The following is a 371,589-nucleotide window of genomic DNA, read 5'->3' on the forward strand; positions in this document are numbered from 1 at the left end:
GCATTAAGAATCTGAAAAAATTGGCTTTATAATAGGTTTGTCTAAAGTTTATAAAAGTAGATTTATATATACCTGATTAAATGAAATCAATGGATATATTTGATTCAGGTGTATTTTATAGTATGTGACAGTTCGAACAACATGAGTATGGGAGCAATCAGCACTCGACCAACTTGAATCACATCCAAATTACCCCCATAATCTAACCACTTCTACATAATAAATAGCCTAAGTAAATATGTCCAATAATTCTGAGAATGAACCAAAAATGCCTAGTGAAAGCAGCGTTGAAGAAACAAATAAGACAACAAATTCAGATGACAGCCATTCGAATAATAAGTCTAGCGATGATAAAACTCCTGTTCAGACCAGCATTGCCTCTGATTTACCGGTACTTGCCAAAGACAGCTACTACTTAAGCCGTCTTGAGCGAGAGCTGGCACGTGCCGCTGTGTCCAAAAACAAAAAATCTGACCATGATGCTAAACAGAAAAACAATCAAGACGATGTGCTTGCTAAAAAACGTGCTCAATACGATAAAATAAAAACACGCTCTCAAGAAGCAGTGCAAGCACGTATAGATAGCATTCCAAGTGACTTACCTGCCAAATTAAACCTTGATCTGCCGGTCAGTCAGCGCGCTGATGACTTAATTCAAGCCATTATCGATAACCAAGTCATTATCGTTGCTGGTGAGACCGGTTCTGGTAAAACGACGCAGTTACCAAAACTTGCGATGTTGGCAGGACGTGGTATCACTGGGCAGATAGGGCACACACAGCCAAGACGACTAGCCGCTCGCAGCGTGGCAAACCGTATCGCAGAAGAGCTAGGCGAGCCATTAGGTAATACGGTTAGCTTTAAGATTCGCTTTAATGAGCAAGGAACAGCACAATCTGTTGTAAAGCTCATGACGGATGGTATCTTACTCGCTGAGCTTGGTCATGATCGGTTTTTGAGTAAGTACGATACGATTATTATCGATGAGGCGCATGAGCGTAGTTTAAACATCGATTTTATTATGGGTTATCTCAAAAAGATGTTGCCCAAACGTCCTGATCTCAAAGTCATTATTACTTCAGCGACCCTCGATACCAAGCGCTTTAGTGAGTACTTCAGCCGTTATGACAATAAGCTCAAACGGCAAGTTCCTGCACCTATTTTTAATGTTGAAGGGCGTAGCTTTCCGGTAGAGGTGCGCTATCGTCCGCTAACAGATGAGCCAGTGAATAGCTCAGACGATGACAGCTATGATGATTTTGAAGAGAATCTACCACGTGCAGTGGTTGCTGCGGTCGAGGAGTGTTTTAGCGACGCGCAAAATAAAGGTCATGCAGATCAAGCTGATATCCTAATATTTGCCGCAACCGAAGCAGAGATTCGTGAAACGCAAGAAGTGCTTGAGCGTCATGGCCCTCGCCATACCGAAGTGTTGCCATTGTTTGCACGTCAGACTTATGAAGAGCAGCAGCGTATATTTCAGCCATCGGGTCGGGGTCGACGTATTGTTATCGCGACCAACGTTGCTGAGACCGCATTGACCGTACCGGGTATTCGCTATGTGATTGACTTGGGTTTTGCACGGATTTCGCGTTACTCATATCGCTCACGCGTACAGAGATTACCTATTGAAGCGATTTCGCAAGCCGCTGCCAATCAGCGTAAAGGTCGCTGTGGCCGTGTTGCTCCAGGTGTTTGTATTCGACTGTATTCTGAGGAGGACTTTAGTGGTCGTCCTGAATTTACTGAGCCTGAGATTTTACGTACCAACTTAGCGTCAGTCATACTACAAATGGCCAATCTACGTTTAGGTAGCGTGGATGACTTTGAATTCATCGAGCCACCTGATAGCCGATTGGTTACTGATGGTCACAAACTGCTCGATGAGCTAGGGGCGATTACTTCTAAAAAAGACGCCACTGCTCAAGATAAAACCAATAAACCAAAAGCAAGAAAAGGGTTAGACCACTTAAGTCTCACCCGTATTGGTCAACAGATGGCACGAATGCCAATCGATCCAAGGCTGGCACGTATGCTAGTGGCTGGTTCTGATTTTGATTGTATTCGTGAGATGCTGATCGTTGTGGCCGCGCTTGCCGTGCAAGACCCTCGTGAGCGCCCTGCCAATAAGCGCACGCAAGCAGATCAAAAGCATGCAATCTTCCGTCAAGATGATTCTGACTTTTTGTTCTATTTGAGTCTATGGAAAGCGCTGTTTGAAAAGGATGAAGACGGTAATAAATTGTCTGGCAATCAGCGTAAGCAGTTTGCTAAGAAAAACTATCTGAGCTTCCCGCGTGTGCGAGAGTGGCATCAGACGCATCGTCAATTGGTACAGATGGTTACTGAGCTGAAGTTAACTGACGCCAATGAATCAAAAGTATCTGATCAGCGTGCCCCCAACAATGACCCAACTGCGATCGAAGACGAAGAGCTAAAAGCTGTCAAATATGCCAATTTGCATAGAGCGTTATTGACAGGTTTATTGTCTATCATTGCGCATAAGACTGAAAGCCGCGGTGAGTATTTGGCTGCGCGTCAGCAAAAAGCCAAGATATTTCCCGCCAGTACAGTGTTTAAACAGATACCATCTTGGGTCATGGCATTTGAGATGGTGGAGACTTCACAAGTCTTTATGCGTACCGTTGCCAAAATCGAACCAGAATGGATTATTTCAGCGGCAGGCGATTTACTAAAGTATCATTACTTTGAGCCGCATTGGTCTAAGAAAACAGGACGAGTCAAAGCTTACGCGCAGATTAGTCTGTTTGGATTAATCATTATCAGTAAGCAGCTGACCAATTATGAGCAAGTAAACTTAGTTGAATCACGAGAGATATTTATCCGTGATGGCTTAGTGACTGGCAATTTTGGTCGCAACGCACCATTTCTGCAACATAACATGGATAAGGTTGCTCATGTTGAGCGCATCGAAGACAAGCTGCGTCGCCGCGATTTGTTGGTTGATGAGGAGACGCTCTATCAGTTCTATGATAAAAAAATTCCTGAGCATGTCGCTAGTCGTAAAGCGTTTGAGGATTGGCGTGCAGAAGTGGAGAAGCATGATACCAAGCATCTATTCTTTACTGATGATGATGTGCTTAATAGCCAAGCACCCACCACAGGCGATTTTCCAGAAGTGTGGAAGCTGGGTGATCTAAAACTGCCGCTTCGTTATATCTTTGATCCAGCCAGCGACGATGATGGCGTGACCATACGCGTACCACTTGCGGCATTACCGCAGCTTGACGCGATTGAGCTGTTATGGGGTGTGCCAGGCTGGCGCTATGAGCTGGTACTTCAGCTGCTCAAGTCATTGCCAAAAGAGATACGTCGTCAAATCGTACCTATACCGGACACCGCTGATAGTTTGTTTGATGAGTTGCAACCTGCTGGCGGACAAGGATTACTGAAACAGCTGTGCCAAGCGCTCAATCGTCGCGGTATTATGTCAGTGACGGTAGAGAACTTTAGCCCCTCTACAATTGACCGTTATTTGCAGCCACAAATCTGTGTGGTTGATGATAAAAACCGTATTATCGAAAAGGGTCGGGACCTACAAACCCTACAGATTCGTCATGCATCTGAGACTAGCCAAGCGGTTACTGAGCAGCAAGGTGTACATACCGAGTTCCCTGAGCATTTTGCTTTTAGCAAAAATCATCATAGCGCAGGTGTCGTCATGAAGCAGTTTGCGGCGCTCGTCGCTGATGAGGCAGGCACAGCAGTATCGATTCATCAATATACGGACGTCAATGCAGCGCTTCAAGCACATCGCATTGGGGTGTTGAGCTTAATTAAAAGCAAACTTGGCGCGAAGAAAAAGCAGCTTACTGGTCAAGTTGATAGTATATTTAAGCTGGCATTTGCGCCACTTGGCGACATGGATAAACTCAAAACAATCGTCATTGATGCTGCACTAGATGCCGCTCTTGAAGAGCATTATGTTTTATTTGATCATACTGAGGATTTGCCTGAGAGCGCCGACGATATCGCAGTTGGATTGAGCGAGGAGTTACCATTTACGCCTGAAGAGTATGCCCAGACGCTCGAAGTCGTACTAAATAACTTATTATTAACAGGTCAGAGCGTCATAAAAACACTTAAAAATGTTTATACTCGCTGGCAGCGTATTCGCCAAGGGTTATTGATGCTAGATCGTGAGATATTCGGTGAGTCTATCGATGATGTCGAAGATCAGTTAGAAGACCTACATTTGGCAGATTTCGTCTATCGAATGGATTATAGCCATTGGCAACAGTATCCGCGTTATCTTGAAGCGCTGCAGATTCGACTAGAGCGTCTTGAACACAACCTTGATGCCGACTTAGATGGTGTCTATGCGCTGGATGTTCACATGGAGCGACTTGGCAATCGTGCTAGTGATAAGACCATTAGTGAATATCGCTGGATGGTTGAGGAGTATCGCATTCAACTGTTTGCCCAACCGATGAAAACTCGTATGGCAGTATCACCAAAGCGTCTTAGCAAAATGTGGGATAAGATGGGTTAGGGTAGGCGGTGTTCCAAATAAAAAGGCCAGATTAGCAATCGCTAATCTGGCTTTTTTATTTGTATAATATTTAATGACTGATTTTTTCTGTCAACACACCCATACTATAGAGCACAAACGTAATCACAGTAATTGCCACGATAAATGGGGTTAATGCCCAAATCACGATATTTATTAATAATGAAGGCACGAGTCCATCAAACAGCTCAATATCTGGAGTAAAAAATTCAGTCATCACATCGACAGAGCGCTTGGCAATGGGAAATAGTAACGTACTGAGAGCCAATATATAGACATATTTGTTAAAACCTGGGTCACTCATGACAACTATAAAGTAAAACCCTAAGAAAAAAGCAACGCCTAGCGCCCAGCATTTTAGAGTGTAACTTAAACGAATCATGTTATCTCCTCCCCAATCTATGCAAATATCATCTACTGAAAACAGCTCGAATACATTCATTTTTTTAAATATATAATATATGTTATATTACGGATGTATAGTAAAAGTCAACTGTTTTTTGCTTGAACAACAAATTTCTTTTGGCTAAAAAATGAGAAAGTGTAGAGACCTCTTGAGTAGGCATTGGCCTTGAAACCTAGTTATCAATGGGAGTTTCGATACTCAGATGAATTCTTGTAGCCAAAAGATAGTAGTCAATCAATAATCTGTGGTGGTAAATAAATGGTAAATTTATTCAATGGCTCTATGAGTACGCTGTAAGGCTGGTTTTGCTCTGAAGGAGTCACAATACCTAAGGTTGATAAGAGCTTGAAGTTGGCAGAGATAAGGGAAGCGGGTCTGACATTGAGTCTTTTATGCCAAACTCGATAAGTCCCAAGCTTACCATCACGACGATGGTAAAATCCTGCCAATGGATGGGTCAAGTAAACAAGAGCAGACTCAGTATCAGGAAAACCTGTAAATGCAAAAACATCCTCTACCTTTTGTTCAAGAGACACTTCGGCAGTAGCCCATTCTGAATCAGCAGTGACCGAGTATTTTGTATATCTACCAGTCTCATTATCAAAGTGACAATCGAAAGTCATATCAGCACTATGCCATGGCAGATTCCATAAATATCTAGGTATTGCCAATGTCCAAGAATCTAGGGTCGTACCTAAAAACCATACACAGCGTTCGCCTGTCTCTATATCTATGATGTAGATACGATAATTGGTCTGCCCCATCGTGAAGGTTGGAAAAGGAAAAACGGCAGAGGTAAAATCAACGTCAATAAATGGGACAACAGAAATCAAGCCTTTTTCTATACCATCTATTATTACTGTATCAAGCTTGAACCGATCAGGAAATATACCCTCAAATCTCTCTGCTGGCACCGCGTAAGTGATAATAGAAAAATGCTTGAGACCACATAAAACGTCTAATCCGGTTGGTTTAGGCCTATCATGTAGATAATCTTCAAAATGTCGTAATTCTTGCACGATATTTCCTTATATAGTTATGATGGTGGATACTCAAGAAACTTATGATTTGTATTCGCTATAGATATAAATAATGAGATGGCTATCACATTAACTCACTACTTGGACTCACACCAAATAATCGCTTATATTCGCGGCTAAATTGACTAGGACTTTCGTAACCAACCTGCATGGCTATTTGTGATATTTGCGCGCCGTGTATCTTAATCAAACGTCTCGCCTCCATTAATCGCAAGCTTTTTTGATACTGCAACGGACTCAACTGCGTTATTTCTTTAAAGTGCTGGTGAAACCCTGAGATGCTCATGCCACATCTACTAGCTAAGCTTTCAACCATAATAGGTTCATCCAAATGCGCCTTTATCCAGTCAGTCGCTTGGGCGACGCGGTGTGTATGGCTACCATCGACAACCAACTGCCTGAGTTTACCTCCTTGCTCCGCTGAGAGTAGGCGATAATATATTTCTTGCTGAATCAACGAAGATAAAAAACCAATGTTATTTGGATAATCAAGCAAGCCTATGAGCCGCTCAAACGCGTCCATTATTGTATCGTCTAGCTGCCACTTTATTCCTAAATGTCTACTTGCCATGGATTGATTGGAAGGTATCTTTGCCAAGACGTCTCTAATCATGGCTAAGTTTAGTTTCATCGATAAAACGATGACAGGATTTTTGATTGAGGCGTGTTTGATGTGCATGCTCAGGGGAATATTGACGGGGCAGAACATCAGATTGCTATTATCAAATCTTTGACAGTCAGCTCCTAAGTAAATCTCTCGCTCACCTTGAAGTACAATACAAATACTTGGCTCTTGGATGTAACTGACGGCTTTGCTTGGTCTGTCTGCACAGTAAAAAAACAAACCTGCAACAGCAGACTCGATGGTTTTATTTCTAGGCAATACGGTAAGAAGGTGCTCAATGGTTACTGGGTTCATGATGATGACTTGTTTTATATAATTGCCTGATACTATAAAATTTTGTAGGATTAGGCAAGAGTTATAGAGGTCTGTTCTAACGCATAAATGCAAAGGGTTCTATAATGATTTCATCGCAACAGCGTAAGCAAGACCTCTAATAATATGAAACAAGGAATCATTAATCATGAAAATATTTTATAAAACCCGCGCGACAGCCACTGGTGGACGTTCTGGTCATACTGGATTAGACGATGGTTCATTAGAGTTTGATTTGGTATCTTTTCAAGAGCAAGACAAAGAAGGTGTTAATCCAGAACAGCTTTTTGCTATGGGTTACGCGGCTTGTTTTGATAGTGCTTTGAGCATGACTGCACAGCACATGAAATTGCCTGTCACCTCTTCAAAAACCTCTGCGCAAGTAGGTATTGGTATGAAAGCTGATGGCAGCTATAACTTAGAGGTAGAATTGTCTGTAGAAGTATCAGGTATTGATGAAGCACAGGCGCAGCAGTTAATCGAAGCCACGCATCAGGTGTGCCCGTATTCTAATGCTACTCGCGGCAATGTAGAGACCCGCTTGGAAGTTACCGTTATTTAAGTTATTGCTCGACTGAAAAGAATATCCTTCTCCAATTTATCTGTCTAAATACCAAACAAAAAAATCCAGTGTTAGATGTTTGAAGCAAACGTCTGACACTGGATCCATGCACCTCTGATATTTATTAGGTGAACTGCTGATTAACTCTCTAGTTGATCAATAATACTTTGATATTTATCTTTTTTGCCAACCAGTTTACTACGCTCTTTTTCTGCATTGGCGTCTGATTTTTTAGAATCTTCTGCTTTTTTATCGAAAGTTTCCAGTTCTGCATTGACACCATCAAGCAGTTTATTCAATAACATAGCAACGGCTTTTTCAGATACCCCGTATGTCATGCCAGACGCTTCAGACTTAAGGTCGTCTTTTAACTTAGCCGCCCATTGATAGACATTGGCTACGGCCGCGCTGTATTTATCTTCTTTATCCGACTTATCGCTATCCGATTTGTCATCCTCTGACTTTTTGTCATCAGATTTATCGCCTTTATCAGATATAAAATCATCTTTTAGCTTAGCTGCCCACTGATATATATTGGCTATCGTCACACTCTTATCTTCTTTATCCGACTTATCGCTATCCGATTTATCATCCTCTGACTTTTTGTCATCAGATTTATCGTCTTTGTCAGACTTATCTTCTTTATCTGACTTATCTTCTTTATCTGACTTATCTTCTTTATCTGACTTATCTTCTTTATCCGACTTACTGTCTTTGTCAGATTCATCAGACTTGAAATCTTTATCAAATATATCATCTTTATTAGACTTGTCGTCTTTGGCGTCGTGATCATCTTCAGAAATCAAGTCATCACCTTTTAAGACTTCTACAGAGGTCACAGCACTATTCTTAGGAGCTTCTACTGACTCATTTTCTACATTATTATTAGGAGAGTTGTTTGACATGGTTTTTATCCTTTTTAGTATTATTTATTGAAATAGATTAATACTCGATATTAAGCCAGTAAACGCTTCTATTCAGTAGATTAATGTAAATGTATGATGTAAATTTTTGCGCTTTCCCTCTCTATATTTACTGAATTAGCTGCCATAAGTAACAAGGGTAGCGCATAAAGTTTTTTCTATAACCATGACAGACTGATTAGAAGCTATTGAAGTAAAAAAATATCGAAAAATGCTGTAGCCAAACGTTTGACTTTCACTAATGATGAGTCGCTATATACTATCTTGATTTGTATTCTTATAGACTACTTTTTATTTAAGGTAAACACCAAGACCGCGCCCAAAATGACTGTGCTTGCAACTATAAATGGCATAGTTAACTGCTCAGATAAAAATATCACACCTAGCAACGCAGCAATCACAGGGACACATAGCTGAACGATAGCGGCTTGTGTATTCTTTAATAAAGGCATTGCTGTATACCAGATACTGTAGCCCAACCCTGAGGCGATCGCTCCTGATGCACAGGCGAGTAGTACCCCTTCAGTCGTAATACTTTGTAAATTGATATTTTTCAAGCCCATATCGTCCAAATACGTCATACCTACCAGTAATAGTATAGGCACAGCGACTAAGCTACGCACAAAATTAAACCCTGTCGCTCGTAGCGGTGAGATACATGATTTGCCGCGTATACTATATACTCCCCATGCTACGCCACTCATAGCCATTAACGCTGCTGCCAATGGTGATGGTATGGCAGCCGATGGCAACATCAGATATACAAATCCTGCTACTGCAACGACAAACGCCAACCATTGTAGCGCGCTTAATTGCTCTTTTTTATAGATACCCCAGCCAATCATCGTCAGCTGAACCGCTGAAAACAAAATCAATGCCCCAGTGCCAGTATCGAGCTCTACATACGCAATTGAAAAGCACAGCGCATAAATCACCAAGCTGAGACTACTCAACCAACTGCCTTTGTCGTTTAATATTGCGTCAACGGAAGGTCTGCCAGCAGTGAGTGATTGGCGCCGCAGTCTGTATGAGTGAATGGCCATGATAAAGATCAAACAGGCAGTCGCACTGAGCAGACGAATGATCGTAAAGCTCCAAGCATCGATATAGCCTTCTGCTAATGCCATTCGGCAAAACAGAGAGTTTGCGGCAAAGGCAATTAACGCAATAATGGTATAAATAGTGGCTTTCAAAAGTAATTCCTACAATGAATAAATGGCACAAAACAGGCAAGCATAGGATGTCAATTTTAGGTTTCTAGATACGTTGTTATAGCGATCGCCTATTTTTTAGCGAAAATAATAGATTGATAACTTATCAATCTAATTCATAGCTGTCTCACAAGACAGGATATTTTGTCGTACTTGTGGCAAAAAGTCTCTTTTAAATCAGAATAACGATAGTTGTATTGACGATAAGGTCTAAATATAGGGATGATGTGCGTCGTATCAAACGAACTATTTGAACACCATTCATTAAACACAATAAATCAGATAAATAGGAAACGATAGTATGGATTGGGCAAGTATTTTTATTCATGACACAACTTGGTTGTTTGCCGTTGAAATCTTAATACGTGTCACTGTCATGTTTGTATTGATTATCACATTTTTGCGATTCACTGGTAAGCGCGGTGTCCGTCAGCTCTCTATTTTTGAGCTGACCATTATTTTATCGCTAGGCTCTATCGCAGGTGATCCCATGTTCACCGAAGACCTGCCCATCATTCAAGCGGTATTAATCATGGGTACCGTCATTTTGCTCTATAGGTTATGTACTTGGGCGATGATGAAATTTCAGCCTTTTGAAGACCTGTTAGAAGGCAAGTCACTTTATATTGTAGAAGATGGCATGCTAGTACTTGATAAAATCAAGAAAGGGGAGATGTCACACGATGAGTTTTTTGCTGAAATGCGTCAGCAGGGCGTTGAGCATTTAGGGCAAGTTCGTGTTGGTTTGCTCGAGACAGATGGCAACTTTAGTATTTTATTGCACACCTCTGAAAAGACAGACTACGGTATGCCGCTTTTCCCTAAGCAATATCGACCTGTCGAGCAAGTAGAGTCAGGTGTCTATTATGCTTGTATGTATTGCGGTTACGTTGATGAAATCTCTGACCCCAATCAGTGTTGCCCGAGATGCGCGGATAATTGCAATAATTGGGCTAAAGCGTTAAACAATGAGATAGTCAAATAATATAAGCACTTGGCTGCCTTAGCTCAGTTGATAAGCTAAGGCGGCCAAGTGCTTTTTTTAAATTATCAGATAAACATCTCTCATTTATTGACAGTTTGTCTGACTGGTTTCATAAATAATATGGGTTAAGTGGCTTGCATAATTTATATGACTTTATTTAGGTAACTTTATACCAGTCAAGTTTGCGAGTCATCACCATCACGCAGGCAAGTATTACAAAGCAGAATATTGCACCCAGTAATAGATTGAGATCTTCTGTACTTAAAATCCCAAAAAATGCAGCATATAGTCCAGCAAGTGTCGCGGTAAAGATTAAAGCCCGTTTGAAACCGCCAAATACATAGTAGCTATACCAGCCAATAAGCCCGACACAAGCACTGGCTGCTACCATATAGGCTTGCCAAAATGCGATTTGTTCTGCAAGTGGTAGTAATAAGACATAAAAGACAAATAGTGCGCAGCCGACGAGCAGATACTGAATAGGATGGATGCGACTTGATTTGAGCACTTCAAATAAAAAGAAAGTGCCAAACGATACCAACATTAATAACAAGGCGTACTTCATGGTTCGTTCAGTTTGTAGATAGACATCGTTAGGGCTCGCAAAACTAACGCCAAAGCTGTTCAGCAGAACACTTTGATTGCTGCCAGCCACTGTCGCGCTGTCTGCCGTCTGACCTCTCGATGACTCAAAATCGGTATTGAGCATTGATTCACTCATGATAGTACAGTGATGGTTAGGTGCGCTGATGCACTGAGAGAGGTATTGGTTATTGGCGACGGTCAAATACTGATTTTGCCAACTGGCATCAAATCCTTCAGCGGTAATGCTCTTGGTATTTGGTAATGCTTTACCGATGAAATTTGGTGTCTGCCAATCACTGTGCATTGACAGAGTAAAGTTCTGCCCAGTTGGTACAGTCGTTAAATCGCTAATGCCAGCTAAAGGCAAGTCGATCACAATATTGAGTGCTTGATTGCCTTTAGGGTTAGGTAACTGGCTACTTACCCCTGATTTATCTAAATTTGTATCCTTTGAGCCTGTGGTCACAAGAGGTTCTTTATTCTGCTGGCTAGTAGGATTGATCAATTGACTCAATACGTCTTTAGGAATATCTACTTCAACATAGGTTAAGTTTTCTATCATTGGTATCTGCGGATAGTTTGCTTTAATCGATTTTTGATTGATTGTGACGGTAGGTAGGGTAGCGACACCGCGTAAATCAGATACAGGAATAATAAGTTTTGCTTTATTCCAGTGGGTAATGGTTTTGGCCAGTTGCGTGTTATCTGCATTAGGAGAGGTACTGACTGAATCTGCATCATTGTCAATTGTAGTGCCAATCTGATCTAAATTTTCTAAAGTCTCTGCAAACGTATAACTCTGATCGAATGTCAGCTGACCATCATAGCTAGTCGCGCTATAGATACCGCGTTTATAAGTGTCTGTGTTTACTTTTAGGTCTTGTACAGCTTGCGTCTGAGAGGCAAAAATCGTCTCAATCTTCGAGTATGACGGTTCACATTTGCGCTTTATGTTTGGTGTATCAGATGCATCTGACTGGCAGGCTGGTGTGACTGTTGTAGGAATGGCGATAAATGGGGTGATAACTTCTTGTGGATTGACATGCTGCTGGGTGATTTCTTTTATTACTGACGCTGCGTAGTTTTGCCTCTCATATATGATAGAGCCAATCATATTGAGTCCAATCGAAAAGATAATACATAGTCCTACAATGATGGTTAACTTAGTCAATAATGTTTTTTGCATGTTGTCGCCTCCTAAGTGTCTCTAATCCATAGCTGCCGAGATAGCAGACTATGGCTTTAAAAGACATCATAGAGAGGGCGTGAATAGAAAATGTGCAGGAAATATGAAAAAACTGTGAAAGCATGAGTATTAATATTTTTGGATAAGTATTTTTTGAGTATTAATGCTTTTTTGTATCGCCAACGACTTTATCCATGATAGCGAATAACAATCCAGACAACACAAAGGTCATGTGAATAATAACCTTCCACATGAGCTTGTCAGCATCGAGCTCACTCATTCCACTGGAGATATCCATAAAGGACTTTAGCAGGTCAATCGCTGAGATAGCGACGATCGCTCCGATGACTTTGAGCTTTAGGCCAGAAAAGTCTACCTTGCCCATCCAGCTAGGTCGATCATCATGGGTGCCAGTATCGATTTTTGAGACAAAAATCTCATAGCCACTGAATATAATGATAAGCAATAAACTGGCAACCAGAGAGATATCAACCAATACCAATATGTCTACAATCACACTGGCCTCTGAGGCCGTGAGAATGTCAGCAAACATATACCATAGTTTTTGGACAAACTTAATAAATAATAAAATAATGCCTAATACTAACCCTAGATAAAAAGGCGCCAGTATCCAGCGGCTATTAAATATGGTTTTTTCTAAGTAAAGCTCAAGCTTCTTTAGCATGGGTATCTCTTAATTTTTAAAGACACGAAAGTCTTAAAGACAAAAAAAATTTAAAGACATAAATATGAGTAAGTTTATAGATATAGCCACTTTAGCCCTGATGTGGCTATATCAGCGAGCTGCGCTACTACTTGCTTAACGCGTTCTTTTCTATCGCCACCAATACGCTGAAATGGTTTTTGATGCTTGCTTAATTGACTGGCAAAATAAGCACTTATCTCATCACGTTGGTGCGGACTGTCTCGAAGGTCATCAGCCACCCAAGGTGTATCAACATCAGTCAATAGTATCAAATCATAGTGATGGGCCAACGCTGCTTGCTCAAGGGCACTAGGACAATCGCCATAATACCAATAGGAATAGACCATCAGTTCAAACAGACTGGTATCGCAAAACAAATAATGACTGGCATCAGACGTCTGAGCGACCTGTTTGGCTAGGGTATTTTCTAGTGTAATTTGCCCCTGTGCGATAGGGAGCAGATCCTCCCATGTACAAGTCAGGCGCTCGTCATCCCACTTTGCTTGTAAGTAGGTGCGCATATATTCTGACACCCAAGAACTCTTAAAATGAGCTGCCAAATCACGGCATAATGTTGTCTTACCCGTACTTTCTGCACCTAAGACCGCGACGTTGATGACAGATTTAGGCGTATGCTGCTCGAGGTTGTATACGGTAGCGTCGTTGCCATTCATAGTATGCCCAGATTGCGATAAGAGTGAAGACTACATATTGTAGCGCGGTAAAAGTAAAACCTTTATAAAAGTATAGCGGTACCGATATCGCATCAGCGATAATCCAGAGTATCCAATGCTCGATTTTACGCCGTGCCATGAGCCACATTGCCATCAAAAATAAAGCGGTAGTGAGCATGTCAGTATAATCGACCCAAGTAAATAAATGGAGTCCAAGTACCGCACCGTCGAGGCTAAAGCCATTATTAATCATTGGACGGAAATAATAAACCAATCCTACAAAAGCTACCGTTCCTGCTGCCAAAGCAGAGAGGATAGGGATGTCGTTTGCATGTAAATGCTCAATACGGACGTTATTGGTATCTGATTGCCCATGCTCAACAGACTGGTTTTTCTTATTCTTTGACCAGTTAATCCAGCCATACAAGCTCATCACGGTATAGTAAGCATTGATAAACATATCGCCAAACAGCTGCCACTTCCATAGTAGATACACAAATATAGCAGTGCTGACCAGTCCGATAGGGAAGACTAGAATATTGGTTTTGCTGGCGAGTAAGACACTGGTCACACCGAAGACAACAGCAATCAATTCAAGGACGATGAATATCGTAGAGTAGTCAGCATATTGACCAAATAACCAGTTGAGAAGTTCTGCCATTAGCATTCCTAAGTATGAGCGTGTATCAATGTTCTGAATAATTAAGATAGTTCGACGAATAATACAGAATAAAATGATGCCAATTATAACGTAGCTACCGAAAAATGCGGTCAGTCTTTGCTTATTTATGGCAACAAACAGGTTATTTGTAACAAAGTATTAGAAAAATTATAATATTCAGGCATAATAAACACACTGATTTTAAGTTTACAGTTATTCACTGAAATTGAATGGCTATTATTTCCACATTTATGCTTATTCCAAGCACCACAGTAGTAGACAAGGAAGCTTATCATGACGACTTGTATCACGGGCACTGGCCTGTATATTCCGCCTTACAGCATCAGTAACGAAGAGTTGGTTGAATCATTTAACCAGTATGTTGAAAACTATAATACTGAACATGCCGAAGAGATAGCCGCAGAGACGGTTACCGCGCTTGAGCCTTCATCGGCTGCGTTTATCGAAAAAGTATCAGGCATCAAATCACGCTACGTGATGGAAAAAGACGGTATCTTAAACACTGAAATCATGGCACCCGTTATTGCGTACCGTAATCTAGGTGAAGAGCTGTCAGTCATGGCTGAGATGGGCGCAGCAGCGCTTAGAGACGCATTGGCTGATGCAGGACTTGAGGCCAATGATTTAGATGGTATTATTCTGGCTTGCTCAAACTTTCAGCGTACCTATCCTGCCGTTGCCATCGAGATCCAAAACGAGATTGGTATGATCGGCGGCTTTGCTTATGACATGAACGTTGCATGTAGTGCGGCAACTTTTGGTCTGTCACAAGCCCATGGTTCTATCGTCTCAGGTCTGGCCAAGCGTATCGCTGTGGTCAACGTTGAGATTACCTCAGCGCATCTTAACTGGCGTAACCGTGACAGCCACTTCATCTTTGGTGATGTAGCGACCGCGTCTATCGTTGAAGATCTCGACACGCCAAAAGGCTACGAGATTCTGAACTCTAAGCTATTTACACAGTTTTCGACCAACATCAAAAACGAATATGGCTTTATGGATCGCTCAGAGTATCTAGCGGCTCAGACTGAGATGTATCCAGATATCAAAGCACCAGTCACTGATAAGCTTTTTCTCCAAAACGGTCGTAAAGTTTTCCGTGAAGTCTGTCCGAAAGTGTCAGAGATTATCACCGAGCATTTGCAAGAAAATGACATAGCAACGTCTGATGTCAAAATGATGTGGTTGCATCAAGCAAATGCCAATATGCTCGATTTAATTTTACGTACCGTCATTGGTAAAGAAGCGGACAAAGCCATTGTCCCAAGTGTCATCGCTGAATTTGCCAATACCAGCTCAGCAAGTCCTATGATTGTATTCCATCGCCACAAAGATGACCTGTCATCAGGTGATTTGGGTGTTATTTGCTCGTTTGGTGCAGGGTACTCTATTGGGTCGGTACTGGTTCGCAAAGTCTAGTATTTTGAATAAATGCCCCTCATAGATAAAAAAATAGCTAAGAATATTCTTAGCTATTTTTTTGTCCGTCGTTTTTGCTATTGAAATTGAGTCGAGATATCTAGATATAGACAGAGATGTTTGAGAAGATAACAACAAGATTGCTGAGAATATCGACAAGAATGCTGAGAGGTTTTAATTTACCCCCAAAAATTTGCTATAATCACGGGCTTACTCCTCTTATCCAATTAAAAGTCCTTTTATGAAAGAATCCTTACGCCTGCGTTTAGACCAGATGGTAGACCGTTATGAAGAGGTCACCGCTTTATTGTCAGATCCTAGTGTCATCAGTGATAATAACAAGTTCCGTGAATTGTCTGTTGAGCACAGCGACTTGATGGAAATCACGACGTTATGGCAAAATTACGTGGGTGCAGAAACGGATCAGGCCGATGCAGAGACGATGCTAGCTGATGCCACAGATCCTGACATGAAAGAGATGATGATCGATGAGATTGATAGCGCCCGTGATACCATCGCTCAGATGGAAGAAGCACTCAATCTTATGATGCTACCAAAAGATCCAAATGATAAAGTACCAGCATTCCTAGAGATTCGTGCTGGGACAGGCGGCGATGAGGCAGCGATTTTCTCTGGTGACTTGTTCCGCATGTACCAAAAATACGCGCAGAGCCAAGGCTGGACATTGGACGTGCTGTCTGCAAGCGAAGGCGAGCATGGCGGGTATAAAGAAATCATCACTCGCGTCTCAGGCAACAGCGTCTATGGTCGCCTAAAGTTTGAATCAGGCGTGCACCGTGTGCAGCGTGTTCCTGAAACCGAAAGCCAAGGCCGTGTGCATACCTCAGCTTGTACCGTTGCAGTCATGCCTGAAGTTGAGATTGATGATACCGTCGAGCTCAACCCAGCTGATATCCGTTTTGATACGTTCCGCTCAAGCGGGGCTGGTGGTCAGCATGTTAACACCACTGACTCAGCTGTGCGTTTAACGCACATTCCAACAGGCACAGTCGCAGAGTGTCAACAAGAGCGCAGCCAACACAAAAACCGCGCACAAGCGATGAAAATGCTCATTTCACGCATTCAGCAGGTTAAGGTGCAAGCACAAGTCGATGTTGCTGATTCGATGCGCCGCGACTTAATCGGTAGTGGCGATCGCAGTGAGCGTATTCGCACCTATAACTTTCCGCAAGGCCGTATGACCGATCACCGTATCAACCTGACCTTATACAAGCTTGATTCTATTATGGAAGGCGACTTGAATGAGATTCTTGATTCATTGTTACGTGAGCATCAGGCTGACTTGATGGCCAGTATTGGCGGCGGAGAGCAATAGCCAATTCTATGTGCAGTATAGCGTTATTTCGTTTTTTATCATGATGTTTTTATAAAGGCAGGGCGTGTTGATTGTTCAATACGCTCTACAGGTTGATTTAATTTTTCTGTTTTCGTTTATCCATTTAATTACCTAATAATATTGAGAGTGTTATGTCAAAGCACAATAATCAGAACCAAGAACAAACCCCAGTGGTAGAAGATGCTAACGAGCTGATTGCACAGCTACAAGCCAAGCTAGACGACATCACGGCTTCTGGTAAACAGCCGTACCCAAACACGTTCAAACGCACTGATTATGCGCAAGACTTGCAAGCGGCTTTTGATGGTATATCGAAACAAGAAATTGAAGAAAAAGCGGAAAATGGCGAAAAGACACAGGTCAATGTGGCAGGGCGTGTCATGCTCAACCGTGGCTCATTCATTGTCATCCAAGACATGACAGGCCGTATCCAGCTGTATGTGGCGCGTAAAGAGCTCGATGAAGAGACACGCGCCGGTATCAAATCACTAGATTTGGGTGATATCGTTGGGGTATCTGGTTATATCGGTCGCTCAGGCAAAGGTGATCTGTATGTACATATCGAAGAGATTAGCCTCTTGACCAAGTCACTACGCCCAATGCCAAACAAATTTCATGGTTTGTCAGATGTCGAAGCGCGCTATCGTAACCGTCATCTTGATTTGATGACCAATGAGACGACTCGTGATACCTTTATGGTTCGTAGTCAGATCGTCAGCGGCATTCGTCAATTTATGCTAAATGAGCGTTTTATGGAAGTTGAAACGCCAATGATGCATCCGATTCCAGGTGGTGCAGTAGCCCGTCCGTTTGAGACGCATCACAATGCGTTAGACATGCCATTATATCTACGTATCGCACCTGAGCTTTATCTTAAACGCTTGGTAGTTGGCGGGTTTGAGCGAGTATTTGAGATCAACCGTAGTTTCCGTAACGAAGGTGTCTCAACCCGTCATAACCCTGAATTTACTATGATTGAATTTTATCAGGCTTATGCTGATTATCATGATTTGATGGATTTGACTGAGCGTTTGTTTAACCAGCTTGCAACCGATGTACTGGGCACCACAGAGCTGACCTATCAAGAAGAAGCCATCAGTTTGAAAGCGCCATTTGCTCGTCTGTCGATGTCTGATGCGATTGCAAAATATGCTGAAAACTTCGATATGGCACATATCAATGATCGTGAATATCTAGCAGAATATGCATCAACGACACTTAAGCAACAAGTCAAAGATGTGTTTGGCGTGGGTAAACTACAAACCATCATCTTTGAAGAAACGGCTGAGCATCAACTGCGTCAACCAACGTTTATTACTGAGTATCCAGCTGAGACATCACCATTAGCACGCCGTAGTGATGAAAATCCTGAGATTACTGATCGTTTTGAGCTGTTCGTTGGTGGTCGCGAGTTGGCCAATGGCTTTAGTGAGCTTAACGATCCAGCGGATCAGGCTGAGCGTTTCCGTGGTCAGGTTGCCGAAAAAGATGCAGGCGATGATGAGGCGATGCACTTTGATGAAGAGTATATCGAAGCATTGTCTTATGGTCTACCGCCGACAGCCGGTGAGGGTATTGGTATCGATCGTCTAGTAATGCTATTTACCGACTCTGCCAGTATTCGTGATGTGATCTTGTTCCCGCATATGCGCCGCAAAAACGATAGTTAGAGTGGGTTTGCTAGCCATAAATCCACATTGATAGTGAATTGGATATAAGAGAGCTTTTACTTATTGAAATAGAATAGGTTTAAGCTTTTTTATGAGACCTCATTTATAGGAATGTTATGGATACTCAGCAAGCACCGCTTTCATTATGGCGACAGATGATTCAACAATTTTCTTTATCCTTGTATGAATTGCCTGACGATAGATTAACATCTGACCCTGAAAAGTTTCAGGGTTATGATTTCGTGTTTGAGTGTTCTAGCGCTATTATTTACTTGATCGTCAATGATGTGATGATGCAAGCGAACAAGCAAGAGGTCGATAGTGCCAAAGTTCGTGAGTGGAAAAAAAAGGCGGTTAATACATTAATCAAACATCACACTCAGCTTTATCTGAAAAATAACCAGTCGATGGTAGAGGGTAAGACATCGACAGGGGATAAAGCGGTTTATTTTGTTGGTTTGACGTCACTGTCTTTTGAAGATCCAGACGAGGAACTGGGCTCATCCTCTTATGCGGTTGATTGTGAATATGGTAGTCAGTTCTTCGCTGAAGACTGTGTTCTAGACTTGGATGATGAGCTGAGTGTCTTGCAGATATTTAGTCATCGAAACTTCGTCACTATACTCAGTCAGTTAGTGACACCAAGTGATCTGACGACGTTTTTAGATTTTCACCGTGGTCAGTTAACGAACTTTGTATCTTTTAAAAATGAATCGACACTCCTGACACAATTTTTACGAGCTCCCAATTTTCACCAAAGAGCGATCAAAGTTCAAGAGCAGTTGGTTGATGCTGAGCTAATCGATCAAATCGAGCCACACTTACTTCGAGCAGTAGAACCCAATCAGATAGAATTTGCCAATGCATTAATGGTAGAGATTCAGAAAAATACTCGCATGTGGTATCAGCTATTCAATAGCTTGCTCAAGCGTTATCGCAAAGCGGGACAGCCCCTGTCCCCTGAGTCTGTCGATATTTTGGCAGATGAGTCAATGTATACCTATGCTTGTCTGGTAGAAAAAATATTGGCATACAGAAAGGCTGACCAAGAATCGCGCTGGGATGGTTATACTAGTCATGCGCACTCTTATCATATTTTTGGACGTCAATACCTTATGGTATTCTATGCTCAGAATGAGAGCAGCTCGTTGAGTGCAGAGAATGTTCGTCTGTCTCACCAAGACTTATTATCAGATCTCAATGCGCAAATGCAAACGCCCGTAATGGATGAACTGTTTTTGATTGGTGTAGAGTTCAGGCCTTGTGAAGACAGTGTAAATACTGAGGTGTACTTGGATATTTTCCATCAAAAAGGCGCATTTATTGATGTAAATACCAAGCGCTTACACGAACGACTGGCTCAGCTCAAAGCTCAGCTATAGTTAATCCGATGTCATACCTACCAAAGAGAGTATTAGGTTCTCTTGATATCCATTGATGTCATCGCTTTGCTAAACCCGTTACGATTTTTTAGACCTTTACTCGCCTTTTCATATTCAAAGTATATTGAACTGACTAGGGCGTGTCCTCATTTTAAAAATGGTGATAAAAATGAGATAAACTGTAGTCAAACAAGGAAAATAGCTGACTAATATCGAGATATTAGTCAGCTATTTGACGCCGTTTGGCAAGATTTAACCATTTTTAACCTATTTAGATGACTATCGATTAAATTGAGGACATGCCCTAGATAATCTATACTTAATATAGGGCACGGCCTAATACCCTGTCTCTATTTGTACTATTTACATTACCTGTATTATTTACATTGGCATTTACTATGACGCAGCAATATCAAGTTTTAGCTCGCAAATATCGACCCAAAAACTTTCATGAGTTGATTGGGCAGACGCATGTCTCGCAAGCGTTGATTAATGCGATTGATTATAACCGCTTGCATCATGCGTATCTGTTTACTGGAACTCGCGGAGTGGGTAAGACGACGATTGCGCGTATCTTATCTAAGTGCTTAAACTGTGATACAGGTATTACCAGTACGCCTTGCGGTGTATGTGATAATTGTGTGGCCATTGATCAAGGGCGGTTTATTGATCTTATTGAGATTGATGCTGCCTCACGTACCAAGGTTGAAGACACTCGCGAGTTGTTAGACAATGTCCCATACGCACCAAGTCAGGGTCGCTATAAGGTTTATCTTATTGATGAAGTGCATATGCTGTCGACTCACAGCTTTAACGCACTCCTCAAGACGTTAGAAGAGCCACCTGAGCACGTAAAGTTTTTGCTCGCGACCACTGATCCACAGAAATTGCCTATCACTATTATCTCTCGTTGTTTGCAGTTTGTGCTACGTCCGCTACCGCAGACATTGCTGAGTGAGCATTTGGCAAATATCTTGACCCAAGAGCAAGTTGGCTATACGCAGCCTGCGCTTTGGCAATTGGCGAGTGCAGCCAAAGGTTCAGTACGTGATGCTTTGTCTTTGACCGATCAGGCCATTGCTTTTGGTCAAGGAGCATTGGACGATGCCACTGTCAATGCGATGCTCGGTCTGATCGATGCGGCTGACTTGGTCAGTTTGATTACTGATATCTATAACCATGATAAGTCTGCTGTCGCAGCTCATATTGAGCAAATGCGTGCGCAAATGGTAGATGCGACCAGTATGTTCGATGGACTCGCTGAATTACTTCATCAATTGGCACTGACCCAGTTGTTGCCTGAAGTCGCTTTGAACGTGAATGAAGCGCAAGCACAAAATATCAATATACTTGCGCAGCATATCAGTCCTGATGTATTACAGCTGTATTATGAAATCGTTGTGCAAGCACGTGAAGGCGTCAAGCTTGCTAGTACACCGATGCAAGCACTTGAGATGTGTATATTACGTCTACTGGCCTTCCGTCCACTGCCTGTCGATCAAATGTTGAATTATACGGATGATAGTAGGGTCTCTGCTACAGAAACGCCAGTCATAGAGTCGACTGTTTCGATACCACCTGCAAATACGATTACACATGAAGCGTCAGCGCCGATACAGCATTATGATGTTGATTACCAGACACCTAGTCATGATGAGCTGCAGAGTAACATTTATGATAATAATGACTTTGACGCAAATAGTAGCAGTGACCAAGTTTATGACTTAGCACCGTCAGTGACTCATGCAAGCTCTGAGCCTGTTGTTGAGCCTGAACTTGTTGTTGAGCCTGAACTTGTTGTTGAGCCTGAACTTGTTGTTGAGCCTGAACTTGTTGTTGAGCCTGAACTTGTTGTTGAGCCTGAACTTGTTGTTGAGCCTGAACTTGTTGTTGAGCCTGAACTTGTTGTTGAGCCTGAACTTGTTGTTGAGCCTGAACTTGTTGTTGAGCCTGAACTTGTTGTTGAGCCTAGCGCAAATGATTCTCAGTTATCTGTACGATCTGATGAGGATCCGCGCACGTTACTACGCTGTCCTCCACAAGAGTTAACAGGCGAGTGGAACCCAGAAAAATGGGATTACTGGTTACAGACAGCTCGTGAAAACGAGGTTCTGGCACAGGATGAATTGGCGCTAGCACGTCAAGGTACGATGACCGGTCAATGCAATGGTAAGGCAGTATTTTTGACCAGTGTGGACAGCAAGCATTTGCAAATTACGTTTCAGCAGTTGGCTGCCAAGCTGCAACAGCAGTTTACACAAGCTGATATTGATTTAAAAATAGATAGCAGTATCATGCAAACTGAGGACAAAACTCCTGAGCGTCGTCAGCAGACACGTTTAGCACAAGCCAAATCTGTTGCCGAAGCCAAGCTCCTTGATACCGCTGTCATGCAGTATCTGACTGACCGTGGTGAAGGGAAAATGGGAAAAGTACAATTGTATTAAGCGTCATCACTAATATTAAGCTTAGTACAAACTAATGCTCAAATTCATTTAAAAATACACATATAGACTCAGTATGGTTTTATATAAAATATCAAGACGATATCACTCTATCGCCTTGATATTTTTTGTTTTTATTATGAGTCAAAGGGTTTTCTCGATTAAGAGAGAAATATTTAGTAACGATAAGAGCAATCGGAAGTCGTTATAATGGTTAAGTTATATTAAAAACTGAAATGACGTTTAGGTGAGAATATGTTAGATAATTTACGCGGTATGGCTGTGTTTGCCAGTGTGGTCGGACATGGCTCGTTTAGTGGCTCAGCTCGTGAGCTTGGTATTACCACCAGTGCAGTCAGTCAGCAGATTCGTTCTCTAGAAAACGAGCTGGGCGTTGTGCTACTGCATCGCTCAACTCGTAAGTTGAGCTTAACAGAAGCGGGTGAGAGCTTTTATGAAGCCGCTAAAGATGTGGTCAGTGCGGCGGAGCAAGGTCGTATTAAAGTCAACCAGTTACGCGATGAGCTAGCAGGTAGCTTACGAGTGTCTACCACGCCTGAGCTGGGTGTCAATCATATACTACCAGCGCTCTCTACTTGGATGGCGGCGCATGATGACCTAAGCGTTACTTATCTAGCAGACAATCATTATGTTGACATGATTGAAGAGCGTATTGATATCGCCATTCGTATGAGCCCAACGGCGAATAATTCTAGCTTGAGTAGTCATCCGCTAACAGATGTGCGTCAGTTGCTCGTTGCGTCCCCGCAGTACCTACGTCAACATGAAAAACTAAACACGCCTAAAGACTTGGCTAATCATCAATTGATCTCTATTGAAATCATGAAAGAAGCCAATCAAGTGGATATGATTCAGACAGGAACAGGCAAAAAAACCCGTATAAAAATGAACTCACGTATTTATACTAATAATGTTTTTATGGCGACGACATTGGCCAAAGAAGGCCATGGTCTAGTCAGAATGCTAGAGATGGATATCAAAAAAGAGCTAGAAAGAGGCGAGTTGATAGAGGTATTGCCTGGTTATCAGTTACCAAGCTTTGTACTATATGCGGTCACTTTAAATCGTGACCAACAGCCTGCTAAGATAACTCGCTGTCTAGAAGTGCTGAAAAAATACTTTCATGCAAGTTAGGGCAATGTAGTGACGGTGTATAGTTATAGAGCGACTAAACTGCTACGTTGTTAGTCTCCCTAGATGTACTACTTGCACAATCTGCAGTCGACTGCCTTGAATTAATTTTAGATTTCTTTGACTATAGATATATTTGAATTAGCTATAAGATTAGTCATGATAAGCGTCATAACTAGAAGTTAGATGCTTATGAATAGCTATAGTCATTATGATTATTTCTATAATGATCAAATATTTAATACAATCAATACTTTCTAAGTTGCACTTAGCAAAAAGCCTATCGATCACTAATGATTGATAGGCTTTTTTGATATCTATTCTACGATGATTACTAGGTTATGGTCTAAAATGAGGCCTTTAACAAAGCTGTCAAGCGCTCGACAACCTGTGTGCTCTCATCTCGGCTCATATTAAGTGGCGGTAGTAAGCGTATCACATGGCTACCAGTAACGTTGATGATCATATTTTGTTCATCACGTGCACGATCTACTAGTTGGCTACAGTCCATATCTTCAGGCAAGACGATACCGATCATCATGCCTGCACCGCGACTACTGACGCCATGCTGTCCAAGTGTATCGACCATGCTTTCTCGGATAAATGATCCTTCAATGACCGCGTTATCCATAATGTCACTATTAGTCAGTACATCATACACACTATGCACCACACGACTAGCAAGTGGCGTACCACCATAAGTGGAGCCATGACTGCCAGCACCAAACAAACCATTGGCACGGCCACGTACCATACAGGCTCCTACCGGAAAGCCATTGCCCAAGCCTTTGGCCGTCGTCAATACATCAGGGCGAGCCTTGCTGTGCTGGTAAGCGAAGTATTTACCAGTACGGCCATTACCAGTTTGTACTTCATCAAGCATAAATAGCCAGTTATGAGCATCGCACTCTGCTTGTAGCTCCTCTAAGTAAGTAAAGCCATTGGCCGCAGTATTGAGACCACCTTCACCTTGAATAGGTTCGACAAAAATAGCACAAATATCGTCATGATCCAAAGCGGCTTGCTTAACAGCACCAATATCACCAAAAGCTACTCGAATGAAATCATCATCTAAAGTATAAAACCCTTCGCGCGCCTTTGGATTGGCAGTGGCTGATAAGGACAGCAATGTACGGCCATGAAATGACTGTTCCATGACGATGACTTTGGGACGTTTAAAGCCTTGCTTATGTGCGTACAGTCTTGCCAGCTTCAATGCGGCCTCGTTTGCTTCTGCACCGCTATTGGCAAAAAACACGCTGTCCATTTGGGCTGCTGTACATAGTGCTTCGCCTGCACGCTCTTGCCAGTCAATACCAAACAGATTACTGGTATGAATAAGTGTGGCAGCTTGCTGTTGAATGGCCTCAGTCACTTGTGGGTGGCAATGACCCAGTCCGCACACTGCAATACCAGTGAGTGCGTCTAAGTAAGGAGTGTCATCTTTGGTATAGAGCCAGCTGCCTGAACCACGTGTAAAGCTGATTGGTTGACGGTTATAAGTAGGCATCAGGTAAGTAGCAGACATGTAAGGCATCCTTGGTATGAGAAATGGTATAGAAGGTATGAGTTATAGCTCGTCGGAGAAAGGCGTGGTCTCTGCAGGTAATGTGTAGTCTTCATTTGCCCAAGCACCTAAATCTATGAGCTTGCAGCGACTACTACAAAAGGGTTTGTATTTATTGTCCTGCCATGTGGTTTGAGTACTGCATCGCGGGCAAGGATAGGTTTTGGGAGATTTTTGTGGGCTAGAGTCAGTCATAATAAAGTAGGATACGTCCTTAGAGTTATTATTTGGTCAAGGTTATAAAAATAAAATAAGTCAGTTTTGCTCAGGCTACTGATTAATTCATTTGCTATTTATAGCGCTGTTATTCAATTTTTCTATGCTTCTTTTATATAGGGTTAACGATAGTATCATTCGCATATCACAGACGATAAATTCTATAGATTATCACCTAAATGACGATGGATTGACACGTAGTTGCTGTCGTTATATTACTATTCAATCAGATAGGCTATATAATAGCATGGGGCCGAATAATGACAAAAGACAAATGCTTTAAGGATAACGAATGACTGAAAACATTGAGCTTACGCATCAGCAAGAGCGTGCCTTTCAACCACAAAAGCTCAGCGCACCGCGAGATTTTATCATACCAAAAACAATCGCTGATACTGAAGATGAAACACCATTAATATTAGAGATTGGGGCAGGGAAGGGCAAGCATGCACTCAGCTTTGCTTTACAGAATCCTGATAAGCATTTGATAGCGATAGAGCGCACACGTAACAAGTTTGAGGCCTTTTCAAAATTGGCTACCTCACAACAACTACGCAACTTAGATGCGATCCATGCTGACGCGATTGCTTGGATTGTACACGCTATCAAACCTAACAGTGTGGCCAAAATATTTATTCTTTATCCCAATCCTGAACAGCATAACCCCAATCAGCAATGGTTAAACATGCCTTTTTTTGAGTTTTTATTGTCACGCTTACAAGTAGATGGAGAGGTGATACTGGTCACCAATATAGAGGCGTATATGAATGATGCAGAGCGTCAAGCAACCAAGGTATGGTGCTTACCAAGTATTCGTTACCGAGTTCCGAAAGACAGCCAACGCACTCACTTTGAAGTAAAGTACTTAGCAAGGCAAGAGGTGTGTTGGGAGCTTAGTATCCGAAAACCAAAATGGTATAAAACCAGATTTGATCATTGGCAGCCTATTACGCCGGATATCAAAAAATAGCCTAAGTAGAATCTACCAGTTGTATCTGATATATCGATGTTGCTTTTCACTAAATATAGGTTTTAATTATAAAATAGCCTAAGCAATTAAATACAGTTAAAATAAAAAGCCGTCACGAAAGGACGGCCAAAAATGTGCATTATTTAAGCTTACAAATAAGGCTTAACTAGATTATTGGAGTTGGTGTAAGAATCTAACACCGTCAAAAGAGTATAAGCGCCGATAAACTTACGGCTAATAAACATAAACTCTTTCGGTGGTAGATTAAACTCGAAAGATTGCATTGCGCGAGTGGCTTTAGTAGATAGGCGTGAGTGCAGTTTGCTGTTTGCCCAGATATAACGATTTTGATCATCGAGACACTCCCTGGGAATATCATCATTTTGTGCAGGATCACTAAAGGGCTCAGTCGCTAATAAGAATAATGAGGCGATATCAGAGCGCACTTTATCACTCATGCTGTCAAAAAAGTCATATCCTGTCATCGCAAGTGTCATCGCTTTATGATCGTGACGATATCCTGCTCTTAATAAACCGCGAGCAATCGTCAATAAGTTGCCATCAAACTGGCGCACGGCACCAAAATCCAGCAAAACCAACTTGTCGATATCGTCTTCATTTTCGCTAACTCGAACAAGGTAGTTACCAAAATTGGGATCGGTCTGCATCTCACCCCATACAAACACTTCTTGCATCATAATTTCGATAGCCGCTTGCCCAATCGCGTTACGACGCTCATGTGACAAAAACTGTAGTGCCTCAGAGACCACAGTGATACCTGGCTCATAGGACATGCACAGCAGACGTTTTTTTGAATAAGTTCGGTTGACTTTAGGAACAATATAACGCGAATCGCCACTCAAACGCTCGTAAAATCGTTCGGTTGTGGAGGCTTCTGCTTCGTAATCGACTTCATGATGGAGTAAGTCTCGTATTTCTTCAAACCATGCATCGAGCGCACGCGTTTGAGGGACGATATTACTGACTCTCAATAACTGCTTAAATAGAGCAAGATCAGAGTTGATGGCATCTGCCACACCTGGATACTGAATCTTTAGAACAACTTGTTCACCGGTTGCAAGTACAGTAGCACGATGGACTTGAGCAAGAGAGGCTGTGCCGATAGGAACGGGGTCGATGTCGAGCTCGTTCATCGTGTTACCCAACAGTTGGCGCAGCGTTTTTTCAATGGTCGGCCATGTCAGTGTTGCCGTGTCATCATTGAGTGTTTGCAACGCCCGTGTAATCTCTGGCGGTAAAATATGCTCACCATATATGGCCAGCATTTGGCCGATCTTGACCACTGAGCCTTTTAACTTACCCAGTTCTGCTGCAAGATAATTGGCCTGTGCTTCCATGAATGCTTGATTACGCGCTGTTCGAGCTTCTTTATTCAAAAACATGCCAGACACACTATTACCCGCCCAACGACGACCAATATTTAGGGAAGTTTTGGCAATCGACATTCGACGATCAAACCCTGAGGTTTTTAAGTTATCGATTGATTGCTTGTTGCTGAATTTTTTAGACGTATCATTTGCCATAAATATAATCATTCATCCAGTTGGTATTGATTTGCGGGTTTGAAACCTACAATACAAGGGAGATGTGATGCACGGGTACAAAATTGTATCATATAAAAGGTACTGGGTTTACGAGCATAGGTCAGTCGTTGATAGTGACTTTGTAAGCTATAACGCAGGCTGCCGCTTAAGAAAAAATATAAGTGAGAACTCGACTACATACCTTATAACTTTCATAATTATTGGATGCGTAAATTTGCCAACAACTACTGACAATGTATAGATCAATGCTGAAACTGCGACAGCTTATATTCATATTTCAATATAAAAAATTAGACCTAGCATTATGCTAGGTCTAATAATCAGCTCAATAAGGTATAAAAAGTTAGATATAGTCAGAGAACTGCTAAACGGCTACGGCGTTATTCTCCCTAGATGTACTACTTGTACAATCTGCAGCCGGCTGCCTTGTATCCATTTTAGACTTCTTTGACTATAGGTTTAAAAGATACGGGCTTAAAAAATAGTACCCTCATCAAATACAGAGTTTATGGTCAGATGAGTAATCTTTGACTAAACATTTTCGCGAGCAATCGCGTGATGACCGATATCACGTCGATACTGTGCACCATCAAAACTAATAGCACCAGTGACTGCGAGCGCTGCTTGCTGAGCTTCAGAGATATTGTCTCCCATTGCTGTCACACATAATACACGGCCACCGTTCGTTATTACTTCTTTTTCATTGTCCGCGGCTGCATTATCAGAGAATGCTGTACCAGCATGAAAAACTTTGACAGCATTGTCGTTGCTAGCGTCTAGCTTTGGCAAGCCTGTAATAACATCGCCTTTCGATGACGTTTCAGGATAGCCTTTTGACGCAACGACGATACCTAGCGCAGGGCGTTCATCCCATTTGGCTTCGCTAGGCAATTGACCAGCCAGTCCTTGAGCCACCAAATCTGCCATTGATGACTGCAGACGCATTAAGATAGGCTGTGTTTCTGGATCACCAAAGCGGCAGTTAAATTCGATCACGTAAGGATCGCCTGCTTCGTCAATCATCAAGCCTGCATATAAGAATCCTGTATAAGGGTGACCTGCATTATTCATGGCATCCACCACAGGCTGAATCACTTGAGCCATAACCTTATTATGGACATCTTGTGTGACCACAGGGGCAGGAGAGTAGGCACCCATGCCGCCAGTGTTTGGCCCTGTATCTCCTTCAAAAGCACGTTTGTGATCTTGGCTGGTTGCCATTGGCAAAATATTGTCACCATCAACCATACAAATAAAGCTGGCTTCCTCGCCCTGCAAAAACTGCTCAATGACCACACGGCTGCCCGCATCGCCGAATTTATTGTCGGCCAACATGTCATCGATTGCTTCATGCGCTTGCTCAATGGTTTCGGCGACGATCACGCCTTTACCAGCCGCCAGTCCGTCCGCTTTGATGACGATGGGTGCGCCTTGCTCATCGACATAGGCTTTGGCAGCGTTTGCTTCTGTGAACCCTTGATAAGCGGCTGTTGGAATGTTGTTCTGTTCCATGAATTCTTTGGCAAAGGTTTTAGAGCCTTCTAACTGGGCACAGTATGCTGTAGGGCCCCACGCTTTAATACCAGCATCACGGCAAGCATCGACGATACCAGTGACCAAAGGTGCTTCCGGCCCCACGATGACCATCTCGATGTCGTTGTTTTGGCAAAATGCGATGACAGCGCTGTGTTCACTCGCATCTGTCTCAGCAGACGTTAGGATAACGTTTTGGCATTTTGGCTCAAGGGCAGAGCCTGCGTTACCAGGAGCGATATAGACATTTTTTACATTATCGTCTTTTGCACACTGCCATGCCAATGCGTGTTCGCGACCACCTGAGCCAATTACCAAAATATTCATCATGCTTTTTGCCCTTAGCATTAAAGTTAATAATGAGCGAATCGTACGCTCTTAAATATACCGCCATATTCTAACAAAAAAACACCCTAGATTACTATGAGTATCCACCTGCCAGCCACGAATCATCCACATTACTGCTTTAACCCTCATTGTCTCATGAGCAAAGGTTATTGAATTGTTGCTGATTCATGAAATGATGTTGTACGCTTTAGCTCACGCCGCAGTTGCGTTACACTTCACTATATTGATGGTATTGAATCCTAATGGCTATTTATTCACAAAAATAAGAAAAAAGGAGAAATCTTTAGACGTAATCAAAGAAATAAGTCGCATAAATGGATATACTGCCACCGCCACATAAATCAAAGATAAATATGCGGTATCAGTAGCCAATACAAATTGATGAAAACCCATAAATAATTGATAAACCAAACCTATAAAAAGGACGCAGGACATGCCAAACTCCCTCAGTATCGCAAAAGAGCGCATTAGCCAGATAAGCGATATTGCTACCGGCTATGTACAAAAAGACAAATCCTTATTTGATCACTTCATTCATAGCTATTATCAGCCTCTGCACCAAGAAACGGCTGAGTCTATTAGTAATGCTGACTTAGCAGGTATGGCGCTACATCATTTCACGCTGCTAAAAAAATACGATTGCAGCAAACCGCAGCTGACGGTATTGAACCCTCTCGCAGAAGAGCAGCATTTTCATAGCTCGCACACGGTCATTCAAATCGTTGCCTATGACAGACCGTTTTTGGTCGATACGATTTTGATGAGCCTTGAAGCTGAAGGTATCGACGTTCATCGCACTTATAACATTATCATCAGTGTTAAGCGTGACGATGATGGTCAGATTACGTATGTCGAAGGCGCACACGAAAGCGCGACCTCGCATTTGTCATTGATTCATTGCGAAATCGCCTATCAAGATAACGCAGATTTGAATGCGCTACAAAACATGCTGCTGTCTAAAATCGACACGCTTGATACCGTTGTGGGCGACTGGAAACAGATGCGTGCACAGTTAAATGACATCAAAACTGAGCTTTCTACCAAGCCATTGCCAGAAGTGTTTTACTCACAACAAGAAATCCAAGCGTTTTTAGATTGGATCTTAGATGATCATTTCATATTTTTAGGCTATCGTGAGTACCGCTTAGAAGGTGGTCAAGCAATTGCAGTCAGTAATGAACCAAGTGATTTGGATCTATTTGCCATTGGCAATAGTGGTCTTGGTCTATTACGCGGCTCTGAAGAAGACAAGCTCTCAGAGAGTTTCAGTCAGTTGCCTAAAGAGTTAAAGCAGCTTTTAACTGAGCCAAGAGTACTGATGCTGTCTAAATCAAGCCGTGTATCACCAATACATCGCTCGGTCTATATGGACTTTTTGGGTATTCATAAATTCGATGATCAAGGTAATTTGATCGGTGAGTATCGCTTTATTGGTTTATTGACTTCACAAGCGTATCAACTGACAGTACAGCAAATACCATTATTGCGCGAAAAAGCCAATAAAATCATGGCGATGGCAGACTTGCCACGTGACGGCCATGCCCATCATAAAATGATGCATGTGATCAATACGTTACCGCGCGATGACTTGTTTCAAGCCAGCGTGGAAGAGTTATACCCCATTGTCTCAGGTATCACACAGCTACAAGACAAAAAGAGCTTACGCTTATTTAGCCGTATCGATCATTATCAGCGTTTTGTGTCGTGCTTGGTCTATATCCCGCGTGACAAGTTCAACACTGAGCTGCGTATCAAGGTACAAAACGTCCTAAAAGACGCTTATAACGGTGCCTCATCAGGATTCACTACTGAGTTCAACGAATCTGCTCATGCTCGCGTCCATGTCCATGTCCGTACTGTGCCAGGTCAAGTGAATGACGTCAATATCGCAACACTTGAAGCCAAGTTGTCAGCACTCATGCAGTCATGGGATGATAATTATCAAAAAATGCTACTCGACAATGTGGGCGAGCAAGAAGCCAATGCCTTAAATCGTCGATTCTTAGATTACATTCCTGCCGCTTACCAAGAGCGTTTCGATGCGCGTACCGCTGTCGAAGATACCAAGCGTCTGGCTGGATTGACTGCAGAGCAGCCAATGCTTTGGCACTTGTATCAGTCAACAGGCGATGCCAGCAATCAGCTACATCTAAAGCTATATGGTCGCGAGCAGCCTGTTATCTTGTCAAAAGTACTGCCAATACTTGAAAACTTTGGTGTCTCGGTTATCTCAGCACAGACTTATGAATTTGATCTGCCAGAGCAGCCTATCTGGATGCAAGAGTATGAGCTGACACTAGAGCATGTCGATACCGTCAACATGCAAGTGGTACGTGGTCAGTTTGAAGACAGCCTCAAGCAAATTTGGGCAGGACGCGTTGAGAGTGATTCATTCAATGAGCTCGTACTGACCACCAAGCTAGATACGTATGATGTGGTGGTACTACGTGCACTGTCTCGCTATATGCTACAAGCACGCGCGCCATTCTCTGGTGCCTATATCCAGCAAACTGTGGTCAAAAACAGTGATATCAGTGTGGCACTAGGCAGTCTATTTGATGCACGCATGAATCCTAAGTATAGCGAAGACGATCGTCAAGCAAAAACCACTCAAATCCAAGCGCAAATCACGGCAGCACTCGCTGATGTCGATAGCTTAGATGAAGATCGTATCTTGCGCTGGTACTTGGATTTGATCAATGCGATGGTGCGTACCAACTTTTATCAAACAGATGAAAATGGTCAGCGTAAAGATCGCTTGTCGTTTAAATTCTTGGCAGCAGACATTCCAAACTTGCCAAAACCAAAACCGATGTTTGAGATATTTGTCTACTCACCACGCGTTGAGGCCGTGCATCTACGTGGCGGAAAAGTCGCTCGTGGTGGTCTGCGTTGGTCAGATCGTATGGAAGATTTCCGTACCGAAGTACTGGGCCTTGTCAAAGCACAGATGGTCAAAAATGCGGTAATCGTGCCTGTTGGTTCTAAAGGTGGTTTCATCGTCAAAACCAAAAGCATGGCTGACGGTCGCGAAGCGTTCCAAGCGGAAGGCATTGCCTGCTATCAGACATTCTTGCGTGGTATGCTTGATGTCACAGACAACATCGTCGATGGCACTATCGTCCCGCCAGCCAACACCGTCAGACATGACGAAGATGATCCTTACTTGGTGGTCGCGGCAGATAAAGGCACGGCTACGTTCTCGGATATTGCAAATGCCTTAGCTGCAGAATACAACTTCTGGCTCGATGATGCCTTTGCCTCAGGTGGTTCAGTAGGCTATGACCATAAAGCAATGGGTATCACGGCACGCGGTGGCTGGGAATCTGTCAAACGTCACTTCCGTATGCAAGGCATGGACATCCAAAACCGTGATGACTTTACGGTTGTCGGTATCGGTGACATGAGTGGAGATGTATTCGGTAACGGTATGCTGCTCTCGACTCGTACTAAACTGGTTGCGGCCTTTAACCACTTGCATATCTTTATTGATCCTAATCCAGACACGGCAGCCTCTTATGCTGAACGCGCGCGCTTGTTTGAATTGCCACGCTCATCGTGGGCGGATTATGAAGCATCACTCATCAGCCAAGGCGGCGGTATATTCTCTCGTCAAGACAAGACCATCGCCATCAGCCCAGAGATGAAATCGCTGTTTGATATCCAAGCTGACAGCCTGGCTCCTAATGATTTGATCAGCGCCTTACTACGAGCGCCGGTTGATTTGGTCTGGAATGGTGGTATCGGTACGTATGTTAAGAGCGCCAACGAGACGCATGCTGACGTTGGTGATCGCGCGAACGATGCGCTACGTATCAATGGTAATGAGCTGCGTGCTGCTGTCGTTGGGGAAGGTGGTAACCTAGGTCTGACGCAACAAGGCCGTATCGAATACGCTCAAACGGGTGGCCGCATTTACACTGATGCGATTGATAATTCAGGCGGCGTCAACTGCTCGGATCATGAAGTCAATATCAAAATCCTACTGGGTAAAGTGGTTGAGCAAGGCGATATGACGCTTAAGCAGCGTAATGAGTTGCTTGAGAGCATGACGGATACCGTAGCTGAATTGGTACTGCGTCAAAACTATCTGCAACCACAAGCGATCGAGCTGAGCCATATTCGCGCAGCGGCTAACCTAAGTGATCATCAGCGTTTTATTCAAATGCTGGAAAGTGAAGGTCGTCTGGATCGTGCAATTGAGTATCTGCCATCAGATGAAGAGATTGCAAAGCGTCAAAAAGCAGATACAGGTCTGACCAATCCTGAATTGGCTGTGGTCTTAGCCTATGGTAAAATGTGGGTCTATGACAATCTATTGTTATCTGATTTGCCAGATGAGCCGTATTTCATCAATGAGTTACGTAAGTACTTCCCAGATGAGCTCGCGTCACGCTTCTTTGATGAGATGACCAAGCATCGCTTGCATCGCGAAATCATTAGTACGTATTTGACCAACAGTGTGGTCAACCGCTTAGGTATCGAAGCGCTGTTCCGTCTATTTGAAGAAACGGATCAGTCGTTGGCGACCATCGTACGTGGTTACGCAATTAGCCGTGATGTATTCAATGTATCACGCGCATGGAAAGCGCTTGAAGCGTTAGACAATCAGGTCGATGCTGAGCTACTACTCAACCTTGAATTACGTCTACGTGATTCGCTTGAGCGCGGTGTGGTCTGGTTTATCAACGCCTTTGGTCAAAACCTACAAGTCGCTGATATGATTGGCCGCTTTAGTGACAGTGTTGAAAAACTGACTAAGCCAAGTGGCTTTATCGAGCAACAGTTTGCACAGTATCTACAAGAAGATACCACTCGTTTGATGCAAAAAGATCTGTCTGATAATGACGCTACCTTATTTGCGATGCTGCCATACCATGTCGATGCCCTAGATGCGGCGTTATTGGCTGAGCAATACGAGCGTCCTGTTGATGAAATTGCCACATTATACTTTGAAGCGTATCAAGTGCTGCAGCTAGATTGGATGATGGATAATATTGCCAATTTACCACAGCAAGACTACTGGGATCGCCGTGCACGTCACGCCCTAGTGAACGAGCTGTCACGCAGCTTGCGTCTATTGATGGATGCGGTACTCTCAAAACCAGATGCCAAGCAAGCCTTTAGTGAGTGGCGAGCCAGACACGTTGATCAGCTTGCAGCAGTGACAACAGAAATGCAAAAGCTAGATGATCTGCACAGTAGTGATGAAGATGGTCAAATCGGTCTCTCAACGCTGTCAGTATTGATGAGTGAGCTTAGTGGTTTAGTTACTAAGTAATATCAATCCCAAACTGTCTCACAAAAAAACCACCGTCCTTAATGTTCGGTGGTTTTTTATGTTTTACGCTATGTCTTTGGATGATTCACTAAGTGTCATAAGCGTAACGTAGTAAGTATAAGGAGTCACTAGCAACTTGACTCCTTATACTTACTCATCGTCAGCGACTACCTTACGACACCCTTGACCACTAATTCGGCTAAATCCGCCCGAAAGCTTTTCGACCTTAATCTGAGTCAATATTCGCTCTTTTAGTACTTGAACATGAGAGATAATACCAATGATTTTTCCCTCTTGTTGTAGGCTGGTCAAGGTGTCGAGCGCGATATCTAATGACTCTTCATCAAGCGTACCAAAGCCTTCATCCAAAAATAGCGAATCTACCCGAATGTTTTGACTGGCCATTTGCGACAGTCCTAAGGCTAAGGCTAAACTGATAATAAATCCTTCGCCGCCTGAGAGATTTTTAGTACTACGGATATCACCTCCCTGATAATTATCAATCACATTCAGCTCTAATGCATTGTCTGTATCATGAATCAGCAAGTAGCGATCACTCATTTTTCCTAACTGCTTGTTGGCATGGTCAATCATCACTTGAAAGGTTAAGCCTTGAGCAAAGGTACGGTATTTTTTGCCATCTGCCGAGCCAATCAATTCATAAAGCTGTTGCCAAACCTGCATGGTTTCTTTCTGCGCTGCAATGACCACACTCTGCGTGCTCTGTGCGATTTTTTGCTGTTCGTTGGCTTTGAGTTGTTGCTCGATAGCCCCTAACACGCCAAAGCGTGTGTCTATCTCCGTTTGTAAATTTTGTTGCTTGCCAGCGAGTATGTCTCTTGGCTCATCAGTTAACGGGTTCGCTAGCTGTTCATTCAATGACTGCTGAGTGGCCTGCAGTTGTACTTTGGCATGATTAAGGGCTTGCTCAATACTAAATTGGCGATTTTTTAACGCATCACGTGCCTCTTTTGGCAATAGTGACTGCTCAAAATCTGCCTCGCTCGTAAACTGTGATTCCGATAATAATGCCGTAAACGTTGTCTGTTGTTCATTGAGTACAGTAGTAGCAGTATTGAGGTCATCTGCTAATTGATTTGCTCGCACTTTTGATTGTTCGAGAACTTGCCTAGTATTGTCTACCTGCCGTTGTACGATAGTTGTCCTGTTTTTTGCCTCATCTAGTGCTGTGTGTAGGCTATTGCTCTCGCTATCAGGGTTTTTATCTGCAAACAGATGATATCTGTCCATTTTTGATTGTTGATGCGCGACCGTTTTATCTAAAAGACTACTCTCTAATTGTTCAAGCGAGGTTTCATCAACTGCTAGCTGCTGCTGCTTGGCCCCAATCTGCGCCGTCAAACTACTCAGATCATTAGTGAGCTGCTGTTGCTTACTGGTTTGGGTATTAAAGGTTTGCTTTAATAGGTTAAGCGCAACGCGCTGTTGGCGTAATGGGTTGATATGATCGTCGTAGTCAGCTTGAGATAACACTGTTTTTGTCTCAATACTACGGCGCAGCTGCATCAGTGCTGCTTGAACCTCTGCGGCGTCAAGTGCTGTATTTAAATAATTTTTGTATTTGTCAGTAGGATATTTATCTACTTGCGTAGATACAGTCGCCATAATGGGAGACATGTCAGAGAAATTGGCATTGATCTTATCCGTGATGCCTTCATTTTTTTGGGACATAAGCTTGATGTCAGTGGTCAAGTTATTAATGCTGTCAATTAACGCCTGTTGATGTTTTTCGTCGACTTCAATAGCGCTGTTAAGGGTGGCTATCTGTTCGGCTCGGGCATCGTAATCAGTCAGGACTTTATAAATAGCCTGTTTTTGCTGATTGAGCTGCTGCTTAGCGCTGTCTAACAAATCAATAAAATGGTTAACACTCGCTGTGTCGTAGATACTAGCCGCTATTGCATCCATAAGCTCAGCAAGCGGATGAATCATATCTGCCAGTGCTTTGGAGTCCGCATTTTGAGGATGGATTAGTGAGGACAGAGCAGAGTGGATATCGTTCGCGACTGTATTTGATTGCGCCTGCAGATTCTCTAGTTGCTGCTGCTCACTACTTAAGGCGGCTTTCTTTGTACCATAATCGACGCGGTGCGCAGCTAAGGCTTGCTCCAAAGTTTCAATGAGCGTCAAAATCTCAGTGATTTTATGCTGAGTCTGCTGGGCTTGAGACGATTGACTACTATCAGACGTCTCACTGTTTGTATGACGATCTAACAGTGGATGGTTTATACCATAAGGATGCTCATGCGCGCCGCAAAGCGGGCAGGGTGTGCCGTCCTCTAACTCGATTATATAGTCTTCGAGCTTGGCCACTTTTTGTAGTAGCTGCAAATGTGCCTGTTTTTCTTGCTGTTGGTATTTTGCCGCTTGGATGTCTGACTGATGATGTGTCATCAAATCCTCTAGGGCAGTTAATTGCTTATTTAAGGTCGGTATCAACTGCTTGCTTTTATATATTTGGTCAGACAGTTCAGCCAAACGCTCGAGCTTAAAGCCTACTTGTTCAACTTGGTTACTTATTTGACCAATGCGATCTTGCTCGCCACGCATATTAGCAATGGATTGATGTTTAATGAGTGCTGATTGTTGCTGCTGTAAGTTAGTAAGCTGCGCCTGCTGCTGCGTGATTATTGACTTATCCAACTCTAATCGCTGAGCGAGTGCATCAGCTTTATCTTGTAGTTGGCTGGTGTTTTGTTCCTCTGTTATTTTAGCGACTGCTAAGCTGGCATTATCTTCTAATAGTGTCCTCAGCCTGCCACAGTTGCTGTCAAAAGTGGCCATGTCAGTGTCAAGGTCACCCAGCTCTGGGTAATCAGTAAAAAATTGATCTATAGCGCTCAGCTGGTTTTTCGCCTTACTTTCGGTTTGTTGATGCGCTTTTATATCGCGGCGTAAGGTTTCTACGTTAGCGGCCAATTTGTTTTTATGGGCAGTATCATCATTGATTGAACGGGCTTGCTGGTTGACTTCGCTATCGAGATCACGAACTTTTGCGATAATGGGCAGGGCATCATGAAGCGCGGTTGCTGCTTGTACTTCATCGCTAGCGGCAGCCTCTAATGCTGACATGACTTGTTCACACTGCTGCTGCTCTATTGGCAGTTGTTGATCCACCGCCTCTCGTTCTGTGCGTAGATCGTACACTTTTTTACGGCTATAAAGCAGTTCTCTAAACGGGCTGTCAATCTCCAATGCCTTATTGGCAGCCTCTAGACGAGCAGCCTCTGGCACAAAAGCTTGCTGGGCTTGCACAGCATCGATCTCTAGTGCCTCATAATGAGTCAGATTAATCTGTAAATCCGTCACTTTATCTAGCCACTGTAGCTGGTCACTCACTGTTTTAATTGTTTGCCGCTGCACAGTTTGCTCGTCTTTATACGTGGTTAATTGTGCTTGCAGCTTTGCTTCATCGTCCGCGCTTAATAACGGTAAGCTATCAATGCCTGCTTGCAGTTTGGCTAGCTGGTTCTCTTCGTGTCGTTTTTTTTCAAAAACGTTTTTGGATATCTCTGCATAGATCGCTGTTCCGGTGATTTTTTCCAGAATAGCGGCTCTGTCGGCAACATCGGACTTTAAAAATGCGGCAAAGCTCCCCTGAGCCAGCATGATGGAGCGGGTGAACTGGTTAAAATCCATGCCAATTAAATCTTGGATACGTGCCTTAGTTTTTTTTATGCCACTTTCCAACATTTTATCAGTATCAGCATTGGCAATTTCATGAGTGGCATCTTGTAAATTGCCATCCGCTTTATTGCGTGCGCGGCGTTGCCCCCAATGACAGCGGTAACGATTTTTGCCAATTTCTATTACTACTTCTGAAAAACAGTCAGCAGTTTGGCGAGTCATGACTTCATTACTACTTTTGCTTATGGAGTCAATACGCGGTGTCTGAGCATATAACGCCAAACAAATCGCGTCCAAAATAGTGGTCTTGCCAGCGCCCGTTTGCCCTGTGATGGCAAATATACCTTCGTTAATAAAGGCTGCATCTGTAAAATCGATGTGCCATTCGCCCTTTAGAGAATTTAGGTTTTTAAGTCGCAGTTCAATCAGTCGCATGGCAAGGTCTTATCATTGTGTAATGGTTATTAAGTGGGTATTCAAAGATACGGTTTTTGTTTTACTTAAGCATCAGTCTCACAGCGTTTTATTCAGCTTGAGTATCTTTATGATGAATGTTATGAATAATCTGTGCGTAAGCATCACGTAGCATGAGTTTTTGCGCATCTGTTACCTCATTGGCACTCAAACAGCGCTCAAACACCTGCATCTCATTCAAATCTTGCAAGGTTTCGGACGCCGCTTCTTGATTCAGCACCTTGTTATAAGTGCGTGTATTCTTTATTTTAAGCACTTCACAAGGTAAGCTCGTGACTATGGACTGAATCTGCTCGCGCAAATCACTAACGATATCGTCGCCTGTATAAATAATCTCTAGCCAAACTGATTCGGTCGGTGCTAACGCTTCGATGGTGCTATCGATTGTCTGTTGAATAGCCAGCAAATCACCCGATATTTGCGCCAGTTTTTGGAATTTTGGGATAGGTAAAGAGACCACCTGCATTTGACGCGCTTCATCATGATGCAGCAGCGTGACATCTAAATTGAGGGTCGTATTGGCGATATTTGAATCGGTAAGAGAAAGGAAGTCGGGTACAGTCATCTCTACTTCGGTTTTTCGCTGTGATTGTGCTTCTATGTCTTGTTCTCGCTTTGGCTCTGGTGCTGTTTCTACTTCTGCTTCAAAGCCAAACAAGTCATCCATAAATCCTGTGTTCTGGCTGGCTACTTTTTTGTTCGCAGGTTTTTCTACGGATGTATCTGTCTTTGCAGTTGCATTGATAAGTTGAGAGATATCAGAGGCTATGTGATCATTATTGTTTTTAGTATTAATACCCTCTAACGCGTTACCAAACTGTATTAGTAAGACCTGTTTTTGCTGCTTGGCTTCACCAAACCCCATCGCAATGGGTGAGCCTGAGTAGCGGATATGCTCACGGCCTCCCACGCGCTGCGGCACATGTAAATGGCCGAGTGCCACATAATCAAAGCACTCATCAAACATCTCGGCAGAGATTTTCCCTAAGTTACCAATATATAAGTCACGCACGCCATCATCGGCCGTAGTGCTACCGCCTGACGCAAACAAATGACCAGTGGCAATGATAGGAATATGGCGATTGTGGGATTTGGCAATGATTTGCTGATGATCTTTGGCAATAGCCGCCACCGCATCATAATGCGCGCAAATACCACTGATGACGCTGGCGTCTTTACTGTCCATAGACTCGCCAGCGCTACTACTACGCACATCCCGATCGCGCAGATAGGGTACCGCCGCAATAATACAACTGGGTATGCCTTGAGCATCATTCAACAACAACACTTCATCGTTTACATCATCACAAGCCGTACCGATTACATGCACGTTTAAAAACTTTAACACTTGGCTGGGTGCATCTAAAAAAGTCGGGGAGTCGTGATTGCCTGCGACAATTACCACATGCTGACAGCAGGAGCGTGATACCTTACCCAAAAACTCATAATACAGCGCTTGTGCTCTATTGCTAGGCGTCATGGTATCGAAGATATCACCAGCCACAATGAGTATATCTACCTTTTGGGCAGTTATTGTCTCCTCAAGCCAGCCTAAAAACGATTCAAATTCGTTATAGCGCATGTGCCCGTAAAGCCTGCGCCCTAAATGCCAGTCGGATGTGTGCAAAATGGTAAGTGGGGCGGACATAGGTAAGGAGGACATGCTAGTGTTGGATATGGACATAAGTAGACTATAAGTATGAGCAGTAGAAAGTCTTCATTCTAGCAAGAATCGTTGAGGTTTGCGCTGTTGCCAAAAGAAAACCCTACCAATAATATACTGGTAGGGTTTTCTTCTTTAACACTAAGCATTTTGCAGGTTAGCAGTAAGCACTAGTCAACAATTAATTGCTCCAGACCATCTTCTTGCTGCGTTGCAAGATTTGCGACCATCGATAGGGCATGCGCTTGTTGATCTATCGGTTGTTTCACTGCTTCACCTCTCGATCCTTCGCGCAACCAATTTTTGGCTATATCATCGCTGTTTTGACTGTGCTGCTGGTTTTGTAAATTATACCAAGCCAAATCATGATGCAAGCTGACCACTTCGCCCATGATGAGTAGAGCAGGCGTTGGCAATTGCGCCTGTTCTTGCTGAGCCACAATCGTTGCAAGCGTGCCCGTCAATACTTGCTGATTGGTCATACTCGCATTAGAGACGATGGCAATCGGCGTCTCGTTACTGCGTCCTGCCTCAATCAAGCCTTCGGTCAAACGTGCCAGCGAGTGCAGACCCATATAAAATACGACCGTCTCATCAGTATTTAAGAAACTCTCAAAATTACTGTTGGGTGCGCCAGCCTTCAAAAACCCTGTCACAAAACGTACTGATTGTGAATGATCACGGTGGGTTAGCGGAATGCCTGCATAGCTAGCAGCGGCATTGGCTGCAGTGATACCCGGTACGACTTGGTAAGGCACATTGTTTGCTCGCAGGCTTTCGATCTCTTCGCCACCGCGACCAAAGATAAACGGATCGCCGCCTTTTAAGCGCACGACACGGCGGCCTTGTTTGGCATGATTGACGAGCAGCTCATTGATACCCAATTGCGCGACCGTATGGTTACTGCGTTTTTTACCGACAAATACCTTGTCAGCATCACGGCGGCATAAGTCTAAAACTTGCGGTGAGACCAGCGCATCATAAAACACCACATCTGCTTGTTGCATCAAACGCAGTGCTTTAAATGTCAACAGCTCTGGATCACCAGGGCCTGCGCCAACGATATATACTTCACCAACGGCTGGTAACTCTTTTTCTGATTCATCAGATAGAGTAGGAGCAATCGTGTCTGATTCTTTTACCGCATTTGCATCGTCGCTTTTCTTACTGATAGCAGCGGCGGTACTATCCAAATCTGCTTGCAGTTGAGCAGTGGCTTCCGTTTCATTACCAGCGAACATCAGCTGACTGACCTGACCTTCAAACGCACGCTCCCAAAATTGACGACGTCCAGTGAGCGTTGGTATTTTGGCTTTTACCTCGCTGCGGAATTCACCTGCCAGCTTAGCCAATTTACCATAGCCTTGCGGGATTAATGTCTCAAGGCGTGCCCGTAATAGACGTGCCAATACAGGCGCTTTACCATTTGATGAAATACCAATCACGATAGGATTGCGATCGATAATGGCTGGAAAGATAAAGTCACATAAATGCGGCGTGTCAACCACATTGACTGGAATGTTTAGCTCAGTGGCATCTGCATGAATCTGATGATTGAGCGTCTCATCATCAGTCGCGGCAATGATTACCCGTGCGCCTACCATATAGGTTTTATTATAATTCTCATAGATAAACTGGTGTTTATCGTCAGTTAGCAAAGCTTGTAGCTCGTGGCTGATATCAGGTGCAAGTATAGTGATACAGGCACCTGCACGACTGAGCAAATCCGCTTTACGCAGTGCCACTTCGCCGCCGCCCACGATAAGCACTTTACGGTCTTCTAATTTAAAAAATAGCGGGAAGGTGTTCATAATGTCACCATATATTTAATTGTTTATTATAAAAGGTAGAAAAGATATAAGGAATGCCGCCATTATGAGGTATCACAGGTACAGTCTCACCTAGTGAATTGGCATTAGCATATTCGTTTTTGAGATATTAGTACCTGTTTTCGCTAATAATAGGAATAGCGGTCAGTATCGAATACAGGTAGAACACGGCACAAAAAAATCCCGCTTAATGACTCTTTAAGAGCCAAGCGGGATTTTTTATTTATACAGCCATTGTTCAACAAATAATAGCTACAGTCAGCAACTTACTATAGCTGAGTATGCAAGCCACACTCACGGCTTTCTTCTACTTTCGTTGGATCAAAGTAATCATGCTCGTTCGGTAGGTTATGCTCATCTAGATAAACATCTAAATCAGCATCATTCTTTTCAAACAATGGCGCTACTTTTAGTACGCCGTCTTTTGATAGGCTAAGTACATCAAGACCTTGGCGGAACTCAGTTTGGTCTTTACGAATAGCATTGAACCAAACATCTGGCTTTAGCTCATCTAATGCACGGCGGAATGGCTCAAGTTTTACTTGATCAGTAAACTCGTCATGCTGTGGGTTGTCGATACCTGGGATACCATTCATCGTCGCGTCACGGTGCGCAGCGGTCTGCTTAGGAATATAGGTAACAACGTTTAGATCCAAGTCTTTGATCAGCTTATTGGCAAACTGATAAGTAGCATCAGTGTTGTAACCTGAGTCTACCCACAATACTGTGATGTCAGGGCGCTGTTTGGCAACCAAATGCAAAATCGCTGATTCATATGGACGGAAGTTGGTCGTGATGATTGGGTTTTTTGCTTGAGTCAGTGCCCACTCAACGATTTGCTCAGGTGATTTACCTTGCAAGTCTTGGTTGGCTTGGTCAAGATCTAGGTTTGGGTGTAGTTGGCTCATAATACGTTCCTTAATTGTTGTTAATATAAAAGTGTTGATTAGAAATAACGGGTATTACTATAAAAATTATGGTCAATGCGACAGCTATGCGACTGAAGTCTCTGACGATTGTGCAAACATCGGTAAATCTGAAGCGCTTCGACCGTCATAGCTACTGGCAAGAGCAGTAAAGGCTTGCTCAATGCCAAACTTAGAGTCAGCTTCTAGGTCATGATCGCTCAATACAAAGCTATCAACGCCCGTGCGTAGCATATAAGCAATTTGATCGCGGCCAAACGCGCCAGCAACTCGAATCTCACCTGTATAACCGACTTGGCGCAGCGTACGTGCAAAGCTAAAGTGACGGCCATCAGCGAATTTCGGCACATCAATCACGATAAGCGCCTGACTCGATAAGAATTCACTGATACCTTCTAATGCATCAGCGTCAGTATCGGCAGTAACCCACAATCCAAGTCGGCTACTGTGCTGTACGATCAGCTCATAAACTTCTTTGATCAGACCACCAGCTTGTGCGCCTGATTCGTCTAATAAATCAGCGAGCGGCACGATGACATCAGGTTTTTCTTGTTTTTGCAGTAGCTCAAGCAACGTAATGTTAGTCGATATAATGCTCTCTGGTAGCGCATCAGTGGTAAGTACATGCCACGTATCTTGACTGCCAATATCGACGCCATGACTGTCCAAAATATGGTGATTAGCCATAGACCTTCTCCTTAAATGGATCAATACCAACGCGCTCAACCAATTGCCCAAAGCTTTCTACATCATTGTCAGTGCTGGCACGTAAGTCCACATAGACATCAACGATCTGCTGTATGGTGTTGGCAACCTCAAGAGCAGGCACAGATTTTCCTAAGATTTTGCCAAGTTTGGCGTCGTCGCTAGAGTTGCCGCCAAGGCTAATCTGATACCAATGTTCGCCTTTTTTATCGACACCCAAGATACCAATATCGCCTGTATGATGGTGCGCACAAGCATTGATACAGCCAGACATATTCAGGCGAATCTCACCCAAGTCATATAGATAGTCTAGGTCATCGAACTGTTTTTCGATTTGTTCAGCGATATTGTGCGTGGTCGCATTGGCAAGCGAGCAGTAATCCCAACCTGGGCAGACAATCATATCTGTTAGGGTGTTGATGTTTGCGCGCGCTAAATGCAATTCTGATAGCTGCTGCCATAACTCATAAAGCTTATTGGTCTCCACATCAGCGAATACTAGATTCTGCTGATAAGTACCACGCAGCTCACCAAAGCTATATTTGTCAGACAGGTCAGCCAGTGCATCCATCTGTGATTCACTGACGTCACCGGATGGTACATATTTACCATCGACTAAGCCTGCTTTGAGGGAAATAACCACGGCACGATAGCCAGCTATTTTGTGCGCTACGGTATTTTGGTTATACCAATTGGCAAAATGTTTATCAGCGCTCAGTTGCTGTTGTAGCTCAGACTGTACTTGTAGTGCGTCAAACGATGCATAGTCAGGCTCGCTAAAAAAGCCAGTTGCCGTTGCAAAGTTCTCATCAGTCAAAGTAAGTGGACCATCTTTGGTATGGGCTTCCCACTCGGCATTGACCAATTTGGCAAAGGCTGGACCGCCCATGCTTTCGACCAAAATTTTGATACGTGATCTGTATTTACTGCCTTTATCACGGCGACCATGCAAGTTATAGACACGCAAGATGGCGTCTAAATAACTCAGCAGATGCTGACGCGGCAAGAATTTATTGATGACTTTACCAAGGACAGGAATACGTCCGAGACCGCCACCAACCAATACTTCAAAACCAATCTCACCTTCGTCATTGGTTTTTACATGTAGACCGACATCATGTACTTGGGTTGCCGCGCGGTCATCATTGGTCCCGATGACAGCAATCTTAAATTTACGTGGCAAGAAAGCAAACTCAGGGTGGAAGGTTGACCACTGACGAATAATCTCGCAATAAGGACGTGGATCAGCGATTTCTTCTTTATGAATACCGGCATATGGATCGGTGGTGGTGTTACGAATACAGTTGCCTGAGGTTTGGATGGCATGCATCTGTACTGAGGCTAGTTCAGCCAAAATATCTGGCACATCTTCTAGCTTTGGCCAGTTCAGCTGAATATTGGTACGCGTGGTAAAGTGCCCATAGCCTTTATCATACTTACGAGTAATCTCGGCCAATTTGCGCAATTGATAGCTGGCAAGCAAACCGTAAGGAATGGCGATACGCAACATCGGCGCATAACGCTGGATATACAGGCCATTTTGCAATCGCAGTGGCAAAAACTGCTCTTCTGGCAGCTCACCTGCCAAAAATCGCTCCGTTTGGTCGCGAAATTGGGCAACTCGTTCCTCTACCAAAGTCTGGTCAGCGTAATTATATTGATACATGACGTAATCTCAGTTTTGTTTTTAATCTTAAAATCAGCGACGAAAATGATTTGCGTGTGTAATAGGTTTTATTGCCGTTCGCAATGTAAATAATTCAGCTATACATCATATAAGCTTGTACTCAAAATCATAAATTCCTTTCAGACATATCCATATCCAAACACAGCATAAATTTTCATAACGAAAGTTAGGTAGCCTATGCGTAACAAATTTAATGCCCAATCGTTAGCACGCTATTTATTATCTATCGACGGCTTTCTTCTCAGTTTTGTACATTTAATCGCTTTTGCATTTTTGCTCATCTCTTCCAACGATTCTTTTTATAAGAGGTTTTAATAACTATATGTCTCAAACTCAAAGTCCAACCCAGTCACAATTCAAATCAAAGCTGGTTCCACCACATGGTAGTGCAGAGCTTAAGCCACTATTATTAAACGGTGCAGCACGCGATCAAGCATTAGAGCTTGCCAGCACATTGCCGACCATCACTCTAAGCTCACGTGAGCGCGGTGATTTAATCATGTTCGGTATCGGTGGTTTTACTCCGTTAAATGGCTTTATGAATCAAGCGGACTGGCAGGGTGTGGTAGACAACATGCGCTTGCAAAGCGGTGAAAACGCAGGCTTGTTTTGGCCAATTCCTATCACTTTGTCTGCGCCAAAAGAGACTGCGAATAATTTGAGTCAAGGTGACAAAGTAGCCTTGGTCGCTCAAGATGGCGAAGTCATGGGTATCTTGACGGTAGAAGAAACCTATACCATCGATAAAGAGCATGAGTGTCAGCAAGTATTTACGACTACGGATTCAGAGCATCCAGGCGTACAACAAGTATTGAACCAAGAAGCCGTCAATATTGCCGGTAGTGTTGAAGTATTGAGCGAAGGCGAGTTCCCAACACTATATCCAGAAATCTACAAAACGCCAGCAGAAACGCGCGCAATTTTAGATGCTAAAGGCTGGAAAACAGTGGCTGCATTCCAGACGCGTAATCCAATGCACCGCTCACATGAGTATCTGGCTAAGATTGCGATTGAAATCTGTGATGGTGTGTTGATTCATTCATTATTGGGCGCATTGAAACCTGGCGACATCCCTGCAGAAGTTCGTCAAGAAGCCATCAAGACCTTGATCGATAACTACTTTAGACAAGATACCGTTATACAAGCAGGCTATCCGTTGGATATGCGCTATGCTGGTCCACGTGAAGCATTGTTACATGCGCTATTCCGTCAAAACTATGGCTGTAGCCATCTGATTGTCGGTCGTGATCATGCGGGTGTTGGCGATTATTATGGTGCATTTGATGCGCAAACGATTTTTGAACATGTTGGTAAAGATGACCTTGTCACCCAACCGCTCAAAATTGGCTGGACGTTCTGGTGTAATGCTTGTAATGCGATGGCCTCTGATAAAACTTGCCCGCATGACGCCTCTGAGCACGTTAAAGTGTCAGGTACTAAGCTGCGTAAAGCGCTATCAGAAGACGAAGATGTACCAGATAACTTTAGCCGTCCAGAAGTACTACAGATTTTGCGTGACTACTATGCCGGCATCGCAAAAGAAGAGCGTGCTGAGGTGAAATTAACGGGTGCATCTGCTGTATAAAGACTGATCATCAGTATAAAAAACTCGTACTAAGCCAGTTGTAAAAAAGGTGTCAGATTTATTGTCTGGCACCTTTTTGTTTTTATTACTATTTTTAAAATAAAAACACGCCCTAACACATGCTAGCGCTACCTATTAAATCTCTAAACTTGCTGCCAGCTTCTTATATTCTCCAGCAAGCGAGCCACCACCTGAGCAAAAATAGTTCAGTGCATATTTGTCTGGACTGTCGATGATAAGCTTGTCGTCTTTAAATTGAAAAAAGGCGGTGCTGTCATTTACCGTTGCCTGAAAAATCGTACCGTGAGCGGTATCTTGCCCCATGAGTGTCGCCTTACCATCGAAATGACAAGTAGGTTTTTTGATATCACTGCGTGAGCGAACTTTAATGTCAATCTGTCGTTCACTCTCTACTCGTACTATCACGCCAACCCAATCATAGCCTTGCGCACGTTTGTCGTAGTCGGTAGTAGCGTAATCCGCTGAAACCGTATCTGCTGAGACATTGTCACCCAAGATATTACTTTGAATAGCTGGCAAAGTAGATGTTGTCCTAGTGACCGATTTGATAATGCTGTGGCTATCGCTATTCACAGTGGGCGACACACTATTACAGCCTGTTAAAGCTGCTAGGGTAGAGGTCGTTATTATCAGCCTTACAATAGAACGAAATTGAGGGTACGAACGAATCATATAAGGGCCTTTGGTCAAGTAGGAAGGTAAGGTTTGCATAGTATTAGGATGATGAAAGTATCATTGATAGAGCAAATTTTATAACGTACAAATAATGGTACAGCCTACCCAAATCATAGTCTACTTAATAAACCTGCCAGCAGTTATTTACCTCCTTTTATGCTTGATGCTGCAAAACGATTGCTAGCCCCACTTATGCCAACTTCACTAGTCGATAAGCTAATTCGTCACTAAGCGTTTGCTATTTATGCTGCTAGCATAGCTTTCATCATCCCGACAACCGAACTCAAAAGATTGTAGGCCCTGTGATGATGGTCAAGATTTTGACAAAACGCTTCTACCACTTTTATCGAGAGCATCATGCAAAAAAAACTCCAACAAATCAGCATTGCTAGCATTCAATCAACTAATAATAAGCTTGTAAAAGCGCGTGTACTTGCCACCAGCGGTATGCTTGCAGCAGCGATAATGATGATAGGCTGCAGTCCAACAGAAGCGACGCAAGATGACGCGGCAAATAATGCCAGTGGCGAGACGCAGGATATCGATCTGCTCAACGTTTCCTATGATGTGTCTCGCGATTTTTATAAAGACTACAACACTTTATTCAGCACCGACTATCAAAAATCTCATCCAAATAGCAAAATAAATATCAATCAGTCGCATGGCGGCTCTAGTAAGCAGGCGCTCTCTGTCGCCAACGGTTTGCAAGCGGATGTGGTGACCTTTAACCAAGAGAGTGATATGAATCTGTTGGTGGAGAAAGGTTTGGTCGCTGCTGACTGGCAGCAAGCACTCCCAAATAATGCGGTGCCGTATACCAGCACTATGGTACTACTGGTCCGCGCTGGCAATCCAAAAAATATCAAAGACTGGTCAGATTTGGCACGTAATGATATCGATGTGGTCATCCCGAACCCTAAAACCAGTGGTACAGCGCGTTATGCCTTCTTAGGTGCCTATGGTTATGGCTTGCACCAATTCAAAGAAAACAGTAATGAAAGCCCTGTAAAAACCAATGATTTTATCAAAAAGCTGCTGGCCAACGTCGTCACTTATGACAATGGTGCACGCGCTGCAACGACCAGCTTTACTCAGCGTGGTTTGGGTGACGTGCTTATTACCACTGAAAACGAAGCACATTTGGCTGCACAGCAATTTGCAAAGGGTAAAGTCGACATCGTATACCCGAGCTATTCGATTGTGATTGTCAACCCAGTGGCAGTCGTAACGGCAGTGACTGAAAAATCTGGTAAGACGGAAGCGGCTGGTACTTATCTAAAAGGCTTATGGGATAAGCCTGCTCAAGAGCTCATGGCAAAAATGTACATGCGTCCGAGTGATGAGCAAATCCTAGCTGCTCACAAAGATACTTTGCCTGATATTGAAACGTTTGAACCTGTGGCTGTCTTTGGCTCGTGGGCAGAGATTATGGATGCCTTTTTTGTAGATGGCGGCCGTTTCGATCAGTTGGCAATTGCTAAGTAGCCGTTGGTTTCTGGTTTATAGAACTATCTATCTTAGCTGTTATCAGTGAGTGATGTATAAGATAGATAGGACTCATGCCAGCATTAACGTCACCAACGAGTAAACCGTCAGTTATAGATATAGCTTATTTTAATAACTTATTGATGTATCTGGTTTTGTTTTCTGGTTATTCCCTTTTGGCAATAACATACGCATATTCATCATTAAACATAATAAGATGGCGCTGTTAGCATACTTGCATTACACAACAGACATCTTTGAGGTATTTATGACAGACGTAGCTCGTTATCAGCAGAAAAGCAAAACCTTCAGTGCTTTGAGTATCGCTGGCGTTGCTTTGACATTGGGTCTTGCTGGTTGTAGCAACAGTGAAACGACCGATGCCGCAGCCGACGGTTCAGCGACGACAGAAGGTCAAAGCATTGAGCTGCTTAATGTCTCTTATGATGTGGCACGTGACTTTTATAAAGACTACAACCCTCTGTTTGTGGAGCATTATAAAGCGGAACACCCAAGCAGCGATATCCTAATCAAGCAGTCGCATGGCGGCTCTAGTAAACAAGCACTGTCTGTGGCCAATGGTCTACAAGCGGATGTTGCCACCATGAACCAAGGCTCTGATATCGAGCTGCTTGAGAAAAAAGGCTTGGTTGAGTCGGATTGGGAAAGCAAATTCCCAGACAATGCCGTGCCGTTTACCAGCACGATTGTATTTTTGGTACGTAAAGACAATCCAAAAAATATCAAAGACTGGGAAGACTTGACCAAAGACGGTGTTGAGATTGTCATGGCCAATCCGAAGGTGACGGGTAACGGTCGCTATGCCTTCTTAGGTGCTTATGGTTATGGTCTGCATGCTTTTAATAAAGAAGAAGGCGCTGCTAAGAACTATGTCAAAGACATGCTAAAAAATGTCAAAGTCTATGAAAACGGTGGACGTGCCGCGACGACGACTTTTGTACAGCGCGGTATTGGTGATGTCTTGGTCACTTTTGAAAACGAAGCCAACCTAGCAGCGACTGATTTTGGCGCTGGTCAAGTAGACATCGTTTATCCAAAATACTCGATAAAATCAGAAAGCCCTGTGGCTATTGTGAAGACCGTAACAGATAAAAAAGGCACCACAGATGCTGCCAAAGCGTATCTTGATTACTTATGGAGTGAGCCTGCTCAGCAACTAGCCGCCGATCTATATCTGCGTCCTAGCGTTAAAAGCGTTCTTGATAAAAACGGTGACAAATTACCGCCAATTGAGACGTTCCGCCCGAACGATGCTTTTGGTACATGGGATGAGATCATGAGCACTTACTTCAGTGATGGCGGTGTGTTTGACCAATTAGCGATTAATGCTCCTCAGTAGTTACTAACCAATTACTTAGAGCAGCTACTGCGCTAACTACTGAAACTGGTTAATGCTTAACGCAGTCAGTCATGAAGCACCCCATAAAGGACATGGTCGTACGCACTATGTCCTTTATATTATAAGCCGACCAATAATAATTTTAATAATAAAATCAATAACGAATTTAACCATAGTCTTACGGTGAGGGTCCTACGGTGAGTATCCTCGCTAAGTACTTACGTAAAGCACCTACGTACCATCAGTTAGGCAATAGGAATCACTATGAGCGCAACACCTTCTTCTGCCAATAAACCTGCCCATAAAAAAGGCTGGTTGACACGTTTGCGTCAGCGCAATGTGTTACCAGGTTTTGGTCTGAGCATGGGTATTACCGTCTTTAGCTTATCGTTATTGGTGGTATTGCCATTTGCGATGATGGCCTACACCACAACCCAAATGGGCTGGACGGGCTTTTGGGAGACGATTACCCAGCCACAAGTCACTGCCGCCATCAAGCTGAGTTTATGGATGTCGTTTTTGGCGATGCTCACCAACATGGTATTTGGTACATTGGTGGCGTGGGTGCTTGTGCGCTATGAGTTTTGGGGTAAGTCCCTGATCAATGCCTTGGTTGACTTGCCATTTGCGTTGCCAACTGCTGTCACGGGTATTTCACTTGCAACGCTCTATGCACCCAATGGATTGATAGGGCAGTGGTTTGCCAAGTTCGATATTCAGGTGGCCTTTACGCCGATAGGTATTTGGCTGGCACTGGTTGTGGTCAGTTTCCCCTTTATCGTTCGTGCTGTGCAGCCAGTACTTGCTGAGCTGTCCGTTGAGTTTGAAGAAGCCGCTGCAGTATTGGGCGCCAATCGTTTGACGACTTTTCGTAAAGTGATTTTGCCGGAGTTATTACCTGCTTTGCTAATGGGTGCAGGTATGATGTTTGCCCGTGCCACTGGCGAGTATGGCTCAGTTATCTTTATCGCAGGTAACATTCCGATGCAGTCTGAGATTTTGCCACTGATTATTATCAGTAAGCTTGAGCAATTTGATATTCAGGGTGCTTCTGCGGTTGCATTATTTATGCTACTCATCTCATTTGTGATTTTGTTGACCATTAATATCATGCAGTGGAAACTGTCGCGCCGCGTAGGAGCTCGCTAATATGCAAATATCTAATAGCTACGACTACCAAAGCAACGCAGCGACCAAAGACACGCCATGGATACGTCGCACCTTTATCGGCATCGCTGTGCTGTTTATGATCGTCATGTTGGTTGTACCCTTATTGGCGGTGTTCTACGAGGCGTTTAAAAATGGTTGGCAGCTGTATCTCGCTTCATTGGTCGACCCTGAGGCGCTGCAAGCCATTAAACTGACATTAATCACAGCAGCGGTCGTCCTACCTATTAACATGGTGATGGGTATTGCCATTGCTTGGTTGGTCACGCGCTACCAGTTTAAGGGTAAGCAGTTGGTCACCACTTTGCTTGATTTGCCATTCTCAGTATCACCTGTTGTCGCAGGTCTGATGTTTGTGTTGTTATTTGGGCTGAACTCTACCATGGGTGGCTGGCTTGAGAGCATGGGTTTCCAAGTGATTTATGCCGTTCCTGGTATTATTTTGGCGACCTTATTTGTGACGTTCCCATTTGTCGCGCGTGAGCTGATACCCTTGATGCAGACGCAGGGCGACTCTGAGGAGCAAGCAGCACTGACTTTGGGCGCAAGTGGCTGGCAGACTTTTTGGCATGTGACACTGCCTAATATCAAATGGGCGCTGCTATACGGTTTGATTTTAACCAATGCCCGCGCCATGGGTGAGTTTGGTGCGGTTAGTGTGGTGTCCGGTCATATTCGCGGTGAGACCAACACGATGCCGCTACTGGTTGAGATTGCCTATAACGATTATAACTTTACCGCTGCATTTGCTTTATCGAGTATATTGGCTGCACTAGCTCTAGTAACGCTACTGATTCAGCAAGTCATGACCAAGATGCAAGAGCGTAAGTTTGCCAAGTCAGAACGACTGGCGGCGGCGCCTGAGCTACCAGTGAGTGCGAATGCTACGGTTGCTACGACTAAAAATAGCAGTGATAAATAAGTCACGATACGACAAAAGATATAATAAGAGATACTATTATGAGCATTGAGATTCGCAACGTTAATAAGAAATTTGGTCAATTTACTGCGTTAGATAATATCAATATTACCGTACCGACTGGTAAACTGACCACACTGCTGGGCCCATCTGGCTGCGGCAAGACCACGCTGCTACGTATCATTGCAGGTTTGGAATACGCCGATTCTGGGCAGGTATTATTTGATGAGCTGGATGTGACCAACACGCCTGTGCAAAAGCGCCATATCGGCTTTATGTTTCAGCATTATGCGCTGTTCCGTCATAAGAATATCGCAGACAACGTCGCTTTTGGACTGACCTTACTGCCAAAAAAAGACCGACCGAGTAAGGCTGATATCGATAAGCGCGTGGCAGAGCTGTTAGAGCTCGTACAGCTGCCACAAGTGGCCAATGCTTATCCGCATCAGCTCTCTGGTGGTCAGCGTCAGCGGATTGCGCTGGCAAGGGCACTTGCAGTCAAACCCAAGCTACTACTGTTAGATGAGCCATTTGGTGCGCTAGACGCCAAAGTACGTAAAGAGCTGCGTACGTGGCTAAAGAACATCCATCATGAGCTGGGTATCACGAGCATCATGGTAACGCATGACCAAGAAGAGGCGCGCGCTGTCTCTGATGAGATCGTTGTGATGAATCAAGGGCGAGTGGAGCAAGTAGGCACCTCAGAGGAACTGATACATCAGCCAGCCAGCGCTTTCATCAGCGACTTCCTAGATTTGGCATAGCTAACACAGTTGGTATAACCATCATAATTGCTGCAAAAGTTATAGAGAATATAATAAACAATAAAAAAGACCTACTTGCTATAGTAGGTCTTTTTGGTTTGAGGGGTTGTCTTAGAGGCCATCAAGAAATTTGAGTAGATAGTGGGACAGACCGCTGTATCTAAGCAATATCTGATATCTCTAGACCTGTCGCTCTTGGAGAGATTTGCTCGTAGGTGATTTCTAGAATGTCTTGACACCAGTCTGGCAAGTCGTCAGCCACTTCATACCACATCCAAGTACCATCACGAACACAGCTCAAAATACCCAATTTTTTTAAGTGATTCAAATGACGAGAGATGGTTGGTTGTGGTTGATCAAGCATATCTACCAGATCGCCCACACAGCGTGCTTCTTTTTTAAAAAGAATTTGAAATATTTTCAGGCGTGTCGGATCAGATAAGACTTTAAACAAATCAATAGGTCGTATCGTAAAATTATTATCAGACATAGGATGATTCCAATAGGGCTTCGTTAGTAGGGGTTCAATATAACAGCAGTTATCCTCAAAATCGATTAAAAAATAAGCAAAATTACAGTTCATCGTTAATTTACTACCTTTCACAATATCCTGTTACATGCATACTTATATCCGCTTACATAGATGGACTACTTGCTACAAAGATAATAATTTTTCATGAGCAATAAATATATCAAATGTTATTGAAAATGATAATAATTATCGTTATTATACTGCAAGTAGTAAGCATGACATGAGCGTTAAAGAATAATTTTCTATCCGTCCCTCATGCATGATGCAAATATATAAGCCGTATAAGGCAGTTATCGAGTAGTGATAGTCACAGGAGCCAATTCATGTACGTATGTATCTGTAATAACGTAAAAGAAAAGCAAATCAAGGCAGCCATTGCCTCAGGTGTCGATACGCTTGATGGGCTAAAAGATACCTTAGATGTGGCAACCTGCTGTGGCTGTTGTGAGCCAATGGTTAATGATTATCTGGACGAGCATCACGCCAAACTTGATGTATTGGCTTATGCTGTCTAATGATATGTACACCTGATACGCTCAACGTTCATCAGAAATATATTCAATATTTTGCATTTAATCTTTATTCATTATACATAATGGGCTGTTAGCAGGCGTCCATATAACCGCACTCATACCCCAGCCTTATCTATCATTGAGCATCATTGCTGTTAACCTTAGGGATTAACTGTATCTAATTACGATTCTCAACTAGCATCTTATTCTTAGTTAATAACGTTACATCCCCTAAAGCCTGCATATGCTACTATATCTGTCTAAGAATATAGGGCTTTTTATTGACTCTGATCCTAACTGATCAGTCTAATGATTGAGCTGGCGTTATATTTTTAATTGTGGATATACAATGGTTTGTGAGAATAAATAGAGGAGCATACATAATGATAGGCAGCCAAAAAGTTATCGATTATTTGAATTTTTTGTTAGGCGGTGAGCTGGCCGCTCGCGATCAGTACTTTATTCACTCAGAGATGTATGCTGAATGGCACTATGGCAAACTCTATGATCGCATTCACCATGAAATGGCAGATGAAACCCTACATGCACAGGATATTATCCGTCGTATTTTGATGCTGAGCGGTACGCCAAAAATGACGGTCGATGCCATTAATATCGGTGCAACTGTACCTGAGATGTTGCAATATGACCTTGATCTAGAGTATCAAGTACAAAAGCATCTAAAAGATGGTATTGCACTTTGTGAAGCAGAACACGACTATGTCACACGTGAGATGCTGGTCGCACAGCTAAAAGACACGGAAGAAGATCATGCGCATTGGCTTGAGCAACAGCTGCGCTTGATTGATATGATTGGCCTGCCCAATTATCTACAAAGCCAAATGGCTGAAGTCACTCCTAATCTCATCTAACATCATGCTAGATAGGTAGATGAATAATGTTTCGCTTATATAATAAATGAATAGGGAGAGAGATAATGACAGGGGATAAAGAGGTCATTCGCGCGTTAAATAAAGTACTTGGTCAGTCATTGATTGCGATTAATCAGTACTTTTTGCATGCCCGCATTGCACGTCATTGGGGACTAGAAGCACTCAATGAAAGTTTTTATAAACAGTCCATTGCTGAAATGAAATGGTCTGATGATTTGATTGCACGTATTTTATTGCTAGGCGGTTTACCGAATTTGCAAGATTATGGCAAGATGTTCATCGCTGAAGATGTGCCTGAAATGATGGACTGTAATTTACGTCTAGAGAAGCAGAAATTCTCGATCATCACTGATGCCATCACGCTATGTGAGACCAAATCTGACTATGTATCTCGTCAGCTATTGGTTATCTTAAAAGATGGCAACGAAGAGTATCAGGATTGGTTAGAGACACAAGAAGACTTGATCGAAAGCATTGGTGTAGAACGCTACATCCAATCGCAAATGAGCGATGATGACGCGCCATAAGATGATGTGATAGATAAAGAAATCATATTTTCTAAACTTGCCAGCCTATGATTGGTCACAAACCAAAACATACGCTGGCATTTTTATGTCTGAAATTCGACAGACTCTATTCGGTACACTCTAGTATAAACCGCGCCCATCTTCAGGTTTTAAGCGCAAGAAGTATAGCCCGGAAAGAATCGTCAATATCCCCAATATCCAGTAAGTAGTTTGAAACGCCGCTAGGGTATCCATTTGCAAGCGTTCACGCAGTATATTCAATACAGCTGCGCCAAACGCAATACCAAAGCTAATGGCCAACTGCTGATTGACGGCCATTAAGCTATTACCACTACTGGTTTGTGCGCCTTGCAGATCACCGATGGTAATGGTGTTCATCGCGCTGAACTGCATTGAGTTGCAAGCGCCCATGATGGTCAAGATAGGGATAAACCAGAGCCACTGTGAGGCATCGTTGAAATGCGCTAGCACAATAATGAGCGAACCCATAAACAACGTGTTATAGACCAACACTTTACGGTAGCTGAATCGCTGAATGATTTTACTGACCCAAGGTTTGATACCGATAGCACCCACGGCAATAGGGGCAAGCAACCAGCCTGCCTGCGACGGTGAGTATTCGAACACCACTTGTAGCAGCAAAGGCAATAGAAATGGTACGGCGCTGATGCCAAGGCGAGTGAATAGGTTGCCTGTGATACCCACTTTAAAGGTGCGAATATCAAATAAACTCAGTGGAAACAAGGGGTCTGCTCGTCGCTTGGCATGCCAGACATACGCACCAATAAATAGACTGGCAGCCAACCCAAACAGTAGACCGTAAAGACCACGGCCTGCGTGTGAGCCAAATTCGACAGCGAGCGTAAACCCGCACGCCGCAGCGGCAAACAACATAAATCCTGTCCAATCAAGACGCTTAGTATCCTCAAATAAAGCGGGCACCAGCTTTTTGCCCATGATAAATCCGGCCACACCCATCGGTATGTTGATCAAAAATATCCAGTGCCAACTGGCGTACTGCACGATATAGCCACCCAGTACGGGTCCTACTAAGGGCGCTACCAATGCCGGTATGACAGCAAAGTTCATCACAGTCAGGAGCTTGTTGCGCGGGTAGGATTTGACCAGTATCAGCCGTGCCACAGGCGTCATCATTGCACCGCCAATGCCCTGTACCACACGTGAACCAACCAAAAAGTCTAGGGTGGGTGACGCCGCACACAGCAGTGAGCCAATACAAAATATGATAATCGCTGATAAGAACACTCGGCGGGTGCCATACTTATCGGCCAAAAACCCACTGATCGGAATGAAGATAGCCAAGGTCAGGGCGTAACTGATAACGGCCCACTGCATCTTTAGCGGTGATTCGCCTAGTGCCTGTGCCATTTGCGGTAACGAGGTGTTTAAAATAGTGGCGTCTAAGATTTGCATAAACAGCGCCACCGCCAGTACATAAGGTAGGTATTTATCTTGAGTCGGGGTGAGCGTTACCATGTCAGTCCCATTGAACGTCTGTTTATGAGGTAGGAAAATAGCGGATTTGCGAGCAGATCGCTATGCAAGTGGAGTAGTATAAGAAAGCCTGAATCATAATAAAAGTGACTCAAGGTAACGAAGCAGAAAGTGGCCAAGTAGGTAGTGACTAAGTAGACAGTAGCTAAGCAGAAAATGACTAACTGGAGAGTAACCAACCTAAAAATAAAAAGGTAAGTTACTCAGCGGTAATGCTTTATTTATCCATTTTACTTTAGCCCTTGAGTTCTTAAGTCTTTGAGCAGTAGAAATGCAACATTGATTACAAGAGAGGGCTTTAATGTCGTTGTGCGTTCTCGGTATAGTAAAGCCTTGTCAGCAATTGATATATAGTTGATTCAGTATCAGTACTTGAAGCAACTTCCTTTGAATAAATAGTATCTAAAATAGACCTAAAAAACAGACATCAAGGACAATTTATGAGTAATGAACCAACCAACAGTACACAAAATGATAAATACGTACCGCCAAAAGTTTGGGTACAAGACAAAGAGAGCGGTGGTAAGTTTGCCAGTATTAATAGCCCTACATCAGGTGCGCGCTACGATAAAGAGCTACCAGTGGGGGATGCGCCGCTACAATTATATTCGCTCAATACCCCAAATGGCGTCAAAGTAAACATATTACTAGAAGAATTAGCAGAAATTGGTATCAGCGATGCGGCATACGATGCCTACAAAATCGACATCTCTCAAGGTGAGCAGTTTGGTTCAGGCTTTGTGGCAATCAATCCCAACTCAAAAATTCCCGCCTTGGTCGATCATTCTGCTGGCGAGCCGATCGCGCTTTTTGAGTCGGGGGCAATCCTGATGTATCTGGCAGAGAAATTCGATAAATTTTTGCCATTGGCCACAGGTAAAGCGCGAGCAGACTGTCTGTCTTGGATCATGTGGCAAATGGGTAGCGCGCCTTTCCTAGGTGGCGGCTTTGGACATTTTTATGCCTATGCACCTGAGCCACTAGAGTACCCAATTAACCGCTATACGATGGAAACCAAACGTCAGCTTGACGTATTAGACACGCATCTAAAAGACCATACCTATCTGTGTGGTAATGACGAGAGTGACTACAACATCGCAGATATGATTGTTTGGTCATGGTACGGGCAGCTGGCACTGGGCAAACTCTATGATGCGGCAGAATTTTTACAGGTAGAAGATTATAAACATTTGCAGCGCTGGGCTAAGCGTATCGCTGAGCGTCCAGCTGTGAAACGTGCAGTGGAGCTAGAGTTAAAGCCTATCAACTAAAACGAACACGCACTAACTCTAGACATAACAGCGAAGTTTAAACATAGAGGCTGATAAGTAAATAACTTATCAGCCTCTTTATATATTCAAAAATATGAATATATTGCTCTCAAGCTTTCTTTTGCCTTTACACAATGATACATTAGTACAACAGATAGAAACACTGGTGCGTTAAGATAGGGACGACCGCCATTGTAGATAGGTTTTTATACTTCTTCTATTGATGAGTAATAATTATGAAGCACAATAGCTATATGAAACATACCTCACAATGTATAGACGCAGAATGCACAGGCACAGATAGCCTGAGCGTCGACGAGATAGGTATTGAGCACCATATCAACAATATTAGATCTGACAATGATCTTAACCGAGTAGGTAGCGACAAACATTTGAAGACTCAGCCTAAAAAAACAAAAATAGCGACTTTTTTAAAGAAAAGAAATAAAAAGTTATTACCTATCTTCGCTGCTGTCGGTGCTAGCCTACTTAGTACAGTAAGTATGGCACACGCATCAACTGAGTTGACCAATCAAGATTGGCAAGTGGCTTGTGATAACACCCGTACTTGCCGATTGGCAGGGTATCAAGCAGAAAACAACAGTGAGTTTCCGGTCTCGGTCTTACTGGTGCGCCGCGCTGGTGCAAATGCGGTTGTAGAGGGTAAGATAAAGCTTGGCGGTGCCAAAGACAGCTCCTCTAAAGCACTGTTACAATTGGGCAGTCGCCACCGAATATCGCTTATGATCAATGACAAAGATTATGGTGAGACCAAACCGTTTTCAGCAGCTGCAGGCCATGCTGACTTGACCCAGACGCAGGTAGCAGCGCTGCTAGAGGCATTGACTAAGTCTAGCAAAATCACGCTATCATTACGCAATTCGCGCTGGCAACTATCCGACAAAGGCGCGAGTGCCGTCATGCTAAAAGCTGATGAGTTTCAAGGACGCATAGGGACATCAAGCGCATTTATTAATAGTGACAATATCATTAAGTCTAATGACAGCGTATTACCACCAAAATCTGCCCCTGTACTGCGTTATGTGATTCCTAACGGCAAAGCTGACAATGGCGGTGACAAGAAATTTGCCATGAAGTCTTCTCAGTTGGCATCATTAATGAGAGGCACAATGAAAGATGCTGATACTGACTGTCCAAACTTGTCAGACAAATCACCTTGGCGTATCAATCGTTTAAATAGCTCACAGGTATTAGTACAGCATGAGTGCTGGACAGGCGCCTATAATGCAGGCACCGGCGTTTGGGTACTCAATGACAGTAAGCCTTATAAGCCAACACTGGTAACGACCAGTGCCACAGGCTATGACAAAGGGAAGATCGCTTCTGTACAAAAAGGTCGCGGTATTGGCGACTGTGTGTCCAAGGTCGATTGGCTATGGACCGGCCGTGCGTTTGAAAAGAGTCATGAAAGCAGCACTGGTCTGTGCCGTTTAATTGAAATTGGCGGCGCATGGCAGCTGCCAACCTACGTCACTGAGATCAAGACAGGGCGTTAGTAGCATAGATAGTAGGGACATAGAAGTTAGTAACATAGTCGGTCCATACGTCACTAGTAGACTGCTTGCTATTTTGATAATTGAATCAATGTATAATGAATAGCTATCAGTAATAATGGTCTTATTTACCCAGTAGTTAAAGAAATAGCTACACATAACGTTTTATTGTGATATACTGCGTCGCCACGTTAGCTTAGCTTTCGTGAATTATGAGATTGATAACATCGCCTGCGATTTTGGGTCTAGGATGACCATAAGTAATTGTTGCCGATGATTTTGTGTACTTAAATAACCTTTTATAAAAATATCCGTTATTTTTGACTCATATCTTATCTACTGGCCTATCAATAGGGTCTAGATTGGTTGTTGTTTGCCTTTATCTGCTTTGGACAAAGCATTGATAACGCGCTTATGTCAAGCAAGGATAAGACACTCGGCACTACCACCAAAATACGTCAGACAGCACGAACGCATTTATTATAGAGATTCTGAGCTTTATTGGCTTAGCTTCTGGTTATCGACACTTTTTGTGGTTCGATGATTCTTTGATAAAAGCAGCGTGGTGAACGGTTATCAGTGGTATGCATCAAGTTTGCTGAATTTACAGCAACTTATACTTACCAAGGATTCCTATGACTGACATCTTATCTGCAATTGCCGCTGAAAACGGTATCATCGAAAGCACTGACACCCCAAACACTAATACTCAAGCGGCTGCTACTGACGCTGTTGATGAAAACCAAGTTACTTTTACTGATCTTGGCATCGCTAAACCTATTCTAACTGCACTTGATCGCAGTGGTTATACCAACCCAACGCCTATCCAAGCACAAGCCATTCCTTTTGCTCTAGCAGGTCGTGACCTTTTATTGTCAGCGCAAACGGGTAGTGGTAAAACAGCTGCATTCGTTATCCCTGTTCTTGACCGTTTGAGCCGTGCTACTAGCTTTGACAAACTAACCAAAGCACTTATCCTAACGCCAACGCGTGAACTTGCTCAGCAAGTACATGATAGCGTACGTACGTACTCTAAAGACATGCGCGGTTTGTTCTGTGTGCCACTAGTTGGCGGCGCACCATACAACGGTCAGATCACTGCTCTGAAAAAAGGCGTTCAAGTTATCGTTGCGACCCCTGGTCGTCTACTTGACCATATCAATGCAGGCCGCGTTGACTTGTCAAACCTAGAAGTATTGGTACTTGACGAAGCTGACCGTATGCTAGACATGGGTTTTGCTGATGACATCAGTGACATCTTGCGTGCTGCTCCTACTGATCGTCAAACCATCATGTGTTCAGCAACTTGGGATGGCCCAGTAGGTAAAATCGCTGCCAGCTTCACTAAGAACCCTGAGCGTGTATCTATCAAAGTAGAATCTGCACACATCGAAGAAAAAGTGTACTACTGTGATGATTTCGAACATAAGAACCGTTTACTTGACAAAATCGTTTGCCAGCAAGATATGGAACAGATCATTATCTTTGCTGCCACCAAACGTAGCACTGAAAAACTGGCCAAACAGCTACAAGAAGCGGGGCATAAAGCCAGCTTCCTACATGGTGATTTGCCACAAAGCAAGCGTAACCGTATCGTTCAAGACTTGCGTAATGGCAAAGTAAAAATCCTAGTAGCGACTGACGTTGCTGCTCGTGGTCTAGATATCCCAGCTATCTCGCACGTAATCAACTATGATTTACCGCGTCAAACTGAAGATTACGTCCATCGTATCGGTCGTTGTGGTCGTGCTGGTCGTACTGGTGTGGCTATCAGCCTATGTAGCATGGATGATCGTCCACAGCTAAACGCCATCAACCGTTATTTAGATCGTAAAATGGAAGTATGTATCATCGAAGGTATGGAACCTAAGAAGACTTACGTACCTAGCGAAAACAAAGGTAATGGTCGTGGCCGTGGTCGTGGTCGCTCTAATGGCGGTGGTAATGGTCAAGGCCGTGGTCGCTCAAGCGGTGGCTATCAAGGTAACCCTGCTAATGCTCGCGGTCGCTCAAGTGACAGCAGCGCAGCAACTGGTCAACGTGCTAGCAATGACAGCGGTTATCAAGGTAAGCCACGTGACACGTCAGGCAAACCAAATGAGCGTTCAGGTGGCAAGCCTTATCAAGGTAAGCGCACTGGTGGCCCAAGCCGTGGCGATAGCACTGGCGTTCCACGTGGTGAGCGTGCTGCAACTGGTCGCGGTCGTCCAAGCGGCAGCCAAGGTCGTCCAGCTGGTCGTTCTGACAGCCGTGGCCAAGGTCGTCCAAACGGCGGCAACCGTGGTAACAACTCGTAATACCGCTATCGTTAATGATTGATAGAGGGTGAAACAACCGGCTATCAATCATATGACTTAGCATCAAAAAGCCAGATACTTGTTATCTGGCTTTTTTGCGTTTGATAATTCTGTATTTATCCTTGTATGAGTTTTTTGGCTTGTCTATACTGAGTCACTTTTGCCCATTGTATCTCTCGGAGTACCCTGATGCCTAACGCCTCAAACTTAGCAATCGATAGCCTACCATTAGCGTTCGGTATCATCATGGCCATTATTGGCCTAGTCTTTTATACCCAAGGGCTGCCTGGCAAGTTTTGGCAGAGATTCTATGCCGTATTGCCTGGTATTGTGCTGTGCTGCTTTATACCTGCCACGCTTAACAGTTTGGGCGTGTTCGCCGACGGTATTGGCTCACAGATATATGGTTTTACTGCCACGTATCTACTGCCAGCAAGTTTGCTGCTGATGACTCTATCAATGGATGTGCCAAAAATACTAGGGCTGGGCTGGAAGGCGATCGCGATGTTCTTCGCTGCCAGTATCGCTATCATCATTAGTGGTCCGATCAGTTTAGGGATTGCCAAATGGGTATCGCCTGAAATGTTCACTGATGATACGCTATGGCGTGGGTTTTCTGCTGTAGCGGGTAGTTGGATCGGCGGGGCGGCTAACCAAGCAGCGATGAAAGAGCTGTTCGGGGTCAGTGATGATTTATTTGGCATGATGATTTTGGTCGATACCACCAATGCTTCACTGTGGCTACTGGCTATTTTGGTCATGGCAAAACACAGCGAAAAGATAGATCGTTTTCTACGCGCTGATACTAGGAGCATCGATAAAGTGGTCAAAGCGGTTGAGAGCTATGAGCGTGATCATGCCCGCCCAGCCACCATCAATGATTTGATGGTGATGTTTGGCTTATGTTTTGCCATGGTCGGGGTAGCGCACTTTGTCGGTGGCCAGATTGCTGATTTTTTTGCGCCATATCAATGGGCAGTGCAATATAGCTTTGCCAGCGCATTTTTTTGGATGGTGGTGATTATTACGGTAATAGGCGTCATTTTTTCGTTTACCAAGATTCGCAGACTCGATCATGTTGGTGCATCAAAAATCGGTACCGTATTTATCTTCGTGTTGATTGCCGCTATTGGTATGCAAATTAATCTAGCCGGTATCATCTCGCAGTGGCGGTTACTGCTCATCGGTCTGTTATGGATGAGCATCCATGTCGTAATTATTTTTGCCGTCGCTAGAATCATTCGTGCGCCATTCTTCTTCTTAGCAGTCGGCTCTAATGCTAATACAGGCGGTGCATCCTCTGCGCCAATTGTCGCAACAGCGTTTCATCCATCACTGGCTCCAGTTGGCGTATTCTTAGGTATTTTAGGTTATGCAGTGGGCACGTTTGGTGGTTATATTAGCACGCAGTTGATGAGGTTGGTGGTGTCTTGAGATATTAGGGTATATTTGACATACCTGAATGCGCTAAAGAGGTTCTTTTTATTCAGCAATGCACTACATTAAGTCAAATTGATGTCATAAAATAGTGCTTTTCTTAGCAAAAATGGCGTTTGGGAGATGGCATAAAACTTGCCGAGTTATAGATGTACTTATAATCTATTTAACTATTAAGGGTATCTTTTATGTTCAAAAATACAGTGCTTTCCTTGGTTGTTCTTAGCGCACTTGGTACTTCAGCGTCTTACGCAGACAGCTTTATTATGCTTAAGCAAATGTCTAACAAACCTGTTCAGTTAAAAGAAGGCGACTACAAAGGGAACTATTACGTACCATCGACTTTAGATACCATTACATGGGGTTATTTACCCAATAAAGACGCTAAGCCCTTATTATCTGTGGCGTCTGGTAGTACTGTCACATTTGATACGGTGTCACATGAAGGGTTACTTGAAGATCAGGGGCGTGACGCTGAAAAGTTTTTCACCTCAAAAGGGGTTAACGCCGCATTCATTTTAGATGAAGCAAAAGCTATCACTAAATCTACATTGGATCACGATTTTGATAAAGATGGGCCTCATATTGTGACAGGTCCTATTGAAATAAAGGGCGCGAAACCTGGTGATGTATTAAAGGTCGAGGTGTTAAAGGTAGAGCCGCGTGTTCCTTACGGTGTTATTTCTAATCGTCATGGTAAGGGGGCCTTACCTGGAGAGTTTCCCAAAAAGACACCCCAAGCAGGTGCCTCTGCCGCCAACCCTGAACGCTATGGTAATGTTTCGGTATTCACACCCATAGAAAAAAATGCCTCAGGTGATTATGAAGGTGTCTTAGAGACTGCTTCTGGTCCATCTATTCGTTTTCCGCTTAGTCCGTTCATGGGCTTAATGGGTGTTGCAGCTAACACCTCAGAAAAGGTGCATTCAGTACCTCCTTCGCTTTATGGTGGTAATATAGATATTAATGAATTGGGTGCTGGCTCTACTGTTTATTATCCAGTGCAAGTAGATGGTGCTTTGTTTTATACAGGTGACAGTCATTTTGCACAAGGTGATGGTGAGGTGGCACTGACAGCATTAGAAGCATCTGCTCGTGCAACATTTAAATTCACATTGTTGAAAGCTGGAAAGGACCCTGTACCTGGCAAAAAAATTGAGCAGCCATTGGCAGAAAACGCTGATTTCTGGATCACCCCTGGCTTAGATGCAGATTTAGATGAGGCAATGAAGAAGTCTACTCGTGAAGCGATTCGTTTTTTGAATCAGGAGTATGGTATCGATGAGTCAACAGCTTATGCTTATTTGAGCGCCGCCACCGATTTTGAAGTGTCGCAAGTGGTTGATAAAACCAAAGGTGTTCATGCAAAAATTCGTAAGTCAGATTTCAAGGAATTTGGAAAAGACGTTAAGTAAGTACTTAAATGATGAGGTTGGTAGTGTCTTAATGTGCAAGCTGTCATTATCTTAATAGCACCTTAATAGTATTTTTTGCTAAACGAAACCCGCGTTTATGCGGGTTTTTTATTGTCAAAATATCAGTCATTTAAGTTATCGTTTTGTCTATCTATGCTATTGATACGTAAGCCTAGCCATAGCTTTGGATAAGTACATGTTAACCTTTCTGCTAATTCAATAAAGACAACTAATTAAATAAAGAAAACTAAGTATGTTAGGAATAAACAACGATTCTATAGGAACAGTAGCATTATGACGAACCAAAAAAAATTAGAAGAAAAGACAAATAAAAAAACCGTAGTAAAGAACGCTCTCTATAACCCTGACCAAGAAAACATTCAGGTCAGAGGCGCGCGCGTACACAACTTAAAGAACGTTGATGTTGACTTACCTCGCAATGCACTAGTAGTCTTCACTGGCATATCAGGCTCAGGGAAATCATCATTGGCATTTGGTACGTTGTTTGCTGAGTCACAACGCCGCTATCTTGACTCAGTATCGCCTTATGCGAGACGCCTGATCGATCAGGTCGATGAGCCAGATGTCGATACCATAGAAGGGTTGCCGCCAGCAGTCGCCTTACAGCAAAAACGAGGTACACCTTCAGTGCGCTCGTCGGTGGGTAGCGTAACGACGATATCCAATGGTCTACGCATGTTGTACTCACGCGCAGGAGGGTATCCGGCAGATCAAGGAATATTGTACGCAGATGCGTTCTCTCCCAATACACCAGATGGTGCTTGCCCAACTTGTTCAGGTATTGGCCGCGTATTTGAAGTCACTGAAGAGTTACTGGTGCCAGATAACACCAAGACCATCCGTGAGCGTGCGATTGCAGCATGGCCACCAGCGTGGCAAGGACAAAACCTTAGCCGTATATTGACCACATTGGGCTATGATATTGATAAACCATGGCACACATTGCCGAAAAAAACACGCGACTGGATTTTGTTTACGGATGATACGCCGACGGTACCTGTCTATTCTGAATACAACATTGAGCAAACGCGCGATGCGATCGAAAGTGGCGAAAAGCCAAACTATATGGGTACTTTTACCAGTGCCAAAAATTTTATTTTGCACTCTTTTGCCACCACTCAGAGCCCGCGTACCAAAAAACGCGTTTCGCAGTTTATGCAGATATCTGAGTGCCCTGAATGTCACGGAAAAAAACTAAAGAAAGAATCGCTATCGGTCAAGTTTGCAGGACTCGATATCGGTGAGCTATCACAGCTAACGCTAACTGAAATGGCACAAAAATTAGAAGTAACTGCTCGTACCAAGGTAGCCGATGACATACCAAACCGCGAAAAAGCCATCGTTGCCCAACGTATTGCCAGTGACATACTCTCTCGTGTTGAAGCGCTGACAAGATTAGGGTTAGGCTATCTATCGCTTGAGCGTACCACACCGACACTCTCTCCTGGTGAGTTACAGCGACTGCGTTTGGCCACTCAAATTCGCTCGCAGCTGTTTGGCGTGGTATATGTCCTTGATGAGCCATCGGCAGGTCTGCATCCCGCTGATACTCAAGCATTGCTAGGGTCATTGGATGAGCTAATCGCGGCTGGTAATTCAGTGTTTGTCGTTGAGCATGATGTTAGCGTTATTAGACACGCCGATTGGGTAGTCGATGTCGGGCCAAAAGCAGGCACGCATGGCGGCGAGATTGTCTATAGTGGTCCTGTAGATGGTCTTCGTGAGGTAGCGCAGTCGCATACTGGTCAATATCTCTTTGCCAATGCTACGTCTAACGCTCAATCTAAATCTAATACAAGACAGCCGACAGAGTGGCTCAAGCTTGCAAACATTGAGCGAAACAATATCACAGGACTAGACGTTGAGTTTCCGCTTGGGGTGATGACCAGCGTCACAGGTGTCTCGGGCTCAGGAAAGTCAAGCCTTGTCAGCCAAGCGTTGGTAGAGCTTATCAATGAAGCATTGGGTCAAAAGACAGTCACAGAAGCGCCTGTCGGTGAGGCAGATTTACTTGAGCAAGAGCTTGAGTCAGTAACTGGTGGTGAAATCGTCGCTGGCATGGAGCATGTCCGTCGTCTTATTAATATCAATCAAAAAGCGATTGGGCGTACACCGCGCTCTAATTTGGCAACCTATACGGGTTTGTTTGACGATGTGCGTAAGATTTTTGCGGCGACCAAGCAAGCAAAATCTCATGGCTATGATGCTGGCAGGTTTTCATTTAACACCACAAAAGGCCGCTGCCCAAATTGCGAAGGTTTAGGGTTTGTTAGTGTTGAGCTGTTGTTTTTGCCAAGCGTTTATGCGCCTTGTCAGGTTTGTCATGGTCAGCGCTATGATGAGGATACGCTGGCAATCACTTATCGAGACAAAAACATCGCTGAAGTTTTGAATTTAACAGTTGAAGCGGCACATGAATTTTTTAATGATGAAGCGCCTATTTTGCGTGCATTAGAGGCGTTGCTACAAGTTGGACTTGGTTACTTACGTCTGGGTCAGCCTGCCACTGAGTTATCAGGCGGTGAAGCACAACGGATTAAGCTTGCCACTGAGCTGCAGCGTGTGCAACGAGGCGACACGCTATACATATTGGATGAGCCAACCACAGGTCTACATCCTGCTGACGTGTCTATGCTCATGACGCAGTTAAATGGTCTCGTCGATGCGGGCAATACCGTCATCATGGTTGAGCATGATATGCAAGTGGCTAGCAATAGCGACTGGATCATTGATATCGGGCCAGGGGCAGGAGATGCGGGCGGGGTAATCGTCGCTCAAGGAACGCCAGAAGACGTGGCCCAATCAAAAGACAGTCGTACTGCAGCGTTTTTATTGGTGTAATGGCGCTATATTTATATCAGTGTCTTTACATCAGTACATGTTACTGATGTAAAGACGAGTATTAGAAATAGAATTATTTCTAATACTCGTCTTTTTATAAATATAAATAAATATCTATGCAGGTGTCTCTTCTTGTACTTGCAAACGCTCAATTCTAGCTAGGTAACTGTGTCCTAGCTCTGGCTCTGCCGAGGCTATCCAAGCAGCATATCCTGACAGCGTATTTAAAGTCTCATCAGCGCGTAATGTACCGCCTGATTCTAAGTTATGAACGGCTGCACGCAACATGCGCTTGATTTGGCGTGAGACCCTTGGCACGCCGCTACCGTTGACTACCATGCCAGTAACGTTATGCTGATTTCCTGTGCGAATCACACGTGTCTTGTCGTTATTCAGCGCAAACCCTTCTTCTCGTAAGATTTTATTCACTGATCCTAAGAGTTGACCAATCAATTGGTTGTGCTTAGTGTCTGAATCGCTCTTTGCAGTGTTGGATTTCTGATTGGATACTGGCAAACTAAACGTTAAATCATCGGCATAGCGGCTATAGCGCAAGCCAATTTTGTCAGCCAGTCCCGTTAAGCGTCGATCTAAATTTAAGCAGACGATATTGGATAGTGCAGGGCTAGTGGGTGCGCCTTGTGGCAAAGCTCTATCACCTAACGCCACATAGTAGGTAACGCCATCTTGTTTGATGATTTGCCTAGGCGCTTCGGTGCACAATAGCGCCAGTAGCGTGGATATTTGTTCTTGATAACCGGCATGACGGAACACGCCTTTGACGCGGCGCCAGCTGACACTAGGGAAGAAGTCTTTGACATCCAGCTTAATAAGTAGCTCACTGTTGCTATGAACTGCTGCATTGGTCACGATGGATTTGCCACGTACAAAACCATGTGCGGCATCATGCGTCGTTAAGTTGTTTAAGACTTGATTCAAAATCCAGCGCTGTACAAACTTCAATCGCGGAATGGGTGACCAAATTTGACGCGCTGTTCCATTGCGTTTGGCAATAGTGAAATGCGAATAGGCCAGATTGGTTGCGACGTCCCTTTGATAGCAGAGTCCTTTCAATTGGGGCACGGTTAAGTTAACTGCGTCTGCCAGCTCAGTATGCTTGTTGAGTAGTGGTAGCTTATTTTCAATAAGGCGATTGGGCGCATCTTTGATATCCCATTTATCGGCACTGGTGTCATCTGACCAGTAGACTTGGTGACCAAGATGGACAATATGGTGGGCTTTGTAGGCTTGCCACGCTGATTTTTTAAGGATTATTTCTTCTGCCGCCTCTTTTTTTAAGGCTTTTTTATAGCGATCCCGTTCTTTTGGGCTCATGTTATCGACAGGTTGGCGATCTACCATAAAGCCGTTCTTCACCAGCTGCTGCTGAACGTATTGATAGCGTCCGCCTGCTAGCTCAATGTCTTGCCATAACTGCTGCCACTGTCGCTCAAAGGGCGTGGCATTAGGCACAGGAGTTATATAATCATTCTGCTGCTCTGTCTGCGTCGTCATACCTTACACCCCTTGGTTTTCGATAAAGCCTTTGGCTTCAAATCTGGCAATATGTTGTAAATAAGCCGCTTTGGCTTGAGCAGGTTGGTTAAACACAAAGTGCTGATGTGTGCTGTCATCACCCGTGGTCTGCTCAATCGTTATTTTTTTATGTGCGATGGTCAGATAGATATAAGTGATACAAGTCTCGTCTGTTGTAGCAATCGCTTTGTCTTTGATATTGTCTGTCTTATTATCTAATGATGGTTTTGATAGCTGTGACAACGCAGATAAGTCCATCACCAGATCTGAAGGTGCTGCGATAGCCTCAATTTTATGCTGAGTGTCGGCTTTAGTGGAATGGCGAATAGAGTGGCGAACAGGCACACGCTGACTCAATATGCGGGTGTCATGCCAGCTGTCATTTTTGGCAGTGGTACTGTCGTAATTGTTATAACTGAGCCTTAATGCGATGAGATGTGCACACACACCTTGTGTGAGTCGATGCTGCAAGTACTGCGGACAGCTACATTCTGCTCGGCTGACCAGTGCTTCATCGCCCAGTTGTAGCTGACTGTGGTAAGTACGTCGATCCTCTTCAACATAGATATCAGCACTGATGCTCACGTCTTTGGTAGCGACGGTCTCAACAGAGAACTTCTGCACGGTATCCAAACGGCCAATCAAATCAAAGGCCTGTTTTTCTGCCTCATTGTGATAAGCAAACTGCGCCATATCGAGCGGTGTCTGCGTCAATGGTCGATAGTAATAACTCCCTTGCGCAATATCATAACGAATCAAGCCTTGCTGCGTTCCTGCTAGCAGCCACTGTCGCACTTGTGCTTGCGTAACAGGCGCTGATTTTGATTCTGACTCTTGCGTTGTTAGCTGCTGGGTTAATGCTTCTACCGTACTTGGGCAGCGAGTAAGGGTATCAACGACCTTTACTAAACCATTATCAGTACTTTCTGCTACTTGTTCACTATTTGAGTTGAGCATGTTTTGCTGTGGGCGCTTGGGTAGTAACAAGTCAAAGTTTAATGACTGCGACCAGTTGGCTTGGCTAAAGCCTGTCATAGCAAAGGTAAAATGAAAGCCTTTACCTTTTAGTGTCCAGTAGCTTGGCATACCTTGACCCAGTAACGACACCGAAACGCTATCAGTATGCGGCAAAAGACGTTTTAATAGGCTGAGACGACGGCGACCCCATAAGCGAATCAGCTTTGCTTGTTGACCTTGATAAGGCTTTTGCTGTTGGCTAACTTGGCTGGTGACAGTAATATCAAAAGGTTCTAATATAATTACCGGCAGCTGCTGAGGTCTAAGCTCAATTAATAGTCCACGGCGTTTGCCTTTGATATCAGCATGCATACGCAGCTCAAATAGCACGTTGTACAGTGCGATTGGATCAAGATGGATGGTGTCTTGTGGCAATTGACCTGCAGACTGTACTTGCAGCAGTGCTCTGATCCAGCTTTTGGGCACATTGATGCGCTTTTCTATGATTTGTTTTTTTACGGTGGGCGTGCTTACTGTACTATCAGTATCTGCTTCAGCGGGCTCTGGCATGGTTTCGAGTAACTGTAAGCCGACCGCTTCATGACCAATGTCTAATATCGTTTGTTGATGATCGCGTATTTTTTCAATACCGTTAAACAAAGCCGCACTATAATCAATGCTTGTCGTACCAAGGGTAGGTTTGGTATTTTGCTTAAAAACCTCATTGGTCAAGGTCAATTGAGCATAGCAGCCTTCATCACGGCTAAATACCTCAAAGCTAACACCTTGCTCATGCACCTGAATAATTGGGTCTAAAATACAAAAAGCCAGTGGGTCATTGTCGAACAACCACGTGAAATAATCACGCTGCGCAGTAAATAGGTTTTTATTGCTGCTGGCACGGCGCATCTGCATAAATACGGTATACGCTGAGCGGTCTTTTGGCACATAGCGGTAGTCACTACTGACCACATCAAATAGGGCTAGCAAACTGTCACGAAAGACAAGGGGAGACTTTACCTTACCGTGGAAGTTAACCTCCGACCGATTCAGCTGAGAAAATAGTGCCACATGCTGAGTGTGTTCGGTTGTTTGCGCCTCCGACAATGAGTCTGACGATTCGTTAACTTGACTGATTTGGCTGGGTGCGGCGTAGTCCAACTGCATCATCAGGCCATCAGTGTTTGCTACTTCTGACTCTGTTTCTGATGCTTGGTCTAATTGATTGTCTATAGTCATTGACTGTCTCCTTCACCCTGATTGCTTTTTTGACTGCTGTCCTGACTATATGCCAACGGACGCTTTTGCTGTGCTCGTATCATGGCACGTTGCCAGCGGCGTAGTACTTTATAAGCAAGCTTCTGAATGTCTGAATTTTCATGTGCCATGAGCGTCGTCAGCCATTGTTCAATATTTGGATCATGTAGCTGCCCAAGCGCTTCGATGGCACGGATACGAACCGTCAGCTCCATGTTGTCATTACTCGCACAATGATAGAGTGCGTCAGCGTCTTTTGCTTTGATCCACTGTAGCAGCTGTTGATTGATTGGTATCTCGGTAGACGAGCCTTTATGTTTCAGCGCATTTTTTACTACCGTTATTATGGATTTTTGGGTAGATGTACCGCTTTGTTCAATACGAGAAATCACAGTTCCTAGTAAGGCTTGGTTGTCATAAGTGAGCTGCGATTGAACCATAGTTGATACGCTGCTCAATGTTGGCACTATATTTGATAACACCTTATCGTCAGCGACTGGTCTAGCCAGTAGTCCTAACAGCGCTTGCTGCCACCAACCGCTAACAGTCGTAGAGAGTAATGGAACGGAAGTGATGGTCAATGGTTGACGAGCATTATTGAGCCAATCAAGCATTGCCGCTATCTGCTTAGTAGCCGCTTTATCGACAGCGCCTTTGGCAGTTGTAATGGCTATATGACGCATGATTAACCACACCAGTTGCGAGATGGTGGTACGTACTTGCTCAACCATATCAATCCACTGGTTGTTGCTGATGGTCGTTGGACTGAGGTTGATAGTATCGATAAGCGTGTGCCATTGCTCGCTAGCTGTATCAAAACGCTGCTGTAACGTCGCAACCATTTCTTTGTCTAAATAGTTAGTTGGATATTGGGTCAGATAACACAGTCCAATATGCTGTGTCAGTGTGTTACTACTGGTAATCAATGCGGTAAGCTGCGATGTTGGCATGTCTTGCTTGGCCATAATGGCATTTTGCAGTGCCATCAAGATGTCAGCTGGTAAGTGCGCGCCATGCTGGGTGATAAATGCTGCCAGCTCATCGATGCTGCTATTATCAATGATATGCTTTAGGCTCAAACGCTCCGTCTCTTCTACAAAGTCATCATTATGGCTTTGAACGGCTGCCCAATCATAAGGGTAAATCTGCGCTGCAAGACTGCCCCAAGTTTTCTGTGCCGCAGTATAAGCCACCATGAGCACAGCACGATCTAGGTTGTTTTGCTTTAAGATATCTAAAATTAATACTTTATTGGCATCGCTATCATTCATCTGCAGTAGCCATACCGCATGCCTTTGCGGACGGAAAAATATGGCTTTATCAAGATGAGTGCGTATATAGCTGCGGATTTGTTCCCAAGCAGGCGTTGTGTTAAGCCAGCGCAGTCCATTTAACCAATGGACAATGGCGGGATTGGTGAAATGGACTGCGGGGTCTGACAAGTGCGATTTTAATAGCTCAAAAATATGCGGACTATGCTCAAAGTCACCACCTTGTGCAAGGCGACCTAAGGCTTCGCTAGCCACGTCTTGCAGGTAATGCTCATCATCTTCGGCCAGTTTGATTAACTTATCATAGGCTTTGTATAAGGTATGAACCTGTAAGTTTTTATCAGCGTTGTCCGCAGGCGAGCTAGCATTAGGCGAGTCAGCATTTTGATTTTGGTTTTGATGGTCACTGCTGCCTAGTAGCTCGCCAATGGCTAACACACTGCCGCTACGGAACTCAGCATCAGGGTTATAATCGATAGTGGCCATCAAGATATTGACCCCATCAGCATGACCACACTTAGCGAGTCCTTCAGCCGCGGCAAACTGCACATCAGCGTCTTTATTACGCAGGGCATTTTGTAATGAAGCAATGCTGCCGTGTCGTCTTTTGGCTCGATATGCCAGTGTCTCGACCAATTTAAAAGTATATTTAGCTGGCATCTGCTCGTAGGCGAGCGCTAAAGCGCTATCAATGCGCGAGGATAAACCACTGTCATCCGATTGCACCCATGCAAGTGACGGTAATAGCTGCGCGGCATGAGCATAATCACTATGACTCATAAGCATAGTAAACAGTGATAGCAAGACTTGCGAGTCTCTAGGGTGCTGACGTTGTAACCAGCGGGTGTCTTCACGCTCCTCCAAATAATCCTCAATTTTTTGATCGTAACCACTGATTTTTACTAAGGTATCAAATAAGTATTTATGCTCTTCTTTATGCTTTTGTGGCGTGTGCTCAAACAGGTTCTCTAAACGCTGTAGTAATGGTGCGACCAGATGCGTGTTACGCAGGTCAGCGATATCACTATAAATAAACTGCTTAGGTTTGTTGATATGTGGATCGTCAAGTAAGGCTAATAATCGTAAGTGCGCTTCATTGGCGACCTGTTCAGCAGTAGCAATATCAAAGCTGCTCTCTAAACCATTCTTTAAACGACCCTCTAAAGTGTTCTTATTGATAAATTGGTACGACGTGAGTGCATCGACAAGCAGCTGCCAGCTACGGTATTTCTCATTACTGGCCTGAGCGTCTTCAGCAAAATCAAATAAGCTATGAAATAGCGTGCTGTCCGCAAACAGTACGTCGTAAAACTCAACCAGTTGACTCAGTGCTTGATATTTTGCATTCCAATCATCACTCTTCACAGCGTGCAGCAAAAACGTCAGTTTGTCTTGACGCTGCACTGACGGCGACTGACTGTTTGCAAAAGGCGTGACGATGACTTGTTTCCACTCAGCAACGATCTGAGGCAGTAACGACTGACAATAAGTCTGTAGCCCAAGCAAGCTGGCTGGCAGATGGCCTAGTCGGCCTTTTAGCAGCTGATAGGTCTCTTCTGCTAAGGTGTGATTATTGGTTTTTAACAAATCAATGAGTTGTTGATCAGCGCTACTACTGACAGTCGCTGTATCCGATGGTTTGCTTTGCTGCTGTACGGCATTGTTATTTGCGGTATCTAGCAATAGATTCAAGCCGCGTTTGACCATATCACGGTAGGGCGTGCTCATGGCATAGTCAGCCAGCTTTTTGGCAGGCATGTCCAGTTTATACAAGCAGGCCCAAGCTAACTCACGAGTGTCAAAACTACTGTGGTTGAGTAGTGGCAACAACACACGACTGGTACTGTCTCGCCAGTCCTCATTGTTATTAGTGTTGTTATTGGTATTAGGTTCCGATAATTGAGTAGCAAGCCACATTAGCCCTCGAATGGCTTGGTCTGTGGTGCTGCTATTCGCATAATAATCATCGCCTACGCGTATGACGCCAATCCAAGCGCCAAAGGCAAGGGACTGGTATGGATAATGCACCTCAGAACTGTCTTGTTTGTCAGTAGGAGAGTCACCTACATCCTGAATGGAGGCTGATACGGGGTGAGCACTTAATAATGCCTGCAAACTGCGTTGCCATTTTTGTAATGTCTCAAAAACATCGTCCTCATCGTCATAGTAGTCATGGGCGAGTAATTCAGATAAGTTACAAATGACACTAATGGTGTGTGCGCGTACCAATGGCTGCTGATGTCGACTGAGGTTGGCGAGCTGTTGTAAGTTTTCGGTACTCACCGTCGTTAGAATACTTGCTCGGATAGAGGCTGTATTATGCGACTGTCCTTTAACACCACCTTTATCTGCCGTGTTTGGTATGGCATCCATCATCATCGTGATGACTTCAGAGTGAGAAGATAAAACACTGCCTAATTGACGTGACAAGTAATCACTTAGGTACTGCCACGTTGACGATAGTGCTTGCTGGTTATTAGGGTGTTGTACGTCATTTGGGTAACGAGCGAGTATGTTGGCGTAGACTACTGCCGTGTCATTATCCGCAAAGCTTAATGCTCCTATCAGTCGATTGGGCCTGACAGTGCCGGTAACGTTCGTTTCAGGAGCTTGCCTGCCAACTTGCAAGCCATTCTGTAAATCATTAAATATCAATAATAGTCTGGCTGCTGCTGCGTAAGACTCTGACTCAAACAAAGGCTGTAATTGCCGTGCATGTGTAATACCTAAACCGTGCTGCGCTTGAAGCCAATGCGTAGGCGTCATCGGTGCAACAAGCGTACTAAGATTGTCTGTTTCGTCTCTTATGTCATGAGTAAGGAAGTATTGCCCGCGAGCATCACCCAAAATAGCCAAACACAAACTGGCTGATTGACTGATAATGGCGCGCTCATCTTTTTGCCATTTCACCAGTAGATCAACGTCTTCAAGAGAGACTATCTGCGTAATCTTTGGTGCAAGAGGTTTAAAATCAGCATCAGGGTGGTGTAGATATTTAGCATACCAACCTAGTGCATCATGCTTTGATGGGTATGCCAATTTAGACAAGCCAGATAGCGCTTGGCTTACATGATTGTGCCACTGGGTATAGCTCTCACTTTTCTTGCCTTGAGAGGGCATAGGCAACTCTAAGTAGTGTTTAAAGACTTGATACGCTTGTTCATCACTTCGCTGTGCCTGTTCTTCGTCAGTGTATAAGCGTGATTGGCTGGCCAGTAGTTGAGCGACTGTTAGCTGAATATCAGGATAAGGGCTGTTTAAGGCTGCGGTAATCAATGCTTCGTGATGATTTGATTGATCATCGGTGCTACTATCATCTAGGCTACTGTGATCCGCTAAAATAGTAGGCTGTAAGTCTGTCAGCGCCAAAGCAACCGTCAAGGCTTGCTTGCGCAGCTCAATACTGTCATCAGCGAACATAGCCACTAGAGCTGGCATCAGTTGTGTCAGCTGAGTCGTATTGGCTTTGGCTTGCACTGTCGTAAGGGCCAGTTGCTTAGTATCCGCATAAGAGCTGGCAAGTGCATTTAACATGACGTCAGCAAACCCCAAATGCTTGCTTTGTTTGAGTGCGATGTCAAAGGCTTGTTTGCGAATAGCGGCAAACGTATCTGAAAAGAATAGGGTCAGGACAGCTTGATTGGTCTTTTGACTATCAGTTTCTTCAACTTTATTTGTTTTATGCTTCGAATTCATCGCTAGCAGCAGTCGTTGCCATTCTTCTATAGCCACTTGATGCACATCTTCAAAGAGGCTTTGCTGCAATAGCTCAATGATGTCAACGATGGCACTGTCAGAAGTGTTTTTAGAAAAATTGTCAGATGACTGCTTAAATTGGCGGTTTAATAGAACTTTAACCACTTCTAACCGAATGCTGGTAAAAGGATTATTCAATGCCTGTAGCAGTATGTCTGTCATCTCTGACGACATCTGAGCGCTTTTATCACTGCTATCACCACTATTTGAGCTATCTGGTGCAACATGCTTTAAAAACAGCGCTAAAGACTGCTCGTGAATATCTTGATGTTTAGAAGCAAAACCCGTCGCTGCCCAAGACAATACGTTGTCTGCCAATTTGCCATAGGCTTGCATAGCCACTTGGCGCACACCAGCGTCCTTATCATCTAGTAATGTCGGTAGGACTGCTTTGGCATCTTCTATATTTAAATGACCAAGCGCGGTGGCCACACCAGCACGGATGATGGCGCTGTCATCCGTGCTCATCAGACTAATCAGTGTGCCAAACGCTCGTTTGTCTTGTAGGCAAGCCAGCGCATAAGCCGCTCGGAAACTGATATCTTCGTGACTATTGCTTAAGCTTTGTAATAATGGCTCTAACGTGTCATTGCTTAGCTTTATGGATTCAGCAGTAGGCTTCTTGGATTTGGCCGTTTTAGCCTTACTCTTAGATGCTTGGGTACTATCTGCTTGCGAGATAAAATCTTGCGTAGATAAGGTTAAACGGATCGCCTCATCGGATTGTTTAACACTCTTATCATTCGCCGCTGTGCTGCTAGCATTATCTAGTAGCGTGCCGCGCAGTAAGCGAAAGTCATCAAAATCAGTTAGGGTACGTAAGGTTTGCGTGTCACCTTGCTGTTTCAACGCCTCTATCAACTCAGGCTGAGACAGTAATGAGACGTAAAACGCCGTTTGCCTAATCTCTGTATTACGATGATTCTGTAGCAGCATCAATTGACGCGAGACTTCAAGGTGATTTAGCATGCCGCGCTGATACAGACGAATTAACCCTGATTGGACAATGTCTGGCTGATTGCAGTCTAATGCCATCAAATCTGCTTGCGGACTGTTCTCTGGCAATAAGGTCTCAAGCGAGGCTAATGCTTGCTTGCGAATATTCGCAAAACTGTGTGACAACGCCTCTCTTAAAATAGGTAAGATGCGGCGCTGGCTGGTGGCATCCTTCATTGCGACCTTTAGGTAACCTTGTAACGCAGAAGCCACCACTTCTTCGTAGTAACGGTTTTTAAAGGCTTCTTCTAGATAATGCAGCGGGCGCTTCGCCGTATTTGCGCGATCGGCCAAGGCATGAAAAGCAGCAAGGCGTACTTTTGCACTGTGCGCCGAGCTTAGTTGCTGCTCTAGAACCTGTGCAGTTTTATCCAGTTTGGTTGTCGCAACCCACTGTACCAATTGCAATGCTTGGTTGGCCGTAAGTGTATCGCTATCAGCAAGTAATTTTTTAACCAGCTCTAATGTTTGATTATCTGCTTGCGCCTGTAGCAGCGCTAGACCTTCTTTAAACGACACATCATTATTGTTTGACGTATCTGTCAGTAATTGGCCGATTCTCTGATAGCCGTCTTTGATGATATAAGTGACTGGTAATAGCTTGCTATTTTGTGATGTACTTTGAGTATGGTCAATAGGTATGACACGTAAGCTCTGATCGGCACTGACGACGATGAGCGTCGGTTGCTCGGCATAAGAAGATAAGACGATCTGTCGAGCTTTGGTCAGATCCTCTTTACAGCTATTTGGTTGACCCTTATCAAATGCCCATGATTTGACACTTTTGTCATCTGCTGCGGTAAATAACCGTGTGTCTGAGACACAAAGCGCCGTGATCATTTCGCTGTGTTGGCTAGACTTGGCTCTATCAACAGGATGCAGATCGCCTTGGACATGAGTACGGTATAAGCACTTATCTGCGCCTGCTGAGAAGAAGTACTGCCCGACTGGCTCAAAACAAAGCGCGTTTACTTTACCTTGGTGGAGCTGTTTGCGACTACTTAGATTGAGTTGGGCACTATCTGACGTCCATTGATAGCTACTAACATCTCCCGTTTTATCTGCTACGACTAACCACGAGCCATCACTTGACGTTGCTAGTGCTGTTAATTTGGATTCTTTACTTGATGCTGCTATAGAAGACGAATAAGGCTCAATGATGACAGTACTGCTGGCTTGGCTGTCTTGATAAGGCCATACCACGATATGTTTCGGATATAGAATAGCCAGTGCATCTTGTAGTGGTGCCATTGCTACGGCACGGCCTATATCATTGTTATTATTTTCAGGTGCATCGAGCAAGGATTTAGCACTGGTCCTCTTAACTTTCTTTGCTTGCCAATCCGTTTGGTAAAGATGACCATCATCACCAATCATTACCACCGTACTGTCATCTATTTTGGTGATGGCTTGCATCGCACAAGGCAGCGCAGTTGTCGATAAGCTAAATTGCTCACCTTGTTGATCAAGGACATATAAGACCGTAGCAGATGCTTGCTGCTGGCGAGTAATAAAAAGACTGCGCCCATCTTGCTTGGTTGTCTTTTGAGTTGCCGCTTGAGTACTGTTGGCCTTACTGACTAAGCCAATAATTTGACCCCAATAGGGGAGTGTTATTGTTTTCATGGTGTTATCTCAGTTGAGGTGACGTCATATTTTTTTAAGTATCTTTTATCTATATCTGTTTGCTAAAGCCGTTAAGCAGATGCCACTGGCTGCAGGTTTTTAGATAGTTCAGGATAGCGATGCAATAACCGTGTGACGGCAACTAAGCACGCATGACGCTCCATCTTGCCTGCCGAGTGCGTAAAGGTGAACAGTGTGGGCATAATGAGCGCTGCAAAGGTGCTGTCAGCCAACGCCACATCACGAAAGGTCTCAATCAATGCCAGTTTGGCACGACTCGCAGATATGGGTTTTAGCGTGATGTTGCTATCTGACTCAGCTGCCTCATATGACTGTGATGATGAGCGCTTATCTGAGTAACGTTGTTGCTTATGCTTACTGCTGTCACTAGCATTGGGCTCTTGCGAACCGCCTAGACGACCAGGTGGTAACTCGAATAGACCACGGCGTAGCAGCATTAGTAGCTGATCAACTTCTGCAGGCAAGCTTGCCAAACGTTTATCTAGCTGCTCTGTTATGACTGGTTGAGCGCTGCTGTCTTTATCTCGTGCAGCATCTTTATCTTTACTATCGCTACTGGTTGGTTGCCAGTTTGGCGACACGTGACGCGCCTTGTAGTGTTTCCATAGCATGGTCACGGCGGCATAACGTACTTCGCGGTCTGTGCTTTGGGTCAATCGATATAGAGACTGCACATCTTGGAAATTGGCATGACGCTGCAGCAAGGTGATGCCGATTTGACGAGCGACTCGCGCTTTGCTTTCAATCAAAGCATTCAACATGCCAGCATTCAATTGTGCTGACTGAACGTGGTAACGTCGATTGGCAACGGATGGACTATCCAATAGCGCACGCTTCAGCAGTTGCGTGACCTCAGTATAGGGAGATTCTGCGATCATCAGCCATAGGGTTGGCGTTGGTTGCCACGTCGCCATTTCATACTCGCTCAGCAATAAGCCAAAATCTCGCAGCTGGCTGTTACGGTGTTGCAGTAAAGGAATGACGCGCTCTGCATCAAAGAATGAAGAAGGAATAATCGCATCGGGATCGACTGGTCTGTCTGTCAATGCCATACAGATCTGTTCATGATGATGACTGAGGTAGCTGATCGCAAGCTCACTGATAGGTGCAGTAGCGTCATTTGTTGCCATGTACCACAGTGCGTTGGCACCTGCAAAAGTATCGTCTTCAGACACCTCTCTTGATTGACCACTCAGCATCTGTAGAAAGGCGGTTTCTGAGATAATCTTTAGCGGCGCACCATCAGCGATTAAGCTTTCGGCTTTCACTTGTTTGCTACCTTTACGGCCATTGCCGTATAACGGTGAACCATCATCACCGATGACCAAGTAATCTAGCTTGCCATTGACAGCGCCACTGATGGCACCATTCGCGGCTTTCACAACGGTTTCGGCCTCGCCACGGGTCATGCTTTGCATCTTGCCTGTGAATAAATACCGTTGACCAGACAAATCTACTTCGGTAGTGACGTTGGTAGTGACAGTGCCTTTAGAACCTTTATCGGCAGTACTATTAGCATCAGTACTATTACCCGCAGCGTTTTCAGTAGAAGCGCTTTGATTGCTGTCAAGATATGCCACAAAGTCGGCAGGCAAGAACCCTTTGTTAATGCGTTCAATCGCAAATTCACGATAGAGTGCTTGCTCACTATGTGCAAGGGTCATCAGCCAGTCAAACCCTAGATCCATCGGTGCAAACCGGCGCACATCAGATAGCCAACCCCGCACGTTTTCTGCTAAGTACTCATCAAAGGCCAAGTACTTTTGCCAGTTCTTAATAGGCGTGTCAGCAGATTTTAATTGTTCAATATAAGCATCGACTTGCCAATCAGGCTCATAGGCAAGCGCATGCCAATAGCTCATATCAAACGTCGCAGCTGACAGGACATCTTCATCAATCCAATCGGTAATAGTGGATTGCGACAATGGATTTAATAATAGTATTTGCCATACGGCAGCATTGACTTGGCTCAAATCCGCACGTCTGAGCTGGTCCAACGCAAATTCCATGCAGTAGCTGTCATGATGAGGGGAGAAGTCGTGTGCTTCTGGTATGTCTAGCTGCTGGGCAACGCGAATAAAGTATTCAGCACCCAGCTCTTTTGCACCGTAAAGTTCAGGCAGTTTTTTTATCGCAAACGTTACGCTGTGTGTTCTACCGCTAGTCAGTCGTTCAAAGAACCACTCAGGGGTCAAGTCACGCCTTGTAAAGTGCTTGCTAAGCTGTTTGCTCGCTGTCTCGTAATGATGTTCGGTGTCTAACAGTTGACCCCAGCCGTTGACACCGATATCAGTAATAGGGTCACGACTTAAGATATTGTTGATGGCAAAGGCTCTGACAGGTTCATAATCTGACATGGCAAGTAACATCAGCTCAGTGAGCGGTAAGTTTTGAGCATAGCTTTTGGCGTAGCCAATCGCATATTGATAGGCAGTAGGATAATGTGAATGTAGTAGCTGTAGCACCACTTGATGCAGGCCCAATGCTTCAAATTTAGACTTTTCAAAATGCGGTGCATTCTCTAATAGCCAAACAATCATCTCATCACGCGCTTTGCTGTGCGCTTGTCCGGCAGATAAAAATTGTAGCGTCTCACCACTCACATCGCGTAATTGGGTCTTAAAGTCATGCTTTAGGCTATCGGTTGCGAACTGTCTGACAGCCTCATTTTTGGCGATGGCCAGTAGCTGAATAAGTGGTTCAGGGTCTCGCTGCCATGCTTCAGCAAACGCACGACCTTTTGCATCAAAGAGTTTGCGAGGAGAGCGACTGCTGAATCGATTGACGCCATAATCAAGGCTGTTATGGAAGCAGATGTGATTGAGTACCCAGCTGCTCGTTTGCTCGGTGCTGCCTGCTGTCATGGTGTCGTCATAGCTGGCGAGTACAGAGACCGCCGCATCAATATAGCCAATCGGCATTTGCTGCCCCAGTTGACGCAGATAACGCCATGCTCTGAGGCTCATATAGGTTTTGGTGGCTAGGCTGACCGCAGAGTTGGCGGTTTGATTGAAACGTTGTAAATCAATCTTGGCAGCAATTTGTCCAAATACCTCATAATCTTGGGCAAACTCGGCTTGCTTGTAAATGCGCTTCAATCCTTTCCACACACCATAGCTGACAGGCAAGGCGGTTATGGCTTGTTTTAAGATGGCTCTAGCATACGCGCTGCCATCCTCCCACAGTGCGGTCAATATTAAATGGATTTTGTAGCGATCAGGTAGAGGATAAACGCCTTCGTCTGTCTCAAGCTTGGCAATCATTGCCACCCGCTCTGCAAACTGTACTTCGGGGTTTTGCGCCCGAAACTGATGACTTAAAGCCTTGTCCAAAAACCGCTCAAACGTCAGCTCGTGCTCCGGGATGGGCGACTCAGGAATATCATCAACTTGTGTTGCCAATAAACATAACTTATCAACCAAGCTAGGGTCTTGAGCGTGCCAAGCTTGCTGAATTTGTGCGAAGGACAGACTCATAGAAATTTGCCTTAATTTTTATTTTGTCAGCTTACGATGGATTTTGCGGTCATATTTTGATTACCATCAAACCGCGTTTTACCACAAACATCAAGGACTTTTGTCATGAAAAGTAAGAGTGACGACAGTAGATGTCGCAAGCAAAGAGACTGGTTAATTATGCATTGACAATAATAACTGTTATGAGGCACACTTAACGGGTTGTGAGATTTAGCGTTTCATCGTTTACGGTGAGGGGCGACGTTGCGTCGTCCACGAGTCAAGCCATTACATTTTACCCAAGGAAGACTGTTTCAGTCCTGCTAATACCTAGATAAAGGCCCTAGTGTCATTAGCTCGCTGGCGCAATCACGCAATCGTGATTGAGCTAATGCACTAGGGCCTTTATCTAGGTGCAGTCCAGTGAGTCTTCCATGTACCAGGTCATGAGGTAGATTACACAACAATTGAGTGCGACATCATAGTGATGACACTCAAGGCCTTTAAACCAAAACCGGCGTCAAACTGTTTATGCAGTTTGACGCCGGTTTTTTATTGAGAAAAATGTATTGTTAAACCCTATCCCCAATAGCCATCAGGACATTTAGGCAATTCAACCAAAATACGACGTAGCTCCTCTGACCACTGACGACGGATGCTATTGAAATACTCATCATTCTCATCAATACGTCGGCCAGCGGGCATGGTCAGGCTATCATTGTCATAAAGCACAAAATCTATCGGCATGCCTACTGACAAGTTGGATTGAATGGTTGAGTCAAATGACAGCATCAACGCGCGGGCTGCATGTCTTACGTCTGTATCGTAGCTGACAGAACGATCTAGAATAGGCTTGCCATATTTGCTTTCACCCAACTGAAAAAATGGGGTGTCTTCAGTGGCTTTGATACAATTGCCTGCAGGATAAATCATGTATAACTCAGGCGGCTGGCCTTTTATTTGACCACCCAGCATAAAAGAGCTGGTAAAGGCGCCATCGACACTGGCATTAGCGACTTTTTTTGCATGGTTCATCTTTTCACGCATGCATTCACCAACCATTTGCGCAGCATCAAATAAAGTTGCGACCGTATTGAGATTGCTCTCAAGACGCTGGTCAATATCGTTTTGCAGTTTGTTAAACACCGCCTGTGATGTCGCTAAGCTACCAGCTGTCTGCAATACGATAAAGCGCTCGCCCTCAACGCCATATTGGTAGAGTTTTCTAAAGGTTGAGATATGGTCAATCCCAGCATTGGTACGTGTGTCGCTAGCAAAAACCATCCCTTCTTTTAGGCGAATAGCGGCACAATAAGTCATAACTGATCCTTAGTAGAACAGGCTTAAAAATAGCCTATGATAATCTCGAAACCAATACTTGACTGTAAAGGTTTTCATAACCGCCGCCCATTCTAACACCGCGGACAGGAGCTGTATCTAAATAGTCTCGACCAATAGCGACGTAGACATGAGAGCTTGGTTGAAACAGCTGGTTTGAGATATCAAAGGTGTACCAGTAACCATCCAGCCACACTTCTGCCCACGCGTGACTGGCCATATGATTTTCGGTATCGTCATACAAATATCCTGACACATAGCGGGCTGGGATATGCTGATCACGTAAGCAGCTTAAAAACACATGGGTGTGATCTTGGCACACGCCAGCACTGGTCGCAAAAGACTCAGCTGCTGTCGTGCCGACATGGGTCACATTTTTGACAAACGGCATCTTCATGATGAGGGCATTGGCCATCGCTTTTAGGCTGTCATGAGTGGGGGTTTTTAGATAGGGCGCGGCAAACTCGCGCATCTCTTGCGAGCATGTGGTCAGCGGTGTTTGTACCGTAAAGAGCAGATAAGGAACATGATCCATGTCTGCTAAACGCTTGGTCTCTGTATCAATCTCAACGATACCTGACGCTTGCATTTGCAGGTTGTTGTGCGCCTCGTTACGGCTGAGGGTGAGCCAGTCATTGCCAAAGCCGTCCTTTTGATTGGTCGCCACTTTAGGCAGCATGACCTCCCATTTGTGAATAATTTGGTGCGGCATCTGCATGGGCGTCATGCGTATATACTGGACACTACGCTGTGCAAGCTCACCGTAATAATAGTTGGTTTGATGGCTGATTTGAAGTTTCATAATAGCTTCCTATTTTTATAGTCTGTGTATTTCATATATATCATTGGGGCAGGTCCTTAACTCAACTAGTCATCCTCTAAGAGGGTTGAAAATGGCTCAATGTTGCTAAAAGTCGTCAAGCAGCTCGATATCATTCTTATCATCAGCCTTGCTTGACGTTGTAGCGCATTATCACCCTTATCTTTAGCGTTAAGGCACGCCCTAATTTGTCATCAGTATTAATTTACGGCTAGACACCTTGACGCAAGATAATGTTGAACTCTTTGCTAATCAGCTCAAAATCGCTAAATTTCTTCGAGCGAATCATCTGGTTGGCCAGACGTGTCAGCTCACGCCAGCGCGTGTTTTCAGGCAGCTCATTGATCCAGTACTTAAATTCGAGACTGACATCCATTGAGTCCTCCTCAAGTAACACCGCTCGCTCAAGCTGCTCAAAATGACGCCCCAATTGCCAAAAGCAGGTCACGGTTGGATGTTCTTGTTTCATCGCGGCATTACAGGCATGTAGCTGCAAGGTCGCAGCTCGATAGGTGCCAGCACTTGAGAGCCGCTTAATCAAGTTGTATAGCTCAGCAGTGTCTTTACCAATGACACCTTTGGCCTCCTGTACATTGTCATCTATCGATTGAACGATGTTTGGTATGATATTTTGTTCCAGATCAGACAGCATCTGCGCTTTCATGGTCTTAAACGATTCATCCGCATCCGCGTCAAAACCTAAATGGCTGATCAAATGCTTAAGCTGTGACTTTTTGAGATCGTCTTTGACCAGTTGCTTCATGACATTATCATAGTAATACAGGCGCTCACTATATCGGCCTAGCCATATTAGATGACTGGCAGTGGAAAGTAGCAAGATCATTGGTGCGTCATCTAGCATCTCATAGCCAGCTTCTTTAGGCTGTACACGATCATAATAGTTGGCGTGATCTGAGGTATTGGTCTCTGATGATAAAGGCGAGCATTTACCTGATTCGCCATTGCCGTTTGGTTTTTTGGTTGAAGACTGCAGGTGACTGTCATCGACGACCCAGGTGTCCTTGATACCGCCACCTTGAGATGAATTGACGACTAATGAGCCCTCAACCATGGCCACACGAGTCAAACCACCTGGCACAATATCTACCGAACCATCGCCATGACTGAGGATAAAGGGACGCAAATCAATGTGGCGCGGTGCGATGCCATCGCTGACAGCAGTAGGGTTGGTAGATAGCGAGATAGTCGGCTGAGCAATAAAACCGGCTGGATTTTCAAGTAGGCGCAGGCGATACTCTTCAATCTCTTTCTTGGTGGATGTCGGGCCAATGAGCATGCCATAACCACCTGAGCCTTGGGTTTCTTTTACGACCAGCTTATCTAAATTATCAAGCACGTATTTGAGCTCATCAGGCTTACGGCATTGATAGGTTTCTATATTGGGTAGGATAGGCTCTTCATTTAAATAGAATTTGATCATATCTGGTACAAAAGGATATAGACTTTTATCATCAGCCACGCCTGTACCTGGCGCATTCACTATAACGACATTACCAGCACGGTAAGCGCTCATCAGCCCCGAGACGCCCAGTATCGAGTCAGACTGAAAGGCGAGCGGGTCAATATAAGGGTCATCAATGCGTCGGTAGATTACATCGACTTGTACCTTGCCACGAATACCTTGCATGTAGACTTTGCTGTCCTCAACCACCAGATCGTAACCATGCACTAGAGGCACGTTCATCTCGTGTGCTAAAAATGCATGTTCATAGTAGGCACTATTGAAGCGGCCAGGCGTCAAGATAACGATTTGTGGATCATATTTGGACGTTGAGCTGGCAAGACAGGCTTTGAGACGAATGGGGTAATCGCTGATACCCATAATATCGGTGTCAGAAAACATATCAGACAGTAGTGTCTCTGATATTTTACGGCTCTCAAGCATATATGAGACACCTGACGGGGTACGTAGATTATCCTCTAACACACAGAACTTGCCAGACTCATCACGAATCAAATCGATACCACTGATGTGTGAGTAGATGGGTTTGTCCAGCTCAATACCCATCATCCAAGGCTCATAGCAGCCGCTGGCATAGACATAGCTGGCAGGCACGATGTCGGCCTTCATGATGGCTTGGTCATGATAGATATCGTGCAAGAATGCATTGAGGGCGGTGATGCGCTGCTTACAACCAGCTTCTATCAGACGCCACTCGCTTGCCGCGATAATACGGGGGATAATGTCAAACGGTATCATTCGTTCGATGTTTTTGGCATCGCTATAGACGGTAAAGGTGACGCCTTTACGGTAAAAGATGTTTTCGGCTTGTTCGTTTAGATAGTTAAGGGCATCCATGTTGATGTTATCAAGCCAGTTGCCAACGGTTTGTGCCACTGGGCGATACTTACCCTTACTTATTTGCAGTTCATCGAAACTTTTCGCTTTTTTCTCAGGTTTTTCTAAAGCCTCTTTTCCTTCTAAGGTATCTTTGACCGTCGTTGAAACAGGACTTTTGGTAGTGGGCGCTTTGATGGATTGACTCTGACTTTGGGTTTGATTGTCAGCGTTTTCTTTGTCTTGAGTGTTATTGCTAGACTGACTTTGAGATGCTGTTTTATTCATAAATACCCCACGTATCCTTGGTAAAGTTATACTTTATGATGAATACACTGTCTATGCTAAGCCGCGTAGCACTTGTATTGCGCCCAACAGGTAATCTATCTCCTGTATTAACTATACAACGTATACTGATTGATATACAACAAAAGTTAAATAATGGATTTTGAGTAGTCTCAAATTATTAACGCAAATAAATTTAGCTCAATTGGTGAGAATGTAGGAGTGGAACAGATATGAATCTAGGTGGTAGGTTTTTAGCGCTGGCAAGCATGGGACTTGCAGTTACTATTGGCATGACAGGCTGTGGTAGTGAGCCAACGCAAACGGTCTTGCCTGAAGGCAGTACAGTGGTTGCACTTGGTGACTCTTTGACCTATGGATATGGGGCAAATACTGAAACAGCGTATCCCATGGTACTGGCAGAGCTAAGCAAATGGAAGGTCATTAATGCGGGTGTCAATGGTGACACTTCTGCAGATGTACTGACTCGAGTGAATGAGATTACTGAGCAAAATCCTGATTTGGTACTGCTAGGTGTGGGCGGCAATGATGTATTGCAGCGCATTGCACCTGATACGACGCGGGCCAATATCATCGCGACTATAGACACCTTACAATCTAAAAATATTGATGTTGTTCTAATCGCTGAGCCGCATTTAAGTACCAGCGCGTTATTTGGCAAAGCCAGTGATAATCCATTGTATGAAGCTATTGCGGAGGCTGAGGGCATACCGCTATATTCTGATGGTTGGTCGACTGTGCTATCAGATGATGCGCTGAAATCTGATAAAATCCATGCCAATGCGGCAGGCTACAGACATTTCGCCGAAGGTCTACATGATTACTTAACAGATCAAGGCTTGGCACGTTAGAGCTATGAAAGAGTAAGTAGAACAGGTATCTGGTTTAAAGCCCTACTACACCACGAAACGAAACGAAACGAAAAAAGAGAGCTCTTTTGAACTCTCTTTGCCATTCATTACTAACATATTGATTCAGCTGAAATTAATGATGGTAAGCATGCATGTATCACATAACCACGATCAGACCTTCATCAGCGGCTATCTTGCCCTCACAGATGTCTTGATAAATATCTAGTAAGTCACTAATCTCATTAAGCTCTTTAATTTTTAGCCATGCATTGGTTTTTGCGGTGCTGTTCATGATATAGCGCATAGAGCGTTTATTAAATTCTTCAGGACCCCATTCTTTCATGCATTGCTGTACATGACTGGGTGCAAAAAACTGTTGGCTACGTTCTTGAATGATACCGTCTACATGGCGCGGTTCATCCCAATGCGTGATACCGACATTGCTGGTGTAGCGCATATTGTCGCCTAAGTGCTGATGCAGCCTGCTAAGCACATCGGTATTGGCCGACATATCGACAATGACCGTTGGTTTGCTAGCGTCAATCTGCTCAAGCGTGTCGTAGCTCAATACGCTGTCATAGGCGTTGATTGAATTGACGAAATCTATATGACGGTTTGAGGTGAGGCCGATAACGTGCGGCGCATCTTTATCATCAGTGAGGCCATAAGCTAGGCCGATACTGGTTTTACTAGAGGCACTGATAATCACCACTTGCTCTGCGCCAAACCAGTCATTGCGCTTCAATAAATCATGTAAGCAGAATGAGGTTAAGTGCAATACGAACAATAACATGCGCTGATTGTCATTGGCACGGTCATAACCAGGTTCATGATTAACGCGCTGATACATATTGTAGCCAGGCGGCAGCTCGGCACGATGGGCACTACCATCGAGCAGGCTGGTTTGCGTGACTCGTTTAGGTGTAATAATTAATTCGTTGGCAGGCGGGAAGTAACCAAATAGTCGTTCACCGACCGGCAGTGCCTCGCTATTTGATTCGATGACATCGGCAAAGCCCCATACAGGAATAATGCCCCATTTTTCGGGTTCATTCCCATTTGGCGGAAAAAACTGCCAATAGCGTAATTGGTCGCCCATGACCGCGTAAGTAATGTTGTTGGCGGTAAAGGCAAAGCGATCAACTTTGACGCGTACTTCACCATCGCCGAGAGTGTGTATAGGCGTCTCTTGCAGGCGAGCTTGGGTTAGGTTTGCTTTGTTGGTCTGAAATTCTGGCATAGTCCCTTCCTTGATAGTTGTTCTTGATAGATAGTATTGGCAGTCATTTTTTAGGCATTAGCAGTTTTGGCTTGACGTGCTGCTGTTATTTGCATAATTTCACCCATGAGTTTGGGCATGTTTGCAGCGGCTTTTGGTCCTGCTTCTTTTAGACGTTTAAGGATAGCCAGCTCTTCAGGTGTTGTGTCTTCGCTGGCACGTACCAATTTGGTGAAGCCATCTAAGCGATTGTTAATCATCCATTCACGTAGCGCAGGCTCTTTTGACCAACGCATCTGGTTTTTCATTTGTTTAACGAGCCCAACCAGAAAGTCTGTATCATGATTTGGGATCGGTACCACTTGGCACAACTCATTTTTGACAGTTTCGTCATCATAGTTGGCCTCGATGTGGGCGATGAACGCGGCACTAAATACAGGCTGATAGGTGCGTACGGTTTGTACCACCACAGTATCACCTTTGAATACATCGTACGTCTCTGTCACTGGTACTGCCCGTGCAGAGCAATCGATATGCATGGTGTTGGGCGTGGTGGCAATGCTGTTATCACCAAAATAAATCTTGTCAGTATCTAAACGGGTCACGCGTCCTTTACGCACAATGTTTTTAACCCTACGTAACTGCTTAAGCTCTTCACTACTAATGGTGGCACCATGGAACATTTGCGGGCGTACATTTGGATCAATACGCATTAATACGCCACCTTTTTCTAAACGATTAAAAAGGTCTTCGATGTTTTCAGCTTCAGCAATCGCTTCTGCCTGAGTAGCCTGCGCCCCTATAGTGTTCACAAAAAAATCACGAGAAGGCTGGGTGTTCTGACGATCTATCAGCCAAGCGTCTCTTGGCATAATCCACGTGATATGGTCTGGGTCAATTTGGTTCTCTAGTAGCCATAAAACCGCATCAATACCTGTTTTTCCGCCGCCAATGATGACGTAACCATCACGGGGTTTGGTTAGACTCGGCAAATCGTTTAACGGGCCAAATTTCACACCTTCAGCAATCTCGAAGTTTGGGGTATGGGTGGCTGGTACTGAAGTTTTGAAGTAAGTGCCATCAATGATTTTCTTATTGACCTTGACCTCATAGCTGGTGTCAGACAATAACGATGAAAACTTACCATCGCCTTTGTATTCACACATCGGGAAGTATGTCACACGGCCACTTGGTAAAAACGTGTGCTTCATGACTTTATCAAAGTACGACATGACTTCTGCGCCTGATGCCAGCTCGGACAAGCCTTTGTTTAAACCAATCTTATCAATCATACCGCCGCAAAGCTCACGTGAGCTAACACCATAAAAAGACGATGGCTGATGCAGTGTGACAAACGAATAGGCATCGTTCCAATGACCACCTGGCTTATGATGCTTATCGACGATAATAATATTGGCATCGGTCTCTGTAAGTAGTACGTCGGCAAAAGCCATGCCCACCGCGCCACTACCAATGATTAGATAATCTGTTTCTAGCTGTTGAATGCTCATAGCGTCCTTACTCTCAAGTTAAATTTTTATCAATACAATCAATTCATAATCGTTTGTGCATAACAGTGTTATATACTAGAATAACGCTGTTATAATTGTCAAGAGATAGTGAGAATCTAATGGATGCCAGAACCAAAATACTAAATGCCGCATCTGAGCTTTTTCTAGAAGGGGGCGGGGATGGCCTAAGCGTGCGTGCCATCTCCAAACGTGCAGGATTGTCCACTATTGGTATATACAGTCACTTCCAAGGTAAGCAAGGCATACTGGATGCGCTATACATAGAAGGGTTTAATCTCGTTCGTGACGCCATGAATGTCATTCCGGACGGTAAGGCAAATAAAGAACAAGTATTAGAGGCGTGCCTAGGGTATCTCAATGTCGGAGAAAAATACGAGGCGCATTATCGACTGATTTTTGGGGAGTCTGATGCAGGATATCAGCCCTCAATCGAGGCCATTGCAGCAAGAGATAGCGCGTTTTCAAAGTTGGTACGGGTGGCGGGTTCATATCTACCAGATGGTGCTACTATTGAGGAGCGCAGGCAAATAGCGCTAGATATCTGGGCCATCGTGCATGGGTACGTCAGTATCAGCCACCACATGGTGTTTACCGATGACATAAAACTGGACTGGAAATCAATGGCGCTGAGAGTGGTAGCAGTGCAGTTGGATGCCATTGACCTAACTAAAGCTAAGCATCAATAAAGCCTTCCTAAACGACCCAATAAATCAGCAGTATGAAGGTGAAAATAAATACCGAACAGCGATTCGTAAGTATTGATCACGGATACGTGCCTACATAGGTACATAGCGTTTTGATGAGCCACCATTCTGCTTAAAAAGTAAATAAACAGACATATGTCTTTTATCTTGTAAACTGCATTATTTTAGGTTATTTTTCACTGTTGATTACCGTTCTTTAACCAAGGAGAAGCAGTTTGGATACTAACTTATCACCGCTTAAGATTTCAGTGGTTGCGGCGCTGACACTGCTTACAAGCTCGCAAGTATTTGCAGAGGCCAAGTATGGAGATTATGGTACAGAAACGGCGCTGACGCTTGCCCGTGACTATGCTGGTCGTTATACAGGTTCCGATAAAGAAGTCCAAGCTGCTGATTATATGCAGCAGCGTATGACCATCGATGGCAGCAGTAATCAAGTCAATCGTCAAACTTTTGATTTCGTAGCGCCTCGTGGTTTATTCAGAGGTCAGACGTTAACGAGTAATAACGTTGTCGTGACCCAAAAAGGCAGTGCTGACACCAACAGAACGCTATTTGTCGGCGCACATTATGATTCTGCAGTAGCCTATCCAAACTATGCAAATCTAGAAGCATTGGACGATAATGCTTCTGGATCCGGCGTCTTAACTGAGTTGACAAAAAACCTGACTGGCATTGAGACAGAGCATGACATTCAGTTCGTGGCATTTGGTGCAGAGGAGGGCGGTCTCAATGGTTCAAAGGCGTTTGTTGATCAACTAACGGACGCAGAAAAATCAACAGCGTTGGGCATGATTAACCTAGACAGTCTGATTACAGGCGACAAAATGTACGCCAACGCAGGGCGAAACGCTTATGACAATGACGGTAATGAAGTGGCTGCCAATGTAAGTTTGCGTGAAAACGCACTGCGCATCGCAAAAGAGCTTGGTATTACACTAGAAGTCAATACAGCCATTATTGCACCAGGTGAGACAGAGCCATACGAGCCTTATGGCGTTGGCTGCTGCAGCGATCAGGAATCTTTTGATAGTGTCATGCAGGTCGTCGGATTTGAGGCAACTAACTGGGGCCTTGGGCCTGATTATGATGGTTACACACAAACTGAAAACCCGGATATTCCAGGTGGCTATACGTGGCATAACCCTGCATTAGATAACGAAGAAGTGCTTACTGCGGCCTTTGGTGAAGAGCGCATAGCGCAAAGAATGCGTGACTACTCTCGTATCATCAGCAGATTGATTGTTGAACAAACCAATGCTGATATCATCGCCTCAACCAAGAGCGCTATTAATCTGCAAAATACGATGGGCTTAGCTTTACAAGACAATGCTACCGACTCGCACTCAGCGGTGCTTGAGCGCGCCAATGCTTTGGCATTGCATACTCTCGATGATGCGGAGCCTTTGGATTCTGAGTCGCGTACTCAGGTTTGGGTAGATGGCTCCCAAAGCTACGTGGATGCTAATGAGGTACAAGAGGGCACTCGCGCCAATATTGGTCTGTATGGCGAATATACTGTACTGCCGAGCTGGCGTGTTGGCGCAGGTGTGCAAGCGGCCAATCAAAACAATAAAAGCGTAGAAAACGGTATTAAAAAAGACACAAGCTATGGCGTGCAAGCCTATTCCTTATTGGGCGGAAAAGACACGGCTTGGTGGAATGCCACATCTCTGAGCTTATCTAAACATGACTTGGACGTTAATAGAACGGTAAAACTGGATGGTAATGACGGCATCAATATTATCAACAATAGCGAACGCGGTGATGCGGATGCCGATGTGTTTAGCGCATACAATGAGCTTGGCTATAATTTTCTTATCAAGAAAAACGTCGCGCATGGTGCCTTTTTGGGTCTGAATTACAGTGATACAGACATAGATGGTTATACCAGTGGTAATGCCAATTCTCGCACGGCACTAAAGGTTGATAGCACCTCTAGCGAGGCATGGGATTCAGAGCTTGGTTACCAGCTACAGTATGGTTTTGACTTGATGGGCACGCCTGCCAAACTTCAAAGTAAAATCGCTTATGTGCATGTTATCGACGATGGTTTAACAGACAGTTTATCGACAACGTCTTTAGCTGATGATCAAACAAGAGAGGTTAGCATCACCCAAACAGATAAAGATGACGACTATGGACGTTTTGAGCTGAGTGTGAGTAACAAAGTTCATAAGAACGTTTATGCGTATCTGAATGGCGATACCACCTTTGCACGTGATGATAAAGACAGCTCAGTACAACTAGGCTTGCAATATCAATTTTAAATCTCAATGTGTGAATGTCAGACTGCGCTGCTCAATAATTCATTTATGAGCAGCGTTTTTTGCTTATACATGTCAATATATTACTTATAAGGGCATATTGTTGATTACCGATATAATCTTCAGATTCAGTAATGCCAATGTATGTGAAATATTAAAAGAATAGGGGTGGCGTATATGTTTGGCATCATAAAAGATTGGCGTGAGCAGCGCATACTAGATAATAGCGAGTTTACCCATGCCGATTGGATACAAGCGGCTGAGCGTATCGTAATACTCGACAGATTAAGTGTTAACGAGATGATGCATTTATTCGAGCTCGCGACATTGTTTTTGGCTGATAAGTCCATCACAGGCGCACAAGGTTTTGAGATTACCAATGCTGTTAGACAATCAATTGCACTGCAAGCGTGCCTGCCGATCTTGAACTTGAGCCTTGACTGGTATGCTGGCTGGTCATCCATCATCATTTATCCTGGCTCGTACAAAAGTGACAGCACCACGGTAGATGAGTTTGGTATCGTCCACGAAGGCACTCAGCACCGTAGCGGGGAAGCGTGGCTACGTGGGCCTATCATTCTCTCATGGAAGGACGCCAAACATTCAGGCGAACGTGACGGACACAACGTTGTCATTCATGAGTTTGTACATAAACTCGATATGATGAATGGGCGTGCCAATGGCTTTCCACCGATGCAGCCTGATATGGATCCTGCAAACTGGACACAGATTATGAGCCGCGATTTTGAGGACTTTCAGACACATCGTAAGTCAGGTCTAGATCGTTATGGAGCGACGAATCCTGCTGAGTTTTTTGCAGTTTTGAGTGAAGTGTTTTTTGAAACACCGCAAAAGCTAGTAGATGCTTATCCTGATATTTATGAGATTATGGTGAAATTCTTTCGTCAGACGCCGTTATGAGTGATATTTATAGAGATTGTGACAGTAAACTGTATTCAAAACAGCATATTGGAATTGGGGAAGCTGAGATGATTGACGATATAAATGACGATGTAGCAAAAGTAGAGATCTATGAAAGTGTTGATGGAAAGGCGCAAGTAGATGTACGTTTTGAGCAAGAGACAGTCTGGTTGTCACAAGCACAAATGACCGAATTATTCGGTCGTGACCAATCAGTGGTTTCTCGTCATATCGCCAATGCCATAAGAGATGAAGAAATCGATGAAAAAAGCAATATGCAAAAAATGCATATTGCAAATTCAGACCGTCCGGTGACTTTTTATGACCTAGATGTGGTTATCTCAGTCGGTTATCGCATAAAATCTCCTCAGGGTGTGCAATTTAGGCGTTGGGCAACGCAGCGCTTGCGTGAATACTTGGTACAAGGTTATACGCTCAATCAACAGCGCTTCGATAAAAACTCTACTGAATTGCAACAAGCGCTAAAATTAATCAAAAAAACCGCACAAAGCCCCGAGCTTAAAACCGACGAAGGACGCGGACTGGTTGAGATTATAAGCCGCTATACGCAGACGTTTTTATGGTTGCAGCGCTATGATGAAGGTCTACTGGATAGTCCTACAGGGCAAGATGGTGGTATCTTACCCAGTACGACTGAGGCGATGGCAGCGTTAACTGATTTGAAATATCAGCTGATAGATAGGGGTGAGGCGACTGAATTATTTGCCAAGCCTCGTGGTGATGGTTTGGATAGTGTATTGGGTAATTTACAACAAACGGTCTTTGGTGAGCCTGCGTACCCAACTATCGAGAGTAAAGCGGCACATCTACTGTACTTTATGGTAAAAAACCATCCTTTTACTGATGGTAATAAACGCAGCGGCGCTTTTTTATTCGTGGATTTTTTGCACCGTAATCACCGACTGCTGAATGATAAAGGCGACATGGTCATCAATAATACAGGGCTTGCGGCATTAACCTTATTGGTCGCTGAGTCTGACCCCAATCAAAAAGAGACTTTGATCAAACTGATTATGAATATGTTGTCGTTAGAAGGGCAATAAACAAGCTTGTCATCAAAAACCAAGTAACGATAACTGGCAAAATACATCTTAATATTTGAATATATTATATTTATAATCAAATAGAGCAGGCTGCCATTTTAAACGCGCCCTATAAAAGTGGTCAGTCAATCGTTTCTATACACTCTAAACCGTCCATTGGTCATTAATAATGGCCACTAGATAACGCTTGCCTTGATACTCATCAAATACCAAGCGCAATACACGCCAGTCCATACCATCATATTCATCAGTACCTTTATCATAAAACTCTACAACATCTGATGCTTGGTATATCTCTTTTAAATTATTGATCGAATTACCATTATTTTTGAATTCATTGATGCTGATATTGGCATTATTGAACTTCTTACCATCTACCCACGTACCCAAGTACGTTGGCAGTGGCGTGACTAATACATCACCCGTGCCGTCTTTTTCACCCCATGTAAAGCGAATATTGGACTGTTGTAAATACTGTGCATATTGTCCGCGACTAAAGACTTTGTCAGTCTCGGGCCGCACATAAGCATACATGGAAAAGCGAACGCCACGTGTGGGATGAATATCATTGGTGATTCTAGAAAAGTCCTTATTGGCCAGTGCACGCTGTATACGTAGCGCTTGCTGTCTAAGGGTTTGTTGACTGATATCAGCACTAATAGGCGTTGACGAGATACTGGTAGATTGAGAGACAATAGCCTCGCTGGACTCAGAAGCAGACTGACAGCCAGTTACGCTAAGAGTGAGCAATAAAAGGCTACTGGAGGCCAATGTCGCAGATTTTCCCTTAAAAAAAGCAGGCAATATAGTCATAAAATTGTCCTTCCCACAGTTGTTAGCGAAAGTTATTAGCTAATAAGTCATTAATAAAACACTATAAATTGTCATGAGAACAAATAAGGAAATACCATAAAAGCGCTATGTAATCGAGATACTAGTAAGTAAACCTGAATGATACGATAATACAGCAGAGTCCTAATATGGCTATGATGTAATAGACTGTAACATTCATAGGATAAAAGCTCGTAGAGAACGACATGCCAACATATAAATCGCTGACATTGATACTAACCATAGGACTAACGACTGCTGGTACTGCTACAGCGGATGTGGCAAAAGCAGATCAGAAGCAATCTGCGATGGAAGCTATGAAAATTGCGACCATTTCAAAAATGTATCAACAAGACATAGATGAGCAAGGCATGAGTAATCCTGCGGTGCTACAGCAATACGCCAATACTGAATTACAAGCAGCGATGACGCTTGAGCAAGCGTATTTTGATAAAAACCAAATGTCATGCAATGTTGATTATGATGTGCTGTGGGATTCTCAAGACCCTGACTATACACAAGACAAAAAGCTCTCAATAACTGAGCAAGGTTTGGTTCAGGTCAGCTTGGCGCAAGGTAGCGATATTTATTATGAGTTATCATGTGATGACAATGATAAAGATTGCCAAATCGCAGACGTAATCTTAGATGACGATGGTAAAACGTTGCGTAAGCATTTGCTTGAGGCTTGTCGTTAGCATAAATCTGGAACTGACATCAAACATAGCTAAGCTAAAAGGCTTTTTTTAAATTTTAGCTTAGCAAAATGTGCAAATAACACGCGATAAATTATTGGACTATTCTCTTTTGAAACCGTTGGTTTGTTTTCGCATAATGTATATTATGTTAAATGAAGTCTATATGCTATTAAGTTCATAGTACAGGCTGGGATCCTTATATATCAAGTACATAAGAATTAGATAAACTAAAGCTATCTTATCATTATGTTTATGAGATATTATCTTCATAATATATAGTGTCTATGAGAGATTAAGTTCATGTCTCTATAGCTATATTATATCTGTCTAAGTATTCACTGTAATCGTTACTAGGTTCGACATGAACTGAATCACTCTAATCGATTATTATAGAATTCTTTTAGATACTGGTCTGCTTGTGCTCAAGCTTTATTCGTTCTACCTCAAAAATTTTTGATGGTTTTTTATGCGTATCAGCACCAGACTAGCTACCTCTGCCAGAATGCTCGCTCAATAAATTACTTGTCTAGCTCTTCATCTTTAATCACCACAATGATTGCATAACGATCCAATCCGCTACCATGGGCTTATTGATAACGGATGCGACCTAATCAATACTATATAAAAAAATCAGTATCTAACGTTAATGACTCCTGACCGGTCTGCGCGGCAACGATAAACCCTTCGCCTAATACAAACAGCGTGTCAGACTTCTGCTTAGCATCATTGGCATTTACCCTTTTAAACTCAGCGAACAGCCATTGCCTAATGTCAGTTTTATGCTGATGGGCTATTTTATGTGGCGAAGATTGAGTGTCTGAATACTCGGCACAAGCATTGATAAACAGACAACCATAAAACCCCTCTGATGATGTCCAGTCTTTTAAAAAGGCTAAATAACACCTTGCAACGTCTGCTACATCCTTACTATCAACATTATCAAAGCATGCTTTTAATTGAGTCATAAACATCTGATGACGATACTTAAGCACCTCCTCAATCAAACCTTCCTTATTGCCAAAATGAGCATACAAGGTGCGCTTGGTCGTGCCTGCCTGCTTTGCTAATAGCTCTACTCCGCTATTATGAAAACCTTGCTTATAAAGCAGTTCATAGCTTTTGTGTAAAATAGTATCTCGCAATTCCATTGGTTCTGATTCCTATTGTTTTACGGCCTGATCTAGGGCATGTCATCAACTAGCACATCAATATAATTAGTAGCCTTAAAATGGCTAAATTTTGCTAAACATCGTCAGTAATTTTTTCAATATGTTCATATTAACGGCAATTTCTTCCTTGTCTATCTACAATTTTTCTCATTTTAAGCCTCACAGTCTAATTGATGACACGCCCTAGTATTCAATAAAAAAATACTGTGTTAATATACCGTTCGGTATACCTAGCTAATATACTGACCAGTATACCAGTAGCAATACTGTTGATTGTTTATTTATTCATAGGAAGTCGTATGCATTCATTTTTTAATTGGCAGAAGTTAAATGGTCAAGTCAGCCAATGTCCAAAAAGATTGCCTTTATCAATGATACTCTTCGCTTGGCTTGGCGGCACCATCGCCATATCAACGCTCGCTATATTAGGGAGTTCAGTAGAAATCATTATGATTCTAGGATCATTTGGCGCAAGTTGTTTACTGATGTTTGCCTATCCTGCTAGCCCTTTTGCTCAGCCAAGAAATGTCATAGGTGGGCATGTGATTGCTACTTTCACAGGATTAGCATTTATGGCGTTATTCGGTATTCACTGGTGGAGTCTGGCAACGGCTGTAGGCACTGCTATTGCGTTGATGTTGTTATTTAGAATGCCGCACCCACCTGCTTGCTCCAACCCTTTGATTGTCATGCTGAGCGCAGTAAAGTGGAGTTTTTTAATCACACCGACTTTGCTTGGCGCTATCACTTTAGTAATCGTGGCGCTCATTTATAATAATGTCGGTAAAGACAGACAATATCCAACGTATTGGTGGTGATGATCTCACATTGATAGAGCGTAAAAAACTGGGCTGATTAGACTTTTACGCTGTATATGGTTCATCTATTGCGATTTTATTGCAGAACAGGGCTTAGCTCATTCATTCTCAGTTGTTTCATGCGTAGGCCGATATTGCCCAGTATAAGCATCAGGCCACCAATGATTTGATAGCCTGTCAGCCCCATGTCGAGGAATACCCAGTTGATTACAGCTGCAAAGACAGGAAAAGACAATTCGGCCAAGGTAGCCAGTTGCGCGGGGATGGTTTTCAGACCTTGGTAATAAAACCACATGCCAATAAAGCCACTTAGCAAGGCCATGACAACGACAAGGCTCAGATCCACTGGTGTCATCATGGACAATCCATCTGACTGGACCAATGCCATGGGCAACAGCACTAATAGCCCAGCAACAAATCGACCTGACATGATGGCATTTGCTGGTATATTCTGATGGGATAAGTACTTACCGCACACAGTGGCCGCGCCCCATGCAATCACCGCAATCAGCGTGTAACCGTAGCCTTTGAACAGACTTATTGTATCGCTCGAATAGTGCCATTGAGCATTGCCCAACGTACGTAAATCTGGCCACATCATCACAAAGCTGCCCAGTAAAATGACCGCCGCCCATTGCAAAAATCGCCCTTCAACATGCTCTTTGAGTAACCAATAGGCCAGTAAAATAGCAACGATAGGCTGAAGTTTTTGCAGCAAGATCACGACAGTAGGATTCAAGTAATGGAAAGCTTCGGTAAATGCCAAAGTACCTATGGCCGAGCCAATACCGCCGATAAAAAATAAGCTTAAAAATCCGCTGATTGACATATGACGATAAACATGACGGTAACGCCATAACATAGGACTGACAAATAATACCAGCGTCAGGTGTTCGATAAGAACGATTTGCAAGGTTGAATAACCAGCGCCTAATAACGGGTAGCGGATTAAGGTATCCAACGCCCACGTAAAACACGCGATCATGATAAAGAATGTTCCTGCCATCTTGATTTTCTCCAATCAATAAGATGTACAGGGGTGATGAGAACAAATAGTACCAATCTCTGCGCTTAAAAAAGCACAGATGAAGCCCCTATTGCTAGGCGCATCAAAATCTTGGTCGATCCTTCTATCATCCGGACTGTAACCGTCGGCTCTGGCATCTCACCAGATCTGCTGACCCTTGTTCACGAGGAACAAGGCGCTCGCGGGCTGTTTAACTGGATGATGTCACCCAAGAAAAAATACCGCCGGTGGGGAATTTCGCCCCGCCCCGAAGTTCGATTAATGTAAATTTACGCGTCTAATTCTAAACCCATCCCCTTCCTTAGGCAATAATTAACAGGCCTTTTAAACTTATTAAAGGCGCAAAATCTGACGGCTTACCATACCTTTATGCTAACGATAGAATTCTAGGGACGGTGTTGAACCGCCCCGTCTATATCTGAGGCTGATTCACGTATATCAAGTGGCCACCAACCTCTCTACATGTCTTGCATAGACCTTGTTTTGTGCAGCTTACTTGAGCATCAAATGTACAAAGTAAATCCGTATGCGATATATTTTTATCAGGCTTCTACCTCTTCGTATTTCACTATTTTCAACAGATAACTTTTAGTAATAGATAGTTGAAATGCATCACGTAAAAAATAGCTTTAACTTGAAATAAAATATCAGTAGCATGAAATAACAACGTGATCAGGAAGATCAATTTTAGGTAGCTCTAGATACCTTTATGACATGACAGGGAGAAGTCCATGCTATACCCCAACTCCAGTACCAGTCCCAATACTAAACACCGTAGCATCCACTTCCGCAAAAAACACGACAACTTCATCAATAGTGACTGAGTCGCCCGTATCGATAGCAAATATTTTAAGAAATCCACTCCAGCCGATGGCAAGTCATTTTTCATGGCCAATATATTATCCTTTAAACCCATCGCACCTCTCCTACTTTGAGTTTGAGATGCCTGTGATGGTGGTTGATATGTGCTGTCCCTCCACCTGAATATAAAACGTTTCTGCATTCAAAGTACGTGCTCTAAAAATATGCGTTTTTCATATTACAGCACCGAAATGACGCAAATAGTTGTATCAAAATAGTGCTTTTCCTACCTGATTTATGGGAAAAGACCGTTTTTTGTATGGCACAAGATTTGCCTTTGATGAAAGCATGACGATGTTGGTCACGCTTTAACCGAAGAGGGTATGTTGTCTTTACTTATAAAGCACTTAATATATTTTGATAATAGCTTACCAATTCACTATTCATTGGCTGAGCTTTGGAGAACGATATGTCTACAAACGCTAATGGCCAGCTAAATGGCATGGCAGGAAGTACTCAGGCTGAAAATGATTATTTTGCTAAAAGACAACTCAAACAAGGTGCAGTCGGCTGGGTATTATTAATAGGCCTTGGTGTTGCCTACGTTATTTCTGGAGATTTTGCAGGTTGGAACTTTGGGCTTGCTCAGGGTGGTTGGGGCGGGATGTTTGTTGCCACCATCGTGGTCGCTATCATGTACCTTTGTATGTGTTTATCTATGTCAGAAATGGCGACGATGTTACCTACGGCAGGTGGTGGTTATAGTTTTGCACGAACCGCCTTTGGCCCTTTGGGCGGTTATCTGACGGGTACAGCTATTTTAATTGAATACGCGATTGCGCCAGCTGCGATTGCTGTATTCATCGGCGCTTACTGTGAGTCTTTATTTGGCGTTGGTGGGTGGATGGTGTATCTCGCTTGCTATATTGTCTTTATAGCCATTCATTTGAAAGGTGCTGGCGAAGCTTTAAAAATTATGTTTATTATCACAGCCATTGCTTGTATCGCACTGGGTGTGTTTATAGTCGCCATGATTCCTCATTTTGATAGCAAAAACCTTTTTGATATCGCCGTTGGCAATCAAGCTGGTGCCAGCACTTTCTTACCCTATGGCTATGTTGGCATTTGGGCAGCTGTGCCCTATGCCATTTGGTTCTTTTTGGCTGTTGAAGGCGTACCCTTAGCCGCTGAAGAGGCCAAAGACCCTGCTAAATCATTACCACGTGGACTGATTGGCTCGATGTTGATACTCGCAACCTTTGCGATTCTCATTCTATTCTTAGGACCAGGAGCGGCTGGTGCAGATGCGTTGAAGGACTCAGGTGCACCCTTAGTAGATGCTTTGGTTTCTGTGTATGGCAGCAGCTCTTGGTTAGCAAGTTTTGTAAATTTTGTTGGTTTGGCGGGTTTAATTGCAAGCTTTTTCTCGATTATTTATGCCTACTCTAGACAGATCTTCGCCTTGTCTCGTGCAGGATATCTACCTAAGAAGCTATCATTAACCAACAATAATAAAGCGCCTTACTTGGCTCTTATTGTTCCTGGAGTCATAGGCTTTCTGTTATCGCTTACCGGTGAAGGTGATTTGCTTATCCTTATGGCTGTGTTTGGTGCGACCGTTTCATATGTACTAATGATGGCATCTCACATCAAATTACGTCTATCTCGGCCTGACCTTGCTCGCCCTTATAAAACACCTGGTGGGATTTTTACTTCAGGTGTGGCTTTAGTATTGGCATTACTTGCTGTCATAGCAGGGTTAATGGTCGATCCTAAAGTATGGTTTATGGCAGCTGGTATTTATGTCGTACTTATTCTATATTTTGTGATATTTAGTCGGCATCATCTAGTCAGTGGTACACCAGAAGAAGAGTTCGCGCAAATAGAAGCGGCAGCGGATGAATTGAGTTAAAAGCACTCATTATAAAGTCACTGATTATGATGTTGTATAAAGTAATTAGACACTTCTCACATGGCTTTAAGTTTTAACTTGGTTGAAACTTAAGGTCATGATAGTTTGAAATACATAATACATAGTTTCGTTGGCAACTCACATATCAAAGCTGAGTAATGTGATTACGCAATAAAGGTGGTTAACATGGCATATAAAAATACCGTAGGACAGCGAAGCTACCAATTTAAAGACTTAAAAACCTTACTTGCAAAAGCATCACCGAGGCGTTCGGGTGATGAGCTGGCTGGAGTAGCAGCCTGTGATGCAACTGAGCGCGTAGCAGCACAAATGGCGTTAGCAGACTGCTTATTAACTGATTTTTTAGAAGACTTTTTAATACCCTATGAGACGGATGAAGTCACTCGCCTCATCATGGCACAGCATGATTCTCAAGCATTCTCTAAAATAGCCAGCTTTACTGTTGGAGACTTAAGAGACTGGCTTTTAGGAGAGTCAGCGACCACAGAGACCATATCCGAATTAAAATATGCCTTTACACCTGAGATGGTCGCAGCCGTCAGTAAAATAATGCGGGTACAAGATCTTATCTTGGTAGCGAAAAAATGCCGCGTGGTCACTAAATTTCGTAATACCATCGGTCTAGAAGGGTCTTTATCCACACGATTACAGCCCAATCATCCAACCGACGATCTATTGGGTATTTCTGCAAGCATCATTGATGGATTGATGTATGGCAATGGGGATGCGGTCATTGGGATTAACCCTGCTACCGATAATATCCAGAACCTGTCTGAACTATTGAAACTACTAGACCATGTCATCTCCGAATATCAAATTCCTACTCAGTCTTGCGTTTTAACCCATATCACGTCCGCTATACAGTTAATCAATAAAAACGTACCTGTCGATTTGGTTTTCCAGTCCATCACAGGTAGTGAAAAAGCGAATACCAGCTATGGCATAAACTTAGCGATGTTAAGAGAAGGCTATGACGCTGCCACGAGTCTTAATCGCGGCACGGTAGGTCAAAACGTCATGTATTTTGAGACAGGTCAAGGTAGTGCGTTATCCAGTAACGCCAACTTTGGCGCTGATCAGCAGACGCTTGAAGCCAGAGCTTATGCGGTGGCTAGAGAGTTTAACCCTTTGTTGGTCAATACCGTGGTTGGTTTCATCGGGCCTGAGTATCTCTTCGATGGTAAACAAATCATTCGAGCAGGATTAGAAGATCATTTTTGTGGCAAGCTGCTTGGCGTACCCATGGGTTGTGATATTTGTTATACCAATCACGCTGATGCAGATCAGGACGATATGGATACGTTACTGACGTTGCTTGCCAATGCTGGCATTAACTTCATCATGGGTATTCCAGGCTCAGACGATGTCATGCTCAATTATCAGACAACTTCATTTCATGACGCTCTATACATTAGACAACTTCTTGGTCTCTCCCCTGCCCCTGAATTTGCGCTTTGGCTGAGTAATAACGACATCTATACCCAATCTGGCAATAGTATCAATTGGTCAGATAAACCATCAGCCTTACTGTCGGGGATAATGGGCAATTAGCTTACTTAAGCGAGAGTATAGAAAACGTCGATACACTATAAAGAGAAATGCTATGTCCATTGATTACTCACAAAATAAGACATCACTGACTGTCAAAGATCATGTCAAATCGAATACAAACAGTGCTAGTGATTTAGTGCATTTAGATCCTTGGGAAAAGTTAAAACAATATACAGACTCTAGAATTGCTTTGGGACGTGTAGGCTGTAGTGTCCCTACTAAGCCCTTGCTCAAGTTTCAGCTTGATCACGCTGAGGCAAAAGATGCTGTATTGCAGGACTTAGATGTTGATTCTTTAGTCGTGAAGCTGTCTGAACATTGCCGCTCCTCTATAGTCGAGCTAGATTTAAATCTGGTTGCAGAGAGTTCAGATCAGACAAATAATCAAGACGATCAGATGAGTGATACCTTACAAATACTGAGAGTCACCAGCCAAGCGCAAGATAAATCTGAATATCTTAAACGTCCAGATTGGGGCAGACTGCTTAGTATTGAATCCGCTAAGCAATTGGAGATATTCGGTAAGGACAAGTCTTACGATGTTGCTATTGTTATGGGAGATGGTTTATCAGCGAGAGCGATAGCTGAGAATGCTCCCAAACTTGTTGCAGAACTCATCTCACTTTTTAATGAGAAAGATTGGACTATCGCACCCTTAGTCATTGCTACTGGTAGCCGTGTCGCTTTAGGAGATGAGGTCGCAGAGCGTCTTCATGCCAAAATGCTGGTCATGCTGATCGGAGAGCGTCCAGGTTTGAGCTCTCCCGATAGCTTAGGTATTTACTACACTTGGGACGCTCAATCTTCGAGTCATGATGCTATGAGGAACTGCATCTCTAATGTGCGTAATGCTGGCCTGCCAACCAGAGTGGCGGCAAGTCGTCTCTTAGCATTAATGGAGAAGTCTTATGAGCTCAAGCTATCTGGGGTTGAGCTAAAAGATGAGCAGGAACTACCGGTATTAGATCAGGGTCAAACAGCGATCAAGCTACTATGATGAAGCAAAAAAACCTTTTAGGCTAACCAACAGCCTAAAAGGTTTCTTCTATAGTCATATCTACATAAATCCGCTACATCGCCATCCTCGTTAACCATACTACTGTATAGCTGCACAAGATTGACTTGTATCGAAATTACTCGAACTCAATTATCTGTTGATTTAATAGTCAACGGTATAGCTTAGGCCATAAGTCGTGCCTGATGCAGGTAAACGGTTCAGATCGCCATACGTGGTTTGATGATAGACTGTTAAATAGTCTTTATTGAGCAAGTTATAAACCCCATAACCTACTCGGCCTACTGGCATCTCTACTTGTCCCAACACATCAAGTGTCATATAACCCGTAACTGGCAATGCACTAGAGTCAGGATCTTTTTGTTGATCTTTAGAGGCTCTGTCATCACCGCCAACGGCCAATGCTTGCAGACGTATATTGCTGCCTTCATCAAAGTTATACTGAGCAAATGCGGTGCCTTTTAGTGGTGTTAGGCGTACAGCATCCAGCTCCAGCCAATCCCCATTATAGTCATATTGACCACGGGTATATGCCACACTACCACCTACTTGCCACTGATCGCTAAGGTCATGAGTCAGTGACCCTTCTACGCCATAAACACGCTCATCAGTATCGACAACCTCGACAGTATAGCTGTCTGTAAAGCGCACTACTTTATCTGATTCGTTATAAAAACCGCTCAAGCGTGCCGCTGTATCGCCGTGTTTGCCGTGCCAGCCAAACTCGTAGTTATTGGTTGCAATCGGTTGAACATTGTCTGAATTAACCACGAAACCGGCACGCACATCACGCAGTGCTCGCTGTATATCTGCAGTGTCAAGACCTTGTGAAAAATTGGCAAACAATTGATCTTTCGATGTTATCTGATAGCTGGTACCAAGATTGAAAAGTACTTTGTCATGGTCTGTGTTGCCTTTTTCTACGTCGCCTGCTTGATAGTCAATGCCATAAGCTGCACTTGTCCCGCTAATAGCAGAACTATTAAAATACTCTTCAAGCAGCTGCTCATAGATGGGCGTAAAGGTATCAGTCTCAGATTTTAGCTTTTGATAACGCACGCCAGCACTAGTATGCCACTTGTCGGTCAAGTCAACATCTGCATTGACAAAAGCACCCAATTTATCGATGGTGGTATCTGGCCCACCATTATAAGTAAGCCCATTGGTTTGGGCGTTTAAGCCATTACTTGCAAGAAATATATTTAAGTCTTGACCATAATAGGTTTGCTCACTGTTTTCGCGTTCGACATCCACACCATAACTAAATAGGGTGTTTTTGCCTGCGATTTCGGTTTCAGTTTGCATGGCTGCACGTAGACCCATCACTTCAATATCAGCTTCTGACTGGGTCACAAATACTGCGGCACTGGTAAGCTTGTTCACAGTCTTTTCATTAGTCAAACCATTGGCCTGCCATACTTCAGCTGCTTGGGTTGCTGCACTCTTGGCAGAAGGATAAAAACGGCCTTTTTCATCTCTATAGTAGCCCGTTACACTTAAGCTAGAACCTGAACCCGCAAAATCATCATCACTATAATTTAAATTCACGGAGCTTTTTTCGGTATAAGGCTGGTTTTCTACGTTGGCACCATCGATGGCTTTTAAAGAAGGTTTTGCGCCAAACAACACGGCTAAACCATCACCGTAGTCTGGGCCATAGTCGGTATCTTGCTTATCTTTATAGTAAGTCGCTGCGAGATCAAGACGTTGGGTATCCGTTAGCTCTACACCTAAGCTACCATTCACACTTAGTGACTCGGTATCTTGTTGATCCGTTTGATTGACATCAGGACTAACTCGGTCGCCTTTGCTATCGAACTTGCCGCCTTTGGTCTCATAATCAACATCTAAGCGTCCATAAGCCCGCTCGCCGCCATATCCTAATGTTTGCCCTACGTTATAGCCAAATGAATCTGAGTCAAAGTCGCGGCTACTACTAACGCCCACTCTGGTTTGTCTAATAGGGCCATAACCCACCAGAGATTTAGTCACAAGGTTAATCAGACCACCTGACGCGCCAGCACCATAGATACTAGTGGCACCCGAAAGCACCTCTACCCGCTCAAGCTGTGAAGTATCAATACTGTTGAGCTCACGTGAAAGACTGCGTGAACCGCTTAATGGCACACCATTTAGCAAAAACTGTACTGGACGGCCATGCATGGTGGTGCCGTAGTTACTGGTCGAACCACTACTGGTACCCAAGCTCGGAATCAGCTGTGCCAAGATGTCACCAGTGGTACGGTTGCCCGTCGCCTGCATCTGAATCTCGCTTTCAGTAATTACTTGCGTGACGGCTGGCATCTCACTAATCTTCTGAGCCAGCGCCGTACCCGTTCTGGCTTTAGCCGTGACATTGATAGTGTCTAAAGTCACATTAGGTGTCTCATCTGACGACGAGTTTGCTGCTGAGTTTGACGTCAGTTCTGTCGAAGCCTGCACATCTGATACGGCATTCGCTTCATTGATATTGGTTTGAGCATACAGTTGCTGGCTAATACAAAGGGTGAGAACAGATAGAGCAACTTGATGATGGCTTTTCATGATTATTTCACTTATGTTATTTCACTTAGTTGGATAGATAGACAGTGGTATGAGTCATATTTAGCTAATGATACTGTGTGTACTAACTTTGTGAAGCACATTCTAAATGATAATCATTTCTATTTCTATATATATTTATATATTGCTAGTAAGTAATGCTCTGTGACAATCGTAAGTTTAACTGTCTATCGTGTATTTGATGAGCTATTAAACAGTTCATCTAATGCGTTATGAGTATAGGCCTCAAAAAACATCTGAAACTTTATCTCATCTGCTTTGTGTTTTTTTTGGCAATCTGGTAATAGCTGCCGCGCTACATCAACAGGCAATATAAACACGCCATCATTATCCATCATAGCGATATCGCCTGAACGGATCATCGTAGTCTGCTCACCAAAGCGATAGCAAATATCGGACGCTAACTTACCTTGTGATTGGTTGCTCTTGAACGTGGTTATAGCGCTGATACTTTGTGCAAATACAGGGAAGCCCAGCTGCTGAATTTGTACCGAGTCAGTTGCCTGTCCAATGACAATGACGGCGGATAGCTTCTCATAGATAGCCGCGCAAGTTCGCAGTGCTCCCCAACATGCCTTGATGCCTAATACTTGAGCATCAATACATAACACATCATTAGGCGCTGCTTGAATCAATGCCTGATTGATCGCATCCGTGTTGTCAGAGGTTAGTTGCACCGTCAACACTCGGCCGACTATGGTAGCCGTGCAAGGATTGAGTGCTTTGATATCTGGTAAATACCCTACTCCCGTTAGATGACCAATGGTTGAAGTGCCTATCTCTTTATAAGCATCCATAAGATCATTAATATCGATGTCATTCATTATATTCTCACTATCGCAATTTTTAGCTTTTTTATTTCTCGATAATTTTTATCGCATTGCTAATTGCTAAGTAGCTATTAGTTAGTTAGTTAGTTAAATAGGTTCGTTGGCTAGCTGATTTTTTAACACGCTTGAACGGATTGATCGTTTTGCTTTCTCCAGCTGGCATACTGCCATGAGGGTCAGCACCACGTGCAATCACAGGTAATAGCAATGTTTTATGCGGATAATGTGAATTGCTCAAAAGCTCATCACGAAGTATCTGACGTTGATCGTCATCAAAATCGATAGTCACCAAGGATTCCTCAATACTGGTCATTGCCTCGTGCCACAGAGTCTCTTCATTGATATGATAGTGCTCAACCAATGACTCGATAATCGCTCGAAGATTAACCAGTAACCCTAGTGACTGTAGATAAAATATCAGCGCTTTCGGCGTCTCGCGATATAGACGGTTTTTAAAATCTGGTGGGCTCAGATACTCAGGATCTGATATTTGATGACGTGCCAGCCATGGTAGATGGATGCGTACGGAATCATGATCACGTAGTAATAGACTCGTAAAACGATTATCCTTTAATGCGATAACAATATTTTGCCCATGCATCTCAGGTGCGAACCCTAGGCGTAAACAGCGCAGCATCGTACCCAAAAACACATCACAAAGATTTTTAAAGCACGCTATCACAGCGAGTTTTTTATTCTGTGGCGAGCTTTCTTGAAAGCTGTCTTGAGCACTATTCTGGCTAATACTATAAATGCCCTCCTGAACAATGCCGTCAAAAATGTGATGACTAACACCTTGTTTGTAGATCAACATACCCAAGCTTGCCATAGGAAACAGTCGAATCGAATCATCGCATAGATCTGCTGGTAGTTGGCGTAGCATCGCGCCTAGATGCGTGGGCTTTTCTTGATAAAAATAGGGATTAATAGCGCTTTTATCATGCAAATGAGAGGGCAACATATAACCCCACCACAGACGTTCATCCCATAACCGTAGCTGTGCTGATAGCTCAGGGTCTAACGTTCTTGCCTGCATCAATATGGCTTGGTTTTTTTCACCATTGATCAGCTTGAGGGCTGGCAAGTAACGCTTTGAGTTCAGTGCATACACACCTATAGGCAGCTTAATGCTATTTGGTGTATCAGCATCAATTAACATACTGCGCATGGATGAGCTGGCATAAGTGATGAGCATATCAAACTTGAGAGCGACAACTGTGCCATTGGTAAGATCCTCAGCATACATGTCATCAATCACATGAGTCATTTGCCAAGGGTGTACGGGCATCGCAATGTGCGTCTCCGCTATGCCTTTGTCATCTAGCTCTCGCATCAAACTCTGCTGCTGCGTAGTATCCAAAAGATATTTCGCTGGATTTTGCGTTGTTGTGTCTTGAACATGCTCTGCCACCATGACATGGCTTTTGGCAATGGCGACCCATACCAGCGTAATGGGCTGGTTAAACTCTGCCATATAGCGCTGGTATTCTTGTGAAGTAAAGCCCAATTTACCTTTAGCCAGTGGATGAAACGGACGATCCATGAGTGATGCCCACTGCTCCGCCGCAATCAAGGTTTGATGCCAATTCGGATACTGACAAACTGCCGTTGTGATATTTGCTGCTGCTGATTGTTGCTGAGCTATAAAAGAAGCCTCTAAGCTCTCTTTTAGCTTTAAGACACCGACGTCAGATAAGCTGGCACTATCCATCATTGATAAAAAGATGTCTAACAAGTGCTGTGCTGAGCTTACTGGCTCGAGCAAAGCGCTATCTACATGATGCTTGTTATGTACGACAGGCAGACAAGATTTGGATAATCGCCACGGTGACGCGTAAGCAGGCTCTACCAATAGTAATAACTGCCTCTCTTGGTCAAGTTGTATCACCATCAATGGGTTATCTTGGTCAAAGAAGTCTTGATACTGCTGTGGCAGTGACTCTAAAAGTAGCGACGCTAAAAATTGATGCGCATCTTGAGCTTGTGACGTTTGATGATTTGCCAAGTACTCGGTGGTGGTTGTCACTTGAATAAGGTGCTCATCCACCCACTGCTCTAATAGAAAACACTCTACTAAATGGCTAATCAACGACCATTGGATGGCCTCGATATCTGGCTCAGGATTTACATCAAGATAGCTGCTTTGCGCAGAAGTTTGCACAGGAAATAAGGTATGCATCGTCTTACCCCTGACTTTTAAACAATGGATTATTGATGTATTTAATCGGGAATGCTTTATCTCCGAATAGTCGGCGCTTAGCCAATGACTCAATGCGCGTTTGTTCAGCGAATACATCAAACAAGTCGAACCGTACTTGATGCTCTGGATGAGAGGTTTGATAGTCAGTCACGCAGTCAGCAACCTGGTGCCAAAACGCCACTTCAGCATAGTGATAATGCGTCTGCATAAAAATCGCAATGTCTGACAACGCCACAAAAAACAAGCAAGCAACCGTCATATCCCGAATGCCATCTGTATCTTCGGTCTCGATGAACGAGCCTCTATTCAAGGCAGCATGGGCAGGTGGCAAGCTATAAAAATCTGGACGCAAGTGTTGTTGGGTTAAGTGCTCAGGTGAATAGCGAACCCCGTCATGCAAGTCTTTTAATAATATTTTTACGGGATAGCCATTTTCATGTACCAAGACGATGTTTTGCGCATGGCACTCTAATGCCGCACCATAACCAAATAAGATATGTAATAAAGGGGTGACAGTGACCTTAATTAACTGCGCAATCCATGTCTCTACGCCATATTTATCAAGCCAAGGTGCTATCAGATGCGAGCCATCAGCATTGATATAACTGACACCATTGAGCGGGAATGCGGTTTGATCTTTAGATAGATACTGGTTTACGTTTTCTCGCCAAATCGCAGCTAGCCCGCCGTACATATTTGGATGCTGGTAGCCACGTGTGCGTAGCGCCTCATGGTCCAGACTAACGCCAACGGTCTCACCTAAAAACGCAATGGGTAATGCTTGAGCGCTCTTATCGTCTGCAATCAGTTGGTTTAACCACGTAGTGACAACAGCAGCGTTCATCACGGTATGCTTTGCTAGTATTCGCGTGCTTGAGGTGTTAATCAGGTGCATACTCAGCTTTAAGTAGGCTTTATTATTACTGGTGTCAGTATTAACATTGTCATCAGCATTACCAAGCATCGTCAGTGAGCGAATAGACTGCTGAGCGCGGTACTGATGGCCTGCACTACCCAAATAGATAACTTCTTGCGTTGTAAGCAATGGTTGTAATGCTTGAATCAAGGTGTTTTTCCATTGCCAAGGATGTGCAGGTATTAGGCAATAATTATTAGCCGTCTCATTTGCGATTGTAAGTACTTCTATGAGTTTGGCATTGAGTGCAGAAAATTCATCCGCACCTACATAATCTTTTACCCATTCATTTATATCGATGCCGGTAGTAGTATTACTCACCAGTAGCTCTTTTTTAACCGCCAACCACACCACGCCTATGTTTTGATCAAACTCTGGACCATAGTCATAGTTATCTTGCAAATCAAAACCAATACGAGACTTAAAACACGGATGATAAGGATGCCCTGCCGTCAAATAGCCTTCGAGTTGCTCATAAGTGAGCGTATCAATAGGCACAGGTATATTAGAAGCCAGTATTTGAGATTGTGTTTCATTCACTAAGGTATGGCGCAGTTCCTTGATGAAGCTGTCTTTGAGTTCTGCACCTTCAATATTGAGCAAGATATCACTGATCACATGCTCAAGAGTGGCGTCTTCGGCAACACCGTTAACCACTCGCTGCACATTTAGCTCATTTAAACGGATGATGTCAAAACTATAATGAATATGGCCTTGCGCGGTATAACGGACATCATTACTTGCTTGTATGACAAAATTCAGCAGCGACTTCTCACTAGTACTATCATGAGCGGTGTTCGCACTTTCAAATTCAAAATCAATGATTTTTTCATATAGTAATGCTTGTAGCAATTGCTTAATCACCCGTTGCTCAGCGCGTGCCATGATTTTAGAATCGACAGGCATTTGCCACGGTTTAGTTGCATAAGTGGCGTCAGTACTATGATTGCTATTATTGTTTTTGGTAGAGTTTGCTAGATTATTGGACATAGATATAAGCTTCCTGTCTGAAAATTGAATCAAATAAAAGTATAAATTTAGATGCATGTAAAGCGAATGATAATTACTTACGTTAATAAGTTAAAGAAAACCCCGATACGGGGTATTTGTTTATGGGGATCTTGGTAATTTGCACGCTGAAGGGATTGTGAATAATAAAATCACCGCGATGACCACCAGTATTTCTTGGATCGCGCTTGCCATGCCGTCACTACTACCTGCTGCTAATAACTGCGCACTTCGACTGCCTATATAAAGGGTGGACAGCGTGATAAATATGGTAGAGATGATGCGGCGACTGATGTTATTAAGTGCGGCTCCCTCAGTGACTGCGTCTTTGGGTAAGCTGCTAAACCCAACGGTAGTGGTCGGCAGGTATGCTAGACCCACTCCGACACCGCGCATACTCATAATCAACATTAATAGCCAAAGCGTGGGCTGATACAAGCACCATGCCAGCATCAAGGTAGACAGCGCACTAATCGCAATTCCTACGATGCCAATCCCTCTGGCACCTTGCTTATCTACCATCTTGCCAGCGTAATGCGTGGTGATACTGGCCACGAGCGTCGCGACCATTAGGACAACCCCTGTCCATAAAGCACTCTCGCCCATCACGTCTTGTATCAACACGGGTAATAATAAGAGACACAGCATCAAACCGACTGTTTGGCTAATGCTAATGATATTACTGTGCAAATAGGTTTTATTATTGAACAAGCGCACGTTCAATAACGGATAACGCTGACGCCGCTCGTATGCCCACCAAGCCATCGCGGACAGTAAAAATCCGACAGATAATAAACCCAACGTGGCTATCTTTAATAAGCCCTCACTGCTTAATAATCCACTAGTGAAGTCTATCTTCAGCGTGCTCAGCCAAACCATCATCGCAAGCAGCCAAACAAGCAAACTGACAAACCCGATGGTATCGAAAGGGCTCTTTTTTTCATATGAGCGCATGTCCGGTATTAGCCGCCATACCATCGCCATGACCGCCACACTGAGTGGTAACGTAATGGCAAACAGTGTCCACCACGCAAACTGCTCAACCAAGTAAGCACCGACCAAAGGGCCAAACGCTAATGACATCATAATAACAATGCCCCATAGCGCCATTACTCTGCCGTGCTGCTGCTGCGGATAAATCTGATACAGCATACCAATAGACAGTGGGATAATCAGACCGCCACTCAGTCCTTGTATGGCTCTGGCAATGATGACTAAGCTCATACTAGACGCCAGCATGCCAATGACTGAGCCCAGCATAAATCCAAAAATTGCCGCCAAATAAACATGCTTAAACGGAAGCTTTTTGTTTAAGTAGCCGCTTAGCATCAGCCCCACACTCATGGCCAATACATAAGCATTTAGCACCCAGCCGCCCATCACGATATCGACATCAAACACCGACATAAAGACAGGAATCGCTGGATTAAGTGCACTATTACTAAAGCTGACCACCGTACCGCCGAGCAGTAGTGTCAGTAATACCTGCTGTATCTGTTTGTCGGTCAAGCCATTACTGCTCTTAGAGGCTTCATTTGTAGGCGACTCATCGGTAGATGCGTTATTTATAGATGTGTTGCTCATTAAGCAGTGGCACCATAAAAATTGAGATAACCTCTAGATTCTAGAAACTCATCGCGATTGCAAAAATATAATGAGGCGGTTTTTTCTGGCATCTCAATCAGACGTTGTACTCTATAAGCGAAGCTATCAGCAATCCATTGATACACCTCAACCTTACTATCCGGCTCAACTACGATTTTTTTGGCCTCAGTATGCTCAAATATAAACTTGCTGATCATCATACCTGTTGGCTTTAGATAGCCTTTGCCAACCACCGCTGGATCACCAAGCAAAATATGCCAGCCCATGTCGGTCTCTTTGGCTTTGTAATAATGAGATAACCGGTCACGAGCCGTCTCATAAATCTCTGTATAACCAATCGGCTTATCATCACAAATTATAAGGTAGAGACGCTGATGGTCATCGGCCAGCATTTTTTCAAAATGTGTTTTTAACTGTGGCATCGGGAGATGTAGCTGCCACTGATCAACCACATGCTCAGCATGCATCCATTTATACAGCAATGGCATATCATCTGGGTATTTGACAGGTCTCAATGCAAATGTCTTTTGATAAGCTTCAATGCTAAACGTATCGGGTAGGTTTTGGGTGATGGTCGGCATGACTTGCTCCTGATTGTTATACAATTATATTGTTATGTGATTAATATGCTTTTTATGAAATACGATGCTTATAAAGCACTACGCGCCGAATTTTTGAAAAACTTTTAAGGCCTCGGTGTCGTAAGTCTGCTCACCTGTTAACTGATTGACGATACACCCTGCTCGATAAGCACCCAGCCCCAAGTCTGGTGCGCCAACGCCATGGGTGTGCACTTCTTGGTTTTGTACAAAAATTTTGCCATCAGTTACGATGTCTTTTTGATGCGTCAGCACATATTTCAGCACATAGTCTCGATCAATGATTGGCTGATCAAACTCATCGTGCGCGATGCTAGGCAGTATCGTATTTAAACACTCAGGCAGACCGTAACGATAGCCTGTACCAGCAATCACACAATCATACTCAGCAGTAAAATCTTGATTCTGTTCACGCTGTCTACCTACCAGTTTTATGGTGTCTGTCGCTTCTGGCACTTCTAGCATTGTTGTCAGCGTTGCCTCAACCACTTCACAGTTAGACAGCAACGTCGAATATAAGTCTTGATTGGTAATACTGCGCTCATAGAGACGATGATAAATATCGCGTATAGTCTCAAAGCCCATGCCTTTATAGAGCAGATCTTGCTTGGCAGTAACTTGTGGCTTGGTTGCTGAGTCTAAATCATAAAAGTAATCTGTATACGCCGGGCTAAAATGCTCCAAGCCTAATGGGGAGTATTCCATGGGAAAAAACCCTGCCGAGCGAGTCATCCAATCTAACTGAAACTTAGGGTCGTCATTAGTACTATCATCGCCATCGAATTGTTGATCAAACAGTGTTCGATATACCTCTGCGGAAGATTGCCCAGACCCCAGTACCAATACTTTGGTCAGCTTGTTGTCTGTCTTGGTGCTATTCAGATCAAGACTACTAGCATTGAGGCTGTCCAAGTCAAAATTATCTGCAAAATGGGCAGTGTGCATACAGCGGTTAGGCGCTTGCTTGGCAATATCTTGCAGCGATGGTGGTAGCGTGGCCTGTGTGCCCGTTCCTATAACTAAATTTTTAGCATGATAGGTGTTTTGTTTGCCTTGTTCAGAGACTGTCACTAAAAACCCATCATTGCTATCGTCAAACGCCACGTCTATCACTGCCGCATCAAAGCTCAAACTATCCAGTTGCCCTGCTACCCACTGGCAATAGTGGTTGTACTCTTTACGATAAATTTTAAACTCTTCTAAAAAGTAAAACTTGAGCAATCGGTGCTGAGTATGCAAATAATTCAAAAAAGAATACGGACTGGTTGGGTCTATCATCGTCACCAAGTCTGCCATAAAAGGCACTTGCAGCGTGGTGTTTGGCAATATCATGCCTTTATGCCAATTAAACTCAGCCTTTTGCTCAAAAAACTTGGCAGTTACGTCGGTCTTTGTCAGTAATGCCGCCAAACTTAAATTAAACGGCCCTACGCCAATACCAATAATATCTAACACTGTCGCCCCTTAGTGATTTGGTGGTCACGTTAATTCTGGTGTTCGTTTCTATCGAACACCAACTTATATCGTGTGCTAATTTTGCCGTTCCAATATGACTTGCTACATCACCATGGGGTTTGGGATATCGACATAAATAGACTGGGTTTCAACAGGTGCGGTCAGCTCATCGAGTGCATAGAGTCTGGTGAGTAGATTGCCCTTAAACGGCAATGTAGGGCTACGCAACAACAAGTCAAATAACGAACGATGCGGGTATTGTTGCTCTAACGCTATTAAGCATTCTTTAAACGCCGTGATTAATGCATCCTCACTCACAAGCTGAGTACGAGCAATAGCAGTGATAAGACCAAATATACTGTTACCAATTAGGTAGTAGGCAAATCTTGAGTCGGCAAAGTCTTCTGGAATGACGCACTCTCCTTCGCTAATCAGCTCGGGATAAGCATCAATGAGCGGCGTAGCGTACTCAGCGATATAGCCAAAGCCTTGATTGTCTCTGGCCCAAAATTTAGTAGGATAGCCGTCTGTTAGCTCGATGAGACTGTTTTGCTGATGTACCTCAAAACCAATCCCATGCTGATAATACATATGAACCAGCGGTATAAAACCAACTTGCAAATAAGTATCAAACCATTGGATAGCCACCTGTTCTAGAGGTTCATCTGTCCGTTTATGGATAGACTTAAACAATGTCTCTAAGCGATTGGTAAGACGAGTTGGATGGTCTTGGCTTAGGCTGGCAAGATTGGTGACTTGCGTCTCTTCTGTAAACGGGTTGTCACGTAAGATACAAATGGTCTCATCAATGATTTTTCCATCCACACGTAAGGCAATCCAAGCAGGATCATTCAATACCGCAATCGTAGGGTATTCGGTTTTGAGCTGAGTACCATAGTCGCTACGCCAGATTCGGCAGGCATGCATACCGCGTTTACATTCTTTGGGCAGGTTAATCCGCACCGAATTGGTAATCGCCACAGACAACGACAGTTTAAACATCCAAGGCGCATCAAAGGCCGCTAGCGTGCGTACTGATGTAGTCGGATGCAGAGACCAACCGAGTTCACCCAAGTCAAACAATTGGCCTTGTTCTAGCAGTTTTTGATACCACGGCTGCTGCTGCAAAAACCTTGCTTGCCAAGGGTGTAATGGCAACAGCTTATAGTCAGGATGCTCATCCACAAGTTGCTGCTGATAGCCACTCATATCAGCTTTTAGTTTTGATTTGAGCGCTGTGGTAATGCTATCGCCATCTACGAACTCTTCTGCAATGCAGCTGGGATGCACTAGCCAATAATGCAGCTGGGTTTTGCTACTGGTCTCGGGCGCATACTTCGCCCATTCATCACCATAAAACCCTGCGCGGCCTTTGGGTGTAGGATGCATGGCATGACCGTAAATAAGGTTTTGTTCGGTTTGAATAAAATCTTGCTGATAGTCAATGATGTCATCAATCTCATCATTGCGATGCTCTAAGATAATCTGTAGCCCCTCATAACTTTCAATCCAGCGCTTTAATACGCCATTGGCATCTAGCGTCGCTTTATCTTTATAACGATGCACAATGTCTTCAATAATCAAAGATGCTAGGCTCATAGCGGAGGATTTTATCCATCGGCTGTTTTGCAAAGGGTCGTCCAGTTGCGTGTCTAGTTTCGAGTCTGATCGTATGCTGACCTGCTTATTTAATGTAAGCGGCGTGCCCGCCAAACGATGCTGACCCAATTGGCTCACTCTGTCGACAGGTACGACCATTACCGTGTTCGAAGGCAATAGCATTAGCACTAATAGAGGCTTATTTTGTGAGGCCTGCTTCTGTATATCATCCTGCTGCTCTACGGCAATAATATCGCCGCGCCCAGTCTCAAAACAGTAAGCATTGATTAGGTTTTGTAGTGTAAGTCGATCAAGCGTTTTATGCTGCATCATGTTATTTTTTCCCATCAACGTTCAGGTTGTCAGAATTGAGTTGGTTAAAACCAGCAATACCCATCTGCTCAATGATGTCTGCAATATCATTGATTTGGGTATTGGGATTTAGAATGGTGAATTTAAGGCAAAGGCGCTGCTCAAACTGGGTGGTGGCCACATTGGCAATATTATTGATCAATAATGCTTGAGCAATGTGGCGATTGAGCTGAGCGAGTTGGTCATCAGATAGTGCGGTATCTTTGGGTGTAAAGTAAAACAAAACACTGCTGATAATGGGCTCATGTACCAGCACGAAATTTTCATTTGCATCAATCAGCTGTGCCGCCTGCTTAGCAGTATCCAAACAGTTATCAATCAAGGTTGCATAATCATCTGTCCCTAGTAAGTCCAGCGCCATCCACAGTTTCAAGGCATCGAAACGGCGTGTTGTCTGTAAAGAGTACGTGACCAAGTTTAAGATATTGTCCTGTTCGTCATCAGCAGAGTTTAAATACTCACTATGATGGCGAATACTCTCGAAATTTTGATTGTCTCGTAAGAGAAAAGCACCACAGCTAATCGGCAAGAAGAAATGTTTGTGAAAGTCCAAGGTGATAGAGTCAGCCTGATTCAGCCCCTCAATCAAGTGTCGATAGCGCTGTGATAGTAGCAATGCCCCGCCCCATGCTGCATCGACATGTAGCCATATCTGTTCATCACGGCAGATTTTACCAATAGACATTAGAGGATCAATAGCACCCAAGTCCGTTGTGCCAGCGGTTGCGATGATGGCCATCACATTGTCAGCACCCAGCTTATCTATCTGATGTTGTAAATCAGACATCAGCATGGCACCTGATGCATCGGTCGCTATTTTAATGACGGATTTTTGACCCAAACCTAATAGCGCCGCGTTTTTTTCGATAGAAAAGTGCGCTTGGTCTGAGCACAGGATGTTGCCAACTGGCTGACCCATCAGGCCGTCCTTTTGCACATTAGCCTTATAGAATTTATTGCGTGCCAGCAGTAGACCCATCAGATTGCTTTGCGTACCGCCACTGGTAAAGACGCCACCAGCATTACTTCCTGTTTGATTGTTAGCGCTATCAAGCTGGCAACGCTGACACAGCCAATGGATTAAGTCTTTTTCGATATAGGTCGCTGCTGGGCTTTGATTCCACGAGTCCATACTTTGGTTAGTAGCCGCGATAATCATCTCAGAAATCTGTCCGATGACTAACGTCGGCGGATGCAAATGAGCTAAGCAATTCGCATTGGCCGTCGACACACAACTGGGTAAAAACTTACTTTGAATATCAGCGAGTATCGTGTCGATGTCTCGGCCTTTCTCACGGATGCTAAAGGCATTGGTTGCTTGCACTTGTTGCGGTGTGCCGCCCAAATACACATTATTGTCGTCTAGCCACTGTTTGATAACAGCGCTGGTTTTTTGCATATGCGTGACATATTGCTCACTGGTTTGCTGGTTTAATAAATGCAAGATGTCCTCACTTGTTTATTCTACGATTGTATAAATCGCAAATAAGTGACTTATTATTAGAGTCGTTATTAGAGTTGTTATCAGGTTTTTTTATAAATGTGTGAATCATGCTAAAACACTGGCAAGACTATTGATTGTCTTCTAGCGCCATATCAAGCCTTTGGAGGACTTGCTGCAGCTCATCTTTGGTTATATTGAGGGGTGGTAATAATCGCAGTACTGTGCCACCGCGCCCGCCCTTTTCAATCACCAATCCATGCTTAAAACACGATTGCTGAATTTTGGCGGCCACATCGCTGTCTGCTGGATAGCTACCGTCATTTTGCTTAGGCAGGCTGGGGTTAACGATTTCTATGCCAATCATGAGACCACGTCCTCTGACTTGGCCCATTTTTGGATAGCGCTGTTGGCGTATCTTTAACTGCGACATGAACCATGCGCCTATTTCTAAAACATAATCAGCAACGTTGTTGTCTTTTAAATAATTGAGAGTGGCAAGGCCAGTCGCCATGGCTAATTGATTGCCTCTAAACGTGCCAGAATGATTGCCTGCTTGCCATACATCGTATTGTTTTTTGATACCCAATACTGCAAGTGGCAGACCACCGCCGATTGCTTTTGACATCACAATCATATCGGGATCAATATCAGCATATTGATAAGCGAACCAACGTCCTGTACGGCAGAATCCTGTTTGTACTTCATCGATAATCAGCATGATGCCTAGCTCTTTTGTCACTCGGCGCACATGCTTCAGCCACTCTATCGGTGCAGGATTAACGCCGCCTTCCCCTTGTATGACTTCTAAAATGACTGCGGCTGGTTTTACTACGCCGCTCTCTACATCTTTTAGGAAGTTTTCAAAGTAGCTCATATGGGCCTGGATGCTTTGCTCGAAAGGCAAGCCAAATGCGCAGCGATACATATTGGGATAAGGCAAGAATTGCACCGAGCTCATCAGACCTTCGATACCTTGTTTAGGTGCCAAGTTCCCTGTCACCGCCAGCGCGCCATGCGTCATACCATGATAGCCACCGCTGAAGCTGACAACACCTGAACGACCTGTGACTTGTTTGGCGAGTTTAATAGCCGCTTCTACCGCATCAGCACCCGTCGGGCCACAAAACTGCAAGCAATACTCATCGCTATTGGTGGCAAGTAGCTTGTACATGAACTCGCTGAATTTGTCTTTTAAGGGTGTGGTAATGTCCAATGTATGCATCGGTAGATTGCTATCCAATAGCGCTTTGATGCTTTCTATGACTACGGGATGATTGTGTCCAAGTGCCAGCGTGCCAGCACCTGATAGGCAGTCGATATACTCATTACCTTCAACATCAGTAATCCACGCCCCTTTGGCTGATTGAATCGCAAAAGGTAGCTTACGTGGATAACTGCGAACCTTCGATTCAAATTGTTCTTGACGGTGTAAGTAGCATTCGTTATCAAGTGGTTTGTCTAAAAGGATCGTGTCCATAGCTTCAGCCTTGTTATTGTCAGTCGTCTTGGATAAACATTCAAAAGTAAGTATTGACGCTTACTTCTTAAAACATCACTCATTTATATTGAATGATAATGTAAATGATAATCATTATCTTTTATGGAGCGTAGTATCTACTAGCAATGATTGACTGTCAACCCAGTTTGTGAATTTTTCGGTAGATGAACACGATAAAGAGAGCTGTTAGCGTGAATTTCAGCATGATGAATTAAAGATGAAAGAAACCATCACAAACCGTCAACCAGTCAGTGACGCACAGCTACCCAGCACAGATAGTTTTGGACTAGCTGTGCTCGCTTAAATCATTTGCCAGTAACTATCTAAAACGGCGGTTATCTATTGGCTGAAGTTGGAACCTTACGAATGAGCCACAAGAAGTAGCCACCACCGATAATCGCCGCAATCGTGCCAGCAGGCAGCTCATAAGGGAAAATAATATAACGGCCAATCCAATCTGCTATCACCATCACCCCTGCCCCTAAGAGGGCAGCTAATGGCAATTGCCGTTCAAGCTTTACAGCGCCTAGCGAAGTAGCTAAATGTGGCACCATTAAACCAATAAAGCTCAATGGACCAACGGCAAGCGTACTGGCCGTGCTAAGCGCTGCTACTAGTGCCAGTAGTGACAAGGTAACGGGCGTAACTGCCACACCTAGATTACGTGCCACACCTGTGCCTAAGCCAAGAACGCGCAAGGGTTTTATCAGCAGTAGACTGAGTACAAATAAGATAGCGGCAATACCAATGAGATACCATACCGTACTGGGCTGGGCGCTATAAGTTGTCCCTGACAGCCAGCTGAGCATAGCTTCTAAACGCGGGTCTCCTGAGAGCTTGACCATATGCATCACCCCGTCCATCATGGCGGCAATACCTATACCTACTAATAATAAATAACCTGAGCTGACCCTGCGTGCCAGCCAAATAATCAATAGCAGCACAGCCATCGCACCTGAGAGTCCTGAAATCAGCAACGTCCCTGCTCCAGCAGATAGCCCTAAACTTGGTAATAGTAAGAACCCTAAAATAACCCCAAGTGCCGCGCCTGAACTGACCCCCAACACCTCAGGACTGGCCATGGGGTTACGCGTTAAGGTTTGCAGTAGCACACCGGCCACTGCTAGCATCAAGCCTGTGGCAGCAGCGCTCAAACTACGAGGCAAGCGGTACTGCTGCGTGAGCGCCCACTCCGTACTGAGCCCCCACCCATTGATATCTTGCACAAACAGACAAGCCAGCAGGATAAGGGCGAGCACACCAGCGCCCCATCGCCAAAATGCAATGGATGTATGCTTACCTGTAAGCATCGGCGTCACTGTCTCTATCCGCGCGCGGCGCTGACGCAAAATTAGCCAAATAATCAATGGAGCACCCAAGATACCTGTCATGGCACCAGCTGGAATCTGCATATCAAGTATCGGCTCAAGCAGTAACGCGACATTGCTGGTCAACAATAACAGCAGCGCTCCCAACCCAAAGGCAGTGGCCAAACGCTTACCAATCGCGGAGATGCCTAGGGCATTAACCAAACTTGCCGCACCAAGACCAATAAAACCAATTAAACCAACTTCACTAATCACTAAGGCAGTCACAACGGCGATAACCAGCACAACAAGTGCACGAATGCCATTAATAGGCACACCCAGACGTTTTGCCTGCGTGTCATCTAGGCTCATCAGCGTTAATGGCTTTAGTAATGGCAGACATACAAACGCCATCAAAATAGCAGTGATGACTAGCGCGATACTGGTATGCCAGCTGTTTTGTGCCAAAAACCCAGCCGCCCATGACAGCATGCCATTGCTACGCTCAGCAAAAAACAGCACCAATACATTGGCCACTGCGGCCAGCAAAATATTGACCACCAAACCGGCCAATATCAAAATCAATGGGTTAAATCGACTGGGTGCTGATAAGGCAAATACCAGGCCCATACTGACGATAGCCCCCACAAAGGCCACATAAAGTCCGCCATAAATGGCCAAGCTTGGCAAAAATAACGTGACGATAAGCATGGCCAACTGTGCACCCACGCCCACCCCTAGCGTCGTATCTGATGCTAAGGGATTTTTTACCAATTGCTGTAGCAAAATACTGACCACGCCTAATAGCCCGCCAGCCAATAACGCTACTACGCTGGTCGCCACGATATGCAGCTGTATCGCCATACTGGCAATATCCAATTGCGAGCTTGGTATGAGCAAATCGCTAATTGGGCGTGTCCACTGCTGATCTAGCAGCGCCCAACTACTCCATAATGATAAAGCTGCTAATCCGATGAGCATGGCCCATAGTCGCCAAGACATACTGGCAAACAAAGAAGTCTGGGAATTGGGTTGATTGGGTGGCTGACTCAGTGGTGATGATGACTGTTTTGACGACGTCAATGAAGATGGCGACGATAATGATTTTGGAGTCGTTACGGTTTCAGAAGCTGATGTCATCGTATGAGCACTGTCGGTGTGGTTATTGATATGATTGTTGTGAGTATTTATATTGGCGCTCATAGTACATCCCCGCCTTTTAATGAAACGTCTGACAAGTTATTTGCTAGGCTGACCAATGACGACATACCGCCATAAATCCATACTGGAGGTAGCTCACCCACACAGCGGGTATTGCCATAACCTAAACGCTGCCAAATAAGGCTGTCATCAATTTCAGCTCTAGTGATTGGACTGAGTGGATCGATAATTAATAAACAAGTCTCATCATCTAATTGCGCCAAATCTCCCATCCGTACCGGCACAAATCCCCAATTATTGCCTTTGCCCAATACCACAAGCTCTTTACCCATCTGCTCTAACGCAGGTTGAAATAAGCTGTTTGCCACATACATACGCATGTTATTAGCATCCGCAAACTGCACCACCGCAAACTTTTTGACTCTTGGATAACGCTGCTGCAATTGCTGACTGGCCAGCTGTATGTCTTTCTGACTTTGTGCAATATAGTCTTCAGCCATCTTTGGGTTATCAATGAGTGCACCTAGCTCTCGAGTCGGTTCGGTATAGTCAGCCCACGTTGCCGTCTCTCCTTTTGCCGCAGACATCACAGATTCTGCAGGCACATCACCGTATAAATTACGCGCATGCTCATAAAAGTAATTGTCTATGACCATATCAACAGGCAATTGGGCGATTAGCTCAGCATTTGGCTGATAGCGGATGCCCAAATCTACGGTTGATGATGGCAGTTTAGGGTTTCCAACCCATCTATCCCAAACCCTTATATCACCTGTCGCAATTGGTGCATGCCCCATCGCTGTCAACGTCGCCGCATTGCCCCAGTCAGGAGAGGCGATATTAATCCTATCGCTATCACTTTTTTCTGCTGCTGAGGTAATGCTTGATGGTAATTCATCGAGCTGATCGGTACTGTTTTGTGTGGACGTCTGGTTATTACAGGCCGTCAATATCAAGCACAATGAGAGCGCAAACCATTTCAGTGTTGTCAATGACGTCACTGATACTGGCTTAGGTGTATCTATTGAACGTTTCGATGATTGTTCTGTATAAAAAATGGGAGGCATAGAAGCATATCTTTGTAGGCGAATTAAAAAAGGGAGAAAAAGTAAGACGTTAAGCGACTGCGACAGGCTGTCCAGTGATTGGATGACTGAGCAGCTGCATATCGACATTAAAGATATCGCGTAGCACGGTAGGTTGCATGGTACTGGCGATATCGCCGTTGTGACATACCTGACCATTTTTCAGTGCGATGATTCGATCGGCATACTGCGCGGCCAAATTGATATCGTGGATAATAATCACCACGCTCAAGCCTTGCTCATCGACCAAACGACGAATAAGCTGAATGACCTCGATTTGATAATGCATATCAAGGGCAGCAAGTGGCTCATCGAGCAATAGGTAACGGGTATCCTGTGCCAGACACATGGCGAGCCAAGCACGCGCGCGCTCACCGCCTGATAGTGTGGCCGTGATTCGATCAGCAAACGCTTCGGTTTGAGTCAACTTTAATGCTTGCGAGACTTTTTCTTTATCTATTTGAGTTGGCTTTTGTAGCCATTTTTGATGTGGGTAGCGTCCTAGCATGACCAGCTCACGCACCGTGAATCCAGCCGCTTCAGGTAGTTGCTGTGGTAGATATGCCATCTGCCGCGCCAACTCCTTGCTGCCGTAATCATTGATGCTGCGCTCGTCTAATGTGACATCGCCACTGCTACTTGCCATCTCGCCTGCCAATGCTTTAATCAAGGTCGACTTGCCAGACCCATTATGCCCAACCAAAGCCACTAATTGATTGGTATCAATATCACAGCTCACATTGTCTAATAGAGTATTTCCTTGACGGCTGATGGTCAGCTGGTTTGCACGTAGCATATAAGCACTCATTTTTGATAAAAATTGAAGAAAGTAGGGTCGATGGCAATCGCTTTATTAAGGCCAGAACGACAATAAAAGTTGATTTTACTCGTAAACGATAATAAAAACAATTATCATTAACTACAATAGAAGGCTCCACTTCTCAACTTACTGTTCTTTATGAGTATTAAAATGGCCAATATCCTCTTACCTACTGAAAACCTCCTTTATAAGCAAAACAATTCATATACTCTATTGGATGCCCCTGAAATAGACGACATCATTGCTCATATCAATGAAGAGCATCTTGATGAGCTGCTTGGGTTTTTGAGTGCATTTACCTCTATATCTACAGCCGAATTAAATCACGTAGATGCAAAAATTACAGCGATCTACGCTGAAGGTATCGCATTACAAACATACCCAAAACACCTAGAGCGACTGCTAGCCTCTCAAGATAATAACCTACGTGACCAAGCTTTCTTTATTACTTTTGCCGCACCCATTACCCATCCTGATGACTTACAAACCCAATATATTTTGCTCAAACAAAGAGCAGACAAAAAGCTGGGCAAAAAAACCATCAAACTGACCAAACAAGTCTTTGAGGTGCAAAACAGTTATAACGTCAGCAAAAATATGCTGCGCCTTGAGTTGAGCATACCGTCATTAAATAATGCTCAACTAAATGATGACGTTCAATTGAGAAATACTAAGGGCGCACTAAGCTCGACATCAGTACCTATCAACGAAGCAGGTTACGCATACTTATTTGATTTAGAGCACAATGCGACAACGAAGGCATTGATGACTGACAGCATTGATGACAATAAAGCTGATGGCAATGCGGTTAATGACAGTGAAAAAAATAACGTACGCCCTACTCGTCCTCACTGTTATTACACGCTAAGAAAAGCATGGCATACCGATGATGGTATACGAGCATGGGTAGATGTTTTTTTACATGGGGATACGCCGGGCGGCAACTGGGCTCAGTCGCTACAAGCAGGCGATACCATAGTGACCAAACGGGAGTTTCCTGAAAAGGTTGAGCACTTAAGAGACGGTCAAGCGGTACTGATTGTCGATGAGACCTCAATGCCAACAGCTGCACGCCTGCTGGAGCTATGGAATAATCCTAAGCCACCACTAATCATTTGTATCACGCAGGACATAGCTGATCAGAGCTATTTTGATGAGGTTAAAATACACAGTCGCGTTAGTAGTAGCGACCGTCTTGAAGGTGCTGATAGTACTAAAGGTATGAGAAACCGTGTTCATGATGCCGTGACCGTACTACACATAACTGCAAACCAAACAACCTTAGGGCAAGACTTGGCCACAGTGATTGATGACAAACTGAGTGATTATGTGAGCCGGCATGCTATACAGATTGATAAGGTGTGGGGTGCATTAGAGGCTAGTACTGTCAAGGCCGTTCGAGATAAGCTAAGAGCGCGGTTTTATTTGAGCCGAGCAGATGTGATCGTGAAAGCGTACTGGCGGCATACAGCCTAGTTTTATCAGATTGATTTTCTACAGCGTTTGAGATGGGTATCTTGATCAGCAATAAAGACACCCATCAGTTGACCGATAGCGTATTTATCGGTCAACTGTCCATGGCATTAACGCACAAATTTGAGCCTATAATTTTTAGCGTGTGAATAAAAGGTCTCATGCTAAATTGAGCGGTGGGCTGAGCATTAAACCCAACCTTCTTCCAATAGATGCTCAGTATTACTGATTTTAAAACCATTACATAAGTCATAAAACGTCATTGGATCTTCAATATTTTCGAGCAATTCTCGTTTATGTAGCGCCACAAATAATGCTAGTGCATACGCCGCACTATGGATGGACTTTTTAGGATTAAAAGTGATATCAGTGAACCCTTGATATTGAATGACCTCCTCATGTAGCTGAGGGTTTTGCTTTAGAGCATTCACGTACAGCCAGTCATAAAACGTCGTTAACGGCTCTACGCCCCACTCCATACCAAAATAATTATAGCCAATGAGTTCGCCTGAGGTCGTGAGTCGCTCATCTTTTCGGGCTTGTCTTGGCGCTACTGTCAGCAAATCAAGATAAGGACCACCATCTTCAAAGATCATGCTGGCTTGAAAGGCATTTTCGACACTGTATGGATTGCCATCATGCTCATCCGTAATCTGTAAGCTGAACGGGCTTAGCGGAAAACTTAGCTTATTGCCAGACTTACTAGAGAGCTCGAGTACTTGCTTAAATCCATACTTTTTGCGAATGACTTGTTGTAGGTCATTGATGGACTTTTTCTTTTGTCTGCTCGCAAATCCCACATGCCGCTCAAACATAACCATATCCGTTTTTACCAAATTGTCACTGTTGACTTTGGGCATGAATACGGGTCTTTGTTCTATCGTATTTGGTACTTCTTCCATAGTGATGTGCCTTAATATCAATGGTCTTGTATAAAGTATTCTTTCATCATTAGTCTAGCAAAAATGCTTATGACAGTTAATTCTGTCACTGCTATCAACGTTCTTTATTATTGGGGTTTTACTTTCTAGTAATAAAATATCGCTGCTCAATTTGAAATGCGCTGAACCGAGTCAACGCTCGCGGAGGCAGTTTATCTTATTCTTAGTCATTTATCCTACCCTATTTTAAGGTTATTGATGACCTTACTGAGTTTTTTGCATCAATGCCTTGCATGGTATAAACATAAGCAGCGCATTTGACCTATATTCGTCTTGCTTTATCCTGATCGTAGTCAAATTGATGGCTGTTCTTTATCACTGAACCGAAACGTACATACGCTATTATTTCCATGAACATGCGCCTATACACGTATAATGCGTAGAATAATGGCGATAATCTCCGCATAATATGCATTGAATAACCGTGATAATCTCCGCATTCTTTAAGAAGAATTATGCAATATGTGACCTAAGTATGTCGTCTCAAATACTAGAGCGCACACAAAAGAGCAAACACTGCTATCTGCCCAGACAACAACCAATAAGATTATCAGCAAAGCAAAATTTTGGCAGCCGCACCGTCAACAAGCCCTAAACTCAAGGCAGGTCACTATGCTCAATACCTTACTAACGAATTTTTATGGCGAACTGACCACCAAAAAATGGGCAACGATAACCAAGTGTTCAGTTGATACTGCGTTAAGAGACATTAATGATTTGGTAGAAAAAGGCATGTTAAAAAAACCTGATGCCTCAGGACGTAGTACGAGTTATGAACTCATGCTGTGAATTTAGGATTTTAATAAACAGTTTTCTAAGGACGCTTCACAATTTGAGAAACGTTCAATTAGGGATTGTTTAGAGTATTAGGGTTTGCGCCATCACTCAAGAAGGCGACAATCTTCATTCAATGGTGGCCAAGTGAATTCTTCATTATCACAATTCATTAAGATGACATCGTTAGTGATCCCATCTATTGTGCCATTTAAATTCTGTAGGCGTATTCTCAAGGAAGTCAGACTACAGTGAGCATTTTGGTAGCTCTCTGCCTCTAGGCTAGTTAATGTTTGCTCTACATACTTATTGATGCCATCAATCATCTCATTGGCATCTTCTTGCCATTCAAAACTGTAATCTGCATCAAGAGAATCTAGATCATCAATTTTTTTTAGATTAATTAAGGCATCCATGAGTTTGCGTAGATTATTAAAGTCTAGGCTCGATATTGTTGTTTGCTTTTTAATGTTTTGCATCGAGAAAACTCCTACGTCTATTAGAATTTTTTAAGTGGTTCCATTATACCAGTCTGTTTTAAGTAGTCTGTTAATAGGTTTTTGGGGTGAAATAGGTGGTTCCCTTGGGGTATACCTTAATAAAAATAAACCTAGGCTTTTCTAAAATGATAATCTCTCAAGTTAATATTTACGAATTTGACAGCAAAGGTTAATATTCATTTATTGAGGTAGTCAGTGTTTATTAAAGAATTTAGCCAAATGATAACCATCGTATTATCCCTACCTATTATTAATTCTTGTGGTGAAGAGCTTCGCCCGAATCATATTGGCGATCTGGGCGGTGTTCCTGTTGATATGCCTAAAAACCTTGTGCATTTTGTTGCATATGACGGCGACCCTACGTTTGGTAACAAACGTGAGCATCCAAAACCCATGCGCACTTATGACTCAAAAATCAACAGTTTCGGTTTTGATCTGCGTTATACCGACAATACTATGCTAGATACGACTAATAAAGCCCTTAAGAGCGCTTATCGTAGAGACAATAAAAGAAACTTAGGAGATAATCCTTGGGTGTCGGTCAGCGTCAACTCAGGCGACAGAGTGACTGTTTCTAACCCAACTCACCGTATTGGCTATGGAACAATTAATGCAAGTGACGTACACCCTGTTTTTCAGTATCAACCGCTTAACGATGATCAATTTGGATTGGAGGTTTATACACAGACAGGTATCGACCCGAAGACCAATAAACCATGGCGTGAAGATAGTTCTGCAAAGGATGTGTTTATTCAGCGAGATAAAACAGGTCAGATCATAACTCATATAGAGTGTTCTAATAGAGATGTACCAAGACCGCCTTGCACTCACTTTTTTGATTTAGGGCCACAGAGGAATCTGTCTATCAGGGCGCATTATTCTCGCTACAATCTTGCTGATTGGCAAAAAATTGAAAACCTAGTCAGGCAACAACTTTTAATCTTTCAAAAAACGTCATAAGTGTTGTTATCAAAATGAACTTAAGAGATTTTATGCTCTAGCAGTTCAATGCCTGTATAGCGCACCGATCACGAATAGAATATGCATGGTAAGTACACCATGAAGTACACTGCTGTTAATTCAACAACTCGAACCATTGCTACCACTAGCCTACAGCCAAATTTTCAAGTCCTCACTAGGTTGGCGCCCTTGTTTCCATGAGATAAGTTATCGGCAATACCCTCCTTTGTTATCTACCACTCCTCTCATTTTAACCTTCCGCACCTTTACCTCGTCAACGCAATTAGGCTCAAGTATGCTTTTTTGAAAGTATTATAGAAATACGCTTGACCTTACCATGATGTCAACCTATATGCTGTCACTATAGATTAAAAACAGAATTAAAAACGACAGAGGTTGTTATGAAAACAAAAAATACTAAAGCCCCTATTTATCAAGAAATACTTAGCATTGAAGGCATGAGTTGCGCGTCTTGTGTCGGGCGTATCGAAAAACAATTAAAGAATATTGAACACGTTGAAAACGCCGAGGTAAATCTTGCCACTGAACAGGCGACTGTTTATTCATCTCAGCCTGTAGATGTTGCCCAGTTAAACAAAGCGGTAGAGCGCGCAGGCTATAAGGTGACTGAAACCAAGCCCATCGAGCTATCCATAGAAGGCATGAGCTGTGCCTCTTGCGTTGGGCGAGTAGAAAAATCCTTGGCCAAAGTCGCTGGCGTGCAACACGCCACGGTAAACCTTGCGACTGAACGCGCTTGGATTAAAGGCGATGCTCAAATACAAACGAGCGACTTAATTGAGGCGGTTAAAAAAGCGGGCTACGAGGCCAAACTGGTAGAACAAGACCAAAGTGACCGACAAGATAAGAAAGCATCAGAGCAAAATCAGCTTAAACGAGATTTGGGGCTTTCTGCGCTGTTGTCACTGCCCGTATTCATTCTAGCAATGGGCTCGCATATGATTCCCACCTTTCATATGTGGGTAGTGAATAACCTCGGCACTCAGCAAAGTTGGTTGATACAGTTTGTTTTGACCACATTGGTACTACTCTTTCCAGGCCGCCGCTTTTATCAGAAAGGCGTGCCAGCCTTATTGCGTTTTGCGCCAGATATGAATTCGCTAGTGGCGATTGGTACTATCGCGGCGTATGGCTTTTCGCTGATAGCAACCTTTATCCCGCAAGCGCTACCTGAAGGCACGGTGCACGTCTATTACGAAGCCGCTGCCATGATTGTGAGCTTGATATTATTAGGTCGTTATTTTGAAGCAAAGGCTAAAGGTCGTACTTCTGAGGCTATTCAGCATTTGGTGGGCATGCAGGCAAAAACGGCCCGTGTTCACCAAGATGGTAAAGTCATTGAAGTCCCTGTAGAAAACGTCACCGCACAAATGATGGTTGAGATTCGTCCAGGCGAACGTGTGCCTATTGATGGCGAGGTGGTTGACGGTCACAGTTATATTGATGAATCAATGATCACCGGTGAACCTGTCCCTGTGAAAAAACAAGCCGGCGATCAAGTGGTCGGCGGTACTATCAATCAAAACGGCACCGTGAATATTCGGGCAACGGCCATTGGTGAAGATTCTGTATTAGCGCAAATCATTCGTATGGTAGAACAAGCCCAAGGCTCTAAATTACCGATTCAAGCATTGGTGGATAAAGTCACCCTGTGGTTTGTACCAGCGGTGATGTTTTTATCAGCATTGACCTTTATAGTTTGGTTGATTTTTGGCCCTGACCCTGCCTTGACCTTCGGCTTAATCAATGCGGTCGCCGTGCTCATTGTAGCCTGCCCTTGTGCAATGGGATTGGCCACCCCGACTTCTATTATGGTTGGTACGGGTCGTAGTGCAGAATTGGGTGTGCTATTTCGTAAGGGTGAAGCGCTACAAATGCTTCAGGATGTGAGCGTGGTTGCCGTTGATAAAACAGGCACATTGACTGAAGGCAAACCTACGTTAACGGATTTTCAAGTCCAACAAGGATTTGAGAAAGAACAAGTCTTACGTGTGGTGGCATCGGTTGAAGCAAAATCTGAGCATCCCATTGCCTTAGCCATTGTACAAGCCGCAGAACAACAGAATATTCAACTGCTGCCTATCACTGACTTTGAGGCGATGACAGGTTTGGGTATTCAAGCAAACGTGGCAGGCCAAGTGATTCATATTGGCGCGGATCGTTATATGCAACAATTGGGGCTTGATGTTACGCCTTTTGAACAAGATACGCTACGTTTGGGGCAAGAAGGTAAAACCCCACTCTACGTATCGATTGACCAGCAGTTGGCTGCTATCATTGCCGTTGCCGACCCTATTAAAGAGACGACTCATGCTGCCATTGCCGCACTACATCAGTTAGGCTTAAAAGTGGCCATGATTACAGGCGATAATCGCCATACCGCCCAAGCGATTGCTGCAAAATTAAATATCGATCAGGTAGTGGCAGAAGTATTACCCGAAGGCAAAGTGGATGCAATACGCCAGTTGCAAGAACAATATGGCCGAGTGGCATTTGTTGGTGACGGTATCAATGATGCCCCTGCATTGGCTCAATCCGATGTTGGATTGGCCATTGGTACAGGCACAGACGTTGCGATTGAGGCGGCTGAAGTGGTGCTAATGTCAGGTAGTCTGCAAGGTGTACCTACTGCGATTGCCTTGAGTAAAGCAACTATCAGTAATATCAGACAAAATCTGGCTTGGGCATTTATTTATAATGTTGCTTTGATTCCGATTGCCGCAGGTGTGCTATATCCCGCCTTTGGTATTTTACTCTCACCCATTTTTGCGGCAGCGGCAATGGCGCTATCCTCTGTTTTCGTATTGGGTAATGCGTTACGCCTCAAGTACTTTAAAGTATAGTCAGTGAACTACTAAACCGCTACAGAGTGAATGTAGAATCGTAAAGGATATCCATATAGGGTTTAAATACACAGGTTATTTAAACCCTTTTGTTATTTAAGTCCCTTTTTAAGTTAGGAGGATAAATATGAATATTGGTCAAGCATCAAAGCAATCAGGTATCTCTACCAAAATGATTCGCTACTATGAGCAGATTGGCTTGCTAGAAACAGTCAATCGCTCGAACTCAGGTTATCGCTTGTATTCTAAAGACGATATCGACGACTTATGCTTTTTGAGACATTCTCGTGACTTGGGGTTCTCATCCAAGCAAATGAAAGAGTTACTATATCTGCGCAAAAATGCCAACCGTCAGAGTGCAGATGTTAAGCAACTGACACAAGAGCATATCGAAACGCTAAACCAAAAAATTGCCCAATTGCAAGAGATGGTCAATTCGCTACAGAACTCTTTTGATCATTGCGCAGGCGATGATAATGCAGATTGCGCTATTCTGGATGATCTAGGACAGGGTCAATAGAAACTACCTTCGCCATATAGAGCATGCCAGCATAGTTCCTTACTGCCAATCGCCTAAAGCAGCATCAACAAAGTCTAAGCGGTCTTGCCCAAAAAACATCTCATCATTTACAAAGAAACTCGGTGCGCCAAATACCCCTCGTGTGACCGCCTCTTCAGTGATGGCTTTCAAGCGCTCTTTCACCTCAGACTGGCCAATACGATTCATAAAATCAGTGGCATCAATCCCTGCTTTGGACAGAACGTCAGCGATGACTTCTGGTGATTCCATATTCAGTTTTTCCGCCCATATACCATTAAACACGGCTGTTATATACGCTTGAAACTCAGGTTGTTCGAGATAAGCGGTAGCGCCGCGCATCAGTTGCATCGTATTCAACGGGAAAAACGGATTAAAGCGAAACGGCACGTTATACATTTTGGCAAAACGTTTCAGGTCGCGCAGCATATAGGCACCTTTGGCAAGCACTGCTGCGGGCGAGGTATTACCAACCGCTTGAAAAACAGCCCCAAGCAACATAGGTCGCCAGATAATTTTGGCGTCATGACGCTGTGCTATCGCGTCTAATTGTGTCCATGCCAAATAGCTGGCTGGACTGCCTACATCAAAGAAAAACTCGACTGTTTTTGTCATAGTAATGCCATCCTTGCAAAATATATTGGGTGATTGTGAGTTAGAGGATAAAGGGTTTAACGTTAATGGCTATTAGATGGCCGTTAGAAAGTCTCTAACCATGGGCGCAAATCAAGCTCATGCGTCCAGCTGTCTCTTGGCTGACAATGCAGTTGCCAGTACTGCTCTGCGATATGCTCCGGATTTAATATACCGTCTTGATCTTTTAGGGCATAGCGCTCAGGGAAATTATCACGAATAAAGGCAGTATCAATGCCGCCATCAATAATAGGATGCGCCACATGTATGCCTTGTGGGCCAAGCTCTCGAGCCATGCTTTGTGCCAGCGCCCGTAGTGCAAACTTAGCACTAGCAAATGCAGAGAAGCCTTTGCCACCGCGCAGTGATGCCGTTGCACCCGTAAAGATAATGGTGCCTTTTGCACGGGGAGTCATAACCTTTGCCGCTTCCTTGCCTGTCAAAAATCCCGCCAATGCTGCCATCTCCCACACTTTTCGATACACTCGCTCTGTGGTGTCTACGATAGAGAAATGAACATTTGCGCCGATGTTGAACACCACCACCTCAATCGGCCCGATGTCTTGTTCGATATGTGCAAACAGCTCAATCATCTCTTGCTCGACACGCGCATCACAGCCAAAGGGCTTTGCTATCCCGCCAGCGGCCTCAATATCACTGACCAAAGTGCTCAATTTGTCGACATGCCTTCTGGTCACGCACAAGGTAAATCCTTCTTTTGCGAATCGTTTGGCAACAGCGCTGCCAGTGGCATCACCTGCGCCAATGACAACTGCAACGGGTGCTCTATTCATCTCTATTTCCCTATGATTTTTTGTTTTAGCCTGTCCATGCATTTATCATGCTTTTATATCGTGACGTTCATACTGACTGATGCTCAATGCTCGTCAATGACTTTTATCTTATCTACCAAAAAATCCACCGCCGCTTTGACCTTCGGCACTAGGTAGCGCTGTTTTTGATATAACAAATACACCGCCATCTCCGCATGCTGAGTAATGGCCAGCTTGTGCTCAAAGGTTAGCTCTTGTAGCGCACCTGACTCAAGATATGAGGCCAGTGCCCACCGAGTCGACATTAGGATACCCTCACCATTGCAGGCTTTTCTTGCCAGCCACGGTCCGCTGTTTGAGATTGCGACGATAGGCCCTGAGACATCATGCCACTGATCATTCATAAAACACAACCAAGGCGTTGCCCCTGAGGGTGTTTTAAAATAAAGACCGTTATGCTCTTTGAGCTCCATCACATGACTTGGTGTGCCATTTTTTGCCAGATATGCGGGTGCAGCGACGGGGATGAAGCCATTGTCCATGAGCCTGATGGCAATCACCCTCTCATTGGGCGCGTAGCCACCACGAATGGCAATATCAACATCATCACGGCCGAGCGTCGACAGCTCATCGCTTAAGCTGACGTCCAATATAATCTGAGGGTATAGCGCACTGAACTCATCTAACAACGGTAGCAGTATTTTTTCACCAAATCCCACCATCGAGCTAATGCGTAGCCGTCCCATAGGTGTCGTCTGGTAGCTTCTCACCGTCTCTTTGCTTTGCTCTAACTGGTTCAATATGTGCTGCATATCGTTGTAGTATACTTGCCCGACTTCGGTCAGCTTAACCAGACGCGTCGAGCGCTTTAATAATGTTGCGCCGAGGCTTTTTTCTAAATCAGACACTCGCCTCGATAGTGAGGATGGCGGTACATCGAACGCCTTTGCCGCTTGGGTGAAACTGCCGGTTTCGACGACTTTGCTGAAATAGCGTATTGCCCGTAATTGATCCAATTAATCTCTCCATCTTATCGCTAGTTGACTATTGGTTGATCATTGATTAATCACTGATTTTAAGTATTTTGGTCTTATTGTTGCTTAAAAAGCAATAGTGATTCACGTTTTCCCTTATATATAACCACATTAAAACCAGTAATAATGTGTTTAAATTAAAAACTACAACTTTTACTCTAATAATGGAAATGGACTTATGATTACTTTGCATGGTTTTGCCGCAAGCAACTATTACAATATCGTGAAACACGCCCTTTTATACAAAGAACTGCCATTCCAAGAAGATCTGCTATACGCTGGTAGTGATGATCTACTTACCGTTAGCCCAGTGGGCAAAGTACCTGCTATCACGATGCCTGATGGCTTTAATCTGTCAGAGTCGAGCGTGATCTGTGATTTTTTAGAAGAGACTTACCCTGAAAAACCGCTTTATCCTAAAGATGCTGCAGAACGTGCCACCGTACGCCAAATCATGAAAATCGCAGAGCTGTATTTTGAGCTACCATGCCGCCGATTGATTCCGTATGTGTTTTCTGGTACTCAAGCACCTAACGCAATCAAAGATGAAGTACGTCAAGTATTGGGCCGCGGTATTATTGCCATGAATCGCCTATGTAAATTCTCGCCTTGGATTGCAGGTGAGCAATTCACCATGGCTGACATCTATGTGCATCACGTCAACACCATTGTCAACGCTTTTGGATCTACTCAGCTTGAGTGGGATGTACTGGCAGAAGTGGAAGGCATGAAAGAATGGAACAAAGCCATGAGTAAAACCGACATCGCACAAAGCGTTCAGGCAGATAGCCAAGCGAACATGCCTGAATTCATGCAGCATGTGACAGCCCAAATTAAAGCCGCAAACGCTGGCTAGTTCGATGCTAACTGGTTCGAGATTAAAAAGTATTTAACTACAGAACGACCTTTATTCAATAATTAAAAAGAGAGCCAATACAATACCGTCATTGGTTCAATAACTATAACGATTTGCAGGAGCAAACTTTATGACAGATAAAAACTTACAACTTATTTCAACGGTTAGTGATGACAACAAACTGACCCTCAGCTTGCAAGACATTGATATGCCAACGCCGGGCGCAGATGAAATCGTCGTTCGTATCGAAGCAGCCCCATTGAACCCTTCTGATTTTGGGGTTATGTTCAGCGCGGCTGACATGTCGACTGCAGTACAGTCAGGCACCGAGCAAAGCCCAGTCGTTACTGCTGACGTGCCAGCCAAGTATATGCCATCACTCAAAACTCGCGTTGGTAAAGACACACCAGTAGGTAATGAAGGCGCTGGTACTGTGATTGCCGCAGGCTCATCGCCTGAAGCGCAAGCATTGATGGGCAAGATGGTTGCCGTCATTGGTGGCGGTACTTATCGTCAGTACCACTGTGTCAATGTAAAAAGCTGCTTGGTACTAAAAGAAGGCACGACGGCTAAAGAAGGGGCTTCTTCTTTTGTGAATCCACTTACCGCATTAGCGATGGTCGAAACCATGCGTGCGGAAGGCCACAAAGCCATCATTCATGCAGCGGCAGCATCTAGCCTTGGCCAAATGCTTAACCGCATCTGTATGGCCGATGGTGTTGATTTGATCAATATCGTGCGTAAAGAAGAGCAAGAAAAACTACTACGTGATATGGGCGCAAAATATGTGGTCAACTCAAGCAGTGACACGTTCCTCAAGGACTTGACGGCAGCGATTGTCGAAACAGGCGCCACTATCTCATTCGATCCTATCGGCGGCGGTCAATTAACCAGCGATATTTTGAACTGCATGGAAGCAGCCATCACCCGTGATGTAGAAGAATACAGCGTATATGGCTCAAACACCTTCAAGCAAGCCTATGTCTATGGTGCATTAAACCGTGGTCCTATCACGCTAAATCGTAACTTTGGTTTTTCTTGGGGTGTGAATGGTTTCTTGTTATTCAATGCGCTAGGCAAACTGGGTACCAAAACAGTCATGTCAATGCGTCAAAGAGTTGCAGAAGAGATCACTACTACCTTCGCAAGCAGCTATACGCATGAAGTAACACTAGAAGAAGCCTTACAGTTAAAGTCAATCGCCAAATATGGCAAGCAAGCCACTGGTGAGAAGTACTTGATCACGCCTCAAGGCTAGTCATTGCTTGAATGAATAATTCTGAAATATAGAAAAGCAGATATCGATGATATCTGCTTTTTTGTGTTTGATAATAATGACATATATAGAATGATGATATAAGAAGATTAAGTACCCAGTTTTGAGGCTTAAGTTTTAAGGCTCAAATTTACGAATTTACCAAACTCTTGGTTGCATCTATCTGCCATTGCGCCTAATATCTTGCCCCATAATATCATTCTATTTTTTAAAACATAGTCGATTTATCAGCTGTCAGTTGAAAGACACTCTATTTGACATACGTCTTTCATATCGGATCGATTATCGAGCCTTAGTAGGCTCAGCTACTCACAATAAAGAGGGACTTATTATGCCAATTAAAACAACCACAATTATTGATGGTGGCATGGGACGAGAACTTGCCAAGCGCGGTGCACCGTTTCGCCAACCTGAATGGTCGGCGCTCGCGATGATAGAAGCACCCGAAATCGTCCGTGACGTACACCGCGTTTATATCCAAAGCGGCGCAGATGTCATTACCACCAACAGTTATGCCCTAGTTCCCTTTCATATTGGCGTAGAACGCTTTGCTGATCAAGCTCAAGCGTTGGCTGCCTCAGCAGGAGAAATGGCACGTGCAGCAGTCACGCTGGAAGGTACGGCGACTAAAGTAGCAGGCTCTATCCCGCCACTATTTGGCTCATATCGCGCAGATTTGTTTGATGCTGAACACTTAGAAGATATTGGCACCCCGCTTATAAAAGGTTTGAGTCCGCACGTGGATTTTTGGTTGGCTGAAACCCAAAGCCTAATCGCAGAGTCTGTGGCAGTTCGTGAGCTACTGAGCACACTAGATATGGACGATAAGCCACTGTGGGTTGCTTTTACTTTAGAAGATAATATGGATATCGACGTACCTCGTCTGCGTTCAGGGGAGACGGTGCAAGAAGCGGTGGCAACAATGGCCGACCTCAATATCGAGGCGATACTGTTTAACTGTTGCCAGCCTGAAGTGATCAATCAGGCGCTAGAGGTTGCCCAAAACGTGTTGCAAGAAAAAGACGCGGCGCATATCAAGCTAGGGGCATATGCAAATGCCTTTCCGCCACAACCAAAAGATGCCGCTGCAAATGATACGCTCAATGAAGTGCGTGACGACCTCACCCCGCCCGCTTATCTTACTTGGGCGCAAAAATGGCAAGCGCAAGGTGCATCATTGATTGGCGGATGCTGCGGTATTGGCCCTGAGCATATTCAGGCGTTGAGCCAGCACTTCGCAGGAGATGCGACAACACAGAAATAACAGGCTAAAAACGGACAAAAAACAAATAAAAAGTCCAAAAAACATCGTTTTTTGGACTTTTTAGTGTCTAATTTTTTAGCATGGCTGTTTTGCAATGCTCGTTTTTAACTCTTTAAAAAGGCCTCAATCTTGGGTTTGATGGTCAGAGAAATAATGATCATCAATGTCACGCCAACTGGCAGCGCCGCCAAAAATCCTACTAGCCAGCCATGCAAAAAGGCGGCTGTGTCCGAAAAACCAATGGTATTGGTCGCGGTGCTAAACGCCAACATTGATTCCATAGCGCAAGCCATCAGTACGCCAACGATGAGATTACGCTTATGTGCTTTCATATCAGGTAGCAGCCGGTTAACACCTTTGGTTATCAACCCAATGAGTAGAATACCAATGGGCATCACCGCAAAAGCGGATAGCAGGGCTTTAGACCAATCGACAAAAAAGCTACTGGTATACCCCACATTCATATAAGTCATGATGCCGGTCAACAACCCGCCCATGACCGTCATTATGGCGAGTACTAACAACACTTTATGCAGTAGCGGTGTTTTTTTGCCATTCGTATTAAGCAACAAACTGTTTTGCAAAGCCATTATTACCTTCCTATCGTAACCAATATCGTCTGAATCACTCTGCGTCTTTTTCTTCGCGGCGAGCATTTGCGGACTGATCTTCAGCCACACCTGCTTTCCAATAAGAAAAAGCATACAGCTCGTCTTTCGACCACTGCTGCTCACCTTTTAAATACTGACGAATGGCTTTGACTGATTCGAACTCACTCGCCCCATAAGCAAAGCGGCTTTGCGCGGCATCTGGTAGCGTGAGCGCTTTTACGGCATTAATCAATTGACCGCCTTGCATAGGATCCGCGTTGTGTATCCATGTCATTTTTATATTGGCAGCCGTTGGCAGATCTTGTTCGTCCTCTAGCCCATGCACTTCGATGATGCAGTGGCCGCTAGTGCTAGCAGGCAGGCTCTCTAGTATCGCGCCAAGCACTGGTATGGCAGTGGCATCACCCGCCAATAATATATGATCTGTGGTAGGACAAAGCGCCTTGTTTTTTGGCTTCATCATCACACCCAGCTCATCACCCACTTGAGCATGGGTGGCCCAGCCTGAGGCAGGCGCTGCATCACCATGAGCAACAAAGTCAATCCAGATCTGTTGTTTCTCAACATCTACGCCGCGATGGGTATAAGTACGTATCACAAAGCTAGACTTATCATTGAGGTCAAGGGCTTGGGTTTTATCGATAGGAATGGCAACTTTGTTGTTTGCCCCTATAGTCATGGTGGCAATATTGGCAATCGTATCAGGCTGCGCGGTCAGATAAATGCGAATATAGTGCGGCGTCAGCATTTGCTTATCAGCCACGGTCATGACTTCTCGTACAGGTGTTTGGCTAATCGTATTATTCATAATATTTTTCCATTTTTGCAGCTATTAACTGTTATTAGGGTTGTTTAGACTTGAGTATCGTTAATAGCAATTTTCAATTATTACTACTGACATTTATTACTACTGACATTTATTACTACTGAAATTGTGGTAAGTGAGGGTCAATTCATAATGACTACTTACTCACCAACACTATTGCTTGCGCTGTTTTTGACATTGTCGATCATCGTGCGACTGACTTGAAAAAACAGTGACAGCTCAACGATGGTGAGATTTTTTGTCAGTTGCCCACGCGCCCAATCTTCTGCTGCATTAAGCTTTTCCATCACTGCCTCGCCTTTAGCGGTTGGTTGTAACAGCTGGCTACGACCATCTAGCGGATTGGCTTTTTTGACAATTAAGTCAGCGGCTAACAAATCATTCAATGCACGTGTGATTTGTGCCTTATCTCGCTCAATACGCTCCGCAATGGATTTGGCGGTGCTCTCAGAATTGTAATAAACGCTTTTTAGGGTTCTGATATGTGTCACTGACAATTCCAGCTCTTGACGCTTAATACCTTCAAGCAATAGATTGGTATAAGTGTGCATCAGTTGATGCAATGTTTCGCTCAATGAGTTCTTAGACATCCGACCCTCTACATATAGTTGATATAAGCAACTATATAGAATATGGTTGATATTGTCAACCATATTCTATATTTCAAGTTTCCGTTATGTAGATTCAGTCATGCAGCTTCTGTTTCTGTTTCCAAGTAATAAGCACCAAGTCGCAATCGGCAATAATCCCATTCACTTTCATGAGCACTACCGATTGATGATAAAAACTGGTTTTTAAATTTGCACAGAGTAGTACTATGACCCTACTTTTATTATTCTGTGCGCGTACACGAGCAAAATATATGTAAAAAAATCCTTAAAAGTCTTAATATATAAGGCGTTAGGATGGTTTTTTAGAAATATTTATGTCTATAAAGTTTAGCGATAATCACATATAAGCCAATAAATGCACGGCTCACTCCGAGTCTGTGCCCTATTTGCTCATTATTTTGCCAATTATGATACAATCATCCCCAAGGGTAGCTTGGGGATGATTAATAGATAAGTACCTGATAATAAAAATATTATATTAAATAATTAAAAAACAGGTGTCCTTATTGGTGTCCATTAGGAAATAATAAGTGGATATAGAGATAAGCAGATGCTATACGTTGATTTACTAATGCTAATCCCATACTGCGCAAGGCATTCAGTTATTTACTGCCACATTTAATATATACCGTCATGCGTTTATTTAACGACAAATGGTCTTAAACTGATTGTATAACCATCATGGAATAATGAATGCCAATCCACAGTCTTAGCGATATCAATAGCCTTGTTACTAAGCAAAAGCAATATTCAGTCACTGTGCCGGGTATTGCTGGTCTGAGTGTGCGGGTTTCTCCCAATGGCAAAAAGACATATTATCTGCGCTATAGCCATCCACATCTGACGGGCAAACGCCCCAAAATGATGCTGGGTAATGTGGACGACATCAGTCTATATGAGGTCAAATACCAAGCAGAGTCGATACTCGAGCTGGTCGCAAAAGGTGTTGACCCCAAAGCTCGCCACCAACAGGAAAAAACCAATAAATACGCCCATTTAAAAAACGCCCCTTTTGCTGAAGTGGTTCAGGCATGGCGCGCTAATAAGATAACAGGGCGTGATAAAGGTAAAGCCAACAGAGCGGCATTTAGTGAATCAACGCTCAAGTTTTGGGATTTGTGTTTGGGCTATATGTGTCAAGAGATTGGTGACCTACGAATGAATGACATCACCAGTGAAATCATATTGACCGTGTGCGAGTCGATTCAAAACAACAAGAACCAAGCGACCTTCGTTGGTGCGAGCACTCGTTTATATACGGAAAAAGTATTTTCATTCGCGGTCGCACGCGGACTGTGTGACAGAAATGTGGCTATCGATACTCGCGGCGAGCTGGCCCCTGCCAACTCAGGTAAGCACTTGCCCGCCATCACTAAGCCTGAAAAATTTGCGACGCTTCTAAAAGATATGTCTGATTTTAGAGGTGCCAGTAGCACGACGCTCGCGGCAATGAATTTATTGCCTTATGTGTTTGTGCGTAGTATCGATTTGCGTTCGATGCGCTGGGATGACATCGATTGGGATAACCATGTATGGTCATTCTCGCCTACCAAAGGCGAAGGACGTGAAGACATGGTGTCGCACTTAGTTGTGCCGCTAGCGACGCAAGTCATTGCGCGTTTGCGAGACATGCAGGCAATCACAGGACATCAGAAGTACGTATTTTCATCGATGCGTGCTTCGAGCAATGCATACATCAGCAAAGCTGCGCTCGTACAAGTGTTTCATCGATTGGGATACAAAGATGTACAGTGTGCCCACGGATTTCGCGCTTCTGCCAAGACCTTGCTCATGGAGCAACCGGAGCTGCGCTATTCAGATATCGTGACAGAATTGCAGCTGGGTCACCGTATCAAAGACACCCACGGCGGGGCTTATAACCGCCTCGATGAGATCGAGACCAGAGTACAGATGATGCAAGACTGGGCAGACTATATAGATAATCTTCGGAGTCGTTAGAGAGTTATTTTAGAATCAAAAACCATATTTGTTTGCTTTTATTTAGGGTTCTTCGAAATGTATTTTACGGAAGTGCATAGGAGACATGCCAGTAAATTGCTTAAACTGCCGACTAAAGGCACTATGATCACCGTATCCACAGTTCAAAGAGACTTGAGTTACTGTCAGCTTATGATTCGCTAGTAGTCGAATGGCATGCTCTAGGCGCATTTTTTGTACAAACTGAATGGGTGACATATTCAGTACTGCCTTGAAGGTACGCTCTAATTGCGACTGACTGAGATTTGCCAATTTCGCTAACTGACCAATATTAATTTTTTGATCAAGATTGTCTCGTACGTATTGATCTACGCTTGCCAATCGAGCGTGCTTGCGTAATATCCGCTCGTTATCTTCATCAATATCTACTGATATACCTACCATCGCTACAATACGATTTTCTACATCATAGACGGGGATTTTTTGCGTGATACACCACCCCAACTGTCCTGATGCATAACTATGAAGTTCTAATTTATCAATAATCTCCCTGCCTTCCCTCAATACTCTCAAATCCTGATTGAGATAATCCTTGCCTTGAGACTTCAAAAAAACTTGCTCTGTAGTCAGTCCTATCAGTGCTTTTTTGTTTTTAAGCCCGCTACGTTTAATGAGCGTTTTACTGACTAATCGATAACATGCCTGGTCATCTTTAACAAAAAATACCACATTTTTCATAGTATCAAATAAAGGCATCAATAAAGATATGTTGCCAACAAACTCATCAAAATTGGCTGGTTGATAAATCTGTAGGTGTTTTGATAGTTGTTTTATAGGTGCTTCTAATACTAACGGCCGCATCGGTATATTCCCATATAGTATCTCAAGCTTATCGCCGAGCTTTTCAATTATTTTAGGGTGCTACACAATATTTATACTCTTAAATATCTTTACAACCTGTGCAGAAATGCGCATTTATTCATATAAAAACATCAAGACTGCTTTTCTGAAAAACGTCATTCTATATTTACGCCTTGTTCATTCATGAATAACGCTAACAGTATATTAACTCACGGATGAATCAGGTAGACAGTCATGTTTGATACGCTTTTCACTCTTAAGATTATTGATTCGCATACTGGCGGTGAACCTACTCGCATGGTGCATGCAGGATTTCCTGAGCTTAGTGGACAAACTATCCAAGAAAAGCTTCAAGACTTCAAACAGAACTTCGATCATTTGCGTCAAAGCATTATTTTAGAACCCCGTGGTAATGACGTACTTGTCGGAGCGCTTTTGTGCCCACCTTCTGATCCTCGTGCCACGGCTGGCGTGATCTTCTTTAATAATCATGGCTATTTAGGTATGTGTGGCCATGGCACGATCGGTGTTATTGCATCTCTAGCTTATCAACAAAAGATAACCGCTGGTGATCACTATCTAGAAACAAGCGTAGGTCTAGTTAAAGCAACCTTGCATGATGATGGTAGTTGTAGCGTCCAGAACGTCCCCTCTTATCGCTACCAAAAACAAGTAGAAGTTCAAGTACCCAATATCGGTCCTATCTACGGAGATATCGCTTGGGGTGGTAATTGGTTTTTCTTAATCAACGATCATAAGCAAGCTATTGAAGCCAATAATGTTAAGGCGCTTACTCAATTTAGCATACAGATTAAGAAAGCACTTCATAAGTCTGGAATCACGGGTGCTGACAATGGCGAAATTGATCATATAGAACTGTTTGGCAAGAGCGATCTCGCCGGCACTAACAGCAAAAACTTCGTATTATGCCCTGGATCTGCCTACGATCGCTCTCCCTGTGGTACTGGCACCAGTGCCAAATTGGCTTGTTTAGCCGCAGACAATGTACTCGCACCTGGTGAGACTTGGTATCAGCAAAGCATTATTGGCAGTGTCTTTAGTGCCAGCTATCAGCCTATTGATGTACTTAGTAATCATAGCCCTCTTCATAACCATCCTATCAATACTATTATCCCCACGATCAGAGGGTACGCCTATATATGTGCAGAAACCTCTCTCATCGTTCAAGACAGCGATCCGTTCAAATGGGGTATCTCTTTATAAATCGCAGTTTATATAGCTTTTAGGAAGTAACCAATCATTGCTCAGCAAGGTCAGAAAAGCGAGACTCTCATGGACGCACAAGTGTTTGATATACATATCATCGGTGGTGGCATTATTGGGCTATGTGCTGCGGTTACCCTACAGTCTCGCGGAGTAAAAGTTGCGATTTTGGAAGCGGATAAAATCGCTCGCGGTGCAACTTATGGCAACGCAGGTCACATTGCTACTGAACAGGTCTTTCCTATTGCTGATGCCAGCATTCTACGACATGTTCCTGCCATGCTATTTAACCCTGAAGGACCTCTGCGGATAGACTGGCGCTATCTTCCACGCTTAGCACCATGGGCGTTCAAGTTGTTACTTAACATGCGTACCGAACCGTTTGCATGCAGTCATCAAGCGCTTTTGGCATTAAATGCACAGAGCCTTCAAGCTTGGCAAGATTTTGCCAAAGAGTGGCAGTTACATTCTTGGGTACAAATACAAGGATCTGTATTAACCGCAGAGACACCCAACAGTCTAAAAGTACTGACTGAACACGGTCAACTCTTAAATAGTTTAGGGGTTTCTAACAGCCTACTCTCACAGTCAACACTGACAGATCTTGAGCCTGCGTTAAAAGACAATCAACTGGGTGCTTTGTTTTTTCCAGAGACAGGTCATATCACCAATATAGAAGCTATTACCCATAAATTAAGCACTATTTTTAGATCGCTTGGTGGTCAAATTTATGAAAATTGCCGTGTCTTGAGCGCGGAAGTAATAACTGATGGTATTCGTTTGACGACGACCCAAAAGCAGCTTCATGCCAGCAAAGTTATGCTCGCAGCAGGGGCTCATTCCAAAGCCTTAGCCAAACAGCTAACAGGTGTCTCAGTACCAATGGATACAGAGCGAGGCTATCACCTGATGCTTCCTAACGAAAGTCAGCGTCTCAACATCCCTATTTCTAGCATGGATCGCCGCTTTATTATGACACCAATGGAAAAAGGACTGCGCTTGGCTGGCACTGTTGAGTATGCAGGACTTGAGGCGCCGGCAAACATGAACCGTGCGAATATGCTGTTGAAACAAGCTCAAGCAATGCTAAAGACCCCACTAAATAGCGACAGCAATACGCAATGGATGGGGTTTAGACCTTCTACAGCAGACTCGCTACCCATCATAGATAGACGTAATTCAGTCTTTTTAAACTTTGGTCATCAGCATCTAGGTCTGACCCAAGCTGTCGTAAGCGCACAGATGATCGCAGCTTTGTACTTTGGAGATACTACCATGGTAGATCCTACTGCCTATCGTCTAAATCGCTTCAAACGTAAATCTTTTAAATAATAATCGAACATCTTATCTCTATGACAACTCATAGAACCAACAACGTCGCTAACAGCTCATGGCTTACTAACGGCTTTTACTTCCAAATAAGGATATTTATATGAACATTCATGGCGTTTTAGTCCCTATCGTTACTCCTTTCGATGTTAATGGAGATATCGACACTCAAAAGTTAACCGAACTGGTCAATGTATTCATAGAAAAAGGCGTTACCGGAATCGTAGCTTGCGGTACAACGGGTGAATACTACACGTTCTCTCCTGCAGAGCGTGAACTGGTTTTGACCACTATCGCTGATGCTGCCAAAGGCAAAGTCACTCTGATTGCAGGTATCAACAGTTTATCGACCAATCATTCTATCGAACTTGCTCATCAAGCCAAAAACTTGGGTTACAACGGCTTAATGTTATCAGCCAATCCGTATAGCCTACCAGACCAAGACGGCATTATTGCGCATTTTGAAACCGTCGCTGATGCCACTGACCTACCTATCATTATGTACAATTTTCCAGCACGAGTCGGTGTAAGCATTGAGTTTGAAACCGTCGCGTATTTATCCAAACATCCCAATATTGTAGGTGTCAAAGAAAGCAGCGGCGATTTTAGCCATGCATTACGTATGCTACAGGCTGATTTTGAAAACTTTGAAGTGGTTTGTGGTTGTGATGACCAACCAGTAGATTTCTTCTTTTGGGGTGCTAAGAGCTGGATCGCTGGTGCGGCTAACGTATTTCCAGCAGAACAAGTTGCATTGTTTGAAGCCACACAAAAAGGCGATTGGAACCGTGCTAAAGAACTGATGACAGCCATGTATCCTGCTATCCACTCTATGGAGTCTGGAAAATATAACCAAAAGGCCAAAGCAGGCTGCATTAACGGGAGCATCAATGTTGGGTCAGTACGACTACCTTTGACTGATATGTCAAAAGAAGAGACTCAGTCATTTTTAGCACTCCTGTCTTGATACATCGTACCATTCTTATCGTTCCTACCATTGTATATAAAAGGACAATCTAATGAGTATGACCACAGCGCAAGTCTTTGAACTCGCCAGCAACCAACAGCTTTGGGCAGGCCATTTAATAGATACCACAGCACCAGTATCCGAGACAACACTCCCTAACTACAGCCCTATTGATAATACCTGCATAGGTAGTATTGCTAATGGAAGTCGGCAAGATGTTAATACGGCGGTAACGGCAGCCAGAGACGCTTTTGAACATGGTGAGTGGCGACGGATGTCTCCTGCAGAGCGCAAATCTATCATGCAGCGCTGGTGTCAGTTAATGCATGAGCATATGGATGAGTTAGCTGCCTTAGATTGTGTCGATGCAGGCAAGCCTATTACTGAATGCCTCAACACTGACCTGCCCGCTACGATTGAAACCTTTGAATGGTACGCCGAAACGGCTGATAAAGTTTTTGGCAAGGTTGCTCCTACTGGTGCTGATGCGCTAGGCCTTGTAGTACAAGAGCCTATTGGTGTAGTGGGTGCAGTACTACCATGGAACTTCCCAGCACAAATGTATGCATGGAAAGTTGCACCCGCATTAATAACCGGCAACTCAGTCATTGTTAAACCTGCTGAATTGACCTCGCTCTCAGCATATCGATTAACACAATTGGCGTACAAGGCTGGCGTGCCAAAAGCGGCGTTACAGTTAGTCTGTGGGCTCGGTGAAGAAGTAGGTGCGGCACTCGGTCAGCATATGGATGTTGATATGGTTTCTTTTACAGGATCAACTGAGGTCGGTCGACTGTTTCTACAGTACTCTGCACAAAGCAATCTTAAGGAAGTCGTCTTAGAGTGTGGTGGCAAAAGCCCTCAAATCGTCTTTGCAGATGCCATTATCAATGAACAAACCATCGAGCATATTTTATCCGCTGCCTTTTGGAATATGAGCGAAAACTGTAGCTGTGGTTCACGTCTACTTGTCCACTCTAGCCAAAAAGAAGCGTTGTTAACGCTATTAAAAGAAGGTCTTCAGTCTTGGAAGGTTGGTCATCCTTACGACCCCGAGGTCGCTATTGGGCCAATGATCGAAAAAGCGCATTTTGAGAAAGTAATATCACACCTTAATACTGCCAAAACGGAAGGTGCTCGTTTGATCGCAGGTGGACGTATCCACGATGAACTCGGTAGTGGCTGGTATATCGAGCCGACCATCTTTGATAATGTAAGCCCAGACATGACGCTGTTTAAAGAAGAAGTTTTTGGTCCACTTTTAGCTGTCACAAGTTTTGAAACCGAAGAGGAAGCTATTCAGCTCGCCAATCAGAGTGATTATGGGCTTGCTGCATCCTTTTATACACAAAACATCCATCGTGCATTCCGCGTGGCATCCGCTATTAAAGCTGGTACCGTCTCGATTAATGGTTTCTCTGAAGGCGATATTACGACACCTTTTGGTGGTTATAAACAATCAGGCTTCGGCGGTCGTGACAATGGCTTAGAGGCGTTGTCCCAGTATACCCAAACCAAAACTATCTGGTTGGTGAACTAAAAACTGATATTGTCCACTATCCACGCCCAAGTCAGCATAACCGAAAACACTACAAGGAAGTAAAGTTATGGAAAATATCATCAATACTATCGTCGGGTATATTTGGAGTGACGCCCTAGTTTATCTTGCGTTAGGTGTCGGCATATATTTTACGATTGTGACTCGTGCCGTACAAATCCGTTATTTCAAAGAAATGATCAGGTTGTTGTTCGATAAACAAAGCTCATCAGCTGGGATTAGCTCCTTCCAAGCTTTCTGTATGGCGCTATCAGGACGTATTGGTGTGGGTAATATTGCTGGGGTTGCAACAGCCATTGCGGCAGGTGGCCCTGGGGCGGTATTTTGGATGATTTTTATGGGTGTGTTAGGTGGTGCTAGCGCTTTTATTGAGTCTACCTTAGCGCAGGTATACAAACATAAGGTCGGTGATCAATATCGTGGCGGCTCCCCGTTCTATATTGAAAGAGGATTGAAGCTAAAACCTTTTGCTATCATCGTCGCTATCGTGACCTGTCTATCTTACGGCGTGTTAGTGCCTGGTGTTCAGGCCAATACCATTGCGGACTCTTTTAATACAGCATTTAATATTCCGCCTGTTGTAACAGGGATTATCCTAGTCGTACTCTTAGGTATCATTATATTTGGCGGTGTAAAGCGTATTGCTAATTTTGCAGGAAAAGTCGTACCTGTCATGGCAATCGGTTATATCCTTATGATGGTGATTGTATTGGCATTTAACGCTCAAAATATTCCTGCAATGTTTGCACTTATATTTAAGAGTGCTTTTGGCATGGATGCAGTGTTTGGTGGTATGGTTGGAACTGCTATCTCTTGGGGCGTACGCCGTGCTGTTTTCTCAAACGTTGCGGGTGCTGGCGAAGCGACCTTTAGCTCAGCGGCAGCCGAAGTATCACATCCTGCCAAACAAGGCTTAGTGCAAAGCTTCTCTATCTACATCGATACGGTGCTTGTCTGTACTGCAACAGCGTTGATGATTCTATCAACTGGCATGTATAACGTGGTGACCCCTGAAGGTGTAACCCTAGTTGATAATATGCCTGGTATTGAAGCTGGTACGGCATTTACCCAAGCCGCCGTATCTACTGTCTTTAACCAGTATGGAAGTGGCTTTGTTGCGATTGCTATCTTTTTATTCGCTTTCACCTGCTTGGTTGCTTATTACTATATTGCCGAAACTACGTTGGTCTATTTGGACAATAAACTGCGCTACCCCATTCTCAAACATGTACTCAAACTGGTCTTTTTAATCGTTTGTTTCACTGGTAGTGTCCAGTCAATCGGTATGATGTGGGCGTTAGGTGATATAGGGTTTGGTAGTATGTGCTACTTAAATTTCATTGCTATTTTACTACTAAGTAAAATTGCTCTAAAAGTTCTAAAAGACTACGACGAGCAGATGAAATTAGGTATAAACCCTGTCTTTGATCCTAGAAAGGCTGGAGTGGATAATGCGGACTTTTGGATAGAGTATAGCAATGAGCATGGTCATAAAAAATCGCTCTAATAGTAGTGCATCAGAGGTCTGCTAATATCTACTAGTAAAAAAGTTGCTATCAACATCAAGCAGGCCTCACCTATTTATGTTAAATTGCAAAAAACCATAAGGATATTACGTATAAGATAACCATAGTATTGTAACCACTCATTTGATAGGAAGGTTGAAGATGACACTAGATAACAACGTACTACGTAAACGCATCAGCTTATTGGGTTCTTTTTTGGGCGAAGCAATCTCTCGCCAATCTGGTGAACACACCCTACATACGATCGAGACGCTACGTAAAGGGTTTATCCAGCAACGCCGTGAGCCTAATGACACGCATAAGCAGCAGCTTATCGACTTTATTGCCTCTTTGGATAACCAAACCTTAAAAAATGTCATACGCGGCTTTTCTATCTATTTTTTCTTGGCCAATCTAAGTGAAGAAAACTACTTGCGGGAACAGCGACATGCCCAGCGTATGCAGTCAGAACATAGCTGGGAAGGCTCGTTCCGTCGTACCTTGCTTGAGTGCCGTGAGCGAAATATTGAGCCGGCTCAGATGAAAGAGCTGATTGACCAGTTGAAATTTATCCCCGTATTCACCGCGCATCCCACAGAGGCGCGCCGCCGCACGACGATGAATATCTTACAAAGTCTATTCACGCATAGTGATGCTTTGAACAATGTGTCTGAAAACAGTTTTGCGTACGAGCAAGCAAAGGCTCAAACTTCGCAAACGATTGATCTATTATGGTCGTCTGATGAAGTGCGTACGCGTAAGCCATTGGTATATGATGAGATCAATAATGGACTACACTACTTTAATGCCAGCTTGTTTAATGCCATTCCTAAAGTGTATCGCAATATCAAAAAAGCCATCGTCGATATCTACCCAGAGCTGACCGATTATCCACTACCTGCCTTTATGAGCTTCGGTTCTTGGATCGGTGGCGATAGAGATGGCAATCCTTTTGTGACTTTTGAAACCACAGAGCGTGCCGTGTTGATGCATGCTGATACCGTGCTGCGTCACTACCAAGTATTGATCAAAAAACTGCGCCGACAGCTTATTCATAGCGACACTATCGTGACCGTATCTTCTGACGTATATAACAAAATAAAAAGCTACGATGAGCTCGATCAGCGGGTATTTGACTACAATCTCGATGATTACAGTAATGAGCCTTATCGTCGACTGCTCTCTATCATTCTGACTAAAGTCAAAGCCACCAATCGCCGCATTCAAAGCAAAGGCACGGATATCGAGGCCGAAAAAGATGCGTATACCAACCCAGAAGAATTACTAGAAGACCTACGCATTATCCGTCATAGCGTGAATACTCATGACACAGCACATGCAGATGGGTTATTACTCGATGTGATTCGTCTGGTCAAAACCTGTGGTTTCCATCTAGCTGCGCTCGATATCCGTCAGGAATCGTCTTATCATGGCGAAGTCATTGCTGATATTTTTGCCAGTGCCTCTAACCTGCCAGACTATCAAACGCTCAATGAAGTAGAGCGTCGAGAGTGGCTAACACGCTTGCTAGAAAAACCGGGCACACCACTCATCTATACTGACAACCTAGCAGACAAAACACGCGAGCAGTTGGCACTGATGAATTCAGTTGCCACCCTACGCAAACTGGTTGGCCAAGACACCTTTGGCAGTTACGTCATTTCAATGACTAATAATGCCAGTCAGCTACTAGAAGTGTTGCTGTTAATGCGGTTTGCAGGCTTATGCAGGATTGATGATGACGGTCAATTGTCTGCTGACCTACCTGTCGCACCATTGTTCGAAACCATTGAAGATCTTAAAAACATCGATAAAATCTTGCCTGCCGTATTGGACAATCCGCTGTATCGTGGACTGCTACAGAATACTGATAACACGCAAGAGATCATGCTGGGTTATTCAGACTCATCGAAAGATGGCGGCATCATCACCTCGGCGTGGCAGCTTTATAGTGCACAGCAAACTATCAACCATATCGCTGAGCGATATGGCATTAAAACACGACTGTTCCATGGTCGCGGTGGATCTGTGAGCCGTGGTGGTGGATCAACGCATAATGCCATCGCCGCACAGCCCGCTGGCACGCTACATGGTCAGATTAAAGTGACTGAACAAGGCGAAGTGCTCTATGCCAAGTACGCCAATACTGATACCGCTGTATTTGAGCTAACCATGGGTATCACGGGCACACTCAAAGCCTGCTCTTCAAGGTTTGTGGTGCAACCTACTGAGCTACCAAATTACGAAGCGCTGTTCGCACGCTTAGCAGACGCAGGTGAACAACGCTATCGCGAGCTGACCGATCATACCGAAGGGTTTTATAAATTCTACTCTGAGGTCACCCCTGTTCAAGAAATCTCTTTATTAAACATCGGCTCACGTCCAGCCCATCGCAAAAAAGGCCTACCAAGTAAAACCACCTTGCGAGCGATTCCTTGGGTGTTTGGTTGGTCATTGGCACGCTTTACCCTACCTGCTTGGTATGGCGTCGGTAGTGCGCTGCATAGTGTCAAAGCTGACGAGGCATTAATGAAAGAGATGAATAAGCACTGGCCGTTTTTTAGCGTGTTTATCAGTAATATCGAAATGGCCTTTACCAAAGCCAATATGAATATTGCCGAGGCCTATAGCCAACTGTGTGATGATGAGCCGTTACGCGAAAAAATTATGACAGCTGTCACGGATGAACACACGCTGACCAATTCAGGCCTGAACTCTCTGCTTGAGCAAGACTCTTTATTATCCAATCAGCAGAATCTTGCTTCATCCCTACAGTGGCGAGACGCTTATCTAGACCCGATTAACTATATACAGATTGAGCTATTGAAGCGTGCTAGACAACAGGATACGCCGAACGATTCGGCACATGGCGACATTAATGTAGAAGACCCATTAATCCGTAGTATCAATGCGCTAGCTGCAGGTTTACGCAATACTGGTTAGGATAGCTTTGGGATAAGTAGCTTTGAGATAGATAGAACGCTTATATCAATTGTCGCTAAATATTGAGGTTTCGTTCGCGAAGCCTCAAATCTTCTAAAACCCTTCAAAAAATAGCACACTAAATCCAAATCACGCTTTAGTACTGGTTGATTGATATTACCTATTAGGTGATTCGTAATTCATTGTTTGAATAACCGATCCTAACAAGATACCGTAAAATATATTTTTACTTCATGTATATGTAGGGTCTGCTCCAATGGAAACGCCTCAAGCAACACCATCTCTAGACATTGCCGTAGCAAATGACTTTCAAATAGAATCCGTTGCGCTCATTGACCGCGCCATTCAAATACGCTGGAATGATGGTATCGACAGCACCTATCACTATATCTGGCTGCGTGATAACTGCCCATCGGCTTTCCATCCCCAAACTGGCGAACGTAGCTTTGACTTGCTGAGTATCTCAAAAGATATCCATCCACTATCCGTCTCTTTTGATGAGACAACGCTGACGATTGAATGGTCAGAACAAGCGCATACCAGCCACTTTGAACAAAGCTGGTTACGTGAGTTTGGGTATTCTAGTGCATTGACCAAGGACCATAGCAGTCCTTATGAAAGTTGGGATGGCACGTTTATTGACCACATCCCCATGTATGACCAGCAGAGCATCATGACCAGTGACAGCGCTTTATATGAGTGGATGAGTGCGCTGGATAAATATGGGCTTACTATCATTGATAATATGCCAGATGACGCTGATGCGGGTGTGCAGACAGCCATGCGAGTCGACTATTTACGGCAGACTAATTTCGGTATGACCTTTGATGTGATATCAGAAAAATCGCCGATTAATTTGGCTTATACGTCACTCTCATTACCTTTGCATACCGACTTGCCAAATCAGGAATTACCTCCAGGCTATCAATTTTTGCATTTTTTGAGTAATGAAAGCATAGGTGGCGAATCTACTTTCGTAGATGGGTTAAAGGTGTTAGAAGGGTTACGAAAAGAGCAGCCTGAGTATTTTCGCTTGCTTGCCGAATATGCCATCCCCTTTCGTTTTCATGACAGCGCCCATGATATCCGTGAGCACCACCCCGTCATCAATCTAGACAACTTTGGCAATATTGTCGAAATCAAATACAACGCGCATCTTGCAGATGTTTTTGATTTGCCGAGCGATATTATGTACGACTACTACCTTGCTTATCGAGAGCTGATGGCTCGATTAAAAGACAGTCGCTATAAGATTGAGTTAAAGCTAGCGGCTGGTCAAATGGTGGTTTTTGATAACCGCCGAGTCCTGCATGGGCGTAACGCATTTGATGAAAACGTCGGTGAGCGTCGTCTCAAAGGCTGTTATGTTGACCGCTCAGAATTTAAAAGCCGTTTACGAACGCTCAAAAAGCAACTGGCTTAACACGACCTGCAAGCTAACTGCTTCCCTTCATGTTCCCTTATGAAAAATACAAGCGCTCTATCAAGCAACTTTACGAGCTTTCACAAATAAAATCATACTAATAATGACGCTGAACACGCTGCACATAATAAACACGTTATGTGCGCCGCCCGGCATGTACTCCATAAATGATGTGAAGAACTGACCCGAAAACACTGCCATCGTAAAGTAAGATAAATTGCGGCCACGTACGTTAGCAGCACTTAGCTCGACAGTCATGTGGTTCAATAGCGGAATACTAAAACCAAAGCCAATGCCGATCAATAATGCGCCTAATGTTAGTAGCAAAGTGCTGGTTTGCGTAAAGCAAATATATGACAATGCAAATGCTAAAAATGCCAGTGCCAAGACTTTAGGTTCATTCAACCATTTGATTATTTTTGGCATAAAGCCTGCGGTAACGACCGCCACTAAAGAAATAAAGGCCAATAGTTGACCGATTTGTGATTCGTTATAGCTCAACTCATGCATGGTGATGGGCAATAACACGGTTGAGGTAAAAAAGATGGTCATCGCTAAGGTTGAGATAAGATACACATTTTTTAGAGATAGGCCACTAATGATGGTTTTGCTATCGTCTTCAGCAATCTGTGTATTCTCTGCTGTAGCGGCATGATGCCGTGGTACAAACAGTAATAGCATGGCCAAAAATACCCACGCTATTAAATAAATCGACAGCGGTAATGCCCAAAACTGTGAGGCAAGCAAACCACCTAAAAATAAGAAGATGACCCCGCCCAGCTCAATAGACATCCCTTGCTTAGCAATCATTTTCAACCGTGCTTCGCCTTGATACCACGTGGAGATTAATACCGTACAGCTCGCCATGACGACCGCCGTTATACCGCCCAATAAAAACCGATTGCTAAACACCTGTGCTGGTCCATGTAAAAGATAAGCACTGGCACCTGCAAGTCCGTATAAAAACAAACCAATCATCAAGAGTTTATACGCGCCATATTTATCGATTAGCTTGCCAGCCAGTGGCGCAAATACCACCGCACCCAATGACGGCAAGGTAATTAATAGCACGCTGTTGTCGGTAATGCCTAAGCCTGCCGAAATGCTAACCAAGCCAGGTGCCAGTAACGTACCGACCATAATGGTCAAACTGGCAATACACAGTAAGGTAAAACTACCTGCCGTTTTTAATTGGTTCATATGTGTCCTTAGACGATAAGAAGTAACATCGATTTATCAGTAATCTCGTACTAATCAATACCTACGTACTGATATCGCTTATTTTTTGGCGAATGCATTGAATATTGCGCTGATGATAATAAAGACGATGCTGACCACCACAACCCCTGGCCATTGGTACAAGGCAAAAGCTTTGACACCCGCCATAGATCCTAATGCCCCGCCTGTGTAGTAACCCAACATATAGATACCGTTGATGCGGCTTTGAGCAGCGGGATCGATACTAAAAACACGAACCTGATTGGCCACTTGCGCACTGAATACAGCAAAGTCGATTAAAATAATACCGACAATCAGCGACACCAAATTACCTGCAAACAACCCTGTAATAGTGAAGCCTGTGGCAGCCAGTGCCAATGCGATCATCACTAAGGTTTTAGAGCCCAGCTTATTGACCCATTTGCCAGAGGATTTAGCCCCTATCACGCCTGCCAGCGCAATCACACCAAATAGTCCCGCTTGCTGTGCATTGTAATTAAAAGGTGCATCGCTGACATAAATCGCCAGTGTTGCCCACAGTACGTTGAATGAGGCAAACCAAAATGCGCCCGTAAGGGTGAATTTTTGCAGGGATTTGTGTTTTATAAATAGTGACAAGCTACTTTTGATAAGCGGAAAGTAACGCAGCGTGGTATGCGGAGTATTGGTTGGCAAAAATACCCGCAGTAATACCCCAAAGATAGCGGCAAGTGCTGCAGACATCACAAACACGCTGCGCCAACCGAACTGCTCCCCTACAAACCCACTTAAGGTTCTAGATAGCAGAATACCTATGGTCAAACCCATCATGAGCGTACCAAGGGTTGCACCTTTGTTTTCAGGAGACACCATGGACGCGGCAAACGGAATGAGCTGCTGGGTAATATTGGCGCTGACACCAATCAAAAACACCGATAGCAGCAGTACGGGTAAGCTGGGTGATATCGCTGCAAAAACACAAGCCGCTACTAATAAGCACGACAGAATACCAATTAAGCGTCTACGCGCAATCGAATCGCCCAATGGTGAGAGGAACAGTAAAGCAAAGGCATAACCAAACTGCGTCAATGCTGGAATACTACCCAGTTGTGAGTCAGTCAAATGAAACTCATGGCCAATGAGCGGTAAAATCGGCTGATTGTAATAAAGGTTGGCAGCGGTTGCGGCAATCGCGGCGGTCATTAACAGTAGAATAAATCTGCTTAACGACTGGCTTGACGATTGGTTTAGTACTGGTACTGGCTTATCCATTATTATCTCGGCTTAATAAATCATGCCGTAAGTATAGAGTCTATCAAGCCATAACAAAAATGATAGTATATGATTGAATCCATACAAATACTGTATAGATAAAAAACCAAGATTGAGAAAGATTTTGATGAAAGATATTAATAAAAGGGATTGATAATATGGATATAAAAACACTCAAAAGCTTTATGGCCGTGGCCAAGCACCAGAGCTTTTCGGAAGCGGCGCGTGAGCTGTATACCGTACAACCTGCCATCAGTCGCCATATCTCATCGTTAGAGACAGAATTGGGTGTTGTTCTGTTTAACCGTACTTCTCGTGAGGTGACTATCACACCCGCTGGCGAGCAACTACTGAAAGACGCTGCTGTTATTTTGAGCTTAGCAGAGCAAGCGAAGACACAAGTCAAACGAGCACATGACGGACAGGTAGGTACACTCAATATTGCGCATTTAAGCTCAGCCTGTCTGACCTTTATGGCCACATTGGTACGCAGTTATAAAGAAAAATTTCCGCACGTACATGTGTCATTATTTGAGATGACGGTGACCGAACAAATAGAAGCGTTTAATAATGACCGCATCGATATTGCTTTTTCACGGCCATTGCCAACCGCCATTGCCGATGACTTTATGAGCCACAGCATTTATATCGATAAATTGGTGGCGATTGTGAACCAGAGCCATGTATTAGCCGATCAGACAACCATTGATTTGGCGCAGCTAAAAGATGATAAGTTTATTATTTTTAACCGTGATGAAGCGGTTGGTTTATTTGATGAAACCATCATGCTGTGTAAACAAGCTGGGTTTTCGCCCAATATCATCAGTCAACCCAAGCACATGCAGACATTGGTGACCGAGGTAGCTGCAGGCTTAGGCGTGGCGATTGCGCCTTATTGCGTACGCAAACTGTATAGCGATGGCTGTCACTTTATGATGCTAAACAACGTCAGCACACACATACCCGTGCATATCCAATACAAGCAGACCAATAACAGTGCAACGGCTGCCGCTTTCGTAGCGGTTGCGTTGAGCGCGACAGATGACATACAGCAAAGCATGGCGTATTAAACCCACAAAAAAGCCCCATTCGTCTGGTTTATAGAAAAATGAGGCTTAATACTACTCCTATATCAGCTCGTGACGGTCCGTGCACTTCTAATACTTGGATTCACGATACAACATCTTATGTACTGCTACTCTAAATTCTTCAACACTAACCACAGATACCATACTATGCGTGCTGTACTTTGGTATGATATTTTCTTCCTCACGGAATAGCGCTTCTTGCTCAACATTGTTATAGCTAATGGCACTGCTATCTTTTATATCCAAGACTGTAGTTTTGTTCTGATCATTCAGTTTCTGCGGTGGTAGCTGAATAGAACGGCTATTTTTAGTGATATTGCTCACTGTCAGACCGTTGCTAGTGGTCGATACTTGGGACAGCGTGAAAGAAAGACGATTAGACATATAAAAGGTAGACATTAAAACGATAAAGATCACACTGATGATAGCGAAAACAAGACTACGCGGTCTGATGCCTTTCGGCTCCATCTGCTCACTAACGTTTTCTGAGTCATTCATAGTTGCACACCAACCCAATTCATATCATCAGCGGTAAACAACCGCATGTTTACATAATGATACCAATTATCTGTTGTTTTGCAACATAATCTGGAATGAGCGTCTAGAATAGGTTGATAGACGGTTATCTCATTGATTAAACTGAATCAAACCATACTCATTTTAATCACTGGTCTAATCACCAGTTTCGCGGTACAACGTGGTTTTTGATTCCTGCCTAAAGTCTTCATAAGTAATAACAGCTTCTGAATTAGGTGGCGCACTGTCGGTCAACTCTGTGCTTTCTGCTGCTGCACTACTGGCTGGCGCGTCTTGCTGATCACCATTTAAGTCAGTTGCTTGCTGTGAGGATGTAGATTGGCTGGTGGTATTAGCAGATGGGGCATCGTTAAGAGTAGGTGTTTGCTCGGGATTGATAACTTGTTTATCTTCCGCTTTCATTTTTGACGCTATACTGCTATTTGCACTATTAGTTATATCGTCTGCTGCTGTATTATCTGGTGTGGGAGTCGCTAAAACGCCAGTGAAAACCAGCACCAGGATGGTCGCTGCTATCAACAATAAACCACCCACGACCATAACCATAAGCGGTTTTTTGCGCCGTGCCGGCTTACTTGGCGACTTTAGAGATGTTTGGATACTATCAGTATTCAAATCTGTAGATACGTTTGCAGGATTTAACAAGTCATCGTCAGATTGACTCAATATCGGCATGCTCGATGACAGGGCTTCTTGCTCATCAGTATCGATAAACAATGATTTTTCTGCCTCATCATCTAGGATATGATGGTTTGATGCAGTGTCGCGCAAACTGCTATCAGCCTGATTGCTATTGATAGGCTCATCTGCCGTCGGTACTTTGTTTGGTACAGGCGTATTTTTATTTGAAAAATCAAACGTAGCGTTGGTTGTCGTGATATCTACCAGTTCTAATGATTGCGCCTGCTGACTGCTCTCTTCTTCAAACAGTTGTAGTTCCTCGGCACTCAAAGGCTCAAATGCAGCAAGTTTTTTTGCGCTCTCAAGCGCTAGCGAGTCATCGTTGTCATCACTGTCAGCGATCTGCACCCGACTGATGAAACGCTCATAAATATCATCATTATGACGCGTACGCGCCTTTTGACTGACAATTTTTGCCAGCGCCTCTTCAAAATCAGTACTGATGTCTTTATCGTCGTCGCTCATAAAGGGATACCAAACCAGTGTATGCTACTGGTATTAAATGACTGCTAAAATGAAAATGAAGAGGTAATATTTCTTGCTAAAGTGTAACAGTATTGTGAGCTCCCAATATAGTTGCTCAACCTCTTATCTTCAAGCACAATTTGTCCGATATCGCTAATTTATGTAGGCCTCTTAGCATAACTCACTAAATAGACGTTAAAATCGACTCTATAACAACCGTACTTAGTAAATAACTAACATCGTTAGCATAGCAGGTTTAATGATATGGATTTAAAACAGCTTAATGCGTTTATCGCGGTTGCAGACTTACGTAGCTTTAGCGCAGCTGCCGCAAAGACAGGACTGTCACAACCCAGCTTGAGTCGCTTGCTAAAACAGTTAGAGACGGACATGGGCGTGGTGCTTATTGATCGCTACCACAGGCCTTTAAATCTGACTGAAGCCGGTTCATTTTTCTATGACAAGATAAGCACGATACTAACAGAAATTGATACCGTGACTAGCATGACCCAGCGCTTATCTGCGCCCAGTAGCGCACTCAACATTGGGTTTGTGCCTTCAGTATTATATGGACTGCTTCCCGAAATCATCGCCACGCTTAAACAATTCAGTCCCGATATTGACGTTAATTTAAAAGACATCAGCTCATATCAGCAGATGGACGCACTCAAGTCTGGTGAGATTGACATTGGCTTTGGCCGATTTGCTCATCAAGACCCGTGGATTCAACAAATACTCTTACGTCATGAACGATATGTGGTGGCATTGCCAAAATCGCACCCGCTCGCCCATGTCCGTAAGCAGCGCCTGATAGACTTGGCAAACAATCGCTTAATTTTATACCATCAAACGCATTTGCCAGTATCGTCAACTGTGACGACAGAGATAGTGACCCAAGCGAGCGACGAGTTGTCTGCTGGTACAGTAAACCGTGCGACTCACGAAACATCATTGTCTAGCGAGGCCATCACCGAGCCTTTACTACACCTGTTTGCACAATACGGCATCTCACCCTTTATGACCACGACGGTGAGTGATTTGCAAGTGGCACTGGGTCTGGTGGCGGCAGGCGAAGGTATTACGCTTGTGCCTGCCAGCCTCCAAACGGTGCGTACCGAACAGATCAGTTATCAACGCTTGATTCACGAAAATGTGACCTCTCCTATCTACTTGCATACGCTTAAAGACTTCGTACATCCAAACATACCGGACTTGCTCATGGCCATCTATCACGTCTATGAACAACGAGGTATCACTTATCGGCAGCAAAATTTTGTGTCACAGGCCTAAATGGGCAGATATCTTGTGAATATTATGTTATAAAGAACCGCCAAAAATAATTGGTTTTAAATATTGATATTATTTTATAAATATGCTAACTAAAAAGAATGGCAATGCAAACAAATAGTAATAATAACTAGAATAATCATTCTCCTAGACAGTATTGCTGTGGTAAAGTCGATACAATATGAATCATTTTATATTTGTGTGTATTATAAGACGGTTTTCTACTGATCATTGGCAAGCTGACACAGGTAAGTGATAATTTGCCGTTCTAAACATTTCGAGGTATTCATGACCACACAACCACTCAACAATTCACGTACCGCTGAGGATAGCGCAAGCGTACCGCAAGAAGGCTTTAGTTGGCGCATTTTTGGCCCAGGTATTTTGATGGCGACTGCTGCCATTGGTGGCTCGCATCTGATTTCATCAACACAGGCCGGTGCTATCTATGGCTGGCAGTTGGCTATTATGATTATCTTAGCCAACGTGTTTAAGTATCCGTTTTTTCGATTCGCAACCGATTATGTTTATGATACAGGCGAGAGTTTGATTGCAGGCTACGCCAAACGCTCAAAGGTGTATCTTTGGGTATATTTCATTCTATCTATCTTGTCAGCCGTTATTAGTACGGGTGCGGTCTCTCTCATTGCTGCTGTGATCTTAGGCTTTATGTTGCCAGCCTCACTCGGTCTGTCGACGATGGCGTTATCTCTCATTATCGTCGCGGTCTCTTGGTTCTTTTTGATTGCAGGGCATTATAAATTGCTCGATGGCGTGACCAAGTGGATTATGATTGCGCTTACCACAGCAACGGTGGCAGCGGTCGTTATTGCCGCTGGTAAGCCAACCGTCATGGCAGTGGATTTTGTCGCCGCCTCTCCTTGGAACTTAGCCACATTGGGATTCATCGTAGCACTGATGGGCTGGATGCCAGCACCGCTTGAGTTTGCGGCGATTACCTCTATGTGGACCTCCGCCAAAGTTAAAGCCGATCACACCACCCATCGCCAAGGCTTATTAGATTTTAACGTGGGTTATGCCGTCTCAGCGATTTTGGCATTGTTCTTCTTATCACTAGGTGTGTTTGTCCAGTATGGCTCAGGACAAGAGATCGAGCTGGTCGGCGGCGCTTATATCAATCAGTTGATTAATATGTATACCGCCACCATTGGTGAATGGTCGAGACTGCTGGTCGCTTTCGTCGCCTTTATGTGTATGTTTGGTACCACAATCACTTGTGCAGATGGTTATGGCCGTGCTAATGCCGAGTGCTGGCGCTTGCTCAAAGGTCAAAGTGAAATCAACAAAAAACAAGTCGCTTTTTGGACGACCTATGCTATCGGTGGTGGATTAGTGATTATCACGTTCTTTACCGGACAGCTAGGCTCAATGCTTAAGTTTGCCATGATATCAGCGTTTGTCTCTGCACCTATCTTTGGTTGGTTAAACTACTCATTGGTCACAAAGCATAAAAAACTGTCGTTCGGTATGAATGCACTGTCTATCGCAGGCTTGATATTCTTGGCAGGTTTTGCCTTATTGTTCCTGGCCAATCTTGCAGGTTTATTTGCTTAAGCTTTTGCTTAATATAAAACTACAAGCTTAATCGTCCTATACGAATATAAAAAAGCCCTAATAGCTCAGCTGTTGGGGCTTTTTGATAGGTGTCATTAAATTAATGAAACAGCAATCATGAAGCAATAACCTGAGTAATTGTAACCAAATGTAAAAATTACAATGTTTCAAAAGCTTAGGTTTTAAGCAATATGAATACTTGTAGGGAGAAAATACCATTAAATGTATAATGCTATTTGAATTATGAATACTATTAAAAATATTAAACTAATTTATTAAATAAACTAATCAGTAATTAATAACCCAAACTTTTCAAGCATGAATAATTGAGTATAATCAGCTACAACAATTAGAATATTCTCCCTCCATGTAAGGATTATCACATGACTTCATCTTCAGCTGGCGCACGCTTTCGCAGCGCCCTCACTCAAAAAAACGATAACAACCAACCATTACAGATTGCAGGCGCTATCAATGCCTACACAGCGATGATGGCGACCCAAGTTGGTCATCAAGCGTTGTACCTCTCTGGTGCTGGCGTGGCAAACGCCTCATTTGGTTTGCCGGATCTTGGTATGACCAGTCTTGATAATGTACTAGAAGATGCTCGCCGTATCACCGATGCCGTTGATACGCCACTATTGGTTGATATCGATACTGGCTTTGGTGGCGCGTTTAACATCGCCCAAACCATTAGAAAAATGGAAAAAGCAGGCGTTGCAGCGGTACATATCGAAGACCAAGTGGCGCAAAAACGTTGTGGTCATCGCCCAAACAAAGAAATCGTTAGCATCTCAGAGATGGTTGATCGTCTAAAAGCCGCATTGGATGCCAAGACTGACCCTGACTTTGTGGTGATGGCACGTACAGATGCGTTGTCTGTAGAAGGCTTGGACGCTGCTGTCGAGCGCGCCGTTGCCTTTCAAGAAGCGGGTGCAGATATGATCTTTGCAGAAGCGCTAACCGATATCGAAATGTATCGTAAGTTCACCGATGTACTCGACATTCCAGTACTGGCAAACATGACAGAGTTTGGTCAGACAGATCTATACACCACTGACCAGTTGTATAGTGTGGGTGTCGAGATGGTGCTTTATCCACTATCAGCCTTCCGCGCTATGAACAAAGCAGCGTTGAACGTTTATCAGCATTTATTAGATGATGGCACGCAAGACAAAGTCGTCGATACCATGCAGACCCGTATGGATCTCTACGATTTCTTAAACTATCACGAGTTTGAGCAAACGCTAGACAAGCTATTTGCTAATAATAAATAGTCAATCATTAGTCATTGGCAACGCCGAAAAGATAAATCACCTTTGAATGCTTTATCTTTTCGAAATCCGTCTTCACTTACCTTTAGGTTATTTATGCCATTTTTTACGTCTAATACTGTTGTCAAAACGTCACTACTTAGCAGTGCGCTTGCTGCGCTGTTATTCATGACGGGCTGTGATAAAACACCAGAAACCGCCGACGATACGACCAGTGGTGCAAGCACTGCTGAAGCTGATGCTACCAAAGAGGCTCCTGCACCTGCCACTCAAGATGATTTGGTCATGACGACGATTACGCTAGATACTGTCAACAGCCTACTTTTTGCACCGGTTATCAATAGCGGTGCACTCAGTGCAGAGCAGGTCAGCTGCCTCGAATCGCGCGACAAAGACTTGGGTAAAGCCGAAGTCGATAGTTTCTATAAAAGTCAGTTTACCGATGCAGAGTTAAAAGAGTTGGATGGCTTTTATACGTCAGAGGTAGGGGAAAAACTGATTACGTTTGGCAATGAGCAACTGCGCGTCATGAATGGTGAAGAAATTGCAACGCCAATGGCTGACCCTACCCCAGAAGAAATGACTGAGATTCAGACATTCATGGAGTCACCACTGGGTGTCAAGTACATGAAAATAAATAATGCAGAAGGCGAAGGCAGCGCAATGGAAGTCTTGAATGGCCCTATCGAAGCTGAGTTCGAGCGCTGTAAGGTCGATTTAGATGGCCCACAGCCTGAACAGCCTGCGTAACGCTCAACTGGCGCTACAGTCAGTCATTAACTGATAAATTTATTATTAGAAACACCGTTTTCACCCAAAAAAGCTACCCACAAAAGGAATGTAAGCATGGCAGCACAAAAAGAACTTTCAGGCGCAGGTCTACGCGGTCAAGTCGCTGGTAAAACCTCTCTATCTACCGTTGGCAAATCAGGCTCTGGTCTGACCTATCGCGGTTATGATGTATCAGAACTGGCAGATAAGTGTATTTTTGAAGAAGTAGCGTATTTGCTGCTATACGGCAACTTGCCTACTCAAAGCGAGCTTGATGCTTATCAAGCTAAGCTCAAAAGCCTTCGCGGCCTACCACAAGCACTAAAAGACGTGCTTGAGCGTATCCCTGCCAGCGCCCATCCGATGGATGTATTGCGTACAGGTTGCTCTATGCTCGGTAACCTTGAGACTGAAATGAGTTTTGATGAAGAGAATGATCAAACCGACCGTATGTTGGCCACATTCCCATCGATCATCAACTACTGGTACCGCTTTACCCACGACAATGTGCGTATCGAGACCGATACAGATGATGCAACCATTGGCGGTCACTTCTTGCATCTACTTAAAGGCGAAAAACCAAACGAGCTACATGAAAAAGTGATGAACGTCTCGCTTATCTTGTACGCGGAGCATGAGTTTAATGCTTCGACCTTTACTGCTCGCGTGTGTGCGTCTACTTTGTCTGATATTCATTCTTGTATCACTGGCGCAATCGGTTCACTACGCGGTCCATTGCATGGCGGAGCGAATGAAGCGGCGATGGATATGATTGAAGGCTTTAGCTCACCTGATGAAGCCGAAGAAAAAATGATGGGCATGCTAGCACGTAAAGACAAAATCATGGGCTTTGGTCATGCCATCTATAGCGAGTCAGATCCGCGTAACGTCGTGATTAAAGGTTGGGCTGAGAAGCTAGCTGCGGACGTTGGTGATGAAGTGCTATATCCAGTATCGGTACGCTGTGAAGAGGTTATGTGGCGCGAGAAAAAGCTGTTCTGTAATGCTGACTTTTTCCATGCTTCTGCCTATCATTTCATGGGTATCCCAACCAAATTGTTCACCCCTATCTTTGTCTGTTCACGCTTGACAGGTTGGGCCGCTCACGTGTTTGAGCAACGTGCTAACAACCGTATCATTCGCCCAAGTGCGGAATATACAGGCGAAGATCTGCGTCCAGTACCAGATATGAGTGCGCGTTAAGTTGATTTTTTTTAAGTAGCTATTGTTACGTACTTACTATCAGCTAGCATTGCCGTTAGCTGATACAGCTATGATGATTGAGCCTTGTTATTTTTTTAGGCTTAATCGTCATACGCTTATTACCATTTATATAAACCATGCCTTTTCAATATCGCTTCTTTAGCAAAGCCTATAATAACAAACGATGATTTTGCTAAAGGAATGACTTTTTACCCAATATCAACGCTTAACTACTTATTAAAATTAGCCAACAGCCAAAGGTGACTTATGGACAACGCCCTAGTACAACCAATGAACGAACAATTCAAGAAGCCACTTCCCGGTACTGATCTTTATTACTTTGACACCCGCGAAGCCGTCGAGAGTATCGAAGCAGGCGCTTATGACAAGCTACCATTCTGCTCAAAAGTATTGTGTGAAAACCTAGTACGCCGTTGCCCACCAGAAGAGTTGACCGATGCGCTAAAGCAGCATATCGAAGGCAAGCAAGATCTAGATTTTCCTTGGTACCCTGCCCGTGTGGTTTGTCATGATATTTTGGGTCAAACGGCCTTTGTTGATTTGGCAGGCTTGCGTGATGCCATCGCTGAGCAAGGCGGCGACCCGTCTAAGGTAAACCCTATCGTGCCAACTCAGCTCATCGTTGACCATTCATTGGCCGTTGAGCACGCAGGCTTTGAAGAAAACGCTTTTGAGAAAAACCGCGCGATTGAAGAACGCCGTAACGATGACCGTTTTCACTTTATCAACTGGTGTCAGTACGCTTTTGACAATGTCAATGTCGTGCCACCGGGCAATGGCATCATGCATCAGATTAACCTAGAAAAAATGTCACCTGTCGTACAGGTCGTGCACAATAAAGCCGGTGAAGAAGTCGCGTTTGCTGACACTTTAGTTGGTACTGATAGCCACACGCCGATGGTCGATGCACTAGGTGTGATCTCAATCGGTGTTGGCGGTCTAGAAGCCGAAAGCGTCATGCTAGGTAACCCATCATACATGCGCCTGCCTGATTATGTGGGTGTTAAGTTAACAGGAAAATTGCAAAAAGGCATCACTGGTACGGATCTCGTACTCGCGATGACTGAGTTTTTACGTGATGCAGGTGTGGTCTCTACCTATATCGAATTCTTTGGTGAAGGCGCACGTCAGTTAAGTGTTGGTGACCGCGCCTCTATCTCCAATATGACGCCTGAATATGGCGCAACTGCCGCGATGTTCTATATCGATGAGCAAACCATTGACTATCTACGTTTGACTGGTCGTTCTGAGCCTCAGATCAAATTGGTTGAGCAGTATGCTAAACAAACAGGTCTTTGGGCTGACGGTATGGAAAAAGCCGAGTACGCCCGCGTACTTGAGTTTGATCTATCAGCAGTCGTACGTAACATGGCAGGCCCTTCGCGTCCTCATGCGCGTGTATCGACCACTGACTTGGTTGCCAAAGGTATCGCCCACGCTCCTGATCAAAAACTACCTGAACCAAAAGACGGTTTGATGCCAGATGGCGCGGTCATTATCGCTGCTATTACCAGTTGTACCAATACCTCAAACCCTCGCAACATGGTTGCCGCAGGCCTCGTTGCCCGTAACGCCAATGCCAAGGGCTTGTTACGTAAGCCTTGGGTGAAATCTTCACTAGCACCCGGCTCAAAAACGGTCAAAATGTACTTAGAAGAAGCAGGGCTGATGCCTGAGCTACAAGAGATTGGCTTTGACGTGGTTGGTTTTGCCTGTACGACGTGTAATGGTATGAGTGGTGCACTAGACCCTGATATCGAAAAAGAAATCATTGATAACGACTTATTTACCACGGCTGTGCTGTCTGGTAACCGTAACTTTGATGGTCGTATCCATCCATATGCCAAGCAAGCATTTTTGGCATCACCGCCGCTTGTTATTGCGTATGCCATCGCCGGTAATATTCGCTTTGATATCGAAAAAGATTCATTGGGTAAAGACCAAAACGGCAATGATGTTTATCTAAAAGACATCTGGTTTGACGATGAAGAGGTTGATGCTATCGTCGCTGCTGCCGTGAAGCCTGAGCAATTCAATGCTGTATATATCCCAATGTTTGATGAAGCCAAGAAAGACACGGGTAAGGCGTTAAGTCCACTATATGACTGGCGTGAAATGACGACCTATATTCGCCGCCCACCGTATTGGGAAGGTAAAATGGCAGCGATGAACAAACTAAAAGGTATGCGTCCGTTGGCCGTGTTGGGTGATAACATCACCACCGACCATATGTCGCCATCGAATGCAATTTTGGGTGCATCGGCAGCTGGCGAGTACCTTGATACTATGGGCTTGCCTGCTGAAGACTATAACTCATACGCGACCCATCGCGGCGACCATTTAACCGCGCAACGTGCCACTTTTGCCAATCCTAAGCTATTGAACGAAATGGTACGCGATGAAGATGGCGAAGTTGTCCAAGGCTCACTGGCGCGCGTCGAGCCAGAAGGTCAAGTCATGCGGATGTGGGAAGCGATTGAAACCTACATGAACCGTGAACAGCCGCTCATCATCATCGCAGGTGATGGCTATGGTCAAGGCTCGAGCCGTGACTGGGCTGCCAAAGGTGTGCGTCTCGCTGGTGTAGAAGCTGTCGTTGCTGAAGACTTTGAACGTATTCATCGTCAAAACTTAGTCGGTATGGGTGCCCTACCTCTACAGTTCGAAGAAGGCGCTACTCGCCATACATTAAATATCGATGGTACGGAGACCTTTGATGTAATGGGCGAAGTCTCTGCTGGCGGGTTAATGACGTTGGTAATCCATCGTGCTGATGGCACCACTACTGAGACGCCAATCATCTGCCGTTTAGATACTGCTGACGAAGTAAAAATGTACAACGCTGGCGGTATGCTACAACGCTTTGCTAAAGAGTTTATCGAAGGTACGCTCGATATTGTCTAAGGCTATCCTGTAGTTTTTAGTGTGATAAGTAGCAAAGTATAAAAGTCGCCGATGTTGTATAACCTGTTTATATGACATCGGCTTTTATTTGCTAATGTTAAAGCCTTAGTTCAAAAAATGGTTTGCACGCTACACACTGAGCTTTCTTACTTATATCTTAATGTTGAAAAATAGCTAAATGTTGAGTTTGCTTCACCAATAGCGTAATATGTACGATATATTGTACAAGTTATGAAGTATGTCGTGAGAGGAGTAAGCCATGAGAGTCGTTAGTTTTTCAGAAGCCAGAAAGCACCTAAAGTCCGTTCTAGATACGGTAAACGATGATGCCAACGCCACTATCGTGACCCGCCGTGACGCTGATGATGCGGTCGTTATGTCGCTTGATTATTACAATAGCCTGATGGAAACCGTCTATCTATTAAAATCTCCTGCCAATGCGGCGCACTTAGCGGACTCTATTGCCCAGTATAAAGCTGGCAAAACGGTTAAGCGTGAGCTAATTGATACAGCAGAAGATAATAATATCAACGTTGAGAACGCTTGAACTCAAAGGCTTTAATGAATCCAAAGGGTCTAACAATGAGTGAGCAACTAGCATGGACAGATGCTGCGTGGAAAGACTATCTGTACTGGCAAACCCAAGATAAGAAGACACTCAAACGTATTAACAAACTCATCACCGAATGTAAGCGTAATCCGTTTGAAGGCATTGGCAAGCCTGAACCCCTAAAAGAAAACCTATCTGGATTTTGGTCAAGACGCATCGATGATGCCAATCGGTTGGTATATGCTGTCGATGATAATTATCTGACGATTATCTCTTGTCGCTATCATTATTAACGAGCGTTTTTAATCGTACATGTTTACTTTCTGATGGCACCATACCCAATCTTATAACAATATAAAAAGGACTTAATACAGTGGCCCAAACTAATTCTCAATCAAAACACTCTTTTGCCCCGCAACTATCCGTTCCTGCTACCTATATGCGCGGTGGTACCTCAAAGGGGACATTCTTTAAATTGTCTGACTTACCTGAGCGTTGCCAAGTCGCTGGCAAGTCACGTGATAACTTCCTATTACGTGTCATCGGTAGCCCAGATCCTTACGGCAAACAGATTGATGGTTTGGGCAATGGTAGCTCTAGTACCTCAAAAACGGTTATTTTATCGGCCTCTGACAGACCAGACCATGATGTGAATTACCTGTTCGGACAAGTCAATATCGCAAAACCTATGATTGATTGGGCGGGTAACTGTGGCAACTTAACTGCAGCCGTCGGTGCCTGTGCCATTAATATGAATTTGGTCGATACTGACAAGATTTCTAACAGCATCGATGAAGGTGCTGAAAGCGGTATTTGTGAAGTACGCATTTGGCAAGAAAATATCGGTAAAACGATTATTGCCCATGTGCCTGTCTATAAAGATGCAAATGATAAAGTACAAGTTCAAGAGACGGGTGACTTTGAATTAGATGGTGTAACCTTCCCTGCTGCTGAAGTTAAAATTGAGTTTATCGATCCTGTAGATGCCACCAGCGATATGTTCCCTACTGGCAACTTGGTCGATGACTTCGATGTAACGGACTGCGGTTTAAATGTCGATAGCGTCAAAGCCACTTTTATCAGTGCAGGTATCCCGACCATCTTTCTGAAAGCAGAAGATTTAGGCTTTACTGGTACTGAATTACAAGGCGACATCAATAGCGATGGTAAGCTACTTGCCAAGCTTGAAAAAATCCGTGCCACAGGCGGCGTTGCGATGGGATTATTCAAAGACGTGAGCGAGGCGCAGACCAGCCAACATATTCCTAAAATCGCTTGGGTGGGTGCAGCACAGAGCTATACGGCCTCTAGTGGTAAATCGGTCGGTGCTGGCGAGATTGATTTGGTCGTACGTGCCATGAGCATGGGGCAATTGCATCATGCCATGATGGGTACAGCAGCAGTCGCTATTGCCGCCGCAGCAACCACACAAGGCACACTCGTCAATCAAGCAGCAGGTGCTGGCGAGCTGACAGAGGTGCGTTTTGGTCACCCATCAGGGACATTGCTCGTCGGTGGAAAAACTGAACTGGTCGATGGGCGCTGGCAAGCCAAAAAAGTGTCGATGAGTCGCTCAGCAAGGCGTATCATGGTGGGTGAAGTTTTTGTGCCAGCGGATGCGTTTTAAGCGTAGTCATGGCGTATTTTAATTTGCGATAGAGTTTTATGCCAACATCTTCCCAACCCCGCCGTGTGCAGTTAGACAAAAAACCTCCCGTCGAGAAAAAAGAACGACGGGCGCTGCTGTGGGATATTCTAAAAAAACTGGCGGTATTTGCTAAACCTTACCGCGTACTTATCATTGCTACCTTAGTGCTGACCGCCCTAGGCTCCTTTACCGCGCAGGTCAATGCGTTTGTGCTACGTTATACCGTCGATACCTTGACCGAAATTGCCACGCTTGCTGATCCATGGCAGGCAGGTCTGCGCATGCTAGGGATTATTAGTGCGGTCCTCCTGACCAAAGAGATCCTGTCGATATTCATCTCTTTTGGTCAGCGTTTTTTTGGTGAAAAGATTCGTATCAACTTGTCGCGCGATTTATCCCAAAAAATAATTGAGCGCATCCTTACTTATCGCATGGCATTTTATACCAGTAGTGAGAACGACAGTGGTAAATTGCAAACCCGTATTGATTATGGAGTCAGCAGTTTAACCAGCCTGGTGCAGAACTTCTTTATCGATATGCTACCGCTATTTGCCAACGCAATTGTGGCGCTTATTATCATGTTTTCGACCAATTTTTGGGTTGGCATGGTCGGTCTTATTATCATACCCATTTACTTTGTTATTAGCCAAAAGCAAGCACGGCGTCTGCAAGGTTTTCGTCGGCAGATGCGGGGGTTTCGAGAAGCCAAAAGCGGTCTCGTTATCTCACTAATTAACTCGATCAGCGTGGTGAAATCCTTCGTCCGTGAGTCCATCGAGGCTGAGAAGCACTTAGCCATTCAAAAAGAGATGACCGACAACCAGCTGCGAATTCGCAGTATTGGCTTTATTTATGATGCCATCAAAACCTTTATCGAGCAGATTGGTGTGGTGGTTATCATTCTTCTCACCGCTTATTTTGTGCTAAAAGGCGAGATGACCATTGGTATGATCTTGTTTCATGTCATGCTATTTCAAAACGTCGCCGCCCCTATCCGTCAATTGCACCGCATCTATGATCAAATCAATAATGCATTGACCTATGCCGAAGGTTTTTTTGATATTTTAGAAGATGACAAGCAAGTCGAAAACATCGATGGCATCAGTAGCGAAAACCTCAAAGGCCATATCGAGCTTAAAAACGTTGATTTTACCTATCCCAATGGTACACAAGCGCTAAAGAATGTCAGCTTTACTATCAAGCCCAACCGTATCACTGCATTGGTTGGTCTCTCTGGTGCTGGCAAAAGCACGATCATTAATCTATTGGTTAAATTCTATGCGCCAGACGCTGGCACGATCTGCCTAGATGGACATGATTTGGCTGACTGTGATACCCACGAGTTGCGTCAGCGCATCGGGTTGGTACTACAGAGCAATCATATTTTTTCGGGTACGATTAGTGAAAACATCCGTTATGGTGATATGAATGCCAGCGAAGATGACATCATCGTGGCTGCAAAAAAATCCTCTATCCACGAGCAAGTCATGTCTCTACCAGATGGCTATGAGAGCACTGCTAAGTCCTTATCAGGTGGTCAACAGCAGCGTATCGCGCTGGCAAGGATGTTTCTAAAAGACCCGCCCATTGTATTTTTGGACGAGCCGACAGCCAGTCTAGACGCCATCGCCAGTCAGCAGGTTAAAAAAAGCCTAGATCTGATTAAAAAAGACCGTACCGTCATTATGGTCTCGCACAATATTGCCCAAATCATTGATGCGGATGATCTCGTGGTGATAGAAAATGGCGAAGTCGTCGAGACAGGTACCCACGAGGTACTTTATGCCCAGCGCGGCAAATATTTTGAGATCTTTAGCGCCATGTCTGATAGCCTAAACTTAGACAAAATCAGCCAAACCCTAAACGGTTAGGAATGGTTAATGTGTGCCTAAATCGTTATAATGCCCCTATTTTACCGCCTATCGCCAGAAGCTAGACTATTATGAATTGTGAATTTTCTCTAAAAACCTTTGACGAGCTGACCTCAGTTGATCTTTACCATATCCTAAAAGCACGCTCGCAAGTGTTCGTCGTCGAACAAAACTGTGCGTATCAAGATATGGATGAAGTGGATTTCGATTGCTTGCACCTGATCGCTCATCAAAATGCAGCGTTGGTGGGTTACTGTCGTATCGTCCCGCCTGAATTTAATAAGCTAAAATCCAATCTATCGGTTGCTGACCCCACGATTAAAACCAACCATACTACTATGCCTGCCATCGGTAGAGTGCTGGTATTGTCAGAGCACAGAGGTGATGGCCTAGCACGGCAGATGATGACTCAGGCCATTGCACACTGCCGAAAAAACTATGGTAAGAAGCGACCGATTATTATCTCCGCACAGGCTTACTTACTTAGCTTCTATGAATCTTTGGGTTTTGTACCTGAAGGAGAACATTATCTCGAGGACAATATCGAACATGTGAAGATGGTGCTATACGTTGCTAAGAAAAACAAAATCAAAAAAGAGAGCACGGATACTGCGTCAACCACAACTAAAGTTTTAAGCTCTTTACTCTTTATCTTGGCAGCAATGTTTATTCTAGGCTTGCTATATTTAATGATCTAGACAGCTTGTAAGGTTTTAATTCTTAACATAATTCAAATTGGTTGTTCCATATTGAGTATGCTACTTTTAAATGATGATTCCTTTAAAAGGATGGCTGAGATAATCAGTCAAGGAAGTAGCACACTCAGGATGAGGAACCAACCATGTCAAATAATCACTTAGATAACTCTTCAAATACAGCCAATTCAAATAAAAATGATGCGACGGTAGAGAGCAACGTCCGTCCAGAATACGACGATGAAATTCAAAAAATTGCCGATTACGTTCTCAATTATTCAATAGACGAGCAGTCTCCAAACCCTACTGATGCGTGGAATACCGCGCGCCACTGTCTAATGGACACGCTTGGCTGTGGCTTACTTGCGCTGCGCTTCCCTGAGTGCACCAAGCACTTGGGGCCTGACTGCCCCGATCAAATAACGCCGCATGGCGCTCGTGTCCCTGGCACCTCCTATAGGCTAGACCCCATCAAAGCTGCTTTTGACATTGGCTGTATGGTGCGCTGGCTTGACTATAACGATACGTGGCTTGCTGCTGAATGGGGCCATCCTTCTGATAATTTGGGTGGTATCTTGGCGGTCGCGGACTATATCAGTCAGAAAAATATCAGCCAAGGACAAGCACCACTGACCATGAGAGCAGTGCTTGAAGCCATGATCATGGCGCATGAGATTCAAGGTGTACTGGCACTCGAAAACTCATTCAACCGTGTGGGTCTTGATCATGTGTTTTTGGTCAAGTTGGCGTCAACCGCCGTCGTTGCAAAGCTTTATCAGCTACCACGTGAGCGCATCATGGCGGCGATCTCACAAGCCATCGTTGATGGTCAGGCACTGCGCACCTATCGTCATGCACCCAATGCTGGCAGCCGAAAATCATGGGCAGCAGGTGATGCGACCAGTCGTGCGGTACGTCTGGTAGATATAACGGCGCGTGGTGAAATGGGTATCCCTGGCGCATTAACCGCACCGCAGTGGGGATTCTATGATGTGCTATTCAGCCATACTAATAAGGATCTAGCGACCAAGCCTGAAGGCGATCGTCGTTTTAAATTCCAGCGGGATTTTGGTAGTTACGTGATGGAAAATATCTTATTTAAAATAAGCTTTCCTGCTGAATTTCACGCGCAGACTGCTTGTGAAGCCGCGGTGATTCTACACCCACACATCGAAGACAGAATCGACGATATCGAGAGAATTGTCCTAACCACACATGACTCAGCGATTCGCATCATCTCAAAAGAAGGCGCGCTTGCCAATCCAGCTGATCGTGACCACTGCTTGCAGTATATGGTGGCTGTCCCACTGTTAACAGGGGATCTGATGGCAGAGAACTATGAAGACGACTATCACGAGCAGCATTTGTCAATCGATGAGCTGCGCAGCAAGATGGTGGTAGAAGAAAACGCGCAGTATTCAAAAGATTATCATGACCCAAGTAAGCGTTCTATCGCTAATGCCATTCAAGTATTTTTTAACAATGGCAGCAGTACAGAAAAAGTGGCTGTTGAATATCCTATCGGCCACAAACGCCGCCGCGCTGAGGGCATCCCTGTACTGGAAGCCAAGTTCCGCGCCAGTCTGGCCACTCGTTTTATCGAAAGTCGCTGTCAGCAGATCATTGAGTTATGCGACGATCAAGAAAGACTGGAGCAGACGCCTGTGAATGAGTTTATGTCACTGTTTGAAGCGTATTAGATTGATGGCTTACTAGTACGCTAGCGTCAGTTTAACGACTACCAAGGTATTGACTCTCCAGCCCAATCGACAAAACTGCCTGACTGGGTAGCAGTCATACCTGAAAGCACTTCCAATAAGCACTCCGCGCTATACGCTGGCGAGAATAGATGTCCCTCAGCGACATTGCCTTGAAACGGTGCAGACAACTGAGTATTCACGGTGCCTGGTTGCATAACGACCACGCATACATCTTTAAGTGATCTGCTCCATTCGATACTTAAGTTTTTCATCCCCATATTAAGAGCCGCCTTACTCATTCTATAGCTATACCAGCCGCCTAGTTGATTGTCAGTGATGCTACCGACGCGGGCTGATACGGTCGCAAAAATAGCAGGTTGATTGGCGCTGCGATTAGCTTTGGCGAGCAACGGTTTGATGTGTTTGGCTATCAGCAAACTGGCTAACGCATTGATTTGCATGTTTTGTAAAAAGAACTCCGTTTCCATCTGTCGCAAGGCCTTTTCTGGCTGCGCGGTCTCTGTATGTAGTAACCCCACGCAGTTGATTACCCAATCCACATGACCGACCGTCTGTTTGATGGTATCGGCAGCTTTTTTAATACTATCCTCATCACTGACATTCATTGGTAGCCAGTGTAGGTTTTCTGCTTCAATGTTTGGCTCATTACGGTGATAAGTAGCAAATACTTGTGTGCTATGACTTTGATCGGATTGCCTATCCGCTGTCTGTTGTACCAGCTGCTGCACCATAGCCTGACCAATACCACCTGTTCCACCGATGATAAGATACGTTTTATTATTCATTTCGTTATTCATATGGCACCTTCCTTTTTTTGATACGCTTTTGGACACGATTTGGTTTTATGTATTCATTTTGGCTGATTTTATGAGGGTTTACTATGAGAGAAATAATACAAGTCATCCTCATTCTATATACGCTACAATAATCTATAACGATTAAAACGCCTGTTTTTGGATTGCTATTTCTTATATTGACGCCTTCATACGGATATTATCGCATTATGCTATCACCCCAAGATCAATTGACCGAGCTGGTACGAGCCTTAGAGACCGATCAGCACGTCTTTGCCACTGACCCTTTATTAATCACGGAAAAGCTACAGGGCGAGGATGGCACGCCTATACGAAAACTGCATCGACGGGCGTCACGTATAGACAGCAACGGGGCGCTTGCACGTGTACTGGATAAGATTGACGGCCGTATAAAGGGCATCATGATCGTTATGAGCGTGATGTGGTGTATATCAGGGTTTTTGGGGTTATTCACGCTATTGCAGTCTAATGTTGTGAACTTCTTTTATGTGTTGGTCTGTCTACTTGGTTTTCATACCATTATGCTTGGTGGCTGGCTTGTCCTGACCCTTGTCAATCGAGATCAGCAATCGCCCAGTTGGTTTGCGAGTTTTGTCAGTCCAAGTTATCTCATACGCGGTAAGGACGATGTGACTAAGGCAGCCGTCGAGCTGTATGAGCGGCAGTTGCAGCACAGCGGTATGCGTTGGTATTTGGGGCGGTTTAGCCATCAGTTGTGGCTCGCAACATTGACCGGTATGCTGCTTGCGATTATATTTTTGTTGGTTGTACGTCAGTATAGTTTTAGCTGGGAGTCAACTTTACTCTCTGATCAAGCGCTTGTGAGCTTGACTCAAGTATTAGGCTGGTTACCTAATATGGTGGGATTTGGTGTGCCAGACAGTACAGCGATTGCACAGAGCAGGCTTGTCACCGAAGCCATGCCGCTGTCTGTTGCACGGCAATGGGCAGGGTTACTAGTTGGTAGCTTGCTGATGTACGGGATTGTACCGCGAGCGATAGCATGGGCGTTCTGTGCATTGATGTTCCGCCGCAAAAAGATGCGTTTGGATATCAAACAGCCCTATTATCAAAAAATTCTAAACTTCTGGCAGCGGCACGTGGTGGATGCTGATGACTTTACTGAGGCGCCAGCCCCTATTGCCCCAAAGGCGACGGTCAGTGCGGGCAAGAAGTTAGTTGCTCTACTTGAATACCCTTCAGATCAGGACAAATGGTGGCAGTCAGGGCTTGATGGCAGTCACCATGGTTTTGAACAATCAAGTGAGATTGAGAATTTTGGTATCGTTGATGACCGTGATGATATGGCACGGCTCAAAAATTACTTAGATGCGCATCCTGTGCAAGTCTTGCTTGGCATTCATAGTAATGCATTACCCGACCGCGGTACGCTACGCAAACTCGATCAAATCGCTGCTCACGCCAAAGATGGGCTTATCGTACAACTGCTGGGTGATAACAGCGTTTCTATGGGATTGACTGACGCACGTACCGATGATGAGCCATTAGACAAACAAGCGGTTCGTTATCAGCAGTGGCAAACGGCGCTCTCTGCACGAAAAATTGGCTTGGTTGATATAGATACTTAACACATTTTAATTTTTAATCTGTTACTCATATCTTAACTTATCATTATGACTAGCATGATATACAATAAATAAATATTATAGGTCTTAATAGCTGTGACGTCATATCAAGATGACAAGGATGTTTTATAGTGGCTAGGAGCCCAAGATGGCAGCAGACAATTCTCTTATGACTCTAGGTCAGTATGGTCAACTATTGGATGGTTATAGAGAGGCATTAAACCAAAGTATCTTAACGGCTGCTCCAGAGTCGTGGCAGCCAATGCTGGAGAGCATTCTACCTGCGTATTGGCAGGAGTGGCTACTACCGCTGGCTGGTGGCCCATTTTTCTTATTGTTTTTAGCAGAATGGTTCTATCAGTCCAAGCGTGGCAATGGTAAAAGCTTTAGTTGGCGTCGTGCGATGACCAATTTTAGTTTGGGTGGCTCTTATTTAGCGTTTGAATTGATTGTCCAAGCGCTTATCGTCATACCTATCTGCTTATGGTTATATCAATACCGACTATTCACTATTGAGGTGACATGGCTCACTGCCATCCCTATATTCGTTGCGGTTGAGTTTAGCTATTACTGGTTCCATCGTGCGTCACACCGTATGACTTGGTTTTGGTCAGCGCATGTCGTGCACCATTCAGATGACCATATGAATCTGTCCACCGCCATGCGTCAAAGCCTGCTGTACTCAGTGACGGGCTGGTGGTTATTCTTTGTCCCACTGATGATGTTGGGCGTACATCCGGTGTGGGTATTCTTCTTTTACGCGTTAGATTTGATTTATCAATTCTTTATCCATACCGAAACCGTGGGGAAATTCCCCAAATGGGTTGAGTATGTCTTTGATACCCCATCCAATCATCGCGCCCATCATGGCACCAATAATGAATATATTGACCAAAATTACGGCGGCGTTCTCATTATTTTTGATCGCTGGTTTGGCACTTATGTAGAAGAAAATATCGTCAATAACCCCGTCCAATACGGTGCGGTTGGCGAAACCAGCCATGACAATATTATTAGTCTGATATTTGGGGTCTTTTACCGGATGTGGCAGCGCTTTTTTCGTGCCAAAGGGCTTAAGAAAAAGCTAAAGGTACTGCTGCGTCCACCTAGTGCTGTCTAATATAGTCAATCCCCTATAAATTGGATACGGTGTCAGTCTCGCTTAGCCTACTACTTGTAGTGCTTTCACTCGTCTTCCTTGTATTCAAAGTATATTGAACCGACTAGAGCATGATTATAAATGCGTGGACTACGATTTATGATATGGATTATACGCATTCATAACCGATACCCAGTCAGATTTGTTTTACAATAAATGGCTACTATGTGTTTTTGCCATCAATAAATATAAGACGTTACTATGAATAATGACAATAACAATAATCATGAGAATAATAAGCCTGCAGGTCTCTTTGCAGACAAGGCTTATGAGCCAACCCCTGATGTCTCAAGCACTCCTTCAGACAACACCTCAAAATCTACAGTAGCTCAGTCAATAGCTACTCAGGATAATCAACCTGTATCAACCGATACATCAGCAACGACAGCACCAGCGTCAAGGGTAACAAAGAAAACGATTGCCAGTGGTGAACCGCTCAAATTAGCGGTCGTCGGTCATACTAATACGGGCAAAACCTCTATATTGCGCACGTTATTGCGAGACGTATATTTTGGTGAAGTCAAAAACGAAGTGGCAACCACACGTCACGTCGAGCAGGCTCAATTGACAGATAGCCAAACTGGCGAAGTCTTAGTTGCACTATACGATACACCTGGTCTGGAAGATGCTTCAGGGCTTATGGATTGGCTAGAGGACAATACCGCCAGTCGCCGTGATGGTATTGAACGATTGCAGCAGTTTTTGGCGGCGGATGTCGCTCAAGGTTCAGACAGCTATGAGTTGCCCTATGATTATAGTCAAGAAGCCAAAGTAATTCGTCAGCTGCTGGCAAGCGATATGGCCATATACGTGGTAGATGCTCGTGAGCCTGTATTGGGTAAATATAAGGATGAGCTAGCGATTTTGTCTTGGGCTGCTATCCCAGTGATGCCTGTTTTTAATTTTACAGACAGCCAGAATGCTAATATCGACGACTGGCAGACGATGCTGGCAAGACGCAATCTACATATCTCAACGCGTTTCGATTCGGTTGCTTTTGAGTTTGAGGATGAGATGCGCCTATGGAAAAACTTAGCCACTATGCTCACCCACTCTGAAATGCTTGAGCAGCTGATGCAACGTCGAACGGAAGACTGGGCGCAGCTCTATGATGAGGCCAATATCATCATCGCTGATTTTTTATTAAATGTCGCCGCTTTCGTGCGCGAGATCAATGAAGATGACGACCCACTGCCTGTATTAGAACAAATGCAAGAAGCGGTCAGGCAAAGTGAGCGTGCGATGCAGCACAACTTACTTAACCTCTATAAGTTCTATGATAATGCGGTCTCGGCAACACCGCTTGAGCTACAAGCCTATCAACAAGACCCATTCGACCCTGAACTACTCAAAAGTTACGGCATCCGTACGACGTCTGGTGCCGCTGCTGGTGCGCTGCTCGGATTGGGGATTGATGCGGCAGCACTTGGAACTACATTAGGATTGGGCGCAGCAATAGGTGGTATCGCAGGCGGATTACTATCAAACACCAGCAGTATTGCAGATAGGATTACTGGGGTAAAACGCTTGTATATTGATCCTGCGACGTTAACATTGCTAGCCACGCGAGCATTAGACCTGCTCACTGCCCTACGTCATCGTGGTCATGCTGCCACAGACGCCACTCAGTTATTATATAAAGGCGAAAATAGTAGTCTTAGTCTTGAAACGTCGCTAACTAACGACAGTGACCATGCAGATGAAGACCATAATCCAATTACTGTATGGCCAGCTCATAAATTACCAAGTGAGCTCAAAAAAGCCCGAGGTAAACCGCAATGGTCATCGCTCAGCAGTGGTAAATCCGAACAAGCACAATTACTACGCACAGACATGGCATGGTCACTGTCAGGTAAGTTACAGTCGTATAAACGTGAGTCGTAAATTACTAGCGAACTATCTATGCATCCTATGCACTTAACAACTTACTCAATGCATCAGTACCGCGTACATCCGTCTGTTGCAGATAGATTGGATACAGCGGATACTTGGTAAAACTTTGTTCGATATCCTGCAGCAGATGCTGCTGACGCTCAGCGCGGCGTCGCCAAAACTCATCCGACTGCGTGGGAGCTATCAGCTGATTGATGACGATTGCTGCTGGCGTAAGCTTACTGTCTTCTAACTGCTCGATAGCGCGCTTGGTCTCAGCCAATGGTAAGACGTCAGCAGTCATCACCAACACAATCGCTGTTTGTGTACGGTCATGTAGTAGCAACCCTGCTTGACGAAACAATTGCTTGCGCTTTTCTAATACGGATACAGCTTGCTCCCAACGATCTGATTTTTTTGCGGCAAACGGATTAGCAACATCGTTTTTTAGGCTGTCTGTTTGATCGCCTTTTTGATTATGACTGTCTAAATGCGTCGCCACCGAACGCAGTTTGGCCTGCCTTCGTTGCTGTGCAAGCAGACCATCCGTCCATGCACCCATCATCTCAGGCAGTATGAGCAGTCGCAAGGTATGCCCTGTCGGTGCAGTATCAAAAATAACATGCTCATAGCCAGCCTCTGCCGCCTCGACTAAATGGTGGCACATAGACTCGAGCATCGCGGCTTCTTGAGCGCCAGGTGCCGACTTAGATAGCCTCAGATGCTCACGAATTTTTGGCATCATATCTGGATTGGCGTAGGATTTAATTGTGCGTTCAACTTGGGCAAAATGCTCATCAACGATGACATCGGGATTCAGTTCAATGGCATCCAGATAAGGTGATATCGTGGTTTTTTCGTTCTTTAGACGCGTATTGAGTACATCGCCCAAGCTATGTGCTGGATCAGTTGAAACAATCAAGGTTTTTTGCTGCTGGCTTGCATAGTAGCTCGCTAGTGCAGCAGCAGTGGTGGTTTTCCCCACGCCGCCCTTCCCTCCGATAAATATAATCGGCTGCGTCGCCAGCTGCTCTACCAATCCATGTAAAGGGTGTAATGCCATGTTGTTATCTCATCTTTTGTCTCATTGTGCAATCAATGTTTAGCTTATTTTTATCACTGCTATTATTAGCAGCAACCAACGTGATCAAAGGGGCATCTATCCATGCCCATGCGCGTGTGCCATTCATGGAAGTTTTCTAAAAACAACGGCTGTAGCTCTAGTGTATAAAAGCTGGCTGGGTTATCAATGCCCAAGCTCTCAGCAAACATGAGCAACATAAAAAAATCTTCTTCATCACGGGCAGCACGTGCCATCGTCTGACGGTATGGCGCATGATAAAACTCATTAAGCCCAGCCACAAACCGTTGCCACCATGGTTGGGTATTTTCTAGCTCGTTTGGGGTGCTTTCGTCGTCCATAATGACCTCTTATTTTATCTAATACTTATAGTCCATCATGCCTATCCGATACAAAAAACGCCAGCAATTGCTGCTAGCGTTTTTGATTCTGTGCAATATATGAGCTTCACTAGCGTTTAGGTATCGTCCTTGATGTTGCCGTTACCTCTGTGTAGCGACCATTCTTTGCGTAGCACCGAGAGACTCTCAAATGTCACTAAAATCGTGGCCACCAAGATAATGATGTCCATAATGATAAGTAGCCAATTGCCATCTGTGAAGAAGGTTTTGAGCTGAATCAGTAGTGCAAATACGGTCATAACCAACAAGAATGACAATGGTGCCAAGGTATACCAAACAGGCTTACCTTTACGCAACAGAATAACAGTGACAATCATCAGGGTCAGCGCTGCCATCAACTGGTTGGTTGTACCAAATAGTGGCCAGATAATCATACCACCAGCACCATCGATACCACCGGCACCAAATGCCAATAGCAAACAGCTTCCGACTGCTAGTAACGTTGCGACGACACTTTTACTCAGTACAGGCAATTTATAAATCTCACCAAATTCTTGGAAGATATAACGTTGCAAACGTACGCCAGTATCCATCGTCGTACCAGCGAATAACGCGGCCATTACTGTCAACATCGTTTGTGATAGCACCATATCGATACCTACACCAGCATTCAAGATAGTCGCGCCGCCATCGATGAAAGCACCGATAGAACCGTCACCAAATTTTTGATAAACCGCTTGCCAATCACCAAGCGTAGCAAAACCTGCCGTTGCCGCCAAAATTGCACCGAGTGCGAGCATACCTTCACCCAACGCACCAAAGTAACCAACGAAACGAACGTCTTCTTCTTTATCAATTTGCTTGGATGTCGTACCTGTCGCGACCAAACCATGGAACCCTGAAATCGCGCCACAAGCAATTGTGACAAATAACAGTGGCATCAGTGAAGGCGTGCCGATGGGTAATGCCGTGTTGATTGCTGGGGCGACAATGGTTGGTGTCGCAATAAAAATAGCCGCGTACAGCAGAATCAAACCGACAAATAGCTGCAAACCGTTGATATAGTCGCGTGGTTGCAACAGCATCCAGACAGGCAGTAATGAGGCGACCGCTGCATAAGCAAACAAAATAAGAATCCAGACAGCGTTATCAGGTAAACCCATGATGGTTTCAGGTAACACAATCGGGAACATAGGGCCAAGATAGATAAGTCCGTATAAGGCACCAACACCGATAATTGATACCCAAACCAAGTTCATTTTGTAGCGATAAATACACTGACCAATGATAAAGGCAACAACCAACGCACCCCAAACTGGTAATACCGCAGATGGGGTTTTGATCATCATATTAGCAATAGCAACACCAAATACAGCATTGACCATCAGTAGTAATAAGAAAATAACGACCATCATCAAGCTACGGACACGTGTGCCCATGACGTTACCAGCGATAGAACCAATCGACTGGCCTCTGTTGCGCATACTTGCCCAAATGGCCGACATATCGTGTACACCAGCCATAAAAATAGTGCCAAATACCACCCAAATAATGGCAGGCACCCAGCCCCAAATTACAGCAATAGCAGGACCGATGATCGGTGCAGCGCCAGCGACTGAGGTAAAATGATGACCCCATAATACATATTTGTTGGTGGGCACATAATCCACCCCATCTTTCATTGTATGTGCAGGCGTTGGACGACTGTTGTCCAATGCCAAAATCTTAGTGGCAATAAATTTTGAGTAAAACAAGTAGCCGCAAAACATAGCAGCTACAGCGAATACCAATACAATAGCACTATTCATCTTATCTCTCCCTAGACAAGTAGTCGATAGCCTTATAAGTTCAAGCTTTTTGAATCAAAATATGAAAAATATGCTAAATTAGTGTGCGGTGAGTGACTCATCTCACCTGAGATTAGACAAATCCTATATAGGATAATATCTTAGGAAGATTGTAAATTAATCATCAATCAATAAACCTTTGCACTGTAAAATTAGAGTACGTCACTAATCAGCATATAGTGTGGTGAGCCTTTGTTTAAAATTCTGGTTGAATAGTAACCGATTTGACGACAAATGTAACGTAAGTAAGACCTGAAAAACAACAAATAAAGGAAGTATAATGGCACATTATTTTGGATTCGTACCCTCAGACAAACTAAAAGCACTAATCAGTGAGGCCGAACAGGTCATTGCTTCAGATGAGCAAGTAGATTATTACCCGTATCGTGATGCGCTCACCCATCAGACCGCACGTGACTTGACAGATAATCTATTGGTTGGTTTGGTAGACATTATCCCAAATCCTGAGCGTCAAGCCTCTATGCGAAAAATCGTTGTGACGATTGAACGTGCTACCGATACCCTACTCAATATTTTACTGGGTAAAGAGAACAATGAAGAAGTGATGCCAAGTTTTAATTTTTTGCGAGATCATGCAACCTTTATAGATAATGAAGGCGTAAAACGTGTGGGATTTAAGCTGTCTGAAACAGATGCAAAAATAATCGATGAAGGTTTTGCTGCTATCACTCCAGAACACGTCGATAGAGCCAAATTTAAAACAGCACTCGAAACTATGAACGAGGCGACACTAACTCACTTTGTCAGTCGCTACGCTGAAACACTGAAGCTTGGCATGATTAAGCGAAAATCCGTACCAGTCGCCAAATCAGCCATTGATAAAGGCATGAGTATGGCACTTAATAAGCTGTTGCCCGACCTACCAAACGACTCATTGAACCGCTTGGCCAACTATTACCGTCCGTTTATTATTCAAAAGCCAGAATAACCCTTTAAATCGGATTAATTTTGTCTCAAAAGTCATATGACGTTGGGAAAATTCACGAAAATTTGCTAAAATAAGCGGCACTTTTTACCAAAGGCGCATCCGATGACCCAAATCAGTAACCAAGAAATTGAAAAAACATTACGCAACTCAGAGTGCCTTATTAGCAGTATCGAAGTTGCTGCTGCTTATGAGCGTTTGGCCGCTCAGCTAAACCTACACTATGTTGGGCTTAACCCTATTGTTATGGTCGTCATGAATGGCGGACTGATTCCAGCGGGTCAGCTACTGACACACCTGACGTTCTATCATCGTATGCATTATATCCATGCGTCTCGATATCGTGATAACCAAGGCACCAATGATCTTGATTGGAAATTTAAGCCAGATGTTAATATCGAAGGTGAGCATGTATTGCTAATTGATGATATTTTTGATGAAGGTATTACTCTAAAAGCAGTCGTGGAAGAACTCAGCAAAGAAAAGCCTTTGTCTATCGAAACTTGTGTGTTGCTTAATAAAGAACATGACCGTAAGGTTCAAGGGTTTGATGTGGATTTTGTGGGCATCAACGTGGCAGATCGTTATGTTTATGGTTGTGGTATGGACTTTCATGGTTACCTGCGCCATTTGCCTGGTATCTATGCAATCAAAGAAGACAAAGTTTAACGTTTAGATTTAAGCGCTTAAATCTAAGTCATAAAAAAGCATCCAAATGGGATGCTTTTTTATTGTGTTCAGAATGAGAAAACCAACAATAGTAATGAATGGCATGATAATGATTAAAACTGTAATGCCAAACCCGTATGCCGTTCAGTAGGTGTTTGTACGGCTTTTTCTAATGCATGTTTTGTACTATAGATGGTCACTTGCTTTTTAGCACGAGTTACCGCTGTATAGATAAGCTCTTTACTAAGTAGTCTTGCATGACTGTTATCAAAAGTAATAGCCACATGATCAAACTCAGACCCCTGCGATTTATGTATGGTCATCGCATATGCCGTCGCAATCACTTCCTCGTTTAGCAGGTTGACAGCGATACCTTGCGTTTTATTTTCAAAAAACACTTCAAGTTGGTTTCTTTCACCACTCGTCTGCAAGCAAAATCCAATGTCCCCATTAAAGAGTCCTAGCTCGTAATTGTTCTGTAGCACCATAACAGGACGTCCATGAAACCACGTGTTTTGACCCAAGGGCAGCTTCAATTCTGCAAGATGCCACTGGGTCAGGTAATTATTAATATAGTGATCGCCCCATTCACCATTGTGGCCCGCAGTTAAAATTCTGAACTGATTAAAGGTTTCCATTAGTGAGGTAATTGTGGCTTTTACTGATTCTGGCATGTATTTTTCTATTGGATTTTGCAGATAATTCTTAATCTTAACCAGATATAAATGGTAATTTTTTGACATCTTTTCAATAATTTTTTGATTGCTTAGGCTATTTTTTAACTTATCACCTAATAGTTCTGCTGCTTGTAGTGTATTCACATATTGAAAACTCAGTGCATTGTCATGTTTTAATAACTGCCAGATCGCTTTAATATCTACATCTGCTTTGTTTATTTGGTACGCAAGCTTGCCAATACCAGAATCTGCACTAAAACGACGGCTTTCAGTCAGCTCTGCGTGAATGGGTTGCAATAACGGAATACGACACAGATCGGCCAATACGGCCCCTGCATCTACCGCTGCTAACTGGTTTGCATCACCCAGTAGTATCAAGCGTGCACCGGGTTTTACAGCACTTACTAAATAATTAGCCAACTCTACCCCGAGCATTGATGCCTCATCAACGATGATAATATCTTCGCCGAGTGGGTTTTTTGCATCGTAACGAGGTTTACCCGTACGGCCAATACCTAACAAGCGATGAATCGTTTTGGCCTCTTGCAATTGCAATTCTACATTCGCAGCATCAAGTGCCGCCTGTAAAGACTCTTGCATTCGCTGGGCCGCCTTACCCGTCGGTGCTGCTAATGCGAGGCTCGCACTGTCTGTACTGAATTTAATCTGTTCCTGCTTACCTGCCCTACTCTCTGTGGCCTGTTGCAGTGCAATCACTAGCTGAGCTACGGTATAAGTTTTTCCGGTGCCTGGCCCGCCAGTGATGATGCTAAATGCATTATTGTTCGAGACATTAATGGCCGCTACCTGCTGCGGATTTAGCGTATCGGGTATATTGATAGCTAATGGGGATATTTTCTGATTTAGAATAGTATTGATATGCTGTGCCAAGTTGAGCTCTGCTTGCCATGCGCGGTGTAGCCAAAAAGTGAGTGAAATTGTCGAGTCGTTTTCATCTTCATTGATCTGATAAATAATAGGCTGATTATTTTTGCTTAGGCTATTATTATCATGCATCATTCCTGAATTGACATCAGCAAACAGCCTATGCTCATAAATTGACTGAGTAAAAGAGCGTAAATCTGTGTTCTTTAGGTACTCATAAAGGGCAACTATCGTATTAAAACGCTTGGTCAATATCTCTTTTTCGTGATTGGTCAGTGTCAGCTGTGTCCATAGCTGCGCACGCCGAGCAAATAATGTATTCAACAAATCAAACAGTGAGGGTTCTGCTAAAACATCTTCAACTGTTTGCAAATCTATCCCACTGCTTGTTGCTGTTTCTGTCGCCTGTATCTCTACGGCTTTCAGATTCGATTGGGTATCAATCAACGCTAAGACTGGCATCGCTAGCATCTCTAACAACTGCTGCTGCCACGCATATAGTGTGACTGACTCACCATTCACGTGACCTTGTAACGGTTGCTCGCTCTCAACTGCCTCAATGGTCAACACCGTATGCCCCTCTTCTAAATGAGTGGCTAACATCACGAATAAAGCCGAAAACAAATGACGCTCTTCTGTATTGTCAATCCGTTTGCCATGGATATTAGATGCTGTATCTGGCGTGCTGTATGCAACCTGCGTTTGCTGACGACGCAGCAATATATAATCACTGATATTGCTGGCCCAGCTTTCTTGTACGCCAACGGCTACCTTATGCTTACTGTTGTTATTGCTCATTGTGTATTTTCTCTATGTTTATTATTTGACGATCACACGCTGAATATTCTATTAATTCTTTAGGTTTGTTTGGCTTAGCACCTCTTAAACGAGGTGAGCCTACTAATTTGGCAAGCCAAACAGTGCATCCAAAGCCTTGATAAAGTCGATTGGAATGTCCCAAGTCACCAATCCATAACGGTTATGCTGGCCATTACTGCTTGAGCCGCTATCATTGGCTTCAGTAGAGTCAGCCAATATGTCAGTAGATTGATAGTTTGAGACATACGTGCCTCGTAAAAACATATACTCCACTGCGCCAAGGTACTTGTGTTCATTGCCTGTATAGTCGTCAATTCTTATGGCAAGGAATCGATGTAACGCTACCTGATAGATTGCAGCTTGTAACCAATACCCTGCTTTTGACATCGCTTGTTTGAGGGTGTTTTCGCTATAATCGCTTAGGCTATTTCCTAAAAAGTTGCTTTTATAATCGACCACATAATACTTGCCAGCATGCTCATACACCAAATCAATCTCGCCGCGCAGATAACGATACAAATGCGCTTTATTTTGTGGCACTAAGCTGATGTGCTTGTCTACGTCATCAGGCAGATACTGCTGAAACAGCCTATTAATATCTTGTGCTCTAAACGTCTCTGACAGTCCCATATTAAATTCTAGTTCGGCAAACCGCTGTTCTATATCAATAGCAATGAGCGGCTGATTCGATGCCAATAATGGCACCTGTAGCACCTCCTCAATCCAGTTAATCAAGGCCTCATGTTTGGTTGCGTCTATTGAGTCCGGGTTAAACGAGCGGCTATCTGCTTTGTTTTTTGCCTGCAATATATGGCTTTGCTGTTCCGCGCTGCTATAGACCAATGGCAACTGATAGCTGCTGATGGCTCTATCAATCACCTGAGGCCACTGTGACTTGTTGCTGAAATCAATTTTTTCAAATATTTCATGCAAAAATGTACCTGTATTGGCACCTTTCACAAAGGCAAAACGAATGTCATCTTCTGGTTTTAGACTCAACTCAGTCACTGATTCAAGCCATTCATTACCATGGGTTGATGATATATTGACAGCTGAAACATCTGTCATATCGATGTCTATGGCATCATCAATACGCTCATCTACTACTGCCATCGCCTGCGTAGACTCATCTAATTGGCGGGCTAAAGCGGTAAAACTGGTTTTAGCCCAACCGTAAAAATAGTTGGTTTTCATGACATCTGAAAAAGCCATGTACTCAATCATTTCTGTTGCAGGCGAATTAAGATTTGATAGGTTTGTGGCAAACGCGACATGACTCATTGAACCGACTGCATTAGCATCACTAGAGTCACTGTCATTATTATTGGCGCCAGTGTTGTCGTATAACGCATGCACATTATGTGCGCGTATCATACCGATAGTGCCCTTGAGTCTATCAGGCAAATCAAATGTAGGAGACTTACCTTTTAAAGTATCAAACCAATAAAATACTGGCTTAAAGTCAAACCCCTTCGTGTCTTTGGGATCACGTAACACCACATAAAGCTGTTCACTGGCTCGAGTAAATGCCACGTAACCCAGTCGTCGCATCTCATCGAAATCTTCCCGTGTTTCGATATCGGTGTAATAATCATCGACAGTAGCAGAACCTTGCACCGGTGAGAAACGGCGTTGATTGCCAATCGCTTGACTACTTAACGACTCGCTCTCTGACGATTGATCCGCTGTCGACTGATTCACCAATACTGAATTTATCAATGCCGAGGGAGATTGTTGGGCATTATATAGATACAGGCCATACTTCTCATTAGTGCCTGACTTCCTACTGGCATCGCCCATACCTAATACATAGACAATAGGAAACTCAAGCCCTTTTGACTTGTGAATGGTCATCAGCTGCACACCAGACTCTGTCGGCAACGGATATTGCTTGGCCCAATCGCTGTTGGGCGAGGCATCTATATGTTGTCTAAACCAAGCCAAGAGCTCATGCTCGCCCATATCGATGCCGTATTGCGCCAGCACATCCATGATGTGACGTAAATCCATGATGTGACGATCGCCTTCTGGATGAGCGGCCAGCGCTTGCCATACACCTTGTGGCTGCACAGGGTTTTTATCTAGCAAATAATGCAACGCCGATAGAATACCAAAGTGCTGCCAACGCTGCGCGCCCTCTTTTAGATAGGTAATAAAGTCTTGGTAGCTCTTTTTACTATTGACCGCTGCTGCATTAGTACCACTAGGATTATGATCGTCTGTCATCCCTGACTCATGATCCGTCATCATAACTTTGATATCTTTGATGCTGAGGCCGTACAGGTGACTGGTTAGCACCCGATTGATCATGTCATGACGGTATGGGTATAGCATGGCACTGAGTAGCGCTGCCACATCTTCTGCCATGATGGTCTCAAAAATACTGACGTCGCTGGTGGTCAAGGTTGGCACATTGAGTTTGACCAGCTCATCTTCCACCCGCTTTAAATCTTTTTTGGTACGTGCGAGCACCCCAATATCACTGGGCTTAATTGGATTGTTTTTTAGCGTCTGACCACTGTTAAGAACGGTCGCAATATGGCGCGCTGTGATCTCAAACTCATCATACTCAAGCTCTTTGTCTCTATCGTAAGGCAGGTGCAATACGCTTACTGGTTGGGCAGACAATACATCCGTCACTAAGGTGCTGCTATGAGCATCTGGCTCATTAGACCAAGACAACTGGTTCTCTGGCTTTGCCGCTTTAATATGCTGATAATAAATACCAGTACCTAGCTGCGACAGTTTATTCTCAGCAGTTGTTGCATCAGCCATGCCAAACCAACAATTGAGCGCATCAATCAAGCTGGCATTTGAGCGGCGGTTAATATCCAGTGTCCAAAGAGTGCTTTTATCGAACTGGGCTTTCATATAATTGTAGTTGGCTACGTCGCCACCACGGAAACCATAAATTGCCTGTTTGGGGTCACCCACCAATAGCAGAAATTCATGATTGGCCTTCCTAGTGGTTGACTGCTTATCACTGTCCGACAGTTTAGATTTATTCTTTGGCAAGTAGATGCTTTCAATCATAATGGCTTGCTCACCATTGATATCTTGCGACTCATCAATCAATGCCACTGGATAGTGGTGACGAATATAACGTGCCAGCTTTTCTCCTTGACGACCAGTCAACGCTTGGTTTAGACGCACCATTTGCAGACTAAACGTCGTCTCACCACGTTCTTCTAATATAACTGGCAACCTATCACGTACGGCCAGCACGATATGGCGGTTCAGATTGGCCAATACCATAATGATATATTCATCCAGCTTGTTGCTTTGTTCAACATAGCGCTTGAAGTCACGAACGACTGGCAACTCATTAAATATTAAGTTAACCCTCTCACCGTCCTTTGGCTTATAGAACTGCTTGCCGATATCATCCGTCTTCTGAAAAGCCTCAATCAACTTTCCTGTTTTCTTATTTTTATCAGATATGAACTTATAAGCCGCCGGTCCATAATCCTCTAATGCTTGAATAATTTTAGGCCATGAATCTCTATTGTTTTGAAGCTGCCCTTTAGGAACCTCATAATATTCACCGTCAGACTCAAAGAAAGCATCAAGCTCAGCGCTGTGCTTAATAATTTCACTGATCAAGCGCTCGTAACCTTCGAAAGAGAAATCACTTACTACCACCGCATCAATCGGTGCAGAGATAAAGTTAAGCGAACGTGTCACATACTTTTTATGATCGTTAGCCGCAGTCAACTTGCCTTGCTGATCCATCAATGCATATAGTTTGGGCTGCTCACTATATAAGCGGCTTTGAAACTGTCGCAGCTCATCATGAACAATACTGTTGGTCACCTGCTCAATACTGCTGTCCTCAATAATGCCCATGCCTTGTTGATGTCCGGTCTCGCTACTGTATTCCGTCAGCCATTTTTGTGCCAAGCTATCGAGCGTGCCCACAAACAGTTTATCCAGCGTGGTCAACACTAATGCGGTGCGCCTAATAGCCTCTGTCATTGGGTAGCTGTATACATGATCCAGCAAATAACCGACCAGATGCAGGTTAATGGGATCTTGCATGATGCCCTCTAAACGAGCGTACTTGGCCTGATCAATCAGCCATTCTTCACGCGCAGTTTTTGCCTGACTGCATTTTCTCGCCGCTGTCTTTTGGTTTTGCTCATCACTGTTATGTTCGTAAGCGAGATCTTGATTGATATCGTCAGCGCCAGCTTCAATACCTGTGTCCGCATCTGTACCCATGACTGAATCAGACTGCTTGTCTATGTTGGCCGGTTTACCAGTATCAGGCATCACCTGCAATACGGTAGGATATAAAGCGTCCTTATTATTAAGATCTGTACTTAGGCTATTCACCCATTGCAGCAATTGATAAAAATCCACCAAACGATCATGAATACGTTGACGCATCTCGGCAGCAGCAGCTCGCGTAAAGGTCGTGGCAATGATTTGCTCTGGTGCACGCCTCGCTTCAATCAGTAGGCGCAGTACGATGCCCGTCAGTGTCCACGTTTTTCCCGTACCCGCCGAGGCCTCAATTAGGTGTCTGCCCATTAGATCAACATCAACCGCAGGTATCACATCTGCTTTGCGTTCACTCATGTGCTCACTGTCAGTCGTATCAGCAGATAGATCAAACGCGTTAGGTAACTTATTTGAGTGCTCATTGAGCACATGGAGCTGATTATCAGCATCGATAATAGGAGTGGTGTTGGGCAAGTCTGTCATAGGGGCGTACACTTTTAATTATTATTTATTGGTCTAACAACTGGTAACTACCTGGCTATCGACATGCTCTAGCTATCTAAGCCTTCTAAGGCCGCAAACATCGGTGCGTATAACGGCTGCGCTAAGGTGGTCAATGAGGCTGATAAGGCCTTAAAAGCATCTTGATTACGCAACACATATTGCCAGATGGCATGCTGCGAGCAGGTATCGTATAGCGTGTCTGAGAAATAACTCGGCCTTAACCAGTCTGAGAAGTCTGCGCGTTTTGGCCAATAACTCACACCTTCTTCGACATCTACGCACTTATCAAGATAACTGAGTGCATACTCAGGCAGTAACGTAATAGGCACTTGACCCGATAAATTGGCAAAAACTGCCCACTTTATCAGCTCAATCACTGCGTCGTTATAGAGGATAGGGCTGAGTCTAAATGCGATTACTTTGTCGTATGCATCAACTTGCGAGCTGGGCTTATTAAATCGCCAAATGCTCACGCCGTCATTGGATGCTAATTGCTCGGCAGTGGTGCGTCTGGCCACTTGCCAATATAAATGCGACAACCAAAACTTGAGTAAATGCTTGGGACCAGCAGAGCTAGGCAATATGTTTAACCAATGCGTGGGTGACTGCTTGGCATAAGACATATCTGTCTGAATATGTGCTTTATGGTGATAGCCATCTATTGGCATTGATGATGGTGCTGATATCGGTACTGGTATTGGCACTGAGCCTTTCATCTTAATCATGTTGGGCAGTAGCTTGTACAGCATCTGGTGATCAGCATCATTTAAGACCGTCGCCAGTTCTATCTGAACAGGATGCTCGGTGGTGGGCGTCAATAGCTGTAAACCAGTGGTATTCTCTTCTGCCTCCTCAAAACCACTAGCTATTAACTGCTCTTTAAACGCCAAACATTGCTGTTGTAGTTTCTGTTGTTGGTTGGGAATCGTGGTTTGGCGAGCGACACCTGCTGGTATGATCTTTTGATACATCAGAATTTGGCTATCTTGCATGGCAGCACTGTTGATATCCGTCGCACTTTCTTCATCGATGCTATTATTAGTATTAGAGGCCAAGCCATTGATTAGATGCGCTTTAATTTGGTAAGTCGTTAAATTGTCTAAAAACAACGGCTCTTGATGCGCCATTGCTTCCTCACCTTGCACGACATGTACTTTTTGAGTCCGCAGAAAAGCTTTGGCAGGATGGCGCACCTGATAAACCAATGCTCCTTCAATATCTATTTCATGTATATCAAATATAGATTGAGTGAGCATCTCAGTCAGATGATTGGAATCGCCAGTGTCATTTTTACTGACACTACCTGTGTCTAGCGATAGAAGCTCGACCAATACAGGCAGAGTTTGTTCATCTATTTGACCCAGCTTACCCAATCCTTGACCCAATACCTGAGCGACTGCCTCGTATTGCGCTTTTGTAGGTAACCCAACCAGCTGAGCATGCTCGCTGGCAACTCGACCTTTTAAGGTATCAAACACAGCCTGCCACAGCGGCGCAGGCGGGAACTGCTTTTTTTGTGCCAGTTTGGTTTTGCGCATGGCTGTATTTAGCATAGCGTCTAGCTCGTCAATCATATCAACAGGGCTTTCATCCTGAGCATTGACACCGACATTAACACTGGCACTGGCACTGGCACTGGTATCAGTGGACGCTTGGTCAAACACATCAGCAGCTTCAATCTCTGTTTCAAACAGACTTTTATGAAAGGGTAACGCAGGATGCTCTGTCACGAGCCACTGTTTAATCAATTTGGGCAAGTAGCGCTTTAGACTGTCGGTGGTTGAGTCAATATCATTAGGCAAAGTGTCGAGCGAGTTGACTTGCCACTGCACCTCACCCTGCAAAAACTGTAATAACTCACTAACAGGGTTGGCTGGCAAATGCTCATGCGTGTCTGTCAAGCTTTGGCCATTATAGAATATCCAGCAAGCACTACGCGCGCACAGTAACGCATCCAAAAACGCCCCATTATCATCATCCTCACTCACTCTATCACCGCGACGAGCATTGGTGGCTTTCATCAAATCGTATCGGTTGTCACGGTCGCGTGCGGGAAACTCAGACAGATTCATGTTGAGCATCACCACCAAGTTAAAGGGCACGTTTCTCAGTGCGCCAAATCGCCCAAAAGTAATCACACCCGTCGGCTCCGCACTGACCTGTTGACTCTCAAGCTCCGCCTCGATACTGTCTAGCATAAAGCTTAGCTTGAGCGGCAACTGCTCCACGCCTGCCAGCCTCTGCTCGACCTCACTGTTGGCGATATCGCCACTAGAGTACTGTTTATAATGGCGGTTGGCACGTAAGCTGGATTTAAAGCCGTTCATGGCATTATAGATAGCGCGCATGGTACGCGTTTGATCCACATCGCCAAAGTAACGATGGATGACTTGGGTCTCAATCTGATCGAGCCAGTCCTCAGCTTTCATCTTTTGCGTATGATCATCACGGCGGGCGGTCAAGCCAGTATAAATGCGGCAAAGGGCTTCAACAATAATCGCATCATTTAGGCTCACTTGAGACAGCGGTATGGTTTTCTCTGGCAGTGCAGTGCTTGGCCACTCGTCTGGTGTTAAAGGATATAAACAATCGCTCAAACCAGCCTCTGGCATCACCAAACCCAAAGTCAATGTATCCAGTGCCTGTGCAAAGCTAAAACGATAGTCAAAGTCATTGGCATCTAAGGTTTGTTTAAGATGTTGCTCATCAAAACCGCGGATAAAACCTGCCTCTATCAACAAGTCACACCCACGGCTCATTTGTTCGCGGGTTAGACCAAAACTTTCAAACAATGGCGGCAGCATCAGCCAATCTAAAACCTCTGCCGCCTCAAAACGGGCGCTATGGCTGCCCAATAACTTATAAAACCCAATAATGGCTTCCCATAATTGACGAATATCCGCATCGACGACACCAGTCACTTTGGCAGGTAGTGTCAAACCATCTTGACCCTTACCATTGACAAAAATAGAGCTAATGAGTGCATGATGGCGCTCTACGTCGGGTAGCAACACAACAATGTCAGATATATGGCGCTTTTTTTCACCGCGTTTGATGGGTTCGTTGAGCCAGCGCCCAATCATAATACGCAGCACTTCGAGCTGACGCTGCAGACTATGACAAGAATGTATGCTTAGGCTATTGTCTTGTGAAGACATTGCCCAAAAACGGTCTATCTCAAAGCGCTTATTCTCTAGTGCCTCATCTTCATACCAAGCGGCGGCTTGCGACTCTTTATCATCACTTGGCTCTAGTTGCTGACTCACTGCTTGAGAGACCTTTGCCGCTGTTGCTTGCTGAGTGGCTGTCTCATCAAGCATCAGCACATCATTTTGCAAGCGCCTTAACAGACTTGGGCTATGTTGCATATTTTGAGTATTGTTAGTCTTATTAGCATCAGTAAAGTCAGCAGCAGTAAGATCACTATTTAAGCCAACGCTCAGCGTATCATCAAAATCATCTTGCCATTCTACCAGCGCATCGTCGTATTGCTCATTACCCGACAAGTTAGCAAGCATGGCGAAAGCATCCCGCGATTGCTTGCCCAGACGCGATAGCAAGCTGTGCCCATAATCGCGCAAAAACACGCTTTCAGGATTGATAATCTGCTGACGCTGTAACCAGGATTTATCGACAATATCTGCCCAAAACAGCTTTGAAGGGTTGTAGTGCAATAGCGTGATATTCATGTATTTTGATAGCTGCTGCAAGAAATCCAGCTCGGTCTGTGGCAATTGCTGAATGGTAAAAATGCGCAGGACGGTAGGCAACTGCGTACGTTCATTTGCTTGGTTACTGTCTAAGGCTGACCAAAAGGTTTTTTCGAGCGCCACACGGTGCTGATGCACATCAGCAAACAACTGCAACCATAGGAAACGCTGAGCAATCTCGAGCTCCGCGTAATGCGCCACCAACCAATCAGGTGTGCCACGCGCATACTTATCAAAGCGCAGTGACAAAGCATCTTTCTCGGCTATCATCTCATCCACATTGAGCGGTTTGTCATCCGACCACTTTGCCAACCAATCTTCACGGTGGGTTAAATAGCGGTTAAACACTCGTGCCAAATCACTTGCCAGCTGCCAAATACGGGCATCTTGTTGCGCCTTATCCTGTCGCACACTGTCTTGTTGTGCATTGTCTTGCTGTAAATTATCTTGCTGTGCATTGCCTTGTTGAGCCTCTGCATCCGGCTCATCAATTAAAGAGGCCAGCAGCGGGTTCACTGGATGCTTTTCATCTGCAACAATGGCTGCTTGATAGTAGGTCAAATACCCAAATAACCGCCATTGCATCACCGTTGGTGACAACACAGCCACTTCTGGCACATTCAATGTAACCGCTGTTGGGTCCGTCTGTAGCAAATGCGCATTATGGCGACTTAGCACATCCTGCATCAGCGTCCATTGATACTGACCCCAAAACTTGGTACGCACCAAGGTACTGATGCCTGCACGACTGGCAATAGTCTTATCCAACCAATCCCCAAGTACCATTGAAGGCACAATCACAATAAAAGGTGCAAAGACCGACTGGTTCTTTGACTGATATTGTTCAAGCAATTTATCGACGAGGTTTTCGGTACGGTGTGACTGAATAATGGTAAACATAGACAATTATCTGATTAGAATAGGAATAAAATACTGTGGCTTATAAAGGTGGCGTAGATACGGTATCGTTGACACTTTTGAAGGCGCTAAAACTAGAAGCGCTAAAAAACCCGAGCAACCATTGATATAGTCAGTTCAATATAATTTCGATACAAGGAAACCGAGTGCAAGTTATACATTAGTATGCTTAGCGAGGATGACGATGTAGCGGACTTATATAGACTTGACTATACTCACCAATGCATACTTGGTTGTCGTGACGATGATGCATTTCTGCTAGCATGTTTGTCTTAGACCATATATAGCCACTCAAAGATGGCCAAACAAAGCCGGCTATCAGTGTGCCATTGATGGTGATCGTTTACTAGTATAGTTACGGGTATTGTAATACTTTACGACATTCAGTGTCGCTCTATAGTACTATTTATATGTGTGTCTATAGAAGAGAATCTCGCTTTCTGTCTCTTTAAGACAGATCAGCGCTGACGATTTATTTTAACCAACAAGCCTAATTAACGAGAGCATGTAATATTATGCCATTGCGCCCCATTGATGCCATCTTTGTTCACCCAAAGCAACGTCTGTATGTTGTCTATTATCGCGGCGAGCTGTGGCGATTGCCACGTATGAAGATCGATGACAGATCGTGGCAAAACAGAAAACCCTACACAGATGACAATAGCTCACTCTACCTAAGTATTCATCAGTCTATTAGCGATCCCGTACTCGCGCAGAAATTACGAACATTAGACTTACCTACTGCCGTACGGGGTAGTACGTTAGCGCGTTTTGAGGCATGGTGGGAATCACAGGGTTTTAGCTGGCTAAAAGATAGGCTGAGCACTGGTGAGTCGCCGTTAGCGGCGCACCACACCAACCCACTGTCAAAAATGTTTGACAACCCACCTACCTTACCTTCAGACTCTCACCCTTCTCTACCTAGCGATGATAAAAAGTTCAGTCACAGGGGTAGCGTACAAGTCTCAACACCTGCCATAGAAGAAGATGTGTTTGCAGATATGTTGGCAGTATTGACAGAGGAAGTGCTCGATCAAAAGCTGTGATATCTCAATACAAAATATCGCGTAATCATTAAAATGAATCCATTAATAAAAGAGCAGTAATATATGAAAGACTACAAGCTGCTACTGGCTGGACTGATTTTGCTGTTATTGACCGCTTTTATTGCCATCTTTACTTGGTTATGGACCAACAACCGCAAAAATACAGACCCGTTACCTGTCATGGTAAGCACAAACGAATCTGCGACTGTAGAGGATGCTGGCGATGAAGCTTTGAATCAAACACTCTATATCCGAGCAGAAGAAAACCTACAAGCCCCTTTAGATGACATTATTGCTAGTTTTAAGTCTCGCTATCCTCGAATACAGGTCTCGGCAAGCTATGTACCTGCCAATGTACTTTTGGCTGTATCAAAAAACGAGGCGACTAAAGACAGTCAGCTCCATTCTGTCTTTGATACAGATATAATTATCGCTAATGAGGATCTATCTATAGAACGCATTGCACCACTACAAGCAAACATAGAATCGACTCTCCAAAAAGAAAATCGGCAACAGACAACTGTCAATACAGCTGATGCTGATGTCTCTAACGCTGAAAATAAAGACATAGATACTAGCGAAAACAACCGTAAACAAATACAAACCATCAGTGCTTTTGACTATGCGATTGAAGATGAGAAAGCGCTGCAAGGGATTGTTTTGACAGACAGTACGACTGCTATTAGCTTTCGAAACTTCCTACTTTCAAGTACGGGTCAAGAAATATTAGAAAAATATAATTATCATAATATTAATGGTTATGAAAACAGTGTGAATGACTTGTTCAAACCAACGTCACGTGCTAAAAAAGCAACAGGTGATAATCCCGTAGATGTCGCTGATGCCCTTAGCAATGGTGAGTAATGATAAATTGTCTCTATTTGTCTTTTGTTGATTGCTTTTACGACTGCTTTTTCCTACAATGTCACTCCATAATGCGCCTATAGCTCAACAGGATAGAGCAGTTGCCTCCTAAGCGATCGATCCGAGTTCGAGTCTTGGTGGGCGCACCATCAAATAATATCAGAAGCAATCAAATAACCTCATAGCCTATACGCTGTGGGGTTTTTTAATATCCTAATATATCATATCGTAACTCTATATAACTTACGATACCTTTTCATAACAGTATTTTAGAGGTATTCTAGAGGGTATCTGCAAATACCTTTAAACAGGATACCTTTAAAATGGCCAAAACCATCAAGGCTTTGACTGATACGCAAGTGAGCCAGGCAAAACCTAACGGGAAAATTCAAAATTTAACCGATGGTGGTGGGCTTTACTTGCATATAAGTAAGGCCGGTACCAAGGTATGGCGAATCGACTTTACCACTCCTGTCACCAAAAAACGGGTAACAATGACGCTAGGTCAATATCCAGAAATTACACTGGCAGCTGCTAGACAAATGAGGGCTGATGTGAAATATCATCTGGCCAACGGTGATGATCCCCGCACTATAAAAAGAGACCATGAGCGCCAGCAGTTATTGGAGTCGAATAGTACGTTTGCCATGATTGCTGAAGAATACATATCTAGGCAGACACACCTATCAGATGCCACGCATAAGAACAATAGACGCTATGCTGAGTATCTAAACAAATCCATTGGTAGTATTCCTATCAGCAGCATCAAGCCTATTGACGTACTGGACGCCTGTAGGCCTGTAGAGAGCAAAGGCTATTAGAGACAGCACTGAAAATGAAGTCGCTAGCGGGCCAGGTGTTTAGATATGGGGTGCAGACGGCAAAATGTGAACGAGATGTGACGCAAGACCTAAAAGGCGCTCTAAAACAGCCTCCTACTAAGCACTACTACCCACTTTTATCTCGCCATGGACTTGATAGAAAATCGCCAACATATAGGTGACCGCCCATACCTCTATCTTCCCTTCCTTTATAACTTCTTCAATAATATTTTGACATTCAATGGTCGTTAGAGATGTCATTTCGATATTAGACTAACCTTCAATCACAATATGATAATTAGGCATAAAGCTGACAACATGAACAACAAGCTGTTGAATTTTTTGACAATACGGAGAGTCAAGTGGTATCAGCTTATCTAATACTTGCCTAGCAATACTTTCCTTAAAACGCCTAATATCTAACATAGTTTATTAATCCAACCAGCTCATGCTTTTAGGAAGTCCCAAAATTGGTTCTTCACGTGCTGTCATGCGCTTATTAATGGCATACCTAACCTACTCTTTGGTGTATAAATATTTTACTGCTACTCAGCATAGCCAAAAAAACCCATAAGCTATCAGTTTATGGGTTCCCTTCATTTATTTTACAGGCTAAACAGTATTTACATGGAGTCCGATTTAGATGTCCGACTTGATATGTAATTTATACATTATCCTCTTTAATCATATCAGCTGCCTTTTCTGCTACCATAATTGTAGGTGCATTGGTATTACCAGCCATAACGAACGGGAAAATAGAGGCATCTACCACACGCAATCTTTTAACACCTCGAACCTTTAATCGTGGTGTTACCACTGCCAAACTATCAATTCCCATTTTACAGGTGCCATTTTGGTGATGGTAACTGACAACTGATGATCGTGCATACTCTGCAATTTGTTCATCTGTTTTAACATCTTCACCTGGATATATTTCTCGGCCACGCCACTCCACTAAAGCTGGTTGATTTGCGATATTGCGCATCTGTTTAATCGAAGTCACTAATGTATCGACATCATATTGTGTATCAAGTACATTGGGATCGATATTCATCTTGTCATCAGGACTAGCACTGTTTAGTATAATCCTGCCGCGTGAGGTCGGTCTAACTCCTGCAGCTACTAGAGAAAATGCATTTTGAACGGAACTATCTTGACCAGGTGCATAATAAGGAACATGGAAAAAAAGTGGCTGCATATCGGCCCCTGGTAGAGCTGTCTGAGTTTTTGCAAACATATGAGCATGCAATACTTGAATAGACATGTCACTTGGTGGTGGAACCTCTTTCTTTCCTTCGTATATTACAGGGCTTAAGTTATGATCGTGGAGGTTTTCACCTACACCGGGGCTATCGACAACCACATTAATACCAAGCTTTTCTAACTCTGATTTTGACCCAATGCCTGATAGCATCAAAATACGAGGAGACTCAATAGCACCGCCACATACAATCACTTCTTTTTTAGCTTTGACTGTTTTGATAGTGCCTTCTTGACGATATGTAACACCTGTTGCTACACCCTTTGTTATATTTACTTTATGGACACGTGAGTTAGTTATTAATGATAAATTAGGACGATTGAGAGCTGGACGTAAGAAAGCGACTGCTGTGGAGTGTCTCTTCCCATCTTTCGTATTTAAATCAGTATAACTGACCCCTTCTTGTGTCTCCCCATTGCTATCATCATTGAAAGGGATACCAGACTCTATAGCAGCATCAACTATCGCTTTCGTGACTGGATGAGGAGTAAAATCTGCAGTAACATGAAGTAGCCCGTCACCGCCATGATAGACACTTGGACCACGTGAGTAATTTTCTGACTTTTTGAAATATGGTAGTACATCGTTATAAGACCACCCATCACAACCTAATTCATTTGCCCAATGATCATAATCAGATGCATTACCTCGCACATAAATCATGGCATTTAATGAAGATGACCCACCCACTGTTTTACCACGTGGCCAATTTAAGACGCGATTGTGTGCATTTTTTTGCGGTATAGTTTTATAGTCCCAATCATATTCGGTACCCCATAGCTCAATTAAACGCATGGGTGTTGATATCATTTCACTATTATCGGGACCTCCTGCTTCAATAATAAGTACCTGACTACCGTCTTCAGTTAGACGATTCGCAAGTACACAGCCTGCCGAACCTGCACCAATAATCACATAATCGAATTCCTTACTATGGCTATCTATAGGATTAATACTTGCACCTATAGCACCCTTAGACAACATAAGTACACCTGAGGCAACTGCGGTGTACCCTAAAAAATTGCGACGTGAAATACCTTTTGATTTATTTTTAGTAGACATTAAAACTCCTTTTTATTGTCAGCTATATTCCTTTATTTTAGATGAGCCTATTTCAATCCTAGATTAACTAACCATCTTCAGATAACTGATTTTTCTACTAACAACCACGTAATCTGGTGCTTTTAACATCTCTAAAGATAAGTACTCACTACCTGTTCTACTTCAGCCATACTTTTTGCATTTAACTAGCGGTCACTAGGGCGTGTCATCAATTAGATTGTGAGGCTTAAAATGAGAAAAATGGTAGATAAACAAGGAAGTAATTGCCGTTAATATGAACATATTGACAAAATTACTGACAATGTTTAGCAAAATTTAGCCATTTTAAGGCCACTAAATGTATTAATGTGCTAATTGATGACACGCCCTAGATGCTTGCTATGTAATAAATATCTATCAAGATTTAAAAATTTGCATGGTCTGTATAGAAGTAAACTCTTTGAGACCAGCTTCTCCAAACTCAATACCAAACCCAGAGTCTTTAACACCACCAAACGGGGCATCGGGTTGCACCATGGCATGATTATTAATCCACACAGTGCCACAGTCTAAACGTGAGCCGATACTCTGTGCTTTTTTGATGTCTGTTGACCAGACTGAACCGCCAAGTCCAACAGATAAGCGGTTGGCACTGGCAATCGCCTCTTCGACATCGCTAAACTTAATAATCGGTAGAATCGGTCCAAACTGTTCTTCATCAACCAATCTTGCGCCATCATTGATATGGTTCACCAGCGTTATGGGATAAAAATAGCCGGTCTCGTCTACCACTTCCCCGCCACATAAAAAGTTTGCACCGCGCTCTTTGGCATCTTGAGCAAGGGCTTTGACAATATTCAATTGTGCCTCATTTTGTAGAGGTCCAAAGTCGGTGTCTTCATCAAGCCCATTACCTGTCTTCATGCTTTTGGCAATCGCGGTCAAGGCTGCACACAACTCATCATGCACGGATTCATGCACATACAGTCGTTTTAGGGCGGCACATGTTTGGCCATTATTGATAAAAGAGGTTGCAAAAATCTTACCCGCGATGGCTTCAATATCAGCATCCGCCAGTACAATACCAGCGTCATTGCCACCCAACTCAAGCGTCAAACGTTTTAAAGTCACCGCAGCGCTTTTCATGATGGCCTTGCCCGTTGGGGTTGAGCCTGTAAATACAATTTTTTGAATGTCCACATGTGCAGACATCGCCGCACCAATATCACCTTTGCCAGTTACCACATTCAATACGCCTGCTGGCAAAATATCTTTAGCAATCTCACCAAAGCATAGTACGGTCAATGGGGTCATCTCAGACGGTTTCATGACGATGGTATTACCAGTGAGCAAAGCAGGAATGATGTGCCAAATACCGATGAGTAAGGGATAATTCCATGGGGTAATTGAGCCTACAACGCCCAGTGGCTTACGATGTAACTCTATCCGAGCTAAGTCATTGTCTTGAATGGTTTCTGGCTCTAACGCCATGCTGGCAGTCGCACGTATCCAAGCCAATGCACCACCCAATTCAAAGCCTGCACCCAAATCAGCAAAACCTTTTGTGGGTTTACCTTGCTCTTTGGTCAGCATCGTCATAAGCACATCAGCACGAGCTTCAACCGCATCAGCAAGCTGCATTAAGTAGTCACGGCGCTCTGCATAGGTGAGTGCTGACCAACTAGGGAACGCAGCTTTGGCTGCTGCGACTGCTTCATCTAGTTGAGCCACACTGGCCTTTGGGCAGCAGGCAATAACCGATTTATCAGCAGGGTTGATGACATCAAAATAATCGGTAGTGGCAACGCTTTTACCGCCGATAATTAAATTAAAAGATTCCATTATTCATCCTCTTATTGTTAGGATCTATTGTCTATAGAATTGACCCGCATGATTTAAAAATAGTAGATTTAAACAATTGGCTTTAATAACGCTAAAAATAAATGGCCTTAATGCAACAATATGAGTGCCACATTAAAGCCCATTATGTTAAAAACACGTCAGGTTTACTTACTATCGTCTTTACTTTGATTAAGGTTTAATGAAGGGGTTTCATCAAAGAAGTTCCATGGTTTCAGCAGAATATTCACCCACTCTGTTGGCATAATAGGCCATTCTTCAGCCCGGGCTATATGCGTAGTGCCCGTGGTTAGCCACACCACCAAATCTTTGTTATGAATGTTCTCATCATCTGCAACAAAGGCGCCTAGCCCCGTATCTTTATCAGAGCGATTGGGATAAGTACCCTCTGGATATAGCTCATTCGTCTTGTATTTTGTCACCCAAATTTGTTTATCCATAAAGCTAAGACGATTAAATAACCACTCATCGTCTGCAAAGTTAGCGCCTTTCGCAATGGGGTGAGTCGCACCTGCAAATGGAATCATCTGATAAGACACTGGATTGCCCATACGATTTTCTTTACTGGCATTACTGATTAAGCGCACAGTAGTAGGGTCAAAATTCTCTTGCGCCTTAGTTTCTGTCACTACTGTCGTCTCGCGAGTCTCCATTGCACTGGTACGCGGGCCACTGCGCACATTGGGTACGACGACTGGCTCTATACGTTTGATGTTGTTGGTCTCGCCATCGACATCCATATCCAAGCGGAAATTATAGATATGCTGATGCGTGGTGCCAACGATGTTATGGTCTATCAGTGTGCCGTAACGTGTGTCTTCTTTAGCACTTGGATCATGCATGGTTTTTGCAATAACACCTTTGACCGCCTCGATACCAGTAGCGCCGGCATTGATACCAATGGTACCATTTGGCTGAAGCACCCAGTCAAAAATATAGTCATAGTTGCCGATGGTGCTGATCCAGCGTACGACCAGCTCACGACGCTCAGTACTGACATTTTTCTGTCCCATTTCTTGGTGTTTAAACTCAGGGCCTGCATAACGTTCAAACACGGCGATGGCATTCGGAATGGTATAAGGATTGCCTTGGTAATCTGCAAGCACTGCATCAAGGAGTACCGCATTTTCTGGTGCGTCAACGTTTCTTTCTAGCGGGGAGGTTAAGGTGCCCATGCCATATTCGCCAGAGTCTAAATAAGACTTAAAGTACCAACCCATATCGGGGTCACCATAAGGGACTACCATGCCGCCTAAGTTGCCTTGATACATGATTTTACGGTCTACGCCTTTATCGTTAAAGGTCACGGTGCTGAGCTGTAAACCGGTACGACTGTCTAGACCAATATGGAATTTCCAATTGTTCCACTCAATGTTTCGACCAGTGATGGTATAGTTTTTCCCTTCTGGTTCAATAATGTTCAATGGTTTATTGGTCACAACCTTTTTATCGCGACCATCAATTGGGCGCGGGGTCATAGGTACCGGAATAACACCACCTTCTTCGATTTTAATAATCTTGCTCTTATCTAAATCGACCACTGCTACTAAGTTTTCGATCGGATGTGCCCAATAGTTGCCATCGCCGACATCTAGGTAAGAGACAATTTTTAGAATCCTCTGTTGCTGATCTAAAAGTCCATCTTTTCCCCCAAAATAGCCGACAGTCAATGGCGTTCCAACCACTTTGGTCACGTCATCAACGCCTCGTTTTTTCAGTGCGGCTTTATACTCTGGGCTAGTTTGAATGATGTCTTGTATGGCCATAAAGTCATCGACCAGTACCATGCCAAAAGTGTTCTCTAAAACTTTCCAGCTTGTCAGCGTGTTTTTGCTTAAATCGACTTCCCCTTCAATGACCGTATTGCCTTTTAAGATGGTAAACGTTGCCACGCGGTCGCTTGTATAAGGTTTTTTATCGATCACGTTACGCCACACGGCGTCTTTGTCAGGTTGCTTTAGGCGAATATCAGCAAACCGTGAGTTTTTTTGTTCAGGTTTGGCTTTACGAATAATGGCTGTGACTTTGTTAATCTCGTCACTGCTCAAAGTATTGAGTGGATGCGGTATGCTCTCTACTTTAAAGGTTTGGTCTAAATTGGATTGGAGTATTTCATTGGCCAAGGTGTCGGGCACCAAAGCTTGGCCATCTTTCATGACTAGTGGGTTGGTGATCTTTAAAGACTTCCCATTCACCATGGCAGTAGAGCTACTGGGTTTGATCTGTACACGCGTAGAGTTCTTGGTGATGGTATACATATCAGCATAACTGTCATAGGTGACCTCTGCACCCGCTGTAGACATTGCCTCCTCAATCGGAACCATGTGCACCTCTCCACCATGTGCCAGTGCTTGACCACTATAAATAAAAGCTAAGCTGGCGACTAACGCGGTTAAGGCAGACTTGAATGTGATATTGTGATGAGATTTGATGCGACTGTTGGCAGTAACATCTTCCTGGTGCTGGCGACTAAATTGATAGCGTGTCATAAATAACGTCCTTGTCATTGAGGGTAGAAAGAGATTGTGTTTTCGGTGTTCATTGTTACTTTGTGCTTACGGATCTAAATTAGACTTATAAGCTAGGATTATTAATGGCCTTTATTATCAAAGTTCTGATTTGATATGATGTTGAGCATTAAATTGCTTATGTGTTAACCGCTCGCCTGCATCCATAGTTAAAGGCTCAACTTCCTTTAAAGAGTGCAAACAACGTTTGGTAAGATCTATATATTGCTGAGTACCATGAGCTTTCCAAGCCAACTCCTTTTGTTCAAGTTCTCTTATTACTTTTGTGGGGCTGCCTAATGCCATGACATTTGGCGGAATGACCATCTTCGCTTTGACGGTACTATTAGCACCAATAATGCTATTTTCACCTACTTCTGCGAGGTCTAAAATGACACTGTTCATTCCGATGAGTGCATTCTTTCTCACAATACAGCCGTGTAGAATGGCTGCATGTCCAATATGTCCATACTCTTCAATCACTACTACATGGTTGGGAAAGCCATGTATAATGCAATTATCTTGGATATTGGCGTTTTTTTTAACACGAATACCACCGAAATCAGCACGTAATGAAGCGAATGGACCAATATATACACCTGCTTCAATCACAACATCACCGATGATCACGGCAGTTGGATGAACATAAGCATCTGGGCTAATAACCGGTATTACACCGTCAATGGCATAGCAAGGCATCATCGTTTCCTTATCAAAAAATATCAAACAAAGTTTACAGTCATCATTCGCTTAAGTTTCTTCAGCATACTTTAACCCGCCAAAGCGTTTATAAAACTGGGGCCTTGCTGGTGGCATAGTCCCCTCAGCAGTGCGGGCAATGTTAAGAAAAAACTCTTCAGACGAACTAATAATCATTTGGTACACATTACTGGTCAAATTACGCGCGGTCAGTGCTAGCCAATCCGATGGCAATAGTTCTAGAGGTAAATTCGGATCTTTTAATAAGATACGTCGGTACTGGTGAATTAATAGAATGCGAATTTGAAACGCTTGTAGTTCATTAAGATCACCATCTTCAATGAGGCTTAAAACATTACGAAAATCGTTAATAAATTTATCATAGCGTTGGTGCAGCTGCTCGATGGGCCAGTTCACCTCAACCATACGCTTGAGTGTTGGGTATGACTCTTGCCATAAGTGCAAGGCTTCGGCACAAAACACTACCACTTGTTCAGTCATATTGAGCTTAAACAATAAGTTTTGCAGCTGCAGTTCATCACAGCTAGGATAGGCCATGAGATTGGTGGTAATATTGGCAAACCCTAACCACTCCAATTCTTTTTTGAGGAGGGTTTTGTTTCCAAGCTCAACCGAACTTAATAACACCAAGTCCCATTTGTGATCCCACTCACACTGATTTAAACCATAAATTTTTTCATGGGCGGCAGCAAAGCGTTCACGGCTGACTTCTGTAATGCGGTAGTAACTGGTACGTCCGATTTTTTCGGAGCTTAACCAGTCATTTTGCACCAAGCGAAACACCGCAGTACGCACGGAACGTTCGTTGAAACCGAACACATCCATGAGTTGAATCAGACTGGCTAAACTAATGACCCCTCCTCGTTGAAAGATACAATCACCAAAGATTGACATAATTAACGAGGTGCCACTTAAGACGTCTTCACAAATAAGCTCATCGATATATTGTTTTAGTTTAGCGTTCATGTCATTTATTCATTATTTAAAAAGCACGCAACAATATCCAAGATACTATCGCGCGGGGTTAACTACATTAGGCAGGCACAGCGATATTGCGTAGGTCAACAACACGTTGAGCCTTACCCTCAGAACGAGGTAACATACCTTGTGGTGAGACTTCTACATCAACACTGATACCCACCATGGTCTTTATTTTTTGTTCAAGTTTTCTGGCTAACTGCATCACTTCGATACCACTGGCATCACTACGTGACTCAACATGGATACATAGGGTGTCTAAGTGACCGTGCTTGAGGATATGGATCTGATAGTTTGGCAGTAATTTTGGTACTTGTAAAATCTGTTCTTCGATCTGCGAGGGAAACACATTGACGCCACGGATGATGATCATATCATCACTACGGCCAACAATCTTTTCCATACGACGCATCGTTCGTACAGAGCCTGGTAATAAGCGAGTCAAATCTCGGGTACGGTAGCGAATGATGGGCATACCCTCCTTAGTAATGGTGGTAAACACTAATTCACCAAGCTCGCCGTCTGGTAATACTTCCCCAGTCTCAGGGTTGATGATTTCTGGGTAAAAATGGTCTTCCCAAATGGTTGCGCCGTCTTTAGATTCTAAGCATTCCATGGCGACACCTGGGCCCATGACTTCTGACAAGCCGTATATATCTAGCGCATCAATACCCATGCGCGTTTCGATTTCTTGGCGCATGGCGTTAGTCCACGGTTCAGCCCCGAAAATGCCGGTTTTGATAGAACAGTCTTTAGCTGTACCAAATTTTTTCTCTAATGCTTCAATAATGTTCAAGCAGTAAGAAGGGGTAACCATTAATGCGGTTGGTTTAAAGTCATGGATTAGCTGGGCTTGGCGGTCAGTTTGGCCACCTGACATTGGGATAACCGTTGCACCTAATCGTTCAACACCATAGTGTGCACCCAAACCACCAGTGAATAGGCCATAACCGTAGGATACTTGGATGGTATCTTTGCTAGTAAGGCCAGCCGCACGCAGTGAGCGTGCTACGACATCCGACCAAGTCACGATATCTTGCTTGGTATAACCGACCACGGTAGGTTGGCCAGTAGTACCTGATGATGCATGAACACGGACGATCTGTTCACGTGGGACGCTAAACATACCGAACGGGTAATTATCGCGCAAGTCTGATTTGGTGGTGAATGGGAATTTGGCTAAATCTTCTAATGATTGGCAGTCTTCTGGGTGGACACCTATTTGATCAAATTTCTTCTTATATATAGGGTTGTTTTCGTAGGCGTGTTTGAGTGTTTCTTTCAAACGTTTCAACTGTACGCTACGCAATTCGTCTACTGATGCGGTTTCGATGTGTTCCATAACGTTATGATTCATGTAAAACTCCTTTTCGTAGTCATCCTGACTACATTTCCAATTAAAAAACTCTGTTAAAGCCGTGATCAGACGTTTTCTATCACCATTGCCACGCCTTGACCCACACCCACACACATGGTGCATAACGCATACTTACCGTTACGACGTTTTAATTCTTTCATTGCGGTGATGACCAAACGTGTACCACTCATTCCTAGAGGATGACCTAGCGCAATGGCCCCACCATTTGGATTGATACGTACATCATTATCAGTAAGACCCAGTTCGCGAATCACGGCAAGGGATTGCGCGGCGAATGCTTCGTTAAGCTCGATAACATCCATCTGGCTTAATGTTAGTCCGGTTTGCTCAAGTACTTTTAGTACTGCAGGCACAGGGCCAATACCCATATAGCGTGGCTCGACACCAGCACTCGCCATACCAACAATACGCGCTTGCGGCGTTAGATTGTGTGCTTGACCAAAGCGTTCGCTACCCATTAGTACACAAGCAGCACCGTCATTGATGCCTGATGCGTTACCCGCAGTCACTGAACCACCCTCATTGCGAAATGGGGTTTTAAGACTAGCAAGGGCTTCTAAGCTAGCATCTGCACGTGGGTATTCGTCTTGGTCAACAATCACGCTGCCTTTTTTCGTTTTGACTTTAACTGGTAAGATCTCTTCGGTAAAAAGACCCGCCTGTTGGGCAGCGGCAGTTTTTTGTTGGCTGCGTAACGCGAATAGATCTTGGTCTTCGCGGCTGATCTGATATTTTTCAGCCACGTTTTCGGCAGTTTCTGGCATGCTATCAACACCATACGCTGCTTTCATTAATGAGTTAATAAAACGCCAACCGATGGAGGTGTCAAAAATCTCTGGTGCGCGGTGAAAGGCACTGGTCGGTTTTGATTGGACATAGGGTGCGCGGCTCATGCTCTCGACACCACCAGCCAATACAAACTCGGCCTCACCCGTTTTTACCAAACGTGAGGCGATGCCAATCGAGTCCATACCAGAGGCACAGAGACGGTTAACGGTGATAGCAGGCACCTTATCAGGTAAGCCTGCAAGTAAAGTTGCCATACGCGCTACATTACGGTTGTCTTCGCCAGCTTGGTTAGCACAGCCAATGACTACCTCATCGACCTCATCCCATGGCAAGTTTGGGTTTTGAGCTTTTAGGTGTTGAATAGGCAAGGCTGCCAAATCGTCTGTACGAACACTACTCAAGCCACCGGCATAGCGCCCGATTGGGGTGCGAATGGCGTCATAAATATATACTTGTTGCATCATAGTTTCCCCTTACAATAAATTAATAAGCTTAAGCGCTCGCCGTGTGACAGGTGATGGCTTTTTTTACCAAATACAGGCTGGCACGGTAACGTTCTTCACCATAAACACGTTGTAAGTTATTGAGCGTGTTAAGCACGGTGTCGTAGCCGAGCATTTGTGCCCATTCAAACGGACCTTGGGGGTAATTCACGCCGTACTTCATGGCCGCGTCGATGTCTGCTTCAGAGGCGATGTTATGTAACACTGCTTCACAGCCTTCATTAATGAGCATAGCAATGGTACGTAAAACATATAAACCAGGATGGTCGGCAGTCCAAATAACATGCACGTCAATGCGGGCAAAGGCTTGCGTCACCAGATCACGTTCATCATCATTACAGGCCATAGAGGCAGCCAATACAACAGCGCGGGCTTGTGACCAGTCCGCATGCCAGTCCATCAGCATGACTTTAGCATCACCATGATCAATCACCACGGATTCACCCAGTGATAAACGGATGCTGACATCACCAATTTCGATACTGTTCTGGACTGCATCTTCAAGAGTCACCGTGAGGCTATCAGCAGCTTGTAAGCGTTCAACCAAACCTTTGGCATAAAGCCAATCACCGCGTACGATAATGGTAGGCAGCTCGCCATCGTTTGCTTCAACGATGGGCAACGTATAGGCAGGGGTTGCTGGGGTTTGGCTATACTCATAGAATCCTTGGCCAGATTTACGGCCGAAGCACCCTGCATCGACCAACTCTTTCTGTACCAACGATGGACGGTAACGTGGCTCATAGAAGAAAGCTTGGTAGACGCTTTGGGTCACCGAGAAATTGACATCTTGACCAATTAAGTCTGTCAACTCGCATGGCCCCATAGCAAAACGACCTGATTCACGCATGATAAAGTCAAGCTGCGCAGGCGTGGTCGCGTTTTCTTGCAGTGCGCGAAAACCTTCGGCGTAGTATGGACGCGCCACACGGTTGACGATAAAGCCTGGGGTAGACTTGGCGATTACTGGTGCTTTTTTCCAAGCACTCATCAAGTTAAATAAACCATCTGTAATCTCATTCACTGTTTGTAAACCGCGAACAATCTCAACAAGCTTCATCACTGGGGCTGGATTAAAGAAGTGTAAGCCTACCACACGCTCAGGGTTTGGTACTGCTGAGGCAATCGCTGTAATCGATATTGACGACGTGTTTGATGCAAAAATCGTATCATTAGCACAAATATCAGCCAATTGGACAAAGAGCTGCTGTTTAATGTCTTGACGCTCAACAATCGCCTCAACGATCAACTGCACCGCTGCCATCTCATTAATATCTGTAATAATAGATAAATTCTCTAGGGTGCTATCAAGTAGCACTTGGGACATTTTGCCTTTTTGGACCCGTTTGGCAAGTTGGCTTTCCAAAGCCACTAAGGCGGCTTGACTTTTGGCAACATCTACATCAAAGAGATAAGTAGTGTGACCGTGCATGGCGGCCAACTGGGCAATGCCAATCCCCATCGTGCCTGCCCCAATAACGGCAATGGTTGCGTTTGATAAATCCCTCGTTTCCATGATTAACGTCCTTGGTAAATTGGGGTGCGTTTTTGCATAAAAGCTTGGACACCTTCTTTATAGTCGGCTGAGCGGCCAGCAAGTCGCTGCAAGTCCCGCTCTAAGATTAGCTGATCTTCTAGGCTGTTGTCCGCGGATACATTGATGGCTTTTTTAATGAGGCTTAGGCCATAGGTCGGTTGGCTGGCCAAGTGTTCGGCCAATTTACTGGCTTCGCTACGTAGCGCGTCATCTTCGACCACTTGCCAAATCATGCCCCATGCCATCGCTTGTTCAGCAGATAGCTTATCGCCTAACAGGGCTAAGCCCATCGCGCGGGCGCGTCCGACAACGCGTGGTAAGAACCATGTACCGCCTGAATCGGGTACAAGCCCAAGACGACAAAACGCTTGGATAAATGAGGCTGATTTGGCCGCCAATACCAAGTCACACGCCAAAGCGATGTTCGCGCCGGCACCGGCAGCCACGCCATTCACCGCACAGATCACAGGCTTTGGCATGTCAGTAATCAGCTTAATAAGTGGATTGTAGTAAGTCTCGATAGATAGGCCCAAATCTGGCGCATCAGCATTCGGGGCAACTGCGCGATCGCCTAAATCTTGACCTGCACAAAAACCGCGACCTTCAGCAGAGAGCACTACAGCGCGAATAGTACTGTCTTTTGACCATGCTTTTAGCACGCTGACCACTTCTTTGTGCATGGTTTCATTAAAGCTATTAAGCTGTTTTGGGCGGTTTAAGGTAAGATAGCCGACGGCATTTTTTTCTTCGACGAGAATCGTTTGATAGTCCATTACATACCTCTAAAAATTGGTTGACGTTTTTCTAAAAATGCACGGATGCCTTCTTGGCGATCTTGGGTGGCAGCAAGCCAAACAAATAACTGACGTTCTTGCTTAAGGCCTTGGCTCAAGTTCACTTCATGGATGGTTTTGAGTGACTGTTTGATGGCGCGAATGGCCAAAGGGGCTTGTTTAGCTATTTTGGCAGCCAGATCAAGGGTGTATCGCACGGTCAAATCAGTTGGGCAGATTTGGGTGGTAATTCCATGTTGTTGCGCGCTCAACGCACTAATCCTCTCACCTGTCATCGCCCAACGCATGGCAAGCTGTTGACCCACTAGGCGGGCGAGACGCTGGGTGCCTCCTGCCCCTGGTAGCATGCCCAAGCCAATTTCAGGCAGCCCAAATTGGGCGTTTTCGCCCGTGACCACGATGTCACCATGCAGTACCAGCTCAAAACCGGCACCGAGTGCATAGCCATTAACTGCGATTAATAGCGGCTTGCTAAATTCATCGATTCGCTTCCATAAGGTTGGGCGAATGTCAGTTTGTAAGCTAACGGTATCGAGTTGAATAAGTTCGTTAAGATCGGCACCCGCAGCGAAGCATTGAGCATTACCAGTAATGACGACCGCTTTTATATCGGTATCAGCGTCATAGGCTTGAAGCCGTTCAACGATTTCTTGTAAAGTGGCGTTATTTAAGGCGTTGCGTTTTTCTGGGCGATTCAGCTCAATCAGTGCAACGCCTTCTTTTGGTCTGGAGGTTTTAATGTAATTCATCCCTGAATCCTAATAAAAACAATGAAATAATGAGTTCTTGCTAAACCCTACTTTGGATATAAAAACGATAGATAGCTAGGTTGCTAGTGTCTCTCGATTACGCGTCAAAGCTTAATCGTATGTTGGCTGATACAGGTAATGCTTGGCAGCTGAGTACGTAGCCCTTATCTAACTCTTCTTGCTCAAGGCTATAGTTAACGGCCATTTCGACCTCACCTTCAATCACCTTACATTTACAAGTAGCACACACACCGCCTTTACAGGCGTAGGGTAAGTCAGCACCCGCACGTAATGCGGCATCTAGGATGCTGTCATCGTGTTTTGACACTTCAACGATCAGTTCACGTCCGTCCAAAATGATATTGACGCGCTCTTCGCTACGTTTTTCGATTTGCTGGGCGGTTGGTTTGTTGACAGTCCCCGTGTGGAAACGCTCGGTATGGATGTTGTTGCGATCGATGCCAAGGTTTGGCAATACGGTCTCAACGGCTTCCATCATCTCTTCTGGTCCACAGGCAAAACAGTGGTCTACATCAGCACTGATAAGTTGGGCGTCAAACAACTGTTGTAATTTGTTCGCATCGATACGGCCATTAAAGATCTCGCTGTCACTCATCTCACGTGAGAAAATATTGACCAGTTGTAGGCGCGTTTTAAAACGGTCTTTAAGGTCCATGATTTGCTCAGAGAACATGGTTTGTTTCCATGACTGATTGCCGTATACCAAGGTAAAATTGGCATCTGGTTGGGTGTTTAACACCGTTTTGACGATAGATAAAATTGGGGTAATACCACTACCAGCAGCAAAGCTTAGGTAGTTTTGACCACCAGTTTTAGCGGCTTTTTGAAAGAAAACTCCTTGGGGTGGCATGACTTCTAGGGTATGGCCTACTTTTAGGTGTTCGTTTGCCCAAGTAGAAAATTGACCTTGATCAATCTTCTTGATGGCGATGCTCATGTCTTCTTGCACATCACTACAGATTGAGTAGCAACGACGGATTTCGCCATTGTCTGTCATGTGACGGATGGTCAAATGTTGACCTGGTTGGTACTTAAAGGTTGCCGCGACTTCCGAAGCAAGGTCAAATGCAATGCAAATCGCTTGCTCAGTTTGTGGCTGGATAGACTTGATAGTTAGTGGCAAAAATTGACTCATGCAAAAATCCTTCTTTCATATTGCTTAGTTAGTGAGCTGACTGTCACGTGCGATCTCGCGACTACTCCTATCTTAGATGCATTTAAAATAATCAAACGGCTCAAGGCAGTCGAGGCACTTATACAGCGCCTTGCACGCAGTTGAACCAAATTCGCTAATCAGTCGGGTTTTTTGACTGCGACAATGGGGACAGATCACACCATCGGTTAGCGCCACGTGAGTACCACAGCTGTGTGAATCGCCTTGCGGCGGTGCAATGCCATATTCTTGCAACTTTTGCTTACCTGCCTCACTCATCCAGTCGGTCGTCCAAGCTTCAGACAAGTCAATCACCACCTTTACAGGGGTCAGCCCACGTTCGGTAAACGTGTTCGTAATCTCATCTTTTAGCATATCGGTTGCTGGGCAGCCACTATAGGTTGGTGTTAAACGTACCACGATTTCGTTATCTGCATTGATCTCAACGCCCCGAATCATGCCTAAGTCAAGCACGGTCAAAACAGGTACTTCTGGATCATGAACCTGATTAAGGGCTTGCCAGCAGGCATCTGTAACTTGTGGAATTAACCGCATACTTTGACTCCTTGTCATGTATGTTTACCAATTCATATTTGGGTAAGCACGTTGCATGTACTGTAATTCTGCCAAAATATAACCCAAGTGTTCGGTATGAGCGCCTTGTTTCGCACCACGGCGGTATGCGCCAATCTCAGGCAACGTTAAGTTCAAACGTGCCAATCCATTTTCAATCTGCGCTAACCATTCAGCTTTTAGAAGATCAAGTTTCGGTAAGACGCCACTATCAACCAAGGCTTGTTCGTCAGTGGTGAGTTCAAACAATTCAGCAGTAAAGCGCCATAGGTTGTTCAGCGCTTGTTGCGTTTTGTGGTGTGCCTCATCGGTGCCTAGGCTTAGGCGTTCTATCCAGGCGTGTGAGAAACGTACGTGATATTTTGCTTCTTTTAATGACTTTACACCAAAGGCTGCAACATCTACGTGGCTGCTTTGGCTTAACGCGTCAAGTAACAATACATGGTAATTATCCATCAACCATTGACGCACCATCGTTTGGGCAAAATCTCCATTGGGCTGTTCACATAGCAATAGGTTGCGATATTCACGTTCGGTACGTAAAAAAGCCATGTTATCTTCATCACGGCCCAAGCCTTCTATTTTTCCAGCCAGACTCAGCACCGTACGTGATTGGCCCAATAAATCTAAACCGATATTTGACAAAGCAATATCAAGCTCAAGCTCTGGGGCATGTCCACACCACTCAGACAAGCGGTGCGATAGGATCAATTGGCTATCGCCAACATGAAGTAAAAATTGTGTTAATGCTTGGTTATTCATCGATTATCTCCTACCTTAAATATGTCCAATACCGTCTGGAATTTGATAAAAGGTAGGATGACGATATACCTTGTCGAGTGATGGCTCAAAAAACTCTGGTTTTTCCTCAGGTTGCGATGAGGTAATCAGCTCTGATTTCACTACCCAAATGCTCACACCTTCGTTACGACGAGTATAGACATCACGCGCATTTTGCAGAGCAATTTCATCATCTGGCGCGCGCAAGCTACCAACATGACGATGGCTTAGACCTTGCTTGCTACGGATAAACACTTCGTAAAGTGACCAGTTGTTTTTGCTTTCCATGGCTAATTTTCCTTTAAAAAATATTAAGCGACTTTTTGAGTATTGGCGTGTTGTTTCTGTGCATAGACAGCAGCAGAGTCACGAACCCATTTACCCTCTTCCCAAGCTTTACGTCGGGCTTCGATACGCTCATGGTTACACGGGCCTTTACCAGCAATCACGGCAAAGAGTTCGTCCCAGTTGATTTCACCGAATTCATAGTTGCCCGTTTCTTCGTTAAACGTCAAATCTTTGTCAGGAATGGTTAGACCAAGTTGTAACACCTGTGAGACGGTGTTATTCACGAATTTTTGGCGCAACTCATCGTTACTAAATAGTTTGATTTTCCAATCCATGCTAAGAGCACTGTTGGGTGAATTATCATCATTTGGACCGAACATCATCAGCACTGGCCACCAGAAGCGATCGACTGCATCTTGTGCCATGGCTTTTTGTTCAGGTGTACCATTCGCCAATACCATCATGGCTTCGAAGCCTTGGCGTTGGTGGAAGCTTTCTTCTTTACAGATACGAACCATGGCGCGAGCATATGGACCATATGACGTCCGGCAAAGCGCCACTTGGTTAACGATAGCGGCGCCGTCAACCAACCAGCCGATAGCAGCGATGTCAGCCCATGTTAGAGTTGGGTAGTTAAATATTGATGAGTATTTCATGCGGCCGGCAACGAGTTTGTCCATCATATCGTCACGATCTGCGCCTAGGGTTTCAGCTGCACTGTATAGATACAATCCATGACCTGCCTCATCTTGGACTTTGGCCAACAATACGGCTTTACGTTTGAGTGTTGGTGCACGCGTAATCCAATTACCCTCAGGTAACATACCAACCACTTCTGAATGCGCATGCTGACCAATCTGGCGAATGAGCGTTTTACGATAAGCATCTGGCATCCAATCTTTTGGCTCAATTGAAATGTCTTTTTCAATCTTGCTGTCAAATAATTCTACTTGCATGTTCATTTGATCCCTCGTCCTTAACAAGTGTTAGTGTTATCTAATCTAAAGCGATACTATTTTAAAATCAACATCTATTTTTATGTATCGTTTTATTTTTTAGCTGTTCTATTAATAAGTTATTGTTTTATATAGATATTTATAATAATAAATTTTAAAAAAAATATTAATAATTATAAACATGCTTGACTTTTTAGCGATTTAAATACAGATTATGACACGTTAAGTTTTTATTTTTATCTATAATGTATCGTAAAAGGAGTTATTATATGTCAGACATTAAAACGTTAAGCTCACTCGTCCTCGGTAAAGCCTACGTTGCACAAAGCGATTTTCGCACCGTGCATCATGCGGTTACCGGCGAACCAATTTATAAAGTCAGTAGCGCTGGTATCGATACCAAAAAAGTAGTTGAATACGCTAAAGAATATGGCTCAGCGCTTGCCAACTGGACATTCCACCAACGCGCTAATGCACTGAAATTGGTCGCACAATATCTACTTCAACGTAAAGAAGATTTTTATGCATTGGCCACGGCAACTGGTGCGACACGCAAAGATGCCTGGGTCGATGTTGAAGGAGGTATCGGTACCTTATTTGCATATTCGAGCCTCGTGCGCCGTGAGCTAAGCGATGAGATAGCCTTAGTTGAAGATGCTTGGATTCCTCTGTCAAAAAATGGTACGTTTGGCGCTCAGCATATCCTGAGCCCGAAAACGGGCGTGGCCATTCATATTGATGCGTTCAACTTCCCTATCTGGGGCATGTTAGAAAAAGTCGCACCGACTCTATTAGCTGGTGTCCCTTGTATCGTCAAGCCTGCAACCGAAGGTGCTGAGCTGACTCATGCCGTGGTAGCCGCGATTCATGAAAGTGGTTTATTGCCAGAGGGTTCATTGCAGCTGATATGTGGACAAACCTATGACTTGTTTGACCATCTAAATCCCCAAGACACCATTACCTTCACAGGTTCTGCAGTAACGGGTCAAAAACTACGAGCCCATCCACACTTAAACGCCCATTCAATTCCTTTCACCATGGAAGCCGATTCGGTGAACAGTGCCATTTTAAGCCCAGCTGCCAACGATGAAACTATCGATTTGTTTGTACGCGAAGTCTTCCGCGAAATTACTATCAAAGCTGGACAAAAATGTACTGCGATTCGTCGCGCGTTTGTTCCTGCCGCCTTGCTAGAAACAGCGCAAACTCGCCTAGTTGAAAAACTACAAAAAGTCGTGGTCGGTGACCCAAACCGTGAAAACGTGACCATGGGTACATTAGCTAGCGTGAAGCAAAAACTTGACGTCGCAGAAAAAGTCGAGCAACTGAGCCAAGAAGCCGAAGTGGTATTCGGTAGTCACTTACGTGAAGATTTCACTTTACAAGTAGACGACGCAGAAAAATCAGCCTGTTACCCACCAACCGTGTTGGTCTGTAATAACCCAAGCCAAGCCGAAAATATCCATCGCATCGAAGCATTTGGTCCAGTTGTCACCCTAATGCCATACGGCGACCTAGATGAACTTGGTGCACTTGTAGCACGTGGTGAAGGTAGCTTAGTTGCCTCTATCGTGCGCAATGCAGACGAAAACATCGAAGCCTTATTGAAAAAAATTGCCCCTTGGCATGGCCGTGTACATATCCTAGATAGCGAAAGTGCTCGTGAAAGTACGGGTCATGGTTCACCTCTCCCATTACTTGTACACGGTGGCCCAGGCCGTGCCGGTGGCGGTGAAGAACTTGGTGGTCTGCGAGCCGTTAAACACTACATGCAACGTACTGCCATCCAAGGCTCGCCCAATGCCTTGACCCAAGTCGGTCACAGCTGGACAGCTGGTGCGCAAGTGTTTGAAGATCGTGTCCATCCGTTCAAAAAATCATTCGATGAACTTCGTATTGGAGAGCGTCTATTGACCGCACGTCGTACAGTGACTGAGGCAGATATCGTTAACTTTGGCTGCTTGAGTGGTGACCACTTTTACGCTCACATGGACAAAATTGCAGCGGCAGATTCGTTCTTTGGTGAGCGTGTCGCCCATGGTTACTTTATCGTATCAGCGGCCGCTGGCTTGTTTGTTGACGCACCAGCTGGTCCAGTCATCGCTAACTACGGTATGGAAAACCTACGCTTCGTTGAGCCTGTCAAGATTGGTGACACCATTCAAGTTGAGTTAACTTGTAAACAAAAGACGCCAAAGGCACAACGCGACCCAGCGGAAAAAGCTCATGGCGTCGTAGTATGGGATATCAAAGTTAAAAACCAACGCAACGAATTGGTCGCAACTTATGACATCTTGACCTTAGTTGAGCGTAAGGCTTGATACCTATATGGATCTGCAAAAAAGGAGTCGTCATGACTCCTTTTTTTCAACTAAAGCAAACTTTATTAATAAAACATATTGACGTCAGGTTGTAGAATAGCTAAATTATAAAACCAAGTGATACATAAATTTATTTTTAATAAATAAAAAGTATCATTAACTTATATTAGATAATGTTTGGCTAGGATAGCTAAGCTGTCGAGTCGTTTCTAGGACAATATATAGACAAGGAGTCACTAATGACAACCACCACCGCAATGGCTGAAAACGCCTCGCTTGCTATACATCAGGATAAAAAAGTACTCACTGCCACCCTAGTTGGTACTGCGATTGAATGGTATGATTTTTTCATCTATGCACAAGCCGCAAGTCTCATATTTGCTCCCCTATTTTTCGCAGAAGTCAGCAAATCGAACCCTATGCTAGCTCAAATCATCGCTTTTGCTACCGTTGGTATCTCATTTCTATTTCGCCCATTAGGCGCAATCGTGTGTGGTCGTTTGGGTGATAAATATGGTCGCAAGATGGTATTGGTAACAACTCTGATTTTGATGGGTGCGTCAACGACCTTAATAGGCTTCTTGCCGACTTATGCGCAGATTGGTGTATTAGCACCCTTGGCTTTGGTATTTTTACGTATTATCCAAGGCTTTTCTGCAGGTGGTGAATGGGGCGGTGCGGCATTGTTATCTGTCGAGCATGCACCCCTTGATAAACGCTCACTATTTGGGGCTTACCCACAGATTGGCGTGCCCATCGGTATGATTTTAGCGACTGGTGTCCTGCTGCTCTTAAATTTGATTTTGGGTAAAGAAGCCTACCTCGAGTGGGGTTGGCGCATTCCATTTATATTATCGATTGCATTAATCATCGTGGGCACCTTTATCCGTCGTTCGGTTAAAGAATCACCAGTGTTTGAAGCCATGCATCGTCGTAAAGCAGAAGCCTCTGCACCATTGTCATTGTTATTCAAAGATCACACGCCAACAGTTCTTAAAGCGGCTTTAATCTTTATGGGAGTGAATGCAGGTGGTTATATTCTCATCGCTTTTATGGTGGGTTACGGTCAAAAATCCTTAGGACTTAGCCCTACTTTAACCATGCTAATCGTAGTTGCGGCTGCTTTCTCTTGGTTAGTATCAACCCTTTGGGGCGGCATGTTAGGTGATAAGATTGGTCGTCTAAAGATTTTTAAATTAGGCTATATCTTATTGTCGTTATGGTCGATTCCAATGTGGTTTTTGATTGATACCAAATCTCCCATTTTATTTATGCTAGCATTAGTGGTTTGGGCTATTCCCCTAGGTTTTACTTATGGTCCATTATCAGCCCTATTTGCTGAAATGTTCCCTGCAAAAGTGCGTTTTTCAGGGGTATCCATCAGCTATGCATTAGGTTCCATTATTGGTGGTGCGTTCGCTCCGATGATTGCGCAATGGATTATGGCAACTTATCAACAGTCATGGATGATTGGTTTGTATATTACTATCGTCTCATTAATTTCACTATTCACACTTTACACGATTAAAAAAGACCCACAAGGCGTTGATCTATCTCTCTAAATAAATTTAGAGAGATAGTGGAAAATGTCACCATATAAATGGTATAAAAATTTTCTCAGCATACGACAAAAAATCAGCCCCACCTCACCTTTAACGGTTGAAAAGCTGACTAACTATCGAAATACCGAAGTTTGTCGTATTACTATATTTGGTTGACATACATTGACATGGTAGAGGATATTCTAATTAATTTTTAGATGATAGAAAATACAACTATCGTGATTAAACGGCATCGCTATCACGTATTTTATGGATAAAAAACACCCTTTAAGCTATGTCTTATATAGCCTAAAGGGCGTTTTTTTATCTGTGCTCTTATGTGGTTGAGTCGCTTAAAGTTAAGGTTTGGTCTAAAAATACAACGCCCTCCCTTATTGATAATTTTCCAATGCTATCCTGCTGTGTGTTGACACTGAACTCATCTGGTTCAGAATGCCACTAAAAGCTCTAACGACTAAAAACAGGGGAATCCTAAAAGACTTTCGCTAGATAAACGATCGTTCATCAGGTCTAGAGAGTAGCTGTTTTTTTAGTCGCTATAATAAACTCAGCAGCAAAAAATGCAGTCATTCTGGCTCAAGTTAAAAAAACATAAAAAGACATATCAATGAAATTCTCAAAAATACTCATGGCGCTTCCGTTGTCACTACTCTCTGTTAGCGCTATTGCAGGTATGGCCGATGTCAATCGGTAATACCAGATGCACCATCGTTGATTCTATTATTAAAAGTAAAACCATCGTAAAAGCTTGTACTTACGAGGGTGCCGTAGGAGGAAGTATGAGTTATGCCATTAGTCAGCTGAATTTCAAACTCTCTAACGGCAATATTTACCGTACCGTGGATGATGCGACGTTTGACTTTAATACAAGTGGAAAAATACAAAACTTAAAAGAGACTATCTCACTCAATGGTAAGACAGCCAAGGTTGTAAGACTCCATCATAAAACATTTAAAAAAATCTCTGATAAAGACATAGAAAGTCGCTATGAAAGCATAAAACCTGACTTTTCTGATGTTCTACAGTGTTTCAAATACGTTAAGCAAGACGCTGCGTTCTGCGTGTCTTATGAGTTTATCAGTAGAATATCTTAATCGTTATTTGGCCACCGTTTATTGATTACTCTACCCAGTAAGGATGATTTGCCTTTGGTATAAGGCATGAGTGCAAAAGTAAACTTTTCGCTCAGCTCACCTGTTAGGTAAATATGATCAATATCGAAACAAGGGATTGAAGCAGGAGCAGTATTCTGAGAACTGGTGGGCACTATAGAAGTGGAAGGTGCTTGTTGATACGTATCAGTATTTATATTGACATTGGGCTTAACCAATTGTTGCTGTTTTAAGGCTTCACTACGCTGCTCTTGATACTGCTCAGGCGTAATCGCATTGGCATTGACACCCATACAAATGCTGATAATACTGACCGTTAAAAGGCTTAAAGTGGGGCCAGCTATATTGGTTCTCAAAATATTTGTATATATAAGTCCACCATTTTTATGGTGAAAGGATTATGTATAGAACAAGTATTTATTGCAAGTATTTTTTATAATTATTATCTTTATAAAACAAACATTCATATTTGAAAGACTAAGTGCTAAAATAGTATTTTAACACTCTTATATGAATGATTATATTATGAACATAAGATTTGATTTTTATACGCCAAGTGAAATTTCTCAGATTTTAGGTGAACGCTTAAAAACGCAGCGACTGGCATTAAACTTAACACAAGCCGCTTTAGCAGATAAGGCTGGTACTGGCATCAGTACTGTTGCTCGTATTGAGTCTGGTCAGGGCGGTACACTAGACAATATAATCAGGCTCGCTATGGCTCTTGGCATGGTAAATCACTTTTCTGAATTATTTGATGTAGTGCCTACCAATATAGAAGATGTTATCGCTAAACAAAATCCACGCTTGCGCGCCTCAAACAAAAGCTGATATAAGGTAGCCATTTCAATGTATCAACCGATATCAATTGTCAATATTTACTACCAAGGATTCGGAGACAAACGTCTTATCGGTAAATTAACGATGGATGGACGATGCCCTACCTTTGGCTATGATGCGGCGTGGCTGGCTGATGGACTGGAGCTGTCACCAATTGAGATGCCATTACGATCAGCACCTTATTATGGTACTCATGCGTCAAGCCATTACCTATGCGGATTATTATCAGACAGCTTGCCTGATGGTTGGGGAATGCTACTCATGGATAGGTTCTTTCGAAAAACAATGTCTCATGCTACGTCAATCAATGTTTTAGATCGCCTCGCTTATATTGGTAATTCAGCAATGGGAGCACTTAGTTTTGAGCCACAACAAGACCTGTCAGGCGCTGATATCGACATCACTGATTTTACTTTAGCCAAACTGGCCGCTGCCAATCAATCGATTTTATCCGGACAAGATAGCAACATACTGGCTGAGCTCATCGTTATCGGCGGCTCACCACAAGGTGCAAGACCAAAAGCACTTGTCCTATATGATGAAGCAACCGAGTTTATTACTACGGACTTAAAAAGCGAACAGCCATCCGCAGCGCCGTGGCTGATTAAGTTTCCTGCCCAATCTGAGCATAAAAGCGTTTGCCTATTAGAATCACTTTATGCTGATAGGGCTAAGCAAGCAGGCCTAAACATGCCTGCGCATCATTATTTTGATATCGGTGAAAAACATGCTGCTTTTGGGGTTGAGCGTTTCGACCGCATGGGCAATCAACGCGTTCATACTCATACGCTGTCAGGTTTATTAGACATTGATTTTCGCATCCCATCACTAGATTATCTGCAGTATTTACGCTGCGTGCGTATGTTGACCCAATCACAAGTTGCTGTAGAAGAGGGTTTTAGACATGCTGTATTTAATGTCATCTTTAACAATAAAGACGATCATAGCAAGAACTTCTCTTTTATGATGGACAAGGCTGGCAGGTGGTCGTTATCGCCTGTCTATGATCTCGCTTATAACTCAGGTATGAATGGTTATCACCAGATGGATGTGACTGGTGAAGCTCAATACCCTACCCGATCTCACTTATTAAAGTTGGCTAAACTTGCTGATATTAAGCAAAACAAGGCACAAGCTATTATTGATCAGGTAGCATCAGTTGCTGAAGATTTTTTGACTGTTATTAACAGTTATGATATTGAGAAAAATTTATCCAATCAGGTCATTCATGATATGAAAGCCAATATCAATCGGATGGCAAATCAATAGACCTTAAGAAGTTGTTAAATTTGTTGTTAAAAATAAATACCTAACAACCTTATCCCTTAATAGTAAAGGATTACGCTAAGTTAGTCGTTGCGTGGTGGGCGCACCAATCATTGTATTTAGACATAACCTCGCATTACCCCAATCCGCTACAGCCCCCGATGTTACTTATATTACGTCTTCCTACATCACTTGTCATTACCTAGCAGCACCACTACACTGTTGTTAAATATTCAACAAGAGCGTTATTTGTTGATAGTACAAAATAGTTGCTCTTTAATCTAAGCTTTTTGTTCCTACAATCTCCGGAAGCTGTTGTAGTAGCCATTTCCGGAATTTGGTCACACTCATTGATGTGTTATGTCGACCTAAAGGTTCTAACATATAAAAGTTTTCTGCAGTACGTAAAACGGTATCCACTGGGCGCACTAGCGCACCGCTTTTCAGATAGTCATCTACAAGTGAGCCCCACGCCAAAGCAATACCTTGACCATTAATTGCAGCCTGAAGCAACATCGTGTAATTATTGATATGGACTTTATTTTTAGGCGTGATAGTAGGATAACCTACTTCACTAAACCACTCAGGCCAAGTCATCCAGTCTATTCTTGCTTCATCAAGATTCAATAAAGTGCCACCAAATATTTTCTCTAGCGATCTATCATTATTAAACTGCACCAAATAATCTGGACTACAGACAGGGAAAACTTCTTCTGGAAATAGAGGGGTCACCTCCATTCCTGCAGGTGGTACCCGACAGTAAAACAAAGCCAAATCGCAGTCCATACTATGCAAATCCACAACATTATCAGTTGCTAGTATTCTCAGGTCTATGCCTTCTTCTTGCTGAAATCGTGCAACCTTAGGCAATAGCCAAAGCGCTGCCATAGCATGGGTGGTGGCTACTGTGACTTGATTTTCACCGCGCCATTTTTTGATTTCTCCGGTCGCTTGGGCAATATTAATAAGCGCACCATAAATGCTTTGATAATACTGCAATCCAGTAGGCGATAAAGAAATCTTACGGTTGGCTCGAATAAACAACTCTTTGCCAAGATACTCTTCTAATTGGCGTATCTGACGACTGACGGCTCCTTGCGTGACGTTTAGCTCATCAGCAGCTAAGGTAAAGCTCTGGTAGCGAGCTGCTACTTCAAACATAATAAGGCTGTTCATCGGTGGTAATGGCTTGATTTTCATCGACACTCCTAGCTTGTCATCTTGGTAATAACTAATCTATTCCTTAGATTAGAACGTAAATAGAATCAGATCGTAAATAGAGACACCTGAAAGCTTGAGTATATCACTAGACGTCGTAAAAACTGATCGCGGTGTTCTACACTTCAAAAGTAAGGACACCAAAGTACATGTATATTAGGGCGTGTCTTCATTTCAAAAATGGTGATAAAAATTAGATAAATTGCCGTCAAACAAGAAAAATAGCGCAGATAATATCGGGATATTAACCAGCTACTTGACGATGTTTGGCAAGATTTAGCCATTTTTAGCCCATTGAGATGACTATCGAGTGAATTGAAGACACGTCCTAATCACTATCACTTAAATGCGTTGTTATTGACTCTAATATCAATATTTATAAGAACGGTTATAAAAGCACAAAGCCCTTTAAATCCTAAGACTTAAAGAGCTTTGTTCTTAAATATCGCATTTATGTCAATCCATGGATTTCTTTCCAGTTACCAGGGTGCACAACATAGCCAAATAAGGCATGACCACCGTATATAAGCTCTGTTCCTTCAGGAATCCAAAGCATCTGTCCTGGACGCACTTCGTACTTTTGACCATTAGCCGTTAACTCAAAACAGCCTTCTATCACAAAGACAACCTCATCGTAGAGTACTTGCCATGCGACCTCTGCACCTTCCCAACGAGCAAAACCTATCCCCATATTTGGAGAAACGTCAGGCGTTAATGCCCTAGCCACATAAGCCATGCCTGGAGAGTCGCCACGCACACTAAATTCAAGGTTCTTACTATCTATTAATCTTACTTCACTCATTATTATTTCCTAGCGGTTACTATAGTTCACTGCGACTTTGCCATTTTGCAAGATTGATGCGAAACTTAACCCCCAGTCCTAAAAACGGTTCTGGTGGGTTTAAGCTTGGCATATCAGTCACATATTGAATATCACGCAAATCCTGAGAGTCTGCTCCTACCACCAGATCTGCGAGTAGCGTTCCAGAAATGGTTCCCCACGCCGCACCAACACCGTTGTCACACGCGCTGGCATACACGCCATCTTCTAGCTCACCAAAGAAGTTCGTAAAATTACGTGAGATGGCATAAACACCTCCCCATGTATGGGTTAAAGGCACACCTGCCAGCTCAGGATAACGGGCTAAGAATGCTTTTCGATGATCCATCTGAACCCATTGGCGTGTCTCATCACTGATGCTTTTGCCATATTTTGGTACATGTTTGTAGGTATTACGAATAAGGATGCGGCGATCCGCAGTCATGCGTAATGTTGTGCCAGCATGGTCAGCTGGTGTTAATCCCCAGTTTAAGTCACCTTTGTATATCTTCATCTCTTCATCAGTTAACGGACGAGTCCAACTGGCAAAAGTCATCACGGGTAATAGACGATTTTTGAGATAGCCAAACTCTCGTGTAAAGATACTGGTTCCCAATAATAACTTAGGTGTAATCACTGTTCCTTTACTACTGGTCAGTACCCAATTACCATTTAATTTTTGTATGTCTGTAATTGGTGATTCTTCAAACAGTTCTACATTCTCAGGTAGATTGTTACCCATTCCTTGTACTAAAGCGGCAGGCTGCATGAGGCAAGAGCCAGGCGTAAAAATAGCACGGCTATAATAATTGGTTCCAAGAACGCTACTGAGCTCTGCTTTTTCTACCCAGTGATAAGGCTCCCCTAGATTTTTCATCAAATGCTCAAAATGTTTTAGGTGCTCCTCACCACGTTCGCCAACTGCGCCTTGGTACTTACCTACCGCCGACCACTGACAATCGATGTTGTGCTGTTCGACCAATCCTTGCAACTGCGATATAGCGGTTCTATTTAGGTGTAATAGCTTTTTCTTAAGCTCAGGATCTGGATGCTCTAATGAAAATTTATGTGGTAAATCTATCACAAAGCCTGAGTTACGCCCTGAGGCCCCTTCTGCCACACGCTGCGCATCTACCAATATAATACGCGCCTCTGGCTTTAGCTCAGCCAATCGCCTTGCGGCTGCCAGACCAGCAAAACCTGCACCAATAATCGCATAGTCGGCTTTTTGTGTTCCAAGCAGTTTTTTGGCAGGTTCTGGCGTAGGCAATACGGAATACCAACCACAGCTTTTGTCATCATTCGGTAAATTAACCATTATTATTCCCTCAAGCTGCCGTTTTATTGAGCGTGATTTTTTCAAGCCATTGATTGTGCTGGCTTTGTAATGTCGCACCAAGTAGTGCAAAGCCTGTTAGATTGCCTGCCTTATCATAAAAACCCGCAGCCAGCTCTTGCCCATATTGCTCAACCCTCCAGTCCCCAGCGCCAACCCCTGGCAATATACTCAGCGGTAAAACAGGCGTCTTTACGATAATGGGTGTCGCCTTCAATGAGGCTGGTGTCAGCTTCCCCAATAGGCTACTGACCAGAGCAGGTAGCGCCTGATTAATAGGGTTAATATAAGGTGCCCATTCACCATCCACCTCAGCGCAATCCCCTAATGCGTATATCGCAGGGTCACTACTCTGGTGATTTAAATCAGTCTGGATACCTCGGCCCGTTACTAAACCTGCTGCTTGAGCCAATGCAATATTTGGTCTCAAGCCAACGGCACTGAGTACCAAGTCCGTCTCTATACATTGCCCATTTTGTAGCGCTAACTGATAACGACCACCGAGTGATTGAACAGAGCGGATACTATTCTCCAGCTTCCATTCCACACCAATTCCGCTCAACGCTTTCTGCAACGCACTACCCAACTGCTGCGGGATTAGTCGCTCCATAGGCCATTTGCCCAACCCTACCACGGTGACAGCCATACCATGTGCTGCCAGATCATTAGCAAACTCACAACCAATCAAGCCATCACCTAAAATAGTGATATGTTTTTTATCGGTTAGATGAGAACGGAACTGTTTATAATCTGCTAGATCATTCACACTGAATAGAGCGGACTGCTCACCTTCTACCGGAATGACGATTGGCGTCGCGCCAGTCGCTAATACTAAGCGTCCGTAGGTATATTCACCTATTGTGGTGTAGAGCCTTTTTTGTGAACGATCAATTTTGTTGATACGAGTGTGTGCGTATACACGAATATCTAAACGTCGCTCCCAGCTCAGCGCAGACTCTCTCACTAGATCATCACCGCTTTTGCCTAGGGCAAGCGCATTAGATAATGCGGGTTTACTATAAACCGATCCATCATCGGCGGTGAATAAGGTAATAGACAAGTCTGGAGACTGGCTACGCAATGCTGATGCCAACTGGTAACCTGCATGGCCACTTCCGATAATAACGACTGGTTCAATAGTATTATCAACGATAGCGTTGCCAATACTTTCCTCTTCTTCATCGGTAATCTCGAGCATCTCAAAATCAGCTTTTGTCACTTGACAATCAGGGCACAACCAATCTTCTGGAATGTCTTCCCATCTTGTGCCAGGTGCGATTCCATCAGCAGGCCAGCCTTTCGCCTCGTCATAAACCCAACCACAGACAATACATAACCATTTTTTCATTGTGCCTACTCCCTTTGACTCTGTGACTACTTATTGTGTCTCAAACGAATACCAATATTGCGCGTCTGAACATAACTATAGATGGCTTCCTGCCCTTTTTCTCGACCAAAACCTGACAATCCTACGCCACCAAAAGGCGTCTCAACCCCGCCTGCAAACCACTCATTAATGAATATCTGCCCAGCAACCAGTTTGTTTGCCACCCGTAAAGTCTGACTTAACCCTTCGCCAAACACCCCAGCCACCAAACCAAACTCTGTACCATTGGCCATCTCAATCGCTTGCTCTTCTTCATCAAATGGCATTATCACTAAGACAGGTCCAAAGACTTCTTGCTGCGTGATACTCATCTCATGGCTGGCTTCGATGATCGTTGGCGATACAAAATAACCATCTAAGTCAGGTGCACTGCCACCTGTCAAAATACATGCGCCGTCTTCAAGAGCAGACTCAATCATTTTTAGAATCTGCTGCTGTTGACTCTTAGATACTACAGGCGTTAAATCAGAGTTATCTTCACCTACTCCGATACTTAAGCTCTGTGCCAAATCAACGACTGCATTTTTTACTTCGTCATAACGGCTGCGATGTACCAGTAAGCGTGACATCGCTGAGCATACTTGCCCAGAGTTGTAGAAAATACCGACCTTGACACTGCTCAATAACGTGTCTAGATCCACATCTGCTAGTGCGATGGCAGCAGACTTTCCTCCCAGTTCCATCACTGAAGGCGTTGCGCGTTCAGCAGCATCTCTTAAGATGCGTTGCCCAGTTGGTACTGAACCTGTAAATACAATTTGATTGGTTTCTGAATGCTTGACTAAGTGCGAGCCAACCTCTGAGCCTTTGCCGCAAAGTAAGTTCACCGCGCCTTGTGGAAAACCAGCTTTTGCAATCGCTTTAAATAACAATGTCATAGCGATGGGCGAAATCTCAGGAGATTTTACAACCACCGCATTGCCAGCGGCTAAAGCTGGCGCCAAAGAACGCGCGCAAATTGATACAGGGAAATTCCAAGGGACAATCTGTACTGATATACCCATTGGCTCGTATTGAGTAAAATTGATGTAGTCTTTGCCCAATGGCACAGATATCCCTTCAATTTTGTCTGCGATGCCAGCGTAATACTCAAAGTAACGGGCTGCTTCGATGAACTCATCACGAGCCGTATCCAAGTTTTTACCATTTTCTGAGCACAGTACTAAAGCGGCCTCTTCCGTAATTTTACGAATTTCCTCAGCTGCCTTGAGCATCCAAGTAAGGCGCTGCGCTGGGCGTATATCGGTAAGCAGCCCTTGGCTCACACAATGCCTTGCTCCAGCCATTGCTAGATCAGCATCCTCGATACTTGCTTGAGCAACAGTGGCATAGGGTGCACCAGTAGCAGGGTTCATCACAGTCAGTTTACAGTGTGAGTCTTTCCATTCGCCATTGATATAATTGAGGTAATGTTGCATCTTATGCCTCCTTTTCTAGTGCAGCTTTCGCTTGTGTGGCTAGCCATTTTTGGAAGAAATGTGTTGGTAAGTCCATTTCGGGTGAAAACACACCGCCACCAAACCCTGGAGAATGACGACCTTTTTGTAGACCTTCGACCGCCGTAATGTCTTCACTAAATACCACACGCCAAGACTCTAGCGTCGCTGTACGGCAAGCTGCATAAATGTCTTTGGCAGATTCATCACTGACAAAGTACAAGCGGAGTTTTTCAGTTGTTTTTTCAGCACTGATGGGATCAATCATCATTGCAAATACATGGTCTGCTTGAATGCCCAACAGTACGTTTGGAAACAAAGCCACATATTCAGCATGACGCAATTTGTCCTCTGGCCAGCTTGGAAACTTAGGTAAATGAGTGCCTTGAGTATCAGACAAGTTGTATTTATAGCTACCTTGTCCTGCAAAACGGTCTTCAAACATAATGTTGTAATGGTCTTCTAGCTTTGAGTACGTGTTCAACGCTGGATGCACCCAAGGCAAATGATAGGCTTCGCAGTAGTTTTCGACCGTCAACTTCCAGTTACTATCTACCTCAATCTCTAAACCTTCACTCATATCCACACGGTGGATTTGATCGACACCACTCTCTCCCCAAAACGGTTTCCAACGCTCTAATAAAGGAGCGATATGCTCTTCAAACGGTGCGGCATCCCCTGATATGTTTACGAAGACCATATCCATCCAAACACTAGAACGTAATGCACGTAGACCATGGTCTTCGCATTTAAAACGTTCATCTTTGTGTTTTCCTATACCGCCTACGTGCGGCGTTCCTTTTAAGTTTCCGTCTAAATCGTAACTCCAAGAATGGTACTGACAGCGAATCACGCCCTGTACCACGCCCTCTTCATGAACCAATTTCATACCGCGGTGACTACAAACGTTATGGAACACTTGTACCCTACCTTCACGATTACGCATCATCAATAATGGCAATCCCATAAATTCGACAGGCTTGATGTAGCCGTTTTTAATAAGGTCAGAGGCAAACCCGACACATACCCAAGTTTTGCTTAAGATGTTATCGCGCTCAAAATTGAAATACTCTTCGCTGACATAAGCAGTATTAGGCATACCACTTGCTTCAGTGATGGGGTGCAAAACACTGTCTACTTGTTGGATTGAGATGCGGTTTTGGTTAGTTTGGTTCATGCTGAATCTCCATATAATAAAATGACGCATACTTCCTTGCGTTGGCTGTAGCCATTCATGAGTAATGTGTACTGCTTGATGAAGATTCTGCTAGACATTGCGGAGTTTGACAAACGACTTTTCTGCTAGATATTCATGAGTTTTTGTCATGTATTTTATGGAAAGACGCTGTACTTAATGCCTACAATTGTTTTCTATTAATAAAACTCATGCATTTATGATAATAAATAGGTTGAAAGGTACTGGCACATAGCACTACTCTGAATGACCCAAACACGCAGCTGGCTATGGAAATCCGGCTGTTGTAACGTATTCAAGGAGTGATCATGCTAGCTACATCAGGCATTTTTAAAGGACTAAATCCAACCATAACGGTTGTCTCAAAAGTGTTGGTTATTGCTTTCGTATTATTTTGTGCGCTTCAAGCAGAACAAGCAGGTGTGGCATTCGAAAGCTTTTCAACCATGCTGTTGCAAAATTTCAAGTGGTTTTATATTTTTTTGATGACAGGTGTTGTCGGCTTTCTCTTTTTCGTGATGTTCAGCCGTCTTGGGCATATACGCTTAGGTAAAGACGATGAGGAACCAGAGTTCAGCTTTATCAGCTGGATATCCATGCTGTTTTCGGGCGGTATGGGGGTTGGTCTGGTTTTTTGGTCTGCGGCCGAACCTATCTATCACTATATGAGTAACCCTTTCGCTGCCGACTTGAGTGATGAGTCGGCGAGTATGGCCATGCAGCTTACCTTCTTTCACTGGGGGTTACATCCATGGGCAATATTCTGTATCACGGCTCTAGCATTGGCTTATTTTAGCTATCGAAAGGGATTGCCTTTTAGTTTACGCTCCATACTTTATCCAGTCATTGGAGACCGTATTTACGGACCCATTGGACACACGATTGATATTTTTACTATCGTCATTACAGCGTTTGGCATTGCTCAATCTCTTGGTATGAGTGCGCTCCAAATCAACACAGGCCTAAGCCAAGTATTTGGTATCGACAACAGTCTATCTAATCAGCTTCTTCTATTGGGTGTGCTATGTACGATTGCGACTTATTCTGCAGTAACAGGCGTCAACAAAGGAATGAAGTACTTATCTAACCTAAACATGCTATTAGCACTCTCTTTAATTGTCATTCTGCTTGTCATCGGCCCAACTCGCTATATCCTACATACACTGCTCGAAACCACTGGAAACTACACTCAAAATATCATAGGCATGAGTTTATGGAGTGACGCACAAAAAGACTCAGGCTGGCAGAACTGGTGGACGGCTTACTATTGGCCGTGGTGGATGACTTGGGCACCATTCGTTGGGATGTTTGTCGCCCGTATCTCCAAGGGACGTACTATTCGTGAATTAATTGGTGGCGTACTACTCGTGCCAACTTTAATCACAGCAATCTGGATGTCAGTCGTAGGTGGCTCTGCCCTAAAAGTTGAGCAAGATGCTCGTCACATCTATGAAACGCAAGCGGCAGCATTGGTTGAATCAGGCCTACCTGCTCAAGAAGCTTCTACTGGTGGACCTATCGTTGAAGCTGTCCAGCTAGACACCACCTTTGCTTTGTTTACTATGTTTGATAGTGTGGGTGGCGACACAATCGGACAGATATTGAGCATTCTAGCTTGTATATTACTTGCCACGTTCCTAATCACTTCCGCTGATAGTGGTACTTATGTTTTATGCTTTTTGGATGCAGAGGGAGCGCAGACCTCCCCTAAAAAAATGCGGGTTGTTTGGGGAGTGTTAATCGCTATTATTGCTGGTGGGTTACTCTATGCTGGCGGGCTAAAGGCTATGCAGACAGCCTCTATTATTGCTGGCTTCCCGATTTCAATTTTCCTCTTTATCATGTGTATCACTCTATATAAGAGCTTAAACAAAGAAGCAGACAGGATAGAGACTTATAATACTCTCGATTCAAACGTTAAGACTGTGGATCAAGATATAACAAAAGCATCATCATAAAATCTGCTTTATCTTATTAAAATAGAAACTCTTAGGAGTTTCTATTTTTTTGTTTGATATAATCAATACACTCAAAAAATGACATAGCGATACTGGGATGCTTATCTTTAGAACAAGGGTTGCGCAGCATCGAAGGGACACAGCATGCAAGTAAAATTTATACCCGTATCGCCTATAAATTCATGACATTTGTACTTTCAATTGACTATACCTAAAATGACCGTTACTTAGAATTACTGTTACTTGAAACGAATACTACCTAGAGTAACTACTAGGGCGTGTCCTCATTTTAAAAATGGTGATAAAAATGAGATAAATTGCCGTCAAACAAGGAAAATGGCGCAGATAATATCGAGATATTGACCAGCTATTTGACGCCGTTTGGCAAGATTTAGCCATTTTCAACCCATTTAGATAACTATCGATTGAATTGAGGACACGCCCTAGACAGACCAAAGCAAACCTCTCTTTTGCATAAAAATCAGCGCCACCTTCTCTCGTATAAACGAATAGAAATGTCTGAATCAAAACATGTTAAATTAATAGTCTCAACTCACATGAGGGCGTTCTTCTGAATACGCTAATATTTTATAACTGGTTTGAAAAACTCCATGCAGATATTCAAGAGGACATTCGTTCAGCGATGACTCAGCGAACGCTATCTGACGGAGAAGCCTTGTTTCGTATACAAGAAGCATCGAACGAGCTTTACCAAGTAGTATCGGGTAAAATAAAATGCAATATATATAGCCAAGATGGCACAGAAGTTGTCATCGGTACGCTGTTGTCAGGAGAAACATTTGGTGAGCAGGGACTGATAGATGAGTTGCCTAGAGCAACCAATACTTATTCTGTAGGTGATTCTGTCGTCAATGTATTGAGCAAGAGGCATTTTTTTCGACTTAACCATAAGCACCCTGAGATAAATACTCAGCTCCTAATCATGTTTTCTCACCGAATGCGGGTGGCCTTTGAGATAAATACTGACAACCTAACGCTTCCCTTACATCAAAGATTGTCACGATGTATATATAGGATAGTGGTCAATCAAAGCTCAAAAACAACACAGTGTAATGAGCTAGAAATTACTATTTCACACGCAGATTTGGCAAGGATGGTAGGTGTGTCTCGGCAAAGCGTCAGTAAAGAGCTCAAACAAATGGAGAGAGACAAGCTTATCTGTATTCAATACGGAAAAATCGTTATAAATAATATGGAAAAGCTCTCAAAAGCCTATCACGATGCTAATTAAACAGTCGATTAAAGCAATGCTAAATCATCCATAATTAGCGCAATTTTTTCGGCTTCTGTGTCAGATAGACTTGGTAAAGGTGCTCTGACCGTTCTTTGGATAGGCAAGCCCTTAAATCTCAAAGCTTCTTTGATTTTAGCGTGAGAGCTGGTCACATTTTTTATTAACTTGACGGGACTAGCACTAAGCAGACTTAACGCCAGATACTGGGTTTTTTCCGATATATTTAATGTATTCACAATCGGCAACATACGCTTTAATGGTGCTCTGTATTTTGTGAGATTTTTATCGCTGTTTTTAATAGCACAAAAATACTCATGTGCTTGCTGTGGCAGTACCGAGGCAATAGGACAAATCGCACCTACTGCGCCCAGCTTTATCATGGGCTCTAATAACAAGCTAAGCCCACTAAAGTATAGTGTGTCAGGTACATTAGACAAGATGCGTTTGGCCGTTGGAATATGTACAGAACTGTCTTTGATACCAATAATATTGTCGATTGAAAGAATGGCAATCAACTGATCTGATGTAAATGACTTTTGGGTGATTTGCGGGAAATAATAAAACAAGATAGGTCTTGCAGAGTGTTGCGCAATGCATTCTAGTGTTTGCAGATAATCTTCAAAAGTGCTTTGGTAATAATCAGGAACCAATAGCAATATGTAGTCAACGTAAGCGCTATATGAGGCTATTTTTTCTATCGCTTGCGTACTGCTATATGCGTGGACACCAGCAATAATTGCCTTGCTACCGTCTAGATAATTAAAAGCTGCCTTAATAATTTCATATTGCTCACTGCCTGAAAAATAAGGCAACTCTCCACCGCTTCCAAGCAAAATAACGCCCGGTAAATCTGTTTGATTGTAATACTCTAAACACGCTTTTAAACCGTCAAAATCAATGCTTTCATCTTCATGTAATGGTGTATGAACAACGGGATATATGCCATGTGTCATGGTCTTAGTCTTAGTCGTCATGCAAGTCATGTGGCTTCTCCAAATAGAGGGTATTTAACTGAGCGGATTACTAAGCGATTGATTGAATCGCTCGATGACATCGCTATTGAGCGCTTCGATACGGCTTACCCCCATCAATCCCATCGTCGCAGCTATCTCCTGTTGATAGAGAGTCAACAGCTTGTTCACACCAGCCTCTCCTTGAGCTGCCATGGCATATACCCAAGAGCGCCCTATCAAGACACTGTCTGCCCCAAGTGCTATGGCCTTCACGACATCGACACCATTGTGTATGCCACCATCCAATAAAACTTTGGTTTGCTGCCCGATGCTGTTCGCTATGCTCGGCAATTTATCAATGGTAGACGAGACACCATCTAGCTGACGGCCGTCATGATTGGAAACAACAATGCCATCTGCACCTGCATCAACCGCTGCTTTGGCATCATCTGCATCCATGATACCTTTGATAATAATATTGCCACTCCAATTATTACGAAGCCATGCAATATCTTTCCATGTGGCGCTCGGGTCAAACTGGCTTTCTACAAACGCTTTATATCGATCAAGGTCACTTGCACTTTCAACCTTGTGTTTCAGGTTGCCTAAACTATGTGGTTTGCCTAAAATGCCAATATCGAGCAACCATCCTGGCCGCATGAATAGTTGCGCTAGATAAGACATTTTTCCTTTTGTAGAACCACCTAACATACCATTTCGATAGTCTCTTAATCGCATACCAGGCAGCGCTAAATCAACCGTAAATACCAGCGTTTTACACCCTGATGCAGCAGCACGATGCAACATATCTAGCACAAGTGCCCTATCACGCAGCATATATAGCTGAAACCAAAAAGGCTGATTGGTCGCACTTTGCACTTCTTCAGACGAACATATCGCCACAGTAGACAGCGTAAATGGTATGCCATTCTTTTCTGCTGCCCTCGCCGCCTGCACTTCTCCGCGCCTTGCAAACAATCCGGCCATGCCGACTGGTGCTAATGCTAACGGCATAGACAGAGACTCTCCAAAAAGAGTCGTTGAGGTATCGACAGCTGACACGTCTCGCATGACTCGCTGTCTTAGCGTATACCTTTTAAAATCTGCTGTATTCGCCTGCAATGTTTGCTCAGCATTTGCGCCGCCCTCGATGTAATCGAACAAAAAATTGGGCAAGCGTTGTTTGGCCTGTCTTTTATAATCATTGGTCGTAACAGCCACGACATCATATTTACTCATTGTTTTTCTCCAAAGCTATCTCTAAAGTCAGCTACCCTTAAAGCCAGACATCTTTAAAATCAGCCACTAAGTGAGCATTGCAGATTCAAATAATGAACCGCAATGCCAAGTATTTGCGCTGTTATTTTTTATCTTTGAGAAATTCAATCATGATGTCATTCACCGCTTTTGGCTGCTCTTGCTGCACCCAGTGTCCTGCGCCTTTGACAAAGTGAATCTCTAGCTGCGCGATACTCGCCTTCATCGCTTCAAAGTTGCCATAGCTTTGATACGGCCCCCAGTCTTTTTCGCCTGCTATAAATACCACGGGCACATCAATAGATTTACCGCTGAAGGTTTTTATCGCATGGAAATATTTTGGATTGGTGGCACAGCGATAAGAATTCATAGTGCCTTGAAATTGTGTGCGGATGAATTCGTCAGAGAACACTTTTAGCTCATTATCAGGTAACCATTCACAGGCATCTATTTGCGCTTGGGTTGGCATGAATTCCATGACTTGCTCAGGCATGCTTTTATCCAAATCCATCACATAGTATTTTGGAATTTTAGAAAAATCCTCAAGCGTTTTAGCTTGTAAATTGTGCGGGTTGTTCTCTTGCCAGTCGCCACTCTTGGCATGATTGTATGCCCGCATAAAATCATGAATTCCCTGAGGTGCATGCATAATCTCATCGTTAGCATGAGGTGAGGCAAAATACATCTGATAGTGTTTGCGGGGTGGTACTAAAGAGCCTAGCTGCTCTTCCATACTTTTGGTCAAGGTTGGATCGTAGTTTGTAGCATCTTTTGGTAGATTGGCTGAATTAAATGGAAATTGCGGCGTGCCTGGCCAAGGTGTACTCATGATGATTAAAGACTTAAAAATATCAGGACGGATAAAACTACATAGTGCTGCCGCAGGAGAACCAAAATCATGTCCTGCAACGGCTGCGACTGATTTATAGCCTAATGCATATACCAGCCCAATCATGTCTTGCACGTTATTGTATAAACTAAACTGGTCAAGATTACAGTCGAAACCTGTCTCCCACCCTGTCGTTCTCCCACTACCGCGTAAGTCCGGAGCAATCACATGAAACCCTTGGTCAGCCAAAGGCACCAGCTGCTTGCGCCAGCTATAGGCCAGCTCTGGATGACCATGTAAAAGCAGCACGACTGGTCTGCTTCCTTTCTCAGACTCTGTTTCTTCAAACCCTGCTTCTAAAATATGAACATTTAGACCATTGTTGTTATCAACAAAACGTGATCTAATTTTTGGATCAAGCTTATCGGTACCATAAGCATTTTGATTACTATTCATCATTCATCCCTGATTAATTCATTTAGTGATAAGTTAAGGTTTGTCGTCGAAGACATTCCTTGCTTACAGACCATAATTTCATAACAGCGCTTAGAAGTTTGTCGCGCACACGACAATTCCTCAATAAATGAGAGATAAATACGTTTAGGAGCTGGAAATAAGACTATGAATGATGTTTTTACTGTTTTTCAGGTTTGTTCTTAGAAAATAAAATACGATCAATGCTGAAATACTAAATACGATCCCCAAAATTATAGTTTCGATCACTGTATCCATCTCAAGAATAGCAGCTGACTATCCTGCCATTCTTCCTGAGTATCAAGCGACAGAAAACTATAACTTTTTATTATTCAATAAATAGTTTTTTACATTGTGGTTATTCAATCATCTAATACCTGTAGACCAATAATATAGGTACATGTAAGATATTGTCATAACAGGGTGTCTAGTCGATCGACATGGTAAAGATTATCGTAGCTCTCCTTTAAAGCGTCTACTCACCTGACGCAAGTACAAAGCTGGCGCGATACGCCACAGTAAACTACCAAAGCGCGAGAGTGGGTCCGGCAATATCCAACGTTTGCGCCGCTGCAAACCTTGATCGATCTGTTCGGCCATCCATTCAGCACTACGCATATTACCGATCATTGAGCGTGGATGCTTTGCGATACTGCCATCACGGCCGAGCGCGTGGTTCTCGATATGTGTATCAAGAAAGCTGGGATAGACCATAAGGATATGTATACCCTCAGGTTCTAGCTCCAAGCGCAGTACTTCAAAAAACTGTGTCAGTGCACTTTTTGCCGCACAATATGCTGCCCGCCCTGGTACTGGCATCCAGCCAGCCATTGAGCCGATACAGATAATTTGTCCTTTAGATTCTCGTAGCATTGGTAGCGCAGCCATGGTCAGCTCCACTGCCCCCTGCCAATCTACCGCCATGACTTTGCGAAACACCGCAGGATCAGTCTGATATGCTGGCGATCGATGGGTAATGCCAGCATTATTCACCAATAGATCAAGACGGCCAAAGCGTTCGCTAACTTGCTCTATGAGAACGGCTATATCATCACGTTGCGTGATATCGGTGGTGACCATCATGACCCTGTCTAGGTCGCCAATCTCAGTCACACGCTTACTCAAAGCATCTGCGTCTATGTCAACCAGCACCAAATAATGTCCTGCTGCATACCAGTGCCGTGCCATCGCCCAACCAAGTCCTGATGCAGCACCAGTGATTAAAGTAACATTTATTGATGGCATCGATGATTATCTCCCTATCAAGGTTTACGCAATCCATTACATTCGATGAAGTACTCAAAGGTTTCGGCAGACGTTTTTGCCAAAGAGTAACCAAATTCTTCTTTAAGTCGCCTGTTATTCAATACGGGTCGATAACGCAAAAAATTAACCTGTTCTGGCCCTGTTGGCTTACCGCCCCATTTTGCCACCTGTAAGCCAGCTTTAACCAAACCCACTGGCAGGGTCAATAGTGGCTTGTTAAGTCGGTTTGCGATATCCCTCATCGTCAGTGCGCCATCGCCTGCCATGTTATAGATACCAGATTTATCCTCGCGAATCCCCATTTCCATAGCGCCGATCACGTCTTGATCCCAAATAAACACAAAAGGCGACTCACTACCTTTGAGCGCAAGCACGCGCGTTGCCATAAACAGACTGGTAATTTGATTGCGCGTATCAGCGCCTAGTACTGTGCCAGGTCGAAAGATCAGCTGCTGTAATTGTGGATGCTGCTCGCAGAAGTCTGCAAGCATTTCCTCGACTTGTCTTTTGTGATCCGAGTAGGCAAACTCAGGATTACCGCGTAGTGCATCTTGCTCATCAATCCATTCAGGATTGTCAGCATGATAGCCGTAGGCAGCACCCGAACTGGTGAGCGTTATATGTGCAATATTTGCTTTGATGCAGCAATCGAGTACGTTGCGCGTGCCATTGACATCGATATCATAGTCACGAGTACGATCTTTTGACGCTTGTAAGATAGAGGCGAGATGTACGACATGAGTGATACCCTCTTCTTTTAGTAACGTAGCCAAACTCCTATCACGCACATCTAATACGTGAATTGGAAAGTCTAGGTCATCGCGCTTGCGAATATCCGTACCGACCACATGATAATGAGCAGCCAGACGATTGCCCAGTTGATGGCCGATATAACCTGCGGCACCAGTGATTAATATACGCTTGTTCACTATGCTTTTATTTATTACGCTTTTATTCATAGGGTATCCGTGCCCAAATTTGTGAAAGTGTCAGTCCTGACACCAAATGCCATACGCCCCAGAACGCCGTGATCAGCATCATGCCACCTGCCTCTGGGAAAAAAGTAAATAAAATAACCAATCCTAGCCCTGAGTTTTGTATTCCTACTTCTAAAGTCACCGCACGCCGATCCGCGACTGGCAACTTGAGCATCAGCCCCATGCCATAACCTAACGAAAGCGCCAATAAATTATGGCCAACGACCAGCCAAAAAAAGCTATGAAAACGCTCTAAAAATAGCGCGAAATTGCTAGAAAAAGCAATCGCCACAAAAGCCATCAGCACGAGTAGGGAGAAAATACGTAGCGGTTTTTGGATACGTACGACCAGATCTGGCAAGCGTCGCCCCGTTACCATCCCTAGCACTAAAGGTAACGCTAACACTAATAGAACCAGTATCAGAATACTACTAGGCTCAATCGTTATCTTTGTCAGATACTCACGCGTGTGTGGGTTAAGCCAACCATAAAAAGCAAAATTGACTGGTGTTAATATAGCAGCAGCGAGACTTGATACTGCAGTCATACTGACTGACACCGCGACATTACCGCGTGCCAGCCAAGTCATAATGTTGGAAAAACTACCACCTGGGCAAGACGCTACCAAAATCATTCCTAGCGCCAACTCGGGATCGACATTCAACGCCCACGTAAACAGACACGTGGCTAGGGGCAATAGAAAGAATTGAGCAAACAGACCCGCTATCGGCGCAATGGGAGACAAAACGACACGCTTAAAATCTTCGAGACGTAAACTCAATGACACGCCAAACATCATCAGCGCCAAGATGAGATTGAGTAGAATCAAGCTCCGTGGCTCAAACGCCACTGCCGCTATCATACCTCTGATGCCAATACAGGCTGTTCTGTTTCGAGCTCAGCGATATGCTTGGACAGCGTCTCTAAGTATTCATCTTTGTTCACGTAATATGCCATACGTGCAAGCTTAATATAATCATAACCACCATCGAGTGTCTTGCCAGCTCGCTTACGTTTCACTTTATTGAACTGTTTAACGGCTGCTGTATTTTGCTGACGCTGCTGAATATATAATGCGACAAGCCGTGCTTGTTGATTTCGACCCTCCCAGCCCAACCCTGCTGCCTCCACCATACCCATCATAAATAAATTATCATGCTCAGGATGAAAGACATTCATATAAAGCTGCGGAGCATCTTGATTAGCAGGCCAATTAAGCTGAGCGCGCTCAATGAATGGATAATCAAGCAGGTATCCTGTGGCCATAAGAATCAAATCATAATCCTGACTTTCACCATCACTAAAGCTCACCGTATGCCCATCGATGCGGCGAATATCACGGCGCGCCTTAATATCGCCGTGACCCAAATGATGCAGCACTAATGAGTTGACCACAGGGTGTGATTCATACATGCGATAGTTTGGGTTTGGCAGTCCATAATCAGAAGGTTTACCAATGATCATACGAATCATCGCTGCATCCATGCGCTGCTTGACTGGACGCGGTAACTTTAGTTTTCCGCCTAGTGTGTCAATCGGTTGACCCTTGATAAATTTGGGCAGAAAGTAGTAGCCGCGGCGCAGACTGATATCTACCGACTTGGCATAATGTACCGCATCAACAGCGATATCAGCGCCCGAGTTACCACAGCCAACGATCAACACACGTTTGTCTTTAAACACTGACGGGCTACGATATTCAGAGGAGTGCATCAACGTGCCTGCAAACGTACCTGGCAAACTTGGCATATTGGGGGTATGCAAAGTACCATTTGCCATGAGCACACCATCAAACAGTCGCGACTGCTTTTGACCATTGCACTCGCTAACTAAGCGCCAGCCGTCCCCTTCAGGCACCATGCTGACCACGCGCGTTGAGAATTCATAGTGTGATTTTAGATTGAACGTATCTGAAAAGTCGCGGAAGTATTGACGGAGCTGGGTATGATGAGGATACGCCGCGACTGAGTCGCTCATAGGAAACTCTTTGAACTCCGTCATACGCTTGGACGAAATCAAATGGGCACTTTCATACATGGTACTGTGCGGATTATCGATATCCCATAGACCCCCTACATCTGTGTGTAGCTCAAAGCCGATAAAAGGAATATTGAGTTTTTGCAAATTTCGGGCTGCAGCGAGCCCCATTGGACCTGCTCCAATTACTGCGTACATAAGCGCCACCTTAAAAATCCATTTCAATTATATAAATCAGTCAATTCCGTTTGACTGCCCCTCTGGTGGGCGATACCAGCATACTCCACGCCCATGATAAAACAATAGCATACATTGATACATGAACTGGCTCAAATGAATAAATTGTCCACACAAGCTACCTATAATAGGTAAACCCATCCTCTGCTTTATACTTCTTTTTTACTGATCCTAAAGAGCCCACCCTACGCCCAAATGTAGCAGCACTGTCATATTTATAGATGATGCTATTGGCACCTTATCAAGCGACAGCGGTACTTTACTCAAAAAAAGTATATTTAAAATTGATTCAGCAATTCATTGTAATAGAAATGATTATCATTATAATAAGCATTTAACTTACATGCTGGAAATATTCATGCAACTATCTCGCTTATCTGCTGCGTTATTTAATCTTTCGAATGTATCTGGTTCTTCTCTACGATTAGCATCTATACCCTCGCGATTGGTATCGACGAAATCACTCTCTTTAAAGACACTATGCTCAACCTGTCTATCTACTTCTGTCATCGTATTAACCACAAGTCACTCGGCATGGGCGCTAGTAGATGATGTATATGCTCAAACCACTCCTAATGTGGTACTTGATACTATCGTCGTGACCAGTAGTGCTGATGCGTCAGCAGATGGGTTACCTAGCGCGTATGAAGGTGGACAGGTGGCGACAGGCAGCCGCGTCGGACTCTTGGGCAATCAAGACATCATGGACACGCCGTTCTCTACCACCTCATATACCAATGAATATATCACCAATCAACAAGCACATAGTGTGGGCGACCTACTCAAAAAAGATCCTACTGTGCGTGTGGCTAGAGGTTTCGGTAATTTTCAAGAAGCGTATTTTATGCGTGGGTTTGTGACCACCTCAGACGACACGATGTTCAATGGTCTATACGGCATACTACCTAGACAATATATCGCAACTGAATTGTTCGAGCGCGTCGAAGTACAGCGCGGTGCCTCAGCGATGTTAAATGGCGCAGCACCGAGTGGTGGTAACGCAGGCGGTACAATTAACCTATTACCCAAACGAGCGGATAATGAGCCGCTACGTCAGCTAACGGTTGGCTATGGTCAAGGCGACCAAGGTAAGGTCGCAATCGATGTCAGTGATCGCTTTGGTAGCGATGATGCTATTGGCGTTCGTTTTAATGCTGCTTATCAAGATGGTGACAGCGCTATCGACGATGAGTCATCGACCTTGGGTTTGGCTGCACTTGGTTTGGACTATAGAGGGGATCAATATCGTTTATCAGCCGATTTGGGCTGGCAAGACAATAAGCTGTCAGAGACTCGACCTAGTGTGACGCTTGCTGGCGTCTCTCATGTACCGAAAGCACCAGATGGCTCAAAAAACTGGGCGCAGCCTTGGAGTTATTCGAACGAAGAGGATGTCTTTGGTACGATTCGCGGAGAATATGATTTTAATGACAACATTACTGGTTATGGTGCCTACGGTATCAGACATGGTGATGAGGACAACTCGTTAGCCAACCTCACAGTATCTGACGCAGATGGCACTGGCTCAACCTACCGCTTTGATAATGTTCGAGAAGATAAAGTACAAAGTGCTGAGCTTGGTCTGCGTGGTCAATGGCAAACAGGTAAGATTGATCACAACTGGGTACTAGCCGCCGATCTTTATGATCAAGAGGAAAAAGGCGCTTACGCTTTTGACTTTGGTAACCAACTCGCGACCAATTTGTACCGTCCGACAGATTATGACAATGCTTGGTCAGATACCGCTTTCTTTGGCGGACGTTTTGATGATCCTAAGCGAACGAGTAAAACTCAATTACAGAGTTTTGCGCTTGCAGACACGTTCTCACTGTTCAACGATAAGCTAAGAACTACGGTAGGCGTACGTCATCAAAATATCAAAACAACCAGCTATGACTATAATACCCAAGCCAAAACAGCTAGCTATGATAAAAGCGCATGGACACCAAGCGTCGGTATCGTTTATCAGCCAACGATGGACTGGTCTGTATATGGCAACTATATTGAAAATCTTGCCAAAGGTGCCGCTGCACCATTGGTTGATAATTCTGGCAATGCAATAACCAATGCAGGACAAAACCTAGATCCCTATGTAAGCAAACAAACTGAGCTGGGTGTGAAATACGACAATGGCGTGATCGGTAGCAGTTTTGCCATATTCCATACTGATGAGCCACGAGCTTATATCGATGACAATAATACCTTTACCGCAACTGGCGAGAACCGTCATCAAGGTGCTGAACTGACTGTCTTTGGTAGTCCAAGCGAAAACATGCGTCTCAATGCTGGTGTTACCTATTTAAGTGCTAAGCAAAAAGACACTGGCGATAGTGCATTAGATGGCAACAGCGTCATTGGCCTTCCTACCTTACAGAGTAACGTCAACCTAGAGTATGATTTGGCCGCCGTTGAAGGATTAACTTTAACGGGCGATATCATCCATACAGGTGCGCGTTATGCCGATGCTGCCAATACCTTAAAAGTTGATGGCTATACTACCCTAGATTTGGGTGCTCGCTATCGCACTATGCTAGCAGGGCAAGACGTTACTCTAAAAGGTATGGTGACTAATGTCACAGGTGAAGACTACTGGCAATCTGTAGGTGGATTACCAGGCTATGGCTATTTAAATGCAGGTGAACCAACAGCCTTAAAAGTATCGGCAACGTTCGATTTTTAAGCTTTGTTAGTATGCTTTATTAGGTTCCAGAAAAGGGATTAGGCGAGGCCTACTCCCTTTTCTACTATCAAAAATTTATTTTATTATTGAGTTACTATGTCTTCTCATGCCACAGCGTCCTCTCGTACGACCGCTTCTTTATATCATATGATTTGGGTGAATTATCGTCTGCCGTTTCTTAAAGTCATTCTGCTAAATCTGGTCAATGCCGCTGTCAGTGTGGGTATTATTGCCTATATCAATCACACCTTTATTAGTCAGCCAGTATTTGATACTTTATCTTGGCTCAGCTTGGGGCAGTTTTCACTGCTCGTACTATTACTGCTGGTGACGACTTTTTTATCGCAATATGCTTTGACGCGATTGGGACATAGATTTGTCTATGAGCTTAGAACCAAACTGGTCAAACAAATCATCGATACTACCGTTCCTCAGATAGACCATTTGGGTAGCGCACGCTTACTTGCCAGCTTGTCTTCAGACATTCAATCAATTACCGTCGCTTTTGTCCGCATGCCAGAGCTGGTACAAGGTATTATTCTATCTATTGGCGTTGGGCTATATCTGGGCTGGTTGTCGTTGCCATTATTGTTTATTGTCATGTTTTGGATTGTGATGACGATTTGGATAAGTACCATTTTAGTCAAGCATGTCTACACACATTTGACCGAATTGAGAGAGGTTAATGACGCGTTATATCAGGATTATCAATCGATAATAGAAGGTCGTAAAGAGCTGGCTCTTAACCAACACCGAGCAGAAAAACTGTATACAGATGATTTCTTGGCTCATGCCAAATCGTATGAAAAGACCGTAACCAAATCTGATACTTTTCATTTATCAGCGGTGAACTGGTCTAATATTATGATGTTCGCATCGATTGGTATCGTATTTGCAGTGGCCAATTATCTCGATATACCGATGGGAGTTGCTACTACCTTTTCTTTGACGATTTTGTTTATGCAGTCACCGCTCCTACATGCAGTTGGTGCTTATCCAACATTGCAGACCGCCCAAGTTGCGCTAGAAAAAATACAGTCTTTAGAATTGGCTGAGCATCAGCCGAGTTTTGCGACAGACACTGTTGCCCAGAACTGGCAATCCATAACTTTGAATGATATCAATTATCGCTATATAGGCAGTAATAGTCATAGTAGTAATGCATCAGACACAGCGGTTAATGATAATGCTCAAAATAATGATAACAGTGATAACAGTGATAACAATCTGAACCCTTCCAATAATATCTTAAAGTCAGTCAATCTAACCTTGCGCCGAGGTGACGTGGTTTTCTTAATCGGTGCGAATGGTAGCGGTAAATCCACCCTTGCCAAAATCATTACTGGTATCTTTACTCCTACTACAGGAACGGTACAAGTCGATGGACAGAGCGTCGACTCAGAGAACAATGCCGATTTTAGACAGCTATTTTCTGCGATTTTTAGCGACCAACATTTATTTAAGCAGTTGATTGGATATCAGGGTAATAAACCTGATGCGGCCCTAGTATCTGACTGGCTGCATAAGCTCAACCTACAAGAAAAAGTGAGTGTGTCTGACCATAAGCTCTCTACAGATAAGTTGTCACAAGGTCAGAGAAAACGCTTGGCCATGCTAATCGCCGTCGCTGAACAAAAGGACATATTACTGCTCGATGAGTGGGCAGCCGATCAAGACCCTGCTTTTCGCCGCGTATTTTATCAGACACTCATCCCTGAGCTAAAAGCCATGGGTAAGACACTGTTTATCATCAGTCATGATGATGGTTATTTTGAGCATGCTGATCGATTATTACTGATGAAAGAAGGCCGTCTCATTGAGCTAAATGCCGAAGAGCGACAGCGTGCTAGTAAAGATGCCATTGCTATGCTTAAGTAAATAAATAAAGCTATAACTGCATATATTACTGACCGATCAGCTTTAAGCCCATAAAACGTTTGATCAACTTTAAGCTAAGTAGCATTTAATCTGAGCAATTTTTAAGCAAAAAAAAGGAACGCCTTACTACAAGACGCTCCTTTGCTATATAAAGAATAACAGTATTCTGCTATTCGCTTATTTTAACAACTTCTGTAAAAACCCAACTCGAGAAATCACCAAGAAGTCTAATAGCGCGATAGCCACAATCGTGATGATAGCAGTCGGGAATATGATAGCCACAACTAATAATGGAATAGCAAGCAGCCACCAGACGGAAACATTTAAGCCGCGAGCTGGTGGGTTTAATCCCGCGCTATCACTCGCATGACGAGGGCGACGAGGGCGACGCTGCCACCACATGATATAGCCACTGACACAAATAGCGATTACTGCTAGGCAAAACAGCACATTAGCCAGTACGCTCCACCATCCGAGCGTGCCCATATGCAGCGCGATACCAGCCGCCATGTGATTGAGCGCCTAGCATTGATGCTACAAGCTTCGATACTACTACAGACTGAACATATGGAGATAGCTCAGGCATTCTGTCGTTCTAGGATTGGGAATGAGCATGGGCTAGCTTTTGGTACATTAAGTCCTGATGCTCCTGTGGATTTATTGATCGAACGGGCGGCTGGCGCGACCAAAGCAGTTTTATAAATATCTTTATATGTATCAAATAGTCCTCTGCTACTGATTGTTATCATAGCAGAGGCTTTTGCCCTTAATGTCAGTCACTTTATTCTCAGCCATAACCGGCTTGATCTATGCTGTCACTACCCTAGAAAATAACTTGAGAAATAGTAATCGATCAAGCGAGCAATGATAGTAAAACAATATCTTACTTAGCATCCTATAATTTGAATCCTAGTAAATTGCTTAAGCCTCAAATGCCACATAGTGAATACTATCTTTAATCGCATAGTCTCCCGAGTTCAAAAGTAACAGTTGGCCCTCCTATCACATTCCGCCAAATACCAAACGATGGAAAACCCTGCTTATTTATCATTTAAAGACTTACTGTTGATGTTTTCAGTATAATCTGACAATAGAGTGACGGTAAAAATACTACAAAAATATCGCACCTAAATGCGTGTTAAATTTTATTAGATTACAATTTAAATTGTGATTATTCAGTCGCATGATATCTACAAGCTAATAAAATAAATATATGCAAGATATAGTCATAACATACTGTTTAGTTGACTGACTTTGACATGGTAGAGATTACTAGATTTGAATAAAAAAAAGATAGAGTGAACCCAGTAGCTATAAATAGCCAAATCATTAATAAAAACAACCCTTTAGACTTAAACAGAAAATAGGATATCAACATAGGTATGGCTAAAGCTGTAATGAGAGGAAGAATGACTATGATTAACAAAGTGCATACTTATAAATGCATAATTAAGTCTGAATATACTAAACTTTTTAAGCTATTGCTAACAACACTAAAACCTCGATTATTCCCATAACGGACGTTATGGCAAATAACTTGGATAAAAGAATTAAATCATCCTCAGATATAGTCGGGTAATTCACTTTAAGTAACACTACGCATACTATTGTTCGAATGACGTCCAATTCTCAATATAGATTGACTGGCAAACAAGACAATCACACCAACTAAGGAAAACACACCGAAGGCGTAGAACGCAGTAGCAGCACCATACCTATCCACAATCAAACCAGTAAAAATGACGGGTACACTAAACCCTATATATGCCATCAGAAAATAGCCTGCACTTGCACGTGCCTGCTCATTTCCAGCAGATTTTGCGACTCCTAACATACCGCCCAAGTAGACAAAGCCATAGCAACTAGTACTGGCCAAAAATGCCGCCAAAAGAATGACTGGTAGGTTGGCATTCAACGTTCCCCAAGCCAATAAAGCATAAGCTGGTAGTAAGATCAGAAGACCAAGCTTGCTTGAAACTTGAGGGTCAAGTTTTCGGGCGATTGGCTGAACGATCAATCCACAACTGATGGCTAACATAGAGGATATCCCTGCATATTTAGCAAGTCCATGCGTGGCCAGCACTGAGGGAATAACTGACAATACCAAACCTGTCGTCGCCCAACAAATCAAAATACCGCTGCCATACCAGATGACCTCACGGTTAAAATAAGGTAGCCGTAGCATAGAGGTGGGCAAATTAGTGCGTTTAGGTGCTGTCTCTGGTAATTGGTATAACAAAAACATAGCGAACAGCCCGCTCGCTAGCAGTAAGAAAAAACTGGCTGGCTGATCGGTTTCATAAAACATCAAAGAAACTGTCGTCAATACAGGGCCAAGACCAAAACCTATCGTTGTACTGGCCGTTACCCACGCTGTCGCACGCATCGTATCTGATGAACCAAGCAGCTCAATCATATAGGCAGTCGCCGTAGCAGCCATCAGAGCCGTTCCCACACCCAGTACGAATCGTGCTACTGCTAATGCTCGCGTGTACGGATAAAACAACATAAGAGCCGTCGCTGCTATCGATAGGGCTAGAGAGATTAAAATCACCTTGCGCCGTCCGATGCGATCAGACAATCCACCAAAAGCTAACAATACAGGTATGACACCCAATACATAAAAGGAAAACGCTATCGTAGTTGCTAGTACACCATAGCCATCATTGTGCGCATAAACGGCATAAAGTGGCCCTTGAATATTGACGCTTGTCGTTATCACGCATAAGGCAAAAGCCAGATATTTATTATATTTTTTCGTGGTCATATATCGCTGCTTTTTGAAGAATGATCATTGAACTGGCTGGGGTAAGTGCGATTCACAATAGAATCACACCTACCTCTACATCGTTTACGTTCAATGATTAAAACAAAAGCGCAGTAGGTTATCTATATACAATCCAGTACAATTAGACAGAACTGTTTGGTCTATAGGACCCATACAGTTCGAAAATCAAATCAATATATTGTCCCATCTGTAATTTTGAGACAAGACATCCATAGAAGCTGACCTACCAAAAACTGTAAAAAATATGAATAAGAAATTCACACGTATCGAAATTGTCATGGCTGACATAAAAGAGAAAATAGCGACTGTCATCTACATGCCAGAGTCGCGACTACCCTCCATCCGTGCCGCGGCCAAAGACTATGGGTTTTCACCTTCTACCGTGGTTGAAGCCTATGAGCGCCTGCAAACTGAGGGAGTTATCTATTCTCGCCCTGGTGCAGGGTTCTATGTGGCAGAGACGACAGCGCCGCTATCATTGACAGATATAGCACCAAAAATTGACCGAGTGGTAGATCCATTGTGGGTATCACGGCAGTCGCTGGAGCCACCCGATGGTGCGCTAAAGCCAGGCTGCGGTTGGTTGCCAGCGGATTGGCTGTTTGAGGCAGGTATACGCCGTGGTCTACGAAATGTGGCAAAGGCTGACGCGTCCATTATCAGTGAGTATGCAACGCCGCTAGGACTGTTAGCATTGCGCCAATTACTCACACGGCGTATGGCAGGATTGAGTATCAATGCAGAACCGTCACAGGTCATATTGACGGATTCAGGCACTCAGGCAATAGATTTGATTTTTCGATTTTTGCTGACGCCGGGTGATACGGTCATCGTAGATGATCCTTGTTACTTTAACTTTCGAGCACAGCTGCTTGCCCATCGAGTCAAAGTGGTTGGTGTCCCTTACACGCCAAATGGGCCAGATGTAGAGGCCTTTGCAGCGATTTTAGATGAGCATAAGCCGCGCCTGTACATCACCAATGCTGCCATTCACAATCCTACGGGCGCAACGTTATCACCTGCTACGGCATACCGTGTATTACAATTGGCTCAAGCGGCTGGTTTGTACATCATCGAAGACGATATTTTTGCAGATTTTGAAGTCAAGCCTGCGGCGAGATTGGCGGCTTTGGATGGCTTATCACGAGTATTCTATATCGGCAGTTTCTCTAAAACGTTATCCGCATCCCTACGCTGTGGTTATATTGCAGCGCCTACAGAGTGGGTTGAGAGTTTGGTAGATCTAAAGATAGCGACTGGCTTTGGTGGCAGTCAGTTAGCAGCGGCGGTTGTGTTCTCAGCGTTGACTGATAGCGGCTACCGTAAGCATATGAATGATATCCATACTCGGCTGGCAAGCGCGCGTACTCATACGCTACCACGATTGGCTAAATTAGGCATCGTACCGTGGCTGCTCCCACAAGCAGGTATGTTCCTATGGTGCCGATTACCTAAGAATAACAATGCGACCGAATTGGCCAATCGCTGTTTATCACAGGGTGTGGTATTGGCGCCGGGCAACGTTTTTAGCCAATCGGACAATGCTGAAAAATTTATGCGGTTCAATGTGGCGCAAATGAGTCATTCAAAAGTTTTCGAGGTATTGGCTCAATCGTTAGACTGACCAATCAGAGACTTATATAGTCATTCCACTATAAAAGTATTACAGCGTTAACCTCGCTTGAAGTATCACATGTACATCTACACTCGGTTGCCTTGTACTACTTTTAAATTGAATCGACTATAGTGCTAGTACCGTCTTATTATATAGTGACCTTTCGACTATAATTCTAAGCCTAAATATCAGCCAAGTATAAGCCATACACAATCAAATCTAATCACTTCCGAAAATGAATAACAATACTCTGAGCTATGCTGAAGAAACCGTACAAGTAAACTTGGGAGCTTATCGTTTTAAAAAAGTCTAGGTCACTGTTTATTTTTATTAAGGTATACTTTTTGATACATCATGGGCACTTCTACAGGACTAACTAAATAATATACCGATACTGGATTTTATTGCTCCATCAATGGGTCAAAGTGCTGCACTTATTCAATGAAACCAAGAACAGGGCAAGAAAAAACAATGACAGAGATCAATGGAAAGCGGTTATCTTATCTTTATGAGGCTGTAACTATGGGGACGATCCGGGCTGCAGCAGATAAGCTAGATATTGCTCCCTCAGCCATCAGCCGACAAATATCTCTGTTAGAAGAAGAATTAGCATGCATTCTTATTGAACGGCACCGAAAAGGAGTAACACCAACAGAAGCTGGTAGTATTCTCTTACAGTTTTATCGAGAATCACTCTCCGCTGAAGAGACTTGTGTTTCCAAATTACAGGCGTTGTTAGGATTACAGCGGGGTCATATAAAGCTAGCAATGGGTGATGGTTTTGTTGGGGATTTGATGTTGGGTCCATTATCTGAGTTTTCCCGTTTATATCCGGCGCTAACACTTTCAATCAGTACTGGTGGATCAAACGAGGTGATTCGTCAGGTTGAGGAAGATGAAGTGCATATCGGCCTAGTATTCCATCCTAGCAGTCATCCGCGCATCCGCTCACAGGTTATCAGTTGTCAGCCAATGTATATTATTGTTTCGCCCGACCACCCGTTGGCCAATCGAAGTAAACCTATGCAGTTAAAGGAGCTTTTGGAATATCCAGTGGGGCTGGCTGAAAGTCGTTTTGGCGTGCGTCAGTTACTAGCGATGGCAGAATTTCAACAAAAAATTCGATTTGACCCTATCCTAACCACTGACTCATTCACGGTGCTAAAGAATTTTGCTCGCTCAAATATGGGTTTTACTTTTCTACCGTATTTTGTAGTGTCCAAAGAAGTGAAAGACGGACATTTGATAGCCATCCCTATAGACAATACGCTCCTGTCAAGCGGTGAAGCTCATATCGTAACTCGATTGGGTCGTCATCTATCCCAAGGTCCACATGAATTACTACAGCATATGAAGTCATGGATGAAAGCTTTGTAAGCGGACTGCACACCAGCAACGTTGAGTTGCTGGATGCTGTTTTGAAATAGCTGTTAACTTAGAACTGAACGGCTTCGCACCTTTTAAAGCATAGCCTGGGCTATTATGGCAGAACCCAAGAAAGTGCCGGTAAAAGTAAGCAGCGCGACCACTGCGATTTTAAATCCAGATTTTTTAAACAAAGTCACTTCCATCTGAGAAATTGCAAACCCTGCATAGGCAAGCACAGGAGTAATGAGTTGTAATACGCCAAGCTTTTCTGTTTCTACTAAGACATACTCACTCATTGGAAACTGTGGTAAAGATATCAGAATGGCCACAATTGATATCCAAGCAATAGCGGGGACATTGACAGGAATAACCTCCTTTAATAAAACGCCAGCGATACAACAAGCGAACAGAATCAACATGGCAGGTAGAGCAGAGATTGGATCAACGCCTTGCCCTACCCAATTACTGAGTAATAGAACGATACAGATAACCGCTAATAGGGATAAAGACTGCTTTACTGATAAAATAGATTGCTCTGGTACCTTTAAACCAAAACCTTTTTGTGTGGCAGTACTAATATCATTATTCTTCTTAAATTTATTAATAACTTTATATAAAAACTCTGTGAATGGTAGGGCCACAAACAAACTGACGAATAGCCCTGTGGCGTAAGTTAATAAATTAGAAGTCGCTGCAAACGCAGTAATAGTTTCCGCTTGAGCAGGTACCGTTTCTGCGAGCGCTGCTGAACAGGCGCCCATCATACTACCACTGCCAATACCACAAGCCATAGCTAGCGCTCGAACATCCATGATATCCATAGAAGCAATAATACCTGCCATTAATGAGAAGTAAATTGCGCCAAACAAGGTACCCATTACATAGACACCCATGACACCGATACCTTCGGCGCTCTGAAGTCCATACTTATCAGCAATGAGCGCAATATTTGGTTCACGAGCAATTGAGTGAGTGGCACCAATAGCCTCCCTCCCCATTCCAAATACCAATACCGCAACAGGTAAGGCGATAAGAGCAGTCATAACATTGCCCAATTCTTGTAGCAAAAGGGCGGGACCTGCGGCTATGATCTCTTCAACTTTAGGACCGACACCAACACCAAATTTTGCAATGAATGGCATGATGCTCAAAAGGACGGCGTAGCTTGCAAATTTTGCTCGGTCTCTAGAAATTACCGCTTTCATTGAAGGTATAACGTTGGGATTCAATAGTAGTGTAAATATGAATGCGTATAGCAAAGGCAGTAAGACTAGTGTACCAATACCAATAGGTATCTTAATGATCCCTATCCATTCTGCAAATAGCGATGTAATAATTACTAGTAAATGCAGCTTCCAATCAAATAAGTGCTTCGTCATTGTACTTGATAGTATAGTGGTATTATTCATAGCAGTTCCTTTTGCATTTTATGATGCCTACGTTTTTTGATGATTTGGTTTATGCAGAAATTTTTGGTAGCTGAGACTCAACTAAAGAGACCCATACTTTGATTCCTGTCTCAATAGCATCGTCATTAAAATCATAAGCCGCATTGTGTAATGGTTTGGAGGGGCTATTACCATCAACACCTAACCAAAAATAAGCGCCCTTGACGACTTGACTCATAAATGAAAAATCCTCAGAAGCCATTGAGGGTTCCACATCAGTATTTACCTTATCAGCACCCAGCACTTTGGTAGCCGCCTCTTTAATTTCAAGATAGGCTTGGCTGTCATTAGTGGTTACTGGATAGCGAATATGGTAATCCATCTCTCCTGTGACACCATATAAAGGCGGTAGTGTTGTAACCATTTCTGTCAGCATATCCTGCATGGACTGTCGTATGCCCATATCAAAGCTACGAACCGTTCCTTTTAGAATGGCGTAATCAGGAATGACATTGGTCGTATCACCACTATTCATCTGAGTGACGCTGATAACACCTGACTTGAGTGGAGATATTCGACGAGAGACAATAGATTGAATATTAGTAATCAATGCCGCACCTGCTGCTATAGGATCAGCTCCTAAATGTGGCATAGCTGCGTGAGTTCCTTTACCAGTTAAAGTAATCTCAAAGGTATCAAAAGACGCCATCATAGGCCCGTTGTTGACCGCAATCTCTCCCACAGGTAGACCTGGCCAGTTATGTAACCCATAAACAGCATCCATAGGGAACTTATTAAACAATCCATCGTCAATCATAGCCTTTGCACCGCCTAAGACCTCTTCAGCAGGTTGAAAGATAAAATAAATAGTGCCATTAAAGTCTTTATGTTGGCTCAGATGCTTTGCCGTACCAAGCAGAACTGAAGTATGACCATCATGGCCACAGGCATGCATACAGTTTTCATGAGTGGATTTATGCTCAATATCGTTTTGCTCTTTTATTGGTAGCGCATCGATATCGGCTCGTATGCCAATAGTAGGACCTGAGCCGTTCTTAATAACACCGACAACGCCCGTGCCGCCCAATCCTTGATGCACTTCCATCCCAAAGCTCTGTAATTTATCAACAATAAATGATGAGGTCTTGAACTCTTTAAAGCCAAGCTCTGGTTGACTATGGATTTGCTGACGCCACTGCTTTACTTCACCTAGTAGGGTTTCGTTAATTAACATGTGTTTTCTCCTTACGTACTATTGAATTGAGTAACCAAATTGGATAGCGGAGTCTTTTGCTGTTTCGACCCAGACACTTTTGGTCTGTGTATATTCGAGTAAACCTTCGTAGCCACTCGATCGACCATAGCCACTCTCACCAAAACCACCAAATGGCGACATGACGTTGATTGATTTATAGCTATTTACCCAGAATGTCCCAGCATTTACTTGAGCGGCCATCCGATGCGCGCGGCCGACATCAGCCGTCCAAACAGCACCCGCTAAACCAAAACGACTGTCGTTTGCTATCGCTACCGCTTCTTCTTCTTCATCGAATGAAATAACAGAAACCACAGGTCCAAAAATTTCTTCCTGCGCGACTCGCATATCATTTTTCACATTGGCCAAAACGGTTGGCTGATAAAAGTAACCGTTTTCACCGCCACAAATAGCACCTGCCTTTCCGCCTGCGGCAACAACCGCACCTTCAGCAATACCGTCCGATACTAACGAGTGTATGTGGTTAAACTGTTTTTGATTATTGATCGGTCCCACCATCGTGCCTTCATGCCATGGCAAACCCACGGGCAACTTACTCGCGGCCGAGGCAACCCGATCCACGACTTCTTTATAGATATCACGATGGACTAATAATCGAGCACCCGATACACAGCTCTGTCCAGCAGCAGAAAATACCGCAGCTTGCGCGCCCACTACCGCGCGATCCAGATCAGCATCTGGAAAAATTATATTGGCTGACTTACCACCCAGCTCCAATACGCAAGGGATGACACGTTGCGCAGATGCCGAAGCAATGAGCGCGCCAGTCTTCGGTGAGCCAACAAAAACCACTTTTTTAGTTGCCGGATGAGCAATGGCAGCAGACCCTGTGGTGTGTCCCAGCCCATTAATGACATTGACCAAACCACGCGGGATACCTGCTTGCTCAAGAATTTTAACGAGTGCTGTTGAGCTTAGTGGGGTTAATTCAGATGGCTTTAGTAAGACGGCATTGCCGGCGCAGATGGCTGGCGCGATTTGCCAGCCTCCAGTAAATACAGGTGCATTCCAAGGGGTGATTTGAGTGACGACACCATAAGGCTCATGGCGAGTGTAGTTCAAGTGGCTTGTGGGTACGGGGATAACTTGCCCCATAATTTTGTCACACCAGCCAGCATAGTATTCAAACATCTCTGCAACTTTTGCCACCTCAACCCGGCAATCACGAATAGGCTTGCCTGCAGAGAGACACTCTAAGCGTGCCAAAGGTTCTGCGGCTTCGCGTATTTTCATGCCGCACTTCCACATTAACTGACCTCGTGCACTAGCAGTCATTGACCACCATACTTTTTGAGCTTTCATAGCGGCATCAGCGGCATCAGCAACAATACTTTTTCCCGCATCACGATAGGTTAAGAATACCTGACCCGTTGCTGGGTTAGTCAGATCGATGTTGTCTCCATTACCTGTAACTAATTCTCCATCAATCCAGCTGCCAAATTCAGAAGTACCTAATAGTTCATTAAGCAATATGTCAACTTGCTGCTCGCCATTTCCTTCTACGATAAAACTCATAACCTACTATCCCAAGCCAGCATTTTTTACAATGCAGTTAAAATCATCCTGATCAGGTATGTTTGCTTCACTCTGAGACCAAATCTCGGCTACCTGCTGCGCCAAAGGCAACTCTAATCCCATCTCACCAATCATATTTTTTGCCAGACGTACGTCTTTACGCATCAGCTGCATCGTAAAACCGGAATCAAAACTTTGATTGAGAATCCAACGAGGGAAATTAACTTCACTAATTGCACTACGACCTGAGCCGGCATTCAAACCAGCAATAAGGTCTGCAGGATCAAGACCTACCTTGGTGCCCAAAGCTACTGCTTCGGCAGTGGTCACGAGATGTGCGGCACATAGTAGATTATTAATGAGCTTAGCGGCATGTCCATTGCCAGACTTGCCCATGTAGACCACTTTTGAGCTTAGCGCATCCAGATACAACTGAGCACGTTCAAGGGAGCTGCGTTCACCTCCAACAAGCATCACCATGGTACCGGCTTCAGCACCCGCCGGACCGCCACTGACAGGACAGTCCAATAACTGATGGCCTAACTGATCCAGCTCTATCGAGAGTACCCGCGTCACCTCTGGTTCTGAGGTAGAAGTATCAATGATCAGAGTATTAGGCTGAGCGCAGTCAATAATGCCACCTTTACCTTTAACAACTGCTTGTACATGCTTTGCCATTGGCAAAGATAGAATGATGACGTTAGATTCGGTACAAATCGCTTTAATATCTGCAACCACATTCACGCCCACTTCTTTGGCAGCTTGGCGTTGGGTTTCTCCTATATCCGTGCCAAATACTTTAAAACCTTTGCGAAGCAAAGACTGAGCCATACCATTGCCCATACGGCCTAAACCGACAATACCTATATTTCCATTAGTCATGTCTATTCCTTTAGTCTTGTGTTTTCTGTCAGTCTTATTATGACTAATAAACCATTAAGAAGAATCACAACAAATAACCTTTTGCGTTCTAAAAAAGGCAACACTAGCGTAAGAAACTAGATAAATTTCTCTTCACTTCAATTTGTTATTTATAGAAATTGGTAGGATGTTGCTAAAATAGCTATAGCGAGCTTATAGCAGACATAACCGATTGATGACTTAGTTTTGGGAACGTTGTCATTTCAGTCTTGGTGGGCGGAGTTTTTACATGGATGAATACTGCGACCGAATACAAGGTCCAGATAGTTGCTAGGTCGTTTGCCAAAGCTGCTTGGGCTTCAGATTGATATTGCCAAAAAATTACTATCTTTGAAACGTTGCCTAATAAGGGCAGCAAGGTTCTTTTGGTGAAAAATATATCATCTGCCGATTATCAAGATATCAAGCGACGGTATAATGACACGATAGAAGCTATTCATATCGGTATTGCTGAAGAATAAATAGCAATAATCGCCGCTACTACGGTTTTTCGTGCATATGATGCTCATCACTGATGAAAAGCTATCTATTACAGATAATCAATTATAGATATTTTATTGATTTGAGGATTATGCTTAGTAGTTATATTTTAAAATACCTATAGCATTGGCTTTTTTTGGCTATAAATCTATTTACGATAACATCCGTTATGAGGATAAGGCTTTTTAGTGATGTATTTGCAAGTATCAAACTTACTGACATAGGTTAGATTCTAATCACTATTCAAACAGACCAGTTAATATTAGAAAGGTAGAAAAGCTTAGAAAACATAAGTTTCTCATCCTTGATTCCTGACTGTATAGAACTTTCAATTAACTTTTCATCAATATTATCACCTTCGTGAACTCTACTAATTAGAGTTCTAACTCTATTTTCAGTATCAAAATAGATAGCTAAGATATTTTGTTTGTTCTCAATAAAAATATCTGGAAATGTATTGGTTGATATCATATTTCTTATACTACCCATAATATCTATTAATTCAAAAGTATACTCCGGATATTGTATCCAGACCTCACAGCAGTCTTCTAGCATAGGATAGCCTTGCTCATAATTTATACCCTGGACATGCTTATAATCAAAATTAGAGATATAACATTCGCCAAGCTCATGGAAGTTCTCGGTAGACAATAGAAATTTTATTAACTCTTCTTTAAACATAATTCAGTCTCTAAACCCATTTTCGAAGTGGTATATTTACTCAATGAGTTATCAGTATATGTTCGGTGCGCTATACAGGCATAAAACTGTTAATTTTAGATATGAACTTAATTACTATAAAACTCAAAGTACAGTACAAGATATGATTATCGAGCTGTATTATTAAAATTTCCCAAGTTAATTTCTACGGGATTGACGGCAGAAGTCACATATTTTAGTACTTGAAATTCCCTAAAATACTAAAAAATAAGAGAGCCCTCTAGAGGGCTCTCTTATTTCTTTAAATGATTCAATCATCATTTACAATTTTGATTATATTTAAGCTTTAACCTAAATCAATCTTTTTAAATATCATTCAGTACTGTTGGTTTATCTGATGAACTTGTCGGCATTTTGAATTCAATACCAGCCTTTTTAAACAGTTTTGGATATTCCACCAAAGCCATCGTTGAATTTTTAGCAATACCAGTGATATCTCCGACCACGCCTTTAGCCTCAACTAAAGACATTCCTGTATTGGTCAAGCTTCTTGGATTTGCTATTAAACTAGTCCCTACTTGTTTAGCGCCTACCGCCAATTCACGAGCAGTTAAACTTGCGATTACAAAGTTTCTTGCAGAGTCCAATAAGTGCTGCTTCTGCTCCACATTCAATGCTGACAGCTTAGCGACTGTTCCTTCTTCATCTTTCTGAGAGGCTTCTAAAACAGTATTAGACAACGCTACAATTTGTTTTTGAATGGCTGCTTGTTCTTTTGGATCAGAGGTCGTGTTCAGACTTTTCTGTTTTGCTTTTAATTCATCTGAATCTTGTTTACTTGCGAGTAATGATGCCAAAGCAGTACGACTCTGAGTAAACATTGCATTGGTTGCTTTCGCCTGCGTGAAGAAACCATTGATATCCATATTTGAAGAAGATACGCCGGTAACAGATTCAGATAATGACGACGCCATACTACTCAGCGACCCAAAACCTGCATAGACACTTGATGCTCCCATTGACGCAGCTATTGCTAAAACAATTGCAATTTTTTTCATACCTTGTTGTCCCTATTGTGAAGAATCGGCTTTTTGCACGATTTGATTTAAAATTTTTGGTAAAGCCTCAAGCATCTGAATATTATACATCTCATTACGATGCTGATAATCTATACCCTTTAATTCGATTTCTTGTTGCAAACCAGAAGCCCCTATTTTTTCAGACTTTTGGTTAAATATGCGTACACCGCTGGCCATAACCAATGTGGCATCACAATTACTCTTGTCCGCATTACATTTAACGCTGTCTTGTTTCACTTCAATCTTAAGTACTGGCTGCAAACATTCATTTTTTGGAATATAAAAGTTAACTTTCATATCTTTTTTGAATCCAGCGTTTTCAGTCATAGCAACGACTGAATCTTTCAGTAGAGTCTGTCCTTTAAAGCCTGAACCTGTCGCATAAAATGGTCGTTTCGACTGACTGGCAAAAGCGTGGTAAGTCAAAGGACCAAAACCATCAAATGGAATGTCACCGACTTGTTCGGTAGGTAAGCTTGGACATAAAACATGCGATTGCTTCGAGTCACCCACTGGAGCAGAACTATCAAGCAAAATCCTGTCTCCAGAACGCACGGGTAAACGATCACTGCTGTTGACAGGGAAATCTAATTGCGCTGTAACTTTCGCACCTTGACGTTCCAAAACAGTCGCCTCCCATGTTGGAATCAGAATATGACGTCCTGCTGCCTTATCTGAATGATAAACATGGACTTTCATGCCGGTACTTAAGCGTTCCCCCGCATCATCAATAGTAATGCGTTGACCACTTGAACTTGAGACTTTCAGATCAGAACGAGTAAATTGAATTCCTTTTTGAAATTTTTGACCTAATTTCAAAAGTGCATTTTTCAATACAACTTCTTTACGTGCCTCTAGAGAAAAACCCATGCCTTCTGAAATCACGTCTTTAATATCATCTGTTGCATGTGCTGAATAGATGACGCGACCAGAACGATCAATCATTTCAGCAAAAACTTCACTATGCAAAACCTGTTGCTGAGTCATTTTTCCAATCTGCTGTTGATAAGCAACGACAGGAATGACATTAATCCGAATAAAAAATTCAGGTAACTCTCGTTGGTTAATGTCTTCACTTTGCGCTAGTGCAGTCTGTTCACTAATACTTTGTGCCATCGCACTATAACGTCGATTGACTGGAGTCAAAGTAAATGACGCTTGCTCACCGACTGCATCAGAAAAGATTTGCTCAATTAAATCTTCTGATTCGTCTTGATAAGTCAGTACATCAACCACTAATGCTTTAGGCTTATTCATAGCCTGACGTGTACTGGTTGACACCTTACTAAAGCGCTTACTACTACCCTGCATCAATACTGGCACAGCCACGGCATAATCACTGTCCGCATGTACCACACGAATCAAATCGCCCTCTATTGAACTCAGCTCATCTTGTACAGCGATCCCTTGCTTAAAGCCTTTATCTAGCACCAAATAAGATTTCCATTTATCAACCACTTGGGTCTCAGTTTCAGAAATTTTAAGTTTCGACTTTAATTCCTTAGTTACTTGCTTAGTTAATGTCAATAAAGTACTTTGAAATTTCTGTCTAATGGCTGTTTTTGTTGTAGCGGAATCAATTTCAGTAGTCAGCACCTGAATCGGTTGTGACAACGTCGCACTGTCACTATAAATGACCTCGCCCGACAACACGTTAGTGAGCTTTAGACTTAAGGTGACTGGCAGAAAAATTTCTGCTGTCGAATCCTTCTTTACAATGTATTCACTCGCGCGTAAAACTTCTAGAGAAGCTATATATGTACGATTTTTAGTTCTTTGCGAAATAGTATCGACAACTTGTTCGCCGAAACCTTGTTTTAAACCTTGTACAAATAATTGCTCGGCTTGTTTACGAATGGTTTCATTGTCAATCGCTTGACTGAAATCACACACAATAGAAGAACCATTCGCTTCATATTTGCTAGGATCAGTACGACAACCTTGCTCCAATCCAAAAATACCTTTCGATGGGTAGATTTGAACATTCGCATTTGCCCATGCTGAAACAAGCATAGGCATCGCCAAACATAACGCTTTAAATTTTATTTGCACTGAATACCACCCATGCAAAGTGTGATGGTATTTCCAGCTTGTAGACGCTCGGCGCTCGATAGCATTGGGCTTACTTTACGTAGCGCTTTGGCCAATTCTCCACTAATTGGCTTTTCACTCTTATAGGTCAGGGTCATCTCGACCAACTTGCCATTTTGAGTGCGAATATCGATATTTTCAGCGCCATCCATTTCATCTAGGGCAACATACAAATCATCCCCGAGACGTGAAGTTACAATGCCAGAAGCACTTTTTAAGAAAATGGTAATCTCTTTACCGTACATAGTACGATTTTTTGCGTAACCTAAAATCTGTGGTCCGACTTGGCTAACGGCTAATTCACCTAGTTTCTTTGCTACATTGGTACGGCATGAATCTGTGGTCGCACCTGTCGATGACTCTGTACGAGTTTCCCCGCCCATTAAAGTCGAATCATCTACTGAGTAAATTTTAAAACTTACCGCACCATCGCAGACAAATTGACCCGTGGCACTCGAACGACCACGATCATAAATATAAGAGCTACCAGCCATAAACCAGTCTGCTTTTTCTTTACGTGCCGCGATTACCAGCTTATTGAGCTCTGCATCACTCATGAGTTGTTGAATGGTCATACTGCGACCATTTAAGTACTGACTTCTGAAACGGTCAGAATCGAGCAACCGTAAATCATAACGAGAGGCAGAACTTGCAATTGAATTTAAGGTTTGATTGTTACGCTCAGCTTTAGTACTTGGTGTTTGATATTCCACATATTTCACAAAACTTTGAATATCATTTTGACGTTCAGATTGGCTATATTTTGCCGACTCACTGGCATTGTAGTTACTTGAGGATGCGGATTTACCTGAATTATTATGGCTTGATGAACGAGCAGCAACACCTACACCGGCCCCATAATAGTTATCATAGGCATAACCTGCGGCAGCAGCTGAACGTCCTTTTGAAGAGTACGAATCTGACGCACTGGCTTTAGCACTTTCACTAGCGTTATAACTTGCATCTTCATCATAGCTATAGCTACGATCTGAAAAATAAGAGGTAAACTCTTTAACTGGCTTAGAATTATCTTTTGGTACGCCGAAGTATTCATCCATCACAATCATAATCGGACTGGTTCGACTATTTTTCTGCGCCAATCCTAAATCATTAAGAATTGAACGAAATTCTTGGTCATCCATTTCCAGACTAACTTGAGTGACCAATTCATTGTTGCTGTTGGTACTACTGCCTCGGTTTAGCACATAACTACTGTCAACTTGTTTTACAATGTCATTTAGATACTGAGTCGCTTCATTCATCGCCTGGGGACCATTGATACGCTTAATGAGAGCAATGACAGCATCAGTTTTTGCATTGTTGTATGCTTGGTTACGTGTGCCATTCAGATCTTTTTTTATAATAGGTGTAGCACCCTCACCATTCACTTTAATAATTTCAGCATTACTAACTTGAACAGCCAACAAGCACAAAAGTGTCAATATAGCCTTCTTCATAACTTACCCTCTTAATTAGAATTTCTAGTTATCTTTATAATTTTTTACTAAATTTTAAACTCAGGGCTTACTTGATAAATATCTCTATCAACAATGAAGATTACCCTCTTTGAATTTTGCGCAAGTCATAAAATCAGAGCATTATATACAAAAAACAAACATTCAGCAAACAAATGTTAGTATTAATCCTAAAAAATAACTTTACCCTTATTGCTTTTTAAGGAAATAATTGTTTAGGAAATCTGATTCAGCTTATTAATGGTATGAGGTTTAAGCCATAGTGAAGTAACCATGAACCTAAATTTGGTAAACTAAATATATTGACAAGAGTTTGTTCATGCATCTTGTTTTGACGTCATAGATTTGAACACATTACAAAACCTCTCTAAAGCTTGTAATCTTATTGTGAAGTTAGCTCATACTACGCCCTGAAGCCTCAGATTTTTTCAGCACGGTTCCTATATATTATTTATATGCGGAAATAAAATAGAAAATAACCAGCCCATACGTCTTTTAACCGCATTAGGGCATGTCCTCAATTTGAAATTTTAATGATTTTTTAGTATAGGGCATGTTGAATATAAGAAATCAGATCAAGCACATCTCGTGTTGATCACGATGACTGGCAATATTGGTACTGTGTGAGCACCAGACAATTCCTACGCCAAGGCGGGATGGTAAGTGATTTATATAAGATGTTCGGCATACAGTTGATTCATCAGATATTGGGCCGATTAGGACGCGACCTAGTAAGAAATACCAATAAATCCATAATTATATTGTGGTTGTGCTACTCAATACCACCTCAATACACCATCAGAAACTGCATTTATTTTCAGCATCCTATGATTCATCCCATATAACCCTGCAAGTTTTTTGACCGACTCGGGAGACTGGTTGTACAAAAACGGCTGCCATAGCAAACGTTTTTATCATGAGTTATCACCGTTATTTAACTGGTATAGATACATAAATATTTTTAATGATGGCCATTGAGCTAACAAAACTATAATATTCCATGCTAATATTGTGGAGTTTTCATATATTAAATACTGTTTTTAAATATTCTTCAAGACCAAATCTATTTTGTTGCCTTCATATATTTCTCTATCAGAGAATAAAAGGTCTTCACCATGTCTGAAACAACGCATAATCCATCCGAGAAAAATCTAAACTTTACCGCACTCATTGCCCTTGTCGTAGGCTCTATGATAGGCGGTGGTATCTTTTCATTACCGCAAAACATCGCTGAAACCGCAAGCCCTGGTGCCTCATTGATTGGCTGGGTAATCACTGGTGTTGGCATGCTGATGCTTGCCTTCGTGTTCCAAAATTTAGCACATCGCAAACCTGAACTTGACAGTGGGGTCTATGCCTACGCACAGGCAGGTTTTGGTAACTATATGGGTTTCAACTCTGCATGGGGCTACTGGCTCTCTGCTTGGTTGGGTAACGTCAGTTACTATGTGCTGATATTTAGTACGCTAGGTTATTTTTTTAATGTGTTTGGAGATGGTAATACCCTGACTGCATTAGTGGGTGCCTCTGTATTATTGTGGGCATACAACTTCATGATTACTAAAGGTATCCAGACAGCTACCTCAGTCAATACGTTGATAACCATCGCCAAAGTGATACCGCTGTTCACCTTTATTGTCATTATTTTTACGGTCTTTAATATGGATCTGTTTAATAGCGACTTTTGGGGCAGAGAAACGGATCTAGGGTCAGTCCCTGATCAAGTTAAAAACATGATGATGGTGACGGTATGGGTATTTATTGGTATTGAAGGGGCCAGTGTCTATTCTGCACGTGCCAAAAAACGCTCTGATATTGGCAAAGCCACCGTATTGGGGTTCATTTTTACGTTAGTGCTATTAATGCTGGTTAACTTTTTAGCGATGGGTGTTAGATCACTCCCTGAGCTTGCAGCGATGAAAAACCCATCGATGGCTTATTTGCTAGAGTATGCCGTTGGCCCGTGGGGTGCTACCTTTATCTCAGTAGGTTTGGTCGTCTCGCTGCTCGGTGGTTTATTGGCTTGGACGCTATTTTGTGCTGAAGTTTTATTCGTTGCCGCCAAAGACGAAACCATGCCGAGATTCTTTTATAAGACAAATGCTGTTGATGTGCCGGTAAATGCACTATTGGTGTCTTCTGCAGCGACACAGTTATTCTTAGTCATCACCTATTTTAGTAAAAGCACGTATAACAATATTTTTTATCTGTCCACTTCCATGATTTTGATTCCCTATTTCTTTTCTGCCGCTTATGGGTTTTTGGTGGCCTATCGCAAAGAGGGTTACAAAGCATCCGAGAGCGCCAAAAAAGACATTGTTATTGGGGTAACCGCACTGTTTTATAGTATTTGGCTGTTGTATGCAGCCGGTATTCAGTACTTTTTACTATCCGCTTTATTGTATCTTCCTGGTGTGGTTCTCTATATAAAAGCACGCAGAGAGCACAGCTATCAGCTGTTCAATACAGCCGAAAAAGTGGTGCTTGCAGTCATTACTGTCAGTGCTATCTATGCAGCCTATGGCCTGTACAGCGGTACGTTAAGCTTGTAACGACCATACTAAATAAAGCGCTTTCATTTGTAATCACAAAAAACCGTTCGTCGTAATTTTCACATCAGTTGCTTTTTTCAGATTGTTCGTCCTCTAAACAGTGGTGAGATACTTGCACCCAAACCTCATAAGGATACAAAAATGTCTGACAAGTCTTTAGGTGTTCATTCAGAAGTCGGTAAATTACATAAAGTTATGGTGTGCTCTCCAGGTCTCGCCCATCAAAGACTGACACCGCAAAACTGTGATGACTTATTGTTTGATGATGTCATGTGGGTGAGCAAGGCCAAAAGTGATCATTATGATATGGTCACAAAAATGCGAGATCGCGATATTGAGGTGGTTGAGATGCATCAACTGCTCGCACAAACCCTTGATAATAGTGATGCCATGCAATGGATTATGGATCATAAAATCACTGATAATCACGTCGGTACTTTATTGGCTGGCGAAGTGAGAGATTGGTTGACCAAACTTGAGCACAAGAAACTGTCCTCATTTTTAATTGGCGGCGTCACCACTGAAGAGTTACCGAATGATATTGGGGCGTCACTCAAAAAATTATCCGCACTGTCAGGTACGACTGAGTTTGTATTGCCACCACTGCCAAACACTCAGTTTCCTCGCGATTCTTCGAATTGGATATACGGCGGTGTGACGCTTAACCCAATGTACTGGCCCGCTCGCCAGCAAGAAACGCTTCTTATTTCTGCTATTTATAAATTTCATCCAGACTTTAAAGGCGCTGATTTCAAAATTTGGATGGATGACACTGAAGAAGATTTAAGGGGAAGTAGTTTAGAAGGTGGTGATGTCATGCCTATCGGCAACAAAACCGTGCTGATTGGTATGGGTGAGAGAACATCACAACAAGCGATTACCAGACTGGCCAAGACTTTGTTCATCGATGGCTCGGTTGACCATATCATCATAGCGGCCTTACCTAAGCAACGTTCTGCAATGCATTTGGACACCGTATTCACGTTTTGCGATATTGATTTGGTCAACGTGTTTCCGGCAGTGACAGATCATATTACGACCTTTCATATTCGTCCTGATGAAAGCAGGCCACACGGCATAGACGTGCGCGAAGATGACAGACATTTTTTGAAAGTGATAGAAGAAGCCGCAAGGGTCGATAAATTAAGAGTAGTCGAAACGGGCGGGAATAGCTACGAAGTTGAGCGTGAGCAATGGGATGATGGTAACAATGTCCTTGCCCTTGAGCCAGGCGTTGTCATCTCTTATGACCGCAATACTTATACCAACACGTTACTGCGTAAACAAGGCATTGAAGTGATTACGATTCCAAGCTCCGAGCTGGGCCGTGGCCGTGGTGGTGGTCACTGCATGACCTGTCCTATCATTCGCGATCCAACAGATTAGGGCGTGTTGAACCCTACCTGCTCATAGCGGTGCCAAATACAGTGATAGTCCAGCCAAAATAAACACATACTAAAAATTAAGGAATCATTATGAGTTTCAATCTTCACAACCGTGATCTGCTAAGCCTTATGCATCATAGTGAACGCGAGCTTACCTATCTTTTGGATATGGCTCGTGACCTAAAAAGAGCAAAATACTCGGGCACAGAACAAAAGCATCTTTTGGGCAAAAATATTGCGCTAATCTTTGAGAAAACCTCAACCCGCACTCGTTGTGCTTTTGAAGTAGCGGCATATGATCAGGGTGCCAATGTGACGTTTATTGGCCCAAACTCATCACAGATCGGCTACAAAGAGAGCATGAAAGACACTGCTCGTGTGTTGAGCCGTATGTATGATGCCATCGAGTATCGCGGGTTCGGTCAAAAGATTGTTAACGAATTAGCAGAATATGCAGATATTCCTGTCTTTAATGGCCTGACGAATGAGTTTCATCCCACACAAATGCTAGCAGACGTAATGACCATGCGTGAGCATACCGACAAATCAATCCATCAGATTAAATATGCTTATTTTGGTGACGCGCGTAATAACATGGGCCGCTCATTATATTTAATGGGTGCTAAGATGGGTATGGACGTACGCCTTTGCGCCCCTAAAGACTTATGGCCTGAAGCAGACTTTTTAGCCACTTGTGCAGACTTTGCCAAAGCATCAGGTGCGCGTCTGACTATCACCGAAGATGTAAAAACGGCGGCAAAAGAGGTTGATTTTGTTCATACCGACGTATGGGTATCGATGGGTGAGCCTATTGAGAGCTGGGCTGAGCGAATCGATGCGCTAATGGCCTACCAAGTCAATATGGATTTGATAAAAGCCACTGGTAATCCAAAAGTAAAATTTATGCACTGTTTGCCCGCTTTTCATAACTCAGATACCGAGGTTGGTAAAAAAATCACTGAAAAATACCCACAGCTCGCAGATGGTATCGAAGTGACCGAAGATGTATTTGAATCACCTTACAACATCGCATTTGAGCAAGCCGAAAACCGTATGCATACGATTAAAGCCGTTCTGGTCTCTGCGCTTGGTAATATCTAATGTATAACATTAGCAACGCGTGCTACTGATATGACGTTAACTGAAGATAATGCGTAGGGAAATATCATGAGGTTACTAATTGCCTTAGGTGGTAATGCTTTATTAAAACGTGGAGAGCCGCTGTCTGCTCACAACCAACGCCAAAATATCAAGACGGCCGTTGAACAAATCAGCAAGATCACGGAGGGTAACGAGTTAGTAATGGCCCACGGTAATGGCCCGCAAGTCGGTTTGCTTGCGTTGCAAGGAGCGGCTTACACTGAAGTCGATACTTATCCATTAGACGTTTTGGGCGCAGAAACAGAAGGTATGATTGGCTACATCATCGAGCAAGAGCTTGGGAATGTCCTGCCGAGAGAATCATCCATTGCCACCCTACTCACTCAAGTAGAAGTCGACCGTAAAGACCCTGCTTTTAACAACCCAACCAAGCCTATTGGCCCTGTATACTCAAAAGAGGAAGCAGAAAAGCTAAGTGCGCAAAAAGGCTGGGTTATTAAAGCCGATGGTCAATATTTTAGGAGAGTGGTTGCAAGCCCTAAGCCCAAAAAGATATTTGAGCTAAAACCCATACAGTGGCTGCTTGAAAAAGGCGCGATTGTGATCTGTGCAGGCGGAGGTGGTATACCAACGGCATTTGATGAAGATGACTGTTTGCAAGGGGTCGAGGCAGTAATCGATAAAGATTTGTGCGCATCCTTACTTGCCCGTAGCCTTGAATGTGAGTTATTGGTGATTGCCACGGATGTGGCGTATGTTTATACACACTTTGGGACTGACAAACAACAAAGCATCTTGCAGGCGCATCCAGACGCTTTAAGTGAGCTTGATCTTCCTGCGGGCTCTATGGGACCAAAAGTTGCAGCGGCTTGCGAGTTTGCGCGTGCGACTGGAAACACCGCCATCATCGGCTCACTGACCAATATTGGTCAGACACTTGAAGGAGGTGGCGGTACTCGTGTCTCAACGGAGTACGAAGGCCTCACATATGCCGCTGTATCTCCGAAAAACACAGCATAACTCCTCGATTTAATCTGTCGTTTTAAGATATAAAATATTTTTTAAGTCGCTCCTGAAATAATCGGCTTAGCAGTCTGCTATTGGTTTGCTCAGATTTTACGGTATCTGCTAATTTTGTCTTCTCAATATCAAGGTTTTTAATTTCGATATCTATTGCCGTTACAGGGACTGAAGATCGTTTTCTAAATCTAAGCTAGGCCATAACACTATAGACCTCGTAAACCTTTCAACAAACTACCAACGGTTGAAGTACAAACCTATAACGGCTGAAGCCATAATACCTTTGCTATCAATGTATGATTGATATCACTTTCATCAGGTTGGTTTATCTGACTTCAGTACAACTTTCAGTACGACAGTCTTTGATAGAGTCGCGATATTTCAATAAAGCCATTTCATTAGGCTTTTGACTAAGAGAGAAGAAGAAATAGTGTGCTGAGTCTAAGCTTCTTATAAATAAAGGTCCGTACACAGTTGGTGCTATTTTTGATAGCCATGTTGCCGTTGATCGCTGAGACCATATACTTCCTGAAGAATTCCTTCACATTACTATTATAACGTTGGGGTCGGTTATTGGCTTGTCTTAACTGACAAAAACTGTCTCCCCTTTCCGTAGAACGATTTCACGATTATTAATATTCATCTTTAGGAGGATGCTATGAGCATTCAAATAACAGAAAACTATACCTACATTGATGGGCATAAGATTGCATTTTTGGAACAGGGTTCAGGTAGTCCAATAATCCTGCTGCACGGGATTCCAACAAATAGCCTCATGTGGCGAAATATTATTCCACAACTTGCAAAAACACATCGGGTCATCGCTCCCGACCTTCTCAACTATGGGAAATCTGCAAAACCGAAAAGCGCAGATGTGTCCATTAATGCGCAAAGCAACATGATTGTAAAGCTCATGGATGTCTTAGGTGCGCGGCAAGCAGATATTGTTGGGCATGATATTGGTGGAGGTGTTGCTCAGTTGATAGCTGTCAATTACCCAGAGAAAGTTCGAAAGCTAGTTTTGATAGATAGTATTTGTTTCGATTCATGGCCTATCCCAGATTTTGAGCCGCTACAGGAACCTGGTGCTGAGTCGGAGATGAGTCTAGAGGACTTCTTGAGCATGATGCGGGGCTTCCTGCCAAAAGGTGTATATGATAAGAGCGTCATGACCGATGAGCTTATTGAGATGTATCTTGAACCTTGGTCAACTGAAGATGGCAAGCATGCCTTTTTTCGCAATCTCAGACGGTTGAATAAGGAATATACTCAGGCTATTACCGACGAACTTAGTAACCTTCCACATCAGACATTCATCATGTGGGGTGATAAAGACCCTTTCCAGAAACCGGAGTATGCACCAAAGCTGGCAGAAGCGATTCCAAATGCAGAGCTTGTCTGGATTAAAGATGTTGCTCATTGGTTGATTGATGAGAAGCCTGATGAAATTGGTGAGCATATTAATCAGTTTCTAAGCTAAAGTACGAGTGATACGAAGATACAAACACAGCGCTGCATCGAACAGAAATGCTATATTACTGTTCGATGCAGCGTTTTTATTGTACCGTTCGCCATTACAGAGAATTAACCGTAGACATATGTGTGAAATGGACTTTCAACACTTCCGCAAAATACAGCTTGGTATAAAAAGCCATTAAGCCCATAGCTTACTCTGAGTAAGCGCACCAGTTAAGATATGATTAGTAATCATCTAAACCCTTGCAAGCCTCTCACAAGGATTCTTTATTGCCTTTTAACAACTATAACCATTAATTGCTTACTATCTTAATTGCCATATTGCCCAAAATCAAAAAAGCCTTTCAAGCTTTATACTTCATAGCTTGAAAGGCTTTTTCGCTCGCATATTTTTATCTAGGTAAGCGTTTTAATATTGGGGAATGCCCAAATCCGCTCTTACTCTATGTTCAACATCGATTTCGCCACAGCTTCGGCCACTTTGATGCCATCAATCCCTGCTGATAATATGCCGCCTGCATAGCCAGCACCCTCGCCTGCTGGGAATAGTCCTTTGGTGTTAATGCTTTGGAATTCTTTATTGCGTTTAATACTGATGGGTGACGATGTTCTGGTTTCTACGCCAGTGAGTAAACCATCATCAGATGAAAATCCTTGGATTTTTTTATTAAACGCTGGAATGGCTTCACGTATGGCGTCTACGGCAAAGTCTGGTAGTGCTTTACTTAAGTCGGTTAAGGTAATGCCCGGCGTGTAAGAGGGTTTTACATCGCCTAACTCTGAGTCTGGTTTACCTTTTAAGAAATCACCAATGGTTTGCGCTGGTGCACTGTAATCTTTGCCGCCCAATTCAAACGCTAAAGTTTCTAGCTGTCTTTGCAGGTCGATACCGGCAAGAGGATGATTTGGGTAATCTCGCTCTGGGTCGATGCCTACAACAATAGCACTGTTGGCGTTACGCTCGTTTCTTGAATATTGGCTCATGCCGTTAGTGACAACACGACCTTCTTCTGATGCTGCAGCAACCACGGTTCCGCCTGGACACATACAGAAGCTATAAACAGAACGACCATTTTTACAATGATGAACCAGTTTGTAATCCGCAGCGCCAAGTATCTCGTTTCCAGCATTGTCACCAAAGCGTGCTTGGTCTATGGTCGACTGTTTATGTTCAATCCTAAAGCCAATAGAAAAAGGCTTTGCTTCAACATACACGCCTTTATCATGGATCATCTCAAAAGTGTCTCGGGCGCTATGACCAACAGCAAGAACAACATGGTTGGTTTTTAAGGTTTCGCCAGTATTAAGTGTCACTCCAGTTACTTTTGAGTCAGTGATGTGCAAGTCGTCTACGCGAGTAGCAAAACGGACTTCCCCACCAAGCGCTATGATCTCGGCACGCATTTTTTCTACCATGGTGACTAACTTATAAGTACCTATGTGCGGCTTACTGACAAATAAAATCTCATCTGGTGCGCCAGCTTTTACAAATTCTGTCATTACTTTACGGCCGTAATGATTGGGATCTTTCACTTGGCTATATAACTTACCGTCGGAAAAGGTACCCGCTCCGCCTTCACCGAATTGTACGTTTGATTCTGTGTTCAATTTACGCTGACGCCAAAAGCCAAAGGTATCTTTGGTGCGTTGTCTGACTTCATTACCGCGTTCAATGATAATAGGTTTAAAACCCATTTGAGCCAGGATCAGTGCTGCTAATAAACCACAAGGACCAAAACCAATAACGACAGGACGCTCAGTTAAATCCTCTGGCGCTGCACCTACATATTTGTAGCTAGTATCTGGTGTTGCTTTAACATGGGTGTCTGACTCAAATTGAACCAATAAATCATGTGTTAAATCTGAGTCGGTCAGGGTGATGTCTAGCGTATAAATTAATTGGATATTTCTTTTATTACGAGCATCATAACCACGTTTAAACATCACAAATGACGCCATTTGCTCAGCAGAAATTTTAAGTTTTGTCGTTATAGCAGTCGTTAGATCTTCAGGTGCATGATTTAATGGCAATTTAATTTCAGTTAAACGTATCATTGGTTACTCATAAGCTCGTGTAGAAAACAGTCTCGCATTTTACTGGTACTGGTACAAATAAGCGAATAAATATTTTATATTATGCAGGGTAAATTTACGGATTTGGGAGGGTTTAGTCACGCAGCTCAACGCTAATAATCGCTCAAACCTGTGTTGGCGCTTTATAGCCCAAATCCTTCTGAATTCTCGTTTTACTGCGAGTACGGATTTTTGAGCATAGATCAAAAATTTTGATGTTCAACACATCTTAGGGCGACAGATGCTAAGCTATAATCGCCATCAGAGATTAAAATGAGCCACAGACCATTCTATGTACTCTTCATCCGACATCTTGGCCCGATTATCAGACATGGCTAATGCGTCCTCACCTGCCAGATAACGCAATCTATTGGTGCCATCCGTTGCTGCATGATAGATTATTTCAGCTATATCACTTGCTTCAGAGTAGTCATTACCCCGATCAGTGGAAGAAAAAACAGCCATTGCCCCTTGAATCGACTTGTCATAAGCGTGAAGGTCAGGTTTTTGCATAAACTCGAGAGAACGCCCTGCAAAATCAGTTCTCACACCGCCTGGTTCGACAATTTTTACACCAATACCTTGCGGTGCAAGCTCCTGTGCTAAGGATTCAGAAATCCCTTCAATCGCAAATTTTGTACCATGGTACAAAGAGTTAAATGGTAAGGTAAGCCGACCGCCAATCGATGACACATTAATTATCAAGCCAGCTGATTTCATACGAAAATGTGGAAGACAAGCCTGTATCATGTAGATTGGACCATATACATTGGTCGCGAACTGGCGTTCGAGTTGCACTGGATCTACTGCTTCTAACGGACCTGCCAGTCCATATCCTGCGTTATTAAGTAGGACGTCAATCTGTCCAAATTCTTTAATCACTTGTTCAACGGCTAAGTTGATACTGCTTTGATCCGTTACATCTAATGGAAAAACAAGGACGTTGTTGAGCGCTTGTAGTTCGGTTTCTTTTTCAGGATGACGCATCGTCGCGGCCACGTTCCAACCTGCACGTTGAAATCGAATAACAGCTGCTCGTCCAATTCCCGAAGACGTTCCAGTGATTAATATGGTTTTCATTTATTCTCTCCTATTAGGGCATGCCCTAGTGTCTGTTGAACATTAAAAATGTCCTAATACATCTTGTTGCTGTTGGCTGATATTTTTGGTATGAGCTGAATAGAGTCCCAATGCTCGACTATCTTGCCGAGCTCGTCAAATCGAAAAAAATCCATTGTGACGTACTCATCCACCGTTTGATCTGCATTGTGCCAAACTTGATGGGTATGCAAGGCAACCAAGTCATCTTCTATAATACAGCGTTTAAATTCGATTGATTTATTTGGGTATTCTGCTTGCATACGCTCAAAATACTCAATAAAACCCGATTTACCTCCTGCGACGACAGGATTATGCTGGATATACTCTTCTCCGACATAGTCCGCAACTGCTTGTCTGGGATTGCCTTCAAAGGCTGTCTTATAGTATGCAATTGCATTGTTTTTATTGGCAGATAAAATCATAAATGGCCTGCTTGGCTGTTTGATCAGTGATACTTCGTCATAGCGCCTATTGTAATAAAAGTATGTTCAAGCAAACAGTAGCCATAACTGGAAACACTTTCAATATTATTTTGAAAACAGCTGATTACCTAAGTGCTTAATTGTTATATTTAAGAGAATAAAGACCGTCGGATATTAGCGCGTGTTTGATATTCAAATGTGGTGCTGGCAGTGACTACGTTGCATGCATATGTTGACCCAATCACAAATTGCTGTAGAATCCGCTGTTAAATTGGTTGTTAAAAACAATAAAATCAAGCCCAAAACCCTTATTAGAAAGGCTTTCACTAAGTTAGTCGTTGCGTATAGTCAATCAATGTTAAAAATAATACAAGTAAGATGAGCGCAAGTACTACAGTCGTAGGCTAAGCGAGTCTAACGCTGTAACACTTTAAGAGTGGTTGGACGATAGTAGCTGCACCCTATTAGGGCGTGTCTTCATTTTAAAAATGGTAATAAAAATGAGATAAATTGCCATCAAACAAGGAGAATAGCGCAAATAATATCTCGATATTATTTGCGCTATTCTCCTTGTTTGGCAAGATTTAGCCGTTTTTAAACCAGTTAGATGTTTATCGATTGAATTGAAGACACGCCCTAGTATGACGTAATACCAAATATAACCCCGAAAAATTTCTGCTGCGGGGTTTTTTAATGTCTGCTTATAACCTTACCCTATATCAATTATAATCATCAAAAACCACTGTTGCACAAGGCCTATTATGACCACTTATATACTCGACACCGAAACCACAGGGCTTGTTGAGCCGCACATGACTGAAGCCGCCTACTCTATTATTGATATCATTGATGGCAAGGTAGAAGTACTACAGGAGCCGAGAGCCAAGCGTTTTAATCCCCTTAAAGAAATCAGCTTGGGCTCGATGGCAGTGTCACATATATGTGAAGAAGATATTGCGAATGAGCCTCCTCATACAGACTTTAGACTGCCTAACAGTGTGGAGTATTTGATTGGTCATAATATTGATTTTGATATGGCCGTTCTTAAAAATGCTGGTGTAACTCATACCCCTAAGCTGATATGCACCAATGCCATGTCTAATTATCTTCTTCCTACGCTAGAGAGCCATAAGCTAGTCTCTCTGCTTTATCACTTTCATCGCGATGTCGCACGGGCGCAAGCAAAGCATGCACATGCTGCTGTTTATGATATTTACTTCACTCAGCTGGTGCTGGGTAGCCTAATTGATTTGGCGAATAGTCAAGGTCATGTCATCACTGATGTAGATAGCTTATATGAGTTTAGCCAAATGGCACGTATACCCACTCATTTCAGTTTCGGTAAGCATAAGGGTAAAGCTATTGCAGAGTTGGCGACTGATTCGGATGGGGCTGGATATTTAAAATGGATGCTCAAACAAGACAGTATTGATCCTTATTTGGCTGAGGCCTGTCAGCAGGCATTGGATACGGCTGGCTTGTAGATTTAACGCCTATTTGCTATATCAAAACTTTGACTTGAACATGCAATTAATGCTTAATCATTTGATCAATATTGGGATTTGATGACACGCCCTAATACATTTAATATTTTTATAAAAATGAAGGTTGAATAATAATGTAAAACAGTCTAATAATAGGGTTATAAGTTCTAAACATTTATCTAGCGACTTATAACCACTACTTTTAAGGGATTAATATTATGACGTACAAGAATGTAACTGTCGCGGGAAGCGGCGTTTTAGGCTATCAAATTGCCTTCCAAGCCGCCTTCCACGGTTTTAATGTCAGTGTCTACGATATCAACGATGACGTGTTAGAAAAAGCAAAGGCAAAATTTCAATTGATGTGCAAGGCTTTTAGAAAAGATTTGAGAGCAACGCAGGAACAGTTGGACAAGGCCTTTGAAAATCTTAGCTATACCTCAGATTTAGCAGAATCAGTCAAAGATGCCGATCTCATGATTGAAGCTATTCCCGAAATTCCTGAACTTAAAATTGAATTTTATGAAAAACTTGCCAAACTGGCACCAGAGAAAACCATATTTGCGACCAATACCTCAACCTTACTCCCCAGCCAGTTTGCAGACTCAACGGGACGACCTGCTCAGTTTTTAGCCCTACATTTTGCCAATAAAATCTGGATGCATAATGTCGCTGAAATTATGGGTCACCCAGGCACAGATCCTAAAGTATTTGATGATGTCGTTGCTTTTGCTACCGCCATTGGTATGGTGGCAACGCCGCTAGATAAAGAGCAACCTGGCTACATCATGAACAGTTTGTTAGCACCTTTTATAGATGCAGCTTTGCAATTAGTTGCAAAAGAGGTTGCCGATCCGCACACGATAGATAAGACATGGATGATAGTAACTGGCGCGCCGTCAGGTCCATTTGCCATATTGGATACTATAGGTATCAACACGGCCTACAACATCACTAGGCTCGCCGCTGAAACGACTAAAAACCCAGCTAGACTAAAGGCCGCTAAGTATCTAAAAGAGCAGATGATCGATAAAAATAAAATGGGTGCTGCAACTGGCGAAGGATTTTATACTTATCCAAACCCTGCCTTTATGCAGCCTGATTTTTTGAAATGACAAACCGCTATCTATTGATCAGATTTTGTTAGCATGACTCTTATGTTAAATGCTTAAAAAGCTAACATTACTGATGAAACTAAAAAGACCTTCAAGCGATTGAAGGTCTTTTTTAATGTACAGAATAGCGCATCTATCAATGTGCCAATATCAATGCATCAATGCGCTAATGGATGACATGCCTTAGGTCAGCCTTTGAATATTGGGCTACCTCTATATACTACTGACCATTCTATCGGGTGATAAAATCGCGGCCAGTTCCTCATCACTCAGCAATTTTTCTTGTTTTACTATCTCAGCGACGCCTGAACCGCTTAACAAAGCATGTCCTGCGATACGACTGGCGTTTTCGTAGCCTATATGAGGCACCAGTGCCGTCACAATACCGATGCTGTTTTCGACATGCTGTGCGCAGCGGGTCTCATTGGCTGTAATGCCTTGAATGCATCGCTCATCTAGCATACGAATCGCCTTTTCTAACATACGCGCATTGTTCAGTAGATTATAAACAATCAGCGGCTCCATCGCATTAAGCTGTAGTTGCCCTGCTTCTGCCGCCATAGTAATCGTCATATCCGTACCCATCACCTGAAATGCGGTTTGGTTCATGGCCTCAGGAATTACAGGATTGACTTTACCGGGCATAATGGATGAGCCGGGCTGCATAGCCGGTAGATTTATTTCACCCAAACCGGTACGTGGCCCGCTCGATAGTAAGCGTAAATCGTTGCTCAATTTAGACAGTTTAATTGACAAACGCTTGAGTGAACCGGAAAAGGTAATAAAAGCGCCCATATCTGCGCTGGCTGCTATCAGGTCTTTGGCAAGGGTCACTGGTAGACCACTGATATCGGCTAACTCACGAATCGCCAAACCAGCATACCCTTTGGGTGCATTGATACCTGTGCCAATCGCCGTACCGCCCAAATTCAATTCGCATAACTGTAGGCAGGCGTCTTCGATTCGAGCCGTTTCACTGCCTATATCACTGGCGAAGGCATTAAACTCTTGACCCAACGTCATCGGTACCGCATCTTGTAACTGGGTGCGACCCATTTTTAGAATATGGCTAAACGCTTGTCCTTTGACGGCCAAGCTATTTTGCAACTTGATGATGGCTTCTTGAAGCGGTTTTGCCGCAAACACAATCGCTAAGCGTGCTGCACTAGGATAGACATCATTGGTCGACTGAGAGCGGTTGACATCATTATTAGGATGTAGATGGCCATATTGACCATACTCAAATCCCATCTTTTTTAAGCCAATATTAGCAATCACTTCATTGGCATTCATGTTGGTCGACGTGCCTGCCCCGCCTTGGATGAGATCAACAATAAACTGGTCATGATGCGCGCCTTGTATAAGCTCAGCGCACGCTTCAGTAATAGCAATGAGCTTATCTTGACTGAGTAGGCCATGCTGATAATTGGCCTTAGCCGCGGCAGCTTTTACCATTGCCAGTGCTTTAATCAAATCGGGGAAGTGACTGATTGGCATACCGGTAATATTAAAATTCTGCGAGGCACGTTGCGTTTGAATACCATATAAAGCGGCAGTAGGAACGGCTTGTTCGCCCAATAGATCTTTTTCGATACGAGTTAGTGCTTGGTCATGGTTCAGTTTATCTATATGTTTCATATTTTTATGGCTTATTAGAGATAAGGTAAATTGAAGAAGTAAACAGACAATGCTTAGTTATTTAGAGTCATTGTCTTGGCGTTACTAAAAATTAGAGCCATCGTAACCGAGAATGTAGAGCAAGAAAAACGTAAATATTCTGCTCTCAGCCCCAAAAATTTTGGCGCTCAGCAAAAAATATTATAGATAAGGTTGGTCTATAGTCAGTCCAATATTAAAAAGATACAGCGGGACTCGGATGAATTTTTTACAGCCTCTGTCGGCATAGGCACAGCAAGCCAGAAAAATTTATACCAGTTTCGCGTTATTAAATGCTATATCCGTTTTATTGAGTATCGGCTCTATCGAAAGAGGTTAATACTTTTAGGGCAGGTTTTTTGAAGGATCTTTATTCAATAGCAGAGATTTTTTATGAGGGGTTGCACTGATTGAAAAAGGTTGACGGGTTAAAGAGGCTAATTAATCGCCAAGTTTAAGTAGCACAAGCAGATGCCTAGTCCGAGTGAGAGTTCGACCTAGGCTGCTAGGCGTTGTAAGATTGCAGACTAAATTACAGTCCCAATACCTGCTTTAAGGCATTTATTTGCGGCTGCTGACGATCGGTATAACGATACGCCAGTACGACCTCTCGAACCAAACTGTTATCACCTAAATGGTGAATTTGGACAGGCGGCGTACTTCTAATCCATAGTCCAGCATAAGGAATCAAAGCCACTCCCAAGCCCGACTCAACCATCCTAACGATGGCATCTAGATCATTAATCTCCATGATCGTATTCACCTTGATGTCTTGTTGTTTAAAGAATTTACTTAACTTTGCACCAGCTGAGGACTGTAAGGTGTAATGAATGAAGGGGTGCTGCTCGAGCGTTTGTCTAAGACTATGAAAAGGCCATTTTTTGGGGCTTATGAGCACATAAGGCTCCGTCATAATAGACTGGGTAACGATGTCTTTCGGTAAGGCAAATGCTGGCTGGATAGTAATAGCCGCATCTATCTCTCCGACTTCCAGTTTCTCAAATAACTCTATAGCACGCCCAGGGACAATTTCCGTCTGCATTAATGGAGCGAGCAAAGTAATCGCCTTTAGCGCCTCTGGTAAGATACCCACCTGCACTGAGTTTATCGAGCCGATCTTCAGCTGCCCATAATAGCTAGCAATATCGGTATCTGAGGATAGTTGCATTGTCGAATAGAGCGCCAAAATTTCTTTGGCTATCGGTAAAACGCGTGTGCCTTGCGGATTTAACGTAATAGCTCTGGCAGAGCGCGTAAATAACGACAATCCTAAATTGTCTTCTAAGGTTTTGATTTGCGCACTAACCGCAGATTGGGTCAGGTTTATATGCCGAGCGGCAGCGGCAAAACTGTCCAACTCGCAAACGGCGACGAATGTTTTAAGCTCTCTTATCATTTATTCCACCACATTTGTTATCAAGATAGCCATCGTTAGCCTGTTATAACCCATTTAGATAACCATCGATTGAATTGAGGACACGCCCGAATATGGCCACAGCAATCTAAATTTGGCAGCCCCATACGGTGAGTAATGGATAACAGTATCCATGACTCACCGTATGGGGCTGCCCAACAAGCAAAGAATGCTCATAAGCATAGCTAATGCTACCAATAAGGCGAACGCTTTATTTCTTCAGCGAGAAAATCAATAAACTTTCTTTGTAGTGGTGTCACCTGCTTTCGATTGGCATAAACCACATACACACCCAAAGTTTTAGGTTTCCATTCAGGTAATAACTCAATAAGTTGTCCAGATGCAATCAAAGATTTGACTGCGCCAGATGGCTGTAAACTAATCCCATGTCCACGTAGCGTGGCAGAGAGCAAGACTTCAGAGATATTGGCGCTGATATTGCCAGAGATAGGAACAGACTCTGGACCATTTGGCCCATCAAACACCCATGCAGACCGTCCAAAATACGCAAACGATAGACAGTTGTGATGTACAAGCGACTGTACATCTGTAGGTCTGCCACGTTTTTGTAAATACTCAGGGGCAGCGCATACGATAGAGTGGCACTCACCGATACGTCTGGCAACGACATTTGGCTCCAAGTCATTGGTGATACGAATCGCCAAGTCAATACGGGCATCAACTAAATTGACCGAATCATCAATGGTAAGAATATCAATCGCTGTCTGTGGCCAGTGAGAAACAAAGCGACCAACCACATCCATCAAAAGGCTATCAATCAGCGAAAAGCTGGCAGTGATTCTCAACTGACCTTTTAGCTCCAAAGTATTCTGATTGCGTATCTGATCCAACGAGTCAGTCAATTCAAGCAACTGGTACGCCACCTCAAGCGTCTGCTCACCAGGTGCAGTGAGGCTCAGACTTCGAGTCGTGCGATGTAATAAGCGCATATCCATCCAGCTCTCAAGCTCTGTCAGATAGCGCGTTACCTTAGCTCTAGACATGTCTAAATTGTCCGCGGCACGGCTCAAGCTACCTTGTTCGACGATCGTGACAAACACCTGCAACGCGGTCAGCCTATCCATCTCTACATCCTTATTTGCGCGAAAAATGAAACAGTAAATACCGAATTATAGCGTATTTAAACGAAATACAATCGAATATAATAGCCGCTAATAACGAATACCGCCATTAACGCGGTCTATTTACTCAAATGAAAATACAGGTAGATTATGAAAAAATTAATGACAGCTTCTATGGCGGCCAGTGCCCTACTGCTTGCAACCCAAGCAAACGCAGCCGACCTACAACTACAAGCATATAAACCTGATCAAAATGCTATTTTCCCAGTGGTTTCTGTGCTGGCAAGTGGCGAGAAAGATGCTATCTTGTTCGATGCACAGTTTAGTGTCAAAGATGGTGAAGCATTGGTTGATATGATCAAAAAAAGCAATAAAGACCTAAAAATGATTTATATCACGGCAGGCGATCCAGATTACTATTTCGGTCTTCAGCCTTTAGTCAAAGCCTTCCCTAATGTGAAGGTTATGTCTAGCCCTTCGATTATTGAACACATTGAGGCGACTAAAGATGCAAAATTAAAGCATTGGGGTCCAATCCTTGGTAAACATGCGCCTACCAAGATCACAGTACCGCAAACACTTGATCAGTCTACACTGACCCTAGAAGGTCACAAAATTGAAATCAAGGAGATGGGAACCCATCAAGCATACATGTGGGTACCAGAGTCAAAAACCGTTTTCGGCGGTGTGTCGGTAACATCAGGTATGCATGTGTGGACTGCGGATACCCAAACTAAAGAAGCTCGTAGCGAGTGGATGCAATCATTGGAACAAATGAAGCAATTAAAGCCAAACCTTGTGATACCAGGTCACTATTCGGGCAACCTACTCAAAAAAGACTATGCTGTTGATTTCACCCTCAGTTATCTAGAAACCTTTGAGCAAGCACTGGATGAGGCAAAAAAGCAAAACTCTAAGCAGTCAGAAAAAGTGATTTCTACCATGGAAGTAGCTTATCCCGCGTTATCTGGGAATACTAATTTACAAATAGGCAGTAAAGTAAATACAGGTGAAATGAAGTGGTAAATACGGACTATTAGGTAAAAATTATTATATTTTGCTAAGTCCGTTAGCAAAATATAAGTGTCAAAATGCTGGCGTATGCTGGGTCAATCAGCGTACGCCAGTACTTTTAATGATAAATGAGAGTGACTGATGACAATACAATACCGTCGTGCTACGCCTGAAGACTTTGCAGCCATTGTCGACCTTTTTGTCGTCAATATGAATTTGAGTGTATTTACTACTGCAACAGATAAGCAGGTTCTAAAGCAATTGGCTACCCTATTTCTAGCTAAAGACTGTCATCGCGCTACTTTTATACAAGTTGCAGAATATGGTGACATCATTTGTGGTGTGGTGATAGGGGTCACTAAACAAGATCCATATAAAGCTTTATTATTCGATGATAAGCCTATTATTGATCGGATAGAAAGCAAGCTGCGCCTGTCTGAACAAGGACAACAGGTATTAAGTGATTTACAGAAAAAAGAATCGGCTGGCGCGAAACGAAAGAAAGTCGATTTTGATAACGAATTACAGTTCTTCTGTGTAGATCCAGACTATCGTCGCCACCATATTGGAGCGACGTTGATTCAGGCATTTGAGACTTATCTCGTCGCACAGGACGCAGACACGTATGCACTACATACAGACACCCTGTGTACTTATCAGTACTACGACAATAATGGCTATCAACGTGTTGATCAGTATTCCAATGACTTAAACCCGCAGATAATGCACTATACCTATGTCAAATCCTTATCTTAACAAGCTTGTATAGACTATCTTTAATTAGCCAATAAAGCGGCTTCGAATGGATAGTTAGTAAGGTTTTCAAACCCAGTGTCTGTAATAATGATTTGATCTTCAAGTTTGACACCATTTTTACCACCAACTCGACCTACATACGCTTCAACGCAGAGAGCCATACCCGGCTCCAGCACACCACTGTAGCCATGGCATTCAAGGTCTTCGGGGTAACGAATAGACGGATACTCATCACAAAGACCAACGCCATGCATCATCACACCATATCTTTGCGCTCTATATTCTTCAGGAAGCAATAAACCAGATTTTGTCACCTCTTCAAATGTCATTCCTGGTTTTAATATAGTCATGTTGTGTTGGATATGTTCATAAGCTACCTGATAGAGATGCTTTTGCTCTGCACTTGGCAAGCACTCTCCAATCATCCAAGTTCGAGACAAGTCTGCACACATTCCATAAGGGCCAATCAGATCTGTATCGAATGCAAGTAACTCACCCTCCTTCACAATTCGAGGGCCACTTTCTTGAAACCAAGGATTGGTTCTAGGCCCTGAAGAAAGAATTCGACATTCTATCCACTCACCACCTCGACGAATATTTTCCGCATGGAGAATAGACCATATGTCATTCTCAGTGATACCGGGTACTATTGCTTCTTGCATGCACTTCATCGCAACCTCTGTTGAGGCAATTGAACATCGCATGGCATTGATTTCATCTTCGTTCTTAATAGAGCGAGCAAACTCCATCACTTCCTGACCATTAAAAACATCGATTCCTAACTGTTTTATCTTATTGAAACCAGCAATTTCAATTTTATCGATAGCCAACCTTTTATTGTCTCCAGCATGCTCCTGTAAAATAGATTGAATTTCTGAAGCAAACCTAGAGGCATGTTCGTCAGTTCTATCACCGGTTTCAAAGTAGAAGAAAGAAGCGCCTCCTCTGACTTCTTTGATCAAAGGAAGATGTGCTGATAAGTGCTCACAATTGTGAAAATCCCATAAAACAAGATGGCCTGATGCCGATACAAAACAGGCTCTAGAGTGATTATGGGTTACCCATACCTGCATATTTGTGGAGTCAGTCGCATAGCGAATATTAAGAGGATCAAACAATAAGATGCCGCCAAGATCTCTTTTCTGTAGTTCTTTTACGATTCTTTGGAGGCGGTATTCGCGCATTCGTGCAAGGTTAGGAGGTGTCAGCCCTAGCTCAGCCCACTCATTGAATGCAAGATCTGTTGGGCCTATCTCGACACGGTCATTATCGTTAAGAGAGCCATCAGCTTTAAACGCGCCACCTCGACGCCGTGAAGGGTCGATTTTTCGATTTGAAGATGTGACTGAGAATGTGGTTATATTGCTCATTATTTGGCCTACCTCATAGTAATAACTTCAACAAACAAGAGCTCTCTTGAAGACTAGAGCCTTGCCTGAATGGTTGTATCTATAGTAATTTGCCACAAAAAATGAGTATGAAAAAACGATTTAAACACACGAATTCATGACATAAAGTCATGCTAATATTATGACGCTTTCTTTATCCGCTCTCTCTATTTTAAAACGCTATAAGGCTGTTCTTTTATATTTAATAGACTCAAGCGTGGCGAGCCAAATCAAAGGTAAGACAATCAGAGCCGAACCTATCAAAAGACTGATATCAGGTATTTCATCAAACCATACGATGCCGATAACCACTGCTCCTAACAGACCCGTATATTCTGCACTAGATATTTTATGTGCTTCAACCGCTCGGTAGACCAGTACGCAGATACCAGCATAAATCAAAATAAACAAATTCGAGCCTGCTGCTATCCATAGCGCGTACCAACTCAAAGGGGCATTTTCCCAAATAGCCAAACCAAGCCCCAATGGTATTCCGACTAAATTGGTCAAAAACAAGGTCTGAGCAACTGTGTGATTCGAAGGTAATTTACGAACCAATAGATTGTTTGTCGCCATGGTTAAGGCCACTATCAGTGCAAAGATAGCACCCATATTAATTTGTGTTGGTTTTACCACGACAAGAATGCCGACAAAACCCAATATTGCCACAATGATGCTTGGCGCGGTGAGTCTGTCTTTATAAAACAAAAACCCTAACGGCAACATCATCAAAGGAGCGGTATAAAAAATAGCATTCACCGTTGCCAGCGGCAGTGCTTGAATAGACAACACCATAAATACCGCACCAAATAACCAAATATGACCCCGTACAAAATGCCATTTTATATTACTAATCAACTTGGTTTTTTTATTCAAAAAGCAAAAGGGCAGTAGCATCAACACAGCTGTCAGCTGACGCAATAGAACAAATTGATAGACCGCTGCGCCATCTGGCAATTCTTTGATCAACGCATCTGATAGGACGGCAATCATATTCCCCACAACCAATAGAATCATGGCAAACCCAACACTCATCTTTGGCATAACAACCCTCAGCGTTACTCTAAAAACAGTTAAAAATTGACATCAAATGACGTTCATTGAATACTTAAGTAAGCAGTATATTCATATATTTACATGACGTATAATGATATAAAACCCTTTAGTATTAGCTGAGATAATAATGAAACTACCGCCATTGCGCGCGATACAATGCTTTGAATCCGTTGCAAGACTGAATAGCTTTTCAAAGGCAGCAGAAAGTCTCAATGTGACGCAAAGCGCCGTGAGTCATCAGGTTCGAACGCTTGAGGAGTACCTTGGCGAAGCATTGTTTTATAGGCAGGGTCGGACACTTTCATTGACGGAGATAGGCGGGCGTTATTTTACAGAAGTAAATCAATCGCTGACGGCTCTGTCCAATACCAGTCAGGCCATTCGAAATGACCAGCCTGGGCATATTCGCCTAGCACTGTATAGCTCGGTGGCTGTTAATTGGCTGATTCCTCGATTAGAGGACTTTCATACACAACACCCAGAGATTGAGCTCACCTTAAATATGGTGACAGACCAAGATGACTATAATGAGCAATGTTCTGATTGTTTTATTACCGTCCATCCGCCAAAGCGTAACGTAGTCAGCACGTTTTTATTCGCTGAAAAGCTATTTCCTGTCTGTGGTCAAAGGCTGTGGGAGGAAATAAAAGACCAACCGTTGCCTGAGGCATTATGGCAACACCCCATACTGTCCGTAAAATACGCTGGAAAAAGCGAAAATGCGGCCAATGATTGGCTAAAGTGGTGCAAGGTAGGTGGGTTCGAGTTACCAAGCAATGTAAAAATCAATCAGTTTAGCCATGTACTTCTTGCCGCACAGGCCGCGCGTTATAACTTGGGTATTACGCTTATCGATAACTACATGATGCTAGAACAAACCCATCAGCAAAATCTTGTTAGAATCCCAATGCATGAATTACTCACTGGCGACAGTTTCTATTTCTTTTATAATGATTTAAAGTCAAATCAAGCTGACATTATTAAATTAAGCCGTTGGTTGGAATCGCAGTGCTATTAAAGAGTGTTGCTATTAAAGAACAATATCCATTGTAACCACCCCTCACAAATGAGAATAAAATTCTATGAAAATCGTCATCAACCAGATTAATATCACCGATTATCAAGTGTCGGTAAATGCCGCCTTGATATTGAAATCCATCAATGAGCACAAAGACTGTCAAGGCTTTATGCTTTTTCCAGAGCTCGCTTTTACAGGATTTCCGACAGCAGATAATATTGACTCTTTATGCAGTCAGTCACAAACACATTTTGAAGAGTTACTGATAGCCAGTAAACATACGGATTCAACCATTATTATTGGGCACATTGAAAAACATGATCAACGGTTCTACAACGCATGCTTTTTTATAAAAAACGGCGAAATAATTCATAAGCACCGAAAGTCAAAACTTTGGCTTGATGATGTTGGCGTGTTTACCAGCGGAGATGAGTTTTCCGTCGTTGAAATTGATAATGTAGTTTGCGGTGCTCAGATTTGTTTTGAGCTAGAGTTTCCAGAAGGTTCTAGAGCACTGGCAAAAAAAGGCGCAAAAATTATTTTTATGCCAAACGGTAACATGTCTCCCTATACGAATGTCCATTATGTATTGACTCAAGCGCGTGCCATTGAAAACCAATGTTTTGTGATTACCTGCAACGGTGTGGGCGTCGGTCATGGCGGTGAGTTTGTAGGAGAGAGTCTGGTCGTCTCTCCTACAGGAAGCATTATAAAAAAACTTGGTTCGACGCAAGAAATAGCAGTAGTGGACATCGATTTAACAGACATAAAACACTCTCAGAAAAACTATCACTATGTAGACTTAGCTTGATTCAACCATAGAGTTTAATGATTAAATTGAGTGGCAAGGTGGGAGAATTTATTGTAGTGGCGTGTTGAACATTCACAAATGGACATTGCTGAAGGTCATCAATACGGTAGTGAACACAGGTATGAATCAATGATTTGCTAGCACCTCATACGTTAGTACCTTGTTAACATCTAAGAAATTGACAGCAGGGGTCAGCTTATACTACCATTGATAATTACTTTCATTCATCTTACTGATGTACCAATAATATTCATTCAGGAGCAATCCCATGCAGTGGACTAAACCAGCTTTTCAAGACATCCGTATTGGTTTCGAAATCACGATGTATTTCGAAGCTCGTTAAAATTTACGAGCACTAAACCCATTAAAAGCCCTAGATGACTAGGGCTTTTATTTTTTTGGAAATATTGATTTATGTATATTCACGTTTTAGGCTCAGCTGCTGGTGGTGGTTTTCCGCAGTGGAATTGCAATTGCGATAACTGCCACGGTGTGCGTCAAGGCACGATTCAGGCAAAGACCCGTACCCAATCTTCGATAGCCATATCAGAAAATGGTGTGGATTGGATCTTATTCAACGCGTCCCCTGATATTCGCCAACAGTTATTTGAATTTAAGGCAGCTCAACCAGCACGTAACTTAAGAGACACAGGTATCACGGATGTGGTGTTGATGGACAGTCAACTTGACCATACGACCGGCCTGTTGACCCTACGTGAAGGCTGTCCAATGCCTGTTTGGTGTACGGACATGGTGCATCAAGACCTCAGTACAGGTTTTCCACTGTTTAATATGTTAAAGCACTGGAATGGGGGTCTACAATATAATCAAATCGATCCAAAACAGAGCTTTCAAATTGACGGCTACAGCAATTTAGAGCTGACGCCTCTGGTGATTAGAAGCTCAGCACCGCCCTACTCCCCGCACCGTAATGATCCGCATGATGGCGATAATATTGCCCTGATTGTGAAAGATTTAAAAACACAAAAACAACTCTTTTATGCGCCAAGTTTGGGCAAAATTGATGATGACGTTATGCAGATCATGAAAAGCTCTGATTGCGTAATGATTGACGGTACGCTATGGACGGACAATGAGATGCAAGAGTGCGGTGTCGGTACAAAAACCGGCCAAGACATGGGGCATTTACATATTAGTGGTGAAGATGGCTCGTTGCATTATCTAGATCAGCTCGATAACGCTCGTAAGGTGCTGATCCATATCAATAACACCAATCCGATATTGAACGAACAATCTGAACAGGCTGCGACATTAAAACAACATGGTGTTGAAGTAGCATTTGATGGGATGCAGATTGAGCTTTAATACAAACGGTAAGGCAAAACAGCAATCGTAAGGTGAGAACAATGCAAGAAGAAAACACAGCGCTAAGCCCAGAAGCGTTTGAACAAGCGATTATGGCTAAAGGTCAGTACTATCATATTTACCATCCCTTTCATATCATGATGCATGAAGGCAAAGCGACCCAGCAGCAGATCCAAGCGTGGGTCGCCAACCGTTTTTATTATCAGATCAACATTCCATTGAAAGACGCGGCCATTATGGCAAATTGCCCTGATCAGCGCGTACGTCAAGAGTGGATTCAGCGCATGATTGATCAAGATGGCGTCTATCCTGATGGCGGTGGTCGTGAAGCATGGTTGGGTCTGGCAGAGGCAGTTGGTTTGACCCGTGAGCAAGTGATTTCTGAAGAGCTAGTGCTACCGGGTGTGCGTTTTGCCGTCGATGCTTATGTGAACTTTGCACGGCGTACCTCATGGCGAGAAGCTGCCAGTAGCTCGCTGACCGAGCTGTTTGCTCCGCAGATTCACCAGTCGCGTTTAGAGTCTTGGCCCAAGCATTATCCTTGGATTAAGGAAGAAGGTTATACCTATTTCCGCTCGCGCTTGAGTCAAGCGCGCCGCGATGTTGAGCATGGTCTGACTATAACACTCGACTCGTTTAAGACAGCCGAGCAACAAGAGCGAATGCTAGAGATATTGCAGTTTAAGCTCGATATCTTATGGACGATCTTGGATGCCTTGAGCTTGGCTTATGTGCATAATCAAGCTCCTTACCAAAGCGTTACCACTGACAATGTCTGGCATAAAGGATTGTTCAAATGAGTATACCTGCTAGTTTACCTGAGCTGGATCAATCCATCATACCAGTATGGCGTCACGGCTATCGCTTTCAATTTGAGCCAGCGCAAAACGCCTATGTCTTACTCTACCCTGAAGGTATGATCAAATTAAATGACAGTGCCAGCATCATCGGGCAACACATTGATGGTCAAGCAACCATCGCCGATATTATCAAAAAGGTACAAGCCATGTTTGGCGATATTCCCGAAATCGAGCAAGACATCATTGAATATATGCTGGTTGCCCAGCGTGAACATTGGATTGATTTAGTATGACTGCACCAGTCGGGCTACCGTTATGGCTACTTGCGGAGCTGACCTACCGTTGCCCATTACAATGCCCTTATTGCTCAAACCCCATTGATTATGCTCAGTATAAGCAGGAGCTAACGACGCAAGAATGGTTTGATGTGTTTGATCAGGCGCGGCAAATGGGCGCGGTGCAGCTTGGTTTTTCTGGCGGTGAACCACTGGTTCGTCAAGACCTAGAAGAACTGGTCGCTTATGCGCACAATCAAGGTTTTTATACTAACCTAATCACGTCAGGTATGGGATTGACTGAAGCTCGGATTGCGCGTTTAAAAGAAGCAGGTCTTCAGCATATTCAAATTAGCTTTCAAGCCAGTGATCCAACGGTCAACAATGCCTTAGCAGGCTCAAAGCATGCCTTTGAGCAAAAGTATGAGATGTCACGTCTGGTCAAACAGTACGATTACCCGATGGTACTTAACTTTGTCATTCATCGGCAAAACATCGATCAGATTGACCAGATTATTGAGCTGTGCTTAGAGCTGGAAGCCGACACGGTCGAGCTGGCTATTTGTCAGTTTTATGGCTGGGCGTTTGAAAATATAGAGGGTTTGCTACCAACCAAAGCGCAAGTGGTTCGAGCCGAACGCATTACCAATGAATACCGTAAGCAGATTGAAGAACGTGGTATCAAGTGCAAACTTATTTTTGTGGTGCCTGATTATTACGAAGAACGCCCGAAACCCTGTATGGATGGTTGGGGCAAGATTTTCTTAACAGTAGCACCAGACGGTACAGCCCTACCTTGCCATGCTGCCAGACAAATGCCAATACAGTTCCCCAATGTACGAGAGACACCACTGTCAGATATTTGGTATGAGTCTGCGAGCTTCAATCAGTTTCGCGGTGATGATTGGATGCCCGATATGTGCCAAAGCTGCCCAGATAAAGAGCGCGATTATGGCGGCTGCCGTTGCCAAGCCTTTATGCTGACGGGCGATGCCAAAAATGCTGATCCTGTGTGTGGCAAATCGCCTTATCACTACCTGATTGAGGAGGCACGTATCAATAGCGAGACGCCTGTACCTTTTGAGGAATTGCGCTTTCGCAATCCTAAAAACTCTAAGCGGCTAAGTAACAAGCAGTTGAATGAAGAACAACTGATACCTACTCGTACGGTCACGGATTAAATATGAATGCTAATACTAAGCCTGTGATATTTGATGGACATAATGATCTGTTGACTCGCCTTTGGCTGAGTTCGGCTGCCGATCCGGTACATGATTTTATTTATGGCACGTTACCGGGACATTTGGATTTACAACGTTGCCGAAAAGCGAATTGGATGGGCGGACTATTTTCTATTTTTTTACCGCCCTACGCTTATGTGAAAAACAACCATCCTGACAAATTAGCCAATCCCTCACATTCAGATTTTACTCCACAAGAAATCGTCGATATTTGCTGCGCGCAATTGAAACTAGCCCAGCAACTAGAGGCAAGATCTGACGGTCAGATTCAGATTTGCACCTCGTTAGAACAAATTCAGGCCTGTCAGCAGAATCAACAATTAGCTATCGTTTTGCATTTGGAAGGTGCTGAGTTTTTGGCTATCAAGCCTGAACTGCTAGATGTGTTTTATGATGCAGGCCTCAGAAGCATTGGCCCACTATGGAATAGAAAAAGCCTCTTCGGTGATGGCTTGAATGCCTCCTTTCCGCACTCTCCAGATACAGGATCTGGTCTTACCGCTCAGGGCAAAGCGCTTGTTTTGGCCTGTCATGACAAGCAGATGCTGATCGATGTGTCGCATATGAATGAACGCGCTTTCTGGGATACGTTAGAGATTATTAATCAGCCCATTATCGCGACACATTCAAATGCACATACTCTCTGTCAGCAAGCACGGAACTTGACCGATCAACAGCTGGCTGCTATTAAACAAAGCAATGGCTTGGTTGGGGTGAATTTCGATGTGGCGTTCCTTCGTGCAGATGGGCAACGTAATACGCAAACTTCGCTTGATGTGATTGTCGACCATCTCGATTATCTGATCGACCATCTAGGTGAAGATCACGTTGGGTTTGGCTCTGATTTCGATGGTTGCCTACTACCTGATGAGTTATCTGATATCAGTCAAATCTCTATGCTGATTGAGCGGATGCAACAACGTCACTTCTCAAATCAACTTATTGAAAAGGTAACGTCAAAAAACTGGTTTACGGTGCTTGATAAAATATGGCAATAGTCATAATACTCATCAAGCAATTACTGTCTAGGGATTGCTGTTTTGCTCGTCTGATTAAACAGGGTAATCATTGGTTCTCGTTTTACCTTAATACCTGCTCTACCCGTTCAATCAAGTATTCTTTGACCGCATTAAACAATGGATCGATCAAGCGCCGTTCTGGGCAAATCAAATACAGCGGATAGTTGGCCACTTGCCAGCCGTCCAACTCCACCTCGACCAGTCTCCCTGCCTTTAAATCGCCGGCTATATCTAACTGAGACTTTAATGCGATGCCTTTGCCCGCCACTGCCCAGCGGCGTACAACGTCACCGTCTTTACTTCTGCGATTGCCATCCACTGCCACACGTTTAGTCTTTCCCGCTTTCTCAAAAGTCCACTCACTCAAATATTTTTCATCATGACCCAAACGTAAGCAATTATGCTGCGACAAATCTTCCGGCATTTTTGGGATACCGATATCCTTATCAATCTTGTTCAAATATTCCTTTGACGCACACAGTATAGGTCGATTATTCAGTACAATAGGTAGTGCGACCAGTGATGAATCTTTGGGTGCGCCATAACGTAGTGCCAAATCAATCTGCTGACCGTACAAGTCCACATAGCTGTCTGACATATGTAGCTGCACCGTCACTTTTGGGTGAATGTCTATAAAATCGTCCAACCAAGGCAAAATTAGGTTTCGTCCCAAATCTGATGATGCCGACAGCCGAATTGTACCCGTCAGCTCAGCATCATTGTCATGTAATCCTGCATAAGCGTTGTCTAAAATAGCCACCGCATCTCGGCAATGCTTTAAATATTGCTCACCCTTGCTAGTTAAACGCAGCCTACGAGTAGAGCGAACAAACAATACCGTCTCAATTTCCGCTTCTAATCGCTTGACCGCTGCACTCACAACTGCAGGCGACAGATCTAAGTGCCGAGCACAGGCAGATAAGCTGCCTAAGCGAGCGGTCTCAATAAAAATACGTAAATCCTGCAAATTTTTCATCGTCATGCCTTCGTTCAATTAGCGTCTAACTTAGCAACCACCATCGCTTGCTGCTGCTAGCCTCATTATTATATAAAAATTATTGAAACTGTTTCTCTAAACCTACTGATTATCAAAATCATTAATTATAGTAGCATGCACCTATAAGGTTTACTCACACATTTGGAGATACACGATGGATACTATAATACGGCCTACGAACACACAGGATACTCAACACCATAGCCACCATGATAGAGATAATCAACAGAGCGCACTACAGCAAGCACGCAACTTACCACTACCTTCAAAATCATACATGCTTAGACGTGCACCATCGGTAGAGCATTTTTGGCATCAAAACAGCCAGCTACTAGAGCATGCATGGGCAGAATGGGAAACCACTGAGCATGACTTGCCTGTACTTGATGATTCATTATTTGATCCAACTCTACGTAAGGCAGTGGCGCAAGCGTGGCGCGCTCCTTCTACAGAGATGGCTGTTAAAAACTTATGGCAAGAGATACTACCTGACGTATATCAAGGGCAACTCTTTGACCCAGCACAACTATCAACGCTGCGCCGTTATTTGCAAGCAATCGCAGATGCTAACATTCCCATACGTCCTCCCTATGGTATCGCCTTGAACAGTAATGGGGCCATGCTAGATGCGCGCTCGCTAGGCTATCTGGCCACCCCTAATTTTCAGGCGTTTTATCATAAAGTCATGAATCAATATATGCGCCCTATCGCTCGGTTATTATTTGCCAATATTTATGGCTATGACACTCAGACCTTTGGGTTCTCGATTCAATACCAGCCGACAGGCGACACATCGCTACAACTTCATACTGATGCTTCAACGGTGACTATGAATATTAACCTAAATTTGCCAAGCGAAGACTTTACTGGATCAGAAGTTGACTTTGTCGATCGCCATTTAGGGCAAACCAGACGTGCCATCTTTAAACCTGGCATGGCGATTATTCACAGAGGCTCAGTGCCTCACGCCGCACATCCAATCACCAGTGGCAAACGTACCAATATGGTGCTTTGGCTGTATGGCGATAATATGCAAGTACCACGAGGAGTTGGGCTTAATAGTCATATTGATGCCAATCAGCGTTGGACTGCTACGCACAGTCAGCCTGATAATTTCGCGCCGTTTTAAGATCAGTGTATACGTTTAATGGATTTATCAATTGATAAATAACCTTTAGACAGATTAAAAACGCTATATTCTCAAAATAATATTGAAAGTGTTTTCTCTTGTAGCTAGTGGTTCTAATGTATGAACTTTACTATTATGAGTCATCACTAGGACGGACTAATCAGTTAACTTAACCATGAACGATAAAGATTGAGTAGCACCGTTTGTTAAATCCGTTTGTATGACCAGCTGACTAAAAAACTGAAACATACTTTACTTAAGGACAATCATGAAAACCATTAATGAAGCACTAAACTGGCGTTACAGTACCAAAGTATTTGATGCCAATAAAAAGATATCTGCTGAAGATTTTGAGCAGATCAAAGACATGCTACAAATGAGTCCGTCAAGCACCAATATTCAACCATGGAGCTTTGTCATTGCAGATGATGACGCAGGCAAAGCACGCATTGCCAAAAGCACGCAAGGTGCCTTTCATTTTAATACACCTAAAGTCCTAGATGCCTCACACGTGGTGGTTTTCTGTACTCGTATTCATGCCGACGATGAATACATGCAGGCGGTGTTAGAAAAAGAAGATCAAGATGGTCGCTATGCGCAGCCAGAATTCAAAGCACAGATGCATCAAGGTCGCCAATTGTTCTTAGATATGCATCGATTCGATACCAAAGATGAGCCACATTGGCTTGCCAAACAGGTATATCTCAACATGGGCGGGGTACTATTGGGCAGCGCGCTTTTGGGTATTGATACCGTACCTATGGAAGGGGTTGATTTACAGGCGCTTGATACGGAGTTCGACTTACGTAGCAAAGGATATTCTGCTGTGGCAGTGGTATCGTTTGGCTACCGCAGCGATGATGACTTTAATGCCAAAATACCTAAATCGCGCTTGAGTGAAGAGACTATTTTTATTAAGGCTTAGTTATTGCCAAAAGTAAGCATAAACATTATAAGCCAATACGTTTTTCATCGTTTGACTATCTATAAACCGAGTACTATCAAACGGCTAATAAGTATAATTTTAGAATGAATTGATATAGTCGGTTCAATATAATTTGGATACAAGGAAGCCGAGTGAAAGTACTACAAGTAGTAGACTGAACGAGACTGACACCGTACCCAATTTATAGAGGATTGACTATAGTAGCGGCAAAAAGGTTGCTAGGACTATATAATATAGTGCTAGCAACCTTTTTTATTCTCTATCTCTATTAGCTGATGTTATCAGTTTCAGCGCCAACTTAGTGCTTTATAGTAGCCCACTACCGATAGCTCACCGCTGATCGTCCATTAACCTATTTTGCTCACACTTCTCTATTCATGGTTTTGATTGAAAATAACTGACAGCTCATTTGCCGCCTCTTGCATAAGAGGCACATAGCTGAGCAGCTCCTCTAGACTTTTTCTTACGGTCGGCCCATGGGTAAACACCGTCGCAAATGCCTGTTGATCCCCATTAGGAATCATGACCGCACACGCGACCATTCCTGGAATAAACTCCTCATTATCCACGCCTACTCCCGTCTCACGCGTTGCAGTTATCGTTTGCATCAGTTGCTTTTTATCGGTCTGAGTTTTGGTCGTTAGTGCGTGTAACGACATTTTCTCAACGATGCGTGTACATTTCTCATCCGATAGCTGCGATAACAATAATTTACCACTGGCACTGGCCCAAACAGGCACATGCGTGCCCGAAGGCAGAAATATTTGTAGCGGCCAATCCGACATAACGCGATCGATATAAACCACATCTAAGTCTTGTAAAATCGAAATACCCACCGTCTCCCCTATTTGCGCTGACAGCTCGTTCAGTATCGCTAGCCTTTCATTTTTAAAGTCACTGTTTTGCAATAAGTTCATGGCAAGCTTATAGGTGCGCTTACCACAGGTTACCTTCCCTGGCAAATCTAACTGTACAAACCCAAGACCCTGCAATTGATCCAGTAGCCGATACATACTCGGCACTGGCACATCCAATGTTTCTGCTAAATCGCTAACACTCATTGGCCGTTGCGAGCTGGCCAGCACCTCTACTATCTGTAAGACACGCTCAACGCTTGAGCCCTTCTTTTTAGTATTACTCATTGTTTGGTTTAAACCTCTGGCTGACTCGCAGCAAATAAATTTATTTATTATAACGATAAAATTTACGCTTTTGCGTCTTGCTATTACAAAAACATTCTGTTAACTTTCACATATCGATAAGATATTTATCGTTATGTGAATTTTATATCTAAGCGCTATACACTTTTGTGAATAGTTCGTACGACGATTGAGCTGCCTACTATGCTTATATCTGAAGTCATTAATTCAAGGATGAATCACCATGTCACACAGTATCCTGCTCCCAAGAACGATGGAAATTGGACGCGATGCCTGCCAAAAGCTGCCAGCAATATTGACCAGCTTAGGGGTAAAAAAACCCCTTATTATCACTGACGAGATGATGGTTAAACTCGGCTATGTCGATAACATTCAAACCATTTTGAAAGCAGCACAAATCAATGCCGATGTGTTTTCAGAGACGGTGCCAGAGCCTACTGAAAGCTCTATTGAGGCTGGCGTGTCTCAAGTAAAAGCACAAGATTATGATGGTCTGATTGCCTTAGGTGGCGGAAGCCCTATCGATAGTGCAAAGGCCATTGCTATTCTAGGAAAGTTTGGCGGCGTGATTCGTGATTATAAGTTTCCTCGTCAAGTGGATGAAGCCGGTTTGCCTATTATTGCCATACCGACGACGGCAGGCACAGGATCAGAAGTGACACGCTTTACCATCATTACTGATGAGGCTAATAACGAAAAGCTGCTGTGCGTGGGTATGGGGTTTATGCCCGTCGCAGCCATTATCGATTATAGCCTCACGCTCAGCGTACCGCCTCGTACTACCGCAGATACGGGGATAGATGCGATGACCCATGCTATCGAAGCCTATATCAGCCCCAAACGTAATGCCTATAGCGACCAACAGGCGCTCGCCGCCTTACGCCTCATTGGACCCAATATCCAAACGGCTTATCACGATGGCAAAGATGAAACCGCCCGTGAAGCAATGATGCTGGGCTCTACTTTAGCAGGTATTGCGTTCTGTAATTCTTCAGTGGCGCTGGTACATGGCATGAGTCGTCCGATTGGTGCCTTTTTCCATGTGCCACATGGCCTATCGAACGCGATGCTATTGCCAACTATTACAGAGTTCGGCATCTCTAGTGCGCCTGACCGTTATGCGGACTGCGCGCGTGCCTTAGGAATAGCGGATCATAGTGAGACAGATGATCAGGCCAACGTCAGTTTGGTCAATTATCTAAAAAGCTTAAATGATGAGCTTCACGTGCCCACATTGGCACAGTTTGGTGTGCAAAAAGCAGATTTTGATGCACTAATAAACACGATGTGTGAGCAAGCATTTGCATCAGGTTCACCCAACAACAACCCTCGAATACCTACGCTAGAAGAAATGGTTCAACTTTATACCTTGCTATGGAATGACAACACTGTTGCTGAGCGTTCAGTCAGTTAAAACAGTCATCATTTACGATTAACCCACTAATTATTCACACGTTTAAAGGAATTAAACCTATGCAAACGATCGGACATTTTATCAACGGCAGCTTGTCAAATAATGACAGCCAAACTCAAGATGTTTACAACCCATCAACCGGTGAAGTCAGCAAGCAAGTCGCTTTGGGTGGTGAAAAAACAATCGGCGAAGCAGTCGCTGCGGCTAAAGCGGCTTTCCCAGCATGGAGCAAAACCTCGCCACTAAAACGCGCGCGCGTCATGTTCAAATTCAAAGAGTTGTTAGAGCAAAATGCGGATGAAATCTGCAGACTGGTTGGCGAAGAACACGGAAAAATCGTACATGATGCGGCAGGCGAGCTACAGCGCGGTATTGAAAACGTCGAATATGCATGCGGCGCACCTGAACTGCTCAAAGGCGAGCACAGCCGCAATGTGAGTACTGATATAGACTCTTGGAGTGAGTTTCATCCACTAGGCGTCGTCGCTGGTATCACACCCTTCAACTTCCCTGTGATGGTGCCATTGTGGATGTTCCCGATGGCCATCGTGTGTGGTAATACCTTTGTACTAAAACCGTCTGAGCGTGACCCAAGTGCTACACTTTTCATCGCGCAGCTTTTACAGCAAGCGGGCCTACCAGATGGTGTCATCAACGTCGTAAATGGTGGCAAAGAAGCCGTTGATGCTATTTTGCATCACCCAGATGTTAAAGCCGTTAGCTTTGTCGGCTCGACCCCTATCGCTGAATACATCTATACCACAGCCGCTGCACAAGGCAAACGTTGCCAAGCATTAGGCGGTGCAAAAAACCACGCGATTGTCATGCCAGATGCGGACCTAGACAACGTTGTAACCTCACTATTGGGTGCTGCTTTTGGCTCATCAGGAGAGCGTTGTATGGCGCTATCTGTTGCTGTTGCCGTCGGTGATGAAACGGCTGACAAGATGATTGCGGCTCTACAGCCTGCTATTAAAGAGCTAAAACTGGGGCTTCATTCAGATAAAAGCAACGACTTTGGCCCTGTCATTACAGCGGCACACAAATCTAAGATTTTAGATTATATAAAAAGTGCTGCCGAGCAAGGTGCTGAGCTCATCATCGATGGCTCTGATGCTGCACCAGAAGGCAATGAAAATGGATTTTTTGTAGGTCCTACTCTGATTGATCATGTCACTAAAGAGATGCACAGCTACGAGGCAGAGATTTTCGGTCCCGTGTTACAGGTGATGCGTGTACAGACCATGGCCGAGGCAGTGCAACTCATAAACGACCATGAATATGGTAACGGCACCTGTATTTATACGAGAGATGGAGAAGCGGCGCGTTACTTTATTGACAATATTCAAGTCGGTATGGTTGGTGTCAATATTCCACTACCAGTACCTGTCGCGTCTCAAAGCTTTGGTGGCTGGAAACGTTCATTATTTGGTGACTTGGCCATGTACGGACCAGACGGCGTGAGATTCTTCACTCGTCGTAAGACCATTACGCAGCGCTGGCCTAGTGCGGCATTGAGAGAAGAAAAACAGTTCTCTATGCCAACTTAATAGCACTGCCTTGTCAAGGCGCTAGCCTTTAAGAACACTACAGTATAAAGGCGCTACATTATAAAGCCCTTACCTTTTAAGCGCACTGCATAATCAGTGCGCTTAAAAGCAGTCGTTTGTATTCAAAAAATGCTGCTTGCTTCTGACTCTCTCCATTAATGGACGACCGGCAAGTGCTCTGACTGAATTCTAATTTTTCATAGTCGTACCATAAAATTCTAAGGATAGATAACTATGCGAGAAACTTTTGAATTGCCATTACTGGGTGTCAAAGTCATCGATTTTGGTCAATATATTGCTGGTCCCGCTGTCGGTATGATGCTTGGCGACTTAGGCGCAACCGTGGTTCATATAGATCCGCCATCAGGCCCAAAGTGGCACAGTCCAGCCAATGCGGTATTGAATCGCAATAAATTGATGTTAACACTCGATCTTAAGACGGATGAAGGCTTGGCGCAAGCTAGGCAATTAATTCTAGAAAGTGACATCGTTATCGAAGGCTTTCGCCCTGGAAAAATGGCAGAAATGGGATTAGATTTGGTCGCGCTACGAAAAGAGCGGCCGCAGCTGATCACGCTGTCAATCCCTGGATTTGCATCAAATGACGAAAATCGCCGTGAGTTACGCGCCTATGAAAGCATTGTGGCAGCGAGCTCGGGCGTGTTTACTGACATGGGTTTAAACCGTGTACTTATGGGCATCAACCCCTCGTTTTCACCCCTACCACTGCCCTCTGCTTATGGCGCCATGCTGGCAGGCTCTTCCGTTGTTTTTGCACTACAAGCACGTGAAAACACGGGGCTTGGCGATGCTATTGAAGTTCCACTTGCTGCGGCTGTGATGGAAGGTCTTTGTTACAACTCAATCGATATCGAAAACCTACCTGAACGCTATTTGACCCAACGCGAAGTTGAGATTCAACGTCGCCGCGTTGAAGGTATTCCCATGAATATGGACTACGAGTCATTGCAAGAACTGCTAGATCCTTTTTACCGCAGTTACATGTGTAAAGACGGCCGTATGTTTTACGTGGTATGCCCTAGCCATAAACATCACGCCAAGCGTTGTTTGCAAGTACTCGGGTTATACGACGAATTACTTGAGGAAGGATTGACTGAGGAGGAAGACACTTATTTGCCTTCTAGTCAGTGGACATCTGATACATCGCTTGGGGTTTATCCCATGCCAAAACATTGGGCAGATCGTATTGCCGAAAAAATGAAAGTGGCGTTTTTATTACGTACGTCAAAAGAGTGGCAGAAGATTTTTGGGAAACGCGGCATACCTGGTGCACCGCAGCGTTGGCTACAAGAGTGGATTCATGATGATCATGCAGAAACAACAGGACTCATGATTGAAGTTGATGATCCCACTTATGGCAAGATGATTCAACCAGGACCAATTGTATGGTTAGAAGAATGTGGCGAGTTGATGTTACAACCGAAAGCACCGCAGCCTATCGACTTTGAGGGTGCATTGAAAAAATTAAAGGCAATCAAAACCAAGTTGCCTTCAATCAATAATGTCGATGAAAAAAGCGGTTGGTTAGACGGTATTAAAGTACTTGATCTTTGCAACGTCATTGCAGGCCCGCATTCGGCCTGTTATTTGGCGCGTTTTGGTGCAGAAGTTATCAAGCTTGATTCTGCCTCTCCATTATACGACAGCTGGAATACTGTCATTTATGGTATGTCTCAAATGGTCGGCAAACGCTCCATACTTGCTGATATTAGCAAGGGCACAGGACGAGAAGTGTTCGAGAAGTTGGTTCGTTCCGTTGACGTTATTGTTTGGAATGCAACAGACACACAAATCAAAAAAATGGGCTTGGATACTGAAGGCTTAAAAGCCTTAAATCCTGACGCTATATTCTGTAAGCTTGATTGTTTTAGCGGCGTCCGTAAGGGTCCGAGTAGTGATTTCATAGGCTATGACGATGTGGTACAGGCATCTACCGGCATCATGTTGCGATGCGGCGGTGCTATGGATACTCCTGAAGAGCACGCACACGTTGGTACTATTGATGTCATGTGCGGCTTTGGCGGCGCCATGAGTATTGGTGTGGCGCTCTATCAAAAATATCGTACAGGCCGCATTGGACGTGGTCGTACTTCATTGGTCGCCAATAGCGCCCTACTACAAATCCCCTATTGTTATGATTTTGAAAAACGCGGGTTATTCAATGAGCCATCAGGTCGAGAAACCAACGGCCATGATGAATTGACGCGCTTTTACTATACCTCTTCAGGGAACTACTTGTTATTAAACGCGTATGAAATTGATGTAAAAAACTTCGAAAACGTTGAAGACTTACAAGGTTTCAGTGAGCTGGATAAAACTGAACGTGCGGCATTCTTGTCTAATATTTTTCAAAAAGCGCCTGCTCATGACTGGGTAGAACGTCTGCAAGCTGCCGATATTGCGGCTGTCGTCTGTGCGGATATCAATGCATTACGTGCTGAATACAGCCGCACAGCAGATGGCACACCAGGTACTGACAATGGTAGTTATTCGTTTTCAATTTATGAAGATCATCCAAGTGGCCATATAGTGACGCAGCTAGATCCCTATGCTATTCGTCCATCGAACAGCATCGTGTACGCACTGCCTCGACCTGAAAAATTTGGACAATCCACCCGTCAGATCATGCTAGAACTTGGCTATAGCGAGACAGACATTGATGCCAGTATTGCCAGTGGCGATTTGAGTGATAGTTGGAGTCAAGAGTTTTTACCAAGTTAAATGAGGCAGTGTCATCAGTTGGAGTACCCTGCTAACCATGATGCAAGTTGGTTGGTATCTGGCTGATGACACACCCTAAATGATAGGAATTAAGCTGCTCAAAGGACAGTGCAGCTTGATGCTCATTTAAACAAGAAAAAAACCATCTAAAGGATTAGATATGAAAAACAGCAGCAGAAAACCTTTAACCAAATTGCCGATTAAAGTAGCCACAAAAGGCTTTTATGAAGGGTTTAATAAAGACGTTACGATTACCGCTAAAATCTTACTGGGTCTGCTCATTGTTTGGGCTGTCATCTTTCCTGATAATTCAACGACTATCTTAGGGTCGCTCAATACCTTCTTACTCAATCACTTTTCGACATGGTATATCTTATGTGTCGCCTTTTTCTTAATTTTAGCGTTGATTCTGGCCGTTGTGCCGCGCTATGGGAGATTGATTTTAGGGGACACAGGGGATAAACCTGAGTTCTCCAACTTTTCATGGTTTTCGATGATTTTCGGCGCAGGTATCGGTGTTGGTATGTTGACTTTTGCGACCGCAGAGCCGATGTATCACTTTGCCAATAACCCTGAAGTCATCCAAGGGTTGGCAACAGCCTCTGGTGCCGACAATGTACGCTATGCCTATAAATGGGCCTTTCTACATTGGGGATTCAGCGCATGGATTTGTTATTCCTTAGTCGGATTATCGATGGCCTATTTTTCGTTTCGACGTAAACTACCGCTAACTATTCGCTCGGGTCTTGCGCCATTATTCGGCCAAAAACTATCCGGTAAGCTCGGTAATACCATTGACATCGTTGCCGTTATTGCAACTATCTTGGGCGTGGCCCAAACATTAGGGTTTGGGGTTGAGCAATTCGTTTCTAGTATGTACCGCGTTGGTTTGGGCGAATGGTTGATGAATGCCGATGGCACATCGTCAACGGCAGCCATTATCGTTGCACTGGTCGTTATCGTTGGTATAGCAACCCTATCTGCGCTTTCTGGGCTAGGTAAAGGGGTGAAATGGCTCTCTAACATAAACATGGGGTTAAGTCTTATTCTGTTTGCCTTTTTCTTAATATTCGGTTCGACCTTCTTTGGTTTACAATCTTTTTTCTTAGGTGTGTTTGACTATGTCGTCGCACTTCCTGAGCTGCTATTTACGGTTTGGCAGCCAGATGGTACGGTGGTCGGTGACACACTTGCTACATGGCAAAAAGACTGGTCTGTGTTTTATTGGGCATGGTGGATTGCTTTTGGTCCTTTTGTTGGTGTTTTCTTTGCTCGCATTTCACGTGGTCGTAGTATTCGGACTTATTTATTCGGTACCGTTATCCTACCTGCTCTGATGTGTTTTATTTGGTTTTCAATGGTGGGTGGAACCGCGATTGACTTAACGCTAGGTGGAACCAACGCCATCTCAAGCGTAGGTCAAGAATCTCAATTATTGGCAATGCTTGATGTGATGCTGTCGCCAGGTTTTGCTTGGATAATGGCAATTTTAGTTCTGGTCTTACTATTGACCTATTTAGTCACGACTTTAGATTCGGCAATTTTAGTTATCAACACCATCAATTCAGGTGGTAACGAGGGTCCAAAAGGCCGCCCACATATTATCTTTTGGGGCGTAATACTAGCCTTGGTTGTTGGCGTACTGCTGATAAGCGGAGGACTGGGTGCGATTAAAACGGCGATGGTTATTGGTGCCTTGCCCTTTAGTTTTGTGATGGTACTCATGGGAATATCACTGGTCAAAGCCATTCTTTATGATACTAGTCCGGATAGGCTAGAGACGATAAAACCGGTTGACGAACCATAATTTAGATATACATACTTAGGAACATGCTAATTACACGCACCAAGAAGATACAGCAAGCGCAACGCTAAATGATAGAGTGCTCGATTAGCGTCCGCTAAAAGCCAATTGAGCACGCTTGGTGTGTTGTGAGATTTATATTCAATCGCTTGTATTCCAATATCAAATACCTGTCTAAAGCTACAGCCTTTAGGCAGGTATTCTCCGATCAAGCCCTTGGGGCGTGTCGTCAATTAGCACATGAATACATTTAGTGGCCTATAAACAGCACGAGCAATTACGTTTGGTTTTCGACATTTTACCAATACCCGGATTAAAGGTGTTGGTTGGGTCTAGACTTTTATAAAAGTTCTGTAAATCAGGTTCTGCTTCGTATAGATGCCCTACATTATGCTCAGCAGGATATTTTGCCCCGCGGGCGCTCAGCAGTTCTAACATCATCTTTTTAACAAGATGTGCATCACTGCCCTTCTTCAAAATATAATCTTGATGAAACACATAGCAAAAGAAGTGTCCGTAATAGAGTTTCTTTTCCAAATGTTGTTCAATTTCTTCAGGTAGGGTTTCAAGCCATTCTAATTCGTTACGTGGTATGGCAATATCTAATGCCAATATCTCACCGACTTCTTTTTCATGCATGACTTCATAGCGTAATGCGGCACCAGCTGCGGCAAAACGATTTAAAAGCGCGCTTTCTGACTCTTCCTGACTACATTCAAAATAGTTACCTGTGTCTGAAGCAGCAAAGAAAGTCTTCAGAAAGTCTTTAGCCTCTGCTATACCCTCATCACTCATTTTTATGATGAGATGATGTTCATATTGATCGCGATACTCCATCATGCGCTTCGGTAAATGCTTTGGAAATATATTGGCGATGAACTGCATAACCTTGTCAGTGAAATGCTTTGGCATCCATGACCATTTATGGAACTTTGCGTCCATAGCGCCTTTGATAGAAAACAATCTAGGTAAGGCATTTGTACCGAGATGCTTAATACTTAGGAACGTATCCTTGCCATATTTAGCAGATACATCAAATATATCACGATGCATATACTCGCCAACTTCAGGAATATTTTCAAAGTTTGATAGTATCTGCCGTCGCAACTGTGCCAGCTCACTCACACTATTGGTACCTATATAAAAGGTTTTCTCTTTTGCCGCTATTGGATAAGTGTCAAGACGTACTGCAAACACGGCAAGCTTGCCAGCGCAGCCACTGGCTTCATACAGTCTTCGCTTATCCGCATTGAATCGGCTTGGCGTGCTTGCATCAACATCTTTTACTCTAGCGATGTATTCTTTGTCAGATGCGAGCTTGCCAGTGTTAGGTAGTTCTCTTTTATCAAAATTACCTGTTTGTAAATTAGTGAGTATTTCTTCTGGAGTGTCGCCCAACTCTACGTCTAGATGATTAACCAATACTAGCTGACCATGTTGGTTTATTTGGGCAAACAGTGCAAGCTCGGTATAGGCAGGGCCTCTTTTAACCAACGCACCACCGGAGTTGTTAGAAATACCACCAATAATAGACGCGCCCAATGTCGATGACCCGATGACGGAGTGAGGCGCCCTATTTACGGTATTAAGCTGACTTTGCAACTGATGTAATGTCGCCCCAGGCAAGCTAATCACTTGCTCGTTGTCATTCACCAAATACAACTGGTTCATTGCAAGGGTGTTGATTACAACCACCGGTCTATCGTAGTCATTACCGCTCGGGGTTGAGCCTTCCGTCAGTCCTGTTTTTGCCGCTTGCATGATAATGATGCAGTCGCCTTCAACGCACACCTCTAGGCTGCGCCAAATCTCCAGCAGAGTTTGCGGAAACAAAACAGCCAAAGCATTACCGCCACCAGAGCGCCACCCCATTCTATAGTGTTCGTTTTTCTCTGGATCAGCCTGTACATTACTGGCCCCCAATAAATGCGTTAGCTTCTCTAACACTAGATCAGGACGGAGTATGTCTGGATACGTTATATTTGATGAGAAAAGGTTTGATGAAGCCATATGATGCTCCTTAACTTGTGATTGTGTGTCACTCATTATGCTAAAGGCCCTTGAAAACCAAAAATGTAAATGGCAGCCATGACGATGATGCCACAGAATAGCACGTAGTAGAAGGTAGATAAAAATAGTGATTAGAACCTTTTAAACCGCCATACACAGTGATTGGTCATTAGTGTATCGACTAAATATTCAAAATTCCCTAAAGTATTCTACGCCTTGTCAATCCATTGATATATTGTATCAAAGGACAATGTTATTTTCCTTTTTTGGTATAATAGAAAACACATTATCCCAGTTGGAGCACAAGTATGGTCAAAGCTGATGACATGGTTTTATTCGTTCAAGTGGTTGATGAAGGGTCGTTTTCTAGAGTCGCTGAAAAGCTGTCTTTAACAAATTCAGTCGTCAGCAAACGTATTGCAAGGCTAGAAGAGAATGTCAATGCTCAGCTGCTTTATAGAACCACCAGAAAACTAAGCTTAACCGACGCGGGTAGAACGCTGTATAACAAAGCCAAAATTGCCAAAATCGCTTTTCAAGAAGCCGAAAATGCCATAACCGGTTACGGTGAGGACATGAAAGGCAACATACGTATCACTCTACCAGTGGTATCTGCTAATTTGATATTGAGTGACTCGATTGCCAAATTTTGTAAAAAATACTCTCAAATATCGGTGGATTTGCAAATCACCAATCGGTTGGTTGATTTAATAGAAGAAGGCTTTGATCTCGCCATAAGAACCGCAGAGCTTGAAGACTCATCACTCATAGCAAAGCGTTTGATAGATAGCCAGTGGGTGATATGTGCGACACCGGACTACTTAAAGCAACATGGTACACCTCAAACCCCTGAACAATTACAGAATCATGAGTGCTTGGTCTATAAATTTGATAATGCGACTAACGACATATGGCCACTATATATAGATGGAACAGAGCAACTGCTCACGGTGCATGGGCAGTTTCATAGCAATCACCTTGATGCGATTAAACGCGCCACGCTGAACGGTTTAGGGATTGCTTTTTTGCCACAAGCGCTTGTGTACGAAGAAATGCAGCAAAATAAGCTCACGCAAATCTTGCAACGCTTTACCCGAAAAAGAATGGGCATGTATGCGGTGTACCCTAAAGCGAGGCAGCCTGATCAAAAACTGAAACTGCTGATTGCCCATTTACAAGAGTCATTGCATGAAAAACAGGCTTATTACTGCTAAGTAATATGCCTGTTTTGCTGCGTGCTATAGTCAATCAATGTTAAAAATGATACAAGGCAGACGAACGCAAGTACTACAGTAGTAGGCTAAGAGAGTCTAACGCCGTAACACTTTAAGAGTGGTTCGACTATATTATGTCTGAAGGACTCAAGTAACTTCTGTTTATCAGCCAAACTGAAACGCTGAAATTTGAGTGCTCATTACTTGTTCAGAATAGATTTTTTCCCCTCGATCTTTTTCTGCCGCGCCAATGGCAACCATAAGAGGTAGTAGATGCTCCTCCGCCCCTAACATATGAGACTCAAGAGCATGAGGGGCTTGCGACCAATTACTAAGCGCCGTCCATCGATTATCAGTATTATCTGCAACCGCTTCAGTTAGCCATTCGTCAAACACCTCTGACGGGCCCGTGAAGTTTGAATCGCCATAGCCGCGCATATTATGAAAGCTCATGCCGCTGCCTACAATCAATACGCCTTCATCACGTAATGAAGCAATTGCGGCGCCTACTGCTAAATGTGCTTTAGGGTCTAAATCACTGCGTAGCGACAGTTGCACCACTGGAACATCTGCGTCAGGAAACATCAGCTTTAGCGGGATAAACATACCATGATCAAAGCCTCTTGACGCATCCTGATGATTGTTCAATCCTGCATCAGTGAGTAACTGACCAATTTTTCTAGCCAATATCGGCGCACCAACGGCGGGGTACGTAAGCTGATAAGTATGCTCAGGGAACCCATAATAATCATAAATCAATGCAGGTTGCACGCCAGCGGTAATACCAAAATCTGATGTTTGCCAATGGGCGCTGACCACCAAAATAGCTTTGGGCCGCTGCGGTAATCGACTTGGGAGTGCGGTTAAAAAATCAGCCATTAAATCCCAAGTATCAGTGGGTTTCCAGTCCATAAAAAAGCAAGGCCCTGCACCATGAGGTATAAAAAATACCGGCTGCTTGACTGTTTCTGACTTAGTGTTCATGAGCGTCACTCCTTTATGTATAACGGTTAAACGCGATCGAACCTTTCTGACAATGCTTTATCCATACTAAAAGAGCCACCGCCTTGTATCGCCAAAGCAATCAAAGCCACCATCAGTACCAACGCATACTCATAACCGCCGTTATCAGCAAACAGTCCATTACCGATATGAACCGAGAAAATAGCGACGAGCATGGTGAATGCAGCGACGAGCGCAGCAGGTCGTGTGAGTAGCCCTAGTACCAAAGCAAGACCACCAAAGAACTCAGCGCCGCCTGCCAATATGGCCATGAGCAAACCGGGTTCCATGCCGATGCTGCTTAGCCATTGCGCCGTTCCTGCCAAGCCATTACCACCAAACCAACCAAACAACTTTTGCGCGCCATGTGCGGCCAAAATCAAACCTACTGGCACACGAAGTATTAATGCGGCCGTTCCTGCTTTAGATGTTAGAACTTTATTAACGATTGAGGTTTTCATGTTTGATGACTCCATAATATTTATTTTAAAAGGGATGTTTAATCTGTTGGAATAACCATACTTTACTATCAACATAACGAAAGAGTAAGATAGCTAATATTGAATGATTAACAACACAGCGTTTATAATCATGTTAATAGTAAAATACTGATGCACACTCAATAAAACAACGAATCAATAAAAACGAGTCAATAAAATGGACAGAATCGATGCAATGCGCGCTTTTGTGGCAGTGGTGATCGACGGCAGCTTTAGTAATGCGGCAAACACCTTAAACCTGTCGCCACAATTGGTCAGTAAGTATGTCTCTAAATTGGAAGAGCAGCTTAATATCCGTCTGTTGAACCGTACCACTCGTAAAGTAAGCCTGACAGAAGCGGGTAGCCATTACTTTGGTCATGCCCAGCAGATTTTATTAAGTATTGATGATATGGAGTCAAAACTGGGCGGCTTACAACAGCTTCCTAAGGGCGTCTTGCGTATCAGCGCACCCGTCTCTTTTGCTTTAAAACACATGGCTAAGTTAATCACTGACTTTCAGGCATGCTACCCTTCCGTCACTGTTGATCTACAGCTGAGCGACCGAAAAGTAGATATTGTTGAAGAAGGGTTTGACATTGCACTGCGTATTGGACAGCTTAAAAGCTCATCGCTGATTGCTAAAAAAATTGCACCCATTCGAGTGGTGTTATGCGCATCGCCTGACTATCTAAAAATTCACGGGACACCCGAGCGACTGGAGGATTTAGAGATGCATCGCTATCTGCATTACAGTTATATGAATGTAGACACCAAAGGACAAATCTTTAAATATCTAAAGGCAAAACAGCTCAAGGAGAGCAGTGTTTTTCGTAGTAATAACGGCGACGTACTGGTAGAGGCCGCCATTGAAGGGGCGGGCTTGGTGTTGCAACCGACTTTTATTGCCAGCCATGCCCTAAATGCTGGCAAGTTAGTCATCGTTCTCCCTGAACATGAACCCAACTCTATCGGCTTATATGCTGTTTATGCCCATAGAAAGCTGCTGACTCATAAGGTGAGGTGTTTTATTGATTTTATGGAAGGCTACTATGGCACACCGCCCTATTGGGATAAATATATAACCACAACCCACTGATGTGTTTTATACAACACATAACCATGCCTTTACAGCACGCAGGGTATTGCCAAAACACACACTTGGTTAATATCATTTGCACACAGTCACTTACTGGTCTGTTAGTTTTGAGTTTTTAAGTTGGTCAAAGTAATCATCCCAGCCAATATGTTCACGACCCGCTGCTTTGGCAAAGTCACTGTTGTTATCCATCGCACCTATCGATATCTGCTCATAAATGCCCGCACAACTGTACCCATAAACTGGCCTAACTCGTTGATCCGGTCTTGCCTATACGCGTCTACAGTCATACTGCGATAGGTCAGCGCCGTATCAAAGGCTTCGTTTAAATACTGCGTGAGCTGTTGCTGGGTAATGGGGTTGCCATTTAGGTTGTAAATGTTGGCATAATGCTTGGCTTCGGTGAGCATTTGACCATATGCAACGGCCAATTCTTCGTGAGTGGTATAACCACATCTGCCCTCGCCTGCACAATTGACAATCACGCCCTGCGCTTTATAGCTGTCAATATAGTCCACATCAGGCTCGATGTAGATGCCATTACGCCCTATAACCCAGTCAAGCCCACTGTCTTTTATATCCTTCTCGGTCTGCCAATTGCTTTTTACAATGGGGGCAAATGCTGCTTGAGTACTAGACCCTTGGATACTGGTATACACTATTTTTGTCACGCCGCTTTTCTTTGCAGACGCAATCACATTACGGTGTTGCCCGATACGCTTGTCAGGCTCATCCATACTAGACACCAATAAAACCGCATCCACACCCTGTAATGATGCCTCAAGCTGTCGGGCGTCATCATAATCGCCTGCTCTGACCTCCACACCATATTGCTCGGTCAGAAACTGGGCTTTGATAGGGCTACGTGCCAGCGCAATAATATTGTTTGCTGGATGCGTCTTTATCAAAGACTCAATAATAGCAGAACCCAACTTTCCGTTCGCTGCTGTAACTGCTATTTTCATCATGATTCCTTAATACGAGTGATTGGGGTCTGTTAAATAGACCCTTCCTAAATTCAGCAATAATAATGATAGTGATGAAGTGGCCCGTTGCTAGCCTTGAAGTAAAATAGCCCAATGCACTGAGTGTTTACTGGCCATACGAAGCAATGAAAATCTATTTATCCACCAATGTATAGCGGTTCATTTTCATCGTGTCTAGATCCAAACTGCCCATAAACTCGGCAGCAATAGGGGTTTTAGTAAAGCTTTCCATTGATGCATCCGCATCTGCCAAACTCGCCCAATGCACCATCACCATCCATTCGCCGTTTTTGCCCATTGCTGACTCACGAGAGACAAAGCCCTTTTGCTTTGCCACATGGTCGACTTCGACAGTGTGGTCTAACTTGGCAAAATCAGTATATGATACGTTTGGTTTGAGCGTGAACGATGCGATCTCAATCACTTTGGCAGTTGACTCAGTGGCAGCCCCGCTATGATGAATGTCATGGTGCTGAGCTTGATGAGCAGGTTTTATGTTATTACACGCAGTGAGCGCCAGAGCGCCAATAACAGCGATCGTCAGTAACTTGGTTTGATGAATAAATGTCATGAGATTGTCCTTTAATTGAGTGATAAAGCGATACTGTAAAGTATGACTGGGTAGCAAGTGAGGTATGCTGTCAACGCTGCATACGGTGGATGTTGCACACTACAAAAATATTAAAACTGATAGCGTACACCTAAGTTGATTTCGTGAGCTGATGCATTATCAACCTCAAACCCATCGCTGAAATTGTCTTGTCCTGTTTGCACGTCACCAAAGTTAATGTATTGATACTCACCATATAGATGAGTACTTGGTGTTAAGGCATAACTGGCACCTGCCCCAACATTCCATGAAAACTCGTTTGAATCGCCATCAGTATAATTGTCATAATAGCCATCAGCTTTTCCATCATACACATCAAAACCTGCGACACCCGTACCACCTAACCGAGCTTCATACTCATTACTTGAGAGTCCAATACCTGCTTTTACATAGGGCGTCAGTGAGGCGTTCATTGGAAAATCATAGAATCCTTCAACGGTCATGGTCACGCTTTGCATCTCACCATCTAGCAGGTATTGCTCTCCTTCACGGGCACCCGTCCCATATCTAGTGTCATTAATATCAAATTCTCGTTTTGCTAAGCGACCCTCTATACGTAGGTTTTGATTAAAAGAATATCCAAGGCCAATACCGCCAACCATGCTATCGTCTGCGTCAAACGAGCTTGGAAAGTCTTTATCATTGGCGATATTATTGCCGTATGCTTGTGAGTCGCCATCAGCCACGCTATAGCCCATTTGGGCAGTGCCATAGAGATGATCTGATACATTTGCCATTGCAATAGAAGGCACTGCAAATGCACATAACAGGGTAAAGATAGAGCCTGTTTTTACTCGGGTTAGATTGACTAGCGTTGTCATCAAAGTTCCTTTATACGATGAGTAGTAGGTGCTAAGTAGCGTGAGCTAACGGTGTTAAAACCTTTAAACATAAGCAACAGAATGAATCTATAAGGCTGAGTACATATTCAAAAATTAACCATTGCCATAGCATGACGACTACTTTATGCTAAAAACTCATGCATAAAAACAGGGGTTTACCCATACTAATTATGAAAGATTTCGATTATTTGTCACTAAGTGGTCAGCACTTGCTCATATTTACTACTTTACATGAGGTCGGCACAGTGACAAAAACGGCCGAGCAGCTTGAGCTGACACAATCCACCATCAGTCATAGCTTACAAAAGCTGAGGCAAATATTTGATGATGAACTGTTTGTGCGCTCCGGTAGAAGCGTCAAGCCGACCCAGCGTAGTGAGTACTTGTACAAAGAAATCAAACCGCTACTAGTACGGCTTAATGAATTGACTGAACAGCAAGCGTTTGAGCCAGCACTAGCGCATTTTGACTACACGGTATTGGCAAATGACTACCAAGTCGGCGTGTTTTTACCGCAGTTGTCGCAACTGATTGCAGCGCAAGTGGCGTCGTTTCACTTAAACATATTACCCTCTAGCAAGCCTGAGATTCAGCAACTTCGTCAAAACGATATCGATGTGGTGTTTTCACCATTTGCACTCGACCACAATGACATCATGAGCGTGCGTTTGTTTGATGATGTGGCAAGATGCTATTACGACCCTGCGTATCGCTCACCTCCATTGACCCAGCAAGATTTTGATGATGCCCGCTATGTAGGGCTGAGTTTTACCAAAGGTGAATCCGCCAGCCAAACACACAAAAGTATTATTCATGCGATAGATGATAAAACAGTGATACGTACCAGCAGCTTTGCGACTGTTGCCCTGTTCGTTGAAGGATCGGCGTTGATGGCGATTGCGCCAAGCAAATTGAATGCACTATGGTTTGCGCATTTAGACAGTGTGGCATTGCCGCATCAACCTACTCCTATGACCATGCGTATGCTGTGGCATAAAAAGTATCAAAATGATCCAAAGCACAAATGGTTCAGAGAGCAAGTGATGGCTTGCACCAAGGCTTTTAGACAGTGATTGTTAGAGAAGGCCAGCTAGCGTGCATTGGACAGCATGGCTCAGTGATAGGCATCTTTAGCTCAGTACTTAACTAGATGCTTAATAGCGCTTAAATACAAAAAAACCTCTCAAGCGATGATATATTTCGCTTGAAAGGCTTTTTCGATTACCCACCTTGATCTAGGCGAGTCTTTACGAACTGCGATCTAATGCTGTTTAGAGCGCAGTCATCTCAGTGATGACAAACTCATCAACCATGCCCTCTGACACTTTGGCATAGTGTTGAAAATGCGAGCTTTGTACATGCTGCTGCAAAGATTCGTTATTTTCCCAAATCTCATAAAATATAAAGCCATTAGGATTGGCATTGTCTTGATGCAAGGTATACTGAATACAGCCTTGATCCGTTTGCGATGCGGCTGTGAGCTTAAGTAGCTCAGATTTGATCTGCTCGGCATGCTCAGGCTTGGCTTTAATAGTGGCAACAACGGTTAGAGGTTTATTTGCTTGCGTGTTCATAACTGCTTCCTATGTTCAAATATTATACTTATTTAAAATACACTCATTTAGCCCTTTCATAGCGTATTGATTGTCTGTCATCACGCTACGTATGGTTGACTATATACCTCGTCATTCAATCCATTGTAATAAAAATGTTGTGATTCAAACAGTGGCCAAAGCCTGAAACACCTTAAATATTTTTTTGAAAATGCTTCAGTATTCATGACTCAGTATTGATAAGGCAGTTTTGATAAATCATAACAACAAACGCTTTACGCCAATACGCTCTCTGCCCGTTCAATCAAATATGCTTTAACAGCATTGAATAGCGGATCAATCTACTGCCTATATGAATGCACATAGTTATTTGGAAATATCTCTGGCATTAACAACTGTTATCCGTACTACTGACTATGACAGGAGTTATCAGCAAGCGCGTTTAATATGCCACATGACTTCGCGGGTGCCCTACTGACGCATTTCTGCCGCAAAACATTTAGATGCTGCTTTAACTGTTTTAATTCCTCTATACGCACTTCCACCGCATGAATATGTTCATCCAACAAGGTATCGAAATCACCGCAATCTCTGTTAGGTTCTTCCCAATACTGCAGTAAGGTACGTACTTCATTCAAGGTCATATCGAGTGTGCGACAGTGCAGGATAAACTGTAGACGTTCAAGATGGCTTTCACGATATAAGCGATAATTCCCCTCACTACGGGAAGGCTCTGGTAATAGTTTTTCTTTTTCGTAATAGCGAATGGTCTCCACGGTGGCACCAGTGCACTTAGCGAGCTCTCCAATTTTTATTAGCATAGTTATTCCAAAGTTATTCCAAAGTTATCTCACAGTTCTCTTGAAGTTATTTCAAAGTCATCTCAAAACCCGAAACATTAAAGTAACTATAAGGTTTAGCACTGAGAAAATCAAGTTTGTACAGTTACCTAAAAACAGCCTTGACTCTGAAGCCACTAGAGGGTTCACAATAGCGTTATCAAAAGAATTCTTATAGTAGGATGAATCATTATGCAATATCGTATTGAAGGTATGGACTGTGCCAGTTGTGTCAGAAAGATTGAAACTGCATTAGCACGTATGCCCGGTGTCTCTGACATACAGCTTAATTTTGCGACTGAAAAATTAGAGCTAACATTGGCCTCTGGTTCAGAAACTCAGTTCAGTGATGTCGAAAAAACCATCAAGCGCCTTGGTTTTGGTATATCTGCCACTACTGATCAAGCAATCGCAGCAGGCGGCATTGGTGACAATCCATTAAATACGCAGCAACAGCGTTGGTGGCAAACCCGAAAAGGCAAGCAAGTGGTTGGTCTCGGTATCCTGATGAGCGTCGCCTACGCGTTAGCATTAATTTTTCCTGATTATGGAATGTGGGCGTTTGCTATTGCCGTTATTGTGGGTGTTTTTCCCTTTGCCCGAAAATCTATGACCTTGGCAATGACAGGCACCCCGTTTTCAATTGAAATGCTGATGTCTATCGCGGCAATTGGTGCGCTTATCATTGGTGAAGCCGAAGAAGCTGCGGCAGTTGTCTTCTTGTTTTCAGTCGGTGAATTACTAGAGAGCGTGGCGGCTGATCGTGCCCGTGCTGGTATCAGAGCATTGGCATCATTGGTTCCAAAGACTGCGATTTTACTTGATGCACAAAGTGGACAGCGTGACGTTCCTGCAGTGTCATTGCAGGTCAATGATTTGGTCTTGGTACGACCTGGCGATAAGGTGTCTGCTGATGGTGTCATTGTTCAAGGTAACTCTAGTCTTGATGATTCACCCATCACTGGCGAATCCATACCCGTTGCTAAAGCCATGGGCGATGCAGTATTTGCAGGATCCATCAACATGGAAGGGGCGCTGCAAGTCCGCGTAGAAAAGACCGCGGCCGACAACACCATTGCGCGCATTATTACTCTGGTAGAGCAAGCGCAAGCCTGTAAAGCCCCTACTGCCCGCTTTATTGAAAAATTCAGTCGTTACTACACCCCAGCGGTGATGGCGATTTCCGCACTGGTTATTATCGTGCCGCCGCTAGCGATGGGAGGAGAATGGGCGACTTGGTTATATCGGGGTTTTGCACTGTTGCTAATTGCCTGTTCTTGCGCACTCGTCCTATCCACTCCTGCCGCCATCGCATCAGGGTTGGCTGTCGGTACCCGTCGCGGCTTACTCATCAAGGGTGGTAGCGCTTTAGAGACCATTGGTCGTGTGAATGTCGTGGCTTTTGATAAGACGGGTACGTTGACTGAAGGCAAGCCTCGCGTTACCGATGTTATTGCCTTTACACAGCAGCGCATAATACAAGAAAGTATGAAATCTGAAGGTCAGAATGAGATACTGGCGCTGTTTGCCAGTGTCGAGTCTGCCTCTAGTCATCCACTGGCAAAAGCGATCATTGATCATGCCAAAGCTACTAATATTTCTATACCAGTAGCTTCCAAGGCTTATGCTACTGCAGGCAAAGCAGTACATGCGACGGTAGCTGATCGTCCTCTAGCCATCGGCTCACCGGTTTATGCTGCCACTGAAACATCGATATCAGTAGAACAAAATGCACAAATTGAAGCACTCCAAAACGAGGGTAAGACGGTCTCCGTTCTGTTCGATGAGCAAAGCTGTGAAGTGCTTGGGTTGGTCGCGTTACGAGACGAGTTGCGAGATGATGCTCAGGCAGGAGTGTCTCAGCTCAAAGCGATGGGTGTGCGCTCTGTGATGCTTACAGGTGACAACCGTCTAACCGCTCAGACGCTTGCTAGTCATTTAGAGATAGAATGGGAAGCTGAGCTGTTGCCCGAAGACAAGCTGCGCTTGTTGAATGAGATGAAAGGTCATAGCAAAGTAGCGATGATTGGTGATGGTATTAACGATGCGCCAGCACTAGCAACCGCAGATGTTGGTATCGCCATGGGCGGCGGTACAGATGTCGCCATTGAAACGGCCGATATCGCCCTATTAAAAAGTCGCGTCACGGACGTCGCTCATCTCATTGCCCTGTCACGTGCCACCATGTCCAATATTCATCAAAATGTGATGTTTGCACTTGGTCTAAAATCCATATTTCTGATTACTACTGTACTGGGTATTACTGGGCTATGGATCGCCGTATTGGCTGATACTGGCGCTACCGTATTGGTCACGTTGAATGCGTTACGCTTACTGCGCTTTAAAGGGGCTAGATGATTGGTAACTTGCTCTAAAAATATATCGGGTATAGTCGGGCACAGCTATATCCGATATACCTTAAAAATGTATTCTTTCGCCAAATACTGTAGCTCTACACTTGTACCAAGTACAGGTAGTTCATCAGTTCAAAATAAAGCACCTTCAGGGTAAATGCCACTTATCTTGACTATGTGTACTTCATAAATTTCACCCAAATGATTTAACTCTGCCAACATTACAGTACAGCTTATAATACTGATCTTTAGATGACTAAAGCGATCTAATAGAGCATGCCTTTATGAACTGCCTAAGTCTATTAAGCTCTAAACTAAAGAGTATTCATATTGAATGTTAATATTTGGGAATACAATTGATTGTTTTCGAAGAAAGCAATTAATCTCCATTGGTCATTGGTTGCGTTGACTAAAACCTAAGCTAACACTCCCTCTACCCGCTCAACCAGATATTCTTTAACCTCATTAAATAGCGGATCTATCAAGCGCCGCTCTGGACAAATCAAATATAGCGGATAATTGGCCACTTGCCAGCCGTCCAACGCCACTTCAACCAATCGCCCTGCTTTTAAATCTGCTGCTATATCTAACTTTGATTTCAAGGCAATACCGCGACCGGCCACAGCCCAGCGCCGAACCACATCGCCATCTTTATTTCGCCGATTGCCCGCTACTGCCACACGCTTTACTTTGCCCTCTTTCTCAAAAGTCCATTCGCTCAAGTACTTTTCATCATGCCCCAAACACAAGCAGTTGTGCTGACTCAAATCCTCAGGGATTTTCGGTATGTCCATACCACTATCCAACTTATCTAGGTATTCTGGCGAGGCACACAATACAGGACTATTTTTCAACGCAATGGGCAGTGCCACCAGTGATGAGTCTTTGGGTGCCATAGCGTAGCGCCATATCAATTTGCTGACCGTATAAATCCACATAGCTGTCTGACATATGCAGCTGCACCATCACTTTTGGATAGATGTCTATGAAGTCATCTAGCCAAGACAAAATCAAGTTTCGACCCAAATCTGACGATGCAGACAACCGAATCGTACCTGTCAGCTCGGCATCATTATCATGCAATCCTGCATAAGCGTTGTCTAAAATAGCCACGGCATCTTGGCAATGCTTTAAATATTGCTCACCTTTACTGGTCAAACGCAGTCTACGGGTTGAGCGAATAAACAGCACCGTTTCAATTTCGGCCTCTAAGCGTTTTACTGCTGCACTCACCGCTGCTGGCGACAGATCTAAGTGGCGCGCACAGGCAGACAAACTGCCCAAATGAGCAGCCAAGCATAATATATATAGACTTTCAAAAATATATTGAAAGTGTTTTCGCTGACGGCTACTGTTTAATGTTAATCAAACGCATTACTATGAGTCATCATTAAGAACAACAGATGGATAAGAATTCTTAAAATACATAAGGACAAAAAATGAAAAAAAATATTTTAATCACAGGCAGTACCGATGGTATTGGTAAATTAGCCGCTATAAAACTTGCACAACTGGGTCACAATATCTATCTGCATGGTAGAGATGCCAATAAGCTTGCCGATGTGATTGCAGAAGTCAAAACCGCTGCCCGCCAAGCTGGTCAGCAAGTAACTATTGAAGGTTTCGTGGCTGACTTTGCTCTATTGGCTGATGTTAAAGAGATGGCCAACGCGGTGATAAGTAAGTTTACAGCTGCCAGAATACATTTGGATGTACTGATTAATAATGCGGGTGTGTTCAAAGTAGCAAACGCTCAGACAGAGACAGGGTTAGACGTGCGCTTTATGGTGAATTACTTTGCCCCTTACCTATTAACCCAAGCGTTACTACCGTTAATGAGTGCATCAGCGGTCAAAGAATCTAACGACACACCTAGCGACAGCATACCTGCCCGTATTATCAACTTAAGCTCGGCGGCGCAGCAAACCGTGTCACTAGCCGCCATGGCAGGAGATACAAAGCTGAGCGATCAAGACGCTTATGCACAGAGCAAACTGGCATTGACCATGTGGAGTATGGCACTGGCCGATCAGGTAGCGAGCGATAACATCAACGTGATCGCCGTCAACCCCGGCTCATTGCTCAATACTCGCATGGTCAGTGAAGCTTACGGACAGTACTGGTCTCCAGCAGATAAAGGGGCCAATATTTTGGTCGCATTGGCAGCGGACGATGCGTTTACCACCCAAACTGGCCAGTATTTTGATAATGACATTAAAGACGGTGAGCGTAGTGATGAGAGAGGCGAATTTGGCACACCTCATAACGATGCCTTGAACCAAACGGCTATTAATACGCTAATACAACATACCCAACAGATATTAACGCCTGCACTATAATTTTTATTATATACCCACAAACACATATATTTAGGACTATGACTATGAAAGCAATCGGCTATCAAGACAACTTACCCATCGATAATGAGATGGCGCTACAAGACATCACTCTAGACACACCGGTGGCATCAGGTCGTGACGTTTTGGTAGAAGTAAAAGCCATCTCAGTCAACCCTGTCGATTACAAAATCCGTGAAGCAAGACCTGCAGCAGAAGGTGTGTTTGCCGTTATTGGCTGGGATGCTGCGGGTGTGGTCACCGCCGTTGGCGAGGATGTTAGCTTGTTTTCAATAGGCGACCGCGTCTATTACGCTGGTGATTTGACCCGCTCAGGCAGCAATGCCGAGTACCAATTGGTTGATGAGCGTATTGTAGGACGTATGCCAGAATCACTGTCATTTTCTGAAGCCGCCGCCCTACCTTTAACCACCATCACAGCGTGGGAGATGTTGTTTGATCGTTTGCAAGTGCCCGTTGCTCCTAGCGAAAATGTTGATGATACAAAAACGACTGAAAGCCGCCCGACTATTTTAGTGGTGGGCGCAGCAGGCGGCGTAGGTTCAATCATGACTCAGTTGCTAAAAACCAGAACGCAGGCAGTAATTATTGGTACTGCCTCACGAGATGAGAGCGTGAATTGGTTAAAAGCGCTAGGCGCAGACTATGTGATTAATCATCATAATCCATTATCAGACGAGCTAAAAAAAACAGGCATTACTGAAGTGGATTATGTGGTGAGCCTTAACAACACCGAAGAGCATTACGCTGAAATCATCAAATGCCTAAAACCTCAAGGCAAATTGGGGCTCATTGATGACCCTAAAACCCTAGATGCCAACGCATTGAAACTAAAAAGCTTGAGCCTCCATTGGGAATTTATGTTTGCCCGCTCAATGTTTAACACGCCTGACATGATTGAGCAGCATCGCCTATTAAACCAAGTGGCCACCATGATTGATGCCGGCAAGCTAAAAACCACGGTGGCTCATGAGCTGGGTGCTATTACTGCTAGTAACTTACGCCGCGCTCATCAAATGCTAGAGAACAGAGAAGCTCACGGTAAAATCGTACTTGAAGGCTGGTCTGTTAAATATTGATACCATGCTGATGGAAGGCATATAGTCAGCGAACTACTAAACCGCTACGGTGTTACCCTCCCTAGAGGTACTATATGTACAATCTGCGGTCGGCTGCCTTGTAGCTGTTTTAGACTTCTTTGACTATAGTTTTAAAAGCAATTGATGACGAGTTTGACCTGCGTAGCAAAGACTATTCTACGATGTCCGTCATCTCATTTGACTACCGTCATGAGGATGACTTTAATTCAAAAATATCCAAGTCACGCTTGAGTGAAGAAGCTATTTTTACTAAGGCCTAGTGCCTGTTAAACATTCAAACCATTACTGTCGCTCATGCATAATAGTTAAAGGGTTGTTCTGCCGATATATTGGCAGAACAACCCTTTTTTTAATCGCTAACGTATCAGAGCTGTCTCATCATTTAGCTTGTAAGGCTTAAAATGAGATTATTTGCCACTCATGCCTTCATTAGCGTAAGTCATCAACCACAGCCAGCATAGCAATTAGTGAGGCCTCACCTAATTTAATAGAACGCTCTGGCGACCAACCCATCTCATCATCGGGCAGATTATCATTGTCTTTGAACGGCATCTCTAACGTATTAGCAAGGCAGTCAAAATACTCCGCCACCCAGTTCGTTGCGACTGTCATATTGGCCGTGTTTGGTGCATCTATCTCATAACCTACCTCAGACTGAAAGTCGGCACTGGCCAGCTTTAACACCTCGGAAAACTTATCTCGCAGTGTGGCCAATTTGTCGTTATAGCTTGGGGTGCCTTGTGATCCCGCCAAAAACACATACGGCAATGCCTCGTCACCATGCACATCATAAAAGAGATCAACGCCGGTTTCTTTCATTTTACGAATCACATGAAATACTTCAGGGCTTTTCTCTAAACTTGGGCTTTCCCATTCACGGTTTAGATTAGTCCCTACTGCATTAGTACGCAAATGCCCGCGCACGCTACCGTCAGGATTCATATTGGGCACGATATAAATATTCGCTTTGTCCAGTAAAGATTTAGCAGTGGCATTATCGCTATCCAATAAGGCATATAACAAACCTTCGACCAACCATTCAGCCATCGTCTCCCCTGGGTGCTGACGCGCCGTGATCCAGATATTGCGCTTATTGGCAGCAGCATCACCGATTTTGACCAAGCTTAAATCACGCTTATCAAGCGTTTCCCCTAAATGCTCTAAAGTGACGAGCGGATGAGTCTGTACAGCCGCAAGCAGATCTTGGTGACGCTCATAACTGTACGGGGCAAAATACGCAATTTGGATGGTGTCACATTCTAATTCAACCGCTATGGTTAGTGTGCCATCGGTATAAGAGGTTGGCACACGGAACCACTCCTGACGGTCATAAGACGCAACTGCTTGGTAGTTCTCCCACCCTTCAAGGTAGGATGCCTCACCTGCATTCATGATATTGAGAATATACTGCTCTCCAATCTGACCTGATAGGCGAAAGTTAAACCATTGGAAAAACTCGCCGCCGACGTCTGGACGAATGGCCAATTGGATATTATTTTTATCTTTTACATTAATGACGTCAATATTGCCTGCGTCGAAGTTAGCAGTGATGCGCATTGTTGTTCCTTATTATTGTTGATGAGCCATGCTGAGCATAAATGATTCCCAATACACAGGATAGAGACGGTAACAAATAACCTTAAAAACCGTCCAAGCATCCATACCTATCTGATTCTTTGTCTGCTATAACGATACTTAATCACCTATTAGCGTTGCTTTAGGACACATGAGCAATGGCTTAATAGCTATACATCACTTGCTTAACGCCCTACCATTTAGCGCACGGTCTAAAATCGTATATGCAACCTTAACCCGTTCCGTATTGGGATAGTTTTTATTTGCCAAAATAACAATGCCTGTTCTTTTAGTAGGGATATAAGCGATGTAAGCGCCAAAGCCATTGGTTGCCCCTGTTTTGTTGACCCACACATCATCTAACACAGGGGTGGGCGGTTCATTCATTTGTATCTGCTGAGGTTGTAAGATGGTTTCTGTGGAATTACCCTCAACAAGCCGTTCTAATGTCGTCGGTAATGGATACATCTCCCAAGCCAGCCCTTGCGTAAAATACTTGGTTCGATAGTAGCCTTTTCTATTGTTCTCAAGTGCTTGCTGCATCGGACTGTCTACCGTTACCAGCCCCATGTTTGCCGCCATGAAGCGCGTCATATCAGCACTGGTTGATTTGATGCCATAAGCTTCTGCATCAAGTATTCCAGGATTGACCCTGATTGGCTCGCCTGCCGAGTTATAACCAAAAGCATAATTCTCCATTTTGTCCGCAGGGACATCGACAAAGGTATTTGTCATCTTGAGTGATGGCAGCACTGTGTTTTCTATGAGCTTGGTATAGTCACCGTGCATACTCAAGGCAGAGATATAACCAAACAGTCCGATACTGGCATTGGAATATAAGCGGGTTGAGTCGACAGAAAATTTGGGTTGCCAAGATTTATAATATTGCAACAGCTCTTTATTATTTTCAATTTCTTCAGGCACCTGTAACGGTAACCCACCTGCGCTATAAGTACCCAAGCTGATGAGTTTTTTACTGCCGATGGTACTATTTTTTAGATAGGGAATGTATTTGTCCGCCGTATCATCGAGTGATAAGGTGCCATTTAATTCCGAATAACTGGCCAACGTGGCAGCAAAGGTCTTACTCACAGACCCTAGCTCAAAGATTGTGTTCTCTGACACAGGCTGGTTGCGCTGCTTGTTAGATAAGCCATAATTATAAAAGTATGACTGGCCATCTATGATAATTCCAAAGGCCATACCGGTGATCTGATATTGCGCCATTAACTGCTTGGCTTGTTTATCAACTTCCTGTTCTAAGCGATCATTAGCGCTTGCCGCTTGTGCAGTTTCAGATATCAGTAATGTCGTCATCAGTACGCTAAACGCTAGGCTAATGAGGGGTTTTTGAGTAGAGGGTTTTTGAGCCGTCAGTTTTAATGTAAATAGGTTCATGAGTTATTTATTGATGCCGTCTATTTGATTACAGAAGAGATGATTGCTAAAAGTAACAGCTTTGACAGTCATTTATCATGCTATTTTTTTATACTTTATGTTTTTAGACCTAATGTCTTATAAAAGCTTACGCAAAAACAGTAACAAATGGCGCAAAACTCTCAAATAGCGACATACTGTAAAAATTCAGACAGTAGTCACAGCAAGGTTTGATATAGTCAGTTCAATATAATTTCGATATAAGGAAACCGAGTGCAAGTTATACATTAGTATGCTTAGCGAGGATGACGATGTAGCGGATTTATATAGACTTGACTAACAGTATCAGCCGATTGGTTGTACTAGGCGCTGTCGAATCAGTCACCTATATTATCGATCGCTGTATCTCTTCGATCATTGTAATAAGCGCGGTGATAAGCATACTATTTAGTACAATATTAGACACGATAAAAGGAATAAGCTATCCATGATTGCTCTCATTGAACAATACCCTCAGCTGATCAGTTTGGGCATGGTGCTTATTTTAATGATGTCGTTATTATGGCTGATACAGCATCTGCTGATTCGCTATGGTAAGCGCCTATTGGGTTTGATTTCTCGTGGCGAGCTTTGGCTGCGCGGATATATTGCACGCCTGCCACTGATGGTACGCCTACAGCATAAATACCCAGCGCTATTTGGTTTTATAGCACAGCGCTTTTCCCGTGGTCACTTTTCTGGCTTGATACTCACCGTTTTGACACTCTTGAATATATATATTTTGGCGTTGTTTGCAGGCTTGGTTGAGGATGTGGTGAACGCTGATTCTATCGTCACCACCGATCTATTTGTGTCGCAGCATATGAGCGTGTTACAAGACTCAAGCATCGTACCTGCATTTGTTTTTATCACGAGCTTAGGCTCTACGCCGATTACCTGCTTAATCATTCTACTGACGGCTATCCTCTGTGCGGTCGTGCGTCAGCCATATGTTTTGATCGGTCTACTGATCTCAACCATCGGCAGTACCGCCTTTACGTTTCTAAGCAAAATGGCTTTTCATCGGGCACGACCGATAGACATTTTGCTGATGGAGCACACTTACTCTTTTCCCAGCGGTCATGCCACCATCAGCATTGCGCTGTATGGGTTTTTCGCTTATATAGCGATTCGTTTTAGCACGCATTTTGTCCGCCAAGTGCGGATATTATCGCTCACTACTTTATTATGCCTACTGATTGGCCTGAGCAGAATTGTGCTAAATGAGCATTATCTGAGCGATGTGATGGGTGGGTTTTTGGTGGGGACATTATGGCTGACCATCGCCCTTAGTATGATGGAATGGCTGACTGCACAGGGCAAAATAAATTGGCGCATCGCATGGTCAGCGCCTCAGCGGTATATGGTGTGGTTTAGCATCGTTGCGGTACTGATCACGACCTTTGTATACGCCACTGTTTATCAGTTTCCGCTGCTTGGGTAGCAATGTAGGCTGGGATAATGAAAGCTGTATATTAGGTACCATCAGTTAGCACTCTTCTAAAACTTGCAAAACCTTGCCTCGTTATCGAGACTCTGTCTGAGTCACCTCTAGATGATAATCCGAATACGTATTAGATAGCGTATGGTCAGTCAGTTACCTTATTACCATAACAACATACTCCATTCATATCATAGCCCTTCAATAATTCAGTCGCTCAATGTAGCTCCTAATAAGCCTCCCAAAATGTATTAAGACTCTATTGGATAGATGAATTGATGGTGTTGAGTAAGTATCGTCTCTAGAGTATTGCTAGCTTGCCGGCCATTAGCACAAAACCCTCACGATGGCGATGATGGTTAAGTATCTGCTAGAAAAAGTCACCTTTCTTTAACTTTCATAAAAGTACGTAACACCGCAATCTATTATTATTTACTTATTCAATAGAGCGACGTTCTATTCATATATCTTCAATCAATCACCAAATACTCTTACTTATAATGAAACTAAAGGACCTTACTATGAAAAATTTCAACTTGAAAAATATCGCCATCAGTTCACTAATTGCTGTATCTACTTGTTTTGCTGCGATTGGTACAGCAAATGCGGCTCCTCAACCAGACACGCATCATTTAACGCAAAAACAAAAAAATGCGATAGAGGCTAAGCAAAAAGCAAAACAGCAAACTAAGCAAGTTGTGGTCGTTAAAGCAAAACCCAAAGCCAAGCAAGTCGTCGTTGCTAAAGCGAAACCTAAGGCCAAACAAGTGGTAATCGCAAAAGACAAACATCCAGCACAAAAAGTGGTCCTAGTTAAAGCAAAGTAGGCTAAGCGAGCCTGATACTCGTAAATAGTTTATATGGATTTCACTATAGTAGACAAACTAAGGCTAGCAGGCGCAGACCTACTGACATTAATATGCATTAATGAGTTGTTGGATATTCGATAGATTTATAATCGGCCATAATCTCTACCAATGACTGTGGCAGATAAGCACCTTTTAGATGCGCATGTGGATAATGCTGCTCAATCCACGATTGATAATCGTGGATTGTTAGCGTACCACAATATAATAAATATAAAACCTGTACGCCGATGCTACGCGATAGTCCCATCACGCAATGGAAATTGATAATCGTAGTGAGGCTATTCTCTATATGACTGTCACTATTAGCAGTTATTGCTCGCGTTTCAGCTGATTGTGTCAAAGCATCAATTCGCTTAAATAGGTCAATATAATCTTTGAGCAATACATCACTTAATGGCTGCAAGTCTAGTAAAGGTAGATACAAATAATGGACAGGCGTCTTAATGATACCGTTAGCAGCTGCTTCGAGATGATAAACGTGGCTAGATATCTCAGCGGCTAAATCAATGACGATAATCTGATAGTGAACCGAGGGCGGCAGTTTTTCTAATGAGCGCGACCGCTCTAGTGAATCGTAGCCAAACAGCCAATACGCTAAGTGGCTATGCAAATCAGCCTGCCTCAATCGAGGGGAAGCCACAACTTTGACCCTATCATTAATAGCATATGGTGTGAGCAGATGTATTTGTCCTCGCGAGGTAACTTTAAAATACCACTGTCCCAAAAATGACATACTATTATAAATAAAAATAATTGGCGCAAACTTCATCCAAGTATATAAGGTGAGTCGTCCACTATTGGACTTTTGAAACCAGCGTGTATCCTGTATTGGTTTAGCCTGTTGATAAGCACAAGCCAACATTGTAAAACTGATCAGCCAATATGCAGCAATAATAATGGCTAAGTTTTCTACAACTTCAGACACTCTCATACTCATATTGGCAAAGTAAAACCCTCCTATCGCTATCAACAAAAACCCGATACTACCCACTGCCAGATACTTGATTACCAGTGCGTTACGAATTCTGTTCGAGAGCATAAGCACCAAAACGGCCAATACTGCCCCGCCTAGCATGTCTAGCAAATGATGTTGATACGTCAACACCGTGGAAAGAGCAATCAATGTACATATGCCAGTAAGCAATAACCGATAAGCCCCTGAAACCCATGATTTTTCAGACCCTGCAATATCCCATAATGACACGCCAAGCAATATGGCATAACTGACATGCAAAGACGGCAGCTGATTAAACGGCTTGTCCACCAACTGTAAAAACTGATAGCCGAACTGCGTCCAATCATTAGGTGGCAGCCGATTGAATGAGAAACGAGCAGGATAAAAATAGAAGATCAAACAGGCAAAGATGGTCGCTAAGATTAGGCGATAGCTCAGTAAGGATAATTGCGTGGATGTCCGTACTAAAAAAAAGCTGACAACAAATAAAATCAACGACCAGCTATAAGGAACAATCATAGCTGGAATGAAAGGTATTGCGCTATCGAACGGCGTGGCCAAATTATGAATGCTCGAAGGCGCTACCTCATATAATGAAACACTGTACAAAGTCGTCACATTATAAAGCAGATAAAATATAGATAACGCAAGACATAGATGTCTAAAACGTGTTGATTTCGATGGCACACGAGTCGTAGACAAAAGATGTGTAGACACAGTGTTCAATTAAATAGCCTTGAAATATGCTAAAAGGTTAATAGTCGCTGAGGCGTAATTGATGGATTAAATTATATAAAGTATAACAAATCACTTTTTATAAGATATAACGAAGACAAAACCAAGTCCCTCAGTTGAGCATTCTGAGGTTAGACGTAATGCGCCCTGCTCTGTCACACAGCTAAGGTCATGAATTGGCGCACTATAGAAATTTTTTGCCTTCCATCTGTCATCCGTTTTGGCGATGATTATATTATCTGCGTCCATCCTACTGAATAAAAGCGATAGCAGAAAACAAAAAAGTCAGCTTATTAGTAAGCTGACTTTTGGGTAAAATAATTACCTGATAAACCCTCAACATGAGATCTTATTTAAAGCCTGTTTGGTCAACGGCAATTAAGCGTCAACAACAATCACTTCACCAGTAATAAAACCATCTACTGAACGCTCGAATGCCTTGCCCACTAGTGCACTTGGTACTGGCTCAAAACCTGGCATCATCTCACCATACACATCCCATGCTTCGACCAATACCGTTGGATTCACCACATTAATGCGCGTGTTTCTTGGCATCTCTAACGAAACACATTTCACAAAAGTATCAATGGCACCGCTCGTTGTAGCATCTGCTATGGCGTAAGGAATCGGCTTTTTATTCAAAATACCACTAATCAAAGTAAATGAGCCTGCATCGGCAATGTATTCTTGACCAATACGCACCAAATTAATTTGTCCCATCATCTTGCTCATTACAGTGGTCATCCACTGAGCTTCTGTCATCTCTGTAAAGCTTGCATACTCACAAAGCCCAACAGTATTCACCACCGCATCAAAATGGCCAACAGTTTCATAAAGCGTTCTAATAGATTGCTCATTAGTAATGTCTACAATGTGATCCACGTCGCCAGAACGACCGGCAGTAATCACCTTATGATTGCCAAGACCGATTAACGCTGCTTGACCCATTTTGCCCAATGCACCAATTAAAATAACCGTTTTCATTTTTTTCTCCAAGGTTTGTTTTGATGCGTTGATAATAAGCCACCCAGCCAACAATTAAAAACAAATAGTTTTTGTTAGTGATACAAGTATTATTGGTCTATAGTATTGATTATGAGCTGATTACTAGCCAATTATGAGCTGCAGATTGACAAGCAACTGACAACGATTGGTTTGATTATATGAGGCAAACGCCCTAACAACGGAGAGGTACATTGAGTAAATTAGACAGATTGGATATCAAACAACTGCGTGTATTTCAGGCACTCATACGTGAGCAAAGTGCTTCTAAAGCCGCGGCACAGTTAGGACTTACGCAACAAGCGGTCAGCGAGCATTTAAAAAAGCTACGCGATGTTTTTGATGATCGATTGTTTGTTCGTAAAACCAATGGGTTTATTGCCACACCCTTTGCACAGACTCTATCCGTGAGTGTTGATAAACTGCTGAATGATTTTAGCACTTTGGTGTCACCAACCACGTTTGACCCCAATACCGTTGAAGGCACTTTTGTTATTGCGGCCACTGATTATGCACAGCAAATAGTCCTACCAAAATTGATATCCTTGATAAGAACACAAGCCCCTAATTTAAGGGTGATAGTTAGGGATTTTGAAATCGATAAGCTCAATGAGTTGATGGAGAGTGGTCACGTTAATTTGGCGATTGCCTTTCCTGACTATATTCCAGACAACTACCCTATTTTGACCTTATTTGAAGAACATCATGTTTGCGTCGCCTCTCCAAACGCCACTATTTTGAAAAGTGTACCCACTTTGGCTGATGTCGCAAAATACCCCAGCATCATCGCCTCACCATCGCGCCCGAACTTTAAAGGCTCTGTTGATGATTGGTTTAAATCGTTTGGTTTAAAAAGAAACGTGGTGGTGTCTGCGCCTTGTTTTTCGGTCGTACCACTGTATCTTGAAACAACGGATTCCATTGCTTTTTTGCCTTCTCGTGCTATCAAGGGATTAAATTTAATTGAGATTAAACTTGAACACACACCGGATACGTTCGATGTGATTGCCGCTTGGCACCCACGTTATCATGAAGATGCCTTGCAGCGCTGGGTAATATCATTACTCAAAGACAAATGATAGACCTGTAATCAGTCAACAGAGCCTATCAACTATAGTCAAAGAAGTCTAAAACAGCTACAAGGCAGCCGACCGCAGATTGTACATATAGTACCTCTAGGGAGGGTAACACCGTAGCGGTTTAGTGGTTCGCTGACTATATAACGATTCATACTCTTACTGTTTTTTCTTAAAAAACCATCTTGCGCCTATCAGCAATGCTATCACAGCACCAATGCCTAAGACATAAACAGAACCAAACAAGGTTTTGTCTGCTGTAGCCAATGTCGGTGTGCTTGCTAATTTTATTTTATCATCATCTAAAACACTATCTAGTGCTAGATCATCAGCAGATTCATGCGAATGACTATATACATCATGGCTGCTTTCAATATGATCATCTGCATCACGGCCATCTTCGTCATGATGATGGCCCTCTTGACCACTTTCATCATGAGTATGCGGTTGAGCATCACCTGCCATAGGCAGTGCATCGCTGTTATTTTGTTGCCATTGACCATCAACCAACTTTAGACTTAGCTGATGTTGATTGCTATCACTAAGCGTATATTGCGTCTTTGGAAATTGGTCAGACAGCAATACGACCGTCATTCGGTTGCCATGTAAGTTTTTAAAGAACGTATTGGTCAAATCAATAGATTCAACCGTATCACCAATACCCTGCGCCTCGGCAGAAAACTGCGTGCCATGACCCAGCTGTACATTGGGGTTTACCACCTTAATGGGCTGGTCATTGATAGATAAGGTCAATGATTTAATAAAGTGCTCATTGGCTAATTGCTGAAACTCCTCCGCCGTTTTGTACGCATCGGGCGAGTACGTTTCGTTAATTTGCGCCTCTACTCCAGTTAAAGCACCATCTAGGCGCACTAAATATTTGTCATCAGCCGCTTTCGACAGTATAAAAGTCGAGGTATTGGGATTGTGGGCAGTCGCATTGACGCTCACGATACTCAGCCCAACTGCAGCCAAGCACGCAAACGTCGTTGATGACAAACTAGTCTTCCGCATACACACCACGCAGTCCGTCGATGAAGTTATTATTGCCTGCTTTGTCCACATGATAGTGATACCCTCTCACGTCATCATAATGACCGCGAGCCTCATCCAGATCGGTATATTCGTTACCATCTGCATCGGTATTGGCATAGATACCATAGCCATCAAGCGCATAGCCAATCATTGGCGCATGACTGTCGTCTTGTGCAATTTTGGTCGTCACACCAGTAGCAGCATGATAATGGTAACCTTCATGAGAATTGATGTGACCACCGGCATCGTCAAACGGTGCAATCGTATAGGCTGCCAAAATATTACTGACAGGCGCTGGTGCATCAAAACGTACGCCATTAAAGGCAATACCGCGCACCGATGGACCTCTAGCCTGAGGGCCTGGACCACCGAACTCAGTAATACTGGCTGCGGCTTTTGGTGTGACTGGAATATAGAAAGTATCGGTCAAGTCTTCTACATATTCTGGCAAGCATTCAACGCAGTAATTACGGTATTCGTCACCAACCCTAGGGTCTGCAGCAGCCACACATTCCTCAAGTGTTGAGGTTTTCATGATTTTACCAGTGGTCTTGTTGTACATATTCCAATTACTGTCACCATAAAACTGTGATAAGTTTTTGATGAACTCACCATCAACATCATGAACCTCACCATCCTCTAACCAAATTCCCCCTTTTGAGGCATCATCTGCAATATTGCTTGGACACCATGGCCCCATACCAACATCACTTGGCTTGTTTTCGGTAACGATTTTATAGCATTCACCAGTGCTGCCATCTGACAACGAGCATGACACTTTACTAATAGGCTCAACCAAGCCATCACTCAAAAAGTAAGACGGTTGTACCGAAGGCATAACGGTATCTGCATTTTTGCTAGACACACTGGTTGTGGCGCTTGCATTGGTATTCGACACCTCGCTACTACAAGCGAACAGTCTGCCCGATGCTAGTGTCAATGCTAAGCAGCTTAAGCCAAATTTGGCAGTAGAAAGTTGCATGAATAGTGCCCTCTTTATATGAATAATTGATTAATTCCATATATAAATTAATTGTTAACAATTAGAAAGTTTTAATGAGTCTGATAAAAAATGGAGATGACTAGAGTTCCATCTAACTTACAAGCCACACAAATTATTGGTATAGCTTGTAGGTTTTATAAGACGAGACCCGCATGCAAAAGCTTAGCAAGTCAAAGGGTTGACGAAATCAGTCTTTATTGGGTAAGGCAGCTTTCAACGCCGCTTCAGTCACACCGAGGTCTTTGGCAGCAGTGGCAGTGTCGAGCTGTCTGCCGCCATTTTTCATAATCGCGCTTAACAAGTCAGCTTCTGAAACACCAAGTGTTGTAGCTGCCGTATCAAAACCTGGGGGCGCAGCCTGACCTGGACCTCCTGCTCCTGTGCCATTTTCAGCACCGATGCCTTGTTTGGCAGTGGTCGTGAAGTTATCCTGAGCGACTACGCCACTCAAGCAACTTGGCAAGTTCGGAAACTCTGTCGATGCGTGGTAGTGGTAAGTGCCTTTAGGATTTTCAAGGGTTGCGCCAGTATGTCCGTTGCAGGCATCCAGATCGGTCGGTATCTTGCCATTACTGTCCACGCTACCGTAGATAGCATAACCGTCAAAAGCATAGGCAAACAAGGCATCAGCCTTCTGCTCTAAGGCACAGCTAGCATCGACATGGTCATGCTCGAACACTGAGTTGATGTCTGTTGAGGTGGCATGCCAGTGGTACCAACCACCCGGATCAATATGGCCGCCGCAAGTGTCGAGCGCAGGCATGTGTCCCGTTTGTAGCACCGAAGGCGCGTCAGCAAAAATAGGCACACCATCAAGGGCCAACCCAACTTTGGCTACAGTCCCTAGACTGGTTGCTTCGTCAGCCTTGACAGGCGACAATGGCAACAAAACAGTCATCTCGACTGACTCGTCAGCCGAGGCAGACAAGCAGGCATTACTGACCGTTGGCTGGGTCGTACGCACGTCGACGATATTCACCTTGCCGTCAGCGTCATAGAATTGATAACCCTGCGTCTCCAACATCGTTAAAAACTTTTCATCGATACGATAGAGCCCTGATTTTTCGCCATCCCAGTTCCAGACACCACCTTTGTCATCTAGCGTCTCTGGGCAAAACGGCCCAATTTTTAAGTTATCAGGTTGATGCTTGACCACTATCTTTGCACACTTGGCAGCGTCGCCGTTTTCTAATGTACAATCGACAGTTTCAGGGGCCTTTACAAGGGCATCTTGGCTGATGCGTGTCATATCAACACCACCATTAGCAATGCGATCAGCTTCTGAAACTGAGATCGTTTGACTAGTCTCGTTAGCAGCTTCTACCGAATATTGCTCAGCAAGTTGACTACAAGCGGTTAGCGTTAATGCCATACTGATCAGTATGCTATTGTAAAGTATCTTTGTTTTCATAAACCCTCTATTGTGAACAGTAATTATCATAAATTATTAAGAAAAATTTAATCTTGTCATTGGTATTCGACCGTGGCACTGATGACATTGCCGCTAATGACATTGTTGCTAATGACACTGGCTCTAATGACATTGGCACTTATAACCCTGACAGCGACTATTTTTTAGTCGATTCACAGGTAAAAATAGTCATGTTTTTGATAGCCAATACCACGTTACCTATTAAAACTTGCCAAGCTCTAACACGGTTTCAGCAGTGACCGTATTGCCTTTATAGGTTTGAACCGTGACGTAATATTCATGGCCACTACCACCAGAACAAGGTGGCATATAGGCTCCCTCTTTGTCCCAGCCAGCACCGCGATGTTCTGCAATTATCTCAAACCCTTTTGGCATCTCATAACTGTGTCCAGCCACAATCGGCAACTCAACTGCAGTTGAGCCTTTTGGTAGGGTGTAATTCATAATGCCATGCCCGCCATTGTTCATTTTTTTAGAGTCGCGGTCACTGTATACCAACACGACACTGTCTGACCCTGCCGGAATATCAGATACGCTCAGCTTGGGCGTACCTGGATTGACCCCATCAAATTTTTGGCACTGTTGTCCCTTGGGTATCGTTGCTCCATCCCATTTACTATCCACAAAATTTACATCGAGCGCAAAGGCGTAAGAAGACGCGGTTAGTAACGTCAGTAAAGATAGGTATTTGATAATACTTTTTGATCGAACAAGTGATTGAATAGAAGTCGACATCGTAAATTTCCTGATAGCTGGTTAGACTGAATGGGTGAAAAATCTCTTATAAAAATACTAGGGCGTGTTGAACTTAACTAACTATGCGTTTGTTCTTCTGAATTCGAGCTATTCTCACCTGGTGTAAAACCACCAAACGCATTGCGTAGCTCATGAGTAATCCTTGCAAGTTGCGTCGCATTTTCAGACCCTATCGCCTCATATATTTCTTGATCTACTTCGCGCCAAACCTCATAAATCTGCGTTAATAAACCTTTCCCGTGCTTGGAGAGCTTGAGGACGTTACTGCGCAGCTCATTCTCATCGACGCGTCTTTCGATTAAACCCGCTGTCAATAAGCGTGCGGTCATCGTACTCATGCTTGCGGCAGACAATCCAAACTCGTCAGCCAACTGCACTTGTGATGCTTGCCCCATTCTTCCGAGCGCATCTAACACGCGTGCTTGACGCGGCATAACCTCTAAAGGGGTCAGCTTAGTACGCAGACGCTCTTCGATGAGATGACCACAGTGCAAAAAAAAGTGAAACTGATAAGGTTGATTAGGCATATTAGGCATATTAGATATTATTTAGTTAGTATATTAATTGTTAGTATATTAATTGTTAGTATACTAACTAAATAACACTATTGCAAAGAATGACGTTAATCTGCATAGAGCTTTATAAATGTGCTTCATAAATAAAGTGTTATGTAGATTACATAAACTAAATCATAAGGAATTATAACGGTATCTAAAATTTTGGAATTTAAAGAAAGGTAACGATATGGTAGCTATCCGTAATTTTTACCAAATAATCCCCTCTGTATCAGAAATGGAAAAATATCTAAAGTTGTCATAATAGCAACTTATTGTTGGCTAAAAATAGCTCGAACCTGTTGGAAATATAGTGATTTTGAACTTATACTTGACTATTTTTAGCCTTAGAAGGATTTGAGAAATGCAGTTTTTAGGGATGATAAGTCAGCAGTTAAGTCGGTTTACTGCATTGGTTATTATTTTGGCAGCGGCGGTAACCTTTATAGAGCCCGCAACTTTTTCTTGGGTGACAGGTGACACTCAGGTCATTGTACTAGGGATTATCATGCTTGCTATGGGCATGACATTGGGTAAAGAAGATTACAAAGTATTGGCCAAGCGCCCACTAGATATTTTTATTGGTTCTATCATTCAATATACCGTCATGCCGCTATTGGCAATTGGCGTGGCTCGCCTTTTTGATCTCTCACCTGGCTTAACACTGGGTTTGGTTTTAGTCGGCACTTGTCCAGGCGGCGTGTCTTCTAACATCATGAGCTATCTGGCTAAAGGCGACGTTGCATTTTCAGTAGGCATGACCACTGTATCAACCATCATTGCGCCTCTGATGACGCCGCTGTGGTTGAATTATTTGGTGGGGCAATCAGTCGAAATGGATGGTTGGGGCATGTTCCGTTTTATGCTTCTAGTGACGTTGTTACCAGTCGCTATCGGCTCTATATTAAACATCCTATTTCAAAACAAGCATTGGTTTAATGATGTGCGTGCTATTATGCCAGGCGTTGCTGTATTGGCTTTTGCCGCGATCGTCGGCGGCGTTGCAGCCGTATTTGGCAGTCAGTTCTTACAATCAGGATTGGTCGTCATTTTAGCCATTGCCGTACACAATATCATCGGCTATATATTGGGCTACTACTCAGGTGCACTCTTTGGTATGAATAAGGCCAAAAAACGTACCATATCTATTGAGGTTGGGGTGCAAAATGCAGGCTTAGCAACAGGTTTAAGTACCAAATTTTTCCCTGGTAATGCAGAGTCTGCCATCGCAGCAGCTGTGGCTTGTATCTGGCACTCGGTATCCGGCTCTGTACTAGCGAACCTCTTTGCTTGGTGGGATAAGCGCAAACAAGCAAAATCCCCCACTACTATCGATGCGGAAGAAATCCTAGACCTTGGTAAACCAATCAAAAATAATTAGGATGTATTTGGTATTCGACCATGGCACTATATGTGTTATTTGCGATGACATTATTAGAAACAGCTTAATAACAGCAGTAAAAAAGAGGGCTGGCGTCATATAACGCTAGCCCTCTTGCTGTATTCAATATTGACTTTGGATAATGTTATAAAAACGGGTCGTTTATCCAATACTAAGGCGTAGCTTTTATCTTTAAAATAGGCTGTCCGTATTCAACGTTCTGGCCACTTTCAACCAAGACTGCCGTGACCACACCTTCTTTATTACTAATCACTGGCTGCAAACGGGTCAACTCATCAATGAAGCAAACAGTTTGACCTTTTTGAACATGGTCGCCTTCTTTGACCAAGTTGTCTGTTGCATCGTCTTCACTTAAGTAAACCTGCCCTACGTAAGTAGCACCTACTTGCAAGACATCACTACCAGTCTGTTCAGGCTCATGAGTAGGCGTGGCCTCTATAGGATTAGCGCTCACATTATTCTGCGCACCTAAATTATTAACTACCGTAATAGATTGCCCGTTGTCTGCAATCGTGACTTCGTGCAGCTGACTGCTTTCAACCAGTTTGACCACACGTTCTATTTGCTCTATATCCATCATACATTCCTTATCTTAATTTTTTAACTCATGCCCAGATATTTAGCAATGGTCATGACACTTAGGATGCTCATCACGATGGCGATTAACCAACCAAATACCGCAATCCAAATAGGATGCTTATAATTGCCAACGATATTTTTTCTGTAGGCGGCAATCAAGATGATGACCATGGCGATAGGCAATACCAAACCATTTAACGTACCGACCAATACCAGTACTTGGGCTGGTTTACCGATAGTGGCAAACACCATTGTCGAGATCACGATGAAACCAATAATGAAGTAGCGTTTGTGCTTTTCAATGAATGGATGGAAGTTGGTCATAAAAGACACAGAGGTATAAGCAGCACCAATCACCGAGGTCACAGAAGCCGCCCAAATCACCATACCAAAAATAACTTTACCCGCATTTCCTAAAATGTACTGAAACGGCGACATGGCTGGGTTGGCAGGATCCAATGCAAAACCTTGAGATACCACGCCTAATACGGCAAGGAATAAAAACACGCGAATCACAGAGGCAATCAAAATACCAGAGACCGAGCTTCTGGTCACTGATTTTAAATTCTCTTCTCCGCTGACGCCTGCTTCTAATAAGCGATGCGCACCTGAGAAAGTAATATAACCGCCAACCGTACCGCCGACTAGCGTCACGATAGCCACTGCATCAATTTTGTCAGGCATGATCGTTTTGCTGACGGCTTCTGCTAATGGCGGATCAGATTTAAAGACCACATAAATGACCAATACAATCAGGATAAAGCCCATTAACTGAGCGAACTTATCCATCATAGGCCCCGTTTCTCGGCCTAAAAATATCGCGACGGCAATCACACCACTGATCAGGGCGCCTGTAATGGGTGACATGTTGAACATGGACTGCATGCCAAGTCCGGCACCGCCAATATTACCAATATTGAAAGCCAGACCACCCGCAATGATTAAGAACGCGAGCAAGTAACCGACACCAGGAAACACCAAGTTGGCGATTTCCTGTGCACGCTTTTTGGAGACCGCGACTACTCGCCAAACGTTAAGCTGAACGCCAATGTCCATAATAATAGATATTAAGATGACAAAACCGAAACTTGCCATAAGGCTTTCGGTAAATGTGGCCGTTTGGGTCAAAAACCCTGGCCCTACTGCTGATGTAGCCATCAGGAAGGCCGCGCCTAAAATGGCGGTATTGTGTTTTTTTATAGTGCTCATAAACATCCTTGTGCTATATGGGATTATTTAATCAAATGATTAGTGGGCGGATATTTATATTTAGTGGGCAGAGATAGTGATACCTTTTAGCTCTAGTTGTTTCTTTATTTCTTGTGCAAATAAAATGGCGTGTTCGCCATCACCATGTAGGCAGATACTTTGCGCCTCTACGGATACGGTTTGACCGCAGACACTGGTGACAGTCCCTTCAGTGATCATCTGAAATACATGCTTAACCGCATCATCCGTATCGGTTATCAGGGCGTTGTCTTTGCTACGAGAGACCAATGAGCCGTCTTTTTCATAGTTCCTATCGGCAAACACTTCTGATATCGCCTCTAAACCCTGTTTCTTAGCTGATTTAACCAAATAGCCGCCGGACAAACCCATGACCTTTAGGCTTGGATCAAATCGTTTGATTTCACTCACCAAAATATCTGATAAATTCTCATCAATAGCGGCTTGGTTGTACAATGCACCATGCGGTTTTACGTAGTCTAATGACACACCAACCAAGTCACAGAGCGCTTTGGTTGCACCCAATTGATATATCAATAAAGCACGGTAATCGGCTTCACTTAACGGCTGATGAATACGGCCAAAATTCTCTCTATCGTTTAGACCAGGGTGCGCACCTACGCTCACGTTGTTTGCTTTTGCCAATTGCAACGTTGCTAGCATCTCGCCATAAGACCCAGCATGAAGACCGCAGCAGACATTGGCTGAGCTGACTATCGTCATTAACTTATCATCTTGCCCGCAGCCTTCAGCCACATCAGCATTTAAATCAATTTTCATTGGCATACTCCTTTATTTGATCGATGTAATGTTGTCTTTTCTGTTGTTCATGCAGCGCTTGCTCTAATGACACAACGACGAACTGACAGGTTTTGCCAAATCTAATCTGTGCCATCAGACCTATGTCTGCTTGAATTACGGTTGCGATTTTAGGATAGCCACCCGTTGTTTGCCCATCCGCCATCAAAATAATCGGTTGCCCTTGCGGTGGCACCTGAATCATACCAATATCAACACCATGTGAGCTCATTTCTACAGGCTTACTAAATTCAAGCGCTGTAGCCCCATCAAGGCGGTAACCCATACGGTTGCTACTGGTTTGTAGTTTCCAAGGCTGATTTTCAAAAGCCTGTTGAGACGACTCAGTGAAGCAATCATACTCACTGCTTTTTATCACTCTAATGACATCGGTTGGGGCAAGTCGAGCCACCCCAATCACAGGCAGGTTTGATTCAGTTTTTACCGTTAAGCTATCATCGGCTTTTAGGTATCTGCCTTCAAATCCGCCAAATCCTGCTTTGAGATTGGTGCTAACCGACTGCAATACTGGCTCAATATCGAAGCCACCGTGCACACATAAATAGCTATACATACCTTGTAGCGGACGCAAAAGTTTGAGCGTTTGCCCCGCTGTTGCATTGATACGCCAATAGCAAGGAACACGTTTGTCGTCTAGATAGGCTTCGTACAAAGCCCCTGTTAAGCAAAAACTGACGCTTTCTTCAAACTGTATGGTTAGCTCACCCAGTGCTATTTCAATAGCAGGTTCGTTTGCCTCATTTTTCATCAAAGCGTTACCAGCTTGTAGCGCCCAGCTGTCCATTACGCCATTTCTACCCACACCCATACTGCGGTAACCCAGTCGTCCCGAATCTTGAATACTGGCAAGGGCACTTGCGGTTAAAATTTTCATTGATACCACCTGTTTATTTGTCTTTTTGATTCATGCATCTTTTATTTATCGCTTATTGATGAATATCAATCGCTTTAAATGTCAAAGTATCACCTGCGTTAAGCAACGTCGGAGAGGTCTCGGTTAAATCAAATAAAGCAGTATCCGTCTGGCCTAGTAGCTGCCAACCGCCTGGAGAATCAAAAGGATAAACCCCTGTCTGCTCACCGCCGATACCCACTGAGCCTGCGGGCACTTGGGTTCTAGGGATGGCATGCCTTGGGAAGTATAAGGACTCAGACAAGCCGCCAAGATAAGGAAATCCTGGCTGAAAACCGATAAAGTAAACGGTATAAGTGGCTTTGGTATGTAGATCGACAACGGCTTCAACTGAGAGATTTAGGTCATTCGCCATGGCCGCTAGATCGGGGCCATACTTACCGCCGTAATGCACTGGTATCTCGACGTGCTTACCTTGGATGGTTTTTGAAGGGATATCATTGAGCAGGTCTGAAAGCTTATCTTTGAAAGTATTCAGCTCAGCCCAAGTTAATGGCACGACGAATACACTGAGCGTATTCATACCAATCACCACTTCTATGACTTCTGGCATTTTTTGGATACTGTCTGATAACGCCCAGCATTTTTGTTGTTTTTCTAAGGTGGTTGGTTTAGGGAAAAACAACGCTAGATTGGTTTCACTGCATAGTTGCCATTGTAGTTCCATTAGCACGTGCTCCATTATTTTTTATCTGCTATAGTCAAACCCCCTATAATTTGGATACGCTGTCAGGCTCGCTTAGTCTACTAGTTGTAGTACTTTCACTCGCCTTCCTCATATCCAAATTATATTGAACCGACTATATCTTGATTCTGACGCTTCTGACGCTAATGTCAGATTTGGTTTTCTTTTTTGCGGGCAAGACCTGATTTATATATTGTCTTGTATCCACTGTTCCAGATAATGAATGCTCATTTGACCTTCACAAAACACCTCATCTTCAAACAGACGTTGATGCAAACCAATATTGGTATCAATACCCGTAATTTGCGCCTCCGATAAGGCCGCACGCATTTTTTCTATCGCTTTTTCTCTTGAACGATCTTGTACACATATCTTGGCAATCAAACTGTCATAAGATGGCGGCACAGTGTAGTTCGACTCAGCATGGCTATCTACTCTGATACCAAACCCTGCTGGCATGTGGCAGTAGTCTATGCGCCCAGCATTTGGTAAAAATGTCTGCGCGTTTTCAGCGTTGATACGGCACTCAAAAGCGTGTCCGGTAATGGCGATATCACTTTGCTTGTATGCCAGTGGCAGTCCTGCAGCTACTCTGATTTGCTCTTGCACAATATCGACGCCCGTCACCATCTCAGTAATGGTGTGCTCAACTTGCACACGAGTGTTCATCTCGATAAAGAAGAACTCGCCGTTTTCATATAAAAACTCAAACGTGCCTGCGCCTCTATACTGCATTTGCTCGCAAGCTGTGACACATGCTTGACCGATTTTCTGACGCTGCTCTTCGGTGATACCAGGTGCTGGCGCTTCTTCAATGACTTTTTGATGACGACGCTGCATAGAGCAATCACGCTCGCCTAAATAAATAGCATTACCATGAGTGTCAGACATGACTTGCACTTCGATATGTCGAGGTGCTTGTAGGTATTTTTCGAGATAGACGATAGCGCTACCAAAATTGGCTTTGGCTTCTGTTTGCGTCATAGAAATCGCAGAGAGTAAGTCGGCTTCTTTTTCGACCACGCGCATACCACGACCGCCGCCACCGCTTGCTGCTTTGATGATGACTGGATAACCAACGTCACTGGCGATTTTGATAACTTGCTCTGAATCAGCAGGCAATGCGCCATCAGAACCAGGCACACAGGGCACGCCAGCCATCGTCATTTGTTTTTTGGCTTCAACCTTGTCGCCCATGTTTCTGATATTGTCAGCCGTTGGGCCAATAAACGTGAGACCTGAGTCTTCAATCAAGGCCGCAAAGTCTGCGTTTTCAGACAAAAATCCATAGCCTGGATGGATAGCTTGTGCGTTGGTAAGCTTTGCAGCAGACACAATCGCTCGTTGGTTAAGATAACTGTGTGTGGCATTGGCAGGCCCGATGCATACTGCTTCATCGGCTAGGCGCACGGGTAACGAGTCTTTGTCTGATTCAGAATGCGCAATGACTGATTGGATGCCTAGCTGTTTGCAAGCTCGGATAATACGTAGAGCAATCTCGCCGCGATTGGCAATTAAGATTTTTGTGAACATGTTTATTCCCTTAAAAATATAGTGTCAAATACAGTGTTTGTGCAGCGTCTATACAATATTGAGCGGCTATTGAGTGGCTTTAACTGTCTGACGCTATAACAAATAAGGGCTGGGCGTACTCTACGACATCACCTTCATCGACCAAAATCTCTTTAAGCGTACACGCAGTTTCTGCTTTGACCTCGTACATCATTTTCATGGCTTCAATGATGCATAGTGTCTGCCCTGCTGCTACCTGATCACCCACTTCAAAGAAAGCTTCAGCTGTCGGCTCAGAACGAAGATAGAAAGTACCGAGCATAGGCGCCAATACTTGGGATGAAGATGAAGAGCTAGATGAATCAGTGACCTCTGTCGTCACCGTTTCATCAATAGAGCTATTGTCTGCACTGGTATTATTAGGAGTGTTATTGTTGGAGGTTACTGTGCGTGATTCTGAATGAGCAGTTTTTGAGTGAGGAGTATTGCCATTAGCCTGACAAACGATAGAGATACGTGCATCACCATCGGTCACCTCTAATGATTGTATGTCAGCGCTTTCTGCGATTTTGATCAGCTTTTCTAGATCTGTAAAGTTAATATTCATATTGTTAGCTATTCCATTAGAGTAAAAGTGAATAATTATTTTTTATAAAAAATTTGTGCGATGCAATACGTTTTTATTTACCGAGAGCTTTGTGGACAAACAAGATTGGATGCCATTACATTTTAAAATGGCGTTTTAAAATAGTGTTGTCACCCAACATTATAGAACTGCCAAGTCTTCATCTTTTGGGTCGCAGATAAACATATGTCCCGGCGCGTGCGTTATCATAAGTTCAGGTTTACTGGTCATTGCGATGCTTTGAGGCGTCACACCACAAGCCCAAAACACAGGCACTTCACCTTCCTTTATGAGTGATGCATCACCAAAATCGGGAGAATGGATGTCTGTTATACCGATGACACTAGGGTTTCCAATATGGATAGGCGCGCCATGTACTTGCGGAAACCGAGAGGTGGCTTGTACGGCTCTGGTGATTAATGGATAAGGTATCGGTCGCATGCTGACCACCATTTTTCCATAAAACTGTCCTGCAGGCTCAGTTTCTATATTCGTGATATACATCGGCACATTGTGATTGTCTTCGATGTGTCTGACAGGAATAGACGCATTGAGCATGGCAGACTCAAAGGAAAAGCTACATCCTAAAAGAAAGCAGACCAAGTCCTCTCTCCAATAGTCTGTTAGGTCTGACACCTCCGCTACTAGCTCGCCGAACTCGTATATTCGATACTTTGGGACATCAGACTTCAAGTCTGCGCCCTTCGCCATCAGTCGTGGTTCCGAACTACCAACATCTGTTACGTCTAAAATAGGGCAAGATTTTGGGTTTCTCTGTGCAAACAATAAAAAATCATAGGCCAATTTCTTGGGTACTATGACTAAGTTTGCTTGTATGTGACCTTTGCACATGCCAGAAGTCGGCTTGTTGATTTCGTTCTTACCAATTAGTGCTCTGACCTCTTGTGGCGTCATATTTGCTAAATCTAACATGATTACAACCTCTTACGTTTTGACATTTCTGGCAGATAAAAAATCATCTAATAAAACCCGTATAAAGTTGGCGCTTTGTAACAGTATTTTATATATAGATAACTATATTATCGTTATGTAACCTAGCAGAACATTTTTAAAATGACAAGAGGTAAGCGTTGTAAATAAACGCATGCGATACATAAGTGAAAATAGACAAGGAAGGGTTGGTTGCAAATGTAGGCATATGTTCATTTATTTTTATAGGTATTGACCGACAAGAGTTTTTTATTGGCATTTATTGACGCTACTTATTTGGGCAAGTAACAATAAGAGATTACTATTAAATTATTTCCCCATAGCAAGAAAATTTTTAGAGCAGCTGTTGAGTTGTATACCTGTAATGGGAAAAGCAGCTAATGATCTAGCCACTTTGTTTAATTGGAAGTATGAATAAAATTTTTAGACCTGTCAAAATGGTTGGGCTTTATACTCTATACTCTATACTCCGCCCGCACCGCGACTTGATTCTTCGCTGTTTTCTACCAATATAGCAGCGGCTGTTGTTTTGAGTGTTTCCCATTGCATATCATCGACATAGATGCCTTCTTTCCATGCGCGCTGATGCGTTTCAAACAATGCATCTGTCGATATTTTATGATCGAAATGCTGGATGTCTGATTCGATATCAAAGTTTTGCGTGGCAATTTCAATGACCATATCATTGGTATTATAGTTAGCTTGCGGTTTGTCAAAAAAGTAAAGGTCAGGATAGACAAAGTCTTTATTTAACGTAAACAATGTATGTTTGGGCACAGAGCCATTATCCCATTTGGCCAAGCAAGCAAATCCTTTGGCTGCTAGCCCGACCAGCTCACTATAAGCCAACCAGCGATTATGACAGTTCTGCAAATAAATATAAAAATGCGCTGAGTCGCCCATTTTTTCAAGCGCATAGTCAATGATAGTCGGCAAATGACAGGCTAAGCTACTACCATGCAGATCTAAACGGATAGCGCCTTCTTCTTGATGAACGATATCGATTGGCGTGTCAATCTCGTTCAAGATATATGGAGTGGCATTATTGAAATGTTTGATACCATCCAATCCTGCCATCTGTAGTTCGGCGACCATGGTGGCTATCACATCAGCTTCCCCCACCTCTCGGTGCAGCCCAGTAAAAGCTTTGTATACCATCGTGACGATTTCATTGTGCGATACCATCATAAGTCAGAGCCTCCTTGCTCTATTGATACATCAGGCAATAAAGGAAACAACCATTCATCACTATGCACTTCTGCAAATAATGGCGCGCCTTGAAACAAAGTAATCCTGACCCAGCGATCGGATCTGGGATCAAACTTGGTTGCCCCAAACATCGATAATTTACACCGTAATAGATGCATGGGTAATGCGTCTTTGTGTAAGACATTCATCTGAATATCACCCAGCTGCTTATGCCCCATCGTCCAGACGCGGCGCGCAATTGAGCGATATCTGGGCTTATTCAAAATGAACTCAGATATTAGCTGCTGCGAATTGGCTTGTTTTAAAGCCAAATATAAATGATTGGCTTGGCGAGCGATATCCAAGGACAGCTCACGATCAGCTCCCGGCTCCTGACCACGTATACCCATACGTGGCTCTTCCTTATCGATGGAACGATACCAAAACCAATGGCTATTCTCAGGCTGAGTAAAATCAATATCAATGGCCCAGCGATAATGCTGCTCTAAGACGTCAATTAGATCCTGAATGACTTTACCTTTTGGTAACGATAAGGCTTCATCAGCATTGACTCTGTCGAGCAGTGCATCGACACGCTCAGGGTACAGCTCTATTAAGCAAGAAATGATGACTTCTTGGCTCTCAAAGCTCAAATGGTCATGTGCCTGTAAAAAATCTGCCCATGTCGCATGATTATTAATGGTTGTCATCAAGTTGTTTTGTAAAACAATTAACTCCCTCACAACCGTTTCATTGCGTTTAATTTGCTGCTCGTTGATGGTGACAATCTCGTTAAAATGTTGGATAGCACGCTTGATTAGACTGGCAAAATGCGCCGACTCTTTGGGCTCAATCTGGCAAACCGATGTTGCTTGCAACGCTTCCTCACGGGTGGTCAGCCATTGGTCAACGACGCATGGATGATTGATTAAATACGGCGCCATACCCAGACCGGTAGCATTACCAATACCCAAATAACGCTTAATCTCTGGATGCAGCTTGACTGCGTTGCTGCCACCTTTTTGCTGTGCCAAATAATCAACCCAATCTAAACTAAACTCGCGCAGCAGATAGACAGCACACATCTGCGCTCGGAACGACTGATTAAAGTCCTCGCTATGATCTAACGGTTTAAAATCATAAATACCGAACTTACCATTGCCATAGACCGCCGTGGTACGCAGGATGTAGCCCACTTGTGCGAGTACATCAATCTCAGGCTGCTTGCCAGCCGCAAGGGAGCTGACGATATGATCAAAGACTCGGACGCTCTTGTTTGCTCGTGCCAGCACCATCATCATGTTGGAGTTGCGACCAGCTTCTTGTAGCGGTACGTTGGCTTGTAGATTACTCAGTAACTCTTCGCTTATCTCACCAAATACCAGCCCAAAGGTGACATCCCATTTTTGGGCAATCACTCTATCATTACGCTCGTCATCAGCCAGCTCGTTGCAGAACACCACCAAATGATACAGATACTCTGGGGTATGTAGACGATAGATAACCTTGCCATAGCCTTGCTCATCCAAATCCCACAAATGAGTGCTGAGCGTCCATTTTTCTCTATCAATCTTACGCAATAACGTACGCACAAAGCTAACGCGGGTTTGATGCATGGCACCCAGTCTTTGCGCATCCATAATCACATCACGAGTACGGAAACCTGTACTAAGTAAAGGCGATTTGACGTCGATACTTTTATCGTTTGCATAAACCATATTCATAATGTCACTACCTTACCTAATATACTGAGCCAGCAGCTTCGTTAATAATCTCAATGAGGGGGTCTATTGGTAAATATGAAATTAGCGGCGCATGTAATGGCTGTCTCATATTTACCGTTTGGTGATCTAGAACCTTAATCAGTTTTTTGCGTCATGCTTTCTTTAGACGTTTGAGCGTTTTCGGCTTCACTGATTTTATGTCTCACCTCTACCTGATTAGGGCGATACAAATCTTGCTCTCGTGCCATTTTCTGAGCAATCTGTGGACCATTCCATAGTGAAGGCAATAATACAAAAGAGACTGGCACGGCAGTAATCACGATAAAGGACTGCAATGCTGTCACGCCACCTGAGCCAAGCGAAATTAAAACAATCGCCGTCACACCCATCATGATGCCCCAAAAGGTGCGAATCATGGCGTTCGGCTCACGCTCGCCACTGATGACCACACTGATGGTATAAGTCATCGAATCGCCCGTGGTCACGATAAACACAGTCGTCAAAATTAAGAACAATATCGAGGTAATCAAAGGAAATGGGAGTTGCTGCGTCACGGCCAATAGCGCACCAGGTAAGTTGAATCCTTCAAATGCACTACTGACACTACCGGGGTTGGCAATCTCGAATGCTAAACCAGAGCCCCCAACGACGGTGAACCAAAAGCACGTCACAAGCGGTGCAATAATACAGACTGTCGTAATCAGCTGACGAATCGTACGACCGCGTGAAATACGAGCGATAAATATCGCCATCATCGGGCCATAACCCAAGAACCAACCCCAAAAGAATACCGTCCACCAGCTCAGCCAATTTTCATCACCGCGAAAGGTTGCCATTGGAACGAAGTTGTCAATCATCGTACCCACACCCTGAATGTAGCCGTTGACAATAAAATTGGTCGGACCAAATACTAAGATAAAAACCATCAGCGCAAAAGCCAAAATGACGTTAAAGCGGCTGAGTAGCTGCATACCACGAGTCAGACCACTGATCGCAGACAACGTATAGAGTACGATGGCAAAGACAATAATGATTAGCTGAGTCGTGAACGTATCGGGAATACCGAACAATTCATTCAGTGCATAGCTGGTTTGCAAGCCCAAAAAACCAATAGGACCGATAGTACCGGCAGCCACTGCCACGATACAACAAGCATCAATAATTGCGCCCGTTTGGCCTGTGAGTACACGCTCACCAAACATAGGATAAAGAAGCGTACGAGGCTTCAACGGTAAGCCTTTGTCATAATGCAGATGCATGATCACAATCGCGGTTAAACTGCCTACAATCGCCCACGCCAAAAAACCCCAATGCATAAATGATTGGGATAATGCGTTAAAAGCGCGCTGTTGTAGATCGGCTGACTCACCGTATAAAGGAGGTGCTGACACGAAATGCGCGATGGGTTCAGCGGCAGCCCAAAAAACCCCGCCCCCAGCCAATAGTGTGCAGAAAAGAATGGCCATCCATTTGAAACTGTCTATCTCAGGTACGGGTAGATTGCCTAATATCACGCGACCTGTACGGCCAGCACCGACGGCCAAAGCAATGACAAAGGTAGCTAGTAGCAATATCTGCCAAAAAGGCCCAAATATTTTGACGGACCATGAGAAGCCTACTTCGACTATTTTTGCTAAGCGTGCTTCTGCAAAAATCGCCATCAAAACAAAGGCTACAATGAATCCGCCACTGTACCAAAACGCAGGATTTTTAAGGCCTAACGTGTCGGTAGAAATAGCGGCGGCTTCGGACTCACTTATTCCTTGATTAATAGGAGTTGAGCGTCCTTGCTCACCTTGATTAAATCCCTTTAAATCGGCCATGATGTGGCTCCATATACTATGCTAACGTTGCGTTTTAGATCAAAGTGGTAGCAATGAGAGTATGATAAAACGACCTCACTATACATACCTATCTAATTTAAATTACCTATTTCAAATGGATATGCGCTATAACACGACTGTCGTCTTATAGCGATTTCGAGCAACCATTGACTAAAATGACTCTTTAAACAGCTAGTTAAGCCAAAGGCTTTAAGCCTTGCTCTAAAAAATCGAACCAGTTTTGACCGATGACTTTTCCAGCATCGCTTTCGTTAAAACCGTGCTTTAGCAGACCGTTATAGATATTTTCCATACCGTCTTTGCCAGCGAACCATGGCAAAGTATCTGGCCAACCTGAATTACTGGCATTGCCTTCGCCATAGTCCATCGCTTTTGACCAACGTCCATTACGCATCCACTCAAGTACAGCTTGTGGTTGATTAAGACATAAATCACTGCCAATCGCTAAATGCTTCACGCCATACTTATCAGCGCAATTGGCAATCATGGTGCAGAAGTTATCGAGCGTACAGTCACTACCATTTGGCAAATGAAACGGGTATAAACTAAACCCTAACAATCCGCCTGCTTGAGTCAAGGCACTGATGACTGTATCCGATTTATTACGCAGTGCATCATGAGCCGTCGTTGGGTTGGCATGGCTAATACATATCGGACGCGACGACACTTCTATCGCCTCAAGCGTTGAACGCTCAGCGCTGTGTGACATGTCAATAATCATACCGACACGGTTCATCTCAGCGATGGCTTGCTGGCCAAAACGGGTAATACCGCTATCATTCTTCTCATAACAACCTGTCGCTAGTAAGCTCTGGTTGTTATAAGTCAGCTGCATAATCAATAGGCCTAAGCGGCGCATCACGCTAATTAAACCAATTTCATCATCGATTGGTGAGCAGTTTTGCGCGCCAAACAAGATGCCAACTTTGCCTTGCTCTTTTGCTGTTTTGATATCAGCCACTGAGTACACTGGCAAGATAAGATCTGAGTTTTGCTCAAAGCGTGCATGCCATTCGCTAAAGCGGGTCATGGTTTGGCGAGCGTCTTCGTGATAGACCAAGGTGGCATGTACCGCATTGATACCACTGGCTTGTAGCATCTTAAAATAATTGCGATCCCAATGGCTATACTGTAATCCGTCAATGACGATATGATCTTGGTACATATCAATTCCTTTTAATACTTTTATCAGTAGCCGCTATCATTGGCTATTAAGTGCTTTTTTACACTGTGTCGCTTCGATAGCGGCGAGCAGTCTTGTTGAGATAATTCTAGTACGCTTTTTGATAAGCGGTCTTGACGATGGTATAGAACTCTTTGGCATATTGACCTTGCTCGCGCGGGCCAAAGCTTGACTGTTTACGACCACCAAATGGCACGTGATAGTCCGTACCTGCAGTTGCTAGATTGACCATGACACAGCCTGCTTGTACTTGCTCTTTGAACATCGCACTGCTGCGCAAGCTTTGGGTGATGATGCCGCCCGTCAGACCAAAGCGCGTATCATTGGTCATGGCAATCGCTTCTTCTAGGTTTTTGACACGCAAGACACACGCCAGCGGGGCAAACACTTCTTCTTGGTTGATATCCCAGCTGTTATCCGTCTCCGTAAACAACGTGGGCGACATATAGTAGCCGTCATGCGGCATCTCTAAACGCTCACCGCCAAACGCTAAATTGGCACCAGATTGCTTGGCTTTTTCGATCCAGTCCATGTTTGACGCCAGTTGCTTATCATCGACGACAGGCCCCATAAATATGCCGTTTTCAAGCGCATGGCCAACTTTTAGGGTTTTCATTTTGGCAATCACACCGTCTACAAACGCATCATGAATACTGTCCATCACGATGAGGCGTGAAGAAGCCGTACATTTCTGACCCGAACCGCCAAACGCACCAGCCACTGCCGCATCGATAGCGACTTGCAAATCGGCATCGTCAGCGATAACCAAGGCGTTTTTGCTGCCCATCTCAAGCTGACAACGGATAAAGTTTGGAGCAGTAGCAGCCGCAACTTTGCGACCTGTTGGTACAGAACCTGTAAAGCTAACGGCGTCGATGTCTGTAGAATTGATGAGCGTATCACCGACTGACGAGCCGCCACCCAACAATAAGTTAAATGTACCTTCTGGCATGCCTTGACGGTGAATAATTTCAGCCAATGCCACTGCGCTGGCTGGCGTTAAATTTGCAGGCTTCCAAATGACAGTGTTACCAAATGCTAATGCTGGCGCGATTTTCCATACAGCAGTGGCAGTTGGAAAATTCCAAGGTGAGATAATGGCAACCACACCGACTGCTTCGCGGGTAACTTCGACCTTAACACCAGGACGCACTGAATCAGCGCTATCACCCATTTGACGCAGCACTTCAGCGGCATAGTAATGGAAGAACTGGCCTGCACGATAAATCTCACCGCGACCTTCCGCAAACGGCTTACCTTCTTCAAGAGACAACAGCGTACCTAGCTCATCACAGCGAGCAATCATTTCATCGCCAATCGCTTGTAGGATAGACTGCTTTTTTTCTAAAGGAGTCGCTTCCCACTTTGGCTGGGCTTGACGCGCCGCCGCGATGGCATCTTTGACTTGATCGCTACTGGCTTGGGCGAACTCACCGATAGTGTCAGTGATATCAGATGGGTTAATATTGGCAACGGTATTTACGCCTGCCTGCCACTCACCATTGATATAAAGTGATTTGGTTGGGTCTTGCTGTAATATCTGTTGGGCGGTGTGAGCTGACATAAGAGCTTCCTTGATAAAGTATTAACTATTTGATTTATTGACTAGAGTACATTCAAAATTTAGGGCACAGCGGCATATACGACCAACTCAACTAGCATCTCTTCACGAGCCAATCCGGCTATCACGAGCGCTGCCCGATTTGGGTAGGGTGCTTCAAAGTATTCAGCATAGACTTGGTTGACCGTTTTTAAATAGTCGCGATCGGTCACATAAATCATGACCTGTAATACCGAATCCATGCCAACATTGGCACATTCTAGTGTGTGCTTGAGATTGTCTAACGTTTGGCGAGTTTGCGCTTCGATACCACCTGCAACCACATCGCCATTTTCATCGATAGGAATCTGCGCAGTGTACAACGTACCATTGCTGGTGATTGCCCACTCTAAAGGGGCTTTAGACGCATAAAGTGAGGTTTTGATGGCTTGTTTGGTTGAATGAGTCGTCATGTCGTCATATCCTTTGATCAATGATTGGGCAGCAATTGCTATAGACGTATCCTACCCACATAGAGACGATAAATCTAACTAATTAAATTTGAAATATGATAGATTTAATCTATCGTTTAGATAAATCATTGAAAAATAGCCTTGGATGGTATGGATATGAAGCTACAGCAACTGCGTCATTTTTTATTTGTGGTAGAGGAAGGCGGATTTCGGGCGGCGGCGGATCGCGCCAATCGCTCGCAAGCGGCATTGTCTGCCTCGATAAAGGAGTTGGAAAAAATACTCGGTCAGCGTTTGTTTGAAGCAGGAAATAAGGCCATATTGACGCCATTTGGTGAAACCTGTTTACCAAAAATCAAGCAATTTATAAATATATATCAAGCATTTGAAGACGATTTAAAAGCATCCGCAGCTGGCGACAAAGGTAAAATAAGAATTGCAAGCGTGCCATCATTAGTGACCAAGTTACTGCCCAGTGTATTGGTCGAATACTCAAAAAAATATCCTGATATTGAGATTGTACTGATAGATGATAACTCTGTCGGTGTGGCCAATCGATTGTTAGCCGGAGAAATTGATTTAGCGTTGGGCAATTGCACCAGTATTGATCAAACGAATATAGATTTTACGCTACTCATATCAGATCCCATTGGCGTGGTTTGTCTTAAAGCCAATGCGCTGAACAACGAGTTAAATCAGTCGCAAGGGCTAAGCTGGCAACAACTCATGACCCAGCCTTTTATCTATAATGGCACTTGCAGATTGCTCGAAAACACGCCAGCTGAGGCGCTCAATCGTAGGGCAAGGTACACGGTAGAAAACATTACATCGCTGTTTTCTTTATTGCGTAATGATCTAGGTATCACTACTTTACCCAAGCTTGCCTTCCCTGCGAATGAGCCGGAACTAGTTTGGATAAATTTAGTTGACCCGTCTTTGAACCGACAGATCGGTATCTTTAAACTCGCTGACAAGTCGATCTCCCCGCCCGCTCAAGCGTTTTATGATCTGTGTGTGACGTATGTGCAAGAGCATTACTGGCTATAAGTGATCAAAATAAGAGGACTTCCAAATAAGAAAACTGCTGGTGAATATTTTGATATTCACCAGCAGTTTTCTTATTTTATGGCAGAAATTCAATATGCTCTAAAAAGTATATTTGGCCATGACTTCGATTTGTTGACCTGCTGGCATCCATGGAAGCGTGGTTTTATTTTGTTCTCGCCATTCAATACCAACATCTAGATCTGGTAAATACTCATAGATAAGGTTCGCGCTTTTTACAGTGGCAGAAGTGTCTGCCGCATCGTCTACATTTACCTCACCATAACGCAAGTTACCACGCAGCTTCTGGGTAAATTGATGCTTATATCCTACGCTATAGCCAGTTTGCGAAATAAGCTTTCCATCTTCCGCATCGCAATCTACCCCGCCCGTCCTGCCTAAAGGCCCACCCACACATATCGCTGAATAAGCACCCATCCCGTCACCGCTGTATACGCTTGCATGCACAGAATCATCGCCTATCTTGAGCTTGCCCGCTAATGAGACACCCACACCTGTATCTGAGTCTTCTCCGTTTTTGACCTCACGAGCAGTTAGCGCTACATTGTAGTCAAAGTTAGATAGACTGTCTTTATAACTCATGACCAGATCAGGCAGGTTAGCGTTATCATAGGCAGGCTCTTGGGCGCTGAATCGAAATCCTTTATGAGTATAGTGCAAGGTCAAATCTGGCCGAATATAAGAGCCGCCGCCGGATATCGTCCCCACACCCGTACCCCAAAAATCTATTTGCTCCGTTGACAGTGGCGCGACTGCTAAGAACTGCCCATTCCAAGTCTTACCAACCGTCAAATCATCCAACTGGACATAAGCATGACGCAAGCGCAAGTTTGAGCCGCCTGTGGCATAGTCACCATAAAAATCGCCTTCAATAAACCCAGTCAGCTTTTTATCTTCAACAGTTTTGGTGGTTTTAACATTGATACGAGACTGACGCAGATTGCCTTGGAACTCTGAATCGCCCTCATCTGGACTGTTAAACAGCCCTTCTGCCTTGATATAACCGCCGATACTTAAATTGGTATCACCCTTGGTCACAATCTCTATCGCTTGCGCGGAGGCAGCACTTGCCAAAATCGCCACACCTAACGACAGTCTTTTTATATAAAGCATTATCCATACACTCCGTGTTTTGTTTTGATATCCGTATCAATCACAATGGCTATATTTTTATAAACCTCAGTACGTTCTTGCTCCCTATTAGTAAGTTTCTCTCCTAGGGCGTGTCCTCATTTTAAAAATGGTGATAAAAATGAGATAAATCGCAGTCAAACAAGGAAAATAGCGCAGATAATATCGAGATATTAGTCAGCTATTTGACGCCATTTGGCAAGATTTAGCCATTTTTAACCCATTTAGATAACTATCGATTGAATTGAGGACACGCCCTAATAATTACTTTGAAAAATTGTCTTTTAAACAAACGGTCCTTTAAGCATTCGACCCTCTGTTTTTTGCTCGTACTTACTCCGTGGTCTTTTTCATATAAAGGCCACCTCTTTGATAATCTAAAAATTGATAAACTGAATGCTTGAGTGTTATCAGTCTTGGCTGATAACACTCAAGCGCGGCAATGGCCGATTTTTGCGACTCACTGATAGGCTTTTTCTGTCCACTCAGTTTATCCAGATAGACCAAAACTGACTCGCCGATGGCAACGATTTGCTTTTGTACAGTGCTATAGTAGGTATATTCGTGAATCAGACTTGAATTGCCGATCTTTTTGACTTTCACCCCGATCCACAGCTGGTCAGGATACGTTACTGACTTGAGATATTGGCATGATGAGGCTGCCATCACCGAAGAAGTCTGTTCATTGAATAAGTTCAATTTTCGGTTGTAATAGATACGAGCATTTTGGGCATACTCATAATAGACAACGTTATTGACATGACCAAAGGTATCCATGTCACCCCACTCAACTTGCTGAGAGTAAACCACTGCAAAGTCATGTAATGGATGGCTCTCATCTGTGCTGAGCGCTTCTTTTATTTCTGGGAATATAGCGACCGCTTCCATAGTGCTCTCTTTTATTTATAATCCATTGGTTGTAGCAAAAGTCATCAGCTTTAGTTGCGATCAACGTCAAAAGCAATAAGTACTTCTGATTCAAATCACTATGTCCTGATTAAAGGCATTGCTCTGCATACATCAGACGCATTCTTTTTTTATCAAGTTTACCAACGCTGGTCTTCGGCATATCTGACAAAAACCTAATCTCACTTGGTACGCCATACTTTGGCAGATGGCCTCTCTCTACTGCTTGATGACCCAACGCCAAGATATCTTCCATTTTTGTGTCGACATGGTCTGGTTTTAACACAATCAATGCCACAGGACGCTCGCCCCAGCGCTCATCTGGCACACCAATGACCGCAATATCAGCGACACTAGGGTGAAACGATAAAATGGTTTCGACCTCAAGCGAGGATACCCATTCGCCACCAGATTTAATCACATCTTTGAGCCTATCCGTGATGCTGAGCGTACCATCAGCGGTCATGCAGGCAATATCTTGAGTATGCATCCAGCCGCCTTTCCATAACTCGTTACCTGCGTCGGGATTTTTAAAATAACTTTGCGTTAGCCACGGCGCTCGTATCACAAGCTCACCCGTCGATTTGCCATCCATGGGTTGTGGTTTACCATTTTCATCCCAGATCTCCATTGAAACCAGCATAATGGGCGAGCCTGACAGACAACGATAATTGAGGTTATCCTCCAGCGCCATAGATGCTGTTTTGTCATCGAATACCGCGCGGGACAGCACAGGGCAGGACTCTGACATCCCAAAACCCGACATAAACTCTATGCCACATTCTATAGCTGCCTTAGCCAAGCCTTCGTTTAGCTTTGAGCCACCTAGTAGCAGTTTAAGACCATCAAATTTGCGGCCACGCTCAGCCATTTCTTTGAGGAGCATTTGTAATATTGCAGGGACGCCGTGAGACAGCGTGACTTTGTGCTGCTCAATTAGGTCAACTAACTTTGCTGCCAGATACCGTCCCGGATAGACCTGCTTGAGCCCTATCATGGTTGCACCATATGGCCAGCACCATGCGTGAACGTGAAATAACGGCGTCATTGGCATATAGACATCGTTGTAGCGCGCGCCTTGACCTTCGGCGTTGAGTGCAGATGCCAAAGTGCTTGCCATCGTTTGCAACACAATCTGTCGATGGGTAAAGAACACTCCTTTTGGGTCACCTGTGGTACCACTGGTATAGAATGTCGTAGCAATGGTATTTTCATCAAAATCTGGGAAGTCAAACTCGTCACTAGCGGCTGCCAACAGTGACTCATATTCGCCATTGACATAGTCTGGCAGCTCGGCTTTATCATCCTCTGCATCATCAGCCCACATCACATGCTCAATAGAAGGCGCATCATCACGGTAGTCTTTGACCATTGGGGCAAACTCAGCATTCAATATCAGTGCTTTTGGCGCAGCATGGCTGACGGTATAAAGCACTTTATCTTCAGATAGGCGCACATTGACCGTTTGCAAAATCATGCCAGACATCGGCACTGCAAAGTACGCCTCAAGGTAACGATGACTGTCCCAGTCCATGACAGCCACCACGTCACCTGCTTGTAGACCCATATTTTTTAGCACATTGGCCAAGCGATTGATGCGCTGAAAAAACTCAGCATAGGTATACGTCATTTTGTCTGCATAACTGATGGTTTGGTTGGTAGAGGCAATCTTGGCACGGTTGAGTAGCTGTTTGATGATCAAAGGAAAATCATACGCGCCTTCTGCCTGCTGGTAGTTTTCGTGTTGGTTGAGTACGGTTGTCATATTGTCGTCCTTGATAATAAATCGTCCTTGGTAGTCAATGATTGAGCAGTAAGGTTTTGAGAATTAGACTCGCTCTATCACCATGGCAAGCCCTTGGCCAATACCAATACATAGACTGACCACGGCATATTTACCGCCGGTACGTTGTAGCTCGCGTGCCGTGCTCAAAGCGATTCTGGCACCTGATGCCCCAAGCGGATGTCCGACAGCGATGGCACCACCATTGGGATTGACTCGCTTATCATCAAAATCAACATCCAAACCCTTGAAGCAGCCGAGTACTTGTGAGGCAAACGCTTCATTAATCTCAATAACAGACATGTCATCAAGGGTCAAATTAGCCCGTTTTAGCGCCAGTTTAATGGCTTCGACAGGTCCCACACCCATGATGTTTGGCTCAACACCCATCGCACCCGATGATAAGATCTTGGCGATTGGCTTAAAGCCTAACTTTTCCTCCGCTTGTTTTGAGCCGATGATTAACGCTGCTGCACCATCGTTAATGCCAGATGCATTGCCTGCCGTGACCACACCGTCTTTATTTAAGGGCTTGAGATTTTTCAATGCGGCAATCGTTGAGCTGGCACGAGGATGCTCGTCCTCTGTGACGGTTTTGTCTGGTTGTTTTTTACCTTGCGAGACAGTGATAGGCGTTATTTCATCGTCAAAAAACCCTGCTTGTTTGGCAGTTTGGTACTTCGCTTGCGATGCTGCGGCAAACTGATCAGCCTCTTCACGAGTGATACCGTATTTGTGCGCGACATTATCACCAGTTTGCGGCATGCTATCACTACCGAACTGCTCTGCAATGAGCGGATTGGGGAATCGACTGCCAATGGTGGTGTCAAACACTTTGAAATCACGGCTAAAAGGCTGTGCAGTCTTGGCAAAGACGAATGGCGCACGCGTCATTGATTCGACACCGCCTGCTAGTATGATGTCTCCTTCGTTACAGGTAATACTGCGAGCAGCATCGACCACAGTCGATAGCCCTGATGCACATAGACGGTTGATAGTTTGACCAGGCGTTGTAACGTCTAACCCTGCCAGCAACGCCGCATTACGGGCGATGTTGCGAGAATCTTCGCCGGCTTGGTTTGCGCTGCCTAGCAGTACTTCATCAAAAATATCGCTTGGCAACTGGTGTTTATCGACCAATGCCTTGATCACCGTAGCGATTAAATCATCAGGACGTACGGTGGCGAGCGCCCCAACATATCGACCAAACGGGCTTCTTAATCCATCATAAATATAGGCGTTTAACATAACGATTCCTTGTTTTTAAATTTATTACTTTTTAAATTGTTTTTACAGTCTGTATGACAGTCTGCTCAAATGACTCAAGCCATTAAAGCGAGCAATTGGTTTGCTGGGTAAGTAGTGAGATACCCAGTGTCGCGCGGCGCTGTAGCCATGGGCTTGGGCGATATCGCGGGTCACCTGTCAACTTATAAATGCGTGTCAAAATAAGCAGAATACGCTGAGCGCCTAACTTATCGCCCCAAGTGATGGGGCCAGATGGGTAACCTAACCCCAGTTTGACAGCATTATCAATATCCTCAGGCGTCGCAATGCCTTGCATGGCAATATCACAGCCTAAATTGATCACCATAGCCACTACTCGCTGCGCCACAAATCCTGTGCTTTCGCCAATCAACGTGGTCATCGTGCCTGCCTGCTTTTCTACTTGGCTTTCGGTAGCGTGACTTTCAGTAGTCTGATGCTCTGAAGCTTTAGCAAACAAGGCATAAGCCTGCGCCACAAATTTAGTCTGAGTCACCATGCTTGGCATTAAGGTGCGGTGTTTTGATAAATCAGTTAGCATATCGATGGCTACGGTTTGAGCGGGGTCTACTTGATACCGGATAGCCGCATTAGTCGTGTCCTCGCCATAAGTCGCTAACAATACTAAACTATCCGCTGCGGGCTGCTCATTGGTATCGATAGTGACGCCATGTGCCTTTAGATAATCGACCAGCTGGGTTTTGTCATCCGCCATATCTGCACCTACCCACACTGAGGTGATGGTAGTCTCAGATATTGATGTGACATGTGGCGCTATACTATTGATGGTAGATTTTTGGCCATCTTGTTTTTTATTTTCTGTGTAGTGATAAAAGCCTTCACCCACTTTACGACCCAGCTTTTTGCCAGTGAGCATTTGATGGGTCAATGGGTGCGGACGATAGCGCGGTTCTTGATAGTACTGGTGATAAATGGACTCCATAACTGGATGCGAAACATCAATCCCCGTGAGATCCATTAGCTCAAATGGCCCCATGCGAAAACCTGCCCCGTCACGCAAGATACGGTCAATCTCCTCAAAACTGGCAACTCCTTCACCCACTATTTTTAATGACTCTGTCCCATATGCGCGTCCTGCATGATTGACGATAAAGCCCGGTGTGTCTTTTGCCACCACGCCCAAGTGCCCCATGCCTATAGCCAAATCGTTAAGTACTTGCGTGGTTGCAGAGTGAGTTGAGATACCAGGGATCACCTCTACAATTTTCATCAAAGGCACTGGGTTAAAAAAGTGAAACCCTGCGACTCGCTCTGGGTAATTACAGTCAGCAGCGATTGCCGTCACGGATAAAGAAGAGGTGTTGGTCGCCAAAATCGTATCGGTAGTGACGATCGTCTCTAACTGTTTAAACAGCTGTTTTTTAATGGCCAAATCTTCGATGATGGCTTCGATTACCACATCTGCTTGTTTAATTTCAGCCAACTCAGAGACGACGACCAGATTTTGTAGCGTACTAGCAAGCTGCGTATCGGTAAACTTACCTTTGGCGGTTAGCTTTTCAAGCATGACTTGTAAAGATTGATGGCCTTGCTCAGCAGCGCCTGCTTTTGCATCAAATAAAAGCACGGTAATACCTGCTTGCGCGGCGATTTGGGCAATACCCATACCCATAATCCCGGTGCCAATAATGGCGATTGTGTTCACGGTCATAATGATTCTCTATTCTGTATTAGGAAAGTATTGATTGGTTAGATAGTGATTGATTAGATAGAGCATGATCAAACACATGCCAATCATTTAGCAGCCTTTATAGACAGGGCTACGTTTTTCCAAAAAGGCGCGAGCACCCTCTTTTTGGTCATCGGTATCAAACAACATCTGAAATGCCTTACGCTCCAACGCCAATGCACCCTGCAAAGGCATATCCGCACCCAGCATTGATACCTCTTTGATTTGTGCCAATGCAATGGGAGAGTAAGCTGCCAATTGCGCGGCCATCTCGATAGCGCGCGTGATAGTCACCGTGTCCTCAACCACTTCAGACACTAGGCCCATTTGATCGGCCTCATCAGCACTGATCATGTCGCCAGTTAACACCATCTTCATGGCCTTGTGCTTACCAATCGCGCGAAACAACCGCTGTGTGCCCCCTGCTCCTGGCATTAGTCCTATTTTGATCTCTGGTTGTCCAAACTTGGCTGATTTACCCGCGATAATGATGTCTGCATGCATGGCCAGCTCACAGCCGCCGCCCAGCGCATAACCATTGACTGCGGCAATGATCGGCTTTTGGCAATTACTAATAGCGTCCCAGTAACGCTCGCTATGACGCAGATACATATCGGCTGTTTTGGCAGTCAAGAATGCATTGATATCGGCACCAGCAGCAAATACCTTCTCGCCGCCTGTCAGCACAATGGCTCTAGTGTCTGGGTCATCATTAAGTTGAATGAATAGGTCTGCCAGCTGCTGGCGTAGCTCAGCATTTAAAGCGTTACGAACCTTAGGACGATTGAGTGTGATAACACTGACGCCATCTCCTTGTTGCTCACAAATAACGAGTTGCTCTTCCATGATCACTCCCTTAGACATCTCTTATAGATAAGTATAGAAATATTTTCAAAACATTTTATGTATGTAAATTTATGAATTAAATACCGCATAGCGATATTAAAAACCAATATATACTGTTTATTTTAATTTGTGAAGTATAAAAGACCCTTAAATTGAAATTTATATTAGTATTAAAAGGCTATTAATTTATAAAAATACCGCAATGCGGTTTTTTAAACCAAAAGTATTGTAATTTTACAATTCATCGATTATGCTGTTTCTCCAAGGGCATTTGCTTTCTTTAAAAAGTTATTTTAAACAGTCGCATTTAAGACAGCCCCATTTAAAACAGTCCTATTTGCAAGTTATAAGCGTCGTAACGCTCAACCCATCATGACGCTACGATCCATATTGGATATTCATCAAACAAGGAAGATTCACATGATTAGAGATAAAGAGACCCTAGACCACATCACTCAGACCATCCGTCAGTTTGTAAACGATCAGCTGGTGCCTATGGAGCACTGGGTGGCAGAGAACGATCGCCTACCAGAAGATATCATTCAGCAGATGCGTGACTTGGGACTGTTTGGATTGACTATTCCTGAGGCCTATGGTGGGCTTGGTGTGACCATGGAAGAAGAAGTCACATTGGCATTTGAGTTGGGGCGTACCTCTCCCGCTTTTCGTTCCTTAATCGGTACCAATAACGGTATTGGCTCATCAGGTCTGGTCATTGATGGCACCGAGGCACAAAAACAAAAATACCTACCAAGGCTTGCCAGTGGTGAAATTATTGGCTCGTTTTGTTTGACGGAGCCTGAATCTGGTTCAGATGCGGCCTCTCTAAGAACCACAGCGATCAAAGACGGTGACACTTATATTATCAATGGCACCAAACGCTATATTACCAATGCACCGCAAGCAGGCATCTTTACCGTCATGGCGCGCACCGACCCACAAAACAAACGTTCTGGTGGTATTTCAGCGTTTATCGTGGAGAGCGACACCCCAGGTATCACCTTGGGTAAAATCGATAAAAAAATGGGGCAAAAAGGCGCGCATACCTGTGATGTCATCTTTGATAATTGTGTCGTACCTTCAGATGCATTGATTGGCGGCGTCGAAGGGGTGGGCTTTAAAACTGCTATGAAAGTCCTTGATAAAGGTCGATTGCATATTGCGGCAGCAAGTACAGGGGCTGCCACTCGCATGCTGGATGATGCTCTAAAATATGCCGTCGAGCGTAAGCAGTTCGGTCAACCGATTGCCAGTTTTCAGCTCATTCAAGGCATGCTTGCAGACTCAAAAGCGGAAATCTATGCCGCCAAATCGATGGTACTCGATGCCTCACGTCTGCGTGATGAAGGCAAAGATGTGGTCACAGAATCCTCATGCGCCAAGATGTTTGCCACTGAGATGTGTGGCCGTGTGGCTGACAGAGCCGTACAAATTCATGGCGGTGCCGGTTATATCGCAGACTACGGTATTGAGCGTTTCTACCGTGATGTCCGCTTATATCGTTTGTATGAAGGCACGACCCAAATCCAGCAAGTCATTATCGCCCGCAATATGATTAAAGAAGTCAGCGAGTAAATATCTCTTAACCGTCAACGTGTATCACGGTATTTGCTAGGATGCAGATACCGTCTCTCCCCTCTTATTAGATTAATTTCTCATATTCACAACGATAAGGATATACATTGTGAAAAGTGTCGCGATAACGTCAAACCCAGAGGCCCTCTCAGTACGCAATCAACCTTGGAAACTGGCCTTCGTCTGCTGTTTTTTGGTTCTATTGTGTGATGGGGCTGACATCGGTATTCTTGCCTTTACGCTGTCAAGTCTCAAGTTAGAGTTTGGTTTGACCAACGTACAAGCGGGTGCCTTGGGTAGCTGGTCATTATTTGGTATGGCCATTGGTGGATTTTTTGGTGGCTGGGCCTGTGATCGATTTGGTCGCGTACGGGTGATTGTGATTGCGACGGCTATGTTTTCGGTGTTGTCTGGATTTAGTGGATTTGTACAGAGTTATGAGCAGTTTATAGCTCTGCGAGTGGTCGCTTGTTTGGGTCTTGGTAGTTTGTACATTGCCACCAACACGCTGATGTCTGAGATGGTGCCGACCCAGCACCGAACCACTGTACTGGCTGCACTGATGACTGGGTTTACGCTAGGGTCTTTGGTTATCACCAGCATTTCGGCTTGGATTATTCCCAGTTATGGCTGGCGCACTCTTTATCTGTTGACATTTTTACCCCTTATTCTCGCCGCCTCAATGTATTTTTTGGTGCCTGAACCCCAGTCTTGGAAAGAATCACGTGCGCTTAAACTCAGCGGCGCAAAAGATCCGAATCAAAAAGCAGAAAATGCGTATAAAGCCATTTTTGAAAACCCGAAGCATCGCATCATGTTCATTCTATGGTCGATGAGCTCAGGGCTTTTATTGTTTGGATATTTTGGCGTGAGCAACTGGCTGCCGTCTTATTTAGAAACTGAACTGGGTATTAAGTTCAAAGAGATGGCGCTATATATGGCGGGTACTTACCTGACCATGATGTTCGCTAAGGTCGTGGCGGGGCTTGTCGCTGATAGAATTGGACGCAAAATAGTATTTGCCTTTGGTACGATGGGTACAGCACTATTCATTCCCATCTTGGTATATATGCACACGCCAGAAAACATCGGTTGGTTGATGATTACCTTTGGTTTCTTATATGGCATCCCTTATGCCATCAACGCCACCTACTTAACCGAAAGCTTCCCGACTGCCATTAGAGGCACTGCGATTGGCGGTGCATTCAATATTGGACGACTGGGCTCTGTGATTGCGCCTGTCGCCATTGGCTACATGGCCATGCACAATTCTATCGGTGCAGGCTTGCTACTCATGGCAGGTGCTTATTTCTTATGCGGTCTGATTCCAACGCTGTTTATCAAAGAAAAACAATATGATCCGCAAGAGGCTTAGCCTTGTCCTGCTTGATATTCATCATATAAGAGATATCGAGCTATATTCAATGCTGAACATATCATGGCAATACTGAAAGTTTAGAGGTAAATTGATATAATAAGGCAAAAGTAATAAGCGGCGAGCAGTGCGTGATGGCACACTGCTGCCGTCTTATAGAGCATGCTTGATGGCAGCATTGAGTCTCGATAATTAGCAACCATACTGAGTAGCAAAACTCAGCAACGACACTTTATGATACTTGTACCAACTTAATTGGGGATAATAGACGACCTATGACTAATGATACCCTGACTGACGAAGATGCTAGCAGTGGGATGCATATCGAACTGTTAGAGCCGATTGCAGAGATGAAAGACAAAAACGACAGACAATTTGTCACTGCATTGGCGCGCGGGCTTGAGCTGCTTCGTTGTTTTACGCCGCAGCGGCCCTATTTGGGCAACCAAGACTTGAGTCAGCTGACAGGTCTGCCTAAAGGCACGATTACGCGTCTGACCTATACGTTGGTGAAGTTGGGCTATCTAAAACAATCAACCAATAGCAGTAAGTACCAGTTGTCTACTGGTGTACTGGGTTTTGGCTATACCATGATGACCAATATCTCAATAAACAATCTCGCAACGCCCTATATGGAAGAATTGGCAGATTATGCCAATAGTGCGGTTGCAATGGCGACTCGCGATCGGCTGATGATGGTCTATCTGAATGTCGTACAGGGCGCTGGCACCACCACCATGCAGCGCAATATCGGCTCCTATTTACCGATTCATCTAAGCTCGATGGGCAGAGCCTGTTTGGCAAGTATGCCCCCTGCTGAGCAAGAATTTATCCTCAATGCCATTCGTACCAAATACAAAGATGACTGGATAAAGATTAGACGGGGATTGGACAAAGCGTTCCAAGACTATGAGGATTATGGCTACTGTTTTTCGATCAGTGAATGGCAAAAGGACGTCAATGCGGTTGCCATTGCACTCATGCATCCTACCGAGGGCTTGCTCACCTTTAACTGCGGGGCGCCTAGCTTTGTGCTTAGCCGTACCAAACTTGAAGAAGACATTGCCCCGCGCCTATTGCATATGAAAAATATGCTAGAGAGCAAGCTGTATATCAGCTAGCAGGTGATATCAATTATAGCGGTCGCCTATTGTTTATGGTCAATCCCACATAAATCAGATACATTGTCAGATTCGCTCAGCCTACTATAAAAGCTTATCAGCATAGAGGTATCTCTGCTCTCAAATGCTGATAGAGCAACCAGCATATTAAGAAGGAAAAATCACCACCTCATCGCCTTCCTGCCATGGTTGGAATTTAATCATCACTTGCACAAACGAGGGATGCTCTAGCCAGTTTTGTAGCCATAGCTGCAGCTTTGGATAAGGCAAACCATAAAAAATATCACGATCCACATGCGCAAATTGGCGAACAAACGGCATGATACCAATATCAGCGATGGTGATATTATTTCCTAATAGATATGTATTCTGCATTAATAACGTTTCTAGCTCCTGCAAAAATACTTCGCCTCGCTGTCGATACTCTGTCTGAGTCATGTCTAAATGACGATCAGCGTACTTATAGCGATCGAGCCACTGCTTAAACTCATTGTCATTCTTTTCTATCAAAGCGTTGGCCTGATGCAAAACATCTGCATCAAGTAGTATGTGCGGATCGTTGTGCTCAAGTGCCCACATCATAATATCGAAACTCTCTTCAATCACTGCGCCATCTGAGGTTTGTAGGACCGGCACTGTCCCTTTCGGGCTAATCATTAGCATTGGCTCTGGTTTGTTCTTTAGTGTAATCTCTCGCAGCGCTACTGGCATCTTGGCAAACAAGAGCCCGAGACGTGCGCGCATCGCATAGGGACAGCGGCGAAAAGAATATAAGCAATGAGGTACAGAGGACATCATCATGCTCCATAGTTGGTTGGAATCAACAACGTTCGTTTTGCTAATTTCATATTTGATGGGTTTATAGATGTTGGTTTATTTTATAGTAAAGGTAGGACGATTTGTGAATACGCATGATTACGCTCCTTCATTCTGAGCCATTTGGACTTTCAGCTATAGTTAGATAACTACTAAACTGCTACGGTGTTAGCCTTCCTAGATGTACTACTTGTACAATCTGCAGTCGGCTGCCTTGTAGCAATTTTAGACTTCTTTGACTATATATCGGCATCACCATCATACTGTCATATCCATTGCTGCATATGACAAAAAGCGCCCCCTTTTGGGAGCGCTTTTTTACTGGCTATTCAATAATATTAGATAATATTGTCATCTATAACAGCTTGAATGTATAGACTCGCCGTATTACCGTTGTCTTGATACAGATCATAACCGGTCTGATCAGAAGTAGCTGACTTGGTCATACCAGATATATTGACTTTATCAATACTATCACCTTTAATGAACAGCTGATTATTAGTATCTGTCATGCTAACAACATCACTCAACCCTAAGTTAAGCGTTTGAGCAGTATCGTTAGTCATGTCAATGGTTTCAAAATTAGTAACGTTGACCAAATCCAAATTTAAACCGATACCGGAAACCACACTGGTATCATTAATCAACAAGGTATCGTTATCTTGACTGCCATCTGAGTTTTCGCCGCCATCGATTCGAGCGTCATTTCTATCAAATACGATAATATCGTTACCATCACCACCTAACAAAGTATCTGCGCCGCTCAACCCAATTAAAATATCATCTCCTGTACCACCGCTCAGTCTATCAGCTTGGTTGGTACCGACTAAATAATCATTTTCATCCGTACCATTAGAGTTGATGAAGCTTGGGCTTTGCGGTGTTGCATACTCATTGTAGTTCAAAGTAACGGTTGATTCAGCTATGTCACCATCTGAGTCTGTAAATTTAAATTTAAACACATCAACATCATCTTCACCAGCTGTTACGATATCAGCAATATTGTTCACTGTATTGAACTTATAAGTGCCATCAGCATAGCCGATGAACAGCCCATAAACAGTCTGGAATTCATAGTTCGTAGTATCGCCATCGGTATCAATCGTCATGATATCTGTACTGCCGGTGGTAGTCGCACCCGACCAAACAATACCTGTACTGGTTGAAGTGAGATAGTCAATAGCATCACCACCGACAGCTACCTTACCTTCGATAACGATATTATTGGTTAACTCAGGCAATAGATTCAAGGGAGTCAAATTACCGATAATGTCATAGTTGTTTGGACTACCTTCTTTACTATTGACAACAAAGGTAGTGTCTGCATCTAACGCAGGATCATATTCAGTTAAAGAAAAAACAGTATCAACGATATTATCACCATCGCTGTCATATTTATCAATAATACCGTCGCCATCCGTATCTTCAGCGCGTCTGCCATTCGTACTAAAGACAACATAGTCGAGATTACCAGCAGCATCTAGAACAGTATCAATGATGTTATCACCATCGAAATCAATGCCATCTGAGACTAAGTCTCTGTCTAAATCCATATAAGCAAAATTACTGTTACCGATAACGGTATATCTATAGCCACCTGTCGTATTGCCTACATATTGCGCGTCGCCTACATCTCCTATAGTGCCGTTACCATTCAAGTTATAGTAAAAAGTACCGTTCGCAGCCTGATCATTGAACCCATTAATTAATTTACCAAAAGTAGAATACATTGACTGATCAATTAGCCCGTCGCCATTATTATCGATGCCATCATAGCCTTGATAAACTTTCACAAACGCTTTGTTTATATCAGAATCAACAGTAGAAGCAGGATCTTTATTAACCAATTTTAGGTCGAGTCGGTACTGCTGGCCTTCAATCTCTATGACTCGAGAAGCATTGGGTATTACAATAAAATCACTTGCGATAAATACAGGATTATAAGTATCAGGATCATAAATATCAGGATCTAAGCCATAAGTGGCCGCTGTTGCATCATTAGGCGTTTCATTGTGTTTCATCAGGTAATCCACAATAACTGTTTTGATGTTGCCATTGACAGTGACATCAAAATTAAGTTCTAGAGTAGTATCAAGTAAGACTCCACCATCTCCAAAGACACCAAAGTTAATATGTGAGAAATCACCAAGCTTAATATCGTTCTCAAATTTGATCTGTTCACCCGCACCTTGGTAGGCAATATTTTCTTTAGTGGTATACCCTGCAGGAGGCTTTCCGGTTTCGGGTACACCCCAATAAATGGCTTCGTCTAGCGGATCTACGTAAGGGCTACCATCTGCTGCTAAATATGTGGAATCTAATTCAGCAGACAATGTACCCACCTCAACACTATAGTAACGATCTTCAATAGTATCGCCATCACTTCCAGCTGCGGTATTATCATCACCAGCAATTAAGTACGAAGGCTCTTCGGGAGTGACAGGACGTGACGGATCGGTAAACAATGAGTCAGTAAAACCTGTTTGTAAGTTACTGATAGTGACTGTTTCTTGTTGAACGTCAATATTCCAAACTACAGCCTGAGGCACAGGAGAGTCATCCTCGATAATCGCTAGCAACTCATCAGACTTAACTAATGACTCAGTAGCAGTGGTGTTTTCAAACACCTCAATACCAAAGTCGACCGATAGTATACCCTCAACATTATCATCTGGCGTATGATCCACAGGCGCACTCAACGTGACATCGTAGCCAAACTGGTAACCATCAGTGATTGTTTCTTTACTGCCATTTAAACCTATAGTCAGTACGGCTTGAGTTTGGGTAATGTTATTGCTGTCTTTATATTCATACTCACCAACGATATTACCTGTAGCCGAATCAATCCGGAAAACAACATCATTACCCTGACTGGTAATACCATTATCAGTAGCTGGCAATACAAATTTTACTATTGCATTGTCAAGATTCGTATCCGTATCGGTTACCCGAATCCAATTACCAACAGTATCTGTTTCTGAGTCAGTAGTATCAAGCGTTGAATCTGGGTTGCTGTCTGGATTTCCTCCAACCAACCCTTCTTCAGAAACTCGGCCAGGGGTCGCAACCTCAATTCTAGTAGGTTGATCATAATCGATGGTAACGGTCGCCTCATTTGAGGTCTCACCCGTCAGGTTGTCAACGGTGTAGCTGATTGGTGTTGGGTCTGCGGTAAAGCCATCCACTGGGACAAAGCTGATGGCGCCTGTG

General features: G+C 43.8%; 276 protein-coding genes, 1 tRNA gene, 4 pseudogenes and 1 riboswitch (1 of these 282 cut by a window edge). Of the genes and pseudogenes, 124 read left to right on the forward strand and 157 right to left on the reverse strand.

The genetic code is table 11. The annotated features are described in order from the left end of the window. Together I6E86_RS07650 and hrpA are read left to right on the forward strand one after the other, a co-directional pair. A protein-coding gene (locus I6E86_RS07650) for a DUF1543 domain-containing protein (protein WP_197176696.1) crosses the window boundary here: on the forward strand, window positions 1–32 show its 3' end. 559 nt of this gene lie to the left of the window's left edge; 32 of the gene's 591 nt are visible here — the last part of the coding sequence; the start codon falls outside the window, past its left edge; its stop codon occupies window positions 30–32. A 206-nt stretch (window positions 33–238) separates the two neighbouring features. Then, window positions 239–4,513, forward strand: coding sequence for an ATP-dependent RNA helicase HrpA (hrpA, locus tag I6E86_RS07655; RefSeq protein WP_227680594.1), 4,275 nt, complete (start codon window positions 239–241; stop codon window positions 4,511–4,513). A gap of 70 nt (window positions 4,514–4,583) precedes the next feature. Here the strand turns inward: hrpA and I6E86_RS07660 are convergent, their stop codons facing one another. The 3 genes from I6E86_RS07660 to I6E86_RS07670 all read right to left on the reverse strand — a co-directional run bounded on the left by I6E86_RS07660 (window position 4,584) and on the right by I6E86_RS07670 (window position 6,896). Next, window positions 4,584–4,913 (reverse strand): hypothetical protein, encoded by a 330-nt coding sequence (locus I6E86_RS07660; RefSeq protein WP_194364326.1) that lies wholly within the window; start codon window positions 4,911–4,913, stop codon window positions 4,584–4,586. A 254-nt stretch (window positions 4,914–5,167) separates the two neighbouring features. Beyond that, complete coding sequence (locus tag I6E86_RS07665; protein WP_320158527.1) at window positions 5,168–5,956, reverse strand: DUF2071 domain-containing protein; 789 nt, start codon at window positions 5,954–5,956, stop codon at window positions 5,168–5,170. An 85-nt stretch (window positions 5,957–6,041) separates the two neighbouring features. Continuing rightward, window positions 6,042–6,896 (reverse strand): AraC family transcriptional regulator, encoded by an 855-nt coding sequence (locus I6E86_RS07670; protein WP_197176697.1) that lies wholly within the window; start codon window positions 6,894–6,896, stop codon window positions 6,042–6,044. Between the two features lie 166 nt (window positions 6,897–7,062). On the opposite strand from I6E86_RS07670, the gene I6E86_RS07675 reads away from it, so the two are divergent. Next, window positions 7,063–7,476: an organic hydroperoxide resistance protein gene (locus tag I6E86_RS07675; protein WP_197176699.1), complete on the forward strand. Its 414-nt coding sequence runs from the start codon at window positions 7,063–7,065 to the stop codon at window positions 7,474–7,476. A gap of 140 nt (window positions 7,477–7,616) precedes the next feature. On the opposite strand, the gene I6E86_RS07680 is transcribed toward I6E86_RS07675, so the two are convergent. Then, window positions 7,617–8,381, reverse strand: coding sequence for a hypothetical protein (locus tag I6E86_RS07680; protein WP_197176700.1), 765 nt, complete (start codon window positions 8,379–8,381; stop codon window positions 7,617–7,619). Window positions 8,382–8,683: 302 nt separating this feature from the next. Continuing rightward, window positions 8,684–9,592 carry a DMT family transporter gene (locus I6E86_RS07685; RefSeq protein WP_197176702.1) on the reverse strand — a complete coding sequence of 303 codons (909 nt, stop codon included), beginning with the start codon at window positions 9,590–9,592 and terminating at the stop codon, window positions 8,684–8,686. A gap of 319 nt (window positions 9,593–9,911) precedes the next feature. Between I6E86_RS07685 and I6E86_RS07690 the strand changes: the two genes are divergently transcribed. Next, complete coding sequence (locus tag I6E86_RS07690) at window positions 9,912–10,595, forward strand: DUF421 domain-containing protein (protein ID WP_194364332.1); 684 nt, start codon at window positions 9,912–9,914, stop codon at window positions 10,593–10,595. A 157-nt stretch (window positions 10,596–10,752) separates the two neighbouring features. Here I6E86_RS07690 and creD read toward each other — a convergent pair whose 3' ends face one another. From creD to pnuC, 4 genes are all read right to left on the reverse strand, one after another. Then, window positions 10,753–12,366 carry a cell envelope integrity protein CreD gene (gene creD / locus I6E86_RS07695; RefSeq protein WP_197176703.1) on the reverse strand — a complete coding sequence of 538 codons (1,614 nt, stop codon included), beginning with the start codon at window positions 12,364–12,366 and terminating at the stop codon, window positions 10,753–10,755. Window positions 12,367–12,526: 160 nt separating this feature from the next. After that, the gene (locus tag I6E86_RS07700; protein ID WP_194364334.1) at window positions 12,527–13,051 is read right to left on the reverse strand and encodes a TIGR00645 family protein; all 525 of its coding nucleotides are present in this window, start codon (window positions 13,049–13,051) and stop codon (window positions 12,527–12,529) included. Between the two features lie 74 nt (window positions 13,052–13,125). Further along, the gene (locus tag I6E86_RS07705) at window positions 13,126–13,746 is read right to left on the reverse strand and encodes an AAA family ATPase (protein WP_197176704.1); all 621 of its coding nucleotides are present in this window, start codon (window positions 13,744–13,746) and stop codon (window positions 13,126–13,128) included. After that, window positions 13,697–14,407, reverse strand: coding sequence for a nicotinamide riboside transporter PnuC (pnuC, locus tag I6E86_RS07710; protein WP_197176705.1), 711 nt, complete (start codon window positions 14,405–14,407; stop codon window positions 13,697–13,699). The genes I6E86_RS07705 and pnuC overlap by 50 nt, the downstream gene beginning before the upstream one ends. 294 nt (window positions 14,408–14,701) lie before the next feature. Between pnuC and I6E86_RS07715 the strand changes: the two genes are divergently transcribed. From I6E86_RS07715 to I6E86_RS07740, 6 genes are all read left to right on the forward strand, one after another. Beyond that, the gene (locus I6E86_RS07715) at window positions 14,702–15,847 is read left to right on the forward strand and encodes a beta-ketoacyl-ACP synthase III (RefSeq protein ID WP_194364337.1); all 1,146 of its coding nucleotides are present in this window, start codon (window positions 14,702–14,704) and stop codon (window positions 15,845–15,847) included. A 241-nt stretch (window positions 15,848–16,088) separates the two neighbouring features. Then, window positions 16,089–17,183 (forward strand): peptide chain release factor 1, encoded by a 1,095-nt coding sequence (gene prfA, locus I6E86_RS07720; RefSeq protein ID WP_194364338.1) that lies wholly within the window; start codon window positions 16,089–16,091, stop codon window positions 17,181–17,183. Between the two features lie 152 nt (window positions 17,184–17,335). Beyond that, the gene (gene lysS / locus I6E86_RS07725) at window positions 17,336–18,874 is read left to right on the forward strand and encodes a lysine--tRNA ligase (RefSeq protein ID WP_197176706.1); all 1,539 of its coding nucleotides are present in this window, start codon (window positions 17,336–17,338) and stop codon (window positions 18,872–18,874) included. A gap of 116 nt (window positions 18,875–18,990) precedes the next feature. After that, window positions 18,991–20,256 (forward strand): hypothetical protein, encoded by a 1,266-nt coding sequence (locus I6E86_RS07730; protein ID WP_197176707.1) that lies wholly within the window; start codon window positions 18,991–18,993, stop codon window positions 20,254–20,256. Window positions 20,257–20,654: 398 nt separating this feature from the next. Next, entirely contained in the window at window positions 20,655–22,703 is a 2,049-nt protein-coding gene (dnaX, locus tag I6E86_RS07735) for a DNA polymerase III subunit gamma/tau (RefSeq protein WP_197176708.1), read from the forward strand. A 252-nt stretch (window positions 22,704–22,955) separates the two neighbouring features. Beyond that, window positions 22,956–23,855, forward strand: coding sequence for a LysR family transcriptional regulator (locus I6E86_RS07740; protein WP_194364342.1), 900 nt, complete (start codon window positions 22,956–22,958; stop codon window positions 23,853–23,855). Between the two features lie 343 nt (window positions 23,856–24,198). Here the strand turns inward: I6E86_RS07740 and I6E86_RS07745 are convergent, their stop codons facing one another. Further along, complete coding sequence (locus tag I6E86_RS07745) at window positions 24,199–25,380, reverse strand: aspartate aminotransferase family protein (RefSeq protein WP_197176709.1); 1,182 nt, start codon at window positions 25,378–25,380, stop codon at window positions 24,199–24,201. 42 nt (window positions 25,381–25,422) lie between these two features. Beyond that, on the reverse strand, window positions 25,423–25,614 hold the full coding sequence (locus tag I6E86_RS07750) for a DNA gyrase inhibitor YacG (protein ID WP_194364344.1): 192 nt from the start codon (window positions 25,612–25,614) through the stop codon (window positions 25,423–25,425). Window positions 25,615–25,927: 313 nt separating this feature from the next. On the opposite strand from I6E86_RS07750, the gene I6E86_RS07755 reads away from it, so the two are divergent. Next, complete coding sequence (locus I6E86_RS07755; protein ID WP_197176710.1) at window positions 25,928–26,605, forward strand: DUF938 domain-containing protein; 678 nt, start codon at window positions 25,928–25,930, stop codon at window positions 26,603–26,605. Window positions 26,606–26,754: 149 nt separating this feature from the next. Here the strand turns inward: I6E86_RS07755 and I6E86_RS07760 are convergent, their stop codons facing one another. Together I6E86_RS07760 and purD are read right to left on the reverse strand one after the other, a co-directional pair. After that, the gene (locus tag I6E86_RS07760; RefSeq protein WP_197176712.1) at window positions 26,755–28,149 is read right to left on the reverse strand and encodes an ABC1 kinase family protein; all 1,395 of its coding nucleotides are present in this window, start codon (window positions 28,147–28,149) and stop codon (window positions 26,755–26,757) included. Between the two features lie 552 nt (window positions 28,150–28,701). Further along, a complete protein-coding gene (gene purD / locus I6E86_RS07765) occupies window positions 28,702–30,030 on the reverse strand; it encodes a phosphoribosylamine--glycine ligase (RefSeq protein ID WP_197177175.1) in 1,329 nt (442 codons plus the stop codon). 454 nt (window positions 30,031–30,484) lie between these two features. Between purD and I6E86_RS07770 the strand changes: the two genes are divergently transcribed. After that, window positions 30,485–35,332, forward strand: coding sequence for an NAD-glutamate dehydrogenase (locus I6E86_RS07770; RefSeq protein ID WP_197176714.1), 4,848 nt, complete (start codon window positions 30,485–30,487; stop codon window positions 35,330–35,332). Window positions 35,333–35,482: 150 nt separating this feature from the next. Here I6E86_RS07770 and I6E86_RS07775 read toward each other — a convergent pair whose 3' ends face one another. From I6E86_RS07775 to I6E86_RS07800, 6 genes are all read right to left on the reverse strand, one after another. After that, on the reverse strand, window positions 35,483–39,415 hold the full coding sequence (locus I6E86_RS07775; protein WP_197176716.1) for an AAA family ATPase: 3,933 nt from the start codon (window positions 39,413–39,415) through the stop codon (window positions 35,483–35,485). 88 nt (window positions 39,416–39,503) lie between these two features. Further along, a complete protein-coding gene (locus tag I6E86_RS07780; protein WP_413786994.1) occupies window positions 39,504–41,036 on the reverse strand; it encodes an exonuclease SbcCD subunit D C-terminal domain-containing protein in 1,533 nt (510 codons plus the stop codon). 251 nt (window positions 41,037–41,287) lie between these two features. Beyond that, window positions 41,288–42,928 (reverse strand): siroheme synthase CysG, encoded by a 1,641-nt coding sequence (gene cysG, locus I6E86_RS07785; RefSeq protein ID WP_197176720.1) that lies wholly within the window; start codon window positions 42,926–42,928, stop codon window positions 41,288–41,290. Window positions 42,929–43,215: 287 nt separating this feature from the next. Continuing rightward, window positions 43,216–43,854 (reverse strand): phosphoadenosine phosphosulfate reductase family protein, encoded by a 639-nt coding sequence (locus I6E86_RS07790; protein WP_197176722.1) that lies wholly within the window; start codon window positions 43,852–43,854, stop codon window positions 43,216–43,218. An 84-nt stretch (window positions 43,855–43,938) separates the two neighbouring features. Next, a complete protein-coding gene (locus I6E86_RS07795; protein ID WP_197176724.1) occupies window positions 43,939–44,559 on the reverse strand; it encodes a DUF934 domain-containing protein in 621 nt (206 codons plus the stop codon). After that, the gene (locus I6E86_RS07800; RefSeq protein ID WP_197176726.1) at window positions 44,552–46,243 is read right to left on the reverse strand and encodes a nitrite/sulfite reductase; all 1,692 of its coding nucleotides are present in this window, start codon (window positions 46,241–46,243) and stop codon (window positions 44,552–44,554) included. The genes I6E86_RS07795 and I6E86_RS07800 overlap by 8 nt, the downstream gene beginning before the upstream one ends. Window positions 46,244–46,586: 343 nt before the next feature. Here I6E86_RS07800 and sat point away from each other — a divergent pair, with 343 nt between their 5' ends. After that, on the forward strand, window positions 46,587–47,849 hold the full coding sequence (gene sat / locus I6E86_RS07805) for a sulfate adenylyltransferase (RefSeq protein ID WP_197176728.1): 1,263 nt from the start codon (window positions 46,587–46,589) through the stop codon (window positions 47,847–47,849). Window positions 47,850–47,984: 135 nt separating this feature from the next. Here the strand turns inward: sat and I6E86_RS07810 are convergent, their stop codons facing one another. Next, a complete protein-coding gene (locus tag I6E86_RS07810) occupies window positions 47,985–48,389 on the reverse strand; it encodes a hypothetical protein (protein ID WP_227680595.1) in 405 nt (134 codons plus the stop codon). 513 nt (window positions 48,390–48,902) lie between these two features. Here I6E86_RS07810 and I6E86_RS07815 point away from each other — a divergent pair. The 5 genes and pseudogenes from I6E86_RS07815 to I6E86_RS07835 form a co-directional block, all read left to right on the forward strand. After that, window positions 48,903–50,030 carry a sulfate ABC transporter substrate-binding protein gene (locus tag I6E86_RS07815; protein WP_197176733.1) on the forward strand — a complete coding sequence of 376 codons (1,128 nt, stop codon included), beginning with the start codon at window positions 48,903–48,905 and terminating at the stop codon, window positions 50,028–50,030. A gap of 268 nt (window positions 50,031–50,298) precedes the next feature. Further along, entirely contained in the window at window positions 50,299–51,390 is a 1,092-nt protein-coding gene (locus I6E86_RS07820; RefSeq protein WP_197176741.1) for a sulfate ABC transporter substrate-binding protein, read from the forward strand. 264 nt (window positions 51,391–51,654) lie between these two features. Further along, the gene (cysT, locus tag I6E86_RS07825; RefSeq protein WP_197176743.1) at window positions 51,655–52,539 is read left to right on the forward strand and encodes a sulfate ABC transporter permease subunit CysT; all 885 of its coding nucleotides are present in this window, start codon (window positions 51,655–51,657) and stop codon (window positions 52,537–52,539) included. Window position 52,540: 1 nt separating this feature from the next. After that, complete coding sequence (gene cysW, locus I6E86_RS07830; RefSeq protein WP_194364358.1) at window positions 52,541–53,479, forward strand: sulfate ABC transporter permease subunit CysW; 939 nt, start codon at window positions 52,541–52,543, stop codon at window positions 53,477–53,479. 38 nt (window positions 53,480–53,517) lie between these two features. Continuing rightward, window positions 53,518–54,237, forward strand: a pseudogene (locus I6E86_RS07835) (sulfate/molybdate ABC transporter ATP-binding protein); the annotation flags it as partial. A gap of 163 nt (window positions 54,238–54,400) precedes the next feature. Here I6E86_RS07835 and I6E86_RS07840 read toward each other — a convergent pair. After that, entirely contained in the window at window positions 54,401–54,730 is a 330-nt protein-coding gene (locus tag I6E86_RS07840; RefSeq protein WP_197176745.1) for an ArsR/SmtB family transcription factor, read from the reverse strand. A gap of 365 nt (window positions 54,731–55,095) precedes the next feature. Between I6E86_RS07840 and I6E86_RS07845 the strand changes: the two genes are divergently transcribed. The 3 genes from I6E86_RS07845 to bfr (I6E86_RS07855) all read left to right on the forward strand — a co-directional run bounded on the left by I6E86_RS07845 (window position 55,096) and on the right by bfr (I6E86_RS07855) (window position 56,704). Beyond that, window positions 55,096–55,287, forward strand: a complete 192-nt coding sequence (locus I6E86_RS07845; RefSeq protein WP_194364361.1) for a bacterioferritin-associated ferredoxin — start codon at window positions 55,096–55,098, stop codon at window positions 55,285–55,287. Window positions 55,288–55,667: 380 nt separating this feature from the next. Further along, complete coding sequence (bfr, locus tag I6E86_RS07850) at window positions 55,668–56,156, forward strand: bacterioferritin (protein WP_197176754.1); 489 nt, start codon at window positions 55,668–55,670, stop codon at window positions 56,154–56,156. Window positions 56,157–56,221: 65 nt separating this feature from the next. Further along, complete coding sequence (gene bfr / locus I6E86_RS07855) at window positions 56,222–56,704, forward strand: bacterioferritin (protein ID WP_197176764.1); 483 nt, start codon at window positions 56,222–56,224, stop codon at window positions 56,702–56,704. Window positions 56,705–56,824: 120 nt separating this feature from the next. Here the strand turns inward: bfr (I6E86_RS07855) and I6E86_RS07860 are convergent, their stop codons facing one another. Continuing rightward, complete coding sequence (locus I6E86_RS07860; RefSeq protein ID WP_197176770.1) at window positions 56,825–58,201, reverse strand: DHA2 family efflux MFS transporter permease subunit; 1,377 nt, start codon at window positions 58,199–58,201, stop codon at window positions 56,825–56,827. 458 nt (window positions 58,202–58,659) lie between these two features. Here I6E86_RS07860 and yghU point away from each other — a divergent pair, with 458 nt between their 5' ends. From yghU to uvrA, 6 genes are all read left to right on the forward strand, one after another. Further along, window positions 58,660–59,490: a glutathione-dependent disulfide-bond oxidoreductase gene (gene yghU, locus I6E86_RS07865; protein WP_197176776.1), complete on the forward strand. Its 831-nt coding sequence runs from the start codon at window positions 58,660–58,662 to the stop codon at window positions 59,488–59,490. A 254-nt stretch (window positions 59,491–59,744) separates the two neighbouring features. After that, a complete protein-coding gene (locus I6E86_RS07870) occupies window positions 59,745–61,007 on the forward strand; it encodes a DUF1176 domain-containing protein (protein WP_197176778.1) in 1,263 nt (420 codons plus the stop codon). A gap of 632 nt (window positions 61,008–61,639) precedes the next feature. After that, window positions 61,640–63,301 (forward strand): DEAD/DEAH box helicase, encoded by a 1,662-nt coding sequence (locus I6E86_RS07875; protein ID WP_197176780.1) that lies wholly within the window; start codon window positions 61,640–61,642, stop codon window positions 63,299–63,301. 189 nt (window positions 63,302–63,490) lie between these two features. After that, window positions 63,491–64,735 carry a DUF819 domain-containing protein gene (locus I6E86_RS07880; protein ID WP_197176782.1) on the forward strand — a complete coding sequence of 415 codons (1,245 nt, stop codon included), beginning with the start codon at window positions 63,491–63,493 and terminating at the stop codon, window positions 64,733–64,735. Window positions 64,736–64,926: 191 nt separating this feature from the next. Further along, window positions 64,927–66,153, forward strand: a complete 1,227-nt coding sequence (locus tag I6E86_RS07885) for an acetamidase/formamidase family protein (RefSeq protein WP_197176783.1) — start codon at window positions 64,927–64,929, stop codon at window positions 66,151–66,153. Window positions 66,154–66,447: 294 nt separating this feature from the next. Next, window positions 66,448–69,015 carry an excinuclease ABC subunit UvrA gene (uvrA, locus tag I6E86_RS07890; RefSeq protein ID WP_197176785.1) on the forward strand — a complete coding sequence of 856 codons (2,568 nt, stop codon included), beginning with the start codon at window positions 66,448–66,450 and terminating at the stop codon, window positions 69,013–69,015. Window positions 69,016–69,129: 114 nt separating this feature from the next. Here the strand turns inward: uvrA and I6E86_RS07895 are convergent, their stop codons facing one another. The 8 genes and pseudogenes from I6E86_RS07895 to I6E86_RS13835 all read right to left on the reverse strand — a co-directional run. After that, window positions 69,130–70,530, reverse strand: coding sequence for a reverse transcriptase family protein (locus tag I6E86_RS07895; protein ID WP_197176786.1), 1,401 nt, complete (start codon window positions 70,528–70,530; stop codon window positions 69,130–69,132). Window positions 70,531–70,533: 3 nt separating this feature from the next. After that, window positions 70,534–72,747, reverse strand: a complete 2,214-nt coding sequence (locus I6E86_RS07900; protein WP_197176787.1) for a hypothetical protein — start codon at window positions 72,745–72,747, stop codon at window positions 70,534–70,536. Beyond that, window positions 72,744–80,414, reverse strand: a complete 7,671-nt coding sequence (locus I6E86_RS07905; RefSeq protein ID WP_197176788.1) for a HEAT repeat domain-containing protein — start codon at window positions 80,412–80,414, stop codon at window positions 72,744–72,746. The genes I6E86_RS07900 and I6E86_RS07905 overlap by 4 nt, the downstream gene beginning before the upstream one ends. 71 nt (window positions 80,415–80,485) lie before the next feature. Then, the gene (locus I6E86_RS07910; RefSeq protein ID WP_197176789.1) at window positions 80,486–83,911 is read right to left on the reverse strand and encodes a BRCT domain-containing protein; all 3,426 of its coding nucleotides are present in this window, start codon (window positions 83,909–83,911) and stop codon (window positions 80,486–80,488) included. 558 nt (window positions 83,912–84,469) lie between these two features. After that, the gene (locus I6E86_RS07915; protein WP_197176790.1) at window positions 84,470–85,210 is read right to left on the reverse strand and encodes a peptidase; all 741 of its coding nucleotides are present in this window, start codon (window positions 85,208–85,210) and stop codon (window positions 84,470–84,472) included. A 34-nt stretch (window positions 85,211–85,244) separates the two neighbouring features. Further along, window positions 85,245–86,030: a transglutaminase family protein gene (locus I6E86_RS07920; protein ID WP_197176791.1), complete on the reverse strand. Its 786-nt coding sequence runs from the start codon at window positions 86,028–86,030 to the stop codon at window positions 85,245–85,247. 229 nt (window positions 86,031–86,259) lie between these two features. Beyond that, window positions 86,260–86,910 (reverse strand): alpha-E domain-containing protein, encoded by a 651-nt coding sequence (locus tag I6E86_RS13890; protein WP_413786997.1) that lies wholly within the window; start codon window positions 86,908–86,910, stop codon window positions 86,260–86,262. Window positions 86,911–87,048: 138 nt separating this feature from the next. After that, window positions 87,049–88,635: pseudogene (locus I6E86_RS13835) on the reverse strand (circularly permuted type 2 ATP-grasp protein); the annotation flags it as partial. A gap of 230 nt (window positions 88,636–88,865) precedes the next feature. On the opposite strand from I6E86_RS13835, the gene I6E86_RS07930 reads away from it, so the two are divergent. Then, on the forward strand, window positions 88,866–89,504 hold the full coding sequence (locus I6E86_RS07930; RefSeq protein ID WP_197176793.1) for a GDSL-type esterase/lipase family protein: 639 nt from the start codon (window positions 88,866–88,868) through the stop codon (window positions 89,502–89,504). A 157-nt stretch (window positions 89,505–89,661) separates the two neighbouring features. Here I6E86_RS07930 and I6E86_RS07935 read toward each other — a convergent pair whose 3' ends face one another. Both I6E86_RS07935 and I6E86_RS07940 read right to left on the reverse strand, forming a co-directional pair. Continuing rightward, window positions 89,662–90,744: a DUF2855 family protein gene (locus I6E86_RS07935; RefSeq protein ID WP_197176794.1), complete on the reverse strand. Its 1,083-nt coding sequence runs from the start codon at window positions 90,742–90,744 to the stop codon at window positions 89,662–89,664. A 50-nt stretch (window positions 90,745–90,794) separates the two neighbouring features. Further along, window positions 90,795–92,234, reverse strand: coding sequence for an NAD(P)-binding protein (locus tag I6E86_RS07940; protein WP_197176796.1), 1,440 nt, complete (start codon window positions 92,232–92,234; stop codon window positions 90,795–90,797). 119 nt (window positions 92,235–92,353) lie between these two features. Between I6E86_RS07940 and I6E86_RS07945 the strand changes: the two genes are divergently transcribed. The 4 genes from I6E86_RS07945 (at window position 92,354) to rhuM (ending at window position 97,211) form a co-directional block, all read left to right on the forward strand. Next, window positions 92,354–92,941, forward strand: coding sequence for a TetR/AcrR family transcriptional regulator (locus I6E86_RS07945; protein WP_197176797.1), 588 nt, complete (start codon window positions 92,354–92,356; stop codon window positions 92,939–92,941). 233 nt (window positions 92,942–93,174) lie between these two features. Then, window positions 93,175–95,229 (forward strand): autotransporter domain-containing protein, encoded by a 2,055-nt coding sequence (locus tag I6E86_RS07950; protein WP_197176800.1) that lies wholly within the window; start codon window positions 93,175–93,177, stop codon window positions 95,227–95,229. A 174-nt stretch (window positions 95,230–95,403) separates the two neighbouring features. After that, complete coding sequence (locus I6E86_RS07955; RefSeq protein WP_197176802.1) at window positions 95,404–96,147, forward strand: zinc-dependent peptidase; 744 nt, start codon at window positions 95,404–95,406, stop codon at window positions 96,145–96,147. Between the two features lie 68 nt (window positions 96,148–96,215). Continuing rightward, entirely contained in the window at window positions 96,216–97,211 is a 996-nt protein-coding gene (gene rhuM / locus I6E86_RS07960; protein WP_197176804.1) for a RhuM family protein, read from the forward strand. Window positions 97,212–97,355: 144 nt separating this feature from the next. Here the strand turns inward: rhuM and I6E86_RS07965 are convergent, their stop codons facing one another. Further along, the gene (locus I6E86_RS07965) at window positions 97,356–98,024 is read right to left on the reverse strand and encodes a hypothetical protein (protein ID WP_197176805.1); all 669 of its coding nucleotides are present in this window, start codon (window positions 98,022–98,024) and stop codon (window positions 97,356–97,358) included. Between the two features lie 224 nt (window positions 98,025–98,248). Between I6E86_RS07965 and I6E86_RS07970 the strand changes: the two genes are divergently transcribed. After that, complete coding sequence (locus I6E86_RS07970) at window positions 98,249–98,740, forward strand: hypothetical protein (RefSeq protein ID WP_197176806.1); 492 nt, start codon at window positions 98,249–98,251, stop codon at window positions 98,738–98,740. A gap of 617 nt (window positions 98,741–99,357) precedes the next feature. Here the strand turns inward: I6E86_RS07970 and I6E86_RS07975 are convergent. Next, window positions 99,358–99,888, reverse strand: coding sequence for a TetR/AcrR family transcriptional regulator (locus I6E86_RS07975; RefSeq protein WP_197176807.1), 531 nt, complete (start codon window positions 99,886–99,888; stop codon window positions 99,358–99,360). 320 nt (window positions 99,889–100,208) lie between these two features. Between I6E86_RS07975 and I6E86_RS07980 the strand changes: the two genes are divergently transcribed. Further along, complete coding sequence (locus I6E86_RS07980; protein ID WP_197176808.1) at window positions 100,209–100,727, forward strand: HPP family protein; 519 nt, start codon at window positions 100,209–100,211, stop codon at window positions 100,725–100,727. Between the two features lie 76 nt (window positions 100,728–100,803). Here I6E86_RS07980 and I6E86_RS07985 read toward each other — a convergent pair whose 3' ends face one another. Beyond that, window positions 100,804–101,733: a DMT family transporter gene (locus I6E86_RS07985; RefSeq protein ID WP_197176809.1), complete on the reverse strand. Its 930-nt coding sequence runs from the start codon at window positions 101,731–101,733 to the stop codon at window positions 100,804–100,806. Window positions 101,734–101,847: 114 nt separating this feature from the next. Beyond that, window positions 101,848–102,013, reverse strand: a riboswitch (FMN riboswitch). A gap of 1,044 nt (window positions 102,014–103,057) precedes the next feature. On the opposite strand from I6E86_RS07985, the gene eat reads away from it, so the two are divergent. The 3 genes from eat (at window position 103,058) to eutC (ending at window position 107,036) form a co-directional block, all read left to right on the forward strand. After that, entirely contained in the window at window positions 103,058–104,467 is a 1,410-nt protein-coding gene (eat, locus tag I6E86_RS07990) for an ethanolamine permease (RefSeq protein ID WP_197177176.1), read from the forward strand. 186 nt (window positions 104,468–104,653) lie between these two features. After that, a complete protein-coding gene (locus I6E86_RS07995) occupies window positions 104,654–106,039 on the forward strand; it encodes an ethanolamine ammonia-lyase subunit EutB (protein ID WP_197176810.1) in 1,386 nt (461 codons plus the stop codon). A 52-nt stretch (window positions 106,040–106,091) separates the two neighbouring features. Then, window positions 106,092–107,036 carry an ethanolamine ammonia-lyase subunit EutC gene (eutC, locus tag I6E86_RS08000; protein ID WP_197176811.1) on the forward strand — a complete coding sequence of 315 codons (945 nt, stop codon included), beginning with the start codon at window positions 106,092–106,094 and terminating at the stop codon, window positions 107,034–107,036. Between the two features lie 162 nt (window positions 107,037–107,198). On the opposite strand, the gene I6E86_RS08005 is transcribed toward eutC, so the two are convergent. From I6E86_RS08005 to I6E86_RS08065, 13 genes are all read right to left on the reverse strand, one after another. Further along, window positions 107,199–109,598, reverse strand: a complete 2,400-nt coding sequence (locus I6E86_RS08005) for a TonB-dependent receptor (RefSeq protein WP_197176813.1) — start codon at window positions 109,596–109,598, stop codon at window positions 107,199–107,201. Between the two features lie 185 nt (window positions 109,599–109,783). Next, entirely contained in the window at window positions 109,784–110,440 is a 657-nt protein-coding gene (locus I6E86_RS08010; protein ID WP_197176815.1) for an RraA family protein, read from the reverse strand. A gap of 85 nt (window positions 110,441–110,525) precedes the next feature. Next, window positions 110,526–112,625 carry an IucA/IucC family protein gene (locus tag I6E86_RS08015; RefSeq protein ID WP_197176816.1) on the reverse strand — a complete coding sequence of 700 codons (2,100 nt, stop codon included), beginning with the start codon at window positions 112,623–112,625 and terminating at the stop codon, window positions 110,526–110,528. A 4-nt stretch (window positions 112,626–112,629) separates the two neighbouring features. Continuing rightward, window positions 112,630–114,552 carry an IucA/IucC family protein gene (locus I6E86_RS08020; RefSeq protein ID WP_197176817.1) on the reverse strand — a complete coding sequence of 641 codons (1,923 nt, stop codon included), beginning with the start codon at window positions 114,550–114,552 and terminating at the stop codon, window positions 112,630–112,632. Between the two features lie 120 nt (window positions 114,553–114,672). Continuing rightward, a complete protein-coding gene (locus I6E86_RS08025) occupies window positions 114,673–116,154 on the reverse strand; it encodes an MFS transporter (RefSeq protein ID WP_197176818.1) in 1,482 nt (493 codons plus the stop codon). Further along, window positions 116,154–116,756, reverse strand: coding sequence for a GNAT family N-acetyltransferase (locus I6E86_RS08030; RefSeq protein ID WP_191113749.1), 603 nt, complete (start codon window positions 116,754–116,756; stop codon window positions 116,154–116,156). Before I6E86_RS08030 ends, I6E86_RS08025 begins: the two co-directional genes overlap by 1 nt. Window positions 116,757–116,834: 78 nt before the next feature. Then, window positions 116,835–118,229, reverse strand: coding sequence for a lysine N(6)-hydroxylase/L-ornithine N(5)-oxygenase family protein (locus tag I6E86_RS08035; RefSeq protein ID WP_197176822.1), 1,395 nt, complete (start codon window positions 118,227–118,229; stop codon window positions 116,835–116,837). A gap of 102 nt (window positions 118,230–118,331) precedes the next feature. Beyond that, complete coding sequence (locus tag I6E86_RS08040) at window positions 118,332–120,161, reverse strand: IucA/IucC family protein (protein WP_197176823.1); 1,830 nt, start codon at window positions 120,159–120,161, stop codon at window positions 118,332–118,334. A gap of 1 nt (window position 120,162) precedes the next feature. After that, window positions 120,163–121,644: a pyridoxal phosphate-dependent decarboxylase family protein gene (locus I6E86_RS08045; RefSeq protein ID WP_197176824.1), complete on the reverse strand. Its 1,482-nt coding sequence runs from the start codon at window positions 121,642–121,644 to the stop codon at window positions 120,163–120,165. A 127-nt stretch (window positions 121,645–121,771) separates the two neighbouring features. Next, complete coding sequence (locus tag I6E86_RS08050) at window positions 121,772–123,121, reverse strand: diaminobutyrate--2-oxoglutarate transaminase family protein (RefSeq protein WP_197176825.1); 1,350 nt, start codon at window positions 123,119–123,121, stop codon at window positions 121,772–121,774. A gap of 356 nt (window positions 123,122–123,477) precedes the next feature. Next, window positions 123,478–125,652 carry a Fe(3+)-hydroxamate ABC transporter permease FhuB gene (fhuB, locus tag I6E86_RS08055; protein WP_197176826.1) on the reverse strand — a complete coding sequence of 725 codons (2,175 nt, stop codon included), beginning with the start codon at window positions 125,650–125,652 and terminating at the stop codon, window positions 123,478–123,480. Next, complete coding sequence (locus I6E86_RS08060) at window positions 125,649–126,677, reverse strand: ABC transporter substrate-binding protein (protein WP_197176827.1); 1,029 nt, start codon at window positions 126,675–126,677, stop codon at window positions 125,649–125,651. The genes fhuB and I6E86_RS08060 overlap by 4 nt, the downstream gene beginning before the upstream one ends. Window positions 126,678–126,726: 49 nt before the next feature. Then, window positions 126,727–127,491: an ABC transporter ATP-binding protein gene (locus I6E86_RS08065; RefSeq protein ID WP_197176828.1), complete on the reverse strand. Its 765-nt coding sequence runs from the start codon at window positions 127,489–127,491 to the stop codon at window positions 126,727–126,729. 174 nt (window positions 127,492–127,665) lie between these two features. Here I6E86_RS08065 and I6E86_RS08070 point away from each other — a divergent pair, with 174 nt between their 5' ends. Then, entirely contained in the window at window positions 127,666–128,991 is a 1,326-nt protein-coding gene (locus tag I6E86_RS08070; RefSeq protein ID WP_197176830.1) for a siderophore-interacting protein, read from the forward strand. A gap of 185 nt (window positions 128,992–129,176) precedes the next feature. On the opposite strand, the gene I6E86_RS08075 is transcribed toward I6E86_RS08070, so the two are convergent. Next, window positions 129,177–129,890: a DUF6977 family protein gene (locus I6E86_RS08075; RefSeq protein ID WP_197176832.1), complete on the reverse strand. Its 714-nt coding sequence runs from the start codon at window positions 129,888–129,890 to the stop codon at window positions 129,177–129,179. 651 nt (window positions 129,891–130,541) lie between these two features. On the opposite strand from I6E86_RS08075, the gene I6E86_RS13765 reads away from it, so the two are divergent. Further along, a complete protein-coding gene (locus I6E86_RS13765) occupies window positions 130,542–130,718 on the forward strand; it encodes a cell filamentation protein Fic (protein ID WP_197176834.1) in 177 nt (58 codons plus the stop codon). 92 nt (window positions 130,719–130,810) lie between these two features. Here the strand turns inward: I6E86_RS13765 and I6E86_RS08085 are convergent, their stop codons facing one another. After that, complete coding sequence (locus tag I6E86_RS08085; RefSeq protein WP_197176836.1) at window positions 130,811–131,182, reverse strand: hypothetical protein; 372 nt, start codon at window positions 131,180–131,182, stop codon at window positions 130,811–130,813. Window positions 131,183–131,422: 240 nt separating this feature from the next. Here I6E86_RS08085 and I6E86_RS08090 point away from each other — a divergent pair, with 240 nt between their 5' ends. The 3 genes from I6E86_RS08090 to cueR all read left to right on the forward strand — a co-directional run bounded on the left by I6E86_RS08090 (window position 131,423) and on the right by cueR (window position 135,547). Beyond that, window positions 131,423–132,163: a hypothetical protein gene (locus I6E86_RS08090; protein WP_197176837.1), complete on the forward strand. Its 741-nt coding sequence runs from the start codon at window positions 131,423–131,425 to the stop codon at window positions 132,161–132,163. 401 nt (window positions 132,164–132,564) lie between these two features. Then, window positions 132,565–135,027 carry a heavy metal translocating P-type ATPase gene (locus tag I6E86_RS08095; protein ID WP_197176838.1) on the forward strand — a complete coding sequence of 821 codons (2,463 nt, stop codon included), beginning with the start codon at window positions 132,565–132,567 and terminating at the stop codon, window positions 135,025–135,027. Between the two features lie 127 nt (window positions 135,028–135,154). Then, window positions 135,155–135,547 carry a Cu(I)-responsive transcriptional regulator gene (cueR, locus tag I6E86_RS08100; RefSeq protein ID WP_197176840.1) on the forward strand — a complete coding sequence of 131 codons (393 nt, stop codon included), beginning with the start codon at window positions 135,155–135,157 and terminating at the stop codon, window positions 135,545–135,547. A 39-nt stretch (window positions 135,548–135,586) separates the two neighbouring features. Here the strand turns inward: cueR and I6E86_RS08105 are convergent, their stop codons facing one another. The 3 genes from I6E86_RS08105 to I6E86_RS08115 all read right to left on the reverse strand — a co-directional run bounded on the left by I6E86_RS08105 (window position 135,587) and on the right by I6E86_RS08115 (window position 137,987). Further along, window positions 135,587–136,180, reverse strand: a complete 594-nt coding sequence (locus I6E86_RS08105; RefSeq protein ID WP_197176842.1) for a 2-hydroxychromene-2-carboxylate isomerase — start codon at window positions 136,178–136,180, stop codon at window positions 135,587–135,589. Between the two features lie 83 nt (window positions 136,181–136,263). Next, entirely contained in the window at window positions 136,264–136,992 is a 729-nt protein-coding gene (locus I6E86_RS08110) for an SDR family oxidoreductase (RefSeq protein WP_227680596.1), read from the reverse strand. Between the two features lie 83 nt (window positions 136,993–137,075). Beyond that, window positions 137,076–137,987: a LysR family transcriptional regulator gene (locus tag I6E86_RS08115; protein ID WP_197176846.1), complete on the reverse strand. Its 912-nt coding sequence runs from the start codon at window positions 137,985–137,987 to the stop codon at window positions 137,076–137,078. 196 nt (window positions 137,988–138,183) lie between these two features. Between I6E86_RS08115 and I6E86_RS08120 the strand changes: the two genes are divergently transcribed. The 3 genes from I6E86_RS08120 to I6E86_RS08130 all read left to right on the forward strand — a co-directional run bounded on the left by I6E86_RS08120 (window position 138,184) and on the right by I6E86_RS08130 (window position 141,401). Beyond that, window positions 138,184–138,861, forward strand: a complete 678-nt coding sequence (locus I6E86_RS08120; RefSeq protein ID WP_197176848.1) for a glutathione S-transferase family protein — start codon at window positions 138,184–138,186, stop codon at window positions 138,859–138,861. A 130-nt stretch (window positions 138,862–138,991) separates the two neighbouring features. Then, window positions 138,992–140,119: a zinc-binding dehydrogenase gene (locus I6E86_RS08125; protein WP_197176850.1), complete on the forward strand. Its 1,128-nt coding sequence runs from the start codon at window positions 138,992–138,994 to the stop codon at window positions 140,117–140,119. A gap of 349 nt (window positions 140,120–140,468) precedes the next feature. Then, on the forward strand, window positions 140,469–141,401 hold the full coding sequence (locus tag I6E86_RS08130; RefSeq protein WP_197176852.1) for a homocysteine S-methyltransferase family protein: 933 nt from the start codon (window positions 140,469–140,471) through the stop codon (window positions 141,399–141,401). A 104-nt stretch (window positions 141,402–141,505) separates the two neighbouring features. On the opposite strand, the gene I6E86_RS08135 is transcribed toward I6E86_RS08130, so the two are convergent. The 3 genes from I6E86_RS08135 to I6E86_RS08145 all read right to left on the reverse strand — a co-directional run bounded on the left by I6E86_RS08135 (window position 141,506) and on the right by I6E86_RS08145 (window position 143,428). Next, window positions 141,506–141,991, reverse strand: a complete 486-nt coding sequence (locus I6E86_RS08135) for a DUF2798 domain-containing protein (RefSeq protein WP_197176853.1) — start codon at window positions 141,989–141,991, stop codon at window positions 141,506–141,508. Window positions 141,992–142,025: 34 nt separating this feature from the next. Beyond that, window positions 142,026–142,820 (reverse strand): siderophore-interacting protein, encoded by a 795-nt coding sequence (locus I6E86_RS08140; protein ID WP_197176854.1) that lies wholly within the window; start codon window positions 142,818–142,820, stop codon window positions 142,026–142,028. Window positions 142,821–142,978: 158 nt separating this feature from the next. Further along, entirely contained in the window at window positions 142,979–143,428 is a 450-nt protein-coding gene (locus I6E86_RS08145) for a MarR family winged helix-turn-helix transcriptional regulator (protein ID WP_197176856.1), read from the reverse strand. Between the two features lie 714 nt (window positions 143,429–144,142). On the opposite strand from I6E86_RS08145, the gene I6E86_RS08150 reads away from it, so the two are divergent. Further along, complete coding sequence (locus tag I6E86_RS08150; protein ID WP_197176863.1) at window positions 144,143–145,408, forward strand: tyrosine-type recombinase/integrase; 1,266 nt, start codon at window positions 144,143–144,145, stop codon at window positions 145,406–145,408. Window positions 145,409–145,450: 42 nt separating this feature from the next. Here I6E86_RS08150 and I6E86_RS08155 read toward each other — a convergent pair whose 3' ends face one another. Then, a complete protein-coding gene (locus I6E86_RS08155; protein WP_197176864.1) occupies window positions 145,451–146,248 on the reverse strand; it encodes a helix-turn-helix domain-containing protein in 798 nt (265 codons plus the stop codon). 234 nt (window positions 146,249–146,482) lie between these two features. Between I6E86_RS08155 and I6E86_RS08160 the strand changes: the two genes are divergently transcribed. From I6E86_RS08160 to I6E86_RS08190, 7 genes are all read left to right on the forward strand, one after another. Then, complete coding sequence (locus tag I6E86_RS08160; RefSeq protein ID WP_197176868.1) at window positions 146,483–147,472, forward strand: proline racemase family protein; 990 nt, start codon at window positions 146,483–146,485, stop codon at window positions 147,470–147,472. A 69-nt stretch (window positions 147,473–147,541) separates the two neighbouring features. After that, window positions 147,542–148,804: an NAD(P)/FAD-dependent oxidoreductase gene (locus I6E86_RS08165; RefSeq protein WP_197176870.1), complete on the forward strand. Its 1,263-nt coding sequence runs from the start codon at window positions 147,542–147,544 to the stop codon at window positions 148,802–148,804. Between the two features lie 100 nt (window positions 148,805–148,904). Then, entirely contained in the window at window positions 148,905–149,768 is an 864-nt protein-coding gene (gene dapA / locus I6E86_RS08170) for a 4-hydroxy-tetrahydrodipicolinate synthase (protein WP_197176871.1), read from the forward strand. 52 nt (window positions 149,769–149,820) lie between these two features. Next, the gene (locus I6E86_RS08175; RefSeq protein WP_197176872.1) at window positions 149,821–151,308 is read left to right on the forward strand and encodes an aldehyde dehydrogenase; all 1,488 of its coding nucleotides are present in this window, start codon (window positions 149,821–149,823) and stop codon (window positions 151,306–151,308) included. 67 nt (window positions 151,309–151,375) lie between these two features. Beyond that, window positions 151,376–152,833, forward strand: coding sequence for an alanine/glycine:cation symporter family protein (locus I6E86_RS08180; RefSeq protein ID WP_197176873.1), 1,458 nt, complete (start codon window positions 151,376–151,378; stop codon window positions 152,831–152,833). Window positions 152,834–152,993: 160 nt separating this feature from the next. Continuing rightward, window positions 152,994–155,774: a phosphoenolpyruvate carboxylase gene (gene ppc, locus I6E86_RS08185; protein WP_197176874.1), complete on the forward strand. Its 2,781-nt coding sequence runs from the start codon at window positions 152,994–152,996 to the stop codon at window positions 155,772–155,774. Window positions 155,775–156,030: 256 nt separating this feature from the next. Continuing rightward, window positions 156,031–157,197 carry a TauD/TfdA family dioxygenase gene (locus I6E86_RS08190; RefSeq protein WP_197176876.1) on the forward strand — a complete coding sequence of 389 codons (1,167 nt, stop codon included), beginning with the start codon at window positions 156,031–156,033 and terminating at the stop codon, window positions 157,195–157,197. A 60-nt stretch (window positions 157,198–157,257) separates the two neighbouring features. Here I6E86_RS08190 and I6E86_RS08195 read toward each other — a convergent pair whose 3' ends face one another. Beyond that, window positions 157,258–158,397, reverse strand: a complete 1,140-nt coding sequence (locus I6E86_RS08195; protein WP_197176877.1) for an MFS transporter — start codon at window positions 158,395–158,397, stop codon at window positions 157,258–157,260. A 78-nt stretch (window positions 158,398–158,475) separates the two neighbouring features. Continuing rightward, the gene (locus tag I6E86_RS08200) at window positions 158,476–159,666 is read right to left on the reverse strand and encodes an MFS transporter (RefSeq protein WP_197176878.1); all 1,191 of its coding nucleotides are present in this window, start codon (window positions 159,664–159,666) and stop codon (window positions 158,476–158,478) included. Between the two features lie 158 nt (window positions 159,667–159,824). Between I6E86_RS08200 and I6E86_RS08205 the strand changes: the two genes are divergently transcribed. Further along, window positions 159,825–160,736: a LysR family transcriptional regulator gene (locus I6E86_RS08205; protein ID WP_197176880.1), complete on the forward strand. Its 912-nt coding sequence runs from the start codon at window positions 159,825–159,827 to the stop codon at window positions 160,734–160,736. Between the two features lie 87 nt (window positions 160,737–160,823). Here I6E86_RS08205 and I6E86_RS08210 read toward each other — a convergent pair whose 3' ends face one another. Both I6E86_RS08210 and I6E86_RS08215 read right to left on the reverse strand, forming a co-directional pair. Further along, window positions 160,824–161,252, reverse strand: a complete 429-nt coding sequence (locus I6E86_RS08210; RefSeq protein ID WP_197176882.1) for a hypothetical protein — start codon at window positions 161,250–161,252, stop codon at window positions 160,824–160,826. Window positions 161,253–161,426: 174 nt separating this feature from the next. Then, window positions 161,427–162,437: a hypothetical protein gene (locus I6E86_RS08215; RefSeq protein WP_197176884.1), complete on the reverse strand. Its 1,011-nt coding sequence runs from the start codon at window positions 162,435–162,437 to the stop codon at window positions 161,427–161,429. Window positions 162,438–162,701: 264 nt separating this feature from the next. Between I6E86_RS08215 and I6E86_RS08220 the strand changes: the two genes are divergently transcribed. The 12 genes from I6E86_RS08220 to I6E86_RS08275 all read left to right on the forward strand — a co-directional run bounded on the left by I6E86_RS08220 (window position 162,702) and on the right by I6E86_RS08275 (window position 177,936). Continuing rightward, window positions 162,702–163,727: a LysR family transcriptional regulator gene (locus tag I6E86_RS08220; RefSeq protein ID WP_197176886.1), complete on the forward strand. Its 1,026-nt coding sequence runs from the start codon at window positions 162,702–162,704 to the stop codon at window positions 163,725–163,727. A 285-nt stretch (window positions 163,728–164,012) separates the two neighbouring features. Then, window positions 164,013–165,299 (forward strand): NRAMP family divalent metal transporter, encoded by a 1,287-nt coding sequence (locus tag I6E86_RS08225; protein ID WP_197176888.1) that lies wholly within the window; start codon window positions 164,013–164,015, stop codon window positions 165,297–165,299. 383 nt (window positions 165,300–165,682) lie between these two features. Further along, complete coding sequence (prpB, locus tag I6E86_RS08230) at window positions 165,683–166,576, forward strand: methylisocitrate lyase (RefSeq protein WP_197176894.1); 894 nt, start codon at window positions 165,683–165,685, stop codon at window positions 166,574–166,576. A 93-nt stretch (window positions 166,577–166,669) separates the two neighbouring features. Then, window positions 166,670–167,323, forward strand: coding sequence for a DUF2059 domain-containing protein (locus I6E86_RS08235; RefSeq protein ID WP_197176895.1), 654 nt, complete (start codon window positions 166,670–166,672; stop codon window positions 167,321–167,323). 96 nt (window positions 167,324–167,419) lie between these two features. Further along, on the forward strand, window positions 167,420–168,547 hold the full coding sequence (gene prpC / locus I6E86_RS08240; protein ID WP_197176896.1) for a 2-methylcitrate synthase: 1,128 nt from the start codon (window positions 167,420–167,422) through the stop codon (window positions 168,545–168,547). Window positions 168,548–168,838: 291 nt separating this feature from the next. After that, the gene (gene acnD, locus I6E86_RS08245; protein WP_197177177.1) at window positions 168,839–171,472 is read left to right on the forward strand and encodes a Fe/S-dependent 2-methylisocitrate dehydratase AcnD; all 2,634 of its coding nucleotides are present in this window, start codon (window positions 168,839–168,841) and stop codon (window positions 171,470–171,472) included. A 259-nt stretch (window positions 171,473–171,731) separates the two neighbouring features. After that, window positions 171,732–172,019, forward strand: a complete 288-nt coding sequence (locus tag I6E86_RS08250; RefSeq protein ID WP_197176897.1) for a type II toxin-antitoxin system Phd/YefM family antitoxin — start codon at window positions 171,732–171,734, stop codon at window positions 172,017–172,019. A gap of 35 nt (window positions 172,020–172,054) precedes the next feature. Beyond that, the gene (locus I6E86_RS08255) at window positions 172,055–172,315 is read left to right on the forward strand and encodes a Txe/YoeB family addiction module toxin (RefSeq protein ID WP_037025847.1); all 261 of its coding nucleotides are present in this window, start codon (window positions 172,055–172,057) and stop codon (window positions 172,313–172,315) included. Window positions 172,316–172,395: 80 nt separating this feature from the next. Then, complete coding sequence (gene prpF, locus I6E86_RS08260; protein ID WP_197176898.1) at window positions 172,396–173,649, forward strand: 2-methylaconitate cis-trans isomerase PrpF; 1,254 nt, start codon at window positions 172,396–172,398, stop codon at window positions 173,647–173,649. A gap of 38 nt (window positions 173,650–173,687) precedes the next feature. Further along, the gene (locus I6E86_RS08265; protein WP_227680598.1) at window positions 173,688–175,541 is read left to right on the forward strand and encodes an ABC transporter ATP-binding protein; all 1,854 of its coding nucleotides are present in this window, start codon (window positions 173,688–173,690) and stop codon (window positions 175,539–175,541) included. 71 nt (window positions 175,542–175,612) lie between these two features. Further along, window positions 175,613–176,239 (forward strand): GNAT family N-acetyltransferase, encoded by a 627-nt coding sequence (locus I6E86_RS08270; protein WP_197176899.1) that lies wholly within the window; start codon window positions 175,613–175,615, stop codon window positions 176,237–176,239. Between the two features lie 143 nt (window positions 176,240–176,382). Then, window positions 176,383–177,936: a bifunctional 2-methylcitrate dehydratase/aconitate hydratase gene (locus I6E86_RS08275; RefSeq protein ID WP_197176908.1), complete on the forward strand. Its 1,554-nt coding sequence runs from the start codon at window positions 176,383–176,385 to the stop codon at window positions 177,934–177,936. A gap of 38 nt (window positions 177,937–177,974) precedes the next feature. Here I6E86_RS08275 and I6E86_RS08280 read toward each other — a convergent pair whose 3' ends face one another. Continuing rightward, window positions 177,975–178,754 (reverse strand): SDR family oxidoreductase, encoded by a 780-nt coding sequence (locus I6E86_RS08280; protein ID WP_265090680.1) that lies wholly within the window; start codon window positions 178,752–178,754, stop codon window positions 177,975–177,977. A gap of 206 nt (window positions 178,755–178,960) precedes the next feature. Here I6E86_RS08280 and I6E86_RS08285 point away from each other — a divergent pair, with 206 nt between their 5' ends. The 3 genes from I6E86_RS08285 to I6E86_RS08295 all read left to right on the forward strand — a co-directional run bounded on the left by I6E86_RS08285 (window position 178,961) and on the right by I6E86_RS08295 (window position 183,401). Next, entirely contained in the window at window positions 178,961–180,361 is a 1,401-nt protein-coding gene (locus I6E86_RS08285; protein ID WP_197176910.1) for a DUF2868 domain-containing protein, read from the forward strand. Between the two features lie 145 nt (window positions 180,362–180,506). Continuing rightward, window positions 180,507–181,478, forward strand: a complete 972-nt coding sequence (locus tag I6E86_RS08290; protein WP_197176912.1) for a sterol desaturase family protein — start codon at window positions 180,507–180,509, stop codon at window positions 181,476–181,478. A gap of 240 nt (window positions 181,479–181,718) precedes the next feature. Then, a complete protein-coding gene (locus I6E86_RS08295; protein WP_197176913.1) occupies window positions 181,719–183,401 on the forward strand; it encodes a DUF3482 domain-containing protein in 1,683 nt (560 codons plus the stop codon). A 25-nt stretch (window positions 183,402–183,426) separates the two neighbouring features. Here I6E86_RS08295 and I6E86_RS08300 read toward each other — a convergent pair whose 3' ends face one another. The 3 genes from I6E86_RS08300 to I6E86_RS08310 form a co-directional block, all read right to left on the reverse strand. Continuing rightward, on the reverse strand, window positions 183,427–184,452 hold the full coding sequence (locus tag I6E86_RS08300) for an ArsA family ATPase (RefSeq protein WP_197176915.1): 1,026 nt from the start codon (window positions 184,450–184,452) through the stop codon (window positions 183,427–183,429). A gap of 65 nt (window positions 184,453–184,517) precedes the next feature. Then, entirely contained in the window at window positions 184,518–184,811 is a 294-nt protein-coding gene (locus tag I6E86_RS08305; protein ID WP_194364452.1) for a cory-CC-star protein, read from the reverse strand. A gap of 116 nt (window positions 184,812–184,927) precedes the next feature. Next, window positions 184,928–186,619 (reverse strand): carbon starvation protein A, encoded by a 1,692-nt coding sequence (locus tag I6E86_RS08310; RefSeq protein ID WP_194364453.1) that lies wholly within the window; start codon window positions 186,617–186,619, stop codon window positions 184,928–184,930. 319 nt (window positions 186,620–186,938) lie between these two features. Here I6E86_RS08310 and I6E86_RS08315 point away from each other — a divergent pair, with 319 nt between their 5' ends. Both I6E86_RS08315 and I6E86_RS08320 read left to right on the forward strand, forming a co-directional pair. Then, complete coding sequence (locus I6E86_RS08315; RefSeq protein WP_197176917.1) at window positions 186,939–187,607, forward strand: hypothetical protein; 669 nt, start codon at window positions 186,939–186,941, stop codon at window positions 187,605–187,607. Window positions 187,608–187,709: 102 nt separating this feature from the next. Continuing rightward, a complete protein-coding gene (locus tag I6E86_RS08320; protein WP_194364455.1) occupies window positions 187,710–188,273 on the forward strand; it encodes a hypoxanthine-guanine phosphoribosyltransferase in 564 nt (187 codons plus the stop codon). 113 nt (window positions 188,274–188,386) lie between these two features. On the opposite strand, the gene recD is transcribed toward I6E86_RS08320, so the two are convergent. The 3 genes from recD to I6E86_RS08335 form a co-directional block, all read right to left on the reverse strand. Further along, window positions 188,387–190,633: an exodeoxyribonuclease V subunit alpha gene (gene recD / locus I6E86_RS08325; RefSeq protein WP_197176919.1), complete on the reverse strand. Its 2,247-nt coding sequence runs from the start codon at window positions 190,631–190,633 to the stop codon at window positions 188,387–188,389. Window positions 190,634–190,735: 102 nt separating this feature from the next. Then, window positions 190,736–195,361: a UvrD-helicase domain-containing protein gene (locus tag I6E86_RS08330; protein WP_197176921.1), complete on the reverse strand. Its 4,626-nt coding sequence runs from the start codon at window positions 195,359–195,361 to the stop codon at window positions 190,736–190,738. Window positions 195,362–195,429: 68 nt separating this feature from the next. Further along, window positions 195,430–199,992: an exodeoxyribonuclease V subunit gamma gene (locus tag I6E86_RS08335; protein ID WP_197176923.1), complete on the reverse strand. Its 4,563-nt coding sequence runs from the start codon at window positions 199,990–199,992 to the stop codon at window positions 195,430–195,432. Between the two features lie 533 nt (window positions 199,993–200,525). Between I6E86_RS08335 and I6E86_RS08340 the strand changes: the two genes are divergently transcribed. From I6E86_RS08340 to I6E86_RS08355, 4 genes and pseudogenes are all read left to right on the forward strand, one after another. Then, window positions 200,526–201,056 carry a hypothetical protein gene (locus tag I6E86_RS08340; RefSeq protein ID WP_197176925.1) on the forward strand — a complete coding sequence of 177 codons (531 nt, stop codon included), beginning with the start codon at window positions 200,526–200,528 and terminating at the stop codon, window positions 201,054–201,056. A 63-nt stretch (window positions 201,057–201,119) separates the two neighbouring features. Continuing rightward, window positions 201,120–201,920 (forward strand): hypothetical protein, encoded by an 801-nt coding sequence (locus I6E86_RS08345; RefSeq protein WP_197176927.1) that lies wholly within the window; start codon window positions 201,120–201,122, stop codon window positions 201,918–201,920. A gap of 73 nt (window positions 201,921–201,993) precedes the next feature. Further along, window positions 201,994–202,069 (forward strand) — tRNA-Arg (locus I6E86_RS08350). A 174-nt stretch (window positions 202,070–202,243) separates the two neighbouring features. Next, window positions 202,244–202,923: pseudogene (locus tag I6E86_RS08355) on the forward strand (tyrosine-type recombinase/integrase). A gap of 482 nt (window positions 202,924–203,405) precedes the next feature. Here the strand turns inward: I6E86_RS08355 and I6E86_RS08360 are convergent. The 15 genes from I6E86_RS08360 to paaA all read right to left on the reverse strand — a co-directional run bounded on the left by I6E86_RS08360 (window position 203,406) and on the right by paaA (window position 220,635). Next, window positions 203,406–205,064: a GMC family oxidoreductase gene (locus tag I6E86_RS08360; protein ID WP_197176929.1), complete on the reverse strand. Its 1,659-nt coding sequence runs from the start codon at window positions 205,062–205,064 to the stop codon at window positions 203,406–203,408. Between the two features lie 396 nt (window positions 205,065–205,460). After that, window positions 205,461–206,885, reverse strand: coding sequence for an aldehyde dehydrogenase family protein (locus I6E86_RS08365; RefSeq protein WP_197176931.1), 1,425 nt, complete (start codon window positions 206,883–206,885; stop codon window positions 205,461–205,463). A 164-nt stretch (window positions 206,886–207,049) separates the two neighbouring features. Beyond that, the gene (tynA, locus tag I6E86_RS08370; RefSeq protein ID WP_197176933.1) at window positions 207,050–209,392 is read right to left on the reverse strand and encodes a primary-amine oxidase; all 2,343 of its coding nucleotides are present in this window, start codon (window positions 209,390–209,392) and stop codon (window positions 207,050–207,052) included. 117 nt (window positions 209,393–209,509) lie between these two features. Then, the gene (locus tag I6E86_RS08375; RefSeq protein ID WP_197176935.1) at window positions 209,510–210,109 is read right to left on the reverse strand and encodes a gamma carbonic anhydrase family protein; all 600 of its coding nucleotides are present in this window, start codon (window positions 210,107–210,109) and stop codon (window positions 209,510–209,512) included. 51 nt (window positions 210,110–210,160) lie between these two features. Then, window positions 210,161–211,096, reverse strand: a complete 936-nt coding sequence (locus tag I6E86_RS08380; RefSeq protein ID WP_197176936.1) for a PaaX family transcriptional regulator C-terminal domain-containing protein — start codon at window positions 211,094–211,096, stop codon at window positions 210,161–210,163. Window positions 211,097–211,163: 67 nt separating this feature from the next. Further along, complete coding sequence (paaK, locus tag I6E86_RS08385) at window positions 211,164–212,465, reverse strand: phenylacetate--CoA ligase PaaK (protein ID WP_197176945.1); 1,302 nt, start codon at window positions 212,463–212,465, stop codon at window positions 211,164–211,166. A gap of 65 nt (window positions 212,466–212,530) precedes the next feature. Beyond that, complete coding sequence (gene pcaF, locus I6E86_RS08390; RefSeq protein WP_197177180.1) at window positions 212,531–213,736, reverse strand: 3-oxoadipyl-CoA thiolase; 1,206 nt, start codon at window positions 213,734–213,736, stop codon at window positions 212,531–212,533. A 31-nt stretch (window positions 213,737–213,767) separates the two neighbouring features. Further along, complete coding sequence (locus I6E86_RS08395) at window positions 213,768–215,294, reverse strand: 3-hydroxyacyl-CoA dehydrogenase (RefSeq protein ID WP_197176947.1); 1,527 nt, start codon at window positions 215,292–215,294, stop codon at window positions 213,768–213,770. 2 nt (window positions 215,295–215,296) lie between these two features. After that, complete coding sequence (gene paaG / locus I6E86_RS08400; RefSeq protein WP_197176949.1) at window positions 215,297–216,088, reverse strand: 2-(1,2-epoxy-1,2-dihydrophenyl)acetyl-CoA isomerase PaaG; 792 nt, start codon at window positions 216,086–216,088, stop codon at window positions 215,297–215,299. Beyond that, window positions 216,088–216,858 carry an enoyl-CoA hydratase-related protein gene (locus tag I6E86_RS08405; protein WP_197176950.1) on the reverse strand — a complete coding sequence of 257 codons (771 nt, stop codon included), beginning with the start codon at window positions 216,856–216,858 and terminating at the stop codon, window positions 216,088–216,090. The genes paaG and I6E86_RS08405 overlap by 1 nt, the downstream gene beginning before the upstream one ends. Window positions 216,859–216,955: 97 nt before the next feature. Beyond that, entirely contained in the window at window positions 216,956–218,014 is a 1,059-nt protein-coding gene (gene paaE, locus I6E86_RS08410; RefSeq protein ID WP_197176953.1) for a 1,2-phenylacetyl-CoA epoxidase subunit PaaE, read from the reverse strand. A 72-nt stretch (window positions 218,015–218,086) separates the two neighbouring features. Then, window positions 218,087–218,587: a 1,2-phenylacetyl-CoA epoxidase subunit PaaD gene (gene paaD, locus I6E86_RS08415; RefSeq protein ID WP_197176958.1), complete on the reverse strand. Its 501-nt coding sequence runs from the start codon at window positions 218,585–218,587 to the stop codon at window positions 218,087–218,089. A 24-nt stretch (window positions 218,588–218,611) separates the two neighbouring features. Then, entirely contained in the window at window positions 218,612–219,367 is a 756-nt protein-coding gene (paaC, locus tag I6E86_RS08420; protein WP_197176959.1) for a 1,2-phenylacetyl-CoA epoxidase subunit PaaC, read from the reverse strand. Between the two features lie 15 nt (window positions 219,368–219,382). Further along, entirely contained in the window at window positions 219,383–219,673 is a 291-nt protein-coding gene (paaB, locus tag I6E86_RS08425; RefSeq protein WP_045447518.1) for a 1,2-phenylacetyl-CoA epoxidase subunit PaaB, read from the reverse strand. A gap of 23 nt (window positions 219,674–219,696) precedes the next feature. After that, window positions 219,697–220,635, reverse strand: coding sequence for a 1,2-phenylacetyl-CoA epoxidase subunit PaaA (gene paaA / locus I6E86_RS08430; protein WP_197176961.1), 939 nt, complete (start codon window positions 220,633–220,635; stop codon window positions 219,697–219,699). Window positions 220,636–220,898: 263 nt separating this feature from the next. On the opposite strand from paaA, the gene paaZ reads away from it, so the two are divergent. The 3 genes from paaZ (at window position 220,899) to I6E86_RS08445 (ending at window position 225,606) form a co-directional block, all read left to right on the forward strand. After that, window positions 220,899–222,950, forward strand: coding sequence for a phenylacetic acid degradation bifunctional protein PaaZ (paaZ, locus tag I6E86_RS08435; protein WP_227680600.1), 2,052 nt, complete (start codon window positions 220,899–220,901; stop codon window positions 222,948–222,950). A 239-nt stretch (window positions 222,951–223,189) separates the two neighbouring features. Then, complete coding sequence (locus I6E86_RS08440) at window positions 223,190–224,512, forward strand: MFS transporter (RefSeq protein ID WP_197176963.1); 1,323 nt, start codon at window positions 223,190–223,192, stop codon at window positions 224,510–224,512. A 680-nt stretch (window positions 224,513–225,192) separates the two neighbouring features. Further along, window positions 225,193–225,606, forward strand: a complete 414-nt coding sequence (locus tag I6E86_RS08445; protein ID WP_197176964.1) for a hypothetical protein — start codon at window positions 225,193–225,195, stop codon at window positions 225,604–225,606. On the opposite strand, the gene I6E86_RS08450 is transcribed toward I6E86_RS08445, so the two are convergent. Next, window positions 225,603–225,917, reverse strand: coding sequence for a hypothetical protein (locus I6E86_RS08450; protein ID WP_197176965.1), 315 nt, complete (start codon window positions 225,915–225,917; stop codon window positions 225,603–225,605). The two genes, I6E86_RS08445 and I6E86_RS08450, sit on opposite strands and share 4 nt — an antisense overlap. A 217-nt stretch (window positions 225,918–226,134) precedes the next feature. On the opposite strand from I6E86_RS08450, the gene I6E86_RS08455 reads away from it, so the two are divergent. Continuing rightward, window positions 226,135–226,455, forward strand: coding sequence for a helix-turn-helix domain-containing protein (locus I6E86_RS08455; RefSeq protein WP_101211067.1), 321 nt, complete (start codon window positions 226,135–226,137; stop codon window positions 226,453–226,455). A gap of 18 nt (window positions 226,456–226,473) precedes the next feature. Continuing rightward, a complete protein-coding gene (locus tag I6E86_RS08460) occupies window positions 226,474–227,733 on the forward strand; it encodes a type II toxin-antitoxin system HipA family toxin (RefSeq protein ID WP_197176966.1) in 1,260 nt (419 codons plus the stop codon). A 273-nt stretch (window positions 227,734–228,006) separates the two neighbouring features. On the opposite strand, the gene I6E86_RS08465 is transcribed toward I6E86_RS08460, so the two are convergent. From I6E86_RS08465 to I6E86_RS08490, 6 genes are all read right to left on the reverse strand, one after another. Continuing rightward, the gene (locus I6E86_RS08465; RefSeq protein ID WP_194364472.1) at window positions 228,007–228,930 is read right to left on the reverse strand and encodes a LysR substrate-binding domain-containing protein; all 924 of its coding nucleotides are present in this window, start codon (window positions 228,928–228,930) and stop codon (window positions 228,007–228,009) included. A gap of 469 nt (window positions 228,931–229,399) precedes the next feature. Then, window positions 229,400–229,750 carry a cupin domain-containing protein gene (locus I6E86_RS08470; RefSeq protein WP_194364473.1) on the reverse strand — a complete coding sequence of 117 codons (351 nt, stop codon included), beginning with the start codon at window positions 229,748–229,750 and terminating at the stop codon, window positions 229,400–229,402. Window positions 229,751–229,769: 19 nt separating this feature from the next. Continuing rightward, entirely contained in the window at window positions 229,770–231,086 is a 1,317-nt protein-coding gene (locus tag I6E86_RS08475) for an NAD(P)/FAD-dependent oxidoreductase (RefSeq protein ID WP_197176967.1), read from the reverse strand. Window positions 231,087–231,096: 10 nt separating this feature from the next. Beyond that, window positions 231,097–232,452: an FAD-dependent oxidoreductase gene (locus tag I6E86_RS08480; protein WP_197176968.1), complete on the reverse strand. Its 1,356-nt coding sequence runs from the start codon at window positions 232,450–232,452 to the stop codon at window positions 231,097–231,099. A 26-nt stretch (window positions 232,453–232,478) separates the two neighbouring features. Beyond that, window positions 232,479–233,909 (reverse strand): aldehyde dehydrogenase family protein, encoded by a 1,431-nt coding sequence (locus I6E86_RS08485; RefSeq protein ID WP_197176970.1) that lies wholly within the window; start codon window positions 233,907–233,909, stop codon window positions 232,479–232,481. A 1-nt stretch (window position 233,910) separates the two neighbouring features. Next, complete coding sequence (locus tag I6E86_RS08490; RefSeq protein WP_197176971.1) at window positions 233,911–235,104, reverse strand: aromatic ring-hydroxylating oxygenase subunit alpha; 1,194 nt, start codon at window positions 235,102–235,104, stop codon at window positions 233,911–233,913. Window positions 235,105–235,430: 326 nt separating this feature from the next. Between I6E86_RS08490 and I6E86_RS08495 the strand changes: the two genes are divergently transcribed. Continuing rightward, window positions 235,431–237,080: a BCCT family transporter gene (locus tag I6E86_RS08495; protein WP_197176972.1), complete on the forward strand. Its 1,650-nt coding sequence runs from the start codon at window positions 235,431–235,433 to the stop codon at window positions 237,078–237,080. 643 nt (window positions 237,081–237,723) lie between these two features. Further along, entirely contained in the window at window positions 237,724–238,332 is a 609-nt protein-coding gene (locus tag I6E86_RS08500; protein WP_197176973.1) for a Crp/Fnr family transcriptional regulator, read from the forward strand. Between the two features lie 8 nt (window positions 238,333–238,340). Here I6E86_RS08500 and I6E86_RS08505 read toward each other — a convergent pair whose 3' ends face one another. The 7 genes from I6E86_RS08505 to I6E86_RS08535 all read right to left on the reverse strand — a co-directional run bounded on the left by I6E86_RS08505 (window position 238,341) and on the right by I6E86_RS08535 (window position 246,266). After that, complete coding sequence (locus I6E86_RS08505) at window positions 238,341–239,288, reverse strand: dihydrodipicolinate synthase family protein (protein ID WP_197176974.1); 948 nt, start codon at window positions 239,286–239,288, stop codon at window positions 238,341–238,343. Window positions 239,289–239,342: 54 nt separating this feature from the next. Continuing rightward, entirely contained in the window at window positions 239,343–240,527 is a 1,185-nt protein-coding gene (locus I6E86_RS08510) for an L-lactate dehydrogenase (protein WP_197176975.1), read from the reverse strand. A 121-nt stretch (window positions 240,528–240,648) separates the two neighbouring features. Beyond that, a complete protein-coding gene (locus I6E86_RS08515) occupies window positions 240,649–241,830 on the reverse strand; it encodes an alpha/beta fold hydrolase (RefSeq protein ID WP_197176976.1) in 1,182 nt (393 codons plus the stop codon). A gap of 468 nt (window positions 241,831–242,298) precedes the next feature. After that, window positions 242,299–243,093 carry an SDR family oxidoreductase gene (locus tag I6E86_RS08520; protein WP_227680601.1) on the reverse strand — a complete coding sequence of 265 codons (795 nt, stop codon included), beginning with the start codon at window positions 243,091–243,093 and terminating at the stop codon, window positions 242,299–242,301. A gap of 17 nt (window positions 243,094–243,110) precedes the next feature. Beyond that, window positions 243,111–244,073: an SDR family oxidoreductase gene (locus I6E86_RS08525; protein WP_197176978.1), complete on the reverse strand. Its 963-nt coding sequence runs from the start codon at window positions 244,071–244,073 to the stop codon at window positions 243,111–243,113. Beyond that, complete coding sequence (locus tag I6E86_RS08530; protein ID WP_194364484.1) at window positions 244,066–244,953, reverse strand: bile acid:sodium symporter family protein; 888 nt, start codon at window positions 244,951–244,953, stop codon at window positions 244,066–244,068. The genes I6E86_RS08525 and I6E86_RS08530 overlap by 8 nt, the downstream gene beginning before the upstream one ends. Continuing rightward, window positions 244,950–246,266 (reverse strand): flavin-containing monooxygenase, encoded by a 1,317-nt coding sequence (locus tag I6E86_RS08535; protein ID WP_197176980.1) that lies wholly within the window; start codon window positions 246,264–246,266, stop codon window positions 244,950–244,952. Before I6E86_RS08535 ends, I6E86_RS08530 begins: the two co-directional genes overlap by 4 nt. A gap of 397 nt (window positions 246,267–246,663) precedes the next feature. Here I6E86_RS08535 and I6E86_RS08540 point away from each other — a divergent pair, with 397 nt between their 5' ends. Further along, window positions 246,664–248,985: a TonB-dependent receptor gene (locus I6E86_RS08540; RefSeq protein ID WP_197176982.1), complete on the forward strand. Its 2,322-nt coding sequence runs from the start codon at window positions 246,664–246,666 to the stop codon at window positions 248,983–248,985. A gap of 96 nt (window positions 248,986–249,081) precedes the next feature. Further along, entirely contained in the window at window positions 249,082–250,863 is a 1,782-nt protein-coding gene (locus tag I6E86_RS08545) for a cyclic peptide export ABC transporter (protein ID WP_227680602.1), read from the forward strand. A gap of 177 nt (window positions 250,864–251,040) precedes the next feature. Here I6E86_RS08545 and I6E86_RS08550 read toward each other — a convergent pair whose 3' ends face one another. Beyond that, a complete protein-coding gene (locus tag I6E86_RS08550) occupies window positions 251,041–251,373 on the reverse strand; it encodes a PepSY-associated TM helix domain-containing protein (RefSeq protein ID WP_265090681.1) in 333 nt (110 codons plus the stop codon). Between I6E86_RS08550 and I6E86_RS08555 the strand changes: the two genes are divergently transcribed. Beyond that, a complete protein-coding gene (locus I6E86_RS08555) occupies window positions 251,350–251,565 on the forward strand; it encodes a hypothetical protein (protein ID WP_197176984.1) in 216 nt (71 codons plus the stop codon). The genes I6E86_RS08550 and I6E86_RS08555 overlap by 24 nt on opposite strands. 883 nt (window positions 251,566–252,448) lie before the next feature. On the opposite strand, the gene I6E86_RS08560 is transcribed toward I6E86_RS08555, so the two are convergent. Then, complete coding sequence (locus I6E86_RS08560) at window positions 252,449–253,630, reverse strand: MFS transporter (protein WP_197176986.1); 1,182 nt, start codon at window positions 253,628–253,630, stop codon at window positions 252,449–252,451. Window positions 253,631–253,895: 265 nt separating this feature from the next. On the opposite strand from I6E86_RS08560, the gene I6E86_RS08565 reads away from it, so the two are divergent. Both I6E86_RS08565 and I6E86_RS08570 read left to right on the forward strand, forming a co-directional pair. Beyond that, window positions 253,896–255,275, forward strand: coding sequence for a PLP-dependent aminotransferase family protein (locus I6E86_RS08565; protein ID WP_197176988.1), 1,380 nt, complete (start codon window positions 253,896–253,898; stop codon window positions 255,273–255,275). 462 nt (window positions 255,276–255,737) lie between these two features. Beyond that, window positions 255,738–256,643 carry a LysR family transcriptional regulator gene (locus I6E86_RS08570; protein WP_197176990.1) on the forward strand — a complete coding sequence of 302 codons (906 nt, stop codon included), beginning with the start codon at window positions 255,738–255,740 and terminating at the stop codon, window positions 256,641–256,643. Between the two features lie 83 nt (window positions 256,644–256,726). Here the strand turns inward: I6E86_RS08570 and I6E86_RS08575 are convergent, their stop codons facing one another. The 8 genes from I6E86_RS08575 to I6E86_RS08610 all read right to left on the reverse strand — a co-directional run bounded on the left by I6E86_RS08575 (window position 256,727) and on the right by I6E86_RS08610 (window position 267,501). Further along, window positions 256,727–258,043 (reverse strand): DUF3100 domain-containing protein, encoded by a 1,317-nt coding sequence (locus I6E86_RS08575; protein WP_197176992.1) that lies wholly within the window; start codon window positions 258,041–258,043, stop codon window positions 256,727–256,729. 49 nt (window positions 258,044–258,092) lie between these two features. Next, window positions 258,093–259,256, reverse strand: coding sequence for a M20 aminoacylase family protein (locus I6E86_RS08580; RefSeq protein ID WP_197176994.1), 1,164 nt, complete (start codon window positions 259,254–259,256; stop codon window positions 258,093–258,095). A gap of 18 nt (window positions 259,257–259,274) precedes the next feature. Continuing rightward, entirely contained in the window at window positions 259,275–260,813 is a 1,539-nt protein-coding gene (locus tag I6E86_RS08585; protein ID WP_197176996.1) for an aldehyde dehydrogenase family protein, read from the reverse strand. A 6-nt stretch (window positions 260,814–260,819) separates the two neighbouring features. Then, the gene (locus I6E86_RS13840) at window positions 260,820–261,743 is read right to left on the reverse strand and encodes an NAD(P)-dependent oxidoreductase (protein WP_320158528.1); all 924 of its coding nucleotides are present in this window, start codon (window positions 261,741–261,743) and stop codon (window positions 260,820–260,822) included. Window positions 261,744–262,457: 714 nt separating this feature from the next. Continuing rightward, window positions 262,458–262,895: a hypothetical protein gene (locus I6E86_RS08595; RefSeq protein ID WP_197177000.1), complete on the reverse strand. Its 438-nt coding sequence runs from the start codon at window positions 262,893–262,895 to the stop codon at window positions 262,458–262,460. A gap of 344 nt (window positions 262,896–263,239) precedes the next feature. Beyond that, the gene (locus tag I6E86_RS08600; protein WP_197177002.1) at window positions 263,240–263,932 is read right to left on the reverse strand and encodes a hypothetical protein; all 693 of its coding nucleotides are present in this window, start codon (window positions 263,930–263,932) and stop codon (window positions 263,240–263,242) included. A 12-nt stretch (window positions 263,933–263,944) separates the two neighbouring features. Continuing rightward, window positions 263,945–265,966 (reverse strand): hypothetical protein, encoded by a 2,022-nt coding sequence (locus tag I6E86_RS08605; RefSeq protein WP_227680603.1) that lies wholly within the window; start codon window positions 265,964–265,966, stop codon window positions 263,945–263,947. Window positions 265,967–265,995: 29 nt separating this feature from the next. Further along, window positions 265,996–267,501 carry a hypothetical protein gene (locus I6E86_RS08610; RefSeq protein WP_197177004.1) on the reverse strand — a complete coding sequence of 502 codons (1,506 nt, stop codon included), beginning with the start codon at window positions 267,499–267,501 and terminating at the stop codon, window positions 265,996–265,998. 1,133 nt (window positions 267,502–268,634) lie between these two features. Here I6E86_RS08610 and arcD point away from each other — a divergent pair. The 5 genes from arcD (at window position 268,635) to I6E86_RS08635 (ending at window position 275,057) form a co-directional block, all read left to right on the forward strand. Beyond that, a complete protein-coding gene (gene arcD, locus I6E86_RS08615; RefSeq protein WP_197177006.1) occupies window positions 268,635–270,071 on the forward strand; it encodes an arginine-ornithine antiporter in 1,437 nt (478 codons plus the stop codon). A gap of 141 nt (window positions 270,072–270,212) precedes the next feature. Further along, entirely contained in the window at window positions 270,213–271,457 is a 1,245-nt protein-coding gene (gene arcA / locus I6E86_RS08620) for an arginine deiminase (RefSeq protein ID WP_197177008.1), read from the forward strand. An 89-nt stretch (window positions 271,458–271,546) separates the two neighbouring features. Continuing rightward, a complete protein-coding gene (locus I6E86_RS08625) occupies window positions 271,547–272,557 on the forward strand; it encodes an ornithine carbamoyltransferase (RefSeq protein WP_197177010.1) in 1,011 nt (336 codons plus the stop codon). Between the two features lie 66 nt (window positions 272,558–272,623). Then, window positions 272,624–273,577: a carbamate kinase gene (gene arcC, locus I6E86_RS08630; protein WP_197177012.1), complete on the forward strand. Its 954-nt coding sequence runs from the start codon at window positions 272,624–272,626 to the stop codon at window positions 273,575–273,577. A gap of 658 nt (window positions 273,578–274,235) precedes the next feature. Next, a complete protein-coding gene (locus I6E86_RS08635; RefSeq protein WP_197177014.1) occupies window positions 274,236–275,057 on the forward strand; it encodes an alpha/beta fold hydrolase in 822 nt (273 codons plus the stop codon). 434 nt (window positions 275,058–275,491) lie between these two features. On the opposite strand, the gene I6E86_RS08640 is transcribed toward I6E86_RS08635, so the two are convergent. The 3 genes from I6E86_RS08640 to I6E86_RS08650 form a co-directional block, all read right to left on the reverse strand. Beyond that, window positions 275,492–277,108 carry an NAD(P)/FAD-dependent oxidoreductase gene (locus I6E86_RS08640; RefSeq protein ID WP_197177016.1) on the reverse strand — a complete coding sequence of 539 codons (1,617 nt, stop codon included), beginning with the start codon at window positions 277,106–277,108 and terminating at the stop codon, window positions 275,492–275,494. Between the two features lie 279 nt (window positions 277,109–277,387). After that, complete coding sequence (locus I6E86_RS08645; RefSeq protein WP_197177018.1) at window positions 277,388–278,206, reverse strand: SDR family oxidoreductase; 819 nt, start codon at window positions 278,204–278,206, stop codon at window positions 277,388–277,390. A gap of 53 nt (window positions 278,207–278,259) precedes the next feature. Beyond that, the gene (locus I6E86_RS08650; RefSeq protein WP_197177019.1) at window positions 278,260–278,649 is read right to left on the reverse strand and encodes an ester cyclase; all 390 of its coding nucleotides are present in this window, start codon (window positions 278,647–278,649) and stop codon (window positions 278,260–278,262) included. Window positions 278,650–279,410: 761 nt separating this feature from the next. On the opposite strand from I6E86_RS08650, the gene I6E86_RS08655 reads away from it, so the two are divergent. Next, a complete protein-coding gene (locus I6E86_RS08655; RefSeq protein ID WP_197177021.1) occupies window positions 279,411–280,133 on the forward strand; it encodes a 3'-5' exonuclease in 723 nt (240 codons plus the stop codon). A gap of 218 nt (window positions 280,134–280,351) precedes the next feature. After that, window positions 280,352–281,248, forward strand: a complete 897-nt coding sequence (locus I6E86_RS08660) for a 3-hydroxyacyl-CoA dehydrogenase (RefSeq protein WP_197177023.1) — start codon at window positions 280,352–280,354, stop codon at window positions 281,246–281,248. A gap of 213 nt (window positions 281,249–281,461) precedes the next feature. Here the strand turns inward: I6E86_RS08660 and I6E86_RS08665 are convergent, their stop codons facing one another. The 3 genes from I6E86_RS08665 to I6E86_RS08675 form a co-directional block, all read right to left on the reverse strand. After that, window positions 281,462–282,868: an aspartate ammonia-lyase gene (locus I6E86_RS08665; protein ID WP_413786998.1), complete on the reverse strand. Its 1,407-nt coding sequence runs from the start codon at window positions 282,866–282,868 to the stop codon at window positions 281,462–281,464. 568 nt (window positions 282,869–283,436) lie between these two features. Next, entirely contained in the window at window positions 283,437–284,300 is an 864-nt protein-coding gene (locus I6E86_RS08670) for a LysR substrate-binding domain-containing protein (protein WP_197177027.1), read from the reverse strand. A gap of 209 nt (window positions 284,301–284,509) precedes the next feature. Beyond that, complete coding sequence (locus I6E86_RS08675) at window positions 284,510–285,403, reverse strand: LysR family transcriptional regulator (RefSeq protein WP_197177029.1); 894 nt, start codon at window positions 285,401–285,403, stop codon at window positions 284,510–284,512. 147 nt (window positions 285,404–285,550) lie between these two features. On the opposite strand from I6E86_RS08675, the gene I6E86_RS08680 reads away from it, so the two are divergent. Further along, window positions 285,551–286,426 (forward strand): MBL fold metallo-hydrolase, encoded by an 876-nt coding sequence (locus I6E86_RS08680; protein ID WP_197177031.1) that lies wholly within the window; start codon window positions 285,551–285,553, stop codon window positions 286,424–286,426. Window positions 286,427–286,555: 129 nt separating this feature from the next. After that, complete coding sequence (locus I6E86_RS08685) at window positions 286,556–287,170, forward strand: GNAT family N-acetyltransferase (protein ID WP_197177039.1); 615 nt, start codon at window positions 286,556–286,558, stop codon at window positions 287,168–287,170. A 20-nt stretch (window positions 287,171–287,190) separates the two neighbouring features. On the opposite strand, the gene dddP is transcribed toward I6E86_RS08685, so the two are convergent. Then, on the reverse strand, window positions 287,191–288,540 hold the full coding sequence (gene dddP, locus I6E86_RS08690) for a dimethylsulfonioproprionate lyase DddP (RefSeq protein WP_197177041.1): 1,350 nt from the start codon (window positions 288,538–288,540) through the stop codon (window positions 287,191–287,193). 198 nt (window positions 288,541–288,738) lie between these two features. Then, on the reverse strand, window positions 288,739–289,602 hold the full coding sequence (locus tag I6E86_RS08695) for a DMT family transporter (protein ID WP_197177043.1): 864 nt from the start codon (window positions 289,600–289,602) through the stop codon (window positions 288,739–288,741). 139 nt (window positions 289,603–289,741) lie between these two features. Between I6E86_RS08695 and I6E86_RS08700 the strand changes: the two genes are divergently transcribed. From I6E86_RS08700 to I6E86_RS08735, 8 genes are all read left to right on the forward strand, one after another. After that, the gene (locus tag I6E86_RS08700; protein WP_197177045.1) at window positions 289,742–290,632 is read left to right on the forward strand and encodes a LysR family transcriptional regulator; all 891 of its coding nucleotides are present in this window, start codon (window positions 289,742–289,744) and stop codon (window positions 290,630–290,632) included. A 64-nt stretch (window positions 290,633–290,696) separates the two neighbouring features. After that, window positions 290,697–291,443 (forward strand): carbon-nitrogen hydrolase family protein, encoded by a 747-nt coding sequence (locus I6E86_RS08705; RefSeq protein WP_197177047.1) that lies wholly within the window; start codon window positions 290,697–290,699, stop codon window positions 291,441–291,443. Window positions 291,444–291,711: 268 nt separating this feature from the next. Beyond that, entirely contained in the window at window positions 291,712–291,786 is a 75-nt protein-coding gene (pqqA, locus tag I6E86_RS08710) for a pyrroloquinoline quinone precursor peptide PqqA (RefSeq protein WP_075107140.1), read from the forward strand. A gap of 71 nt (window positions 291,787–291,857) precedes the next feature. Further along, window positions 291,858–292,769 carry a pyrroloquinoline quinone biosynthesis protein PqqB gene (pqqB, locus tag I6E86_RS08715; RefSeq protein ID WP_197177049.1) on the forward strand — a complete coding sequence of 304 codons (912 nt, stop codon included), beginning with the start codon at window positions 291,858–291,860 and terminating at the stop codon, window positions 292,767–292,769. A gap of 41 nt (window positions 292,770–292,810) precedes the next feature. Continuing rightward, window positions 292,811–293,569: a pyrroloquinoline-quinone synthase PqqC gene (gene pqqC / locus I6E86_RS08720; protein ID WP_197177051.1), complete on the forward strand. Its 759-nt coding sequence runs from the start codon at window positions 292,811–292,813 to the stop codon at window positions 293,567–293,569. Then, window positions 293,566–293,862 (forward strand): pyrroloquinoline quinone biosynthesis peptide chaperone PqqD, encoded by a 297-nt coding sequence (gene pqqD, locus I6E86_RS08725; RefSeq protein WP_197177053.1) that lies wholly within the window; start codon window positions 293,566–293,568, stop codon window positions 293,860–293,862. Before pqqC ends, pqqD begins: the two co-directional genes overlap by 4 nt. Continuing rightward, a complete protein-coding gene (gene pqqE / locus I6E86_RS08730; protein ID WP_197177055.1) occupies window positions 293,859–295,025 on the forward strand; it encodes a pyrroloquinoline quinone biosynthesis protein PqqE in 1,167 nt (388 codons plus the stop codon). The genes pqqD and pqqE overlap by 4 nt, the downstream gene beginning before the upstream one ends. A gap of 2 nt (window positions 295,026–295,027) precedes the next feature. Continuing rightward, window positions 295,028–296,083, forward strand: a complete 1,056-nt coding sequence (locus I6E86_RS08735; protein ID WP_197177058.1) for a dipeptidase — start codon at window positions 295,028–295,030, stop codon at window positions 296,081–296,083. Window positions 296,084–296,165: 82 nt separating this feature from the next. Here I6E86_RS08735 and I6E86_RS08740 read toward each other — a convergent pair whose 3' ends face one another. After that, the gene (locus tag I6E86_RS08740; protein WP_197177059.1) at window positions 296,166–297,080 is read right to left on the reverse strand and encodes a LysR family transcriptional regulator; all 915 of its coding nucleotides are present in this window, start codon (window positions 297,078–297,080) and stop codon (window positions 296,166–296,168) included. Between the two features lie 175 nt (window positions 297,081–297,255). Between I6E86_RS08740 and I6E86_RS08745 the strand changes: the two genes are divergently transcribed. Continuing rightward, a complete protein-coding gene (locus I6E86_RS08745; protein WP_197177061.1) occupies window positions 297,256–298,230 on the forward strand; it encodes a hypothetical protein in 975 nt (324 codons plus the stop codon). Between the two features lie 268 nt (window positions 298,231–298,498). Further along, window positions 298,499–299,155 (forward strand): oxygen-insensitive NAD(P)H nitroreductase, encoded by a 657-nt coding sequence (nfsB, locus tag I6E86_RS08750; RefSeq protein ID WP_197177063.1) that lies wholly within the window; start codon window positions 298,499–298,501, stop codon window positions 299,153–299,155. 392 nt (window positions 299,156–299,547) lie between these two features. Here the strand turns inward: nfsB and I6E86_RS08755 are convergent, their stop codons facing one another. Further along, entirely contained in the window at window positions 299,548–300,318 is a 771-nt protein-coding gene (locus I6E86_RS08755; RefSeq protein WP_197177064.1) for an IclR family transcriptional regulator, read from the reverse strand. A 241-nt stretch (window positions 300,319–300,559) separates the two neighbouring features. Here I6E86_RS08755 and I6E86_RS08760 point away from each other — a divergent pair, with 241 nt between their 5' ends. The 4 genes from I6E86_RS08760 to I6E86_RS08775 all read left to right on the forward strand — a co-directional run bounded on the left by I6E86_RS08760 (window position 300,560) and on the right by I6E86_RS08775 (window position 307,849). Continuing rightward, a complete protein-coding gene (locus I6E86_RS08760; protein WP_197177066.1) occupies window positions 300,560–301,750 on the forward strand; it encodes an iron-containing alcohol dehydrogenase in 1,191 nt (396 codons plus the stop codon). 59 nt (window positions 301,751–301,809) lie between these two features. Next, window positions 301,810–303,300, forward strand: a complete 1,491-nt coding sequence (locus I6E86_RS08765; RefSeq protein WP_197177067.1) for a CoA-acylating methylmalonate-semialdehyde dehydrogenase — start codon at window positions 301,810–301,812, stop codon at window positions 303,298–303,300. A 234-nt stretch (window positions 303,301–303,534) separates the two neighbouring features. Beyond that, window positions 303,535–306,042, forward strand: coding sequence for a CoA transferase (locus I6E86_RS08770; RefSeq protein WP_197177069.1), 2,508 nt, complete (start codon window positions 303,535–303,537; stop codon window positions 306,040–306,042). Between the two features lie 160 nt (window positions 306,043–306,202). After that, on the forward strand, window positions 306,203–307,849 hold the full coding sequence (locus I6E86_RS08775) for a BCCT family transporter (protein ID WP_197177071.1): 1,647 nt from the start codon (window positions 306,203–306,205) through the stop codon (window positions 307,847–307,849). Window positions 307,850–308,104: 255 nt separating this feature from the next. Here the strand turns inward: I6E86_RS08775 and dld are convergent, their stop codons facing one another. After that, window positions 308,105–309,856: a D-lactate dehydrogenase gene (gene dld / locus I6E86_RS08780; protein ID WP_197177073.1), complete on the reverse strand. Its 1,752-nt coding sequence runs from the start codon at window positions 309,854–309,856 to the stop codon at window positions 308,105–308,107. A gap of 308 nt (window positions 309,857–310,164) precedes the next feature. Here dld and I6E86_RS08785 point away from each other — a divergent pair, with 308 nt between their 5' ends. After that, window positions 310,165–311,070, forward strand: a complete 906-nt coding sequence (locus tag I6E86_RS08785; protein ID WP_197177075.1) for a LysR family transcriptional regulator — start codon at window positions 310,165–310,167, stop codon at window positions 311,068–311,070. Window positions 311,071–311,235: 165 nt separating this feature from the next. Here I6E86_RS08785 and I6E86_RS08790 read toward each other — a convergent pair whose 3' ends face one another. Continuing rightward, window positions 311,236–312,054 carry a DODA-type extradiol aromatic ring-opening family dioxygenase gene (locus I6E86_RS08790; RefSeq protein ID WP_197177077.1) on the reverse strand — a complete coding sequence of 273 codons (819 nt, stop codon included), beginning with the start codon at window positions 312,052–312,054 and terminating at the stop codon, window positions 311,236–311,238. 26 nt (window positions 312,055–312,080) lie between these two features. Beyond that, window positions 312,081–312,533: a DoxX family protein gene (locus I6E86_RS08795; RefSeq protein ID WP_194365306.1), complete on the reverse strand. Its 453-nt coding sequence runs from the start codon at window positions 312,531–312,533 to the stop codon at window positions 312,081–312,083. Window positions 312,534–312,729: 196 nt separating this feature from the next. Between I6E86_RS08795 and I6E86_RS08800 the strand changes: the two genes are divergently transcribed. After that, entirely contained in the window at window positions 312,730–313,650 is a 921-nt protein-coding gene (locus I6E86_RS08800; RefSeq protein WP_197177079.1) for a LysR family transcriptional regulator, read from the forward strand. Between the two features lie 197 nt (window positions 313,651–313,847). Here the strand turns inward: I6E86_RS08800 and I6E86_RS08805 are convergent, their stop codons facing one another. The 3 genes from I6E86_RS08805 to I6E86_RS08815 form a co-directional block, all read right to left on the reverse strand. Then, window positions 313,848–314,615, reverse strand: coding sequence for an NAD(P)H-binding protein (locus I6E86_RS08805; RefSeq protein ID WP_197177081.1), 768 nt, complete (start codon window positions 314,613–314,615; stop codon window positions 313,848–313,850). Between the two features lie 154 nt (window positions 314,616–314,769). After that, window positions 314,770–315,207 (reverse strand): antibiotic biosynthesis monooxygenase family protein, encoded by a 438-nt coding sequence (locus tag I6E86_RS08810; protein ID WP_197177082.1) that lies wholly within the window; start codon window positions 315,205–315,207, stop codon window positions 314,770–314,772. Between the two features lie 110 nt (window positions 315,208–315,317). Then, window positions 315,318–316,067, reverse strand: a complete 750-nt coding sequence (locus I6E86_RS08815) for an outer membrane protein (RefSeq protein WP_197177084.1) — start codon at window positions 316,065–316,067, stop codon at window positions 315,318–315,320. A gap of 191 nt (window positions 316,068–316,258) precedes the next feature. Between I6E86_RS08815 and I6E86_RS08820 the strand changes: the two genes are divergently transcribed. Further along, window positions 316,259–317,161, forward strand: coding sequence for a LysR family transcriptional regulator (locus I6E86_RS08820; protein WP_197177086.1), 903 nt, complete (start codon window positions 316,259–316,261; stop codon window positions 317,159–317,161). Between the two features lie 198 nt (window positions 317,162–317,359). Here I6E86_RS08820 and I6E86_RS08825 read toward each other — a convergent pair whose 3' ends face one another. Both I6E86_RS08825 and cadR read right to left on the reverse strand, forming a co-directional pair. Then, entirely contained in the window at window positions 317,360–317,662 is a 303-nt protein-coding gene (locus I6E86_RS08825; protein WP_197177088.1) for a putative quinol monooxygenase, read from the reverse strand. 386 nt (window positions 317,663–318,048) lie between these two features. Beyond that, window positions 318,049–318,462, reverse strand: a complete 414-nt coding sequence (gene cadR / locus I6E86_RS08830; RefSeq protein WP_197177095.1) for a Cd(II)/Pb(II)-responsive transcriptional regulator — start codon at window positions 318,460–318,462, stop codon at window positions 318,049–318,051. 210 nt (window positions 318,463–318,672) lie between these two features. Between cadR and I6E86_RS08835 the strand changes: the two genes are divergently transcribed. After that, entirely contained in the window at window positions 318,673–320,838 is a 2,166-nt protein-coding gene (locus tag I6E86_RS08835) for a heavy metal translocating P-type ATPase (RefSeq protein WP_197177097.1), read from the forward strand. A 412-nt stretch (window positions 320,839–321,250) separates the two neighbouring features. On the opposite strand, the pseudogene I6E86_RS13895 reads toward I6E86_RS08835, so the two are convergent. Next, window positions 321,251–322,157: pseudogene (locus tag I6E86_RS13895) on the reverse strand (LysR family transcriptional regulator). 116 nt (window positions 322,158–322,273) lie between these two features. On the opposite strand from I6E86_RS13895, the gene I6E86_RS08850 reads away from it, so the two are divergent. Beyond that, complete coding sequence (locus I6E86_RS08850) at window positions 322,274–323,173, forward strand: SDR family NAD(P)-dependent oxidoreductase (RefSeq protein WP_197177103.1); 900 nt, start codon at window positions 322,274–322,276, stop codon at window positions 323,171–323,173. Window positions 323,174–323,217: 44 nt separating this feature from the next. Next, window positions 323,218–324,270 carry a zinc-binding alcohol dehydrogenase family protein gene (locus tag I6E86_RS08855; RefSeq protein WP_197177105.1) on the forward strand — a complete coding sequence of 351 codons (1,053 nt, stop codon included), beginning with the start codon at window positions 323,218–323,220 and terminating at the stop codon, window positions 324,268–324,270. 450 nt (window positions 324,271–324,720) lie between these two features. On the opposite strand, the gene I6E86_RS08860 is transcribed toward I6E86_RS08855, so the two are convergent. Both I6E86_RS08860 and ampC read right to left on the reverse strand, forming a co-directional pair. Continuing rightward, complete coding sequence (locus I6E86_RS08860; protein ID WP_197177107.1) at window positions 324,721–325,848, reverse strand: M14-type cytosolic carboxypeptidase; 1,128 nt, start codon at window positions 325,846–325,848, stop codon at window positions 324,721–324,723. A 195-nt stretch (window positions 325,849–326,043) separates the two neighbouring features. Beyond that, window positions 326,044–327,264 carry a class C beta-lactamase gene (gene ampC / locus I6E86_RS08865; protein WP_197177109.1) on the reverse strand — a complete coding sequence of 407 codons (1,221 nt, stop codon included), beginning with the start codon at window positions 327,262–327,264 and terminating at the stop codon, window positions 326,044–326,046. A 466-nt stretch (window positions 327,265–327,730) separates the two neighbouring features. On the opposite strand from ampC, the gene I6E86_RS08870 reads away from it, so the two are divergent. Both I6E86_RS08870 and I6E86_RS08875 read left to right on the forward strand, forming a co-directional pair. Next, entirely contained in the window at window positions 327,731–328,726 is a 996-nt protein-coding gene (locus I6E86_RS08870; RefSeq protein WP_197177111.1) for a phosphatase PAP2 family protein, read from the forward strand. A gap of 518 nt (window positions 328,727–329,244) precedes the next feature. After that, the gene (locus tag I6E86_RS08875) at window positions 329,245–329,550 is read left to right on the forward strand and encodes a hypothetical protein (RefSeq protein ID WP_194365319.1); all 306 of its coding nucleotides are present in this window, start codon (window positions 329,245–329,247) and stop codon (window positions 329,548–329,550) included. Window positions 329,551–329,647: 97 nt separating this feature from the next. On the opposite strand, the gene I6E86_RS08880 is transcribed toward I6E86_RS08875, so the two are convergent. After that, window positions 329,648–331,156, reverse strand: a complete 1,509-nt coding sequence (locus tag I6E86_RS08880; RefSeq protein WP_197177113.1) for a phosphatase PAP2 family protein — start codon at window positions 331,154–331,156, stop codon at window positions 329,648–329,650. A 504-nt stretch (window positions 331,157–331,660) separates the two neighbouring features. After that, window positions 331,661–332,266 carry a short chain dehydrogenase gene (locus I6E86_RS08885; protein ID WP_197177114.1) on the reverse strand — a complete coding sequence of 202 codons (606 nt, stop codon included), beginning with the start codon at window positions 332,264–332,266 and terminating at the stop codon, window positions 331,661–331,663. 212 nt (window positions 332,267–332,478) lie between these two features. Here I6E86_RS08885 and I6E86_RS08890 point away from each other — a divergent pair, with 212 nt between their 5' ends. After that, on the forward strand, window positions 332,479–333,363 hold the full coding sequence (locus I6E86_RS08890) for a LysR family transcriptional regulator (RefSeq protein ID WP_197177116.1): 885 nt from the start codon (window positions 332,479–332,481) through the stop codon (window positions 333,361–333,363). 156 nt (window positions 333,364–333,519) lie between these two features. Here the strand turns inward: I6E86_RS08890 and I6E86_RS08895 are convergent, their stop codons facing one another. The 5 genes from I6E86_RS08895 to I6E86_RS08915 all read right to left on the reverse strand — a co-directional run bounded on the left by I6E86_RS08895 (window position 333,520) and on the right by I6E86_RS08915 (window position 338,113). Continuing rightward, window positions 333,520–334,374, reverse strand: a complete 855-nt coding sequence (locus I6E86_RS08895; protein ID WP_197177118.1) for a hypothetical protein — start codon at window positions 334,372–334,374, stop codon at window positions 333,520–333,522. Then, the gene (locus I6E86_RS08900; RefSeq protein ID WP_197177120.1) at window positions 334,361–335,377 is read right to left on the reverse strand and encodes a YHYH protein; all 1,017 of its coding nucleotides are present in this window, start codon (window positions 335,375–335,377) and stop codon (window positions 334,361–334,363) included. The genes I6E86_RS08895 and I6E86_RS08900 overlap by 14 nt, the downstream gene beginning before the upstream one ends. Before the next feature lie 208 nt (window positions 335,378–335,585). Further along, a complete protein-coding gene (locus tag I6E86_RS08905) occupies window positions 335,586–336,809 on the reverse strand; it encodes a YHYH protein (RefSeq protein WP_197177121.1) in 1,224 nt (407 codons plus the stop codon). 222 nt (window positions 336,810–337,031) lie between these two features. Then, window positions 337,032–337,565 (reverse strand): hypothetical protein, encoded by a 534-nt coding sequence (locus I6E86_RS08910; RefSeq protein ID WP_197177123.1) that lies wholly within the window; start codon window positions 337,563–337,565, stop codon window positions 337,032–337,034. Between the two features lie 77 nt (window positions 337,566–337,642). Continuing rightward, a complete protein-coding gene (locus tag I6E86_RS08915) occupies window positions 337,643–338,113 on the reverse strand; it encodes a MarR family winged helix-turn-helix transcriptional regulator (RefSeq protein WP_197177125.1) in 471 nt (156 codons plus the stop codon). A gap of 391 nt (window positions 338,114–338,504) precedes the next feature. Here I6E86_RS08915 and I6E86_RS08920 point away from each other — a divergent pair, with 391 nt between their 5' ends. Continuing rightward, on the forward strand, window positions 338,505–339,521 hold the full coding sequence (locus I6E86_RS08920) for a bile acid:sodium symporter family protein (RefSeq protein WP_197177127.1): 1,017 nt from the start codon (window positions 338,505–338,507) through the stop codon (window positions 339,519–339,521). 172 nt (window positions 339,522–339,693) lie between these two features. On the opposite strand, the gene I6E86_RS08925 is transcribed toward I6E86_RS08920, so the two are convergent. From I6E86_RS08925 to I6E86_RS08990, 14 genes are all read right to left on the reverse strand, one after another. Further along, window positions 339,694–340,119, reverse strand: coding sequence for an acetyl-CoA carboxylase biotin carboxyl carrier protein (locus I6E86_RS08925; RefSeq protein ID WP_197177129.1), 426 nt, complete (start codon window positions 340,117–340,119; stop codon window positions 339,694–339,696). 23 nt (window positions 340,120–340,142) lie between these two features. Continuing rightward, the gene (locus tag I6E86_RS08930; RefSeq protein WP_197177131.1) at window positions 340,143–341,330 is read right to left on the reverse strand and encodes an NRAMP family divalent metal transporter; all 1,188 of its coding nucleotides are present in this window, start codon (window positions 341,328–341,330) and stop codon (window positions 340,143–340,145) included. 60 nt (window positions 341,331–341,390) lie between these two features. Then, on the reverse strand, window positions 341,391–342,128 hold the full coding sequence (pxpA, locus tag I6E86_RS08935) for a 5-oxoprolinase subunit PxpA (RefSeq protein WP_197177133.1): 738 nt from the start codon (window positions 342,126–342,128) through the stop codon (window positions 341,391–341,393). After that, window positions 342,118–343,041, reverse strand: coding sequence for a biotin-dependent carboxyltransferase family protein (locus I6E86_RS08940; protein WP_197177135.1), 924 nt, complete (start codon window positions 343,039–343,041; stop codon window positions 342,118–342,120). Before I6E86_RS08940 ends, pxpA begins: the two co-directional genes overlap by 11 nt. Before the next feature lie 52 nt (window positions 343,042–343,093). Next, window positions 343,094–343,747 (reverse strand): 5-oxoprolinase subunit PxpB, encoded by a 654-nt coding sequence (pxpB, locus tag I6E86_RS08945; protein WP_197177142.1) that lies wholly within the window; start codon window positions 343,745–343,747, stop codon window positions 343,094–343,096. A gap of 204 nt (window positions 343,748–343,951) precedes the next feature. Continuing rightward, window positions 343,952–345,298 carry an acetyl-CoA carboxylase biotin carboxylase subunit gene (accC, locus tag I6E86_RS08950; RefSeq protein WP_197177144.1) on the reverse strand — a complete coding sequence of 449 codons (1,347 nt, stop codon included), beginning with the start codon at window positions 345,296–345,298 and terminating at the stop codon, window positions 343,952–343,954. 79 nt (window positions 345,299–345,377) lie between these two features. Continuing rightward, window positions 345,378–345,884 carry an acetyl-CoA carboxylase biotin carboxyl carrier protein gene (accB, locus tag I6E86_RS08955; RefSeq protein WP_197177146.1) on the reverse strand — a complete coding sequence of 169 codons (507 nt, stop codon included), beginning with the start codon at window positions 345,882–345,884 and terminating at the stop codon, window positions 345,378–345,380. Window positions 345,885–346,043: 159 nt separating this feature from the next. Next, window positions 346,044–346,835 carry a putative hydro-lyase gene (locus I6E86_RS08960; RefSeq protein WP_197177148.1) on the reverse strand — a complete coding sequence of 264 codons (792 nt, stop codon included), beginning with the start codon at window positions 346,833–346,835 and terminating at the stop codon, window positions 346,044–346,046. 480 nt (window positions 346,836–347,315) lie between these two features. Next, window positions 347,316–348,041, reverse strand: a complete 726-nt coding sequence (locus I6E86_RS08965) for a DUF3726 domain-containing protein (protein ID WP_197177150.1) — start codon at window positions 348,039–348,041, stop codon at window positions 347,316–347,318. After that, window positions 348,038–349,765: a hypothetical protein gene (locus I6E86_RS08970; protein WP_197177152.1), complete on the reverse strand. Its 1,728-nt coding sequence runs from the start codon at window positions 349,763–349,765 to the stop codon at window positions 348,038–348,040. Before I6E86_RS08970 ends, I6E86_RS08965 begins: the two co-directional genes overlap by 4 nt. Window positions 349,766–349,899: 134 nt before the next feature. Further along, entirely contained in the window at window positions 349,900–351,588 is a 1,689-nt protein-coding gene (locus I6E86_RS08975) for a BCCT family transporter (RefSeq protein WP_197177154.1), read from the reverse strand. Window positions 351,589–351,784: 196 nt separating this feature from the next. After that, window positions 351,785–352,774, reverse strand: coding sequence for a membrane dipeptidase (locus I6E86_RS08980; RefSeq protein WP_197177156.1), 990 nt, complete (start codon window positions 352,772–352,774; stop codon window positions 351,785–351,787). A gap of 106 nt (window positions 352,775–352,880) precedes the next feature. Then, window positions 352,881–354,356, reverse strand: a complete 1,476-nt coding sequence (locus I6E86_RS08985; RefSeq protein ID WP_197177159.1) for an aldehyde dehydrogenase family protein — start codon at window positions 354,354–354,356, stop codon at window positions 352,881–352,883. Between the two features lie 59 nt (window positions 354,357–354,415). Continuing rightward, on the reverse strand, window positions 354,416–354,805 hold the full coding sequence (locus I6E86_RS08990) for a RidA family protein (protein ID WP_045445827.1): 390 nt from the start codon (window positions 354,803–354,805) through the stop codon (window positions 354,416–354,418). Window positions 354,806–354,955: 150 nt separating this feature from the next. Between I6E86_RS08990 and I6E86_RS08995 the strand changes: the two genes are divergently transcribed. Next, window positions 354,956–355,852 (forward strand): LysR family transcriptional regulator, encoded by an 897-nt coding sequence (locus tag I6E86_RS08995; protein ID WP_194365339.1) that lies wholly within the window; start codon window positions 354,956–354,958, stop codon window positions 355,850–355,852. Between the two features lie 99 nt (window positions 355,853–355,951). On the opposite strand, the gene I6E86_RS09000 is transcribed toward I6E86_RS08995, so the two are convergent. The 6 genes from I6E86_RS09000 to I6E86_RS09025 form a co-directional block, all read right to left on the reverse strand. After that, window positions 355,952–356,983 (reverse strand): porin, encoded by a 1,032-nt coding sequence (locus I6E86_RS09000; RefSeq protein ID WP_197177161.1) that lies wholly within the window; start codon window positions 356,981–356,983, stop codon window positions 355,952–355,954. A gap of 351 nt (window positions 356,984–357,334) precedes the next feature. After that, window positions 357,335–357,889, reverse strand: a complete 555-nt coding sequence (locus I6E86_RS09005; RefSeq protein ID WP_197177162.1) for an acyl-CoA thioesterase — start codon at window positions 357,887–357,889, stop codon at window positions 357,335–357,337. Between the two features lie 109 nt (window positions 357,890–357,998). After that, complete coding sequence (locus tag I6E86_RS09010; RefSeq protein WP_197177164.1) at window positions 357,999–359,672, reverse strand: fatty acid--CoA ligase; 1,674 nt, start codon at window positions 359,670–359,672, stop codon at window positions 357,999–358,001. A gap of 63 nt (window positions 359,673–359,735) precedes the next feature. Next, the gene (locus tag I6E86_RS09015) at window positions 359,736–360,938 is read right to left on the reverse strand and encodes a 3-oxoadipyl-CoA thiolase (RefSeq protein WP_197177165.1); all 1,203 of its coding nucleotides are present in this window, start codon (window positions 360,936–360,938) and stop codon (window positions 359,736–359,738) included. Window positions 360,939–361,020: 82 nt separating this feature from the next. Further along, complete coding sequence (locus tag I6E86_RS09020; protein WP_227680604.1) at window positions 361,021–362,628, reverse strand: 3-hydroxyacyl-CoA dehydrogenase; 1,608 nt, start codon at window positions 362,626–362,628, stop codon at window positions 361,021–361,023. 87 nt (window positions 362,629–362,715) lie between these two features. Beyond that, entirely contained in the window at window positions 362,716–363,492 is a 777-nt protein-coding gene (locus I6E86_RS09025) for an enoyl-CoA hydratase (RefSeq protein ID WP_197177166.1), read from the reverse strand. Window positions 363,493–363,912: 420 nt separating this feature from the next. Between I6E86_RS09025 and I6E86_RS09030 the strand changes: the two genes are divergently transcribed. The 3 genes from I6E86_RS09030 to I6E86_RS09040 all read left to right on the forward strand — a co-directional run bounded on the left by I6E86_RS09030 (window position 363,913) and on the right by I6E86_RS09040 (window position 367,563). Then, complete coding sequence (locus tag I6E86_RS09030) at window positions 363,913–365,067, forward strand: acyl-CoA dehydrogenase family protein (RefSeq protein WP_197177167.1); 1,155 nt, start codon at window positions 363,913–363,915, stop codon at window positions 365,065–365,067. Between the two features lie 109 nt (window positions 365,068–365,176). After that, the gene (locus tag I6E86_RS09035; RefSeq protein ID WP_197177168.1) at window positions 365,177–366,442 is read left to right on the forward strand and encodes an MFS transporter; all 1,266 of its coding nucleotides are present in this window, start codon (window positions 365,177–365,179) and stop codon (window positions 366,440–366,442) included. A gap of 275 nt (window positions 366,443–366,717) precedes the next feature. Continuing rightward, entirely contained in the window at window positions 366,718–367,563 is an 846-nt protein-coding gene (locus I6E86_RS09040; RefSeq protein WP_197177169.1) for an IclR family transcriptional regulator, read from the forward strand. 147 nt (window positions 367,564–367,710) lie between these two features. Here I6E86_RS09040 and I6E86_RS09045 read toward each other — a convergent pair whose 3' ends face one another. Further along, complete coding sequence (locus I6E86_RS09045) at window positions 367,711–368,358, reverse strand: glutathione S-transferase (protein ID WP_197177170.1); 648 nt, start codon at window positions 368,356–368,358, stop codon at window positions 367,711–367,713. Between the two features lie 359 nt (window positions 368,359–368,717). Next, window positions 368,718–371,589, reverse strand: a 2,872-nt coding sequence (locus I6E86_RS09050; protein ID WP_413786996.1) for a calcium-binding protein, incomplete at its 5' end; no start/stop codon positions are given.

The sequence above is a fragment of the Psychrobacter sp. SWN149 genome, assembly GCF_015864565.1.
GTDB lineage: Bacteria > Pseudomonadota > Gammaproteobacteria > Pseudomonadales > Moraxellaceae > Psychrobacter.

Coding starts and splice junctions, on each gene's coding strand:
- I6E86_RS08205 (WP_197176880.1), top strand. CDS start 159,825: ATGGATATAAAAACACTCAAAAGCTTTATGGCCGTGGCCAAGCACCAG.
- I6E86_RS08440 (WP_197176963.1), top strand. CDS start 223,190: ATGACAACCACCACCGCAATGGCTGAAAACGCCTCGCTTGCTATACAT.
- I6E86_RS08110 (WP_227680596.1), bottom strand. CDS start 136,992: ATGAATAGAGCACCCGTTGCAGTTGTCATTGGCGCAGGTGATGCCACT.
- I6E86_RS07775 (WP_197176716.1), bottom strand. CDS start 39,415: ATGCGACTGATTGAACTGCGACTTAAAAACCTAAATTCTCTAAAGGGC.
- I6E86_RS08265 (WP_227680598.1), top strand. CDS start 173,688: ATGCCAACATCTTCCCAACCCCGCCGTGTGCAGTTAGACAAAAAACCT.
- paaD (WP_197176958.1), bottom strand. CDS start 218,587: ATGCGGTTAATTCCACAAGTTACAGATGCCTGCTGGCAAGCCCTTAAT.
- yghU (WP_197176776.1), top strand. CDS start 58,660: ATGAGTAATGAACCAACCAACAGTACACAAAATGATAAATACGTACCG.
- I6E86_RS08970 (WP_197177152.1), bottom strand. CDS start 349,765: ATGAATATGGTTTATGCAAACGATAAAAGTATCGACGTCAAATCGCCT.
- I6E86_RS08775 (WP_197177071.1), top strand. CDS start 306,203: ATGAAAAACAGCAGCAGAAAACCTTTAACCAAATTGCCGATTAAAGTA.
- I6E86_RS08330 (WP_197176921.1), bottom strand. CDS start 195,361: ATGACAGACTTGCCCAACACCACTCCTATTATCGATGCTGATAATCAG.
- I6E86_RS08605 (WP_227680603.1), bottom strand. CDS start 265,966: ATGCTTGTTTCAGCATGGGCAAATGCGAATGTTCAAATCTACCCATCG.
- I6E86_RS08700 (WP_197177045.1), top strand. CDS start 289,742: ATGAAACTACCGCCATTGCGCGCGATACAATGCTTTGAATCCGTTGCA.
- I6E86_RS07985 (WP_197176809.1), bottom strand. CDS start 101,733: ATGGCAGGAACATTCTTTATCATGATCGCGTGTTTTACGTGGGCGTTG.
- I6E86_RS08365 (WP_197176931.1), bottom strand. CDS start 206,885: ATGGAATCTTTTAATTTAATTATCGGCGGTAAAAGCGTTGCCACTACC.
- creD (WP_197176703.1), bottom strand. CDS start 12,366: ATGCAAAAAACATTATTGACTAAGTTAACCATCATTGTAGGACTATGT.
- paaC (WP_197176959.1), bottom strand. CDS start 219,367: ATGAATAACCAAGCATTAACACAATTTTTACTTCATGTTGGCGATAGC.
- I6E86_RS08540 (WP_197176982.1), top strand. CDS start 246,664: ATGCAACTATCTCGCTTATCTGCTGCGTTATTTAATCTTTCGAATGTA.
- I6E86_RS08785 (WP_197177075.1), top strand. CDS start 310,165: ATGGTCAAAGCTGATGACATGGTTTTATTCGTTCAAGTGGTTGATGAA.
- I6E86_RS07880 (WP_197176782.1), top strand. CDS start 63,491: ATGCCTAACGCCTCAAACTTAGCAATCGATAGCCTACCATTAGCGTTC.
- I6E86_RS07895 (WP_197176786.1), bottom strand. CDS start 70,530: ATGACGACGCAGACAGAGCAGCAGAATGATTATATAACTCCTGTGCCT.
- I6E86_RS08680 (WP_197177031.1), top strand. CDS start 285,551: ATGAAAAAATTAATGACAGCTTCTATGGCGGCCAGTGCCCTACTGCTT.
- I6E86_RS08135 (WP_197176853.1), bottom strand. CDS start 141,991: ATGGCTTTGCAAAACAGTTTGTTGCTTAATACGAATGGCAAAAAAACA.
- I6E86_RS08275 (WP_197176908.1), top strand. CDS start 176,383: ATGTCAAATAATCACTTAGATAACTCTTCAAATACAGCCAATTCAAAT.
- I6E86_RS08555 (WP_197176984.1), top strand. CDS start 251,350: ATGCAGCGCGATACCAGCCGCCATGTGATTGAGCGCCTAGCATTGATG.
- I6E86_RS07915 (WP_197176790.1), bottom strand. CDS start 85,210: ATGACTTATTGTGCCGCTATTCGCCTAAAAGAAGGGATGGTTTTTGCT.
- I6E86_RS08510 (WP_197176975.1), bottom strand. CDS start 240,527: ATGAGTAAATATGATGTCGTGGCTGTTACGACCAATGATTATAAAAGA.
- pxpA (WP_197177133.1), bottom strand. CDS start 342,128: ATGAAAATTGATTTAAATGCTGATGTGGCTGAAGGCTGCGGGCAAGAT.
- dld (WP_197177073.1), bottom strand. CDS start 309,856: ATGGCTTCATCAAACCTTTTCTCATCAAATATAACGTATCCAGACATA.
- arcA (WP_197177008.1), top strand. CDS start 270,213: ATGTCTGACAAGTCTTTAGGTGTTCATTCAGAAGTCGGTAAATTACAT.
- pqqB (WP_197177049.1), top strand. CDS start 291,858: ATGTATATTCACGTTTTAGGCTCAGCTGCTGGTGGTGGTTTTCCGCAG.
- I6E86_RS07700 (WP_194364334.1), bottom strand. CDS start 13,051: ATGCTAAAGAAGCTTGAGCTTTACTTAGAAAAAACCATATTTAATAGC.
- I6E86_RS08815 (WP_197177084.1), bottom strand. CDS start 316,067: ATGACAACGCTAGTCAATCTAACCCGAGTAAAAACAGGCTCTATCTTT.
- I6E86_RS07705 (WP_197176704.1), bottom strand. CDS start 13,746: ATGAATGGCAACGACGCTACCGTATACAACCTCGAGCAGCATACGCCT.
- I6E86_RS07800 (WP_197176726.1), bottom strand. CDS start 46,243: ATGTATCAATATAATTACGCTGACCAGACTTTGGTAGAGGAACGAGTT.
- I6E86_RS07870 (WP_197176778.1), top strand. CDS start 59,745: ATGAAACATACCTCACAATGTATAGACGCAGAATGCACAGGCACAGAT.
- I6E86_RS08450 (WP_197176965.1), bottom strand. CDS start 225,917: ATGGGTGTCAATGCCAATGCGATTACGCCTGAGCAGTATCAAGAGCAG.
- cysG (WP_197176720.1), bottom strand. CDS start 42,928: ATGAACACCTTCCCGCTATTTTTTAAATTAGAAGACCGTAAAGTGCTT.
- I6E86_RS08120 (WP_197176848.1), top strand. CDS start 138,184: ATGATTACTTTGCATGGTTTTGCCGCAAGCAACTATTACAATATCGTG.
- I6E86_RS08360 (WP_197176929.1), bottom strand. CDS start 205,064: ATGTCTACTAAAAATAAATCAAAAGGTATTTCACGTCGCAATTTTTTA.
- paaB (WP_045447518.1), bottom strand. CDS start 219,673: ATGGAAAGCAAAAACAACTGGTCACTTTACGAAGTGTTTATCCGTAGC.
- I6E86_RS08160 (WP_197176868.1), top strand. CDS start 146,483: ATGTTTGATACGCTTTTCACTCTTAAGATTATTGATTCGCATACTGGC.
- I6E86_RS08835 (WP_197177097.1), top strand. CDS start 318,673: ATGCAATATCGTATTGAAGGTATGGACTGTGCCAGTTGTGTCAGAAAG.
- I6E86_RS08685 (WP_197177039.1), top strand. CDS start 286,556: ATGACAATACAATACCGTCGTGCTACGCCTGAAGACTTTGCAGCCATT.
- I6E86_RS08905 (WP_197177121.1), bottom strand. CDS start 336,809: ATGAAAACAAAGATACTTTACAATAGCATACTGATCAGTATGGCATTA.
- I6E86_RS07860 (WP_197176770.1), bottom strand. CDS start 58,201: ATGGTAACGCTCACCCCGACTCAAGATAAATACCTACCTTATGTACTG.
- I6E86_RS07995 (WP_197176810.1), top strand. CDS start 104,654: ATGGCATATAAAAATACCGTAGGACAGCGAAGCTACCAATTTAAAGAC.
- I6E86_RS08215 (WP_197176884.1), bottom strand. CDS start 162,437: ATGAGCGACGACGATAAAGACATCAGTACTGATTTTGAAGAGGCGCTG.
- I6E86_RS09040 (WP_197177169.1), top strand. CDS start 366,718: ATGACTAATGATACCCTGACTGACGAAGATGCTAGCAGTGGGATGCAT.
- I6E86_RS08375 (WP_197176935.1), bottom strand. CDS start 210,109: ATGCCTTGCTATGCCATTGACGGTGTAATACCGGTTATTAGCCCAGAT.
- I6E86_RS08025 (WP_197176818.1), bottom strand. CDS start 116,154: ATGAGCAACACATCTATAAATAACGCATCTACCGATGAGTCGCCTACA.
- I6E86_RS07935 (WP_197176794.1), bottom strand. CDS start 90,744: ATGCCAGAATTTCAGACCAACAAAGCAAACCTAACCCAAGCTCGCCTG.
- prpC (WP_197176896.1), top strand. CDS start 167,420: ATGGCAGCACAAAAAGAACTTTCAGGCGCAGGTCTACGCGGTCAAGTC.
- I6E86_RS08790 (WP_197177077.1), bottom strand. CDS start 312,054: ATGAACACTAAGTCAGAAACAGTCAAGCAGCCGGTATTTTTTATACCT.
- I6E86_RS08525 (WP_197176978.1), bottom strand. CDS start 244,073: ATGAATAAAAGCGTAATAAATAAAAGCATAGTGAACAAGCGTATATTA.
- I6E86_RS08985 (WP_197177159.1), bottom strand. CDS start 354,356: ATGTCAGCTCACACCGCCCAACAGATATTACAGCAAGACCCAACCAAA.
- I6E86_RS08405 (WP_197176950.1), bottom strand. CDS start 216,858: ATGAATTACATTAAAACCTCCAGACCAAAAGAAGGCGTTGCACTGATT.
- I6E86_RS07945 (WP_197176797.1), top strand. CDS start 92,354: ATGGATGCCAGAACCAAAATACTAAATGCCGCATCTGAGCTTTTTCTA.
- I6E86_RS08220 (WP_197176886.1), top strand. CDS start 162,702: ATGGATTTAAAACAGCTTAATGCGTTTATCGCGGTTGCAGACTTACGT.
- accC (WP_197177144.1), bottom strand. CDS start 345,298: ATGTTCACAAAAATCTTAATTGCCAATCGCGGCGAGATTGCTCTACGT.
- I6E86_RS08645 (WP_197177018.1), bottom strand. CDS start 278,206: ATGAAAACCATATTAATCACTGGAACGTCTTCGGGAATTGGACGAGCA.
- I6E86_RS08810 (WP_197177082.1), bottom strand. CDS start 315,207: ATGACATTTATTCATCAAACCAAGTTACTGACGATCGCTGTTATTGGC.
- I6E86_RS08285 (WP_197176910.1), top strand. CDS start 178,961: ATGCTATCACCCCAAGATCAATTGACCGAGCTGGTACGAGCCTTAGAG.
- I6E86_RS07690 (WP_194364332.1), top strand. CDS start 9,912: ATGGATTGGGCAAGTATTTTTATTCATGACACAACTTGGTTGTTTGCC.
- I6E86_RS07790 (WP_197176722.1), bottom strand. CDS start 43,854: ATGAGCCAACTACACCCAAACCTAGATCTTGACCAAGCCAACCAAGAC.
- I6E86_RS08500 (WP_197176973.1), top strand. CDS start 237,724: ATGACTCAGCGAACGCTATCTGACGGAGAAGCCTTGTTTCGTATACAA.
- I6E86_RS08005 (WP_197176813.1), bottom strand. CDS start 109,598: ATGAAAAGCCATCATCAAGTTGCTCTATCTGTTCTCACCCTTTGTATT.
- I6E86_RS08090 (WP_197176837.1), top strand. CDS start 131,423: ATGATAACCATCGTATTATCCCTACCTATTATTAATTCTTGTGGTGAA.
- cadR (WP_197177095.1), bottom strand. CDS start 318,462: ATGCTAATAAAAATTGGAGAGCTCGCTAAGTGCACTGGTGCCACCGTG.
- I6E86_RS08705 (WP_197177047.1), top strand. CDS start 290,697: ATGAAAATCGTCATCAACCAGATTAATATCACCGATTATCAAGTGTCG.
- fhuB (WP_197176826.1), bottom strand. CDS start 125,652: ATGAGCGCCAATATAAATACTCACAACAATCATATCAATAACCACACC.
- I6E86_RS07875 (WP_197176780.1), top strand. CDS start 61,640: ATGACTGACATCTTATCTGCAATTGCCGCTGAAAACGGTATCATCGAA.
- I6E86_RS13890 (WP_413786997.1), bottom strand. CDS start 86,910: ATGCTAGATGACGCACCAATGATCTTGCTACTTTCCACTGCCAGTCAT.
- I6E86_RS08255 (WP_037025847.1), top strand. CDS start 172,055: ATGAGTGAGCAACTAGCATGGACAGATGCTGCGTGGAAAGACTATCTG.
- I6E86_RS08490 (WP_197176971.1), bottom strand. CDS start 235,104: ATGAACCAAACTAACCAAAACCGCATCTCAATCCAACAAGTAGACAGT.
- I6E86_RS08380 (WP_197176936.1), bottom strand. CDS start 211,096: ATGAACGCTAAACTAAAACAATATATCGATGAGCTTATTTGTGAAGAC.
- lysS (WP_197176706.1), top strand. CDS start 17,336: ATGTCAAAGCACAATAATCAGAACCAAGAACAAACCCCAGTGGTAGAA.
- I6E86_RS08175 (WP_197176872.1), top strand. CDS start 149,821: ATGAGTATGACCACAGCGCAAGTCTTTGAACTCGCCAGCAACCAACAG.
- I6E86_RS07820 (WP_197176741.1), top strand. CDS start 50,299: ATGACAGACGTAGCTCGTTATCAGCAGAAAAGCAAAACCTTCAGTGCT.
- rhuM (WP_197176804.1), top strand. CDS start 96,216: ATGATTGACGATATAAATGACGATGTAGCAAAAGTAGAGATCTATGAA.
- I6E86_RS09025 (WP_197177166.1), bottom strand. CDS start 363,492: ATGGAAGAGCAACTCGTTATTTGTGAGCAACAAGGAGATGGCGTCAGT.
- dapA (WP_197176871.1), top strand. CDS start 148,905: ATGAACATTCATGGCGTTTTAGTCCCTATCGTTACTCCTTTCGATGTT.
- arcC (WP_197177012.1), top strand. CDS start 272,624: ATGAGGTTACTAATTGCCTTAGGTGGTAATGCTTTATTAAAACGTGGA.
- I6E86_RS08745 (WP_197177061.1), top strand. CDS start 297,256: ATGGATACTATAATACGGCCTACGAACACACAGGATACTCAACACCAT.
- I6E86_RS08800 (WP_197177079.1), top strand. CDS start 312,730: ATGGACAGAATCGATGCAATGCGCGCTTTTGTGGCAGTGGTGATCGAC.
- I6E86_RS13765 (WP_197176834.1), top strand. CDS start 130,542: ATGCTCAATACCTTACTAACGAATTTTTATGGCGAACTGACCACCAAA.
- I6E86_RS08625 (WP_197177010.1), top strand. CDS start 271,547: ATGAGTTTCAATCTTCACAACCGTGATCTGCTAAGCCTTATGCATCAT.
- arcD (WP_197177006.1), top strand. CDS start 268,635: ATGTCTGAAACAACGCATAATCCATCCGAGAAAAATCTAAACTTTACC.
- I6E86_RS08165 (WP_197176870.1), top strand. CDS start 147,542: ATGGACGCACAAGTGTTTGATATACATATCATCGGTGGTGGCATTATT.
- paaG (WP_197176949.1), bottom strand. CDS start 216,088: ATGGACTATCAAACGATTCTCGTCGAAGAAAAAAATGCCGTCGGCTAT.
- cueR (WP_197176840.1), top strand. CDS start 135,155: ATGAATATTGGTCAAGCATCAAAGCAATCAGGTATCTCTACCAAAATG.
- I6E86_RS08560 (WP_197176986.1), bottom strand. CDS start 253,630: ATGACCACGAAAAAATATAATAAATATCTGGCTTTTGCCTTATGCGTG.
- I6E86_RS07980 (WP_197176808.1), top strand. CDS start 100,209: ATGCATTCATTTTTTAATTGGCAGAAGTTAAATGGTCAAGTCAGCCAA.
- I6E86_RS08075 (WP_197176832.1), bottom strand. CDS start 129,890: ATGGAAGAAGTACCAAATACGATAGAACAAAGACCCGTATTCATGCCC.
- I6E86_RS08910 (WP_197177123.1), bottom strand. CDS start 337,565: ATGTCGACTTCTATTCAATCACTTGTTCGATCAAAAAGTATTATCAAA.
- I6E86_RS08860 (WP_197177107.1), bottom strand. CDS start 325,848: ATGCGCATCACTGCTAACTTCGACGCAGGCAATATTGACGTCATTAAT.
- I6E86_RS07715 (WP_194364337.1), top strand. CDS start 14,702: ATGACGACTTGTATCACGGGCACTGGCCTGTATATTCCGCCTTACAGC.
- I6E86_RS08650 (WP_197177019.1), bottom strand. CDS start 278,649: ATGATTTTATCTGCCAATAAAAACAATGCAATTGCATACTATAAGACA.
- I6E86_RS08575 (WP_197176992.1), bottom strand. CDS start 258,043: ATGAATAATACCACTATACTATCAAGTACAATGACGAAGCACTTATTT.
- paaZ (WP_227680600.1), top strand. CDS start 220,899: ATGTCAGACATTAAAACGTTAAGCTCACTCGTCCTCGGTAAAGCCTAC.
- I6E86_RS08755 (WP_197177064.1), bottom strand. CDS start 300,318: ATGAGTAATACTAAAAAGAAGGGCTCAAGCGTTGAGCGTGTCTTACAG.
- I6E86_RS08930 (WP_197177131.1), bottom strand. CDS start 341,330: ATGAGCACTATAAAAAAACACAATACCGCCATTTTAGGCGCGGCCTTC.
- I6E86_RS08495 (WP_197176972.1), top strand. CDS start 235,431: ATGCTAGCTACATCAGGCATTTTTAAAGGACTAAATCCAACCATAACG.
- I6E86_RS07675 (WP_197176699.1), top strand. CDS start 7,063: ATGAAAATATTTTATAAAACCCGCGCGACAGCCACTGGTGGACGTTCT.
- I6E86_RS08565 (WP_197176988.1), top strand. CDS start 253,896: ATGAATAAGAAATTCACACGTATCGAAATTGTCATGGCTGACATAAAA.
- I6E86_RS08030 (WP_191113749.1), bottom strand. CDS start 116,756: ATGCCGACCATCACCCAAAACCTACCCGATACGTTTAGCATTGAAGCT.
- I6E86_RS07750 (WP_194364344.1), bottom strand. CDS start 25,614: ATGACTGACTCTAGCCCACAAAAATCTCCCAAAACCTATCCTTGCCCG.
- I6E86_RS07770 (WP_197176714.1), top strand. CDS start 30,485: ATGCCAAACTCCCTCAGTATCGCAAAAGAGCGCATTAGCCAGATAAGC.
- I6E86_RS08695 (WP_197177043.1), bottom strand. CDS start 289,602: ATGCCAAAGATGAGTGTTGGGTTTGCCATGATTCTATTGGTTGTGGGG.
- I6E86_RS08585 (WP_197176996.1), bottom strand. CDS start 260,813: ATGAGTTTTATCGTAGAAGGAAATGGCGAGCAGCAAGTTGACATATTG.
- uvrA (WP_197176785.1), top strand. CDS start 66,448: ATGACGAACCAAAAAAAATTAGAAGAAAAGACAAATAAAAAAACCGTA.
- I6E86_RS08960 (WP_197177148.1), bottom strand. CDS start 346,835: ATGTTAGATTTAGCAAATATGACGCCACAAGAGGTCAGAGCACTAATT.
- pqqC (WP_197177051.1), top strand. CDS start 292,811: ATGCAAGAAGAAAACACAGCGCTAAGCCCAGAAGCGTTTGAACAAGCG.
- I6E86_RS07975 (WP_197176807.1), bottom strand. CDS start 99,888: ATGGAATTGCGAGATACTATTTTACACAAAAGCTATGAACTGCTTTAT.
- cysW (WP_194364358.1), top strand. CDS start 52,541: ATGCAAATATCTAATAGCTACGACTACCAAAGCAACGCAGCGACCAAA.
- I6E86_RS08600 (WP_197177002.1), bottom strand. CDS start 263,932: ATGAAAAAAATTGCAATTGTTTTAGCAATAGCTGCGTCAATGGGAGCA.
- I6E86_RS08825 (WP_197177088.1), bottom strand. CDS start 317,662: ATGAACACGCAAGCAAATAAACCTCTAACCGTTGTTGCCACTATTAAA.
- I6E86_RS07845 (WP_194364361.1), top strand. CDS start 55,096: ATGTACGTATGTATCTGTAATAACGTAAAAGAAAAGCAAATCAAGGCA.
- I6E86_RS08200 (WP_197176878.1), bottom strand. CDS start 159,666: ATGGATAAGCCAGTACCAGTACTAAACCAATCGTCAAGCCAGTCGTTA.
- I6E86_RS08060 (WP_197176827.1), bottom strand. CDS start 126,677: ATGCCTCCCATTTTTTATACAGAACAATCATCGAAACGTTCAATAGAT.
- I6E86_RS08235 (WP_197176895.1), top strand. CDS start 166,670: ATGCCATTTTTTACGTCTAATACTGTTGTCAAAACGTCACTACTTAGC.
- I6E86_RS08545 (WP_227680602.1), top strand. CDS start 249,082: ATGTCTTCTCATGCCACAGCGTCCTCTCGTACGACCGCTTCTTTATAT.
- I6E86_RS09010 (WP_197177164.1), bottom strand. CDS start 359,672: ATGACAACCGTACTCAACCAACACGAAAACTACCAGCAGGCAGAAGGC.
- I6E86_RS08070 (WP_197176830.1), top strand. CDS start 127,666: ATGGCCAATATCCTCTTACCTACTGAAAACCTCCTTTATAAGCAAAAC.
- eutC (WP_197176811.1), top strand. CDS start 106,092: ATGTCCATTGATTACTCACAAAATAAGACATCACTGACTGTCAAAGAT.
- I6E86_RS08455 (WP_101211067.1), top strand. CDS start 226,135: ATGAATGATTATATTATGAACATAAGATTTGATTTTTATACGCCAAGT.
- I6E86_RS08305 (WP_194364452.1), bottom strand. CDS start 184,811: ATGGACGACGAAAGCACCCCAAACGAGCTAGAAAATACCCAACCATGG.
- recD (WP_197176919.1), bottom strand. CDS start 190,633: ATGAGCAATAACAACAGTAAGCATAAGGTAGCCGTTGGCGTACAAGAA.
- I6E86_RS08655 (WP_197177021.1), top strand. CDS start 279,411: ATGACCACTTATATACTCGACACCGAAACCACAGGGCTTGTTGAGCCG.
- I6E86_RS08250 (WP_197176897.1), top strand. CDS start 171,732: ATGAGAGTCGTTAGTTTTTCAGAAGCCAGAAAGCACCTAAAGTCCGTT.
- I6E86_RS08885 (WP_197177114.1), bottom strand. CDS start 332,266: ATGAAAACGGTTATTTTAATTGGTGCATTGGGCAAAATGGGTCAAGCA.
- I6E86_RS08920 (WP_197177127.1), top strand. CDS start 338,505: ATGCAGTTTTTAGGGATGATAAGTCAGCAGTTAAGTCGGTTTACTGCA.
- I6E86_RS08445 (WP_197176964.1), top strand. CDS start 225,193: ATGTCAATCGGTAATACCAGATGCACCATCGTTGATTCTATTATTAAA.
- I6E86_RS08460 (WP_197176966.1), top strand. CDS start 226,474: ATGTATCAACCGATATCAATTGTCAATATTTACTACCAAGGATTCGGA.
- I6E86_RS09015 (WP_197177165.1), bottom strand. CDS start 360,938: ATGTTAAACGCCTATATTTATGATGGATTAAGAAGCCCGTTTGGTCGA.
- I6E86_RS08130 (WP_197176852.1), top strand. CDS start 140,469: ATGCCAATTAAAACAACCACAATTATTGATGGTGGCATGGGACGAGAA.
- I6E86_RS08475 (WP_197176967.1), bottom strand. CDS start 231,086: ATGGTTAATTTACCGAATGATGACAAAAGCTGTGGTTGGTATTCCGTA.
- I6E86_RS07920 (WP_197176791.1), bottom strand. CDS start 86,030: ATGAAACTTCAAATCAGCCATCAAACCAACTATTATTACGGTGAGCTT.
- I6E86_RS08465 (WP_194364472.1), bottom strand. CDS start 228,930: ATGAAAATCAAGCCATTACCACCGATGAACAGCCTTATTATGTTTGAA.
- I6E86_RS08515 (WP_197176976.1), bottom strand. CDS start 241,830: ATGAATAGTAATCAAAATGCTTATGGTACCGATAAGCTTGATCCAAAA.
- pqqD (WP_197177053.1), top strand. CDS start 293,566: ATGAGTATACCTGCTAGTTTACCTGAGCTGGATCAATCCATCATACCA.
- I6E86_RS08995 (WP_194365339.1), top strand. CDS start 354,956: ATGGATATGAAGCTACAGCAACTGCGTCATTTTTTATTTGTGGTAGAG.
- acnD (WP_197177177.1), top strand. CDS start 168,839: ATGAACGAACAATTCAAGAAGCCACTTCCCGGTACTGATCTTTATTAC.
- I6E86_RS08295 (WP_197176913.1), top strand. CDS start 181,719: ATGAATAATGACAATAACAATAATCATGAGAATAATAAGCCTGCAGGT.
- I6E86_RS08925 (WP_197177129.1), bottom strand. CDS start 340,119: ATGGATATAGAGCAAATAGAACGTGTGGTCAAACTGGTTGAAAGCAGT.
- I6E86_RS08315 (WP_197176917.1), top strand. CDS start 186,939: ATGGCACATTATTTTGGATTCGTACCCTCAGACAAACTAAAAGCACTA.
- I6E86_RS08140 (WP_197176854.1), bottom strand. CDS start 142,820: ATGAATAATACGATTAGCCAAACACCTGTACGAGAAGTCATGACCGTG.
- I6E86_RS08915 (WP_197177125.1), bottom strand. CDS start 338,113: ATGCCTAATCAACCTTATCAGTTTCACTTTTTTTTGCACTGTGGTCAT.
- I6E86_RS08855 (WP_197177105.1), top strand. CDS start 323,218: ATGAAAGCAATCGGCTATCAAGACAACTTACCCATCGATAATGAGATG.
- I6E86_RS07940 (WP_197176796.1), bottom strand. CDS start 92,234: ATGAGCATTCAACAGCTAGAAACAGATTATCTAATCATTGGTAGTGGC.
- I6E86_RS07900 (WP_197176787.1), bottom strand. CDS start 72,747: ATGACTATAGACAATCAATTAGACCAAGCATCAGAAACAGAGTCAGAA.
- I6E86_RS08270 (WP_197176899.1), top strand. CDS start 175,613: ATGAATTGTGAATTTTCTCTAAAAACCTTTGACGAGCTGACCTCAGTT.
- I6E86_RS08520 (WP_227680601.1), bottom strand. CDS start 243,093: ATGCCATCAATAAATGTTACTTTAATCACTGGTGCTGCATCAGGACTT.
- I6E86_RS08095 (WP_197176838.1), top strand. CDS start 132,565: ATGAAAACAAAAAATACTAAAGCCCCTATTTATCAAGAAATACTTAGC.
- I6E86_RS08610 (WP_197177004.1), bottom strand. CDS start 267,501: ATGAAGAAGGCTATATTGACACTTTTGTGCTTGTTGGCTGTTCAAGTT.
- I6E86_RS09030 (WP_197177167.1), top strand. CDS start 363,913: ATGATTAGAGATAAAGAGACCCTAGACCACATCACTCAGACCATCCGT.
- I6E86_RS08155 (WP_197176864.1), bottom strand. CDS start 146,248: ATGCGGCCGTTAGTATTAGAAGCACCTATAAAACAACTATCAAAACAC.
- I6E86_RS08505 (WP_197176974.1), bottom strand. CDS start 239,288: ATGACACATGGCATATATCCCGTTGTTCATACACCATTACATGAAGAT.
- I6E86_RS08640 (WP_197177016.1), bottom strand. CDS start 277,108: ATGATACGTTTAACTGAAATTAAATTGCCATTAAATCATGCACCTGAA.
- pqqE (WP_197177055.1), top strand. CDS start 293,859: ATGACTGCACCAGTCGGGCTACCGTTATGGCTACTTGCGGAGCTGACC.
- I6E86_RS08765 (WP_197177067.1), top strand. CDS start 301,810: ATGCAAACGATCGGACATTTTATCAACGGCAGCTTGTCAAATAATGAC.
- I6E86_RS07815 (WP_197176733.1), top strand. CDS start 48,903: ATGCAAAAAAAACTCCAACAAATCAGCATTGCTAGCATTCAATCAACT.
- I6E86_RS08530 (WP_194364484.1), bottom strand. CDS start 244,953: ATGATAGCGGCAGTGGCGTTTGAGCCACGGAGCTTGATTCTACTCAAT.
- I6E86_RS08290 (WP_197176912.1), top strand. CDS start 180,507: ATGGCAGCAGACAATTCTCTTATGACTCTAGGTCAGTATGGTCAACTA.
- I6E86_RS08975 (WP_197177154.1), bottom strand. CDS start 351,588: ATGGCCGATTTAAAGGGATTTAATCAAGGTGAGCAAGGACGCTCAACT.
- I6E86_RS07660 (WP_194364326.1), bottom strand. CDS start 4,913: ATGATTCGTTTAAGTTACACTCTAAAATGCTGGGCGCTAGGCGTTGCT.
- I6E86_RS08535 (WP_197176980.1), bottom strand. CDS start 246,266: ATGTACGCAGTAATTGGAGCAGGTCCAATGGGGCTCGCTGCAGCCCGA.
- pnuC (WP_197176705.1), bottom strand. CDS start 14,407: ATGGCAGAACTTCTCAACTGGTTATTTGGTCAATATGCTGACTACTCT.
- I6E86_RS07910 (WP_197176789.1), bottom strand. CDS start 83,911: ATGAGTCTGTCCTTCGCACAAATTCAGCAAGCTTGGCACGCTCAAGAC.
- I6E86_RS08050 (WP_197176825.1), bottom strand. CDS start 123,121: ATGGACACGATCCTTTTAGACAAACCACTTGATAACGAATGCTACTTA.
- I6E86_RS08125 (WP_197176850.1), top strand. CDS start 138,992: ATGACAGATAAAAACTTACAACTTATTTCAACGGTTAGTGATGACAAC.
- paaE (WP_197176953.1), bottom strand. CDS start 218,014: ATGAGTCAATTTTTGCCACTAACTATCAAGTCTATCCAGCCACAAACT.
- I6E86_RS07755 (WP_197176710.1), top strand. CDS start 25,928: ATGACTGAAAACATTGAGCTTACGCATCAGCAAGAGCGTGCCTTTCAA.
- pcaF (WP_197177180.1), bottom strand. CDS start 213,736: ATGCAACAAGTATATATTTATGACGCCATTCGCACCCCAATCGGGCGC.
- I6E86_RS08675 (WP_197177029.1), bottom strand. CDS start 285,403: ATGGATAGGCTGACCGCGTTGCAGGTGTTTGTCACGATCGTCGAACAA.
- I6E86_RS07970 (WP_197176806.1), top strand. CDS start 98,249: ATGCCAACATATAAATCGCTGACATTGATACTAACCATAGGACTAACG.
- dnaX (WP_197176708.1), top strand. CDS start 20,655: ATGACGCAGCAATATCAAGTTTTAGCTCGCAAATATCGACCCAAAAAC.
- I6E86_RS08895 (WP_197177118.1), bottom strand. CDS start 334,374: ATGCGGAAGACTAGTTTGTCATCAACGACGTTTGCGTGCTTGGCTGCA.
- prfA (WP_194364338.1), top strand. CDS start 16,089: ATGAAAGAATCCTTACGCCTGCGTTTAGACCAGATGGTAGACCGTTAT.
- I6E86_RS08065 (WP_197176828.1), bottom strand. CDS start 127,491: ATGCTACGTGCAAACCAGCTGACCATCAGCCGTCAAGGAAATACTCTA.
- I6E86_RS08670 (WP_197177027.1), bottom strand. CDS start 284,300: ATGATAAGAGAGCTTAAAACATTCGTCGCCGTTTGCGAGTTGGACAGT.
- I6E86_RS08085 (WP_197176836.1), bottom strand. CDS start 131,182: ATGCAAAACATTAAAAAGCAAACAACAATATCGAGCCTAGACTTTAAT.
- I6E86_RS07905 (WP_197176788.1), bottom strand. CDS start 80,414: ATGAAAACAATAACACTCCCCTATTGGGGTCAAATTATTGGCTTAGTC.
- nfsB (WP_197177063.1), top strand. CDS start 298,499: ATGAAAACCATTAATGAAGCACTAAACTGGCGTTACAGTACCAAAGTA.
- I6E86_RS07740 (WP_194364342.1), top strand. CDS start 22,956: ATGTTAGATAATTTACGCGGTATGGCTGTGTTTGCCAGTGTGGTCGGA.
- I6E86_RS07760 (WP_197176712.1), bottom strand. CDS start 28,149: ATGGCAAATGATACGTCTAAAAAATTCAGCAACAAGCAATCAATCGAT.
- I6E86_RS08015 (WP_197176816.1), bottom strand. CDS start 112,625: ATGCATACCTTATTTCCTGTGCAAACTTCTGCGCAAAGCAGCTATCTT.
- I6E86_RS08300 (WP_197176915.1), bottom strand. CDS start 184,452: ATGGCATTACACCCTTTACATGGATTGGTAGAGCAGCTGGCGACGCAG.
- sat (WP_197176728.1), top strand. CDS start 46,587: ATGTCTCAAACTCAAAGTCCAACCCAGTCACAATTCAAATCAAAGCTG.
- I6E86_RS08990 (WP_045445827.1), bottom strand. CDS start 354,805: ATGACGACTCATTCAACCAAACAAGCCATCAAAACCTCACTTTATGCG.
- eat (WP_197177176.1), top strand. CDS start 103,058: ATGGCAGGAAGTACTCAGGCTGAAAATGATTATTTTGCTAAAAGACAA.
- I6E86_RS09000 (WP_197177161.1), bottom strand. CDS start 356,983: ATGCTTTATATAAAAAGACTGTCGTTAGGTGTGGCGATTTTGGCAAGT.
- I6E86_RS08150 (WP_197176863.1), top strand. CDS start 144,143: ATGCCAATCCACAGTCTTAGCGATATCAATAGCCTTGTTACTAAGCAA.
- I6E86_RS07840 (WP_197176745.1), bottom strand. CDS start 54,730: ATGTCTGATAATAATTTTACGATACGACCTATTGATTTGTTTAAAGTC.
- I6E86_RS08320 (WP_194364455.1), top strand. CDS start 187,710: ATGACCCAAATCAGTAACCAAGAAATTGAAAAAACATTACGCAACTCA.
- tynA (WP_197176933.1), bottom strand. CDS start 209,392: ATGACACGCTATCAATTTAGTCGCCAGCACCAGGAAGATGTTACTGCC.
- I6E86_RS08020 (WP_197176817.1), bottom strand. CDS start 114,552: ATGTCCAATAATCTAGCAAACTCTACCAAAAACAATAATAGCAATCAT.
- I6E86_RS08210 (WP_197176882.1), bottom strand. CDS start 161,252: ATGAATGACTCAGAAAACGTTAGTGAGCAGATGGAGCCGAAAGGCATC.
- cysT (WP_197176743.1), top strand. CDS start 51,655: ATGAGCGCAACACCTTCTTCTGCCAATAAACCTGCCCATAAAAAAGGC.
- I6E86_RS08040 (WP_197176823.1), bottom strand. CDS start 120,161: ATGATGCAGCATAAAACGCTTGATCGACTTACACTACAAAACCTAATC.
- I6E86_RS09045 (WP_197177170.1), bottom strand. CDS start 368,358: ATGTCCTCTGTACCTCATTGCTTATATTCTTTTCGCCGCTGTCCCTAT.
- paaA (WP_197176961.1), bottom strand. CDS start 220,635: ATGAACATGCAAGTAGAATTATTTGACAGCAAGATTGAAAAAGACATT.
- I6E86_RS08770 (WP_197177069.1), top strand. CDS start 303,535: ATGCGAGAAACTTTTGAATTGCCATTACTGGGTGTCAAAGTCATCGAT.
- I6E86_RS08145 (WP_197176856.1), bottom strand. CDS start 143,428: ATGTCTAAGAACTCATTGAGCGAAACATTGCATCAACTGATGCACACT.
- I6E86_RS08875 (WP_194365319.1), top strand. CDS start 329,245: ATGAAAAATTTCAACTTGAAAAATATCGCCATCAGTTCACTAATTGCT.
- I6E86_RS08580 (WP_197176994.1), bottom strand. CDS start 259,256: ATGTTAATTAACGAAACCCTACTAGGTGAAGTAAAGCAGTGGCGTCAG.
- I6E86_RS08735 (WP_197177058.1), top strand. CDS start 295,028: ATGAATGCTAATACTAAGCCTGTGATATTTGATGGACATAATGATCTG.
- I6E86_RS08635 (WP_197177014.1), top strand. CDS start 274,236: ATGAGCATTCAAATAACAGAAAACTATACCTACATTGATGGGCATAAG.
- I6E86_RS07795 (WP_197176724.1), bottom strand. CDS start 44,559: ATGGCTAATCACCATATTTTGGACAGTCATGGCGTCGATATTGGCAGT.
- I6E86_RS08980 (WP_197177156.1), bottom strand. CDS start 352,774: ATGTACCAAGATCATATCGTCATTGACGGATTACAGTATAGCCATTGG.
- I6E86_RS08010 (WP_197176815.1), bottom strand. CDS start 110,440: ATGAATGACATCGATATTAATGATCTTATGGATGCTTATAAAGAGATA.
- I6E86_RS08340 (WP_197176925.1), top strand. CDS start 200,526: ATGCCATTGCGCCCCATTGATGCCATCTTTGTTCACCCAAAGCAACGT.
- I6E86_RS07965 (WP_197176805.1), bottom strand. CDS start 98,024: ATGACTATATTGCCTGCTTTTTTTAAGGGAAAATCTGCGACATTGGCC.
- paaK (WP_197176945.1), bottom strand. CDS start 212,465: ATGAATCATAACGTTATGGAACACATCGAAACCGCATCAGTAGACGAA.
- I6E86_RS08965 (WP_197177150.1), bottom strand. CDS start 348,041: ATGATGGTATCGCACAATGAAATCGTCACGATGGTATACAAAGCTTTT.
- I6E86_RS08105 (WP_197176842.1), bottom strand. CDS start 136,180: ATGACAAAAACAGTCGAGTTTTTCTTTGATGTAGGCAGTCCAGCCAGC.
- I6E86_RS07745 (WP_197176709.1), bottom strand. CDS start 25,380: ATGTCTGCTACTTACCTGATGCCTACTTATAACCGTCAACCAATCAGC.
- I6E86_RS09005 (WP_197177162.1), bottom strand. CDS start 357,889: ATGGAAGCGGTCGCTATATTCCCAGAAATAAAAGAAGCGCTCAGCACA.
- I6E86_RS08805 (WP_197177081.1), bottom strand. CDS start 314,615: ATGAAAATAGCAGTTACAGCAGCGAACGGAAAGTTGGGTTCTGCTATT.
- I6E86_RS08940 (WP_197177135.1), bottom strand. CDS start 343,041: ATGAAAATTTTAACCGCAAGTGCCCTTGCCAGTATTCAAGATTCGGGA.
- I6E86_RS08870 (WP_197177111.1), top strand. CDS start 327,731: ATGATTGCTCTCATTGAACAATACCCTCAGCTGATCAGTTTGGGCATG.
- purD (WP_197177175.1), bottom strand. CDS start 30,030: ATGAATATTTTGGTAATTGGCTCAGGTGGTCGCGAACACGCATTGGCA.
- bfr (WP_197176754.1), top strand. CDS start 55,668: ATGATAGGCAGCCAAAAAGTTATCGATTATTTGAATTTTTTGTTAGGC.
- I6E86_RS08795 (WP_194365306.1), bottom strand. CDS start 312,533: ATGAAAACCTCAATCGTTAATAAAGTTCTAACATCTAAAGCAGGAACG.
- pxpB (WP_197177142.1), bottom strand. CDS start 343,747: ATGGAACTACAATGGCAACTATGCAGTGAAACCAATCTAGCGTTGTTT.
- I6E86_RS07670 (WP_197176697.1), bottom strand. CDS start 6,896: ATGAACCCAGTAACCATTGAGCACCTTCTTACCGTATTGCCTAGAAAT.
- I6E86_RS08190 (WP_197176876.1), top strand. CDS start 156,031: ATGGAAACGCCTCAAGCAACACCATCTCTAGACATTGCCGTAGCAAAT.
- I6E86_RS08820 (WP_197177086.1), top strand. CDS start 316,259: ATGAAAGATTTCGATTATTTGTCACTAAGTGGTCAGCACTTGCTCATA.
- I6E86_RS08180 (WP_197176873.1), top strand. CDS start 151,376: ATGGAAAATATCATCAATACTATCGTCGGGTATATTTGGAGTGACGCC.
- I6E86_RS07885 (WP_197176783.1), top strand. CDS start 64,927: ATGTTCAAAAATACAGTGCTTTCCTTGGTTGTTCTTAGCGCACTTGGT.
- I6E86_RS08335 (WP_197176923.1), bottom strand. CDS start 199,992: ATGTTTACCATTATTCAGTCACACCGTACCGAAAACCTCGTCGATAAA.
- I6E86_RS08740 (WP_197177059.1), bottom strand. CDS start 297,080: ATGAAAAATTTGCAGGATTTACGTATTTTTATTGAGACCGCTCGCTTA.
- I6E86_RS08195 (WP_197176877.1), bottom strand. CDS start 158,397: ATGAACCAATTAAAAACGGCAGGTAGTTTTACCTTACTGTGTATTGCC.
- I6E86_RS07955 (WP_197176802.1), top strand. CDS start 95,404: ATGTTTGGCATCATAAAAGATTGGCGTGAGCAGCGCATACTAGATAAT.
- I6E86_RS08660 (WP_197177023.1), top strand. CDS start 280,352: ATGACGTACAAGAATGTAACTGTCGCGGGAAGCGGCGTTTTAGGCTAT.
- I6E86_RS08550 (WP_265090681.1), bottom strand. CDS start 251,373: ATGGCGGCTGGTATCGCGCTGCATATGGGCACGCTCGGATGGTGGAGC.
- I6E86_RS08595 (WP_197177000.1), bottom strand. CDS start 262,895: ATGTTTAAAGAAGAGTTAATAAAATTTCTATTGTCTACCGAGAACTTC.
- I6E86_RS08760 (WP_197177066.1), top strand. CDS start 300,560: ATGTCACACAGTATCCTGCTCCCAAGAACGATGGAAATTGGACGCGAT.
- I6E86_RS07680 (WP_197176700.1), bottom strand. CDS start 8,381: ATGTCAAACAACTCTCCTAATAATAATGTAGAAAATGAGTCAGTAGAA.
- I6E86_RS08470 (WP_194364473.1), bottom strand. CDS start 229,750: ATGAGTGAAGTAAGATTAATAGATAGTAAGAACCTTGAATTTAGTGTG.
- I6E86_RS07730 (WP_197176707.1), top strand. CDS start 18,991: ATGGATACTCAGCAAGCACCGCTTTCATTATGGCGACAGATGATTCAA.
- I6E86_RS08850 (WP_197177103.1), top strand. CDS start 322,274: ATGAAAAAAAATATTTTAATCACAGGCAGTACCGATGGTATTGGTAAA.
- ppc (WP_197176874.1), top strand. CDS start 152,994: ATGACACTAGATAACAACGTACTACGTAAACGCATCAGCTTATTGGGT.
- I6E86_RS08225 (WP_197176888.1), top strand. CDS start 164,013: ATGACCACACAACCACTCAACAATTCACGTACCGCTGAGGATAGCGCA.
- dddP (WP_197177041.1), bottom strand. CDS start 288,540: ATGAGCAATATAACCACATTCTCAGTCACATCTTCAAATCGAAAAATC.
- I6E86_RS08480 (WP_197176968.1), bottom strand. CDS start 232,452: ATGAAAAAATGGTTATGTATTGTCTGTGGTTGGGTTTATGACGAGGCG.
- I6E86_RS08900 (WP_197177120.1), bottom strand. CDS start 335,377: ATGCAACTTTCTACTGCCAAATTTGGCTTAAGCTGCTTAGCATTGACA.
- ampC (WP_197177109.1), bottom strand. CDS start 327,264: ATGAACCTATTTACATTAAAACTGACGGCTCAAAAACCCTCTACTCAA.
- I6E86_RS07930 (WP_197176793.1), top strand. CDS start 88,866: ATGAATCTAGGTGGTAGGTTTTTAGCGCTGGCAAGCATGGGACTTGCA.
- I6E86_RS08570 (WP_197176990.1), top strand. CDS start 255,738: ATGACAGAGATCAATGGAAAGCGGTTATCTTATCTTTATGAGGCTGTA.
- I6E86_RS09020 (WP_227680604.1), bottom strand. CDS start 362,628: ATGACCGTGAACACAATCGCCATTATTGGCACCGGGATTATGGGTATG.
- I6E86_RS08280 (WP_265090680.1), bottom strand. CDS start 178,754: ATGAATAACGAAATGAATAATAAAACGTATCTTATCATCGGTGGAACA.
- bfr (WP_197176764.1), top strand. CDS start 56,222: ATGACAGGGGATAAAGAGGTCATTCGCGCGTTAAATAAAGTACTTGGT.
- hrpA (WP_227680594.1), top strand. CDS start 239: ATGTCCAATAATTCTGAGAATGAACCAAAAATGCCTAGTGAAAGCAGC.
- I6E86_RS08395 (WP_197176947.1), bottom strand. CDS start 215,294: ATGGAAACGAGGGATTTATCAAACGCAACCATTGCCGTTATTGGGGCA.
- I6E86_RS07780 (WP_413786994.1), bottom strand. CDS start 41,036: ATGCGCTATAACGAATTTGAATCGTTTTTAGGCTGGCTTGAGGAGACA.
- prpB (WP_197176894.1), top strand. CDS start 165,683: ATGACTTCATCTTCAGCTGGCGCACGCTTTCGCAGCGCCCTCACTCAA.
- I6E86_RS08485 (WP_197176970.1), bottom strand. CDS start 233,909: ATGCAACATTACCTCAATTATATCAATGGCGAATGGAAAGACTCACAC.
- accB (WP_197177146.1), bottom strand. CDS start 345,884: ATGAATATTAACTTTACAGATCTAGAAAAGCTGATCAAAATCGCAGAA.
- I6E86_RS08345 (WP_197176927.1), top strand. CDS start 201,120: ATGAAAGACTACAAGCTGCTACTGGCTGGACTGATTTTGCTGTTATTG.
- I6E86_RS08310 (WP_194364453.1), bottom strand. CDS start 186,619: ATGAATAGTGCTATTGTATTGGTATTCGCTGTAGCTGCTATGTTTTGC.